This is a genomic window from Methylobacterium frigidaeris (genome assembly GCF_022179185.1).
Classification (GTDB): Bacteria; Pseudomonadota; Alphaproteobacteria; order Rhizobiales; family Beijerinckiaceae; genus Methylobacterium; species Methylobacterium frigidaeris.
On record NZ_BPQJ01000001.1, the window covers coordinates 1 to 326859 of the forward strand.

The 326859-nt window shown below is 71.0% G+C and carries 317 protein-coding genes, 4 tRNA genes, 2 rRNA genes, 1 other RNA gene and 4 pseudogenes; 171 read left to right on the forward strand and 157 right to left on the reverse strand.

Annotated features, from left to right (window positions below):
• Together MFF64_RS00005 and rrf are read left to right on the forward strand one after the other, a co-directional pair.
• Positions 1–109, forward strand: a 23S ribosomal RNA gene (locus MFF64_RS00005); the annotation flags it as partial.
• Between the two features lie 102 nt (positions 110–211).
• Positions 212–328 (forward strand): 5S ribosomal RNA (gene rrf / locus MFF64_RS00010).
• Positions 329–467: 139 nt separating this feature from the next.
• Here the strand turns inward: rrf and MFF64_RS00015 are convergent.
• On the reverse strand, positions 468–929 hold the full coding sequence (locus MFF64_RS00015; protein ID WP_099902742.1) for a RidA family protein: 462 nt from the start codon (positions 927–929) through the stop codon (positions 468–470).
• 231 nt (positions 930–1160) lie between these two features.
• Here MFF64_RS00015 and MFF64_RS00020 point away from each other — a divergent pair, with 231 nt between their 5' ends.
• The 5 genes from MFF64_RS00020 to MFF64_RS00040 all read left to right on the forward strand — a co-directional run bounded on the left by MFF64_RS00020 (position 1161) and on the right by MFF64_RS00040 (position 6626).
• A complete protein-coding gene (locus tag MFF64_RS00020; protein ID WP_099902744.1) occupies positions 1161–2108 on the forward strand; it encodes a LysR substrate-binding domain-containing protein in 948 nt (315 codons plus the stop codon).
• A gap of 147 nt (positions 2109–2255) precedes the next feature.
• Positions 2256–3428 (forward strand): CaiB/BaiF CoA transferase family protein, encoded by a 1173-nt coding sequence (locus MFF64_RS00025; protein ID WP_238189015.1) that lies wholly within the window; start codon positions 2256–2258, stop codon positions 3426–3428.
• Entirely contained in the window at positions 3425–4309 is an 885-nt protein-coding gene (locus MFF64_RS00030) for an HpcH/HpaI aldolase/citrate lyase family protein (protein ID WP_238189018.1), read from the forward strand. The genes MFF64_RS00025 and MFF64_RS00030 overlap by 4 nt, the downstream gene beginning before the upstream one ends.
• Positions 4306–5415, forward strand: coding sequence for a zinc-binding dehydrogenase (locus MFF64_RS00035; protein ID WP_099906772.1), 1110 nt, complete (start codon positions 4306–4308; stop codon positions 5413–5415). Before MFF64_RS00030 ends, MFF64_RS00035 begins: the two co-directional genes overlap by 4 nt.
• Positions 5416–5600: 185 nt before the next feature.
• Positions 5601–6626: a TRAP transporter substrate-binding protein gene (locus MFF64_RS00040; protein WP_099906774.1), complete on the forward strand. Its 1026-nt coding sequence runs from the start codon at positions 5601–5603 to the stop codon at positions 6624–6626.
• A 280-nt stretch (positions 6627–6906) separates the two neighbouring features.
• On the opposite strand, the gene MFF64_RS00045 is transcribed toward MFF64_RS00040, so the two are convergent.
• Positions 6907–7116 carry an SDR family oxidoreductase gene (locus MFF64_RS00045; RefSeq protein WP_099906776.1) on the reverse strand — a complete coding sequence of 70 codons (210 nt, stop codon included), beginning with the start codon at positions 7114–7116 and terminating at the stop codon, positions 6907–6909.
• A 152-nt stretch (positions 7117–7268) separates the two neighbouring features.
• Between MFF64_RS00045 and MFF64_RS00050 the strand changes: the two genes are divergently transcribed.
• The 7 genes from MFF64_RS00050 (at position 7269) to MFF64_RS00080 (ending at position 16113) form a co-directional block, all read left to right on the forward strand.
• Positions 7269–8864, forward strand: coding sequence for an acyl-CoA synthetase (locus MFF64_RS00050; protein WP_099906778.1), 1596 nt, complete (start codon positions 7269–7271; stop codon positions 8862–8864).
• Positions 8865–9455: 591 nt separating this feature from the next.
• A complete protein-coding gene (locus MFF64_RS00055; protein ID WP_099906780.1) occupies positions 9456–10694 on the forward strand; it encodes a DUF2252 family protein in 1239 nt (412 codons plus the stop codon).
• Between the two features lie 253 nt (positions 10695–10947).
• Positions 10948–12357 (forward strand): NAD(P)/FAD-dependent oxidoreductase, encoded by a 1410-nt coding sequence (locus MFF64_RS00060; protein ID WP_238189021.1) that lies wholly within the window; start codon positions 10948–10950, stop codon positions 12355–12357.
• Between the two features lie 267 nt (positions 12358–12624).
• Positions 12625–13590 carry a N5-glutamine methyltransferase family protein gene (locus tag MFF64_RS00065; RefSeq protein ID WP_238189023.1) on the forward strand — a complete coding sequence of 322 codons (966 nt, stop codon included), beginning with the start codon at positions 12625–12627 and terminating at the stop codon, positions 13588–13590.
• 14 nt (positions 13591–13604) lie between these two features.
• Entirely contained in the window at positions 13605–14570 is a 966-nt protein-coding gene (egtD, locus tag MFF64_RS00070; RefSeq protein WP_238189025.1) for an L-histidine N(alpha)-methyltransferase, read from the forward strand.
• 225 nt (positions 14571–14795) lie between these two features.
• Complete coding sequence (gene gntA, locus MFF64_RS00075; protein ID WP_238189028.1) at positions 14796–15521, forward strand: guanitoxin biosynthesis heme-dependent pre-guanitoxin N-hydroxylase GntA; 726 nt, start codon at positions 14796–14798, stop codon at positions 15519–15521.
• Complete coding sequence (locus MFF64_RS00080) at positions 15511–16113, forward strand: DUF1989 domain-containing protein (protein ID WP_238189029.1); 603 nt, start codon at positions 15511–15513, stop codon at positions 16111–16113. Before gntA ends, MFF64_RS00080 begins: the two co-directional genes overlap by 11 nt.
• Before the next feature lie 5 nt (positions 16114–16118).
• On the opposite strand, the gene MFF64_RS00085 is transcribed toward MFF64_RS00080, so the two are convergent.
• Positions 16119–17393, reverse strand: a complete 1275-nt coding sequence (locus tag MFF64_RS00085) for a serine hydrolase domain-containing protein (protein WP_238189032.1) — start codon at positions 17391–17393, stop codon at positions 16119–16121.
• 242 nt (positions 17394–17635) lie between these two features.
• On the opposite strand from MFF64_RS00085, the gene MFF64_RS00090 reads away from it, so the two are divergent.
• Positions 17636–19240 (forward strand): radical SAM/SPASM domain-containing protein, encoded by a 1605-nt coding sequence (locus MFF64_RS00090; RefSeq protein WP_238189034.1) that lies wholly within the window; start codon positions 17636–17638, stop codon positions 19238–19240.
• Positions 19241–19343: 103 nt separating this feature from the next.
• Entirely contained in the window at positions 19344–19838 is a 495-nt protein-coding gene (locus tag MFF64_RS00095) for a DUF3429 domain-containing protein (RefSeq protein WP_099904240.1), read from the forward strand.
• 3 nt (positions 19839–19841) lie between these two features.
• Here the strand turns inward: MFF64_RS00095 and MFF64_RS00100 are convergent, their stop codons facing one another.
• Positions 19842–20834, reverse strand: a complete 993-nt coding sequence (locus tag MFF64_RS00100) for a right-handed parallel beta-helix repeat-containing protein (protein ID WP_133123557.1) — start codon at positions 20832–20834, stop codon at positions 19842–19844.
• An 85-nt stretch (positions 20835–20919) separates the two neighbouring features.
• Positions 20920–21123 (reverse strand): hypothetical protein, encoded by a 204-nt coding sequence (locus tag MFF64_RS00105; RefSeq protein WP_099904247.1) that lies wholly within the window; start codon positions 21121–21123, stop codon positions 20920–20922.
• 145 nt (positions 21124–21268) lie between these two features.
• Here MFF64_RS00105 and MFF64_RS00110 point away from each other — a divergent pair, with 145 nt between their 5' ends.
• The 5 genes from MFF64_RS00110 (at position 21269) to MFF64_RS00130 (ending at position 26122) form a co-directional block, all read left to right on the forward strand.
• Positions 21269–22045 carry a response regulator gene (locus tag MFF64_RS00110; RefSeq protein WP_099904243.1) on the forward strand — a complete coding sequence of 259 codons (777 nt, stop codon included), beginning with the start codon at positions 21269–21271 and terminating at the stop codon, positions 22043–22045.
• Positions 22042–23334 carry a HAMP domain-containing sensor histidine kinase gene (locus MFF64_RS00115; RefSeq protein ID WP_238189036.1) on the forward strand — a complete coding sequence of 431 codons (1293 nt, stop codon included), beginning with the start codon at positions 22042–22044 and terminating at the stop codon, positions 23332–23334. The genes MFF64_RS00110 and MFF64_RS00115 overlap by 4 nt, the downstream gene beginning before the upstream one ends.
• 164 nt (positions 23335–23498) lie before the next feature.
• A complete protein-coding gene (locus MFF64_RS00120; RefSeq protein ID WP_238189289.1) occupies positions 23499–24503 on the forward strand; it encodes an alpha/beta fold hydrolase in 1005 nt (334 codons plus the stop codon).
• The gene (locus MFF64_RS00125) at positions 24493–25008 is read left to right on the forward strand and encodes a cytochrome P460 family protein (RefSeq protein ID WP_238189038.1); all 516 of its coding nucleotides are present in this window, start codon (positions 24493–24495) and stop codon (positions 25006–25008) included. Before MFF64_RS00120 ends, MFF64_RS00125 begins: the two co-directional genes overlap by 11 nt.
• Before the next feature lie 52 nt (positions 25009–25060).
• Positions 25061–26122, forward strand: a complete 1062-nt coding sequence (locus tag MFF64_RS00130) for an adenylate/guanylate cyclase domain-containing protein (protein ID WP_238189040.1) — start codon at positions 25061–25063, stop codon at positions 26120–26122.
• Between the two features lie 170 nt (positions 26123–26292).
• On the opposite strand, the gene MFF64_RS00135 is transcribed toward MFF64_RS00130, so the two are convergent.
• A complete protein-coding gene (locus MFF64_RS00135; RefSeq protein WP_238189042.1) occupies positions 26293–26757 on the reverse strand; it encodes a hypothetical protein in 465 nt (154 codons plus the stop codon).
• A gap of 323 nt (positions 26758–27080) precedes the next feature.
• On the opposite strand from MFF64_RS00135, the gene MFF64_RS00140 reads away from it, so the two are divergent.
• The 14 genes from MFF64_RS00140 (at position 27081) to lra1 (ending at position 43301) form a co-directional block, all read left to right on the forward strand.
• Positions 27081–27590 carry an RNA polymerase sigma factor gene (locus MFF64_RS00140; RefSeq protein ID WP_238189044.1) on the forward strand — a complete coding sequence of 170 codons (510 nt, stop codon included), beginning with the start codon at positions 27081–27083 and terminating at the stop codon, positions 27588–27590.
• Between the two features lie 100 nt (positions 27591–27690).
• The gene (locus MFF64_RS00145) at positions 27691–28650 is read left to right on the forward strand and encodes a FecR family protein (protein ID WP_238189047.1); all 960 of its coding nucleotides are present in this window, start codon (positions 27691–27693) and stop codon (positions 28648–28650) included.
• Between the two features lie 164 nt (positions 28651–28814).
• Positions 28815–31340, forward strand: coding sequence for a TonB-dependent receptor (locus tag MFF64_RS00150; RefSeq protein ID WP_238189049.1), 2526 nt, complete (start codon positions 28815–28817; stop codon positions 31338–31340).
• 487 nt (positions 31341–31827) lie between these two features.
• The gene (locus MFF64_RS00155; RefSeq protein ID WP_238189051.1) at positions 31828–33609 is read left to right on the forward strand and encodes an IucA/IucC family protein; all 1782 of its coding nucleotides are present in this window, start codon (positions 31828–31830) and stop codon (positions 33607–33609) included.
• Positions 33593–35308: an IucA/IucC family protein gene (locus MFF64_RS00160; RefSeq protein ID WP_238189053.1), complete on the forward strand. Its 1716-nt coding sequence runs from the start codon at positions 33593–33595 to the stop codon at positions 35306–35308. The genes MFF64_RS00155 and MFF64_RS00160 overlap by 17 nt, the downstream gene beginning before the upstream one ends.
• The gene (locus MFF64_RS00165) at positions 35305–36570 is read left to right on the forward strand and encodes an AMP-binding protein (protein WP_099900840.1); all 1266 of its coding nucleotides are present in this window, start codon (positions 35305–35307) and stop codon (positions 36568–36570) included. Before MFF64_RS00160 ends, MFF64_RS00165 begins: the two co-directional genes overlap by 4 nt.
• Entirely contained in the window at positions 36567–37895 is a 1329-nt protein-coding gene (locus tag MFF64_RS00170; protein WP_438823052.1) for a DUF6005 family protein, read from the forward strand. The genes MFF64_RS00165 and MFF64_RS00170 overlap by 4 nt, the downstream gene beginning before the upstream one ends.
• Complete coding sequence (locus MFF64_RS00175; protein ID WP_238189055.1) at positions 37892–38170, forward strand: DUF2218 domain-containing protein; 279 nt, start codon at positions 37892–37894, stop codon at positions 38168–38170. Before MFF64_RS00170 ends, MFF64_RS00175 begins: the two co-directional genes overlap by 4 nt.
• Before the next feature lie 5 nt (positions 38171–38175).
• Positions 38176–38682, forward strand: a complete 507-nt coding sequence (locus MFF64_RS00180) for a GNAT family N-acetyltransferase (RefSeq protein ID WP_238189057.1) — start codon at positions 38176–38178, stop codon at positions 38680–38682.
• Between the two features lie 205 nt (positions 38683–38887).
• Complete coding sequence (locus MFF64_RS00185; RefSeq protein WP_238189059.1) at positions 38888–39808, forward strand: siderophore ABC transporter substrate-binding protein; 921 nt, start codon at positions 38888–38890, stop codon at positions 39806–39808.
• 2 nt (positions 39809–39810) lie between these two features.
• Positions 39811–40764, forward strand: a complete 954-nt coding sequence (locus MFF64_RS00190; RefSeq protein WP_238189062.1) for an ABC transporter permease — start codon at positions 39811–39813, stop codon at positions 40762–40764.
• On the forward strand, positions 40757–41722 hold the full coding sequence (locus tag MFF64_RS00195; protein ID WP_099901195.1) for an iron chelate uptake ABC transporter family permease subunit: 966 nt from the start codon (positions 40757–40759) through the stop codon (positions 41720–41722). The genes MFF64_RS00190 and MFF64_RS00195 overlap by 8 nt, the downstream gene beginning before the upstream one ends.
• Positions 41719–42477, forward strand: coding sequence for an iron ABC transporter ATP-binding protein (locus tag MFF64_RS00200; protein ID WP_238189070.1), 759 nt, complete (start codon positions 41719–41721; stop codon positions 42475–42477). The genes MFF64_RS00195 and MFF64_RS00200 overlap by 4 nt, the downstream gene beginning before the upstream one ends.
• 53 nt (positions 42478–42530) lie before the next feature.
• A complete protein-coding gene (gene lra1 / locus MFF64_RS00205) occupies positions 42531–43301 on the forward strand; it encodes an L-rhamnose 1-dehydrogenase Lra1 (protein ID WP_273557132.1) in 771 nt (256 codons plus the stop codon).
• Between the two features lie 18 nt (positions 43302–43319).
• Here the strand turns inward: lra1 and MFF64_RS00210 are convergent, their stop codons facing one another.
• Positions 43320–43529, reverse strand: coding sequence for a hypothetical protein (locus tag MFF64_RS00210; RefSeq protein ID WP_099900465.1), 210 nt, complete (start codon positions 43527–43529; stop codon positions 43320–43322).
• Positions 43530–43824: 295 nt separating this feature from the next.
• Between MFF64_RS00210 and MFF64_RS00215 the strand changes: the two genes are divergently transcribed.
• On the forward strand, positions 43825–44334 hold the full coding sequence (locus MFF64_RS00215; protein ID WP_099900463.1) for a Ros/MucR family transcriptional regulator: 510 nt from the start codon (positions 43825–43827) through the stop codon (positions 44332–44334).
• Positions 44335–44348: 14 nt separating this feature from the next.
• Here the strand turns inward: MFF64_RS00215 and MFF64_RS00220 are convergent, their stop codons facing one another.
• Positions 44349–44534, reverse strand: coding sequence for a hypothetical protein (locus MFF64_RS00220; RefSeq protein ID WP_238189072.1), 186 nt, complete (start codon positions 44532–44534; stop codon positions 44349–44351).
• 313 nt (positions 44535–44847) lie between these two features.
• On the opposite strand from MFF64_RS00220, the gene MFF64_RS00225 reads away from it, so the two are divergent.
• On the forward strand, positions 44848–46443 hold the full coding sequence (locus MFF64_RS00225) for a gamma-glutamyltransferase (RefSeq protein ID WP_238189081.1): 1596 nt from the start codon (positions 44848–44850) through the stop codon (positions 46441–46443).
• A 24-nt stretch (positions 46444–46467) separates the two neighbouring features.
• Here the strand turns inward: MFF64_RS00225 and MFF64_RS00230 are convergent, their stop codons facing one another.
• From MFF64_RS00230 to MFF64_RS00240, 3 genes are read right to left on the reverse strand one after another with little or no spacing between them, the layout of a single operon-like run.
• A complete protein-coding gene (locus MFF64_RS00230) occupies positions 46468–47238 on the reverse strand; it encodes an SDR family NAD(P)-dependent oxidoreductase (RefSeq protein WP_099904766.1) in 771 nt (256 codons plus the stop codon).
• Between the two features lie 24 nt (positions 47239–47262).
• A complete protein-coding gene (locus MFF64_RS00235; RefSeq protein WP_238189083.1) occupies positions 47263–48639 on the reverse strand; it encodes a four-carbon acid sugar kinase family protein in 1377 nt (458 codons plus the stop codon).
• Positions 48636–49910, reverse strand: a complete 1275-nt coding sequence (locus tag MFF64_RS00240; RefSeq protein ID WP_099904772.1) for a ribulose-bisphosphate carboxylase large subunit family protein — start codon at positions 49908–49910, stop codon at positions 48636–48638. The genes MFF64_RS00235 and MFF64_RS00240 overlap by 4 nt, the downstream gene beginning before the upstream one ends.
• A gap of 125 nt (positions 49911–50035) precedes the next feature.
• On the opposite strand from MFF64_RS00240, the gene MFF64_RS00245 reads away from it, so the two are divergent.
• The 4 genes and pseudogenes from MFF64_RS00245 to MFF64_RS00260 form a co-directional block, all read left to right on the forward strand.
• On the forward strand, positions 50036–50935 hold the full coding sequence (locus tag MFF64_RS00245; protein WP_099904775.1) for a LysR substrate-binding domain-containing protein: 900 nt from the start codon (positions 50036–50038) through the stop codon (positions 50933–50935).
• A gap of 63 nt (positions 50936–50998) precedes the next feature.
• Positions 50999–52060 carry a hypothetical protein gene (locus MFF64_RS00250; protein ID WP_238189085.1) on the forward strand — a complete coding sequence of 354 codons (1062 nt, stop codon included), beginning with the start codon at positions 50999–51001 and terminating at the stop codon, positions 52058–52060.
• Between the two features lie 187 nt (positions 52061–52247).
• A pseudogene (locus MFF64_RS00255) lies at positions 52248–53045 on the forward strand (hypothetical protein); the annotation flags it as partial.
• Positions 53046–53058: 13 nt separating this feature from the next.
• Positions 53059–53343 (forward strand): annotated as a pseudogene (locus tag MFF64_RS00260) (YbaK/EbsC family protein); the annotation flags it as partial.
• A 286-nt stretch (positions 53344–53629) separates the two neighbouring features.
• Here the strand turns inward: MFF64_RS00260 and MFF64_RS00265 are convergent.
• Positions 53630–53929, reverse strand: a complete 300-nt coding sequence (locus tag MFF64_RS00265; RefSeq protein WP_099903703.1) for a hypothetical protein — start codon at positions 53927–53929, stop codon at positions 53630–53632.
• Between the two features lie 310 nt (positions 53930–54239).
• Between MFF64_RS00265 and MFF64_RS00270 the strand changes: the two genes are divergently transcribed.
• Both MFF64_RS00270 and MFF64_RS00275 read left to right on the forward strand, forming a co-directional pair.
• Positions 54240–54821: a YqaA family protein gene (locus MFF64_RS00270; protein ID WP_099903701.1), complete on the forward strand. Its 582-nt coding sequence runs from the start codon at positions 54240–54242 to the stop codon at positions 54819–54821.
• An 11-nt stretch (positions 54822–54832) separates the two neighbouring features.
• Positions 54833–55345 carry a disulfide bond formation protein B gene (locus MFF64_RS00275; protein WP_238189087.1) on the forward strand — a complete coding sequence of 171 codons (513 nt, stop codon included), beginning with the start codon at positions 54833–54835 and terminating at the stop codon, positions 55343–55345.
• Positions 55346–55398: 53 nt separating this feature from the next.
• On the opposite strand, the gene MFF64_RS00280 is transcribed toward MFF64_RS00275, so the two are convergent.
• Positions 55399–55725, reverse strand: coding sequence for a hypothetical protein (locus MFF64_RS00280; protein ID WP_238189089.1), 327 nt, complete (start codon positions 55723–55725; stop codon positions 55399–55401).
• 167 nt (positions 55726–55892) lie between these two features.
• Between MFF64_RS00280 and MFF64_RS00285 the strand changes: the two genes are divergently transcribed.
• Together MFF64_RS00285 and MFF64_RS00290 are read left to right on the forward strand one after the other, a co-directional pair.
• Entirely contained in the window at positions 55893–56198 is a 306-nt protein-coding gene (locus tag MFF64_RS00285) for a hypothetical protein (RefSeq protein WP_099905070.1), read from the forward strand.
• A gap of 112 nt (positions 56199–56310) precedes the next feature.
• Positions 56311–58488 carry a cation:proton antiporter domain-containing protein gene (locus MFF64_RS00290; protein WP_099905067.1) on the forward strand — a complete coding sequence of 726 codons (2178 nt, stop codon included), beginning with the start codon at positions 56311–56313 and terminating at the stop codon, positions 58486–58488.
• Positions 58489–58675: 187 nt separating this feature from the next.
• Here MFF64_RS00290 and MFF64_RS00295 read toward each other — a convergent pair whose 3' ends face one another.
• The 4 genes from MFF64_RS00295 to cpdR form a co-directional block, all read right to left on the reverse strand.
• Complete coding sequence (locus tag MFF64_RS00295) at positions 58676–59149, reverse strand: DUF1178 family protein (protein WP_099905065.1); 474 nt, start codon at positions 59147–59149, stop codon at positions 58676–58678.
• A 114-nt stretch (positions 59150–59263) separates the two neighbouring features.
• Positions 59264–60103, reverse strand: a complete 840-nt coding sequence (locus tag MFF64_RS00300) for a carbon-nitrogen hydrolase family protein (RefSeq protein ID WP_099905063.1) — start codon at positions 60101–60103, stop codon at positions 59264–59266.
• 81 nt (positions 60104–60184) lie between these two features.
• Positions 60185–60442 carry a glutaredoxin 3 gene (gene grxC / locus MFF64_RS00305; protein ID WP_099905061.1) on the reverse strand — a complete coding sequence of 86 codons (258 nt, stop codon included), beginning with the start codon at positions 60440–60442 and terminating at the stop codon, positions 60185–60187.
• 70 nt (positions 60443–60512) lie between these two features.
• Positions 60513–60869, reverse strand: coding sequence for a cell cycle two-component system response regulator CpdR (gene cpdR / locus MFF64_RS00310; RefSeq protein WP_048427828.1), 357 nt, complete (start codon positions 60867–60869; stop codon positions 60513–60515).
• 220 nt (positions 60870–61089) lie between these two features.
• Here cpdR and MFF64_RS00315 point away from each other — a divergent pair, with 220 nt between their 5' ends.
• The 3 genes from MFF64_RS00315 (at position 61090) to MFF64_RS00325 (ending at position 63593) form a co-directional block, all read left to right on the forward strand.
• Positions 61090–61980, forward strand: a complete 891-nt coding sequence (locus MFF64_RS00315) for an N-formylglutamate amidohydrolase (protein WP_099900750.1) — start codon at positions 61090–61092, stop codon at positions 61978–61980.
• Between the two features lie 172 nt (positions 61981–62152).
• Positions 62153–63037: an HpcH/HpaI aldolase/citrate lyase family protein gene (locus MFF64_RS00320; protein WP_238189092.1), complete on the forward strand. Its 885-nt coding sequence runs from the start codon at positions 62153–62155 to the stop codon at positions 63035–63037.
• A gap of 199 nt (positions 63038–63236) precedes the next feature.
• The gene (locus MFF64_RS00325) at positions 63237–63593 is read left to right on the forward strand and encodes a hypothetical protein (protein ID WP_099908748.1); all 357 of its coding nucleotides are present in this window, start codon (positions 63237–63239) and stop codon (positions 63591–63593) included.
• A gap of 133 nt (positions 63594–63726) precedes the next feature.
• On the opposite strand, the gene MFF64_RS00330 is transcribed toward MFF64_RS00325, so the two are convergent.
• Positions 63727–64137 carry a hypothetical protein gene (locus tag MFF64_RS00330; RefSeq protein ID WP_099908747.1) on the reverse strand — a complete coding sequence of 137 codons (411 nt, stop codon included), beginning with the start codon at positions 64135–64137 and terminating at the stop codon, positions 63727–63729.
• Positions 64138–64391: 254 nt separating this feature from the next.
• On the opposite strand from MFF64_RS00330, the gene MFF64_RS00335 reads away from it, so the two are divergent.
• From MFF64_RS00335 to MFF64_RS00350, 4 genes are all read left to right on the forward strand, one after another.
• Positions 64392–65660, forward strand: a complete 1269-nt coding sequence (locus MFF64_RS00335) for a vWA domain-containing protein (RefSeq protein WP_099908746.1) — start codon at positions 64392–64394, stop codon at positions 65658–65660.
• Between the two features lie 133 nt (positions 65661–65793).
• Entirely contained in the window at positions 65794–66180 is a 387-nt protein-coding gene (locus MFF64_RS00340; protein ID WP_099908745.1) for a phasin, read from the forward strand.
• Positions 66181–66529: 349 nt separating this feature from the next.
• Positions 66530–67333: a phasin family protein gene (locus tag MFF64_RS00345; RefSeq protein ID WP_099908744.1), complete on the forward strand. Its 804-nt coding sequence runs from the start codon at positions 66530–66532 to the stop codon at positions 67331–67333.
• A gap of 77 nt (positions 67334–67410) precedes the next feature.
• Positions 67411–67677, forward strand: coding sequence for a hypothetical protein (locus MFF64_RS00350; protein WP_099908743.1), 267 nt, complete (start codon positions 67411–67413; stop codon positions 67675–67677).
• 111 nt (positions 67678–67788) lie between these two features.
• Here the strand turns inward: MFF64_RS00350 and MFF64_RS00355 are convergent, their stop codons facing one another.
• The 4 genes from MFF64_RS00355 to MFF64_RS00370 form a co-directional block, all read right to left on the reverse strand.
• Positions 67789–68130, reverse strand: coding sequence for a hypothetical protein (locus tag MFF64_RS00355; RefSeq protein ID WP_099908742.1), 342 nt, complete (start codon positions 68128–68130; stop codon positions 67789–67791).
• 117 nt (positions 68131–68247) lie between these two features.
• Positions 68248–69093: a class I SAM-dependent methyltransferase gene (locus MFF64_RS00360; protein WP_099908741.1), complete on the reverse strand. Its 846-nt coding sequence runs from the start codon at positions 69091–69093 to the stop codon at positions 68248–68250.
• The gene (locus MFF64_RS00365) at positions 69090–70139 is read right to left on the reverse strand and encodes a lysylphosphatidylglycerol synthase domain-containing protein (RefSeq protein WP_099908740.1); all 1050 of its coding nucleotides are present in this window, start codon (positions 70137–70139) and stop codon (positions 69090–69092) included. The genes MFF64_RS00360 and MFF64_RS00365 overlap by 4 nt, the downstream gene beginning before the upstream one ends.
• 161 nt (positions 70140–70300) lie before the next feature.
• Positions 70301–71188 carry an alpha/beta hydrolase gene (locus MFF64_RS00370; RefSeq protein ID WP_099908739.1) on the reverse strand — a complete coding sequence of 296 codons (888 nt, stop codon included), beginning with the start codon at positions 71186–71188 and terminating at the stop codon, positions 70301–70303.
• Between the two features lie 183 nt (positions 71189–71371).
• On the opposite strand from MFF64_RS00370, the gene MFF64_RS00375 reads away from it, so the two are divergent.
• The gene (locus tag MFF64_RS00375) at positions 71372–71986 is read left to right on the forward strand and encodes a GNAT family N-acetyltransferase (RefSeq protein ID WP_238189095.1); all 615 of its coding nucleotides are present in this window, start codon (positions 71372–71374) and stop codon (positions 71984–71986) included.
• A 109-nt stretch (positions 71987–72095) separates the two neighbouring features.
• Here the strand turns inward: MFF64_RS00375 and fliJ are convergent, their stop codons facing one another.
• Both fliJ and fliI read right to left on the reverse strand, forming a co-directional pair.
• Positions 72096–72503 (reverse strand): flagellar export protein FliJ, encoded by a 408-nt coding sequence (gene fliJ, locus MFF64_RS00380; RefSeq protein WP_048431487.1) that lies wholly within the window; start codon positions 72501–72503, stop codon positions 72096–72098.
• A 90-nt stretch (positions 72504–72593) separates the two neighbouring features.
• Positions 72594–73970: a flagellar protein export ATPase FliI gene (gene fliI / locus MFF64_RS00385; protein WP_099908738.1), complete on the reverse strand. Its 1377-nt coding sequence runs from the start codon at positions 73968–73970 to the stop codon at positions 72594–72596.
• A 433-nt stretch (positions 73971–74403) separates the two neighbouring features.
• Between fliI and ctrA the strand changes: the two genes are divergently transcribed.
• Positions 74404–75105 carry a response regulator transcription factor CtrA gene (gene ctrA / locus MFF64_RS00390; protein WP_099908737.1) on the forward strand — a complete coding sequence of 234 codons (702 nt, stop codon included), beginning with the start codon at positions 74404–74406 and terminating at the stop codon, positions 75103–75105.
• A 614-nt stretch (positions 75106–75719) separates the two neighbouring features.
• Here ctrA and MFF64_RS00395 read toward each other — a convergent pair.
• The 6 genes from MFF64_RS00395 to chpT all read right to left on the reverse strand — a co-directional run bounded on the left by MFF64_RS00395 (position 75720) and on the right by chpT (position 82562).
• Positions 75720–76613, reverse strand: a complete 894-nt coding sequence (locus MFF64_RS00395) for a CheR family methyltransferase (protein WP_099908736.1) — start codon at positions 76611–76613, stop codon at positions 75720–75722.
• A 40-nt stretch (positions 76614–76653) separates the two neighbouring features.
• Positions 76654–77841, reverse strand: a complete 1188-nt coding sequence (locus MFF64_RS00400; protein ID WP_099908735.1) for a protein-glutamate methylesterase/protein-glutamine glutaminase — start codon at positions 77839–77841, stop codon at positions 76654–76656.
• A 131-nt stretch (positions 77842–77972) separates the two neighbouring features.
• The gene (locus tag MFF64_RS00405) at positions 77973–78338 is read right to left on the reverse strand and encodes a response regulator (protein ID WP_099908734.1); all 366 of its coding nucleotides are present in this window, start codon (positions 78336–78338) and stop codon (positions 77973–77975) included.
• Positions 78339–78354: 16 nt separating this feature from the next.
• Positions 78355–78855, reverse strand: a complete 501-nt coding sequence (locus tag MFF64_RS00410) for a chemotaxis protein CheW (protein ID WP_099908733.1) — start codon at positions 78853–78855, stop codon at positions 78355–78357.
• A gap of 82 nt (positions 78856–78937) precedes the next feature.
• Positions 78938–81697, reverse strand: coding sequence for a hybrid sensor histidine kinase/response regulator (locus tag MFF64_RS00415; RefSeq protein WP_099908732.1), 2760 nt, complete (start codon positions 81695–81697; stop codon positions 78938–78940).
• A 181-nt stretch (positions 81698–81878) separates the two neighbouring features.
• Positions 81879–82562 carry a histidine phosphotransferase ChpT gene (gene chpT / locus MFF64_RS00420; protein WP_099908731.1) on the reverse strand — a complete coding sequence of 228 codons (684 nt, stop codon included), beginning with the start codon at positions 82560–82562 and terminating at the stop codon, positions 81879–81881.
• Positions 82563–82726: 164 nt separating this feature from the next.
• On the opposite strand from chpT, the gene MFF64_RS00425 reads away from it, so the two are divergent.
• A complete protein-coding gene (locus MFF64_RS00425) occupies positions 82727–83590 on the forward strand; it encodes a 3'(2'),5'-bisphosphate nucleotidase CysQ family protein (RefSeq protein ID WP_425324430.1) in 864 nt (287 codons plus the stop codon).
• Between the two features lie 22 nt (positions 83591–83612).
• Here MFF64_RS00425 and MFF64_RS00430 read toward each other — a convergent pair whose 3' ends face one another.
• On the reverse strand, positions 83613–84095 hold the full coding sequence (locus tag MFF64_RS00430) for a YHS domain-containing (seleno)protein (RefSeq protein WP_099908730.1): 483 nt from the start codon (positions 84093–84095) through the stop codon (positions 83613–83615).
• 102 nt (positions 84096–84197) lie between these two features.
• On the opposite strand from MFF64_RS00430, the gene MFF64_RS00435 reads away from it, so the two are divergent.
• The 3 genes from MFF64_RS00435 to MFF64_RS00445 all read left to right on the forward strand — a co-directional run bounded on the left by MFF64_RS00435 (position 84198) and on the right by MFF64_RS00445 (position 86413).
• Positions 84198–84860, forward strand: coding sequence for a DUF1134 domain-containing protein (locus tag MFF64_RS00435; RefSeq protein ID WP_425324429.1), 663 nt, complete (start codon positions 84198–84200; stop codon positions 84858–84860).
• 151 nt (positions 84861–85011) lie between these two features.
• Positions 85012–85899, forward strand: coding sequence for a coiled-coil domain-containing protein (locus MFF64_RS00440; protein WP_238189097.1), 888 nt, complete (start codon positions 85012–85014; stop codon positions 85897–85899).
• A gap of 268 nt (positions 85900–86167) precedes the next feature.
• Entirely contained in the window at positions 86168–86413 is a 246-nt protein-coding gene (locus MFF64_RS00445) for a 3',5'-cyclic-nucleotide phosphodiesterase (RefSeq protein WP_099908642.1), read from the forward strand.
• Positions 86414–86435: 22 nt separating this feature from the next.
• Here the strand turns inward: MFF64_RS00445 and MFF64_RS00450 are convergent, their stop codons facing one another.
• A complete protein-coding gene (locus MFF64_RS00450; protein WP_099908644.1) occupies positions 86436–88544 on the reverse strand; it encodes a hybrid sensor histidine kinase/response regulator family protein in 2109 nt (702 codons plus the stop codon).
• A 321-nt stretch (positions 88545–88865) separates the two neighbouring features.
• On the opposite strand from MFF64_RS00450, the gene lptM reads away from it, so the two are divergent.
• The 4 genes from lptM (at position 88866) to MFF64_RS00470 (ending at position 93629) form a co-directional block, all read left to right on the forward strand.
• On the forward strand, positions 88866–89216 hold the full coding sequence (lptM, locus tag MFF64_RS00455) for an LPS translocon maturation chaperone LptM (protein ID WP_238189099.1): 351 nt from the start codon (positions 88866–88868) through the stop codon (positions 89214–89216).
• A gap of 120 nt (positions 89217–89336) precedes the next feature.
• Positions 89337–90608 (forward strand): diaminopimelate decarboxylase, encoded by a 1272-nt coding sequence (gene lysA / locus MFF64_RS00460; protein WP_099908647.1) that lies wholly within the window; start codon positions 89337–89339, stop codon positions 90606–90608.
• A 100-nt stretch (positions 90609–90708) separates the two neighbouring features.
• On the forward strand, positions 90709–90921 hold the full coding sequence (locus MFF64_RS00465) for a hypothetical protein (protein ID WP_133123738.1): 213 nt from the start codon (positions 90709–90711) through the stop codon (positions 90919–90921).
• An 86-nt stretch (positions 90922–91007) separates the two neighbouring features.
• A complete protein-coding gene (locus MFF64_RS00470; protein ID WP_099908651.1) occupies positions 91008–93629 on the forward strand; it encodes a TIGR02302 family protein in 2622 nt (873 codons plus the stop codon).
• Between the two features lie 110 nt (positions 93630–93739).
• On the opposite strand, the gene MFF64_RS00475 is transcribed toward MFF64_RS00470, so the two are convergent.
• Positions 93740–94495, reverse strand: a complete 756-nt coding sequence (locus MFF64_RS00475) for an outer membrane protein (protein WP_099908653.1) — start codon at positions 94493–94495, stop codon at positions 93740–93742.
• A 406-nt stretch (positions 94496–94901) separates the two neighbouring features.
• Here MFF64_RS00475 and MFF64_RS00480 point away from each other — a divergent pair, with 406 nt between their 5' ends.
• The 6 genes from MFF64_RS00480 (at position 94902) to MFF64_RS00505 (ending at position 99436) form a co-directional block, all read left to right on the forward strand.
• Positions 94902–95087, forward strand: a complete 186-nt coding sequence (locus MFF64_RS00480) for a twin transmembrane helix small protein (RefSeq protein ID WP_099908654.1) — start codon at positions 94902–94904, stop codon at positions 95085–95087.
• A gap of 137 nt (positions 95088–95224) precedes the next feature.
• Positions 95225–95827, forward strand: a complete 603-nt coding sequence (locus MFF64_RS00485; RefSeq protein WP_099908657.1) for an acyloxyacyl hydrolase — start codon at positions 95225–95227, stop codon at positions 95825–95827.
• A gap of 93 nt (positions 95828–95920) precedes the next feature.
• Positions 95921–96496 (forward strand): cob(I)yrinic acid a,c-diamide adenosyltransferase, encoded by a 576-nt coding sequence (locus MFF64_RS00490; protein WP_099908659.1) that lies wholly within the window; start codon positions 95921–95923, stop codon positions 96494–96496.
• Positions 96497–96659: 163 nt separating this feature from the next.
• Complete coding sequence (locus tag MFF64_RS00495; RefSeq protein ID WP_099908671.1) at positions 96660–97409, forward strand: electron transfer flavoprotein subunit beta/FixA family protein; 750 nt, start codon at positions 96660–96662, stop codon at positions 97407–97409.
• Between the two features lie 43 nt (positions 97410–97452).
• Positions 97453–98403 (forward strand): electron transfer flavoprotein subunit alpha/FixB family protein, encoded by a 951-nt coding sequence (locus MFF64_RS00500; RefSeq protein WP_099908661.1) that lies wholly within the window; start codon positions 97453–97455, stop codon positions 98401–98403.
• A 151-nt stretch (positions 98404–98554) separates the two neighbouring features.
• Positions 98555–99436 carry a 3-hydroxybutyryl-CoA dehydrogenase gene (locus MFF64_RS00505; protein ID WP_099908662.1) on the forward strand — a complete coding sequence of 294 codons (882 nt, stop codon included), beginning with the start codon at positions 98555–98557 and terminating at the stop codon, positions 99434–99436.
• Positions 99437–99528: 92 nt separating this feature from the next.
• Here the strand turns inward: MFF64_RS00505 and MFF64_RS00510 are convergent, their stop codons facing one another.
• From MFF64_RS00510 to MFF64_RS00570, 13 genes are all read right to left on the reverse strand, one after another.
• The gene (locus MFF64_RS00510) at positions 99529–100008 is read right to left on the reverse strand and encodes a hypothetical protein (RefSeq protein WP_099908664.1); all 480 of its coding nucleotides are present in this window, start codon (positions 100006–100008) and stop codon (positions 99529–99531) included.
• Positions 100009–100219: 211 nt separating this feature from the next.
• On the reverse strand, positions 100220–100534 hold the full coding sequence (locus MFF64_RS00515; RefSeq protein ID WP_099908666.1) for a hypothetical protein: 315 nt from the start codon (positions 100532–100534) through the stop codon (positions 100220–100222).
• Positions 100535–100678: 144 nt separating this feature from the next.
• Complete coding sequence (locus MFF64_RS00520; RefSeq protein WP_099908668.1) at positions 100679–101686, reverse strand: NAD(P)H-quinone oxidoreductase; 1008 nt, start codon at positions 101684–101686, stop codon at positions 100679–100681.
• 83 nt (positions 101687–101769) lie between these two features.
• Positions 101770–102432: a uracil phosphoribosyltransferase gene (gene upp / locus MFF64_RS00525; protein ID WP_099908673.1), complete on the reverse strand. Its 663-nt coding sequence runs from the start codon at positions 102430–102432 to the stop codon at positions 101770–101772.
• 38 nt (positions 102433–102470) lie between these two features.
• Positions 102471–103700: a URC4/urg3 family protein gene (locus tag MFF64_RS00530; RefSeq protein WP_238189101.1), complete on the reverse strand. Its 1230-nt coding sequence runs from the start codon at positions 103698–103700 to the stop codon at positions 102471–102473.
• Between the two features lie 32 nt (positions 103701–103732).
• On the reverse strand, positions 103733–104983 hold the full coding sequence (locus MFF64_RS00535; RefSeq protein WP_238189103.1) for a GTP cyclohydrolase II: 1251 nt from the start codon (positions 104981–104983) through the stop codon (positions 103733–103735).
• Positions 104984–105158: 175 nt separating this feature from the next.
• Positions 105159–105584, reverse strand: a complete 426-nt coding sequence (locus MFF64_RS00540) for a DUF2852 domain-containing protein (protein WP_099902722.1) — start codon at positions 105582–105584, stop codon at positions 105159–105161.
• A 131-nt stretch (positions 105585–105715) separates the two neighbouring features.
• Positions 105716–106504, reverse strand: a complete 789-nt coding sequence (locus tag MFF64_RS00545; protein WP_099902720.1) for a molybdate ABC transporter substrate-binding protein — start codon at positions 106502–106504, stop codon at positions 105716–105718.
• Positions 106505–106569: 65 nt separating this feature from the next.
• Positions 106570–107430 carry a hopanoid biosynthesis-associated protein HpnK gene (gene hpnK / locus MFF64_RS00550; protein WP_099902724.1) on the reverse strand — a complete coding sequence of 287 codons (861 nt, stop codon included), beginning with the start codon at positions 107428–107430 and terminating at the stop codon, positions 106570–106572.
• A gap of 122 nt (positions 107431–107552) precedes the next feature.
• The gene (gene hpnJ, locus MFF64_RS00555) at positions 107553–108989 is read right to left on the reverse strand and encodes a hopanoid biosynthesis associated radical SAM protein HpnJ (RefSeq protein ID WP_099901621.1); all 1437 of its coding nucleotides are present in this window, start codon (positions 108987–108989) and stop codon (positions 107553–107555) included.
• A gap of 79 nt (positions 108990–109068) precedes the next feature.
• Positions 109069–110253 (reverse strand): bacteriohopanetetrol glucosamine biosynthesis glycosyltransferase HpnI, encoded by a 1185-nt coding sequence (gene hpnI / locus MFF64_RS00560; protein WP_238189105.1) that lies wholly within the window; start codon positions 110251–110253, stop codon positions 109069–109071.
• A gap of 119 nt (positions 110254–110372) precedes the next feature.
• A complete protein-coding gene (locus MFF64_RS00565) occupies positions 110373–111080 on the reverse strand; it encodes an MlaC/ttg2D family ABC transporter substrate-binding protein (RefSeq protein ID WP_238189107.1) in 708 nt (235 codons plus the stop codon).
• Positions 111081–111084: 4 nt separating this feature from the next.
• Entirely contained in the window at positions 111085–112158 is a 1074-nt protein-coding gene (locus MFF64_RS00570) for a lysylphosphatidylglycerol synthase domain-containing protein (RefSeq protein WP_099904046.1), read from the reverse strand.
• A gap of 293 nt (positions 112159–112451) precedes the next feature.
• Between MFF64_RS00570 and MFF64_RS00575 the strand changes: the two genes are divergently transcribed.
• The 3 genes from MFF64_RS00575 (at position 112452) to MFF64_RS00585 (ending at position 115574) form a co-directional block, all read left to right on the forward strand.
• Positions 112452–113636 (forward strand): amidinotransferase, encoded by a 1185-nt coding sequence (locus MFF64_RS00575; RefSeq protein ID WP_099904050.1) that lies wholly within the window; start codon positions 112452–112454, stop codon positions 113634–113636.
• Between the two features lie 165 nt (positions 113637–113801).
• Positions 113802–115097, forward strand: coding sequence for an SDR family oxidoreductase (locus tag MFF64_RS00580; protein WP_238189110.1), 1296 nt, complete (start codon positions 113802–113804; stop codon positions 115095–115097).
• A gap of 3 nt (positions 115098–115100) precedes the next feature.
• A complete protein-coding gene (locus MFF64_RS00585; protein ID WP_099901997.1) occupies positions 115101–115574 on the forward strand; it encodes a DUF2269 family protein in 474 nt (157 codons plus the stop codon).
• Positions 115575–115618: 44 nt separating this feature from the next.
• Here the strand turns inward: MFF64_RS00585 and MFF64_RS00590 are convergent, their stop codons facing one another.
• The 9 genes from MFF64_RS00590 to acnA all read right to left on the reverse strand — a co-directional run bounded on the left by MFF64_RS00590 (position 115619) and on the right by acnA (position 124686).
• On the reverse strand, positions 115619–116506 hold the full coding sequence (locus MFF64_RS00590) for a DUF3313 domain-containing protein (protein WP_099901994.1): 888 nt from the start codon (positions 116504–116506) through the stop codon (positions 115619–115621).
• 254 nt (positions 116507–116760) lie between these two features.
• Positions 116761–117549, reverse strand: a complete 789-nt coding sequence (locus tag MFF64_RS00595; RefSeq protein ID WP_099902442.1) for an SDR family NAD(P)-dependent oxidoreductase — start codon at positions 117547–117549, stop codon at positions 116761–116763.
• 118 nt (positions 117550–117667) lie between these two features.
• Entirely contained in the window at positions 117668–117874 is a 207-nt protein-coding gene (locus MFF64_RS00600) for a hypothetical protein (protein WP_099902446.1), read from the reverse strand.
• Between the two features lie 151 nt (positions 117875–118025).
• Entirely contained in the window at positions 118026–118631 is a 606-nt protein-coding gene (locus tag MFF64_RS00605) for a glutathione S-transferase family protein (protein ID WP_099902444.1), read from the reverse strand.
• Positions 118632–118839: 208 nt separating this feature from the next.
• On the reverse strand, positions 118840–120042 hold the full coding sequence (locus MFF64_RS00610) for an alpha/beta hydrolase (protein ID WP_238189112.1): 1203 nt from the start codon (positions 120040–120042) through the stop codon (positions 118840–118842).
• A gap of 173 nt (positions 120043–120215) precedes the next feature.
• The gene (locus tag MFF64_RS00615) at positions 120216–120428 is read right to left on the reverse strand and encodes a NepR family anti-sigma factor (protein ID WP_099903885.1); all 213 of its coding nucleotides are present in this window, start codon (positions 120426–120428) and stop codon (positions 120216–120218) included.
• Between the two features lie 291 nt (positions 120429–120719).
• Entirely contained in the window at positions 120720–121409 is a 690-nt protein-coding gene (locus MFF64_RS00620) for a metal ABC transporter permease (protein WP_238189114.1), read from the reverse strand.
• 126 nt (positions 121410–121535) lie between these two features.
• Complete coding sequence (locus MFF64_RS00625) at positions 121536–121841, reverse strand: hypothetical protein (RefSeq protein ID WP_099903887.1); 306 nt, start codon at positions 121839–121841, stop codon at positions 121536–121538.
• A 145-nt stretch (positions 121842–121986) separates the two neighbouring features.
• Positions 121987–124686, reverse strand: coding sequence for an aconitate hydratase AcnA (gene acnA, locus MFF64_RS00630; RefSeq protein ID WP_238189115.1), 2700 nt, complete (start codon positions 124684–124686; stop codon positions 121987–121989).
• 378 nt (positions 124687–125064) lie between these two features.
• Here acnA and ccmA point away from each other — a divergent pair, with 378 nt between their 5' ends.
• Together ccmA and ccmB are read left to right on the forward strand one after the other, a co-directional pair.
• A complete protein-coding gene (gene ccmA / locus MFF64_RS00635; RefSeq protein WP_099903208.1) occupies positions 125065–125727 on the forward strand; it encodes a heme ABC exporter ATP-binding protein CcmA in 663 nt (220 codons plus the stop codon).
• Entirely contained in the window at positions 125727–126395 is a 669-nt protein-coding gene (gene ccmB, locus MFF64_RS00640; protein ID WP_238189117.1) for a heme exporter protein CcmB, read from the forward strand. The genes ccmA and ccmB overlap by 1 nt, the downstream gene beginning before the upstream one ends.
• Before the next feature lie 33 nt (positions 126396–126428).
• On the opposite strand, the gene MFF64_RS00645 is transcribed toward ccmB, so the two are convergent.
• A complete protein-coding gene (locus MFF64_RS00645; RefSeq protein ID WP_099902527.1) occupies positions 126429–126809 on the reverse strand; it encodes a response regulator in 381 nt (126 codons plus the stop codon).
• Between the two features lie 221 nt (positions 126810–127030).
• Between MFF64_RS00645 and MFF64_RS00650 the strand changes: the two genes are divergently transcribed.
• Together MFF64_RS00650 and MFF64_RS00655 are read left to right on the forward strand one after the other, a co-directional pair.
• On the forward strand, positions 127031–127384 hold the full coding sequence (locus tag MFF64_RS00650) for a hypothetical protein (protein ID WP_099902525.1): 354 nt from the start codon (positions 127031–127033) through the stop codon (positions 127382–127384).
• A 56-nt stretch (positions 127385–127440) separates the two neighbouring features.
• Positions 127441–128421 (forward strand): ferredoxin reductase domain-containing protein, encoded by a 981-nt coding sequence (locus tag MFF64_RS00655; RefSeq protein ID WP_099902523.1) that lies wholly within the window; start codon positions 127441–127443, stop codon positions 128419–128421.
• A gap of 9 nt (positions 128422–128430) precedes the next feature.
• Here MFF64_RS00655 and MFF64_RS00660 read toward each other — a convergent pair whose 3' ends face one another.
• The 5 genes from MFF64_RS00660 to MFF64_RS00680 all read right to left on the reverse strand — a co-directional run bounded on the left by MFF64_RS00660 (position 128431) and on the right by MFF64_RS00680 (position 135465).
• Positions 128431–129294, reverse strand: coding sequence for an MBL fold metallo-hydrolase (locus MFF64_RS00660; protein WP_238189119.1), 864 nt, complete (start codon positions 129292–129294; stop codon positions 128431–128433).
• A 79-nt stretch (positions 129295–129373) separates the two neighbouring features.
• Positions 129374–130405 carry an SDR family oxidoreductase gene (locus MFF64_RS00665; RefSeq protein WP_099901152.1) on the reverse strand — a complete coding sequence of 344 codons (1032 nt, stop codon included), beginning with the start codon at positions 130403–130405 and terminating at the stop codon, positions 129374–129376.
• A gap of 148 nt (positions 130406–130553) precedes the next feature.
• Positions 130554–133742 carry an efflux RND transporter permease subunit gene (locus tag MFF64_RS00670; RefSeq protein WP_238189121.1) on the reverse strand — a complete coding sequence of 1063 codons (3189 nt, stop codon included), beginning with the start codon at positions 133740–133742 and terminating at the stop codon, positions 130554–130556.
• Positions 133743–133840: 98 nt separating this feature from the next.
• Entirely contained in the window at positions 133841–134974 is a 1134-nt protein-coding gene (locus MFF64_RS00675; RefSeq protein WP_099905108.1) for an efflux RND transporter periplasmic adaptor subunit, read from the reverse strand.
• Positions 134975–135144: 170 nt separating this feature from the next.
• Positions 135145–135465, reverse strand: a complete 321-nt coding sequence (locus MFF64_RS00680; protein ID WP_099905110.1) for a rhodanese-like domain-containing protein — start codon at positions 135463–135465, stop codon at positions 135145–135147.
• A 253-nt stretch (positions 135466–135718) separates the two neighbouring features.
• Here MFF64_RS00680 and MFF64_RS00685 point away from each other — a divergent pair, with 253 nt between their 5' ends.
• Both MFF64_RS00685 and puuE read left to right on the forward strand, forming a co-directional pair.
• Positions 135719–137011 (forward strand): glycosyltransferase family 4 protein, encoded by a 1293-nt coding sequence (locus tag MFF64_RS00685; RefSeq protein WP_238189123.1) that lies wholly within the window; start codon positions 135719–135721, stop codon positions 137009–137011.
• Positions 137012–137319: 308 nt separating this feature from the next.
• The gene (gene puuE, locus MFF64_RS00690; RefSeq protein ID WP_238189125.1) at positions 137320–138762 is read left to right on the forward strand and encodes an allantoinase PuuE; all 1443 of its coding nucleotides are present in this window, start codon (positions 137320–137322) and stop codon (positions 138760–138762) included.
• Between the two features lie 257 nt (positions 138763–139019).
• On the opposite strand, the gene MFF64_RS00695 is transcribed toward puuE, so the two are convergent.
• The 3 genes from MFF64_RS00695 to MFF64_RS00705 form a co-directional block, all read right to left on the reverse strand.
• Positions 139020–139997: a glutathione S-transferase family protein gene (locus MFF64_RS00695; protein WP_099907246.1), complete on the reverse strand. Its 978-nt coding sequence runs from the start codon at positions 139995–139997 to the stop codon at positions 139020–139022.
• 19 nt (positions 139998–140016) lie between these two features.
• Positions 140017–140436 (reverse strand): DUF2147 domain-containing protein, encoded by a 420-nt coding sequence (locus tag MFF64_RS00700; protein WP_244914113.1) that lies wholly within the window; start codon positions 140434–140436, stop codon positions 140017–140019.
• An 83-nt stretch (positions 140437–140519) separates the two neighbouring features.
• Complete coding sequence (locus MFF64_RS00705) at positions 140520–141677, reverse strand: zinc-binding dehydrogenase (RefSeq protein WP_099907249.1); 1158 nt, start codon at positions 141675–141677, stop codon at positions 140520–140522.
• A gap of 132 nt (positions 141678–141809) precedes the next feature.
• Between MFF64_RS00705 and MFF64_RS00710 the strand changes: the two genes are divergently transcribed.
• The 4 genes and pseudogenes from MFF64_RS00710 (at position 141810) to MFF64_RS00725 (ending at position 145325) form a co-directional block, all read left to right on the forward strand.
• Positions 141810–143798, forward strand: a complete 1989-nt coding sequence (locus MFF64_RS00710) for an FUSC family protein (RefSeq protein ID WP_238189127.1) — start codon at positions 141810–141812, stop codon at positions 143796–143798.
• A 3-nt stretch (positions 143799–143801) separates the two neighbouring features.
• Entirely contained in the window at positions 143802–143996 is a 195-nt protein-coding gene (locus MFF64_RS00715) for a DUF1656 domain-containing protein (RefSeq protein WP_099907251.1), read from the forward strand.
• 10 nt (positions 143997–144006) lie between these two features.
• Positions 144007–144879 (forward strand): annotated as a pseudogene (locus MFF64_RS00720) (efflux RND transporter periplasmic adaptor subunit); the annotation flags it as partial.
• Positions 144880–145238: 359 nt separating this feature from the next.
• Positions 145239–145325: transfer RNA gene (locus MFF64_RS00725), tRNA-Leu, on the forward strand.
• A gap of 59 nt (positions 145326–145384) precedes the next feature.
• On the opposite strand, the gene MFF64_RS00730 is transcribed toward MFF64_RS00725, so the two are convergent.
• Positions 145385–146254, reverse strand: coding sequence for a LysR family transcriptional regulator (locus MFF64_RS00730; protein WP_099907255.1), 870 nt, complete (start codon positions 146252–146254; stop codon positions 145385–145387).
• Positions 146255–146434: 180 nt separating this feature from the next.
• On the opposite strand from MFF64_RS00730, the gene MFF64_RS00735 reads away from it, so the two are divergent.
• Positions 146435–147961, forward strand: a complete 1527-nt coding sequence (locus tag MFF64_RS00735; RefSeq protein ID WP_238189129.1) for an MFS transporter — start codon at positions 146435–146437, stop codon at positions 147959–147961.
• Positions 147962–148001: 40 nt separating this feature from the next.
• On the opposite strand, the gene MFF64_RS00740 is transcribed toward MFF64_RS00735, so the two are convergent.
• Positions 148002–149390: an aminotransferase-like domain-containing protein gene (locus MFF64_RS00740; RefSeq protein WP_238189131.1), complete on the reverse strand. Its 1389-nt coding sequence runs from the start codon at positions 149388–149390 to the stop codon at positions 148002–148004.
• Positions 149391–149516: 126 nt separating this feature from the next.
• Between MFF64_RS00740 and MFF64_RS00745 the strand changes: the two genes are divergently transcribed.
• Both MFF64_RS00745 and MFF64_RS00750 read left to right on the forward strand, forming a co-directional pair.
• Entirely contained in the window at positions 149517–150377 is an 861-nt protein-coding gene (locus tag MFF64_RS00745) for a DMT family transporter (RefSeq protein ID WP_238189140.1), read from the forward strand.
• An 80-nt stretch (positions 150378–150457) separates the two neighbouring features.
• Positions 150458–151435: an extensin-like domain-containing protein gene (locus MFF64_RS00750; protein ID WP_099905910.1), complete on the forward strand. Its 978-nt coding sequence runs from the start codon at positions 150458–150460 to the stop codon at positions 151433–151435.
• A gap of 7 nt (positions 151436–151442) precedes the next feature.
• On the opposite strand, the gene MFF64_RS00755 is transcribed toward MFF64_RS00750, so the two are convergent.
• From MFF64_RS00755 to MFF64_RS00765, 3 genes are all read right to left on the reverse strand, one after another.
• Positions 151443–151871 (reverse strand): hypothetical protein, encoded by a 429-nt coding sequence (locus MFF64_RS00755; RefSeq protein ID WP_093568843.1) that lies wholly within the window; start codon positions 151869–151871, stop codon positions 151443–151445.
• Between the two features lie 153 nt (positions 151872–152024).
• Positions 152025–152381: a GCG_CRPN prefix-to-repeats domain-containing protein gene (locus tag MFF64_RS00760; protein ID WP_099905915.1), complete on the reverse strand. Its 357-nt coding sequence runs from the start codon at positions 152379–152381 to the stop codon at positions 152025–152027.
• A 259-nt stretch (positions 152382–152640) separates the two neighbouring features.
• A complete protein-coding gene (locus MFF64_RS00765) occupies positions 152641–153393 on the reverse strand; it encodes a lysophospholipid acyltransferase family protein (protein ID WP_099905920.1) in 753 nt (250 codons plus the stop codon).
• Between the two features lie 259 nt (positions 153394–153652).
• On the opposite strand from MFF64_RS00765, the gene MFF64_RS00770 reads away from it, so the two are divergent.
• Positions 153653–154672, forward strand: coding sequence for a TRAP transporter substrate-binding protein (locus MFF64_RS00770; protein WP_099905922.1), 1020 nt, complete (start codon positions 153653–153655; stop codon positions 154670–154672).
• A 22-nt stretch (positions 154673–154694) separates the two neighbouring features.
• Here MFF64_RS00770 and MFF64_RS00775 read toward each other — a convergent pair whose 3' ends face one another.
• The gene (locus tag MFF64_RS00775) at positions 154695–156749 is read right to left on the reverse strand and encodes a putative bifunctional diguanylate cyclase/phosphodiesterase (protein ID WP_238189142.1); all 2055 of its coding nucleotides are present in this window, start codon (positions 156747–156749) and stop codon (positions 154695–154697) included.
• A gap of 186 nt (positions 156750–156935) precedes the next feature.
• On the reverse strand, positions 156936–158492 hold the full coding sequence (gene guaA / locus MFF64_RS00780; protein ID WP_099902393.1) for a glutamine-hydrolyzing GMP synthase: 1557 nt from the start codon (positions 158490–158492) through the stop codon (positions 156936–156938).
• A 140-nt stretch (positions 158493–158632) separates the two neighbouring features.
• On the opposite strand from guaA, the gene MFF64_RS00785 reads away from it, so the two are divergent.
• Positions 158633–158869, forward strand: a complete 237-nt coding sequence (locus MFF64_RS00785) for a hypothetical protein (protein ID WP_238189146.1) — start codon at positions 158633–158635, stop codon at positions 158867–158869.
• Positions 158870–158928: 59 nt separating this feature from the next.
• Here MFF64_RS00785 and MFF64_RS00790 read toward each other — a convergent pair whose 3' ends face one another.
• From MFF64_RS00790 to MFF64_RS00800, 3 genes are all read right to left on the reverse strand, one after another.
• Positions 158929–159861 carry an alpha/beta fold hydrolase gene (locus MFF64_RS00790; protein ID WP_238189148.1) on the reverse strand — a complete coding sequence of 311 codons (933 nt, stop codon included), beginning with the start codon at positions 159859–159861 and terminating at the stop codon, positions 158929–158931.
• Between the two features lie 106 nt (positions 159862–159967).
• The gene (locus MFF64_RS00795; protein WP_099901828.1) at positions 159968–161041 is read right to left on the reverse strand and encodes an alpha/beta hydrolase; all 1074 of its coding nucleotides are present in this window, start codon (positions 161039–161041) and stop codon (positions 159968–159970) included.
• Positions 161042–161206: 165 nt separating this feature from the next.
• Positions 161207–162499: an RsmB/NOP family class I SAM-dependent RNA methyltransferase gene (locus tag MFF64_RS00800; RefSeq protein WP_238189150.1), complete on the reverse strand. Its 1293-nt coding sequence runs from the start codon at positions 162497–162499 to the stop codon at positions 161207–161209.
• A gap of 111 nt (positions 162500–162610) precedes the next feature.
• Here MFF64_RS00800 and MFF64_RS00805 point away from each other — a divergent pair, with 111 nt between their 5' ends.
• Positions 162611–162799: a hypothetical protein gene (locus MFF64_RS00805; protein WP_093568853.1), complete on the forward strand. Its 189-nt coding sequence runs from the start codon at positions 162611–162613 to the stop codon at positions 162797–162799.
• A gap of 45 nt (positions 162800–162844) precedes the next feature.
• Here the strand turns inward: MFF64_RS00805 and MFF64_RS00810 are convergent, their stop codons facing one another.
• Positions 162845–163264, reverse strand: a complete 420-nt coding sequence (locus MFF64_RS00810) for an MAPEG family protein (RefSeq protein WP_099901476.1) — start codon at positions 163262–163264, stop codon at positions 162845–162847.
• Between the two features lie 123 nt (positions 163265–163387).
• Between MFF64_RS00810 and ssrS the strand changes: the two genes are divergently transcribed.
• The 5 genes from ssrS to MFF64_RS00835 all read left to right on the forward strand — a co-directional run bounded on the left by ssrS (position 163388) and on the right by MFF64_RS00835 (position 167205).
• A non-coding RNA gene (gene ssrS, locus MFF64_RS00815) (6S RNA) lies at positions 163388–163546 on the forward strand.
• A 10-nt stretch (positions 163547–163556) separates the two neighbouring features.
• Positions 163557–164147, forward strand: coding sequence for a 5-formyltetrahydrofolate cyclo-ligase (locus tag MFF64_RS00820; protein ID WP_238189152.1), 591 nt, complete (start codon positions 163557–163559; stop codon positions 164145–164147).
• Between the two features lie 8 nt (positions 164148–164155).
• Positions 164156–164977, forward strand: a complete 822-nt coding sequence (locus tag MFF64_RS00825; RefSeq protein WP_099903583.1) for a TIGR00282 family metallophosphoesterase — start codon at positions 164156–164158, stop codon at positions 164975–164977.
• A 145-nt stretch (positions 164978–165122) separates the two neighbouring features.
• Complete coding sequence (locus MFF64_RS00830; RefSeq protein ID WP_099903581.1) at positions 165123–166172, forward strand: MotA/TolQ/ExbB proton channel family protein; 1050 nt, start codon at positions 165123–165125, stop codon at positions 166170–166172.
• Between the two features lie 19 nt (positions 166173–166191).
• Complete coding sequence (locus tag MFF64_RS00835) at positions 166192–167205, forward strand: peptidoglycan -binding protein (RefSeq protein WP_099903579.1); 1014 nt, start codon at positions 166192–166194, stop codon at positions 167203–167205.
• Between the two features lie 19 nt (positions 167206–167224).
• Here the strand turns inward: MFF64_RS00835 and radC are convergent, their stop codons facing one another.
• The 3 genes from radC to MFF64_RS00850 all read right to left on the reverse strand — a co-directional run bounded on the left by radC (position 167225) and on the right by MFF64_RS00850 (position 169295).
• Positions 167225–167992, reverse strand: coding sequence for a RadC family protein (gene radC / locus MFF64_RS00840; RefSeq protein WP_238189154.1), 768 nt, complete (start codon positions 167990–167992; stop codon positions 167225–167227).
• A gap of 10 nt (positions 167993–168002) precedes the next feature.
• A complete protein-coding gene (gene map, locus MFF64_RS00845; RefSeq protein ID WP_238189156.1) occupies positions 168003–168833 on the reverse strand; it encodes a type I methionyl aminopeptidase in 831 nt (276 codons plus the stop codon).
• A gap of 102 nt (positions 168834–168935) precedes the next feature.
• Positions 168936–169295, reverse strand: a complete 360-nt coding sequence (locus MFF64_RS00850) for a DUF456 family protein (protein WP_238189159.1) — start codon at positions 169293–169295, stop codon at positions 168936–168938.
• 177 nt (positions 169296–169472) lie between these two features.
• Between MFF64_RS00850 and MFF64_RS00855 the strand changes: the two genes are divergently transcribed.
• The 3 genes from MFF64_RS00855 (at position 169473) to MFF64_RS00865 (ending at position 171167) form a co-directional block, all read left to right on the forward strand.
• Positions 169473–169730 (forward strand): zinc-finger domain-containing protein, encoded by a 258-nt coding sequence (locus tag MFF64_RS00855; protein WP_238189160.1) that lies wholly within the window; start codon positions 169473–169475, stop codon positions 169728–169730.
• Positions 169731–169820: 90 nt separating this feature from the next.
• Positions 169821–171002 (forward strand): FAD-dependent oxidoreductase, encoded by a 1182-nt coding sequence (locus MFF64_RS00860; protein WP_099905134.1) that lies wholly within the window; start codon positions 169821–169823, stop codon positions 171000–171002.
• A gap of 79 nt (positions 171003–171081) precedes the next feature.
• Positions 171082–171167, forward strand: a tRNA-Leu gene (locus MFF64_RS00865).
• A 127-nt stretch (positions 171168–171294) separates the two neighbouring features.
• Here the strand turns inward: MFF64_RS00865 and MFF64_RS00870 are convergent.
• The 3 genes from MFF64_RS00870 to irrA all read right to left on the reverse strand — a co-directional run bounded on the left by MFF64_RS00870 (position 171295) and on the right by irrA (position 173432).
• Positions 171295–171891 (reverse strand): thiamine phosphate synthase, encoded by a 597-nt coding sequence (locus MFF64_RS00870; RefSeq protein ID WP_099905129.1) that lies wholly within the window; start codon positions 171889–171891, stop codon positions 171295–171297.
• Positions 171888–172679: a thiazole synthase gene (locus tag MFF64_RS00875; RefSeq protein ID WP_099905127.1), complete on the reverse strand. Its 792-nt coding sequence runs from the start codon at positions 172677–172679 to the stop codon at positions 171888–171890. The genes MFF64_RS00870 and MFF64_RS00875 overlap by 4 nt, the downstream gene beginning before the upstream one ends.
• Positions 172680–172931: 252 nt before the next feature.
• Positions 172932–173432 (reverse strand): iron response transcriptional regulator IrrA, encoded by a 501-nt coding sequence (irrA, locus tag MFF64_RS00880; protein ID WP_099905126.1) that lies wholly within the window; start codon positions 173430–173432, stop codon positions 172932–172934.
• A 234-nt stretch (positions 173433–173666) separates the two neighbouring features.
• Here irrA and fabA point away from each other — a divergent pair, with 234 nt between their 5' ends.
• From fabA to MFF64_RS00905, 5 genes are all read left to right on the forward strand, one after another.
• Complete coding sequence (gene fabA / locus MFF64_RS00885) at positions 173667–174224, forward strand: 3-hydroxyacyl-[acyl-carrier-protein] dehydratase FabA (protein WP_099905132.1); 558 nt, start codon at positions 173667–173669, stop codon at positions 174222–174224.
• A 182-nt stretch (positions 174225–174406) separates the two neighbouring features.
• Positions 174407–175633 (forward strand): beta-ketoacyl-ACP synthase I, encoded by a 1227-nt coding sequence (gene fabB / locus MFF64_RS00890; protein WP_238189163.1) that lies wholly within the window; start codon positions 174407–174409, stop codon positions 175631–175633.
• A gap of 74 nt (positions 175634–175707) precedes the next feature.
• Positions 175708–176535, forward strand: a complete 828-nt coding sequence (fabI, locus tag MFF64_RS00895; protein ID WP_099901641.1) for an enoyl-ACP reductase FabI — start codon at positions 175708–175710, stop codon at positions 176533–176535.
• 548 nt (positions 176536–177083) lie between these two features.
• Positions 177084–177512 (forward strand): hypothetical protein, encoded by a 429-nt coding sequence (locus tag MFF64_RS00900; RefSeq protein ID WP_238189165.1) that lies wholly within the window; start codon positions 177084–177086, stop codon positions 177510–177512.
• Positions 177513–177938: 426 nt separating this feature from the next.
• A complete protein-coding gene (locus tag MFF64_RS00905) occupies positions 177939–178442 on the forward strand; it encodes a DUF427 domain-containing protein (RefSeq protein WP_099907110.1) in 504 nt (167 codons plus the stop codon).
• A gap of 11 nt (positions 178443–178453) precedes the next feature.
• Here the strand turns inward: MFF64_RS00905 and MFF64_RS00910 are convergent, their stop codons facing one another.
• The 5 genes from MFF64_RS00910 to MFF64_RS00930 all read right to left on the reverse strand — a co-directional run bounded on the left by MFF64_RS00910 (position 178454) and on the right by MFF64_RS00930 (position 182235).
• Positions 178454–179503 (reverse strand): HD-GYP domain-containing protein, encoded by a 1050-nt coding sequence (locus MFF64_RS00910; protein WP_099907113.1) that lies wholly within the window; start codon positions 179501–179503, stop codon positions 178454–178456.
• A gap of 171 nt (positions 179504–179674) precedes the next feature.
• On the reverse strand, positions 179675–180106 hold the full coding sequence (locus tag MFF64_RS00915; protein WP_099907132.1) for an RrF2 family transcriptional regulator: 432 nt from the start codon (positions 180104–180106) through the stop codon (positions 179675–179677).
• Positions 180107–180195: 89 nt separating this feature from the next.
• Positions 180196–180699: a dUTP diphosphatase gene (dut, locus tag MFF64_RS00920; RefSeq protein ID WP_099907116.1), complete on the reverse strand. Its 504-nt coding sequence runs from the start codon at positions 180697–180699 to the stop codon at positions 180196–180198.
• The gene (locus MFF64_RS00925; RefSeq protein WP_099907118.1) at positions 180696–181565 is read right to left on the reverse strand and encodes an aldolase/citrate lyase family protein; all 870 of its coding nucleotides are present in this window, start codon (positions 181563–181565) and stop codon (positions 180696–180698) included. The genes dut and MFF64_RS00925 overlap by 4 nt, the downstream gene beginning before the upstream one ends.
• Positions 181566–181620: 55 nt before the next feature.
• The gene (locus MFF64_RS00930; RefSeq protein ID WP_238189167.1) at positions 181621–182235 is read right to left on the reverse strand and encodes a GntR family transcriptional regulator; all 615 of its coding nucleotides are present in this window, start codon (positions 182233–182235) and stop codon (positions 181621–181623) included.
• A 169-nt stretch (positions 182236–182404) separates the two neighbouring features.
• On the opposite strand from MFF64_RS00930, the gene MFF64_RS00935 reads away from it, so the two are divergent.
• The 4 genes from MFF64_RS00935 to MFF64_RS00950 are packed head-to-tail and all read left to right on the forward strand — an operon-like array spanning position 182405 to position 186569.
• Entirely contained in the window at positions 182405–183724 is a 1320-nt protein-coding gene (locus MFF64_RS00935; RefSeq protein ID WP_099907121.1) for an MFS transporter, read from the forward strand.
• A gap of 17 nt (positions 183725–183741) precedes the next feature.
• Entirely contained in the window at positions 183742–184422 is a 681-nt protein-coding gene (locus MFF64_RS00940) for a DUF2848 domain-containing protein (RefSeq protein WP_099907124.1), read from the forward strand.
• 7 nt (positions 184423–184429) lie between these two features.
• On the forward strand, positions 184430–185278 hold the full coding sequence (locus tag MFF64_RS00945; protein WP_099907126.1) for a hypothetical protein: 849 nt from the start codon (positions 184430–184432) through the stop codon (positions 185276–185278).
• Between the two features lies 1 nt (position 185279).
• Positions 185280–186569, forward strand: a complete 1290-nt coding sequence (locus tag MFF64_RS00950; RefSeq protein ID WP_238189169.1) for an amidase — start codon at positions 185280–185282, stop codon at positions 186567–186569.
• A 332-nt stretch (positions 186570–186901) separates the two neighbouring features.
• Here the strand turns inward: MFF64_RS00950 and MFF64_RS00955 are convergent, their stop codons facing one another.
• A complete protein-coding gene (locus MFF64_RS00955; RefSeq protein WP_099901212.1) occupies positions 186902–187087 on the reverse strand; it encodes a DUF3606 domain-containing protein in 186 nt (61 codons plus the stop codon).
• A 204-nt stretch (positions 187088–187291) separates the two neighbouring features.
• Here MFF64_RS00955 and MFF64_RS00960 point away from each other — a divergent pair, with 204 nt between their 5' ends.
• From MFF64_RS00960 to MFF64_RS00975, 4 genes are all read left to right on the forward strand, one after another.
• Positions 187292–188407, forward strand: a complete 1116-nt coding sequence (locus MFF64_RS00960) for an asparaginase (RefSeq protein WP_238189171.1) — start codon at positions 187292–187294, stop codon at positions 188405–188407.
• A 302-nt stretch (positions 188408–188709) separates the two neighbouring features.
• Positions 188710–189468, forward strand: coding sequence for an SDR family NAD(P)-dependent oxidoreductase (locus MFF64_RS00965; protein ID WP_099901611.1), 759 nt, complete (start codon positions 188710–188712; stop codon positions 189466–189468).
• Between the two features lie 14 nt (positions 189469–189482).
• Positions 189483–190361: a beta-keto acid cleavage family enzyme gene (locus tag MFF64_RS00970; RefSeq protein WP_238189173.1), complete on the forward strand. Its 879-nt coding sequence runs from the start codon at positions 189483–189485 to the stop codon at positions 190359–190361.
• Positions 190362–190624: 263 nt separating this feature from the next.
• Positions 190625–191413 carry a lytic murein transglycosylase gene (locus tag MFF64_RS00975; RefSeq protein WP_099902694.1) on the forward strand — a complete coding sequence of 263 codons (789 nt, stop codon included), beginning with the start codon at positions 190625–190627 and terminating at the stop codon, positions 191411–191413.
• A 272-nt stretch (positions 191414–191685) separates the two neighbouring features.
• Here the strand turns inward: MFF64_RS00975 and MFF64_RS00980 are convergent, their stop codons facing one another.
• Entirely contained in the window at positions 191686–192579 is an 894-nt protein-coding gene (locus tag MFF64_RS00980) for a collagen-like domain-containing protein (RefSeq protein ID WP_238189174.1), read from the reverse strand.
• Positions 192580–192694: 115 nt separating this feature from the next.
• Positions 192695–193240: a formaldehyde-activating enzyme gene (locus MFF64_RS00985; RefSeq protein ID WP_099900635.1), complete on the reverse strand. Its 546-nt coding sequence runs from the start codon at positions 193238–193240 to the stop codon at positions 192695–192697.
• 156 nt (positions 193241–193396) lie between these two features.
• Between MFF64_RS00985 and MFF64_RS00990 the strand changes: the two genes are divergently transcribed.
• A complete protein-coding gene (locus MFF64_RS00990) occupies positions 193397–193609 on the forward strand; it encodes a hypothetical protein (protein WP_238189176.1) in 213 nt (70 codons plus the stop codon).
• A 115-nt stretch (positions 193610–193724) separates the two neighbouring features.
• Here MFF64_RS00990 and MFF64_RS00995 read toward each other — a convergent pair whose 3' ends face one another.
• The 7 genes from MFF64_RS00995 to MFF64_RS01025 form a co-directional block, all read right to left on the reverse strand.
• Positions 193725–194219, reverse strand: coding sequence for a DUF3016 domain-containing protein (locus tag MFF64_RS00995; RefSeq protein ID WP_099905837.1), 495 nt, complete (start codon positions 194217–194219; stop codon positions 193725–193727).
• A gap of 85 nt (positions 194220–194304) precedes the next feature.
• On the reverse strand, positions 194305–194733 hold the full coding sequence (locus tag MFF64_RS01000) for a hypothetical protein (protein ID WP_099905839.1): 429 nt from the start codon (positions 194731–194733) through the stop codon (positions 194305–194307).
• 267 nt (positions 194734–195000) lie between these two features.
• The gene (metH, locus tag MFF64_RS01005; protein ID WP_099905841.1) at positions 195001–198750 is read right to left on the reverse strand and encodes a methionine synthase; all 3750 of its coding nucleotides are present in this window, start codon (positions 198748–198750) and stop codon (positions 195001–195003) included.
• Between the two features lie 106 nt (positions 198751–198856).
• Positions 198857–199108 (reverse strand): hypothetical protein, encoded by a 252-nt coding sequence (locus MFF64_RS01010; RefSeq protein ID WP_099905843.1) that lies wholly within the window; start codon positions 199106–199108, stop codon positions 198857–198859.
• 26 nt (positions 199109–199134) lie between these two features.
• On the reverse strand, positions 199135–200049 hold the full coding sequence (gene metF / locus MFF64_RS01015; RefSeq protein ID WP_238189178.1) for a methylenetetrahydrofolate reductase [NAD(P)H]: 915 nt from the start codon (positions 200047–200049) through the stop codon (positions 199135–199137).
• A 32-nt stretch (positions 200050–200081) separates the two neighbouring features.
• A complete protein-coding gene (locus MFF64_RS01020; RefSeq protein WP_099900701.1) occupies positions 200082–201071 on the reverse strand; it encodes an ArsR/SmtB family transcription factor in 990 nt (329 codons plus the stop codon).
• 179 nt (positions 201072–201250) lie between these two features.
• Positions 201251–201646 (reverse strand): phospholipase A2 family protein, encoded by a 396-nt coding sequence (locus MFF64_RS01025; protein ID WP_099901757.1) that lies wholly within the window; start codon positions 201644–201646, stop codon positions 201251–201253.
• Between the two features lie 207 nt (positions 201647–201853).
• Between MFF64_RS01025 and MFF64_RS01030 the strand changes: the two genes are divergently transcribed.
• From MFF64_RS01030 to MFF64_RS01040, 3 genes are all read left to right on the forward strand, one after another.
• Positions 201854–204244, forward strand: a complete 2391-nt coding sequence (locus MFF64_RS01030; RefSeq protein WP_238189180.1) for a type IA DNA topoisomerase — start codon at positions 201854–201856, stop codon at positions 204242–204244.
• 108 nt (positions 204245–204352) lie between these two features.
• Positions 204353–204428: transfer RNA gene (locus MFF64_RS01035), tRNA-Phe, on the forward strand.
• Between the two features lie 84 nt (positions 204429–204512).
• Positions 204513–204588 (forward strand) — tRNA-Phe (locus tag MFF64_RS01040).
• Positions 204589–204863: 275 nt separating this feature from the next.
• Here the strand turns inward: MFF64_RS01040 and cyoD are convergent.
• The 4 genes from cyoD to cyoA are packed head-to-tail and all read right to left on the reverse strand — an operon-like array spanning position 204864 to position 208862.
• On the reverse strand, positions 204864–205328 hold the full coding sequence (gene cyoD, locus MFF64_RS01045; RefSeq protein WP_099904269.1) for a cytochrome o ubiquinol oxidase subunit IV: 465 nt from the start codon (positions 205326–205328) through the stop codon (positions 204864–204866).
• The gene (gene cyoC / locus MFF64_RS01050; protein ID WP_099904271.1) at positions 205325–206020 is read right to left on the reverse strand and encodes a cytochrome o ubiquinol oxidase subunit III; all 696 of its coding nucleotides are present in this window, start codon (positions 206018–206020) and stop codon (positions 205325–205327) included. The genes cyoD and cyoC overlap by 4 nt, the downstream gene beginning before the upstream one ends.
• Positions 206017–208026, reverse strand: coding sequence for a cbb3-type cytochrome c oxidase subunit I (locus MFF64_RS01055; protein ID WP_099904273.1), 2010 nt, complete (start codon positions 208024–208026; stop codon positions 206017–206019). Before MFF64_RS01055 ends, cyoC begins: the two co-directional genes overlap by 4 nt.
• A gap of 2 nt (positions 208027–208028) precedes the next feature.
• Complete coding sequence (gene cyoA / locus MFF64_RS01060) at positions 208029–208862, reverse strand: ubiquinol oxidase subunit II (RefSeq protein ID WP_238189181.1); 834 nt, start codon at positions 208860–208862, stop codon at positions 208029–208031.
• A gap of 455 nt (positions 208863–209317) precedes the next feature.
• Between cyoA and MFF64_RS01065 the strand changes: the two genes are divergently transcribed.
• Together MFF64_RS01065 and MFF64_RS01070 are read left to right on the forward strand one after the other, a co-directional pair.
• Positions 209318–209842 carry a hypothetical protein gene (locus MFF64_RS01065; protein WP_238189183.1) on the forward strand — a complete coding sequence of 175 codons (525 nt, stop codon included), beginning with the start codon at positions 209318–209320 and terminating at the stop codon, positions 209840–209842.
• A 12-nt stretch (positions 209843–209854) separates the two neighbouring features.
• Entirely contained in the window at positions 209855–209992 is a 138-nt protein-coding gene (locus MFF64_RS01070; protein ID WP_165795835.1) for a hypothetical protein, read from the forward strand.
• Between the two features lie 4 nt (positions 209993–209996).
• On the opposite strand, the gene msrQ is transcribed toward MFF64_RS01070, so the two are convergent.
• A complete protein-coding gene (gene msrQ, locus MFF64_RS01075; protein WP_099906578.1) occupies positions 209997–210887 on the reverse strand; it encodes a protein-methionine-sulfoxide reductase heme-binding subunit MsrQ in 891 nt (296 codons plus the stop codon).
• 112 nt (positions 210888–210999) lie between these two features.
• Between msrQ and MFF64_RS01080 the strand changes: the two genes are divergently transcribed.
• The 10 genes from MFF64_RS01080 to ugpA all read left to right on the forward strand — a co-directional run bounded on the left by MFF64_RS01080 (position 211000) and on the right by ugpA (position 221324).
• Entirely contained in the window at positions 211000–211314 is a 315-nt protein-coding gene (locus MFF64_RS01080; RefSeq protein WP_099906575.1) for a hypothetical protein, read from the forward strand.
• A 48-nt stretch (positions 211315–211362) separates the two neighbouring features.
• Positions 211363–211890, forward strand: a complete 528-nt coding sequence (locus MFF64_RS01085; protein ID WP_099906573.1) for a Uma2 family endonuclease — start codon at positions 211363–211365, stop codon at positions 211888–211890.
• A gap of 52 nt (positions 211891–211942) precedes the next feature.
• Positions 211943–212494 (forward strand): Uma2 family endonuclease, encoded by a 552-nt coding sequence (locus tag MFF64_RS01090; protein WP_238189185.1) that lies wholly within the window; start codon positions 211943–211945, stop codon positions 212492–212494.
• A gap of 69 nt (positions 212495–212563) precedes the next feature.
• Positions 212564–213559, forward strand: a complete 996-nt coding sequence (locus MFF64_RS01095) for an adenosine kinase (RefSeq protein WP_099906571.1) — start codon at positions 212564–212566, stop codon at positions 213557–213559.
• A 238-nt stretch (positions 213560–213797) separates the two neighbouring features.
• Complete coding sequence (gene ugpE, locus MFF64_RS01100) at positions 213798–214640, forward strand: sn-glycerol-3-phosphate ABC transporter permease UgpE (RefSeq protein ID WP_099906569.1); 843 nt, start codon at positions 213798–213800, stop codon at positions 214638–214640.
• Positions 214641–214668: 28 nt separating this feature from the next.
• Positions 214669–215721, forward strand: coding sequence for an ABC transporter ATP-binding protein (locus MFF64_RS01105; protein WP_099906567.1), 1053 nt, complete (start codon positions 214669–214671; stop codon positions 215719–215721).
• Between the two features lie 126 nt (positions 215722–215847).
• Positions 215848–217020 carry a CaiB/BaiF CoA transferase family protein gene (locus MFF64_RS01110; RefSeq protein WP_238189187.1) on the forward strand — a complete coding sequence of 391 codons (1173 nt, stop codon included), beginning with the start codon at positions 215848–215850 and terminating at the stop codon, positions 217018–217020.
• Between the two features lie 42 nt (positions 217021–217062).
• Positions 217063–218739, forward strand: a complete 1677-nt coding sequence (locus tag MFF64_RS01115) for a thiamine pyrophosphate-binding protein (protein WP_099902145.1) — start codon at positions 217063–217065, stop codon at positions 218737–218739.
• A gap of 367 nt (positions 218740–219106) precedes the next feature.
• Complete coding sequence (gene ugpB, locus MFF64_RS01120; protein WP_238189189.1) at positions 219107–220435, forward strand: sn-glycerol-3-phosphate ABC transporter substrate-binding protein UgpB; 1329 nt, start codon at positions 219107–219109, stop codon at positions 220433–220435.
• Between the two features lie 4 nt (positions 220436–220439).
• Entirely contained in the window at positions 220440–221324 is an 885-nt protein-coding gene (gene ugpA / locus MFF64_RS01125) for a sn-glycerol-3-phosphate ABC transporter permease UgpA (RefSeq protein WP_099903626.1), read from the forward strand.
• A 51-nt stretch (positions 221325–221375) separates the two neighbouring features.
• On the opposite strand, the gene MFF64_RS01130 is transcribed toward ugpA, so the two are convergent.
• From MFF64_RS01130 to MFF64_RS01145, 4 genes are all read right to left on the reverse strand, one after another.
• The gene (locus MFF64_RS01130) at positions 221376–221735 is read right to left on the reverse strand and encodes a hypothetical protein (protein WP_099903624.1); all 360 of its coding nucleotides are present in this window, start codon (positions 221733–221735) and stop codon (positions 221376–221378) included.
• A complete protein-coding gene (locus tag MFF64_RS01135; RefSeq protein ID WP_099903622.1) occupies positions 221732–221965 on the reverse strand; it encodes a hypothetical protein in 234 nt (77 codons plus the stop codon). The genes MFF64_RS01130 and MFF64_RS01135 overlap by 4 nt, the downstream gene beginning before the upstream one ends.
• Before the next feature lie 89 nt (positions 221966–222054).
• Entirely contained in the window at positions 222055–222723 is a 669-nt protein-coding gene (locus tag MFF64_RS01140; protein WP_099903620.1) for an acyl-homoserine-lactone synthase, read from the reverse strand.
• Positions 222724–223476: 753 nt separating this feature from the next.
• Positions 223477–224286 (reverse strand): helix-turn-helix transcriptional regulator, encoded by an 810-nt coding sequence (locus MFF64_RS01145; protein ID WP_133123614.1) that lies wholly within the window; start codon positions 224284–224286, stop codon positions 223477–223479.
• 123 nt (positions 224287–224409) lie between these two features.
• Between MFF64_RS01145 and purS the strand changes: the two genes are divergently transcribed.
• Together purS and purQ are read left to right on the forward strand one after the other, a co-directional pair.
• A complete protein-coding gene (gene purS / locus MFF64_RS01150) occupies positions 224410–224652 on the forward strand; it encodes a phosphoribosylformylglycinamidine synthase subunit PurS (RefSeq protein ID WP_099905211.1) in 243 nt (80 codons plus the stop codon).
• Entirely contained in the window at positions 224649–225335 is a 687-nt protein-coding gene (gene purQ / locus MFF64_RS01155) for a phosphoribosylformylglycinamidine synthase subunit PurQ (RefSeq protein WP_099905213.1), read from the forward strand. The genes purS and purQ overlap by 4 nt, the downstream gene beginning before the upstream one ends.
• Positions 225336–225394: 59 nt before the next feature.
• Here the strand turns inward: purQ and MFF64_RS01160 are convergent, their stop codons facing one another.
• The 8 genes from MFF64_RS01160 to gap all read right to left on the reverse strand — a co-directional run bounded on the left by MFF64_RS01160 (position 225395) and on the right by gap (position 233039).
• The gene (locus tag MFF64_RS01160) at positions 225395–225940 is read right to left on the reverse strand and encodes an adenine phosphoribosyltransferase (protein WP_048431909.1); all 546 of its coding nucleotides are present in this window, start codon (positions 225938–225940) and stop codon (positions 225395–225397) included.
• 85 nt (positions 225941–226025) lie between these two features.
• Positions 226026–226820 (reverse strand): inositol monophosphatase family protein, encoded by a 795-nt coding sequence (locus tag MFF64_RS01165; protein ID WP_099905215.1) that lies wholly within the window; start codon positions 226818–226820, stop codon positions 226026–226028.
• Between the two features lie 244 nt (positions 226821–227064).
• Entirely contained in the window at positions 227065–228129 is a 1065-nt protein-coding gene (locus MFF64_RS01170; RefSeq protein WP_099905217.1) for a tetratricopeptide repeat protein, read from the reverse strand.
• A gap of 2 nt (positions 228130–228131) precedes the next feature.
• Positions 228132–228827: a thiamine phosphate synthase gene (locus MFF64_RS01175; RefSeq protein WP_238189191.1), complete on the reverse strand. Its 696-nt coding sequence runs from the start codon at positions 228825–228827 to the stop codon at positions 228132–228134.
• Positions 228828–228983: 156 nt separating this feature from the next.
• Positions 228984–230069 carry a class II fructose-bisphosphate aldolase gene (gene fba, locus MFF64_RS01180; RefSeq protein ID WP_099903379.1) on the reverse strand — a complete coding sequence of 362 codons (1086 nt, stop codon included), beginning with the start codon at positions 230067–230069 and terminating at the stop codon, positions 228984–228986.
• An 87-nt stretch (positions 230070–230156) separates the two neighbouring features.
• Positions 230157–231359 carry a phosphoglycerate kinase gene (locus MFF64_RS01185; RefSeq protein ID WP_099903377.1) on the reverse strand — a complete coding sequence of 401 codons (1203 nt, stop codon included), beginning with the start codon at positions 231357–231359 and terminating at the stop codon, positions 230157–230159.
• A 43-nt stretch (positions 231360–231402) separates the two neighbouring features.
• The gene (locus tag MFF64_RS01190; protein ID WP_099903375.1) at positions 231403–231924 is read right to left on the reverse strand and encodes a hypothetical protein; all 522 of its coding nucleotides are present in this window, start codon (positions 231922–231924) and stop codon (positions 231403–231405) included.
• A 107-nt stretch (positions 231925–232031) separates the two neighbouring features.
• Positions 232032–233039, reverse strand: coding sequence for a type I glyceraldehyde-3-phosphate dehydrogenase (gap, locus tag MFF64_RS01195; RefSeq protein WP_238189193.1), 1008 nt, complete (start codon positions 233037–233039; stop codon positions 232032–232034).
• A gap of 521 nt (positions 233040–233560) precedes the next feature.
• Between gap and MFF64_RS01200 the strand changes: the two genes are divergently transcribed.
• The 3 genes from MFF64_RS01200 to MFF64_RS01210 all read left to right on the forward strand — a co-directional run bounded on the left by MFF64_RS01200 (position 233561) and on the right by MFF64_RS01210 (position 235567).
• Positions 233561–234700: a GGDEF domain-containing protein gene (locus tag MFF64_RS01200; protein WP_099904029.1), complete on the forward strand. Its 1140-nt coding sequence runs from the start codon at positions 233561–233563 to the stop codon at positions 234698–234700.
• A gap of 158 nt (positions 234701–234858) precedes the next feature.
• A complete protein-coding gene (locus tag MFF64_RS01205) occupies positions 234859–235146 on the forward strand; it encodes a DUF4164 domain-containing protein (RefSeq protein WP_099904031.1) in 288 nt (95 codons plus the stop codon).
• 40 nt (positions 235147–235186) lie between these two features.
• Positions 235187–235567, forward strand: coding sequence for a cell division protein ZapA (locus tag MFF64_RS01210; RefSeq protein ID WP_099904033.1), 381 nt, complete (start codon positions 235187–235189; stop codon positions 235565–235567).
• A 280-nt stretch (positions 235568–235847) separates the two neighbouring features.
• Here the strand turns inward: MFF64_RS01210 and guaB are convergent, their stop codons facing one another.
• The 8 genes from guaB to MFF64_RS01250 all read right to left on the reverse strand — a co-directional run bounded on the left by guaB (position 235848) and on the right by MFF64_RS01250 (position 243553).
• Entirely contained in the window at positions 235848–237341 is a 1494-nt protein-coding gene (gene guaB / locus MFF64_RS01215) for an IMP dehydrogenase (RefSeq protein ID WP_238189195.1), read from the reverse strand.
• Positions 237342–237516: 175 nt separating this feature from the next.
• Positions 237517–239016 carry a flavin-containing monooxygenase gene (locus MFF64_RS01220; protein ID WP_238189197.1) on the reverse strand — a complete coding sequence of 500 codons (1500 nt, stop codon included), beginning with the start codon at positions 239014–239016 and terminating at the stop codon, positions 237517–237519.
• Complete coding sequence (locus tag MFF64_RS01225) at positions 239013–239915, reverse strand: alpha/beta hydrolase (RefSeq protein WP_099904500.1); 903 nt, start codon at positions 239913–239915, stop codon at positions 239013–239015. Before MFF64_RS01225 ends, MFF64_RS01220 begins: the two co-directional genes overlap by 4 nt.
• Before the next feature lie 3 nt (positions 239916–239918).
• Positions 239919–240737 (reverse strand): SDR family NAD(P)-dependent oxidoreductase, encoded by an 819-nt coding sequence (locus MFF64_RS01230; protein WP_099904502.1) that lies wholly within the window; start codon positions 240735–240737, stop codon positions 239919–239921.
• Positions 240738–240809: 72 nt separating this feature from the next.
• Complete coding sequence (gene minE / locus MFF64_RS01235) at positions 240810–241070, reverse strand: cell division topological specificity factor MinE (protein ID WP_238189199.1); 261 nt, start codon at positions 241068–241070, stop codon at positions 240810–240812.
• Positions 241067–241882: a septum site-determining protein MinD gene (gene minD / locus MFF64_RS01240; RefSeq protein WP_238189201.1), complete on the reverse strand. Its 816-nt coding sequence runs from the start codon at positions 241880–241882 to the stop codon at positions 241067–241069. The genes minE and minD overlap by 4 nt, the downstream gene beginning before the upstream one ends.
• Before the next feature lie 152 nt (positions 241883–242034).
• The gene (gene minC / locus MFF64_RS01245) at positions 242035–242829 is read right to left on the reverse strand and encodes a septum site-determining protein MinC (protein ID WP_425324306.1); all 795 of its coding nucleotides are present in this window, start codon (positions 242827–242829) and stop codon (positions 242035–242037) included.
• A gap of 208 nt (positions 242830–243037) precedes the next feature.
• Entirely contained in the window at positions 243038–243553 is a 516-nt protein-coding gene (locus MFF64_RS01250) for a CreA family protein (RefSeq protein WP_099900124.1), read from the reverse strand.
• Between the two features lie 243 nt (positions 243554–243796).
• Between MFF64_RS01250 and MFF64_RS01255 the strand changes: the two genes are divergently transcribed.
• Positions 243797–244762 carry a DUF2865 domain-containing protein gene (locus tag MFF64_RS01255; protein ID WP_425324307.1) on the forward strand — a complete coding sequence of 322 codons (966 nt, stop codon included), beginning with the start codon at positions 243797–243799 and terminating at the stop codon, positions 244760–244762.
• 177 nt (positions 244763–244939) lie between these two features.
• On the opposite strand, the gene MFF64_RS37985 is transcribed toward MFF64_RS01255, so the two are convergent.
• Both MFF64_RS37985 and MFF64_RS37990 read right to left on the reverse strand, forming a co-directional pair.
• Positions 244940–245680, reverse strand: a complete 741-nt coding sequence (locus tag MFF64_RS37985) for a hypothetical protein (protein ID WP_309296435.1) — start codon at positions 245678–245680, stop codon at positions 244940–244942.
• Between the two features lie 102 nt (positions 245681–245782).
• Positions 245783–246262 carry a hypothetical protein gene (locus MFF64_RS37990; protein ID WP_309296436.1) on the reverse strand — a complete coding sequence of 160 codons (480 nt, stop codon included), beginning with the start codon at positions 246260–246262 and terminating at the stop codon, positions 245783–245785.
• Here MFF64_RS37990 and MFF64_RS37995 point away from each other — a divergent pair.
• On the forward strand, positions 246224–247042 hold the full coding sequence (locus MFF64_RS37995) for an OmpA family protein (RefSeq protein ID WP_309296437.1): 819 nt from the start codon (positions 246224–246226) through the stop codon (positions 247040–247042). The genes MFF64_RS37990 and MFF64_RS37995 overlap by 39 nt on opposite strands.
• Before the next feature lie 174 nt (positions 247043–247216).
• Here the strand turns inward: MFF64_RS37995 and cysG are convergent, their stop codons facing one another.
• From cysG to MFF64_RS01310, 10 genes are all read right to left on the reverse strand, one after another.
• Positions 247217–248695, reverse strand: a complete 1479-nt coding sequence (gene cysG / locus MFF64_RS01265) for a siroheme synthase CysG (RefSeq protein ID WP_238189203.1) — start codon at positions 248693–248695, stop codon at positions 247217–247219.
• 54 nt (positions 248696–248749) lie between these two features.
• Positions 248750–251431 carry a nitrate reductase gene (locus MFF64_RS01270; protein ID WP_238189205.1) on the reverse strand — a complete coding sequence of 894 codons (2682 nt, stop codon included), beginning with the start codon at positions 251429–251431 and terminating at the stop codon, positions 248750–248752.
• 359 nt (positions 251432–251790) lie between these two features.
• Positions 251791–253401, reverse strand: a complete 1611-nt coding sequence (locus tag MFF64_RS01275; protein WP_238189208.1) for a sulfite reductase subunit alpha — start codon at positions 253399–253401, stop codon at positions 251791–251793.
• A 247-nt stretch (positions 253402–253648) separates the two neighbouring features.
• On the reverse strand, positions 253649–255436 hold the full coding sequence (locus MFF64_RS01280) for a NirA family protein (protein ID WP_099904926.1): 1788 nt from the start codon (positions 255434–255436) through the stop codon (positions 253649–253651).
• 11 nt (positions 255437–255447) lie between these two features.
• On the reverse strand, positions 255448–256683 hold the full coding sequence (locus MFF64_RS01285) for an NAD(P)/FAD-dependent oxidoreductase (protein ID WP_099904928.1): 1236 nt from the start codon (positions 256681–256683) through the stop codon (positions 255448–255450).
• 4 nt (positions 256684–256687) lie between these two features.
• The gene (locus MFF64_RS01290) at positions 256688–257482 is read right to left on the reverse strand and encodes an ABC transporter ATP-binding protein (protein ID WP_099904930.1); all 795 of its coding nucleotides are present in this window, start codon (positions 257480–257482) and stop codon (positions 256688–256690) included.
• 11 nt (positions 257483–257493) lie between these two features.
• Complete coding sequence (gene ntrB, locus MFF64_RS01295) at positions 257494–258354, reverse strand: nitrate ABC transporter permease (protein ID WP_238189210.1); 861 nt, start codon at positions 258352–258354, stop codon at positions 257494–257496.
• A complete protein-coding gene (locus MFF64_RS01300; RefSeq protein WP_099907293.1) occupies positions 258354–259640 on the reverse strand; it encodes a CmpA/NrtA family ABC transporter substrate-binding protein in 1287 nt (428 codons plus the stop codon). The genes ntrB and MFF64_RS01300 overlap by 1 nt, the downstream gene beginning before the upstream one ends.
• Before the next feature lie 755 nt (positions 259641–260395).
• Positions 260396–261394: a CmpA/NrtA family ABC transporter substrate-binding protein gene (locus tag MFF64_RS01305; RefSeq protein WP_099907291.1), complete on the reverse strand. Its 999-nt coding sequence runs from the start codon at positions 261392–261394 to the stop codon at positions 260396–260398.
• Positions 261391–262035: an ANTAR domain-containing response regulator gene (locus tag MFF64_RS01310; RefSeq protein WP_238189212.1), complete on the reverse strand. Its 645-nt coding sequence runs from the start codon at positions 262033–262035 to the stop codon at positions 261391–261393. Before MFF64_RS01310 ends, MFF64_RS01305 begins: the two co-directional genes overlap by 4 nt.
• Positions 262036–262256: 221 nt before the next feature.
• Here MFF64_RS01310 and MFF64_RS01315 point away from each other — a divergent pair, with 221 nt between their 5' ends.
• The 4 genes from MFF64_RS01315 to MFF64_RS01330 all read left to right on the forward strand — a co-directional run bounded on the left by MFF64_RS01315 (position 262257) and on the right by MFF64_RS01330 (position 267726).
• Positions 262257–262907 carry a hypothetical protein gene (locus tag MFF64_RS01315; protein ID WP_099907289.1) on the forward strand — a complete coding sequence of 217 codons (651 nt, stop codon included), beginning with the start codon at positions 262257–262259 and terminating at the stop codon, positions 262905–262907.
• Positions 262908–263056: 149 nt separating this feature from the next.
• Positions 263057–264943 carry a glycoside hydrolase family 15 protein gene (locus tag MFF64_RS01320; RefSeq protein ID WP_099907288.1) on the forward strand — a complete coding sequence of 629 codons (1887 nt, stop codon included), beginning with the start codon at positions 263057–263059 and terminating at the stop codon, positions 264941–264943.
• A gap of 43 nt (positions 264944–264986) precedes the next feature.
• On the forward strand, positions 264987–267065 hold the full coding sequence (gene tkt, locus MFF64_RS01325) for a transketolase (protein WP_099907286.1): 2079 nt from the start codon (positions 264987–264989) through the stop codon (positions 267063–267065).
• Positions 267066–267249: 184 nt separating this feature from the next.
• Positions 267250–267726 carry a RidA family protein gene (locus MFF64_RS01330; RefSeq protein WP_238189214.1) on the forward strand — a complete coding sequence of 159 codons (477 nt, stop codon included), beginning with the start codon at positions 267250–267252 and terminating at the stop codon, positions 267724–267726.
• A gap of 3 nt (positions 267727–267729) precedes the next feature.
• Here the strand turns inward: MFF64_RS01330 and MFF64_RS01335 are convergent, their stop codons facing one another.
• The 3 genes from MFF64_RS01335 to MFF64_RS01345 form a co-directional block, all read right to left on the reverse strand.
• Complete coding sequence (locus MFF64_RS01335; protein WP_238189216.1) at positions 267730–268140, reverse strand: response regulator; 411 nt, start codon at positions 268138–268140, stop codon at positions 267730–267732.
• A gap of 110 nt (positions 268141–268250) precedes the next feature.
• Positions 268251–269150, reverse strand: a complete 900-nt coding sequence (locus tag MFF64_RS01340) for a dienelactone hydrolase family protein (RefSeq protein ID WP_165795657.1) — start codon at positions 269148–269150, stop codon at positions 268251–268253.
• 208 nt (positions 269151–269358) lie between these two features.
• Positions 269359–270123: a trna delta -isopentenylpyrophosphate transferase gene (locus MFF64_RS01345; protein WP_238189218.1), complete on the reverse strand. Its 765-nt coding sequence runs from the start codon at positions 270121–270123 to the stop codon at positions 269359–269361.
• Positions 270124–270461: 338 nt separating this feature from the next.
• Between MFF64_RS01345 and MFF64_RS01350 the strand changes: the two genes are divergently transcribed.
• A complete protein-coding gene (locus MFF64_RS01350) occupies positions 270462–271142 on the forward strand; it encodes a hypothetical protein (RefSeq protein ID WP_238189220.1) in 681 nt (226 codons plus the stop codon).
• A 193-nt stretch (positions 271143–271335) separates the two neighbouring features.
• Positions 271336–271485 (forward strand): annotated as a pseudogene (locus MFF64_RS01355) (glyoxalase superfamily protein); the annotation flags it as partial.
• Positions 271486–272186: 701 nt separating this feature from the next.
• Here MFF64_RS01355 and MFF64_RS01360 read toward each other — a convergent pair.
• From MFF64_RS01360 to MFF64_RS01370, 3 genes are read right to left on the reverse strand one after another with little or no spacing between them, the layout of a single operon-like run.
• Positions 272187–273188, reverse strand: a complete 1002-nt coding sequence (locus tag MFF64_RS01360) for a hypothetical protein (protein WP_099902245.1) — start codon at positions 273186–273188, stop codon at positions 272187–272189.
• On the reverse strand, positions 273185–275125 hold the full coding sequence (locus MFF64_RS01365) for an AAA family ATPase (protein ID WP_238189222.1): 1941 nt from the start codon (positions 275123–275125) through the stop codon (positions 273185–273187). The genes MFF64_RS01360 and MFF64_RS01365 overlap by 4 nt, the downstream gene beginning before the upstream one ends.
• 12 nt (positions 275126–275137) lie before the next feature.
• Entirely contained in the window at positions 275138–275464 is a 327-nt protein-coding gene (locus MFF64_RS01370; protein WP_099905302.1) for a hypothetical protein, read from the reverse strand.
• Between the two features lie 191 nt (positions 275465–275655).
• Here MFF64_RS01370 and MFF64_RS01375 point away from each other — a divergent pair, with 191 nt between their 5' ends.
• The 4 genes from MFF64_RS01375 to MFF64_RS01390 all read left to right on the forward strand — a co-directional run bounded on the left by MFF64_RS01375 (position 275656) and on the right by MFF64_RS01390 (position 277441).
• Positions 275656–276066 carry a hypothetical protein gene (locus MFF64_RS01375; protein WP_099905304.1) on the forward strand — a complete coding sequence of 137 codons (411 nt, stop codon included), beginning with the start codon at positions 275656–275658 and terminating at the stop codon, positions 276064–276066.
• An 85-nt stretch (positions 276067–276151) separates the two neighbouring features.
• Complete coding sequence (locus MFF64_RS01380; RefSeq protein ID WP_099905306.1) at positions 276152–276469, forward strand: acylphosphatase; 318 nt, start codon at positions 276152–276154, stop codon at positions 276467–276469.
• A gap of 11 nt (positions 276470–276480) precedes the next feature.
• Entirely contained in the window at positions 276481–277188 is a 708-nt protein-coding gene (locus MFF64_RS01385) for a DUF599 domain-containing protein (protein ID WP_099905309.1), read from the forward strand.
• Positions 277178–277441 carry a DUF3253 domain-containing protein gene (locus tag MFF64_RS01390; protein WP_165795800.1) on the forward strand — a complete coding sequence of 88 codons (264 nt, stop codon included), beginning with the start codon at positions 277178–277180 and terminating at the stop codon, positions 277439–277441. The genes MFF64_RS01385 and MFF64_RS01390 overlap by 11 nt, the downstream gene beginning before the upstream one ends.
• Before the next feature lie 5 nt (positions 277442–277446).
• Here MFF64_RS01390 and MFF64_RS01395 read toward each other — a convergent pair whose 3' ends face one another.
• The 5 genes from MFF64_RS01395 to epmA all read right to left on the reverse strand — a co-directional run bounded on the left by MFF64_RS01395 (position 277447) and on the right by epmA (position 281772).
• Positions 277447–278235: a YdcF family protein gene (locus tag MFF64_RS01395; RefSeq protein ID WP_099905313.1), complete on the reverse strand. Its 789-nt coding sequence runs from the start codon at positions 278233–278235 to the stop codon at positions 277447–277449.
• 26 nt (positions 278236–278261) lie between these two features.
• The gene (locus MFF64_RS01400; protein ID WP_232385833.1) at positions 278262–278966 is read right to left on the reverse strand and encodes a ribonuclease activity regulator RraA; all 705 of its coding nucleotides are present in this window, start codon (positions 278964–278966) and stop codon (positions 278262–278264) included.
• 93 nt (positions 278967–279059) lie between these two features.
• Positions 279060–279677 carry a glutathione S-transferase family protein gene (locus tag MFF64_RS01405; RefSeq protein ID WP_099902179.1) on the reverse strand — a complete coding sequence of 206 codons (618 nt, stop codon included), beginning with the start codon at positions 279675–279677 and terminating at the stop codon, positions 279060–279062.
• Complete coding sequence (locus MFF64_RS01410) at positions 279653–280723, reverse strand: lysine-2,3-aminomutase-like protein (RefSeq protein ID WP_099902177.1); 1071 nt, start codon at positions 280721–280723, stop codon at positions 279653–279655. Before MFF64_RS01410 ends, MFF64_RS01405 begins: the two co-directional genes overlap by 25 nt.
• Complete coding sequence (epmA, locus tag MFF64_RS01415) at positions 280720–281772, reverse strand: EF-P lysine aminoacylase EpmA (protein ID WP_238189224.1); 1053 nt, start codon at positions 281770–281772, stop codon at positions 280720–280722. Before epmA ends, MFF64_RS01410 begins: the two co-directional genes overlap by 4 nt.
• A gap of 166 nt (positions 281773–281938) precedes the next feature.
• Between epmA and efp the strand changes: the two genes are divergently transcribed.
• On the forward strand, positions 281939–282508 hold the full coding sequence (efp, locus tag MFF64_RS01420; protein WP_099901974.1) for an elongation factor P: 570 nt from the start codon (positions 281939–281941) through the stop codon (positions 282506–282508).
• Between the two features lie 16 nt (positions 282509–282524).
• Here the strand turns inward: efp and MFF64_RS01425 are convergent, their stop codons facing one another.
• The gene (locus tag MFF64_RS01425) at positions 282525–283517 is read right to left on the reverse strand and encodes an acetyltransferase domain-containing protein (protein ID WP_273557135.1); all 993 of its coding nucleotides are present in this window, start codon (positions 283515–283517) and stop codon (positions 282525–282527) included.
• Positions 283518–283804: 287 nt separating this feature from the next.
• Between MFF64_RS01425 and MFF64_RS01430 the strand changes: the two genes are divergently transcribed.
• Both MFF64_RS01430 and MFF64_RS01435 read left to right on the forward strand, forming a co-directional pair.
• Positions 283805–284443: a cold-shock protein gene (locus MFF64_RS01430; RefSeq protein WP_165795787.1), complete on the forward strand. Its 639-nt coding sequence runs from the start codon at positions 283805–283807 to the stop codon at positions 284441–284443.
• Between the two features lie 91 nt (positions 284444–284534).
• The gene (locus tag MFF64_RS01435; RefSeq protein ID WP_099904922.1) at positions 284535–285026 is read left to right on the forward strand and encodes a DUF192 domain-containing protein; all 492 of its coding nucleotides are present in this window, start codon (positions 284535–284537) and stop codon (positions 285024–285026) included.
• Positions 285027–285060: 34 nt separating this feature from the next.
• Here MFF64_RS01435 and MFF64_RS01440 read toward each other — a convergent pair whose 3' ends face one another.
• The gene (locus MFF64_RS01440; RefSeq protein ID WP_099904920.1) at positions 285061–285276 is read right to left on the reverse strand and encodes a hypothetical protein; all 216 of its coding nucleotides are present in this window, start codon (positions 285274–285276) and stop codon (positions 285061–285063) included.
• Positions 285277–285507: 231 nt separating this feature from the next.
• Between MFF64_RS01440 and MFF64_RS01445 the strand changes: the two genes are divergently transcribed.
• The gene (locus MFF64_RS01445; RefSeq protein ID WP_099904918.1) at positions 285508–285756 is read left to right on the forward strand and encodes a hypothetical protein; all 249 of its coding nucleotides are present in this window, start codon (positions 285508–285510) and stop codon (positions 285754–285756) included.
• A gap of 14 nt (positions 285757–285770) precedes the next feature.
• A complete protein-coding gene (locus tag MFF64_RS01450) occupies positions 285771–286223 on the forward strand; it encodes a GNAT family N-acetyltransferase (RefSeq protein ID WP_099904916.1) in 453 nt (150 codons plus the stop codon).
• Between the two features lie 4 nt (positions 286224–286227).
• Here MFF64_RS01450 and trhA read toward each other — a convergent pair whose 3' ends face one another.
• Both trhA and MFF64_RS01460 read right to left on the reverse strand, forming a co-directional pair.
• The gene (trhA, locus tag MFF64_RS01455) at positions 286228–286926 is read right to left on the reverse strand and encodes a PAQR family membrane homeostasis protein TrhA (RefSeq protein ID WP_238189228.1); all 699 of its coding nucleotides are present in this window, start codon (positions 286924–286926) and stop codon (positions 286228–286230) included.
• A gap of 118 nt (positions 286927–287044) precedes the next feature.
• Positions 287045–288163: a COX15/CtaA family protein gene (locus MFF64_RS01460; protein WP_099904912.1), complete on the reverse strand. Its 1119-nt coding sequence runs from the start codon at positions 288161–288163 to the stop codon at positions 287045–287047.
• A gap of 272 nt (positions 288164–288435) precedes the next feature.
• Between MFF64_RS01460 and MFF64_RS01465 the strand changes: the two genes are divergently transcribed.
• The 19 genes from MFF64_RS01465 to MFF64_RS01555 all read left to right on the forward strand — a co-directional run bounded on the left by MFF64_RS01465 (position 288436) and on the right by MFF64_RS01555 (position 310025).
• The gene (locus MFF64_RS01465) at positions 288436–289254 is read left to right on the forward strand and encodes a GntR family transcriptional regulator (protein WP_238189230.1); all 819 of its coding nucleotides are present in this window, start codon (positions 288436–288438) and stop codon (positions 289252–289254) included.
• Entirely contained in the window at positions 289251–290468 is a 1218-nt protein-coding gene (locus MFF64_RS01470) for an ABC transporter substrate-binding protein (protein ID WP_238189231.1), read from the forward strand. The genes MFF64_RS01465 and MFF64_RS01470 overlap by 4 nt, the downstream gene beginning before the upstream one ends.
• Before the next feature lie 2 nt (positions 290469–290470).
• Positions 290471–291343, forward strand: a complete 873-nt coding sequence (locus MFF64_RS01475; RefSeq protein WP_099903978.1) for a branched-chain amino acid ABC transporter permease — start codon at positions 290471–290473, stop codon at positions 291341–291343.
• On the forward strand, positions 291340–292299 hold the full coding sequence (locus MFF64_RS01480; protein WP_099903980.1) for a branched-chain amino acid ABC transporter permease: 960 nt from the start codon (positions 291340–291342) through the stop codon (positions 292297–292299). The genes MFF64_RS01475 and MFF64_RS01480 overlap by 4 nt, the downstream gene beginning before the upstream one ends.
• A 4-nt stretch (positions 292300–292303) precedes the next feature.
• Complete coding sequence (locus tag MFF64_RS01485; RefSeq protein WP_099903982.1) at positions 292304–293050, forward strand: ABC transporter ATP-binding protein; 747 nt, start codon at positions 292304–292306, stop codon at positions 293048–293050.
• Positions 293043–293744 (forward strand): ABC transporter ATP-binding protein, encoded by a 702-nt coding sequence (locus MFF64_RS01490; protein ID WP_238189233.1) that lies wholly within the window; start codon positions 293043–293045, stop codon positions 293742–293744. The genes MFF64_RS01485 and MFF64_RS01490 overlap by 8 nt, the downstream gene beginning before the upstream one ends.
• Before the next feature lie 2 nt (positions 293745–293746).
• Complete coding sequence (locus tag MFF64_RS01495) at positions 293747–295141, forward strand: MmgE/PrpD family protein (RefSeq protein WP_099906812.1); 1395 nt, start codon at positions 293747–293749, stop codon at positions 295139–295141.
• Positions 295142–295449: 308 nt separating this feature from the next.
• The gene (locus MFF64_RS01500; RefSeq protein WP_099906810.1) at positions 295450–296316 is read left to right on the forward strand and encodes an isocitrate lyase/PEP mutase family protein; all 867 of its coding nucleotides are present in this window, start codon (positions 295450–295452) and stop codon (positions 296314–296316) included.
• Positions 296313–297998 carry a hydantoinase B/oxoprolinase family protein gene (locus MFF64_RS01505; protein ID WP_099906808.1) on the forward strand — a complete coding sequence of 562 codons (1686 nt, stop codon included), beginning with the start codon at positions 296313–296315 and terminating at the stop codon, positions 297996–297998. The genes MFF64_RS01500 and MFF64_RS01505 overlap by 4 nt, the downstream gene beginning before the upstream one ends.
• A complete protein-coding gene (locus MFF64_RS01510; protein WP_099906806.1) occupies positions 297995–300061 on the forward strand; it encodes a hydantoinase/oxoprolinase family protein in 2067 nt (688 codons plus the stop codon). Before MFF64_RS01505 ends, MFF64_RS01510 begins: the two co-directional genes overlap by 4 nt.
• Positions 300058–300669 (forward strand): cysteine hydrolase family protein, encoded by a 612-nt coding sequence (locus MFF64_RS01515; RefSeq protein WP_099906804.1) that lies wholly within the window; start codon positions 300058–300060, stop codon positions 300667–300669. The genes MFF64_RS01510 and MFF64_RS01515 overlap by 4 nt, the downstream gene beginning before the upstream one ends.
• Complete coding sequence (locus MFF64_RS01520; RefSeq protein ID WP_238189235.1) at positions 300666–302060, forward strand: FAD-dependent oxidoreductase; 1395 nt, start codon at positions 300666–300668, stop codon at positions 302058–302060. Before MFF64_RS01515 ends, MFF64_RS01520 begins: the two co-directional genes overlap by 4 nt.
• A gap of 266 nt (positions 302061–302326) precedes the next feature.
• Positions 302327–303733, forward strand: a complete 1407-nt coding sequence (leuC, locus tag MFF64_RS01525; protein WP_238189237.1) for a 3-isopropylmalate dehydratase large subunit — start codon at positions 302327–302329, stop codon at positions 303731–303733.
• Between the two features lie 2 nt (positions 303734–303735).
• The gene (gene leuD, locus MFF64_RS01530) at positions 303736–304341 is read left to right on the forward strand and encodes a 3-isopropylmalate dehydratase small subunit (protein WP_099901688.1); all 606 of its coding nucleotides are present in this window, start codon (positions 303736–303738) and stop codon (positions 304339–304341) included.
• 491 nt (positions 304342–304832) lie between these two features.
• Complete coding sequence (locus MFF64_RS01535) at positions 304833–306098, forward strand: ABC transporter substrate-binding protein (RefSeq protein ID WP_238189239.1); 1266 nt, start codon at positions 304833–304835, stop codon at positions 306096–306098.
• A 120-nt stretch (positions 306099–306218) separates the two neighbouring features.
• Complete coding sequence (locus MFF64_RS01540) at positions 306219–307094, forward strand: branched-chain amino acid ABC transporter permease (RefSeq protein ID WP_238189302.1); 876 nt, start codon at positions 306219–306221, stop codon at positions 307092–307094.
• 34 nt (positions 307095–307128) lie between these two features.
• Entirely contained in the window at positions 307129–308067 is a 939-nt protein-coding gene (locus tag MFF64_RS01545) for a branched-chain amino acid ABC transporter permease (protein ID WP_099907531.1), read from the forward strand.
• Positions 308068–308155: 88 nt separating this feature from the next.
• A complete protein-coding gene (locus MFF64_RS01550; protein ID WP_238189304.1) occupies positions 308156–309637 on the forward strand; it encodes an ATP-binding cassette domain-containing protein in 1482 nt (493 codons plus the stop codon).
• Positions 309638–309773: 136 nt separating this feature from the next.
• Positions 309774–310025 (forward strand): DUF6894 family protein, encoded by a 252-nt coding sequence (locus tag MFF64_RS01555; RefSeq protein ID WP_099907528.1) that lies wholly within the window; start codon positions 309774–309776, stop codon positions 310023–310025.
• Between the two features lie 228 nt (positions 310026–310253).
• Here MFF64_RS01555 and MFF64_RS01560 read toward each other — a convergent pair whose 3' ends face one another.
• From MFF64_RS01560 to MFF64_RS01600, 9 genes are all read right to left on the reverse strand, one after another.
• Positions 310254–312245, reverse strand: a complete 1992-nt coding sequence (locus MFF64_RS01560; RefSeq protein WP_099907526.1) for a methyl-accepting chemotaxis protein — start codon at positions 312243–312245, stop codon at positions 310254–310256.
• Between the two features lie 281 nt (positions 312246–312526).
• Positions 312527–313888: a sigma-54-dependent transcriptional regulator FlbD gene (flbD, locus tag MFF64_RS01565; protein WP_099907525.1), complete on the reverse strand. Its 1362-nt coding sequence runs from the start codon at positions 313886–313888 to the stop codon at positions 312527–312529.
• A gap of 44 nt (positions 313889–313932) precedes the next feature.
• A complete protein-coding gene (fliN, locus tag MFF64_RS01570) occupies positions 313933–314283 on the reverse strand; it encodes a flagellar motor switch protein FliN (RefSeq protein ID WP_099907523.1) in 351 nt (116 codons plus the stop codon).
• Positions 314284–314325: 42 nt separating this feature from the next.
• Positions 314326–314961, reverse strand: coding sequence for a FliH/SctL family protein (locus tag MFF64_RS01575; RefSeq protein WP_099907522.1), 636 nt, complete (start codon positions 314959–314961; stop codon positions 314326–314328).
• A 46-nt stretch (positions 314962–315007) separates the two neighbouring features.
• Positions 315008–316057, reverse strand: a complete 1050-nt coding sequence (fliG, locus tag MFF64_RS01580) for a flagellar motor switch protein FliG (protein ID WP_099907520.1) — start codon at positions 316055–316057, stop codon at positions 315008–315010.
• A gap of 57 nt (positions 316058–316114) precedes the next feature.
• Entirely contained in the window at positions 316115–317755 is a 1641-nt protein-coding gene (gene fliF / locus MFF64_RS01585; protein ID WP_238189241.1) for a flagellar basal-body MS-ring/collar protein FliF, read from the reverse strand.
• 434 nt (positions 317756–318189) lie between these two features.
• Positions 318190–318465 (reverse strand): CtrA inhibitor SciP, encoded by a 276-nt coding sequence (sciP, locus tag MFF64_RS01590; protein ID WP_048443591.1) that lies wholly within the window; start codon positions 318463–318465, stop codon positions 318190–318192.
• 112 nt (positions 318466–318577) lie between these two features.
• Entirely contained in the window at positions 318578–319258 is a 681-nt protein-coding gene (locus tag MFF64_RS01595; RefSeq protein ID WP_099902511.1) for a flagellar hook assembly protein FlgD, read from the reverse strand.
• Positions 319259–319296: 38 nt separating this feature from the next.
• Complete coding sequence (locus MFF64_RS01600; protein WP_238189243.1) at positions 319297–320592, reverse strand: flagellar hook-length control protein FliK; 1296 nt, start codon at positions 320590–320592, stop codon at positions 319297–319299.
• 264 nt (positions 320593–320856) lie between these two features.
• Here MFF64_RS01600 and mnmA point away from each other — a divergent pair, with 264 nt between their 5' ends.
• From mnmA to MFF64_RS01630, 6 genes are all read left to right on the forward strand, one after another.
• The gene (mnmA, locus tag MFF64_RS01605) at positions 320857–322005 is read left to right on the forward strand and encodes a tRNA 2-thiouridine(34) synthase MnmA (protein WP_099902156.1); all 1149 of its coding nucleotides are present in this window, start codon (positions 320857–320859) and stop codon (positions 322003–322005) included.
• 90 nt (positions 322006–322095) lie between these two features.
• Positions 322096–322749, forward strand: coding sequence for a class I SAM-dependent methyltransferase (locus tag MFF64_RS01610; RefSeq protein ID WP_099902154.1), 654 nt, complete (start codon positions 322096–322098; stop codon positions 322747–322749).
• Entirely contained in the window at positions 322746–323582 is an 837-nt protein-coding gene (locus MFF64_RS01615) for a TVP38/TMEM64 family protein (RefSeq protein WP_238189246.1), read from the forward strand. Before MFF64_RS01610 ends, MFF64_RS01615 begins: the two co-directional genes overlap by 4 nt.
• A 181-nt stretch (positions 323583–323763) precedes the next feature.
• The gene (locus tag MFF64_RS01620; protein WP_238189247.1) at positions 323764–325200 is read left to right on the forward strand and encodes a sensor histidine kinase; all 1437 of its coding nucleotides are present in this window, start codon (positions 323764–323766) and stop codon (positions 325198–325200) included.
• A 45-nt stretch (positions 325201–325245) separates the two neighbouring features.
• Complete coding sequence (locus MFF64_RS01625; protein WP_099902850.1) at positions 325246–326142, forward strand: LysR substrate-binding domain-containing protein; 897 nt, start codon at positions 325246–325248, stop codon at positions 326140–326142.
• On the forward strand, positions 326139–326636 hold the full coding sequence (locus MFF64_RS01630; protein ID WP_342352952.1) for a GNAT family N-acetyltransferase: 498 nt from the start codon (positions 326139–326141) through the stop codon (positions 326634–326636). The genes MFF64_RS01625 and MFF64_RS01630 overlap by 4 nt, the downstream gene beginning before the upstream one ends.
• The last annotated feature ends 223 nt before the right edge of the window (positions 326637–326859 follow it).

A 326859-nucleotide genomic window follows, 5' to 3' on the forward strand; every position in this document is an offset into this window, starting at 1 on the left:
CGAGAACTCCCTCGAGAGCCGTGGAAGACGACCACGTGGATAGGCTGGATGTGCAAGTGCGGCAACGCGCTGAGCTGACCAGTACTAATCGCTCGATCGGCTTGATCGCTCTCATGATCCGTGTCCGGATCACGCCAACACCACACACACGATGAAGACGGGCTGACGAAGCCCACCACAGAATGCTTGCCGAACGGACGTGCTTGGCCGGTCTGGTGGTCAGAGCGGGGTGATCGAAAACCCGATCCCATCTCGAACTCGGCCGTTAACCGCCCCAGCGCCCATGGTACTGTGTCTCAAGACACGGGAGAGTCGGTCACCGCCAGACCTGCCAAGCACGTCAACGTTCCCTCATCACGACACTCACGACAAAGCCCGCCAGGCTTCACGCCTGGCGGGCTTTGTCGCGTTGAATGCCCTTTAACCTGTGGCAGTGGTGTTCATCACGGCATGACGAGCCATTCCTGTCAGGGCTCGATCTGCAGGATCGCCTCGACCTCGACCGTCATACGGTTGGGTAGCGAGCCCATGCCGACCGCCGAGCGGGCGTGGCGACCAGCATCACCCAGCACGTTCACCAGGAGGTCCGAGCAGCCGTTGATGACCTTCGGATGGTCGGCGAAGTCGGGCTCGGCATTGACCATACCGAGGAGTTTCACCACCGCCTTGACGCGCGACAGGTCGCCGAGGGCCGCCTTGGCCACGGCGAGGAGCTGGAGCCCCGCGAGCTGCGCGTCGGCGTAGCCCTCCTCGATCGTCGTGTCGCGGCCGAGCCGGCCGGGGCGGTAGGTGCCGTCCGGTCGCTTCGGTCCCTGGCCGGAGAGGTAGAGCAAGTCGCCGACGACACGGAACGGCACGTAATTGGCGACCGGCACCGGCACCTCGGGAAGGGTCAGGCCGAGCTCGGCGAGCTTCTGTTCGGGGGTCATGAGGCGTTCCTTCGCGGTCGGCGCGGCCGATCATCGTCGCGGCGGCGCCCTCGCCGAGTCGGAGGAGTCGAATCGCCCGGCGTCAAGGGATGGGACGAAAAGCGTTTCCCGCCGCGACCGTGAGAGGTCGGACGATCGCCATGGCCCTGGAAATTCCATTGATTTCCCGCTCGGGATCACAACACAATCTGCAGACTGGCATCGGTCAAGAAGAACGAGCGGATCACCGCCATGTCCCCCCCTACCTTGAAGCAGATCCGCTTCTTCGTCGCCGCGGTGGACTGGGGCAGCCTGTCGCGGGCGGCAGCGCATCTCAACGTGGCGCAGCCCGCCCTGAGCCAGCAGATCGCCCAGCTCGAAGCCACTCTCCGGAACGAACTTCTCACCCGGACCGCTCGGGGCGTGCGACCGACCGAGGCGGGCCAGCGCTTCTACCGTCACGCCCGGACGATCCTGCGACAGGTGGACGGCGCGGTAGCGGATCTCACCGGGCCGGGGCCCGTCATCGGGCGGGTGGCGATCGGCCTGCCGACCAGCGTCGCCACCATCCTGGCGCATCCGCTGCTGAGCACGATCCTGCGGGATTATCCGGGCATTCGGCCGGAACTGTTCGAGAGCCTGTCGGGCTACCTGCACGAGCTGATCGCCCAGCGCAGGCTCGAACTCGCCATCCTCTACCGCGACCGATCCGGCCCGGGGCTTACCGTGCAGCCGATCCTGCGTGAGGAACTCTTCCTCGTGACCAAGGCGGGCACGGCCGATCCCGCCACCATCACCATGCGGGAGGTCGCGAGCCTGCCGCTGGTGATGCCGAGCCCGACTCACACCCTGCGCACGATGGTGGAGGCGGCCTTCGCCCGCGAGGGCTTGTCCCTCACCGTGATCGCCGATGTCGACAGCCTGCCGACCATGCGCCGGATCGCGGCCTCGGGTCTCGCCGCCGCCATCCTGCCGATCTCGGGGCTTTCGGGGCTCGACGAGGCGGCGCGCCCGGCGATGATCCGCATCGTCGAGCCGACCATCACCCGCCCCCTCGGCCTGTGCTACGCCGCCGACCAGCCGCTGGCCGGCCCCGCCGCCCTGGTGGCCGACCTGATGGTGGCCGAGATGCGCCGCCTGGTCGAGAGCGGCGCCTGGGGCAACGCGGTCCTGGCCGATCCGTCGGATCTCCCGCCATAGGATTTTCCGATAGCCACCCCGGAAAATCCGTCTCGATCCTCACCGCTCCATCGAACAGGATACTCCTCAAGCAAGAGTCGTGAGGGAGGCACGGATGGCCCGCAGCATGCGCCATGGGCGCGACGCCGTTACCGGACGGAGACGCCGGTGAGTCCGTCTCCCGCCTCCGAGGGTCCGCTCGCCGGGATCCGGGTGCTCGACCTCTCGCGCCTCGTCGCCGGCAACATGCTGAGCCTGCAGCTCGCCGATTTCGGCGCCGACGTGATCAAGCTCGAGCCCGAGCGGGGCGATCCGCTCCGGCACTGGCAGGAGAACGGCATTCCGGCCTGGTGGAAGGTCTATGGCCGCAACAAGCGCTCGATCCGGCTCGACCTGCGCGAGCGCGAGGGCAAGGCCGCCTTGCGTCGGCTGGTGCCGACCGCCCAGGTGCTGATCGAGGGGTTCCGGCCCGGCGTGATGGAGGCGGCGGGCTTCTCGCCCGAGGTGTTGCTCGGGCTCAATCCGAAGCTGGTGATCGTCCGGGTCAGCGGATTCGGGCAGACCGGGCCCTACGCCCAGCGCCCGGGCTTCGGCTCGCTCATCGAGGCGATGAGCGGGTTCGCCGCCAAGAACGGTTTCGCCGACAAGCCCCCGGCCCTGCCGAACCTCGCGCTCGCCGACATGGTGGCGGGCCTGTCGGGGGCCTTCGCTACGCTGGCGGCCCTGCGGGTGGCGGAAGGGCCGGAGGGCGCCGGGCAGGTGGTCGACCTGTCGCTGCTGGAACCGCTGCACGCCACCCTCGGGCCCGACGCCGCGATCCACCGGCTGACCGGGCGCGTACCCTCGCGCATCGGTAACCGCGTCAGCATCACCGCCCCGCGCAACGTCTACCGCACCCGGGACGGCGAGTGGCTGGCGCTCTCGGCCTCGACGCAGGCCATGGCCGCCCGGCTGTTCTCCGCCATCGGCCGGGCCGAGATGATCGCCGATCCACGCTTCTCCACCAACTCCGCCCGGCTCGACAACGTCGACGAGGTCGACGCCATCGTCGGCGGCTTCATCGCCGAGCGCGACCTCGCCGACAACCTCGCCTATTTCGAGCACGCGGAGGTCACGGTCGGCCCGGTCTACGACCCGGCAGGCTTCGCGGAGGATCCGCACGTGAAGGGCCGCGGCGTCCTCGTCGAGGTCGAGGATCCGGAGCATGGCGCGGTGCCGATGCATGCGCCCTTCCCTCGCCTGTCGCGAACGCCCGGCCGGATTCGGCGCCTCGCCCCGTCGCTGGGTCAGGACGAGACCGCCATCGCTGCCGAGCTCGACCAGGCGGAGATCGTGAGATGAGGCTGCGCTCCCTGCTCTTCGCCCCGGCCGACGCGCCCCGCAAGGTCGAGAAGGCGATCGGATCGGGCGCCGACGGCGTCATCCTCGATCTCGAGGACAGCGTCGCGCCCGCCGCCAAGGCGGCCGCGCGGGACGAGGCCGCGGCGGCTGTCCGCGCCCGGCCAGGCGACCTCATTGTGCGGATCAACCCCCGCGGCACCGCCTGGTACCTCGACGACCTCGCCGCCCTCGTCGCAGCGCGGCCCGCCGCGATCCTGCTGCCGAAATGCACGTCGCCCGCCGATTTGCTGATGCTGTCCGGGCAGATCGACGTGCTGGAGGCCGCCGGCGGCGTGCCGGCCGGCTCCGTCGGGGTGCTGCTGCTCGCCACCGAGACGGCGGAATCCCTCAGGGACATGAACTATGCCGGCGTGTCGCCGCGCCTGCGCGCCCTCTGCTTCGGAGCCGAGGACCTGTCGGCCGATCTCGGCATCAGCCCGCGCCGGCCCGACGGCCGCCTCGCGGCGCCGGTCGCCGCCGCCCGCGACCGGCTGCTGATCGCGGCGGCCGCGGCCGGCGTCGCGGCGGTCGACACGCCGTTCCCCGATCCCCGCGACCCCGCCGGCCTTCAGGCCGAGACCGAGGCCGCCGCGGCGGACGGCTTCTCCGGCAAGCTCTGCATCCATCCGGGCCAGCTGGAGGCGGTGACGGCCGCATTCACGCCGCCGCCCGAGCGCGTCGCCTGGGCACGGGAGGTGGTGCGGCTGCTCGAGGGGAGCGGCGCGGGCGTCGCCGTTCTCGACGGGCGGATGATCGACATCGCCCATCTGAAGCTCGCGCGCCGCGTGCTCGCGATGGCACCCGAGGGGCAGCCAGGAGACCGGCCAGGAGATCGTCAATGATGCGCTTTCCGACAGTGAGCCGCGCCGCCGTGGTGCGGGAGTTCAAGGCTCCGGTCTGCATCGAGGAGGTGCCGGTCCCGCAGGAGCTGGAGCCCGGCACGATCCTCACGAAGATCGAGACCTGCTCGATCTGCGGCACCGACGTCCATCTCTGGCAGGGCTCGCTCGCCCTCAAGGTCGACCTGCCGGTGATCATCGGCCACGAGATGGTCGGCCGGATCGTCGCCATGGGGGCCGGGACGGAACGGGATTCGGTCGGCCAGCCGCTCCGGGTCGGCGACCGCATCACCTGGACCCATACGGCCTGCGGGCGCTGCTACTTCTGCACCGTCGCCCGCGAGCCGACCCTGTGCCAGTACAGCCGCAAGTACATGTACGAGCGGATGGACGTGGCGCCCTACCTGCTCGGCGGCTTCTCGGAATACGGCTACGTGCTGCCCGATTCCGGGCGGGTGAAGGTGCCCGATTCCGTGCCGAACGAGCTTGCCAGCATGGCGAGCTGCGCCTTCCGCTCGGTGATGAACGCGTTCGACGTCCTCGGGCGCGTCGACCCGACCGACACGGTGGTGGTCCAGGGCGCGGGTCCCCTCGGGCTGCTCGCCACGGCGGTCGCCAAGATCTCGGGCGCGAGCCGGGTCGTCACGCTCGGCGCGCCGGAAGCGCGGCTGGCGCTCGCCCGGGAGTTCGGCGCCGACGAGGTGATCTCGATCGAGACGACGAGCCACGCGGAACGCCTCGACCGGGTCCGGGCCCTCACCGACGGGCGCGGCGCCGACGTCGTGATGGAGTTCACCGGTCACCCGTCTGCCTTCGGCGAGGGCCTCGACCTCGCCCGCCGCGGCGCGGCCTACGTCGTCGTCGGCCAGCTCGGCCAGGGCACCACGACGATCGCGCCTTCGACCATCGTCGCGAAGAACCTGCGGGTGCTCGGCTCGTTCTCCGGCCAGGCCAAGGCCTACTGGAAGGCGCTGCAATTCGTGGCGAAGCACCAACACGAGGTGCCGTTCCACAAGATGGTGACCAACCGCTACAGCCTCGACGAGGTCGACACGGCGCTGACCCGGATGAAGAACTTCGAGGAGATCAAGCCGATCATCGCGTTGTAAACCCCGATCGGACTGCTCAACGGTCGATGCCATCCGCCATGTCGTTCCAGGCTCCGCTGCGCGGTCCCGGAATGACGATGAAGGCCGAAATCCGGGCGGTGACTGACCTCCGAAGACAGCAGAACCAAGAAAACGCCTGCCCTGCGGCCCCGGCCGCCAACCACAAAAGATCCTCAGGAGGAACGATGTCGAGCGCCCCCCTCTCGCGCCGCGCCCTGGTCGCCGGCTCGCTCAGCGCCGGCCTGATCGGTTCGGCCTTTCCGCTGCGCCGCGCCCGCGCGGCCGAATTCGTGTTCAAGCTCGGCACCGACGTGCCCGACACTCACCCGATCAACGTCCATGCCCGAAAGGCCGCGGACGCCATCCGTGCGCAGACCGACGGGCGTGTGGAGCTCCAGATCTTCTCCAACAACCAGCTCGGCGGCCAGAGCGACATGCTCTCGCAGTTGCGCTCCGGCGCGCTTGAATGCTTCGCCCTCTCGGGCGTCAACGTGCTCTCGACGATCATCCCGACCTCGTCGATCTACGGCCTCGGCTTCGCCTTCCCGGATTACGACGCGGTCTGGCGCGGCATGGACGGGCCGCTCGGCCAGCACCTGCGCGGTCAGATCGAGAAGGCCGGCTTCGTCGTGATGGAGAAGATCTGGGATAACGGTTTCCGCCAGATCACCAACAGCGTCCGGCCGATCCGGGAACCGAAGGATCTCCAGGGACTCAAGATCCGGGTGCCGGTGAGCGCGCTATGGACCTCGCTGTTCAGGTCGCTCGGCGCCGCGCCGACCAGCCTCAACTTCGCGGAGGTGTATTCCTCGCTGCAGACCAAGGTGGTCGACGGGCAGGAGAACCCGCCGGTCATCATCAACACCGCCAAGATTTACGAGGTGCAGAAATATTGCTCGGTGACGAACCACATGTGGGACGGCTGGTGGTTCCTGATCAACCGCCGCGCCTGGAACCAGTTGCCGCCCGACCTCAAGGACGTGTTTGCCCGCAACGTCAACGCCGCCTGCCTGGAGGAGCGCAAGGACGTGGCGCGGCTCAACGCCTCCTTGCGCGAGGAGCTGGTGGGCAAGGGCCTCGCCTTCAACGACGTCGATACCGCGCCCTTCAAGGAAGAATTGCGCAAGAGCGGCTTCTACGCCGAATGGCGCAAGAAGTTCGGCGACGAGGCAATGGGCCTTCTCGAGACCGCGGCCGGCAAGCTCGGCTGACATGCGGTCGCGGACTTGAGCCGAGCTGAACGGCGCGCCGGACGCCGCCGATGCCCGGCGGGCCGGCGTGGCCCGAAGACCTCGCGCCGCCGGCTCCGGAACGCCCGATCGTCCCAACCGGGTCTCCAGGCCGCAAGATGGACGTCCTGGGCCTCCGCCGCGACGTCGAGGCGGCGCTGGTCGTCCGCGAGAGTGTCGGGCCTTCCAGGCAGGCTGCGCCGAACCACCTCCGTCCGTGTCGCGTGGCCGGGCGCGATGCAGCGCGAACCGCATTGCGGGATCACACGGCCACGGCCACCTTCGCTCCGTCCATGGTGAGCGTCACGCCCGTGACGTAGCTCGCCTTCGCGGAAGCGGGGAAGACGACCGCCGCGGCGATCTCCTCCGGCTCGGCCATGCACCCGAGCGGGATACCGGCCTCCGCCCGGGCCTGGGCCTCGTCGACCGCGATGCCCTGCACCGCCGCCTCGGCCTGCATGCCTTCCGCCATCCGGTCGGTCCGGGCCCTCGCCGGCCATGCCGGCGAGGGCCCGACGCCACGCGGGTCCCCGGCTGCCGCCCGGCGACGAGATCCTCGTGACTTGTTCCCGCCGCCCTGAGACAAAGGGGGACAAACAACCAAGACACGCGGGAGAGACGACCATGGAACGCGACGGCACCTTCGCCGGACCCGAGGCCGCGCGCGCCCGGCGCGACACGGTCTCCGATGCCCTGCGCCGCACGGCGCGGCGCTATCGCGACCGCAACGCCTTGTCGTTCGCCGATCGCCGCTGGAGCTTTGCCGCCCTCGACCGCGCCGTCGACCGGGTCGCCCGGGGCCTGCTGGAGGCGGGCCTGACCCGCGGCGACCGGCTCGGCGCGCTCGGGCGCAACTCGGACGCCTACCTGATCCTGTGGCTCGCCTGCGCCCGCGCCGGGATCATCCACGTCCCGGTCAACTACGCGCTCACCGGGCGCGAGTTGCGCTACATCGTCGAGCAATCGGGCGCCCGGGCGCTGATCGTCGATCCGGCGCTGGCGGGGAATGCCCGGGAGGCGCTGGACGAGGGAACGGGACTTTGGTTCGGCACGCTCTTCGGCGGAGCCGGCCTCGACGTGCTGCGGCTCGCCCTGGCGGAGGGCGACCTGGATCCGGTCGATGTGCCGGTCGCCGACGAGGACGTGGTGCAACTCCTCTACACCTCCGGCACCACGGCGGCGCCGAAGGGCGCCATGATGACGAGCCGCGGGCTGATCGCCGAATATCTGAGCTGCGTCACCGCCCTCGATTTCGGCCCCGGCGACCGGGCGCTCGCCGCCCTCCCGCTCTACCACACCGCGCAGATGCATGCCTTCACCATGCCCCAGCTGCTCGCCGGGGCCGAGACGGTGCTGATCGAGGCGCCCGTGCCGGAGACCTGCCTGCGCCTGATCGAGGAACACCGCCTCACGTCGTTCTTCGCGCCCCCGACGGTGTGGATCAGCCTCCTGCGCTCACCCGACTTCGCGCGGCGGGACCTGACGAGCCTGCGCCACGTCTATTACGGCGCCTCGATCATGCCGGTGCCGGTGCTCGAGGAGCTGCGCGCCCGCCTGCCCGGCGCGCAGCCCTACAATTGCTACGGCCAGAGCGAGATCGCGCCGCTCGCCACCGTGCTGCGCCCCGAGGAGCACGATGCCCGCCCGGCCTCCTGCGGCCGCCCGGTCTTCAACGTCGAGACCCGGATCGTCGACGACGACATGCGCGACGTGGCTCCGGGCGAGCGGGGCGAGATCGTCCACCGCTCGCCCCAGCTGATGGCCGGCTACTGGGACAAGCCGGAGGAAACGGCCGAGGCCTTCCGCGGCGGCTGGTTCCACTCGGGCGATGTCGGGATCATGGACGAGGCCGGCTACATCACGGTGGTCGACCGGGTGAAGGACGTGATCAAGACCGGGGGCACCATCGTGGCCAGCCGCGAGGTCGAGGAAGTGCTGTTCACCCACGCGAGCGTCTCGGAGGTGGCGGTGATCGCCCTGCCGCACCCGAAATGGATCGAGGCCGTGACCGCGGTCGTGGTCTTGCGCCCCGGCGCGAGTGCCGGGGCCGAGGAGCTGATTGCCCATTGCCGCACCGGGCTGGCACCGTTCAAGGTGCCTAAACGCATCCTGTTTCAGGAGGACCTGCCCCGCAACACCGCCGGCAAGCTCCTCAAGCGCGAGTTGCGGACGCAGTATGCCGCGCTGGCCTGGCCGGGTGACGAGGTGCAGGGCGCGTGAGCGTGGCCTGCGGCTCCGCCCGACGGACGAACGGCTGCTTCCCGAGCGCCTGACGGAACCACCCGGCCTGTGGCCCTGCTTGCTGCTGGGCGGGCGATCCGCGACGCGATCACGCGCGCGCCCGGCACTCTCGACGCTGCACCCTGGCGAAGACAGGACCCAGTCCCCGGCCGGTCGCCGACGCGGATCGCGACGATCCGTGAACCCGTCGATGTTCATCGACACGTCCGCCTTCGTGGCGATCTTCGAGCGGGCGCAGCGCCGGTGAACGTCGCCGGTGGTCAGCCTGGAACCCTGCACCATCCTGGCGAGCGGCCTGGATCGCGATCCTCGCGATATTCAGGCCGCCCTCGACGCGTTCCTGCGGTGATCCCATCCTGTTCAAGGGACGGGGCATCGGCCGCAAGGACCGGCAGGCCGCGCCCCGGCCTGGTCCACGAAGACCCTTCGCACGGCGATCCCCATCCGTCACGTTTGAACGCTCCCCATCATCCACACCGGAGACGAAACGACGCGCGTTGCCAACCCGTTCTCGTGCGTTGACGGGGGCGGCCAAGGTAGCGTGTCGGCCGTGCTCGCGTAGGTGGTGGAATGCCCGAGACCCGAAGCTTCGGCCCGACGGACCGTGCGGCGATCCTGGAACGTCAGCGCACCCTGAAGATGGCGCGATCGGCGCACGCCTACGTGCGCGGCAACACCCTGAAATTCTACGAGTGGCTCGAGGGTCTTGCCCGTGGCACCCTGCCGGAGGGCCCCCCGGTCTGGATCTGCGGCGATTGCCATCTCGGCAATCTCGGGCCACTCGCCGATGCCGAGGGGCGGGTCGAGATCCAGATCCGCGACCTCGACCAGACGGTGATCGGCAACCCGACCCACGATCTCGTGCGCCTCGGCCTGTCGCTGGCGAGCGCGGCGCGCGGCTCGGACCTGCCCGGCGTGGTCACGGCCCGGATGCTGGAGGAAATGATCCGCGGCTACGCGCAAGGTCTGGGAGGACAAGGGCAGGGAGGACAGGGTACCGACGAGACCCCGCCCGAGCCGGAGGTGGTGCGCACCGTGCGGCGCCGCGCCCTCGGCCGGCACTGGAAGCATCTCGCCCGCGAGCGCCTGAAGGACGTCGAGCCCCGGATCCCGCTCGGCCGCAAGTTCTGGGCGCTCGACGCGGCGGAGCGCGACGCCCTGCACGACCTGTTCGGGGAGGAGGCGGTGCGCCGTCTCGTGCTCGCCCTCCACGGGCGCGCCGCGGAGGCGGACCTTCGCCTGGTGGATGCGGCCTACTGGATGAAGGGCTGCAGCTCGCTCGGCTTCCTGCGCTACGCCGCCCTGGTGCGGATCGAGGACAGGGAGGGCAAGGGGCCGGGCAAGGGCCTGGGCAAGAGCCGACTGGCCCTGATCGACCTCAAGGAGGCGGTCGCGCCCGCCGCCCCCCCTGCCCCTGACGCCCGGATGCCGGAGGATGCCGCCGAGCGCGTCGTCGCCGGGGCGCGAGCGCTCTCGCCGAATCTCGGCGAGCGCATGCGGCCGGTGCATCTCCTCGGCAAGCCGGTGGTGATGCGGGAACTCGCCCCGCAAGACCTCAAGCTCGACATCGACCAGTTCACCCGCGAGGAAGCGGTGCGGGCCGCCCATTACCTGGCCTACGTGGTCGGCCGGGCCCATGGCCGGCAGATGGACGAGGCGGTCCGCGCCGAGTGGCGGGCGGAGGTCACCCGGGGCTGCGACGCGCAAGCGCCGTCCTGGCTGTGGTCGAGCGTGGTCGAGCTCGCCGGCCGCCACGAGGTCGGCTACCTGCAGCATTGCCGCCTCTACGCCGACCGGCGTGCCGCCTGACGGCGCGGGGGAGCCTCGTCGGCATCGCAGGCCGATCGGCCCATCCAGACTCGTGCAGGGGCCGGGCGAGGCTGTCGATCCAACCGACGGCGTCGACCGGTTGTCGTCCGATCGATCGTGATCGCGAACCGACACTTGCCGTATGTTGATCGCCACGACGAAAGCTTGCGCCATGCGCGCGATCGGACCGGAACCCGGCTAGACAGCGCTCGTTGCCGGCCGTCGGATCGGAACGATCCATTGGACCTGCTCCATGGCGGATACCTTCTTGAAGGCGGAGACTTGCTCCAAGGCGGATACTCGCTCCAAGACGGAGACTTGGCGCGTCGTCATCATCGGAGGAGGTTTCGCCGGCCTGGAGGCCGCGAAGGCCCTCGCGCAGGCGCCGGTCGCGGTCACGCTCCTCGATCGCCAGAACCACCACTGCTTTCAGCCCCTGCTCTACCAGGTCGCGACGGCCGCCCTGACGCCGGCCGACATCGCCTGGCCGATCCGCGGGGTTCTGTCGGGCCAGCGCAACGTCCGCGTGCTGATGGCCAATGTCGAGGGAATCGATACCGGGCGGCGCGTGGTGCTCACCGGCAGCGGCGCGTTTCCCTACGACCAGCTCATCGTCGCCACCGGGGCCACCCACGCCTATTTCGGCCATGACGACTGGGCGCCGCACGCCCCGGGCCTGAAGCGGATCGAGGACGCGACCGAGATCCGCCGCCGGATCCTGCTCGCCTTCGAGCACGCCGAATTGGAGGAGGATGCCGCCCGCCGCGCGGCGCTCACCACCTTCGTGGTCGTCGGCGGCGGTCCGACCGGGGTCGAGATGGCCGGCGCCATCGCCGACATGGCGCGCGACGCGCTGCCGCGCGATTTCCGCACCGTCGATCCGGCACAGACGCGCGTGCTCCTCGTCGAGGCCGGGCCGCGCCTGCTCGCGGCCTTCCCGGAATCCGTGAGCACCTATGCCAGGCGCGCCCTCGAGCGACGCGGCGTCGAGGTCGTCACCGGCACGGCGGTGACCGCCATCGGACCGGGCGCCGTGACGATTGGGGAGCAGTCGATCGGGGCGGGGGCCGTCGTGTGGGCGGCCGGCGTCGCGGCCTCCGCCGCCGCCGACTGGCTCGGGGCGGAGCGCGACCGGGCAGGACGGGTCAAGGTGGGGCCCGATCTCACCGTGCCGGGCCTGCCCGAGATCGTCGTGGTCGGCGACACCGCCGCCGTCGCGGATGCGAGCGGCAAGCCGGTGCCCGGGATCGCGCCGGCCGCCAAGCAGATGGGCCGCTATGCCGGCACGCTCGTCGCGGCCCGCGCCGCCGGGCGGCCCGCGCCGGGGCCGTTCCGCTACCGCCATCACGGGGATCTCGCGACGATCGGCCGGAAGGAGGCGGTGGTCCGGCTGCGCCGCCTCACCCTCACGGGCTTCTCCGGATGGGCATTCTGGGGCGTGGCCCACGTCTATTTCCTGATCGGGCTGCGCAACCGCATCGCGGTCGCCTTCAGCTGGATCTGGGACTACGCGACGTTCGGGCGCCGCTCCCGCCTGATCACCCAGCCCGCCGATGCGCGGCCGGCCGAGGCCGAGCCGGCCGGATCGTCCGGGCAGCCCTCGGCCGCGGCACCCGCCAGGGAGGCCGGGATCTCGCCGCAAGGGGAGCGAGTCTGGGGCTGACGGCGGGCGGCCCCTATCCCGCGCGACCGCGCATTCCGCATCGCCGTCCGTGAACCGATGTCGTCATCGAACGTTGCTGGTCCAACCGCCCAATATACTGCGCATGAGTATATTGGGCGGTTCGAGCAGGGAGGTCGTCCGGGTGAGGTGTCGATGCAGGCCACAGGCCGGAGGGAGCGCCCTCGCGCGCGACCATCGTGGCCATCCCGATCGGCTCGGAGTGGCGCCGCCTCCACCGGCCACCATCATCGAGGCATCGCCGCACCCATGACGCCGCGGAACCCGTTCCTGGCCCCGACCCCCGAGAGGGATGCGGCGCTCCTGGCCCTGGTCGATGCGGTCCGCGCGACGGGCTACGCCTTCACCACCGTGACGCCGGCCACGCACGAGCGGGTGAACCGGCGGCCCGGCAGCGCCGAGGCGCGCGACCTGCGCGACATCCTCGGCTGGAGCCGGCCCTTCCGGCCCGACGTGGTGCCGCGTGAGCTGTTCGACCTCATGCAGGCCGCCGGCGCGGCCGTGCCCGATGGCGCGCTGTGGCGCCCGACCCTGCGCCTGTCGAGCCTCGACGGCGAGCTCTTCCTGCACTCGGCCTTTCCGCCGCTGGCGGCCGATTCGGTGTTCTTCGGCCCTGATACGATGCGCTTCGTCCGTGCGGTCGCCGCTCACCTGAGGACCCGCGCCGCGCCCTTGCGCCACGTGGTCGATATCGGCTGCGGCTCCGGCGCTGCCGGGATCGTGATCGCCAAGCAGGCGCCCGAGGCCGCGATCGCCCTCGTCGACATCAACGAGGCGGCGCTTCATGCGGCCGGCCTCAACGCGCGGGCGGCGGGCGTCGCCACGGCTGTGCCGCAGCGCAGCGACCTCCTCGGGCAGGTCGAGGGCGCGTTCGACCTGATCGTCTCGAACCCGCCCTTCATGGTCGATGCCGCTGGGCGCGCCTACCGGGACGGGGGCGGCGTGCACGGGTCGGGGTTGTCCCTCGCGGTGGTCGAGGCGGCGACGCGCCGGCTCGCCCCGGGCGGTTCCCTGGTCCTGTTCACCGGGACGGCCATCGTCGGGGGCCGGGACGGGTTTCGGACCGCCGCGTGCGAGCTGTGCGCCGATGCCGGCCTGGATTGGGACTACGACGAGGTCGATCCGGACGTCTACGGCGAGGAGCTCGACGGTCCAGCCTATGCCGAGGCGGACCGCATCGCCCTCGCGGTCCTGACGGCGACGCGGCCGATCTGATGCGGGAGTCGAGCATGCCGACGACGGCGAACACCGAGACGCAAGGTCCAGCGACGCAAGAGGCGGCCGCCTTTCTGCGCGACGCCCGCGCCGGCCTCTCGGCCCGGCCCCGGGCGCTGCCGGGCAAGTACCTGTGGGACGTCGAGGGCTCGACGCTCTTCGACCGGATCTGCAGCACGCGTGACTATTACCCGACCGGCCGCGAGATGACGCTCCTGCCCGGCGTGGCGGCGGAGGTCGCGGCCCGGATCGGCCCCGGCGCCACGGTGGTCGAGTATGGCAGCGGCGCGAGCCGCAAGATCCGCACCCTCCTCGACGCGCTGGTGCGGCCCGCCCGCTACGTGGCACTCGACATCTCGTGGGACTTCCTCAAGGAGGCCGTCGACCGGCTCGCCCCTGACTATCCCGAGGTCGAGATGATCCCGGTCCACGCCGATTACTCGCAGCCGATCGCGCTGCCGATCGATCTCTCGGGCGGGCCGGTGCTCGGCTTCTTTCCCGGCACCAGCATCAGCAACTTCTCCACCACGCAGGCGGTCGCCTTCATGGAGCGGGTCCGCGCCACCCTCGGGACGAGCTGGTTCCTGATCGGCGTCGACCCGACCCGCGACGAGGACCGGTTGCTGCGGGCCTATGGCGGCGCCGACGGGCTGATGGCGGCGCTTCACCTGAACCTGCTGGCGCGAGCGAACCGGGAACTCGGCGCCACCTTCGACCTCGACGCCTTCCGGCACGAGGCGCGGGTGCTGCCCGAGCCGTTCCGGGTCGAGGCCCACCTCGTGGCTGTGCGGGACACCGCCTGCCGGCTGGACGGCGAGACCTTCCGCTTCGCGGCCGGCGAGAGCATCCACACCGACAATTCCTACAAGTACGCGCCCGAGGCCTTCCAGGACATCGCCCGACGCAGCGGCTGGATTCCGGAAGCCCTGTGGCTGGATGAACTCGGCGTGTTCAGCCTGCACCTCCTGCGCAGCGCCTGACGCGTGCGGCGGGATGGGCAGGACCGAGAGATCCGTTCTACCGATCCCGTTCCTCTTATCCGCTCCGATCGATCTGCCCCCCAACCGCATCGATGACGATGGAGACCATGTCTTCTGTGGAGTCCAATGGCTGTGAGTGAGCAAGGCACATTATCATCTGTGCGGACCTTCGGCAGGCCGGCATCGCTGCCCCGCATCGTCCCTTTGCTGGCGTGCCCGGGTCCCATGCCCCTCCCCCGCGACGACCGGGACCACCCGCGGGCCGCGGCCTTCCGGGCTTTCATCCGCGAGACCGGCTTCCCGTGCGTCGGCGCCAAGGCGGCCCTGTCCCGGGGCCGGATGCGCGTCCTCGTCGCCCGGTCGGTGACCTCGGCCTGGGACGACATGCGGATCTACCCGGCCCTGCTCGCCTTCGCGGCGCGTTACCGGGCGCGGCCCGACACCTTCCAGAGCCTCGCGGTCGTGTTCGAGGATCCGTGCACCTTGAGCGAGGCGGCGTTCGAGCGGCACCTGTGGGAGCGGCTCCAATCCCTCGCCGACAAGGATGCCTGGCTCGGCCACGCTTGGGACGAGCGGGTGGCACCCGACCCGGACAACCCGCACTTCTCGCTGAGCTTCGGGGGCGAGGCCTTCTTCGTCGTCGGGCTGCATCCCGGAGCCAGCCGGCCGGCGCGGCGCTTCTCCTCGCCCGCCCTGGTCTTCAACCCCCACCGGCAGTTCGAGAGCTTACGCGAGGCGGGCCGCTACGAGCGGCTGCGCGCCTCGATCGTGCAGCGGGACGTGGCGCTCTCCGGCTCGGCCAACCCAATGCTGGCGCGGCACGGCGAGGTCTCGGAGGCGCGCCAGTACAGCGGCCGGGCCGTCGACGAGGGCTGGCGCTGCCCGTTCCGGCCGCGGACCGACCAGCAGGCCGCAGGGACCCGGACGGCTGGAGGGACCGATGGGCGCTGACGGCCGTCACGAGATCGCCCCGCGCTCCGGCGTCGCCTTCACCCTTGGCCGGGGCGAGCGCCTGACCGTCATCGACCCGTGCGGCGAGCAGGTGGCGGACCTCCTCGCCTTCAACCGCCACGACACGGACGAGGTCCTCTCCTCCGGGCGCACCCTCGACTATGCGAGCCGGATCTACCTGACCACGGGCGACCCGCTCTACTCGAACCGGTCGAACGTGCTGCTGCGGATCGTCGAGGATACTGTGGGGCGGCACGATTTCCTGCTGACGCCCTGCTCGGCGGACACGTTCCGCATCATCTACGGCGACGCGCACCCGCATCGCGGCTGCTTCGGCAATCTCGCAGCGGCGCTCGCGCCCTACGGCATCGCGCCCGACCGCATCCCGGTCGCGTTCAACTGCTTCATGAACGTGCCGGTGGACGGGGCCACCGGCGCGTTCCACGTCGCCCCGCCCCTCAGCCGGGCCGGCGACCACATCACCTTCGAGGCCGAGATCGATCTCGTCATCGGCCTGACCGCGTGCTCGGCCCTGCAATCGAACAACGGCAGCTTCAAGCCGATCCACTACCGCATCGCCCCCGCCGCATGAGGGCGCTACTGGACCAGCGCGCCGTAGAGCAGGTTCTTGAACAGGAAGCGGGTGTGCTGGCGCGTGCTGGGACCGGCCGACAGGAAGATGCCGACGATCCCCTCCTTGCGGTCGACCGTGAAGCTGGTGCCGCCGGCGCCGGCCCACATCGCGTCGCCCTTCGAGCCGGGGATCCAGGCCCCGCCCTCGTCGAGACGCACGCCCCAGCCGAGGCCGAAGCCGTAACCCGGCCCCGTGGTCGGGGTCGGTGCGCCCTCGAGCCCCTGGATGTGGTTCGACAGCATGAACTCGACCGATTCGCGCGACAGGACGCGCACGCCGTCCAGCTCGCCGCCATTCGCCACCATCTGGGCGAAGCGGAAGTAATCCTCCGCCGTGATGACCGCGCCGGCCCCGCCATGGACGTAGCGCTTGCCCGGATCCTGCTCGCTGCGCGCGAGCTTCCAGAGATCGGCCTTGAGCGGATCGGCATCGTAGGCGTCGGCGAATCGGGCGGCCTGGTCGGGCCGGAGCTGGAAGCTCGTCTGCGTCATGCGCAGGGGCTTGAAGAGGATCTCGTCGAGGACGATGTCGAGGCGCTTGCCCGCCACCTTCTCGACGACGAGGCCCAGGACGTCGGTGGCGACCGAGTATTCCCAGCGCGTGCCCGGCTCGTAGGCGAGCGGGATCGCGGCGAGCCGCTTGACGAACTCGTCGTTCGAGAGGTCGCCGTTCAGGCTCTCGATGTCGGCCTTCTCGTAGGCCTCCTTCATCTCCGGGAAGGGCGCGGAGCCCCCGTAGGTGAAGCCCGCGGTGTGGCGAAACAGGTCCCAGACCAGGATCGGGCGCCTGGCCGGAACAGTGACGCGGCTCGTGCGCCCACGCTCGTCGCGCAGCTCCGCATAGACCTTCATGTCCTTGAATTCGGGGAAGTACTGCGCGAGCGGATCGCGCAGGCCGAGCCGGCCCTGCTCCATCAGCGCGATCGCCGCGACGGCCGTGAACGGCTTCGTCATCGAGAAGCCGCGGAACACCGCGTCGCGGGTCATCGGCTTCGTCTTCGCGGAATCGAGGAAGCCGTGCGCCTCGAAATGGACGATCCGGCCGTTGCGGGCGATCAGCGTCACCGCACCGGGCACCGTACCCTTCTCGATCTCCCGGCTCATCGCCGGCGCGATGCGCGCCAGGCGCTCGGTCGAGAAGCCCTCCTGCACCGGCGGCCCGTCCGCGGCGAGCGACGCGCCCGCCCAGAGCACGGCCGCCATCGACCAAGACAGAGCGCGTTTCGCGTTCCGAACCATCTCGTCCTCCCGATTTTTCGGACAGCATAGAGCGGGAGAGGTGGCCGGAACAGGCGGATCGCGAACGACCCCACAGGTGTCGCGCTCTCGTCCCGGTGGCGACGCCCGTCGCCGCCGAGTTGTGTCTCCTGGGCCACCGGGACGCATGATGCGCCCTGACACGCCGGTGTCCGGCTTGTGACGCTCGCAAGCGCGGGCTCATACTACCCGACAGACTTCAGCGACCCAGCGAGGAGGGCGCGATGATGGGGCATGCCGGTCGATCGTTCGTCGCCCTTGCCTCGGAGAGGATGCGCAGGATCGTCGTCCCGGCGGCGCTCCGGAAGCCGGTGCGCGCGGAACCGATCGTCCTGCGTCCGCCGATCGACGAGAGCCACGACCATCGGATCTGCGGCCCCATCGATCGCGTCGGCGGCATCGTTCAGCTGATCCGGTGCCCCCAGGATCATCTCAGCGGCATCTCGATCCAGTTCGGGATCCATTGCCGGCCGCAGGAAATTCCACTCGTCGTCGAACTCTTCGCCATCGACGAGGCGCAATTCGGCTCGCCCGCCTGGCCGGACCTCGGAACCGACGCCCTCGCGAGCAGCACGATCCTGCCCGGCGACCTGATCGATGCCGAATATCATCATGTCTACTTCCAAAATTTTCCGGATTCAAAAGATCGCCTGTTCGCCCTGAGAGTCACCTCGCCGGAGATCGGGGACCATGAATCGCCGACGATCTTCGTCTCACGCGGCGCGGACCGGATCGCGGGCCATGGCGGATTGCACACGCGCGACGGCTTGTTCGTGTCTCACGGATTGAAGGCCAACCTGATCTTCGGCTCGCCCGAACCCCGTGCGAGCGCGCCGCCGGGGCTGCTGTACAGCCCCCTCACCTCCTGCAACATGAATTGCACCCACTGCATCTCGCGGCATTCACGCAAGCGCGCCGTCCGCATGTCGTCGGCGATCAAGGACGAGATCAAGAGCCTGGTCTCAGCCGGCAAGATCAGCTGGATGTTCACGGATTACAGCGGCGACCTGCTGTTCGCGGACCACAAGAAGCCCGGCGAACTCGACTACGTGACCGGACTCGGCATCGCCGTCCACATCGATACGAACGGCGCCTACCTGACGGATGAGCGCATCGACAAGATCATGGCATCCAAGGTCGATGCGGTCAGCATCTCGATCGATGCGGCGACCGACGAGACCTACCAGACCATCCGGATCGGCGCGCCGCACCTGGACACGATCTTCGATGCCGCGGCGCGGCTCGTCGACGCCCGCGCGCGGCATGGCCGGGAGCGCACCCTGGCCATCAGCGTCGGCTTCACGCTGATGATGTCGAACATCCACGAATTGCCGCTCTTCGTCGAGCGGGCGGCGCGCGCCGGCGTGGATTCGATCGGCTGCCGCCACCTCGAAGTGTATCACGCCCCGATGCAGGCGGAGTCGCTCATCCACGCGCCGGAGCGCTTCAACGCCATGCGCCGCGAGGCGCTGGCCCTGGCCGCAACCCTGGGCGTGCGGCTCAATATCGGCGAGGAGTTTCGCGACCGTCCCGGGCGCGGCAGCCCGCAGCCTTGCCTCCTGCCGTGGGACACGGCGACCGTGCTTGCCAACGGCGACGTGATGGCGTGCTGCGTGCCCGGGGCGAAGATCGGCAGCCTGACCGAGGACACGCTGGAAGGGATCTGGACCGGGGAACGCTATCGCCGCCTGCGGACGCGCATCAACTCGAACGATCCGCCCGCGCTCTGCCGGTCCTGCCAGTTCCGGAACGCGGTGAACCGCTACGGAACCCACAACAGCCTCAATCGCGACGGCATCCCGACCGCGACCTTCGACGACGACCTGTAGCCGCTTCGCCGAGGCGGCAGGTCGGGCAGCACTTCACGGCACGGCCTCGAGATGGGTCTCGAGGCGGCCGCGATCGGGGGCGGCGGAGCAGGAGAGTGCGACGATGCAGGACGACGCGACCGGGCGAACCCTCACCGTCCACGAACCCCGGGCCGTGCCGTGGCTCAGCGTCGCCCTGGGCTTCGGGCCGATGCTGCCCTTCGTGGCCGGCGCGGCAGCGGCCTGGACCCTGGGGGGCGAGCCCGGCCAGGCGGCCGTGACAGTGACGCTCCTGTGGGCTTGCGCGATCCTGCTGTTCTTCTCCGGCGTGCGGCGCGGGGTCAGCTTCCGCACAGAGGGCGGCGCGACGGTCGCGCAGGTCGCCACGATGCTGGCGCTGTTCGTCCTCGGCTTCGGCGCCCTGCTGGCGGTGGCCTTGGGCCGCGCGGGGCTGTCCGCCGCGTTCCTGATCGCCGGCTACGGCCTCGTCGCGGTGCTGGACCCGATCGCCGCCCGGCGCGGCGAGGCGCCCCTGTTCTTCGCGCGCCTGCGTCCGGTCCAGATGCCGGTCGCGATCGTGAGCCTCGCGGCGCTTCTCGTTCTGGTCGCGCGGGCCTGAGCGTCACTCGACGGTGTTGGGCGCCACGACGTTGCCGGTGCCGTGATCGGCATTGTCGATGCTGCTGCCGAACGGGTAGCCGGCATCCTCGCCGCAGGTCAGCCGCCAGCCGTTGCGGGAATTCACCACGATCGGCGCGGCCTGGAAGAAGCCGCTGGTGCGGAAGGTGTTGCCGGTAATCACGTTGTCGGAGGGGGTCTGATGGCGGACCGTGCCGCCCTCGCCGCAATTGCGGTAGAGGCGCACGCCGCCCTGGCCGCGCAAGGTGAAGCGGTTGCCGATGATGCGGTTGCGCGCCGACCCGTCGACGGCGACGGTCTCGCGCGCCGTCTCGGTCTCGAAGTCGTTGTCCTCGATGCGGTTCTCGGCGCTCTCGGCGTCGAGGTAGAGCGCCGTCGAGACCGAACGGCCGGCCAGTCGCGAGCCCCGCACGGCAACCTTCGTGACGCCGGGGCCGAGATAGAGTGGGATCGGCCCGGCGGCGACGATGGTCGTGCCGGTGATCGTCACATCGGTCGGCGCGGCGGCTTGCGCCCGCGCGGTGTGGCCGAGGCTGCGGGACGAGTCGCGCAGGATCGGGCCCTGACCGTTCTCGCCCATGCCCCAGATCCGGACATGGCCGAAGACCATGCAGTCGCGGATGCGGATGCCGGATGGGCGATCCCACTCGCCGCCCGGACGGGCGGGGGGCCGTGAGCGGACCGCGATCGTATAGGCGCCGAGATGCGCCGGCTCGCCCTGACGGCCGAGGGTGGCGCCGGCGCAATCGAGCGTGAGGCCGGAGGCCGCCGCGCCCTCGATCACGATGTGCTTGAGCACCCGGTCGCCCTTCGACAGGCGCAAGGAGCAGGTGAGCGGGACTTCGTCGTCGCCGGCCGTTGGGGGCGCGAGCAGGCGCGCGCGGAGGCTCGCGTCGCAGGGTGCGGCCGCGACCTGCGTGGCGGCGACTTGGTGCACCAGGGCGGGCGGATCGGGCGGCGGCAGCGCCAACGGCATCGTGTCGCTCATGCGAAAACGGGCGGGGCACCCACGGCCCCGCCCGTTTCGATCATCACGGGAGATTGTGCGGCAGCGATGGCGCCTACCAGCGACCGCTGCCCGCGGAGTGCATGCTGCGCTCCACGGCGGCGAGCGCGCTGGCCTCGGCCTTGGCTTCCGTCGGATGCGGGCGATCGGAGCGCTCGACCAGCTTGCCGTTCCGGCGGATGGCCCACTGGAACTGCCCGGCGGGCTTCGTGATGGGGGAGATTTCGATGGTGTAGGGAGTGGAAGTGTTGTCTGCCATGACGCCCATATAGGGGCAGGACGGGCACCTTTCCACCCCATCCTGGCGGTGCGCGCGGGCGACAGCGACACCGCGATACGATCTTCGCCTCGCCGAGCGGCCGGCGGGGCGATATTCGGGGAGCGCCCAGCCTGAGGAGACGCCCGTGGATCACAGCGATCACGTGCTGATCGTCGACGACGACCGCGAGATCCGCGACCTCCTGTCGAGCTATCTCGGCAGGAACGGCCTGCGGGTGAGCGTCGCCGCGGACGGGCGCCAGATGCGCGCCTTCCTGGAGACCGACCGGGTCGACCTCGTGGTCCTCGACGTCATGATGCCGGGGGACGACGGCCTCGTCCTGTGCCGGGACCTGCGGGCCGGCAAGCACAAGACGGTTCCGGTGCTGATGCTGACGGCGCGCAGCGACGAGACCGACCGGATCGTCGGGCTGGAGATGGGCGCCGACGACTACCTGGTGAAGCCGTTCGCGGCGCGCGAGCTGCTGGCCCGGATCAAGGCCGTGCTCCGCCGCACCCGGATGCTGCCGCCCAACCTGCAGGTGACGGAAGCCGCCCGCCTCCTCGCCTTCGGCACCTGGCAGCTCGACACCACGACCCGCCAGCTGATCGACGGGAGCGGGACGGTCGTGCCCCTCAGCGGCGCGGAGTACCGGCTGCTGCGCGTCCTGCTCGACCATCCCCGGCGGGTCCTCTCGCGCGACCAGCTCCTGAACCTGACGCAAGGCCGCGAGGCCGAGCTGTTCGACCGCTCCATCGACCTCCTGGTCAGCCGCCTGCGCCAGCGCCTGAGGGACGATGCCCGCGAGCCCGCCTACATCAAGACGGTGCGCAGCGAGGGCTACGTCTTCGCCATGCCGATCACCATCGCGCAGGCGCGCGACGAATGGCCGATCACCGCCGCGCAGGCGCGCGGGGAATGAGGGCGTTGCGGCCAGGGGGGCTGGGGGGCCGGATCTTCCTGATCCTGGCCGTGGGGCTCCTCGGGACGCAGACGCTCGCCGCCCTCGTCATGGTGCTGGAACGGGACCAGTCGGCGCGGGCGGTCATGCTGACGACGCTCCAGCGCGACGTCGCGGTCGCGGTCGCCCTGCTCGACCGGCTGCCGGCGCAGGAGCGGGCCGCCTGGCTGCCGCTCCTCGACCGGCCGACCTACCGCTTCGCCCTCGGCGCCGGCGCTCCGGGGGCGCCGGCGCTCTCGCCCCGGGCCGAGATGATCGCCGGCGAGATCCGCACGGCCCTCGCACCGCGCTTCCCCGTGCGATTCGACGCCATCCCGGGGCCGACCGAGCGGTTGCAGGCTCACGTCGTCCTGGACGACGGGGCAGGCCTGACCATCGACGTGCGGCCGACGGCGCGTCCGGTCGCCGCCTGGCTGCCGCTGGCGCTGGCGGTGCAGCTCCTGGTGCTGATGACCTGCATCGGGCTTGCCGTGCGCTTGGCCCTGCGGCCGCTGACCCGGTTCGCCGAGGCCGCGGACCGGCTGGAGCCCGGTCGGCCGGCGGACCGCTTCGCGGAGAGCGGGCCGGACGAGGTCGTGCGCGCGGCCAAAGCCTTCAACGCGATGCAGGCGCGCATCGCCCGGCACCTCGACGAGCGCGTGCGCATCCTCGCGGCGATCTCGCACGACCTCCAGACGCCGATCACCCGGATGCGGCTGCGGGTCGAGACCGGGATCGAGGGACCGGAGCAGGAAAGGCTGCTCATGGATCTCGACGCGATCGAGGCGCTGGTGCGCGAGGGCATCGCCTATGCCCGCAGCGTGCACGGCGCCATCGAGCCGGCGATCCGCCTCGACCTGCGCGCCTTCATCGAGAGCCTCGTCTTCGACTACCAGGATACCGGGCGGGACGTGACCATCACCGCCCTGCCGGACGCGACGCTCACGACCCGTCCGCGCGCCCTGCGGCGCATCCTCACGAACCTGATCGACAACGCGTTGCGCTATGCTGGCCGGGCCGAGATCGAGGTCCGGGCCGCCGGGGCCGGGATCACCGTCGCGGTCCTGGATCGCGGCCCCGGCATCCCGGCGGACCAGCTCGACGCCGTGCTGCTGCCATTCGTGCGCCTTGAGGCATCCCGCAGCCGCGACACCGGCGGCACCGGCCTCGGCCTCGCCATCGCCGACCAGCTCGCCGCCGCGATCGGCGGCCGGCTCGCCCTGCGCAATCGCGAAGGCGGCGGGCTCGAGGCCGCCGTCACGCTCGCCTGATGCCGCCCCTTCGTCTCCGTCCGTAACATCCGCAACATCGGCCTACAGACGCTTACAATCTCGGCTTCGCCCGGCACATGGGTGATACTCGGCAACGGTACTCGCCGCATCGGCCCCCATGAAGGACGACGCCCATGCCTGAACCGATGAAGCCTGAACCGATTCTGCCTGACGAGATCGATGCGACGCGCCGGGACTGGATCAAGGGCGCCGGCGCCCTGCTGGCCGCCGCGCCTTTCGCGGGAATCGTGCCGGCCCGGGCCCAGCCGGCGGGCTTCGGCCCGCTGAAGCGGGTCGAGGCGGGGGACCTCAGCGTCGCCTTCGTGGAGGCCGGCCCGCGCGACGGCAAGCCGGTCCTGCTGCTCCACGGCTGGCCTTACGACATCCACAGCTACGCCGAGGTCGCGCCGATCCTCGCGGCGTCCGGCTACCGCGTCCTGATCCCCTTCCTGCGCGGCTACGGCGAGACCCGGTTCCGCTCGGAGACGACGCCGCGCAACGGCCAGCAGGCGGCTTTGGCGGCCGATGCCCTCGCCTTCCTCGACGCGCTCGGAATCGAGCGGGCGCTGGTCGCCGGCTACGATTGGGGCGCGCGCACGGCCTGCATCCTCGCGGCGCTCTCCCCGGAGCGCTGCAAGGGACTGGTCTCGGTGAGCGGCTACCTGATCGGCAGCCGGGAGGCGAACGCGACGCCGCTGCCGCCGAAGGCCGAATTGCAGTGGTGGTACCAGTTCTACTTCGCCACCGAGCGCGGCCGCGAGGGCTATGCCCGCTACACGCGCGACTTTGCCCGGCTGATCTGGGAGCTGGCCTCGCCGCGATGGCGGTTCGACGACGCCACCTTCGCCCGCTCGGCCAAGGCCTTCGAGAATCCGGACCACGTCGCGGTCTCGATCCACAATTACCGCTGGCGGCTCGGCCTCGCCGAGGGCGAGGCGCGCTTCGACGCGACCGAGCGCAAGCTCGCCACCTTCCCGACCATCGCCGTGCCGACGATCACGCTGGAGGGCGACGCGAACGGGGCGCCGCACCCCGAGCCCTCCGCCTATGCCAGGAAGTTCACGGGCCCTTACGCGCACCGCACGCTCACCGGCGGCATCGGCCACAACCTTCCCCAGGAGGCCCCGCAGGCCTTCGCGCAGGCCGTGGTGGACGTCGATGCCGTCTGATCCCCGCCCGCGCCGGAGCATCGCCCTGCCGCTCGCCGGCGCCGCCCTGTCCGCCCTGCTCGTCGCGGCGGCCCCCGTGGCGACGACGCCCGCCTCGCCGATCTACGGTGTCACCCTGCCGGACGGATACCGCGACTGGCGCCTGATCGCCCCGGCGCTCGAGGACGCGCCGCTCGACGAGCTGCGCGCCGTCCTCGGCAACGACCTCGCGGTGAAGGCCTACCGCGACGGCACGCTGCCGTTTCCGGACGGCGCGGTCCTGGTGAAGCTCGCCTGGAAGCGGACCCGCTCCCCCGCGTTCGAGCCGGCAACCGTGCCGGGCCGGGCCACCACCGTGCAGGTCATGGTCAAGGATTCGCGGCGCTACCCCGAGAGCGGCGGCTGGGGCTTCGGCCGCTTCATCGACGGCGCGCCGGTGGACGAGGCGCAGCACCAGACCTGCTTTGCCTGCCACGAGGCGCGGGTGAGGAACCATGATTTCGTCTTCACGCGCTACGCTCGTTGAAGCACCGGCGGCCGGACATGCGCCGGCCGTCCGGCTGGGCTATGGAAGGGCCATGCTTCCGTTCCGAGCCCGCTTCTGGATCGTGGCGCCGACCGTCGGCGCGCTGGCGGGCCTGCTCTACGGCTCCATCTTCGGCGGCGAGCCGCTCGTGACTGCGATCCGGGGCATCTTCATCGGCGCGCCCCTGATGCTCTACGAGCGCGGGCTCCTCGCCCGGCGCTGGCGCGAACTGACACGCCGGGCCGCGACCCCGGTCTTCGCGGTCGCGACGCTGGCGACCTACATCGCGATGATCGTCCTCGGCAACGCCGTCGCCGGCACGATCCTCCACCGTGGCTTCGGCGTGATGGCCGATGCCCGGAGCGCGATGATGATGACGGAGACGGGCTTCGCCTACGCGCTCGGGATCTCGGCGCTCGCGACCTTCGTCTTCCGCGTCCGCGAGCTGATGGGGCCGCGGGTGTTCGCGAGCCTCCTGGTCGGCCGCTACCATCGCCCGATCACCGAGGAGCGCATCTTCCTGTTCCTCGACGTGGCGGGCTCGACGCGCTTCGCCGAGGAGCACGGCGACCTCGCGGCCCAGAGCTGGCTCGGGGCGATCTTCGCGGCGCTCGCTCTGCCGGTGCACCGCGCCCGCGGCTCCATCGACGATTACGTCGGCGACATGGCCCTGGTGAGCTGGTCGATGGAGCGGGGCACGCGGGATGCGGCCTGCCTGCGCTGCGTGTTCGATTTCGTCCGCAGCATCGAGGCCGGGTCGGAAAGCTGGACCGCCCGGTTCGGCGCGGTGCCGGCCTTCCGCGCCGCGCTCCATTGCGGCCCCGTGGTGACGGCCGAGATCGGCCTGGAGCGGCGCAAGATCGCGTATTTCGGGGATGCGCTGAATACCACGAGCCGGCTCGAGGGGCTTGCCAAGGAACTCGACGTTCCGGTCATCGTCTCGGGCGACCTCCTCGACCGCCTGGGGCCCCTGCCCGCCGACCTCCGGGCGGTGGATCTCGGTCTGCGTCCGGTGCGCGGCCGCAAGGAGCCGTTGCGGATCGCGGCGGTCAGGGAGGTCGGGGTGGATCGCATCCCTGGCCTCGCTGGGGCGGGCGCACGGCAGAAGAGCTGAAAGCTCACCGTCCTTGCTCCGGCTGCCTTCCGACCTCCCGCGTCGTTCCGGCCGAATCGATCGATCGAGCTTTGCCCCAAGCCGGCGCCTCAGAGCACCTATCTAAACCGTCTTCATCCCTGCGATCTCAAGCACTTAGCGGGAACGATAGCGGGTTATGTTAGGGGCTCTCAGTCTCGTCTCCGGCGCTCGGCCGACGCGACCACGGCCACCGCGAGCGTGACGGCAGCCGCGTCCTCGGCGAAGCCCGTGGCACGACCGGGCAGGGTGCGGGAATCCGGCCCGCGCGCCGCGCGGCCGAGGAGGGTGCCCGCGACGGCGCCGGCGACGCCCGCCAGGGCGCCGGCCTCCGGTGAGGCGCGCGGCCCGGCGAGGACCCAGCCGCCGACGGCGCCGATGACGAGCCGCGCGGCGAAGGACGGGGGGGTGCGCCGGTCGGGCGCGAACGGCATCTTGTCGCCGGCCATCTCGGCCAGGGCGGCAGCGGTCGCGAGGCCCCGGGCGCCCGGGCCGGACGGGATGACCGTCCCACGCGTCCGTTGCTCCGCCGCCGCGAAGGTCAGTGCGGCGCAGGCCGTCATGCTGCGCAGACCCGCGACGAAGCCGATGCCGAAGGCGGCGCCGTAATCCCGCATGAGATCGTCCCTCCCCGAGGGACAAGGCACCGGCGGCGCAGCGTGTTCCCGACCATGGCCCGGGCGAGGCTGGTCCGCCGATCGTTGTAATCCTGCATCATCACGAGATTTTTACGCCCCTTCGGGCGTCGGTCCACCCGACGGAGCGACCTTGGTCACCGATTATTTCTAGCAGAAACACAACGGCTTGCGCCACGGCACCCTGTCCAGTTTAGAACTGGACGTAATAAGATGAAAAACTCACGCTACGACAGGCGCTTGTGCGATCGTATTCAAAATGATTGATTGATCAAGGGATAGTTTAGACAAGTTCGGAGTTGGGCATGCAGGCAGTCTCGATCGATGCACTGCATCGGGGCGACGGTGCGAGGCTGCGGCGCTTCCTGACGCGCCGGCTCGGCAACCCGACGGACGCGGCGGACGCGCATCAGGAGACCTATCTCCTGATGCTCGCGGCGCTCGCGCGGACGAAGATCGAGCAGCCCTCCGCGTTTCTGTTCCAGATCGCCAGCAACGTGGCCCGCCGGATGCGCAACCGGCAGCGGCTGGAAGGCAGAATCTTCCAGCCCGTCAGCGACGAGGATTGGGCCGGCCTCGCCGACGGCTACGCCCTGCCGGAGCAGCAAGCGATGGCCCGCCAGGACCTCCGGCGGCTCGCCGCCGCCGTCGACGAGTTGCCGCCGCGGTGCCGGGAGGTTTTCCTGCTCGCGCGTATCGAAGGTCTGCCGAACGGCGAGGTGGCGGCGCGGCTCGGCATCAGCCGGAACATGGTCGAGAAGCACCTGATCAAGGCTCTCCTGCAATGCCGCCGCCGCTGCGGCGATCTTTTCTGACGCACGGACGTCAGGAATCCGACACCTCGTCGATCATAGAGCGTAGGGCTTGCATCCCGGGATCGTCCGGGCTTGGTGGGACCCGTGAGGGAGCCGGGCCTTGGCCATCGACGACGGGACCGACGCGCAGGACCGGGGCGACGGGAGTCCGGACGAGGATCCGATCGACGAGGCGGCGGCCGGCTGGGTCGTGCGCCTCTCCTCCTCCGACGCGACCGAGGCCGACCGCGCCGCGTTCGATGCCTGGCTCGCGGCCGATCCGGCCCACGAGGACGCCTACCTGGAGATGGACGCCCTGTGGCGCCAGCTCGGGCATCTGCCGGACCGCGCGCCCGACGCCCGCAAGCGGCGAAGCCCGAAGGGGCCGGCCTGCCTCGCCGCGGTCGTCGTGCTGGGTGCGGCCCTGGCCTACCAGGCTGGCCTCGCCGACTGGCTGCGCTCCGACCTGTGGAGCGGGGTCGGCGACATCGCCCACGCGACCCTCCCCGACGGCAGCCGCGTCGACTTGAATACTGATACCGCGCTCGCTCTGCACTTCTCCGGCACGGAGCGTCGGGTGGCGCTCCTGCGCGGCGAGGCGGTGTTCGACGTCGCCCGCGATTCCGGCCGGCCGTTCATCGTCGAGGGCGGCGGGCTCAGCGTCCGGGCGGTGGGCACGGTGTTCTACGTCCGCACCGACGGCGCCGGAGCGCCGGTCGGCGTCGTCGAGGGCCGCGTCGACGTCACGACCGCGGGCCGGCACCTCGAGGTATCGGCCGGCGAGGTGGTCAGCGACGGGGCCGCCCCCGCTGTCGTCAAGGCGGATGTCGCCCGTGCGATGTCCTGGCGCGACGGCCGCCTGATCGTCTCGGGCGAGCGCCTGTCCGACGTACTGGCCGAGCTCGCGCGGTATCGCCGCGGGCGCATCATCCTGCTCGACCGGCGGGCCGGCGAGCGGCGCGTCACCGGCGCCTTCGACCCGCGCAACACCGACGACGCCCTCGACGCGATCGCCGCCAGCCTGTCCCTGCGCGTGACCCGGCTCACCCCCCTCATGGTCCTGGTCAACTCCCCCGCCTGAAAAAATTTCTGAGAAAACCCGCGATCCGACGTCAGGAGATCGCGGCCTCGTTGATCTCAAGCGGGTGAGGGGACGAGAGCGCGCGAACGCGCCGCCCCCCAACGAGCAGACGGACGGGGTGGTCGGACATGACGGCGCGGGAGCGTAGGGTTGCGTGTGGACGGTTGGCCGGGATGGCGCTGGCCGGGGTGTCGCTGCTGGCGCTGGCGCTGGTGCCCGGTCCGGCCCAGGCCCAGACCGCGTCGCGCGCGCTCCCGAAAGGACAGGAGGAAGCGCCCGTCGCCGCCGCGCAGGCCGGCGACACCGTCGCGCTGTCGATCCCGAACGGGCCGCTCGAACCGGCGCTCGTCCGCTTCACCGAGCAGGCCAGGGTCAAGCTGGTCTACGGAACCGACATGACGGAGTCCCTGACGACGACCGGCATCGAGGGCGCGTTCCAGCCCCTGGAGGCCCTGGGGCGGCTCCTCGACGGCACAGGCCTGACCTACCGCAGCGTGAGCCCGTCCACCATCACCCTGGTGAACCCGCGCTACGTCCAGCTCGGGGGCCGCTCCGAGGAGACCGTGCGCCTCGACGAGATCGTCGTCGAGGGCCGGCCCGCCGCCGGGCCTGCCAGCGCGGGCCTGCCGCCGCCGACCGGGACGGTGGGACAGCCCCCGCCGCCCTTCGCCGGCGGCCAGGTCGCGACGGGAGCCCGCATCGGGCTCCTCGGCAACCGCTCGGTCCTGACGACGCCGTTCAACGTGACCGGCTACACCGAGAAGCTGATCCAGGACCAGCAGGCGCGCTCGCTCGCCGACGTCGTGCTGAACGACTCGTCGGTGCGCAACGACGCGCCGCCCTTCAGCGAGCGCGACTCGTTCTTCATCCGCGGCTTCTCGGTCGTGAATCTCGATGTCGGCTTCGACGGCCTGTTCTACCTCGCCAACCCGCGGCGGGTGTTCACGGAGGGTGTCGAGCGGGTCGAGATCCTCAAGGGCCCGTCCGCCTTCCTCAACGGCGGCACCGGCCGCGTCGGCGGCACGATCAACCTGATCCCCAAGCGCGCCTATGACGAGCCGCTGACGCGGCTCACCACCACGTATCTCAGCGACTCGCAGGTCTGGACCCACGCCGATCTCGGCCGCCGCTTCGGCCCGTCGAAGGAATGGGGCGTGCGGACCAACCTCTCCTACCGCAACGGCAACACGCCGCTCGACAAGAACGCCATCGAGGTCGGCGTCGCGACACTCGGCCTCGATTACCGCGGCGAGCGCCTGCGCGCCTCGCTCGACCTCGTCCACAACACCCAGAACATCACGGCGCCGACCTCGCTGTTCAACTCGGTCGCCCCGAACATCCCGGTGCCGCGGGCGCCGAACAACCGCCTCAACACCGCGAGCTCGCTCGAGTACATCGACACCCGCTACAACATGGCGGCGGGCCGGGTCGAGTACGACATCCTGCCCGACACGACGATCTACGCCGCCGGCGGCGTCAGCCGCTACAACGAGGACTTCCTCACCTCGTTCTACCGGGTGACGAGCCTGACCGGCCAGGCGACCAACACCCTCTCGATCCAGCCCCAGGAGATCCAGGGGCTCACCGGCGAGGTCGGCCTGCGCACGAAGTTCCAGACCGGCATGCTCGGCCATTACCTCACCGTCTCGGCAGTCGAGGCGAATAACCGGAACTACCGCGGCGGCTTCCTCACGCCGACCCTGCCGGTGTTCCAGACCAACATCTACGATCCGATCCATCTGGCGCGCGGCTCGGTCAACACCGCGCTGCTGCCGCGCTCCAACAACCGGCCCCTGTTCACGGAACTCAGCGCTCGCAGCGTCGGCATCGCCGACACTCTGTCGCTCGGCGAGGACCGCTTCCTCCTGACCCTCGGTGGTCGATTCCAGGAGATCGACCAGCAGAGCTACGTCACCGCCCCCGGCGCGACCCTGGGCAACCTGGCCTCGAACTACCAGCGCGGCCGGTTCAGCCCGGCCATCGCGGCGGTGTTCCGCCCGACCGACAATCTCTCGTTCTACGGCAACTACATCGAGGCGCTCGAACCCACGGGGATCGCGCCGATCGCCGCGATCAACGCCAACGAGGTGTTCCCGCCCGCGGTCAGCCGGCAGCAGGAGATCGGCGCCAAGTACGATTTCGGCACTGTGGCGGTCACGGCCTCTCTGTTCGAGATCGAGCAGCCGAACGCCTTCACCGACCCGGCCACGCGGCGGTTCTCGGTCAGCGGCCTGCAGCGCAACCGCGGCGTCGAGCTGTCGGTGTTCGGCGAACCGGTCCCCGGGGTGCGGCTGCTCGGCGGCGTCACCTTCCTCGACGGGCGGCTGGTCAACACCGCCGGCCGCCAGTTCGACGGCAACGTCGCCCCCGGCGTGCCGGACGTGGCGTTCAACCTCTACGGCGAGGTCGACCTGCCGCCGTGGCTCGCCCCCGGCCTGACCCTGACCGGCCGGGCCATCTACACCAGCAGCCAGTTCTACAACCAGGCCAACACCCAGAGCGTCCCGGACTGGACGCGCTTCGATGCCGGCCTGCGCTACACCTTCGAGGGCGTGTCCGGAAAGCCCGTGACGGTGCGGGCCATCGTCGAGAACGTGTTCGACAACTCGTATTGGGCCTCCGCCGCCCGGGGCTTCCTGGCGGTCGGCGCGCCCCGCACGGTCATCGTCTCGGCGACGGTGGATTTCTGACGGTCGAGAAGGCTGGAGCAAAACAGGGCTCTGGCCTTCCCCTCTCCCCGACGGAGTTCCGGCTTGCCCAGGATCCGTTGGGGAGACGGAAGAGCCTGCACTCGACTCGGGTGGCATCACCGTTGCTGCCGTCCGGAATGATCGATGCCGGTCCCTTCGCTCGTGAATTCGCCGCAGTCATGATGACGCCGGTGTATCTTCCAGCAGCCATGGCATAATGCCGCTGCAATGATCCAAAATACCAAAATATCTGTTTTTATAATAGTTAAAAAATACGTCTCTATGCCCGATAGATCGGCATATTGTCTTGACTCTTGCCTGAATAGCGGGCGATAGACCTTGCCGCAACGCAGGCCCCGATGCGATCCGCGTGCGGATGTCGATCCGCGCCCGCCTGTCGCCGCGCGATCGCGGACCCGGCAGGGGCGCCCTCGCCGAAGCCCGCATCCGATGCCCCCACTGGAGGCCAGAACGAGGTTTGGTCGTCATGCCCCCATCGTCCCCGCACCGATCGTCCCAGCGAGTCGCCGAGGCGGCGGCGTTCCGCAGCTTCGCCAACGGCTACCTGCGCGAGATCGACCCCGGCATCCCGGTGCGCCACGCCCTGGCAGACGGGCCGCCGGCGCCCTGCGTGGAGTGGAACCTGCGCGGCCAGCGGCTCGCGATCCGGGCCGAGATCGTCGCGCCCTCGCTCTGCGGCGCGCAAGGCTTCGGCCGGCTCTGGACCCGCCACCTGCACGAGCCGCGCTGGCGTCCCGTCGCGCCGATGCGGGCGTTGCAGGACCTGCTCGGCGAGGCCTATGCGCGCTGCGACGAGGGCGGCGGCGAAGCCCGCGAGCGGGAGCTGGAGCTGCTGGGCCGGGTGCTCGACAGCTACCGCGAGACGGCCCGCCAGCTCCACCTCCCGTCGCCGCCGGACGAGGGGGCGCGCTTCATCGATGCCGAGCGGGCGCTCGTCTTCGGCCACTGGCTGCACCCGACGCCGAAGAGCCGCCAGGGACTGACGCCGTGGCAGGCGCGCACCTACGCGCCCGAGGAGGGTGGAGAATTCCGGCTCGCGGTCTTCGCCGCCGACGCGTCCCGGGTGCGGCACGACTCGGCGGCCGCCCGCTCCGCCCCGGAGATCGCCCGGGATCTCCTCGGCGCGGATGCCGCGCGCCTGCCGCTGCGGCCCGGCGAGATCGCCCTGCCGATGCATCCACTCCAGGCCGAGGCGCTGCTGCTGACGCCGCACGTCGCCGCGATGGTGGAGGCGGGAGCCTTGAGGCCGCTCGGCGCCTTCGGCCCGCTCTTCACCGCGACCTCGTCGCTGCGCACCGTCTACGCGCCGGACAGCGCCTGGATGGCGAAGTTCTCGCTGCCCGTCACCCTGACCAACTCGCTGCGGGTGAACCGGAGGCCTGAGTTGGAGGCCGGGGTCGCGGTCGCGCGGCTGCTCGCCCGCAGCGGCGGCGCGGAGCATCCCGCCTTCCGGATCCTCGCCGACCCGGCCTGGCTCACGATCGACTGCCCCGGCCACCGGGAGAGCGGCTTCGAGACGGTCTTTCGCGAGAACCCGTTCCGGGGCGGGGCGGAGCGCGGCATCGCGACCGTCGCGGCGCTCACCGCCGAGCCCGCGCCCGGCCGTCCTTCCCGGCTCGAAACCCTGCTGCGCCGCCTCGGCGGCACCGACCTCGCCCATGACGGCCGGACCTGGTTCAGCCTCTACCTCGACTGCATGCTGGAGCCGGTGGTCGCCCTCTACGAGCGGCACGGCATCGCGCTCGAGGCGCATCAGCAGAACGCGCTCCTCGACGTCGCCGAGGGCTGGCCGCGCCGGGGCTTCTACCGGGACAATCAGGGCTTCTACCTGTCGGAGGCCGCCCGCCCCCGGATCCAGCGCCTGGTGCCCGAGACCGGCACCATCGCCTCGCTCTACTACGACGACGGCGAGATCCGCCGGCGCCTCGCCTATTATCTCGTGGTGAACCAGGTCTTCTCCGTGGTGGCCCGAATGGGCCATGACGGGATCGCCCGGGAAGAGGTGCTCCTCGACGACCTCGCGCGCCGGCTGGAGACGATCGCGCGGCGCATGACCGGCTTGGGGAGGGCCTTCGCCCGCTCGGTCCTCGACGGGCCGACGCTCTGCACCAAGGCCAACCTGCGCGTGCGCCTGGCGGACCGCGACGAGCTGGCCTCGGCCGACGGCGCCGGCACCTATATCGACATGCCGAACCCGCTCCAGCGGCGGGCCCATCGGAGCGCGTCCGGCCGTGTCCTGGCGTCCTGACGTGGCCGAGCGGCCGGACGATCGCGTCATCGAGGATCGCGTCCTGCGGCAGCTCGCGGAGGCGATCCTGTTCGAGGGCTTAGGCAGCATCGAGGCCGCGCCAGGCGATCGCCGGCTGCACTGGCGGCTCGGTGCGCGGCGCTTCCGCGCTACGGGCACGCTCGGGCCCTTCGGCCGCCCCCGCCTCGCCGTCCCGATCGAGATGGCAGCCGATGGCGGCTGGCGCGACGCCCCGCTCGCCGAGCTGGTCGACGCCCTGCCGGCGGCGCCGGAGCACCGGGCGCGCCTGCTGGCGGAACTCCGGCAGACGGTGGCGCTCTGCCGCTGGAACGCCGAGACGCTGCCCGCCCCCGAGCGCCGCGCGCTGCCCTTCGCGGTGCTCGACGGCGCCCTGTGGGAGGGGCACCCCTACCACCCCTGCTTCAAGGCCCGCACCGGCTTCACCCTCGACGACCATGCCCGCTACGGGCCGGAAGCCGCGCAGGCCTTCCGCCTCGACTGGCTCGCCCTGCCGCGAAGCGTGGTGGCCGCCGCGCTGCCGGGCGACGAGGACGCGTTCTGGCGCGGGATGCTCGGGGCCGATTGGGACGTGCTGGTGGGGCGCCTGCGCGAGGCCGGCCATTCCCCCGCCTCGCACGCCGTGCTGCCCGTGCACCCCTGGCAGATGCGCCACCTCGCCGAAACCGAGCCGCTGCGCTCCCGCCTGGCGCAGGGCAATGCCGTCGCGCTCGGCCCGGCCGGTCCGCGCTACCGGGCGAGCCAGTCCCTGCGCACGCTCCATCCTTGCGACGACCCCCTCGCCCCGAGCGTGAAGCTCTCCTTGAGCGTCGTCAGCACGTCGAGCCTGCGGCTCCTCGATCCCCACTTCGTCCTGACCGCGCCGGCGCTGTCGGACTGGCTCGCCCGGATTGTCGCCGGCGACCCGCTGCTCGCCCGGATGCAGACCCTGCGCGAAGACGCCGCCGTGATCGCCGACCACGACGGCCGGCTCGCGGCGATCTGGCGCGAGAGCCCGGTCCTGGCGCCCGGCGAGGCCGCCGTACCGTTCAACGCGCTCTGCGCCACCGAGCCGGACGGCACAACCTTCGTCGCGCCCTGGCTGGCGCGCCACGGCCTCGCGGCCTGGCTCGACCGCCTGGTGGAGGTCGCGGTGCTGCCGGTCTGGCACCTCCTGGTGGCGCACGGCGTCGGGCTGGAGGCGCACGGCCAGAACATGATCCTGGTGCACCGCGACGGCTGGCCCGAGCGGGTGATCCTGCGCGACTTCCACGAGAGCGCCGAATACGCGCCGGACTTCCTGCGCGATGTTCCGCCCGTGCCGGATCTCGGCGCCATCGATCCGGCCCATGCCGGTCCGCCGGACGACCGCTTCCACGCCATGCGCTCGGCCGCCACCCTCGCCGAACTGGTGACCGACAGCCTGTTCGTCTTCAACCTGAACGAGATCACCCACCTGCTGGGCCGCCGGCACGGGCTCGACGAGGCCGGATTCTGGGCCGGTCTCGGCCGGCGCCTGCGCCGGCACGCGGCGGAACACGGTCTGACGGACAGGCTCGCCCGGTTGGGCGTGGGGACGCCCCGCCTGCGGGTGGAGGCGCTGCTGGCCCGCAAGCTCGGCCTGGAGGAGGCGCGCTGCAGCCGGCAGGTCCCCAACGCCCTCTTCCCCTCCCCCCTCACCCTCCTGCGGACAGGCTCATGATCGAGATCGACGGACGCACCCTCGCGGCGGACGAGATGGAGGCGGTGCAGACGCATTTCGCCGAGCGGGCCCACCTGCGGGGCGGCAGCGGCGAGCGGATCGCGGCGCGCTTTCGCGACAATGCCTCGAACCTCGCCTTCATCCTGGCCGCCCGCCGGGCCGGCGCGACGCTGCTGCCGATCCATCCGGCCCTGCCCAATGACGGCGCGCGGCGCCTCGCCGCCCGCGCCGGCTGCCATCGGGTCTTCCTCGACGACCTCGTGGCCGAGAGCCTGGACGACGCAGCCCCGTCGGTGCCGGGCGAGGGGCACCTGCTCCAGATGAGCTCCGGCACGACCGGCGAGCCGAAATGCATCGCCCGCCCCTGGAGCGCGGTCGAGCGCGAGGTCGAGAGCTACGTCGCGGCCTTCACCGAGCCGGAGGGCATGACACCCGTCATCGCCTGTCCGATCACCCATTCCTACGGGCTGATCTGCGGCCTCCTGGTCGGCCTGCGCCGCGGCCGGGCGCCGGTGGTGCTCGACACCGGCAACCCGAAGTACCTGCTGCGCCGCCTGCGCGAGATCGAGCGCCCGCTGCTCTACACCTCGCCCGCCATGCTGCACACGCTCGCCCGGCTGATGCCGGAGGGCGAGCGCATCCACGCGGCGATGACCTCGGGCACGCTGCTGCCGGCGCCGTGGTTCGCCGCCATCCGGGCCCGGGTGGAGCACTTCTTCCAGCAATACGGCTGCTCGGAGACCGGATGCATCGCGGTGAACCCCGACCTGCAGCGGGCCGACGCGATCGGGCGCCCGCTGCCGCATCACCGCGTCCAGGCTGGCGCGAGCGCCGAGGCGCCGGCGGAGATCGTGGTCGAGGGAGAGGGCGGCGCGGTGCGCACCGGCGATCTCGGCTACCGGGCGCCCGACGGCATGCTGGTCTTCGTGGCGCGGCAGAGCGACACGATCAACGTCTCGGGCCTCAACGTCTATCCGGGCGAGGTCGAGGACGTGGTGATGGCGATGCCCGGCATCACCGACGCCGTCGCCTTCGCGCGTGCCGACGCCTTCGCGGGCGAGCGGGTGACGCTCCTGTTCAGCGCCGAGGCGCCGGTGCCGCCGCGCGCGCTCCAGGATTGGTGCCGCCGCTTTCTCGCCGGCCACCAGGTGCCGGTCGAGACGGTGCAGGTCTCCGCCATCCCGCGCCAGGCCAACGGCAAGATTTCCCGCCGCGAGGCGGCCGAGCACTACCGCAGCGGCGCGCTGGAGGCCACCGCATGACTCTCGCCATGACCCGGGACGACGCCGTCGCGGCCATCGGCACCGTGCTGCGCGAGGAGATGCGCCATCCGCATCTCGACCTGTTCGGGCCGCAGGCGCGGCTCAACGAGGATCTCTACCTCGACTCGGTGCAGGTGCTGCAGCTCATCCTCTCGCTCGAGATGAGCCTCGGTCTCTCGATTCCCGAGGAGGCGATCGCGACAAGCGATCTCTCGACCGTGGCCGACCTCGCCGGGCTGCTCGCGCGCGAGCCGGCCGCGGCACCGGTCCCTGCCGCACCGGCGCCGCCGTCCGAGGGCGTCCACGGCGAGATGCCCTACGACCTGAAGATCCACTGCTTCGTCAGCTGCGTCTGCGACGGGCTGAAGGCGCGCGGGATCGACCACCGCCCGTTCTACTGCCTGATCTGGGACGCCGAATTCGCGATCACCGACGACTTCCGCCTCGCCTACCACTCGGACGCCCAGGACCACGAAGCGTTCCGCTACTGGTTCGAGCGGCTCTACGGCGTGCCGCTCCACGCCTGGTACGACCCCTCGCGGACCAAGGACGAGAACGTCGCGACCCTGCTCGACCTCCTGGCGCGGCGCCGCCCGGAGGAATGCGTGATGGTGATGCTGGACATGTTCCATCTGCCGGAGCGGGAGAACAAGTTCAATCAGAACCCCTTCCCGCATTACCTGCTGGTGAGCCTCACCGACGACCCCGAGACCTGGCAGGTGCGCGATCCCGATTTCCGCTGGGAGGGACGGATCGCGCGGGACCGGATGCTGAACGCCATCCGCCAGCCGAGCGTCGCGGGCGGCTACCGGTTCGATCCCGCCCGTGCCCGGCCGCCGGCCGACTCGGATCTCGCGGCCTTCTTCGAGGCCTGCTTCATCCCCGACGCCAACCCGCTGATCGACGCGGTCCGGGCCATCGTGGCGGCCCATGCCGAGGGGCGCGGCGGGCTTAGCCCTGCCTCCGTCGGCGAGGCGTTGCGCGAATTGCCGGTCATCACCATCCGCAAATGGGCCTATGAGCACGGCTTCGCCGTCTTCTGGCGCGCCCTGCGCTGGCCGGATGCCGAGTTCCAGCGGATCTGCGACGAGATCGAGAGCCTGGTGAACGGCCTCTCCGCCCTGCACTACGCCGTGCTGAAGCTCGCCCGGTCGGCGGACCCGACGCAGGTCGCGGCGATCATGGCGAGGCTCGACGAACTCGACGCGGTCGAGTTCTCGCTCAAGCGCCAGCTCGGCGCGGCCTACCGGGCCTGGCGCGCGACGCGCCCGGAGCCGGCGCCGCTCGAACACCCCCACCCCGCCGAGGAAGGATGCCTCCTATGACCCAGTCCCGCGCCGTCGTCGGCACCGCCCATGCGAGCCGCTACCTGCAGCAGCTCGCCAAGCACTGGTCGCACAAGTTCGACACCGAGTTCGACGCGACGAAGGCCCGGATCGCCCTGCCCCTCGGGGAGGCACGGCTCGCTGCCAGCGACGAGGCCCTGACGATCGACCTCACCGTGGCGGATCCCGCCACGCTGCCCGACTTCCACGCCGTGATCGTGCGCCACCTCGAGCGGTTCGCCTTCCGCGAGACGCTGCATTTCGAATGGGCGTGACCGGCATGGATGCGACCTTGGACGTGACCGTGCGGGCGATGCGCGAGGCGGACGCGCCGGACCTCTTCGAGATGTACAACCAGCCCGCCTTCCGCTTCGGGACGCTGGCGCTGCCCTACGAGTCGTTCGAGGCGGTCAAGGCCTGGGCGACGCCACGCTCGCCGCGGGACCTGCATCTCGTGGCGGATATCGACGGCCGGGCGGTCGGCGCCGCTGCGTTGCGGCCGTTCTACGGCCGGCGCGCCCACGCGGCCGAGTTCTGGATCGGCGTGCACGAGGATCATGCGGGGCGCGGCATCGGCTCGAAGTTGCTCGCGGCGATCATCGACACCGCGGACAACTGGCTGAACATCCACCGGATCGAGATGACCGTGTTCGTCGACAATGCCGGCGCGATCGCCCTGTACCGGAAGTTCGGCTTCGAGGTCGAAGGGACCCATCGCGACGCGAGCTTCCGGGACGGCGCCTTCGTCGACGTCCACTGCATGGCCCGCCTGCGGCCCGCGCGTTGAGCGGCTCGCCCGGCAGAACTTCCAACGTTCTCGGGCGAGCGTCGCCTCGGCGCAAATGGACAAATACGAATAATTCCAATGTGAAACCGGCTGGCGTTGTCAATCCGGAGCGTTACGCTTAGATGTCGCGACCAATTTGACTTAAGGGTCGTGCATGCCGTTCCTCGCGTGGTTGTCCCGCCGCATCGCTGTTGGTGCCCGTGCCGTGAGCGGCCCCGTCCTGAACGGCGCCGCCGCGGCGATTCTCGCGGCTGGGCTCTCGGCGGGCCCCGTCTCGGCGGCCGGGATCGCGGTGCAGCACGCCAGGGGCGAGACGGTGCTGCCGGTATCCCCTCAGAAGGTCGTCGTCTTCGACCTCGCCGCCCTCGACACGCTCGACGTCCTTGGCGTCCCGGTCTACGGCGTGCCGGGCGGGGCGAAGCCCCCCTCGCTCGCCCAGTACAACGATTCCCGCTACCGCCGGATGGGCACGCTGTGGGAGCCCGACTACGAGGCGATCAATGCGGCCGAGCCCGACCTGATCGTCGTCGGCGGCCGCTCCGGGCCGCGCTACGAGGCGCTGTCCAAGATGGCGCCGACCATCGACCTGTCGAGCGACGCCGCCGACCCGCTCGGCAGCGAGCTGCGCAACATCCGGTCGCTCGCCCGCCTCTTCGGCAAGGAGGCGGAGGCCGAAGCGCGGATCGCCCGGATCCAGGCCGGCATCGCGGCGGTCCACGCCAAGGCCGGGCAGGCCGGCACGGCGCTGTTCATCCTCGCCACCGGGGGGCGCCTGAGCGCCTTCGGACCGGGCTCCCGCTTCGGTCTCCTCCACAGCGCCCTCGGCTTCCGGCCGGCCGCGACCGATCTCGGGGCCGGCATCCACGGCCAGCCGATCTCGTTCGAGTTCATCGCCAAGACCAATCCCGACTGGCTGTTCGTCCTCGACCGGGACGCGGCGATCGCCACGAAGGGTCAGCCGGCGCGCCAGCTCCTGGACAACGAGCTCGTGCGGCAGACGACCGCCTGGCGCAAGGGGCAGGTCGTCACCGTCGATGCCGGCAGCTGGTACCTCGCCGCCGGAGGGTTGCGCGCCCTTCAGACGACCGTCGACCAGATCGCGGCCGCCCTCGACGGCACGCGCTGAGGATGTCCCGCGTTCCCGGCCGCCTCGCCGGCGTCGCCGCCGCGGGCCTGGCGCTCGCGGTCCTCGCCGCGGCCAGCCTCTTCGTCGGGGTCGGCGACCTGACCGGGTCCGGCAGCGAGATCCTGCTGACGAGCCGGGTGCCCCGCACCCTCGCGCTGGTCCTCGCCGGCGCCGGCATGGCGGTGGCTGGCGTCATCATGCAGCTCGTGGCGCAGAACCGCTTCGTCGAGCCCTCCACCGCCGGCACGGCCGAATCGGCGACGCTCGGCATGCTGCTCGTCACGCTCCTCGCCCCCGACGCGCCGGTTGTGGTGAAAATGCTGGCTGCGACCGCGACGGCACTCGCCGGCACCGCCCTGTTCCTGCGGGTGCTGCGCGCCATGCCGCTGCGCGCCCGGCTGACGGTGCCGCTCGTCGGGATCATGCTCGGGGGCGTGGTCGGGGCCGCCTCGACCTTCATCGCCTATCGCACCGACATGCTGCAATTCCTCGGGACCTGGCAGGCGGGCGACTTCTCGACCGTCCTGCGCGGGCGCTACGAGCTGCTCTGGCTCGCGGGCATCCTGACCCTAGCCGCCTACGGGATCGCCGACCGCATCACCATCGCGGGCCTCGGCCGCGACGCCGCGATCAATCTCGGGCTCGACCACCGCCGCGTCGTGGCCGTGGCGATCGCCATCGTGGCGATGATCACCGCCGTGACGATCGCCACGGTCGGCACGATCCCGTTCCTCGGCCTCGTGGTGCCGAACCTCGTCGCGATGGTGGCGGGCGACAACCTGCGCCGGTCCCTGCCCCTGGTGGCGGCCTCCGGTGCCGGGCTGCTGCTGCTCTGCGACGTGCTCGGGCGGGTGATCCGCTACCCTTTCGAGATCCCGGTCGGCACCATGATGGGGGTCGTCGGCAGCGCCCTCTTCCTCGCCCTCCTGCTGCGCCGAGAATCCCGCCATGCATAGCGCCCTCGCGCGGGCGAGGCTGAGCCCGGGCCAGGTGCTGATGCTCCTCGCCCTCGCCGCCTTGGGCGTGGCCATCGCCTTCATGACGGTGGGGGCCAACGGCCGCTGGGGCTTCGTACTGCCGTTCCGCGGCACCAAGCTCGCCTCGATGCTCCTCGTTGCTTGCGCCGTCGCCACCGCGACCGTGCTGTTCCAGACCGTGTCGGGCAACCGCATCCTGACGCCGGCGATCATGGGCTTCGACGAGCTCTACCGCCTGATCCAGACCGGGCTCGTCGTCGGGATCGGGACGGGCGGGTTCGGGGATCCGCGGCTGCGCTTCCTCGCCGAGACCGGCGCGATGGTGCTGTTCGCGCTCCTGCTCTACCGCTGGCTCCTGGCGCGGGGCGAGCGCAGCCTGCATCTCCTGCTGCTCGTCGGCGTGATCTGCGGGGTGCTCTTCCGCAGCCTGTCGCAGTTCCTGCAGCGGATGCTCGATCCGAGCCAGTTCGTCGTGCTGCAGACGAGCTTCTTCGCCAACTTCAACACCGTCCATCCGGAATTGCTGGCGCTCGCCGCCCTCGGCCTGGTCGGAGCCGGTATCGGGGCGTGGCGGCTCTCGAGTCAGCTCGACGTGCTGCTGCTCGGCCGGGACGAGGCCATCGCGCTCGGCATCGATCACCGGCGGACACTGACCCGGGTGCTGGTCCTCGTTGCGCTGCTGGTCTCGATCTCGACGGCGCTCGTCGGGCCGGTGACCTTCCTCGGCCTCCTCGTCGCCAACCTGGCCTACCGGGCGATGCCGACCTACCGCCACACCTTCGTGCTGCCGGCCGCGGCGCTCATCGCGGCGATCACGCTGGTCGGCGGCCAGCTCGTCCTGGAGCGGGTCTTCGCGCTCAACGCCGCCCTGTCGATCGTGATCGAGTTCCTCGGCGGCCTCACCCTCCTGATCCTCCTCGCGAGACGCGCCCGATGATCGAGACCGAGGACCTCACGCGCCGCTACGGCGACACCGTGGTGGTGGACGGGGTCAGCTTGAGCCTGCCGGAGCGCGCCTTCGTCTCGGTGATCGGGGCGAACGGCGCCGGCAAGTCGAGCTTTCTCTCGATGGTCAGCCGGCTCCTGCCGATGAGCGCCGGCCGGGCCTTCGTCGACGGGCTCGACGTGAGCGCGACCCCCGGCGACGTCCTGGCGCGGCGCCTCGGCATCCTGCGCCAGGAGCACGGCGTCACGGCGCGCGTGACGATCCGCGACCTCGTCGCCTTCGGGCGCTACCCGCATTCGAAGGGCCGGCTGACCGCCGCCGACCGCGCCCACATCGCCGACGCCCTCGCCTTCCTCGACCTCGAGCCCCTGGCCGACCGGTTCCTCGACGAGGTCTCGGGCGGGCAGCGCCAGCGCGCCTACATCGCCATGGTGCTCGCCCAGGACACCGACTGCATCCTCCTCGACGAGCCCCTGAACAACCTCGACATGCGCCACGCGGCGTCCATGATGGGCCTGCTGCGCCGGGCCGTGGACGAGCGCGGCCGCACGATCGTGGCGGTGCTCCACGACATCAACTTCGCGTCCTGCTACTCGGACCGGATCGTGGCGATGCGCGACGGCAAGGTCGTGGCGATGGGCCCGCCGGAGGAGATCGTGACGCCTCAGGTGATGCGCGCGGTCTACGGGATCGACGTCGAGGTGGTGACGGTGAAAGGGTACCGGACCGTGTTCTTCTACCGCTGAGCCCCGGAACACCGGCCGCCGTCGCGGGTCATCCCCGACGCGAAGGCGAGAGGATGACCGACATGCTGCTCGAAGGCCGATCGGTGCTGGTGACCGGCGCCTCCCGGGGAATCGGGCGGGCCGTGGCCCTGGCCTGCGCGCGGGCCGGTGCCGACGTCGCGCTCAACCACTGGCGGGATGCCGAGGCGGTCGCTGCGGTCGCCGATGAGATCGCGGCGCTCGGCCGGCGGGCGATCGTGGCGGAGGGCGACGTCGCCGACGAGGCGAGCGCGCCCGCCTTCGTCGCCGCCGCGGTCGAGGCCTTCGGCAAGGTCGACGTGCTGGTCAGCAATGCCGGCATCTGCCCGTTCCACGGCTTCCTCGACATGCCGGCCGATCTGATGCGGCGCACCACCGAGGTGAACTATTTCGGCACCTTCTACATGGCGCAGGCGGCGGCCAACCGCATGAAGGCGCAAGGTGCCGGCGGTGCCATCGTGGCGATGAGCTCGATCTCGGCCCTCGTCGGGGGCGGATCGCAGACCCACTACACACCCACCAAGGCGGCGATCCACTCGCTGATGCAGTCCTGCGCCATCGCACTCGGGCCCAGCGGCATCCGCTGCAACTCGATCCTGGTCGGCACGGTCGAGACCGACATCAACAAGGACGACCTCTCCGATCCCGGCAAGCGGGCGGCGATGACCGCCCGCGTCCCCCTCGGCCGTCTCGGCCGGCCCGACGACATCGCGGAGGTGGCGGTCTTCCTCGCCTCCGACATGGCGCGCTACATGACGGGCTCCGCCGTGCTCGTCGATGGCGGGGCCTACGTCAACCTGCAGTGACGAAGGCCCGCGCGGGGCTCAGGCCGACGCCTGCCCGCGTCCGGCCCCACGCCCGCGCTCGGCGGCGTCGCACACGGCCGCCGCCGCCAGGGCGACCCGGTCCGGCACGTCCTCCTCCGAGCCCCACCAGATCGTCTCCCCGCTCGCCATCCGGGCGTAGCGGGCCTGCCCGCGGATCCCGACTTCGACCACCCGTCCGAGACGACCCGACTTCCGTCCGACATCCATCGCTGCTGCTCCCGCACCGCGTCCATCAGCGAACGCCGCGGCCGGCACCGAGTTCAAGCGGAGCCGTACGCGACGATGCACATCGCCCTTCGACGGGCGCGCCGGGCCGCCGTCTCGGTGCCGTCGTTCCGTACATCTCGCCTCCGAGAGAGCCCGCGTTGCGCGCATGTTCGCAATTTTCCCACCTCGAAGTCCGCCTGCCGGGCAATTTTTGCTGCTGATCGTCTCATCTTACCGGTTGACCCTGGAACGGCCCGCGCCCATCACAAGAGCGGTTGATTATCTGGAAGAAAAAATGGACGACGCGGCCTCCATCACCTCTCCGCTGATCGAGCTGACGAGTGACATCGTCGGCGCCTACGTGTCGAACAACAACGTCCGGGCTGCCGATTTGCCCGGTCTGATTGCATCGATACACGCAACGCTGGTCGGCCTCGGCCAGCCGGCAGCCGAGCCGGAGGAGGACCACAAGGTCACCGCCGCCCAGATCCGGAAATCCGTGACACCGGACCACATCACGAGCTTCCTCGACGGCAAGCCATACAAGAGCCTGAAGCGGCACCTGACGACACGCGGCTACACGCCGGACGAGTATCGCCAGAAGTTCGGCCTACCCTTCGACTACCCGATGGTCGCGGCCACCTACGCGGCCCAGCGCTCCGAGCTCGCCAAGAGCCTCGGCCTCGGCCAGATCCGGCGCGAGCGCGCCGCGGCGCAGAAGGCGCAGGGCGACGCGAAGGCGGAGCCCGCCGCACCCGCGCGCCGTGGCCGCCCGCGCAAGTCCGAAACCCCCACCGAGGCGTGAGGCGCGCCTCACCCTCACGGCGGACCGTCACCGCAGATCACCGGTTGCCGGCCCGTCACCGCCGCCACGACCTCCTCGCGCCGGATGAACCGGCCGAGGGGCGGCAGCTTCGGCGCCACGCTGCCGCGTGAGGGATCGATCAGCATCGGGGTCTTGGTCGCCGCCGTGGCCACGAGGGTGACGGTGAGGCCGCGGAGCATCGCCTCCGCGGCCCAGGACCGGGCGAGGGCGAGGAGCGCCGGCTTCGAGGCCGCCGAGGCGCCCCGCCAGACGGCTCGCGATGCGAGCGGTCGCGGGACTTGTTGGGCATGCCGTCGCCGACCTCGGCCTTGCAGCGACGCGGCCGGGCGCGGCCGTCTGTCGACAAGCATGCCGCGTTCGCCGCGGCCCGCGCGAGCTTCGATGATGTCAGGGCTCCTGTCCGGTCATGCGACGTGGAATGAGTCCTTGGCGGGCCGCCCGGGGCCGGTCATCCTCGGCCGCAACGACGACGGATCTCGACGGGAGATGAGGATGCCGGCCCACGACAGCACGCCCTACCGGACGCAGAACTGGACGGTGACGAAGCCGGTAGCGTCGGGCCGGGACGGCATCGTGGTGGCGCAGAACCGCGAGGCCGCCGAAGCCGGAGCGTCGATCCTGGCGGCCGGCGGCAATGCCGCCGATGCGGCCGTCGCCACCGCCTTCGCGCTGGCGGCGGTGGAGCCCTGGAACAGCGGGCTCGGCGGCATCGGCTTCGCGCTGGTGCTGCCGGCCGGCGCCGCGCGGGCGACGGTCGTGGATTTCGGGCCCGTCTCGAGCCGCAACACCCGGGCCGGCGATTATCCCGTCACCGGCCGGGAGAAGCGCGACCTGTTCACCTGGCCGGAGGTACTGGAGGATCGCAACATCCACGGACCGCTCTCGTTCTGCATTCCCTCGGCGGTGGCGGGCTACACCACGCTGCACGAGGCGTTCGGGACCGGCCGCCCCGTCGCGGACCTTCTGGCGCCAGCGATCGCACTGGCGCGCCGGGGCCTCGCGCAGGACTGGTTCACCACCCTGAAGGTCGCCTCCTCGGCCTCGGTGCTGCGGCTCTACGAGGAGAGCGCCCGGATCTACCTGCCGGACGGGCTGCCGCCGGTCCCGCCCTACCAGGGCACGCCCGGCTTCCAGTCGCTCGGCCGCCTGCCCGAGACGCTGGAGCGGCTGGCGAAAACGGGCCTGCGCGACTTCTACGAGGGCGGGATCGCCCGGGACCTCGCCGCCGACATCGCGGCCCTCGGCGGCGTCATCGACGGGCAAGACCTGGCCGGCTGCCGCGCGGTGCTCCGCGACGCGCCGACGATCGCGTGGCGCGACGACCATCTCGTCCATACGGCGGGCGGGCTCACCGCCGCGCCGACCCTCGCCCAGGTCGTCGCCGGCATGGCGGACGCAGCCCTCCCGCCCTCCGGCCCCGATGCCGCCTGGTTCGCCACGCTCTCGCGCGTGATGCGAGAGGCCTATGCCCGGCGCCTCGCCGGCCTGGGCGCCGCCCGGGAACCGGCTGAGACCTGCACGACGCACCTTACCGTCGTCGACCGGGACGGGATGATGGTGTCGATGACGACGACGCTGCTCTCCTCGATGGGCAGCCGGGTCGTGCTGCCGACGACCGGCGTGCTGATGAACAACGGCGTGATGTGGTTCGATCCGCGCCCCGGCAGCGCCAACCCGATCGCCCCCGGCGCGCGCCCGCTCTGCAACATGTGCCCGGTAATCGTCACGCCGCGGACGGGCGACGGCCCGCGCATCGCCGCCGGCTCCTCCGGCGGGCGGCGCATCCTGGCGAGCGTCTACCAGACCCTCGCCTTCCTGCTCGATTTCGGGATGGATTCGCACGCGGCGGCCCACGCGCCGCGCATCGACGTCTCGGGCCCGGACGGGACGAGCGCGGATGCCCGGCTCCCGCAGGAGGTGCGCGACGCCCTCGCGGCGGCAGGGCCGCTCGCGGTGGTGGAGCACGGTGTCCTGCCGATCAACTTCGCCTGTCCGAACTTCGTCCGGGTCGAGGGCGGGAAGGCCACGGGATGCAGCGACGTCGCCTCGCCGTGGTCGGCGGCCGTAGCGGCCACTCGGATCGCGTAGCGCGCGATCGCACCCTGCCGTCGATCACCCCGCGTCACGCTCGAACATCAGCCCCGCCTCGCGAAAGCCCCCATCGACGTTGAGGGTGTGGCCGTGGATATAGCGGGCCTCGTCGGAGCACAGGAACACGGCGGCATCGGCGATCTCCTCCGGCGTGCCGTAGCGGGTCATCGGGATCCGGGCGGCGTAGGCGGCCCGCGTCGCCCGGTCGTGCATCGCCTTGGCGATCTCGGTCTCGATCGCGCCCGGCGCGATGTTGTTGACGTTGATGTTGGCCTGAGCGAGCTCCACCGCCATCACTTTGGTCAGGAGTTCGAGCCCCGCCTTGGCCGAGCCGTAGGCCGCCCGGCCGTTGCCGCCGCGCTGGCCCGACAGCGAGGCGATATTGATGATCTTGCCGCCACCGGTGCGCACCATCTCGCGGGCGCAGGCCTGCGCCACCATGAAGGCGCCGGTGAGGTTCACGCCGATGATGCGGTTCCAGTCGGCGAGGCTCGTCTCCAGGAACGGGGTGTTGGCACCGATCCCCGCATTGTTGACCAGGATGTCGACGCGGCCGTGCGCGGACAGGATCGCCGCCATCATCGCGGCGACGGAATCCGGATCGGCGACATCGACGGCGACCGGCATCGCCGCCTCGCCCAAGGTGGCGGCGGCCTCCGCCGCGCCCGTCCGGTTCAGGTCGGCGACGACGACCGTCGCGCCCTCCCGCACGAAGGCGGTCGCGACGGCGAAGCCGATCCCCCGCGCAGCCCCGGTCACGAGGGCGACCTTGCCTGCGAGCCGCTGCGTCATCGTCGTCTCCTCCAATCCATCGCCTTACACGGGGGTGCGGCCGCCCTGCTTGACGGCCGAGAGGAAGTCGGGCCGGCCGACCTGGCCGCCCTTGAGCGCCAGTTCGAGCCCGTCGAGGGGTGTGTCGGCGCCATGAGCGCGGCAGAGCGGCGAGCCCGGATCGAGGGGAGCGAGTGCCGTGAGCGCGTCGATTCCGAGCTGCATTGCGGCGTGGCCCGAGGTGTCGCCGCCGGCGATCACCGCCCGAGTCAGGCCGGCATTCAGCACGATCTCCCTCAGGGCGCGCCCGAGCCCGGCCCCGAGCCGCTCGCTGGCCAGAACCGGATCGAGGCCCGCCATGGCCACGGCGTCCCGCAAGCCGGCGACCGCCGGATCGTCCGGGCCGGTGGCGCTGTAGACCAGGGGATCGCGGCCGGCACCGAGGGCTGTCCGCGCCTCCGCGACGACGCGGCCGATCTCCTGCGCGAAGGCCGCTTCGTCGGTCACACGCCTGGCGTCGAGCCGGATGCCGGCGAATCCCCGGTCGAGGGCGTGGGCGATCTGGCCGGCCGTCGCCGGGGAGACCGAACCGGACACGACCGCGATCCGCTCCACGGGCGCGCACCGCGACGCCGGCGGCTCGGCCGGCAGCAGGCCCGCCCGGCGCCAATAAGCGACGAGGGCGGCCCCGACCCCCTGCGAGCCGACGGCGAAGACCGGGTGTCCGCCGCGCTCCCAGATCAGCCGGCCGGCCTCGGCCAGGGTCTCGGCATCGAGCACGTCGAGGGAGACGATCGCCGCCCCCGCGGCCCTGGCCCGGTCGAGCGCCGCGTCCCCCTCGCCCCGCTTCATCGCCACGAAATCGACGAGGCCGACCGGCAGGGCCGTCTGGCGGCCGAGGTGGCGCCCGAGATCGGCCTCGTCCATCGGCGTGACCGGGTGGCGAGCCATGGTCGGGTGGCGGTCGAGGCGGTAGCCCGCGCCATGGGCCATCGCGAACAGGTGGCCGAAGCTCTGGTAGCGGCCCATCCCCGGATCGGCGACGACCATCGGGGTCCAGTCGCCGGAAAAAATCCCGCGGCCGATCTCGACGGCGCGGCCGATCGAGCCGACATGCGGCGCCGAATCGAAGGTCGAGCAGACCTTGTAGTGCGCGACCGGCGCGTCGAGGGAGGCGAGGAGCCGGAAGGCCGGAGGCAGCTCCCGGTCCATCCAGGCCGGCGGCTGCGAGCGCGCCACCCCGGCGATGCCGATGGCGCGGGCGCCCGCGAAGGCCTTCAGGCGCTCCGGGCTGGGAGCCGAGAGGAAGAGCACGGTCTCGAGCCCGGCGAAGGCCAGCACCTCCATCGCCGCGGAGGAACCGGTGAAGTCGTCGCCGTAGAAGGCGACGAGAGGGCCGTCGGGGAGCGGGCGCGCGCTCACGCCGCGCCCTCCAGCGCCTGGGCCAGCGCCGGATGGGTGCGGGCGTGGTGGGCGAGCGGAATGCCCGCCACCGCCGCCTCCCACGCCTGGCGCAGGGCCGCCACTCCCTCGCCGGGCCCGCCCGGATGGGCGACGATGCCGCCGCCCGCGGTGACGATGAGATCGGTGGAGCCGAGCGCCGCGTAGGTGCCGGGGGCCTGCCGCACGGTCTGGCCGGAGGAGAAGACCGGCATGGCGAGGCACGGCTTGTCGGGAAAGAGCGGCGTCAGGCAGGTGCGGGCCGAGGCGACGACGCTGTCGTCGTCCTCCGAGAACTTGTTGTCGAGGCCGTTGACGTGCATGTGGTCGGCGCCGGCCAGGCGCCAGATCTTCTGCCAGGCGACGTAGGACCAGCCGAGCAGCGGGTGGCGGGCGAGATACCCCCAACCGTTGCGGTGGGCGTGGATCGGCAATTCGCTCGTCCGCGCCAGCGCGATCATGCCGACGAGGCCGACCGAGTTCAGGCTCGCCATCACGCAGGTGCCGCCGAGATCGCGCACGAGGTCGTGGCGCCGGCGCATCTGGTCGATCTCGCCGGTGAGGTTGAAGGCGACCATCACCTTCTTGCCGGTGCGCTCGGCGTGGTCGTTGACGACGCGCATCACGGCGCGCGCCCTCTCGTCGAACGGACAATGCGGCCCGTCCGCCTGCAATTCGTCGTCCTTGATGAAGTCGATGCCGCCCTCGCACAGGGTCCGGACCAGGGCGGCGGTCTCCTCCGGCCCGAAGCCGACGCTCGGCTTGACGATGGTGCCGATGATCGGACGGTCCTCGACCCCCGCGAGGCGGCGCGTACCGCCGATCCCGAAGCGCGGGCCCGGATAGGCATCGGCGAAGGGCTGCGGCAGACGGATGTCGAGAAGGCGCAGGCCCGTGATCGGGCGCAGCTCGAACAGGTTTCCGGCGACGGTGGCGAGCAGGTTCGGCAGCGAGGGGCCGAGATTCTCGATCGGCCAGGACAGGGTGACGCGCGCGCGGCGCAACCTGGCGGGATCGACCGCGGCGGTGGTCGGCAGCGACGGCGCCGCGACGGAATCGTCCAGCACCTCCAGGCGCTCGACCCGGGCCGCGGAGCGGGCCTTGAGTTCCGGCGTCTCCCCCGGCACCGGCACGAAGGTGCCGCTCGATTGCTCGCCGGCCATCGTCTCCGCCACCTTGCGGGGATCGCTCGCGGTCTCGAGGAGGTAATCGGCCTCGATCCGGATCGGGGGCGCGGCGGGGCGCTGGCTCATACACTCACTCCGGGGATCGCGACGCTCGTGCGAGGGCCGGAGCCTAGCGAAGGGCCGGGTGCGCGAGAACTTGAGTTCGGCGCAGCGACCTGTGAGAAAAACTCTTACCTCAACGGGGAGCCCTCATGCCGAAGCCGCGCCTGCCTCTCAATGCGCTGCGCGCCTTCGAGGCTGCGTCCCGTCTCGGCAGCATGAGCGCCGCCGCCGCCGAGCTCGGGGTCACCCACGGGGCGGTGAGCCGTCAGGTCCGCGCCCTTGAGGCACAGTTCGGGCTACCGCTCCTCGAGCGAGGCGCGCGCGCCGTCTCGCCGACGCCGGAGGGGGCACGGCTCGCCGCCGAGCTGGCCGAGAGCTTCGAGCGGATGCAGGCTGCGGTGGCGCGGGTGCAGCCAGGCCCGCTGACCTTGTCCAGCTCGGCGACCGTGATGATGCGCTGGCTGCTCCCGCGGCTGGAGCGGTTCAAGCGGGCCCATCCGTCGATCGAGCTGCGGCTGACCGTCAGCTACGGCGAGGTTGACTTCATCCGTGACGAGATCGGCCTCGCCTTGCGCAACAGCATGGTCCGCGCGCCCGCGAGCGCGCTCGCCGAGACCCTGATCCGCGAGGAGATCGGGCCGGTCTGCCACCCCGATTATGCCCTGCGGATGAGGGTCGACGGGCCGGACGAGCTCGTCGCGCGGGCCCGCCTCCTCGGCACCGCGACGCGGCCGGAGGGCTGGGCCGAATGGGCCCGGGCGATCGGGCGGCCGGATGTCGCGATCACCCCCGACGAGGTGTTCGGGCATTTCTACCTGGTCATCCAGGCGGCGGCCTGCGGCCTCGGCTTCGCGCTGGCGCCGCGCCTCCTCGTCGAGGACGAGATCGCCGCCGGCCACCTCGTCGCGCCGCTGGGCTTCGTGCCCGGCCCGCACGAGATGCAGCTCTGGACCGCCGAGCACCTGCGCCACCGGCCCGACCTGCGCATCGTGGCGGAGTGGCTGCGGCGGGAGATGACCGGGGCGGGCCGACGCGCCGCGGAGCGCTGAGCGAAGCGGGATTGGTGCACCACGATGGACGCGGCCTCCGAGCGGGACGAGCCGCTTCCCTCCATGTCACGCACGCGCGCCCATTGCGGCGCCCTCGGCTACCCGCCCTACCGCCGGGCACGCTTCGACGACGTGCCCTTCGCCCCACTGGGAAACCCCCTCGCCGAGGCCTGCCTCGCCCTCGTTACGACGGCCGCGCCTTACCAGCCGGACAAGGGCGACCCGGGACCCGGCGCGCTCTATAACGGCGCGGGCAAGTTCTTCGCCGTCGGCTCGGCCGCAATCGACCGATTCCCGGACCTGCGCATCGCCCATATCGCCTGTGACCGCGACCCGCCGCGCGGCATTCGAAGCCGAGAAGCGCAAGGCACGGCCCGGCAGCGGGGCGTGACGGCGGCGCACCTGAGGAGCCGGGCGCCTCGGCGGTCATGCTCCTGCCCGGAACGCCTGCCAGGGATCCGCCTCCCGTTCACAGCCAGCCGATCGCCGATGCTCGCCCGTACAGCCGTGCTCCTCATCCTCCTCGCCGGTCCCGCCCTCGCGCAGGACTACAACCGTGCCGACCTGGTCCGCGGGCTCTGCCACAAGGACGGCTGCGACGAGTTCCAGGTCCTGCGGGTCGAGCCGATGCTGACCGGCACCACCGGCAGCCTGAAGCGCACGCAGGTGAAGACCTTCCACGCGAGCCATGCCGGCCGCAGCGAGCGCGAGGCGGAAGGTGGCTACGTCTACTGCTCGCCGACGAAGCCCGCCGTGATGGCGCAGGGCAAGAGCCGTACCGCGGCCTTCATGCTGGCGCCCTTCGCCACCGAGGACAGCAGCGAGACGATCCGCAAGAACGCCAATTTCGTCGCCATGTACTTCGCCATCTGCCACGGCCCGGACGTCGCCCGGCAGGCGGTGCGGGACCTGCGCGGCACGGCGTCCTCCCTCGGCTACCGCGTGGCCGCGACGGCCTCCCGGATGGTCGACCTGGCGAAGCCTGAGGACATCGTCGACCGGGCCCCGGCGCCGCCCGTGGCCCAGGCGCCCCGCCCCGCGCCGGTCACCCCGGCCGCCCCGCCGCGGCGGGAGGCAGCGCCGGGGGCGGCCCTGCTGCCGCCGGGCGAGATCCCGGAGGATTGAGGGCGGCGTTCATTCGGCTGGGCGGGGCTGCGCGGCGAAGGAAATGGTGCGGTTCTTCCCTCGAACAGCCCCACGCCCGCGCGACCCAGGCGCGTCGCAGCCAGCCAACGGAATGTCGCTCGGATGGCAGCGCGGGCGCCCCCCGCGCGGATAGTCGGCCTCGCTCGATATAGCTTCGCGAGGCCCCATGCTCGACGTGACGCCGACCGCGCTGCAGCGCCTCCTGCGCGAGGAGAAGTCGACCGTCGGCAACCTCGTCTGCCTCTACCATTCCTGGACCTACGATCTCGCCAGCAGCCTGATCCATGCCGAGCACATGGGCCCGGACTTCAAGCGGGGCTGCCACGGGCTCAAGCCCGTGCATCTGCGCTCGCTCGCCGGCCTGCTCTTCCTCTGCCTCGCCGAGCGGCACCGGCCCGGACCGGAGGCGTCGCCGAAGGTCGTGATCGTCGAGGCGCCCGCCTTCCTGGTCGCGGTCGTACCCGACGCCGGCGGCGGACGCCTCTCGGCCCATGACCGCCAGGTGCTGGGCGCCGCCCGGGCGCTCGCCGTGCGCGAGGGCGGCGTGGCGCTCGTCTCGGTCGGCCCCTGCGAGGGCGGCGGGCAAGCTGGCGCCGACCGTCACGTCGCGCTCGACAGCCCGGCCGAGGACGACCCGATCGTTCGGGCCGCGGGGATCGCCGCGGCGCTCCAGTCCCTGAACCCGCGCCACGTCCTCTTCCCCGAGTCGCTCGTCGGCGGCGACCTCGCGCACCCGGTCGCGCTGGGGATGGGAGCGCCGCTGTTCGACAATGCCGAGGTGGTCGCAGCCAACGGCCTGATTCGTACGGCGCGCGGGCGCCGCGTCGAGCAGCGGGCGGCGCCCGGTCTCCTCGCCACCGTGGCGCCGGACGCGGTCGCCGAGCATGCCGGACCGCCCGGGGAGGCGCGTCGGCTGGACCTTGAAGCCGTGCCATACGAGCTTCCGGCCTCGCCGGTCGTCTCGGGTCGAGGCGATGATGGCGGCCTGCGGCGACATCGCCGGCACTCACACCAAGAACCTGTTTCTGCGCGACGGCAAGAGGACCACCTTCCTCGTCACGCTCCGGCACGATGCGGCCGTCGACCTCAAGGCGTTCCGGCCGGTGCTCGGCGCGCGGGGCGGGCTGTCCTTCGCCAGCGCCGAGGCCCTGCGCGAGCAGCTCGGCGTCGAGAGCGGCGCCGTCTCACCCCTGGCCGCTCTCAACGCCGCGCCGGGTAGCGTCCGAATCTTCCTTGAGGACCGCCTGCTCGACGACGCGCGGATCAACGTCCATCCGCTGGTGAACACCCGGACTCTCACTCTGGCTCCGGCGGACCTCGTCGCTGTCTTGCGGGACGACGGGCACGAGGTGACGTCGTTCGCCCTGCCGGAGGGGCCGGCGGAGGAGGTGTGAGACGGACAGCCGCCGACGTCGTTGGGCGCCCTCAGCCCGCCCGTGAGAGAAGCCCCGCCGCGGCGGGGGCCGGGCGGGGCGTCAAGTCGAGGTCCAGAGATCAGGACCTTAGCGCCGGCCCTGCGGCCGGCGCATCCTCCATTTGCGGGAAGGATCAGGCGTTCGGACGGGCCCGGCGCCGCGGCATCGCCCGCGCCGTCGCGGCCGGCGCACAACGCTGCCAGCCCCAATGGTCGTAGGCGGTCGTGGCGCGCGATTCGCACCAGCCCTGACGGCGCAGGGTCGCGGCGTAGCGGTCTCGGTCCTCGCAGGCCTGGTTGGCGATCGCCGAGGCCGGCAGGGCGCAGGCCGCATCGGCCCGCTGCCAGCGCGCGATCGCGTCCTCCGCGGCGAGGGCGGGGACGGCACCCGCGACCAGCAGGGTGAGGGAGAGGAGCGAACGCAGGAGCGACATCACGCGGGCCTTCGGTGGAATGCAGGGTGATCGATGACCGACGATCGTGGCGGGGATCGGACGGATTCGCGCAGTCTCGTCAAGCAGAAATGCATTCTCCCCATCAGGCTTAATCCGTTCGGACGAGGTAATCCGCGTGTCCGGACTGCCCTCCACACCGGGACGACGGGGCCGGTCCCGCCCTCCTCTGTGCCGCATCGTCCGGTCCGGCCCCGCCATGCCCCCGGTGCTGTGCCGCCGATGCCCTCGCCAGCGCCGCAATCCTGTGCTCAAAGGGCGCGACCTCACCCAGACGGGCATTTCCAGACCCATGCTGCGCCGCCTCTACGAGTGGATCCTCGCGCTCGCCGCGCGCCCCTCGGCTCCCTACGCGCTCGGCGCGGTCTCCTTCGCCGAGAGTTCGTTCTTCCCGATCCCGCCGGACGTGATGCTGGTGCCGATGGCGGTGACCCGGCCCGAGAAGGCCTGGACCTACGCGCTGATCGCGACGCTCACCTCGGTGGCTGGCGGGATCGCCGGCTACGCCATCGGGGCTCTGCTCTACGATTCCGTCGGCGCCTGGCTCTTCCATCTCTACGGGCTCGACAAGGGGGCCGACGCCTTCCGGGAGGCCTACGCGCATTACGGCCACTGGGTGATCCTGCTCAAAGGCCTCACCCCGATCCCCTACAAGCTCGTCACCATCACGTCGGGCTTCGCCGGCTACGACCTGTTCTGGTTCATCGTGCTGTCGCTGATCACCCGGGGCGCCCGGTTCTTCATCCTGGCCGGGCTCGTCGGACGCTACGGCGTCGGCATCCGCACCATCCTCGACCGCCACCTGAACGCGGTGGCGGCGGTGTTCGTGGCAGTCGGCGTGCTCGGCTTCGTCGGCTTCCGCTACCTGTTCTGAGGCCTTTCGCCATGGCTCACGCCTTCGCCACGCGGCTCACCGCTCCCCGGCCGGCGGCCCTGCTAGTGCTCGTCGGCGCCGCCGCCGCCGTCGGCGGCGCGCTGATCTTCCAGCACGGCCTCGGCTACGTGCCGTGCAAGCTCTGCCTGACCGAGCGCCAGCCCTACTACCTCGCCCTGCCGCTGCTCGCCGCCGCCCTGCTGCTGCCGCGCCGCCTCTCGGCCTGGCTGCTGGCGCTGGTGGCGCTGATCTTCCTCGTCGGGGCCGGGCTTGGCGCCTACCATGCCGGGGCCGAATGGGGCTTCTGGCCCGGCCCGAGCGATTGCGGCGGCGGGGCCGGTCCGGCCCCGGCCGGCGTGAACGATTTCCTCAAGTCCCTCGAGAGCACCCGCCCGGTCGATTGCACCGCGGCGGCCTGGCGGTTCCTCGGGATCTCGCTCGCCGGCTACAACGCCCTCATTGCCCTTGCCCTGGCGGCGCTCGCCGGCACCGCCGCTCTGCGGGGCCTGCGGCGCGGCGCCTGAGCGAAGCCGATTTCCGCATTGCGTAGCGATCGATCGGCGAATCGTATGAAGCGTCAGCGCTTCGGCTTCATCACCGTCGGCTCGGCGAGGAGTGCGGCCAGCCGCTCGGAATCGAGGGCCGGCTCGGCCTTCGGCTTCGCCTCCTTCTTCGGCTCCGTCTTGGGCTCGACCTTCGCCAGCCGGGCTACCTTGGCGGCCGGCGGCGTCGGCACGATCGAGCCGGTGGTGACCGGCTCGTCCAGGGGCATGGGCTTTACCGCCGCGACGAGCTGGACCGGGCGCGGCGGCTCGCGGTCGAGCTGCGCCGAGCAGACGGCACAGACCGTGGCGAAGCCGAGGCCGGCGATCGTCGCGAGAGTGAGGTTGGAACGCAGGGACACGGTCGGATACTCAGGAACGGTTGACCATCGGCGAGCCTAGGCGCCGACCCCTTAAGGATCTCCTCGGTTCCTGGGCGACCCCGTTCAGGATTCGCACACCACACCGGCAGAGCCGGGCGAACCCGGCAAAGCTTGACGACTTGCCTCCGGTACCCGGAGGACGGTGGATGTTCTTTACCATGACGGCGGCGATCGGCGGGGCGATGACCGCGGGGATCTGGCTCAGCCAGGACGGCGCCGCGGCAGCAGGGCTCGCTGCGCTGACGGTCGGCCTGATGAGCGCTGCGGCGGCGGCGTCCCTCATGATCCGCCTCGATCGCCGGACGCGGGCGACCGACCCGGCGATCGAGGCGGAGCCGGTCGCCGACGAGCGTCCGCGCCTGCCGCGCCGCCGCGTCGCCGGATCCTGTCCGCCCCATCGCCGCCGCCGGCCCGGCCAGCCGAGGACGGCGCGGCTCGCCTCCGCCCTGTGATCCCTCCGGAACCCGGCGAGCGCGCCCCGGTTGTCGCTCGCACGAAACCAGAGGACCCGACGACCCGCGTGATGGCGCTCTCCCCCCAGGACCGGTCCGGCTGGCCCACCGCGTGAGAACGGCGCTCCTCGCTCTCGCGATCCTCACGGCCGGCGCTGCGCAGGCCGCGGGGATCGGCGCGAGCGGCGGCCCGTCCGAGGTCCTGCTGGTCGTCCAGATCGTGCTGCTCCTCACCGTCGGGCGACTGCTCGGCGAAGCGATGCTGCGCATCGGGCAGCCGGCGGTGATGGGCCAGCTGCTCGCCGGCATCCTGCTCGGCCCCTCCTTCCTCGGGGCGATCTGGCCGGAGGCGCAACACTGGCTGTTCCCGCCCGGCCGCGATCAGAAGGCGCTGCTCGACGGCATCGCTCAGCTCGGCATCCTGCTCCTGCTGCTGATGACCGGCATGGAGACCGACCTCGCCCTGGTGCGCAAGGTCCGGCGCGCGGCGTTCAGCGTCTCCGTCACCGGCGTCGCGGTGCCGTTCGGCTGTGGCTTCCTTCTCGGCTGGTTCCTGCCCGAGGCGATGCTGCCGCGGCCGGAGCTGCGCCTCGTCACCGCGCTCTTCCTCGGCACGGCGCTCGCGATCTCCTCGGTCAAGATCGTCGCCATGGTGGTGCGCGAGATGGATTTCCTGCGCCGCAATGTCGGTCAGGTCATCGTCGCCTCGGCGATCATCGACGACACGATCGGCTGGGTCATCATCGCGGTCATCTTCAGCCTGGCCCAGGCCGGCAGCATCGATCTCTGGGAGGTCGGTCGCAGCCTCGCCGGCACCCTGGTCTTCCTCGGCATCAGCCTCACGGTCGGGCGCCGCCTCGTCTTCTGGCTGATCCGCTGGGCCAACGACCGCTTGCGCAGCGAGGCCGCGGTGATCACCGCGATTCTGGTGCTGATGGGCGTGCTGGCGCTGGTCACGCAAGCGATCGGCGTGCACACGGTGCTCGGCGCCTTCGTGGCCGGCCTCCTCGTCGGGCAGTCACCGATCCTGACCCGGCGCATCGACGAGCAGTTGCGCGGCGTCGTCACCGCCCTGTTCGCGCCGATCTTCTTCGGGCTCGCAGGCCTGAGCGCCGACCTCACCATCCTGCGCGACCCGCGCCTCCTGCTCCTCACCCTCGGGCTCATCGCCATCGCGAGCCTCGGCAAGTTCGCCGGCGCCTTCGCGGGCGGGCTGATCGGGGGCTTGCGGCGGGCGGAATCCCTGGCGCTGGCCTGCGGCATGAATGCCAGGGGCTCGACCGAGGTCATCGTCGCCTCGATCGGGCTCGGCATGGGGGCGCTGAGCCGGGACCTGTTCACCATGATCGTCGCGATGGCGCTGATCACTACCCTGGCGATGCCCCCGACCTTGCGCTGGGCGCTCCATCGCCTGCCGCTGAAGGGCGAGGAGAAGGAGCGGCTGGAGCGCGAGGCGGCGGAGGAGCGCGGCTTCGTCGCCCGGCTCGAGCGCCTGCTGGTTGCCGCCGACGATGGCCCGAAGGGGCGCTTCGCCGCCCGGATCGCCGGCCTCGTCGCCAGTTCGCGCGGCATGCCGGTGACGGTGGTGCGGCTCGGGCCGGCGACGGAGGAGGCCGCCCTGTCCGGCGCGGTGGCGGCGGCGGCGCAGGGCGCGCGCGACGAGGAGGCCAGAGCGGTCGAGGTGACGGAGCTCGCACGGCGGGAGCCCGCCGCGGAGGCCGTGGGCGAGGAGGCCGCCAAGGGCTACGACCTCCTGATCGTCGGCATCGACCCCACGGTGGCGCCGGAGGGCGGCCTCGCCGACGCGGTGGCCGGCGCGGCCGAGCGGTTCGACGGGCCGCTCGCCATCGCGGCGGCGCGAGGCGCGCACCGCACGGATCCCGAACGCGCCGCCCTCTCGATCCTGGCGGTGATCGACGGCACCCAGGCCGCCCGCCGCGGCGCCGAGATCGCCGTCACCCTGGCCCGCGGCGCCGGCGCACCGCTGACGGTGCTGTTCCTCTCGGAGGCCACCGGCCCGCGGCGGCGCCTCACCGGCCTGCGCCCGGGCGACGCGGCGGCCCTGCGCGACGTGCTCGATCTCGCCGAGCAGGCCGGGCTGCGGGTCCGGACCGAGATGCGCGCCACGCGGGCGCCGGAGCGGGAGATCCTGCGCCAAGCCCGGGCCGGCGATCACGACCTCATCGTGATGGGGGTCACCCGCCGCGCCGGCGACGGGGCAGCGTTCGGGCCTGTGGCGGAGGCGGTGCTGGAGGCCTCGGACCGTTCGGTGCTGTTCCTGGCGAGCTGACCGTCATAGGACAGAACAGGATCTACCGTTCCAGCTCCGCTTCGTCCTTGTGCCTGAAACGATACAGACACCGAGCAGCCAAGCGGCACTTCCTCTGCTGGATCCCGGATCGCCTTCCACTTCATTGAAGTCGTCCGGCGAAGTGGCAGAGTAACCCGAGTCGATCGAGGCGCAGCAGCGGACGCCCTCAGTTCCGATCGTCCGGCAAGGACGGCAGCGGCTGCACCGCGATCCCCTCCTCCAGGAGCGAGCGCGCCTCGGTCAGGCTCGCCTCGCCGTAGATCGCCCGCTGCTCGGTCTCGCCATAATGCATCCGCCGCGCCTCCGCCGCGAAGTTCTCGCCGACATGGTCGGCGGTGCGGGCGACGTGCTCGTGGAGGGCGCGGATCATCGCGCGCAGCTGCCGCTCGGGCTCGGAGACCAGGCTGACCGGCGCCTCGGCGGAGGCCGGGGCCGCGGGTGCGCTGGGCGCCTCGACCGGGGCCGGGAGGTTCGCCGTGCGACCGAGCGACGGTGCCATGATCTGCTTGGCGACCTTCGGGCTGTTGCAGAACGGGCAGGTCACGAAGCCGGCCCGCGCCTGCTCGTCGTAGGAGTCGCTCGACGGGAACCAGCTCTCGAAGCTGTGGCCGGAATCGCAGGACAGGGCGTAGCGGATCATGACGGGGGATATCGGTGGGCGCGCGCGCGGTTGCGAGGGGCTGCGACGCTGGATGCGGCCCTTGTGGCGGAAATCCGGCCCCGAAGAAACCTTGGTTTACGGGAATATCGCTCGTCAGGCGCGGGCAGCCTCGACCACCACCGGGCGGGCGTGCCGAAGGGCCGGGATGCGGGCGCGCGCATCGGCGACCAGCGCCATGTCGATCTCGGCCAGGATCACCCCCGGCTCGTTGCCGTCGGCCTCGGCCAGCACCCGGCCCCAGGGATCGACGATGAGCGAGTGGCCGTAGGTCTCGCGCCCGTCCTCGTGCCGGCCGCCCTGCGCGGCCGAGATCATGAACGAGCCGGTCTCGATCGCCCGGGCGCGCTGCAGTACGTGCCAATGCGCCTCGCCGGTCTGGCGGGTGAAGGCGGCGGGCGCCGACAGGATCTCGGCCCCGGCCTCGGCGAGCGCCCGGTAGAGGGCGGGGAAACGCACGTCGTAGCAGATCGCGACGCCGAGCCGACCCCAGGGCAGGTCGGTGACGACGGCCCGGGCGCCGCCGGTATAGGTGGCCGATTCGCGGTAGCTCTCGCCGTTCGGCAGGTCGACGTCGTAGAGGTGGAGCTTGTCGTAGGCGGCAAGGATCGCGCCCTCGCGGTCGATCACGAAGGCGCGGTTGGCGATCTTGTCGCCGTTCTTCACCGCGAGCGAGCCGACATGAACCACGATGCCGCGCTCGCGGGCGACGTCGCGCAGGGCGCCGAGGGTCGAATCGTCCTCCGGCGCACGGATCTTCTGGAACAGGCTCGCCCGGTCCCGCTCGAGGAGCGAGGTCATCTCGGGAGTCTGGACGTAATGCGCGCCGCGTTCCGCCGCCTCGCGGATCCCCGCCACCGCGGCGTCGCGGTTCTGCGCGGGGTCGCGGCCGGAGCGCATCTGCACGCAGGCGGCGACGAAGCGGGGAGCGGTCATGGGCTGCAACTCCGGAAATCCCGGAAAGCTTACGCCGGAACGGCGCCCCCCCGCCAGAGGCGTCGCATGACGGGCGTCAGGTCAGCCGGCCAGCAGCGGGTCGAGGCGGCCGGCGCGGTCGAGGGCGTAGAGGTCGTCGCAGCCGCCGACATGGGTCTCGCCGACGAAGATCTGCGGCACGCTGGTGCGGCCGCCGGCCTTGTCGATCATCTCGCGCCGGGCGCCCGCCTTGGCCTCGACGTCGATCTCGGTGAAGGCGGCGCCCTTCTCCTGCAGCAGCGACTTCGCCGCCGAGCAATAGGGGCACCAGCTGGTGGTGTAGATCGTGACCGGCTGCATCCGTCGGCTCGCGCGCTGCTGGGACGGGCCCGATATAGGCACCGGCGAGCGATCGCGCCAGCGGCGGCCCTCAGGCCGCCATGAGCTTCTCGACTTCCGTGACCAGCTCGCGCAGGTGGAACGGCTTCGACAGGACCTTGGCGTCCTTCGGAGCCTTCGAATCGGGGTTGAGCGCCACCGCGGCGAAGCCGGTGATGAACATCACCTTGATGTCGGGGTCGAGCTCGGTGGCGCGGCGCGCCAGCTCGATGCCGTCCATCTCGGGCATCACGATGTCGGTGAGCAGGAGCTCGAACGGCTCCTCGCGCAGGCGGTTATAGGCCGACAGCCCGTTGTCGAACGAGGCCACGTCGTAGCCAGCGTTCTGGAGCGCCTTGGCGAGGAAGCGACGCATGTCGTTGTCGTCTTCCGCGAGGAGGATCTTCATGAACGAAAGTCCCGGATACCGATTCGGTGCGTTCATTCCATAAAGCGGCGGCGTGGTAAACAGAGTGTTGACGCTGGGCTCGCCGGAGCGGTTTCCCCCGGCGGATTCTCGAGGGCTTCCGGTTCCTCGCGGCAGTGGACAGGTCCGGGCCGTGGCGCCAGATTAGCCGGATGAAGGTGCGATCGCGTCCCGTCCCCACCCCCCTCGCCCGGACGACCGGATGAGCCGGGTTCCCCCCGCCAGCCTGTTCACGCCGCCCTTCCGGGTGGACGAGCCGGAGCGGCAGACCCTGCCGTTCGTCTACAACACCGGCCATTCCGGGGCGGTCTACCCGGCCTCCTTCGTGGCGGCCTCGCGGCTCGACGCGGTGGCCCTGCGCCGCTCGGAGGACGCCTTCGTCGACCGGCTCTACGCCCCGGTCGTCGGCCTCGGCGCTCCCCTGATGCAGGCTGCCTTCCCGCGGGCCTATCTCGACGTGAACCGGGAGCCCTACGAGCTCGACCCGCGGATGTTCGACGGGCGCCTGCCGCCCTTCGTCAACGTGCGCTCGATGCGGGTGGCGGGCGGCCTCGGCACGGTGCCGCGGGTGGTAGCGGACGGCCAGGAGATCTACCGCACCCGCCTGCCCGTCGAGGAGGCGCTGTCGCGCATCGAGGAGTTGTACAAGCCCTATCACCGCACGCTGAAGGATCTGGTGGCCCGCACCGCCCGGACCTTCGGCCATGCCGTCCTGATCGACTGCCACTCGATGCCCTCGACCAGCCTCGCCCGCGACGAGGGACCGACCGTCGACGTTGTCCTCGGCGACCGCTTCGGCACGTCCTGCGCGCCCGACCTGATCGACTGCGCCGAAGCCGCGTTTCGCAGCCACGGCCTCCGGGTGGTGCGCAACAAGCCCTATGCGGGCGGCTTCATCACCGAGCATTACGGCGAGCCGGCGCTCGGCCGCCACGCCCTCCAGATCGAGGTCAACCGCGCCCTCTACATGGACGAGCGCAAGCTCCTGCCCCGCCCCGGCTTCGAGGCCCTGTCGCGGATCCTGACGGCGGTGGCCGAAACGCTGGGCCACGCGTCCCTCGACCTCGGGCCCCGGCGCATCGCCGCCGAGTAGACCGGCGCAGGCGTTCCCGCCCGTCCCGGGTTCGGAGCGGCGGGAGCGGAGCCGGGACCCCGCGGCCGAAGCCCTCGGCCGCTCGGCCGCCGCCTAGCGTGCTGCCGTCGGCATGTTGCAACGCAATCGGGCGCTGCCGTAAGCAGGAGGCGACCGCAAGGAAACCCCCGCGATGATCGACCTCCGCCTCCGCCGCAGCGTGCTCTACATGCCGGGCTCCAACCAGCGCGCCCTAGAGAAGGCGCGCAGCCTCGCGGCCGACGCCCTGATCCTCGACCTCGAGGACGCGGTGGCGCCCGACGCCAAGGAGGTGGCGCGCGAGCAGGTCTGCGCCGCGGTCCGCCAGGGCGGCTACGGCGAGCGCGAGCTGATCATCCGCGTCAACGCCCCGCAGACGCCCTGGGGCGAGGCCGACCTGCGCGCCGCGATCGAGGCGAAGCCCGACGCGATCCTGATGCCGAAGGTCTCGTCCCCGGCCGTGCTCGAGAACATCGCCGACCGGCTGGAAGCCCTCGACGCGCCGGCGGGCATCAAGATCTGGGCGATGATCGAGACCCCGGCCTCGATCCTCAACATCCAGGCGATCGCCGCGGCGCGGCGCAATCCGGGCACCCGGCTCACCTGCTTCGTGCTCGGCACCAACGACCTCGCCAAGGACACCTGGACGCAGATCGTGCCCGGCCGGGCCCCGATGATGCCGTGGCTGATGACGGCGCTCGCCGGCGCCCGGGCCGAGGGCCTGACCATCCTCGACGGCGTCTACAACAACTTCTCCGACCTCGACGGCTGCCGCCAGGAATGCGAGCAGGCCCGCATCCTCGGTTTCGACGGCAAGACGCTGATCCATCCGGGCCAGGTCCCGCTCGCCAATGCCGCCTTCGCGCCGACCGAAGACGAGGTCGCGGTCGCCCGCAGCGTGATCGAGGCCTTCGAGCGTCCGGAGAACGCCAGGCGCGGTGCGATCCAGATCAACGGCCGCATGTTCGAGCGGCAGCACATCCCGATGGCCCGACGCTCCGTCGCCTGGGCCGAGGCGATCGCCGCGAAGGGTCAGTAATCCGCGCGCCCGTCGGGCGAATCACCCGGGCTTGACGCACGGATAGTTGCAGCGCACAAACTGTTTAGAGATAATTAACGCGTGATCTCCGGGGCGCTCCCGGAGCAGCGTGGCCCTTCGGCCCCTTCCGGGCCGGGCCCACTTGGCGTCCACACGCTTCCCGGCGCCACTCCCTCGAATGCCCGCGACGGAGATCGACATGCGCTGCGCGCCTCCCGCCTTCGAGACCATTTTCCGCATCCCGGGCGAGCACCGGCTGGAGAGCGCCGGCATGCTCGGCCGCGGCGGCCGGGTCTTCGGGATCTGCTGGTTCCACCGGGAATACGACCGGCACGACCGCCTGGTGGCCCGGCACGAGACCTACGACGAGGTCGGGGCGGACGGCGCCCCGCGCTGCGGCTGGCGCCGCTACGACGAGGCCGGCCGTGTCACGCTGGCGCACGAGGTCGGCATGCGCTGGGCCGCCCTGGTCGAGAGCCTGTCGCGCCGCGAGGCCGAGACGGTGCTCCAGCATCCGCGGGTGCAAGAGGCGGAACTCGGCTGCGTACCGGCCTGAGAACGTCGCGGGCTCGGCCGGCCCCCTCCGATCGAGCATCCTCCGCCGTCACCCCGGGTGGCGCTGCGCGGTCCCGGGACGACGTCGAGAGCTTTTCGTTGCGCGATGGGCTTCTCTGAACGCGCCGGCTTTCTTACCGGGCCGCCGGCTTCTTGGCCGCCTCGGCCGCCGCCGGCGTGATGCTGCCGGTCTGGGTCACCTTGTCCTTCGCCTGGTCGAGACGCTTGGTCAGCGAGGCGAGGTCGCGCTGGGTGGCGGCGAGCTGCGCCTTGGCCTTGTCGCGGGTCGCGCCGAGCTGGGCGATCTCGTCCCGCGCCGCCGCGATCTTGGCCTGACGGTCGCGCAGCTCGGCCTCGACGTCCTGGAACTGCTTGAAGCGGGCGGCGAGCGCGTCGCGCTGGCCCTCGGTTTCCGCCAGCTGGGCCCGGAGCGCGCTCTTGCCCGAGGAAGAGACGCCGTAGGCGCCCCAGCCCGACAGGGTGCCGAGGCCGAGGATGCCGGCCGCGAGGGCGGCGGGATGGGGGTGGAACCGCAGGGTACGCATCGGCAGTCCTCGTCAGGTACTCGTAGGGCCGCGTCGAGCGGCTGAGGATGTCCCGGACCCGGGAACACGATTGTGCCTGAGTATGACGCGGCTTCGTTAACGCCAGCTTGCCGCGATTCGTGGTCGGAAACCTTAACGAAACGTGACCGACATGGCCGCTGGAGACGGGATCCCGGCGGCAAACCGTTAATGCCCGACTTGTTAGCTCTTGATCGTTGCAACAGAGCAAGCGGCATCGGGAGGGCATTCCATCGATGAGGCGGCTGTTCGACCGTTTCCAACGTGAGCATCGTGGCAGCGTCGCAGTGATCCTGGCGCTGGCGATGATTCCCCTCACCTTCCTGGTGGGCGCCGGGGTGGATTATGCCCGTGGCGCCGGGATTCGGGCGAAGCTCCAGACGGCGACGGACGCGGCGGTGCTGGCGGTGATCCGCGAGGTGCCGATCCTGAAGACCGACACCGATTTCCAGACCCGCGCCCGGGCCTTGTTCGACGCGAGCTTCCCGGCCCAGAAGGGCGTGACCGTGACCCGCTTCGCTCCGGTCCGGGCCGGCACGCAGGTGACGGTCAGCGCCACCGCACAGGTCGACATGACGCTCGGGCGATTGATGCATTCCGGGCCGCTCGAGGTCAGCGGTACGTCGCAGGCGATGTCCGGCGGCAAGGCGGTCGAGATCGCGCTCGTGCTCGACAATACCGGCTCGATGAACGATGCCGGCAAGCTCCCGGCGCTCAAGCAGGCAGCGAAGGACTTCCTGAGCTACCTCGACAAGGTCGTGGTCAGCCGTGCCGACGCCAAGGTCGCCCTCGTCCCGTTCTCGAACCAGGTGAATCTCGGCACCGGCGTCACGAGCGCTTCCTGGCTCAGCTATGCCACGCTGGGCAGCGTCAACGCCACGAGCTGGAAGGGCTGCATCGACGACCGCAACCAGCCCTATGACGTCCAGATTCCGAATGCCGAGCCGACCGGCACCAGCGCCTACCCGGCCGATCGCTGCGACAGCACCACCCAGACCGGCAAGCCGACCCTGGCGGTGATCCGCCCCCTCGACACCGACTACACGGCGCTCGGCAACGCCATCGACAGCATGAGTGCGGGCGGCAACACCAACGTCACCATCGGGGTGGCATGGGGCATGGAGGCGCTCACGCCCTACGGCCCGCTCGCCACGGCGACCAGCCTCTCGAACGACCGGGTCAGCAAGATCATGGTCGTGCTGACCGACGGCGTGAACACCGCGAACCGCTGGAACTTCGCCTGTACGGGCACCTGGTGGTACGATTTCGGCTCCGGCTGCGTCAACGACAGCGTGATCGATGCTCGCACGCTCGCGGCCTGCACGGCGGCGAAGGATGCCGGCATCACCATCTACACGGTGCGAGTGATCGACGGAAACACCGATATGCTGAAATCCTGCGCGTCGAAGGACAGCTTCTTCTACAATGTCATCACGGCGAACGATCTCAAGCCGGCATTCCAGAGTATCGGTAGCTCGATCGCGCAGTTCCGGCTCACGCAGTAGCGCCGCCCCGCGCCTCCGCAAGGCCGTCTCTGGCGCGGCCGGTTGACTCTCGCGCTGCGTTGCAGCATCGTGCATGCTGCGTCGCACAAATCCTCACGGGCGGCGCGCGTAGCGAGAGCCAGAGGCCACGCCCATGAGCAGCACCCAGAAGCCCTTCGAGATTCCGACCGAGATGCGCGACTTCGCCGAGAAGGGCGTCCAGAACGCCCGTACGGCGTTCGGCACCTTCCTGGGCTCCGCCCGCAAGCTCGCCGAGACCGTGCAATCCTCGACCCAGACCTCGCAGACCGGCATGGGCGCCGCCGTGACTCGCGGCTTCGACTACACCGAGCAGCACGCCACCGCGACCTTCGATCTCGCCGAGAAGCTCGTGCGCAGCCGCGACGTCAAGGAGGCGCTTGAGCTGCAGGGCGAGTACATGCGCAACCAGATGAGCGCGCTGCAGAGCCAGGCGAAGGAGTTCGCCACGCTGTCCGAGTCGATCAAGGCCGACCTGAACAAGACCCAGGCCAAGGCTTAAAACAGGCCCAGGTTGAGGAAGGCCGAGGCCTGGACCGTCGGGAGCGAGGCGCCGTCTCGCCCCACGACAATGGAAAACGGATCAGGCTGAACGCCGTCCCCCGATCCGGCCGAGCGATACCGGCACGGCCGGTTGCCCGGCCGTCGAGACGCCCGCGGGCGAGGTCCCGCCGACGGCCCGCGGCCGGGGGTGAGACCGGTGGCGCGTCGCCTCGCGCCGCCGACTGGCCGGCGCCCCGGACGAGCCTGCCGGCGCTCCGGCTCAGCGCGTCCGCCCCCGCATCGGGTGAGGACGCCCGCCGGGCGACGCGCCAGGGACGCGGCGCCCGCTACTCCGAGGAGGCCGAGCCATGACCACGACGCGCCGCATCGACAGAACCCGCAAGCCGCCCCGCCGCACCCCCGTCCGGGCAGCAGCGCGGACGAACGATTCCGCCAAGTCCGGTGAGACGGGCGCCAGCGAGACGACGTCCGACGAGGCGATGATAGCCGCCGGGACCCACGAGGCCGCGACCGGGGCGGAACAGCCCGAGACCGAGCAGCCCGGCAGCGCGCCGACCTCCGAGGTCGAGGACGCGCCGGAGGACGCTTCTGCCGCCGAGGCCGGGGCCGAGGACTCCGCCGCCCCCGTCGCCGCGGCCGGGACCGAAATCAGGGCCGAAGGCTCATCGGAAGGAGCATCGGTCGAGGAACCGGTCGCCGAAGCGCCGGTGGCCCAAGCGGCTGCTGTCGAAGCCGCCGGTGACGCACAAGCCTCAGTGCAGGAGTCCGACGTCCCGGACGCGGCCGCTCCGGCCGAGACGCCCGTCGCCGAGCCTGCCACGGGCGAGGCTCCCGCCGTCGCGACGTCCGACGAACCGGCCGCGGCGCCGGAGCAGCCCGGCCCGAGGGGTCGAGAGGAGGTCCCGCTCGCCGCCATGCAGGGCTTCATCGAGATCAATGGCCGGCTCGTGGCATTCCTGCAGGGCGAGAGCCAGGCGGCTCTCGCCTTCTGGAAGGCTGCCCTTGCGGTCCGCAGCCCGGGCGACCTCGCGCAGCTCCAGGCCGCCGAGATGAGCCGGGCCGTCGATGCGGCGCTCGCCTGCTGGACGGATCTCGCCCGCCGGATGGGGCGTTTCCCTGCCTTCGTGGCGCCCCGCGCCCGCGCCGCCTGATCCTCTCCCGCGTCGGCACCGTCATGGGTGCCGGCCCGGGCCCGCCTGCGATTTGCAAAACGCGAAGGAAAATCAGGATGTTGGACGCTTGGTACGCGACGGCGATGCTCGCCATGGAATCCCAGAAGGTCATCGAACTGCGCATGGTCAAGCTCGCCTGGGGCGGCCTGGCCGGCCAGGTCGAGGCACAGCGGATGGTCAGCGAGAAGATCGGCGCGGCCCTCGAGGCAACCGGCACCCTGCTCGGCGGCGGCACGCCGGAAGCGGTGATCGACCGTTACCGCGAGCACGTCCGCAACAATGTCGAGCGCCTCTCCGCGCCGGCCACCACCACCGGTCACTGAGACGACCGCTCTTGCCGCCCCGCGCGATCGCTCGCGCGAGGCGGCAGTTCGAGATCGGGCCGCGGCACCGTCAGTGCCTCGGGACTCCCATGAGGAGTGCTCCGTGAAGCGCTAGTTGATCGCGCAGAAGCCCGCACCGGAACCGAACACCCGGCCGGTGATGCACCAGGGCCGGGCCGGCACTGGCGTGGGGTTGGGCGGCGGGTTCATTTCACGACGCACGACCGGCACGGCGGTGCCGGTGGTCATCGGCTCCGGCGCGCCGGCATCGGCGGCCGCCGTGCGCATCCACGGCTCTTGTCCTGGAATCCGAGCCGCCGACGTCTCCGCCGGGGCAGCATGGTTCCGGCCCGCGACGAACACGATGCCACCGCGCCGGCCCCGCGCCTCCGCGGGCTCCGCGGCCGCTAGGATGCTCAAGGCGACCAGCCCGACCGTCAGACCCGCACGCATCGTCGCCTCCCCGTCGCAGCCGCACGGTGCGGCCGGATGCACGGTCCACGATCGCCCATCGGCGTTAATCCGGCATCGCAACCGATCGACGGCATTCGATGGATCAGGCGGAAAATCTCACGCCTTGCGCAGCCACAGGCTGGTCTCGAAGGCGCCGGACGGCAGGGGTAGGCGCGAGAGGATGCCCTGGAGTGGCCAGCCGGTCCGGACCGCGACGTAGCGGCTGGCAAAGAGCGGGGCGTAGGCGCCGCCCTGCAGCAGCGTGCCGACCATCAATTGCTCGTTGTATCCGCGCCAGGCCCATTCGTCGGGATAGGCGTCCGGCAGGAAGATGTCGTGCAGGTGCACGATCACGCCGGATTTCAGGCGCGGCAGCACGTCGAGGAGGAGCCGGTCGACGTCGGTGCCCGGCATCGCGACGTGGCTCGAATCGATGAACAGCACGTCGCCGGGTTCGAGCGCCGCCGCCTCCTCCGCATCTGCGGGGCCGAACAGGCGCGCCTCGTGATACAGGCCGAGGCCGGCGAGAGGCGCGCGGGGCGCCGGGTCGATGCAGGTGATGCGAGTGGTGAGGCCGCCATCGCGGACGGCTTGCGCGAGGAAGCGGGTCGAATGGCCCGACCCGATCTCGACGATGCGGCGGGGTTGTTCGCGGCGCACCAGGGCGTAGGCGGCGGCCGCGTCGAGGCGCGGAAACCAGTCCTGGGCAAATCGCGCCGGCCGCTCGCCGACGAGGCCCGGGCCGCCAGCGGCGATGCGGGCCAGATCCGCGGCCTGCGCCTCGATCTCCGCCAGGACCGCCCGAAAGGCGGGCTCGGCCTTGAAAAAGATCGGGCGGAGGGCTGGGTAGCCCTCCGCCCGTGCCGCACCGGCATGCCGGTACGGGATCAGGAAGCCGCCCGGCCGGATGCCGAGCAGGGTGCTGAGACCGAGCCCGGCGCGGCGCAGGCGGGTGCGGCTCATACCGCTTTGCGCACCTTCACGTCGTGCAGGTCCGGGGTGATGCCGGGGCCGTCGACCGGGGGCGGCGGCACATTCGCGGGGGATTTTGTCTTGTTGCGCAGGGCGTCGGCGAGACGGCCGCGCTCGAACAGCAGCACCACGCCGATCGCCAGGGCGAAGGGCACGAGCAGGTAGAACAGGCGGAAGATCAGGACGGCGGCGAGCACGTCGGTCTTGGGCAGGTCCGGCATCGCCGTGATGAAGACGAGCTCGAACACTCCGATGCCGCCCGGCGCGTTAGAGACCAGCGCCACCGAGAACGAGGCGAGGAACACGGCGAGCACCACGAGGAAGCCCGGATTGCCGACCTCCGGCAGGGCGAAGTAGATGATGCCGGCGGCACCGAGCAGCTCGAGCGGCGCGGCGATCAGCTGGCGGCCCATGATGTTGGGACGCGGATACTCGATCTTGAACGAGCGGATGTGCAGCGGCCGGAAGTGCAGGATTGAGCCGATGACGTAGAGGGCGACGAAGCCGAGGAGGCCGAAGCCGACGAGGCGGGCGGTGGTCGGGCTCGCGAGCACGGGCGGCAGCAGGCTCGCCACGCGTTGCAAGAGTTCGGGCTCGAGCACCAGCACCAGGCCGCCGAGGAACGCCGTGCCGAGGCCGAAGGTGAAGGAGCAGAGCGCCACCAGCACCGCCACCTGCGCGGGCGAGAGGCCCTTCGACGTGTAGGCGCGGTAGCGCACCACGGCGCCGGAGAACACCGAGGCGCCGATATTGTGCGACAGTGCGTAGGTGGTGAAGGAGCAGACCGAGACGAACAGCCAGGAGATGCCCTTCACGCCGAGATGCAGCAGCGCGATCCGGTCGTACCACGCGAGCGCGCCATAGGCGACCAGGGTCGAGAGGACCGCCAGGGCGTAGCGGTGCGGCGGGATCGCCGCCAGGCTCGCCTTCACGTCCGCGAAGGACAGGCCCTTCAGCAGGTGCCACAGCAGGTAGACCGACACCACGACGGCCCCGAGGCCGATGACCGGCCAGATGAAATCTTTGATCTTCTTCATCGCGGTCCCGTCGCGTCCCTATTCTCGCGCGCGCTTCTGCCCGACCCTGCGGCCAACCGCAAGGACGGCCGCGCACCGGCGGGCCCCTCCTTTCATGGGATCGTGACGGTTTCGTGCCGGTCGAGAGGCGCAAGCCGCACCTCCTTTCGCGGCGCGACGGGTCAGGCGCCCCGGATCTCGAGCCAGTCGAGGAGCAGGCGGGCGACGCCCTCCGAGCCGAGATCGAGCTGCAGGAAGTGGGCGATGCCCGGCACGGTGCGGTGCTCGGCACCGTGATAGAGCGCGGTGCGCCACGTCGTCGCCGGCCAGATCATGCGGTCGTCGGCGCCGCCGAGCACCAGGGCTGGCACGCCCGCGAAGGCCGCGGAGAGCGGCAGGCTCGGCCAATGCGCCTCGGCGAGGGCCATCGGGCTCTCGGCCGACATCCGGGCGGCGTAGTTCTGCGCCCGCTCCAGCGGCAGGCCTTCCGAAAAGAGCCAGTGCCGGGCGAGCGCCACCGCCGGCTCGCGGCCGGGGAGCAGCGAGCCCGCCAGAGCCTCGACCCAGAAGCCCGCATCGGTCATCGCGATGCGCGGGCCGACGAGACCGAGCCCCTCCGGCGGCAGGGAAGCCATCAGGACTAGGCCGCGCAGAGGCACATGGCCGAGGACGCGCTGCGCCAGCAGCCCGCCGAGGGAGTGCCCGACCAGCACCGGCGGCTCGCGCCACTGCGCTAGGGCGAGCTTCAGGTCGGCGAGGTAATCGCTCAGCGACGCGTTGCGCAGATCCCCTCCGCCCTGGCTGCGGCCGTGGCCGCGCAGGCTCACTGCCGCGGCACGGCGGCCGCGGCGGGCGAGATGGGGCAGGAAGATCTCCTCGAACATCCAGGCGCCTCCGAAGGCGCCGTGCACGAACAGGAGCGGCGCGCCGCGAGGCTCGCCGGCGGGCTCCGCCTCGACCCATTCGAGGGCCGGGCCGTCGCGGCGCTCGATCATGCGGCGCGACACCCGAGCGCGAGGCTCGGTGACGACGGTGAAGCGGCGCCGGTCCCGCGCGTGTGCATCCTGCATGCTCGTGCCTCTCAACGGTCCGGCGGGCGGCCCCGCTCATATCTAAAGGCCAAGCCCCTTCCGCCCAGTCATGCGAGCGAGGGAAGCGACCGCATCGCGACAGCGTGGCACGCGAAAGCTTGACATTGGGGAAACGGGCCGGCCCCCTCGCGGCGCGCCATCCCGAAAGGAGACATCGCCACCGTGAGCGATCACCCGACCGACGAACCGCGCCTGTGCCTCGACGGTTACACCGTGGTTCCGCCGACTCACGTCGCCGCCGTGGTGACCTATCTGGAGATGCGCGAGCCCCCTCCCCCGCGGTCGCGCGAGGGTCTGCCGCTGGCGGCCATCGGCGCGGATCTCGCCCGCTACCGGGCCCTCTACGCCGCCATCGGGGTGCCCTGGCTGTGGTTCGGCCGCGCCCGCATGGCCGACGACGCGCTCCTGACGATCTTGAGCGATCCGGACGTCGAGGCCCTGGCCCTCGTCGAGGACGGGCGCGACATCGGCCTCCTCGAACTCGACTGGCGGCAGCCGGGCGAGGCGCAGCTCGCCTATTTCGGCCTCGTGCCGGAAGCGGTCGGGCAAGGCCGCGGGCGGCGGCTGATGGACGAGGCGCTGCGCCGCGCCTTCGCGCGCCCGATCGGGCGGTTCTGGGTGCATACCTGCACCCTCGACCATCCGGGTGCGGTCGATTTCTACCGGCGCTCGGGCTTCCGCGCTTACGCCCGGGCGATCGAGGTGACGCCGGATCCGCGCCTCACCGGCGACCTGCCCCGCGACGCGGCCGGGCAGATCCCATTCTTGGCGGAGTGAGACGAGGTCTGGACGATTCCTTCCGGACCTCGTCTCGGCAGCCCGCGCGGCGCCTACGTGAAGCCGGTCTCCGCATTGCGGAGCGATCAATCGGACATCGTATGACGCGTCAGGCCCGGGCGCGGCCCAGCCCGATCGCGTCCATGCTGGCCTGGTCGCGGGCGTTCTCGGCGGCGCGCTCGCCCGAGCGCTCGCGGTCGTCGAGGATTTCGACCTTCTTCAGCTCCTCGAACGCCTCGGCGAGGGCCGCCTTGGCCGCCGCGAGCTGCACGTCGAGGTCCTCGGCCGAGCGGCGGATGTTGTCGCGGCGCTGCGCCGCGGCGCGGGCATAGGTCGGGTAGGCGAAGTGGGCCGGATCGGAGATCCCGGCCCGCTGCTCCTCCTGGCCGATCTCGCGGTCGAGATCGGCGGCCATACGGGCGAAATCGGCGATCATCGCCTCGATTTGCGCGACTTTGCGGCGCTTCTCGTCGGCCTGGAAGCGGCGCAGCCGGATGAGCGTGTCCCGCGACTTCATTGTACTCCACTCCCGCCACGGCAAGCGGCCGAGCTTCGAGCCCGCCACGCGCCGTCATGCGGCCGCGTCAGCGGACCGCGCGACCGGCCCTCACGGCTCGCCGACGATCGCGGCGAGGCGTTCGTAACCCTCGCGGATGGAGGTTGCTTCTTCCTTACCCTGCCCCAGAAAAGCCTCCAGATCCGGCATCAGGCCGATCGCCTCGTCGACCTCCGGCGAGCTGCCTGGGCGGTAGGCGCCGAGGCGGATCAGCTCCTCCATGTCGGCATAGGTCGAGAGCACCCGGCGGGCGCGGCGCACCACCGGCAGGAATTCCGGCTCGCAGGCGCGCGGCATGGTGCGGGAGACCGAGCGCAGCACGTTGATCGCCGGGTAGCGCCCGCGCTCGGCGATCGCCCGCTCCATCACGATGTGCCCGTCGAGGATGCCCCGGACTGCGTCGGCGACCGGCTCGTTGTGGTCGTCGCCCTCGACCAGCACGGTGAACAGGCCGGTGATCGCCCCGTCCCCGGTCCCGGGCCCGGCCCGCTCGAGGAGGCGCGGCAATTCGGAGAAGACGGTGGGCGTGTAGCCCTTGGCGGTCGGCGGCTCGCCGGCGGCGAGCCCGATGTCGCGCTGGGCCATGGCGAAGCGGGTGATCGAATCGACCATGCACAGCACCTGCGCGCCCTCGTCGCGAAAGTGCTCGGCCAGCGCGAAGGTGACGTAGGCGGCGTTGCGGCGCATCAGCGCCGGCTCGTCGGAGGTGGCGACCACCACGACCGAGCGGGCGAGGCCCTCCTCCCCGAGGTCGTCCTGGAGGAATTCCTGCACCTCGCGGCCGCGCTCGCCGACGAGGCCGATCACCGCGACGTCGGCTGCGGTGTAGCGCGCCAGCATCGAGAGCAGCACCGACTTGCCGACGCCGGAGCCGGCGAAGATGCCCATGCGCTGGCCGGCGCACATCGTCAGGAAGGTGTTGATGCAGCGCACCCCGAGATCGAGCGGCGGGCCGACCCGGCGCCGGGCATGGGCGGGCGGGGGATCGGCCTGAAGGCCGTAGGCGACCGGTCCGGCCGGCAGCGGCCCCTTGCCGTCGATCGGGCGGCCGAGCGCGTCGACGACCCGGCCGAGCCAGGCGCGGCTCGGGCGGATCGCGCCGGCTCCTTCCGCCCGCACCCGGGCCGGGCAGCCCCGGCGCACGCCCTGGAGCGAGCCGAACGGCATCGCCAGCGCGTGGGGCCCGGAGAAGCCGATGATCTCGCAGGGAACGGCGGTGCCGGCGGCCTCGTTCACCACGACGTCGAGCCGGCCGCCGAGGCGCATCGCCGCCACGGGGCCGGCGATCTCGATCAGGAGGCCGCGCACCGCCACCACCCGGCCGAAGGTCTCGACCTCCTCGATCCCCGCGAGGGCGGCGCGGGCGACCCCGAAGCGTCCTGCCCCGGGTCCGGGCCCGCCCCTCGACCCGCTCCCGGACCCGCTCATGGCACCATCCTGTTGATACGAGGCCGTTTCCCGAACCGTGACGCTGCCATTGCCGGATTCCATCAACGATCCATTTACCCCTCTCCTTAACACTGAGGCAGATGGGATCCGCGGCGGGTGCCCGGAGGTTCTCCGGGGGCGTGGCGCGGGCGCAACATCAGGGGCAGGCCTCAATGATGCGAGTCATTTAGGCAGCCCTGCAGGGGCGAGATGCAGGTAAGCTATCGCGATTCGGCCGGAACGGAACGCCAACCCGTAAGGGGCCGGCCCGTCGGGCGGTTTCCTAACCGCTTGCGGGACCGGAGCAGGGTTTGTTAACCGTTCGGGCATAGCGTCGCGGTTCGGAAGATAACGGGCGTCACCCACGGGCCGGTGGGAGACGGGCGGCGGGGGCTTGCCTTAACCCTTGAGGGCCAGGGCTTGGGGACCTGAGATGCGGGTACTTCTGATCGAGGACGACAGCGCCACGGCGCAGAGCATCGAGCTGATGCTCAAGTCCGAGAACTTCAACACCTATACGACCGACCTCGGCGAGGAGGGTGTCGATCTCGGCAAGCTGTACGATTACGACATCATCTTGCTCGACTTGAACCTGCCCGACATGTCGGGCTACGAGGTTCTGCGCTCGCTGCGGGTGGCGAAGGTCAAGACCCCGATCCTGATCCTCTCCGGCATGGCCGGCATCGAGGACAAGGTGAAGGGCCTCGGCTTCGGAGCCGATGATTACCTCACCAAACCTTTCCACAAAGATGAACTGGTCGCGAGAATCCACGCGATCGTGCGCCGGTCGAAGGGCCACGCGCAGTCGGTGATCACCACCGGCGACCTGATCGTGAACCTCGACCAGAAGACCGTCGAGGTGTCGGGCGCCCGGGTGCACCTCACCGGCAAGGAGTACCAGATGCTGGAGCTCCTCAGCCTGCGCAAGGGCACCACGCTGACCAAGGAGATGTTCCTGAACCATCTCTACGGCGGCATGGACGAGCCCGAGCTGAAGATCATCGACGTGTTCATCTGCAAGCTTCGCAAGAAGCTGGCGAATGCCAGCCAGGGCAAGAACTACATCGAGACGGTCTGGGGCCGCGGCTACGTGCTGCGCGAGCCGACCGAGGACGAGGGTCGCATCGCGGTCTGACGGCCGGGCCGCTCGGGTCCGGACGGACGAAAGAACCCCGCTCCGGCGGGGTTTTTTCGTTGGGGACGTGGGTATTGTCGGGGGCTGGATCGCCGGCGCGGGGCTCAGCGCGCGAGGCGCCGGAGTACCGGACGTTGCCCCGGTCCCATGTGGCGAGTTGGCGAGCGAAGCGGCGAATGATGGCTCGGGCGGCGACCCGGGCGTGACCCGGAAGATCCTGCGGGATCGGGCATCGCCGATCTCAGGGGCCTGCGGACAGGGTTCGAACGCTCCTCGTCATCCCGCGGCCGCGCAACGGAACCTGGCATGACGTGGCGTGTGTCAACTCGGCTGAGGCGAATCCAATGGGCTCTGAACCTCGGGGGGATGTCGGGCTCCGGGCTTCGGGGCGCCGCCCGGGACCGCCAGCATCCTCCCCCGCCCGCCTTGCGCAGGGCTGTGGCGGTGGAGAGGTCGGAGCGCGGCTCTGCTCGGCCGCCCGAACGGGACAGGCAGCGGGCCGCATGCCCGCGGCGGCCCCATCGGCCCCTGGAGAGAGGCCGACGAAAACCCGCGCACGGGGTCGGGCGATAGCGCCCCGCACCCCAGCTTGCCCCCGTACCGGGACCAGCGCCTCAGCGCACCGCCCAGCGCAGGCTGGCCACTGCCGCGGCGGCCGTCGGGGTCGCCGGCATCCCGGCGCTCGGGCTCGCTCCCGCCTTGGCGTGGCGGTACAGACCGCGATGCTCGGGGTCGGGCATCAACGATTCAGTGATGCCGATCACCGTCTCGGCGGCGCCGAGCAGCACAGCGCCATCCGGAGCGAGCTGGTCGGAGATGCGGCGCAGCACGTCGGCCTTGGTCGCCGTGTCGAAGTAGATCAGCACGTTGCGGCAATAGACGATGTCGAAGGTACCGAGCTGCTCGAACGGTTGCAGCAGGTTGAGCGGTCGGAAATCGATCATCTGGCGCAGCGGTTCCGCGATGCGCCACTGCTCACCCACCTGGGTGAAATGCTTGAGCATCAGCTGCACGGGCAGGCCGCGCTGGACCTCGAACTGGTTGTAGAGGCCGAGCTTGGCCTTCTCCAGCACCTCGGTCGAGAGATCGGTGGCGACGATCTCGACCCGCCAACCGGCGAGCCGCGGCGCCGCCTCGGCCAGCAGCATCGCCAGCGAGTACGGCTCCTGCCCCGTCGAGGCGGCGGCGCACCAGATCCGGAGGCGGCGCTGGCCAGCCCGGGCCGCGAGCGCGCCCGGCAGCAGCACGTCGCGGAAGAGGTCGAACGGCGTGCGGTCGCGGAAGAAGAAGGTCTCGTTGGTGGTCATCGCCTCCACCACTGCGCGCTCGATGGCGCCGTCGCGGGCGAGCCGCAGGCAGCCGATCAGCTCGGTCAGCCCGGCGAGGTTGAAGCGCCGGCAGACCGGCGACAGGCGGCTCTCGACCAGGTAGCGCTTCTCCGCCGTGAGGGCGAGGCCGGAGCGCTGCTTGAGGTAGCCGCGGAGGAAATCGAACTCGGTCTCGGTCATCGACGCGGCATCCTCCCCCGGATCCGTGGCAGGAAGCTCATCAGTGGCCGGGGCCGGCGATGGCGGTGCGCAGGGCCGGGCCGATGGCCGGCAGCGGCAGGATCTCGTGGGCGTAGCCGGCCCGCACCAGGCTGCCAGGCATACCCCAGACGGTCGAGGTCGCCTCGTCCTGGGCGAGCATGACCCCGCCGGCCTCGACCAGGGCCTTGGCGCCCTTGGTGCCGTCCGAGCCCATGCCGGTGAGCACCACCGACAGGGTGGCGGCGCCGTAGACCTCGGCCGCGTCGCGGAACATCACGTCCACCGCCGGCCGGCAGAAATTGACCGGCGGGCCGTCGTTGAGCTGGATCACCGCCTCGGTCGCGGTGCCGGACAGGCCCATGTGGCGCCCGCCGGGGGCGACGTAGACGACGCCCGGGCGCACCGGCTCGCCGTGCTTGGCCTCCGCCGCCGGAAGGCCGATCCGGGCGCCGAGATGCTCGGCGAAGACGGCGGTGAAGACCGGCGGCATGTGCTGGACGATCAGGATCGGCAGGCGCCGCAAGGTCGCGGCGCCGATGCCCTCGAGCATCTCCCCCACCGCCCGCGGTCCGCCGGTCGACGCGCCGACGAGCAGGCAGCGCGGCGGGCTGGTGCGCAAGGGGCGCGGGCGCACGCTCACCGGCGCGGCGGCCGGGCGTGGGGCCGGGGCCGGCGCGGCGACCGCCGCCGGGCGCTCGGGCAGCCCGGCCGAGCCGGGCCGCTCGGAGAGCGCCGGCGGGCGCGCCCGCGGCCGGTTGCGCAGGTCGGCCCCGAGCATCCGGATCTTCTGGACCAGGTCCTCGCGAAAGCTCGCCTGGGTGGTGACGCCGCGGTTGCCCTCGGGCTTGGGCAGGTAGTCGATGGCGCCGAGCGCCAGGCAGCGCAGGGAGATCTCCGCGTTGCGCTGGGTCAGGGTCGACATCATCACGACCTGGAGCCCGGGGCGCTTGGCGAGCATCCTGGGCAGCGCCTGCGTACCGTCGAGCTCCGGCATCTCGATGTCGAGGAGCACGATGTCGGGCTGGACCCGGTCGAGGGCGTCGAGCGCGATGCGGCCGTTCGAGGCGGTGCCGACGATCTCGCATCCGGCCTCCTCGAGCCAGCGCGAGACCAGGCCGCGGACCACGACGGAATCGTCGGCGACGAGGACGCGGATGCGCGGTCCGGCGCTCGGGGACGGGGTGGAGGGCGCGGCGGATGCGGCCATGGCGTGTCTCGGTGGGCGCGCCGCGGGGCGGGCCGGGGGATCGGGCTCCGGTGCAAAGCCGGGGCGTCTCGGGGCATCTTGGATGTTGGCGCGAGCCGGCCTGTCGGGCGCGGCTCACGGTGCGGCGGGTCTCAGGCGAGGCCCACCGCCTGGAGCTTGGCGGTCATGATGTCCTTGTCGAAGGGCTTCATGATGTACTCGTCGGCGCCGGCATGCAGCGCCCGGGCGATCGACGCGACGTCGTTCTCGATGGTGCAGAACAGCACCTTCGGGTGATCGCCCTCGGGCAGCCGACGCACTGCGCGCAGGACGTCGTATCCGTCCATGTGGGGCATGTTCCAGTCGAGCAGGACGGCGTCCGGCATGGCCGACCGGCACTGCTCGACCGCCTGGCGGCCGTCCTCGGCTTCCGCCACCTGGAAGCCGAGGCCTTCGATGATCCGGCGCGCCACCTTGCGGATCACCGCCGAGTCGTCGACGATCAGGAAGGTTCTCATCCGGCCGTCCCCGGACTCACGCCGCGCTCGCCGTCTGGCGCTCGTCGCCGAAGGCGAGGACCGCCTCGACGTCGAGGATGATCAGCAGGCGGCCGTCGAGGCGGTGCACCCCGCGCGAGACCGCGCGCCAGCGGTTGTCGAGATGGACCGGGTTCGGCTCGTAGGTGTCGGCGGCGAGCTTCATCACCTCACCGACCTGGTCGACGAGCAGGCCGTAGGCCTCGCCGCCATGCTCCAGGCCCACCGCCATGTTGCGGCCGTCGCCGGTGCGGTCGGGCAGGCCGAGGCGCCGGCGCAGGCAGAGCGCCGTGACGACGCGGCCGCGCAGGTTGAGCAGGCCCTTGATCTCCGGCGGCGCCAGCGGGACGTCGGTCAGGTTGGTGGCGATGAAGACGTCGTGCACCCGGTCGATCGGCAGGCCGAACAGCTCGTCGCCGAGGAGGACCGTGACGTAGTCGGTGGTCTCGCCGGCGGAGGGCGCGGGAGTGCCGGCGGTGTTGGTGTTGGCGGCCATCATGGGCGGGACTCGCGGCGATGTGAGGGCGTGGCGGGCGGGCTCTGGCGCCCGGACGCCGAAGCGTCCGGGCATCGGCGGGCTGTCAGGCCGCGGCGTCGAGGGGGGCGCTGGTGATCTCGTTGACGGCCGCCACCAGGCCGGAGCGGTCGAACTTCGCCACGCAATCGGCGACCCCGAGTGCCCGGGCGCGGGCGAGCGAGTCCGGCGCCATCGTGCCGGCGAGCGCCACCACCGGCATCGCCGCGAGCCGGCCGCCGCCCTTGCGCATCGCCTCGATCAGGTCGAACCCTGAGCGGCCCGGCATCTCGAGGTCGCAGACCACGAGGTCGAAGCGGGCTTCGCCGCCGAGGTGGCGCAGGGCATCCTCGGCATCGCCTGCCTGCGTCACGCGGAAGCCTGCCGCCTTCAGCACCGGGGTCAGCATCTCGCGGAAGAAGGCCGAGTCGTCGACGAGGAGCAGGCTCGGCGCCTTCGGGACCGCGCGGTGCGTCGCCTGGCCCCAATCGTCGTGGGCGAGCGGGAGGTAATGGGCGATGTTGACGATCTCGGTCGCCCGGTTCCGCACCACGGCCGAGCCAATCAGGTCGGAACGCTCGGTGACGAGTTCGACGTCCAGCACCTCGTCGACGATGTCGACGATCTCGTCGACCACGAGGCCCATCGAGCGCTCGCCGTCGGAGAACACCACCAGGGCCTGGGCGCCCTCGCGCTTCAGCGCCTGCGCCGGATCGGCCGGGACGAGCGGCATCAGGCGGCCGCGGTACTGGATCAGCGGACGCCCGCCGACCCACTCGATCTTGCCTGCGTCGATCTCCTCGAGGCGCGTGACCAGGGACAGCGGGACCGCCTTGAGCGAGTCGCCGCCGCCCTTGAACACCAGGAGCGTCACCGCCTGATCGGCGCCGGTCTCCTCGGCCTCGGCCTCGTTCTCGCCGGGCTGGCCGCTCGCCGTGCCGGAGCCGACCATCTTGGCGACCCCGTTGGGGTCGATGATCAGCACCACCGCCCCGTCGCCGAGGATCGTGTTGCCCGAGAACAGCGGGATGTGCCGCAGCTTGGAGGACATCGGCTTCACGACGATCTCCTCCGTGTGGAAGACGCCGTCGACCAGGATGCCGAAGCGCTGGCGCCCGACCTGGCTCACCACCACGAAGCCCTCGTCGCCGGACGCCGGGGCGTCGGGCGCGTCGAGGCCGAGCATGCCGGCGACCGGCACGATCGGCAGCAGGCGGTCGCGCAGGCGCAGGACCGGCGAGCCGTTGATGCGCTCGACAGCGTGGTCGGTGCCGGGCTGTACCCGGACCAGTTCCAGCACCGAGACCTGCGGGATCGCGAAGCGCTGCTCGCGGGCCGAGACGATCAACGCCGCCACGATCGCCAGCGTCAGCGGGATCTTGATCGTGAAGGTGGTGCCGCGGCCGAGCTGGGTCTGGATGTCGATCGTGCCGCCGATCAGCTCGATGTTGGTCTTCACCACGTCCATGCCGACGCCGCGGCCGGAGACCGAGGTGACCGCCTTGGCGGTGGAGAAGCCGGCATGGAAGATGAACTTCGCCACCTGGGCGTCGGTCATCCGCTCGACTTCGGCCTCGGTCGCGACGCCACGCTCCACCGCCTTGCGGCGGATCGCCTGCAGGTCGAGGCCCTTGCCGTCGTCGGCGATCTCGATCGTGATCGTCCCGCCCTCGTGGAAGGCGTTGAGGCGGATCGTCCCCTTCTCGGGCTTGCCGGCCGACTTGCGCTCCGCCCCCGACTCGATGCCGTGATCGGCCGAGTTGCGCACCATGTGGGTGAGCGGGTCCTTGATGACTTCGAGGACCTGGCGGTCCAGCTCGGTCTCGGCGCCCTGCATCACCAGGTCGATCTTCTTGCCGAGTTCCGACGAGAGGTCGCGCACCACCCGCGGCAGCTTCTGCCAGGCCGAGCCGATCGGCTGCATGCGGGTCTTCATCACCCCTTCCTGCAGCTCGGCGGTGACGTGGGAGAGGCGCTGCAGCGGCACCTTGTAATTGCCGTCCTCGTGCCGGCGGGCGATCTCGAGGAGCTGGTTGCGGGTCAGCACCAGCTCGGACACCATCGTCATCAGGTGCTCGAGGGTGTCGACGTTCACGCGGATCGTCTGCACCTTGCTGACCGGGCCGCTCTCGGTCTCGGCGGTGGGCTGCTCGGCCCGCACGGGCTCGGGGCGTGCCGGCTCAGGCCGGCGGGCCTCGACCGGCGCCGGCGCGGGGGAGGCAGCCTCCTGACGGACGGGCTCTTGCCGGACCGCTTCCAGGCGCACGGGCTCGGGGGCCGGCACGGGCGCAGGCGCCTCGAACTCGGCCTCGGGACCAGGGGTGTCGCGGAAGGCGCGCTCGAGGTCGTCGAGGGAAACCTCGCCGGGCTTCAGGGCTCGCTCGAGCACCTGGAGCACCAGGCTGCCGGAGGTCGCCGGCGCGGCGACGGGCACCGGCTCGGGCGCCGGGACCGGCTCCTCGGACATGCGCTCGAGGGCGCCGATCAGGTCCTCGTCGATGCCGGCGGGCTCCGCGGCGGTGCGCTCCAGCTCGGCCACGATCAACTTGATCCGGTCGAGAGTCTGCAGGATCAGGCTCACGGCCGGGCTCGTCACCGGCATTCCGTCGCGGAACTTGCCCATCAGGGTCTCGGCCGCGTGCGCCAGCGCCTCGAGGCGGGGCAGGCCGAGGAAGCCGCAAGTGCCCTTGATGGTGTGAACCAGCCGGAAGATATTCCGCAGGATCGTCTGGTTGTTCGGATCCTGCTCGAACCGGACGAGCTCGAGGTCGACAGTGTCCAGGTGCTCGCCTGTCTCTGTCAGGAACTCACGCAACAAATCGTCCATCGCGGCCACTCGTCGATCCACGCAGGATCTCTGCGCCGAGTCACGCTGCCACGGGAGCCTTTATGATCCGTTGCCGGAAATCCTCACACCGTCCCGGGGCCGGTCGTCAGGCCCGCTGGAACCGGGGAAAACCCTCGGGGGCGGAAGAAAAAACGGCCCGCCCCGAGGATCGGCCGCAGGGTTAGATGCCGTTAGAGTCGGACTCGACGTCGCCCTGAGCCGGCGCGGCGGGCTCGGCCCGGATCGTGACCGTGTCGCCCTCGATCGAGAATCGCACGCCCATCTCGGCGGCCCGGGCGACCAGGCCGGCATAGAACGGCTGGATCGCGTGGGCGTCGACGGTGCCGCTCGCCGGCGCGCCGGCGATCAGCGCCTCGACATGGGGCGGAATGCGGGCATAGGCGCCCTTGGCGGTCAGCACGAAGACCGGCGCCTCGGCCTCGCCGGTGACCGCGACGTCGATGACGCCGCCGCGGGGGATCGCCGTCACGGCGATGACCACGAGGTTCAGCAGCAGCTTGACCTTGTTCTTCGGGAACAGCGCCCGCGGCGCGCTCCAGGACAGCTGGGTCTTGTCGTCGCCGAACATGCCGCGGGCGACGTTCTCGGCATCGGCAAGGTCGATGCTGGCCCCCGCCGAGCCCGCCGCCCCGAAGGCGATGCGGGCGAATTGCAGCCGGGCCGAAGCCTGCCTGGCGCTCTTGCGGATCAGGTCGAGGGCGAAGTCGCGCATCTCGGCGCTGTCCTCGTCCTCGAGCACCTCGAGGCCGTTCACGATGGCGCCGACCGGGCTGATGACGTCGTGGCAGACCCGCGAGCAGAGCAGCGCCGAGAGGTCGAGGGCGTCGAGGGTGACGGTGGTCATGGGCGCGCTCCGCGGGGCCGGCAGATGGTGTCGAATCGCGGCGGCTCCCGCCACGGTTTGCCGGCACGGATAGCCGCCGCCGGCCGGTTTGAAAAGGCGATCGCGCGCACCGCCCCTCAACCGGATCGATCGACAAACGCGCCGGCGCCGGGCATGACGGCGGCATGATGCCTACCTCTGCGCCCGTCCTGTCCCTCGACCGCCCGCCCGGACCCGCCGAGCGCGAGGCCGTCGCATTCCGCCTCGCCGAGATCGCCTGTGCGGCTGGAGTGATCCTGCGGCAGCACGAGCTCGGCGGCTGCCGCCATCACCTCAAGGCGGATGGCTCGCCGACGAGCCAGGCCGACCTCGCCGCCGAGGCGCAGATCGTCGCCGCCCTGTCCGAGACCTGGCCCGGCATCCCGGTGATCGCCGAGGAGACCGCCGCCGAGGCCGCACCGGCCGCCCTGTTCTTCCTCGTCGATCCCCTGGACGGCACCAAGGATTTCCTCAAGGGCACCGGCGAGTACACGGTCAACATCGCGCTCATCGCCGGCGAGCGGCCGGTCGCGGCGGCGCTCGCCGCACCCGCCCTCGGCCGGGTCTGGGCCGCCGGGGACCGCGCCGTCGAGGCGTCGGTCACCGAGGGGCGGCCGGGCGCCTTCGGACCGGTCTCGGCGCGGCGCGTCCCGGCGGAGGGGATGACGGCCCTCGTCAGCCGCAGCCACGGCGAGGCGGCGGACGAGGCCTGCCTCGCCGCATTGCCGGTCGGCCGTCGGCACGGGGTCTCCTCCGCCCTCAAGTTCGGGCTCCTCGCCTGCGGCGAGGGCGACGTCTATGTCCGGTGCGGCCCGACGATGGAGTGGGACACGGCCGCGGGCGACCACATCCTGACCCAGGCCGGCGGCTGCCTCGTCGGCCCGGACGGTCGGCCCTTCGGCTACGGCCGCCGGCCCGGCCAATATCGCAACGGCCCGTTCGCGGCCTTCGGCGATCCGACCTTCGCCGGTCGCGTGTCTCTGCCGGCGACGTGCCCGGAGCGGGCCTGAGAATCGCCGCAAGCGGACCGCCTCAGCCGCCGATCGCGGCGTCGGGCCGCAGGATCGGCCAGCGCGCCTCCGCGGCGTCGATGAGCGTCGTGTCGGCCCGCGCGCGCCGCTCGGCGTCGCGGAACAGGTAGAGCCGGTCGTCGCGCAGAGCCGCCACGAGGGGATCGGCCTCGACGAGCCGGCCGGCGGCCACGCCCTCCGGATCGAGGCCGCCGAGGCGCGGGGCATAGGCCTCGGGCGCCCGCGCGAAGGCGCCGCGATTGGCCGCGGAGGCGAAGCGCCAGACCAGGCCCGACCAGGCGAATTCATGCGCCTCCACGCCGGCCTGCGGCGTGGATCCGAGCCGGTAGGAGACCGGATCGAAGCCGCGCAGGGCCAGCGCGGTCAGGGGATCGGCGGCGTAGAGGCCCGGCACGCCGAGCGGCGTCTCGCCGCGGGCCGGGCCGACGGCCGCGAGGGGCAGGAGCGACAGCACGCCGCGCCGCGTTAACCGGATCTTACCCATATTCGCAGCATCTGTGGCATCCCGCCGCCCGTCCGCGCCGGATCCTGCGGTCTCAACGCCCCGGGATCGGCCAAGACCTCTTAAAGCCGGGATGCCTAACGAATGCCCTCAGCCTCCTCCGTCTCTTCGGATCGGCAGAAATCCGGCTCCGCCTTTCGGGCTCGGCAGACTTCCGGGGTGTCGCGCCGGCGCGCCGTCGCGGCTCTCCTCCTCGCCGCTTCCGCGCTGCTTGCCGGCCCGCCCGGCCCCGCCGCGGCGCAGGCGCGCGGCTCCGGCGACCCCGGCACCTTCCAGCCGCGGGAGATCATCGATTCGGGACACCAGTTCTTCGGCTCGGTGTCGCGCGGCCTCGCCCTGACGGTGCAGGAGGCGACCCGCCGCTGGGGCGAGCCCAACGGCTACATCCTCGGCCAGGAGGCCTCCGGCGCCATCATCGGCGGCGTGCGATTCGGCGAGGGCACGCTGTTCACCCGCAATGCCGGCCAGCGCAAGGTGTTCTGGCAGGGCCCATCCCTTGGCTTCGACGTCGGCGGCGACGGTGCCCGCAGCATGATGCTGGTCTACAACCTGCCGCGGGTGAACGCGCTCTATCGCCGCTTCGTCGGCATGGACGGCTCGGCCTACGTCGTCGGCGGCTTCGGCATGTCGGCGGTCACCGCCGACGACATCGTGGTGGTGCCGATCCGCGCCGGGGTCGGCGCGCGCTTCGGGATCAATGTCGGCTACCTCAAATTCACCGATTCGCCGACCTGGAACCCGTTCTGAGGGAACCGGTCGCGCACGGCCGCGCTGGTCCTGGCGGCCGTCCCGTGGCAGGGTCCGGCCGCGCCGCCCGCGCCAGAGGCACGGGACGCGCCGATCGTGTCCACCGTCCGCGCGGGGCTGTCCGCCCGGACGCCGAGAGAGTGTCGACCGGGTGATCGAGTCCCTGATGTTCGCGGCGCTGGGGTTCCTCGCCGCCAGCCTGTGCGCCCTGCTGATCCTGCCGGCGCTCAACGCCCGGGCCGAGCGCCTGACGCGGCGCCGGCTCGAGGCGCTCTACCCAATGTCGATCGTCGAGCTGACCGCCGAGAAGGACCATCTGCGGGCCGAGTTCGCCGTGCGCGAGCGCCAGCTCGAGCGCCGGGTCGAGGAGGCACAGGCCGCCCGCCGGGCCGAGATGGAGGAGATGGGCCGGCGCACCGTGCGCATCGGCATGCTCACCCAGGAGATCGAGCGCCGGGACGCGCATCTCGCCGCGATCGAGCAGGACCTCGCCGCAGCGCGCGGCAACCTCGCCCAGGTCCAGGGCGAGCTGGCCGAGGCCCGTACCGCCCGCGCCGCCGCCGAGGAGGCGATGCGGGCGCTGGAAGGCCCCTACCAGCGGGCGCTCGCCGAGCTCGCGTCCCTGCGCGGCGAGGTCGAGGCGAGCCGCAGCGGCCAAGCCGAGGCCGAAGCGGCCCGCGGCGTCGCCGAGGAGCGGGTGCGGGCGGCCCGCGGACAGGTCGCTGCGGCGGGCGAGAGCGTCGCCAGCGCTGCCCGCGAGCAGATCCAGGCCCTCGAGGACGCGCTCGCCGACCTCACCACCCGCCACGCCGCCGAGGTCGAGGCGGACCGGGCCGAGATCGCGCGGCTGCAGCAGGCTCTGCGAGAGATGTCGCGAGCGACGGCGTCCCCGCCCCTCTCCGCCGAGATCACCGCGCAGAACGCCGCCCTGGAGCGCCGGATCGCCGAGGTGGCCGACGCCCTGATGCAGGCCCAGGGCCGGTCCGAACCGCGCCTGCCGCAGGCGACGCCGCTGCCGACGCCCGCCGCGGCCGGATGATCCACAGGGGGTGATGCGAAGGCGGTGTGCTCGACGGCACATCCCTGCCCGCCCGGCACCCGCGCGACTGCGCCGCGCCGCCTCGGACACAGTACGGAAACGCAGCGCAAGTAGCTGACCAGGTTGAGCTTTTCCGCACCGGGCAGCGCTCCCCGCAGCCCGCGGCCGGTGCCCTGCTGGCACCTGCCCTGCCCCACGGCCCTTGTCAGGCTGAGGGTTTCGGGCCATGTCGCTGCCACCTCCCACGCTCTGCAAGGCTTCGACAGACATGATGCTCAGGCCGATGTCGCTCGCTCTCCTGACTGCCGGCAGCCTGATGGTCCTCGCCGGACCGGCCCTGGCTCAGCGGGACGACCCCAACCTGAAGAAGTACTGCACCGGCGACTACATGACCTATTGCGGCAACCTGCCGCCGGACAGCCCCGAGGTCGACCGCTGCTTCGAGAAGAACATGAAGAAGATTTCGGTCAACTGCAAGAAGGCGATCGACTACTACGAGCAGACCCACAAGTAAGCGGCCTGCCAGCAGGCCTGTCTCACGCCGAGGCCTCGGCCCGGCTCGCGGCATCAAGGGCTTCGGCCAGCGCCTCGATGGTGAAGGGCTTGCGCAACACCGTCTCGCCGGGCGCCGGGCGGGGACCTTCCTGCTCGTCGTCCCGAGGATGGCCGGTGGCGAAGATCACCCGCAGGTCGGGCCGCCGCCGCCGCGCCTCGGCCGCGAGCGTCGGCCCGTCGATGCCCGGCATCACCACGTCGGTGAACAGCACCGCCACGTCCCGCTCGCTCTCGAGGGCGGCGAGCGCCGCCGCCCCGTCCGGCGCCGTCACGGTGCGGTAGCCGAGTTCGCCGATCGTCTCGGCGCTGGCGAGCCGCACCGCGGCGTCGTCCTCCACCACCAGCACCGTCTGCCGGACCCGGCCGGGCGACGCGGCCGCAAGGCGCGACCGGCCCGAGGTTTCGGCCGGGACCCCGTCCGCGCTCACCGGTAGCGTCAGCTCGATGGCGGTGCCCTGGCCCGGCACGCTGTCGATGCGCACGCGCCCGCCCGACTGGGTGACGAAGCCGTAGACCTGGCTCAAGCCGAGCCCCGTGCCCCGCCCCTGCGGCTTGGTGGTGAAGAACGGTTCGAAGGCGCGGGCCACCACGTCGGGCGGCATGCCGGTGCCGGTATCCCGCACCGTGACGGACACGGCCTTCGTGCCGTCGTCGAGGGTGCCGTGGGCGGTCTCGAGGGAGAGCCGGCCGCCGCCCGGCATCGCGTCGCGGGCATTCACCGCGAGGTTCAGGATCGCGTTCTCGAGCTGGTTCTGGTCGACGAAGATCGCCGGCGGATCGGGCATCAGCCGGGTCTCGACCCGGACGGTCTCGCCCAGCGTGCGCCGCAGGAGGTCGATCATGCCGCCGACGAGGCGGTTCGGGTCGGTCGGCCGCGGCTCGAGGGGCTGCTGGCGGGCGAAGGCGAGGAGCCGGTGGGTGAGCTTGGCCGCCCGGTCGGTCCCGTCGAGGGCGCCGGCGATGAAGCGGCCGACATCGGTGTCGCCCCGGGCAATGCGGCGCTGCACCAGCTCGAGGGAGCCGGTGATGACCGCGAGCAGGTTGTTGAAGTCGTGGGCGATGCCCCCCGTCAGCTGGCCCACCGCCTCCATCTTCTGCGACTGGCGCAGCTGGCTCTCGGCGGCCAGCCGCTGGGCGTGTTCCCGCTTGAGATCGGCGAGCGCCTGCTGCTCGGCCCGGGCCCGGGCCAGCGCCAGCCAGGCCATCAGCACCAGGGTCAGGGCCGAGACGGTGGCGACGAGGCCGTAGACCCGCAGGTTGTCGTACCAGCGGTCGAGGGCGATCACGGTCTCGACCGAGAAGGCGACCTCGACCGGATAGTCGCCGATGCGGCGCCAGGCATAGAGCCGCTCGGCCTCGCCCGGCGGGGTGCCGGTGGCCGCGCCCCCCTGTGGCCGGGCGCGGATCGCCCGCAGCAACGGATCGCCCGGGGCCAGCCGCTCGTCGACCTCCGGGCCCGGCGGCTCGCGCACCAGGATGGCGCCGTCGGCGCGCAGCAGCATCGCCCGGTGGTCGGTCGGGGCGGCGATCTCGGCGTAGAAGCGGGCGAAGTACTCGGTGCCGAGCGCGATCACGATCACGCCGTCGAAGCGCCCGTCATCGGTCGAGCGCCGGCGGCTGACCATGAAGGCGGTGGTGCCGTCGGCCTCGCGCATCGCGGGGCTGACATAGATGCCGATGTCGCGCGGGACATGGACCGAGAACACGTCCCGGGCCGCGAGGTCGCGGCCGAGATCGGCCTCGCGGCTCGAGGCCTGGATCCGCCCCTGCGGGTCGACCACCCAGACCGCCCGCGCCTGGGCGAGGGGCGCCTTCAGGCTCGCCAGGAAGCCGCCGGTGGCGGGCGCGGCGATCTGGCTCCAGCTGCGGTCGAAGACGTAATCGTCGACCCGGTCCATCGCCAGCTCGGCGGTGTCGAACACCTTCGAGGCGTGCTCGTGCATCACCGCCGCGGTGCGCACCACGGCGCTGTCCTCTTCCCGCAGGACCTCGGCCCGGTTCCACCACGCCGCGCCCACCAGGACGACGCACGGCACCAGGAAAGCCGCGGCGACGAGGAGCTGGTGCAGCCGCACCGTCGAAAGGCTCACGGGACACTCACAAACGCGACGGAAGCCGACGCGACGATCGGCGGAAAGCTTAACCGTTCGTTAACGGATTGGCGAGCGAAACGATCGCCGCTCCGCTGCCCCATCGCTGCCTCCCGGCGTGGCGGTGTGTCGCCCGGGCATCGACGGCCGCCCGGACCGGGCGGTCGCCGCACTCTTCCGACCGCCCTTCCAACGCCGCCTTAACGGCCACGCTCGAATGCCGCGCAACCGCCCCGCAAAGGCTGTGAGCGCTGGGCTCGCCTCGCGGGATGCGGACCGCTATGGTGCCGCCGCCACGCTTGAGTTTCTCGGATCCCGCCCGTGTTCCGTCCCCGTACCCTCGTCCTCCTCGGCCTGATCGCCCTTTCGGCCGCTGCCTGCGGCCGGCGCGGCCCGCTCGAGCCGCCGCCCGCGGCGGCCCCGGCCGTCCAGCCGCAAGCGGGTGGCAATGCAGCGACGGCCCGGCCGAGGACCGGAGCTGCCGAGGTCAACACCCTGCCGGCCGGCGTCGGGCTCTCGGCGGGCGCTTCCGCGCCCGACCCCGATGACGAGCTGCCCTCGGCCGCCGTCGCCGCGCCGACCGGGATCCCGGCCCCGACCGAATCCTCCTCGCGCCGACGCAAGGGCTACGTGATCCCCAAGGAGCCCTTCCCCCTCGATCCGCTGCTGTGACGGCGGGCGGAAGCGGGAGGGTGCAAAGGCCGGCCGGTTTCGTGTAGAGGGCGGCGTCTCGCGCGCGCATCAGGCGCGCGGCAGCGCCCGCACGTCGGTCATCTCCCAGGCACCCTCGCCATGCACCATTTCACCTACCGCGACGGCGTGCTCCACGCCGAGGACGTCGACCTGGCACGGCTCGCGGGCGCGGTCGGCACCCCGTTCTACTGCTACGCCTCCGCCACCCTGGAGCGGCACTACCGGGTCTTCGCCGAGGCCTTCTCGGGCGACGACGCCCTCGTCTGCTACGCCATGAAGGCGAACTCGAACCAGGCGGTGCTCGCCACCCTGGCGCGCCTCGGCGCCGGCATGGACATCGTGTCCGAGGGCGAGCTGCGCCGGGCGCTCGCCGCCGGGGTGCCGGGCGAGCGGATCGTGTTCTCCGGCGTCGGCAAGACCGAGGGCGAGATGGCGGCGGCACTGGATGCCCGCATCCTGTGCTTCAACGTCGAGAGCGAGCCGGAGCTGGAGCAGCTGTCGCGCGTCGCCGCCGCCAGGGGCGCGACGGCGCCGGTCTCGATCCGGGTCAACCCGGACGTCGATGCCCGCACCCACGCCAAGATCTCGACGGGCAAGTCCGAGAACAAGTTCGGCATCCCGATCTCGCGCGCCCGCGAGGTCTACGACCGGGCGGCCCGCCTGCCGGGGCTGTCGCTCGTCGGCGTCGACATGCATATCGGCAGCCAGATCACCGATCTCGCGCCCTACGACAACGCCGCCGCCCTGCTCTGCGGCCTCGCCCGCGACCTGATGGCGGCGGGCCACAAGCTCCACCACGTCGATTTCGGCGGCGGCCTCGGCATTCCCTACCGGGACGACAACGCGCCTCCCCCGGACCCAGCCGCCTTCGCGGCGGTGCTGCGACCGCATTTCCGGCCGCTCGGCCTCAAGCCCGTGTTCGAGATCGGCCGGATGATCGCCGGCAATGCCGGAGTGCTGGTGACGCGGGTCCTCTACGTGAAGCACGGCGAGGGCCGCACCTTCGTGATCGTCGACGCGGCGATGAACGACCTGATCCGCCCGACGCTCTACGAGGCCTACCACGCCCTGCGTCCGGTGGCCGAGCCGAAGCCCGATGCCGCCCGCCTCACCGCCGACGTGGTCGGCCCGGTCTGCGAGAGCGGCGATTACCTGGCGCTCGCCCGCGAGATGCCGGAGGTGAAGCCCGGCGACCTGATCGCCGTGATGTCCGCCGGCGCCTACGGCGCGGTGCAGTCCTGTACCTACAACACCCGGCCCCTGGTGCCCGAGGTGCTGGTGCGCGGACCCGACCACGCGGTGATCCGGCCGCGGCCGTCCTACGAGGAGCTGATCGGGCTCGACCGGGTGCCGGAGTGGCTCGCGGCCTGAACGCGCCCCGCGCCGATCGCTAAAATGCGAGAGAATTTCCGAACGAGGCGGCCAGTCCTGGCGGGCTAACGTCCCGGCATGTGATCCGGGAGGAGCTGACGTGATGGCGCCCCAAGGCAATCTTCAAGGCAATCTTCTCGCCCGCGCAGAGGCCGTGGTCGAGCGTGCGTTCCGCATCGCCGCGGAGCACCGGGCGACCCTGGCCCAGGCCCGCAGCGCCGTTCAGCCCCTGCGCGAGGCGGCGGCGCGGCAGAGCGGGGGCGTGCCGCACCTCCTCGACGCGGACCGACCGCGGAAGGACCGGTCGGCCTGAGCCGATTTGACCCGCTGGCCCGGCCGGGCCGGCATGCTAGCCTGCCGTCTTCGCCCGTCCCCGGACGGGGCCAGCGGGAGCAGGGCATGAGCAAGGCCGAGCCGGACACCGCGCAGCGCACCCCCGCCCCGGAGGGCCGGGCCGATCCGGTGCGCGCCGGGCTCGACCGGCTGGTGATCCGCGCCGGGCGGGTGACGCTGTGGGAGCAGGCCTGGCCGATCCTGTGGCGCGGCCTCGCGGTGGTGCTGGTTTTCCTCGCCGCGTCGTGGTTCGGGCTGTGGCTCGATGCCGGGCCGGCCCTGCGCATGGCCGGGGTGGCGCTCTTCGGCCTCGCCGTCGTGGCCGTGCTGCTGCCGCTCGTCCGCCTGCGTCGAATCGCCCGGACCCAGGCGCTCGCGCGGATCGACCGCGATGCCGGCCTGACCCACCGCCCGGCCCGGACCCTCGAGGACTCGCTCGCCCTCGGCCAGGACGATCCCGGCACCCGGGCCCTCTGGGCCCTGCACCGCAGCCGCGCCGCTGCGACGCTGGCGCGCCTGAAAGTCTCCGGCCCGCGGCCCGGGATGGCCCGGCGCGACCCCTACGCGTTGCGCGCCGGCGCGATCGTCGCGGCCGTGGCCGGCGCCTTCGTGGCGGGACCGGAAGCCGGCGAGCGCCTGCGCGCCGCCTTCGACTGGCGCGGGCCCGTGGCGGCCGCGCCCTCGTTCCGGGTCGACGGCTGGATCGACCCGCCGCTCTACACCCGCATGCCGCCGCTCATCGTCACCCTGTCGGACGCGGGCCAGCGCCTGCGCGCACCGGTGAACTCGACCCTCGTCGTGCGCATCGCCGGTGCCTCCGACGCGACGGTGACGCCGGGCGCGGGGCTGAAGCGCCTGCCTGCCACCGCACCGGCCCGGCCCGACCTGCGCGAGGAGCGCTTCACGCTCACCGGCGGCACTGCCGAAGTTTCGGTGCAGACGGGCTTTGCCAGCACGCACCGCCTCACGGTCGAGACCATCCCCGACCGGCCGCCGGAGATCGCCTTCGCGGGCACGCCGGAGACCAACGGGCGCGGCACCTTCACCCTGGCCTACCGGGCCAAGGACGATTACGGCCTGGCTTCCGCGGAGGGCCTCGTCGAGCCGCAGGCGAAGGGGCGCAGCCTGGTGCCGCCGCCGCGCCTGGCCCTGAGCCTGCCGTCCGACGCGCAGGGGACCAGCGACACCCGCACCCTGATCGACCTCACCGACAATCCATGGGCCGGCGCCAAGGTGCTGCTGACCCTGGTGGCCAAGGACGAGGCGGGCCAGGAGGGGCGCTCCGCCCCCCTCGCCTTCACCCTGCCGGGCCGGTTCTTCACCAAGCCCCTGGCCCGCTCGCTGGCCGAGGAGCGCCGCCGCCTCGTCCTCGATCCGGACGGGAGCCGAGCCCGGGTCGAGACCTCCCTCGATGCGCTGCTGATCGCGCCGGAGCGGTTCACGCCGCAATGGGGCGTCTTCCTCGGCCTCAAGGAGGCGTCCCGCCGCCTGCGCGCGGCGAAGACCGACGAGGCCCTGACCGAGGTCGCCGACCTTCTCTGGACCATGGCGCTGCAGATCGAGGAGGGCGACCTCTCCGACGCCGAGAAGGCTCTGCGCGCCGCCCAGGACCGGCTCAAGGACGCCCTCGACCGCGGCGCCTCCGACCAGGAGATCGCCAAGCTCGCCGAGGAGCTGCGCCAGGCGATGGACCGCTTCCTGAAGGAATTCGCCCAGCGCCAGCAGCAGAATCCGCAGAATCCCGGGCAGCAGAACCAGCAGGCCGACCGCACGGTGACGCCGGACGACCTCTCGAAGATGCTAGACCAGATGCAGGAGGCGATGAAGCGCGGCGACGTGGCGGAGGCCCAGCGCCTGCTCGACCAGCTCCGCGGCATCCTCGAGAACCTGCAGACCGCCCAGCCCAACTCGCGCATGAGCGATCCGACCGCCCGCGAGATGAACCGCCAGATGCAGGACCTCGAGGCGATGGCGCGCGAGCAGCAGGGCCTGCGCGACGAGACCTTCCGCCAGGGCCAGGAGCGCCGCTTCGGCAATCGCGGTCAGCCGCAGCAGCCGGGCCAGCAAGGGCAGCAGCGCCAGCAGGGGCAACGCGGCCAGCAGGGCCAGCGCGGCGGCGAGCCCCAGGGTCAGGACGGCCAGCAGCAGGGTCAGCGTGGACAGCAGGGCGAGAAGCAAGGAGGTCTCGGCGACCGCCAGCAGGCCCTGCGCCAGCGCCTGGAGGACCTGCAGCGGCGGATGAAGGAACTCGGCATGCAGGGCGAGCAGGGGCTGTCCGACGCCGAGCAGGCGATGCGCGAGGCCGAGAACGCGATCGGCCAGGGCCAGGACGGCTCCGCCGTCGATGCCCAGGGCCGCGCCCTCGAAGGCCTGCAGCGCGGCGCGCAAGGAATGGCCCAGCAGATGCAGCAGATGGGCCAGGAGGGCGAGGGCCAGCAGGCCGACGGACAGCAGGGCCAGGGCAACCCCAACCAGCCCGGCCGTCAGGGCGCCCGCGACAACGACCCCCTCGGCCGCCCGACCCGCAGCCGCGACTTCTCCGACGGCCGCGTGCGCGTGCCCACCGCCGAGGAATCCGGCGTGGAGCGGGCCCGCCGCATCCTGGAGGAGCTGCGCCGCAAGCTCGGCGACCCGAGCCGGCCGGCGGAAGAGCTCGACTATTTCGAGCGGCTGCTGCGGCGGAACTGACGCACGAGTCCAGACACGAATACGGCGCGATCCCGGTCGGGATCGCGCCGTATTCGTGTCGCGGGTCGATGAGAGGTCCGATCGGCGAGGCGACCGGGCGCTCCGCCTGCTCAGTTGAACAGGTTGAAGTGGTAGTTGATGCCGACCTTGAGTTGGTGGGTGTCGAGACCGGTGCGCACGCCGAACTGGGTGCCGAGCGCGCGGAAGCGGATGTCGCGCTCGAAGTCGGAATACAGGTACTCGCCCTTCACCGAGAGGTTCGGCATGATCATGTATTCGAGGCCCGCGCCGACGGTGTAGCCGTCGACCGGGATCGAGGCGTTGAACGAGGCGGGGGCGATGAGACCCGGCGCCGCGACGCTGCCGCGAGCGCCGATCTCGGTGAAGGCCCAACCGCCGGTCACGTAGGCGAGGAGCGGCCCCCAGGCATAGCCGACGCGGCCACGGACCGTGACGAAGTAGGTGTCGGTCTTCAGGCCGCCACTGGCATTGCCGGTAGCGCCTGCCGCCACGCGGAACTCGTTGTGGATGTCCGAGTAGCCCGCATCGGCCTCGACGCCGACGACGAAGCCATTATTGGGCGTGAACTGATAGTTGTAGCCGACGGTGCCGCCCGCCACGAAGCCGGCGGCCGAGACCTCCGCCCGGGAGGCCGGCAGCGCCGCCGGGCGCGGGGCGGTCGTCGCGGCGCGGAAATCTCCGCCGACGGCGCCGCCCGCGTTCACGCCGGCGTAGAAGCCGGTCCAGGTGAAGGCCGGAGGCGCGGCGATGACCGGCGGCGGGGCGACGCGACGCGGCAGGTCCGCAGCATGCGCGCCGCCCGCCAGCGCGAGGAGGCTCGCGGTTGCGATCAGGTAGGACTTCACGAGAGGTTCCCCAAACAATCTTCTGCATGGGCCCGATCGCGCGGCGACCGGACCTGAAATCAAGGATTCGTTCTGGGCGTACGCCAGCCCGCCAAGTGCGCACCGGCTCCGGCGACGGGTCGTCCAGGCGCAGCAGACAACCACGTTAGATCGTGCATGTCTATCGCATTTTTGCAACACTGAAACAGCAAAATAATTATGAATGATATCCTAGCATTACTGTTCGGCGCCCGGGATCGACTTGGTACTCTTGCTAAAGAGGGATGACGGTGACGTCGCCGCCCAGCGGCACAGCCGGCGGGGCTCCCGGGCCGCGCCTGCCGGGCCGGTCCTGCGTCGCGGGGCCGCCTCGCGGCCAGGTCCCGATCCGCCCTATCAGGCCCTTCCACATCGCGAGCCTGTCCGGATGTCCAGCAACACCCTCGTTCTCATCGCCTGCCTCGCGGTCGCCGTGGTGCTGCTGTTCGGCCTCGCCAACATGCTGCGCGGCGGCAGCGCCAACGTCTCGCAGCGCCTGATGCGCCTGCGGGTCGTGCTGCAGTTCGTCGCCATCCTGGTCATCATGGGCGTGCTGTGGTGGCGCGGCGGCTGACCCGGCGGGAGTGTGGCGGGGCGGTCGCATGAGGTGGAAAACCGCGTTGAGACGGATTGTGCGGGGAGACGAGACGCGAACCGTATGGCTAGGGTGAACCTCGCCCCAGCAACGGGGCGGTGGACCCCGTTCGACAGATGCGCGTAACCCTTCCGAGCCTCGCCGCGGCGATCACCACCGCGGTCGTTCTGGCTGCGCCAGCCGCCCAGGCCGCCGACCCTTCGGCCATGGTGCCCGCCTACCGGCCGCCGGTTCAGCCCCTCAGCATCGTGTCAGAGTTCCGCATCGGCGGCTCCGCTCAGGATCCGGGCAGCAACGAGAAGAACACCAGCAACATTAACGGCGAGTTGCTGTTCGCCAAGCCGGTCACCGGCCTCGACCGGTTCTGGGCCGCCTTCGTGCCGCGCCCGACCGTCGGCGGCAGCTACAATGTCGATGGCCGCACCAGCTATGCCTATCTCGGCGCGACCTGGACCTTCGACATCACCGACCGGATCTTCGTCGAGGGCTTCTTCGGCGCCGGCTTCCATGACGGCCGGACCGGGCCGAAGCTCTTCGTGCCCAAGACCTTCAACTCGCTGGGATGCTCGCCGCTGTTCCGCGAGGCGGCCGGCATCGGCTACCGGATCAACGAGCACTGGAGCATCATGGCGACGATCGAGCACATGTCGAATGCCGGCCTGTGCGTCGAGAATCGCGGCCTGACCAATTACGGCGGCAAGATCGCGTATACGTTCTGACGGCGGCCCGACGGCGGCGGGTCTGGCGATTCGGCTTTCGCTCGCTAGAACATCGCCGTCGAGGCGGATCCACCCGCCTCAAGGGAGCTGGCCGTGGTCGTCCTCAACCGCATCTACACCCGCACCGGCGATTCCGGCACCACGGCGCTCGCCAGTGGTGAGCGCCGCTCGAAAGCGGATCTCCGCGTCGAGACCTACGGCACCGTCGACGAGACCAATGCCTGCCTGGGCCTCGCCCGCCTGCACACGACGGGCGAGCTCGACGCGATGCTGGGGCGGATGCAGAACGACCTGTTCGACCTCGGCGCCGATCTCGCGACGCCGGAGACCGGTGAGCCCCTGGCCTACGAGCCGCTGCGGATCGTCGCCGCTCAGGTCGAGCGGGTGGAGCGCGAGATCGACGTGCTGAATGCCGGTCTCACCCCCTTGCGCTCCTTCGTCCTGCCCGGCGGCTCCCCGGCCGCGGCGTCGCTCCACCTCGCCCGCACGGTCTGCCGCCGGGCCGAGCGCCTGGCAGTGGCCCTGGCGGCGACGCCGGGCGAGACCGTGTCGCCGGTGGCGATCCAGTACCTGAACCGCTTGTCGGATTTCCTGTTCGTTGCCGCCCGGGTCGCCAATGATGGCGGGGCTGCCGACGTGCTGTGGGTGCCGGGAAAAACCCGCACCTGAGACCCGCACCCGACGGTTGGGCGGCGGGCCTCCGGCGCGCGTTGACAATTCGGAAAATCGGCCGCTACGGTCCGCGCCACCTTGCTCCATCGGGGATGATCGCGGGCCGGCCGTGGGAGGGCCCGACCACGATCGTCCCTTCGTCCTGAAGGATGTGACGATCATGAAGGTCCTGGTGCCCGTCAAGCGGGTGGTCGACTACAACGTGAAGATCCGGGTCAAGCCGGACGGCTCGGGCGTCGAGCTCGCCAACGTCAAGATGTCGATGAACCCCTTCGACGAGATCGCCGTCGAGGAGGCGATCCGCCTGAAGGAGAAGGGCAAGGTCACCGAGATCGTCGCCGTCTCGATCGGTCCGCAGCAGGCTCAGGAGACGATCCGCACCGCGCTGGCTATGGGCGCGGACCGCGGCATCCTGGTCAAGACCGACGCCGCCGTCGAGCCGCTCGCCGTCGCCAAGCTCCTCAAGGCGCTGGTCGAGAAGGAGAGCCCGGACCTGGTCATCCTCGGCAAGCAGGCGATCGACGACGATTCCAACCAGACCGGCCAGATGCTCGCCGCCCTCCTCGGCTGGCCGCAAGGCACCTTCGCGTTCAAGCTCGAGATCGGTGACGGCGCCCTCGACGTGGTGCGCGAGATCGACGGCGGCCTGCAGACCCTGAACCTGAAGCTGCCGGCGATCGTCACGACGGACCTGCGCCTCAACGAGCCGCGCTACGCGTCGCTCCCCAACATCATGAAGGCGAAGAAGAAGCCCCTCGACACCGTCGAACCGGAGGCGCTCGGCGTCGACGTCGCGCCGCGGCTGAAGGTGCTCAAGACCGTGGAGCCGGGCGGCCGCAAGGCCGGCGTCAAGGTCGCCAGCGCCGCCGAGCTCGTCAACAAGCTGAAGGTCGAGGCCGGGGTTCTCTGACGAGAGCCTTCAGGCATCCCTCAAGGTTAAGGAACGAAACGCCATGACGACTCTCCTGCTGGTCGAGCATGCCGGCGGCGTCGTGAAGGACGCCAGCACCAAGGCTCTCACGGCGGCCAAGCAGCTCGGCGCCCCGGTCCACGCCCTCGTGGTCGGTGCCGACGCACAAGGCGCGGCCGAGGCGACCGCCAAGCTCGACGGGGTCGAGAAGGTGCTGGTGGCGTCCGATGCCGCCTTCGACCACCTGCTCGCCGAGCCGACCGCGGCGCTGGTGGCGGAACTCGCCGCCTCGTACGACACCGTCATCGCCGCCGCCTCGACCGAGGGCAAGAACGTGCTGCCGCGCGTCGCCGCCCTCCTCGACGTCGCCCAGGTCTCGGACATCATCAAGGTGGTCGGTCCCGACACCTTCGAGCGGCCGATCTATGCCGGCAACGCGATCCAGACCGTGCAGGCCACCGACGCCAAGCGGGTGATCACGGTCCGCACCGCCGCCTTCCAGGCGACCCCCGAGGGTGGCTCGGCCGCTCCGGTCGAGGCCGCCTCGGCCGCCGCGGCGCCGGAGGCGAAGTCGTCGTTCAAGGGCGAGGAGATCGCCAAGTCGGATCGTCCGGAGCTGGCCGGCGCCCGCATCATCGTGTCGGGCGGGCGCTCGCTCGGCTCGGCCGAGAAGTTCAAGGAGCTGATCGAGCCGCTCGCCGACTCGCTCGGCGCGGCCGTCGGTGCCTCGCGCGCGGCGGTCGATGCGGGCTACGCCCCGAACGACTGGCAGGTCGGCCAGACCGGCAAGGTCGTGGCGCCGGACCTCTACGTGGCGGTGGGCATCTCGGGGGCGATCCAGCACCTCGCCGGCATGAAGGACTCGAAGGTCATCGTCGCCATCAACAAGGACGAGGAGGCGCCGATCTTCCAGGTGGCCGATTACGGCTTGGTCGGCGACCTGTTCCAGGTCGTGCCTGACCTGCAGCAGGAAATCGCCAAGAACAAGGGCTGAGGCCCCGGGGCTGAAGACGATCAGCTCCTCGCGCGGGGACCGCGCGAGGAGCGGCAGGGAGACCCGTCCGGGCCCCGCCGGAACCCTTCGCATCTGCGAAGGCGCGGTGGTATGAACGTTCGGGACGGCGAGGCGGGAAGGCAGGGGTGTGATGGGCATCGAGATCAAGACGGTCGGGATCATCGGGGCCGGTCAGATGGGCAGCGGCATCGCCCATGTCTGCTCCCTGGCCGGGCTCGATGTGCGGATGAACGACCGCGACCCTGAGCGCCTGAAGAACGGGCTGGCGACCGTCAACGGCAACCTGCTGCGCCAGGTCTCGAAGGGCGCGATCACCGACGACCAGCGCCGGACTGCGATCGAGCGGGTCGTGCCGGTCGACTCCTTCGACGATTTCGGACCCTGCGACCTGGTGATCGAGGCCGCGACAGAGGATGAGGCGATCAAGCGCAGCATCTTCAGCGCGCTATGCCCGTCGCTGCGGCCCGAGACGATGGTGGCGACCAACACCTCGTCGATCTCGATCACGCGGCTCGCCGCCTCGACCGACCGGCCGGAACGCTTCATCGGCATCCACTTCATGAACCCGGTTCCGGTGATGCAGCTCGTCGAGCTGATCCGCGGCATCGCCACCGAGGACCCGACCTACGAATCGGCCAAGGCCTTCGTGAAGCGCCTCGGCAAGATCGTGACGGTGTCGGAGGATTTTCCGGCCTTCATCGTCAACCGCATCCTGCTGCCGATGATCAACGAGGCGATCTACACCCTCTACGAGGGCGTCGGCTCGGTCGATTCGATCGATACGGCGATGCGGCTCGGCGCCAACCACCCGATGGGCCCGCTCCAGCTCGCCGATTTCATCGGTCTCGATACCTGCCTCTCGATCATGCAGGTGCTCTACGAGGGTCTGGCGGATTCGAAGTACCGCCCCTGCCCGCTCCTGGTGAAATACGTCGAGGCCGGCTGGCTCGGCCGCAAGACCAAGCGCGGCTTCTACGATTACCGCGGCGCGGAGCCGGTGCCGACCCGCTGAGGACGCACCGCGCGCGCCTCAGGCCTGCGGCAGCCGGGCTCGCGTGGCGCGTGTCCCTCGGCGCAGCCGCCGCACGAGTCGAGGCGACCGGGTCAGCGGACCCGGATCATGATGCGCGGGCGCCAGATTCCCAGCACCACGTTCGCCGTCGCGATCGCGAGCAGCACCCACAGCGTACCCCGCTCCGCATTCAGCGACTCGGCCAGTGTCGCCGGGTCGACGCGTCCGACCAGCGCCTGCGCGCTGCGCTCGGCCTCCCGCTGCATCGGGCCCTGAACGCCCACGAAACCGTACTCGAACATCAGGATGCCGGTCGCGAGCTTCACCCAGGCCCAGCCGGCCTGATGGAAGGCCTGGTTGAGCGCGATGGCCAGCAACCCGGCCACGAGCATCAGCGCCAGCGAGGGCAGGAAGACCCACGTGGCCACAGCAGCCATGGCGCCGCGCATGAGGGCGTAGCCGGACAGGGCGGAGGGCGGAGGAGCGAGACCCAGCAGCACGATGAGCGACGCCATCGCGCCCATCAGGCCGATCGCCCCCATCGTGTGAAGGAACTTCATCAAGCGCCGCATCGCGACGACACCATTCCCCGGGCAGCATCCGCAAACCTACGAACGATGCCGGACGGAACGGTAATCACGTTCCCGTGCAGATCGTCTACCGGGACCGAGGCGGATCGATTTGTCTCGAACCCCGGCCGGATCGGGTCGTTCCCATCCCGCTGAACGGCCGAAGGGCCGCCCCTCGGCCGAGGGGCGGCCCTTCGCGCGTCGGGCGTGACGCTTACTTCGTGGTGGTCGAGCCGGTCGACTTCGGCTCGGCCGGAGCCGGATAGGCCGGGTTGCCGGCCGGCACGCCAGAGCTGTTCGCCGACGAGGTGCCGCCGCTGCCGTTCGGCGAGCCTGTGATCTGCTGGCGCGAGGCGTCCTGGCTCTGGCTGGCGTAATCCTTCGGGGCGTTCGAGCCGTTCCAGCCGAGCAGCGCCACCATCGCGACCGCCAGGAGGGCGAGGCTGCCGAGCAGCACGTAGAGGACGGGACGGCCCTTCGCGCCCTGGCGGGCCTCGGTCGGGGTCTCGACGGTGCGGTTGTTGTCCATGACGGAACCTCGGGCTTGAGGCTCGGCGGGCGTCGCGCCGAGCGATGATCGGTGTGAGCAGCCAACGTCACCGATCGGCCGAGGTTCCTAGCGTTTCTGGGGGTCCTGGCGCTCCTGCCGCAGGGCGCCTTTCTCGGGAGCGCTCTACTTGCCCGTCAGCAGCATGATCTTGCCGAGATGGGCGCTCGATTCCATCAGCTCGTGCGCCGCCCGGGCCTCCTCCAGCGGGAAGGTGGCGTGGATCACCGGCTTGACGGTGCCGGCTTCGAGCAGCGGCCACACCTCCCGGCGCAGGCCCTCGGCGATGGCGGCCTTCTGGGCGACGGTGCGGGGGCGCAAGGTCGAGCCGGTGACCGTCAGACGTCGGATCATCACCGGGGTCAGGTTGATATTCTCCGCCAGGAAGCCCTGCAGGAAGGCGATGATGACGAGCCGGCCCTCGAGGGCGAGGGACTTCAGGTTGCGCTCAAGATAGGCGGCGCCGACCATGTCGAGGATCACGTCGACCCCCTGGCCGTCGGTCAGGCGCTTCACCTCGGCGGCGAAATCGGCCTCGCGGTAGTTGATGGCGTGGTCGGCCCCGAGGGACTCGCAGAAGGCGCATTTTTCGCCCGAGCCGGCGGTGGCGTAGACCGTGGCGCCGAACCGCTTGGCGAGCTGGATCGCCGTCGAGCCGATGCCGCTCGACCCGCCATGGACCAGGAAGCGCTCACCCTTCTGCAAGCGGCCGCGCTCGAACACGTTGGTCCAGACCGTCCAGTAATTCTCCGGCAGACCCGCCGCCTCGATCAGCGAGAGCGGGCCGGGCTTCGGGAGGCACAGGGCCGCATCCGCGACGCAATACTCGGCGTAGCCGCCGCTGATCGTCAGGGCGCAGACCTCCTGGCCCTCGGCGAGGCCCGTGACGCCCTCCCCGAGGGCGACGATGCGGCCGGCGATCTCCAGCCCCGGCACCTCGGTGGCACCGGGCGGCGGCGGGTACTTGCCGGCGCGCTGCTGGCAATCGGGCCGGTTCACGCCGGCCGCCACGACCTCGACCAGCACCTGGTTCGGCCCCGGACGCGGCACCGGCACGGTCTCGATCCCGATCACCTCCGGCCCGCCGGCCCCATTGAAGCGGACCTGGCGCATGGTGCTGGGGATCGACGGCATGGGGCGGCTCCGATGTTGCGGCTTGTCGCGCCCTTTCCTGCCGCGCGGGTGTGCTTCCGGCAAGGCCCCAACTGGCAAGCGGCCTACCGCGTGCCGTACATCCGGTCACCGGCATCGCCGAGACCCGGCAGGATGTAGCCGTGCTCGTTCAGGTGACTGTCGATCGAGGCCGTCCAGACCGGCACGTCCGGGTGGGAACCCTGGAACTTGGCCAGGCCCTCCGGCGCGGCGAGCAGGCAGACGAAGCGCAGGTCGCGGGCGCCGCGCTCCTTCAGCCGGTCGACCGCGGCGACCGCCGAGTTCGCCGTCGCCAGCATCGGGTCGAGAACCAGCACGGTGCGGTCGGCGAGGTCGGACGGAGCCTTGAAGTAGTATTCCACCGCCTCCAGCGAATCCGGGTCGCGGTAGAGCCCGACATGGGCGACGCGGGCGGAGGGCAGCAGCGACAGCATGCCGTCGAGGAAGCCGACGCCGGCGCGCAGGATCGGCGCCAGGACGAGCTTCTTGCCGGCGATCTGCGCACCCTGCATCGTGACCAGCGGCGTCTCGATCTCCACCGGCTCCAGCGGCAGGTCGCGGGTGACCTCGTAGGCGAGCAGCGTCCCGATCTCGTTCAGGAGCTGGCGGAAGCCCTTGGTCGAGCGCGCCTTGTCCCGCATCAGGGTCAGCTTGTGCTGCACCAGCGGGTGATCGACCACCGTGACCGGCGCCACCCCCGTCTCCCCGCGCGCACCCGCACCCTGCATCGCCGTCTCCCCGCTCACGATCACGCTCAATGACAGTCTCAGAATACGGTGCCGTCGCTCGCGATGGAAAGCGGCGGCGCGCCCTCCGGCCGCAAGGACTTCGCCAGGCGCCGGCCGGTGGCCCAGGTGCCGCCCTCCAGCACCTTGGCGAGCGGCAGCTCGGCCGGATCCTTGATGCCCAGCCGCTCGCGCACCAGGGGCGCCAGCCGGTCGAGGAGTGCCACGGTGAGCGCCCGCCACTCGACGACGAGGCGCGAATCGACGGCGTGCGGCAGCTTCGCTTCCTCAGGGCGGCGCAGCGCCAGCACCCCGGTATCGAGGAACAGGCCGCCGTTGCGGTACTCGGGCAGGCCGGTCAGGGCGTCGAGCCCGGTGACGGTCAGGCCTGCCTCCTCCAGCGGTTCCAGGAGCGAGTAGGCCAGCCACTGCGAGAGCTTGTGGAACGGCACCAGGCCTTCCGTCGGCCCGGCGCCGCCCGCGAGGGGGTGACGCCAGGTATCGCCGAGATCGATCCCGTCGAGGACGATGCGGCCGGGCCAGATCGGTCCGAGATGGGTCAGCAGCACCTCCAGCACGGCCTCGGCCGGGACCTCGCCGTCGCGGGCCCTCGCCTTGATGCGGTCGAACAGGAAGCCGGGCCGGGCCTGCGGCCCGAAGCCCTCGGGATCGGCGGCCGCGACCTGGCCGAGGCGGTTGAGAAGCGCGGTGCGGCCGGACAGGCCGACGAGGGGATTGGTCGGCGACGCCTGGAAGCCATCGGCGAGCTCCGCCTCGGTCAGGCTCGCCAGTGCCCGCGCATCGGCGCGGAACGGATCCTCGGGCTCGGAGGAGAAGAGCCCTGAGACGAACATGTCGAAGCTCGCCACCGCTAGCCCTTCCGAGCGGGCATAGGTCTCGCCGGTGCGGCCCTCCTCGTAGCGCCAGGTCGGGCCGGCGCCGGCGTCGAGCAGCACGCTCACCACCACGAGGTCGAAGGCGGCGCGGGCCTGCTCGGCCGGGTCCTCGAACGGCGCGGCGTGGACGAGGGAGCCCCAGCGCTCGAAGCCGCCGACCGAGAAGTGGCGCCAGCGTGCATGATAGGGAATCGCGAGGTCGGGATAGGCCTCGCGGATGGTCTCGACCACCGCGTCGGCGCAAGGTCCGAGGCGGTCGAGATCGACCACGAAATGGTCGAGCTGCCCGTCGAGCCCGGCCTTGAGCAGGGTCTCGGCGCGGGCGCGCACCGCCCGGGCCGAGAGCAGGCTGCGGGCGGTCGAAAACTCAGGCACGGGCATCTCCAGGGGATTCGTCGCGGGCTGGCTCAGAACCGCTCGAGGTCGCGGCCCTTCACGGCGTCGAGGGAGTCGGTGACGCCGTCCGGCGCGTAGTAGCCCGCCGCCTTCTTGGCTTCCATCTCCACCGAGGCATCGGGCGGGATCAGCTCCGGCGGGATCGGCACCCGCTCGCCGACCTCGATGCCCGACCCCGTGATCGCGTCGTACTTCATGTTCGACATTGACATCAGCCGGTCGATGCGGCGGATGCCGAGCCAGTGCAGCACGTCGGGCATCAGCTGCTGGAAGCGGGCATCCTGCACGCCGGCGACGCACTCGGTGCGCTCGAAGTAGGTGGCGGCGGAATCGCCCCCCTCCTGGCGCTTGCGGGCGTTGTAGACCAGGAACTTGGTCACCTCGCCGAGCGCCCGCCCCTCCTTGCGGTTGTAGACGATGACGCCGGTGCCGCCCGCTTGCGCCTCGCGCACGCATTCCTCGATGCCGTGGGTGAGGTAGGGCCGGCAGGTACAGATGTCGGAGCCGAACACGTCCGAGCCGTTGCACTCGTCGTGGACCCGGCAGGCGATGCGCCGGCGCGGGTCGGACAGGCCCGCGACATCGCCCATGACGTAAACGGTGCAGCCGCCGATCGGCGGCAGGAAGACCTGCAGGTCGGGACGCGTGACCAGTTCCGGGAACATGCCGCCGGTCTGCTCGAACAGCGTGCGACGGAGCGCCGTCTCGCTGGTGCCGAAGCGGGCGGCGACGCCCGGCAGGTACCAGACCGGATCGACCGCTATCTTGGTGACCGAGATGTCGCCGGTCGTGTGCAGCACGGTGCCGTCGGCGGCCAGACGATGGGCGCCCATCGCCGCCAGGATCTCCGGCAGGCTCAAGCGCGCCTTGGTGACCGCGATGGTCGGGCGGATGTCGGTGCCCGAGGTGATCGCGTCCCGGAAGACCTCGCCCGGCCTATGCCCCCATGGATCGAGCGAGACGATCCTCTCAGGGTCGGCCCATTGCGGGTGCGGGCCGATCTCGACCACCGGGTGGGTGTTGGTGAGGTCCGGTCGCGCCAGGGGGTTCATCGCCCGGCCCGCGATGGCGAGCGCCCGGTAGAGCGAGTAGGCGCCGCCATTGGCCCCGATGACGTTGCGGTCGGCCGGGCTGGTCACGGTGCCGATGATCGGCCCTCGCTCGCGCGGGTCGGCGGCGCCCCAGCGAATCGGCCAGCGGGCGGCGCCCGGCTCCGGATGCGAGGTGAGCCGGATATGCGTCGAGCGGTTGGAACTGGTCATGCGGCCGCGCCGTCCTTCAACGGAGAAGGCTCCCCGCGGGGGCCGCGGAGAGCCTGTCGAGTGCTTGACCTTGTGGAGGGTAGCCCCGGGCGAATCGGTGCGTCAAGCTTAAGGCCGAGGCGCACCGCTCAACATCGCGGCAGGCTGCCCACCTGCTAGACCTCCTGCGAGGCGATCAGTAGTTCGAGCCGGCGCGGCGACGGGCCATGAAGGCGTCGAACTGCTCGCGGTCGCGGGCGCGCTTCAGCTCGTCCACGAACTCGGTGAAGGCGCGGCTCTCGTCCTCGAGGCGGCGGCGCTCCTCTTCGAGGCGCTCGATCTCCTTGCGGCGATACTCCTCGAAGGCCCAGTTGCCACTGTCGTGCCGGGCGGCACTGAAGCCGGAGAAGCCCGAGAAACCATTCCGGAAGGACCGCTCGGCGAAGGACTTCATCTCGTTCAGAGCCGGGTATCCCATGAGCTTCCACACCACGTAGGCCGCGGCCAAGGGCCACGCATAGATGAAACCGATGACGATCGCGCCGATCTCGAGGGAGCGGCGCGGGAACGGGCTATTGCGGCAGGCGCGGCCGCTCGACCAGGGGGCAGAGGAAAACGACACGTCACGATCTCCCGCAGGATGTGAATGTGAACGACATTTACATGCGGGGTCGACCGGGCGGTTTCAAGGAGGGGGCGGCGCTTAAAATTCGGGACGGGTCCGCGAGCAGCCGAGGCGCGCTACGGGGTCGGTCACGGCCCCGGCGGCACCATGCCCTTCCCGGCCAGAACCGGGCCGGCCGCCGGGCCGCCCAGGTCCCGCAGGAGCGCCGATGCCGCTTCGGTCTCCGCCGCGCCTGCCGGGACCATCCCGGCATAGACGGTGTCGTTCTGCACCTCCACCGGGATCGGCCCGACGAGGCGCGCGCCCGCCACACTCAGCAACTCGCTCGTCTGCTGGAGTGCGAGGTCGGCCTCGCCGGAGACGAGGCGCGAAGCGGCGAGCCCGCCGCGCACCAGGACGAGCTTGTCCTTGAGCTGGTCCGCGATGCCGAGGCGCTCGAAGAGCTGCGCGAGGTAGATCCCGCTCGACCCGCCGGACGCCGGATCGACCATCGCGACCGCGCGAGCCCGCAGCAGCGCTTCGCGGAACCCCGCCACCGTCGCAATGTCGGGCATCGGCGCCCCGTCGCGGACGGCGACACCGATCCCGACCTTCGCAAGCGGGATCGGCGGCGCGCCGGCGAGACGGCGGTCGCGGATCAGCGCTTCCAGGCCAGCCGGGGTCAGCACCACGAGGTCGGGGCGCGCACCGTCACGGATCGCCTGCGCCACCGCGCCGGCGGTGTCGTTGCGGATCGTCACCGTGTGGCCGGTGCGCCGCTCGAATTCCGGCACCAGGGCGGCCGCAACGGGCTTGTAGGCGCCCGTGGTCAGGAGGGTGATCTCGGCTGCCCGTGCCGTCGCCACGAGGGCGAGGACGAGGCAGGCCGCAGCGCTCGTGCGGCGAAAGATCCGGATCGGTACCGCGACGCGGCGCATGCAGGGGCTCCCGGGGCAGGCCGTGGGGCTGGCCCTGCCCCATGGGTAGCCGAGCCGAGGGCGTGTCAGCGAGCGAAATCCGAGAACCCGCCGGACACCGCACCCGACGCTGCCAGCGCCGCCCGGCTCCCGGGGGCGACCAGGGCGGCCAGTTCCTGCGCGTAGGCGTACCCCGGTGCCTCGCCGGGGAAGCCGCTGTCGGTCGCCGGGTGCAGGTAGAGCTCGGTCAGCCCGTTCGGCAGCTGGCCCAGCAAAGCTTGGACCCGCGCCGGGTTCATCGCCCCCGACCAGGCGAGGCCGAGCACGCGGTCGGGGACGAGGAGGCCGGCCCGCCGGGCCCGGGCGCGGAGCAGCGCCGCCCATGGCGCGGTGTCGAGGGCGAGGCCGGGCTTTGCCCCGGCCTCGGCGCGGCGCAGGAGGTCCCGCGGCTCGCGCGGCACCCGGATCGCCCGCATCCCGTACTCGCGCCCGATGCGCAGCACCATCCCGGCGATGATCGGGTGGATGTGGAAGTGCTTGTGCGCGTTGACGTGGTCGAGAGACAGCCCGGTCGCCCGGAAGGCCTCGAACTGTGCCCGGATCTCGGCCTCGAGCTGACGGCGGGCGCGGGGCTTCAGCGCCAGATCGAGACCGAGCCGGGCCTGATCGGCCCGCATCAGCCCGGCGCCGTCGGTGAGATCGGGCAGGTCCGCCGCCGGCAGGGTCGGCCAGGCCTCGACCATCACGAGGTGCAGGCCCACCCGCAGGGACGGCATCGCCTGGGCCCGCACCAGCGCGTCGGCAGCGGCGGGCGCGGAGACCATCAGGCTCGCCGCCGTGAGGATGCCGTGGCGGTGGGCCTGCTCCACCGCCGCGTTGACCTGGGGCGAGAGGCCGAAATCGTCCGAGGTGACGACGAGGCGCTTGCGGGGCAGAGGCAGGGTCATGGTCGGCATGTCTCGTGACGTGAAAGAGCCTCCCCGTCCGGCCGGACGGGGAGGCTCGCGCCCGCTTCAAGGCGGGATCTCAGGCGTGAACGTTCACGCCGCCTTGCCTTACGCCGCCTGCCTCACGCCGCCTTCTTGGCGACGCCCTGGCGCTCGCGCAGGAAGTGCCAGAACTCGACGCCCTCGCGGAGGCGCCGCTTCATCATGTCGGGCGAGCGCACCATCTCGCTGACGATCGAGGCGATCTTCGGGGCGCGGAAGTAGAACTTCTTGTAGAACTCCTCCACCGAGTTGAAGATCTCGGTGTGGGACAGGTGCGGGTAGTGCAGCGGCGCGATCTGAACGCCGTTCTCGTCGACCAGCTCGGCATTGTCCTTGTCGAGCCAGCCATTCTCCACCGCCTGCTTGTACAGGAAGGTGCCCGGATAGGGCGCGGCGAGCGAGACCTGGATGGTGTGCGGGTTGATCCGCTTGGCGAAGGCGATCGTCTCCTGGATCGTCTCCTTGGTCTCGCCCGGCAGACCGAGGATGAAGGTGCCGTGGATCGCGATGCCGAGCTCGTGGCAATCCTTGGTGAACCGCTCGGCCACCTCGACCCGCATGCCCTTCTTGATGTTGTTCAGGATCTGCTGGTTGCCGGACTCGTAGCCGACCAGCAGCAGGCGCAGGCCGTTGGCCTTGAGCACCTCCAGGGTCTTGCGCGGAACGTTCGCCTTGGCGTTGCACGACCAGGTCACGCCGAGCTTGCCGAGCTCGCGGGCGATCTCCTCGGCGCGCGGAAGATTGTCCGTGAAGGTGTCGTCGTCGAAGAAGAATTCCTTGGTCTGCGGGAATTCCTTCAGGCAGTACTTGATCTCCTCGATCACGTGCGCGACCGACCGGGTGCGGTAGGTGTGGCCGCCCACCGTCTGCGGCCACAGGCAGAAGGTGCAGCGCGACTTGCAGCCCCGGCCGGAATAGAACGAGATGTAGGGGTGCTTCAGGTACCCGATGAAGTACTTCTCCATCTCGAGGTCGCGCTTGTAGACCGAGGTCACGAACGGCAGCTGGTCCATGTCGGTCATGATCTCGCGGTCCTCGTTGTGGACCACGACACCGTCGGCGTTCCGGTACGAGAGACCCTTGATCTCCGCCATCGGCACGCCCTCGGCGACCTCCTTGACGGTGAAGTCGAACTCGTTGCGGGCGCAGAAATCGACCGCCGGGGCCTGGGCCATCGAGCCGGCGGCGTCCACCGCCACCTTGGCGCCGATCAGGCCGGCGATCAGCTTCGGGTTGGCGGCCTTCAGTGCCTCGATGGTCTTCACGTCCGACTTGAAGGACGGAACCGAGGTGTGCAGCACCACGAGGTCGAAGTCGTTGGCCTGGGCCACGATCTCCGGCAGCTTGATGTCGTGCGGCGGCGCGTCGATCAGCTTGGAGTTCGGCACCAGGGCGGCCGGCTGGGCGAGCCAGGTCGGGTACCAGAACGACTTGATCTCGCGCTTGGCCTGGTAGCGCGAGCCGGCGCCGCCGTCGAAGCCGTCGAAGGTGGGGGCCTGGAGGAAGAGGGTCCGCATCATCGGGAGGATCGTCTTCTTGAGGAGAGGAAGCCGCGGATGCGGCCAAGGAGGCCGCCGGGCGGCCCGATGAGATGTCTTAAGTCGAGGGAGCGCCGGACTCGCGGGCGAGGCCGGATTCCGGGATCAGCGTACCGTCCGCAACGACCCGATAATCATGACCTTTCCAAGTCACGGCGCCGGACATGAAGCACCAAGCGAAACCGGCGAAGGACAGGAGGTCGCGGATCGGCAACAGCCAGTAGGGATGCGGCTCGAGGCCGAAGGCCCGCTCGACCCGCACGCACAGCACGATCCGGCAGGCGAGCGCCAGGGCGGCGGTGGCGAGGGTGTAGGGGCCCGAATCGGGCAGGAGCGCGGCGATCAACGCCAGCGGGAAGGCATGGGTGACGAGCGTGCCGGCATAGCCCACCGGATCCACGTTGCGGATGGTCCGGTTCCACCGGGTCTCGTGGCGCCACAGGCCGGCGAGCGAGGTGTCGACGCAGGTATGCCCGATGGTGAAGTTCGGGATCGCCACGATGCCGCCATGGGCGCGCAAAGCGGCCCCGAGGGTGTAGTCGTCGGCGAGATCGTTGCGGATCGCCTCGAAGCCGCCGATGCGCGCCAGCATCTCGGTGCGGAACGCGATGGTCGAGCCGAAGCATGGATCGGCGAGGCCCAAGCCGGTGCCCATCAGGACGTTCGGCAGGAACTGGGTGTCGATGGCGAGCGCCGAGAGATGCGCCCAGACGCCGCCGTTCGCCGGCACGCCGTGATAGAGGCAGGTCACGCCGGACACGCCCGGCTGGCCTAACTCGGCGACGATGCGCTCGAGATAGTCGGGCGCCACCACCATGTCGCTGTCGGCCAGCACCACCACGTCGTGGGCGATCAGCCCCGCCATGTTGATGAGGTTCGAGACCTTGCGGTTCGAGCCGTGCTGGCGGGCATCAACCACCAGATCGATGCGCAAGTCAGGGTGCTCGGCCTGGAGCCGGTGCACCACGGCGATCGCCGGATCGGCCGCGTTCTGCACCCCGAAGATCACCTGCACGGCACCGGCATAGGCCTGGGCGCAGAAGGTGGTCAGGTTATGGTAGAGGTTCGGCTCGTCGCCGCAGAGCGGCTTGAGCAGGGTCACGGAGGGGCGGGCCGCGTCGGGCGCGAGGCGCGGCACCGGGCGACGGGCGAGGCGCCCGGCGAGCCAGGCGGTCGTCAGGCCGTAGACGCACCCGGCGAGTGCCAGGACGAGCAGCAGGGCGGAGATCCAGGTCCATTCCATGGCGTGGCGGCGATCCCTGGGAGGAGTTGGCCGCGCGGGGGCGCGGCGGGTTATGTTGTGGGTTGAGGCTGCGGGCGGAGGGTGACCGCCGGCCATCGCAGCCGGCGGCAGCGCCGCGTCTACTTCGCGGCCGGCGCCGTGGGAGCAGGGGCCGTGGAAGCAGGGGTCTTGGGCGCCGGTGCCGCCAGCATCGTCTCGGTGGACTTGCGCAGATGGGCGAGCAGGCCGTCGGCGCCGCCCTCCTGCAGCGGCTCGGAGAAGCCGGTGCGCAGGGTGCCGGCCTCGCTCACCGTGCCCTGGAGGTAGACGTCGGTGATCCGGTTGTCGGCGTTCAGCACGTAATCGACCGGGGAGGTGTCGCCGCTGCCGTCTGTCACCGTGACGTGCACGATGTGGCCGTTGCCGCGGGGTTCGCTCTTCGGGTCAATCGCGAACGTGCTGCCCGTCGCGGCGCTCAGCCGCGTGGCGTAGGTCGCCGCGAGGTAGGGCTCGAAGGCGGCGATCAGGGCCTGCTGCTTGTCGGCCGGGATCTCCTTCCAGCGGGTGCCGACGCCGAGGCGCAGCATCGCCGGCAGGTCGAAATTCTCCTTCATCGGGCCGGACAGGATCTCGGCCCGGGCGCGCACGTCGCCGGCCTTGAGCGCGGCCTCGAGGGCGTCGGTCATGCGACGCACGGTGGCGACCGCCGGGTCGCTCTCCCCGGCCGCGGGTGCGGCGGGTGCAGGAGCGGCGGTCTGAGCCAGGGCCGGCAGTGCGGCCAGAGGCAGCGCGGCCATGAGAAGGCCGGCGATCGTCAGGCTGCGCAGGGTCTCGCGTCGGGTCTGCACCAGATCACTCTCCTTTGGCGTCGACGGGCGCCGCGGCGTAGCCGTAGGCGGGCCCGAGAGCCCGGCGCGGGCGGAAACGCGCCCGCAGGGCCGCGCCGATCCCGGCCGCCGGAGAGCGGCCCTGATCGGCGTCGTTTTCCATGACGTGCCAGAGCATCAGGCTCGGCAGCCCGACCGCGAGGTCGGCGAGGCGCTTGATCAGCGACAGGGCGAGCGCCGCCTCGGCCGGGATACCGAACACGGCGCAGAGCGCGATCAGGCCGCCCTCCTGCGCGCCGAGCGCCCCCGGCACCGCGAAGGCAGCGCCGCGCACCGCCTGGGCCAGGCTCTCGATCACGATCGCCTCGAGGAAGCCGACCTCGTAGCCCATGAAGCGCAGGGCGATCCAGACCTCGAGGGTGCCGATCACCCAGCCGAACAGGTGCGTGGCGATGGCGGTGAGAATGCGGCCGCGGGCGGCGTAGAGGCCGCGCAGGTGCTCGAACAGCACGTCGACCGCGCCGAAGATGCGCCACTCGCGCTGGCCGGCGAAGCGGTTGATCGCCGCCTGGAGCAGGCTCTGCCCGAAGCGGCGCTGCACGAGGTAGAACGCCACCAGGGCCGGAGCCGCCACCACGAGGCCGAGCCCGACGTAATGCACGATCGGCCCGTCGCCCCCGAGCGCCACCAGGATGCCGAGGCCGGCGAGCGTGAACAGGAACTGGGTGAGCGCCTGGACCATCAGGTCGACGAGGGTGGTGGCGCCCGACAGCGCCCCCGACACCCGATGCAGCGTCAGGAGCCGCGCGCCGATCAGGTCGCCGCCGACCTGCGCCACGGGAAGCAAGGTGTTCACCCCCTCGCGCACGAATCGCACGCTGATGCAGGCGCGCAGCAGCGGCCTGTCGCTGCGGGGAAACACCACCCACCAGCCGAGGCCCGCCCAGGCGACGGCCACGAAGCGCGCCACCACGACCAGCACGGCGCCCCAGCCGGACGCCCACAGGGCTGCCGCGACCGCCTCCGGCCCCGAGGAGACGAACAGGCCGATCACGGTGCAGAGGCCGGCGATCAGGCCCAGTGTCGTCAGTCGCTTCATGACCCTCTTTCTGTCGCAGCGGCGGCGACCCCGGGGGCGCGCCATTCCGGCAACGGAGTCGAAACAAAGCAGCGCCGTTGCATCCCGGCACGTTGCAGCTTTGATGGGCGCTGTCTATCACCGCCCGGACACAGTGCCGGCGAAACCGGCATGCTCCACCGGCGCGGCGCGCCCACCCAAGCAATGCCGCAAGCCTATGTTATGGCGCAGCTTCATCCCCGCCCCGATTCGGCCGGCGGGGGCCGGATCTGCGAAGGAAGGCCGCTCACGACGGCCGTCAGGGGATGAACAGCATGGATCGGGAGACGACCTTCGAGGCCGAGCGCGGCGCGCTCGACGACACGGCCGCGCACGACCTGGCGGCCTTCGGGGGCGATGCGCCTGGCCGGGCCCCGGCGCCGCAATCGCCGGTGATGGCCTGGAACGAGTGGGACCCCTTGGAGGAGGTGATCGTCGGTTCGCTCGACGGCGCCACGATCCCGACCCACCACCTGACCGTGATCTTCAACCTGCCGCGCGCCGCGCAGCCGTTCTACCGGCTCGCCTCCGGCTGGAAGTATCCCAAGTTCATGAAGAAGCTGGCCCAGCAGGAGCTGGACGGCTTCATCAAGATCCTGGCCGGCGAGGGCGTGAAGATCCGCCGCCCGGATTCAATCGACTTCTCGAAGAAGTTCCGGGCGCCGCGCTGGTCGTCGCGCGGCTTCTGCGTCGCCTGCCCGCGCGATCCGTACCTGGTGATCGGCGACGAGATCATCGAGAGCCCGATGTGCTGGCGCTCGCGCTACTTCGAGGGCGACGCCTACCGCTCCCTGTTCAAGGAGTATTTCCGGGCCGGTGCGCGCTGGACCTCGGCGCCGCGGCCCCAGCTTACCGACGAGCTCTACAACTACGACTACCGGGTGCCGAACCTGAAGGCCGGCGAGCCGATGCAGTTCACGGTCAACGAGTTCGAGCCGGTCTTCGACGCGGCCGACTTCGTGCGCTGCGGCCGCGACCTGTTCGTCACTCGCTCCAACGTGACGAACCTGATGGGCATCGAGTGGCTGCGCCGCCACCTCGGGCCGGGCTTCCGCATCCACGAGATCGAGAGCCGCTGCCCGCAGCCGATGCACATCGATTCGTCGTTCATGCCGCTCGCCCCCGGCAAGGTGCTGGTCAATCCCGACTACATCGACGTCGAGAAGCTGCCGGCGGTGCTCAAGACGTGGGACGTGCTGATCGCACCGCGCCCCGACCCCGTCGAGGGCTTCATGAGCAAGATCTCGATGTGCTCGCCCTGGACCTCGATCAACGTGCTCGCCATCGACGAGAAGAAGATCGTCGTCGATTCGAGCCAGCCGACGCTGATCAAGGCGCTCAAGGACTGGGGCTTCGACCCGATCCCGACGCCGTTCCTGTCCTACGGCCCGTTCGGCGGCTCGTTCCACTGCGCCACGCTCGACGTGCGCCGGCGCGGCGTGCTGAAGTCGTATTTCTAAGACGAGCGTCGGCTTCCCTGAAAGGAAGATGAAAACTCCCGCGTCATCCCGGGTCCGCTGTGCGGACCCGGGATGACGACCCCGTGTCATTCGCAGTTTCGTTACCAACGACCGGTCATTGAGGACATCGGCACGAAGCCGTCCGTTACGTAAGGCCGTCGCCCGATGAGGATCCTGGTACTCGGCGGCTATGGCCTGATCGGCTCCGCCGTGCTCGCGTGCCTGCTCGACGCTGGCCACTCCGTCACCGCCCTCGGGCGTGACACCAGGGCGGCGCGGCGCCGCTGTCCAGAGGCGACCTGGATTGACCGTGACATCGCGGCCCTGAGCGATCCCACCGCGTGGCATCCGGTCGTCGCCGGCTGCGAGGCGGTGGTGAACTGCGCCGGCGTGCTGCAGGACGGCCCCCGCGACGACGTGCGCGCCGTCCAGGACATCGCCATGCGGGCGCTGTTCCGCGCCTGTGCCGAGGTCAGGATCGGCCGGATCGTGCAGGTCTCTGCCGTTGGCGCCTGTCCCGACGCGCGGACCGCCTTCATGCGCACGAAGGATGCGGCCGATGCCGCCCTAGCGCAACTCGACCTCGACTGGACGATCCTGCGCCCCGGCCTCGTGCTGGCCCCGACCGCCTACGGAGGAACCGCCCTGCTGCGGGCGCTCGCCTCCGTGCCGCTCGTCCTGCCGGTGGTCGGAGGGGCGGGGCCGATCCAGACCGTGCACGTGGAGGATGTGGCCGAGGCCGTACGCCTCGCCGTGGAGGGGCAGGTACCGGCCCGGGCCGTTTACGACCTCGTCGAGGACGAGGCGCATGCGCTGGGCGAGGTGGCCGCGGCGTTCCGGGCCTGGCTCGGCCACCCGCCGGCCCCGGTCGTCGCGGTACCGCGGCTCCTCGTGCGCCCGGTGGTCGCCCTCTGCGACGGTCTCGGCCGGCTCGGTTGGCGCTCGCCCCTGCGCAGCACCGCGCTCGTCCAGGTCACCGAGGGCGTCATCGGTGATCCAGGGCCCTGGCAGCGGGCCGGCGGCCCGGAACTGAGCGGGCTTCGCGCCAGCCTGCGCCGCCTGCCCTCGACCGTGCAGGAGCGCTGGTTCGGCCGGCTCTGGCTCGTGAAGCCGGCCGTCATCGGCGGGCTGGCTCTGTTCTGGCTCGTCTCGGGCCTCGTCGGGCTGGTGCGGTTCGATGCGGCAGCCGCGGTGCTGACGGAGCGCGGCGTCGGGCCGGGAGCGGCCGATGCCGCGGTGGCAGCCGGCATCGTGCTCGACCTGGTCCTCGGGGCCGCGATGCTGGTACGGCGCCTGATGCCGCTCGCCGCGCTCGCGATGATCGGCGGCACGCTGGCCTACCTGGTGGCCGGAACGTGGCTCGCCCCCGACCTCTGGGCCGATCCCCTCGGAACTTACGTGAAGATGCTGCCCGCCGCACTCCTGGCGCTGGTCGCCCTCGCGCTCGCCGCCGAGCGCTGAAGGATGCCGTGGATCGACCTCCTGCGTTGGCTGCACGTGATCGGCGCGACGGTGCTGTTCGGCACCGGATCCGGCATCGCCTTCTTCATGCTGGTGGCGCACCGCACCCGCGACCCGGTTCTCGTTGCCCATGTCGCCGGGACGGTGGTGATCGCCGACGTTGTGTTCACGGCGACCGCCGCCGTGGCTCAGCCGCTGACCGGCCTCGCCCTCGCCCATCTCGTCGGCTGGCCGCTGAGCGAGGGCTGGCTTCTCGTGTCGATGGGACTCTACGTCGTCGTCGGCCTGTTCTGGCTGCCGGTGGTGGCGATCCAGCTGCGGATGCGCGACCTGGCGCGGGCCGCCGCCGCGGAGGGGCGGCCGCTCTCGCCGGCCTACGACCGACTGTTCCGGATCTGGTTCGCCTGCGGTTGGCCGGCCTTCGCGGTGATGCTGGCGATCCTCTGGCTCATGACCGCGAAGCCGTCACTAAGCTGAGCATCTCTGGGCTGAGCATCCCTGAGCTGAGGCGCCCTACCCCGTCACCGTCCGGCCGTCGGCCCCTTGTCGGTCCAGTCCGGCGGCAGGCCGAAGGAATCGCCGATGATGCCGTCGACGCCCGGGGCGCGGCCGAAGGCCTGGCAGTCGGGATCGCGGGGCATCTCGCCGAGCACCGTCACGCGGACGCGGTCGTAGGTCGGGATGGTGAGCTCGGACTCGAACGGGTCCTGGCCGGTGGCGAGATACGAGCCGAAATCCTGGCCGAAATCGCCGGCGAGGTCGTAGATGTCGGCGACGGGCGAGAACCGGGCCTGGTTGGTGAAGGAGTTGGCGCCCCCGGCCCACACCATTGCGGCGCGCTGCTGGCGGCGCGCATCCAGGGCCTCGGCCTCGACCGTGAGGTCGCCGAGCCCGATCGGCAAGCGCGGCACCGGCACCTTGCCGACGGTGTCGGCGAAACCGACACCGACCTGCGCGGCGATCGTGATCGCCGCCGAGGCGCCGACGGCGACGCCGGAGGCCGGCACGTTGGTGAGGCCGGCGCGGGTGATGTTCGCACGCACGGTCAGGTCGGCCGGGCCGGACGAGACCACGTCGTAGCGCAGCGACAGCTCGTAGCAGAGCGCCCGGTCCGCCGCGTTGGCGACGACCTGGCGCTCCTGCTCGGTCACGGCGGGACCGGAGACGAGCGCGGAGAAGGTGGTGGGGATGATGCGGACGGTCCGCACCCGCGCCATCGCAGCCTTGTCGATGAAGATCCGCGACTTCGTGGCGGTGGCCTCGCTCGGCGTCAGGTGATCGTAGCGCGTCAGCAGGCCCGTCTGGGTCAGCACCGGCGTGGCGCAGCCCGCCAGCAGCGCCAAGGTCGCCACGGCCGCGACGCGGCGGGCGGCCCGCGCGTTCAAGGCAGCCTTGATTGTCGTCCGCATTCGGTCGCTTTCCCGGATCGCGCGAAGCCGCACCCACGGAGACCCTGCAAGGCTCAACCCTGCGAGGATTCCCGGAGGCCGGCTCCCGGCGGCGCAAGGGCGGGTCCGTCCGGACTCGCCGCGCCGTTATGCCGTTGAGCCTAACCGTCGCCGCGACAGGGGGAAAGCCGAGCTTGGCAGCAGCACTCGCTTCGGCCCAGGCTGTAACGCTTCGGCCACATTGTTTCCGAGGGTCAGGGTCCTAGACGGACCGTTCAGGCCAGAGCCGCCATGCTGCAGCTCTGGCCGCCATCCACAGGCAGGCACACGCCGGTGATGAAGCGGGCCTCGTCGGAGGCGAGGAAGACCGCCGCGTGGGCGATATCCCAGGCCTCGCCGAGGCGGCCGAGCGGCACCCGGCGGTCGCGGCCGGATTCCGGAGTGCCGGTGCCCCGGCACTCGTCGGCGAGCGTCGTGTCGAGGAGGCCCGGCAGGATCGCGTTGGCCCGGATACCGTCGCGGGCATATTGCATCGCCACCGACACGGTCGCCTGGTTCACCGCCGCCTTGGCGGCCGCGTAGGCGAAGGCCGGCGTGCCGGTCCAGCGCCGGGAGGCGACCGACGAGATGTTGACCACGGCGCCCGACCGCCGCGCCCGCATCCCCGGCAGCACCGCCTTGCAGGTGCGCCACACGCCGCCGACATTGACCTCGATCGCCCGCCGCCAGGTCTCCTCGTCGAGATCCTCCGGGCCGCCGGCCTCCGGCATCCCGACATTGTTGTGCAGGATGTCGATGCGGCCGAACCGCGTCTCGCCGACGGCCACCGCCTTCTTCACCGCATCGTAATCGGTGACGTCCGCGCAGAGCGCCTCGGCCTCGTTGCCCTCCTCGGCGATGATCTGCGCCGTCTCCTCGGCGGCGGCGAGCAGCCGGTCGACACAGATCACCTTGGCTCCCTCGCGGGCGAAGGCGACGGCGACGGCCTTGCCGTTGCCCCAGCCGGTGCCCGCGGAGCCCGCTCCGAACACGATCGCGATCTTCTTCAGCAGGCGTGTCGACATGGCCCGAGCCTCCGTCCTCGACGGAGACTCGCGACAAAGGCCCGCCCCGCGCAACGGGCGGGGAAGCAGGGCGGCCAGGATTCGCCCGCATGGATCGGGCGGTGACAGGCGCCTCCCGTCAGGCCCGGGCGGACCCCGCCCCTCTGGCGAAGCGCCAAGCCGCGACCGCGCCCGCCACGGCGAGGCAGAGCTGGGCGAGGCTTCCCTCGCCCAGATGGGCGTGCCCGAGATCGAGACGCACGGCGAGACGCACGGCAAGGCCGGTGGCCCAGTACCCGAGGCAGAAGGTCAGGGCGGCGAACAGGAGCGCGACGAAGTCGTTCATGAGCGAGACCCCCGCAGGCGAGGACGCGACCGCATCGTCCTGCCGGCCGGCGAGACGATGCGGGACCATGTAGCCCGAGCAGGCTTGCCCGAGGCCGGTCTGCCCGGCAGGAGCAAGAGCCGCGCCAGACCACCCGCCCCAAATCAGCCCCTCACTCCGGTCGCGTCGCCTGCATCGACGGGCGCGCACCGAAGCGCGCGTACCACTCCGCCGCGGCCGGGGCGCGCTCGCGCCAGCCGAGATCGGGCAAGCGAAGGTCGAGATAGCCCAAGCCGCAGCCATAGGTGATGGTGGCGATGTCGACCCGCTCGCCGAAGGCGGGCGCTGCGGCCTCGATCTGCGCCAGCGCATCGACGATCTTTTCCCGCTGACCGGCGACCCAGGCCGGCGAGCGCTCAGTCTCCTGGCGTACCCGGGTCTCGTAGACGCAGAGCAGCGCCGCGTCGAGCAGGCCGTCGCCGGTCGACTGCGCGGTGAGCGCCGTCCAGCGCGCCGGGCCAGGAGCCGGGAAGAAACCGCCCTGCCCGAGATGATCGAGATACTCGCAGATCACCCGGCTGTCGGCGAGCATCGTGCCGTCGTCGAGGATCAGGGTCGGCACCTGCGCGAGGGGGTTCTGCGCTCGGATGTTCGCATCGCGGTTGATCGGGTGGGCCGCCGCGGACAGCAGTTCGATCCGCTCGAATAGCCCGAGTTCGTGGGCGACGACCAGCACCTTGCGGACGAAGGGAGAAGCCTTGGCATAGAAGAGTTTCATTGGGTTCCTCCGGACTTCTTGATTCTAGAAAATTTGCTCGCGACCTCGTCCTGAGATTTGCGAAGAGCCTCGACGGAAGCCCGCAATCGTCTCCGCGATCTCTGGATATCTTCTTCAAGGCTCACCCCATTCGCACCTCAGGATGAGGTCCTGTGCGGGGTGAACTCGTGGCCTGCACGATCCATGACCGTGAATCCGTGCTTCAGGCTCACTGCCCCCTCGCCGGTGCCGCCGGCTTGGCGGCGGGCTTGGGCGGAGCCGCCGGCGTTGCGCCAGCCGCAGCGGGCTTGGGCGGGGTCGGCGGGCGTGGTGTCTCGAGGCTGAGGCGGCGCACCGGCCAGCCGTCGCTCCAGCGCTCCATGTCGATGAAGCGCGGGTTGCTCTTCAGGCTCGCGGCGTTCTGGCCCGAGAAGGCGGCAGCAGCCGCCATGTCGAAGGTCTTCCAGAAGGCGAGGTAGTCGAGGCTGTCGGTGCCGGCGGCGTTGATCTGGCCGACCAGGACCGTCTGCTCGCCGGTGAGGGTCATGTCGGCCGACCACTTGAACGGGGCCGGCTTCTGCTTCGGGTCGGGGGTCGGCAGCTTCAGCTGCGCCACATCGTAGGCCGGGCTGCCGCCGGCGGGCGAGGCCAGGGTGGCGGAGAGGGCCGGGAAGCCGTGATCGTCGGAGAGCGCGCGGACCATCAGCTTGTGGTCGATCGGCACGGCGCTCGCCTCCCGCATCACGCGCCGGGCGGCGATGTCGGCGGCGCGGGCATCCCGGTCGCCGATGACCGTGACGATCATCGTGGCAGGGTCGATGGCGTTGAGGTCGTGCAGGGCGATGCCCCGGGCCTTGTCGTCCCGGGCGATGCCGCCCGGCATGACGCCGAAGATCAGTCTCGGCACCGGCAGGCCGGTCTCCTTGGCATGGGCGGCGAGGTTTGCCGCCAGCGGCACGCCGGCGAGGTGGCCGATCAGCGCCACCCGGCTCGTGTCGGGTTTGGCCTCCTGGTCGCCGGCGAGTTCGGCCAGGGCGTCCTTGATCAGGGTCGCGGCGACGCCGCTCGCATCCACCGGCCTGGTGCGCCCCACTTCCTGGAAGCGCGGAAAGAGCACGAGGGTGCCCGAGCGTGCGAGATGCTCGATCCAGGCGCCGTAGGCCTGCGGGTTCACCGCGCCCCAGGCGTGCAGCATCACCACCACCGGCCGCCCCTGCGCCGGGGCGGCGCCGTTGCCGTAATAGGCCAGGGTGACCGCGCCGGCCCGGCCCAGCACCCGCTTCACCACGCTCGCGGCGGAGTAGGCCTGCCCGCCCGGCCCCTCCTTCGGCTGGGCGGGCGGCGTGGCGGCCCCCGCGCCAGGCACGCCGCCGAGAACCGCGAGGGCGAAGGCGAACGGAAGGGCGAGGCGGATACGGGAGAGCGAAGGCATGAGGCTGGGGGGCTGGCGGCTCGGGAGGCGCACCCCACACTGTTTCGCGCCCGCACTCAAGGCGTGATCGCGCAGAAGCATAACCGTTCGTTGAGCTTGTCGCTTCCGCGGTACAGTCACACCCCGAGCCCCCATGAGCAGGGGCGGAGTCCCGGCGGGTCCCGCGGCAGATTCTAACTGCGCCCCTCCGGCTCATCCCCCAGCACGGCATGCAGCCGGCCGATCAGAGCATCGAGTTCCTGAGGAACCGGTTCGTCGGTCACGTCGGTGTACATCGCCCGCAAATCGCACCCGAGCTTGGCGAGAAGCAGCGCATCGGCGAAGGACGACGCAGTCGTGTGCGTCTGTCCGTAGCTCGCGGCGTGGTTGCTCGGGATCAACTTCATGGCACGACTACGGGAACGGTGGTCCCGGCTCCGTTAGGGAAAAGGGTGAGGTCTGCGGCGCGGATCGGCGCCCGAAGGTTCGATGACTGTCGGACGATGACTTGCGCCGGATCGACGGCTCGCCATGAACAACGCGCTTCCGGGAGGGCAGTTGCGCCCGATTCTCGGGCGAACGCCCGGACCAGAGCTGGTCCCGTGCTCCCGCGCACGGGACCGCGGCCGATTCCATCACGCGTCCCGACAGTTAACTCATATTAACCACGGTCGGGGAGCGGTGGTCAGGGTCCTGCCCTACATCGGCGGCGTCAGGCCGTCCTTGCCGACCGAGATGCTGCGCGCCTCGAGCCGGTCCCCGTCCCGGACGGCCGAGGCGAAGACCTTGGCGCCCGGCACCAGCACCGCCCGGTCGGCCGGCTCCAGCATCACGATCGGCGTGCCGGGCGGCACCGCGACCGCGAGGCTCTGGCCCTTGTACGAGACCGTGAGGGTGCGGCCACCGCCGACGCTGGAACCGCTGCCTCCGACGGTGCCGTTGGTCATGCTGGTCTCGACCTCCGGGGCTTTAACCGTCCCGTTGGTCATGCTGGTCTCGACCGGGCCGCTGCCGGGGCCGTCGGGCAGCCGGTCCCAGGGGAAGTGCCCCTCGCCGGTTCCGCGCAAAGCCTCGGGGAAGATCAGCACTTCGAGGGCGATCGGCGGGTCGCCGGGTTGAGCCCCGGCCTTCGCGGCGGTGCCGATGAAGCTGCCGTCCTTGACCTGTTCGAGGCTCGCCGGCGCCAGCTGCGCCACCCGCGTGCCGGCGCCGAGCCGGATCGTCTCCGCCGTACCGGCGCGGGTGCGGATGGTGACCGCGTCCGCCTCGACGCGCTCGATCGTGCCGCGCAGGCGCTCGACCTGCGGCGCGGCCAGTACGCTGCTCGTGTTGACCGCGCTCGCCGCGACGGTCAGGCCGGCGGCCGCGATCGTCCTGAGGAGGGTCATGGGAACTCCGGGGCCAGAAATTCGGGGAATTCGAGCTCCGGAACGAGGAGCCCCGGCTGTTATGGTCCGCCCCAGAGGCGCCGGCCATCGCCTCGCGCACACTTGATCGTGCGGGGAGCCGCGGCCTCAGGCCTCCTCGTCCTCCTCCGGCTCCAAGGTCGCCTTGACGGTGTCGAGCACCCGCCGGGCGAGGTCGGAATCGGGATCCTCGCGGGTGAGCGCGTCCTCCAGCATGGCGAGGAAGCCGCCGAGCTGGTGGCGGTAATGGTCGGAATCGACCCCGCGCAGGATGCCGGCGACGAAGCGCACCGCCATCTGCAGCGCCACCTGCTTGGCGGCGACATCCGATTGCGCCTCGGAGAGCCGGGCGATCATCTCGCCGTGGCGGGCCGAGAGCGTGGTCAGGCCGTTGATCTTGTCGTCCGGGCTCATCGCGCGTCTCCCGAGAATAGGAAGGGGGCCCTTCCTGCCGGAAAGGCCCCCGTCGTGTAGCGGTTCCCGAGAGCCTGTCACGGGCTTCCGGGTGTCTGGAAGCTCTCCCTTTCGGGGATCGCCCGAGGGGAGAGGCCGGCGCCCGTTACGCCGCGAGCTGGCGCAGCACGTAGGGCAGGATGCCGCCGTTGCGGAAGTACTCCAGCTCGTCGAGCGTATCGATGCGGCAGGTCAGCGGGACCTCCTTCACCGAGCCGTCGGCCGAGGTGATCTTGGCGGTCAGGGTCTGGCGCGGCTTCAGCTCGCCGGCGAGGCCCTCGATCGTCACGGTCTCGTCGCCCTTCAGGCCGAGCGAGGCCCAGGAATCCTCGCCCTGGAACACCAGCGGCACCACACCCATGCCGACCAGGTTCGAGCGGTGGATGCGCTCGAAGCTCTCGGCGATCACGGCGCGGACGCCGAGGAGCTTGGTTCCCTTCGCCGCCCAGTCGCGCGACGAGCCGGTGCCGTACTCCTTGCCGGCGAACACCACCAGCGGGGTGCCCTCCTGCTCGTAGCGCATCGCCGCGTCGTAGATGAACATCCGCTCGCCCGACGGCTGGTACAGGGTGTAGCCGCCCTCGACCACGTTGCCGGCCTCGTCGCGCACCATCTGGTTCTTGATGCGGATGTTGGCGAAGGTGCCCCGCATCATGACTTCGTGGTTGCCGCGGCGGGTGCCGTACTGGTTGAAGTCCTGCACGCGGACCTGGTGGTCCTGCAGGTACTTGCCGGCCGGCGAGGCCGCCCGGATGTTGCCGGCCGGCGAGATGTGGTCGGTGGTGATGGAGTCGAGGAACAGGCCGAGGATGCGGGCATTGACCACGTCCTCCACCGGCTTCGGGGTCTTCTCCATGCCGACGAAGTAGGGCGGGTTCTGGACGTAGGTCGAGCCGCCGTTCCACGCAAAGGTCTCGGCTTCGGTGACCTCGACGTTCTTCCAGTTCTGGTCGCCGCCGAACACGTCGGCGTAGCGCGACTTGAACAGGGCCGACGTGATGTTGGCCTCGATGAACTCCTGGACCTCGGCGGTCGAGGGCCAGATGTCCTTCAGGTAGACGGGCTGGCCGTCCGAGCCGGTGCCGAGGGGCTCGGAGGTGATGTCGACCTGGAGCGAGCCGGCGAGTGCATAGGCGACCACGAGCGGCGGCGAGGCGAGGTAGTTCGCCCGCACGTCGGGGTTCACCCGGCCCTCGAAGTTGCGGTTGCCCGAGAGCACCGCGGCGGCGACCACGTCGTTGTCGTTGATCGCCTTCGAGATCGGCGCCGGCAGCGGGCCGGAATTGCCGATGCAGGTGGTGCAGCCGAAGCCGACGAGGTTGAAGCCGAGCGCGTCGAGGCTCGATTGCAGGCCGGCCTTCTCAAGGTACTCGGCGACGACCTGCGAGCCGGGAGCGAGCGAGGTCTTCACCCACGGCTTCGAGCGCAGGCCCTTGGCGACCGCGTTGCGGGCGAGGAGGCCCGCGCCGATCATCACGCTCGGGTTCGAGGTGTTGGTGCAGGAGGTGATCGCCGCGATCACCACGTCGCCGTGGCCGATGTCGAAGTTGGCGCCCTCGACCGGGTAGCGCTTGGCGATATCGGCGGCCTTCTTGAATTCGGTCTCCATCGACTGCGCGAAGCCGGGCTTGGCACCGTCGAGGAGCACCCGGTCCTGCGGACGCTTCGGGCCGGCGAGCGAGGGCTTCACGTCGCCCATGTCGAGCGCGAGCGTGTCGGTGAAGACCGGGTCCGGGGTCTGGGCGTCGCGCCACATGCCCTGCGCCTTGGCGTAGGCCTCGACGAGGGCGATGCGGTCGTCGGCCCGGCCGGTGACCTTCAGGAAGTCGATGGTCTTCTGGTCGACCGGGAAGAAGCCGCAGGTCGCGCCGTACTCGGGCGCCATGTTGGAGATCGTCGCGCGGTCGGCGACCGACATGTCGTCGAGGCCGGGGCCGTAGAACTCCACGAACTTGCCGACCACGCCCTTCTTGCGCAGCATTTGCGTGACGGTGAGCACGAGATCGGTGGCGGTGGTGCCCTCGGGCAGCTTGCCCGACAGCTTGAAGCCGACGACCTCGGGAATCAGCATCGAGAGGGGCTGGCCGAGCATGGCCGCCTCGGCCTCGATGCCGCCGACGCCCCAGCCGAGCACGGCGAGGCCGTTGACCATCGTGGTGTGCGAGTCGGTGCCGACGAGCGAATCCGGGTAGGCGACCTCGGAGCCCTCGAAGGGCTTCGTCCAGACGGTCTGCGACAGGTACTCGAGGTTGACCTGGTGGCAGATGCCGGTGCCCGGGGGCACGACCGAGAAGTTGTCGAAGGCCGACTGGCCCCACTTCAGGAAGGTGTAGCGCTCGCCGTTGCGCTCGTATTCCAGCGCCACGTTGTCGGCCAGGGCCTTCGGGGTGCCGAACTCGTCGACGATGACCGAGTGGTCGATGACGAGGTCGACCGGCACCAGCGGGTTGATCTTCTGCGGGTCGCCGCCGAGGGCCACCATGGCGTCGCGCATCGCCGCGAGATCGACCACCGCCGGCACGCCGGTGAAGTCCTGCATCAGCACGCGGGCCGGGCGGAAGGCGATCTCGACCTCGGTCTTGCCGCGGTTCTCCAGCCAGCCGACCACGGCCTCGATGTCGGCCTTGCGGACCGAGCGATCGTCCTCGTAACGGAGCAGGTTCTCGAGCAGCACCTTCATCGAGAAGGGCAGGCGGCTCGCATCCGGCAGGCCGTTCTTCTCGGCCTCGGGAATCGAATAGATGGTGTAGGTCTTAGCCCCGGCCTGGAGCGTCTGGCGGGCCTTGAAGCTGTCGATCGATGCCACGGCGTGGTCCTCACGAGGGGTTGTCGAACACGGCACAGGCAGGACCTGCGCCACTACCAAGTGTTCGGCCGGATGCGCTGCGGATTCGGCCCTGCCTGACGCAGGGAAGACCCGTGTGCCGCCCGCCCTCGCCTGACGGCGGGAATCGGACGGTGCGCGCGCCGCCCCGGGGGTGCCCGGACTGGGATGCGCGAAGGACGGTTTGGACGCCTCTGAAGGTCGCGCGGCGCAGCCGGGGATGCGTATAGAACACTTCGAAACTGGCCGCTACGGGTCTGGTAGCCGCGCAATCGGTCATTCTCGCCGGGGCAGGCATAGCGTAAACGCGGGCTATCCCCCCTCCCGTCTGCGGAGCCCCCTGCCCTTGGATCGCTCCCCTTGCGCCTGATCGCCGAGGACCTCGCCTGCCGGCGCTCCGGCCGACGCATCTTCGCCGGGCTCTCCTTCACCCTGGAGGCCGGCGAGGCACTGACCGTCACCGGCCGCAACGGGGTCGGCAAATCGTCGCTGCTCGCGATTCTCGCCGGGCGGCTGCGGCCGGAGGCCGGGCGCCTGATCGCGGAGAATGTCGGCGAGCGCACGATCCCCGAATGCCTCCACGTCGTCGGCCACCGCGACGGGCTGAAAGGCGCGCTCACGGCGCAAGAGAACCTGAGCTTCGCCCGCGACCTCCTGGGCGACGCCGACCTCGAACCCCGCGCGGCGCTGGCCCGCCTCGGCCTCGCCCACGCGGCGGGATTGCCGGTGGCCTACCTGTCCGCGGGCCAGCGCCGGCGGGTGGCGCTCGCCCGGCTGCTCGTCTGCCGTCGGCCGCTCTGGCTCCTCGACGAGCCGACCGCCGCCCTCGACGTCGCCTCGCAGGACGCGCTCGCCGGCCTGATGCGGGCGCATCTGAGTGACGGCGGCCTCGTCATCGCGGCGACCCACCAGGCACTGGGCCTGGAGAGCGCGCGCGAACTCTCCGTCGAGGCGTTCCGCACCAGCCGGGCCGATCTCGCGGCCGATCCTTTCCAGGTTGATTCTTCGGCGGAGGCCGTCTGATGGGCCGCGCCTTCCTGGCGGTGGTCGCCCGCGACCTGCGGCTGGCCGGCCGCATCGGCGGCTCCGGCGCGCTGTCCCTGGTGTTCTTCCTGATGATCGTCGCCCTATTGCCGTTTGGCCTCGGGCCCGACCTCAACCTGCTCGCCCGGATCGGGCCCGGCCTCCTGTGGATCGCCGCGGTGCTGGCGACCCTGATCGGCCTCGACCGCCTGTTCCAGGCCGACGAGGAGGACGGCTCCCTCGATCTCCTCTCCGGCGCCCCCGCGCCGCTCGAACTCCTGGTGCTGGCCAAGGTCACGGCGCACTGGCTCACCACCGGCCTGCCCCTGGCGATGGCGACGCCGCTGTTCGGGCTCCTCGTGGCGCTCAGCCCCACCGGCATGGCGGCGACGAGCCTGACGCTCCTCGTCGGCACCCCGGCGCTCACCTTCATCGGCGCCGTCGGCGCGGCGCTGACCGCCTCGATCCGCCGCGGCGGCCTGATCCTGGCGGTGGTGGTGCTGCCCCTGATGGTGCCGACCCTGATCTTCGGGGTCTCGGCGGCGGACGCGGCCTTGGGCGGCACGGTGCCGTTCACGACGCCGCTGGCCATCCTGGGAGCCCTGAGCCTCGCCGCGGGCGTCGTCGGCACGGTGGCGGCGGCGGCGGCGTTGCGGTCGGGGGAGTAGGGCTTTTTCCGTCTCCCCCGACGGACGCGCCCGCTACATCCGGCCCCCGCCTACCGGCTCGGCGCAGAGCGCGCCCAGGGCCTCCACCAGGCGGTCGGGGTTGAGGGGCTTTCTCAGGATCGGCAGGTCCGGCCACATCAGCCGCATCGCGCGGGGCAGCACGCCGCCGGTGCAGATCAGGACCGGCACGCCCTTGCCGATCAGGCACTCGGCCGTGGGCGTCGCCTCGCCGTCGGCGAGGTTGAGGTCGAGGATCGCGACGTCGATCTCCTCGAGGTCGATCAGCGCCAGGGCCTCGCGGTTGGTGCGGGCCGGGCCGACGGCGTGGGCGTTCGAGCCGGTGACGATCTCGGTCAGCTCCAGGGCGACCAGCGCCTCGTCCTCGACGATCAGCACCCGTCGTCCGTCCAGCATCGCGATCTCCGTGGGTTCCGGGGCGGGCGAATCAGCATCCGCTCCAGGTCGCGGGGCGAGAGTGTGTCGGCAGCTCCGTTCGGTCAATCGCGCGAATGCGAGCGTGACGCTTAAACGCTCCTTAACCATGACGACAGCATCGTCAGCCTGGCCGTGAGCGGATGCGGCGCCCCCACGAGGGTGCGGTCCGGACGGGCGGTACGAGGCGCGGAGAGGCGGCGATGGGCGAGGCGGCGTTTGACATCTCGGGCCGGGAACGGAGCGGCCCGGATTTCGACCTGGTGCGGCGCCTGCTCCTCCCGCCGGGCTGGCTCGGTCCCCGGCCCTACCGGCTGCCTCCGCCCGACGAGGCGGAGTTCGAGGAGGTCGACGACCTCGTCGCCCAGCTCGAGGCCGAGAACAAGGTGATGAAGGCCGTGCTGCGCTCCGAGCGGGAGGCCGCGGCGGAGCTGCGCGCCCAGGTCGCGGCGCTCACGATCCAGCAGGCTGAAGGCGAGGACATGCAGGAGGACCTGCGCACCGACCGCGACCGCTGGGCCTCGCTGGTCGAACGCCTGCTGTTCGCGCCGCGCTGACGGCGCGCGCTCCCCTCGCCCCGTCACACCGCCAGATCAGTCGCACGGAGACGGCCATGAGCCCCCGCTGCTCGCTCGTCGTCAACGGCAAGCCCGTCCGTGTGGCGACCGGCGACACGCCCCTCGACGCCGCTTTGCCCCGGACGGTCGCCGCTGGCCGCGACGGCGTGATCCAGGATTCCGTGTTGCAGGAGGCCCTGCCGCGCCTGCGCAACACCAGCCGCGCCCGGCCCCGCCTCGGCGATGGCGCCGCCACCCGGCCGGGACCGGCCCCCTCGCCCCTCGCGGTCCTGCGCACGGCCAAGCGGGCCGGCACGCTGCTCTCCGCCACCCCGCTCTCGGGGGCGGTGATGGAGGTGGTGGTCACGGTCTCTCGCAGCCTCGACGTCGCTCCCGGCCAGGCCGTGGAGGTCGCCTTCGCGGGGCTGCCCGCCCGGCCCTACTGCCCGACCCAGCGCATCGACGGCAATACCGAGCTCAACGAGCTCGTCTTCCACCTGCGCCGCGACCGCGGGGCGCTGGGCCCCGCCCTCGGCGTGGCGGTGCATCCCGGCCACGCCGTGCGGATCAAGGGTCCCGCCGGCGGCACGCCGTACCGCCCCGGGCCCGGGCGCCTGATCCTGGTCTCGGCCGAGACCGGCTTCGCGCCGATCTGGGCGATCGCCCGCGCGGCGCGCCACCTCGAGACCGGCCGCGAGATGGTCGTGGTAGCCGGCGCCGCCGACGCCGACGACCTCTACATGCGCCCGGGCCTCGCCTGGCTGCGCGGCACCGGCGTGCAGCAGATCACGCTGGCGGCGAGCCGCGACCGCCGCGGCCAGTCGGATGTGCGCCACGGCCCCGTCACCGCCCACCTCCCGACCCTGCGCGGCAGCGACACCGTCCACGTCGCCGGCCCTCCGGACATCGTGCGGGCGGTCGAGCGGCTCTGCGACAGCGTCGGCGCCACCTGTGCCGCCCTGCCGTTCCTGCCGGCGCGCAGCCGCGCCCGGAGCCTCGTCACCCCGGGGGACACGGGCGCGCAGTTCGGGCTGTGACGCGAGGACTTAACGCAGGTCGGCGACCGGCACCGGGTAGGCGTGCGGCCGCCCGGCCAGCATCGCGTCGATAAGCCCTAGCACCTCTGTCTTCCCGACATTCGCCGCCTGCTCGAACGGCGTCCAGGTCTGGTGGAAAGCCAGGGCGGCGAAGACCGCGCGGTAGCGGGTGAGTTCGGCGTGGGTCAGCGGCACGCCGCGCACGAAGGCCTTGTGGGCCGAGATCGTCAACGCCTCGCGCGGATCTTTCGGGTTCAGCTCGAACTTCAGCGCGTCGCCGCAGAACACGATGCCGCGGGTCGAATCGTGCAGCACGGCGTGGCCGTCGAAATGGCCGGCGGTGCGATGGAGGGTCAGGCCTGGCAGGGGCTCCAGACCATCGTCGTAGGGCCAGGAGACCTGGAGCGCGGCGCTCCAGGTGAAATCCGCCGCCGGCAGGCACAGTTCGGGATCGAACCGGTCCTGAAGCTGGGGCAGCGCGCCGTAGCTGTGGGGATGCGAGGCCGACAGGACCTTCATGCCGCCCAGGGCCTCGATGTGGTCGAGCGCCGCCTCGCTGAAGACCGGGCAGCCTTCGAACCCCATGTTGCCGTCGGGCGTGACGATCAGGTAGGCGCTCGGCCCGATACCGGTGACCGGCTCGTTCCAGAACTTCCACACCCCCGGCTCGACCTCGGCCCAGTGGCACGGGAACGACCTCTGCGCCTCCGCCACGTCGCGGAAGCGCCAGCCGTCCTGCGGCACGACGTGGCGGGCGTCGAGGCACATCGGGCAGCTCGGCGGAGCCGCGAAGTGGCGCTGCCAGAAGCCGCAATTGTCGCAGACGAAGCTGGGAAGCTTGAGGGCGCCCGCGAAGGGCAGGTAACCAGGCACGCGAGACCTATCGGGGCAGCCTTGAAGGGAAGTCCCGAGATAGGGCGCGCGCCTGGGGCGGCGACGGTGCCTCCGCGCGTCAGAACACCCGCGGCAGGAGCCGGCGACGCCGCCGGCCGAGATGGCGCGCCGCGCCCGCGCCGATGGCGAGCGCCGCCGCACCGCCGACGCAGAGCGCCGCGAGGCCGGCGACGAGAACGTCGCGTTGGCGGTCGGTGAAGAACTCGCTGCGGGTCGGCGTCGTCTTGTCGGCGAAGCGCCCGTCGATGGCCGCCGGCCCCGGCGCGGGCTCGAACAGGTTGCCGGGCTTGTCGGGGGCCGCCGCGCCGATCTGCGCGTCCCAGCCGCGGGCCATGAACCGGTCGGCGAGGGCCGGCGACGCCACCTGCATCAGCCCCATCTGCACCGTCGAGCGGCCGACCCAGATGTCCCGGCGCCGATTGTGGGCCGCGAACAGGATCGCGTCGGCGCAGAGCCGGGGATCGAAGACCGGGGCCGGGATGTCCTGCTCGGCGCCGGTGCGGGTCCGGGCCCAGCCGAATTGCGGCGTGTTGACTGCCGGCAGGTAGACCACCGTCAGGTTGATATCGACGCCCTCGTGCAGCAATTCCGAGCGCAGGCCGTCGGTGAAGCCGGTCACCGCGTGCTTGGCGGCGCAGTAGGGCACCTGCAACGGCATCGACCGCAGCCCCAGGCCGGAACTCACCTGCACGATCGTGCCGCGGTTGCGCGGCCGCATGTGGCGGAGCGCAGCGAGCGTACCCCAGACCTGGCTCAGATAGGTGGTCTCCGTGACCCGCCGCCATTCCTCGGGCGTGATCTCCGGGATAGGCGCCACGATCGACGACATTGCGTTGTTGACCCAGGTATCGATCGGCCCGAGCTCGGCCTCGAACCGGTCGGCGGCGGCGTTCACCGCCGCGACGTCGGCCATGTCGGCCGAGATCGCCAGAACCGCGCCGCCGTGCCGGCGCAAAGCGGCCTCCGCATCGCGCAGGCGCCCCTCGTCGCGGGCGACGATGCCGACCGACCAGCCGTCCCTGGCGAAGGCGTGGGCGGTCGCCAGACCGATCCCCGCCGTGCCGCCCGTCACCACCGCCACCCGCGCCACGCGCGCCTCCCATCCCCGTGGAAACAGCCGGGCAATGCGGAGAGTGGCCGGCCGGTTCGGGTGCGGCGGTGACGCACCGTGACGGAAAACGCCCCCGGACGGTGCCGTCCGGGGGCGCTGGAGGAGATCGGGGGGGGGCAGGCTGTCGTTACCGTGCCGGCTCGGGCTCGCCGTGATGGTCGTCCACCCCGCGCCAGCGGTTGATCCGGATCAGGATGTTGCGGATCACCACGTAGAAGACCGGGGTCAGGAACAGGCCGAAGATCGTGGCCCCGAGCATCCCGAACAGCACCGCCGTGCCGAGCGCCTGGCGCATCTCGGCGCCCGGACCGGTCGCGAAGGCGAGCGGCACCACGCCGAGGATGAACGCGAAGGCGGTCATCAGAATCGGCCGCAGGCGCAGGCGGCAGGCCTCGACGGCCGCCGCGACCGGCCCGCGGCGCTCGCTCTCCTCGATCTGGTGGGCGAACTCGACGATCAGGATCGCGTTCTTGGCGGCGAGACCGATGAGAACGATGAGGCCGATCTGGGTCAGGATGTTGTTGTCCTGAGCCCGGAACTGCACGCCGGCCAGCGCGGCGAGCACGCCGGTCGGCACCACCAGCAGGATCGAGAGCGGCAGCGCCCAGGATTCGTACTGGGCCGCGAGCACCAGGAAGACCAGCAGCACGCCGAGTGCGAAGACGTAGATCGCCGTGTTGCCGACCGCCTTCTCCTGGAACGCGATCTCCGTCCACTCGAAGCTCATGCCGTCGGGCAGGGTCTGGCGGGCGAGCTTCTCCATCGCGTCGAGGGACTGGCCCGAGGAGATGCCCGGCCGCGAATCGCCCTGCACCGGGATCGAGTAGTACAGGTTGTAGCGCTGGACGATCTGCGGCCCGGAAATGTCGCGGATGTTGGCCAGCGTTCCCATCGGCACCAGGGCGCCGGTGGAGGAGCGCACCTTGAGCCGCTCGATGTCCTCCTTCTCCATCCGGTACTTGGCGTCGGCCTGGGCCCGGACCTGGTAGATGCGCCCGAAGGTGTTGAAGTCGTTGACGTAGGCGCCGCCGAGATTGACCTGGAGGGTCGAGAAGACGTTGGCGAGCGGCACGTTCAGCATCCGCGCGACGGTGCGGTCGATGTCGAGGTAGATCTGCGGCGTGTCGTTGCCGAAGGTGGTGAACACGCGGGTGAGCGCCGGGTCGCGGTTGGCCGCGCCGATCAGGTCGCCGGAGACCTGGAGCAGGCGGGCGATATCCGCGCCCTCGCGGCTCTGCACCTGCATCTTGAAGCCGCCGGCATTGCCGAGGCCCCGCACCGGCGGCGGCGGGATCGCGATGATCCTGGCTTCCTGCATCGGCGCGGTCTTGGCGAGCACGTCCTGCAGGATCTTGCCCGCGGTGCGTCCCTTGGCGAGGCGCTCGGCGAAGGGCTTGAGCGGCAGGAACATCACCGCGCCGTTGGTGGTGTTGGTGAAGGTCGCGCCGTCGAAGCCGGCGATGACCACGGTGTTGCCGACGCCGTCGATGTCGAGGGAGCGGCGCGACACCTCCTGCACCACTGCGGTCGTGCGCTCCAGCGCAGAGCCCGGCGGCAGCTGCACCACCACCAGCAGATAGCCCTGGTCCTGGAGCGGGATGAAGCCCGTCGGCGTGGTGCGCACAAGGTGCAGCACGCCGTAGATCACCCCGGCATAGAGCAGCAGCATCGCCAGCAGCGGCACCAGCCGCCCGGTGAGGAAGCGGATCGTCGCGGCGTAACCGTTCGCCGTCGCGTCGAAGGCGCGGTTGAAGGTGTTGGCCGCCCAGGCACCGAACCGGGCCAGGAAGAAGCGCGGCTGGTGATGCTCGGAATGGGGCTTCAGCAGCAGCTTGCAGAGCGCCGGCGACAGCGTCAGCGAGTTGAACATCGAGATGATGGTCGAGGCCGCGATGGTGAGCGCGAACTGCCGGTAGAACTGGCCCGAGATGCCCGGGATGAAGGCGGTCGGGATGAACACCGCCGACAGCACCAGCGCGATCGCCACCACCGCGCCGCCGACCTCGTCCATGGTCTTGTGGGCCGCCTCGCCGGGCGAGAGCCCCTCGGCCATGTTGCGCTCGACGTTCTCCACCACCACGATCGCGTCGTCGACGACGATGCCGATGGCGAGCACGAGGCCGAACAGCGTCAGGTTGTTGAGCGAGAAGCCGAGCAGCGCCATCACCGCGAAGGTGCCGACGAGCGAGACCGGAATCGCGATGATCGGGATCATCGCGGTGCGCCAGCTCTGCAGGAAGACCAGGATCACCACCACGACGAGAACCACCGCCTCGCCGAGAGTCTTGTAGACCTCGTGTACCGACTCGGCGATGAACTCGGTCGGGTTGTACGCGATCTTGTACTCGAGGCCGGGCGGGAAGTCCTTGGCGAGCGTCTTCATCAGCGCCTGGACCTGCTCCGCCGCCTCGAGGGCGTTGGTGCCGGGGCGCTGGAAGATGCCGACGCCGATCGCCGGCTGGCCGTTGAGGAACGACTTCGTCGTGTAGTCCTTCTGCCCGAGCTCGACCCGGGCGATGTCGGAGATCCGCACCAGGCGCCCCTCGGACGCCTTGACGATCACCTTGCGGAACTCGCTCGGGTCCTGGAACCGCCCTTGCGTCTGCACGGTCAGCTGGAAGGCCTGGTCAGCGGGCGCCGGCGGCGCGCCGAGCGCGCCCGACGCCACCTGGACGTTCTGCTCTTGCAGCGCGTTGATCACGTCGGTGGTCGAGAGCTGGTAGGAGGCGAGCTTGTTCGGGTCGATCCACAGCCGCAGCGCGTATTCCGATCCGCCGAACACCGTGATGTCGCCGACGCCGTTGAGCCGCAACAGCGGATCGCGCAGGCGGAGGTAGATGTAGTTGGCGAGGTAGTTCTGGTCGAAGGTGCCGTCGGGCGACAGCACGTGCACGACCATCATCAGGTCGGGCGAGGACTTGCGGACCGTGACGCCGAGGTTTCGCACGTCGCCGGGCAGGCGCGGCTGGGCGACCGAGAGCCGGTTCTGGACCAGCACGTTGGCGATGTCGAGGTTGGTGCCGAGCGCGAAGGTGACGGTCAGCTGCATGTTGCCGTCGTTGGTCGACAGCGACGACATGTACAGCATGTTGTCGACGCCATTGATCTCCTGCTCGATCGGCGTCGCGATGGTGGCCGCCACGGTCTCGGCGTTGGCGCCCGGATAGGAGGCGCGCACCACCACGGTCGGAGGCACGATCTCGGGATACTGCGAGACCGGCAGCGAGATGTACGAGACGTAGCCGATGATCAGGATGACGATCGAGGTCACCGAGGCGAAGATCGGCCGGTCGACGAAGAAGTGGGCAAAACGCATCGGTGGGCCTCTCGCGCCCTTGCACGGGCGTGGCGCTCCCTCGCGGGGCGCTGGCGTCCTGATGGGAAGCGCCGCCCGTCACGGGGCGGCGCGTCTCGTTACTCGCGGACCGGCGGCAGGTCCTTGCGCTCGGGCGTGATCTTGGCGCCCGGACGCACCCGGGTGAGCCCGACGATCACGATGGTCTCGTCGCCCTTCAGCCCGTCGCGCACGACGCGGTAGCCGTCGATCTTCGGGCCAGGGCGGATGTTGCGGGGCTGGACCACGTTGTCGTCGCCGACGACGTAGACGAGGCGCTTGTCCTGGTTGGCGGCGATCGCCTCGTCGGGGATCAGCACCCCGCGATAGGGCTTCGAGGCCGGCATGCTGACGATGCCGAACAGGCCCGGCTTGATGAAGCGGTCCGGGTTCTCGACGGTGGCGCGCAGGAGCACCGTGCCGGTCGCCTCGTCGACCCGGTTGTCGACGAAGTTGAGCACGCCCTTGCGGGTGGGCTTGGCCTCGCCGGTGAGCGCCACCAGGATCGGCACGGTGTGCTCGTTCTGGGTCGCCCCCATGCCGATCTTGAGCGTGCCCTGGTAGGAGAGGAACGAGCGCTCGTCGACCGTGAAGGAGAAGTAGATCGGGTCGAGGGAGACGATCGTGGTCAGCATCGTCTGGTCGGTGATGACGATGTTGCCCTCGGTGACCAGGCGCTGCGAGATCCGCCCGTCGATCGGCGAGCGCACCTCGGTGAAGTCGTAGTTGAGCTGGGCCTGGCGCTGCGCGGCGGTGGCGCTGTCGACGTCGGCCTGGGCGGTGAGCGAGTTCTGCCGGCGCTGGTCGGTGACCTGCTCGGAGATGTTGCCCGACCGGCTGAGCGTCTGGGCGCGCTCGAGATCGGTCTGGGTGAAGTTCAACCGGGCCTGGGCCGAGGCCAGCGCCGCCGTGGCCTGGTCGAGGGCCGCCTTGTAGGGCCGCCGGTCGATGGTGAAGAGCAGGTCGCCCTTCTTGACCACGGCGCCGTCCTGGAAGTGGATCTTCTGCAGGTAGCCGGTGACCCGGGCCCGCACCTCGACGTACTCGATGGCGTTGAAGCGGCCGGTGAAGTCGTCGTGCTCCACCACCTCCTTGACCACGGGCTTGGCGACCGTGACCGCCGGGGGCGGCCCGCCGGGGGCCTGGGCCCGCGCCGGGATACCGGCCATCAGCAGGAGCGCCGGGATCACCGCCGCCAGCCTCAGCCTGCGCATACTCACTCTCCCGTTCATCTCGTGCATGCGGCCCGTCGGACGCGCGGAGGGATGCGCCAGGGGAGCATCTGCGTCGAGGGCTGGCCTTGGACGGGAACCGCGCCGCCCTCGGCGCGGCCCTCCCGGGGGCCTGAGGATATCGAACCGCCAGGAGGCGGAAGGTCGTTCAGCTATTCCACGGTCTCGCCGGCATTGGCCCAGTCCTTGAAGCCGCCGGCATAGTGTTCGGTCAGGGGAATGCCCTGGCCCTGGAGGTATTGCAGCGCCCGCGCCGAGCGTACGCCGGCGGCGCAGGACAGGACCGGCCGGCGGCCATCCGCGGCGATCAGCGCCTGCAGCCGCTCGACGTCGAAGTCCGAGAGTGGGAAGGACACGGAACCCGGAATGTGGCCCGCGGCGAACTCGTTGGGTTCGCGCACGTCGATCAGCAGGACGGATCCGTCCGCCAGACCGTTCTTCACTGCATCCCGATCCCAATCGACGATCGCCATTGTCTCACCCGAACGTCGACCCAGTGCCGACTCACGATCATAGTCGGCGCGTCCGACACTTGTCACCGCGACGCGACGGAGCGGTGACGAATGCGATAAATCATCATCGCTCACTGTTGCAAGGGCGACCATCCACGGGCCGAGGCCGGTTTTGTGCGCTGCCGCACAAGGCGGATTCGGCTTCGGCTCCGCCTCTGTGTAGGAACGCGGGCGACCATGTCCCCTTGGACGGGACCTCATCATTCAAGGTTTCATGCGCCCTCATCCCGTCGCCCTCGACCTCACCCGCCTCGTCACCCGCCTGCGCCACGCGAGCCCGACCGGGATCGACCGGGTCGACCTCGCCTATGCCCGCCATCTGCTGGGTCAGGCCGGTCCGCGCTTCGGGATCGTCTCGACGCCGCTCGGCCCGAAGGTGCTCGACCGGGCGCAGATGACAGGTCTCGTCGAAGCGGCTTCGGCCGCCTGGACCGAAGAGGTCACGGCGGGCGACGACCCGGTCTATCGCGACCTTGCGGGCCGGCTCGGCCTGCCGGTGCCCGCTCCGAGTTCGTCGTCGGCGAAGCCGGACGGCGCGCGCGCCCGCCGGGCCCGGCAGCTCCAGGCTTGGCTCACGGCATTCCGGGCGCCGGGCCCGGAGCGCGTGCCCATGAACGCGCTCTACCTCCACACCTCGCACCTGCGCCTCGACAAGCCGGCGCGGTTCGACTGGCTGTACGACCGGCCCGACATCCGGCCGGTCTTCTTCATCCACGACCTGATCCCGATCGAGTACCCCGAATACGGCCGCGCCGGCGAGGCCGAGCGGCACCGGGTGCGGATGGAGACGGTCGCCCGCCATGCCCAGGCGGTCGTGGTGAACTCGGCCGATGTGGGGAGCCGCTTCTCCGCCCACCTCGCCGGCCTCGGGCGCCGGGTGCCGCCGGTCACCGTCGGGCCGCTCGGGATCGAGGCGGCCTTCCACGGCGCGCCCCATGACGGGCCTTCGCCCGCTCCGGCCCGGCCGTTCTTCCTCGTCTGCGGCACGATCGAGCCGCGCAAGAACCTCATCAGCCTCCTCACCGCCTGGCGCGAGCTTGGCGCCCGGCACGGCGAGGCGACGCCGCGCCTCGTCGTCGTCGGGCGGCGGGGCTGGGAGAGCGAGAACGTGATCGACCTCCTGGAGCGCTGCCCGGCGGTGTGCGCCCACGTCGTCGAGGTCTCGGGGCTCTCGACCGCCGGCCTGGTGCGGCTGATGGGGCACGCCACCGCGCTCCTGATGCCCTCCTTCGCCGAGGGCTACGGCCTGCCGGTGCTGGAGGCCGCCGCCACGGGCCTGCCGGTCGTCGCCTCCGACATCCCGGTCCATCGCGAGATCGCAGGCAGCTTCGCGGAGTTCCTGCATCCGCTCGACGGGCTGGGCTGGATGCGGGCGGTGGAGGAACTGGCGGCGCCGGGCTCGGGGCTCCGAGCCACGATGGCGGAACGCCTCGCAGGTTACCGGGCGCCGACCTGGGTGGACCATTTCGCGCGGGTCGATCCGGCGCTAGCGGCCTTGGCAGGGTGAGCCCCGCGGCGGTTTTGCGCCCGGGCTGCCGTACGGCTAAGGTTGCGGGACGATTTCCCTACGGCCGTCCCGCTCCGTCCAGGTGCCGGGTCGGGCGCGGCTCCCCTCTCCCACGTGGGAGAGGGGCCGGGGGTGAGGGTGACACGCTTCAGTGTCAAAGCGCTGAGCGTCGTGCCGGCAGCGGAACAGTCTGAGTTCGACTCAGAACCGTGGTACCCTCACCCCTACCCCTCTCCCGCTTGGGAGAGGGGATCCCGCGCTTCACTCGGCGCCGGACGGCGCGGCCTCGGCCCCGATCGGATCCGCCCATGACCGACTCCCCCTACCCCCGCGACCTCGTCGGCTACGGCCGTACCCCGCCGCACGCGCAATGGCCGGACGGGGCCCGCATCGCGGTGCAGTTCGTCATCAACTACGAGGAGGGCGGCGAGAACTGCCTGCTGCACGGCGACCGGGCCTCGGAAGCCTTCCTGTCGGAGATCGTCGGCGCCCAAGCGTGGCCGGGCCAGCGCCACATGAGCATGGAATCGATCTACGAGTACGGCTCGCGGGTCGGCTTCTGGCGCCTGCACAAGCTGTTCACTGGGCGCAACATGCCGGTGACCGTCTACGGCGTCGCGACGGCCCTTCAGCGCAACCCGCAAGCCGTCGCCGCGATGCGCGAGGCGGGCTGGGAGATCGCCAGCCACGGCCTCAAGTGGATCGACTACCGCGACTTCTCCTACGAGGAGGAGAAGGCCCACATGAGCGAGGCGATTCGGATCCACACCGAGGTGACGGGCGAGCGTCCGCTCGGCTGGTATACCGGGCGCACCTCGGAGAACACCTTGCGGCTGGTGATGGAGGAGGGCGGCTTCCTCTACTCGGCCGATTCTTACGCCGACGACCTGCCCTACTGGGTCGAGGGACCGCGGGCGCCGCAACTCGTCGTGCCCTACACCCTCGACGCCAACGACATGCGGTTCGCCACGCCGCAAGGCTTCAACGCCGGCGACCAGTTCTTCGCCTACCTGCGCGATTCCTTCGACGTGCTCTACGCGGAGGGCGCCGAGACGCCCCGGATGCTGTCGGTCGGCCTGCATTGCCGCCTCGTCGGGCGGCCGGGCCGGATCGCGGCGCTCGCCCGCTTCCTCGACCACGTCGCCGCGCACCCGGACGTGTGGGTGACGCGGCGCATCGACATCGCCCGGCACTGGGCGAAGACGCACGCGCCCGCCGGCCTGACCCCGAGCCGGATGGGCCGCGCCCTGTTCGTCGAGAGCTTCGGCGACGTGTTCGAGCACTCGCCGTGGGTCGCCGACGGTGCCCACGCCGCCGGGCTCTCGGGCATGCAGGACTCGGCCGACGGGCTCCACGCCGCGATGGTCGAGGTGATGCGGGCGGCCGAGCCGGAGCGGCAACTCGCGCTGATCCGCGCCCATCCCGACCTCGCCGGGCGCGTCGCGGCGGCCGATCTCGCGCCGGAGTCGCGCGCCGAGCAGGCCTCGGCCGGCCTCGACGCCCTCGACCAGGAGGGCCGCGCCCGCTTCCTCGACCTCAACGAGCGCTACCGCAGCCGCCACGGCTTCCCGTTCGTGATGGCGGTGCGGGGCAAGAGCCCGGATGAGATCCTGAGCCAGCTCGCCGAGCGCCTCGACAACCCGCCCGAGGACGAGCGGGCCCATGCGCTCGCCGAGATCGAGACCATCGCGCTGCTGCGGCTGCGGCAGAGGCTGCCGTCGCTGCCGGATGTCTTCTCGGCATCGGCGTGACGCTCAGGCGGCTGCGGAAAGACCTCGCGCAGCGCTGAAAAGCACTCCATCGTCACTCCGGGGCCGCAAAGCGGAGTCCGGAATCCAGAATCGCAGGACATTCAGAGCAGAGCGAGCCGCGCCCCGCTTCGTTCTGCGCCACCTGTGATTCTGGATCCCAGGCTCTCGCCTGCGGCGAGCCCTGGGATGACCCTGAGAGGTGTAAAACATCGTGGGAGCGGAAACCTCATGGCCCGAGGGCCGGGTTCGCTCGCTGATCAGGCTTCGAACCGCTCCGCCCGCCCATGCGGCGCCTCATAATCCAGCACCGGCCCGAGCGGGACGATCCCGGTCGGGTTGATGGTCGGGTGGCTCTCGTAATAGTGCCGCTTGATATGGGTGAGGTTCACCGTCGGGGTGATGCCGGGGGTCTGGTAGAGGTCGCGCAGGTAGGGCGCGAGGTTCGGGTAGTCGGCGATCCGGCGCAGGTTGCACTTGAAGTGGCCGACATAGACCGGATCGAACCGCACCAGCGTGGTGAACAGCCGGATGTCGGCCTCGGTCAGGCGGTCGCCCATCAGGTAGCGGCCGCGGTCGAGGCGGGCGTCGAGGGCGTCGAGCTCCTCGAAGAGCGCCGTTACCGCCTCCTCGTAGGCCTCTTGGGCCGTCGCGAAGCCGGCCTTGTAGACGCCGTTATTGACCCGGTCGTAGACCCGGGCATTCAGGGCGTCGATCTCCGTACGCAGGTCCTCCGGGTAGAGGTCCGGGCCGCTGCCGCCGAACGCGCCGTTGAGCATCCGGATGATCTCGGCCGATTCGTTCGACACGATCGTGCCGCGCTCCTTGTCCCACAGGACCGGCACGGTGACCCGGCCGGTGTAATGCGGGTCGGCCTTCAGATAGACCTCGTAGAGCCGGGTCGCGCCGTTGAGCGTGTCGGGCCCGGCACCCGGGCTGTCGCCGAACACCCAGCCCTCGCGGCCCATATGCGGATCGACCACCGAGACCGAGACCGCGTCCTGCAGCCCCTTGAGGGCCCGCACGATCAGGGTGCGGTGCGCCCACGGACAGGCGAGGGAGACGTAGAGGTGATAGCGTCCCGATTCGGCCGGGAAGCCGCCCTCCCCGCTCGGGCCGGCCGCGCCGTCCGGCGTGATCCAGTTGCGGAAGGCCGCGTCCTTGCGCACGAAGCGCCCGCCGGTCTCCTTGGTGTCGTACCATTGGTCGTGCCAGACGCCGTCGACCAGAAGCCCCATCACGCCCTCCCAACTCGTCCTACTCCACCCGCGTCCACATCTGCTTCTTGCAGATCAGCCCGCCGAGCACGCAGCCCGACAGTTCCAGCACGTTCGGCCCCTTCATGGCGAGCTTGCCCGAATAGGTCCGGCCGTCTCGAAAGTTGTAGAGCGAGCCTTCCCAGCCCTCGCCGGCCGGGCGCATGTCGCGGGTGAGCGCCACGCCGACGAGGCTGCGGCCGCGCAAGCCGGCGTCGGGGTTGTGGACGTCCCTGGTCTCGCCGGCCAGCACCTTGGCGATCGTGCCGCAATAGGCGGCGCCGCAGCGGCTGATGCGGATCTGCGAATCGCCCGCGGGCGTGAGCCAGGTACCGGTGGGCTGGGGACCCGCCTGCGCGGAGGCCGCGGCCGGCACGCAGGCGAGGAACAGGGCGGCGAGACGAGCGGGACGCAACGGCACGGGCTCCGAGACAGCTGAATCGAAGCCTCGACCTAGCGCCTTCGCGCCCGTCCCGCCATCGGGTCAGGCGCTCATTGATGGCGTCACGCGACGAGCTCCGGGAACGGCACGATGGTGGATTTCACCGTCTTCATCGCCATCGCGTCCTTCACCGCCCGCGACACGCCCTCCTGGGTGAACGGATAGACCGTCTGCATCTCGAGCCACGGATACTTGTCCCGGGCGCGGTAGAGCATGTCGACGCCGAGCGGCAGGTCGTTGCCGGTAAAGGCCCAGGAGCCGAGCACGTTCAGATCCTTGGAGCAGATCCGGTGCCACGAGGTCTCGATCTTCCCCGCATCGGTGAACTGGCCCATCTCGACGTAGGTGCCGCCGTCGCGCAGGAACTCGATGCCCTCGGGGCCCGCCGTCGGGTGGCCGGAGCAATCCATCACCAGGTCGGCGCCGAAGCCGCCGACAATCTCGCGCACTGCGGCGATGCGGGCCTCCGGCGTCGTGACCTTGGTGATGTCGACGGTGGCCTCGGCGCCGAACTTGCGGGCGAGCGCGAGGCGCGGCTCCTCCGGCGCGCCGACGCAGATCACCCGGCCGGCGCCCATCTCCTGGGCGGCGGCCACCGCCAGGATGCCGATGGGACCCGAGCCCTGGATCACGACGGTGTCGCCCCACTTGAAGCCGCCGGCCCGGGTCGCCCGGTTGAAGGCGCGGATGCAGGAAGTCAGCGGCTCGGACAGCGCACCGAGGCGCAGCGACATGTCATCGGGCAATTTATAGACCTTGGTGCCCGGCAGCATCTCGAGGTCGACATAGACGTACTCGGCCCAGCCGCCCCACAGGTGCGGCGCCTTGTCGAAGCCGAGATAGCGCCCGTAATAGACCGGGGTCAGGCACTTGTTGGCCTGTTCGGGGTAGTGGACGCAGTAATAGCAATGCCCACAGGGCATGAGCGGCGGGATCATCACCTTCGATCCGACCTGGAGCGGCTTCTCCATGAAGTCGGCGGTGAACTCCTCACCCTTCTCGACGATGACGCCGCCGATCTCGTGGCCGAGGGTGAAGGGCCACGGCAGGGGCTTCGGCCAGTGGCCCTTAAGGATGTGCTGGTCGGTACCGCAGACACCGCAGGCACCCACCTTGATCAGCGCGGCCTTGCGCGGAACCTTCGGCCAGGGCACCGATTGGATGACGGGTTCAGCCCCAGGGCCCGCGAACGTGGCGACGCGGATTTCAGGCTTGCTCATCGGCGCTTCCTCGACTGATCGTTCTGGCGCGGCGCAGGGCCACGGGCCGGGTCGCTGTCCGGCTACTCCCACCCTAGCATCGAATTCGGATTGTGCATCCCAATCGAGCGCGATCGATCTTGGAGACGGGCGTTGACCGAGGTAACGGGGAGCCGCGGCTGGATCGACGCAATCCTCGACCGGATCGAGCCGCCGCCGCTCTCCTCCTGGGCCTACGCCGTGCGGATCTGGCTCGCCATGATGCTGGCGCTCTATGCCGGGTTCTGGCTCCAGCTCGAGAGCGCTTCCTCGGCCGCCGTCACGGTGGCGATCCTGGCCCAGCCCCGGCGCGGCCAGGCCCTGTCGAAGGCGGTCTACCGCTTCCTCGGCACGCTGATCGGCTTCGTGGTCGCGATCGTGTTCACCGCCCTGTTCGGGCAGGACCGGGTCGAGATGCTGGTCGCCTTCGCGACCTGGATGGGCCTCTGCGTCTTCGTCGCCAACTACCTCCAGGGCACCAAGGCCTACGGCGCCATGCTGTCGGGCTACACGGTGGCGATCATCGCGATCAACAACATCGACGCGCCGCAATCCGTCTTCGAATCCGGCATCGCCCGCGTCGCCGCGATCACCCTCGGCATTCTCTCCATCACCTTCATCAACGACGCGCTCGGCGCGCCCTACGTCTTCCCCGACCTCAGCGCGGGCATGGCCAAAGCCCGCGACGCGGTGCGCGACTTCGTCCAGAGGGCGATCCGGGACGGCGATCCCGGCCCGGAGGCCGCCGCCGACGCGATGCGCCTCGTGGCCGCGCCCCGCGACGCGATCGGGGTCGTCGGGACCGAGTTCCACGACGGCGAGAACCGGGCGGCGGGGGCCCGCAGCGCGGTGGCGGCCCTGTTCGCCTCGGTGGCGGCGGCCCGCTCCTTCGCCCTCGCCGTCTCGCGCTCCGGCGATCCGGACGACCTGCGGACACGCGTTCTCGCCGGCCTCGACGGCGACCACGACGCCCTGCCCGACCTGATGGCCCGCCTCGACGCACTCGCGGCGAGCGGCGAGGCGCATCCCGATTCCGTGCTGCTGCACCGGCGCGCCATCGACCTCTTGCGCCAGGACCGCCTCGCCGACGACGGGATCGAGGCGCTGGAGACCGGCCGCGAGCCGATGCGCGACATGCGCCTGCCGGTGCATCGGGACTTTCCGGATGCGCTGCGCAATGCCGCCCGGGTCGTCATCACGATCGCGATCAGCGCAGGCCTGTTCGTCCTGAGCGGCTGGCCGGCGACCTCCTCGGCCCTGCTGCAGGTCTCGGCCTTCGCGGCGCTCGCCTCGATCAATCCGAATCCGATCGGCTTTGCCACCGGAGCCCTGTGGGGCATGCCGCTCGCCGCGGCCTGCGCCGGCGTGGTCGAGTTCATCCTCCTCGACGGCGGCCAGGGCTTCCCGCTGCTCGCCATCGCGATGGCGCCGGTGATCGTCGTCGCCTGCCTGCTCAGCCTGCGCCCGGCGACCGCGAGCCTCGGCTTCATCCTGCTGGTGTTCTTCCCCGTGGTCCTCGCCCCGGCGAACCCGCAGCCCTACAACCCGGAATCCTATCTCGATTCGAGCGTGCTGTTCTGCGTCTCCGGGTTGATCCTGTTCCTGGTGATCCGGATCGTCCTGCCGACCACCAATGCCCAGCGCCGGCGCTGGTCGCTCCAGGCCGCCCGGGCGGACGTGATCGAGGCCCTGTCGGGCGAGCCGCAGGAGGCCGACGAGCGGGTCAACCTCGATGCCGACCGCCTGGTGCAGTTCGCCGGCTGGGCCTGCGCCGCGGGCGCCGTCCGCCGCGCCACCCTGCGGCACGCCTTCGCGCTCGCCGCCCTCGACACCGCCGCCGCCGGCGCGCAAGCCGGCCTCAACCGGCTCGCCGAGGTGGCAGCCTATGACGATGCGGTGCATCAGGCCCGAGCCGCCCTGCGCCTGGCCGAAGCGGGACCCTTGCGCCAGGCGGGTGCCGCCCTGCTCGCCGCCGCCCGCACCGCGCCGGCCGAATCGCGCCGCACCGCAACGCGGGTTGTGGCCGACCTCACCACCGCGTCCTATGTCGTCGAGGGGCAGGGCCGGGTGCTGCGGCGCCTCGACCTGTGGGGGTCCCGGTAGGCCATGTTTCACGAACTGACGATCGGCGGGGTCCTGGTCTCCCCCTTCGTCATCTACGCGGCGGCCGCCCTGGCGATCCTGCTCGCCCTGCGGCCGCTCCTGCGCCTGTTGCGGTTCGAGCGCGTCTTCGCAAATCCGCCGCTTGCCGAGGCGGGGATCTACGTGTGCATCCTGGCGCTGCTGATCGTGCTGGTGTGAGGAGGAAGTCGTGGCGGTCAAGCGGACGACCCGGGGGCGGCGCGCCTTGCGGATCCTGGCCACGCTCGTGGTGCTGGCCCTCGCCGCCGCCGCAGCCCTGATCGTCTGGCAGTACTACGTCACCGCGCCCTGGACGCGGGATGGCCGGGTGCGGGTGCAGGTGGCGAGCGTCGCGCCCCAGGTCTCGGGCCAGATCACCGAACTCCGGGTGGTCGACAACCAGCTCGTGCGCAAAGGCGACGTGCTCTACGTGATCGACCCGTTCGACTTCAAGGTCGCGCTCGATTCCGCCAAGGCCGACGTCGAGAACCGGGCCGCCGACCTGCAGGTCAAGCGCGCGCAGGCGGCGCGGCGCGAGGCGCTGACCACGGTCTCGACCTCGATCGAGGAGAAGCAGCAATATGCCGGGGTCGCCAAGCAGGCGGAGGCCGCCTTCGCCTCCGCCCAGGCGCAGGCCGCCCAGGCCGAGATCAACCTGAAGCGTACGGAAGTGCGAAGCCCGGTCAACGGCTACGTCACCAACCTGCTCCTGCGGGTCGGCGACTACGCCACCGCCGGCACCCGCAACATCTCGGTCATCGACGCCGATTCGTACTGGATCGACGGCTATTTCGAGGAGACCAAGATGGAGCACATCCGGGTCGGCGACCCGGCGACGGCGGCGTTGATGGGCTATGCCGAGCCGATCCGCGGCCGGGTCGACAGCATCACCCGCGGCATCAGCACCCCGAACGCGGCGGCGAGCACGCAAGGTTTGCCCAGCGTCGACCCGGTCTATACCTGGGTCCGCCTCGCCCAGCGGGTGCCGGTGCGCATCCGCATCGAGCAGGTGCCACAGGACATCGCCCTCGTCGCCGGCATGACGGCGACGGTCTCGGTCGGCGCCTATGCCGAGCCGGGGGACAGCTTGCGCGGCGTGTTCAGCGCCTTCGTCGACCGCCTCGGCCCCAAGCGGCCGCAAGGTGCCGACGTGTCACCGGCCGGCATCACCACCACCGTCAAGGGCTCGCACGACGTCTCGACCTTGCCCGCCCCCGACCCGAAGGCGGGCCTGAGCGCCGACCAGATCGCGCCCGGCATCGCGCCCGGCATCAACGAGGCGCCGGACACGGCCAAGGAGACTCCGCCCCAGGAAGCACCGCCCAAGGAGCAGCGCGGCTCGCATCGCCAGGGCACCAGCCGCACCGCACGGGATTGACACGCTCCCGCTTCGCACGGCACAGGAGAGGGGCTTCACCGCGCGCGGGCGTGGCGGAATTGGTAGACGCAGCGGACTCAAAATCCGCCGTCCTCACGGATATGTCGGTTCGAGTCCGACCGCCCGCACCACCTCCTGAAGCCCCCACTCCTCATCGGCACAATCTGTAACGCCGCCGGCATAAGGTCGGTCATGGCAGGCACGACCCGCCCACCGGCTTGCGGTGCTCGCGGAATGCCGCCGTGATGGTGCGCAAAGTCGCCTTCGTCCTCGAATCCGAGAGCGACGAGTGCAGGACGATGTCATGGGAGGGCAGCGGTGGCAGGCCGAGCCGATCGCCCATCTCCACGGAATCCCCGGGTGCGAGCCGGCACGGAAACGCCGCGACGGCGAGCCCCGCCGAGATGGCCGCCGCGTTGGCGGTCGTGCCGCCGACGAAGACCTCCGTCCACGGGATGCCGGCGCGATCGAGCAGGCGCGTCGCCTCGTCGCGCACCGCGCAGAAGGGTGATAGCGTGGCGAGCGGCAGCGGCTCGCCCGCGCGATGCGCGAAGTCCGGCGCGGCGAACCAACCGAAATGCTCCGGCCCGAGGATCTCGCCGTCGCGCCGGTCGTCGTCGCTGCGGATGATCACGGCGTCGAGGGTTCCGCCGTCGAAGGCCTCCATCAGCGTCCAGGAATTGTCGAGCAGGACCTCGATCGTGAGGGCCGGGTCGAGGGACTTCAGGCGCGCGAGCAGCGTCGGCACCTCCGGTCCCATCACGTGGCTGCCGATCCCGAGCCGGAAGCGGCGGCGCGCGACCGTCAGCCCGGCGACGGCGCGCTCATGCGCGGCCAGGAAGTCCCGCGCCGGCCCGATGAAGGTCTCGCCCTGCGCCGACAGCCGCACCTGCCGGGGCGTCCGCTCGATGAGCCGATGGCCGAGCCGGTCCTCCAGCCGCTTCAGCTTCACGCTGACGGCGCCCTGCGTCGTGCCCAGCGCCTCCGCCGCGCGGGTGAAGCTCCTGTGCTCCGCGACCAGCACGAAGGCGCGGACGGCATCGACATCCAACGTCAGCACGGCGATTCATCATGATACGTTGTCACTGAAATAGTCTGCCATCACGTTGAGTCGTGGTCCAGCCGGAGACACCTTGCGCGGCACCGTCACCCCCGCCGCCGTGACCAGGCGCGTCCGCGATGATCGTGCATCGCGCACGCTCGCCCTGCCCGCGGCCGCCGGAAGCACAAGGGGCCGTCCATGTCCGTCCATCGAACGCCGCGCAACGTCGTTGCCCTCGCGGCCGTGTGCCTGTCCGCCCTGATGCTCGGGCTGGAGATCTCCAGCATCCCGGCGATCCTGCCAACCCTGGAGCAGGTCCTTCCGGCCGACTTCCGGGAGCTGCAATGGATCATGAACGCCTACACCATCGCCATGACGACCTGGCTGATGGCGATGGGCGCCCTGGCCGACCGGTTCGGCCGCAAGCGCGTCTTCCTCGCCGGCATCGGAGTGTTCGGTGCAGCCTCCCTGATTTGCGGCCTTGCCGCGAGCGCGGCTCTGCTCATCGCCGCCCGCTTCCTCCAGGGTACCAGCGCCGCGGCGATGCTGGCCTGCCAGATCGCCGTGCTCTCACACCAGTTCCGCGACGGCCCGGATCGCGGCGTGGCCTTCGGCTGGTGGGGCATCATCTTCGGCATCGGGCTCGGCTTCGGACCGCTCGTCGGCGGTGCCATCGTCGCCCTGTCGACCTGGCACTGGGTCTTCCTCATCCACGCCGTCCTGGCCGTCGGCGCGATGCTCCTCGCCCGGGCCGGCGTGGAGGAATCCTCGGACCCCCATGCGGTGCGGATCGACCTCGCCGGCATGGTCACGCTGTCGCTGGCGGTGTTCTGCCTCGTCTTCCTCATCACCCGGGGGCAGGCCCTCTCGCCCGACGATCCAGCCGGCCTCGTCACGGCCGCCATCGGAGCGCTGAGCGTCGCCGCGTTCGTCGCCGTCGAGATCCGGACGGTCAGGCCGATGTTCGACTTCCGGGCCTTCCGCATTCGCCGCTTCTCGGGCGCCCTCATCGGTGCGAGCGGCATGAACTTCAGCTTCTGGCCGTTCGTGATCTACGTGCCGATCCACTTCCAGGCGGTGCTCGGGCTCGACAGCGTCGGAGCCGGCCTCGCGCTGCTCGCTTACACACTGCCGACCCTGTTCGTCCCTCCCGTCGCCGAGGCGCTGCTGCGGCGCCACGGTCCGCACCGCGTCATCCCGCTCGGCCTCTTCACCATCGGCCTCGGCTTCGTGCTGATGCGCGCTGCCACGGCCGCCGATCCGGCGAGCTGGGCCGCACTGCTGCCCGGCTGCCTCCTCGCCGGAGCCGGCCTCGGGCTGACCAACACGCCGGTCACCAACACCGCGACCGCCGCGGTTCCCGCCGAGCGGGCCGGCATGGCCTCGGGAATGGACATGAGCGCCCGGATGATCTCGCTCGCGATCAACATCGCTCTGATGGGCGTCATCCTGGTGCAGGGCATTCGCGCCAGCCTCGCTCGCCTGCTGCCGCAGGCGGAGGCCGGCCTGCTCGACCGGCTGGCCGAGACGATCGCCGCCGGCAACCTGACGGCCGGGGTGCCGGGCGGGATCGAGCTGGGCGCCGTGGCGGGGCGCGAGGCGCTGCTGCACGGCTTCGGCTGGGTGATGCTCTACGCGGCCTTCTGCGCCTGGGCCATGGCGGCGCTCAGCCTCGCCGTGTTCGGACACAGGCCGGTCCTGGTCGAGGCCGACGGCCGCGTCTGAGGGAAGCCGGAGGCGTGAGGCGCGATCCCGGCAACGCGCCTCACGCCTCCGGCGCGGCCAGCGCCCGTTCCAGCGCCGGCAGCACCCGCGCATCTCCCATCTGCGCCACGTTGAAGCGCATGCGGTACCCGGCCGTGCGTGAGACGCTGAACACGTCGCCTGGGGCCAGTACTATGCCACCGCGCAGGGCGGCCCGGGCCACGTCCGCGGCGTTGCAGCCATCCGGCAGGGTGCACCAGAGATAGAACCCGCCCCGCGGCATCAGCCAGGGCCGGATGCCGAGTCCGGCCAGTTGCGCGGTGGCATCGCGCCGGGCCCGGTCGAGGCGCCGGCGTAGGGATTCGAGGTGCTTGCGGTACTGCCCGTCCCCCAGCACGCCCGCGACCAGCTCCGCCGCGACCGGGCTCACCCCGCCGAAGCTCGTCGCCACCTGGAGATCGATCAGCGCCTCGATCCACTCCGCCCTGGCCACGACGTAGCCGCAGCGAATCGAGGCCGAGAGGGTCTTGGAGAAGCTGCCGATCCGGATCACCCGCTCCAGCCCGTCGAGGGAGGCAAGCCGCGGCGAGGGCTCCGGCTCGAAGGGCGCGAAGATGTCGTCCTCGACGATGGTGACGTCGTGGGCGGCCGCGGCGCTGAGCAGCCGGTGGGCGATGGCCGGCGAGAGCGTGGCCCCGGTCGGGTTGTGGAGGGCCGAGTTGGTCACGTAGAGACGCGGGCAGTGCGCCGCTGCTTCCTCCGCAAAGCGCTCCGGGTCCGGCCCGGCCTCGGTGTAGGGTACGCCGATCACGTTGGCCCGGTGGGCGTGCAGAAGCGCCTGGAAGTTGAAGTAGCACGGATCGTCGACCAGCACCGTGTCGCCCGGCCGCACGAGCAGGCGGCAGATCAGGTCGATCGCCTGCGTGCCCGAGCCGGTGAGCAGGATCTGGTCGGGGCCGACCGCCAGCCCCTCGCCGGCGCATTGCCGCGCCAGAAGCCGGCGCAAGGGGAGCGGCCCCCGCGTGGCACCGTAATCGGTGAGCACCGCATCCTCGGCCCGGGCGAGGCCGCGGGCGGCGCGGCGGAGCGCCGCCACCGGCATCCAGGCCGGCGGCAGCCAGCCGCAGCCGGGCTTCGGGAGGTCAGGCTCACCGTCGAGGGATTGCCGCGAGACCCAGAGCGGGTCCACCGCCCGGTCGAGCCGCGGGCCGGTCTCGGCGAGCGTCGGCGGGGCCGGCGCCGCGGCATAGAAGCCGGAACCGGGCCGGGAGCGCACCGCCCCCTCCGCCGCCAGGCGCTCATAGGCCTCGACCACGGTCGAGGGCGAGACGCCCATGGCGATGGCGAGCCGGCGGATCGACGGCAGCCTCTCGCCCGGCGCCAGCCCCCGTGCCGCGATCCGCCCCCGGATCGCCGCCATCACCGCCGCCGTGCGGCCACCTTCCGCCATCGCCTCGTCCCCGACAGTGTGGGCAGGGCCACCCATACAGATCGATGAAACCGTATGGGACTGTGCCTTCGTGCGCCACTCCGGCGGCCCTATTCCCCGAGGCGGAAGCGGGACGGGGCGCCAGCGATGCGGCAGTCGGCGGACGGATGGGGCAGCGGGCTCCTCGGCGTGGTGATCTTCAGCGGCTCGCTGCCGGCGACGCGGGTGGCGGTGGGCGGCTTCTCGCCGCTGTTCCTCACCTCGGCCCGGGCGGTGATCGCGGCATTTCTCGGGGCGGCGCTGCTGTGGGGATTGCGGCAGGCGCGGCCGGCCCGGTCCGATCTCGCCTCGCTCGCCATCGTGGCGTTCGGCGTGGTGCTGGGCTTCCCGCTCCTGACCGCGCTGGCGCTCCAGCACGTCACCTCGGCCCACTCGATCGTGTTCATCGGCCTCCTGCCGCTCGCCACCGCGCTGTTCGGGGTCCTGCGCGGAGGTGAGCGGCCGCGGGCGGCGTTCTGGCTGTTCTCCCTCCTCGGCAGCGGCGCGGTGGCGGGCTTCGCCCTCGTTCAAGGCGGACAGGGCTCGCTCACCGGCGACCTGCTGATGCTCGCCGCCATCCTGCTCTGCGGGCTCGGCTATGCCGAGGGCGCGGCCCTGTCGCGCCGGCTCGGGGGATGGCAGGTGATCTCCTGGGCGCTGGTCCTCGCCCTGCCGGCGATGCTGGTCCTGGCGCTTGCGACCCGGCCGGCGGGCGTGGCGGAGGTCGGCGCTCCCGCGTGGCTCGGCCTCGCCTACGTGTCGGTGTTCAGCATGCTGATCGGCTTCGTGTTCTGGTATCGCGGCCTGGCGCGAGGCGGCATCGCAGGCGTCGGCCAGTTGCAATTGCTCCAGCCCTTTCTCGGACTGGCGCTGGCGGGGCTGCTGCTCGGCGAGCCGGTCGCCCCGTCGATGATCGCCGTGACGGGGCTGGTGGTCCTGTGCGTCGCGGGGGCCAAACGGTTCGCGTGAGGCGGTCGCCCCATCCTGGGCCAAAGGCTGACGGCTTAGGTTGACGCGGTGTTTACGGCATCGTGCGCATTGTCCGGACCATGCGTCGTGGCATCGTAGCGTTCTCAGCCTTCACGCTTTTCGGCCTGGGGCTTACCGGATGCGCGCTCAACCGGTTTGAGCAGCGCGAACCCTGGCGGAATCAGGCCGAAGAGGTCTGCCTCGCCCAGAAACTCGTTCGCCCGAGCGAGGACATCCAGCCGATCAAGGAGATCGACGGGCCGGGCGTGTGCGGGATGGTGCATCCGTTCCGCGTCACGCGGCTCGCCGGCGGCACGGTGGCGCTCAAGCAGCGCATGACCCTCGCCTGCCCGATCATCCCGGAGGTCGAGGCCTGGCTCGCCGGCACGGTGCAGCCGGCGGCTGAGGTGTATTTCGGCCAGCCGGTGGTCGAGATCAATTCCGGCTCCTATGCCTGCCGCGGCCGCAACAACCAGGTCGGCGCCAAGCTCTCGGAGCACTCGTTCGGCAACGCCGTCGACGTGATGTCCTTCCGCTTCGCCGACGGCTACGTGGTGACGGTCAAGGGCGGCTGGCGCGGCACCGAAGCCGAGCAGGGCTTTCTGCGCGAGGTCTTCCTCGGCGCCTGCAACCACTTCACCACGGTGCTGGCGCCGGGGTCGAACGTCTACCACTACGACCACCTGCATCTCGACCTGGCGCGGCACGATCCAAGGGGTCTGCGCCGGATCTGCAAGCCGCTGATCAAGTACGAATCGCGACTGCCGCCGCCCGGCACGCCGCTCTCGCCGATCCGCAAGAAGCCGGCCTGGCAGCCCGCCCCCGACCCGGCGCCGATCGACGTCGAGGAGGACGATCCCTACGGCCTGTCGCCGACGAGCGCCCGGGAGACCGGCTCGAAGGTCGCGCGTGCGCCAGCGCCGCGCCCGGCGCCGGTCCACGCCTACGCGCCGCCGCCCTCCCCGGCGCCGCGGCCGGCGCTCGCCGCCGAGCCTCGCGCCCTGCCGGAGCCGTTGCCGCTCGCGAGCCCGACCTGGTCGTCCGGGCCGATCTACTAGGGATCCCTCAGGCCGGCGCGCCGCCGAGATCCGCCACCACGGCGCGGCGGGCCGCCGCGTCCTCGGCGAGGCGATGGACGTGCATCTCGGTCGCGCCGCGGGCGCGGGCGCGGGTGAGCCACCCGCGGGCAAGCCGCTCGCGCGGGCTCTCGCCGGCAGCGGCCACCGCGACCAGCTCGGCGGTCCCGTCGCCGCCGCGGCGCACCGCGATCACCACCGCCTCCCCGACCTCCGCCGGATCGTCGTCGAGGGCGTGGATGCCCACCACGTAGCGGCGGCCGGATCGGCCGCGCCAGGCACTCAGCGGCAGGGCCGGGGTGCCGCGCAGGCCTGTGGCCGTCCTCAGGCGCTCCTCACGCACGTCCATTCTCCTCGCGCGGTCGTTCTGGATGTCCCGCATCGCCACCGACCAGGACAGGGCTCGTTTGTTCGCCATTTGTTCCAGCCTAGTTCCGATTCCGGAGGTCCGTCAAGCGCGAACGATCGGAGTTCACGAGATCTGGCGAGGGGGTGCGCGGGGTTCAAGGCCAGGGTTCGGCGAAGCGTCGAAAAGGTGTGCGGCAGCCGGAAATCCGGCTGCCGCGCGCGCTCACCAGCGGTGATGCCAGCCGTGATGGCCCCATCCCCCGCCCCAGCCGGCGCGGTGCCAGCCACCGCCATAGCCCCATGGCCGATGCCAGCCGACCCGCCGCCATCCGCCGTAGCCCCAGGGCCGGTGCCAGCCGACGCGACGCCAGCCGTAACCCCAGCGCGGCCCCCACACGACGGGCCGGTAGCGGACCGGGGCGTAATAGACCGGGGGGCCGTAGAAGTTCGGGCGGCACCAGCCGCTCCAATTCCGGTGGAACCCGGGGCCGCAGCCGTCGCGCGCCTCCGCGGTCGTTCCAGTCCCGACGAGGGCGCCGACAGACAGGATTGCGGCGCCCGCAGCCATTGTCCAACGCATCGTGGCCTCCTGTTGTGAGCCCATGAAATGCACGAGACGGCGACATCGTTTCGAAATTACGAAGAGTTCATGTTCGGCGGTTCGCAACCGCGTCACGGCTGTGCTTGGCCGGCGTTCGAAACCGCACGGACGCTCGAATCACCGGGTCCACCCAGCCGGCGTCTTCAGATCGTCCCACCCGCGACCTCGTCCTGAGATCGCGAACGGAACGAAGAATACTGCCTGGTGCATGCCTCCACGCGCGGCACGACCCGAAACGCTACGTCTCCTGAGCCCGCACCGCCGTGCGCGGCGAACCGGGCTGTCCCGCCTCCCGCACCAGGGCGTCGGAGGCCGCCTCGATCCGCTCCTGCAACTGCGCGTAGAACGTGTCCCGCGACAGGCCCGGCGGGATCGCGGGCAGGAACTCGATGACCGCGGTGCCCGGGCGGTAGGTCAGGCGGCGCCGGCCCCAGAACACCCCGGTATTGAGCGCGACAGGCAGGCACGGCACGCCGAGCCGGTCGTACATGTGGACGACGCCGTACTTGTAGGCCGGGGGCGCGCCCGGCGCGCGCCGCGTGCCTTCGGGGAAGATGATCAGGCGGCGGCCGTCGGCCATCGCGGCGGCGGCCTCCTCGTTCATCAGCGCGAGCGCGCGGGACCCCTTCGAGCGGTCGATCGCCACCATCTCGCTGCGGGCGAGGTACCAGCCGAACAGGGGCAGCCACATCAGCTCGCGCTTGAGGATGTAGCTGAAGTCGTCGAGCACCGTGACGAGGGCCAGGGTCTCGAGGGCCGATTGGTGCTTGGCGGCGACCAGGCAGGCCCCGGCCGGGCGGTGCTCCAGCCCGCGGAACTCGACCCGCAGGCCGACGATGGCATCGAGCAGCCGGAGGATGATCCGGGCCCAGGTCTGGGCCAGCCACACCACGCGGCGCCGGCTGACCAGGGTGGGCAGGCCGCCGATCAGCAGCGCGGCGGTGACGAGGTAGAAGGCGACGGTGAACAGGATCGAGCGGACGAGCGGCATGGCGGAAGGGACAGCGAACCTCCGGGCCGGCGCGGGCGCGCCGCCCGCACGAGACGGATGGCCCCCTCCTTAGAGCATTTCGGCGCGCGCGTAACGGCGATTGCCGAAGGCGCGCGATCCCCGCCGGGGAAACGCCTCGGTCGGGGCTGCGCGGCGGATGCCGGAGCGGAGAAAACGTGCTTTAAGCCTCGAGTGACCCGCGCGGCAGACGCGGGGAAGGCCGTTGGTCCGGATCGCCGGACCGCTTGAGGAGGAAGCCATGACCACGCTCACGCGCCGCCGCGCGCTCCATCTCGCCGTCGCCGGCGCCGTCGCGGGCCCGGCGGTGCTGCGCATCACCCGGGCGCACGCGGCCGAGTTCACCCTGAAGGCCGCCAACAACGCGCCGGTCAGCCACCCGCTCACGATCTACATGACCAAGGCCGCGGACGCGATCCGCGAGGAGACCGGCGGCAAGGTCGAGGTCAAGCTGTTTCCCAACAACCAGCTCGGCGGCGACACCGACATGCTGAGCCAGCTGCGCTCCGGCGCGCTGGAGCTGTTCACCCTCTCTCCGCTGATCCTCGCCACCCTGGTGCCGGCGGCCTCGATCAGCGGCGTCGGCTTCGCCTGGTCGTCCTACGACAAGCTGTGGCCGGCGATGGACGGCGACCTCGGCGCCCATGTGCGCGCGCAGATCGACAAGTCCGGCCTCTACGCCTTCGACCGCATCTGGGAGAACGGCTTCCGCCAGACCACCTCGTCGAGCCGGCCGATCCTGAAGCCGGAGGACTTCAAGGGCTTCAAGATCCGGGTCCCGCCGAGCCCGATGTGGACCTCGATGTTCAAGGCCTTCGACGCCGCCCCGATGACGATCAACTTCGCGGAGGTGTACTCGGCGCTGCAGACGAAGATCGCCGAGGGCCAGGAGAACCCGCTGACGCTGATCGACACCGCCAAGCTCTACGAGGTGCAGAAGCACCTCTCGAAGACCAACCACATGTGGGACGGCTTCTGGCTGCTCTCCAACGGCAAGATCTGGCGCGGCCTGCCCCAGGACGTGAAGACCGTGGTGGCCAAGCACTTCAACGCCCAGGCGGTCGAGCAGCGCGCCGAGACGCTCAAGCGCAACATCTCGACCGAGCAGGACCTGCGCGGGCGCGGCCTCGCCTTCCACGACGTCGACACCAAGGCGTTCCAGGCCAAGCTGCAATCGGCCGGCTTCTACAAGGAGTGGAAGGGCAAGTTCGGCGACGATGCCTGGGCGCTGCTCGAGAAGCACACCGGCTCGATCGCCTGATCCGGTCTCACGTCCCGGCGGCTCACGCCGCCGGGGCCGCGGCGGGAGCGGACAGGATGGCGCGGCCGAAGAGGTAGCCCTGCGCCTCGGTGAAGCCCTCCTCGTGGATCACCGCGAGCTGGGCCGGCGTCTCGACGCCCTCCGCCACCGTCTCGATGCCGAGGCGCCGGCCGAGCTCGGCCACGACGCCGACGATCGCCCGGCAATCCGGCCGCTCGACGGCGTCGCGCACGAAGGAGGCATCGAGCTTGATGCGGTCGAACGGGTAGGCGCGTAAGCGGCCGAGGGACGAGAAGCCAACGCCGAAATCGTCGAGGGAGATGCGCACGCCCATGGCGTGGAGGAGCTGCAGGTCGTCGACGATGCCCTCGGTGGTGTTGCTCAGCACCGTCTCGGTGATCTCGAGTTCGAGGCGCCGCGGCGCCAGGCCGGTCTGGCCGAGGATCTCCTGGACCGCCCGCGGCAGGCTGCCGTCGCCGAGCTGGCGCACCGAGACGTTGACGCAGATCCGGGCCGTGTCGGACCAGGCGGCGGCGTCACGGCACGCCCGGTCGAGCACCCATAGGCCGAGCGTGCGGATCAGGTCCGATTTCTCGGCGACCGGGATGAACTTCCTCGGCGAGACCGCGCCCCGCGCGGGATGGGTCCAGCGCAGCAGCGCCTCCCGGGCGTTGACCCCGCCATGGGCGAGACCGATGATCGGCTGGTAGGCGACGCCGAGCTGGCCGGCCGCGATGGCGTGCCGGAGGTCCTGCTCGAGGCGCTCCTCGTCGCTGCGCTCGGTCTCCAGCTCCGGGGTGAAGGGGCGCCAGGCGGCCTTGCCGGCACCCTTGGCGGCGTAGAGCGCGCAATCGGCCTGGTGCAGCATGGCGTCGGGCGTGGTGGCGTCCTCCGCGAAGGCGATGCCGATGCTGGCCGTGACGTGGCGCGGCCGCTGGCCCTCGATCGCGTAGGGCCGGGCGAGCTCGATCAGCAGACCCTCGGCGAGCGGCACCGCGAGATCCCCGACAGCTCCCGGCAGCAGCAGGGCGAACTCGTCGCCGCCGAACCGGGCGGCGAGCCCCGCTTCCGGCACGGCCTGCCTCAGACGCGCGGCCACCTGCTGGAGCAACGCATCGCCCGCCTGGTGCCCGAGGTCGTCGTTGACGGCCTTGAAGCCGTCGAGGTCGAGGAACAGGAGCGCGGTGCCGGCCGGAAGCGATCCATCGGCGGCACTCTCGCGCAGGCGCCGCCACAGCATCGCCCGGTTGGCGAGGCCGGTGAGCACGTCGTGATGGGCGAGCCGGCTGATCTCGAGTTCCGCCTCGCGCTGGCGCGTCACATCCTCGAAGGTGACGACGAACGCCCCGCCCGGAACGCCCCGCCGCACCAGGGCGATCGCACGGCCGTCCTGCGTCGGGATTACCACGGTCTCGCCGCGGCCGAGCGGCGCCTCGTGCCCGGCGAGCAGGGCGGCGCCCTCACGCGGCTCCGCCTCCGGCCCCGCGAAGGCGAGGGCCCAGATCGCCTCGATCGGCGTCCCGACCAGGTCGCGCCCGCCGGCAGCGGCGAACATCGCGAAGAAGCGCTGGTTGAGGAGCCGCACCTGGCCGTCGGCGTCGAACAGGCACAGCCCCTGCGACATGGTCGAGAGGGCGAGGTCGAGGATCAGCGCCGCCGCCTGGAACTGGCCGCCCTCGTCGCCGCGGGGGGTCGCGTCGCGGATGATCTGGGCGAAGCCGGCGAGCGTGTCGCCGTCGCGGATCGCCGCGATGACGGTATGGGCACGGAACCGGCTGCCGTCGCGCCGCGGCCACCATCCTTCCGTCTCGTAGCGCCCGGCCTCTCGCGCCACCGCGAGCGCCGCGGCGCTCTCTTCGGGCGCCTCGCCATACGCGAAGGAGCGACCGATCACCTCCGCGGCCGGGTAGCCGGTCAGGTGCTCGGCGCCCGTGTTCCAGGCCGCGACCCGCCCGGCCGGATCGAGGAGGCACAGGGCGTGGTCGGGTGCGTTCCAGACGAGGCGGGACCAGGCATCGTGCAGCGCGGAGCCCGCATCAGAGTCGTCCGCGCGGACCGCGATTGCTTCACTCCGCATAGCCACAAAGTCCCATCGCGCCGCGGGCTGAGGACCCGCCGCGCGCATCGCCGAGGCGCTACGCTATGCCATTTGGCGATGGAGGTTGAGTCGCATTCTCGGCTTATACCCGGCCGCCGCATCGGCGCGGGCTTCCGGATCGGCGGGTCGGGGGCTCGGGCGGCCGCCCCTCGCTCCCACGCGCCCTCACTCCCACTCGATCGTGCCGGGGGGCTTGGAGGTGATGTCGTAGGTCACCCGGTTGATGCCCTTGACCTCATTGATGATCCGGGTCGCGACCCGGCCCAGGAACGCCATGTCGAAGGGATAGAAATCCGCCGTCATGCCGTCGACCGAGGTGACGGCGCGCAGGGCACAGACGTGGTCGTAGGTGCGCCCGTCGCCCATCACGCCGACGGTCTTGACCGGGAGGATCACCGCGAAGGCCTGCCAGATCGTGTCGTAGAGCCCGGCCTTGCGGATCTCCTCGAGGTAGATCGCGTCGGCCTTGCGGAGCGCATCGAGCTTCTCGCCCGTGATCTCGCCGGGGCAGCGGATCGCGAGGCCCGGGCCCGGGAAGGGATGGCGGCCGACGAAGGCCTCGGGCAGGCCGAGCTCGCGGCCGAGCACCCGGACCTCGTCCTTGAACAGCTCGCGCAGGGGCTCGACGAGCTTCATGTTCATGCGGGCGGGCAGGCCGCCGACATTGTGGTGGCTCTTGATCGTCACCGACGGCCCGCCGGTGAACGACACGCTCTCGATCACGTCGGGATAGAGCGTGCCTTGGGCCAGGAAGTCGGCTCCGCCGATCTTCTTGGCTTCCGCCTCGAACACGTCGATGAACAGGCGCCCGATCGTCTTGCGCTTGACCTCCGGATCCGTGACCCCGGCGAGCTCGCCGAGGAAGAGGTCGGAGGCCTGCACGTGGACGAGGGGGATGTTGTAGTGGTCGCGGAACAGGCGCACCACCTCCTCGGCCTCGCCCTGGCGCAGCAGGCCGTGATCGACGAAGACGCAGGTGAGCTGCTCGCCGATCGCCTCGTGGATCAGCACCGCCGCCACCGCCGAATCGACGCCGCCCGAGAGGCCGCACAGCACCTTGGCGCCGCCGACCTGGGCGCGGATGCGCTCGATCGCCTCGTCGCGGAAGGCGGCCATCGACCAGTCGCCGGTGCAGCCGGCGATGTCGCGCACGAAGTTGCGGATCAGCAGCGCGCCGTGTGGGGTGTGGGCCACCTCGGGATGGAACTGCACCGCGTAGAACTGGCGCGCCTCGTCCGCCACCGCCGCGAAGGGGGCATTGGGCGAGATCGCCACGGTGGTGAACCCGTCCGGCAGCTTCGTCACCCGGTCGCCATGGCTCATCCAGACCGGGTACTTCTCGCCGACGTGCCAGACGCCGCGGAACAGCGCGCTGTCGGCGATGATCTCGACCTCGGCCCGGCCGAACTCGGCGTGGTGCCCGCCCTCGACCTCGCCGCCGAGCTGCGCCGCCATCGTCTGCTCGCCGTAGCAGATGCCGAGCACCGGCACGCCGGCCTCGAACACGCCCTGCGGCGCCCGGGGCGAGGATTCGACCGTGACCGATTCCGGCCCGCCCGACAGGATCACCGCCCGCGGCTTCATCGCCGCGAAGGCCGCCTCGGCCGCCTGGAACGGCACGATCTCGGAATAGACGCCCTCCTCACGCACCCGTCGGGCGATGAGCTGCGTCACCTGGCTGCCGAAATCGATGATGAGGATCTTGTCGTGCTCGGTCGTCATGCGACGATGAGTTAGACGAGGGCCGGCCCGCGTGCAACGCACGGGGACGCCGGTCCAGGGTGCATTCACGGCATTAACCGGATGTTCATGCGCTAACGGCGATCGAGGCGCCCCCAACCCACCAGACAGGGAGCCTCGCCATGCGAGCCATCGTCCTCGGGATCGCCGCCACCCTCGCCACGGGCCTCAGCCTCGCGCCGGCCTCGGCCCTGCCGGTCGCCCCCGGCCACACGGTCGCGCCCGTCGCCTCGATCGAGCAGGCGCAGTACGTCACCCGCCGGGTGGTACGCCGCGGCCCGCGCTGCACGGTCCAGGTGACCCGCACCCGTGGGCCCTTCGGCCGGGTGGTGGTGCGCAAGGTGCGCCGCTGCTTCTGACGCCCATCGAGATCTGCGGATCGGAAGTCGATGGGGCGGCCCCGCGGGGCCGCCCTTTCTCAATGGGGCCAGACCGCCAGCAGCGCCCGCAAGGCCGCCACGAAGGCGAGCGGTTGGTCGACCATCACGTGGTGATAGGCCTCCGGCAGGTCGATCCGGGGTGAGCCCGGCGGCAGCAGGCTCTGGACGTAGGCCGCGTCGGCCGGCCGCATCAGGTCCGAGCGGGCGCCGGTCACGAGGGCCAGGGGGCAGCGGGCTCCCCTCACCATCGCGGCCCGGTCCGGCAGCGCGAGGCGGGCCCAGAGCGAGGGGTCGAAGCGCCAGCTCCAGCCGCCCTCGACTTCCCTCAGCGATTCGCGGGCGATGAGGTCGGCGATGTAGAGCGTGTCGCAGGGTTGCATCGGCGCGAACCGGAACCGCGCCAGCGCCTCCTCCAGGGTCGGGTAGACACGGTGCGGCGCGACGCGCCCGTCCTCTCGCCGGCGCCCGGTGCGGCGCTCCGGCGAGAAGATCGGTGGATCGACGATCACGGCGCCGCGCCAGCGACCCGATTCCCGGCCGGCTTCGGTCAGCATCGGGAAGCAGCCGAAGGAATGCCCGACCATCACGGGCGCACCCGCTTCGAACAGCCCCGCCTCTCCCGCCACTGCCCCGATCTCGTCGGCGAAGGTGTCGAGGTCGTAAGCCTCGCGCCAGTCCGAGCCGCCCATGCCGGACCAGGACAGGGCGGCGACCCGGTAATCCGCGGCGAGATACGGCGCGATGAAGCGCCACCAGCCGGCATGCGCCCCGTTGCCGTGCAGCAGCATCAGCCCCGGCCGGCCGCGCTCGCCCCAGGCGAAGGTCTCGAGGCGAGCGCCCTTCACCGCGATGCGTCCGATCTCGGGCGCGGCCGCGACCGCGTCCCGGAACCAGGACGGCGCCGGCGGGGGCTCGCCCTGGAGGTGGCGGAGGGGAGCGGACAGGTTCGGGTCGGGGGGCAGCTCGGTCACGGACGTGATGATGCGGTGGGGCCGGAGGCCGTGTCAATCGAGATTGGAAGAATGAGTATGGCGTCCGAGTCATGCCGTGGAAACCAGCATTCGAAAATCCGGTCTCTCACGCCCGAATGAACCCGCGCCTCCGTGCCCAGGTCGCGAACAGACCCGGCCAGGCCGAGGCCGGCGAACCCGGAACGCCGAGGTTGAAGCCGTGGCCGCCGCGCTCGAACAGGTGCATCTCCACCGGCACCTCGGCGGCCCGCAGCGCCGCGTACATCAGCAGGGAATTGTCGACGACGGCGATCGGGTCGTCGGCGGCCTGCGCCAGGAAAGTCGGGGGTGATTCCGGGGGAACGTGGGTCTCGACCGAATAGGCGTCGGTGGCGACGCGGGTCGGGCTCTCGCCGACGAGGACGCGGCGGCTCGAGGTGCGATCGAACGGGGGTTTCAGGGTGATGACCGGGTAGATCAGGGCCGCGACGTCGGGCCGGGCCGAGACCGCGTCGTCCTCGTCGACGGGCCGGTAGAGCGGCGAGGCGAAGCGGGTGCTGGCCGCGCCCATCAGGTGTCCGCCGGCGGAGAACCCCATCACCCCGACCCGGTTCGTCTCGTAGCCGTAGCGCCGGGCCCGGGCCCGCACCAGACGCGTTGCTCGCAAGGCATCCTGGATCGGTGCGTCGGCCCCCGCCGCCCAGCCCTCGCCGGGCAGCCGGTAGACCAGCGCGAAGGCGGTGACGCCGAGGGTGTTGAGCCAGCGCCCCACCGGCACCGCCTCGTGGCCGAGATCGATGCGGCGGTAGCCGCCGCCGGCGGCGATCACCATCGCGCTCCCGGTCGGGCGCGCCGGGCGCATCACCAGCAGGCAGGGCTCGGCCACGCCGGTGACCACGCCCTCGCGGCTCTCGTCGAAGCGCGGCCCGTCCGGGCCGGGCCCCCCGCCCCCCGGCGGCTTGCCGGGCCAGAGCCGCAGCACCTCGAGGGTGGCGCCGGGAGCGGTCTGCGGCGGCCCGTCATGCCCCGAGGGCTTCGCCCGAGGGGTCTCCTGCTGGGGCCTTCCTTCCTCGGGCTTGTCGTCCCGGCGCTTATCGTCCTGGAGTTTGTCCTGGCCCACCGGTCTCTCCTGCGCGAGAGCAGCCGGCGCGAGGGCGAGGGCGGCCGTTCCCGTGAGCAACGTCCTGCGATGCAGCGCCATGCCGACCGTCCGATACTCTCGAAGACCTCGACCATGCCCCAAGGCTCGGCGGCTCGAGGCACGCCGGCCGCGGGACTGACCCTTGCCTGCATTGCATAAGCCAAGCTGCCGCCAATGCACGGCAGAAAAGTACCGGGCGGACAGGACGATGCGCCGCGCGTCAGGTCAGGGATGGGCCGGCCCGCGCTCCAGGAGCGCGACGTAGAAGCCGTCGGTGCCGGTCCGCTCCGGGCTCATCTGCACGCCGTGGGCGGTGCGGCGCACCCTGGCGGCGACCTCGTCCGGCAGGTCGAGAGGCCGGAGTTTCAGGTCGTCTCGCCGGCCGGCGAGCCCCGCGACGGCCGCGTCGTTCTCCTCCGGCAGGAGCGAGCAGGTGACGTAGACGACGCGCCCGCCCGGCCGCACCAGCCGCGCGGCGCGATCGAGCACCGCTTCCTGCTCCGCCACCCGGGTGGCGAGGCTGCCGGGGCGCAGGCGCCACTTGGCGTCCGGGTTGCGACGCCAGGTGCCCGAGCCGGTGCAGGGCGCGTCGACCAGGACGAGGTCGGCGGCACCGTCGAGATCGGTCAGCACATCGGGCCGGCCTTTCCCGCCGCGGGGCGTGCGCACCTCGGCCACCGCGCCCGCCCGGCGCAGGCGCTCGTGGATCGGCGCGAGGCGCCGCGGGTCGCCGTCGGTGGCGATGAGCCGGCCCTGGTTGTTCATCAGGGCGGCGAGCGCCAGGGTCTTGCCGCCGCCGCCGGCGCAGAGGTCGATCACGGTCATGCCGGCCTGCACCCCGGAGAGGCGCGCGGCGAGCTGCGATCCCTCGTCCTGGATCTCGAACCAGCCCTCCAGGAATTCCGGCTCGACGTGGAGCGCCGGCCCGCGCCCGTCCTCGCCGAGCGGCACCCGCAACCCGTCCGGCGCCAGCGGTGTCGGCTCGGGCGAGAGATGGGCGAGCGCCTCGCCCGTGCCCTCGCGGGTCGCCTTCAGGGTGTTGACCCGGATGTCGAGGGGCGCGCGGCGCGCGAGCGCCCGCAGCTCGGGCAGGAGGTCGTCGCCCAGCGCCTTTTCGAGGGAGGGCACCACCCATTCGGGCACGTCGCCGGCGACGTGGACCGGGGCATCGCTGAGCGTCCCGGTCTCGAGCCTGGCCCGCTCGGCCTCACCGAGGGGCGCGGGCGCGAAGCGCTCGCCGGTGAAGAGCCCCGCAATGGTCTGGGCGGCGAGGCCGCGCTGGAGGCGAAGGGAGCCGATCAGCACGGCGCGCGGCGTGTCCTCGTCCATGATCCAGGCGGCGGAGGCGCGCCGACGCAGGGCGTCGTAGACCAGGGTGGCGATGGTGGCGCGGTCGCCCGAACCGGCGAAGCGATGGGCGAGGCCCCAATCCTTCAGGGCGTCGGCCACCGGGCGGCGGCGCTCGGCGATGTCGGCCAGGACCTCGATGGCGGCGGAGAGGCGGGCGCCGGGGGTCATCGCGAAAACGCCAAGTTCGTGCCGCGGGACCGGCCCATCACGGCCAAGCTTTCGGCTCCGACCGCCTCGACACCTTGGCCGTTCCACCCGCAGAGCCGGAGTTCCGCTCGCATGATCCGTCGTTCCATCCCGTCCGCCCTCGCCGTGAGTCTCGCCGGCCTGATCGCGCTGGCGGCCGGCGCCTGCGCCACCGCCCCGGCTGCCCCGGCCGTCGACCTCACCCCGCCGCCGCCCCGGCCCTACGACGCCAAGACGCAGCTCGAATACGGCAACCCGCCGCCACGGGCGCCGCGCTACTGACGAGGCCCCCTTACCCTCCCCGCGCCGTGATGGCGAGAAGCCGCCTCAGGCGAGGAGGATCCGCATCGCGAAGATCAGCCACATCGCCATCAGGATGATGGCCCCGGCGAGGAAGGCCTGAAAGCGCCGGATCACCACGTTGCCGGTGGCGTAGATCCCCGCATGGACGATCCGGGTCAGCACGAACAGCCAGGCGAGGCCGACGAACAGGTCGTCGGCCTGTCGGGTCGCCAGCGCGAGCCCGGTCAGAATGTAGAACAGGACCGGCAGCTCGAACTGGTTGGCGAAGGCGTTCGAGACCTGCTGCACCGGGGCGGGCCAGTTGCGCTCGCCGAGGGAGATGTCCTTGAGCGTCACGGCGCCAGCCCGCGCCGCGGCGAAGCGCGCCCGCCCGGTCCAGAGCAGCAGGCAGAAGGTCAGCAGGACCTGGACGAAGACGGGGGCGAGGACGGCTTTGGGGCTCATGGTGCCTTGATGCGCTGATGAGAAAGACCGATGCGAGACGGACCCTGCCGGCCTTCCGCCGGCCGGCTCGAATCCCCCGCCCGCCCCCTTTCGCAACCGCCTCCGCGGCGCTACATGAGGTCGGCGGGGCTGCGGTTCTCGTCAGGAGACACATATCCCCGGGGCCTTATCGACTCCCTCGGGAGCTGTCACTGCCCTGGTCCGTGGACCGGGGCATTACGGCGCCCACCTACTTCGTAGGTTTCCCGGGATCGATTCTCCAACGGCTCTCGTGGCTCCGCGCTGGACTTCTATGATTACGGACGTTTCCCTCGCCTCCCCGGACAAGGCCTCCTTACGCAGGGCGGCCCTGGCACGGCGGGACGGGCTGGCGGCCGAGGCCCGCGAGGAGGCCTCCCGCCGCATCGCCGAGATCGTCCTCTCCCACCCCGGGATCGCGCAGGCCGAGCTGGTCTCGGCGTACTGGCCGATCCGCAGCGAGGTCGACGTGCGCCCGCTGATCGCCGGCTTGCGCGCCCGCGGCCAGGCGGTGGCGCTGCCGCAGGTCACGCCCGACGGGCTGGTCTTCCGCCTCGCCTCCGACGGCGACACTCTGGCCGCCGGGGGCTTCGGCCTCAGCGAGCCCGGCCCCGACGCGCCGGTGGTGGATCCCCGCGTGCTGCTGGTGCCGCTCGCCGCCTTCGACCGGCGCGGCCACCGCATCGGCTACGGCAAGGGCTATTACGACCGGGCCCTCGCCCGTCTCGACGCGCAGGGGCCTGTCCTCGCCATCGGCATCGCGTTTTCCGCGCAGGAGACCCCCCGCGTGCCGGACAGCCCGCACGACCGGCCCCTCGACGGGATCGTCACCGAGGCGGGCCTCATCGACCCCACCGGAGACTGATCCCCGCCATGCGCCTTCTCTTTCTCGGCGACGTCGTCGGCCGGCCGGGCCGCCTGGCGGTGAGCGAGCGCCTGCCGTCCTTGCGCGAGCGCTGGCGCCTCGATTGCGTGGTGATCAACGGCGAGAACGCCGCCGGCGGCTTCGGCATCACCGAGAGCATCTGCGACGAGCTGATCAATGCCGGCGCCGATGCGGTGACCCTCGGCAACCACTCCTTCGACCAGCGCGAGGCCCTGGTGTTCATCGCCCGCCAGCCGCGGCTGGTGCGCCCGGCCAACTACCCGCCCGGTACGCCGGGCCGCGGCGCCACCGTGGTCGAGACGCAGAGCGGCGCCCGGGTCCTCGTCGTCAACGTGATGGGGCGGATCTTCCTCGATCCCCTCGACGATCCCTTCGCGGCGGCGGAGCGCGAAGTCTCGGCCTGTCCGCTGCGCGACGCCGCCGACGCCGTGATCGTTGATGTGCACGCCGAGGCGACGAGCGAGAAGGAAGCCTTCGGCTGGTTCCTCGACGGACGGGCGAGCCTCGTCGTCGGCACCCACACCCACGTGCCGACCGCCGACCACCGCATCCTGCCCGGCGGCACCGCCTACATGTCCGATGTCGGCATGTGCGGCGACTACGATTCGGTGCTCGGCATGCAGAAGGACGAGCCGGTGCGCCGCTTCCTGCAGAAGACGCCGGGCAGCCGGCTCGAGGCGGCGACCGGCGAGGGGACCCTGTGCGGCCTCGCGGTCGAGACCGACGACGCGACCGGCCTCGCCCGACGGGTGAGCCCGGTGCGCCTCGGGCCCCATCTCGAGGAGACCTGGCCGCAACACTGGGACTGAATCCCTTAGGCCCCCGTACTGCTCCGGCTTGATCGACCCGACGGCAGCCGGCACAGTGCCGGCGGTTCCCGTGGGCGTCGTCCTGCGGGGGCGACCGGTCATCCTGCGGACGAGCCCTCGCCCGCGACAGTGAGTACGGCCCGCGATGGCGGCGAGCGCTGCGTCCCCTCCCCTGACGTCGCCGCGGATCTACCTCATCCGCATGGCGGTGTTCCTGACGCTGGCCGGCTTCCTGGCCTTCGTGCTCTATCGCCAGATCGTCCCCGCCTTCATGGCCAATCCGGGGCTCAACGGGCTGATCCTCGGCGCGACGCTGATCGCCGTCATCATGGCCTTCGGGCAGGTGCAGCGCCTCTTCCGCGAGGTGCGCTTCGCCAACCGCACCGCCACCGGCGCCGCCGACCCGGGCAGCCCCCGCGTGCTCGCGGCCTTGGCGCCGGCACTCCGGGAGGCGAAGGCGGGCCGGCCGCACCCTCAAAACCAATTCCAGCCGCTTCTCGACACCGTGGCCTCGCGCCTCGACGAGGGGCGCGAGATCCTGCGCTACATCGGCGGCCTGCTGATCCTGCTCGGCCTGCTCGGCACCTTCTGGGGCCTGATCGACACGCTCTCGGCGGTGGGCGGCGTGATCCGCTCGATGCGGGCCGGCGGCGGCGACGCGGCGGTGATGTTCGACGAATTGAAGAGCGGCCTCGCGGTGCCGCTGTCGGGCATCGGCCTCGCCTTCTCGGCCTCGCTGTTCGGTCTCGCCGGCTCGCTGGTGATCGGCTTCCTCGACCTCCAGGCGGGCCAGGCCCATACCCGCTTCTACAACGAGCTGGAGGACTGGCTCGTCACCGCCGCCGGGCCGGCGCCCGCGCCGGTGCCGGTCCCCGTCACGGTGCCGGCCGCCGCGGCGCTCGGCGCGACGTCCGCCGCCGCCCCGCGCCCGCCCGAACCCTCCCCGAGGGGCGACGCGGTGCTGAAGGACATCGCCGACGCGATGACGCGGCTCGGGACGCTCGTCGGCGACAGCACCAGCCACGGCCGGGCGAGCGCCCAGGCGATGGCGAACCTCGCCGAGGGCATCCAGGGCCTCGTCCAGCACATGCGCGCCGAGCAGCAGATGATCCGCGACTGGGTCGAGGCGCAGGCGAGCCGCGAGCGCGAGCTGAAGCAGGTGCTCGACCGCCTCGCCCGGGAGAAGGTGGAGTGAGCGCGGAGACTGGCGAGTAATGGCCGGCCGCCTCGCCCGGCGCGACCGCACCTTCAACGTCTGGCCCGGCTACGTCGACGCGCTGACGACGCTGCTGCTGTCGGTCGTCTTCCTGCTCACCATCTTCGTCACCGGCCAGTTCTTCCTGTCGCAGGAATTGTCGGGCCGCGACACGGTGCTGGAGCGGTTGAACCGTCAGATCTCCGAGCTCACGGACCTCTTGTCGCTCGAGCGCTCCGGCAAGCGAGCGCTGGAGGAGAGTGCCGCCTCCCTGCGGGCGAATCTCTCGGGCTCCGAGGCCGAGCGCAGGCGGCTGCAGGCGCTGCTGGCCACCGACCAGGGCGCGCAGGGCAAGGCCGCCGAGCTCGGCCGCCAGCTCGACGCCGAGAAAGGCGCCACCGCCCGGGCGCTGAGCCAGGTCGATCTCCTGAGCCAGCAGATCTCGGCGATGCGCCAGCAGCTCGCGGCCCTGGAAGACGCGCTCGCCGCCTCCGAGACCCGCGACCGCGAGAGCCAGGCCCGCATCGCCGATCTCGGCAGCCGCCTCAACGTGGCGCTCGCCCAACGGGTGCAGGAACTGGCGCGCTACCGCTCGGACTTCTTCGGCCGCCTGCGCCAGATCCTGGGCAACCGGCCCGACATCCGCATCGTCGGCGACCGCTTCGTGCTGCAATCCGAGGTGCTGTTCTCCGCCGGCCAGGCGGTGCTGAAGCCCGAGGCCGGCCCGGAAATCGACCGGATCGCCTCGGCGATCCTGGAGCTCAACCGCCAGATCCCGGCCGACATCCCCTGGGTCCTGCGGGTCGACGGCCACACCGACGCGCGGCCGATCTCATCCTCGCAGTTCCCGTCGAACTGGGCCCTCTCGGCGGCGCGTGCCATCGCGGTGGTGCAGTACCTCGTCGGCAAGGGCATCCCGCCCCAGCGCCTGCTGGCCGGCGCCTTCGGCGAGTTCCAGCCCCTCGATGCCGGGACGACCGAGGAAGCCTACTCGCGCAACCGGCGGATCGAGATGAAGCTGACGGAGCGGTGACGGCGCCGAGGCCGCCGCCTCAGATCAGCTTCAGTCCACGAAAGCTCGCATGGCCGTCGCGTCCGACGATGATGTGGTCGTGCACCACGATGCCGAGCGGGCCGGCCACCGCGACGATGTCGCGGGTCATCTTGATGTCGGCCTGGGACGGGGTCGGGTCGCCCGACGGGTGGTTGTGGACCAGGATCAGGGCGGTGGCGGAGAGTTCGAGCGCCCGGCGCACCACCTCGCGGGGATAGACCGGGGTGTGATCGACGGTGCCGCGCCCCTGCACCTCGTCGGCGATCAGGCGGTTGCGCTTGTCGAGGAAGAGCAGGCGGAACTCTTCGCGCGGCGCGAAGGCCATCGCGGCCCGGCAATAATCGATCACCGCGGCCCAGGACGACAGCAGCGTGCGCTCCGCCACCGCGCCGCGGGCCAGCCGCCGCCCGGCCGCCTCCATGATCTTGAGGTCGGTGACCACCGACGGCCCGATGCCGTCGATCTCCAGCAGCCGCTCGGCCGGGGCGCTGATCACCTCGGCGAAGCTGCCGAAGCGGGCGATCAGCGCCTTCGCGATCGGCTTCACATCCCGGCGCGGGATGGCGCGGAACAGCACCAGCTCCAGGAACTCGTAATCCGGCAGCGTGTCCCCTTGCGCGAAGCGCGCGCGCAGGCGGTCGCGATGGCCGTGATAATGCGGCTCGTCCGCCCTGCTCTCTTGCGCCTTGCCCTCGGGTCCCTTGATCCCGGGCGCAGGCCCGCCGGACTCCGCGAAACCGCGAGTGGTACGGGGCGGGCGGGCCATGGCAGGGCCGTCAGGCGGCGGCGGTGTCGCGCGGCTTGTCCAGCCCCTTGGGAGAGAGGGTGAAGATCTCGACGCCGGTCTCGGTCACCGCCACCGTATGCTCGAACTGGGCCGAGAGCGAGCGATCGCGGGTGACCGCGGTCCAGCCGTCGGCCAGCACCTTCACGGCTGGGCGGCCGAGATTGATCATCGGCTCGACGGTGAAGAACTGCCCGGGCCTCAAGGTCACGCTGTAGCTCGGCTCGACGTAGTGCAGGATGGTCGGCGCGTCGTGGTAGGTGCGGCCGAGGCCGTGGCCGCAGAAATCGCGCACCACCGAGCAGCGCTCGGCTTCGGCGAAGGCCTGGATCGCCGCGCCGATGTCGTTGGTGGTGCCGCCGGGCTTGATCGCCGCGATGCCGCGCATCATCGCCTCGTGGGTGATCTCGCACAGGCGCGCCGCCTTGCGGGGCACCTCGCCGACATAGGCCATGCGGCTCGAATCGCCGTGCCAGCCGTCGACGATCAGGCAGATGTCGAGGTTGACGATGTCGCCCTCGCGGAGCGGCTTGTCGTTCGGGATGCCGTGGCAGACCACGTGGTTGATCGAGGTACAGATCGATTTTGGGTAGCCGCGGTAATGCAGCGAGGCCGGATAGGCGCCGTGATCCATCGCGAAGGTGTAGGCGAGGCGGTCGAGCGCCTCGGTGGTGACGCCGGGCGCCACCGCCTCCATCAGCAGGTCGAGGGCCTCGGCGGTCAGCCGGCCGGCCTTGCGCATCGCCTCGAAGGCCTCGGGGCCGTGGATCGGCGGCTCCTGCCGGCGGCCGTCCTTGACCGCACTCTGCTCGTCACGACTCATCGGGGGCCCGGAACATGCTGCTGGCGCTGAATCTGTATACCTCTCGATGTAGGCGCTTCCGGCCCCGAAGCCAAGGACGAAGCCGAGGAGGTGGGGGCGCGCTCAGCGCGGATCGACCCAGGCGCGCGGCCGGGCCGGCGCGGCGACCGGGGCGCGCTGAGCCACGCGCGTGACCGGCCGCGGAGCGGCCTGCCGCATGGCCTGGTGGCGGCGCACCCGGCGGGCGGCGCGACGCGGGCGCCGCCCCGATTCGCCCCAGGCCGCGCCGACGACCCCGCCCACCACCGCGCCGATCGGCCCGGCGACGAGGGCGCCCGCCACGGCGCCGGCGCCGGCGCCGACCACTGTGCGGCTCTGGGCCTGGGCCGCGGAGGCGCCCAGCACGGTCGCGGCGGTGAGGGCGGCCAAGCACACGGCCAAGCACACGGCGATCCGGGCGAGCCTCGGCAGGAAGCGGGTCACGGGCGATCCTCTCGTGTCGGTGACGTCGTTCGAGGCGCCCCGATGTCCCAAGACCGTGACCAAACGGCGGCGGATGAGCGCCCCTGGCCCGAACCCCTAGGCGCGGCGCCCCCGAGCGGCTAGGAGAACCCGATGTTTCGGGGGCACGATGCCCCGCAAGCCAGGAACCCTGACGCGATGGCAGACAAGGCGGTCCCGCACTTCCACAACCAGGACGGCGTTCCGGTCATCCAGGTCGGGTCGAAGGAGTTCATGTGCATCGGCGCGCTGCCGCCGTTCGACCACCCCCATGTCTTCCTCGACATGGGCGCCGACCACGAGATCATCTGCCAATACTGCTCGACCCTGTACCGCTACAACTCAGGCCTGAAGGCCGGCACGGCGGAGCCGGCCTCGAGCGTCTGGGACGACCGCGCCCGCCTCGCCGCCGAGTAAGCCTTGCCCCTGGGTCACTTGCCCGGCCACTTGCCCGGCCACTTGCCCGGCCACTTGCCGGGCACCCGCCCGATCCCGGACCGGCCGGGCCTGCGCATCGCGATCGTCGGGGCCGGCATCGGCGGCCTCACGGCGGCCTTGTGCTTGAGCGCCCGCGGGCACGACGTGACGCTCGTCGAGCGGCGCACCGCCTTCAGCGAGGTCGGCGCCGGGCTCCAGCTCTCGCCCAACGCCAGCCGGATCCTGACCGATCTCGGCCTAGGGCTCCCCCTGCGGCGCGTCGCCGGCGAGCCGGCCCGGGTGCGCATCCGCGCGCTGACCACCGCCCGCGGGATCGGCGAGATCGCCCTCGGCGAGGCGATGCGCGAGCGCTTCGGCGCGCCCTACTGGGTGGTGCACCGGGCCGATCTCCAGACCATCCTGCTCGACGCCGCCCGCGGCCGGCCCGGCATCCGCCTGCTGGTCGGGCGCTCCGTCACCGGCGTGCAGGAGAGCGCGTCCCGTGCCACCCTGACGCTTAATAGCGACGGCGGCCGCAGCGAGACCCTGGAGGCCGATCTCGTGGTGGCGGCCGACGGCGTGCGCTCCGCCTTGCGGGCCGGTCTCGACCGCCGCCCCTTGCGCCCCCGCGGCGAGGCCGCCTGGCGCGCCACCCTGCCCCGCGAGGCGGTGCCGGCCGAGTTCCTGGCCGACGAAACCGGCCTGTGGCTCGGCCCCGGTCGGCACGTGGTGCATTACCCGATCAATGGCGGGCGCCGGCTCAACCTCGTCGCCGTGGTGCCGGACAAGAGCGGCAGCGAGGATTGGGGCGCCCGCGGCGAGTCCGCCCGCCTGCGCGCCGCCTTCGCCGACGCCGCCCCTCCCCTGGCAGGTCTGCTCGCCCGGCCCGAATCCTGGCTGGTCTGGTCCCTGGTCGACCGGCCGGCGGCGCGCCCGATGGCCCGCGGCCGGATCGCGCTGCTCGGCGACGCCGCCCATCCGGTGCTGCCGTTCCTGGCGCAGGGCGCGGCCCTGGCGATCGAGGACGCCGCCGTGCTCGCCGCCTGCCTCGTCCCCGGCCAGCCGGTTCCGGCGGCGCTCGCCCGCTACGCCAAGGCCCGGGCCGAGAGGGTGGCGACCATCCAGGCTCATGCCCGCCGCAACGGCCGCGTCTACCACGCCGGCCCCTTGATCGCCGCCGCCCGCGACGCGGTGATGGGCCGCCTCGGCCCGGTCCAGATGACCGAACGCTACGCCTGGCTCTACGGCTGGCGCCCGCTTGGGCCGGCCTGACCTTTCCTCGCGAGACGGTCGCGAGGCCTTGATCTGCGCCCCGCCGCCGGCTAACCCGGACCGGCAGGGCAGCGCCCTCGCGGACGTGGCGGAATCGGTAGACGCACGAGACTTAAAATCTTGCGACCTCTGGTCGTGCGGGTTCGAGTCCCGCCGTCCGCACCAAAGACCGGCGCTCACTGATGCTCTGCAATTTAATTTATTTAATATATAATATTATATTTTGAAATATAAGATCGAAATGTGTGTGCGGCACGAAGTACCAGGCCAATATTTTACAACAATGAAAATCCTACATAAGAATTGTCATCTGCTTCCCGACATCCGGCGCCCGCATCACCGCCCCCATCACCGCCACAGCCGCGGCCCCCGCCTCGCGGCAATCCGCCATCGTGCCGGCATCGACTCCCCCGAGGGCCACCACCGGCATCACCCCCGTCGCCGTCCGCAACACCCCCAAGCCCAGAGCCGGCCCATAGCCCGGCTTGCTGGCGGTTAGAAAAATCGGGCTCAAGGTCACGTAATCCGCCCCCGCCTCCCGCGCCGCCCGCACCTCAGCCAGCGAATGCGCCGAGACGCCGAGCAACGCCCCCCGCCCCAGCCGCGCCCGGGCCGGCGCCACGGCGGCCACCTCGCCGAGCTGGACGCCCGTCGCCCCCACGCGCGCCGCCAGTTCCACGTCGCGCCCGATGGTGAGCGCCCCGCCCACCCGTGACACCTGTCCGGCCAGGGTCTCGGCAAGTGCCGCCCGCTCCGGACGCGGCAGGTCACGGTCGCGCAGCCAGATCCAGCGGGCGCCGGCCGCGAGGCAAGCGGCGACGCGGTCGGGCAAGGGCTCCGGGCAGCCGTGCCGGTCGGTGACGATCAGCAGGCGGGCGGGCAGGCTCACGAGCCGACGAGACCGAGCTGCGGGCTCGACGGCTCGGCGCGGGCGCGGCGCGGGATGCGGCCGGCGCGCGACGCGAGGCGGCCGGCCTCGACGGCGTGGCGCATGGCACGGGCCATCCGCACGGGATCGTCGGCCTTGGCGACGGCGGTGTTGAGAAGGACGGCGGCGGCGCCGAGCTCCATCGCGATCACCGCGTCGGAGGCGGTGCCGATGCCGGCATCGACGATCACCGGCACCGGCGAACGCCGGCAGATCAGCTCGAGGTTGGCCGGGTTGGCGACCCCCATGCCGGAGCCGATCAGCGAGCCCATCGGCATCACGGCTGCGGCGCCGAGATCGGCGAGACGGCTGCAAACGACCGGATCGTCGTTGCAATAGGGCAGCACGGTGAAGCCGGCATCGACCAGCTGGCGGGTCGCCTCGATCGTCTCCGCGACGTCGGGATAGAGCGTCTCGCGATCGCCGATCACCTCGACCTTGATCCAGGTGGTGCCCAACGCCTCGCGGGCCAGCTCCGCCGTCATCACGGCGTCGCGGGCGGTCTCGCAGCCGGCGGTGTTGGGCAGGAAGCGGGCGCCCTTCAGGCGCGCCACCGTATCCGAGCCGTGGCCGTGGAGCGAGATGCGGCGGATCGAGACCGTCACCACCTCGGCGCCGCTCTCCCGCACCGCCTCGCTCATGATCGCCTGCGTCGGGTAGCCGGCGGTGCCGATGAAGAGGCGCGAGGACAGGGTCGTGCCGGCGATGACGAGCGGGTCGTCGTGCAGATCACCTTGGGTGGCGGTCATGGGTTCCTCCGGGTGTCGTCGAGCGCGTGGTCGGCCGGATCTGACAACTGGGTCCGCCCGCAGCGTCAGGTCCGAGTCCGGACCCAGGTCCGGGCGTTGCAGGGATCCGGGGCGGTCAGGTCCCCGTTGCCGCTTGCGCGTCCCGCTCAAGATGGGGATGCGCTGGGGGACCGGCATCGGCTTTTCATGACGAAAGGGCCGCGTCCCCTTCCGGAGACGCAGCCCTCGCAGACGTCGCGACGACGGATGGGATCAGGCGCGGCCGCCCCGGCGGCGCAGGCGGACGATCACCTCGACGCCGGCGATCTCCATGCCTTCGGGGGCCTGGGGCAGCGAATCGACGGTGATGCCGCAATCGGGCATGTCGAGCACCTGGCCCTCCTCCTCCAGGAAGAAGTGGTGATGCTCGCTCGGGTTGGTGTCGAAATAGGCCTTGGAGCCGTCGAGCGCGAGCTGGCGCAGCAGGCCGGCCTCGGTGAACTGGTGCAGGGTGTTGTAGACCGTGGCGAGCGAAACCGGGACCTTGGCCCGCATCGCCTCGTCGTACAACATCTCCGCGGTGAGGTGCCGGTCGCCCTTGCCGAACAGCAGCCAGCCGAGGGAGAGGCGCTGCCGCGTCGGGCGCAGGCCGGCGCGGCGCAGGCGGTCGCGAAGCTCCGAGAGCGGGCAGCCGCGCCGCTGGCCGGCGGCGCCGGTCTCGAGGGCCGGGACGCGGGCGCCGAGGACGGCGCGCAGGGGCGACAGGTCGTTCATCAGCGGAACTATCGACTCGTTAGACGGCGACAATGATAGCGCTCGTTATAGGCCGCCCGCCCCCCTGCCGCAACCCGACCACGGCCGTTGCGATGCAGATCAGAAGCGTTACAGACTAGGGCCCTGGACCGGCTTTGAACAGTCCCGGGCGCTGTGTTAACGAGGCGCCACCCGCCGCGCCCCCGGCCTGTGCCGAAGGGTCAGCGGTTCCCGCACGAGGATTTCGCCCCGCACATGTCCGCCGACCAGACCTCCGCCCCCGACGCCCCGAGCCGGCCCTCGCACTTCTCCTACGAGGACCTGCTGGCCTGCGGCCGCGGCGAGATGTTCGGCGCCGGCAACGCCCAGCTGCCGCTGCCGCCGATGCTGATGTTCGACCGCATCACCTCGATCGGCCGTGACGGCGGCGCCCATGGCAAGGGCCACGTCGTGGCCGAGCTCGACGTACGGCCCGATCTCTGGTTCTTCCCCTGCCACTTCCAGGGCGACCCCGTGATGCCGGGCTGCCTCGGCCTCGATGCCCTGTGGCAGATGGTGGGCTTCCATCTCGGCTGGCTCGGCGCGCCGGGCCGCGGCCGGGCGCTCGGTGTCGGCGAGGTGAAGCTCTCCGGCCAAGTGCTGCCGACCATGAAGAAGGTCGTCTACGGCGTCGACATCAAGCGGGTGCGCCAGGGTCGCCTGGTGCTCGGCATCGCCGATGGCTGGCTCGAGGCCGACGGCGAGCGCGTCTACGAGGTGCAGGACCTGCGCGTCGGCCTGTTCCAGGCCGCGACCCCGGCTGCCGGCGGCTGAGCCGTCACTGCCCGTCACCGCGCGGGCGATCGGGCCCGCCGAAAAGCGGGCCGACACAGGCCCACCGGGACCCTTTCCCCCGATGGGCGGTTGAGATTACGGCATCGGGCGCCTAGGTGACACCCGCGTGGCGAGACCGCCCGCGGGCGCGTGTGGCGCCGCTCCAGAGGGTTCCGACGATCATGAGGCGCGTGGCAATCACCGGGATGGGCATCGTCTCGTCCATCGGCAATTCCACCCAGGAGGTGCTGGCGTCCTTACGCGAGGCGCGCTCGGGCATCTCCCGCGCCGAGGATTTCGCGGCCCACGGCTTCCGCAGCCAGGTCCAGGGCGCGCCCACCCTCGACGCCGAGGAGGTGGTCGACCGCCGCGCGATGCGCTTCCACGGCGGCGGCACCGCCTGGAACCACGTTGCGATGGAGCAGGCGATCCGCGATGCCGGCCTGGAGCAGTCCGAGGTCTCGCACGAGCGCACCGGCATCATCATGGGTTCCGGCGGTCCCTCGACCCGCGCCCTGGTCGAGGCCGCTGACATCGCCCGCGCCAAGGGGCCGAAGCGCGTCGGGCCCTTCGCGGTGCCCAAGGCCATGTCCTCGACGGCGTCCGCGACGCTCGCGACCTGGTTCAAGATCCGGGGCGTGAACTACTCGATCTCGTCCGCCTGCGCGACCTCGAACCACTGCATCGGCAACGCCGCCGAGATCATCCAGGCTGGGCGCCAGGACATCATCTTCGCCGGCGGCTGCGAGGAGTTGGACTGGACGCTCTCGGTCCTGTTCGACGCGATGGGGGCGATGTCCTCGAAGTACAACGAGACGCCGGCGCGGGCCTCGCGCGCCTACGACAAGGCGCGGGACGGCTTCGTCATCGCGGGCGGGGCCGGCGTGCTGGTGCTCGAGGAGCTGGAGCATGCCCGCGCCCGCGGCGCGCGCATCTACGGCGAGGTCGCCGGCTACGGCGCCACCTCGGACGGCCACGACATGGTGGCGCCGTCGGGCGAGGGCGCGGTGCGCTGCATGCGCCAGGCGATCGAGGGTCTGAAGGGCGCCCGGATCGACTACATCAACCCCCACGCCACCTCGACCCCCGTCGGCGACGACAAGGAGATCGAGGCGATCCGCGAAGTGTTCGGCACCGGCGATTCCTGCCCGCCGATCGCCGCGACGAAGTCGCTGACCGGCCACTCGCTCGGCGCCACCGGCGTGCAGGAGGCGATCTACTCGCTCCTGATGATGAACAATGGCTTCATCTGCGAGAGCGCCCATATCGACGAGCTGGATCCCGCCTTCGCCGACATGCCGATCCTTCGCGACCGTAAGGACGATGCGCAGCTCGGCCACGTGCTGAGCAACTCCTTCGGCTTCGGCGGCACCAACGCCACTTTGGTGCTCAAGCACGTCGACGCCTGACGCGCCTCCCGGCGTGGACAGGAGCCGGCCCGCCGCGTAAACGCCCGGTCACCGACAACAGCGGAGGATCGGGCGTGACGGGTTTGATGGCAGGCAAGCGCGGGCTCGTGATGGGCGTCGCGAACGACCACTCCATCGCCTGGGGCATCGCCCGGGCCCTGGCAGGCCAGGGCGCCGAACTGGCCTTCACCTATCAGGGCGAGGCCCTCGGCCGCCGGGTCGGGCCGCTTGCCCAGACCCTTGGCTCCTCCCTGGTCTTCCCCTGCGACGTCGAGGATCTGGCCAGCGTCGATGCGACCTTCGCCGCCCTCGACGAGGCCTGGCCCGAAGGCTTCGATTTCGTCGTCCACGCCATCGGCTTCTCCGACAAGGCGCAGCTCAAGGGTCGCTACGTCGACGTCACCAGCCGGGAGAACTTCTCCCGCACGATGGTGATCTCGTGCTTCTCCTTCACGGAGATCGCCCAGCGGGCGGCGAAGCGCATGCGCCCCGGCGGCTCGCTCCTCACGCTCACCTATGGCGGCTCGACGCGGGTGATGCCGAACTACAACGTGATGGGGCTGGCCAAGGCGGCGCTGGAAGCGTCCGTGCGCTACCTCGCGGCCGATCTCGGCCCGCAGGGCATCCGGGTCAACGCCCTCTCGGCCGGCCCGGTCCGCACCCTCGCCGGCGCCGGCATCGCCGACGCCCGCCTGATGTTCAACCACCAGGCCGCCCACGCGCCCCTGCGGCGCACCGCGACGCTGGAGGATATCGGCGGCTCGGGGCTCTACCTGCTCTCGCCGCTGTCGGGCAGCGTCACCGGCGAGGTCCATTACGTCGATTCGGGCTACAACATCATCTCGATGCCGCGACCGGAGGTGCTGAAGGCGCAGGATGCGGCGGGGGTGACGGACGCGTGAGAGGTATATGACGGGCTGGGGCCCAGACGGAGCCCCAGCCTTGCGCGTCAAGCCCTGGGAATGCATTGCCGAACACGACTGACGGATCACGCGTATAGGGCGCGGAACTGCTGGATTGAGCAACGTCTGGCTGTTGCAGAACTATCTGATGCGACTTGCGCAAAGCAGCGCAGTATCCAGCACCGCTGCTGATCACAGCCAAACGTGCTTGTCGTGATCGACGGACTTCTACGGATCGGTCAGTACGTGGAGTGCGGCTCGCCTGGCGTAACTGGATCGGCTCCCAAGCCCCTCCCCGATGCAGATGACATATTTGCAGGTGGCGAGTCGGCCGTGATCTGCCGGTCGGCTGCGTCGCGCGGGCCGCATCAATTACGACTGGTCACGACACCGCGACAATATGGACGCGAACCTCGCTGTCTCCTGACACCTGTGCCATTACATTGCACGAGTGACCTGCCCTGGCCACGCCGCCTCAGATCATTCCATGAGTTAGGCATCTAAGCGGCCTATGCAAGCGGCAGAAATGCAGGACGTGAGCAACCCGGATGGCAAGTGCTGCAGAAATTATCAAATCAATAGCCGCATTGATTTGGCCGTTGATTGTGGCCATGCTTGCGTGGAAGGCATTTCCGGTTTTGAAATCTATAGCGTCGTCACGTTCCTTTTCAGTGAAAATTGCCGGAATGGAATTGAGCGTACAAGACGCAACAGAGCAAATCCAAAAACAGATAGCGGATCTCCAGCAGCAAGTTATTCAGCTTCGTTCAATAGAAGCTGCAGCCGGATCGCTACTGCCACCAAGAGAGCTGTGCCCCGACGAGTCCTTGGGATACCGGCCGCGGCGGGTCCTCTGGGTTGATGATAAGCCCACAAATATTGCCATGGAAATATCCCAACTCAATTCAATAGGTATCGAAGTCGTTCAAGTGCAATCTACAAGATCCGCGTTGGAGGTGCTGGATAAAGACAAGTAATTTATTGCCATAATATCAGATATGGTTCGACAAGAAGACAATCGCGATAACCCTAGGGCGGGCCTTGCGTTGTTGCGAGCAATCAGACGTACTGAATTGCGAATGCCGTTCCTCGTTTTTACAAGCGCTCGATCCGAAGCTGAAACCGATCAAATCATAAAGAAGGAAGGCGGGGTAGGAGCAACTTCATCATCACTTCGACTAATCGAGTGGGTCGAGCGTGCCGTCGCCGAGACGCCAGAAAAATTAAACCGACCATCCCCTTAGCACTATAACTCACGGCGTCCGTTTTCCTGACGGTTGCCACGGGGCTGGACTGACCTCGCTAATCGCCCGTTCCGGGCATACCTTGCGGTCTCGCGACCGCGCGCCACTTCGCGCGTCAGTGTGTTGTCATGACAACGCAACATGCGAGGAGAGCGCAAGATGCGGCGCGGCCATCCCAATCCCAGTCCGGTGGGTCCCGGCCAGGAGAGCGTGTGGGACTATCCCCGCCCGCCTCGGCTGGAACCGGTACCGGAGCGCCTGCGCGTCGTCCTCGATGGCGTCACCATCGTCGACACGGTGCGGGGCTGGCGCGTGCTGGAGACCTCCCACCCGCCGAGCTATTACCTGCCGCCTGGCGACATCGTGCCGGGCGCGCTCGTCCCGGCCGGGGGCGGTTCCTTGTGCGAGTGGAAGGGACGAGCCCTCTATTTCGACGTCGTCGGGCCGCGTCAGCGGGCGGAACGGGCCGCCTGGGCCTACCCGAACCCGAATGCGGCCTTTGCGGCACTCGCCGGTCACGTCGCGTTCTATGCCGGGGCGATGGAGGCGTGCTTCGTCGGCGACGAGCGCGTCACCCCGCAGCCGGGCGGATTCTACGGCGGCTGGATCACCAAAAAAGTCGTTGGCCCCTTCAAGGGCGAGCCCGGCACGATGGGGTGGTGAGCCCCCTGCCCTCACGCCGCCCGATCCGCCGGCCGTTCCTCCACCAGCGCCACCACATCCTCCCACCGCGACAGGAAGGCCGCGACGCAATCCGGGTCGAAATGCGCCCCCGATTGCTCCTCCAGGAAGCGCCGCGCCCGCTCCAGCGGCCAGCCGGGCTTGTAGACCCGGGCGGAGATCAGGGCGTCGAACACGTCGGCGACGGCGGTGATGCGGCCCGGCAGCGGGATCTCGGTGCCCTTGAGGCCCTGCGGATAGCCGGCGCCGTCCCAGCGCTCGTGATGGGTCAGCGCGATCTCGGCTGCGAGTCGCAGGAGGCGGGACGGGCTGTCGTGCAGCATGCGGTATCCGCGCAGCGCGTGCTGCATCATCTCGAACCGCTCGGGCTCGGTGAGGGGCCCGGGCTTGCGCAGGATGCTGTCGGCGACGCCGATCTTGCCGATGTCGTGCATGGTGGAGGCGAGGGCGATGTCGTTGCCCTCCTCCTCCGAGAGACCGAGCCCGTCGGCGATGGCGAGCACGCAGCCGGCCACCCGGGTCAGGTGGTCGCCGGCCTGGTCGTCACGGAACTCGGCGGCGAGCATCAGGCGGCGGATGATCTCGCGCTCGCGCTCCTGGCTCTCGGCCGCCGCCCGCTCGACCTCGCGGGAGAGGGCGAGGGCCTGGCTCTCGACCGCCCCCTGGGCGCGGGCGAGCGCGATCAGGTTGCGGCCGCGGAGCGCCAGGTCCGAGGCATCGAGGGGCGGCAGCACCACGTCGGTGGCGCCGGCCTCCAGCCCCCGGCGGCGGGTCTCGGCCGGGTCGCCCTCGGCGATGAGCAGGATCGAGGCGTGGGCGAGGTGCGGCTTGAGGCGGAGGGTGCGGATCAGACCCAAGGCGTCGAGGCCGGACCAGGCCTCGATCAGCACCAGGTCGACGGGTTTCGTTCCGACAGCAGCGAGGGCAGCGCCGGGCTCGGCCACCACGAGGGTCGGGACGCTCGACGCGAACAACCGTGTCAGCCCGCCGGGATCGGGCCGGGCCGTGACGACCACGACGGCGGGATCGGCTGCGTTGGTCATGGTCCCCGGGATTCCCTTCCGCGCCCGATGATGGCTCAAACTACCGCGACTTGATAAAACATCCTTTAAGCTTCCGCACCGCGCGGCGACCGGACGGCTCAGGGTCGAACTGACGCAAAACCTTGACCCCGCACCATTTCCTTGCCGGACCTGCCCCTCGCGAAAAACTGCTTAGATGGTGAAATCCCCGCCGGCCCGCGGGCCGGCGACCTTCGCGGCCTCGGCCCGGCCGCAGAGATCCTCCACGGTCACCGAATCGAGCACCGCAAGGTAAGCCCCGGCCGCCTCCGCCACCAGGGGGGCGACGACCAGACCGGCCACGTCGTTGCCGGCGGGGACGGGCTCGGCGGCGTCCGACCTTAAAACTGCCGACCCCAAGACTGACGCACCCAAGACCGCCCGGGCGATGTCGCCTGCGCTGATGCGGCGGCGCTCGCGAGCGAGTTCGTAGCCGCCATGCGGCCCGCGCAGGCCCTTGAGCAGGCCGTGATGGACCAGGGCCTGCAGCACCGCCTCCAGGTGCCGGGGCGGCAGGGCGTGGCGCGCCGCCAGCGCCTTGGCGCTCACCGGCTGGGGCCGGGCATGGAGCGCGATGTCGACCATCGCGGCGAGCGCGAGGCCCAGGCGCGGCGGGGCCAGAGCCGCGCCCGGCGCGAGCCGAGGGGGATGGACGAGCGCGTCCAAGCGCGTCGTCAGCCGCGGCCGGTGGAGCCGAAGCCACCGGCGCCGCGGGCGCCCGCCTCGGCCTCCGGGAACGCCTCGACCACCCTCAAGGCAGGCCGCACCACCCGGGTGAAGACGAGTTGGGCGATGCGCTCGCCCGGCCGCACCGTGAGCGCACCGGCGGGGTTGCGGTTCCAGGCCGAGATCATCAGCGGGCCCTCGTAATCCGCGTCGATCACCCCGACGCCGTTGCCGAGCACCAGCCCCTCGCGGTGGCCCAGCCCCGAGCGCGGATACACCAGGGCGCACCAGTCGGGATCGCGGATCGCCAGGGCGAAGCCGGCCGGGATCAGGGCCGGCGGGCCCTGCGGCTCGAGCGTGACGGGGTCGTCGAGGCAGGCATGGAGATCGAGCCCGGCGGCGAGCGCCGAGCCCCAGTGCGGAAAGCCCCACTCGGTCAAACGCGGGTCGAGGATCCGGATCGCGACGTCGAGGCCACCCACCCCGTGCGTCTCGCGGTCGAGGCCGCTCATGCGCCGCGGCCCGTGCGGGACGCCACCGCCTCGGCGAGGGCGACGAGCCGGCGCGCCTCGTCCGCCTCGCGCCGCAGCACCGTGCGGCCGAGATGGGCGATCCCCGCCTGCCCCCGCCCCTCCGGCGCGTCGAAGGCGGCGACCAGCGCCTTGGCGACGGCGAGCGCTTCCGGGTCCGGCGCGAAGGCCGCTTCGGCCCGGCGGGCACCCGTGGGCGCCGTCACCACCGCCCCGTCGAAGCCGAGCCCGCGGGCGCGGCCGATATCGAGGCGGTCGGCGGGATCGAGCAGCACGTCGAGGTCGTGGGCACGGGCGGCGGCGAGCGCCGTGGCGAGCCACGTGAGGAGCGGCCCGGCCTCGGGAGCGCCCGGGGGCAGCCGGCCTTCGCGGGCGAGCGCGCCCGCATCGACCACCAGGCAGGCCAGGCGCGCATCGACGTCGCGCACCGCGCTCGCCACCGCTTCCGCCGCGAGGATGCCGAGCGGCGTGTCGAGGCTGGCCCAGAGCCGGGTGCGCTCGGGAGCGTGGAGCCGGCGCAGGCGGCTGCCGATGCCGGCGAGATCCTCCGGCTCCTCGACCCGCGGCACCAGCACCGCGTCGGGCCCGGCTTCCGCCACCGCGGCGAGGTCGGCCTCGCCCCAGGGCGTGTCGAGGCCGTTGAGCCGCACCACCAGCTCGCCGGCGGCGAATCCGCCTTCCCTCAGGCAGGCGGCGAGGCGGGTCCGCCCCGCCTCCTTGTCGGCGGGCGGCAGCGAATCGGCGAGGTCGAGGATCAGCGCGTCGGCGGGCTCGGATCGCGCTGCCGCGAGGGCGGTCGCGGTGGCCGGCACCAGCAGGGCGCTGCGGCGGGGGCGGATGTCGGTCATCGGTCGCGTGACTCCCCGAATGGCGGCGCATCTATGCCCCGGCTCACGCCGTCCGTCACCCCAGCCGCGACGCCAGGGTGCGGGCGAAGGAATCGATGTGGGCGGTCATCGCCGCCGCCGCCGCCTCCGGGTCGCGCCGCCGCAAGGACTCGAGGATCAGGGCGTGCTCCTCCGCCACCTCGGCGAGGTGGTGGCCGGTGGCGAGCGACAGGGCCCAGAACCGCACCGAGCGCCCGTGCAGCCCGGCCAGCACCTCGGCGAGCACCCGGTTGCCCGAGGCCTCGGCGATCACGGCGTGGAAGCGCCGGTCCGATTCGAGGACCGCGTCGAGGTCGGTCGGTGCCGCCGCCAGGATGGCGTCTGCTTGCGCCAGCGCCGCCTCGCCGATCCGCCCGGCGGCCAGCGCCGCGCAGGGGGGTTCGGTGAGGCGGCGCACCTCGATCAGGTGGGCGAACTCGTCCATCGAGAGCGGCTGCACCAGCACGCCCTTGCGGGGCAGGATGCGCACGAGCCCCTCGTGCATCAGCCGATGCAGGGCCTGGTTCACCGGCGTGCGGCCGAGACCCAGCTCGGCGCACAGCCCCGCCTCGTTCAGTGCGTCGCCGGGTTTCAGCCGCAGCGAGACGATGTCGTCCTTCAGCCGCCGGTAGGCGCGCTCGTTCTGCGACACGGTTGGGCACGAACCTGCACGCGTTTTCGCCACCACCAAAGCTCCGCTCACGGGCCGCCCCCTTACCACGGGGGATGCCCCGCTTGGACCATCTTGTGAAATATCACAGGCATGGTACTTGCAGAACCACACGCCGGGCGGCCGGTTCGCGGACCGCGGGAGAAGAGCGATGACGAGGGTGGACGACGTGAGCGCGCATGAATTGGACGAGGGCTATCGCCGGGCGACGCTCAGGCTGATCCCGTTCCTGGTCTTCCTGTTCATCCTGGCCTGGATCGACCGGGTGAACGTCGGCTTCGCCAAGCTGCAGATGCTGTCGGACCTGAAGTTCAGCGAAGCGGTCTACGGCTTCGGCGCCGGCATCTTCTTCATCGGCTATTTCCTGTTCGAGGTGCCGAGCAACCTGCTGCTGGAGCGGATCGGCGCCCGCAAGACGCTGGCGCGGATCACCATCCTGTGGGGGCTCGCCTCGATGAGCCTCGCCTTCGTGCAGTCGGAGTGGGCCTTCTACGCCATCCGCTTCCTGCTCGGGGTGTTCGAGGCAGGGTTCTTCCCGGGCGTGGTGCTCTATCTGACCTACTGGTTCCCGAGCGCGAAGCGCTCGCGCATCAACGGCCTGTTCATGACCTCGTTCGCCATCGCGGGCGTGGTCGGCGGCCCCCTCGCCGGGCTGATCATGGGCACGATGGGCGGCGTCGCCGGGATGGCGAACTGGCAGTGGCTGTTCATCCTCGAGGGCATCCCGTCGCTGATCGCGGGCGCCGCGGTGCTGGCCTTCCTGCCCGACCGGCCGAAGGATGCGCGCTGGCTCGAGCCCAAGGTCGCCGCCGCGATGAGCGCCGTCGTCGAGGCCGAGGGCCGCGCCGCCGGCAAGGAGGCGAGCTTCAAGGTCGCGCTCCGCGACGGACGGGTCTGGCTCTGCGCCCTGATCTACTTCTGCATCGTCAGCGGCAACGCCACGATCGCGTTCTGGACGCCGTCGATCATCAAGGAGATCGGCGTGCAGGGCGCGATCGCGATCGGCTTCCTCGCCGCGGTGCCGTTCATCGCCGGCACCATCGCCATGGTGTGGACCGGCGCGCATTCCGACCGCACGGGCGAGCGCCGGCTGCACTGCGCCGTCGCGAGCCTGATCGCCGCGGCGGGGCTCGCCGCCACAGGCGCCCTGATCGGGCACGCGGTCCTGGCGCTCGTCGCCCTCACGGTCGCGGCGATCGGCATCCTCGCCGCCTTCCCGGTCTTCTGGTCGCTGCCGCAGACCTTTCTCGCCGGCACCGCGGCGGCCGGGGCGATCGCGGCGATCAACTCGATCGGCAACCTCGCGGGCTTCGTCGCGCCCTACGTGGTCGGCCTATCGAACACGCTGACCGGCACGTCGAGCAACGGGCTCTACTTCGTCGCCGGACTGGAATTGCTGGCGGGCCTGCTGGTGCTGGGCTTTGCCCGCTGGCGCGAGGGCGCCTCGACGGATCTGGCGCCGGCCGAGTGAATCGGGGAGAAAGACACATGCTGACCTTCCATCGCGAGGCCGCCGGCCGCCGGGACGTGATCGCGCTCGCGCCCGACTCCCTGGTGATCGCCGGCTGGGCCGGGCGGGACGAGGCGGCGATCCGCCACCACATCGACGAACTGGCGGCGATCGGCGTGCCGCCGCCCTCCTCGGTTCCGGTCTATTACCGGGCCGCCGCCGCGACGCTGACGCAAGGCGCCCGCCTCGAGGTGCTCGGCCCCGACTCCTCCGGCGAGGCGGAGCCGGTGATCGTCTCGCTCGCCGACGGACTCTGGCTCGGGCTCGGCTCCGACCACACCGACCGCAAGGCCGAGACGGTCGGCATCGCGCTGTCCAAGCAGCTCTGCGGCAAGCCGGTCGGCACCGGCCTGTGGCGTCTCGACGAGGTCGAGCCGCACTGGGACGAGCTGATCTTGCGGTCCCACGCGACGATCGACGGTGAGCGGGTGCTGTACCAGGAGGGCCGGCTGACGGCGCTCCGCACGCCTGGCGACCTCTTAGGCCGCCGCCCGGGCGGGCCGGACCTGGCCCCCGGCACGGTGATGTTCGGCGGCACCCTCGGGGCGATCGGCGGCATCCGCCCGGCCTCCCGCTTCGAGATGGAGCTGGAGGATCCGGTGCTGAAGCGCACCTTGACCCACGCCTACGACATCGCCGTGCTGCCCGTGGTGGCCTGAACCCGCGATGGGGTTTCTGAGCGCCCTGGCGGAGATCGGGGGCGCCGCCTTCTGGGCGGCGCTCCTCGCCAAGATGCTGGCGAGCGCCGCGATCGTGGTGCTCGCCTCCATGGCGGTCGAGCGGACCGGGCCCCTCGTCGGCGCGATGATCGCGACCCTGCCGGTCTCGGCCGGGCCGGCCTACGTCTTCCTCGCCATCGACCACGATGCGGGATTCCTTCGCGACAGCGCGGTGGCGAGCCTGCCGGCCATCGCGGCCACCGCCCTGTTCATCGCCGCCTATGCGGGCATGGCGCGCCGGCACGGCGTCGCGCTCTCGCTGGCGGTAGCGCTCGCCATCTGGCTCGCCGCGGCCCTGTTCCTCGGCCATCTCGTCGGCGGTCTGGCAGGGACCGGCCTCGCCACCATCCTGGTCGTCCTCGGCTGCGTCGGCGCCTGCCGCCGCTTGCGCAAGAGCGGCCCCCTGCCGACGCGCCCGAAACGGGCGAGCGATGTCTGGGTGCGGGCCGGCATCGTGATGGCCCTCGTGGTCGCTGTGGTGCTGGCCGGGCGGCTCGCCGGCCCCGGTGCGGCGGGCATCCTCGCCTTCGCGCCGGTGGTGATGGTGAGCCTGGCGGTGATCCTGCATCCGCGCATCGGCGGGGCCGCGATCGCGACGGTGCTGGTGCTGAGCCTGCCGGGGCTCCTCGGCTTCGTGGCGGCCCTGTTCGCCCTCGCCCTCACGGTCGAGCGGCTGGGGCCGGCCCCCGCCCTGTCGCTCGCCCTTCTGATCAACCTGGGCTGGAATGGCGGCATCCTGCTGGCCAGCCGCCGACGCTCCGCACGCTCCCTTGCCCCCTCCCTGGAGACCGACTGAGATGAAAACCGTCCGCGACGATCTCGAACGCCGCCTCGCCTTGATCGAGGCGCCGGCGAGCCGGCACGTCTTCACGAAGCTCTACCCGGAGGCGGCGCGCGCCGCCGCCGATGCCGCCGACGCGCGGCGCCGGGCCGGGCTGTCGCTCGGGGCGCTCGACGGCACGATCGTATCGATCAAGGACCTGTTCGACGTGCAGGGCGAGGCGACCACCGCCGGCTCGTCGATCCGGCGCAAGGCGCAAGCCGCGCTCCAGGACGCCCCCGTCGTCGCCCGACTGCGCCGGGCCGGCGCGGTGATCGTGGGCAAGACCAACATGTCCGAGTTCGCCTTCTCGGGTCTCGGCCTCAACCCGCACTGGGGTACGCCCGGCAACGCCGCCGATCGGAGCCTGGTGCCGGGCGGCTCGTCCTCCGGTGCCGGGGTCTCGGCGGCGCTCGGCACCTCCGACATCGCCATCGGCACCGATACCGGCGGCTCGGTGCGCATCCCGGCGGCGCTCAACGGCGTCGTCGGCTTCAAGCCGACGGCCCGCCGGGTGCCGCTCGCCGGCGCCTTCCCGCTGTCGCCCTCGCTCGATTCGATCGGCCCGCTCGCCCGCTCGGTCGAGGCCTGCGCGGCGGCCGACGCCGTGATGGCCGGAGAGGAGTACCGTCCGCTCCGGGCGGCCCCCTTGCGCGACCTGCGGATCGGCGTGCCCCGCGGTCTCCTGTTCACCGAGACCGACCCGCTGGTGGCGCAGGCCTTCGAGACCGCCCTGTCCGCCTTGAGCGAAGCCGGTGCTCGCATCCACGACACCGAATTCGACGACCTCCTCGCCCGCATGGCCGAGGCGACGGCCGCGGGCCCGATCGCCGCGGTGGAGGCGTCGGAGATCCACGCCGACTGGCTCGACGCCGAGGCGGCCGCCTTCGATCCGCGGGTCCATGCCCGCATCACCCGCGGCCGGACGGTGACGGCGTCGGCCTATATCCGGATGATGCGCGAGCGCGCCGTGCTGATCGAGGCCGGCGACGAGCGGCTGACGCCCCTCGACGTGCTGGTCCTGCCGGCGACGGCCATCCCGGCGCCGAGCATCGCGGCGGTGGCGCAGGACGATGCGGAGTTCTCGCGGCTCAACCTCCTGATGCTGCGCAACACGATGGTGGGGAACCTGTTCGACCTCACCGGCATCTCGCTGCCGTTGCCGGGATGCACGAAGCCGGTAGGCCTGATGCTGCTTGCTCGCCATGGCCAGGACCGGCGGCTCCTGGAGATCGCGGCAGGGGTCGAGTCCGCGTTGCGGAACTGACGCTTAACGCTAGCTGCCTTAAGATTTTCCATCCCTCTGGTCATTCCAGGGCCGAGCAACGGAACCTGAAATGACCAGAGGCGCTGAAAATTCATAGAGAGGCGTCGAGAGCGCCGTCTTGTCCTCCGCTACCTGAGTTCCTTGGATTTCGGGCTCCGCTGCGCGGCCCAGGAACGACGCGTTGCGGCCTATGATTATGGCGCAAATACGCTTAGCGCTTCGTGGCGTGACGGAGGCGGTGATAAACCGCCCTGTTATGCGTAGGCCACAATGAAAATGCCGCGGGTCGATGACGAACCGCGGCACTCGATACTCGCTCCATCTTGGAAAGATTACGCCGCCTGACGGCCGAGATGGGCCGCCACGGTCGAGACCCGCGAGCCGACCAGCTTGACGGCGCTGCGCAGCTCATCGCCGCTCACGCCGAAATGCCCGGCCCAATAGGCGCGATCGTCCGGGCAATGAATGTCGATATGCTGAGCGAAGCGCGGCTTGAGAACGTCCTGAGAAGCGGACATGATCGTTTCCTGAGCTGTCGAGTGTACCAGTTACCGCTGGCGCGGGACGCGTGGCGTCATGTATCTGGAGAACGCTCGATTCTGCGAAAAGTTGCCGGGCCAGCATCGGCGTCGTTGCGGCATCGTGCGCCGCAACGCTGGCGGGATGTGAGAGAGACTGGTACCGGCTCGAGTGCCTCGATTCCTCATCGCAAGGACCCGACCATGCGCCGTCCCGGCCCCGCCCTCCTGCCCGCCCTGGCGGCCCTGATGCTCGCGACCGTGCCGCTCGCCGGCGCTGCCGTCGCCCGCGAGATGCCGAGTACGGCGACGACCGCTCCGGCTGCCGCCCGCAAGGCCAACGTGGTGATCCTTGCCACCGGCGGCACCATCGCGGGAGCCGGGGCGGATGCCAGCAACAGCGCCACCTACCAGGCCGCCAAGGTTCCGGTGGACAAGCTGATCGCCGCCGTGCCGTCGCTCGGTGAGCTGGCCAACGTCCGCGGCGAACAGGTGTTCCAGATCGCCTCCGAGAGCTTCACCAACGCGCAGCTGGTGCAGCTCGGAAAGCGCGTCTCGGCCCTGCTGAAGCAGGACGATGTCGACGGCGTGGTCATCACCCACGGCACCGACACCCTGGAGGAAACCTCGCTGTTCCTCGACCTGGTGGTGCGGAGCGACAAGCCGATCGTGGTCGTCGGCTCGATGCGGCCCTCCACGGCGATCTCGGCCGACGGCGCCCTCAACCTCGCCGACGCCGTCGCCACCGCGGCGAGCCCCGCCTCCAAGGGCAAGGGCGTGCTGGTGACGATGAACGACGAGATCCAGTCCGGCCGCGACGTGACGAAGCGCGTCAACATCAAGCCGAGCGCATTCTCGAGCCAATGGGGTCCGCTCGGCATGGTGGTCGAGGGCAAGACCTACTGGTTCCGCGCGCCCGTGAAGCGGCACGGCACCTCGTCGGAATTCGACATCGACACGATCGACACGTTGCCCGAGGTCGCGATCGTGTACGGCTCGGGCAACATGAACCCGGCACCCTACACCGCCGCCGTGCAGGCCGGCGCCAAGGCGATCGTGCATGCCGGCACCGGCAACGGCTCGGTGGCGGGCTACCTCGTCGACACCCTCAAGGACCTGCGCGCCAAGGGTACGCTCATCATCCGCTCCTCCCGCGTCGGCGACGGCTTCGTGCTGCGCAACGCCGAGCAGCCCGACGACAAGTACGACTGGGTCGTGGCCCACGACCTCAATCCGCAAAAGGCTAAGATCCTGACTGCCGTCGCCTTGACCAAGACCGGCGACACCAATGAGCTGCAGCGCATCTTCTGGGAATATTGAGTGACTTCCGGACTGCAATTGTCATTAGATTTACTGATAACTTTCCATTGAACAAGATCATCCTGGGGCCGCCGACGGCGAGCCCCAGGATGCCCCGGTGGGCTTCCAAGCGGTCGAGCGGACCGAACCACCGAAGAGACGATTCCGACGCCACCGCATTCCCCGACCCCCGATCATGGCACGCCCTCCAGCGCCGTCGAGGCACGCAGCAGCGCACCTCCGATGCGCGACGCAAGCTGGACAAGCCCTGCCCGATCCTGCCACTCTCCCGCGAAACAACATTTCGCAAGGTGGAAACTCCAATGATCAGTGCGGATCTGCACGGGCGCTGCGTGCTCGTCACCGGCGGTGCGTCGGGCATCGGGCTCGCGGCCGTCACGCTCTTCGCCCGTTGCGGCGCCAGCGTGGTGCTCAACCACCTGGCCGAGGATGAGCGCGGGCCGCAGGCCGCCGCTCGTCTCTCCGCCGAGGGACTGAAGGTCCGGGCGCTCCCCGGCAACGTCTCGGTGCCGGGCGAGGCGGAAGCCATGGTGGCGCGCGGGATCGACGCGCTCGGCGGCCTCGACGTGCTCATCAACAATGCCGGCACCCCGGCCACGACCACGCCAATCGCCTTCGCCGACCTCGACGCGATGACCGAGGAGTTCTGGCAGACGATCCTGTCGACCAACCTGATCGGCCCCTATCGCTGCGCCCGCGCGGCGGCGGCGACCCTGCGCCAGCGCAAGGGCGCCATCGTCAACACCGCCTCGGTGGCGGGGCTCGGGCAGCGTGGCTCCAGCATCGCCTATTCGGCGAGCAAGGCGGGGCTGGTGAACCTCACCCGCAGCCTCGCCCGGGCGCTCGCCCCGGATGTTCGCGTCAACGCCGTGGCACCGGGTCTGGTCGAGACGCCGTGGACGGAGAATTGGCCCGCGGAGCGCAAGGCCGAATCCGTGTCGCGCACCCTGCTGGCGCGCATGGCGAAGGCCGACGACATCGCCGAAGCCATGCTGTTCCTCGCCGCCGGCGCGGCCTACGTCACCGGCCAGACCCTGGTGGTCGACGGCGGCATGCTCTGAGGCGGGAGGCACCCATGTCGCGCAAGACCGTCATCACCTGCGCCCTCACCGGCTCGTTCGATACCGCCTCGAAGAACCCGGCCGTGCCGGTGAGCCCGCAGGCCATCGCGCAATCGGCCCTGGAGGCCGCGAGCGCCGGGGCGGCGATCGTCCACATCCACGTCCGCGACCCGGAGACGGGCAAGCCCAGCATGGACCTCGCCCTCTACCGCGAGGTGGTGGAGCGGATCCGCGAGAGGAACGCCGACGTCGTCCTCAACCTGACCACGGGCGCCGGCGGGCGCTACGTGGCCGGCGACCCCGACCCGGCGGTGGCCGGCCCCGGCACCACCCTCGCCTCCCCGGAGGCGCGGACCCGCCACGTCACGGCTCTGCGGCCCGAGATCTGCACCCTCGACGTCGCGACGATGAATTTCGGCGAGCACGCCTTCATGAACACGCCCGCCCACCTGCGGGCGATGGCGGCGCTGATCCGCGAGGCGGGGGCGAAGCCCGAGATCGAGGTGTTCGATCTCGGCCAGATCGAGCTCGCCCGCCACCTCCTGGCGGAAGGGCATCTCGATTCGCCACCGATGTTCCAGATCTGCCTCGGTATCCCGTGGGGGGCGCCGGCAACCCCGGAAACCCTGCTGCAGATGCGCGACCGTCTGCCCCGGGACGCGGTGTGGTCGGCCTTCGGCATCTCCCGGGCCGAGTTCCCGATGGTGGCGCTCGCCGCCACCGCCGGGGGCCACGTCCGGGTCGGGCTCGAGGACAACCTCTACCTGTCCCGCGGCCAGCTCGCACCGAGCAACGCGGCCCTGGTCGAGAAGGCGGTGAGCCTGCTCGCTCATCTCGACTGCGCCCCCGCCAGCCCGGACGAGGCGCGGGCGATCTTCGGGCTCTCCGCCTGATGCAGAAAGGCGTGGCCGAAAGGCCACGCTGGCGGTCCGTTTTCCTGCTCAGACCGCATCCGCCCTACATGCTGACCGACGAGTCCGGCCCAGCTTGCGAGTGGAAGGCCGGATTGCAGGCACGTTGCAGTTCCGCCGTAAAGATTCCGCACACGGCAGGGATGTAGCGTCGCCCATCGGGCAGGCATGGATTGCCGGAAATGGGAGCCGCGGCGGCCCGACGTCCCGAGGCCTGCGGCGCGGCTCCGAGGGAGTGTTGTTCGATGATCGGAAGCGGTTACGGGAGAGCCCTGATCGCCGCGAGCCTCGCGGTGCTGGCCGGCGGTGCGCACGCCGCGCAATGCGGCAGCAGCTCGGCCGGGTTCGAGAGCTGGAAGCGGGAATTCGCCGACGAAGCCCGCGGGCGCGCCAGCCCCGCCGCCATCTCGGCCCTGATGGGCACCTCGTATTCCTCCGCCACCATCGCGGCGGACCGGGGCCAGAAGAGTTTCAAGCTCTCCCTCGAGCAGTTCATGGCCAAGCGCGGCGCCCCGGCGATCATTTCCCGCGGCCGGGCGATGAAGCGCTCGCAAGCCGCCCTGTTCGATTCGATCGAGCAGCGCTACGGCGTGCCGGCTGGCCCGCTCCTGGCGATCTGGGGCATGGAGACGGCGTTCGGCGCCGTGAAGGGCAACGTCAATACGCTCTCGGCGGTGGCGACCCTGGCCTATGATTGCCGCCGCTCGGCCTTCTTCACCGACCAGCTCTACGCCGCCCTGGCCCTGGTCGACCGCGGCGTCCTCACCGCCAATACCCGCGGCGCTGCCCACGGCGAGATCGGCCACACCCAGTTCCTGCCGAAGAACGTCCTGAACTACGGCACCGGCGGCAGCCTCGACAACGCCTCCGTGGCGCTGAACTCGACCGCGAACTTCCTCAAGGCCCATGGCTGGCGCGCCGGCGCCGGCTACCAGCCTGGCGAGCCGAACTTCGCGGCGATCCAGGGCTGGAACGCCGCCTCGGTCTACCAGCGCGCCATCGCGATCATCGGCGCCAAGATCGACGGAGAGTGATCGACTGAGAGCGAGTGGCCCCCGGACATTCGACCCCGGGGCCGCTTTTCTGGCCTCGAGGTCGGTTCAACTTGCCCGGCCGTGATGAATGCCCGTGGCGACATTCCGCGGCCGGGCAAGGGAGCTGGAATCCGGGAACGCGGGGAAAAGAGGATCAGGCGGCACGCTGTCCGCCCCATCCCGACCCATCGGCGCCTGCCGATTCCGGGCTCCGCCGCGCGACCCGGAACGACGCGAAACGTTAGAAGTGCATCGACGAGATCGATGATGAACTACAGCTTGGCGCAGAACCCGACCATGCCGGAGCTGTCGGATGGGCATAGCGCCACGGCCTCGCCGCTCTCCCGACGGGTGAAGTTCGGGTTGCCGCCGCGCAGGCAATAGGCCGACACGAAGGTCTCGCCCTCGTCGCAGACGAGCTCGCAATGCGGCTTGGCGCAGCCGTCGGTGCGCAGCATCCGGAACGGCAGCGACGCGGTGGCCGTGGCCGCCGCCCCCGCCGATCCGGTCGGCCCTCGCGGTCCGGCCGGGCCTGCCTCGCCCTTCGCACCGGCCTCACCGCGGGGACCCGGGGCGCCTGGCTCACCCTTCGGACCCGCCTCGCCCCTCGGCCCTGCCTCTCCCTTGGGGCCTGCTTCGCCCTTGGGGCCTGCATCTCCCTTGGGGCCCGGCTCCCCCTTGGGACCCGGCTCCCCCTTGGGACCGGCGTCGCCCTTCGGGCCGGGCGGCCCGGCGAGGCCGGCCATGCCCTGCGGCCCGGTCGGGCCCGGCTCGCCCTTCGGACCTGGTGCGCCGGTGGCGCCGCAATTCGCCACCGCGATCTCGCGGGACGCCTCGCCGGCCTTGAGCGTCGCGACACAGTTCTGCGGCACGTAGGGAACCCGCAGGGTGAAGCGCCCGCGCTTGTCCGAGGTGACCGGGATGTCGTCGTCAAGGGTGACGACCACGCCCGCCTTGCCGACGCTGCCGGAGACGCGCAGGTCGCCGGCCTCGATCCGGGCGTCCCAGACCGTGATGGCCGACTGCATGGCCGACTGCGCCGGGGCGGCGGCCGCCGGGCGCCCGCCCGCGGGCGTCTGTGGCTGCTGCGCGAGACCCGGGCCGGACAGGGCGGCACAAGCGGACAGGACCGCGGACAGGATCAACGCGGCGCGGAATGGACGCATCGTTTAGCCCCAAGGCGTGATGGACGGCCCGCGCGGAGTCGAGGTGGCGGGCGGCGCACCTTGCGGCGCTGTCAAGCTGCGGTCAACTGCGCAGGCACCCGCCGAAACAGGCCTGTTAGGCCTCGTCGTCGAGCACGCCTTCGAGGGCGTAGTGGCGCACGGTGCGGCGGTTGGCGATCAGCTCGTCGATCGTCGGCTCGCCCTTCAGTGCCCGGGCGATGGCGAGCTTCGTCGCCTCGTAATTGGTGCGGTAGAGGTCCTTGCGGTCGAGATTCGGATCCTCGGCGCAGCGCGGGTCGAGCCAGATCATGATGATCATGCACAGCTCGTCGAGACCGTCGCGGGGCAGGATGCCCTCGATGATGCAATCGACGATGGCGTCGCCGGTCGCGGCCTGGACCACGCCGCCGAGCAATTCGACGTAGTCCGCGGTGTGGATCGTCGCCTTGGTGGTCATCATCGTGGCCGGGCGGACCAGCTGGTTGATGTCACGCACCACGAACATCCGGGTGTGGCCCTGGACCTGCCCCATCATCGAGGCGAAGGCCTGGCCGACCGGCCCGCGCACCGAGCCGATCAGCACCTCCGGCATCGCGTCGGTGTACTGGCCCTCGGCCGCCAGCACCGTGGCCTCGCCGGTCCGGAAGACGATCTCACTCATGTGCGATTCCTCGGTTCGATCCATGGTCGTTCCCTGGCGCGGGTCGACCACGGCGGCGCCGTCGCCGTCAACGGCGGCGAACCCATCGACCTGTCCGGAAATTGGTCTATAGGGCCGATGTTGGGGCTTCCGCCCTCGAAGAGCTGATGCGGACGGATGAGCGATCGCGACTGGACCCTGCGGGTGACGCCGACCGAGGCGGGCGTGCGGCTCGAACTGGATCTCGCCGACCTCGACGGCGCGCCGGTCACGGCGGCGATCGCCCTCGACCGGGCCGAGGCGCGCCGCTTCGCCCGGGCGATGCTGGCCGCGGCCGGCGACGCGGCGGAGCGTACCTTCCCGCACCCGCCGGCCAGCCGCGAGGAGTGAGACGAGGTCCGGACGATTCCTTCCGGACCTCGTCTCAGTAGCCCGCGCGGCGCCTGAGCGAAGCCGATTTCCGCATTGCGAAGCAATCACTCGGAAATCCTATGATCGGGCTGCGTCAGCCCCGCGGCGGCTCGCGCCGCGCGATCCGCGCCCCGAACCAGGCGGCCAGGATGTCGCGCTCGTAAGCGAGGCTGGATGATCCACCCGGCCGCGCGCGGAGCAGGAAGTTGATGTCCGTCACCGTCTCCTCCGCCGCCAGGACCACCCGTCCGCGCTCCCTCAAGGCGTAGCGCAAGCGGAGGCGCGGCGGTGTGACGTCGGTGACCAGACGCGGGGCGGTGGGGCCGGCGCCCGGCAAGTCGGTGCCGGCGAGATCGACGTCGAGCACGTCCACGGTCAGGCTCTGCCCGGGGTGGAGCGTCCGCCCGGCGAGATCGCGAAAGATCCGCTCCAATCCGCCGATCGTCGTCCGCAGGGTCGGGCCCGAGCCGGTGCGGCTCTGCGCATCGGTGTAGCGCTCCGGCGCGACGAAGCGGAGGGTGAGCGGCGCCTCGGCGCGCGCCGTATGGGCCAGGCCGAGAAGCAGGCAGGCTGCCAGGACGCTTCGCACGGCTCAACCCCTCCCTCGGTGCGGCACCGGACCGCCGCGGGGCCAACGCGGCGAGGAGACCCGGGTTCTGCAGTGCGGGCAGGGTTCAGTAGCGGCCCGGCAGGCGCGGCACCTTGGTACCGGGTTTCTCGATCGGCTCGGCGCAGGAATAGACGAACTCGGTCTGGAGGTCGGTGAACACGGTCTCGCCGACGATGGTGCAGGTCTCGCGCGCCGTCTCGCGCAGATAGGTCGCGGCGGCCTCCGAGAAGCGGCGCCGGCGCGTCAGCGCCGGATCCTTGCCGTCGAGGCCGCAGCCGGCGATCTCGCGCAGGCCGTTCGAGACGATCAGCACCTTGCGCTGCTGGCGCTGGTCGTAGACCTCGTAGGGATCGTTGCAGCCGATCGTGACGACCTGGGGCGGCAGACCGACATAGGTCTTCGAGATGTAGGAGAATTCGGTACAGCCGGCCGCAGCCGCCGCGACGGCGCCCGCCACGGCGACGAGGGCGAGCCTCCCTGGTCCTGTCCGCATCCCCGATCCTTCCCGCCCGATCCGTCCGGCGCCCTCAAGCCCAAGCTTTGAGCCGGGCCGGGCGCGGCGGTCAAGCCCGGGTCAGGGGGCGGGGTCCACGTCCTCCACGAGGTTCGCGCACGGCCCCAACATGCCTCCCCCTTTCCCGGGCGACTGAAGCGTCCGGGAAAGCGGGGCGAGGCTCACGAGTCATCCAAGACATCGAGGAGCGAGCCCCCGGGAGGCAGTCCACCGCGCAGATGGACCGACCCGACGGGCAAGCGTCCCCTATTCCGCCGCCGCCCGGTACCGCGCCGTGTCGTAGTTCAGGATCGGCCCGAGCCAGCGCTCCACCTCGGCCACGTCCATCCCCTTGCGGGCGGCGTAATCCTCGACCTGGTCGCGCTCGACCTTGGCAACGCCGAAATAGTGCGCGTCCGGATGGGCGAGGTAGAGGCCCGAGACCGAGGAGCCCGGCCACATCGCGTAGGACTCGGTGAGCTTGACGCCGATGCGCGGCTCCGCCTGGAGCAGGTCGAACAGCGTCGTCTTCTCGGTGTGGTCGGGCTGGGCCGGGTAGCCTGGGGCCGGGCGGATGCCGGCATAGGGCTCGGTGACGAGGTCCGCCGGGGTGTAGGTCTCGTCCGCCGCGTAGGCCCAGAACTCCCGGCGCACCCGCTCGTGCATCCGCTCGGCGAAGGCCTCGGCGATGCGGTCGGCGAGCGCCTTGACCAGGATCGAGCGGTAATCGTCGTTCTGGCGCTCGAAGCGCTCGGCGATGCGCACCTCCTCCAGGCCCGCCGTGACCACGAATCCGCCGACGTAGTCGGGCAGCCCGCTCTCGGCCGGTGCCACGAAGTCCGACAGGCAGGTGTTCGGCCGCCCATCGCGCTTCGAGAGCTGCTGGCGCAGGCCGTGGAAGGTGGCGAGCGTCTGGTTGCGGCTCTCGCCGGTGAACAGCCGGATGTCGTCGCCGACCGCGTTGGCCGGCCAGAAGCCGATCACCGCCTTCGGGTTGAACCAGCGCTCCTCGACGATCTGGCGCAGCATCGCTTGCGCGTCCTCGAACAGGGCGCGGGCGGCCGGACCCTGCTCGGGGTCGTCGAGGATCGCCGGGTAGCGGCCCTTGAACTCGTAGGTCTGCAGGAACGGCGTCCAGTCGATGTAGGGGACGAGCTCGGCGACGTCGTAGCTACGGAACACCCGCGTGCCAGTGAAGGTCGGCTTGACCGGCCGGTACGCCGACCAGTCGGCCTTGAAGGCGTTGGCGCGGGCCTTCGCGAGCGGCAGGCGCTGCTTGTCGGCCTCGGAGCGGGCATGGGCCTCGGCGACGCGCTTGTACTCGGCCCGGACCGCCTCGATCGTCTGCACCTTCGAGTCCGGCGAGAGCAGGTTCGAGACCACGCCGACGGCGCGGCTCGCATCGGTCACGTAGACTGCCTGACCCTTGGCATAGGCCGGGTGGATCTTCACCGCGGTGTGGACCCGGCTCGTCGTCGCGCCGCCGATGAGGAGGGGCACGTCGAAGCCCTCGCGCTCCATCTCGGCCGCGACGTGGACCATCTCGTCGAGGGAGGGCGTGATGAGGCCCGACAGGCCGACGATGTCGACGTTCTCCTTGCAGGCGGTATCGAGGATCTTGGCCGCCGGGACCATCACGCCGAGGTCGATGATCTCGTAGTTGTTGCAGGCGAGCACGACGCCGACGATGTTCTTGCCGATGTCGTGGACGTCGCCCTTCACGGTCGCCATCAGCACCTTGCCGGCCGACTGGCGCCCGCCGACGCCGCCGTTGGCGGCCTTCTCGGCCTCCATGAACGGCATCAGGTAGGCGACCGCCTGCTTCATCACGCGGGCCGACTTCACCACCTGCGGCAGGAACATCTTGCCGGCCCCGAACAGGTCGCCGACCACGTTCATGCCGGCCATCAGCGGGCCCTCGATGACGTGGAGCGGACGCTCGGCCTTGGCGCGGGCCTCCTCGGTATCGGCCTCGATGTACTCGGTGATGCCGTTGACGAGGGCGTGCTCCAGGCGCTTCTCGACCGGCGCTTCGCGCCAGGCGAGGTCGGTGCCCTTCTCCTTCGCCTGGCCGCCCTCCTTGAAGCGGGCGGCGGCGTCGAGCAGGCGCTCGGTGGCGTCCGGGCGGCGGTTGAGGACGACGTCCTCGCACAACTCGCGGAGTTCCGCCGGCAGCTCATCGTAGACCGCGAGCTGGCCCGCATTCACGATGCCCATGTCCATGCCGACCTTGATCGCATGGTACAGGAACACCGCGTGCATCGCCTCGCGCACCGGCTCGTTGCCGCGGAAGGCGAAGGACAGGTTCGAGATGCCGCCCGAGATGTGGGCGTGGGGCAGGGTCTCGCGGATGATCCGGGCCGCCTCGATGAAGGCGACGCCGTAGCCGTTATGCTCCTCGATGCCCGTCGCCACCGCGAAGACGTTGGGATCGAAGATGATGTCCTCGGGCGGGAAGCCGACCTTCTCCGTCAGCACCTGGTAGGCGCGGGTGCAGATCGCGACCTTGCGCTCGAGCGAATCGGCCTGGCCCTGCTCGTCGAAGGCCATCACCACCACGGCGGCGCCGTAGGCGCGGCAGATCTTGGCCTCGGCGATGAACTTCTCCTCCCCCTCCTTGAGGGAGATCGAGTTCACGATCGCCTTGCCCTGCACGCATTTCAGGCCGGCCTCGATGACCGGGAACTTCGATGAGTCGATCATCACCGGCACCCGGGCGATGTCGGGCTCGGCGGCGACGAGGTTCAGGAACTCGACCATCGCCTTCTGCGAGTCGAGCAGGCCCTCGTCCATGTTGACGTCGATGACCTGGGCACCGGCCGCGACCTGGTCGCGGGCGACGTCGAGGGCGGCGGCGTAGTCGCCGTTGGTGATGAGCTTGCGGAAGCGCGCCGAGCCGGTGACGTTGGTTCGCTCGCCGACATTCACGAACGGGATCTCGGGCGTCAGCGTGAAGGGCTCGAGGCCCGAGAGCCGCATCAGCGGCTTCACGGTGGGAACCCGGCGCGGCGCCTTGCCGGCCACGGCACCCGCGATCGCCCGGATATGATCCGGCGTGGTGCCGCAGCAGCCGCCGACCATGTTGACGAGGCCGCTCTCGGCGAACTCGCCGACGAGCTTGGCCATCGCCTCCGGGCTCTCGTCGTAGAGGCCGAACTCGTTCGGCAGGCCGGCATTCGGATAGGCGCAGACCAGCGTGTCGCAGGTGCGCGAGAGCTCGTCGATATGGGCACGCATCTCGCGGGCGCCGAGGGCGCAGTTGAGCCCGAAGGTCAGCGGATCGGCGTGGCGCAGCGAGTGCCAGAACGCGGCCGGGGTCTGGCCGGACAGGGTGCGGCCGGAGAGGTCGGTGATGGTGCCCGAGATCATGATCGGCAGGCGGGTGCCGGTCTCCTCGAAGACTTGCCAGGCCGCCGCCACCGCCGCCTTGGCATTGAGGGTGTCGAAGATCGTCTCGATCAGGATCAGCTCGGCACCGCCGGCGATCAGGCCGCGCACCTGCTCGGCGTAGGCCGCGCGGACCTGGTCGAAGGTCACGGCGCGATAGCCGGGATTGTTGACGTCCGGCGAGATCGACAGGGTGCGGTTCGTCGGGCCGATGGCGCCGGCGACGAAGCGGCGGCGCCCGTCCTGCTTCTCGGCGAGGATCGCCGCCTCGCGGGCGAGCCGCGCGCCTTGCGCGTTCAGCTCGTGGATCACGGCTTCCATGCCGTAATCTCCTTGAGCGATCGTGGTGCCCGAGAAGGTGTTGGTTTCGACGACGTCGGCGCCGGCGAGGAAGTAGTCGAGGTGGATCTGCCGGATCGCGTCGGGTTGCGTCAGGATCAGGAGATCGTTGTTGCCCTTCTGGTCGTGCGCGTGCTCGCGAAAACGGTCGCCGCGGAAATCGGTCTCGGTCAGGCCGAGGCGCTGGATCACCGTGCCCATCGCCCCGTCGAGGACGAGGATCTTCTCCGCCGCGCGCCGGCGTAGCGCGGTCAGGATGTCGGCACCGTCAACGGGGCGGAGGTCGGTCATCGGGGTAGGGTTCCAGCGTGTCGGTCGGTTCAGTGTGTAGAATCGAGCCGGGCCGCAGGAATGCGGCCCGGGAGATGTCTTCTTGATGCGTGCGAGGTTTCGGCTCTCAGCCGCGGGCCTCAAGTTTGGCCATGCGCCGCTCAGGAGCGTCCAGACGCTCCTCGACGTCGGCCGCGGCGTAGCGGCCGAGCACCGATTCGCCGTTGACCGCCTCGCGGAGGTTGTCGAAACGCCTCTCAAGCCTGTCGAGACGGTCATTGATCGTCGCGAAGCCAGCGCGGGTGTCGTCCCGGGAGGCTGCGACGTCGGCCCGCATCTCTCGAAGGAGCGGAACGATCATGTCCTGCGGGTCCGCCATGAAAGGCTCTCCTCCGGCGAGAATAGTCAGGCCGCCACCTTCTCCGCCGCCGCCGGCGCCGCGCGCAGGCCCAGCAGGTGGCAGATCGCGTAGACGAGGTCGGCGCGGTTCATGGTGTAGAAGTGGAAGTCGGTGATGCCGCGGTCAACGAGGTCCAGCACCTGCTCGGCGGCGACCGCCGCGGCCACCAGCTTGCGGGTGGCGACGTCGTCCTCCAGGCCCTCGAAGCGGGCGGCGAGCCAGTCCGGCACCGAGGCGCCGGTGCGACGGGCGAAGTTCGCGGCCTGCTTGAAGTTCTGCACCGGCAGGATACCGGGGATGATCGGAATATCGATCCCCCGCGACTGCACCCGGTCGAGGTAGCGGAAGAACAGGTCGTTGTCGAAGAAGAACTGGGTGATGGCGCGGTCGGCGCCGCATTCGACCTTGGCCTTCAAGGCGTCGAGGTCCTGGTCGAGGGAGCCGGCCTCGGGATGACGCTCCGGATAGGCCGAGACCGAGACCTCGAAATCGCCGATGCGCTTGATGCCGGCGACGAGGTCGCAGGAGCGCTCGTAGCCGCCCGGATGCGCGGTGTAGGCGGTGCCGACGCCCTCCGCCGGGTCGCCGCGCAGGGCCACGATGTGGCGCACGCCGGCCTCGTGGTAGGCGCGCACCACGTCGTCGACCTCACCCTTGGTCGCCGCGACGCAGGTGAGGTGGGCGGCGGGCTTCAGGTCGGTCTCGCGCACCAGGCGCGACACGGTGTTGTGGGTGCGCTCCCGGGTCGAGCCGCCGGCGCCGTAGGTCACCGAGACGAAGCTGGGGCCGAGGGGCGCCAGGCGCTCGATCGACGACCACAGGGTCGTATCCATCTCCGGGGTCTTGGGCGGGAAGAACTCGAACGAGACCCGGATCGGGCGGCGGCTCTCGCGGCTCGGGCGGAAGGCGGTGGGGTACATCGGCGGCCTCGGGCGAAAAGACGGTGATGACGTCAGGCGACGGCGCGGTCGGGCATGCCGGACGCCGCTTCGGGGTGATGGGCGAGCCAGAGCGTGACGGTGAGCTGGTGCTCCGCGCCCCCGGCCGGGGCGAGGTGGCGCAGCCGCACGTCGGTCAGCCCGGCCTCGGAGAGCCAGCCCGCGACCTGCTCAGGGGCGAAGCCGAGGCGGCGATGCGCCTCGTCGGCCCTCAGGAATTCCAGGCCATGCGGGGCGAAATCGACCACGAGGAGGCGGCCGCCCGGAGCGACGAGGCGGGCGGCCTCCCGCAGGGCCCGGGCCGGGTCGTCGAGATAGTGCAGCACCTGGTGGATCAGCACGAGGTCGAAGCTCGCCCGGCCGAAGGGGGGCGCGTGGATGTCCCCCTGGCGCAGGTCGATCCGGGTCAGGCCCTGGCGCTCCAGGTTGGCGCGGGCGACCGACAGCATGGCGTGGTTGGCATCGAGCCCGGTCGCCCGGGAGGCCCGCGGCGCGAGAAGCCCGAGCATCCGCCCGGTCCCGGTGCCGAGATCGACGAGGCTGCCGATCGGGCCTGACCCGAGCGCGTCGAGCACCGCCGCCTCGACGGTGGCCTCCGGCACGTGGAGCGAGCGCACCCGGTCCCATTGCGGGGCGAGCCGGGCGAAGAAGCTCTGGGCGGCCTCGGCGCGCTGCGCCCGCACCGCCTGCAGCCGGGCCCGGTCCTCGGACAGGGGGGGCGCCGCGGCGTCGAGCGCGGCGATGAGCGGCGCCACCAGCCCGGCCACCCCGTCGCGCAGGCGGAAGAACGCCCAGGCGCCTTCCCGGTGGCGCACCACCAGCCCGGCCTCGACCAGGAGCTTGAGGTGGCGGGAGATGCGCGGCTGCGACTGGCCCAGGATGTCGGTGAGGTCGGAGACCGACAACTCGCCCTCGCCGAGCAGCACCAGGATGCGCAGGCGCGTCTCCTCCGCCGCGGCGCGCAGCACGCCCAGAGCGTCGGCGAAGGGAACGGTGGCGGTCATTCCGGTGGGCTCCTCGCCTCCGATGCGAAACATAAAGATATCTTTATGTGAGTAACGGCAAGGGCGCAAGCGCCGTTTTGACGGCGGTGCCGCGCTTCGGCGAGGCCTGCCCGAAAACGGCGTCGCCCCGGCGCGCGGGGCGCGCGCCGGGGCGATCGGTCGTGGGGTGAAGCGACGGGTCAGCGGCAGGGAAGCTGCGTGGCACCGGCGGAGACGAGGCCCGCGAGGCTGCGCAGGTCGTCCGGGTAGCGCGGGCTGCGGGCCACCGCCTCCGCCTCGCGCTGGAGCCGGGCATGGCAGGAGCAGGTCGGCAGGCCCTGGCCGCGCGGCGGCGTGCAGGCGTCGTGGCGCATGCACGCCGCGTCGAGGGCGTCGATCGGCGGCCGGCCGGCGCCGCGGCTGCCGGGTCCGCAGTAATTGCCGTGGAAGACCAGGGAATCGCGCGGCATCACGGCGTCCGGCACGACCCCGAGGCCGAACGGCAGGTCCTGCGCGGCCGCCGGCCCGGCGGCACCCGCCAGACAAGACAGCAGTCCCGCGACCAACACCAGTCTTGAACAAACGAATGGGCGCATGAGATGTAGTCTCTTCCTAGTTCTCCCAAGTCACAGCATGCCAGTTTCCACGAGCGGCGCAATCGTGCAGCTGCGCGGATCGTGCGCCTCCACACGGCGGCGGATCCCGGGGGCGGGAGCGCGCCGACGATTGACCCGACCGCCGGCATCGCTTACGTTCACGCTTCGTTCGGGCGCCCGCGCCCGCTCCAGGAGCGTCCCGCGGCCATGGCGCACGCCCCCTCCCCCGGCAAGGCACCGTCCGGCAAGACGCTGTTCTTCTTCGAGAAACCCTCGGCGATGCGCCAGGTGCAGCGGTTCTTCCGCTCGCCGAGCACGGTCTGCGTCGCCGCCGAGGGCCACCTCCTGGAGGTGGCCGAGCCCGGCGAGATCCGGCCGGACTGGAAGCCCTGGCGCTTCGACGCGCTGCCGATCGCCATGGAAAGACTGCCGGTCGCGCCCGGGCACGGCCGCTCGGGCCAGTCGCACGCGCCGAAGCTCGCGGCGATCCGCCAGGCGCTCGCCGGGGTCGAGCGGGTGATCATCGCCACCGATCCGGGCCGCGAGGGCTCGATGATCGCCTGGGAGGTGCTGGAGCATCTCGGCTGGCGCGGCCGGGTCGATCGGCTCCGCCTCGGCGCCCTCGACGAGATCTCGATCCGCCGCGCCTTCGGGCTGCTGGCGAAGGAGGACGATTCCGGCGAGCGCGACTACGCCGCCTATCTCGAGGCCTTGTGCCGGCAATACGAGGACTGGCATCTCGGCCTCAACGGCACGCGGGCGGTGTCCCTGCGCCTGCGCCCGCCCGCCTTCCGCGAGCCGTGGCGCTTCGGCGGCGTGCAGACGCCGACGCTGGCGATCCTCGCCGATCTCGAGGAGCGCATCCGCACCTTCGTGCCGCGCGACTTCTACAAGATCGCCCTGCCGGTGACGACCGAGAGCGGCGCGAGCCTGACGCTCTGGCACGCGCCGAAGGAGAAGATCTTCGACATCAAGGACGCCGAGACGATCCGCGACGCGGCGGAGGGCTGGGCCGGCCCGCTCGCGGTGGCGCAGAAGGACGTGCGTCGGGCGCCGCCCAAGCTCTTCTCAAAGGACACCCTCGCCCGGGCCTGCGCCAAGCGCTTCGGCTGGGACCCGCAGGCGACGGCGCGCCACGCGCAGGCGCTCTACGACAAGGGGTATCTCAGCTATCCCCGCACCGAATCGGTGCACCTGCCGGAATCGCAAGCCAAGGACGCCGCGGCGGTGCTCGCGGCGATCGCCACCGCGGACAAGGACCTCGCCGCCCACGCCCCCGAGACGCCGCAGATCCGCCGCGGGCCGAAGGGCCATTACGTGAAGGATCCGGGCGAGCACCACGCCATCGTCCCCTTGCGCAAGGTGCCGGGGCCGGGCGACGCCGCGCCCGAGGCTTTGCGGCTCTGGCTCCTGATCGCCAGGACCTTCCTCGCCGCCCACATGGCGGACGGGATCGACGCCCGCACCACCGTCACGGCCGACATCGCGACGCCGCTCGGTCGCAAGCGCTTCGCCATCACCGGCAGCGTGGTGAAGGTGCCGGGCTGGCGCGCGCTCTACGGCACCGAGGCCGACGAGGACGAGGTCGTCCCCGGCAAGGCCAAGGCCGACGACGAGCCAACCACCGGGCGCCTGCCGGCGGTCCGCGACGGCGAGGCGGGCACGGGCGGCGAGCCGACGATCGAGACCGCCCGGACCGAGCCGCCCCGGCGCATCACCCGGGGCGAATTGCCGGTGGTGATGGGCCGGCTGATCGACCAGGTCGAGGACCCGGCCCTGAAGCGGGCGCTGGAGAACCCCGCCAACCCGACCGAGCCGAAGGGCCTCGGCACCGCCGCCACCCGCGACGCGGTGCTGCCGAAGCTGATCAAGAGCCACTACGTCACGCTGCTCAAGGGCAAGGACCCGGCGATCACCGTGACGGAGGTCGGCCTCGCCTTCGTCGCCGCGGTGCGCCGGGTGTTCCCGGCCTATGGCGATCCGGTCGGGCGGGCGGTGTTCGAATCGGAGCTGGCCGAGATCGGCCGGGCCGCGACCAAGGCCGAAGCGTTACGCCGGGCGGACGCCTTCCGCCAGCGCACCCGCGAGCGCGTCGAGGCGCTGATCGGCGCGGTGTCGGGCGCCGATCGCCTGGAGGTGGATGCCGAGGCGCCCGCCCGCGGCGGCGGCCGTGCGCCGACCGCCGCGATGGTGTCGTTCGCGAAGTCCCTCGCCGCGCGCAAGGGCATCCCCCTCCCCCCGGAGGCGACGCGCGAGGTCGGCGCCTGCCGGGTCTTCCTCAACACTCATGCGGGACCGAAACTCGCCCCGGCGGGCGAGGGCGGAACCCGGCCGCCGACCCCGGCGATGCTGCGCTTCGCCGCCTCCCTCGCCCGCGAGAAGCGGATCGAGGCGCTGCCGCCCGAAGTCGAGACCGACTTCGCCGCCTGCCGCGCCTTCCTCGACGCCCATGCGGGCGGCGACGGCAAGGCGGGCGACAGCAAGGCGGGCAAGGCCGCGCCCGCCCGCGAGGCCCCAGCGAAGAAGACCCGCCGCCCGCGCACGGCCGCGAGCCCGTCCCGCGCCCCACGGCGGCGCCGGGCCGCCGGCGGGGCGTGAGGCGGGCGCCGGCAAACAATCGCCCGCGCGCCCGCACGAGACGGCTGGACAGGCGATCCGAGCGTCTCTATACCGCCGCTCAACGCCGCTGCCCCAGGCAGCCGGCGGGCCCGGGTAGCTCAGTTGGTAGAGCATGCGACTGAAAATCGCAGTGTCGGCGGTTCGACTCCGTCCCCGGGCACCACTTCCTCGTCCCTGACGTGAGTGGTGCCGTCCCTGAGCGGGGACGATCTCTGGTGCTTGGACCGCTGCCTCGCGCGGCTGGTGCGCCCGGGTAGCTCAGTTGGTAGAGCATGCGACTGAAAATCGCAGTGTCGGCGGTTCGACTCCGTCCCCGGGCACCATTTCTTTCACGAGAATAAACGGATTGCTTGTCTCGGCAAATCCGACATCGATTGCGCTACCGCGCCGATCGACTGCGGATGGGCATCCTCGACGACGGTCACACTCTCCGCGCCATTCCGAAGTCTAGCCCGGAATGGCGCGGAGAATGGCAGAACTCGCTCTGCCGCCCGACGGATTTGCAAGAGATGCTCTGTCCCCTCGCGACTTCATCCTGAGGTCGTGGATGGGATGCGGCCGATCGTGGGGGGTGTCACCCGGAGGCGGAGATTAGTCCTCAATGATGCCCACCACCCCCATGCTGCATCGATCCCCCCCGCTGCGGCTCCGGCTGCAGCGGCACGCCCTTCTGCAGCGGCATCTTCACCCCGCCCTCGACCGGCGCCATCATGTTGTAGTTCATGTGGTGCATGATCCACACTGTGCCACCGAACAGCAGGAAGACGATCAGGACTCCGAACGCCAGCGCCATGATGTTGTTGGTGTTGTCCGGCCCGCTGGTGAGGTGGAGGAAGAAGACGAGGTGCACGCCCATCTGGGCGATGGCGAAGGTGAGGAGCGCGACGGGGATCGCCGGCGCCCACATGATCTTGGTCTGCGCGACCCAGAACGAGGCGGCGGTGAGCAGGAGCGCCAGCCCCAGCCCGATCAGGTAGCTGCGCAGGCCCGTCCCGAATTCCTCGTGGGCGTATTCGTCGCCGGGGGCGACGTCGGCGTGCGCCCGGTCCTCGGTGTAGCTCATGCGGCGGACCCCATCAGGTAGACGACCGTGAAGACGGCGACCCAGACGATGTCGAGGGCGTGCCAGAACAGCGAGAAGCACATCACGCGGCGCAGGATGTCCTCGCGAAACCCCTTGGCGAAGACCTGCGCCATCATGGTGAGCAGCCAGAGCAGCCCGACCGTGACGTGTAGGCCGTGGCAGCCGACCACGGTGAAGAAGGCCGACAGGAAGGCGCTGCGGGTCGGGCCGGCATCGCGGGCGATGAGATCCGCGAATTCGCGCAGTTCCAGGGCCAGGAAGCCGGCTCCGAGGAGGAAGGTCACCGCCATCGCGGCCTGGAAGACCAGGGCCCGGCGGGCGTCGAGCGCCAGGGAGGCGATGCCGCAGGCAAAGCTCGAGAACAGCAGCAGGACCGTCTCGATCGCCACGTTGGTATAGTCGAACAGCTCCGCCGGGCCGGGCCCGCCGGCAGTGCCGCCGCGCAAAACCGCGTAGGCCGCGAAGAACGCGGCGAACATCACGATGTCGCTGAGGAGGAAGATCCAGAAGCCGTAGCCGACGACGATGCGCTTCGGCGACGGCCCCCCGATGCCGCGCCCGGTGGCCCGGGTCTCGCCCTCCCCGCGGGCATGGTGGCCAAGATGGTTGGGGTCGCGCCGGATCGGCACCACGCCCGGGAGAGCGCCCGGAATCGCCGCCGAGTCGCTCATGCGGCCTCCTTGCGCCGGGCCTGCTGCAAGGCCTCGAGGCGGCTCGCCCGGTTGAGGCGGTTGATGCGCGCGACGGCGTCCGCCGGGATCTCGTACTCGACCCGGTCGCGCCAGGCGAAGACCACGAAGGTGGCGAAGGCACCGGCCAATCCGAGGGCGGCGAGCCACCAGATGTACCAGATCATCGCGAAGCCCACGAGGGTCGCGAAGAAGGCGCAGACGACGCCGGTCGGGCTGTTGAGCGGCATCTCGACCGGCTCGTAATCCGGCTCCTCGCGCAGGCGCGCCTGCTCGCGGGCGCGCTGCTTGATCGCCCAGTAGGCCTCCTCACCCTCGACATGCGGCATCACCGCGAAGTTGAACGAGGGGGGCGGCGAGGCGGTGGCCCATTCGAGGGAACGCCCGTCCCACGGATCGCCGGTGACGTCGCGCAACTGCTCGCGGCGGCGGATGCTGACGACGAGCTGCACCACCTGGCAGACCACGCCGACCACCATCACGATCACGCCGAGGCTCGCCGCAACGATCCACGGATACCATTCGGCGACGGAGAAGTGCTGCAGCCGCCGGGTCATGCCCATCAGGCCGACGACGTAGAGCGGCGTGAACACCCAGACGTAGCCGATCAGAGAGAACCAGAACGCCGCCTTGCCCCACCACTCGTCAAGGGTGAAGCCGAAGGCCTTCGGGAACCAGTAGGTGTAGCCGGCGAAGGCCGCGAACACGACCGCGCTGACGATGACGTTGTGGAAGTGGGCGACCAGGAACAGCGAGTTGTGCAGCACGAAGTCGGCCGGCGGGATCGCCAGGAGCACGCCGGTGGCGCCGCCGACCACGAAGGTGACGAGGAACGCCACCGACCACAGCATCGGCGTGGTGAACCGCACGCGGCCGCCATACATCGTGAACATCCAGTCGAAGATCTTCACCCCGGTCGGCACCGCGATGATCATCGAGGTGATGCCGAACACGCCGTTGACGTCGCCGCCCGGCCCCATGGTGAAGAAATGGTGCAGCCAGACCGTGAAAGAGAGCAGGCAGATCGCCAGCGTCGCCCAGACCATCGAGCGGTAGGCGAAGAGCGGCTTGCCCGAGAAGGTCGAGATCACCTCGGAGAAGATGCCGTAGGCCGGCAGCGCCAGGATGTAGACCTCCGGGTGCCCCCAGGCCCAGAACAGGTTCATGAACAGCATCGAGTTGCCGCCGGCCTCGTCGGTGAAGAAGTGGAAGCCGAGGTATCGGTCGAGGGTCAGCATCGCGAGCGTCGCGGTCAGGATCGGGAAGGCCGCGATGATGAGGAGGTTCGAGGCGAGCGCGGTCCAGCAGAACATCGGCATGCGCAGGTAGCTCATGCCCGGCGCCCGCATCTTGAGGATGGTGGTGACGAGATTGACGCCGGACATCAGCGTGCCGATGCCGGAGATCTGGATCGCCCAGAGGTAGTAATCGACGCCGACCCCGGGCGAGTAGGTGGTTTCCGAGAGCGGCGGCGACGGCCACCAGCCGGTGCGGGCGAACTCGCCCACAACCAGCGAGACGTTGACGAGGAGCGCGCCCGTCGCGGTGAGCCAGAAGCTGACCGAATTGAGGGTCGGGAAGGCGACGTCGCGCACGCCGAGCTGCAGCGGCACGACGAAATTCATCAGCCCGATCATGAACGGCATCGCGCCGAAGAAGATCATGATCGTGCCGTGGGCGGAGAAGATCTGGTCGTAGTGCTCCGGCGGCAGGTAGCCCGGCGCGTTGTAGGCGAGCGCCTGGTGCGAGCGCATCAGGATCGCGTCGGAGAAGCCGCGGATCAGCATCACGAGCCCGAGGAGGACGTACATCACGCCGATGCGCTTGTGGTCGACGCTGGTGATCCACTCGCGCCACAGGTACGGCAGCCAGCCGGCGATCGCGACCCAGGCGATGACGCCGAGAAGGACGAGGCCGACCAAGGCCGCGGCGACGAGCGGGATCGGCTGGTCGAACGGGATCGCCGACCAGGTCAGCTTGCCGAGCATGCTCACGAGCCCCCTTTGGGTTTGACGTTCGGCGGGGCGCCGTTGTCGCCCTCCCGACCCGGGCCGGGGCCCTTCGGGATGGTCTGGTCGACGATGCGGCGAAACAGGTCGGGCTCGACGCTGCCGTAGGTGACGGGCATGTCGACGACGCTCTGCTTGGCAAGCTCGCCATAGGCCGCCGTGTCGAGTGGTGGGCCGCCCTTGGCGCGCTGGATCCAGTCGGTGAAGGCGCCATCCGGCACGACGCGGGCCGGGAACTGCATGTGGGGGAAGCCGTCGCCGCTGAAATGCGTCGAGAGGCCGTGCAGCGTGGCCTCCTGATCGCCCATCAGGTTGAGCTGCGAGGTCATGCCTCGCATCGTGTAGATCATGCTTCCGAGCCGCGGCACGAAGAACGAGTTCCAGACGCTGCTCGAGGTCAGGATGAACTGCACCGGCGTGCCGACCGGTACGACGAGTTCATTGACTGAGGCGACCTGCTGCTCGGGGTAGATGAAGAGCCACTTCCAATCGAGCGACACGACCTGCACCCGCAGGGGTGGCTTGTCGGACTCGAGCGGCACCGCCGGATCGAGTCGGTGCGCCCCGATCCAGGCGATGCCGCCGAGGAACACGATGGTGAGGAACGGCACCGACCAGACGACGAGCTCGATCTTGCCGGAGAAGGCCCAGTCCGGCCGGTAATGCGCCCGTGGGTTGGAGGCGCGGAACCACCAGGCGAAGACCAGCGTGACGATCATCGTCGGCACGATGATGGCGAGCATGATGATCGAGGCGACGACCAGGATGTTGGCCTCGTCCGCACCGACCGGGCCCTTGGCGTTGAGCAGGCTCATCTGGCAGCCGGACAGGACGAGTCCGGGGATGACGACGGCCGCGATTCGGAGAGACGCGGCGGGGACTCTCGTCCGCCGGCGCGGTGGCAGGGTCGCAGCAGCCGTCATCGCAACGCCGCAAGGGAAGATGCGGATAGAGACTTCGCGGCATCTCCGTGAGGTTGGCTGCGGCGCATACGGCCCTCCGGCGCACCCGATCGATCCAGCGCATGGTCGGTCGGACTTTCCGCACCCTTCGTGCCGCCGATCGACCGTCCCTGCACTGCTTCATGTTAAGTTGACAGGGATTGTCGTATCTTTAGCCGGGCTCTCCGCCAGAGAACATCTATGGCTCCGCAGTCGTGACTTTGACACGGGCGTTTGACTCATCGAGCCGGAGCGCCGGGCCGGCCTGACGCGGACCGCCCCGGAGGCGACGGCCGGCCTCACCGCATCTGCTCAGCGAGATCCGGCTCGTGGCGGAGCCGGACAAGCGCGTGCTGGAGCCGAACCCGAAGATCTCGTGGGACGCATGGTGCGACGATTGCCGTTTGATCCGCGGGTCGATCGGCAAGACCTATCCCGAGACCTTCCACGATGACGGCCGGCGGATGTGGGGGCCCGGCGGCTTCCAGCGGCCGATGCCGGCCTGCAAGCGCCAGTGGCACGCCCGGACCGGCAAGGCCAACGTCGTCACGCTGACGGGGCTCGACGAGGACCACGACATGCCGGGGGACGGCCTGGACGCGTTCCGGATGATGACCCTGCGCAGCAACGACCAGTTCGACACCACGGTGTTCGGCTACGACGACCGCTTCCGCGGCATCAAGGGCACCCGCGACGCGCTGCTGATGGACTGCCTCGGTATCGACCGGCTCGGCCTCACCGGCGGGGCGATGGTGCGGGTGGAGACGGTCGCGGACGACGGAGTTCGGCGCGAGCTGCCGGGGCTCACCATCGTCGATTACGACATCCCCATCGGCTGCGTCGGCGTTCATTAGCCGGAGGCGAACGTGCTCCTGCCGCTCTGGCATGACGCCATCGGCAGCATGACCCCGGCGGCGAAGTCGATTCCGGTGCGGGTGCACCGGATGGACGGCGACGCCGCCCGCACCCGGCACGGCCGGCCGCAAGGAACATTGCAGCCGTGACGCGTCAGCGCGCGGGCGCGGGCCGCGCCACGGGACCCCGTCCGCCGGAGGCCGTCCGGTTCTGCCACAGGTTGAGCGGCACAATCAGGATCACCGTGCCGAGCACCCACCAGGCCGGGCGCACATCGTAGGAGAAGTCGAGATTGGCGGCGAGCACGGCGTCGGCCGGCACGCCTGTGGCGAGCGCGTACCACAGGGCCTCCAGCCCCGCCGTCGCGAGGCCGGCCGCGAGGCTCAAGCCCAGGAGCGGCAGCGGAGCGGTCGGTACCTTGAGATGATGCATCAGCCGCCAGCCCATCAGGGCCAGGAACAGACCGCTCCAGTAGACCGGCTTCGAGACGTCGATCTTCGATTGCAGGAAGAAGTGCAGCAGTGCCAAAGCGGTGAGCAGGTAGACCAGCCGGTGCAGCCGCGGCCAGGCCTTGCCGAGCCGGCGGATCATCCCGTCCGTCGAGGTGATGCCGAGCACCACGAGGCCGAGCAGGCCCGCGAACCCGATGGTGAGGTAGATGCGAAACACGATCTCGCTCGCCACCCGGGCGAGGTCGAACTTCTGGTCGACGATGTAGAGCGTGAAGTGGATCAACGCGTAGGCGAGCGCGGTGAGCCCCAGCATCCGCCGCACCAGGATCAGCTTGGGCGCGTTGGCGATGCGCCGCATCGGCGTGACCGCGAGCGAGAGGATCAGGAACCGCACCGACCAGTCGCCCATGGCGTGCAGGTAGGCTGTGAGAGGCTTGGCGCCGAGACGGTCGAGAGCATAGGCCGCGGTGAACCACAGGCCGGGCGCGAGGGCGAGGAGGAAGACCGCGAGCTTGAACCGGGACAGGCGGCCGGCGCGGTCGAGCCAAGGATAGGCCAAGCGGGGATAGGACATCCGGGGGTGGGCGGGCATTCGGGAACCGGGTGCAGTGCGGAATGCGCCACAGATAAGCCGCGAGCGGAGGTTTGACCCGATCCGCCGACCACACGATGGCGTGAGAGACGGCACCCTGAGGAGATCCGCCGTGCCGCGCAAAGCCCTCGCCGCCCTCCTGCTGCTGCTGACACCCACGGCGCAGGCCGCCTGTCCCACCCCGCCGGCCCCGCCGCCGGTGAGCGAGAAGCCGGTCAAGCCCGCCCTGCCGCAGAAGCCCGCCTGCCTCGACGCCAAGGGCGGCTGCCCGGGCTGGGAGGCCTACACCTACAACGACGGGATCAAGGCCTACAACGCGCAGCTCGGCCCCTACCGCACGGGCGCCGAGGCCTATGCCCGCAAGCTCAAGGCCTACGCCGACGGCAGCGTGGCGTATGCCAATTGCGAGATGCAGTCGATGCAGTGACGGCAGCGTGGTAGGCTCGCGCCCATGGCCGGCCTGCCCCGATCCCGCATGAACGTCGACGCGTTCCTCGCCTGGACCGCCACGGTGCCGGGCCGCCACGAACTCGTCGACGGCGAGGTTTTCGCGATGGCGCCGGAACGGGCTCGGCACGCGCGGGTGAAATTCGCCGTCCAGGCCGCCCTCGACCGCGGCGTGAGGGCGCTGAGCTCTCCTTGCGAGATGTTGCCCGACGGCATGACCGTGCGGATCGACGCCCACACCGCCTACGAACCGGATGCCCTGGTCTATTGCGGCCCCCGGATGGATCCCGACGCAGTCGAGCCGCCGCCGCCGGTGATCGTCGTCGAGGTGCTGTCGCCCGGGACCCGGTCGGTCGATGCCGGGGCGAAGCTCGCCGGCTATTTCCTGCTGCCGAGCGTGGTGCACTACCTCCTGATCGATCCCCGGCGTCCTTGCGTGATCCATCATCGCCGGACCGGCACGGCGATCGAGACCCGGATCGTCACCGAGGGGAGCATGGCGCTCGATCCGCCGGGAATGGCGCTCGCGGTGGCGGACCTCTTCGGCGAACGATGACCACCGTGCTACGATTCCTGCCGCAGGAATGACTCCCGACAGGTTCAGCGCGATGAAGCCGCTCCCGCAGACCCGCATGAGCGTCGACGAGTACCTGGCCTGGAGCGAAGACAATCCGGGACGCTACGAACTCGTGCAGGGCGAGGTGTACGCGGTGGCGGCCGAGCGGGCGCGTCACGCCAGGACACGGGTCGCAGTCTTCGATGCTCTGCGGAGCGCGGTGCGCTCCGCAGGTGTTGCATGCGAAGCGATGCCGGACGGGATGACCGTCCGCGTCGACACCCGCACGACCTACGAGCCGGACGCCCTGGTCTATTGCGGCCCCCGAATCCACCCCGACGCAGTCGAGGTGAAGAACCCGGTCATCGTCGTCGAAGTCTCGTTGCCGAGCACCCGCCGGACCGATGCGAGCGAGAAGCTCACCGGCTACTTCCAGGTACCGAGCATCCATCATTACCTCATGGTCGATCCGGACCGACGCACCGTCGTCCATCACCGCCGCGCCGGCGACGGGACCGAGACCGCCTTCGTTCAGGACGGTACCCTCGTCCTCGACCCGCCAGGCCTCGAACTCCCCGTCGCGTCGCTGTTCGAGGAGCCGTGAGGCCCCGCGCTTGACCCCCCGTGCGGCGGATGCGACAGGCGGCCCAACCTCTCGCGCGCGAGCCCCTGCATGACCGACTCCCTCGACCTCCTCGTCCTCGGCAACGCCATCGTCGACGTGATGGCCCGCACCGACGAGGCCTTCCTGGTGCGCGAGGGCGTGCACAAGGGCGCGATGCAGCTCATCGACGAGGCGCGGGCCGAGCATCTGTTCGGGGTGATGGGCCCGGCCACGGTCATCTCGGGCGGCTCGGGCGCCAACACGGCGGTGGGTGCGGCGGTGCTGGGCGCCCGGGCAGGCTTCATCGGCAAGGTGCGGGACGACGAGCTCGGCCGGCTCTTCGCCCACGACCTCAACGCCACCGGCGTGCAGTTCGGTGTCGCCCCTGCGGCTGAGGGCCCGGCGACGGCGCGCTGCTTCGTGCTCGTGACGCCGGACGGCGAGCGCACCATGAACACCTATCTGGGCGCGTGCCAGGGCCTCTCCGCGGCGGACGTGGACGAGGACGTCGTGAGGGGCGCCCGCCACGTCTATCTCGAGGGCTATCTGTGGGACCCGCCGGCCGCGAAGGAGGCGTTCCGCAAGGCGGCCAAGATCGCCCATGGTGCCGGCAACAAGGTGGCGCTGACCCTGTCCGATGCGTTCTGCGTCGATCGCTACCGCGACGAGTTCCTAGGCCTGATCCGCGACGGCAGCCTCGACATCCTGTTCGCCAACATCCACGAGCTGAAGAGCCTGTACCAGACCTCTGACGCCGACACGGCGGTCGCGGCCCTGCGCCAGGAAAAGGGGCTCCTCGGCGTCGTCACCCGCTCCGAGGAGGGCGCCCTGGTGGTGTCCGGGACCGAGACGAAGTCGGTGCCGGCCTCGCCCGTGCGCGAGGTGGTCGACACGACCGGCGCCGGCGACCTGTTCGCTGCGGGCTTCCTCGCCGGCCTCGCCCGCGGCCTCGACCACGCCGACTGTGCCCGCCTCGGCGCGGTGGCGGCAGCGGAAGTGATCTCCCATATCGGCGCCCGGCCGCAGGCGGACCTCAAGGCGCTCGCCGGCCAGGCCGGCCTGTAATACCGCCGCACCTTCGAGCGGACGCGTTCGACGGTGCCAGGCAAGCCCGAACGGGCGCCGGCGCTGATGCGCCGGTCGCCTTCGCGTCGACACGTGGATGCGAAGGCGCGAGGGAATAAGGACCGACCGGGCGGGCGGCGCTTCCGTCAGAGCTTGACGGGTGCTAGGAGCTGTCGCACGCCCGTCACGCCGGTGCGGCACCGAGACAAGAAACCATCCGCCAGGGAGCGGCCCCCCATTGGTCGAGAACCGCCGCTTCGGCAACCTGATCCCGCATCTCGTGCTCTGCCTCGGGGTCGGCATCGTCGTCTTCCCGGTCTACCTGGCGCTGATCGGCTCGACCCATGACGCTGCCACCATCGCCAACGGCCAGATGCCGCTCTGGCCGGGCGGCCACGGCCTCGAGACCTACCGGCGCGCACTGACCGAGTCCGGCATGGCCGGCGCTCCCGTCGGACTGATGCTGCTCAACAGCACGATCATGGCGCTTGCCATCGCGCTGGGGAAGATCTTCATCTCGCTGCTCTCGGCCTACGCGCTGATCTACTTCCGGTTTCCGTTCCGGCAGACCGCGTTCTGGGCGATCTTCGTCACCCTGATGCTGCCGGTCGAGGTGCGGATCTACCCGACCTACAAGGTCGCGGCCGACCTCCAGCTCCTCGACACCTATGCGGGCCTCGCCCTGCCGCTGATCGCCTCGGCGACCGCGACGCTGCTGTTCCGTCAGTTCTTCCTCACGGTGCCGAACGAGCTCGTCGAGGCCTCCCGCATCGACGGGGCCGGACCGGTGCGGTTCTTCCTCGACACCCTGCTGCCGCTCTCGCGCACCACGATGGCGGCCCTGTTCGTGATCCAGTTCCTGTACGGCTGGAATCAGTATCTCTGGCCGCTCCTCGTCACCACCCGCGACGACATGCAGACGGTGGTGATCGGCCTGCGCAAGATGACCTCGATCACCGACCAGCTCACCGAGTGGCAGATCGTCATGGCGACCGCCGTGCTGGCGATGCTGCCGCCGGTCGTGGTGGTGTTCGCGATGCAGAAGCTGTTCGTGCGCGGCCTGGTGGAGACCGAGAAGTGACCTCTTTCCGTACGATCGGACGCGTCTGATGGCCGGCCTCGCCCTCGATCAACTGCGCAAGACCTATTCCGGCGGCGTCGACGCGGTGCGCGGCGTCTCGCTGGACGTGCCGGACGGCGCCTTCTGCGTCCTCGTCGGTCCCTCGGGCTGCGGCAAGTCCACCGTGCTGCGGATGATCGCCGGCCTCGAGACCGTGACTTCGGGAGCGATCACCATCGGCGACCGCACGGTCAACGACGTCGAGCCGGCCGACCGCGACATCGCGATGGTGTTCCAGAATTACGCGCTCTATCCCCACATGCGCGTCTACGACAATCTCGCCTACGGGTTGCGCAACCGCGGTACGCCGAAGCCCGAGATCGAGACCCGGGTGAAGGAGGCGGCGCGGCTCCTCGGCCTCGAGGCGATGCTGACCCGCTACCCGCGCCAGCTGTCGGGCGGCCAGCGCCAGCGCGTCGCCATGGGGCGGGCGATCGTCCGCAAGCCGCAAGTGTTCCTGTTCGACGAGCCCCTGTCGAACCTCGACGCCAAGCTCCGGGTGCAGATGCGGGTCGAGATCCGCCGCCTGCAGCGCCAGCTCGGCGTCACCACGGTCTACGTCACCCACGACCAGGTCGAGGCGATGACCATGGCCGACCGGCTGGTGGTGATGAATGGCGGCCAGATCGAGCAGGTCGGCACCCCGATCGAGATCTACCGCCGCCCCGCCACCCGCTACGTCGCGACCTTCATGGGCTCGCCGCCGATGAACATCCTGCCCGCCGAAGCGGTGGCGGGGGGCGTTCGGATCGACGGGACGGTGATCCCGGCGGCCGGCCTGATTGCCGGCACCGCGGTCGAGGCCGGCATCCGGCCCGAGGACCTGCGGATCGCCGAGGCCGGCCTCCCCTTCCGGATCGCCTTCGTGGAGGAACTCGGCGCGACGCGACTGCTGCACGGGCCGCTCGCCGGCACCGACGTGGCGGTGCAGGTTCCGGCGGGATCCGCGCCGCAGGAGGGCGACACGGTGCGCCTCGCGATCGAGCCCTCCGCCCTGCACCTGTTCGACCCCACCACCGGACGGCGGCTGGCGCAGGGCTGACCGGAAGCGGGCGGGCTTTCCCGCTGCCTGAGCCGCGTCGTATGCAAGCGGACCACGATCCCGGGAAGCGGGGTCTGACGCGCCATCCCGCGAACGGGAGGCGCGACGACGGGAGGCTCGTTTCTCGTGCACAAACCGCTTGCCGGCATCAAGGTGCTCGAACTCGCCCGCATCCTGGCCGGTCCGTGGATCGGCCAGCTCCTGGCGGATCTCGGCGCCGACGTGGTCAAGGTCGAGCGGCCGGGTGTCGGGGACGATACGAGGTCCTGGGGTCCGCCCTTCGTCGCGGGTGCGGACGGCGGGACGCTGTCGGCCTCGTATTTCCACTCGACGAACCGCGGCAAGCGCTCGGTCGCGGCGGATTTCGAGACCGCGGAAGGCCAGGCGGTGGTGCGCAAGCTCGCCACCCACGCCGACGTGGTGATCGAGAACTTCAAGGTCGGCGGCCTGAAGAAGTACGGCCTCGACCATGAGAGCTTGAGCGCGCTCAATCCGCGGCTGATCACCTGCTCGGTCACCGGCTTCGGCCAGGACGGCCCCTACGCGCCGCGCGCCGGCTACGATTTCATGATCCAGGGCCTCGGCGGGATCATGTCGCTCACCGGCGAGCCCCAGGGCGAGCCGGTCAAGACTGCGGTCGCCTTCGCGGACGTGTTCACCGGGGTCTACGGCACCGTCGCGATCCTCGCCGCCCTCCAGGGCCGGCACGCGACGGACAAGGGCTGCCACATCGACATGGCGCTCCTCGACACCCAGGTCTCGGTGCTCGGCAACCAGGCCCTGGTCTATCTCGTCTCCGGGCTGCTGCCGCCGCGGATGGGCAACGAGCATACCAGCATCGTTCCCTACCAGGTCTTCCCGACCGCCGACGGCCACATCATCGTCGCCTGCGGCAATGACGGGCAGTTCCAGAAGCTCTGCGGCGTGCTCGGCACCGCCTGGCACCTCGACCCGGACTACGCCACCAATCCGGGCCGGGTCACCCGCCGCGACGTGCTGATCCCGCTCATCAGTGCCGAGACCAGCCGCCACAGCAAGGCGGACCTGCTGGCGCGGCTCGGCGCCGTCAACGTGCCGGTCGGCCCGATCAACGACCTCGCCGAGGTTTTTTCCGACCCGCAGGTGGTCCATCGCGGCCTGCGCCTCGACCTCCCCGAGCCGCGGGCGAAGGGCGGCACGATCCCGAGCGTGCGCTCGCCGATCGTCATCGACGGCGTGCCGATGGCGGCGGACACCGCCTCGCCGCAGGTGGGGGACCATACCGAGAGCGTGCTGGCGGATCCGGCCTGGGGCGGGTGACGCAGACCGGTTACGCCTGAGAGATTGCTGGAGGACATACCCATGACCGACGCCCCCCGCCCCCGCACCGGCGGGCAGATCCTGGTGGATCAGCTCGCCCGCCACGGCGTCGGCGACATCTTCTGCGTTCCTGGGGAAAGCTACCTCGCGGTGCTCGACGCGCTGCACGACGCCGAGATCCGCCTCACCGTCTGCCGGCAGGAGGGTGGCGCGGCGATGATGGCGGAGGCGCACGGCAAGCTCACGGGCAAGCCGGGCATCTGCTTCGTCACCCGCGGCCCCGGCGCCACCAACGCGGCGCCCGGCCTGCACATCGCCCGGCAGGACTCGACCCCGATGATTCTGTTCGTCGGCCAGATCGAGCGGGCGGCGCGCGAGCGCGAGGCGTTCCAGGAGCTCGATTACCGGGCGGTGTTCGGCACCATCGCCAAGTGGGTGACGGAGATCGACAGCGCCGACCGCATCCCCGAGCTGATCGCCCGCGCCTTCCACGTCGCCACCGCCGGCCGGCCAGGTCCGGTGGTGATCGCTCTCCCTGAGGACATGCTGACCGAGACCGCGACGGTCGCGGACGCGCCCGCCTACCGGCCGGTCGAGACCCATCCGGCCCTCGCCCAGATGGTCGCGCTGCAGACCATGCTGGCGCAGGCCCAGAAACCCTTCGCGATCCTCGGCGGCAGCCGCTGGTCGGCGGAGGCGGTACGGCGCTTCTCCCGCTTCGCCGATCTGTTCTCGCTCCCCGTCGCCTGCTCGTTCCGGCGCCAGGGCCATTTCCCGGCCGATCATCGCTGCTACGCCGGCGATCTCGGCCTCGGCGTCAACCCGAAGCTGCTCGCCCGGATCAAGGACTCCGACCTGCTGCTCGTCGTCGGCGGGCGGCTGTCGGAGATCCCCTCGCAGGGCTACACGCTGCTCGACATTCCGGGGCCGCGCCAGAAACTCGTCCACGTCCATCCGGACCCGGAGGAGCTGGGACGGGTCTACAGCCCGGCCCTCGCGATCAACGCCAGCCCGACCGCCTTCGCGGCGGCGATCGAGACGGTGCAGCCGCCCCGCGACCTGCCCTGGGCCGCCGGCACCGAGGCGCTGCACGCCGATTACCTGACCTGGAGCGATCCCACCCGGATCACCACGCCCGGCACGCTCCAGCTCGGCGGCGTGATGGCCCACTTGCGCGAGGCGCTGCCGGCGGACGCGATCCTGTGCAACGGCGCCGGCAACTTCGCCACCTGGGTCCATCGCTTCTGGCCGTTCCGCGCCCATGACGGCCAACTCGCCCCGACCTCGGGCTCGATGGGCTACGGCGTACCCGCCGCCATCGGCGCCAAGCGCCTGCTGCCGGAGCGCACCGTGGTGTGCGTGTCGGGCGACGGCGACTTCCTGATGAACGGCCAGGACTTCGCCACCGCCGTGCAATACGGCCTGCCGATCATCGTGATCCTGGTCGATAACGGCATGTACGGCACGATCCGGATGCACCAGGAGCGGGAATATCCCGGCCGCGTCTCCGGCACCGCCCTGAAGAACCCCGATTTCGCCGCCTACGCCGCGGCCTTCGGCGGCTACGGCGAGCGGGTCGAACGCACTGAGGACTTCCCGGCGGCCCTGGCACGGGCGATCGCCTCAGGCCTGCCGGCGATCCTGCACTGTCCGATCGACCCCGAGGCGATCACCCCGACGACGACGATCCAGGCCCTGCGCGACCGGAAGCGGCCGTAATCCGCGGACGGACTCGAAAGCCGTCCGCGTCGTCCCGGGGCCGCGCAAGCGAAGAGCTGGATCCAGAACCGCAGGTGCTGGGAACGAGGCGGAGCGCATTCGACCTTGTCCTGAACGACCTGAGTGTCTGGATCGCGGGCTCTGCTTCACGGCCCCGGAATGACGGTCGAGGAACTGAACGCCGTCGCTCAGGTCGAACAGAGTCTCACAACCTCCCTTGTCCGCCGGGCACGGCTGTGCTTAGCCAGCTACTAACAAGTGCCCCGCCGCCCGAGACGGTGCGGGCCGCGTGCCGGCCGGCGCCGTTGTCGTCGGACTGTCATGCCGGCCCCGCATGAGGGGCCGCACACGAGGAGACGACAACCCGATGGCCCCCACCCAGACGATCCGCATCGTGCTCGCCGGCCTCGGCCTGGCGACGACGGCCCTCGCGGCGACCCCGGCGCTCGCCGTGACCGAGCTGCAATGGTGGCACGCGATGACGGGCGCCAACAACGACGCCGTCAACCGCCTCGCCGACGAGTTCAACGCCGCGCAGAGCGACTACAAGGTGGTACCCACCTACAAGGGCAATTACGGCGAGACGCTGAATGCCGGCATCGCGGCCTTCCGCGCCGGCACCGCGCCGCACATCATGCAGGTGTTCGAGGTCGGCACCGCCACGATGATGTCGGCCAAGGGCGCGATCAAGCCAGTCTACCAGCTGATGAAGGACGCGGGCGAGCCCTTCGACCCGAACGCCTACCTGCCGGCGATCACCGGCTACTACTCGACGACCAAGGGCGAGATGCTCTCGTTTCCGTTCAACTCGTCGTCAATGGTGATGTGGGCCAACCTCGACGCCCTGAAGTCCATCGGGCTCTCCGAGCCGCCGAAGACGTGGCCGGACCTGTTCGCGGCGGCCAAGAAGCTGACGCAGAACGGCTTCCCGAATTGCGGCTTCTCGACCACCTGGGTCACCTGGCTCAACATCGAGCAGCTCTCGGCCTGGCACAACCTGCCCGTCGCCACCAAGGCCAACGGCATGGACGGCCTCGACACCACGCTCGAGATCAACGGTCCGCTGCAGGTCAAGCACATCGGCAACCTGGCCGAGGCGCAGAAGGACAAGACCTTCGACTACTCGGGACGCTACGACAGCGGCTTCGGCCGCTTCACCGCCGGCGAGTGCCCGATCATGTTCGGCTCGTCCGGCTCCTACGGCAACGTCAGGTCGGCGGCGAAGTTCGCCTGGGCCTCGGCGCCGATGCCCTACTATCCCGACGTGCCGGGCGCGCCGCAGAACAGCATCATCGGTGGCGCCTCCCTGTGGGTGATGGGCGGCAAGAAGCCCGACGAGTACAAGGGCGTGGCGAAGTTCTTCAGCTTCCTGTCCGACACCGACCGGCAGGCGAAGCTGCACCAGACCACTGGCTACATGCCGATCACCAAGGCGGCCTACGAGAAGTCCAAGGCCGACGGATTCTACGCCAAGAACCCGGCGCTCGAGGTGCCGATCAAGGAGCTGACCAACAAGCCGCCGACCGAGAACTCCCGGGGCTTGCGCCTCGGCAACCTGCCGCAGATGCGCGACCTGTGGGCCGAGGAGATCGAGGCGACGCTGGCCGGCAAGAAGACCGCCAAGCAGGCTCTCGACGAGGCGGCGACCCGCGGCAACGCGATGCTGCGCCAGTTCGAGAAGCAGGCCGGACGGTAACCTCATGGCTCCTGAGCGCGTCACCTTCGGAGGCCGGCTGCTGCCGGCGGCGCTGATCGCGCCGCAGCTCCTGATCGTCGGCCTGTTCTTCTACTGGCCGGCGGTGCAGGCGGTCTGGCAGTCGTTCCAGATGCAGGACGCGTTCGGGCTCTCGACGGAGTTCGTCTGGTTCGAGAATTACCGGGCCCTGTTCACGGACCCGGGCTATTACCAGGCCCTCGTCACCACGCTGGTCTTTGCCATTGCGGTGGCGGGGCTCTCGCTCGGCTTCGCGCTGCTGCTCGCCGCGATGGCAGACCGGGAGATCCGCGGTGCCGGGATCTACCGCACCCTTCTGATCTGGCCCTACGCGGTGGCCCCCGCCGTGGCGGGCGTGCTGTTCGGATTCCTGTTCCAGCCCGGCCTCGGGCTGATCGCCCGCGGCCTCAACCAGATCGGCATCCCGTGGAACCCGCTGCTGGACGGGAACCACGCCATGATCCTGGTGGTGATGGCGGCGGCCTGGAAGCAGGTCTCCTACAATTTCCTGTTCTTCCTCGCCGGCCTCCAGGCGATCCCCGCCAGCGTGATCGAGGCGGCGGCGATCGACGGCGCCGGCCCGGCGCGGCGATTCTGGACCATCGTCTTCCCGCTGCTCTCGCCGACCACGTTCTTCCTGATGGTCGTGAATGTCGTCTACGCCTTCTGCGAGACGTTCGGCGTCATCGACGTGCTCACCCATGGCGGCCCCGGGCGGGCGACCCAGACCCTGGTCTACAAGGTCTACCAGGACGGCCGCATCGGCGCCGATCTCGGCGGCTCGGCCGCCCAGTCGGTGGTGCTGATGGCGATCGTGATCGGGCTCACCGCGATCCAGTTCCGCTACGTCGAGAAGCGGGTGGCGTACTGATAGTCCTGGCCCCTTCCCTCCGCCCCGCGCGGGGGAAGGGGTCGAGGCGCCTCAACCGGGCAAGAGCAGACGCGACGCCGCGCCGGTCAGGACGACATCCGTCCGATCGGCCTCGCAATCCTCACCGAAGCCGAGTTCGTCGAAGACCGCCGTCGCTGCGCGGATCATCGCCTGCACGGAGGGCAGGTCGCGGATCTCCGGGCTCGCGGTGCGTTGCAGGTCGAGGATACCGGCAGCGAGGCGCAGGGCCTGGATCTCGGCCCGGGCGGCCTGTGAAAGGCCGGAAGACGACAGGGGGGAGTGGAGAGCGGGCGCCATCGTGCGTGCCTGGTCGGGTGCGAAGCGAGTCTTGGAATGGGCCGTCCCGCGGTGGGCGCGGGGCCGGGTGGAATGGGATGCGCCGAGGGTCATGACCAATGCTCCTCCGCGGCCTGCGCCGCCGAGGGCGAGTAGGTTCGGCCGACATGCCAGAGCGCGAGCCGGATCAGGTCGAGGGCGACCGGGTCCTCGCATTCGGCGGCGTGCCGGTAGGCCTCGATCAGGTGCTCGGCCAGGCGGTCGGCCGGAGCTTGCGGCCGGGCCGGCGGTCGCACGCCGCGGAGGGTCGGGGCGGAGAGGTGGGTGTCGTCGTGACGCGGCATCGCTTGCGACCTTACGCTGTCAGGCCGCGCCAGGGCCGGGCCCGGGCCGGCAGGGTCGATGGTCGGGGAGGAGCCAGGAGGGAGGCGACTCAAGCCGACAGAGCATGGTCGGGTGCAGGAAGGTCGTAGGTGGGAAAGAGGCTTTTCGGCCGGACCAGGGACGGCGCGTCGATCCCGTAGACGGCGCGGGTCGCCTGCAGGGCGTCCTCGGTCATCTCGATCGTGAAGGCACAGATCGACAGCCCCTCATGGGCGAGGGGCAGACCCAGAGGCCGCGGGCGCCAGCCGAGGGCGGAGACCTTCGGGATCCAGTAGGCCTCGGCGACCACGTTCATGCGTGGAATCCGCTGGTCGAGACAATACTCGATCATGCCCGTCGCGACGATCCCGGCCACCCGCGACAGCCGCTTGTCCTCACGAAAGCGGGGCGCGACGAAGAAGCGGGTCCACTCCCAGATCTCCGGCGCCCGCTCGAAGCCGCGCTCCCTGGCCAGTTGCGGAAACACCTCGCTCAGCAGCGTCGGCCCGACGGACGGCAGCAGGCGCGTGCCTCCCGCAACCTCGCCGTCCACCCCGATCGCGAGGAGATACACGGTGCTGTCAGCGTCGAACTGATCGATCTCGCGGCCGTCGATCGCGCGGAGCGCACGCCATTTTTGTTCGTCCATGTAAATTTTCTTGCGCAGAACATGGTGCTGATCGATGGCATCGGCGTAAGCACTGCGGTTCGTACGATCGATGACGTGAAGCCGGATCATGCGGGTATCTCTCTCGCTCTGGCAGCATTCGCGCAGATGAGAGGGCTTCCCGGTATCCCGAAAAATAGTGAGGGAAGGGCCGACTTTTACATCGTGCCGATCGTTAGGCCGTTCGAGCTATACAATCACCCCAAGATCGTAGGTGGCAGCGCTGCCGCAAAGACTTGATGGGCAAGACTTGATGGGCGGAGACTTGACCTGCGTCGTGCGTACGGACCGGCCGTCGGGGGAGGCAGACCATTGGCTCCGAACTGCTGGGACACGATGCCCGACGACCATCAGGCGTGGCCCGGCGGCTCACGGTACGGTTGCCAGAGCACGCGCACCGCGAGTGGCCGCCGACACGCGCCCGGTCCGACCCTCCGGTGTCGCGCACTTCACCCCGCCGGCCGATCCCGGCTGGTGGGGACCAGGAGTGTTCGCGTGCGCGAGCGGGCAGGCATCCGTTCACGCCCGCATGTCGACGCGTCGCTCTCGCCACGCTCAGCGGCGCGGGGCGACGAAGGCGACGTCGCGCCCTCCGAAGCAGCCCGGCAAGCTCGGTGGCACTTCTACAGCGATCAATGACCGCGATTGGGGGTCTTGCGAGCGACACCGAGCCGGGTTGCACGGCACGATACTGCGCGTGTTCCTGCTTCTTGCACCATCTCCGCCGATGACTCGGCGCCCACTCCGGCGAAGGGTGCCGAGAGCACCTGCCGACGGGGTGGGTCCCGGTTCATCGCGGAGAATGCGGCACACCCAAAATCTGAACTAGAGAGTGATCTCGCGCCGCCGCAAGGCCTCGACCACGGTATGGGTGGTGTTGCGGGTGCCGATCTTCAGGCGGGCGTTCTTGAGGTGCGTGTTGACGGTCTGACTGGAAATGCCGAGGATATCGGCGACTTCTTCGGAGGTACGGCCGAGCGCCGCCCACGACAGCACGTCGCGCTCACGGACGCTGAGCAGCCGGCCCGTCGGCTTTCGCCGCTGGGACGTGGTGCGTTCCGCCGCTCCCCAGGCGTAGAGTCCGAGCATGTGGACGCCGCGGCGGACACGCGGCGGCATCTCGACCTGCTCCCCTGCCAGGGACACCACCGCCTGGAAACCCATCGCATCGTGGATCGGCACGCAGAAACCGACCGCCATGCCGTGGTCGGTCGCCTCATCCATCACCCGGCGGGCGCGCTGCACGATCTCCGGCTCGTATTGCACCTCGGACCAGGCGAACGGCTCGATCGTCCGATAGCAATGTCGCACCACCGGGTCGTAGCGGTAATGGCCGACCCGGTCGTAATGCGACAGCCAGCCCTTGGGCCAGATGCTGAGCAAGACGTTGGGTCCTAGTCGCTCGCTGGGCTGGGGCAGCCGCGTGATCGTGAAATACGTGAAGCCGCAATCCTTGACGAGATCGAGCACGCGCCGCTGTACGTCGAGCGGGTCCGACATCTCGTCGAAACCGTCGATCAGGTCGAATGCTTGATGGATGAACGCATCATCGGCGTCCGACATGACCCACCCCTGAACCTCACGCCCTCGCGCGACGCGAACCCGCCCGGTCGCGATACCTGCCAGCAGGATCACTATTAGAATCCTACCAGCAAAGATCAATGCGGCCCGCGCGACCGCCGGAGCGGCGTTGCCTCGGGGGCCGTTCCGCACTATCGGAAGCGTCGAAAAGCCCACCGTTGCCGGAAGGTCTGGCCGATGAAAGCGCGCGTCACCGTCACCCTGAAGACCGGCGTCCTCGACCCTCAGGGCAAGGCGATCGAGGGGGCGCTGCGCTCGCTCGGGATCACCGGCATCGCCGGCGTGCGTCAGGGCAAGTTCTTCGAGGTCGAGGTCGACGCCGCCGACGAGGCGAGCGCCGAGGCCACCGTGAAGGCGGCCTGCGACCGGCTGCTCGCCAACACCGTGGTCGAGAACTATCGCGTCGAGATCGCCCGATGAAGGCCGCCATCGTCGTCTTCCCGGGCTCGAACCGCGACGCCGACGTCGCCCGGGCCCTGCGCCTCGCCGGCGCCGAGGTGAGCACGGTCTGGCACACGGAGACCGAACTGCCCGCCGGCACCGACCTCGCGGTCCTGCCCGGCGGTTTCTCCTACGGCGACTACCTGCGCTGCGGCGCCATTGCGGGCCGGGCGCATGCCATGGACGCGGTGCGGGCCCACGCGGCCCGGGGCGGCCTCGTTCTCGGCATCTGCAACGGCTTCCAGATCCTGTGCGAGTCCGGCCTGCTGCCGGGCGTGCTGATGCGCAACGTCAACCGCCGCTTCATCTGCCACCGGCAGACCCTGCGGGTCGAGCGCACCGACACCGCCTTCACCCGCGCCTACGCCCAACACCAGGTGATCGACGTCTGCGTCGCCCATGGCGAGGGCAACTACTTCGCCGATCCCGAGACGCTCGCGCGGATCGAGGGCGAGGGCCGGGTGGCGTTCCGCTACTGCGACGAGGCCGGCCAGCTCACGGTGAAGGCCAACCGCAACGGCTCGCTGAACTCCATCGCCGGCATCTATTCCGAGGCCCGCAACGTGCTCGGGCTGATGCCGCACCCGGAGAACTTCGTCGAAGGCCTGGTGGGCGGCACCGACGGGCGCGGGCTGTTCGAGAGCCTGGCCAAGGCGGCCTGAAAACGCCGCCCGAGCATCGCGACATCCAAGGAGGCGGGCCGAAAGGCCCGCCTTTCTCGTCAGTGCCCCTCGAACTCGATCAGGGTGCGCACCGGCAGGTCGAGGGCGCGCAGGCGGTCGGCGCCGCCGAGTTCCGGCAGGTCGATGACGAAGCAGGCCGCCACCACCTCGGCGCCGATCCGGCGCAGCAGCTCGACCGCCGCCGTGGCGGTGCCGCCGGTGGCGATCAGGTCGTCGACCAGGATCACCCGGTCGCCGGGCTTCACCGCGTCGGAATGGATCTCCATCTCGTCGGTGCCGTATTCGAGGGCGTAGGCGATCGAGACCGTGGTGTGGGGCAGCTTGCCCTTCTTGCGGATCGGCACGAAGCCCGAGGAGAGCTGGTGGGCGATCGCGCCGCCGAGGATGAAGCCCCGCGCCTCGATGCCGGCGACCTGGTCGATCCGGCCGCCCGCGAAGGGATGCACCAGCTCGTCCACCGCGCGCCGGAAGGCGCGGGCGTCGCCGAGCAGGGTGGTGATGTCGCGAAAGACGATGCCGGGCTTCGGATAGTCCGGAATCGAGCGGATCGCGTCCTTGAGGGCGGACAGGGTGCGCGGGTCCATGGGGAAGACCTTCGGGTTTGAGGTTTCGCGGGGCGTTGGACCGGAACACCCGGGCTGACCAGGGGGCCGCCCGGGCGGGCGGGTCTCAGCCGCCGACCTTGCGCAGGATGGCGACGAGTTCGCGCTGCAGCACCTCGTTGCCGCAGGCGACCGAGCCGGCGCTCATCGGGTCGGCGCCGCCATCGGCGCTGGTGGCGAAGCCTCCGGCTTCGCGCACCAGGAGCAGGCCGGCGGCCATGTCCCAGGTCTTGATGTCGCGCTCCCAGTACAGGTCGGCCCGGCCGCAGGCGACGGCGGCGAGGTCGAGGGCGGCCGAGCCGGTCTGGCGCACGCCGCCGGTGACCGCCATCACGGCGGCGAGTTCCTTGAGCAGGCGCGGATGGCTGCCGCGGCCGAGATAGGGCGAGCCGTAGAGCGCCAGGCTGTCGGCGAGGTCCTGCCGGCCGGCGACCCGCAGGCGCTTGTTGTTGAGGAAAGCGCCCTTGCCGCGCTCGGCGATGTAAAGCTCGTCCTTGATCGGCTCGTAGATCACCGCGGCGACGATCGTGCCCTCGCGCTCCAGGCCGACCGAGATGCAGAAATGCGGCACGCCGTGCAGGAAGTTGGTGGTGCCGTCGAGGGGATCGACGTGCCAGGTATGGGTCTTGTCCTGGCCCTCGATGATCCCGCTCTCCTCCATCACGAGGCCGTAGCCCGGCCGCGCCTTCATCAGGGCCTCGCGCAGGGTCGCCTCGGCCTTGCGGTCGGCGGCGGAGACGAAGTCGCCCGGCCCTTTGCGCGAGACCTGCAGGTTCTCGATCTCGCCGAAATCGCGCTTGAGCCCGCGCGCCGCCTTGCGCACGGCATCGACCATCACGGTCATCAGGGGGGAGACGATCATCGGGCGGCGGCTCCCGGAATGCGGGTCGGGGTCATGGAGAAGTCCTTCGAGGGCGGGCGGTTGCGCCCGCGGGAGATGAACGCGATGAGAGGCGCACACCCGCAACGGAACGGGGCGCCTCGCTGACGATTGGCTCTAGAGCATCAACCCGAGACGAGGAAACCACTTTTCGGGTGACGCAGCCTTGCGCGGACCTGCGGCGGCCCGACGGTGCCGGAGGGACAGGGCGTTCACCAAGCCTCGCTCACGGCCCCGCCCGGTCCGCCGCGAGCCGCTCCGCCCGCGCCTTCTCCTCCGGGGTGAGGCCGGAGACCGCCTGGGTCAGCCAGGCATCCGAGAGACCCTGCGCCCGGGCGGCCATGTCCCAGGCGGCGGCCTCGACGAGGTTCTTCGGGACGCCGCGGCCGCTGGCATAGAGGCGGGCGACACGGTTCTGCGCCACGGCGTTGCCCCGGAAGGCGGCGTGGCGGAAGTAGCGGGCGGCGCGGGCCTCATCCTTCGGGACGCCCTCGCCGTTGAACAGCAGGATCGAGAACTCGACCTCGCCGGCGAGGTCGCCGTTGTCGGCGGCGCGGCGGAACCAGCCGGCGGCCTTGGTGGTGTCCTTCGCCACCCCGCGGCCCTGGAGGTAGAGCACGCCCAGCGCATGCTGGGCCGGTGCCAGTTCCTGGTGGGCGGCCTGGCGCAGCAGTTCGATGGCCCGGGTCAAGTCGGCCGGGGTGCCGGTGCCGAGCAGGATCAGGGCCAGGTTGTAGCTCGCGGTGGCGTCGGCCCGGGCGGCGGCTTTCTCCAGAAGGGTGCGACCGGCGGCTTGGTCCTTCGGGACGCCGCGGCCCTCGATCTGCATCATGCCGAGGGTTGCAGCGGCGTGGGGATCGCCGAGATTGGCCGCCAGCCGGTACCACTCGGCGGCCCGCGTCGGGTCCTGGCGCACGCCGAGACCCTGGCTGTAGAGTTCCGCCAGCAGGGTCATGGCGGGAAAGTCGGTCTTGTTCTTCTCCAGCCGCTTCGTCGCCTCGCGGAACGCCGTGACGTAGAAACCGCGCTGATAGGCGCCGTAGGCGAGGTCGGCGTTCGGGTCGTTCGACGGAGCGGGCGGCAGCGTGGCCGCGCCCGGGAGGGTCTGGTTGGACCTGGACGAGCCGAAGGTGTTGGTCGCGCCGAAGGTGTTGATTTTGCCGAAACCGGGCGTGGCTGCGCTCGGCGGGGCGGGTTCGGCAGTGGCCGGGACGGACCGGGCCCAGGCCGGCCCGGCCGCGAGGCTCACGAGCCCCAGAAGCGTCAGCGTCGCGAGGCGAGAGCGGCGCATCCTCACCCCTCCCCGGCCGCGGAGCGGTTCCGGATCTGCGCCTGCGCCTCGGCAACGGCAGCCTCGCCCCCCTCCCCGGCCCAGAGCGCGGGATCGAGGCCGATGAACTCGGCCCCGGTCGCGACGAGGTCCGGCACGGCCTTGAGGTCGCGGGCGAGCGCGATGCAGGGCGTCTCGAAGATCTCGACCCACCAGGTCAGCCGCGCCACGAGGTCGTCGAGGGGAAGATCGGGATCGTCGCCGAACAGCAGGTAGTCGGCGCCGGACTCGCCGGCCTGCATCGCGGCATGCTTGCTGCGGATGCCGCCGACACCCAGGATGCGGCCGTCGCGCAGGCGCTCGCGCAGAGCATGCAGCGGCCCCTTGCCGTCATCATCCTCCTCGTCGTCCTCGTCGGACGCCGCGTCCGCCTCGGCGTCACTCGCCTGGACATGGACGCCGTCGGCACCGCTGCGGGATGCCACCGTGGCGAGGTCGATGCCTCCGCCTCCGGCGAGCACCAGGGCAGCCCCGGCCTCCTGCACCGCCGGGGCGACCGCCTTGACGGCGTTGACCAGCGCGCGCTCATCGCCAGGCGGCAGGCGCAGGATCACCGCGGCGACGTCGCCGGCCGCGACCGCGCGTGCCAGGCGCTGGCCGAGCTCCGGGCCGGCCTCGGGGGCGGTGAGGAGGATCAGGCGGGTCTGGGGATCGGCCATCGGGGGTCTTCGAGCCTTCGGGGCGAACAGGCCAGGGATGACAAGGCCAAGGGCGAGAAACGCACGGGGCGGACGGCCCGTCGGCCGCCCGCCCTGGTGCATCGCGAGTGGGGCGGCGATGCGGCGCGCGAGCGGCCGCATCGCCCGGCGGGACGGTTACTCCGCGGCGGCCTTCGAGGGGGCGAAGGACGGGTCGAGCTTGCCGGCGGCGTAGCGCTTGGCCATCTCGGAGAGCGCGATCGGCCGGATCTTGCCGGCATGGCCCGCCGTGCCGAACTCCTCGAAGCGCTGCTTGCACAGCTTCGTCATCGCGTCCATCGCCGGCTTCAGGTACTTGCGCGGGTCGAACTCGGCCTTGTTCTCCTGCAGGATCTTGCGGATCTGGCCGGTCATCGCCATCCGGTTGTCGGTGTCGATGTTGATCTTGCGCACGCCGTGCTTGATGCCGCGCTGGATCTCCTCCACCGGCACGCCCCAGGTCGGCTTCATCTCGCCGCCATACTGGTTGATGATGTCCTGCAGGTCCTGCGGGACCGACGAGGAGCCGTGCATCACCAAGTGGGTGTTGGGCAGGCGGCGGTGGATCTCCTCGATCACGTTCATCGCCAGCACCGCGCCGTCGGGCTTGCGGGTGAACTTGTAGGCGCCGTGCGAGGTGCCCATGGCGACCGCGAGGGCATCGACCTTGGTGGCGGCGACGAACTTCTCCGCCTCGGCCGGGTCGGTCAGGAGCTGGTCGTGCGACAGGGTGCCTTCCGCGCCGTGACCGTCCTCGGCCTCGCCCTGGCCGCTCTCCAGCGAGCCGAGCACGCCGAGCTCGCCCTCGACCGAGCAGCCGGCCCAGTGCGCCATCTCGGTCACCTTGCGGGTGATCTCGACGTTGTAGTTGTAGTCCGCCGGGGTCTTGCCGTCGGCCTTGAGCGAGCCGTCCATCATCACCGAGGTGAAGCCGTACTGGATCGCGGTGGCGCAGGTCGCCTCGTTGTTCCCGTGGTCGAGATGCATGCAGACCGGGATATGCGGATAGATCTCGACGAGACCGTCGATCAGCTTGGCCAGCACCACGTCGTTGGCATAGGCGCGGGCGCCGCGGCTGGCCTGCAGAATCACCGGCGAGTCGGTGGCATCGGCCGCCGCCATGATGGCGAGGCCCTGCTCCATGTTGTTGATGTTGAAGGCCGGCACCCCGTAGCCGTGCTCGGCGGCGTGGTCGAGGAGCTGCCTGAGCGTGATGCGCGCCATGTCTGTATCCTCCGAGACTGTCAGTGTTGCCGCATTATAGCGGACGGGCCGGCCGGCGTCCTACGCCAGCCGACCTGAACGAAACCCTCAAGCTTGTCGACGCAGCGCGTCGACGCCCGGGAGCGGCTTGCCCTCGAGCCATTCGAGGAAGGCGCCGCCGGCGGTCGAGATGTAGGTGAAGTCCTCCGACACGCCGGCGTGGTTGAGCGCCGCCACCGTGTCGCCGCCGCCCGCCACCGAGACGAGTTGGCCGGCCTTGGTGCGGGCCGCGGCATGGCGGGCCGCCGCCACCGTGCCCTGGTCGAAGGGCGCGATCTCGAAGGCCCCGACCGGGCCGTTCCACACCAGGGTCTTGGCGTCGTCGATCGCCGCCGAGATCCGGTCGACCGACAGGCTCCCGATGTCGAGGATCATGCCGTTGTCCGGGATCGCGTCGACCCCGTAGGTGTGGTGGGGGGCGCCGGCCTTGAACTCCTCGGCCACCACGCCGTCGACCGGCAGGATGATGGCGCAGTTGTTCTCCCGCGCCGCCTCGATGATCGCCTGCGCGGTGCCGGCGAGGTCGCGCTCGCAGAGCGACTTGCCGACGCCGAGGCCGGCGGCGTGCAGGAAGGTGTTGGCCATGCCGCCGCCGATCACCAGGGCGTCGACCTTGGCGACGAGGTTCTTGAGGAGGTCGATCTTGGTCGAGACCTTGGAGCCGCCGACGATCGCCACCACCGGCCGGGCCGGAGCCTCGAGGCCCTTGGTGAGCGCGTCGAGCTCGGCCTGCATCAGGCGCCCGGCATAGGCCGGCAGCACGTGGGCGAGGCCTTCCGTCGAGGCATGCGCCCGGTGGGCGGCCGAGAAGGCCTCGTTGACGTAGACGTCACCGTTCTCTGCCAGCGCCTTGACGAAGGCCGGGTCGTTCTTCTCCTCGCCGGCGTGGAAGCGGGTGTTCTCCAGCATCAGGACGTCGCCGTCCTTCAGCGCGGCGACGGCGGCGGCGGCCGTCTCGCCGACGCAATCCTCCGCGAAGGCGACCGGGCGGCCGAGCTCGGCGGCGGTGGCCTCGGCGATCGGGCGCAGGGACTCGGCCGCGACCGGCTTGCCCTTCGGGCGGCCGAAATGCGCGAGCAGGATCAGCTTGGCGCCGGCCTCGGAGAGTTCGCGGAGGGTCGGCAGCACGCGCAGGATGCGGGTGGCGTCGGTGACGCGGCCCTGGTCCATCGGCACGTTGAAGTCGACGCGCACGAGGACGCGCTTGCCCTTCAGGTCGCCGGCATCGTCGAGGGTACGGAAACGGGTCATCGGCGGGGGCACCTTGTCGGGAATGTGAGAATGGGGATGCGGATCAGCGCAGCGGGATCAGGCCCTGCAGGTTGAGGCGCTGGGCCACCAGGGTCAGCGCCACCGTCAGCACGGCCGTGACGATCGCAGTGAGGATCAGGGCGCCGGTGCCCGGCAGGCGGCGGGTGCGCTCGGTGAGCGCGCGGACCTCGTTGCGCAGGGCCGCGAGATCGGCTTGGCGGGCGGCCTCGTTCATGCGGGCGCCGGCCGCATCGACCCGGTCCTCGACGCGGGCCAGCAGCGCCTCGGAGCGAGCGTACTTGTCCTCGATCCGCGAGGCCTTGTCCTCGATGCGGGCGAGCTGGTCGGCCACCTGGGTCGGCAGCGCGACGGCGATCCGGGCGGGCGCGCCGGCCTGCGGAGCCGAGGGATTCGGGGGAGCCTGGTTCGGAGGGACTTGCGCCGGGGGCGCTTGTGCCGGAACGGCGGGAGTCGCGACCTGCGGGGCCGGAGTCGGCACCTGTCCCTGGAGCAGGGCCGTGTCGGCGGCGTTCGCGGGGCGGGCGGAGGGCGCGGCGTCGGTCATCGGCAGATCCTCGGGCGGTCCTCAAGTCACAGGAGGCGGCCCCGTCGCGAGGCCGCCCGGGACGAGGGCCGGCTCCTAAGGCGAGCCGGCCCGTCGCATCGGCCGGGTCAGATCAGCTTCGCCATCGCGATGGCGGTGTCGGCCATACGGTTCGAGAAGCCCCACTCGTTGTCGTACCAGGTCAGCACGCGCACGAAGGTGCCGTCCATGACCTTGGTCTGATCGATGTGGAAGGTCGAGGAGTGGGGGTCGTGGTTGAAGTCGATCGAGACGTTCGGGGCCTCGGTGAAGCCGAGCACGCCCTTGAGCGGGCCGTTCGCCGCGGCCTTGATCGCCTCGTTGATCTCGGCGACCGAGGTGGCGCGCTTGGCGTTGAACTTGAAGTCGACGACCGAGACGTTCGGGGTCGGCACGCGGATCGCGGTGCCGTCGAGCTTGCCGTTCAGCTCCGGCAGCACCAGGCCGACGGCCTTGGCGGCGCCGGTCGAGGTCGGGATCATCGACAGGGCCGCGGCGCGGGCCCGGTAGAGGTCCTTGTGCATCTGATCCAGCGACGGCTGGTCGTTGGTGTAGGAGTGGATCGTGGTCATGAAGCCGCGCTCGATGCCGACGGTGTCGTTGAGCACCTTGGCGACCGGGGCGAGGCAGTTGGTGGTGCACGAGGCGTTGGAGACCACGAGGTGGTCACCGGTCAGCTTGTCGTGGTTCACGCCATAGACGACCGTGAGGTCGGCGCCGTCGGCGGGGGCCGAGACGAGGACGCGCTTGGCGCCGGCGTCGAGGTGCAGCTTCGCCTTGTCCTTCGAGGTGAAGATGCCGGTGCACTCCATCGCGACGTCGACGCCGAGCTCGCGGTGGGGCAGCTCGGCCGGGTTCTTGATCGCGGTGACGCGGATGCGCTGGCCGTCGACCACGATGTGGTCGCCCTCGACCGAGACGGTGCCGGGGAACTTGCCGTGGACCGAATCAAAGCGCAGCAGGTGGGCGTTGGTCTCGACCGGGCCGAGATCGTTGATGGCCACGACCTCGATGTCGGTGCGGCCGGCCTCCTTGATAGCGCGCAGGACGTTGCGGCCGATGCGTCCGAAGCCGTTGATGGCGACCTTGACCGTCATGTGTTCTCTCCCGTGGGGTTTGCGTGGCGGAGGGGTTGAGGGCTGCGAGGCCCCGCAGCGGGCCGGGCCGCGCGGCTTGGACCGGCGCAGTTTGGGCCGGCGCGGCGCGTGTCGACTCTGAGGAAGGACCGGTACTCGCCGGCAAGGCCCGCTGCGCCGCTCATGGTCCCGGACACGCCGGCCATCCCGGCGGGGACGGCACTGGCGGGGAGCACGGGAGGCGTCACGGCAGCTCGTATTCTGTCAATCCGCCGGCGACAGCCGTCCGGCGGGGGCGCCGGCTTCCTATCATGGTGCCGGGAGGTGTCAAACCCGGGCGACGCCTTGGGGAAAACCGGGTGGACCATGGCTCGATCCGGGCTTGCGCCCTGCGGCCGGAGGCCCACGGCCGGCTCGTCACTTCGTCGATCATCGCTCGGCCGCACCTTAACCACGCCGCCAGACGCGTGAGAGACGACGGGATCTGTAACGAAAATTGCGCTTGTCGTCGTGTAGGTCGGCGGGCACAGGTGATGACAACGATGCAGATCGATCTACCCACCCTCTACTATCTGATTATCGGGACGCTGCTCGTCGCCGTCGCAATGACCCTGTGGGAGCGTCAGGCCCATCCGCAGCGGGCGCGCGAGCTCGGCGTCTGGGCGGGCGCTTACCTGGCGTTCGCGGCCGGATGCGTGGTCTCGCTGAATCGCTGGAGCTTCCCCGGCGCCTTCGGGTGGGGGCTGACCAACCTCCTGATGGTGCTGGGCTACCTGATGATCCTGCACGGTGTCGCCAGGCTCGATGGTCCGGCGCGCCTGCGCGGCCCGGCCGCTTTGCTCGCGGGCCTGGCGCTGCTCTGGGTGATTGCCGGAGGCCGCTTCACCGGCGCGTTCTGGAACTACGTCGCCTCGCTGCCGATCACGCTCGCCAGCGGCCTCACCGCCTGGACGCTGATGACGGGCCGTACCGCCCGGGGCCTGCGCTCGCGCCCGGTCGTCGTCGCGGTGGCGGCCGGGCACGGCCTGTTCAATTTGGGCCGGGCGGTCCTGACGCCCGTCCTCGTCGCGCGCTACGGCGCGGACCTGCTGCCGGTCTTCGGCAAGATGACGATGTACGAGGGCGTGCTCTACTCCGTCGCCATGCCGATGGGGCTGATCGCGCTGGTGCGCGAGGAGGCGCAGGCGCAGGCGGTCGCGGCAGCCCGCACCGATTACCTCACCGGACTCCAGAACCGCCACGGCTTCTTCGAGCAGGGCGCGCGGCTTCTCGCGCACGGCCCCGCCGCGCTCCTCGCCTTCGACCTCGACCACTTCAAGGCGATCAACGACCGCCACGGCCACGCCGCCGGCGACGCGGTGCTGCGGCTCTTCGCCGACACGGCCCGCCGGGCGGCCGGGCCGGACGCGCTCGTCGCCCGGCTCGGCGGCGAGGAATTCGCCGCCCTGCTGCCGGGGCTCGACCTCACCGCGGCGCGGCGCGTCGGAGAGGGCGTGGCCCGCGGCTTCGCCGAGGCGGCGCGGCACCGCGATGGACCCGGCATCCCGGCGACCGTCAGCGTCGGCCTCGCCGCGGCGCAACCGGGAGGCGACAACCTGCCGGCCCTGCTCTCGGCCGCCGACCGTGCCCTCTACCGGGCCAAGGCGGGCGGGCGGAACCGGCTGGAGGTGGCGGCGGCCTGATTGTCCCCGCCGTCCCCAGGGTGGCACTGCCCCTGCACCGGGCAGACCGGCACGGCGATTGCGACGCGGGCCCCGGACCTTTAGGGTTTCGGCGGAGTATCCCGTCCGAGCATCCAGGGTCTCGGTCGGCATGTGTCGCGCGTTTTTCGGAGGTGAGCATGACCGCAGCGGTGGAGGAAGCGCTGCGCCGCCTCGAAGCCTCGGTGGCCCTGCTCGAATCCGCGGTGGCGCGCCGGCTCGACGCGGAGCGCAGCCACAGCGACCTCGAGACCGAGCTGGAGATCATGCGCGACGACCGGGCCCGGCTGGCGGCGGAGCTGGACGGGGCGACGGCGCGCCTCGCCGAGATGCAGTCGGTCACCGAGGAGGTCGACCACCGCCTCGGCCGCGCTATCGGCACCGTCGAGGGCGTCCTCGGGCGCAACGGCGAGCGGGGCGAGGGCTGAGGTCGCCGGACTGGCGTTTCACGCGTTCGAGGAGGGGGCGATGCCTCAAGTGACGGTCACCATCGCCGGCAAGACCTACCGCATGGCCTGCGGCGAGGGCGAGGAGCGCCACCTCGAGGGGCTGGCGGCGAGCTTCGACGCCCGCATCGGCGACATGCGCAAGGCCTTCGGCGAGATCGGCGACATGCGCCTGCACGTGATGGCGGCGCTGACCCTGGCGGACGAACTCGCCGAGACCAAGCGCCGGATGGAGGCGATGGAGCGCGAGACCGCGGCCTTGCGCGACTCCACGAATGCCGGCAGCGCCGAGCGCGAGGCTTCCGAGGCGCGCCTTGCCGAGACCGTGCAGCGCACGGCGGAGCGGATCGAGAAACTGGCGCGGCGGCTAGGGCCGGCGCCCGGAGGGGCGCAGGGGGGTTGAGGCGGACGCCTCGGTATCTCTCTCGGTAGACGGGGAGCTTCGCCCAGGACGGCCGAGCACGACCCGTCATCTCGCTCGCGACCTCATCCTGAGGCGTGAGCGAAGCGAGCCTCGAAGGAGGGCTCCAGCTGGCGCGGAGACTTCTAGAGGCCTCCTGCGAGGCTGCTGCAACAGCAGCACCTCAGGATGAGGTCGCGGGTGGGATCGATTGAACCCACCGGCCAGGCCGGACCGTCCGACGGAGTTGTCGGCCGCCTCCCGCCAGGGGGCGGCCGGATCCTCACACCCGCCCCGGATAGTTCGGGCTCTCCCGCGTGATCGTCACGTCGTGGACGTGGCTCTCGCGCAGGCCCGCATTGGTGATGCGGATGAATTGCGCCTTCTCCTGCATCTCCGGGATCGAGGGGGCGCCGACATAGCCCATGGCGGCACGCAGGCCCCCGGCGAGCTGGTGCAGCACCGCCGCGACCGGGCCCTTGTAGGGCACCTGGCCCTCGATGCCCTCCGGCACGAGCTTGTGGGTGTCGCTGACCTCGGCCTGGAAGTAGCGGTCGGCCGAGCCGCGCGCCATGGCGCCGACCGAGCCCATGCCACGGTAGCTCTTGTACGAGCGCCCCTGGTACAGGAACACCTCGCCCGGGGCCTCGTCGGTGCCGGCGAGGAGCGAGCCCAGCATCGCCACAGAGGCGCCGGCGGCGATCGCCTTGGCGAGGTCGCCCGAATACTTGATGCCGCCATCGGCGATCACCGGCACGTCGGCCTCGTTGCCGGCCTCGACCGCCTCCATGATGGCGGTGAGCTGGGGCACGCCGACGCCGGCGACGATGCGGGTGGTGCAGATCGAGCCCGGGCCGATGCCGACCTTGATCGCGTCGGCGCCGGCATCGATCAGCGCCTGGGCGCCCTCGCGCGTCGCGACGTTGCCGGCGATCACCTGCACGGCGTTCGACAGGGTCTTCACCCGGCGCACGCTCTCCAGCACCTTGGCCGAATGGCCGTGGGCCGTGTCGACCACGATCACGTCGCAGCCGGCATCGATCAGGCGCTCGGCCCGCTCGAACCCGCCATCGCCAGTCGTGGTGGCGGCGGCGACCCGCAGGCGACCCTGCTCGTCCTTGATCGCGTTCGGATAGGCGACCTGCTTCTCGATGTCCTTGACGGTGATCAGGCCGATGCAGCGGTAGTGGTCGTCGACGACGAGCAGCTTCTCGATGCGGAACTGGTGCAGCAGGCGCTTGGCCTCGTCCTGGGTCACGCCCTCGCGCACGGTGATCAGCCGGTCGCGGGTCATCAGCTCGGAGACCGGCTGGCTCTGGTTGGTGGCAAAGCGCGTGTCGCGGTTGGTCAGGATGCCGACGAGCTTGCCGCGGGAGCCGTTCGGACCGCGCTCGACCACCGGGATGCCCGAGATGCCGTGCTGGCGCATCACCCCGTAGGCGTCGGCCAGGGTCTCGTCCGGGTGGATGGTGATCGGGTTGAGCACCATGCCGGACTCGTACTTCTTGACGAGCCGCACCTGCTCGGCCTGCTCCGGCGGCTCGAGATTGCGATGAATCACCCCGAGGCCGCCGTTCTGCGCCATCGCGATGGCCATCCGGGCCTCGGTCACCGTATCCATCGCCGAGGCGATGATCGGCATGTTGAGCTTGATCGTGCGGGTGAGCCGGGTGCCGAGATTCACCTCCGCCGGCATCACCGCGGATGCGGCGGGACGGAGCAGGACATCGTCGAAGGTCAGGCCCTCGATGATCGTATCGGTGCTGATGCGGGCCATGAACCAACTCCTCGTGCGTGCGGCACCTTGGGGAAGCCGCCAGATCGGCGTCGCGCCGGGCAATCTGCCTTGATTGAGTTGGCACCGGCCGATAGCACGCGTGTGTGACGGGCGCAAAGCGCTATCGCCGCAGCGCAGCGATGCATCCAGAGACTCTTGCGATCGCGGCTTCTCCTCACGCGGGGGTGAGGACGAATTCGGACCAGTCCGGCTCGCGCAGGGAGCGCCGGTAGGCCACGACCGTGCCGGGCCACAGCGCGATGTTGCGCCCGGCCGCGTCCTGGTACCAGCTGGCGCAGCCGCCCTGCTGCCAGATGCTGCCGGACAGCCGTGCTTCGAGTTCGGCGAGGTAGCGCGCCTGCGCCTCGGGCGTCGGCTCGATCGCCGCGAGCTTGCGGGCCCGCATCTCGGCGAGGCAGGCGAGCACGTACTCGACCTGCGCCTCGATCATCAGCACCACGGAGTTGTGGCCGAGGCCCGTATTGGGGCCGAGCAGCATGAAGAAGTTGGGGAAGCCCGCCAGCGCCACGCCGCGATGCGCCGCCACCCGCTCGCCCCAGGCCCGGGCCAGGATCAGCCCGTCGCGGCCGACCACCGGCACCCGGGCGAGCGAGGCGGTGACGTCGAAACCGGTGGCCAGCACCAGCACGTCGAGGGGGTGGTGGCTGCCGTCCATCATCGTCACGCCGTCCGGGGTGAGATTACGGATCGCGCCGGCCTCGAGGGTCACGTTCGGCCGGGTCAGGGCCGGGTAATAATCGTCGGAGATCAGCACCCGCTTGCAACCGAGGCGGTAGGGCGGGGCCAGCTTCGCGCGCAAGGCGGGATCGGCGACCTGCTGGCGCAGGTGGCGCCGGCTCGCGGCTTCGGCGAGGCGGGTGAGGCCCGAGACCCGGGTGAAGCCGAGAGCGGCCTGCGCCTCCCGCAACCAGAACTGGACGCCGCGCAAGGCGCGGCGCGCGACCGGCAGGCGGCGGAACAGCGCCCGCATCCGCGGGCCGGTCGGCCTGTCGTTGCGCGGGACCACCCAGGGCGGGGTGCGCTGGAAGAGCACCAGCCGCCCCACCTCCGGGGCGATGGCCGGCACGACCTGGATCGCGCTCGCCCCCGTCCCGATCACCCCGACGCGCTTTCCCTGAAGCGCCACGCCATGGTCCCAGGCGGAGGTGTGGAAGAGCGGGCCGAGGAAGGTGTGAAGGCCCGGAATCGCCGGGACCGCCGGGTGGTGCAGCGCCCCCATGCCGGAGACCAGCACCCGGGCCTCCAGCGGGCCGCGATCGGTCTCGACTCGCCACAGGGCCCGCGCCCCGTCCCAGACCGCGCCGGTGACGGCGGTGGAGAGGGCAACGTGCTTCGTCAGGTCGAACCGCTCGACCAATTCGCGCAGATAGGCGGCGATCTCGGGCTGGCCCGCATAGGTGCGGGTCCAGTCGGATTTCGGGGCGAAGGACAGGGCGTAGAGATGGGCCGGGATGTCGCAGGCCGCGCCCGGATAGGTGTTCTCGTGCCAGGTGCCGCCGACCGCGCCGGCTTTCTCGACGACGAGCAGGTCGTCGATGCCGGATTGCCGGCAGCGGATCGCCATCGCGAGGCCGGAGAAGCCGGCTCCGATCACGAGCACGGCGAGGGGCTTGTCCGGCCAGGGGGCCACCTGCGGCGCGGGCGTCTCCGTCACCGGACCGCCTCCGGCGGCTCGGCATGGGTCATCAGGAACGCCGCGGCCTCGGCGAGGGAGCGGCGGGCCTCGGGCAGGAAGGATTGGGCGAGCTGCCAGACATGCGGCACCACCGGCCAGATCGTCACGGTGGCGGAGACGCCCGCTTCGCGCGCCTTCTCGGCAAAGCGCACCGAATCGTCGCGCAGCACCTCCCGCGCTCCGACATGGAACAGCAGCGGCGGCAGCCCGGCGAGGTCGCCGCGCAGCGGCGAGGCGAGCGGGTCGGCGGGGTCGTGCCCGGCGAGATAGGCCTCGACCAGGTTCTGGAGCTTGGTCGGATCGAACATCGCGTCGCGGCGGGCATTCGTGCGCATCGAGGCCCCCTCGCCCAGCATGTCGGTCGAGGGCGAGAACAGCACCGCGGCGCTCGGCAGCGGCAGGCCGTCCCGGCGCGCCCGGAGCATCAGCGCGAGCGAGAGGTTGCCGCCGGCCGAATCGCCGGCGATGCCGGAAGGCCCTGCCGCCGCGAAGGCCGACCACGCGGCCGCCGCGTCGTCGAGCGCCGCCGGGAACGGATGCTCGGGGGCCAGGCGGTAATCGGGGCAGAACACCCGCAGGCCCTTGGCCGCGAAGGCGCCGGTGAGCGACCGATGGGTGCGGGGCGAGCAGCCGATGAAGCCGCCGCCATGCAGGTAGAACAGGCGCGGCGCGTCCGGCGCGAGTCCTGGCCGCTCGACCCACTCGCCCGGGATGCCCCCGACGCGTCCTTCGCGGAAGACGATGCCGGGCGGCACGGGGAACGTCGCCTGATCGAAGAGGCGGCGGACTGCCGCGATGTCGCCGGCGGCGCGGGCGAGCTTCGGCTTCACCTGCCAGCGGATGATCCAGTCGAAGACGTGGGCGCGCAGGCTCGACATCGATTACTCCATGGCGCGGGCGATCAGCGACCAGTACCGCACCGGCATCAGGCGCTGGATCAGCGTCACCTGGGCGGCGTCGCGGCCGACGACGATGCGGGGCTCCCGCCGGGCGATGCCGCGCAGGATGCGCTCGGCCGCCGCCTCGGGCGCCAAGCGCAGGTGGCGCTCCACGGCGGCCTTGCCGCGTGCGACCTCGGCGGGGTCGAGGCGCGGGCCGACGCGGGCGTTGCGGGCGATGGCGGTGGCGACCCCGCCCGGATGCACCACGCTGACCCCGAGGTTGGTGCCGGCATATTCGTGCCGCAGGGCCTCGGAGAAGCCGCGCACCGCGAACTTGCTCGCCGCGTAGGCCGCCTGGCCCGGCGGGGCGACGATGCCGTAGAGGCTCGACAGGTTGACGATCTGCGCCGCCGGCCGGCTCTCCAGGACGGGGAGGAAGGCATGGGTCATCCGCACCACGGCGCGGAAATTGACGTCCATCAGCCAGTCGAAATCGCCGAGCTCGACATCGGCGAACCGGCCGGCGAGCGCCACGCCCGCATTGTTGATGAGGAGGTCGAGCGGCCCGTGCCGGGCGGCGACCGCCTCTGGCAGGGCCGCGATCGCGTCGAAATCCGTGAGGTCGAGCTGGTGGGCGCTGACATCCCGCCCGAGGGCCCGCACGGCGTCCTCGCTGCGGGCGAGCCCGTCGGGATCGCGGTCGACGAGGACGAGGCGGGCGCCCTTCCGGGCGAGGCCCCGGGCGAGGGCCGCGCCGATGCCGCTGCCGGCCCCGGTGACCAGGGCCAGCTTGTCGTGCAGTGGAAAGGCGTCCGCCAACAGCTCGCTCCGTCCGGCCCCCGTGGCGACTGAATCGCCCGGGCGGGCCGTGAGCGCAAGGGCTTGGGGAAATCAGGCCGCCCGGTGGACGGCTTTCGGCAGCTCGACGTCGATCTCCAAGGTCGAGACGGCGTCGCCGCGCTCCATGGTAATCTTCACCTTCTCCTGGTCGATGGCGACGTGCTTGGCGATCACCGCCAGGATCTCCTCGCGGAGCACCGCCACCAGGTCCGAGCGGCCGAACGCGGTGCGCTCATGCGCCAGCAGGATCTGGAGCCGCTCGCGCGCGACCGGCGCCGTCCCGCGCCGCGACAGGAAGTTCAGCAGGTTCATGCCGCCCTCCGGGGGAACAGCTTGCCCAGGATCGACCGCTTCTCGGACGGCACGATCATCTCGACCGTCTCGCCCTTCAGGCGCCGCACCGCATCGGTATAGGCGCGGGCGGGTGCGCTCTGGGGCGCGTTCAGCGTGACGGGGCTGCCGAGGTTCGAGGCCTTCAGCACCTCCTCGCTCTCCGGGATCACGGCGAGGAGCGGGATCGACAGGATCTCCAGCACGTCGTCGATCTTCAGCATCTCGCCGCGCTCGGCCCGGCCGGGGTCGTAGCGGGTCAGGATCAGGTGCTTCTCCAGCCGCTCGCCGTTCTTCGCGCGCTCGGTCTTGGAATCGAGGAGCCCGATGATGCGGTCCGAATCGCGGACCGAGGAGACTTCGGGATTGGTCACCACCACGGCGATGTCGGCGTGGCGCATGGCCAGCGTCGCGCCGCGCTCGATCCCGGCCGGGCTGTCGCAGATCACCCAGTCGAATTTCTCGCGCAGTTCGCCGATGACGCGGGCGACGCCCTCGTCGGTGAGCGCGTCCTTGTCGCGGGTCTGCGAGGCGGGGAGCAGCGAGAGGGTGTCGAGGCGCTTGTCGCGGATCAGCGCCTGGGGGAGCTTGGCGTCGCCCTGGACGACGTTGATGAGGTCGTACACGACCCGGCGCTCGGCGCCCATGATGAGGTCGAGGTTGCGCAGGCCCACGTCGAAGTCGACCACGCAGACATTCTGGCCGGCCTGGGCGAGGGCGGCACCGAGCGCCGCCGTCGTGGTGGTCTTGCCCACCCCGCCCTTGCCGGACGTCACCACTATGATCTTGGCCATGGAAGAGTGCTCCCCCGAGCAATCGGGATGATGCGGCGTCCGGATCGGGGTCCGGGTCGCGCGCTCACGGGGTTGGTTCGAGTGTCTCGCCGGGCGGGCTGGGGCGATCGATCGCCCGCTCGAGCCCGTCCGGCCGTCGTGTCGCGGCAGTGTTAGTCGAGGGCGGCCATGCGGAGGGTTTCCCCCTCCAGCCAGACCTGGACCGCCTTCTTGCGCAGCTTCGGGTCGGTGGTATCGGCGGTGCGGAAGAGACCGTCGATGCCGATCAGTTCGGGCTCGAACTTGCGGCAGCAGATGCGGGCCCGGGGGTTGCCGCCCGCACCCGCGATGGCACGGCCGCGCAGGGCCCCGTAGACGTGGATCGAGCCGCCGGCCAGGATCTCGGCACCCGAGGCGACCGAGCCCATCACCGTCACGTCGCCCTCCGGGTGGTAGACCGACTGGCCGGAGCGGAGCGGGGTCTCGAGGACGAGGGAGTTCGGCTTGCGCGGCTCCGGCGGCTTGACGGGCTCGGGCGGCTGGGTCTCCGGCGGCGTCTTGGCTTCCGGCTCCGCCATCTCGGCCGGGCGGCCGCCGCTGAGGAGCGGGGGCAGCGCCGGGCCGAGCCAGGCCGGCTCGGCCTTCTCGACGCCCATGATGCGGATGCCGCGCTGCTTGAGCTCGTCGACGAGGCCGGCGATGTCGGGCGTCGCCGCCGCGGCATTGGTGTCGTCCTCGGCGGGCTCGGCCGCCTCAGGTCCGGCCGCATCCCCCCGGAGGGAGTCCTTAGCCAGGCCCGAGACGTCCAGGATCACGGCGCGCTCGGAGAAGAGCGTCGGCGAGCGCTGCACCAGGGCATCCAGGTGCGAGAACCAGTCGCCGAGCGGAGTCTCCGGCGCGAGCACGAGCGCCCGGAAGGAGCGGCCGCGCAGCGGGAGGGAGGGGCGTGTGAGGCTGATGCTGGTCACGGCGGTTGACGAGTTGTTACCGGACGCCATGAAGCGCGCAGCGTGGTTACCGGATCGTTAATGAAGGCCGGAATTCGCCGGGAAGCGTGCCGGCGTGGCACAGCGGCCCGGGTGAACCTCGCTGCGGACCGGACACGGCATAGACGAAAAAGGGCCCGCGCAGCCGCGGGCCCAGACACGGATCAGCAGATGTCGAAAGCGCGAGGCGTCAGCCCAGGAAGTCGCCGCATTTCGGCGGCGGCTCGGTGCCCCAGGGCATCAGCGGCACCGTCGAGGTCGAATTCTTCGGCGAGCCCTGCACTACCTTGTCCGAGTAGACCATGTAGATCAGGGTGTTGCGCTTGGCATCGCAGCCGCGCACGATCTGCATGCTCTTGAAGATCAGCGAGCGGCGTTCGCTGAACACCACCTCGCCCTGCTTCATCTTGCCCTTGAACTTGACCGGACCGACCTGGCGGCAGGAGAGCGAGATGTCGGAGACCTCCTCGGCGAGACCGAGAGTGCCCTTGATGCCGCCCTTCTCCGGCTGCGTGTAGTGGCAGGCGACGCCGGCCACGTCCGGATCGTCGATGCCGTAGACCACCAGCTTGTCGTTGGGCGTCAGCGGCCGCCAGACCGTGGACTTGTCGAAGATCCGGTCCGGCTCCTGCGCGAGCGCCGCGCCCGCGGCCAGCCCGAGACAGGCCACCCCGCACAGCGCCGTGAGACCCCGCCGCCACACCATCGCATCAACCTTTCCCAAAGAAGCTTAACGTATGTAGGGAGGCTGTCGCGCGGCGGCGAGGGCGGCTAGAACGATGCGGTCCCGTCCCGCCACGCTTGGCGTCCCCGCCCGCGGGGCGGCTCGTTCTCGTCCGCCGCCCTCCCCTGGGGCGGATCGTCCTCGCATCACGGCCGGTCCCCGAACGCCATGCCGCTGCTTCGCCTCATGCTCCGGCTCACCGCCGGTGTCCTTGCGACCCTTTCCTTGTGCCAGGCTGCCCTGGCCGAGCCCAACGCGGCCGCCTGCCAGCGCTTCCGCGCCGAGCTCGCGGGCCTGCAGCGGGACTCGAACCGCGGCCAGATCGAGGAGATCCAGCAGCTCGTCGCGTACCGTCAGTCGATCGGCTGCGAGGGCGGACGCTTCCTGTTCTTCGACATGCGGCCGCCGCAATGCGCCCAGGTCGAGCAGCGCATCCGCGCCCTCAATGCCGGCTACGGCGCCGGGGCCCGCGAGGTCTCGAACGCCCGCCGCGAGCAGTTGATCGCCGCCGTGAAGGATGCCTGCACCGGCCTGCCGAGCGCCGCTTCGCTCCAGTCGAAACCCGCCGACGGCTTCGGGCGGGGCGGCTCGCAGGTGATCTGCGTGCGGATGTGCGACGGGGCGTATTTCCCGATGCCGAACCTGCCCGACGGGCGGGAGGGGGCCGACGAGATGTGCCAGGCGCTCTGCCCCGGGGCGGAGGCCGCCGCCTACTCGATGCCGCCGACTGACAGCGGTCTGACACAGGCCGCCGCTATCCAGACGCGGCGCGCCTACTCGGCCCTGCCAAACGCCTTCAAGTTCCAGAAGACCTTCGTGCCGAACTGCTCGTGCAAGGGCTCGCAGACCTGGGCGCAGGCCCTGGTCAAGGCCGAGAGCATGCTGGTGCGCCACAAGGGCGACATCTTCGTCACCCCGGCTCAGGCCGAGGCGATGTCGCGGCCGAAGGTGCGCCTGACCCTGGTCGGCCGCGCCGACCGGGCCGCCGCGACGCTGGCCGCCACCGCCGCCACGCGGGTCGAGGATGGCATCACGGAGGCCGCGGAGGCGCCCCGGCCGGTCACCCCGGAGGAGCGCCCCACGGTGCGGATCATCGCCCCCAACCTGATTCCGGTGCCGGTCACCGCGAAGGCGGACGGCCCGCAGGCCGCCGCGACCGTCCCCGGCGCCGCCCCGGTCGCCACGCCCTGACGGCTCGGGCAAGGAATCGGGGGCGGCTGACCAACGGGAACCAACTCGCCGTCACGGTGTTCGAAGGGACCGACGACGGACGAGAGGTTTCCCTTGATGCGCCCTGCCCGCGCGCTGCTGCTGACCGGCACGATCCTGCCGGCGCTGCTGCTCCAGCCCGTTCTTGCGAGCCAAACTTTAGCGAGCCAGGTGGCGGCGCGAGGTGACGAGGTGATCCGGCTGGCCCAGGGCGGGCCGGGCGGACCGGGTGAGCGGGGCGGCCCCGGCGAGCGCGGCGGTTCCCCGGAGCGTGGCCCGGGTGGCGCTGGACCCGGCGGCGAGCGGAGCGGACCGCGACCCGAGCGGGCTCCGGTGGAGCGGCCGGAACCTCGCGAGCGGCCGGAGCCGCGAGAGCGGCCAGAACCTCGTCCGGAACCTCGGCAGGAGCGCCCCGCTTCCCGACCCGAGCCCAGGCAGGAGCGACCGGAGCGGCCGGAGCCGCAGCGCGAACGGCCCGAGCGGCAAGAGCGACAGGAACCGCGCGAGCGCCCAGCGCCAACGCGCGAGCGTCCCGACCCTCAGCAGCGTGAGCGGCCCGAGCCGCAGGAGCGCGGGCCCCAGGGACGTCCGGACCGCCAGGAGCGACCCGACCGGCAGGAGCGGCCCGACCGGCAGGAGCGGCCCGACCGGCAGGAGCGGCCCGACCGGCAGGAGCGGCCCGACCGGCAGGAGCGCCAGGCCCCGCGCGGCGAGGAGCCCGGCCGTCCGCCGGTCCCGCCGCAGGATCGCGGCCCGGCTGCGCGTCCCGAGCCGCGGGAGCGGCCAACCCCCGACGCACGGCCGGATCGCCGCGACGAACGTCCCGAGGCGCGCGAGGAGCGCCGCGGATCCGACACGCCGGCCCAGCGCGGCCCGGGCCAGCCGCCTGCTCCCGGCCAAGCCCCCGTTCCGCAAGCCCCCGTTCCGCAAGCTCCCGCTCCCGGCCAGTCGCCGGCCCCGGGCCGCGCGACGCCGCCGGCGGCCGGTGAGCCGCAGCCCGGCTCACCGGGTCGCAGTCCCGGTCGTCCGGACGCCCAAGGCGTCGGCCCGAACGGCGCGCCGCTCCCCCCGAATCAGCAACCCGGGGTGCCGGGCCGTCCCTTTGTGCCGGGCGGAGCCGGGGCACCGCCCGATGACCGCGACGACCGCGGTTTCGACCGGCGCGACCCGCGCAATCAGGACAGGCGTGATCTGGATCGCCGCGACGGAGACCGGCGGGACGGCCGCGACGTCGATCGGCGGGACTTCGATCGTCGCGATCCGGACCGCCGCAGCTTCGACGACCGCGGCGACCTGCCTGGCGGCTATCGTCGCGATGCGCCGGATTATGTCCCGGGTGGATTCCGTCGCGGTGACATCGACGTGCGCAGCTACGACGACGTCCGCCGCGCCCGGCGCGAGTTCAACGAGAACGGCCGCGTGGTCATTCGCGAGCCCGGCCGCGTGATCGTGCGCGACGACGACCGCTACTTCCTGCGCCACGACGAGACCGAGCGCTTCCGCCTGCTCGACCGCGACGCCCGCATCGAGCGCCGCGGCCGCGACACGGTGACGATCATCGACCGCCCCGGCGGCACCCAGGTCTTCACGGTGGTGGATGACGACGGCCGGCTGCTGCGGCGCTATCGCCGCGGCCCGGACGGACGCGAGGTGGTGCTGATCGACAATTCCTACGCCGGCCCGCCGCGGTCGATCGAGCAGGACGTGGTCGTGCTGCCGCCGCCCGACATCCGCATCCCCCGCGACCGCTACGTGGTCGAGGCGGACACGGCCGACGAGGGAGCGATCTACGAGGCGCTGACGGCTCCGCCGGTCGCGCCCGTCGAGCGGCGCTACACCCTCGACCAGGTGCGCTACAGCCCGACCCTGCGCGCCCGGATGCGCAGCGTCGACATCGACACCATCACCTTCGACACCGGCTCGTGGCAGGTCACGCCCGATCAGGCCCGCCGCCTCGCCACCATCGCGGCGGCGATCAACCAGGCGATCCAGCGCAACCCGCAGGAGGTCTTCCTGATCGAAGGCTACACCGACGCGGTCGGCGCTGACGTCGACAACCTCTCGCTCTCCGACCGGCGCGCCCAGTCGGTGGCCGAGGTGCTGACCCGCGACTTCCGGGTGCCGCCCGAGAACCTGACCACGCAGGGCTACGGCGAGCAGTACCTGAAGGTGAACACGCAAGGTCCCGCGCGTGAGAACCGAAGGGTCACCGTGCGCCGCATCACCCCGCTGATCCAGCAGCAGGCCCAGCAGCAGCGCTGAGCCACGCGGGACTATTCACGGTCGATGCGAACGCTTTCCCCGCCCCTGCATGCAGGGGCGGGGCGGCACCGTGCACAGCCCGGCCGGACCCGCATCTCCTCTTCCCCGACCCGCGGCGCTCCCGGCGTGTTGGGGGGGAACCGGCACGGTTACATCATCTCAGAAACGGATGCTTCAGAGGCTCGCCCGTTCCGCCGCCTCCAGAACCGCGGTCGGGATGGCCAGAACCTGGTCAGCCTTCGCGCCCCGCCCCAGCGCGTCCCCCACCATCACGATCGCCGGTCCCTCGAGCCCCGCCGCCTCGACCCGGTCGGCGATGTCGCGAGCCTCACCGCTCACCACCGCCTGGTCGGGCCGCGTGGCGTTGAACACTACGAGAGCCGGGGTCGCGGGCGGCAGGCCCTCGGACACGGCGCGGGCCAGGAGGGTGCGCAGGGTGCGCTTGGGCATGTAGACCACCGTCGTGACGGTGGGATCCGCGAGCGCGGCCCAGTTCAGGTCGTCCGGCAGGGCGCCGCGGCGGTCGTGACCGGTGACGTATTGCAGGCGCCGCGCCGCGTCGCGATGGGTGAGCGAGACGCCGAGCGAGGCCGCCGCCCCTTGCGCCGCCGTGACGCCGGGCACCACCGTGACCGGGATGCCGGCCTCCCGGCAGGCATCGATCTCCTCACCGGCTCGGCCGAAGACCAGGGGATCACCGGACTTGAGCCGCACCACCCGCTTGCCGCTCTTCGCCAGGGATACCATCAGGGCGTTGATGTCGTCCTGGCGGCAGGACGGGCCGTGGCCGGTCTTGCCGACCAGCATCGTGCGGGCCTCGCGCCGGGCGTAGTCGAGGATCTCCGGGGCGACGAGGTCGTCGTAGAGGATCACGTCGGCGCTGCGCAGGGCCCGCAGGGCCTTCAGGGTCAGGAGCTCGGCGTCGCCCGGGCCGGCGCCGACCAGGACCACGCTGCCGCCGGTCGGCGCGGCGTCGTTCTCGGCGATGAGCGCGTCGAGATCGGCCTTGGCCGGCGCCCGCTCCGGGTTGGCGAAGGCGAGGTCGGTGAAGCGCTCCCAGAACGCCCGGCGCTCGCCGAAGACGTGGTAGCGGGTGCTGACCTCGGCGCGCCAGTCGCGAGCCGCCGCCACCCAGGCCTTGAAGCCGGCGGGCAGCATCGCCTCGATGCGCGCTCGCACGGTCTGGCCGAAGACCGGGGCCGCGCCCTCCGTCGAGATGCCGACGACGAGGGGCGAGCGGTTGACGATGGCGCCGAACGAGACGTCGCAGAGATGCGGCCGGTCGATGGCGTTGACGATGGCGCCCGCCGCGCGCGCCGCCCCGACGAAGCACTCGCACTCGCCCTCGTCCTCGAAGGCCGCGATGGCGAAGGCCGCGCCCACGAGGTCGGCCGGAGACCAGTCGCGCTCGTGCAGCACCACCGTGCCGGCCACGGCCTCGGCGGGCGCGCCGCGCATCTCCTCGGTGGGCTCCGGCGCGAACACATCGACATGGGCGCCGGCGGCGGCGAGCAGCTTCACCTTCCAGGCCGCCCCGCCATTGGCCCCGGCCAGAACCGCGCGCTTGCCCGTGAGCGTCACGAAGACCGGGAGCACGGCCAGGGGCTCGAGGCCCGGGGAGCGGGTCTCGCGGGGAGCACGGGGGCTACGCATGGGACGGTGAGTTTCTGACACGAGTCTCGGGAAGTCCTGCGCCATCAGATGCGCCTATGCGGAAGCCGGCGCAAGTTCGGCGGCGAGCAGCTTGCGGATCTCAGGGATGCACGAGCCGCAATTGGTGCCGGCCCGGCACACCGCGCCCACCGCCTCGACCCCGTGCGCCCCGCCCTTGATCGCGGCGCGGATCGTGTCGAGCCCGACCGTGTGGCAGGCGCAGACCAGGGGGCCGGAGCCGGCGCTCTCGGCCCGGCCCGAGATCAGGGCCCGGCGGGCCGAGGGTTCGAGCAGTTCCTGGTTGCGGAAGAACGCCTTGGCGGCGTCCCAGGTCAGGCGCTCGGCGGCGGGAGCCAGCGCCAGCACGCCGAGGAGCTGCCCGTCCCGGAAGGCGGCGGCGCGGTAGCGGCCGCGGGCCGGGTCGGCGTACTCGCTGAAAGTCGCGCCGGGGAAGAGGTCGCGCATCAGGGTGGCGGCCTCCGGTGCGCCGTCCTGCGCGGCGAAGATCAGGCCGGTCGCGCCCTCCAGGCTCGCCCGGGCCCACCACCAGCCGAAGGGCGCCGCCACCGTCTCGCGGGTGATGAGGTAGCCGCGGGAGCGGTAGGGCTCGGGGGCGATCGAGGCCGGGGTCGCCTTCAGTTCGGGCTGGCCCGAGACCGGGTCCACCGCTCCCTGCGCGAGCGCGCCGACGCGCCCGTCCGAGGTGTTGGACTCGCTCCAGTGCATCGGGGCGAAGAGCACGCCGGGTTGCGCGCCCGGCGTCACCATGACTTCGAGCACCGCCGCGCCGTGGGCGGTACGCACGCGGGCGAGATCGCCGTCGGTGAGCCCGGCCGCCGCCGCGTCGTCGGGATGGATCTCGACGAACGGCACCGCCCGGTGCGCCGAGAGGCGCGGGCTCTTTCCCGTCCGGGTCAGCGTGTGCCAGTGGTCGCGCACCCGGCCGGTGTTGAGGCGCAAGGGCAGCGCATCGCTGGTGGCTTGCGCCAGGGCCGGCTTCTGCACCGCGACGAAGCGGGCCTTGCGGTCGCGGGTGTAGAAACCGCCATCGGCGAAGAAGCGGGTCTGGGGCGCCTTGGCCTTCCGGGTCAGCGGCCATTGAACCGGCGCGGCGGCGTCGTAGGCGGCATCCGTGATGTCGGCGAGGCCGCCGAGGTCGAAGTCGCGGCTGCCGCGGTTCTCGAATTCCGACAGGGCGGCGTGCTCGCGGAACACCGCCGCGGCGTTGCCCCACGCGAAGGCCTTGGCATGGCCGAGGCGCTTGCCGATCTGGGCCATGATCCACCAGTCGGCCCGCGCCTCGCCCGGCGCCTTCAGGAAGGCGCGCTGGCGCGAGATCCGGCGCTCGGAATTGGTCACCGTGCCGTCCTTCTCTCCCCAGGCGAGGGCCGGGAGCAGAACTGCATTGCGTGCCCGCACCGTATCGGTGTTCACCACCACCTCGGAGACCACGTAGGTGTCGAGCTTCGCCAAAGCCGCCCGCACCCGGTCGGCCCTGGGCATCGAGACCGCCGGGTTGGTGCCCATCACCCACAGGGCCTTGATCTTGCCGCGCTCGATCGCCTCGAACAGCGCCACCGCCTTCATGCCCTCGCCGGTGATGATGTTCGGCGCGTTCCAGAACCGGCGCACCAGGTCCACCTCCTCCGGGGTGAAGTGCATGTGGGCCGCCAGCATGTTGGCGAGCCCGCCGACCTCGCGCCCACCCATGGCGTTGGGCTGGCCGGTGAGCGAGAACGGCCCCATGCCCGCTTTGCCGATGCGTCCGGTGGCGAGGTGGCAGTTGATGATCGCGTTGGCCTTGTCGGTGCCCTGCGCCGACTGGTTCACGCCCTGCGAGGTGGCGGTGACGACCCGCGGCGTGGCGCGGAACAGCGTGAAGAAGGTCTCCACCTCGGCCTCGGTCAGGCCGGTCGCGGCGGCGGTCGCGGCAATCGTCGGGGCGATCTGGCGGGCGCGCTCGAGGGCCGGCTCGAAGCCGGCGGTGTGCGCGGCGATGTAGCGCGGGTCGAGCGCGCCGGTATCGGCGAGGTGGACGAGCAGCCCGGAGAACAGCGTGGTGTCGGTGCCGGGCTTGAGGCCGAGGAAGAGGTCGGCCTCCTCGCCGGTCTGGGTGCGGCGGGGATCGATCGCCACGATCTTGGTGCCGCGCTTGGCGCGGGCATCGAGCATCCGGCGGAACAGGATGGGATGGCACCAGGCGGTGTTGGAGCCGACCAGCACCAGCAGGTCGGCCTCGTCCAGGTCCTCGTAGCAGCCGGGCACCGTATCGGAGCCGAAGGCGCGGCGGTGCGCCGCCACCGACGACGACATGCACAGGCGCGAATTGGTGTCGACGTGCGGCGTGCCGATGAAGCCCTTCGCGAGCTTGTTGGCGACGTAGTAATCCTCGGTCAGGAGCTGGCCCGAGAGGTAGAACGCCACCGAGTCAGGGCCGTGCGCCGCGATGGTGCGCCGGAAGCCGTCAGTGACGGCATCCAGGGCCTCGTCCCAGGTCGCTCGCCGCCCGGCGATCTCCGGGTGCAGCACCCGGTCGTCGAGGGAGAGGGTCTCGCCCAGTGCCGAGCCCTTCGAGCACAGCCGGCCGAAATTCGCCGGATGCTGCGGATCACCCGCGACGCTCGCGCCCCCCTGCCCGTCCGGGCGGGCGAGCACGCCGCAGCCGACGCCGCAATACGGGCAGGTGGTCCGGACGGGGGCGGCCTCTTGGGTGAGGGCCGGCACGTGCAGGTTCATCGAAGGAGCCTTTCGCCGGGCTTGGGGGATAGGGGCCGGGGAGATGGGCATGCAATTGCCGAGCCGCCGGTCGTCTCCGGCGGATCGCAAGTCACCTGAAACGATCGATCAGGGTGACGCTGCGTAGCGCCAGCCCGCAATTGACCGGCTCGACGGAATTGACATCCTGCGCGTCATTCCGGGGCCGCGAAGCGGAGCCCGGAATCCAGAACCGCTGATCCATCAGGAAAGGGCGGAGACCGTTCCGCTTCATTCTCTCCCACCTGAGTGTCTGGATCCCGGGCTCCGCTTTCGCGGCCCCGGGATGACGTGGAGGATGTCATCCACGTGGAGAGTGACGGACGGGGTCCCGAGTGATCTCAGTACACGTCCGCCTGGTAGCGGTTGGCCTTCTTCAGCGCCGCGAGATAGGCCACCGCCTCCTCCGGGCTCTTGCCGCCATGGGATGCGGCCACGTCGATGATCGCGCGCTCGACGTCCTTGGCCATGCGCTTGGCGTCGCCGCAGACGTAGAAATGGGCGCCCTCCTCGAGCCAGCGCCACAGCTCGCGGCCATTCTCGCGCATCCGGTCCTGGACGTAGGTCTTCTCGCCGCCGTCCCGCGACCAGGCGAGCGACAGGCGGGTCAGCACGCCCTCGTCCTTCATGGCGTTCAGCTCGTCGCGGTAGAAGAAGTCGGAGGCCTGGCGCTGGTGGCCGAAGAACAGCCAGTTCTTGCCCGGCGCCTTCACGGCGGCGCGCTCGCGCAGGAAGGCGCGGAACGGCGCGATGCCGGTGCCCGGGCCGACCATGATGACCGGGGTCTCGGGTGCCTCCGGCAGGCCGAAGCCGTGGGCCTTCTGCAGGTAGACCTTCACCTTGGCGGTCTCGGCCAGGCGCTCGCCGAGATGGGTCGAGGCGACGCCGAGGCGCAGGCGCGAGCGGTGGCTGTAGCGCACTGCGTCGACGGTGAGCGAGACCCGGCCCGGATCGGCCTTGGGCGAGGACGAGATCGAGTAGAGCCGCGGCTGCAATTCGTCGAGGGCTTCGAGGAACACCTCGGCGTCGGGGCGGGCGCCCGGGAACTTGTGCAGCGCGCCGAGCACGTCGAGATAGGCCGCGTCGCCGTCCGGGTCCTCGCCGGCGCTGAGCGCCTGGGCCTTCTTGCGCTGCGCGCCGGAGGTGAGGAGCGAGAGGAGCTGGAACAGCCCGTCCGGTGCGCCGCCGAGCGAGTAGTTGGTGAGGAGATGATCGCGAAGGGTCTTCTCGCCGAGCTTCGTGGCGATCACCCGCTCGGGCCGGGCGCCGAGCTCGGCGATCACCGCATCGGCGAGCGCCGGGGCGTTGGCGGGGAAGAGGCCGAGGGAGTCGCCCACCACGTAGTCGATGCCGGTCCCCGTCAGGTCGATCTCGATGTGCCAGGTCTCCTTCTCGCCGCCCGGCGCGTTGAGGCGGCGGCGCGAGAGGAACACCGCCTCGGCCGGGTTCTCGCGGCACTGGCCGTAGGGGCCGAGCAGGGCCTCCGCCTTCGGGGCGTCGTCGGAGGCCGGGGCGGCGCCCGCCGGCGCCGCCGTGCCGAACTCCGCCTCCAGCTTCTTCAGCATCCGGAGCGTCTCCTTGCCGCCGGGCTGGCAGAGGTTCAGGCGCTCCTCCTTCTTGAGGAAGATGGCGTTGGCGTAATCGGCGCAGTTGTAGCCGCACTGGCCGCAATCCTGCTGGGCCATCGCGGCCATCAGCTTCTGCGGCTCGGAGCGGTCCTTGGCCATCGCCATGCGGTCGTCGAGGCCCATCGACGGGTCGTGCCAGGGGGCGTCGCCGTTATCGGCGAGAGCCGGACCGCCGGACGCCTCGCCGGCGCCGAGGGCGGTGGCGCCCTCGACCGCCGGCCCGAGCAGGGCCGCGAAGTAGCCCGACAGCCAGGCGCGCTGGTCGGGGTTGAAGGGGGCGGATTCGGGGATCAGGACGAGCGGGGGAGCGACGTGCTGGGTCATCGGGCGGTTACCGGAGAAGAGTGGCGTTCAGCCGATGATGCACCGGCTTTCTCCTCTCCCCGCGGGCGGGGAGAGGGCCGCGACGACCGTGTCGTCGGCGCGGCGAGGCGTCAGCCGAGGGTGAGGGGGCGGTGCCGGAGGAGTCTCACGCGTAGACACCCCCTCACCCTCGCCCTTCGGGCTTGCCGAACCCTCTGAACGAGGGTTCGGCCCTTTCCCCGCCCGCGGGGAGAGGAGGAAGCGCGCCTTACTCGGCCGCCTCCAGCATCCGCTCGCCGGCCAGCCCCTTCAGCGCCTCGGGGCCGCGGCGGGCGGTGTAGGCCTGGAAGGTCTCCTCCGGGCCGGTGCGGTGCTGGAGGTAATCGGTGAGCAGGGTCTCGACCCGGCCGGGGCAATCCTCGGCCTTCACGGCCTTCCAGATCTCGGTGCCGATCTTCGCCGCCTCGCCGAAGCCGCCGCCGACCACGATGTCGTAGCCCTCGACGGTGTCGCCCTCCTCGCTCACCACCACCTTGGCGCCGATCAGGCCGATATCGCCGATGTAGTGCTGAGCGCAGGAATGGTGGCACCCGGTGAGGTGGACGTTCACCGGCACGTCGAGCCCCGGCACCGCCGCCTCGACGTGGTCGGCGATGAGCAGCGCGTGGCCCTTGGTGTCCGAGGCCGCGAACTTGCAGCCGCGGTTGCCGGTGCAGGCGACGAGGCCGGCGCGGATGCTCGAGGCCTTGGTGGAGAGACCTAAGCCGGCGACGCGGGATTCGACCTCCGCCACCTTGTCGTCGGGCACGCCCGAGAACAGGAAGTTCTGCCACACAGTGAGGCGGATCTGGCCGTCGCCGCATTCGCGGGCCATCTCGGCGAGCGCCCGCATCTGGTCGGTGGTCATCTTGCCGACCGGCAGCACCACGCCGATCCAGTTCAGGCCGGGCTGAACCTGCTTGTGGACGCCCACATGGGCGTAGCGGTCGAAGCCGCCGCGAGGCTTCACGTGGGCCGGGTCGACCCGGTCGAGCTTGCGGCCGAGCTTCTCCTCGACGGCGGCGAGGTACTTGTCGTAGCCCCAGGCGTCGAGGACGTACTTCATCCGCGCCTTGTTGCGGTTGGTGCGGTCGCCGTTCTCGATGAAGACCCGCAGGATCGCGTCGGCGACGGCGTTGCACTCCCGCGGCCGCAGGACCACGCCGGTGTCGCGGGCGATGTCGCGGTGGCCGGTGATGCCGCCGAGCACGAGCCGCATCCAGATCCCGGGCTCGACGGCGGCGCCCTCGGTCACCTCGACCGCCTGGAAGCCGATGTCGTTGGTCTCCTCCAGCACCGGCAGCACGCCGCCGCCGTCGAAGGCGACGTTGAACTTGCGTGGCAGGCCGTAGAGCGAGCGGTCGTTGAGGATGTGGTTGTGCCAGGACTTGGCGAGCGGCCGGGTGTCGAGCAGTTCCTGGGCGTCGATTCCGGCGGTCGGCGAGCCGGTGACGTTGCGGATGTTGTCGGCGCCGGTGCCGCGGGCGGTAAGGCCGAGATCGATCAGCCCGTCGAGGAAGGGCTGGCCGTGCTCGGGGGAGATCTCCCGCACCTGGAGGTTCGCCCGGGTGGTGACGTGGCTGTAGCCGCCGCCATGGGCGTCCGCGAGGTCGGCGATGCCGGCGAACTGCCAGTGGTGCAGGATGCCGTTCGGGATCCGCAGGCGGCACATGTAGGAGTTCTGGGCCGGTGCGACCCAGAACAGGCCGTGGTAGCGCCAGCGGAAATTGTCCTCGGGCTTCGGCGCCTTGCCGGTCTCGGCCTCGGCGATCAGCCGGTTGTGGCCGTCGAACGGGTTCTCGGCCCGCTTCCATTTCTCCTGCTCGGCGAGCTTGCCGCCGTTCTTCACTGTGCGGTCCTGCGCCTTGATGTGGATCGCGTCCGGCCCGGTCGGCTCCGCGGGCGGGGCCGAGGCGGCCCCGCCGCCGGCAAGGCCGCCGGTCATGCGGATTGCGGCGATGCCGTGGGAGAAGCCTTCGAGGTAGCGCTTCTGCTCGGCGTCGAAGTCGTCGGCCATCGCGGGCTCCTTCACGCTGCGAGGGGTTGGGGGGCAGGAATTTCGGGTGAGACGGGCCGCCCGAACATCAGGTCGTCCCGGTCGTCGGGGCCGAGAGTGTCGCCGGTGCGGATCAGGGTCTTGCACCAGCCCTGCTCGGCGACGTCGCCGACGAAGACCGCACCGATCAGGCGGTCGCCGTCGATCACCAGCTTGCGGTAGAGGCCCGAGGCCGGGTCGCTCCAGGTCACGGCCTCGGCGCCCTCAGGCACGTCGACGGCGCCGGCGGAGAAGACCGGCAGGCCGGAGACCTTGAGGCTCGTCGCCAGCGAGGTGCCGGCGTAAGCCGCCTCGACGCCGCAGAGATGGCGGGCCAGCACCTCGGCCTGCTCGTAGGCCGGCTCGACGAGGCCGTAGGTCTGGCCGCGGTGCTCGGCGCATTCACCGAGGGCGTAGATCCCCGGCACCGAGGTCGCCATCGTGTCGTCGACCCGGATGCCGCGGCCGACAGCGAGCCCGGCGCTGGCGGCCAGCGCCGTCGAGGGCCTCACGCCGACCGACATCACCACGAGGTCGGCCGGCAGGATCGTGCCGTTGGCGAGAATCAGGCGCTCGACCTTGCCGTCGCCCTCGACCGCGGCGGTGTCGGCCTGCAGCATCACCCGGACGCCGCGGGCCTCCATCGCCTCGCGCACCAGGGCGGCGGCGGCGTGATCGAGCTGGCGCTCCATCAGCCGGTCCATGACGTGGAGGAGCGTGGTCTCGACGCCGAGGCGCGCGAGCCCCACCGCCGCCTCGAGCCCGAGCAGCCCGCCTCCGATCACGATCGCCTTGGCGCCCGTCACCGCCGCCCGGCGGATCGCCGCCACGTCGGCGAGATCGCGGAAGGTGATGACGCCGGGCAGGTCCATGCCGGGCTTCGGCAGCCGGATCGGCACCGAGCCGACCGCGAGCACGAGCTTGTCGTAGGGCAGCACCAGCCCCTCGCCGACCCGGACGATGCGCTCCGCGGTGTCGATCGCGGTGGCGGGCGCGCCGGTGACGAGGGTGATGCCGTGCTCGGCGTACCAGTCGAGCCCGCGGAAGGTGCAGGCTGCCTCGTCGACCTCGCCGCCGAGCAGCGAGGACAGCAGCACCCGGTTGTACGCCGCCACCGGCTCGGCGCCGACGCAGGTCACGTCGAAGCGGCCGGGAGCCGCCTCGGTCAGCCGCTCCAGGAAGCGGAGCGAAGCCATGCCGTTGCCGATGACGACGAGGCGTTCGGTCATGGGATCAGGCCGCGATCGCGGGTTTGGCGTGGCGGGCGTAGAGGAATTCCAGCACCTCGGCCCGGGCATGGGTGTAGGTCGGGTCCTCGACCAGCTCGAGGCGCTTGCGCGGCCGCTGAAGCGGCACCGTCAAGACTTCCCCGATCGTGGCAGACGGGCCGTTCGTCATCATCACGATCCTGTCGGAGAGCAGCACCGCCTCGTCGACGTCGTGGGTGATCATGATGACGGTGTTCTTGAGCCGCAGGTGGATCTCCATCAGCTGATCCTGGAGATGCGCCCGGGTCAGCGCGTCGAGGGCGCCGAAGGGCTCGTCCATCAGCAGCACCTTCGGCTCCATCGCGAGCGCCCGGGCGATGCCGACGCGCTGCTTCATGCCGCCGGAGATCTCGTGCGGACGCTTCTCGGCGGCATGGGTCATGTTGACGAGCGCGAGGTTGTGCTCGATCCAGTCGCGGCGCTCGGCCTTGCTCTTCTTCGCCTTGAGCACCTTGTCGACCGCGAGCGCCACGTTCTCGCGGACCGTGAGCCAGGGCAGCAGCGAGTGGTTCTGGAACACCACGGCGCGCTCGGGGCCGGGGCTGTTCACCTCCCGGTCGTCGAGAAGGACGCAGCCGGTGGAGGCCTTGAGCAGGCCCGCCACGATGTTGAGCACCGTCGACTTGCCGCAGCCGGAATGGCCGATCAGCGAGACGAACTCGCCCTTCTCGATCTTCAGGTTGACGTCGCGCAGCACCTCGGTGGTCCGTCCGCCGCGGGTGAAGCTGATGCCGATCTGCTCGAGGCTGAGATGGGTCATTGGGGCCTCCCTCAGGCCGTGGCGGTGCCGCGGGTGACGAGGTGGCCGAGGCCGGCGACGAGGCGGTCGAGCACGAAGCCGATCACCCCGACATAGACCAGGGCCACGATGATCTCGCTGATGTGCGAGGAGTTCCAGGCGTCCCAGATGAAGAAGCCGATGCCGACGCCGCCGATCAGCATCTCCGCCGCCACGATGGCGAGCCAGGACAGGCCGACGCCGATGCGCAGACCGGTGAAGATGTACGGCGCCGCCGAGGGCAGCATCACCTTGGCGAAGAACTCGACGGCGTTGAGGCGCAGGACCGCCGCGACGTTACGATAATCCTGCGGGATGTTGCGGATGCCGACCGCGGTGTTGATGATGATCGGCCAGATCGAGGTGATGAAGATCACGAAGATCGCCGAGGGCTGACCGTCCCGGAAGGCGGCGAGCGAGAGCGGCAGCCAGGCGAGCGGCGGGATGGTGCGCAGCACCTGGAAGATCGGGTCGAGCCCGCGCATCGCCCATTCGGACTGGCCGACGAGCGTGCCGAGCAGCACCCCGACGATGACCGCCAGCGTGAAGCCGAGCGCCACGCGCTGGAGGCTGGCCGAGATGTGCCAGAACAGCCCCTTGTCGGTGCCACCATTGTCGTAGAACGGGTGGGCGATGATCTCCCACGCCTCGCTCACGACCCGGGAGGGCGGCGGCAGGCCGGCACCAGGGCGCTGGCACAGCACTTCCCAGAGCAGCAGGAAGACCGCCAGCACGACGAGGGGCGGTACGATCCGCAGCGCCAGCCCCTTGAGGGTGGCGGCGGTGACGAGGGGGCGGCGAGCCCCCTCCGGTTTGGCGGCGCCGAGGCGCCCGAGGCTGAGTCCCAGAGCCATCACGCTACCTTCTTGATGCCGAGGCTGTTGAGGTAGGCGGACGGGTCCGCCGGATCGAAGACCTTGCCGTCGAAGAAGGTCTCCTTGCCGCGGGAGGTCGAGGTCGGGGCGGTCACGCCCATGCCCTTCGCTACCTCGCGCCAGATGTCCTCGCGGTTGACCTTCTCGATGAGGGCCTTGGTGTCGGTCTGGGGATCGAACTTGCCCCAACGGATGTCCTCGGTGAGGAACCAGAGGTCGTGCGACTTGTACGGGTAGGAGGCGTTGTCGGCCCAGTATTTCATAATGTGCGGGCTGTTCATGACCTTGCGGCCGTCGCCGTAATCGAACTCACCCTTCATCCGCTTGATCACATCGGTCGCCGGGACGTTGATCCACTGGCGCTTGGCGACGATGCCGGCGAGCTCGTCGCGGTTCTCGGGCTTGTCGCACCAGGCTTGCGCCTCCATGATCGCGGCGAGCAGGGCCTTGGCGGCGTTCGGGTACTTGTCGACCCAGGCGGCGCGCATTCCGAGCGCCTTCTCCGGGTGGTCCTTCCACAATTCGCCGGTGGTCAGCGCGGTGTAGCCGATGCCCTGCGTGATCAGCTGCTCGTTCCACGGCTCGCAGACGCAGAAGCAATCCATCGTGCCGACCTTCATGTTCGCCACCATCTGGGGCGGCGGCACGACGATGGTCTCGATGTCCTTGTCGGGGTCGATGCCGCCGGCGGCGAGCCAGTAGCGGATCCAGAGGTCGTGGGTGCCGCCCGGGAAGGTCATGGCGGCCTTCACCGACTTGCCGGAGGCCTTCTTGCGTTCGAGCGCCGCCTTGAAGGGCTTGGCGTCGAGGGCGACCTTGTCGCCCATATGCTCCTTGGCGACCGAGATGCACTGACCGGCGAGGTTGAGCCGGGCCAGGATGTACATCGGGACGGGGACGTTGTTCTGCGTCACCCGGCCGGCGCTGATCAGGTAGGGCATCGGGGTCAGGATGTGAGCCCCGTCGATGCCGTTGCCCTCCGAGCCCAGCACGAGGTTGTCGCGGGTGGTGCCCCACGAGGCCTGCTTCAGCACCTCGACGTCGGGCATGCCGTGCTTCGCGAAGATGCCCTTCTCCTTGGCGACGAAGAGCGGCGCGGCGTCGGTGAGCGCGATGAAGCCGAGCTTGGCGCCCTTCACCTCCGGCCCGGCTCCCTGCGCGAAGGCGCCGCCCGGCAAGGCGACGCGGCTGGCCGCCGCCAGCGACAGGGCGCCGGCCGCCCCCTTGAGGATGCCGCGACGCGTGGTGTGCTCAACGCTGCTCATCAGATCCTTCACCCTCAAGCCGCTGCGCCGTCGTGGCGCGGATTCCGGTTCGACACGCAAAAAACCGCTGCCCAAGGTCTTCCGCCGGCCGCGCGAATGCGGGCCCACAGGGGAACTCGGGTCAGCGGCTCTGCTGACGGTCGATGCCCGTCGGCGCTGACGGACCTGAGAAGACGAGCAGGTTCCGTGCCAACTGCCTCGCGAACGATTCAAGTGATTGAAATTGACATGATTCGCAGCTTGGCCGGAGGAGGCGCAACGCGGCCTCGGCCGCATGGTGCGATGCACAAATGATAGGCTGCCGGGCGGGCAATTGGGCAGCGGCATGGTGTTCACGAAATGGGCGACATCGACGCTGCGCGGCAACGAGGCAGCGCACCGAACCGATGGCGGGCCCACTTCACTGCCGCCTCAAAGGCGCCGGTCATGTCCCGGGCAAGCCGTGCGCATATCTCCACTCCCCGCGGGCGGGCAGAGGGCCGCGTCTCCGTTCAGGAGATGCCGCAAGCCCGCAGGGCGGGGGTGAGGTGTTTCCGGAAGAGTCTCGTTCGTCGAGCCCCCTCACGCTCGCTCCGGCTGCGCCTGCGCTCGCTTCATCGGCGACAACGTCGACGAAGTCCTCTCCCGGGAGCGACGTCGCGCAGGCCCGGCCTCGCACCTCGCTTGCAGATCCCGGGCTTGCCCGGGATCTATCGGGGAGAGGAGGGACCGGCGCCTCGATCTTCCACGGTTGGCCCTGGGAGACATCGTTCGGCTCACGCCGCCGCCAGCAGATCCGGCCGGTACAGCCCCGCCGCCTCCGGCATCGCTCCCGCCTCGATCTGCCCCGCCGCCGCCATCTCGTCGACGAGCCAGCCGAGGGCCGCCGGGTCGGGGGTGAGTTCGCGTTCGCCGAGAACCAGGTAGTCCCCGGCCTCGACCACCGGCCCACCCGGCGCCAGGCGCAACGCCCCGGCGAGGCCCCGCAGGATCAGCGCCGGGTCGAGGCCGAGATGGCGCGGGCTTCCGAGCAGGGCGACCAGGTCCTCGCGATGCGCCGGGTCGCCACACCAGCGGGCGGCACGCTTGAGAGCGCGCAGGAGCGGCGTCGTCCGGTCCTCCATCTCGGCAGGCAGCGCCAGCACCTTCTCCGGGCAACCCGGCGTGATCGCGACGCCGAATGCCGCGATGCGCCCGACCCCGGCCTCGACCGCGACGCTGCTCCACGGCGCGCCGACGCAGAACCCGTCGATCAGGCCGCGCTCCAGGGCCTCGACGGTGCGGGGCGGCGGCACGACGACGAGGCGCACCGCCGCGAGCGAGCTGCCGCCGAGAGCGAGCAGGCGCCGCCACTGGTAGGTGTGGCTGGAGAACGGGTGGACGGTGGCGAGCGTGAGCGGCCGCCCTTCCGCGGCGCGGGCCTCGGCCACCCGGGCGAGCGCGCGGCCGACATCGGGCACGGCGTCGGAAGCGGCATCGAGTGCCTGCCAGAGCGGCAGCGACAGGGTCACGGCGTTGCCGTTGCGGGCGAGCGCCGCCGGCGCGATCAGGCGGGCCTGCGGTCCGCTGAGGCCCAGGTGGCAGGCGAGCGCCAGCGGCGCCAGCATGTGGGCGCCGTCGAGGAGGCCGAGCGCCAGGCGATCGCGCAACGTCGCCCAGGAAGGCTCGGCGACGAGGTCGACCTCCAGCCCCTCCGCCGCCGTGAAGCCGCGCTCCACCGCCGCGATCAGCACCGCGGCGTCGGTGAGCGGGACGTAGCCGAGCTGCAGCCTCATCCGAGTAGGTCCGCGGCGGTGACGATGGCGCGGGCGATGTCGACGATCTTGCGCTTCTCGTTCATGGCCTTGCGCCGGAGCTGCTTGTAGGCCTCGTCCTCGGTCAGCCCCTTGGCGCTCATCAGGATGCCCTTGGCGCGCTCGATCAGCTTGCGGTCGGCGAGCTCGCTCCTGGCCTCCGAGAGCTCGCGCTGCAACCGCGCGAAGGCGTTGAAGCGCAGGATCGCGATCTCGATGATCGGCTTGATCCGCTCGGCGCGCAAACCGTCGACGATGTAGGCCGAGATGCCGGCATCCACCGCCGCCTGCATCATCGGCGTGTCCGATCGGTCGACGAACATCGCCACCGGGCGCTCGACCAGCCGCGAGACGCCGAACATCTGCTCCAGGAGGTCGCGGCTCGGGCTCTCGAGGTGGATCACCACCACGTCGGGCGAGAGGGCGGAGAGCCGGTCGAGGAGGTCGGCGGTGTCGGGAATCACCACCACCCGGGCGCCCTCGACGGCACGCAGGCCCTCCTCCAGGATCGCGGCCCGGGCGCGGCTCGGGTCGACGACGGCGATGGTGAGCGCATCGCCCGGGGACGGGGCGACAGGACTCGAGGTGGGAGGAGCCGAGGAAGGGGCTGCGCGGTCGGGCATGTCGGCGTCGGATCACGCAAGTGTTGGGCCTGAGAGCGGCATCGCCGCCCATGCTGTGGGACGAGGAGCGGCGGCCGTCGCCCCCGGATCTTACCCTGCGAGAACGAGCGTGGCAGCGTCCACGTCCCGGATTCGCATCTCGACACGAAAGCGCAAAGAAACGGCCCCGCTTCGGCCCGAAACCGGCGCTTCATTCCGGCATCGATCGGCGGGAGGTTCGGATGCGGCAGAACGGGCGGATGCGCAAGCCGGCGGAGGTGAGCGCGATTGGGAGCCTGCCCGGCGCCTCGCGGGGCTACCTGCCGCTGCTGCCCACCGCCTGCGTGGCGGTCTGCCTCGCGGCGGGCTCGCTGTACTGGCGCGAGGCGCCGCCGCGGGCCCCGGAGGGCCATGTCGCGGTGATGCAGCCGCTGCCGCCGGGGAGCGACCTCTTCCGCATCGTCCCGGAGGCCGACGGGCGGGTGCGGGCATCCTACCCGCTCGAATTCGAACAGCAATTTCCGCTGATCGCCGGCCTGCCGGCCGAGGCCGCCGTGCCGGTGCTGCCGCCCCGGGAGAGCAAGCCGGAGGGCAAGGCCCCGCGCCGCGCGGCCACGCACCGCCCCAGGGCGGTGCCGGGGCTGGCAGTGCCGGCCTTGGCGGACCTGCGCCCGCCGGCCCGGCCCGACGACCTGAAAGTCCGGAAGCCGATCGCGGAGACGCCTGAGCCGACGACCCGCACGGCGAGCACCGGGGCGGAGCCGGAGCGCTCAGCCCCGTGGCTGCCCTTCGCGCCGACCGGCCGTATGGTGACGCAGACCGTGGCGGCGCTCGGCGACGGCGTGACCCATGCGGGCGCGGCCATGATCGACCTCATCGACCGCCGGCGCTGAGCACGGGTCGGCGAAGGTCCGATCGGCAAGGGTTCAAGGCCCAGATCGGCAAGGGTCCGATGAGCGAATCTCGGGTTGGCGGACCTCGGGTTGGCCTCGGGGAAGGCCGCTCTAGCTAACGGCGTCACGGCTCTGATTCGGGACGCATCATGGCGTTGCTCATCGAGGATTACGCGCTCGTCGGCGACGGGCGCAGCGCGGCATTGATCGGGCGCGACGGCAGCGTGGACTGGCTGTGCTGGCCGCGCTTCGATGCCTCCGCCTGCTTCGCGGCCCTGCTCGGCACCCGCGAGGATCACGGCCACTGGCGCATCGCCCCGGCCGGGGAGGCGACGAGCACGCGGCGCTACCGCGAGAACACGCTGGTGCTGGAGACCACCCACGAGACCGCCGAGGGCGCGGTACGGGTGATCGACTACATGCCGGTCGAGGACGGCACCCACCTGGTGCGCCTGGTCGAGGGCGTGCGCGGCCGGGTGGCGATGCGCATGGACCTGGTGGTGCGCTTCGATTACGGCTCCGCCATCCCCTGGGTGTCGCGCAGCGAGAACGACGACCTCCGGGCCATCGCCGGACCGAACAAGCTTGTCCTGCGCACCCGCGCAGCCCTCAAGGGCGTCGGCCAGACCACGGTGTCGGATTTCATCGTCGAGGCGGGGAAGAGCGTCACCTTCGTGCTGAGCTACGGGCTCTCGCACGAGGAGGATCCGCCGCCGATCGAGCCGCGCCGGATGCTGGCCAGCACCACGTCCTGGTGGCGCGCCTGGTGCCGGCGCTGCCACGGCGGCACGCCCTGGGACGACGTGCTGACCCGGTCGCTCCTGACCCTGAAGGCGCTGATCTACCGGCCGACCGGCGGCATCGTGGCGGCGCCCACCACCTCGCTGCCGGAGCAGATCGGCGGCGTGCGCAACTGGGACTACCGGTTCTGCTGGCTGCGCGATTCCACCTTCACGCTGCTGGCGCTGATGGATGCAGGCTACCTCGAGGAGGCCCGGGCCTGGCGCGACTGGCTCACCCGGGCGGTGGCGGGCAGCCCCGAGCAGGCCCACATCCTCTACGGCATCGCCGGCGAGCGCCTGCTGCCCGAGATCGAGCTCGACTGGCTGCCCGGCTACGAGGGCTCGCGCCCGGTGCGGGTCGGCAACGCCGCAGCCCAGCAATTCCAGCTCGACGTCTACGGCGAGCTGTTCGATGCCCTCTTCCAGGCCCACCAGCGCGGCATGCTGGCCGACGAATCCGGCGTGCGGGTCGGCCGCGCCCTGCTCGATCACCTGGAGCGGGTCTGGCGCGAGCCCGACGAGGGAATCTGGGAGGTACGCGGCGGGCGCAAGCACTTCGTCCACTCGAAGGTGATGGCCTGGGTCGCCTTCGACCGGGCGATCCGGTTCTACGAGGCCCACGTCTCCGACGACGAGCCGACGGCCGGCGATGCCGAGGCGGTCCAGCGCTGGCGCGGCGTCCGGGACGACATCCACCGCGAGGTCTGCGAGAAGGGCTTCGACGAGGAGCTCAACAGCTTCGTGCAGTATTACGGCTCGAAGGACCTCGACGCGAGCCTGCTGCTCATCGCCCATATGGGATTCCTGCCCCAGGACGATCCGCGCGTCGTCGGCACCGTCGAGGCGATCGGCCGCGACCTGATGCATGAAGGCTTCATCCTGCGCTACGACACGCACGGCCAGACCACCGACGGCCTGCCCGCCGGCGAGGGTGCGTTCCTGCCGTGCAGCTTCTGGTATGCCGACAACCTGATCGGGCTCGGCCGGCGCGAGGAGGCCCGCGCCCTGATCGAGCGCCTGCTCTCCCTGTGCAACGACGTCGGGCTGCTCGCCGAGGAGTACGACCCGGTCCGCAAGCGCCAGGTCGGCAATTTTCCGCAGGCGTTCAGCCATGTCGCGCTCGTCAACACGCTTCTGAACTTCAGTCGGGCGATCGGACCCGCTAAGGAGCGCAGCGGAGACCCGGACGCCTCGGGCCATCCGGGCGAGCGGCCCGTGATGCACCCGCAGGCGGCTCAAGGGCCCGCGTCGTGAGGCGCGGCGCCCCGACACCCCATACTTTCGCGAGGCCCTTCAGATGAGCGCAGCCGACACCAAGCCGAAGGCCGGCACCAGCGAGATCGACCAGCGCAGCATCGACACGATCCGCACGCTGACGATCGATGCGGTGCAGAAGGCGAATTCGGGCCATGCCGGCGCCCCCCTCGGGCTCGCCCCGGTCGCCTTCACCCTGTGGAACCACTACCTCCGCTACGACCCGGCGAACCCGCACTGGCCGAACCGCGACCGCTTCGTGCTCTCGGTCGGCCACGCCTCGATGCTGCTCTACAGCCTGCTCCACCTCGCAGAGGTGGCGGAGAAGGACGGGGGCAACGCCCCGGCGGTGGCACTGGAGGACCTCAAGAAGTTCCGCCAGCTCGACAGCCGCACCCCGGGCCACCCGGAATACCACTTCACCACCGGCGTCGAGGTGACCACCGGGCCCCTCGGCCAGGGCGTCGCCAATTCCGTCGGCATGGCGATGGGCGGCCGCTTCCTCGGCGAGCGCCTGGCCTACGGCGACCGGCCGCTCTTCGACTACAACGTCTACGCGATGTGCAGCGACGGCGACCTGATGGAGGGCGTCTCGGCCGAGGCCGCCTCGATCGCCGGGCATCTGCGCCTGTCGAACCTGTGCTGGATCTACGACAACAACACGATCACCATCGAGGGCCACACCGACCTCGCCTTCAGCGAGGAGGTCGCCGCCCGATTCCTGGCCTATGGCTGGCAGGTCCTGCGCGTCGCCGACGCCAACGACACGGTCGCGGTCTCCCACGCCGTCGAGACCTTCCTGCAATCGGGCGATCGCCCGACCCTCATCATCGTCAACTCGGTGATCGGCTACGGCGCGCCGACGAAGCAAGGCACCCCGAAGGCCCATTCGGACGCGCTCGGCCCCGACGAGGTCAAGGGCGCCAAGCGCGCCTATGGCTGGCCGGAGGATGCCGAGTTCCTGGTGCCGGACGGCGTCTACGACAATTTCCGCCAGGGCATCGGTGCCCGCGGCAAGGCCCTGCGCGAGGAGTGGCTGGCGCTGGTCGAGGAGGTGAAGGCCGGCGACGCAGGCCTGGCCAAGGATCTCGCCGCCTATCTCGCCGGCGAGCTGCCGGAGGGGTGGGACGCCGACATCCCGGTCTTCCCCACCGACGCCAAGGGCCTCGCCACCCGCGAATCCTCCGGCAAGGTGCTCAACGCGATCGCCAACCGGGTGCCGTGGGTCCTCGGCGGCTCGGCCGACCTCGCACCGTCGAACAAGACCAAGCTCGAGAACCCGGAGGCTGGCACCCTCGGGCCGTTCACCCCGGGCGGGCGCAACATCCATTTCGGCGTGCGCGAGCACGCGATGGGCTCGATCGTCAACGGCCTCGGCCTGGTCGGCCTGCGCGCCTACGGCGCCACCTTCCTGGTCTTCTCCGACTACATGCGTCCGCCGATCCGGCTCGCCGCCCTGATGGAGCTGCCGGTTTTCCACGTCTTCACGCACGACTCGATCGGCGTGGGCGAGGATGGGCCGACGCACCAGCCGGTGGAGCACATGCTGGCCCTGCGGGCGATCCCGGGCCTCGTCACCTTCCGGCCCGCCGATGCCAACGAGGTGGCGGAAGCCTACCGGGTCATCATGCAGCTCAAGCATCAGCCGGCGGTGCTGGCGCTGAGCCGTCAGCCGCTGCCGACGGTCGACCGGGAGACGTACGCCCCGGCCTCCGGCGTGGCGAAGGGCGCCTACGTGCTGGCCGGCGCCGACGAGGCGAAACCGGACGTGATCCTGATCGGCACCGGCAGCGAGGTGCAGCTCTGCCTCGGGGCCTACGAGACCCTGAAGGCCGAGGGCGTGAAGGCCCGGGTGGTGTCGATGCCGTCCTGGGACCTGTTCGAGCAGCAGGACGAGTCCTACCGCAACAGCGTGCTGCCGCCCGAGGTGACGGCGCGGGTCGCGGTCGAGCAGGGCTCGGTGATCGGCTGGGACCGATACGCCGGCAGCTCCGGCACGATCCTGGGCATGCACACCTTCGGCTCCTCGGCGCCGATCAAGGACTTGCAGACCAAGTTCGGCTTCACGCCGGAAAAGGTGCTGGAGGCCGCGCGCGCCCAGCTGGCGAAGAAGAAGGGCTGAGGACGACGACCAGGGACGCCCGGCGGGACATCGCCGACGGGCGTCACCCCGCCCGCATCGGCCCACCGGGTCGATTGGGACAAAACGAGGCGCCGGTCTTCTATTCGGCTGGAGCGTCGCGGTCCGCCCGAGGGAAGCGACAGGGCGAAAGACCGAAAATCCCCGCATCTCCCAAGAGGCCACGATGAGCCAGGCCCCCATCCCCCACGGCGAGCCCGCCCACCGCCTCGCCGCCCTCGGTCTCGCGCTGCCGCGCGTGCCCGAGCCCCGCGGGGCCTTCCTGCCGTTCTCGCGCATCGGCTCGACCCTGTGGCTCGCCGGGCAGATCTGCGAGTGGGAGGGCGAGGTGCGCTTCACCGGGCCGGTGACCGACATCGCGACGGGGCGGGAGGCGGCGCGGATCTGCGCGCTGAACCTGCTGGCCTCGTTGAGCCTCGCCCTCGACGGCGACCTCGACCGGGTGGTGCGCTGCCACCGCCTCGGCGGCTTCGTGCAGGTGAACCAGGGTTGGCCGGACGTGCCGAAGGCGGTCAACGGCGCCTCTGACCTGATGGCGGAACTGTTCGGCGAGACCGGGCGCCACGCCCGCACGGCAATCGGCGTCGCCAGCCTGCCAGCCAATGCCAGCGTGGAGGTCGACGGGATCTTCGAGGTGAGATGAGGGTTAGCGGGCGTCGCGGCCGGTATGGTAGCCGGCCGCCTGCTCGACCAGGGTGAGGATGTCGAGGGCGCGCCAGGGCTTGGGAATGAAGGTGGCCGACATGCGCAGGTCGCTCGGCTGATCGCCGGCATCGCCGGAGGTGAGCAGCACGTGGACCCGCGGCCAGGTGACGCCGATGATCCGCGCGAGCTCGAATCCGCCGATCTGGCCCGGTGTCCGCACGTCCGAGAAGACGACGTTCACCTCGTCGCCCCGCTCGCGCAGGATGGCGAGGGCCTTCTCGGCCGTCTCGGCCTCGATGACGCGGAAGCCGGTTTCCTCCAGCAGCGTGGCCGCGAGGAAACGCTCCTCCGGTTCGTCCTCGACGACCAGGATCACGGGCTGGGTCTTCGCGGCGGCGCTGGACTCGGTCATGAGCAGGGAACGAGCTTGCGGCCCACAGGTTGCATAGCTCCCGGGACCCTCTGTTCATCCTTTCCGAGGTGTTGCGGCAATGCAAGGCTTGCCGCAACACCGGTGGAAATTCAGGCGACGCCGTGGTCGCGGAACCACGCCAGCATCCGTCCCCAGCCCTCCTCCGCCGGCCCCTTGCGGTAGCTCGGGCGGTAATCGGCGTGGAAGCCGTGCGGCGCGTCCGGGAAGATGACGATGTCGACGGTCTTGCCCGCGGCCTTGGCGGCCTCACGGGCCTTCTCGACGTCGGCGACCGGGATGCCGGTGTCGGCGGCGCCGTAGAGGCCCAGGATCGGCGCGCGGATCTCCGGGATGACGTCGGCGGCGGTCTTCGGCTGGATGCCGGTGCGGTTGCCGCCGAAATTGCCGTACCAGGCGACGCCGGCCTTCAGGTTGGCGCTGTGGGCGGCGTAGAGCCACACGGTGCGGCCGCCGCGGCACCAGCCGGTGATGCCGAGCTTGCCCGCATCCCCCTTGGCCTCGGCGGCGGCCCAGGCGGCGGTGGCGTCGAGGTCGCCCATCACCTGCGCGTCCGGCGTCTTCGACACCACCTCGCGGACGATCTCCTGCACGTCGGTCATCTTCGAGACGTCGCCCTGGCGGGCGAAGAGCTCCGGCGCCACCGCAGTGTAGCCGGCCTTGGCGAGCCGCCGGCAGATGTCCTTGATGTAGTCGTGGACTCCGAAGATCTCCTCGACCACGAGGACGATCGGGAACGGACCGGGTCCCTGCGGCATCGCCCGGTAGGCCGGCATCGGCCCGTCGCCGACCGGGATCCGCACCTCGCCGGCGACGATGCCGGTCTCGTCCGTGCGGATCGCCTGCGCCTCGACCCGGGTGGTGGCGAGCGTCAGGCCGGTCATCAGGCTCGTCATCACGAAGCCGCGCCGCGAGAAAGGCGGGATCACCAAGCCGTCGAGCTGTTCGAGATCCTTGGATCCGCCCGCCCGCGCGTCGTCGCTCGTCGCCATCCCGTCTCCTCCCGTCCCAGGCGCTCTGTCGCGCCGGCGCGCGATCATGCGTGCGGAGGGCGCGGGGGCAAGCGCGAACACGTGCCGTCCATGGTCACGATCCGGTCAGGCGCGAGTCGTGAGGCCAAGAACACGCGAGGCATGAGGCCAAGAGAAAGGGCCGCCCGCGCGAGCGGACGGCCCTTCTGGAGCGACGCGAATCCGGCGCTCACGCCACCGCGGCCTTGCGGGACTTGGCGTTGCTGCGGGCCGGCCAGCCGAGGGCGACGAGCCGGGCCTTGGCGTGCTCACGCACCTCGTCGCGCAGGCCCGGCGGCATCGCGGCAAGTGCCGCCTGCGTTTCGGGTGCGAGCATCAGGTCGGTCACCGCGTTGATCGACTGGGCCTGGTCGATGCGGGCGGTCAGATCCGCTTCCGACGAGGCGGCATCGGCGCGCGGAGCATCCTCACCCTCGCCGGCCCGCGGGGCATCGGCGTCGTTCGCGGCCTCGGCCTCCTCCTGCCGCACCGGCTCGGGCTTGCGCGACGGGTTCGCCGCCGAGTTCGCCGCGACCAGGTCGGGCCGGCTCGCCTTGAACTCGTCGGCCTCGTCCTCGGAATAGAGCAGGCCGTGCAGGCCGGCGAGCTTGAGGATCACCCGGTCCTTGGCCCGCTTCTCCGCCATGGCGAAGACGTAGGCCGCCTGCTTGCCCGAGACGCGGTAGTTCACGCCGATCAGCGCCTCGCCGATCGACCACTCGGTACGGTCGCCGTTCGGGCCCGGCATGTGGCCGGTCACCAGGATCACCGCCTCGTCCCGCTCGGCCCGCACGATCACCGGGGCGTCGAAGCGGATGCGGGCCTGCACGGCGATCCGCTCCAGGGCCTTGTGGTAGATCACGGCGGTGCCCTGCACGCGCCAGACATTGCCGGCCAGGGGCTCGCCGTAGGTGGCGAGGATGTCCGCGATCTGCTTGTCCGTGGTTGCGCTCATCTCGATCGATCTCACCTGCTGACAGCGGGCTCCGGACGGGCGGGGGAATCGGCCGGTTCCACGTTTGTTCTCTACCATGCCATATGGGGATGCGCGAGCGTTTTCGCGACATCGGCACCAGAAGAAACGCCGCCGATCGATGATGTTTTGTCGCGCCCTCGCGCCATCCGGCCGCCCTGCGGAGACGATCGCGCCTCCGTAATGGCCGTGCCGTCACGGCGACGATTGGGACGGCGTTGCTCGGGGCGGACATGTTCGCTAAATGTTCCTAAAGAGTCACGCCCATACAACTTTGCCCTGTCGGCGGATCGGCGCCGGCCCTGGCCCCGGAGCCCCACATGAGCACCCCCGCCCTCCTCGATCCATCGACCCTGCTCGAACGGCCCGGCCAGCGCCGCAGCGCCGTGCGAAGCGCCACGCCCCGGCGCGGCGCCGTCCTCGCGCCGGCGGTGCCGCGCCCGGCCCTGGTGGCGGATTTCCTCGCCATCGCGGCCCTCGACCCGGCGGTGGAGCGCCTGCGCGCTGCTCCCGCGGCGATCCGCCTGACGCTCGGCGATACGGTGGTGGAGCACGCCGCCGATTTCGAGCAGGTGCGCGCCGACGAGCCGGGCCTGCTCGTCGACGTGGTGGCCGAAGGCGATCTCGGGCACCATCCCTTCCGCACCGCCTACGTGGCGGGCGAGCCGGTCGTGGCCGAGGATGGCCGCCGCTTCGTCATCGAGAGCGCCGCGACCCTGCGGGCCGAGCCGCGGATCTCAACCGTGCGCCTGATCATGGCCTGCCGCCGCACCTACGTCTCGGCCGGCGACCGGGTGCGGATCCTGCACCACCTCGACGAGTGCGGCACCGGCCGCCTGGTCGAGTGCGCCGCCATGGCGATCAACGCCCAGGACGGCGTCGCAGCGGTGCTGGCCCTCGCCGTCGAGGGGCTGGTGGCGGTGGATATCAGCCGCCCGATCCTGCCGGAGACGCCGGTGCGGCGGCGGGCCTTGCCGTATCCGGATCCGTTCGGGTTCTAAGCGGCTTGACCTCGCGGCCCGATTCGCGGTTTCATCGTGGCTGGGCCGATGCAGCCCGCCGCCTGCGCCCAATCCGGGGTTCGGTGAATGCATCGTTGCGAGGCGCATCCGTCCTTCTCCCGTCCGTCGGGCGAACCGGTCAGCAAGGCAGGCACTGATCCCACTGGTTCGCCCGCGAGCAGGGGATGGGATCATGCGCACCTATCGCGACGCCAAGGCGATGGCGAAGACCCTTCGCGAGGAACTGGGCCGGCGGGGCACGGCCCTGTCCCACGGCGAGTGCCTGGAGATCGTCGCGCGCCAGTTCGGCCTCGACAATTGGAACATCCTGTCCGCCCGCCTCCCCCCTCCGCCGGAGCCGGTGCGGAGCGTGGCGCTGGTGCGGCCCGCCGGATGGATCGTCTCCGGATCGAAGCCGCACCTCTACGACATGGGCATCGATCCCGACACGGCCTATGGGGGTGGCCGGGCGGCGCTGATCCGCTGCCGCTACGCCGAGGACGATCCCGCCTATGCGGCGATGGAGAAGGGGTTCGCCACGCTGATGCAGAGCATCGCGGCCGCCCCTTTCTGCGGGCGCCGGGTCTGCCTCAGCGCCGATCTGCGGGTGCAGGACGTGGTCGGCGCCGCAACCCTGTGGCTGCGGGCCGATGCCGCGATCGGCCGGAGCGTCGCCTTCGACAACATGGAGGAGCGGGCGGTCGACGGGCCGCTCACCGGCACGCAGGGCTGGACCGGCCGGCGCATCGTGCTCGACGTGCCGGCCGAGGCCGAGACCCTGCATTTCGGCTTCTATCTCAGGGGTAGCGGCCGGGCCTGGGCGGGCGGCTTCGCGCTGCGTGAAGCGTCCCCCGAGGACGCGGCCACGGTGCTCGCCCGCATCCGGCCTGTGCCGATCAACCTCGATTTCGCGCAGACGGCGGAGGGGATGGCGACTTCGGGCTGAACGCGTTCCCCCGCCGCGGCGTCGCCGGTTTCCTGGGGGAAAATGGCCGAGGCATAGCCCGGTCGCGTCGAAGCGATCGGGCGTCGCCCCTGGCGTCGTCAGGCGCCTCTCTTCGCCACCGCCGCATCGGCCAGAGACCGGATCGCCGCCCGCACCGGTTCCGGCGTCTCGTCGCGGACGAACTTCGCCTCGATCTCCTCGCGGATCAGGGCACCGTCGTCGGTCCGCGCGAGGTCGGTCGTGGTCTCGGCCTGCAGGAGGGAGACGAAGGCGCTCTCGACCCGGCCGATCGCCTCCGGCGACGCGTCGGCGGCGACCTGACGGCCGGTGAGGTCGAACACGTCCGTGGCGTGGGGCAGGCGCTCCTCGCTGAGCGAGAGGTCGCCCGACAGCACGAAGGCAGCCGGAACGTGGGCGATCAGGTCGATCGAGCCGCGGGTGATGTTGCCCGGATTGAACCACAGCGTGTCGCCGATCCGCACCGGCGCGTGGCGCTTGTGGACGTGGCCGTTGAGGGCGAGCGCACAGCCCTGGATCGCCGCCGGCGGCACGGCGCCGGGGTAGCCGGCTCCGAATGCGAGGTCGTGATGGGTGAGCCAGATCGTGTGGTCGGCGCCCGGGAAGAACCCGCGGGCATCCGACGGGATCGCCTGCCCGAAGGGCGTGGCGCCGAGGCCGATCAGGCGCCCATCCACCCGGTACAGCGCCGCCGGGCCGGATTCCGGCACCGCGTCGAGGACGTCGCTCACCGCCAGCATCGCCAGGCTGTCGCCGTCCGACAGGCGGGTGTGGCGGATGTCGTGGTTGCCGACATTGGCGAGCGGGCGGTGGCGAAAGCCCTTGAGGACCCGGATCAGGCGCGACTTCAGGCTCTCGTCCGGCTCCACCGGCCGCTCGAAAAGGTCGCCAAGGAGCAGCGGCGCGAGGTCCCGCGCGTTGGCGAGCGCCACGCAATGCTCGAGCTTGGCCAGAACCGGCGCCGGCCAGTCCGGGTCCTTGCGCCGGCCGGGCCGGCGCGACGAGACGTGCGGATCGCCGATGACGAGGAGACCGGTGCACGGAACCGGCGCGGCGTCGAGCCGCTCGCGTCCGAGAATCATGCCGCCTCCCCCGACTGGGCGTGGCGGTGGCCGGTGAGGAGGGAGGTGGGGGCGGCCGGCGTGCCGCAGGCCGGGCAGCGCCCTCCGGTCGAGGCCAGCACCTGCGCCATCTCGGCCTCCGCCGCCGCGAGGCCGTCCCGGGCGGCGGTTTCCCGGGCCCGCGCCTCGGCGAGGTGGCGGCCGATCTCGGCGAGGCGGCGCGCCGTCGCCGCGGCGTCGGGCCGGAGCACCGGCTGGAGCGGCGCCGGCAGGTCGCGCAGGGCCACGGCCCGCCCTTCCGCATCGGCGAGGCCGCGCGCCAGGCGTCGCAGCCGGGCGGCGTGGGCGGCGGCCTGCGCGGTGTCGCGCGGCAGCGGCGCGTCCGACGGCAGGTCGGCCAGGGCCGCCCCCCTCCCCCGCGCGGCGGCGAGGTCGGCGGCGGCGGCGAGCACGCGGCGGCCCACGCCTTCGCGGTTGCGCGCCTCGGCGAGGGCGCGTCCCAGCTCGGCCCCGACCTCCGGCCCCGGCAGATCCGTGAGCGCCCGTGCCCGGGCGGCGGCGCCGGCCGCGAGGCGGGCGGCACGGGCCAGCCGATCGGCCAGGGCCGCGCGATCGCGCAGCCGCGCCGCCGCTTCGGCGAGGCCGGCGGCCTGATCGTGCAGCCCGTGCAGGGTCTCCGCCAGGGCGTCGAGCCCGTCGAGGACGGCGAGCGCCTCGCGCAGGCGGGTGATCTCGCGCTCGCCTTCGCGGATCGTGCGCTGGTCCTCCGTGACGCGCTCGCGCTGGAGTGCCTGCATGTCGCGGATCAGCCCGGCCTCGCGGCCGATCGACAGCACGGCCGAGCGCCGGGCCGGCTTCTCGCCCAGCAAGAAGACCGGGAACTTCTGGTGCGCGACGTGCACGTCGAGCTCCTCGACCCGGGTGATGCCGTAGAGCCGCTCCACCCAGGAAGGCACGTCGCGGCCGCCGGTCTCGAACGTCGTGCCGTTCTCCTGCACCAGCGATCCGTCCGCCTCGTGCAGCGACCACAGGTTGACCGGCGTGCGCTTCGGCTGGCGCACGTAGCGCAAGGTCCGCCCGCCGGCGACGCCGATCTCGACCCGCGCCGCGCTCGCGCCGGCCCGCACCAGGCTGTCGCGGACCTCGCCGTAGAATACCGCCCGCAGGGCCCGGATCACCGTCGACTTACCGTAGTTGTTGGGCCCGACGAGGGCGTTGACGCCGGGCGAGAGCGGCAGGGTCGCATCGCAGAAGCCCTGGACGTCGATCAGGCGCACGAAGCGGAAGCCCGGCATCGCGGGCGTCCACTGCGCCGCGCATGCCGCCGCCGGCCCCTCGATCGCGACCCCCGTCTCGGGCCGCCCGGCGATGCGGCTGACGGTCAGGCCGGCGTCGAACCCCGCGACGTCGTGGTGCGAGATGGCCAGGCACTGCACCCCGAGCCGGGCGGCGCCGTCGTCGAGCACCCGGTAGAAGGCCGGCACCCGCTCGGGCGCGATCCAGCAGTCGGCCTCGTCGAGGGCGAGGAAGCGGCCGACGCCCGCCTTGACCACCGCGATCAGGCGGAGCGCCATGCCGACCACGTTGGTCATCGCGCCGCCATTGTCCTCCAGCACGTCCTCGCGCCCACCATCCGGGCGCTCGACCCCGATATCGAGGGCCGGCAGGCCGCGCTCGGTGGTCAGGTCGAGACGCACCGGCTTCTCGCCGGGCAGCACCTCCTGGACGAGGGCGGTGAGAAGGGTCTCGAAGGTCGCGACGCTGCGCCGGTTGGCGTCCTGCTGCAATTCGCGCAGGTAGGTGTCGACGGCGTCGCGCTGCGCGAGTCGGCCCTTGGCGGTGGCCACCGCCTTCGTCCGCTCCGCGAGGGCCTTCCGGTCCCCGTCGCGGGTCGCCTCCAGGCGGGCGAGCAGGCGGCCGGCACGGGTCAGCGCGTCCTGGATGTCGGCAGGGGTCACGGCGGAGGCGTCTCAGCGGCCCGCATCAAGGGCATCGAGGCGGTCCTGGACGGATCGCAGGGACTGCGCGAAAGCCTCGACCCGGCGGGCATTCTCGGCCCTCGCCTCCTCGATCATCCGGCGGATCTCGGCCTCGTCGTCGGTGCCCAGCTCCTCGCGGGCCTGGGCCCGGGCGGCGGCCAGCTCGGCGGTCAGTCGCTCGACGTCGCTCTCGGCCCGGATCCGGTCGGCGCGAAGGCGCTCATAGGCCGGCTGCAGCGCCTCGAGGCGGCGCAGGGCCTCGACGTCCGGGCTCGGGTCCCGCGACCCCGGCTCCTGTCCCTTGCGGCTGCGCTCCATCTGGCTCCTCGTCGTCATGGGCGTGAGGTGGCATTCCGCCCGCGCTTTGGCAACGCTGCGCAGGCTCGAGAAATGTTCGTCGATCCCTGTTGACGACCTGTGCAAATCAGCCCAGTGTTCCGGAAATGTTCCACACGACGAGCCGGTCCGCGAGGCGGCGCGGCGTCGCGGCGGTACCTTGGGAGACCCGCATGGAGACCACCCGCCCGGACGACGCCGCGGCCGAGGCTGCCCCGCTGTTCGAGAACCGGGACTGGCGCCTCCACGCGGACGGCCTGGAGCACCGGGAGACCGGTTACTTCATCGACCGCGACACGCTCAACGCCCGGCGGCCGGACGGCCATTGGGAATGGCCGCTCCATCTCTCGGAGAAGAGCTGGTGCGGCGTGCGCAGCTTTCGCGAGGCGTTCTCCGCCGCCCTCGACGCCTTCGGCATCGCGCCCGACCGCAAGCTCACCCTCTCCTTCGCGCTGGGCTTCGGCACCCGGGTCGGCGGCGCCGCGCCGGACGCCTTCGTGCCGCTCGCCGACCTCGTGCGGCCCCGCGCGCCTGCCCCGCGTGCGAGTGCCGCGTTCCACCCGCTGGTGGCGGCGAGCGCCTGAGCGCTCTCCGCTCGAACACTCTCCCCCAGCGTGGGGAAATGCTCTAGAGCCCGCCCCGACGGCATCGTGCGGGGAGTGGGCGGTCGTGAGCGAGCACCGCAGTGTGGAGATCATCGTCCGGGGCCGGGTCCAGGGGGTCGGCTACCGAGCCTGGACCAAAGGCGTGGCGGAGGCGCGCGGCCTCTCCGGCACCGTACGCAACCGGCACGACGGCAGCGTCGAGGTCCGCCTCGCCGGGCCGGCGGAGGCCATCGCCCAGATGATCGAGGCCTGCCGCCAGGGCCCGCCCGGGGCAAGGGTCCAGGACCTCTCGATTCAGGATCTCTCGGTTCAGGATCTCTCGGCTGATGCGCCGTCGCGGGCCGCCGCCCCGCGCGGCGTGCAAATCCTGCCGACCGCCTGACGGGGCCCGGCATGCACCCGGATCTGGGCTTGAGCAGCTTCTCGTTCGTCGACCTCGCCGCCCTGATCTGGTTCCTGGCGGCGTGGTTCGGCTATTCCTACGCGGTCGAGCACCTGTCGGGCGGCAAGCGCAGCCTCAACGGCATGATGAACCGCTACCGCCACGCCTGGGCCGACCAGCAGATCGTGCGCGAGAACCGGGTGGTCGACACCACCATCAACGCCTCGCTGCAGAACGGCACCGCCTTCTTCGCCTCGACGGCGCTGATCGCCTTGGGGAGCGCGCTCACCCTGTCGCGCTCCGCCGACGACGCCCTGACCCTGTTCTCCACCCTCCCCTTCGGCGCGCCCATGACCCGGGCGGTATGGGAGATCAAGGTGGCGGGCCTCGCCCTGATCTTCGTCTACGCCTTCTTCAAGTTCGCCTGGGCCTACCGGCTGTTCAATTACGGCGCGATCCTGATCGGCGCGGTGCCGCCGCGCGGCGGCGACCCGGCCAGGATCGAGCGCGCGGCGCGGCGGGCCGCCGCCATGAACGTGGTGGCGGGCGGCCACTTCAACCGCGGGCAGCGTGCGTTCTTCTTTGCGCTGGCCTATCTCGGGTGGTTCGTCAGCGCCTACGTGCTGTTCGTCACCACCGCGATGGTGCTCACCGTGATGTGGCAGCGCCAGTTCGCCTCCGACGCCCGCCGGGCCCTGCAGGATTACGATGATCCCTGACGATTACGAGATCGAACTCACCCTGGTGCGCCTCGTCACCGATCGCGGCGCCGACAAGACCGTCTGCCCCTCCGAGGTCGCTCGCGCCCTCGGCGGACCCCACCCGGACGGCTGGGGCCCCCTGATGCAGCCGGTCCGCCGTCAGGCGGTGCGGCTGATGAAGCAGGGCCGCATCGCCATCCTGCGCAAGGGCAAGGTCGTGGCGGATCCGGACGACTTTCGCGGGGTCTATCGGCTGTCGTTGCCACGGTAGCGGGGTCACGGCCCCGGAAACACCACCTCGGTGTAGCCCGAGGCGCGGTACGCCACGAGGCCGAGCCATTCGCGGACCGCGATGTCGAGCTCGAACAGCCCGTCCCCCGCGGTCGAATGGATCGCGACGGCGCCGGGGCCGGTACGGTAATCGACCGGGTAGGCCGTCACCGCGAAGCCGGCGCGCCGGAAGCAGCCCATCGCCCGCGGCATGTGCCAGGCCGAGGTGACGAGGAGCCAGCGCTCGCCCGGCTTGGGCTTCACCAGCTCGGCGCTGAAGGCGGCGTTCTCGTGCGTGTTGCGGGAGCGGTCGTCGTAGGTGATCCGCTCCGGCGAGATGCCGAGCGACGCCGCGTGACGGCGGACGATCGCGGATTCCGACACCGCACCGTCCCCGGTGAGCCGGCCGGACCCGCCGGCGAAGACCACCGTCGCCGCGGGGTGGCGCCGGGCGAGATCGCCGAGCGCGATCATGCGCTCGCCGGCATCGTTGAGCACCATCTGGTCGCGGGAGGCCGACAGCCCGGTCTCGACCGCGCCGCCGAGCACCACGATCCCGGCGACGGGCGCGCCATCGTCGCGGAACTCCGGGAACCGGTTCTCGAGCGGCCCAAAGACGAGGGAGGCCAGCGGCGAGACACCGCCGACGAGGAGGATGAGGCCGGCGGCGGCCGAGAGGGCGAGGCCGAGGCGCCGCCAGCGCACGCCGAGCCCTGCCCCGGCGAGCACCAGGAGCAGGAGCAGGTTCGAAGGCGCCGTGAGGAACCACAGCACCTTCGAGAGCACGAAGAACACCGGGAAGGTCCCGGTTCAGGGGCAGGTCAGGCCTTGCCGGTCTCCGCCTCGTAGCGGGCGCGGGTCTCGGCGTTCGGCGGGTAGAGGCCCGGCAGGGGCAGCCCCTTGTCGACCTCGCGCATGATCCAGAGCTCGAGGCGTTCCTGCTCGACGGCGGCGAGCGCCACCTCCTCGGCGAGGGCCGCCGGGATCAGCACCGCGCCGTCGCCATCCGCCACCACGATGTCGTCGGGATAGACCGCGACGCCGCCGCAGCCGACCGGCTCGCCCCAGCCGACGAAGGTCAGCCCCGCCACCGAGGCCGGGGCGGCGACGCCCGAGCACCAGACCGGCAGGCCGGTGCCGTCGACGCCCTCGCCGTCGCGCACGACGCCGTCGGTGACGAGCGCCGCAACGCCGCGCTTCTTCATCCGGGCGCACAGGATGTCGCCGAAGATGCCGGCATCCTGCACCCCCATCGCGTCGACCACCGCGATGCAGCCCTCGGGCATCGCCTCGATCGCCGCGCGGGTCGAGGTCGGGCTCGACCAGGATTCGGGCGTCGCCAGATCCTCGCGGGCCGGCACGAAGCGCAGGGTGAAGGCCGGGCCGACCACCCGCTGCCCGGCGGCGAAGCGCGGCATCGGCCCGCGCATCCAGCAGCGGCGGATGCCCTTCTTCAGCAGCACGGTGGTGAGGGTGGCGGTGGTGACGGCCTGCAGGGCGTCGAGGAGCGTCTTGTCGAGCGGCATCGGGCCTTCGGGGGCGTGGGGTATCGGACGAATCGAGACCTAGCCGATCCGGGGCGAGGCGGCCACGCCGTCAGCGCATGGCCCCACAACAGCTCAGCTCAGGGGCGGCAGTGCCGCCGCGGCGGCGGGCCGCGTGCGGATGCGCTCGTACCAGGCCCGCAGGGCCGGCCGCTCGATGCGCGGCACGTCGAGATGGAGCCAGCGATGGGTGGCGGCGCCGAGCGCGATGTCGGCTGCGGTGAAGCGGTCGCCGACGGCGTAGGGCCGCCCCGTCAGGTGCGCGTCGAGGATCGCCGCGCAGTCCTCCGAGGCCGCGACCGACCGGTCGATCACGGCCTGGTCGCGCTGCTCGGGTGGGGTGCGCACGGTCTGCCAGAAGGCGTCCCGAGTCGAGGGCGTGAAGCGGGTCGCCTGCCAGTCGAGCCACTGGTCGACGAGCGCCGCCGCCTGCGGCTGCTCCGGCCACAGGCCGCCGCGATCGTGGCCGCGGGCGAGGTAGCGCAGGATCGCGTTCGATTCCCACAGGACGAAGCCGTCCTCCTCCAGCACCGGCACGAGGCCGTTGGGGTTGAGCGCGACGTAATCCGGATCCCGCACCCGCCCGAAGGCGCCGCCGGCCTCGACGCGCTCGTAAGGCAGCCCCAGCTCTTCCAGTCCCCACACCGCCTTCTGCACGTTGACGGAGCTCAGCCGCCCCCAGAGCCTGCGCATGGCGTCTCCTCCTCCTTCGGTGGGTAGGCGTGTGATCCGCCCTTCGGGTCGGTGACGGTCCAGCCCGCGGGACCTCCCGTCAGGTAGCCCGGCCCGACGGGCACCTTGCCGTATCCGCCGGGGATGTCGAGGACGTAGGTCGGCTGTGCCAGCCCCGACACCCGGCCGCGCAACGAGCGCATCAGGTCCTGGCCGTGATCAAGGGTGGTGCGCAGGTGGCCTGTGCCCGGGGCGAGGTCGCCGTGATGCAGGTAATAGGGCTTGATCCGGTTCTCGACGAAGGCCCGCATCAGGGCCGCCAGCGTGTCGGGATCGTCGTTGACTCCGGCCAGCAGCACCGACTGGCTCACCATCGGGATCCCGGCATCGATCAGCCGCGCGATGGCCGCCCGGGCGGCATCGGAGAATTCCCGCGGGTGGTTGGCGTGGAGCGCCACGAACACCGCGCCCTCGAAGCCCTTCAGTGCCCCGATCAGCGCAGCGTCGACCCGGGCGGGATCGACCACCGGCACGCGGCTGTGCAGGCGCAGCACCCGCACGTGCGGGATGTCCTTCAGGGCGGATGCGATGCGGCCGAGGCGCCGGGGCGAGAGCACCAGGGGATCGCCCCCTGTGACCACCACCTCCCAGATCTCCGGATGGGCGGCGATGTAGGCGAGGGCCGCGTCAAGCTCCGCCTCGGTGAGGCTGCCCTGCCCCTCCGGCCCCACCACCTCGCGGCGAAAGCAGAAGCGGCAATAGACCGGGCAGACGTGAAGGGGCTTCAGGAGCACCCGGTCGGGATAGCGATGGACGATGCCGGGCAGCGGCGCATGGGCCTCGTCGCCGATCGGGTCGGCCCGCTCCTCGGGGGCGGTGACCAGTTCCTCGGCTCGCGGCACGAATTGCCGGCCGAGGCCGTCATCCGCGTCGGCGATCAGCTCGGCCACCTCCGGGGTGATCGAGACGGCGTAGCGCGCCGCCACCCGTTCGAGCGCCGGCAGCCGCTCCGCCGGCACCAGGCCGCGGCCAGCGAGGTCGCCCGCGCTGCGGATCGATCCGCTCACCGGGGAGCCTCTGCCACGGGGGTCCAGATCACGTCCTCGATCCGGCGGGCGCCGGTCGCCAGCATGACGAGCCGGTCGAAACCGAGCGCGATGCCGCTCGCCTCCGGCATCTGCCCGAGGGCGGCCAAGAAGTCCTCGTCGAGGGGATAGCGCTCGCCGTAGACCCGCTCCTTCTCGTCCATCTCGGCGGAAAAGCGCCGGCGCTGCTCGTCGGCGTCGGTCAGCTCGCCGAAGGCGTTGGCGAGCTCGACGCCGCAGCAATACAGTTCGAAGCGCTCCGCCACCCGCGGATCGGCCGGGCTCGGCCGGGCGAGGGCGGCTTCGGGGATCGGGTACTCGCACAGGATCGTCGCCCGGCCGCGACCCAGCGCCGGCTCGACCCGCTCGACCATCACCCGGCTGAACAGGTCGGCCCAGGTGTCGTCGGGCGCGGTGCGGATCCCGGCGGCCTGGAGCGCGGCGGCGAGCCCGGCCCGGTCGGTGCTGCCGTCGGGCGCCACCGTTGCCAGGAGGTCGATGCCGGCGTAGCGCCGGAAGCCCTCCGCCACCGTCAGGCGCTCCGGCTCGGCGAACGGATCGGCCTCGGTCCCGCGCCAGTTGACGCGTCTTGCGCCCGTGGTCTCGGCGGCGAGGGCCAGCAGGGCGGCGCAGTCCCGCATCAGGCTGTCGTAGGTCTCCCCCGCCCGGTACCATTCGAGCATGGTGAATTCCGGATGGTGCAAAGCCCCGCGCTCGCGGTTGCGGTAGACGGGCCCGAGGCTGAACAGTCGGGTCTCGCCCGCCGCCAGCAGCTTCTTGCAGGCGAATTCCGGCGACGTGTGGAGATAGAGCGGCAGCAAAGCCCCGTCCGGCCCGATCGCCGTGGTGGCGAAGGCCGAGAGATGCGCCTCGTTGCCGGGCGAGACCTGGAGGATGGCGGCCTCGACCTCGACGAAGTCGCGGGCTGAAAACCACGCCCGCAGGGAGGCGGCGATGCGGTTGCGAGCGATCAGCCGCGGCCGGCGGTCGGCATGGACGTGGGGGGCCCACCAGGGCGAGGCGGAGGTCATGCGGCGGGTATCATCGGCGAGGTCATGGGACAGCGGGCGACTGGCGGTCGCGCCTGAGATGCGATAGGGCGGGCCGAAGGCATCCTCTGCCGGCGCGGCGCGCGAAGCCCGCGGCTTGGCGGACGCCGCCGCTTTCTGTCAACGCTTCCAGTCCAGGATTCGCCCCGTGCCGAAGGTCATCGCCAGCTCTCTCCGCAAAGGCAACGTCGTCGACAAGGACGGCCGGCTCTATGTGATCCTCTCCGCCGAGAACATCCATCCCGGCAAGGGCACCCCGGTCACCCAGCTCGACATGCGCCGGATCACCGACGGGGTGAAGGTCTCGGAGCGCTACCGCACCACCGAGCAGGTCGAGCGCGCCTATGTCGAGGACCGGGAGCACACCTTCCTGTACAGCGACGGCGAGGGGTTCCACTTCATGAACCCGGAATCCTACGAGCAGCTCGCCGTGCCGGAGGACGTGATCGGCGACCAGGCCGCCTACCTGCAGGAGGGCATGGCGGTGATGCTCTCGACCCATAACGGCGTGCCGCTGGCGATCGAGCTGCCCCAGCGGGTGACCCTCGAGGTGACGGACACCGAGCCGGTCACCAAGGGCCAGACCGCCTCCTCGTCCTACAAGCCCGCCACGCTCTCGAACGGCGTGCGCACCCTGGTGCCGCCGCATATCGGCACCGGCACCCGCATCGTCGTCATGACGGCCGACGGCTCCTACGTCGAGCGCGCCAAGGATTGATGATGACGGGCAGGGGCTAGCCCCCGCCCGCATCCCTGAAGCAGGTCCGCGACACCGCGATCGCCCGGGCCTGCTCCTCGACCTTGTAATCGCCGCCGGCCCGCCACAGGCCCTCGCCGCGCAGGCGCACCAGCACGCAGCGCGCCGCCACCCGGCAGGCCCCCTCGCCGCCCCCGGCCTCGGCGCAGTTCGCCCGGTACTCGCGCAGGAACTGCGCCTCCCCCGCCCGCGGATGCGGCCCGGTCAGCGCCGCGACCCCGTAGAGCAGCCCGAGCAGCAGGGGCTGGTGCACGAGATAGACCGCGAGGCTGTGCCGCCCGGCGAGCGTGGCGAGCCGCCCGACCCGGTCGCGCGGCACCCAGGCCCCGAGGCTCGAGGCCGCCAGACGCGGCAGACCGAGCCGGCCGAGCCCGACGCCCGCCAGCACGAAGCCGAACCATGGAAACAGCGGCACGTAGTCGTTCGTCGTCGGCACGGTGGCGCCGAGCCCGAGGACGAGCAGCCCCGGCGCGTCGAGGAGGGCCGGCGCGCCCGCGAGGGCGGCGAGCGTCGGCCCGGCGAAGACGAGCGCGGCGACGAGCGCGACCACGGGCAGCGGCGCCGCGAGCGCCGGCAGCGCCAGCACGCTCGACAGGGCGATGCAGTGCAGGATGCCGAAGAAGATCCACGAATCGGGAAACAGCCAGCGGGTGGCGAGGGAGATCAGCCCCGCCGCCAGGGCGATGCGCCCGAGGCGCGCCAGGTAGGGGCGCCACCACCCGGAGCGCCGGCCCCGCGCCAGGACGAGGCTCACCCCGACCAGTACCAGGAAGCTGCCGGCGATGCCGTGCGCCGCCGCCCGCCCGGCCGGCGACAGGGCGGCGTTCCCGGGCGTCAGCCGCAGGAAGCCGAGGTCCCAGATCAGGTGGTAGAGCGCCATCGCCAGGAGCGCGACGCCGCGGGCGAGATCGATGACGGCGAGGCGCCGGGCCGGCGCAGCGGAAGGGGGCGGAGTCTGAATCGGGATGATCTCCGGGACGGCGGACGGGTGCCGTCATAGCCGAGCCAGGCGCTCCTGCCCGCCCCTGCGGCCAAAACGCGCAGCGTTGGATGCGGAAGCGCCTCTCGTGCTGCAATCCCCACGCGCTTCCGCGAATGTCTGCCTCCCGGGATTGCAGAATGGACACGGCCGAGGCGAATCCGGCGAGGACATCGCCCATCCGGCGTCTCAACTCGGCCGATTTGGGCTTCCCCGAAGTCATGACTTTGTTAATCTGCCGGTGAAGCGCGCGACGCGATTCGAGTGGGTTGCTTACGATGTCGGACGAGTTCGGTTCAGGCCCTGCCTGGGAACGGCCGGTGGGCGCGTTCGGAGAAGGCGCGCGCGACACCCGGCCCGGGCTCGACGCGGCGGTGGAACGCCCGACCGAACTCGTCGAGGTCAGCGGCCGCATCAAGTGGTTCGACGTGGCGAAGGGGTTCGGCTTCATCGTGCCGGATAGCGGCGCGCCCGACGTGCTGCTCCACGTCACCTGCCTGCGCCGCGACGGTCATCAGAGCGCCAGCGAGGGCGCCCGGATCGTGGTCGAGGCGGTGCAGCGCCCGCGCGGCTGGCAGGCCTTCCGGGTGGTCTCCCTCGACCAGTCGACGGCGACCCACCCGGCGGAATTGCCGATGCCGCGCACCCACGTCACCGTGGTGCCGACGAGCGGGCTCGAGACCGCGGTGGTGAAGTGGTTCAACCGCCTGCGCGGCTTCGGCTTCCTGAGCCGCGGCGACGGCACGCCGGACATCTTCGTCCACATGGAGACCCTGCGGCGCTACGGCATCGCCGAGCTGAAGCCCGGCGAGCACGTCATGGTGCGCTACGGCGACGGCTCTAAGGGCCTGATGGCCGCCGAGGTGCGCCTGCTGACCGAAGCGGGAGCGGGAGGGGGACCGCCCTCGTCCCACTGAGCCGCGGGCGCCACGAGGCATTTTCGATTCGCCTGTGTTTCCGGCGGCGAAGCCCCATCCCCTTCGCACCAGAATGCGCTAGCTCACGCCTATGTCGCTCCGCTTCGCACGGCCTCTCGCCGCCTCGCCGCGTCGGCTCCTCGCCGCGCTCGTCCTCCTGCTCCTGCCGGCACTGGCGCCCTCCGGTGCCCTCGCCGACGGCCCGTTCGAGCCGTTGACCATCGCGTCCCGCTCCGGACGCCACACCTTCCAGGTCGAGGTGATGCGCGACGATGCCGGGCGGGCTCAAGGGCTGATGTTCCGCCGCACCATGGCGCCGGACCGCGGCATGCTGTTCGACTTCGAGCGCACCGCCCCGGTGGCGATGTGGATGAAGAACACCTACCTGCCGCTCGACATGCTGTTCATCCGCGCCGACGGCACGGTGGCGCGCATCGCCACGGATACCGAGCCGCTCTCGACCCGCACCATCCCGTCCGGCGAGCCGGTGCTCGGCGTGCTCGAGCTCAATGCCGGCACCGCCGCGCGCCTCGGCCTGCACCCGGGCGACAGGGTCGAGCACCCGCTCTTCCGCGGGCGCTGAAGACATCCGGCGGCGCGCCGCCGGGATGCCCGCGTCAGAAGCCGCGGTTCGAGATGCTCGGGATCGACGGCTGCGTGAAGACGCGGTTCACGTCGGGCCGACGCTGCGTCCCGTTGGTGTCGTTCGAGCGCACGTAGTTCTTGGTGTCGAAGGTCTCGGCGAGGCCGGTGCCGCGCGAGTCGTTGGTGCTGGTGCAGGCGGCGGCGAGACTCGCGAGGGTGAGCGCCGCAGCGATACGAAGGAGACGCATGGAAGATCCTGACTTTCCGGTTTCTCGAACCGCGGGCTTCGAATCGAAGGCGTCTTGGCTCTGACAATCCGGCCGGGGTGCCCGGCTGCCGCTCCCCCGTCAAGGCATCGGCGGCCCTGCCGGCGGTAAACCTCTCTCCCTGTGCCCCCCGCGCCGCGGTGCGCGGAATGTGTGGAGGGCTGCGATTCTCCGGCTGGCGGAGTCCCGAGCTTTGCGCGAGAGTCCGGGCCGATGAGCAACGTCGTTCCCCTGCTGCGCCCGCGCCCGGCGCCCGATGCCGCCGCCCGCGCCACCGCAGCGGTCGTCTCCGACCTGGTGACGATCGCCGAGCAGCTGCACGACATCGGCGCCCGCGCCGCCGCCCTCGGCCGACCGCGCACGGAGGCCGAGCGCACGGTGCAGATGGTGCTGGACGCCGTGACGTCGATCGAGCGCGCCCTCGATACGATCACGGATGGCGGGGATTTCACGCCGTTCTGAGCGGCCAGCCGCGCATGTCCGTCTCGGTCCGCCGCCTCTCCCCCACCGACATTCCTCTGCTGCGTGACCTCAACCGGCTGTTCGGCCAAGCCTTCGAGGATTCTATCGGCTACGGCTCTGCGCCACCCAGCGACGCGTATCTGGCGGACCTGCTGGCGAAGGAGCACGTCTTCGTGCTGGTCGCCCTCATGGAGGGGGACGTGGCGGGCGGCCTAGTGGCCTACGCCCTCGACAAGATCGAGCAGGCCCGGCGCGAGGTCTACGTCTACGACCTGGCGGTCGACGCGCCGCATCGGCGCCGGGGCGTTGCCACGGCCCTCATCGAGCACCTGCGGGCTACCTGCGGCGCCACGGTGATCTTCGTCCAGGCCGATCCGGGCGACGAGGCCGCCATCGCGCTCTACACCAAGCTCGGCGAGCGCGAGGACGTGCATCACTTCGACATCCCGGTCGCGCCGAGGGCGTGACGGCTCAAGCCCCAGCGTCGAGCACGCTGCGGAACACCGCGCCGTAATGGCAGGCCGCCGCCGCCAGCACGAAGCCGTGCCAGATCGCGTTCTGGAACGGCAATTGCCGCCAGACGTGGAAGATCACCCCGAGGGAGTAGAGCAGGCCGCCGGCGGCCAGCAGCCACAGGGCGCCGGGCGACAAGGCGGCGATGACCGATTCGTAGGCCATCAACCCGCTCCAGCCCAGGGCCAGATAGAGCGCGATCGCCAAGCGGTCGAAGCGGCCGGGCAGGGTCAGCTTGACGGCGGCGCCCGCCACCGCCACGAGCCAGATCCCGGCGAGCAGCCCGAAGGCGAAGCCGTCGGTGCCGACGAGAGCCACGAGCGGCGTGTAGGTGCCGGCGATCATCAGGAAGATGGTGGCATGGTCGGCCCGGCGCAGGCGCCATTTGAGCCGGCCGACCGGACACATGTTGTAGGCCGCCGAGGTGCCGAGCATCGCCACGAGGCCGGCGGCATAGATCGCGACTGCGATCTTCTCCGACGGCGCGAGGGTCGAGAGGGCGGCGCTGATCGTCAGCGCCAGGGCGCCGATCACGCCCAGGCTCACCCCGACCACGTGCACGACGCCGTCCGCCAGCAATTCACGGGGCGTGTAGGTCCAGGCGAGGCTCAAGGGACGGCCGTCCGGGGCGAAGCGCGGGACGGGAGCTGAGGACACGTCTGGGTAAGACTCCTGCACAGACATCGGGCCTCCGCGGCTCGGGTCCGGGAGACGGCCTCCCGGTTGATCGAAGTTAAAGCGGAAGCATGAACGTGGGACGAACGTTCCCGCGTCCTCACGCCGCCCGCGCGGTGGCCGCCGGCGACCGGGACAGCCGGGCCTCGCCGGGCACACGGCAGAGCCGGGCATGGGCGCTCACCATGCCGAGCACCAGCATGGCGGCGACCTGGTGGGCGAGGGCCGCCCAGAGCGGCACCACCAGGAGCAGCGTCACGATGCCGAGCGCCGCCTGCGCGGCGACGAGGCCGGCGAGCGCCGTCGCCCGCCGCTTCGCGCCGGTGCCCGGCAGGGTGCGCCGCGCATCGACGGCGTGGAGCACGGCGAGGATCAGCAGCGCGTAGGCGGTCAGCCGGTGGTTGAATTGCACCAAGGCGACGTTGTCCACGAAGTTCTCGATCCAGGGCGTGCCAGCGAAGAGACCGCCGGGAACGAGGCCGCCATCCATCAGCGGCCAGGTGTTGTACGTCAGTCCCGCCTTCGAGCCGGCCACGAGACCACCGAGCGCGATCTGCACCAGCACCAGAACCATCAGGGCGAGGGCGGTCCGCGAGAGCCGCGCCGGCACCACCTCGTCGCGACGCCGGTCGAGACCGGAGGCGATCCAGACGAGGCCTGCGTAGATCGCGCTCGCGAGGGTCAGGTGCAGGGCGAGCTTGACCGGCGCCACCGCAATCATGCCGGGCTGGAGGCCGGAGGCGACCATGATCCAGCCCACCGCCCCCTGCAGGCCGCCGAGCACGCCGAGGCCGAGCAGGCCGAACCCTAAGCGCCGGTCGATCTGCCCGCGCCACCAGAAGACCAGGAGCGGCAGGAAGAAGGCGAGGCCGATCAGGCGGCCGAGCAGCCGGTGGCCCCATTCCCAGCCGTAGATGAACTGGAACTCGGACAGGCTCATGCCCTGGTTGAGCAGCTTGTACTGGGGCGTCGCCTGGTACTTGGCGAATTCCTGCGCCCAGGCCTCGGCCGAGAGCGGCGGGATCGCGCCGGTCACCGGCTTCCACTCGGTGATCGACAGGCCGGAGCCGGTCAGCCGGGTCGCGCCCCCAACCGCCACCATCGCCACCACCAGGGCGGCCATGACGAAGAGCCAGGTCCGTACGGCGCGGCGGGACCGGGGCGCTGCGGCGGCGGGCGCCGCTTGCGGGGCGAGGCTGATCGAGGAGGTGCTGCTCATGGGGGTCCGCTTAGCGGCGGGGAGCGCTCCCGCGCAACGTCCTGCGGTGCCGCACCAGGCTATGGCCTCACTCGGCCATGGTCGCCCGCGAGACCCGGCATGACCCGGAGCCCGCTCTCGCCCGGCATCCGAAAATTCCTGTGCCGACTCCCCACCTGTCCTAATTGACAGACAGCAACCTGTCTTCATAATCGGACAGGTAGGCGCGGTCAGATCCCGTGGGGATCGCGCCGCGCCGCCCACGAAGCAAGCCGCGAGCCAGGGATGGCCCCGTGACCTCCGTGATCGAACCGCACAAGGCGCGCCGGCTCTACCTGCTGCTGCGCGACCAGATCACCAGCGGCCGGCTGCCTCCCGGGGCGCGGCTGCCCGGCGAGCCGGCGCTCGCCGCCGAGCATGGCTTGGCGCGGGTGACCGTGCGGCGCGCCCTCGATCTCCTGGCCGGCGAGGGGCTGGTGCGGCGGCGGGCCGGGTCCGGCACCTTCGTGCAGGGGTCGGCCGGTCCCCGGCCGGTGGTCGGCGACCTGCCGAACCTGCTCTTAGGGTTGATCGCCATGGGCCGGGCGACCGGCGTGCGGCTCCTGTCCTTCGAGTACGTCGCGGCCCCGGCGGCGATCGCCGAGGCGCTGCTGCTGGAGCCCGGCGAGCGGGTGCAGCGCTCGGTGCGCGTCCGCCTGATCGACGGCCAGCCCTTCTCCTACCTCACCACCCACGTGCCCGAGCGGGTCGGCCTCTCCTACTCGGAGGCGGATCTCGCGGCGACGCCGCTCCTCGAATTGATGGAGCGCTCCGGCGTCACCGCCGACCGGGCGACGCAGGCGATCGGCGCGACGCTCGCCGGCCCCGAGGTGGCGCAGGCCCTCGACCTCGAGGTCGGATCGGCGCTCATCGACCTGACCCGGGTGGTGTTCGACCCGTCCGGCCGCGGCGTCGAGCACCTGCACGCGCTCTACCGGCCGGACCGCTACGCCTTCCAGATGGACCTCCTGCGCACGGGTGACGCCGGCGAGCGACGCTGGACGCCCGCCATCCCCCGCCCGGTCAAGCCCGAGACCCGTTCCCGCTCCGCCCACAGGAGGCCCGCCCCGTGACCTCGATCCTCGCTCCGTCCCGCCGCGCCGTCCTGCGCACCGGCCTCGCCGCCTCCTCCCTGGTGGCGATGCCGGCGATCCTGCGGGCCCAAGGCGCGGCCGTGAAGCTCGGCATCATCCAGCCGGTGACCGGGGCGCTCGCCAATGACGGCGACCTCGGCAAGCTCGGCGCCGAGCTGGCAGTGCAGGACATCAACGCCGCCGGCGGCCTGAAAAGCCTCGGCGGCGCCAAGCTCGAGATCGTTTTCGCCGACAGCCGCTCGAATCCCGAGACGGCGGCGCAGGAGACCGAGCGCCTGAACGGCGAGGGCGTGGCGGCGGTCGTCGGCGGCTTCGGCAGCGGGCTCTGCGCCACGGCGAGCCAGGCGGCCTCGCGCTACGACCTGCCCTACCTGATCGATGTCGGCGTCGCCGACCAGCTGACCCAGCGCGGGCTCAAGAACACCTTCCGGTTCTCGCCGAGCTTCGGCATGGTGACGAAGAGCGCCCTGGAGCGCCTCGTCGCGCTCAACGACGCCGCCGGCAAGCCGGCCCGCACGGTGGTGATCGTGCACGAGGACGGGCTGTTCGGCTCCGGTCTCGCCAAGCTGCTCCAGGCGGAGTTGCCGAAGCTCGGCTTCGAGATCCTCGAGACCGTGTCGCATCCGAGCCCGGCCCGCGACATGGCGAACGTCGTGCTGCGCATCCGCTCGCTCCAGCCCGACCTCGTCATTCCGTCGAACTATTATGGCGAGTTCGTGCTGCTCGCCCGCACGATGCAGCAGCAGCGCGTCCGCCCGAAGGGCATCTACGCGATCCTCGGCGGCGGCGCCTCCTCCTTGCGTTTCGTGAAGGAGTTCCCGCAGGCGGCGGAGGGCGTGATGGATTGCAACCACTGGCCCGACCCGAAGAACCCGCTGACGGCAGAGCTGCGCAAGCGGACCGAGGCCGCGGGCCGCGCCTTCGCCTACAACGTGCCGATGAACTACTCCGCCGTGCGGCTGATGGCCGAGGCGATCGAGAAGGCCGGCGCACCCGACCGGCTCAAGATCATCGAGGCCCTGTCGACCCAGAGCTTCGCCAGCGGCGTGATGCCCTACGGCCAGTCGAAGTTCGCGGGCGGCCAGAACACCAGCGCGCTCCCGCTCAACACCCAGGTCCAGGGCGGCGACGTCAAGGTGATCGCGCCGGAGGCCTTCGCCGAGGCCAAGGCGAACTTCCCGCTCAAGGCGTGACGATGTACGCGCCCCAGATCCTGATCGAGGCGGCCCTCAACGGCCTGATGACGGGGGCAGTCTATGCCCTCATCGCCCTCGGGCTGACCCTGGTCTACGGGGTGCTGCACATCATCAACTTCGCGCACGGAGCGCTGCTCACCGTCGCGATGTTCGCGGTCTGGGGCGCCTTCGCGCTGTTCCACGTCGATCCGTATCTCGCGATGCTCGGGATCGTGCCGCTGATGTTCGGCCTCGGCTACGGGCTCCAGCGCTTCGTCATCGGCCCGGCGAGCCACGGCAGCGACAACAACGTGCTGCTCGTGACGCTCGGCCTGTCGATCGTGCTGGAGAACGCGCTGCTCGCGCTGTTCCGCTCCGACACGAGGGCGCTCGACTCCGACGCCGCGCTCCAGGTGGTCGAGCTCGGTCCCCTTCTCCTCTCGACGCCGCGGCTGATCGGCTTCGTGGCGGCGCTCGCCGTCACCGGCCTGCTCTGGCTCCTCCTCGAGCGCACCGATACCGGCCGGGCGATCCGTGCGGTGGCGCGGGAGAAGCTGGGGGCCCGCCTCGTCGGCATCGAGGTCGATCACGTCTACGCCGTCACCTTCGGGCTCGGCTGCGCGTGCCTCGCCGTCGCCGCCTGCCTGCTGATGCCGACCTACTACGTCAACCCGCGCTCCGGGGCCGCCTTCGTGCTCGTCGCCTTCACCATCGTGGTGCTGGGCGGCATGGGGTCGATCGCCGGGGCGCTGGTCGGCGGGCTCGTCATCGGCGTGGTCGAGAGCTTCTCCGGCCTGCTGCTCGGCGACAGCCTCGGGCAGATCGGCATCTTCCTGATCTTCATCCTGGTGCTGCTGGTGCGGCCGACCGGCCTGTTCGGAGCCCGCGCATGAGCGCCCGCGACCTCCTGCCCCTCATCCTCGTTCTGGCGGTCCTCGCCGCCCTGCCCTTCCTCGGGCTGTCGGGCAGCGCCCTCAACTTCCTCGTCACCACGCTGATCATCGCGCTCGCCGGCCTCGGCTGGAACGTGCTCGGCGGCTTCGGCGGCCAGTACTCCTTCGGCCACGCCGCCTTCTTCGGCACCGGCGCCTACGCCACCGCGGTGCTCCAGATGAAATTCGGCTGGAACGCCTGGGGCGCGCTCGGCGCCGGAATCGGACTCGGGGCGCTCGTCGGCCTCGCCATCGGCTATTTGAGCTTCCGGGCGGGCCTGCGCGGCTCCTACTTCGCCCTCGTGACGCTCGCCTTCGCGGAAGTCTTCCGCATCCTGGCGAACACCGCCGACATCACCGGCGGCGCGGCCGGCCTGCTCCTGCCCCTGCGCCCGGGCGTCGCCTCGCTGCAATTCGCCGACCGGCGGCTCTTCTATCTCCTCGTCCTCGCCTTCGTCGGCGTGGCGCTCCTCGCCTCGCGCTGGCTCGAACGTTCGCGCTTCGGCGCCCACCTGATCGCCGTGCGCGAGAACGAGGAGGCGGCCCGGGCGCTCGGGGTCGATGCCCTCTCGGTGAAGCTGCGCGCCATCGCGCTCTCGGCCGCGATCACCGCGGCGGCCGGCGGGCTCTACGTGCAGTACTTCCTCTACCTCGACGCGGGGGTGGCCTACGGCACCTGGATCTCCGTCGAGGCGCTGCTGGCGCCGATCGTCGGCGGCATCGGCACCGCCTTCGGGCCGCTCGTCGGGGCGCTGGCCCTCCAGGGCCTCGGCGAGGTCACCAAGCACCTCGCCGGCGGCATCCCGGGGGTCGATCTCGTGGTGTTCGGCGCCTGCCTGATCGCCGTCATCGCCTTCGCGCCGCAGGGGCTCCTGGGCCTACGCCGCCGCAGGCGCACCGTTCCGGTGGGGGCCTGACCCGATGCTCGCCGTCGATTCCCTCACCAAGCGCTTCCAGGGCCTCGTCGCGGTCGACCGCGCCTCCCTCGGCGTGCCGGCGGGCTCGATCACCGGGCTCATCGGCCCGAACGGCGCCGGCAAGACCACCCTGTTCGGGATGATCTCGGGCTTCCTTCCCCCGAGCGAGGGCCGGGTGCTGTTCGAGGGCGAGGACGTCACCGCGGAGGCGCCGCACCTGCGGGCGCGCCGCGGCATCGCCCGCACCTTCCAGATCGTGCAGCCCTTCGCCGGGCTGACGGTGGCCGAGAACATCGCGGTCGGCGCGTATCTCCGCCATCCGCGCCGCGCGGACGCGGTGGCGAAGGCCCGGGAGGTCGGGCTTCGGGTGGGCTTGGGCGACCAGCTCGACAAGCCCGCCTCCGACCTCACCGTCGCCGGGCGCAAGCGTCTGGAGGTGGCTCGGGCGCTCGCCACCGAGCCGCGCCTGCTCCTCCTCGACGAGGTGCTGGCGGGCCTGAACCCGTCCGAGATCCGCGACATCCTGCCGGTGGTGCGCGCGATCCGCGACGGCGGCGTCACCATCCTGATGATCGAGCACATCATGCAGGCGGTGATGACCCTGTGCGAGGAAGTCTTCGTCCTCGCGCAAGGCAAGATGATCGCGTCGGGTCCGCCGCGGCAGGTCTGCGCCGATCCGCACGTCATCGAGGCCTATCTCGGCAAGGGCGCGGCCGCCCGCATGAAAGCCGAGGAGATCGCACATGCTTGAGGTCTCCGGCCTTCGCGCCGGCTACGGCGCCACCGAGGTCCTGCGCGGCCTCGATCTGAGCGTGCGTGCCGGTGAGATCGTCGCGGTGCTCGGCGCCAACGGCGTCGGCAAGACGACGCTCAACAAGGTTCTGTCCGGCATCGTCTCGGCGCGCGCCGGCGAGATCCGCTTCGACGGCACGCCGATCACCACGGCCTCGGCGTCCGCGATCGTCGAGGCCGGGCTGATCCACGTGCCGGAGGGACGCAAGATCTTCCCGAACCTCAGCGTGCGCGAGAACCTGGTGCTCGGCAGCTACCGCCGCGGCCGGGCGCGGAGGCCTGAGAACATCGAGCGGGTCTTCTCCACCTTCCCGCGCCTGCGCGAGCGGGCGACGCAGGCCGCCGGCACCCTCTCGGGCGGCGAGCAGCAGATGCTCGCCATCGGCCGCGGCCTGATGGCCGAGCCGCGCCTGCTCATCCTCGACGAGCCCTCGCTCGGGCTCTCGCCGCTCCTCGTCGAGGAGATGTTCACGCTCGTCCGTACCCTCAACAGGCAAGGACTGCCGATCATGCTGGTGGAGCAGAACGTGGTGCAGTCGCTCGATCTCGCGACCCGCGCCTACATCCTGGAGAATGGCACCGTCGCGCTGGAAGGCGACGCCGCGACCCTCGCCGCCGACCCGGCCCTGCGCCGGGCCTATCTGGGGCTGTAGCGATGGGCATCGTCACCCCCGGCATCGTCCCGGCCACCACGCTCCTCGCCGAGCTGAGCCCCACCTGGCTCGGCCGCTGGACCGCCTTCGCGGCGGATCTCTCACCCGCCGACCTGCCCGAGGCGGCGGTCGAGCGCGCCCGCCTCGTCCTGCTCGACTCCCTCGGCGTCATCGCCGCCGGGATGCGCGAGCCGGAATGCCGGGCGCTCGCTGAGCGCCTCGCCGCCCGCCGCAAGGGCGAGGCCCCGGCGATCGGCAGCGGCCTGTCCCTCGACCCCCGCGACGCCGCCCTCGTCAACGGCGCCGCCGGCACGACCCTGGAGCTCGACGAGGGCAACCAATATGCCCGCGGCCACCCGGCGATCCACGTCGTCCCGGCCGCGCTCGCCGCCGCGCAGGAGGTTGGCGCCTCGGGTGCCGACCTGATCGCCGCCCTCGTCCTCGGCTACGAGATCGGCGCGCGCATCGGCATCGCCTCGAAGTTGCGGGTGACGATGCACCCGCACGGCACCTGGGGCACGGTCGGTGCCGCGCTCGCGGTGGCGAAGCTCCACGGCGCCGACGCCGCGATGATCGGCCGGACGATCGGCCTCGCCTCGTCCCTGGGCTTGAGCACCAGCCGGCGCACGATGCTGGAGGGGGCGACGGTGCGCAACACCTATGCCGGCTTCTCCAACCAGCTCGGCCTCACCGCCTGGGACCTCGCCGAGAGCGGCTTCCTGCCGGAGCGCGACGGGATCGGTACGGTCTATGGCGGCATCCTCGCCGAGGATTTCTCGCCCGAGGCGATGGTGGAGGATCTCGGCACCCGCTGGGAGATCGCCCGCAACTACTTCAAGCGCCACGCCGCCTGCCGCTACACCCACGGTGCCCTCGACGCCCTGGCGCAGATCCGCCTCGATGCCGGCCCGCTCGACCCGGACTCGGTGCGCTCGGTCGAGGTCGCCACCTATGTCTGGGCGGCGCAGCTCGACCATCCGGCGCCCGAGACGATGCTGGCGGCGAAATTCTCCCTGCCCTTCGCCCTTGCGACGGCCCTGGTGCGGGGCGCCGCCGATACCGACGCCTTCCGCGACGAGGCGAGGTCCGACCGCCGAATCCTGTCCCTCGCCCGCCGGGTGATGGTGCAGGAGGACCCGACCATGACGGCGCAGCTCCCGTCCTTGCGTCCGGCCAAGGTCACCCTGACGCTGGCCGACGGCCGCAAGCTCACGGCCAAGGCCCTGACCAACCGCGGCGACACCGAGGACCCGTACTCGGCCGACGACGTGCGGGAGAAGTTCCGGGCGCTCGCCGGGCCGGTCTGGGGGGCGGAGCGGAGCGACAATGTCATCCGTGCGGTGGCGGGGCTCGACCGGGCCGTGGGGATCGAGGAGTTGCTGGCGCTGGTGGCGTGAGCGCTGCTTTGCGGACACGGCTCAATGGTCGCCAATCGTATGAGATGAGACACCTCGAACAGCGTTGAGCGACACGAAGATCAAGCTCAGGCGAACAACAGAAAAGCACAGGATTTCCCCTCTCCCCGCGGGCGGAGAGAGGGTGAGGGGGAGGTGCCGGAAGAGCCTCGTCCGGAAACACCCCCTTACCCTCGGCTGCCGCCTCGTTTCGCCCCCGACGAGGGGGGCGAAACCCTCTCCCCGCCCGCGGGGAGAGGAGGATGCGCACGACCGAATGCGATGAAACCGAACGAGGAACACCCCGCGTCATGTCCCTGAAGTCCCGTCTCGCCGAGGACCGCGTCCTCGTCGCTCCGGGCGTCTACGACGCCCTCACGGCCTCGCTCGCCACGGATGCGGGCTTCGAGGCCCTCTACCTCTCGGGCGCCGCCATCGCCTATACCCGGCTCGGCCGGCCCGATATCGGCCTCGTCTCGATGAGCGAGGTCGCCGAGACGGTGACCCTGGTGCGCGACCGGGTGGCGACGCCGCTCGTGGTCGATGCCGATAACGGCTACGGCAACGCGCTCAACGTCGAGCGCACCGTGCGGCTGTTCGAGCGGGCCGGCGCCAGCGCGATCCAGCTCGAGGACCAGAGCTACCCGAAGCGCTGCGGTCACCTCCAGGACAAGACGCTGATCGGCCAGGCGGAGATGGTCGGCAAGATCCGGGCGGCGCTCGATGCCCGTCGCAGCGCCGAGACCCTGATCGTCGCCCGCACCGACGCCGTGGCGGTGGAGGGCTTCGAGCGCGCCATCGAGCGGGCCCAGGCCTATGCCGAGGCTGGCGCCGACGTGCTGTTCGTCGAGGCGCCGCGCTCGGCCAACCAGCTCGCCGCGGTCACGAAGGCGCTCGGCACCACCCGCCCGCTGCTCGCCAACATGGTCGAGGGCGGCGACACGCCACTCGCCTCGGCCGACGATCTCGGGGCGCTCGGCTTCCGCCTGGTGATCTTCCCCGGCGGCATCGTCCGCGCGCTCGCCCGCACCGCCCAGGCCTATTACGGCTCGCTCGCCAAGGCCGGCACCAACACGCCGTTCGCCGACCGGATGTTCGATTTCGGCGAACTGAACGCGCTGATCGGCACGCCCGAGATGCTGGCCCGCGGCCGCGCTTACGAAGGAAGCGCCCAATGACGCCCATCGATCCCGTCACCCTGGCGGTGCTGAAGGGCCGCCTGGAGCAGATCGCCGACGAGATGGACGCGACGCTCTACCGCTCGGCCTTCAACCCGATCATCGCCGAAGCCCGCGACGCCTGCCACGGCCTCTACCACGCCGCCACCGGCGACACCCTGGTCCAGGGCACCAAGGGCCTGCCGATCTTCGTCGGCGCCATGGCCTTCGCGGTGAAGGCGGTGATCGCCAAGGTCGAGCGCGAGGGCGGCCTGGAACCCGGCGACACCTTCCTGTTCAACGATCCCTATAGCGGCGGCACCCACCTCAACGACTTCCGGCTGGTGCGACCGGTCTTCCGCGACGGAAAACTCTTCTGCTGGCTCGCCTCGGTCGGCCACTGGCTCGACATCGGCGGCAACGTGCCGGGGGGCTACAACCCGAAGGCGACGGAGAGCTTCCAGGAGGGCGTGCGCTTCCCGCCGGTGAAGCTGTTCTCGGCCGGGCGCCTGAACCAGGACATCGTCGACATCCTGGCCGCCAATACCCGGGTGCCGACCTCGAACTGGGGCGACCTCAACGGCCAGCTCAACGCCCTCGACCTCGGCGAGCGCCGGTTCAAAGCTCTCCTCGACGAGTACGGCGACGCCACGGTGGACGCTGCCTTCGCGGCCTTCTCCGACCGGGCCGAGGCCTTGATGCGCGCCGCGATCCGCGCCCTGCCGGACGGCCGCTACAGCTTCGCGGACGTGCTCGACAACGACGGCATCACCGACGAGCCGCTGACCATCGCCCTCGACCTGACGATCGCGGGCGACGGCATGGCGCTCGACTTCTCGCGCTCGTCGGCGCCGCCCCAGGGGCCGATCAACATCTCGCACGCCACCACCGTCGCGGCCTGCTACGTGGCCTTGAAGCACGTCTTCACCGAGGTGCCGGCCAATGCCGGCTGCCTGCGGCCGATCACCTTCACGGTGCCGGAGACGACCCTGCTCGGCGCTGGCGCCCCGAAGCCCATGGCGGGCTACACCGAGACGATCCTGCGGCTGATCGGCGTGGTGCTGGGCGCCCTCGCCGAGGCCGATCCGGAGCGGGCGACCGCCGCGCCCTTCGGCACCATCAACGCGCTCTCCCTCGCCGGCCATCGGCCGGACGGCTCGCGCTGGGTGATGTTCTCGTTCTTCGGCGGCGGCCTCGGCGGCAACCCGGAGACCGACGGCCTGAGCCACGCCAACAACCCGATCTCGACCGCGACGATTCCGCCCGTGGAGATCCTGGAGGCTGCCTATCCGGTGGTCTTCACCCAATGGGCCCTGCGTCCCGACAGTGCCGGGGCCGGCGCCCATCGCGGGGGCTTGGGAGCCGTCTACGAGATCGAGACCCTGACCGACGCCGACGTGTTCCTGCTCGGCGAGCGCGGCAAGGTGGCACCGTTCGGCGTCAAGGGCGGGCACGCTGCCGCCCTCAACCGCTTCGCCTGGCAAACGCCGGAGGGCTGGGCGAGCCCGCCGATGGTGTCGAAGGTCACCGACGTGCGGATCAAGGCCGGCGAGCGGGTGCGGCTCGAAACCCCCGGCGGCGGCGGCTTCGGCCACCCGGCCGAACGGAACCGTGACGCCCTGCGGCGCGACCTGCGCCTCGGCTACGTGACCTCGGCCGCCGCTGCCCGCGACTACGCCCTGACGCCCGGAGACGAGCAATGACCCCCCGCGCCATCGTCGGCGTCGATGTCGGCGGCACCTTCACCGACCTGTTCTACTACGACGAGGCCGCCGGCCGCTTCCAGACCGGCAAGGTCCCGTCGAACCGCGGCGACGAGGCGGTGGGCTTCCTCGCCGGCCTCAAAGGGTTCGGCCCGGTCGTGGGGCTCGCCTCGATCGTCCACGGCACGACGGTCGGCACCAACGCGCTGCTGGAGCGGAAAGGCGCCCGCATCGGCCTCATCACCACGCGGGGCTTTCGCGACGTGCTGGAGATGCGTCGGCGCGACCGGCGGCATACCTGGGGCCTGTGGGGCGACTTCGTCCCCGTCGTCGACCGCGACCTCCGGCTTGAGGTCGACGAGCGCACGCTCGCCGACGGCACGATTCGCCAAGGCGTCGATCCGGACCAGGTGGCGGAGGCCGCCCGCGCGCTGCTCGCCAACGGCGCCGAGGCCCTGGCGATCTGCTTCGTCAACGCCTACGCCAACCCGGAGAACGAGCGGATCGCCCTCGAAGCGGCCAGTGCCGTGTGGCCGAACGCCAACGTGGAGCGCTCGTCGGGCATCCTGCCGGAGATCCGCGAGTTCGAGCGCACCTCGACCACGGTGCTCAACGCGTATCTCCAGCCGGTGGTCGGCAACTACCTCGGCAAGCTCGACCGGGCGCTGGAATCGGAGAGCTTCACCGGCCGCTTCCACATCGTGCAGTCCAATGGCGGCGTGATGTCGACCGCCACTGCCCGGCGCCTGCCGGTGCGCACCGCGCTCTCGGGACCGGCCGCCGGCGTCATCGCGGCCGCCGCCATCGCCAAGGAGGCCGGTTTCCCGAACGTGATCACGGGTGACCTCGGCGGCACCTCCTTCGACGTGTCGCTGGTGGTCGAGGGCGAGACGGCGCTCGCCGCCCAGACGACGATCGATTTCGGCCTCGTCATCCGCACGCCGATGATCGAGATCAGCACGATCGGGGCCGGCGGCGGCTCGATCGCCCATGTCGATGCCGGCGGCCTGCTCCAGGTCGGGCCGGAGAGCGCCGGGTCGCGGCCGGGCCCGGTCTGCTACGGCCAGGGCAACACCCGCCCGACGCTGACCGACGCCAACGTGGTCTTGGGCCGCATCAACGCCGAGCGGCCGATCGGCGGCGCCTTGAAGCGCCTCGACGTCGAGGCGGCGAAGGCCGCGATCGCCGAGCACGTCGCTGAACCGCTCGGCCTCGACGTGATGGCGGCGGCGGAAGCGATCGTGCGGGTCGCCGACGGCAAGATGGCCGGCGCGATCCGCCTCGTCTCGATCGAGCGCGGCCACGACCCCCAGAAATTCGCCGCGGTGCCGTTCGGCGGCGGTGGGGCGCTGCATGTCGGCGCGCTGATCAAGGATGTGGGGCTTCGCGGCGCCCTGGTGCCGCGCTATCCGGGCGTCACCTCGGCGCTCGGCTGCGTCATCGCCGATATCCGCCACGACCAGGTCCAGACCCTCAACCTGTCGCTGGCCAATCTCGACGCTGCCGCCCTCGACCGGCGGATGGTGGCGGAAGCCAAGGCTGCCCGCGAGGTCGTCGAGGCCGCCGGCCTCACCGTCTCACGCATCGACACGGTGTTCGAGCTCGACATGCACTATGTCGGGCAGACCCATACCGTCGCGGTGGCGCTGCCGGTGACGGTCGCGAACGGCACCACCGGCATCACCCCAGGCGTGATCCAGGAAGCGTTCGAGACCGCCTACCGCACCTCGTTCAGCCGCCTGCTCCCGGGCCTCGGCACCCGGATCGTCAACCTGCGCACCGCCGCGATCGGCCGTCGGCCCCACTTCGACCTCGCCGCCCTGGCGCCGGGACCGGACGCCTCGCTGGAGGCCGCCCGCCTCGGCAGCCGGCCCGTCTGGTTCGCGGGTGCCTGGCACGAGGCCGCGGTCTTTGCCCGCCTCGCCCTGCCGGTCGGGGCCGAGATCTCGGGGCCGGCGATCCTGGAGCAGCCGGACGCCACGACCGTGGTCGATCCTGACCTGACGGCGCGGGTCGACCGGCTCGGCAACGTCGTGGTCACCCGCACGGGAGCGCCCGCATGAGCCATTCCGCGATCCCGATTGAGCGCACGGCGCTCCTGATCTGCGACCTGCAGAACGACTTCCTGCACCCGGACGGCGCCTACGGCCGGGCGGGCCAGGCCGCGCCCGAGATCGCCGCCGTGCCGGCCCGGGTCCGTCCGCTGGCCGAGCTGATCCGGGCACGAGGCGGGTTCATCGTCTCGACCCACTTCACGCTGGTGCCGGGCAAGGGCGGCGAGCCCCTGATCTCGCCCCATCTGCGCGAGCTGCGGCCGTTCCTCAGGAAGGGCGACTTCCTGCCCGGCGCCTGGGGCCACGCGCTGGTGGACGAGCTGCAGCCCGCCGACCTCTCGGTCGAGAAGGTCGCCTACTCGGCCTTCTACATGACCCGGCTCGAATGGGTGTTGCGCAAGGCGGGGATCGAGCGGCTGATCGTGTCGGGCATCGTCACCAATGGCGGCGTCGCCTCGACGGTCCGCGACGCGCATGTGCGCGACTTCTCGGTCACCGTCCTGTCCGACGCCTGCGCGGCCTTCTCGCCGGCGGTTCACCAGACCGCGATCGAGGCCCTGAAGCCGGTCTGCCGGGTGGCGGGAGTGGCGGACATCATCGCGGAGCTGTCGGCATGACCATCGCGCCCGCCGATTCCGTCAACTTCGACATCGAGGTTCCGGTCGCGGTGATCGGCGCCGGGGCGGCCGGGCTGGTCGCGGCACTCGCCGCCCACGAGGCCGGGGCCGAGGTGCTGGTGATTGAGCGCGATCCCGTGCCCCGCGGCTCCACCGCCCTCTCGGCCGGGCTGGTGCCGGCCCCCGGCACCCGCTGGCAGCGCGAGGCCGGGCTCGCCGACAGCCCGGAGCTGTTTTCCGCCGACATCATGGCGAAGGCGAAGAACGAGCCCGACCCGGTCCTCGTCGCGCGCCTCGCGGGGTCCGTCGGCCCGGCCCTCGAATGGCTCGCCGACCGGCACGGCCTGCCCTTCTCGGTCATCACCGACTTCCGTTATCCGGGCCACTCCGCCAACCGGATGCACGGTCTGCCGAGCCGGTCCGGCGAGGAGTTGGTCGATCGGCTGGCGCGGGCGGTCGAGGCGGCCGGCATCCCGATCCTGTGCGAGGCCAGGGTCGACACGCTCTACACCGAGGCCGCCGCGATCCGGGGCTTCGGCCTCGTGCGGCCCGACGGCTCGCGCGAGCGCGTCGCCTGCCGGGCCCTGGTGCTCGCCTGCAACGGCTATGGCGGCAACAAGGCCCTGGTGGCGCAGCACGTGCCGGAGCTGTCCGGCGCGCTCTATTTCGGCCACGAGGGCAACCAGGGCGACGCGCTGCTCTGGGGCGAGGCGCTCGGTGCCGCTACCCGCCACCTCTCGGGCCACCAGGGCCACGGCTCGGTGGCGCATCCGCACGGCATCCTGATCACCTGGGCGACCGTCACCGAGGGCGGGTTCCAGGTGAACGCCGAAGGCCGCCGCTTCTCCGACGAGAGCCGCGGCTATTCCGAGCAGGCGGCGGAGGTCCTGCGCCAGCCCGGCGGAACCGCCGTCACGGTGTTCGACGAGCGCATCGCCGGCATTGCCCGCCAGTTCGAGGATTTTCGCAGGGCCGAGAGCGCCGGGGCGATCGTGGCGGCGGACACGATCGCCGAGCTCGCGGCGCGGCTGCATCTGCCGGGAGCGGCTCTCGCCGCCGCCCTGGAGGAGGTCGAGGCGCTGAAACGCGCCGGCGGCCGGGACGGGTTCGGGCGCTCCTTCGCGGGCGTGCCGGCGCTGACCGCGCCCTACCGGGCGGTGCGGGTGACGGGCGCTCTGTTCCACACGCAGGGCGGCCTCGTGGTCGACGACGAGGCGCGGGTGCTGACGGCGGGCGACGCGCCGATCCCGAATCTGTTCGCGGCGGGGGGCGCCGCCTGCGGCGTGTCGGGGACCGGGCCGGGCGGGTACCTGTCGGGCAACGGGCTGCTGGCGGCGGTGGCGCTCGGGCGCATCGCCGGCCAGGCGGCGGGAGTGATGGGGGTTTGTTAGTTCCCAGCGCCTCACCATCTCTCAATCACCATTCATGATACCCTCCCCGTTCCCGCACGACTGAAGCGAAGCGGAAGGAGATCCGGGATCCAGCACAAGAATTCGCGAAGCGTCCGCCTGGCTGCAACGGCGCAGCATACAGAGCCGCTTCGCGGCGAGTCTTACGGCTGGATCCCGGATCTCCTTCCGCTGACGCTCCAGTCGTCCGGGAAAGGGGTGAGGGTTTCGAAAGTTTCGGCATCAACGAACACGGCGGAGGACGCCTGATGACCCCGCAACCCCGCACCCTCTTCGACAAGGTCTGGGACGCCCACGTCATGGCGACCCGGCCCGACGGGCAGGCTTTGCTCGCCATCGACCGCCACCTCCTGCACGAGGGCTCGTTCCACGCCTTCGGCATGCTTGACCATGCCGGGCGGCAAATCCGCCGGCCGGAGCTGACCTTCGCGGTGGCCGACCACTACGTCCCGTCCCGCGACCGCGGCGGGCCGATCCCGGATCCCGAGATCGCCAACATGGTCTCGACGCTCGCCGACAATGCCGGCCGGCACGGCATCCGGCATTTCGGCCTCGATGATCGCGCGCAGGGCATCGTCCACGTCCTGGCGCCGGAGCAGGGTCTGACGCTGCCGGGCCTCACCATCGTCTGCGGCGATTCCCACACCTCGACCCACGGCGCCTTCGGGGCACTCGGCTTCGGCATCGGCGCGACCGAGGTCGCGCACGTGCTCGCGACCCAAGCCCTGTGGCAGCGCCGGCCCAAGACTCTCCGGGTCGGCATCGACGGCGTGCTCGGCGCCCACGTCACCGCCAAGGACGTGATCCTGGCGATCATCGCAGGTGTAGGGGCCGGCGGCGCGGTCGGGCACGTGCTCGAATATGCCGGCAGCGCCATCCGCGGCCTGTCGATGGAGGGCCGGCTCACCATCTGCAACATGTCGATCGAGGCCGGGGCCCGGGCCGGGATGATCGCGCCGGACGACACCACCTTCGGGTTCCTGGAAGGACGGCCCTATGCCCCGAAGGGTGCGCTGTTCGAGCGGGCGGTCGCGGCCTGGCGGCTCCTGCCGAGCGACGAGGGCGCCCGGTTCGACCGCGAGGTGACGCTGGATGCCGCCGCCATCGCCCCGACCGTGACCTGGGGCACCAGTCCCGAGACGGCGCTCCCCGTCACCGCCGCGGTGCCGGATCCTGGCGCGGAGGCCGACGCTACCAAGGCCGGGCAGATGCGGGCGATGCTCGACTATATGGGCCTCACCCCCGGCATGCCGCTCGAATCGGTCGCGATCGACCGGGTGTTCATCGGCTCCTGCACCAATTCGCGCATCGAGGACCTGCGCGCCGCGGCCGGCGTGCTGCGCGGGCAGAAGGCCGCTGTGCCGGGCCTCGTCGTGCCGGGCTCAGGCCCGGTGCGGCGCCAGGCCGAGGCGGAAGGACTGGATCAGGTGTTCCGCGCAGCCGGCCTCGAATGGGGCGAGCCGGGCTGCTCGATGTGCGTCGGCATCAACGGCGACCTCGTGCCGGCGGGCGAGCGCTGCGCCTCGACCACCAACCGCAACTTCCCCGGCCGCCAGGGACCCAACGCCCGCACCCACCTGATGAGCCCGGCCATGGCCGCGGCGGCGGCCGTCACCGGCCGCCTCACCGACATCCGCCGGCTCGGGAGCCGCTGACCATGCAGCCTTTCACCACGCTCCAGGCCGTCGCGGTGCCGCTCGCTGTCGCTAACATCGACACCGACCAGATCCTGCCGGCCCGCTTCCTCAAGAAGCCGCGCAGCGCCGGCTACGGCAACTTCCTGTTCCACGACGAGCGCCGCCGCAGCGAGGCTTATCCCCTCGACGTGCCGGCTTACGCGGGGGCTGGCATCCTGGTGACCGATCGCAATTTCGGCTGCGGCTCGTCGCGCGAGGGCGCGGTCTACGCCCTCGTCGATGGCGGGATCCGCTGCGTGATCGCCCCGAGCTTCGGCGACATCTTCGCGTCGAACGCGGCGAAGAACGGGCTCCTGACGGTGACCCTGCCGGAGGACGTGGTGGCATTCCTTCGTGCCCGCCTCGCCGCCGCGCCCGGCGCGACGGTGACGGTCGATCTGCCGGCACAGACCGTGACCGACCCGGACGGCGCGGCGATCCCTTTCGAGATCGACCCGTTCAAGAAGCGCTGCCTCGTCGAGGGGCTCGACGACGTGGCGCTGACGCTCGAGCACGCCGCGGCGATCGCGGCCTTCGAAGCCCGGGTGGCGGCGGAGGAGCCGTGGCGGGTGCCGGGGGGCGCTTGAGCGCGCGGCCTCCCAGGCAACGTGCGACATCCGCGCACGACGTCCGCCGCGCAGGATCATCCCGGAGCCGAGAAGCGGAGCCCGGGATCGGGAACCCCCGGCGCTTCGGGAAGAAGCGGTCCGCCTCATTCGCCTGCATCCGCGCATCCGGATTTCGGGCTCCGCTACGCGGCCCGGGAATGACCGGGAGGGTGTCAGGGTTCCTCGCCCGATCGGAAGAAGTCCCGGATATGTCGGGATAATCCAGGCGCGCCGAGGCATCCCGCGGCCCTGCCGCTGCTGCCCAGGCGATGCGTCCTTGAGGAACCTGCCCGCGGGTCGGCAAAGCTCCCTCTCCCGCAGCCATGCACTCACGCGATGGCTCGCCGTTTAATCCCCGACATCGCCATCCCTCGGCCGATACGCACCTTGTGGTCTAACAAGCTCTCGCTACACTCTCCGCCCGAGCCGCGACGCCACCAATCAAACAAGCGGCCGGAAGAGGGAACGTCATGCTGGAGTGCGCATCCGTCGCCAGGCGGCGGCTCGTCCGCGCGTTGCTTGGTTCGACCATCCTGTTGGCCGCCAACGCCTCGCTCTCGACCGTTCAGGCCGCGGACCCGATCCGCATCGCGGTGATCGCGGAGGCGCAGGCGATCGCCGGGGCCGCGATCCCGCAGGCGGCGCAGCTCGCCGCCGACGAGATCAACGCCAAGGGCGGGATGGACGGCCGCAAGATCGAGATCATCACCTACGACAACAAGAGCTCGGCCGCCGACTCGGTCCGCGCCTTCCAGCGCGCCGCGAGCGAGGACAAGGCTCACGCGGTCATCGCCAGCTACATCAGCGAGGTGGTGCTGGCGCTCCAGCCCTGGTCGGCCCGGCTGAAGCTGCCCTTCATCACCCCGGGCGCAGCCTCCAACGAGATCCCGCTCAACGTCCACAAGGACTATGCCCGCAACAAGTACTCCTTCCACGGCTACCTGACCTCGAAGGCGCAGTCGCAAGCCGTCTGCGACGCCGCCAAGGCGATCCTCGTCGAGGGGCGGCAGATGAAGACCGCCGTCATCATGAGCGAGGACGCGGCGTGGACCAAGCCCCTCGACGAGGGCTACAAGGAATGCCTGCCGAAGGTCGGGCTGAAGGTGCTCGACCACATCCGCTTCTCGCCGAGCACCACCGACTTCAACCCGATCTTCAGCCGCATCGAGGGCGCCAAGCCCGACGTGATCGTCACCGGCATCTCGCATGTCGGGGTGCAGCCGACGGTGCAGTGGCGCAGCCAGCAGGTGCCGATCCCGATGATCGGCATCGCCTCGCAGGCGACCAACGCCACCTTCTGGAAGGAGACGAACGGTGCCACGGAGGGCGTGCTGTTCGAGATGTTCGCCGCGCCCGGCACCAACGTGACGCCGAAGACCGCGCCCTTCGCCGAGGCCTTCAAGGCGAAGTACGGCAGCTATCCGGGCTATGCCGGCTACACCGCCTATGACGAGGTCTATTACATCGCCGATGCGGTGAAGCGGGCGGGCTCGACCGATCCCGACAAGCTGGTCGAGGCGCTGGAGAAGACCGACTGGGAGGGCACCCTCGGGCGCATCCAGTTCTACGGCAAGGACGACGAGTTCACCCACTCCATCAAGTACGGCCCGGGCCTCGTCTCCGGCATGATGATGCAGTGGCAGGACGGCAAGCAGCTGGCGATCTGGCCGCCAAACGTCGCCAACGGGAAGATCACCTTCCCGAGTTTCGTCAAGGCCGGGACGGCGGCGAACTGACGGCGAACGTCGAACCGACCCCGATCGGGCCAGCGCGGGATCCCTTCTCCCATGTGGGAGAGGGGAGTTCTCGCGCGCGCCTCGCCCCTCCTCTTCCCCGAGAGCCCCAAGACCCGCGACATGACCGCGATCCAGATCCTCATCGACGGCTTCGCCATCTCGGCGCTCTACGCGCTCGGCGCCACCGGCTTCACCCTCATCTTCGGCGTCTCGGGCGTGCTCAACCTCTCGCACGGGGCCCTCATGGTCACCGCCGCGGTGGTGGCCTGGGCCGCGTCGAGCGAACTCGGCCTCGGCTCCTATGCCGGTGCCGCCGCGGGCGTCGCGGTCTGCACCGGGCTGACGCTCGCCACCTACGGCGTGGTGGTGCGTCCGATCGACCGCTCCCGGGCGATCCCGCCGGAGGAGAAGGAGATCTTCATCCTCACCGGCACGCTCCTGTGGGGCATCATGATCCAGGAATTCATCGCCTACCTGTTCACCAGCAACGCCAAGACCGTGATGCCGATCGTCGAGGGCGTCGTCACCATCGCGGGCGTGCGCACCCCGTGGAACCAGGTCTTCACCGCCGTGGTCTGCTGGGCCACGATCGGGCTGCTCTGGCTCCTCGTGAACCGCACCCGCACCGGCAAGGTGCTGCTCGCCGCCTCGATGAACCCACGCGGCGTGACGTTGCTCGGCTTCGAACTGTCGAAGATCTACGTCGCGATCTGGCTCATCTACGGCGTGCTCGCGGGCATCGCCGGGGTGCTGCTCGGCCAGTTCCTCGGCGTGTCGAGCTACAGCGTCGGCCCGCTCACCGCGAGCGCCTTCTCGATCGTGGTGCTGGGGGGCTTGGGGAGCGTCTCGGGCTCGCTGATCGCCGCCTACGTCGTCGGCTACCTCGAGACGCTGACCGCCTACCTCGTCTCCCCGGCCTACCGGACGATTCCCGCGCTGCTGCTGCTCGTGGCGGTGATGTATGTCCGCCCGCAGGGCCTGCTCGGGCGCCGCTGACGCCCGGCTTCACCTCGATCTGCCAAGAGGCCCCATGCTCGCAAAAACCTTTCGCAATCCGCTGTTCTGGCTCTGCCTGATCGGCCTCGCGCTCGCCAGCGTGCTGCCGCTCTGGGTCTCGGGCTACATCCTCGGGCTCCTCACTGTCGCGTACTTCTTCGGCGTGTTCTCGATGGCGTGGGACCTGCTGTTCGGCTTCGCCGGCGAGGTCAATTTCGGCCCGACCTTCCTGATCGGCTTGGGCGCCTACACCGCCGGCATCCTCAACGGCCACGGAATCGGCATCCCGCTCTGCCTCCTTGCCGGCACGGTCGCGGCGGTGATCGGCGGCCTCGTCCTGGCGCTGCCGGCGCTCCGGGTGCGGGGCCCGTATTTCGGCCTCACCACCGTCGTGGCGGTGCTGATCCTCCAGAACCTGATCGTCGTCTTCGCCGACACCACCGGCGGCGAGATCGGACTCACCGTGCCCGACGTCATCAGCATCGACGCCGCCACCAATTACTGGATCGCGCTCGGCTTCATGGGGGTGAGCGGGCTCATCCTCTACGCCATTGCGGTCTCGCCGGTCGGGCTGATCCTGCAGGCGAGCGGGCAGGACCCGGTCGAGGCCGGCGCGCTCGGGTTCAACGTCGCCAAGCACAAGCTCGCGGCGTTCTGCGTCAGCGCGGTCTTCTCCGGTCTCGGCGGAGGCTTGTTCGTCTTCTACATGGGCACCGCCTCGGTCGGCACTCTGATCGACGTCTCGGTCGGCGTCCAGGTGATCATCGGGGCGGTGCTCGGCGGGCGTCGCACCATCGTGGGGGGCGTGCTCGGCGCGGTGTTCCTCATCGCCGCCGGCGAGTTGCTGCGGCCGCTCGGGGCTCTGTCGACCTTCGTGGTCTCGGCCGCAGCCCTCGCCGTCATCCTGTTCGTCCCGTCGGGCCTCCTCGGGATCCTCACCCGCCAAGGTCACCGCGAGGGACAGCGCGCCTGATGCCCCGCCCCTCCCCTGCTGTCCGACAAGGTGTGCGTTCATGAGTGCGGCCGGCCTCGCCCCCTCCACCGTCCCCCTGCCCTCCGCCATGCGCTCCGCGACCGACGCCGCGCCACCACTGCTGGCGGTCGAGGGGCTGACCAAGCGCTATGGCGGCCTGGTCGCCGCGAAGTCGATCAGCTTCTCGGTGCGGGCCGGCGAGATCGTCGGGCTGATCGGGCCGAACGGCTCGGGCAAGTCCACGGTGATGAAGCTCATCATGGGCCTCGAGCGCCCGAATGCCGGCAGCGTCCGGCTCGACGGCACCGAGATCGCCGGCTGGCCGTCGCACCGGGTGGCGCGGGCCGGCATCGGCCTCGTCTTCCAGCACTCGCGGCCGCTGCACCGGCAGACGGTGCTGGAGAACATCAAGCTCGCGCTCCTGCCCGACAGCCTGATCCGGCTCTTCGCCGATCCCGGCGTGGAGAAGCGGGCCCGGGCCATCGCCGAGCGGGTGGGCCTCGGCGCCGTGATGGACCGCCGCCCCGGCACACTGCCCTTCGCCGACCTGCGCCGGATGGAGCTCGCCAAGGCCATCGCCCGCGACCCCAAGGTGGTGCTGGTGGACGAGCCCTTCGCGGGCCTCACCTCCGGCGAGGTCGCGGATTTCTCCGCCCTGATCCGGGGGTTTCGCGACGAGGGCAAGGCGGTGCTCCTCGTCGACCACAACGTGAAGAGCGTCGCCGCCCTCGTCGACCGGGTCTTCGCGATGTATCTCGGCGAGCGCGTCGCCGAGGGCTCGGCCGCCGAGGTGATGCGCAACGAGACCGTGCGCCGGGTCTATCTCGGGGGCAGCATCGAGACCGCGTCGCGGCCCGAGGCGAGCTTCTCCGGCGCGCCGCTGCTGCAGGTGGACGGGCTCGACGTGCTCTACGGCAAGGCGCAGGCCCTGCGCCGGGTCAGCCTCCACGTGCACGAGGGCGAGTTCGTCTCGGTGGTCGGCCTCAACGGCGCCGGCAAGACGACGTTGTTCAACGCGATCTCCGGGCTCGTGCCCCATTCCGGCACGATCAGCTTCGCCGGGGAGCCCCTGGCGAAGCGCAGCCCGGCGAGCATCGCCAAGGGCGGCATCGTCCAGGTGCCGGAGACCCGCGAGTTGTTCGGCGAGATGAGCGTGCGCGAGAACCTCGATCTCGGCGGGCAGCACCTGCCCAAGGCCGAGAGCGCGCGCCAGCTCGAGTGGCTGTTCGAGCTCTTCCCGATCCTGAAGAGCCGCGGCGGCCAGATGGCCCGCACCCTGTCGGGCGGCGAGCAGCAGATGCTCACCATCGCCCGCGCCCTGATGATGAAGCCGCGGCTCCTGATCCTCGACGAGCCGACCCTCGGCCTCGCCCCGGTGATCCTCGAGCAGCTCTCGAAGGCGCTGGAGCGCCTGCGCCAGACGACGCCGATCACGGTGCTGCTGGGCGAGCAGAACGTCACCTTCGCGCTGCCCCATGCCGACCGGGTCTACGTGCTGGAGCATGCCCGCATCGTCTGGGAGGGCCCGCCCGACCGCTTCGCGGCAGAGGCCGGCACCGGATACCTCTAGGGCCGATATTCCATGGCGAGGCGAAGCGCGGCCGGAGACGAGAAGCCCGAGAAACCCGAAACCCTTGACTCGGGTTAAGGCGGACGGAGACGACCGGCCGTAATCGTGCAGGACAGCCATCCCAGGAGAGAGCGGAATGTCCTGCTACTACTTCCACTTCCAGGTCGGCAGCCGTCTCATCCGGGATACGCGCGGCGTCGAGCTCAAGGAGCCGCACGAGATCATCACCTGCTCGGCCCATATCGCGGTGCTGCTGAAGCGGCGCGCCTGCCGCGAGCCCGAGTGGAAGGAGGCGATCATCCACGTCGAGGACAAGGAGCGCCGCTTCAGCCTCTTCCTGCCGATCGCGCGGTTCGCCGATGCGATTCCACGGCTGCAGGCGAACTGAGCAGACGGACGCTGGAAGGCCAACGCTTCGTCAGCGTGGATTCTCGTTCTGTCGCAGATTTTCGATGCAGAACCGGCAGCCGTTCTTGCGAAGTCTGTTTCTCTCGCAGAGAGCACGGCCGTGAGATCAACCACGCTCCACCGGCATCCCGCCCTCTGCATCATCCCGGGTTCTCGACGGCTCGTCCCGGGATAACGTTCAGGATCGTGACGATGGCGGCGGATTGTCCTACGCCGCCTTGATCTGCGTCACGAACCCGCCGATCTCGCGCTCCAGCGTCGCGGCCTGGTGCGCCAGATCCTGGGCGGCGCGCAGCACCTGATCGGCGGTGCCGCCGGTGTGGCCGGCGCCCTGCTGCACCGCATCGATGTGGCTGGAGACGACCTGCGTGCTGTGGGCGGCGTGCTGGACGTTGCGGGCGATCTCGCCCGTGGCGGCGCTCTGCCGCTCCATCGCGGTCGCGACGCTGGTGGCAATGGCGTTCATGTCGCGGATCGTGCCGCCGATCGCCTCGATGGCCTGCACCGCCCGGGCAGTCTGAGCCTGAATACTGCCGATCTGGCCGGCGATCTCGTCGGTCGCCCGCGCCGTGCGGGTGGCGAGATCCTTGACCTCGGCGGCGACCACTGCGAAGCCCCGGCCCGCCTCCCCGGCGCGGGCCGCCTCGATCGTGGCGTTGAGCGCCAGCAGGTTGGTCTGCCCGGCGATGCTGGTGATGAGCTGGACCACGTCGCCGATCTGCTGCGCGCCGGCGGCCAAAGCCCGGATCGTCGTCTCGGTGCAGGCGGCCTCCGCGTCGGCACGGCCGGCGATGACCGAGGAATGGGCGACCTGCCGCACGATCTCCTCGATGCTGGCGGAGAGTTCGTCCGTCGCGTTCGCCACGCCGCCGACATTGGCGGAGGTCTGGCTCGCCGCGTCCGCGACGCTCGCCGACAGGCGCGAGGACTCGGCGGCCGAGGTCGACAGGTTGCGTGCCGCCCCCTCCATCTGGCCGGCCGCTGCGGTCAGGGTGGCGATCAGCGCCGAGACCTTGCCCTCGAAGCCCTGGGTCAGGGCCTCAAGGTGGCGCGCCCGCTCCACTTTCGCGTCGGTATCCTGCCGCTGGATCGCGTCGCGCTGCTCGGATTCGATCAGCCCGTCGCGGAACAGGGCCACGGTGCGGGCCATCGCGCCGATCTCGTCGGCGCGCCCGGTATCCGGAACCTCGATCGCCCGGGCGCCGCTGCCGAGCGCCGCCATGGCGCCCGACAGACGCTGCAGCGGCCTGGTGATCGACCCGGCGAGCCGCAGCGAGATCATGATCCCGAGCAGCACGATGCCGGCGGCCTTGGCGAGGAACGCCGTGGTGCCCTGCTCGACGCTGCGGGCGAACTCTTCCTCGTGGGCGAGCGCGTCGCGGGTCACGGCCGCCAGCAGCGTCTCGGACGCCTTCATCGACTGGTCCCGGGCGGCGCGGGAGATCGTGAGGTGCTTGCCCCACTCGGCCGCGAGGACGGTGGCGCGCTCCAGCGCCCCGCGCCAGGCGGTGATCTTCGCCGCCAGGTCGGCATTCGCCTGGAGCTTGGCCAGGGCGGCCGCCGCGGATTGATCCGCCGCCGCGGCGGCCTTGGCCTCGCCCGTCGCCTTGAACGACGCGGCCTGCTCGCGGGCGGCCAGGAACGCCTCGGAGGCGCCGTTCAGCATCCGGGCCTGGTCGAGGTCGCCGTCCTCGAAGGCGCGGGTGCGCCGCTGCGACAGGGCCTGCGCGATCTGGCCGCCGGCCTGGCCGATCTCCCGGGTCTGGAGGGCCTGATCCTCGTCCTTGATCCGCGCGAGGGCGACGTATTCGGCGCCGTAGCTCTTCAGGGCGGCGGCGATGGTATCGCTGAGCGCCTTCTCGTCGGGCTCGAACCCGACGGCGTTTCCGCGCTCCTCGATCAGGCGCAGGGACTTGTCGAGATAGTCGCGCGCCACCTTGAGGGCCGCCGGGTCGAAGCGCTGGAGCCAGCGGCTCAGCTCGAAGCGCGTCTGCATCATCGCCATGTCGACGGCGCGGACATGCTCGGTCTTGGCCCTGTTGTTCCGGTACTCGGCGAAGCTCCCGTTGATCTGCGTCACCAGCATGGCGCCCGAGAGCGCCACGCCCACGGTCGTCGCCAGCACCACGCCGAAGCCCGCGAAGATCCGCGCCTTGATCGAGAGACGCGACAGGCGCCCATTCTTGAACCACGTCCGCATCGTCCCGCTGCCTCGTTCCGGCATATCGTCCCATCGACGTTGGACGGCGTCCGCTAAGGCATGCTTAAAACGAGCGCCCTTTCCCCGACGATGTCGATAGAAGAGACCATGGCCGTCCGGCCGTGGGACGGGGCGGCGACGGAAGGGAAGGCCGTTCCTAATTCGGGATCGGACTGGCGTCGGCGGGCCGATTCCCCGTCGGTTCGCGACGGGTTCGGCGATCGATCCGGCGGTTGATCTTGCCGGGCGTATCCTCATCGCGGACCGGCCGCCGCCGTTCCTCACCCATAGGCCGCCAGCCCCCTCGTGTGGCCGGGCTCGGCCACCGGGATGCCGGCACCCGTATATTCGTTGAGCTTGTTGCGCAGGGTGCGGATGGAGATCCCCAGGATCTTGGCGGCGTGGGTGCGGTTGCCGAGGCAGTGGTCGAGGGTGTCGAGGATCAGGTCGCGCTCGACATCGGCGAGGGATCGACCGACGAAGCTCCGGGTCACGGCCTCGGCGGCCTGCACCGCGCGGGCGGCGGGGCTGCCGGACGCGAGCGCCTCGCCCTCCGGCGAGCGGATCGCGTCGGCGTCGATCTCGGGGCCGCTCGCCAGCAGCACCGCCCGGTGCAGGGTGTTCTCCAGCTCGCGCACGTTGCCGGGCCAGGGGTTCTGGGCGACGAGACGCCGGGCCTCGGCCGAGAGCGGCCGGGGCGCGATCCCGTTCGCCTCGGCGTATTTGCGCGCGAAATGGCCGGCGAGTTCGAGGATGTCCGAGGGGCGGTCGCGCAAGGGCGGCAGGCGCAGGTTCACCACGTTGAGGCGGTAGAGCAGGTCCTCGCGGAACGTGCCCTTGCGCGCCTCCTCGGCGAGGTTGCGGTTCGAGGTGGCGAGCACACGGATGTCGACCTTCACCGGCTGGGTGCCGCCGACCCGGTCGATCACCCGCTCCTGCAGGGCCCGCAGCAGCTTGGCCTGCAGCCGCACGTCCATCTCGGAGATCTCGTCGAGGAGCAGCGTGCCGCCATTGGCCTCCTCGAACCGGCCGATGCGCCGGGCCACCGCGCCGGTGAAGGCCCCCTTCTCGTGGCCGAACAGCTCGGATTCGAGCAGCGCGTCGGGGATCGCCGCGCAGTTCACGCTGACGAAGGGTTTTTGCGCCCGGTTCGACCGGGTGTGGACGTAGCGGGCCAGCACCTCCTTGCCGGTGCCGCTCTCGCCGGTGATCAGCACCGAGGCGTCAGAGCGCGCCACCTGCTCGGCGAGCTTGACCACCCGCTCCATCGAGGCGTCGCGCCACACGAAGGAGCGGGCATCCGCCGTCACTGCCTCCAGCACCGCCGCGATCAGCTCGGGGTCGGGCGGTAGCGGGATGTACTCCTTGGCCCCCGCCTGAATCGCCGCTACCGCGGCCTTCGCGTCGGTGCCGGTGCCGCAGGCCACCACGGGCGTGCGGATGCGCTCGTCGGCGAGCGCCGTGACCAGCGTGCGGATCGACAGCGACACCTCGACCATCACGAGGTCGGCGCCCTTGGCCCGCAGCGCGTTGAGGCCCTGCTCGATCCCGTCGGCCTGGGTCACGGCGGCGCCGCGGCTCATCGCGATGCGGGAGGCGGTGACGAGTTCGCCGTTGAGGCGTCCGATGATCAAGAGCCGCATGGCGGGCACTCCGTTGGGCGGTTTTCGGGCGGCGGGAACGGAGATCAGCCGTCGACCTTGACGATCTCGGTCATCGTCACGCCAAGGCGCTCCTCCACCAGCACCACCTCGCCGCGGGCGACGAGGCGGTTGTTGACGAAGATGTCGATCGCCTCGCCGACCTTGCGGTCGAGCTCCAGCACCGTGCCGGGGCCGAGGCGCAGGAGGTCGCCGATCGGCATCCGCGACGAGCCGAGCACCGCCGAGACCATCACCGGCACGTCGAAGACCTGCTCGAGATCGGAGGCCGACTTCGCCGCCACCGGCGCGTCGCGCATCGCGGCGGTCGCCGTCGTGTCGAAGGCGAGATCCGCCTCGCTGAGCTGCGGCAGGCCGAGATCGTTGTCGGAGGACATCGGGGTACCTCGTGAGGGAAGAACGTTGTTCGGAACGGAGCGTCAGGCGGCGGGCAGGGCGGCGAGCAGGGCGGCCTCGATCGCCGCGCGGTCGCGCACCACGCCGCCATCGGCCCACTCGATGCGGGCGTCGCCCGGCGCCATGCCGGGATCGCCCAGCACGATCAGGCGGCCCTCGTAGCCGCGCTCCCGGGCGAGCCGCGCGACCTGTCGCTCGGTCTCCTCGACCAGCGCGTCGTGCACCCGGATCGCCAGGTGCGGCACGCCGCGCAGGTGCTGGAGCGCCCGCCCTGCCGCCTCCGCGATCGCCGCCACCGGCTGGCTGTCGAGGGCGGCGCCCGCGATCTTGCGCCCGAGCGCCACGGCGAAGTCGAAGGCCTGGGCCTCGCGCTCGGCGTCGCGGGCATCCGCGCCAGCGATCATGCCGGCGGCCGCGGCGGCGACCCGGTTGAAGGCGTCGGCGAGGCGCGCCTGCACCTGCGCCTCGGCCTGGGCGCGGCCCTCCTGCAGGCCGCGGGCATAGGCCGCCGCCTCGGCCTCGGCCCGGGCGGCGGCCTCCGCGGCGGCCTCGGCCTGGCGGAGCGCCTCCGCCTCGGGGGCGGGAGCCTCCTCCTCCGGCGGCTTGCCGACGGGATGGCGGAAGTCGGTGTCGAACAGGAAGCGCCGGATCTGCGCCATCAGGCTTTTTCCTTCGCGTCGGGCTCGAACGTGTCGCAGTCGCGCATCAGTAGACCAGCTCTTCCTCGGCGCTGTTCTTGGCGATCATGATCTCGCCCTTCTCGGCCAGTTCCTTGGCGAGGTCGGTCATCTTCGACTGGGCCTCGTCGACCTCCTTGAGGCGGATCGGCCCGAGCGAGTCCATGTCGTTCTGCATGTTCTTGGCCGAGCGGCTCGACATGTTGGCGAAGAAGAACGCCCGGACCGGATCCGACGCGCCCTTGAGCGCTCGGGCCAGCACGTCGCGGTCGACGCTGCGCATCAGGGTCTGGACGCTGCCGGCGTCGAGCTTCATCAGGTCGTCGAAGGTGAACATCAGCTGGCGGATCTTCTTCGCGGAGCCCCGGTTCGCCTGGTCGAGAGCGGTCAGGAACCGGATCTCGGTCTGCCGGTCGAAGGCGTTGAACACGTCGGCGAGCAGCTCGTGGGCGTCGCGCCGGGTGGTCTGGGCGATGGTCGAGACGAACTCGACCCGCAGGATCTCCTCGATGTGGCGCAGGGCCTCCTTCTGCACCGTCTCCATCCGCAACATCCGGTTGAGGACGTCGATGGCGAAGTCCTCCGGCAGGATGGTCAGGACCTTGGCGGCGTAGTCCGAGCGCACCCGCGACAGGATCACCGCGACGGTCTGCGGGTACTCGTTGCGCAGGAACGAGGCCAGGATCTCGGGGTCGATCTGGGTCAGGCTGGCCCAGACCCGGCGGGTCGAGGCGCCCTTCACCTCCGCCATGATCACCGAGACCTGCTCGGGCGGGAAGATCTTCAGGAGCAGCGCCTCGGTGCGCTCGAAGCTCGAGGTGATGCCGCCGCTGGCCGAGAGCCGCGACACGAAGTCGACGATCAGGTGCTCGACCGCCTCCGCCTCGAGCGAGCCGAGCTGGACCATGGCGTGCGAGACCTTCTTGACCTCGTCCTCCTCCAGCATCCGCCAGATCGGGGCGCCGTCCTCCTCGCCGAGGAGCAGCAGGAGGGCGGCGGCACGCTGGGTCCCGGGCATCTCGGCGAAGCTCAGGCCCGCTACCGCGGAGCGGGAGACCGGCATCGGGGTCACGGCCATGGCGTCAGCTTTCTCGGGCGAAACGAAAGTCTTGGTGTTCTCGGCAGACTGCCCACTTCAGCGGTCGTTGATCCAGGTGCGCAGCACCTCGACCGTCTCGGTCGGGTTCGCCTTCACGATGTCGACGACGCGCTCGATCGTCTCGGCCTGGAGCTTGCCGTTGATCTTGGCGAACTCGACGAGGCGGCGGGCCTGGTTGTCCGGCAGCGCGAGCTCGGCTGGGGCCGCCCCTGCCGTTCCACCCTCCACCGCCATCACCAGGCCGGGCTCGGCATCGAGGATCGAGACCGCGGCGAGCGCCGGGACCTCCGCGGCGACGACCTTCTGCACCAGCGGGCGCACCACCGTCATCAGCACCACGAGGCCGAGGAGGAAGAGCACCGACATCTCGGCCACCCGCAGCACGTCCTCCTTGGTCGGCTGCAGCAGCGAGGCGAGGAGGCCCTGCTCCTGCAGTTCCGGCACCGCCGGGGCGTCGGCGAAGCGCAGGTTCACCACCTCGACCTGGTCGCCCCGGGCCCGGTCGTAGCCGATCGCGGTGCGCACCAGGGCGGTGATGCGCTCCAGTTCCGGCGCCGGCCGCGGCGCGTAGACCGGCTTGCCGTCCGGGCCCGCCGCGTAGGTGCCGTCGATCAGCACCGCCACCGAGAGGCGCTTGACCCGGCCGCCCTCGTTGACCTCGGTGCGGGTGACCCGGGAGATCTCGTAGTTCGTGGTCTCCTCGTTCTTGTTCGAGGCCTCGCGCGGACCCTGGTTCTGCTGGCCCTGGTTGGCGCCGGGCAGCTCGTTGCCGACAGTGACGCCGTTCTCGTTGCTCTGAGACTGCTGGTTCTCGCTGCGGGTCTGGGTCGAGCGCACCACCCGGCTCTCGGGATCGAAGGTCTCCGAGCGGCTCTCGATCCGGTTGGAATCGAGCTCGGCCGCGACCTGGACCCGGGCCCGCCCCGCGCCGACGATGCCGGCGACGATCTCCTCGACCTGCGCCCGCAGGCGTCGCTCGAGGCCGGTCTGGCGCTCGTCGAGGCCGATGCCGGCCTGGTCTTCCGCCCCGCGGGCGCCGTCGGCGAGGAGCCGCCCGCGCTCGTCGACGATCGAGATGCGCTCGGGCTTCAGGCCCTCGACCGCCGAGGCAACGAGGTGGCGCACCGCCCGGACCTGGCCCGGATCGAGGTCCCCGGACAGCCGCACCACGATCGCGGCGCTCGGCGCCTCACGGTCGCGGGAGAACAGCCGGCGCTCGGGCAGGACGAGATGGACGCGCGCCGCCTGTACCCGGCCGATGGCCCGGATCGAGCGGGCGAGCTCGCCCTCGAGCGCCCGCAGGTGGTTGACGTTCTGGACGAAGCTGGTCGACGAGAAGGCGTCGCCCTTGTCGAAGATCTCGTAGCCGACGCCGCCGGCGCTCGGCACGCCCTTGGCGGCGAGGTCCATGCGCAGGCGGGCGAGCTCGGCCCGGGGCGCCAGCACGGTCTGGCCGGCATCGCCCTTGGTCTCGTAGCGGATGCCCTTGGCCTCAAGGTCGCGCACGACCGCGCCGGCATCCTGCACCGAGAGGTCGGTGTAGAGCACGCCCATCTCGGGCCGCGAGACCCGCAGGATGACGAAGGCGAAGAAACCGATGAGCGCGAGGGTCACCGCACCCATCGCGGCGAGCCGCGCGGGCCCGAGCTTCGCCACCAGATCGAGGACCGGCTTCACGACGTCATGCACCCGCCAACCGGGGCCACGGCGGCCCCAGGGCAAAATTTGCCGAGTCGTGGTTATGACTTGGTTAACAAGGCGAGACAGGACGCGCGCAGGCCCGGGACACCCGCGGCCTCGGGGCGAAGCGGGGTGGTCCGTGAGGTGGCGACGAAACGCTGTCCGTAAATAGACCCGGCGACAAGACTGGCGCGGGCATCCCCTCCCCCCGCGGGCGAGAACTCCCCCTCACCCTCGCCCTTCCGGCTCGCCGCGCTCCCTGAACGGGAGCACAGCCCCCTCCCCGCGAGAAGTCGGGCTTGCCCGACTTCGTCCGTCGCTTGCAGATCCCGGGAAAGCCCGGGATCTGTCGGGGAAAGGAGAATGTCCGCGCCTTTCCTTTCGACCCGGACAGTTCTTCACACACCCGGATCAGGTCGCAGGCAGCATCCTTACTGCCGGTAGTGCTGGATCCGGGTCGTGCGCAGACCGGCGAGGCCGTGCTGCTCGATCGAGTACTGCCAGCTCAGGAATTCCTCGGTGGTCAGCGTGTAGCGCTGACACGCTTCCTCTAGGCTCAGGAGCCCGCCGCGCACCGCGGCCACCACCTCGGCCTTGCGCCGGATCACCCATCGGCGTGTATCGGTCGGCGGGAGGTCCGCGATGGTCAGCGGACTTCCGTCTGGCCCGATGACGTACTTCACCCTCGGGCGATGCGGTTCGGTCATGATACGCTCTACACTCGACTGACCTGTCGAGACCGACGCTAGGCACCCGCGCTTAAGATTGGTTGAATCATTTCCCTCGCATGTGATTCGTAATCCACAGCAATCCACCGAATCAGTTGCCGCCGGTGCCACCGATCGCCTCGACGCTGCTGAGGGCCACGGTGCGGTCGCCGATGGTCAGGACCGGTTCGGCGCCGGTGACGTCGACGCTGGTGATCGCTCCGGAGATCTTGGTGTCGACGGTCACGCTCGATCCGGTGGCGTCGAGGGCCTGGACCTTCAGGGTGTACTTCCCGTCGGCGGCGAGCTGCCCGGTCGAGCTGCGCCCGTCCCAGGTGAAGCTCTGGCTGCCGGCGGGCAGCGCCTTGGTCTGGGTGGCGACCACGTTGCCCTTGGCGTCCGTGATGGTCATCACCGCCTTGGCGGCGGCCCGGGCCGGGTTGAGCGTCCAGGTCGCGGTGCCGTCGGCGAGCGAGGTCGTGGCACCGTCCGCCGTCACGGTCTTGCCGATCAGCCCGGAGGCCGTCGCCGCGGCGGAGGCCTTGCTGGCGGTGATCAGGCTGCCGAGCTGGTCGTTGGTCTTGAGCTGCTGCTCGACCGAGGCGAACTGCACCAGCTGCTGGGTGAACTGGTTGGTGTCGAGGGGGTCGAGCGGGTTCTGGTTCTGCAGCTGCGTCGTCAGCAGGGTGAGGAACTGGTTGAAGTTCCCGGCGATCGTGCTGGCGTCGCTCCCGGTCTTAGCCCCGGTGCTCGCGCTGGAGAGGTTGGTCAGGCTGCTGATGCCGGCGGTCATCGGGGCCTCGCGGGTTCGGGGGTCATCGGGGATCGTCGCTAGATTCGAAGGTCGAGGCCGAGGCGCTGCCCGAGGGTGCGCAGGGGCGGCAGGGGGCCTTGCGCCTCGGCCTCGGCCGGGGCGGCCGCACGGTCGGCCCCGTGCGGCGGGCCGGCCTGGTCGCGCTGCGGGTTCTGGCCGCCGCCGTCGCGCAAGGAGAAGCTGAGGCCGGCGTCGCCGGGATCGAGCCCCGCCTGAACTAGCGCCTGCTGCAGGCTGCCGGCGTCGCGCTGGAGCAGCGCCAGGGTCTCGGGCCTCTCCACCACGAGGTGCGCCTTCACGGCGCCGTGCTGGCGGTCGATGTCGAGGCTGACGTCGATGCGGCCGAGCTCGTAGGGGTCGAGCCGGATCTCGAAGCGGTTCGAGCCGGCGAGCGCCCGCATCCCGATCGTGATCGGCACCGCGCTCAAGGGGGCCTGCACCGAGAGAGCCGGGCGGGTCTCGGCCGGCGCCGCGGTCGCGGCGTCGGCGCTCTTCACCTGCGGCGCGGGCGCCGAGGGGTCGGGCGCCGCCAGGGTATCGGGCGCCGTCGTCGCGCCGCCCTCCGGCGTCTGGTCCTTGCGGCCGCCTGCCTGCTGCGAGGCCTCGGCCGGCAGCGCGGCGATCCGCGGATCGGCGGGTGTCGCCGCAGGCTGGATCGCGGCCCCGTCGGCAGCGCCCGGATCGGCGGGCGCCGCGCCGGGCGCGAAGGCTGGGCCGGTCGCAGGAGCCGGCGCGGTCGGGACTGGGGCGGCCAGCGCAGCCGGGATCAGCGCCGGGGTACCGACAGGGGCGTCGGCCGCGCCGCCTTCCGCCTCCGGTTCATCTCCGGCATCGGCTTCCGCGGTGTCGCCGGCCGCGGCCTGGACCGCTGCAGCCTGCGCCGCATCGGGGTCCGCCGCTTTGGTCGTCGCGCCGGTCGCGGCGACCGACTTCGCGGCGACGTCCTTCCTCACCCCATCATCCGCCGCCGCATCCCTCGTGGCCTTGTCCCTGGCGGCTCTGTCCTTGGCAATCACGTCCTTGCGGCGCGCGGCGGTCTCGGCCGCGTCGTCGGCCCGGTCCTGGCGCAATCGGGTCTCCGAGGCATCGTCGGCCCGCCTCGCCTCGGCGTGCGTCGCCTCGTTCCTCGTGTCGGCCAGCTTCGTCTCGGAGCCGGTCCGCACCGATACGCCGGCCTCCCGGTAGGGCGTGCGGATGGTCCGCGCGGCCTCCCGGTAATCCGGGCGGAACGGCTCGTGCGCGACGGCCTTCGCCGGCCGGGCCGGCTCGCGCCCCGCCATCCGTCCCCCCTCACCCGCTCCGCTGATCTGCATCGGCGACCTCCTGGGTCCCCGCAGAGCAAGCCGCCTGCCAGTCCAACTGGCCATGCAAGTCAATGATTCAACGAGATGATTTCCAAGGGACCGCCGGTCCGCGGCTGCCGCCCGGTCGGAATCTGCCGGGGCCCCGGCAAGAACTTCCCTGCGGGCCGCGCGTCCCCCCGCCCTGGCAGAATGCCGGCTGGATCGCTATAGACTCGGCGAGCGGCGCCGGGGGTCGGCCTCCGGGAGCCGCCCCGAGACACCCCTCGCACGGTCATGAACTCGCTCGATCTGCACAAGGCCCCGGAGGACACCCGCGTCGTGGTGGCGATGTCCGGGGGCGTCGATTCCTCCGTCGTCGCCGCGCTCCTGAAGCGCGAGGGCTACGACGTGGTCGGGATCACGCTGCAGCTCTACGACCACGGCGCGGCCACCCACCGCCGCGGCGCCTGCTGCGCCGGCCAGGACATCCACGACGCCCGGCGGGCCGCGGAGACGATCGGCATCCCGCATTACGTGCTCGACTACGAGGACCGGTTCCGCGAGGCGGTGATCGACCGCTTCGCCGACAGCTACCTCCAGGGCGAGACGCCGATTCCGTGCGTCGAGTGCAACCGCTCGATCAAGTTCCGCGACCTGCTCACGACCGCCCAGGATCTCGGCGCCGACGTGCTGGCGACCGGCCACTACGTCGCGAGCCGGGCGCTGCCCGGCGGCGGCCGGGCGCTCCACCGCGCCCTCGATCCCGCCCGGGACCAGAGCTACTTCCTCTACGCCACGACGAGCGAACAGCTCGACCTCCTGCGCTTCCCGCTCGGCGAGCGGCCGAAGGACGAGACGCGGGCGCTCGCCAAGGCCTTCGGCCTGTCGGTCGCCGACAAGCCCGACAGCCAGGACATCTGCTTCGTGCCGCAAGGGCGCTACCAGGACGTGATCGCGCGCCTGCGGCCCGACGCGGTGCGCCCGGGCGAGATCGTCCACCTCGACGGGCGTCGGCTCGGCCGGCACGACGGCATCATCGGCTTCACGGTCGGCCAGCGGCGCGGCCTCAACGTGGCGGCGGGCGAGCCGCTCTACGTCGTGCGCCTCGAGCCCGGCGAGGCAAGGGTGGTGGTCGGCCCGCGCGAGGCGCTCGCGACCTCCGTCATCCGCCTCGCCGACCCGAACTGGCTCGGCGACGCGCCCCTCGCGGCGGCCCGCGACCTGCCCGTCGCCGTGCGGGTGCGCTCGACCCGCGAGCCCCGCCCCGCCCTTCTGTCCTGGAACCCGGACATGGCGTCGGCCGAGATCACGCTCGCGACGCCGGAGGACGGGGTGTCGCCGGGCCAGGCCTGCGTCATCTATGCCGATGACGGGCCCCGCGCGCGGGTTCTGGGCGGCGGCACCATCCGGCGGGTCGAGGCCGAGCGCCGGGTGGCGGCCTGATACGATTTCCGAAAGATTTCTCCCGGAAATCGTATCACAAGCCCGCGCGTTGCTGCCCGCGAGACGACTTACCTCGGAGACGATACGGACATGCTGAGCGAGCCGCGAGAGGCGGGGCCCACCACCGCCTTGATGCGCAAGGCCTACGCGCGCTGGGCGCCGGTCTACGACGTCGTGTACGACAAGCTCACCGAGCCGGCGGCGCGGGACGCGGTCGAGGCGGCGCTCGTTAGCGGGCGGCGGATCCTGGAGGCCGGCGTCGGCACCGGCCTGTCCCTGGGCTACTACCCGAAGGATGCCGAGGTCTACGGCGTCGACCTGTCCGAGGACATGCTGCGGCGGGCCAACCGCAAGGTCGCGCGGCGCGGGCTCACCCACGTCAAGGGCCTCCAGGTCATGGATGTCTGCCGCCTCGGCTATGCTGACGCGAGCTTCGACGCGGTGGTGGCGCAGTTCCTCATCACCCTGGTGCCCGACCCGGAAGGCGCCCTCGACGAGTTCCTGCGGGTGGTGAGGCCCGGCGGCATGATCGTGCTCGCCAATCACTTCGGCCAGGATGCCGGCACCGTGGCGCGGGTCGAGGAGATCGTGGCGCCGCTCTGCGAGAAGATCGGCTGGAGTTCGGCCTTCAAGGCCGCCCGGATCGAGGCCTGGGCGAAGAGCCGTGGCGTGACCTTCATCGGCGTGCGCCCGACCTTCCCGGGCGGGTTCTTCAAGATCCTGCGCATGCAGAAGCCCGGGTGAGCGCGCTGACCCGGCCTGGAGAGCCTGCGCCGGACGAGAACGGCTCCCCGCCGGAGGCGGGCCCGGAGGCCGTGGCGGCCCCGGCCTGGCGCGGCTGGCTGCGGGTGCTGCCGCTCGTCGCCCTGGTGGCCCTGTCCATCGGGCTGCTCGTCGGCGGCATCACCCGCTGGTTCAGCCTCGATCAGCTCCTCGCCTCGCGGGCCTATGCCAAGGCCTGGGTGGCGGAGGGATTCTGGCGCGCCTATGCCTGCGCCTACCTGGCCTATGTCGGCACGGTGATCGTGTCGCTGCCGGTCTCGGTCGTGATGACGACCCTGTGCGGCTTCCTGTTCGGACCGGTCGCCGGCGCGCTGGTGTCGATCTCCGCCGCCACGACCGGCGCCGTCGTGGTGTTCTCGATCGGGCGCACGGCAGCGGGCGAGGTGCTGCTGCGGCGCGCCGGCTCGCGGCTCGGCCGCCTCGCCGAAGGGTTCCGTCGCGACGCCTTCTCCTACGTGATGGTGCTGCGGCTCCTGCCGGTCTTCCCGTTCTGGATGACCAACCTGGCACCAGCGATCTTCGGCGTGCGCCTGCGCACCTTCGCGCTGGCCACGTTGATCGGCATCAGCCCCGGCGCCTTCATCTACGCCTCGGCGGGCGCCGGGGTGGAGAACGTGGTGGCGGCCCATCAGGCGGCGAAGGAAGCCTGCCTCGTCGCCGGCGGCATCGCCTGCGACGCCGCCCTGTCGCTGCGGACCATCGTCACGCCGCAGCTCATCGCCACGCTGCTCGGCCTCGGCGTCCTGGCGCTGCTGCCGGTCGCCTGGCGGCGCTGGCGCGGCAATCCCGGCTGAATCCCTGGGGGATCCGACGAAACCACGCACAATTCCTTGGCTGGCGACTGGATTTTCGGCAATCTGGGAGTAGCCTGCCAACGCTCCCGGCACGCAGGGGAGTCAGGGGCGGGCGGGCGTGTTAGTGTCCGGCCGGCCCGGCCATGGGTGCGGGCATCGGGCGAGCGAGGACGTCGAGACCGTGCATTGGGCCGATGACGCGGCGAGCCAGGGTGGCATCCGGCGTCTCGCCGGCCGGATCGGCCTGTCCGGTCGCCTGCTGCTGCTCACGGTGGTGTTCGTCCTCATCGCCGAGGTGCTGATCTACGTGCCGAGCGTTGCGAGCTACCGGCGCTCGTGGCTCTCCGACCGGGTCGCCGCCGCGCAGGTCGCCGCCCTGGTGCTCGACGCCGCGCCCCAGCAGCGGGTCTCGGACGACCTCGCCCGGCGCCTGCTGATGGGGGTGGGCGCCCGTGCCATCGCCCTCAAGGCCGGGGGCGCGCGACGCCTCCTCAACCTCACGCCGATGCCGCCCGAGGTCGGGGAGACGATCGACCTGCGCGAGGCTGGCTGGATCGACAGCATCGGCGGCGCCTGGCGCACGCTCACGCAGGCGAATCCCCTGCCGCTGCGGGTGGTCGGCCACGGCATGGACGGGGTCGACTTCGTCGAGCTCGTCCTCGATCCCGCCCCGTTGCGGCGGGCGATGATCGCCTTCTCCGGGAGGATCCTGCTCGCCTCGCTGGCGATCTCCGGCATCACCGCCGGTCTCGTCTTCCTGGTGCTGCAGCTCTCGATCGTGCGGCCGGTGCGGCGGCTGGCGCGCAACATCGCGACCTTCGCGGAGGATCCGGAGGACCTGTCGCGGCGGATCAGCCCGTCCTGGCGCAGCGACGAGATCGGCGCAGCCGAGACGGCGCTCGCCCGCATGGAGACCATTCTCTCGGATGAGCTGCGCCAGAAACGGCGCCTGGCCGATCTCGGCCTCTCGGTGAGCAAGATCAACCACGAGTTGAGAAACCTTCTCACTACCGCCCAGCTTCTCGTCGACCGGCTCGAACACGTCGCCGATCCGGGGGTGCAGCGGGTCGCACCCCGCCTCGTCGCGACGCTCGGCCGGGCGATCCGCTACTGCGAGGGCACGCTCGCCTATGGCCGCGCCGCCGAGCGGGCGCCCGAGCGTCGGGTGACCCCGCTGCGGCCGATCCTGCGCGACGCCCTCGACCTCGCCGGTCTGGTGCCGGGCGCCGCCGTCACCATCGAGGACCGGACGCCCGAGGGCCTGAGCGTCGACGCCGATCCCGACCAGCTGTCACGGGTGCTGGTCAACCTGGTGCGCAACGCCGTGCAGGCGATCGGGCTTGCCGGCGCCGGCGAGGGCGCGCCGCTGGTGGCGATCGAGGCGGAGCGCACCGGCGCCACCGTCACGATCCTCGTCACCGACAACGGCCCCGGCCTGCCGGAGCGGGCCCGGGCCCACCTGTTCGAGGCGTTCCAGGGAGCGGGCCGCTCCGGTGGCACGGGTCTCGGCCTCGCCATCGCGGCCGAGCTGGTGCGGCTCAACGGGGGATCCCTGAGCCTCGACGAGACCCGCAGCGGCGCGCGCTTCCGCATCACCCTGCCGGACCGCACCGGCTGAACCGGGCGGTTGCCAACGTCACGCCCGCCGCCGCATCGTAGGGTCATGTCCCTGCGCGTCCCCCTCTCCGCCGTGCGCTCCTTCGAGGCGGCGGCGCGCCGCCGCTCCTTCAAGGACGCGGCGGCGGAGCTGAACCTCACCGCGAGCGCCGTCAGCCACGCCATCCGCAAGATGGAGGCCTCGCTCGGCGTCACCCTGTTCGAGCGCCAGGGCCAGGGCGTGGTGCCGACCGCCGCCGGCGAGGCGCTGCTGGAGCATGTGGGCCGCGCCTTCGACGAATTGCATCGCGGCCTCGATCTCGTGGCGGCCCGCGGACCGCAGCTGCTGCGCCTGCATTGCGCGCCGAGCCTCGCGGCGCAGTGGCTCACGCCGCGCCTCGCCCGGTTCCTCGCCGCCCATCCGGGCTTCGAGGTGCGGCTCGCCGCCGGCATGGACTATGCCCGCTTCGTCAGCGACGAGTTCGACGCCGACCTCGTCTACGGCCCGCCGCGGGGCGAGGGCCTGGTGGCGGTGCCGCTCTGCACCGAAACGGTGATGCCGCTCTGCGACCCCGAGCGCGCCGCCCGCATCCGCTCACCTCAAGACCTTCTCGACCAGGTGCTGATCCAGAGCGACAACAAGCAGGTGCGCTGGCCGCTCTGGTTCGCCCGCAACGGCCTGCCGGCCCCCCGCCCCCTCGGGGTGCGGTTCGACCGCAGCTTCCTGGCCATCGCGGCGGCCGCCGACGGGCTCGGGGTCGCGCTCGAATCGACCCTGCTGGCCGAGCGCGAGATCGCCAGCGGCCGCCTCGTCGCGCCTTTGCGCGGCCTGGCGCAGGACGTCACCTACGTCGGCCACCACCTCGTCTATCCGGCGACCACGCGGCGGCGGGCCCCGCTGCGGGTCTTCGCCCACTGGCTGGCGCAGGAGATGAACCTCGTGCTGCCGGAGGATCTGGCGTGAGACGATGTCCGGCGATTCGTCCAGCGGACGAGCGGGACCTCGTATCGGTCGCCAGTGTCTACCACCGCGTCTGGCATGAGACCCACGGTCCGCACATGCCGCAGGCCGAGCGAGACGCGCGAGACGAGATCTTCTTCCTCGATCCCATGACGAACCTGATGCCGAACGTCATCCTCTGCGAGGATGAGCATGCGGTCGTCGGGTTTGCCGCGTGGACAGGCACCCGACTCGGTCAAATCTTCCTCGATGCCTCCGTCCGTGGTTCCGGTTTCGCGCAACGCCTGATGGAGGCAGCCGAACGAGGGCTACGGAACCAGGATGTGCTGGAGGCCGAGCTGCGCTGCCTCGTCGGCAACATGCGCGCGCGGCGGTTCTACGAACGCGTCGGCTGGCACGTGAGCGAGACCGTGGCGGAAGCCGTCCGGGGTGACGTGGACGGAGAGCGGCGCGACTTCTGGGTGATGCGCAAGCGCCTCATCCCTCGGGTGCCCTGACCAACCCCCAACAGCCCGTCACCCGATCGAGCCGGGCGCGTTGACGCAGGGTTCGGGGGCACAGCCAGGATGTCGCCGTTCGCCCGCTTGGGTGCTCAGCCGGCGACGGCGTCAGGGTCGGCGTGACGCTCTCACGCTGACTGTAGATTGGCTCGGCTTGATCATGATGGAAAAACTGGAGCGGGCGAAGGGATTCGAACCCTCGACCCCAACCTTGGCAAGG

What these genes read in the sequence shown, in the direction of transcription:
- MFF64_RS00015 (WP_099902742.1), bottom strand. Translation starts at nt 929, where the DNA reads ATGACCCCCGAACAGAAGCTCGCCGAGCTCGGCCTGACCCTTCCCGAG.
- MFF64_RS00020 (WP_099902744.1), top strand. Translation starts at nt 1,161, where the DNA reads ATGTCCCCCCCTACCTTGAAGCAGATCCGCTTCTTCGTCGCCGCGGTG.
- MFF64_RS00030 (WP_238189018.1), top strand. Translation starts at nt 3,425, where the DNA reads ATGAGGCTGCGCTCCCTGCTCTTCGCCCCGGCCGACGCGCCCCGCAAG.
- MFF64_RS00035 (WP_099906772.1), top strand. Translation starts at nt 4,306, where the DNA reads ATGATGCGCTTTCCGACAGTGAGCCGCGCCGCCGTGGTGCGGGAGTTC.
- MFF64_RS00040 (WP_099906774.1), top strand. Translation starts at nt 5,601, where the DNA reads ATGTCGAGCGCCCCCCTCTCGCGCCGCGCCCTGGTCGCCGGCTCGCTC.
- MFF64_RS00045 (WP_099906776.1), bottom strand. Translation starts at nt 7,116, where the DNA reads ATGGCGGAAGGCATGCAGGCCGAGGCGGCGGTGCAGGGCATCGCGGTC.
- MFF64_RS00050 (WP_099906778.1), top strand. Translation starts at nt 7,269, where the DNA reads ATGGAACGCGACGGCACCTTCGCCGGACCCGAGGCCGCGCGCGCCCGG.
- MFF64_RS00055 (WP_099906780.1), top strand. Translation starts at nt 9,456, where the DNA reads ATGCCCGAGACCCGAAGCTTCGGCCCGACGGACCGTGCGGCGATCCTG.
- MFF64_RS00060 (WP_238189021.1), top strand. Translation starts at nt 10,948, where the DNA reads ATGGCGGATACCTTCTTGAAGGCGGAGACTTGCTCCAAGGCGGATACT.
- MFF64_RS00065 (WP_238189023.1), top strand. Translation starts at nt 12,625, where the DNA reads ATGACGCCGCGGAACCCGTTCCTGGCCCCGACCCCCGAGAGGGATGCG.
- egtD (WP_238189025.1), top strand. Translation starts at nt 13,605, where the DNA reads ATGCCGACGACGGCGAACACCGAGACGCAAGGTCCAGCGACGCAAGAG.
- gntA (WP_238189028.1), top strand. Translation starts at nt 14,796, where the DNA reads ATGCCCCTCCCCCGCGACGACCGGGACCACCCGCGGGCCGCGGCCTTC.
- MFF64_RS00080 (WP_238189029.1), top strand. Translation starts at nt 15,511, where the DNA reads ATGGGCGCTGACGGCCGTCACGAGATCGCCCCGCGCTCCGGCGTCGCC.
- MFF64_RS00085 (WP_238189032.1), bottom strand. Translation starts at nt 17,393, where the DNA reads ATGGTTCGGAACGCGAAACGCGCTCTGTCTTGGTCGATGGCGGCCGTG.
- MFF64_RS00090 (WP_238189034.1), top strand. Translation starts at nt 17,636, where the DNA reads ATGATGGGGCATGCCGGTCGATCGTTCGTCGCCCTTGCCTCGGAGAGG.
- MFF64_RS00095 (WP_099904240.1), top strand. Translation starts at nt 19,344, where the DNA reads ATGCAGGACGACGCGACCGGGCGAACCCTCACCGTCCACGAACCCCGG.
- MFF64_RS00100 (WP_133123557.1), bottom strand. Translation starts at nt 20,834, where the DNA reads ATGCCGTTGGCGCTGCCGCCGCCCGATCCGCCCGCCCTGGTGCACCAA.
- MFF64_RS00105 (WP_099904247.1), bottom strand. Translation starts at nt 21,123, where the DNA reads ATGGCAGACAACACTTCCACTCCCTACACCATCGAAATCTCCCCCATC.
- MFF64_RS00115 (WP_238189036.1), top strand. Translation starts at nt 22,042, where the DNA reads ATGAGGGCGTTGCGGCCAGGGGGGCTGGGGGGCCGGATCTTCCTGATC.
- MFF64_RS00125 (WP_238189038.1), top strand. Translation starts at nt 24,493, where the DNA reads ATGCCGTCTGATCCCCGCCCGCGCCGGAGCATCGCCCTGCCGCTCGCC.
- MFF64_RS00130 (WP_238189040.1), top strand. Translation starts at nt 25,061, where the DNA reads ATGCTTCCGTTCCGAGCCCGCTTCTGGATCGTGGCGCCGACCGTCGGC.
- MFF64_RS00135 (WP_238189042.1), bottom strand. Translation starts at nt 26,757, where the DNA reads ATGCGGGATTACGGCGCCGCCTTCGGCATCGGCTTCGTCGCGGGTCTG.
- MFF64_RS00140 (WP_238189044.1), top strand. Translation starts at nt 27,081, where the DNA reads ATGCAGGCAGTCTCGATCGATGCACTGCATCGGGGCGACGGTGCGAGG.
- MFF64_RS00155 (WP_238189051.1), top strand. Translation starts at nt 31,828, where the DNA reads ATGCCCCCATCGTCCCCGCACCGATCGTCCCAGCGAGTCGCCGAGGCG.
- MFF64_RS00165 (WP_099900840.1), top strand. Translation starts at nt 35,305, where the DNA reads ATGATCGAGATCGACGGACGCACCCTCGCGGCGGACGAGATGGAGGCG.
- MFF64_RS00170 (WP_438823052.1), top strand. Translation starts at nt 36,567, where the DNA reads ATGACTCTCGCCATGACCCGGGACGACGCCGTCGCGGCCATCGGCACC.
- MFF64_RS00175 (WP_238189055.1), top strand. Translation starts at nt 37,892, where the DNA reads ATGACCCAGTCCCGCGCCGTCGTCGGCACCGCCCATGCGAGCCGCTAC.
- MFF64_RS00180 (WP_238189057.1), top strand. Translation starts at nt 38,176, where the DNA reads ATGGATGCGACCTTGGACGTGACCGTGCGGGCGATGCGCGAGGCGGAC.
- MFF64_RS00190 (WP_238189062.1), top strand. Translation starts at nt 39,811, where the DNA reads ATGTCCCGCGTTCCCGGCCGCCTCGCCGGCGTCGCCGCCGCGGGCCTG.
- MFF64_RS00195 (WP_099901195.1), top strand. Translation starts at nt 40,757, where the DNA reads ATGCATAGCGCCCTCGCGCGGGCGAGGCTGAGCCCGGGCCAGGTGCTG.
- MFF64_RS00200 (WP_238189070.1), top strand. Translation starts at nt 41,719, where the DNA reads ATGATCGAGACCGAGGACCTCACGCGCCGCTACGGCGACACCGTGGTG.
- lra1 (WP_273557132.1), top strand. Translation starts at nt 42,531, where the DNA reads ATGACCGACATGCTGCTCGAAGGCCGATCGGTGCTGGTGACCGGCGCC.
- MFF64_RS00210 (WP_099900465.1), bottom strand. Translation starts at nt 43,529, where the DNA reads ATGGATGTCGGACGGAAGTCGGGTCGTCTCGGACGGGTGGTCGAAGTC.
- MFF64_RS00215 (WP_099900463.1), top strand. Translation starts at nt 43,825, where the DNA reads ATGGACGACGCGGCCTCCATCACCTCTCCGCTGATCGAGCTGACGAGT.
- MFF64_RS00220 (WP_238189072.1), bottom strand. Translation starts at nt 44,534, where the DNA reads ATGCTCCGCGGCCTCACCGTCACCCTCGTGGCCACGGCGGCGACCAAG.
- MFF64_RS00225 (WP_238189081.1), top strand. Translation starts at nt 44,848, where the DNA reads ATGCCGGCCCACGACAGCACGCCCTACCGGACGCAGAACTGGACGGTG.
- MFF64_RS00230 (WP_099904766.1), bottom strand. Translation starts at nt 47,238, where the DNA reads ATGACGCAGCGGCTCGCAGGCAAGGTCGCCCTCGTGACCGGGGCTGCG.
- MFF64_RS00240 (WP_099904772.1), bottom strand. Translation starts at nt 49,910, where the DNA reads ATGAGCCAGCGCCCCGCCGCGCCCCCGATCCGGATCGAGGCCGATTAC.
- MFF64_RS00245 (WP_099904775.1), top strand. Translation starts at nt 50,036, where the DNA reads ATGCCGAAGCCGCGCCTGCCTCTCAATGCGCTGCGCGCCTTCGAGGCT.
- MFF64_RS00250 (WP_238189085.1), top strand. Translation starts at nt 50,999, where the DNA reads ATGTCACGCACGCGCGCCCATTGCGGCGCCCTCGGCTACCCGCCCTAC.
- MFF64_RS00265 (WP_099903703.1), bottom strand. Translation starts at nt 53,929, where the DNA reads ATGTCGCTCCTGCGTTCGCTCCTCTCCCTCACCCTGCTGGTCGCGGGT.
- MFF64_RS00270 (WP_099903701.1), top strand. Translation starts at nt 54,240, where the DNA reads ATGCTGCGCCGCCTCTACGAGTGGATCCTCGCGCTCGCCGCGCGCCCC.
- MFF64_RS00275 (WP_238189087.1), top strand. Translation starts at nt 54,833, where the DNA reads ATGGCTCACGCCTTCGCCACGCGGCTCACCGCTCCCCGGCCGGCGGCC.
- MFF64_RS00285 (WP_099905070.1), top strand. Translation starts at nt 55,893, where the DNA reads ATGTTCTTTACCATGACGGCGGCGATCGGCGGGGCGATGACCGCGGGG.
- MFF64_RS00295 (WP_099905065.1), bottom strand. Translation starts at nt 59,149, where the DNA reads ATGATCCGCTACGCCCTGTCCTGCGATTCCGGCCACAGCTTCGAGAGC.
- MFF64_RS00300 (WP_099905063.1), bottom strand. Translation starts at nt 60,103, where the DNA reads ATGACCGCTCCCCGCTTCGTCGCCGCCTGCGTGCAGATGCGCTCCGGC.
- grxC (WP_099905061.1), bottom strand. Translation starts at nt 60,442, where the DNA reads ATGCAGCCGGTCACGATCTACACCACCAGCTGGTGCCCCTATTGCTCG.
- cpdR (WP_048427828.1), bottom strand. Translation starts at nt 60,869, where the DNA reads ATGAAGATCCTCCTCGCGGAAGACGACAACGACATGCGTCGCTTCCTC.
- MFF64_RS00315 (WP_099900750.1), top strand. Translation starts at nt 61,090, where the DNA reads ATGAGCCGGGTTCCCCCCGCCAGCCTGTTCACGCCGCCCTTCCGGGTG.
- MFF64_RS00320 (WP_238189092.1), top strand. Translation starts at nt 62,153, where the DNA reads ATGATCGACCTCCGCCTCCGCCGCAGCGTGCTCTACATGCCGGGCTCC.
- MFF64_RS00325 (WP_099908748.1), top strand. Translation starts at nt 63,237, where the DNA reads ATGCGCTGCGCGCCTCCCGCCTTCGAGACCATTTTCCGCATCCCGGGC.
- MFF64_RS00330 (WP_099908747.1), bottom strand. Translation starts at nt 64,137, where the DNA reads ATGCGTACCCTGCGGTTCCACCCCCATCCCGCCGCCCTCGCGGCCGGC.
- MFF64_RS00335 (WP_099908746.1), top strand. Translation starts at nt 64,392, where the DNA reads ATGAGGCGGCTGTTCGACCGTTTCCAACGTGAGCATCGTGGCAGCGTC.
- MFF64_RS00340 (WP_099908745.1), top strand. Translation starts at nt 65,794, where the DNA reads ATGAGCAGCACCCAGAAGCCCTTCGAGATTCCGACCGAGATGCGCGAC.
- MFF64_RS00345 (WP_099908744.1), top strand. Translation starts at nt 66,530, where the DNA reads ATGACCACGACGCGCCGCATCGACAGAACCCGCAAGCCGCCCCGCCGC.
- MFF64_RS00350 (WP_099908743.1), top strand. Translation starts at nt 67,411, where the DNA reads ATGTTGGACGCTTGGTACGCGACGGCGATGCTCGCCATGGAATCCCAG.
- MFF64_RS00355 (WP_099908742.1), bottom strand. Translation starts at nt 68,130, where the DNA reads ATGCGTGCGGGTCTGACGGTCGGGCTGGTCGCCTTGAGCATCCTAGCG.
- MFF64_RS00360 (WP_099908741.1), bottom strand. Translation starts at nt 69,093, where the DNA reads ATGAGCCGCACCCGCCTGCGCCGCGCCGGGCTCGGTCTCAGCACCCTG.
- MFF64_RS00365 (WP_099908740.1), bottom strand. Translation starts at nt 70,139, where the DNA reads ATGAAGAAGATCAAAGATTTCATCTGGCCGGTCATCGGCCTCGGGGCC.
- MFF64_RS00370 (WP_099908739.1), bottom strand. Translation starts at nt 71,188, where the DNA reads ATGCAGGATGCACACGCGCGGGACCGGCGCCGCTTCACCGTCGTCACC.
- fliJ (WP_048431487.1), bottom strand. Translation starts at nt 72,503, where the DNA reads ATGAAGTCGCGGGACACGCTCATCCGGCTGCGCCGCTTCCAGGCCGAC.
- fliI (WP_099908738.1), bottom strand. Translation starts at nt 73,970, where the DNA reads ATGAGCGGGTCCGGGAGCGGGTCGAGGGGCGGGCCCGGACCCGGGGCA.
- ctrA (WP_099908737.1), top strand. Translation starts at nt 74,404, where the DNA reads ATGCGGGTACTTCTGATCGAGGACGACAGCGCCACGGCGCAGAGCATC.
- MFF64_RS00395 (WP_099908736.1), bottom strand. Translation starts at nt 76,613, where the DNA reads ATGACCGAGACCGAGTTCGATTTCCTCCGCGGCTACCTCAAGCAGCGC.
- MFF64_RS00400 (WP_099908735.1), bottom strand. Translation starts at nt 77,841, where the DNA reads ATGGCCGCATCCGCCGCGCCCTCCACCCCGTCCCCGAGCGCCGGACCG.
- MFF64_RS00405 (WP_099908734.1), bottom strand. Translation starts at nt 78,338, where the DNA reads ATGAGAACCTTCCTGATCGTCGACGACTCGGCGGTGATCCGCAAGGTG.
- MFF64_RS00410 (WP_099908733.1), bottom strand. Translation starts at nt 78,855, where the DNA reads ATGATGGCCGCCAACACCAACACCGCCGGCACTCCCGCGCCCTCCGCC.
- MFF64_RS00415 (WP_099908732.1), bottom strand. Translation starts at nt 81,697, where the DNA reads ATGGACGATTTGTTGCGTGAGTTCCTGACAGAGACAGGCGAGCACCTG.
- chpT (WP_099908731.1), bottom strand. Translation starts at nt 82,562, where the DNA reads ATGACCACCGTCACCCTCGACGCCCTCGACCTCTCGGCGCTGCTCTGC.
- MFF64_RS00425 (WP_425324430.1), top strand. Translation starts at nt 82,727, where the DNA reads ATGATGCCTACCTCTGCGCCCGTCCTGTCCCTCGACCGCCCGCCCGGA.
- MFF64_RS00430 (WP_099908730.1), bottom strand. Translation starts at nt 84,095, where the DNA reads ATGGGTAAGATCCGGTTAACGCGGCGCGGCGTGCTGTCGCTCCTGCCC.
- MFF64_RS00435 (WP_425324429.1), top strand. Translation starts at nt 84,198, where the DNA reads ATGCCCTCAGCCTCCTCCGTCTCTTCGGATCGGCAGAAATCCGGCTCC.
- MFF64_RS00445 (WP_099908642.1), top strand. Translation starts at nt 86,168, where the DNA reads ATGATGCTCAGGCCGATGTCGCTCGCTCTCCTGACTGCCGGCAGCCTG.
- lysA (WP_099908647.1), top strand. Translation starts at nt 89,337, where the DNA reads ATGCACCATTTCACCTACCGCGACGGCGTGCTCCACGCCGAGGACGTC.
- MFF64_RS00470 (WP_099908651.1), top strand. Translation starts at nt 91,008, where the DNA reads ATGAGCAAGGCCGAGCCGGACACCGCGCAGCGCACCCCCGCCCCGGAG.
- MFF64_RS00480 (WP_099908654.1), top strand. Translation starts at nt 94,902, where the DNA reads ATGTCCAGCAACACCCTCGTTCTCATCGCCTGCCTCGCGGTCGCCGTG.
- MFF64_RS00485 (WP_099908657.1), top strand. Translation starts at nt 95,225, where the DNA reads ATGCGCGTAACCCTTCCGAGCCTCGCCGCGGCGATCACCACCGCGGTC.
- MFF64_RS00495 (WP_099908671.1), top strand. Translation starts at nt 96,660, where the DNA reads ATGAAGGTCCTGGTGCCCGTCAAGCGGGTGGTCGACTACAACGTGAAG.
- MFF64_RS00500 (WP_099908661.1), top strand. Translation starts at nt 97,453, where the DNA reads ATGACGACTCTCCTGCTGGTCGAGCATGCCGGCGGCGTCGTGAAGGAC.
- MFF64_RS00505 (WP_099908662.1), top strand. Translation starts at nt 98,555, where the DNA reads ATGGGCATCGAGATCAAGACGGTCGGGATCATCGGGGCCGGTCAGATG.
- MFF64_RS00510 (WP_099908664.1), bottom strand. Translation starts at nt 100,008, where the DNA reads ATGCGGCGCTTGATGAAGTTCCTTCACACGATGGGGGCGATCGGCCTG.
- MFF64_RS00515 (WP_099908666.1), bottom strand. Translation starts at nt 100,534, where the DNA reads ATGGACAACAACCGCACCGTCGAGACCCCGACCGAGGCCCGCCAGGGC.
- MFF64_RS00520 (WP_099908668.1), bottom strand. Translation starts at nt 101,686, where the DNA reads ATGCCGTCGATCCCCAGCACCATGCGCCAGGTCCGCTTCAATGGGGCC.
- upp (WP_099908673.1), bottom strand. Translation starts at nt 102,432, where the DNA reads ATGCAGGGTGCGGGTGCGCGCGGGGAGACGGGGGTGGCGCCGGTCACG.
- MFF64_RS00535 (WP_238189103.1), bottom strand. Translation starts at nt 104,983, where the DNA reads ATGACCAGTTCCAACCGCTCGACGCATATCCGGCTCACCTCGCATCCG.
- MFF64_RS00545 (WP_099902720.1), bottom strand. Translation starts at nt 106,504, where the DNA reads ATGCGCCGCGTCGCGGTACCGATCCGGATCTTTCGCCGCACGAGCGCT.
- hpnK (WP_099902724.1), bottom strand. Translation starts at nt 107,430, where the DNA reads ATGACCCTGCCTCTGCCCCGCAAGCGCCTCGTCGTCACCTCGGACGAT.
- hpnJ (WP_099901621.1), bottom strand. Translation starts at nt 108,989, where the DNA reads ATGCGGACCCTCTTCCTCCAGGCCCCCACCTTCGACGGCTTCGACGGC.
- hpnI (WP_238189105.1), bottom strand. Translation starts at nt 110,253, where the DNA reads ATGGAATGGACCTGGATCTCCGCCCTGCTGCTCGTCCTGGCACTCGCC.
- MFF64_RS00570 (WP_099904046.1), bottom strand. Translation starts at nt 112,158, where the DNA reads ATGAAGCGACTGACGACACTGGGCCTGATCGCCGGCCTCTGCACCGTG.
- MFF64_RS00575 (WP_099904050.1), top strand. Translation starts at nt 112,452, where the DNA reads ATGGATCGGGAGACGACCTTCGAGGCCGAGCGCGGCGCGCTCGACGAC.
- MFF64_RS00580 (WP_238189110.1), top strand. Translation starts at nt 113,802, where the DNA reads ATGAGGATCCTGGTACTCGGCGGCTATGGCCTGATCGGCTCCGCCGTG.
- MFF64_RS00585 (WP_099901997.1), top strand. Translation starts at nt 115,101, where the DNA reads ATGCCGTGGATCGACCTCCTGCGTTGGCTGCACGTGATCGGCGCGACG.
- MFF64_RS00590 (WP_099901994.1), bottom strand. Translation starts at nt 116,506, where the DNA reads ATGCGGACGACAATCAAGGCTGCCTTGAACGCGCGGGCCGCCCGCCGC.
- MFF64_RS00595 (WP_099902442.1), bottom strand. Translation starts at nt 117,549, where the DNA reads ATGTCGACACGCCTGCTGAAGAAGATCGCGATCGTGTTCGGAGCGGGC.
- MFF64_RS00600 (WP_099902446.1), bottom strand. Translation starts at nt 117,874, where the DNA reads ATGAACGACTTCGTCGCGCTCCTGTTCGCCGCCCTGACCTTCTGCCTC.
- MFF64_RS00605 (WP_099902444.1), bottom strand. Translation starts at nt 118,631, where the DNA reads ATGAAACTCTTCTATGCCAAGGCTTCTCCCTTCGTCCGCAAGGTGCTG.
- MFF64_RS00610 (WP_238189112.1), bottom strand. Translation starts at nt 120,042, where the DNA reads ATGCCTTCGCTCTCCCGTATCCGCCTCGCCCTTCCGTTCGCCTTCGCC.
- MFF64_RS00615 (WP_099903885.1), bottom strand. Translation starts at nt 120,428, where the DNA reads ATGAAGTTGATCCCGAGCAACCACGCCGCGAGCTACGGACAGACGCAC.
- MFF64_RS00620 (WP_238189114.1), bottom strand. Translation starts at nt 121,409, where the DNA reads ATGACCCTCCTCAGGACGATCGCGGCCGCCGGCCTGACCGTCGCGGCG.
- MFF64_RS00625 (WP_099903887.1), bottom strand. Translation starts at nt 121,841, where the DNA reads ATGAGCCCGGACGACAAGATCAACGGCCTGACCACGCTCTCGGCCCGC.
- ccmB (WP_238189117.1), top strand. Translation starts at nt 125,727, where the DNA reads ATGGGCCGCGCCTTCCTGGCGGTGGTCGCCCGCGACCTGCGGCTGGCC.
- MFF64_RS00645 (WP_099902527.1), bottom strand. Translation starts at nt 126,809, where the DNA reads ATGCTGGACGGACGACGGGTGCTGATCGTCGAGGACGAGGCGCTGGTC.
- MFF64_RS00650 (WP_099902525.1), top strand. Translation starts at nt 127,031, where the DNA reads ATGGGCGAGGCGGCGTTTGACATCTCGGGCCGGGAACGGAGCGGCCCG.
- MFF64_RS00655 (WP_099902523.1), top strand. Translation starts at nt 127,441, where the DNA reads ATGAGCCCCCGCTGCTCGCTCGTCGTCAACGGCAAGCCCGTCCGTGTG.
- MFF64_RS00670 (WP_238189121.1), bottom strand. Translation starts at nt 133,742, where the DNA reads ATGCGTTTTGCCCACTTCTTCGTCGACCGGCCGATCTTCGCCTCGGTG.
- MFF64_RS00675 (WP_099905108.1), bottom strand. Translation starts at nt 134,974, where the DNA reads ATGCGCAGGCTGAGGCTGGCGGCGGTGATCCCGGCGCTCCTGCTGATG.
- MFF64_RS00680 (WP_099905110.1), bottom strand. Translation starts at nt 135,465, where the DNA reads ATGGCGATCGTCGATTGGGATCGGGATGCAGTGAAGAACGGTCTGGCG.
- MFF64_RS00685 (WP_238189123.1), top strand. Translation starts at nt 135,719, where the DNA reads ATGCGCCCTCATCCCGTCGCCCTCGACCTCACCCGCCTCGTCACCCGC.
- puuE (WP_238189125.1), top strand. Translation starts at nt 137,320, where the DNA reads ATGACCGACTCCCCCTACCCCCGCGACCTCGTCGGCTACGGCCGTACC.
- MFF64_RS00695 (WP_099907246.1), bottom strand. Translation starts at nt 139,997, where the DNA reads ATGGGGCTTCTGGTCGACGGCGTCTGGCACGACCAATGGTACGACACC.
- MFF64_RS00705 (WP_099907249.1), bottom strand. Translation starts at nt 141,677, where the DNA reads ATGAGCAAGCCTGAAATCCGCGTCGCCACGTTCGCGGGCCCTGGGGCT.
- MFF64_RS00715 (WP_099907251.1), top strand. Translation starts at nt 143,802, where the DNA reads ATGTTTCACGAACTGACGATCGGCGGGGTCCTGGTCTCCCCCTTCGTC.
- MFF64_RS00735 (WP_238189129.1), top strand. Translation starts at nt 146,435, where the DNA reads ATGTCCGTCCATCGAACGCCGCGCAACGTCGTTGCCCTCGCGGCCGTG.
- MFF64_RS00740 (WP_238189131.1), bottom strand. Translation starts at nt 149,390, where the DNA reads ATGGCGGAAGGTGGCCGCACGGCGGCGGTGATGGCGGCGATCCGGGGG.
- MFF64_RS00745 (WP_238189140.1), top strand. Translation starts at nt 149,517, where the DNA reads ATGCGGCAGTCGGCGGACGGATGGGGCAGCGGGCTCCTCGGCGTGGTG.
- MFF64_RS00750 (WP_099905910.1), top strand. Translation starts at nt 150,458, where the DNA reads ATGCGTCGTGGCATCGTAGCGTTCTCAGCCTTCACGCTTTTCGGCCTG.
- MFF64_RS00755 (WP_093568843.1), bottom strand. Translation starts at nt 151,871, where the DNA reads ATGGCGAACAAACGAGCCCTGTCCTGGTCGGTGGCGATGCGGGACATC.
- MFF64_RS00760 (WP_099905915.1), bottom strand. Translation starts at nt 152,381, where the DNA reads ATGCGTTGGACAATGGCTGCGGGCGCCGCAATCCTGTCTGTCGGCGCC.
- MFF64_RS00765 (WP_099905920.1), bottom strand. Translation starts at nt 153,393, where the DNA reads ATGCCGCTCGTCCGCTCGATCCTGTTCACCGTCGCCTTCTACCTCGTC.
- MFF64_RS00770 (WP_099905922.1), top strand. Translation starts at nt 153,653, where the DNA reads ATGACCACGCTCACGCGCCGCCGCGCGCTCCATCTCGCCGTCGCCGGC.
- MFF64_RS00775 (WP_238189142.1), bottom strand. Translation starts at nt 156,749, where the DNA reads ATGCGGAGTGAAGCAATCGCGGTCCGCGCGGACGACTCTGATGCGGGC.
- guaA (WP_099902393.1), bottom strand. Translation starts at nt 158,492, where the DNA reads ATGACGACCGAGCACGACAAGATCCTCATCATCGATTTCGGCAGCCAG.
- MFF64_RS00785 (WP_238189146.1), top strand. Translation starts at nt 158,633, where the DNA reads ATGCGAGCCATCGTCCTCGGGATCGCCGCCACCCTCGCCACGGGCCTC.
- MFF64_RS00795 (WP_099901828.1), bottom strand. Translation starts at nt 161,041, where the DNA reads ATGGCGCTGCATCGCAGGACGTTGCTCACGGGAACGGCCGCCCTCGCC.
- MFF64_RS00800 (WP_238189150.1), bottom strand. Translation starts at nt 162,499, where the DNA reads ATGACCCCCGGCGCCCGCCTCTCCGCCGCCATCGAGGTCCTGGCCGAC.
- MFF64_RS00805 (WP_093568853.1), top strand. Translation starts at nt 162,611, where the DNA reads ATGATCCGTCGTTCCATCCCGTCCGCCCTCGCCGTGAGTCTCGCCGGC.
- MFF64_RS00810 (WP_099901476.1), bottom strand. Translation starts at nt 163,264, where the DNA reads ATGAGCCCCAAAGCCGTCCTCGCCCCCGTCTTCGTCCAGGTCCTGCTG.
- MFF64_RS00820 (WP_238189152.1), top strand. Translation starts at nt 163,557, where the DNA reads ATGATTACGGACGTTTCCCTCGCCTCCCCGGACAAGGCCTCCTTACGC.
- MFF64_RS00825 (WP_099903583.1), top strand. Translation starts at nt 164,156, where the DNA reads ATGCGCCTTCTCTTTCTCGGCGACGTCGTCGGCCGGCCGGGCCGCCTG.
- MFF64_RS00830 (WP_099903581.1), top strand. Translation starts at nt 165,123, where the DNA reads ATGGCGGCGAGCGCTGCGTCCCCTCCCCTGACGTCGCCGCGGATCTAC.
- MFF64_RS00835 (WP_099903579.1), top strand. Translation starts at nt 166,192, where the DNA reads ATGGCCGGCCGCCTCGCCCGGCGCGACCGCACCTTCAACGTCTGGCCC.
- radC (WP_238189154.1), bottom strand. Translation starts at nt 167,992, where the DNA reads ATGGCCCGCCCGCCCCGTACCACTCGCGGTTTCGCGGAGTCCGGCGGG.
- map (WP_238189156.1), bottom strand. Translation starts at nt 168,833, where the DNA reads ATGAGTCGTGACGAGCAGAGTGCGGTCAAGGACGGCCGCCGGCAGGAG.
- MFF64_RS00855 (WP_238189160.1), top strand. Translation starts at nt 169,473, where the DNA reads ATGGCAGACAAGGCGGTCCCGCACTTCCACAACCAGGACGGCGTTCCG.
- MFF64_RS00875 (WP_099905127.1), bottom strand. Translation starts at nt 172,679, where the DNA reads ATGACCGCCACCCAAGGTGATCTGCACGACGACCCGCTCGTCATCGCC.
- irrA (WP_099905126.1), bottom strand. Translation starts at nt 173,432, where the DNA reads ATGAACGACCTGTCGCCCCTGCGCGCCGTCCTCGGCGCCCGCGTCCCG.
- fabA (WP_099905132.1), top strand. Translation starts at nt 173,667, where the DNA reads ATGTCCGCCGACCAGACCTCCGCCCCCGACGCCCCGAGCCGGCCCTCG.
- fabB (WP_238189163.1), top strand. Translation starts at nt 174,407, where the DNA reads ATGAGGCGCGTGGCAATCACCGGGATGGGCATCGTCTCGTCCATCGGC.
- MFF64_RS00900 (WP_238189165.1), top strand. Translation starts at nt 177,084, where the DNA reads ATGGCAAGTGCTGCAGAAATTATCAAATCAATAGCCGCATTGATTTGG.
- MFF64_RS00905 (WP_099907110.1), top strand. Translation starts at nt 177,939, where the DNA reads ATGCGGCGCGGCCATCCCAATCCCAGTCCGGTGGGTCCCGGCCAGGAG.
- MFF64_RS00910 (WP_099907113.1), bottom strand. Translation starts at nt 179,503, where the DNA reads ATGACCAACGCAGCCGATCCCGCCGTCGTGGTCGTCACGGCCCGGCCC.
- MFF64_RS00915 (WP_099907132.1), bottom strand. Translation starts at nt 180,106, where the DNA reads ATGGTCGACATCGCGCTCCATGCCCGGCCCCAGCCGGTGAGCGCCAAG.
- dut (WP_099907116.1), bottom strand. Translation starts at nt 180,699, where the DNA reads ATGAGCGGCCTCGACCGCGAGACGCACGGGGTGGGTGGCCTCGACGTC.
- MFF64_RS00925 (WP_099907118.1), bottom strand. Translation starts at nt 181,565, where the DNA reads ATGACCGACATCCGCCCCCGCCGCAGCGCCCTGCTGGTGCCGGCCACC.
- MFF64_RS00935 (WP_099907121.1), top strand. Translation starts at nt 182,405, where the DNA reads ATGACGAGGGTGGACGACGTGAGCGCGCATGAATTGGACGAGGGCTAT.
- MFF64_RS00940 (WP_099907124.1), top strand. Translation starts at nt 183,742, where the DNA reads ATGCTGACCTTCCATCGCGAGGCCGCCGGCCGCCGGGACGTGATCGCG.
- MFF64_RS00945 (WP_099907126.1), top strand. Translation starts at nt 184,430, where the DNA reads ATGGGGTTTCTGAGCGCCCTGGCGGAGATCGGGGGCGCCGCCTTCTGG.
- MFF64_RS00950 (WP_238189169.1), top strand. Translation starts at nt 185,280, where the DNA reads ATGAAAACCGTCCGCGACGATCTCGAACGCCGCCTCGCCTTGATCGAG.
- MFF64_RS00955 (WP_099901212.1), bottom strand. Translation starts at nt 187,087, where the DNA reads ATGTCCGCTTCTCAGGACGTTCTCAAGCCGCGCTTCGCTCAGCATATC.
- MFF64_RS00960 (WP_238189171.1), top strand. Translation starts at nt 187,292, where the DNA reads ATGCGCCGTCCCGGCCCCGCCCTCCTGCCCGCCCTGGCGGCCCTGATG.
- MFF64_RS00965 (WP_099901611.1), top strand. Translation starts at nt 188,710, where the DNA reads ATGATCAGTGCGGATCTGCACGGGCGCTGCGTGCTCGTCACCGGCGGT.
- MFF64_RS00970 (WP_238189173.1), top strand. Translation starts at nt 189,483, where the DNA reads ATGTCGCGCAAGACCGTCATCACCTGCGCCCTCACCGGCTCGTTCGAT.
- MFF64_RS00975 (WP_099902694.1), top strand. Translation starts at nt 190,625, where the DNA reads ATGATCGGAAGCGGTTACGGGAGAGCCCTGATCGCCGCGAGCCTCGCG.
- MFF64_RS00980 (WP_238189174.1), bottom strand. Translation starts at nt 192,579, where the DNA reads ATGCGTCCATTCCGCGCCGCGTTGATCCTGTCCGCGGTCCTGTCCGCT.
- MFF64_RS00985 (WP_099900635.1), bottom strand. Translation starts at nt 193,240, where the DNA reads ATGAGTGAGATCGTCTTCCGGACCGGCGAGGCCACGGTGCTGGCGGCC.
- MFF64_RS00990 (WP_238189176.1), top strand. Translation starts at nt 193,397, where the DNA reads ATGAGCGATCGCGACTGGACCCTGCGGGTGACGCCGACCGAGGCGGGC.
- MFF64_RS01000 (WP_099905839.1), bottom strand. Translation starts at nt 194,733, where the DNA reads ATGCGGACAGGACCAGGGAGGCTCGCCCTCGTCGCCGTGGCGGGCGCC.
- metH (WP_099905841.1), bottom strand. Translation starts at nt 198,750, where the DNA reads ATGACCGACCTCCGCCCCGTTGACGGTGCCGACATCCTGACCGCGCTA.
- MFF64_RS01010 (WP_099905843.1), bottom strand. Translation starts at nt 199,108, where the DNA reads ATGGCGGACCCGCAGGACATGATCGTTCCGCTCCTTCGAGAGATGCGG.
- metF (WP_238189178.1), bottom strand. Translation starts at nt 200,049, where the DNA reads ATGTACCCCACCGCCTTCCGCCCGAGCCGCGAGAGCCGCCGCCCGATC.
- MFF64_RS01020 (WP_099900701.1), bottom strand. Translation starts at nt 201,071, where the DNA reads ATGACCGCCACCGTTCCCTTCGCCGACGCTCTGGGCGTGCTGCGCGCC.
- MFF64_RS01025 (WP_099901757.1), bottom strand. Translation starts at nt 201,646, where the DNA reads ATGCGCCCATTCGTTTGTTCAAGACTGGTGTTGGTCGCGGGACTGCTG.
- MFF64_RS01030 (WP_238189180.1), top strand. Translation starts at nt 201,854, where the DNA reads ATGGCGCACGCCCCCTCCCCCGGCAAGGCACCGTCCGGCAAGACGCTG.
- cyoD (WP_099904269.1), bottom strand. Translation starts at nt 205,328, where the DNA reads ATGAGCTACACCGAGGACCGGGCGCACGCCGACGTCGCCCCCGGCGAC.
- cyoC (WP_099904271.1), bottom strand. Translation starts at nt 206,020, where the DNA reads ATGAGCGACTCGGCGGCGATTCCGGGCGCTCTCCCGGGCGTGGTGCCG.
- MFF64_RS01055 (WP_099904273.1), bottom strand. Translation starts at nt 208,026, where the DNA reads ATGCTCGGCAAGCTGACCTGGTCGGCGATCCCGTTCGACCAGCCGATC.
- cyoA (WP_238189181.1), bottom strand. Translation starts at nt 208,862, where the DNA reads ATGAGCCTGCTCAACGCCAAGGGCCCGGTCGGTGCGGACGAGGCCAAC.
- msrQ (WP_099906578.1), bottom strand. Translation starts at nt 210,887, where the DNA reads ATGCCCGCCCACCCCCGGATGTCCTATCCCCGCTTGGCCTATCCTTGG.
- MFF64_RS01085 (WP_099906573.1), top strand. Translation starts at nt 211,363, where the DNA reads ATGAACGTCGACGCGTTCCTCGCCTGGACCGCCACGGTGCCGGGCCGC.
- MFF64_RS01090 (WP_238189185.1), top strand. Translation starts at nt 211,943, where the DNA reads ATGAAGCCGCTCCCGCAGACCCGCATGAGCGTCGACGAGTACCTGGCC.
- MFF64_RS01095 (WP_099906571.1), top strand. Translation starts at nt 212,564, where the DNA reads ATGACCGACTCCCTCGACCTCCTCGTCCTCGGCAACGCCATCGTCGAC.
- MFF64_RS01105 (WP_099906567.1), top strand. Translation starts at nt 214,669, where the DNA reads ATGGCCGGCCTCGCCCTCGATCAACTGCGCAAGACCTATTCCGGCGGC.
- MFF64_RS01115 (WP_099902145.1), top strand. Translation starts at nt 217,063, where the DNA reads ATGACCGACGCCCCCCGCCCCCGCACCGGCGGGCAGATCCTGGTGGAT.
- ugpB (WP_238189189.1), top strand. Translation starts at nt 219,107, where the DNA reads ATGGCCCCCACCCAGACGATCCGCATCGTGCTCGCCGGCCTCGGCCTG.
- ugpA (WP_099903626.1), top strand. Translation starts at nt 220,440, where the DNA reads ATGGCTCCTGAGCGCGTCACCTTCGGAGGCCGGCTGCTGCCGGCGGCG.
- MFF64_RS01130 (WP_099903624.1), bottom strand. Translation starts at nt 221,735, where the DNA reads ATGACCCTCGGCGCATCCCATTCCACCCGGCCCCGCGCCCACCGCGGG.
- MFF64_RS01135 (WP_099903622.1), bottom strand. Translation starts at nt 221,965, where the DNA reads ATGCCGCGTCACGACGACACCCACCTCTCCGCCCCGACCCTCCGCGGC.
- MFF64_RS01140 (WP_099903620.1), bottom strand. Translation starts at nt 222,723, where the DNA reads ATGATCCGGCTTCACGTCATCGATCGTACGAACCGCAGTGCTTACGCC.
- purS (WP_099905211.1), top strand. Translation starts at nt 224,410, where the DNA reads ATGAAAGCGCGCGTCACCGTCACCCTGAAGACCGGCGTCCTCGACCCT.
- purQ (WP_099905213.1), top strand. Translation starts at nt 224,649, where the DNA reads ATGAAGGCCGCCATCGTCGTCTTCCCGGGCTCGAACCGCGACGCCGAC.
- MFF64_RS01160 (WP_048431909.1), bottom strand. Translation starts at nt 225,940, where the DNA reads ATGGACCCGCGCACCCTGTCCGCCCTCAAGGACGCGATCCGCTCGATT.
- MFF64_RS01165 (WP_099905215.1), bottom strand. Translation starts at nt 226,820, where the DNA reads ATGATCGTCTCCCCCCTGATGACCGTGATGGTCGATGCCGTGCGCAAG.
- MFF64_RS01170 (WP_099905217.1), bottom strand. Translation starts at nt 228,129, where the DNA reads ATGCGCCGCTCTCGCCTCGCGACGCTGACGCTTCTGGGGCTCGTGAGC.
- MFF64_RS01175 (WP_238189191.1), bottom strand. Translation starts at nt 228,827, where the DNA reads ATGGCCGATCCCCAGACCCGCCTGATCCTCCTCACCGCCCCCGAGGCC.
- fba (WP_099903379.1), bottom strand. Translation starts at nt 230,069, where the DNA reads ATGGCGCGCATCACGCTCAGGCAGCTCCTCGACCACGCCGCCGAGCAC.
- MFF64_RS01185 (WP_099903377.1), bottom strand. Translation starts at nt 231,359, where the DNA reads ATGACCCGTTTCCGTACCCTCGACGATGCCGGCGACCTGAAGGGCAAG.
- MFF64_RS01190 (WP_099903375.1), bottom strand. Translation starts at nt 231,924, where the DNA reads ATGACCGACGCCGCGCCCTCCGCCCGCCCCGCGAACGCCGCCGACACG.
- gap (WP_238189193.1), bottom strand. Translation starts at nt 233,039, where the DNA reads ATGACGGTCAAGGTCGCCATCAACGGCTTCGGACGCATCGGCCGCAAC.
- MFF64_RS01200 (WP_099904029.1), top strand. Translation starts at nt 233,561, where the DNA reads ATGCAGATCGATCTACCCACCCTCTACTATCTGATTATCGGGACGCTG.
- MFF64_RS01205 (WP_099904031.1), top strand. Translation starts at nt 234,859, where the DNA reads ATGACCGCAGCGGTGGAGGAAGCGCTGCGCCGCCTCGAAGCCTCGGTG.
- MFF64_RS01210 (WP_099904033.1), top strand. Translation starts at nt 235,187, where the DNA reads ATGCCTCAAGTGACGGTCACCATCGCCGGCAAGACCTACCGCATGGCC.
- guaB (WP_238189195.1), bottom strand. Translation starts at nt 237,341, where the DNA reads ATGGCCCGCATCAGCACCGATACGATCATCGAGGGCCTGACCTTCGAC.
- MFF64_RS01225 (WP_099904500.1), bottom strand. Translation starts at nt 239,915, where the DNA reads ATGTCGAGCCTGCGCGCCCACGTCTTCGACTGGATCATCCGCTGGCAG.
- minE (WP_238189199.1), bottom strand. Translation starts at nt 241,070, where the DNA reads ATGAACCTGCTGAACTTCCTGTCGCGGCGCGGGACGGCGCCGGTCGCG.
- minD (WP_238189201.1), bottom strand. Translation starts at nt 241,882, where the DNA reads ATGGCCAAGATCATAGTGGTGACGTCCGGCAAGGGCGGGGTGGGCAAG.
- MFF64_RS01250 (WP_099900124.1), bottom strand. Translation starts at nt 243,553, where the DNA reads ATGGTGTGGCGGCGGGGTCTCACGGCGCTGTGCGGGGTGGCCTGTCTC.
- cysG (WP_238189203.1), bottom strand. Translation starts at nt 248,695, where the DNA reads ATGCGTAGCCCCCGTGCTCCCCGCGAGACCCGCTCCCCGGGCCTCGAG.
- MFF64_RS01270 (WP_238189205.1), bottom strand. Translation starts at nt 251,431, where the DNA reads ATGAACCTGCACGTGCCGGCCCTCACCCAAGAGGCCGCCCCCGTCCGG.
- MFF64_RS01275 (WP_238189208.1), bottom strand. Translation starts at nt 253,401, where the DNA reads ATGACCCAGCACGTCGCTCCCCCGCTCGTCCTGATCCCCGAATCCGCC.
- MFF64_RS01280 (WP_099904926.1), bottom strand. Translation starts at nt 255,436, where the DNA reads ATGGCCGACGACTTCGACGCCGAGCAGAAGCGCTACCTCGAAGGCTTC.
- MFF64_RS01285 (WP_099904928.1), bottom strand. Translation starts at nt 256,683, where the DNA reads ATGACCGAACGCCTCGTCGTCATCGGCAACGGCATGGCTTCGCTCCGC.
- MFF64_RS01290 (WP_099904930.1), bottom strand. Translation starts at nt 257,482, where the DNA reads ATGACCCATCTCAGCCTCGAGCAGATCGGCATCAGCTTCACCCGCGGC.
- ntrB (WP_238189210.1), bottom strand. Translation starts at nt 258,354, where the DNA reads ATGGCTCTGGGACTCAGCCTCGGGCGCCTCGGCGCCGCCAAACCGGAG.
- MFF64_RS01300 (WP_099907293.1), bottom strand. Translation starts at nt 259,640, where the DNA reads ATGAGCAGCGTTGAGCACACCACGCGTCGCGGCATCCTCAAGGGGGCG.
- MFF64_RS01305 (WP_099907291.1), bottom strand. Translation starts at nt 261,394, where the DNA reads ATGAGGCTGCAGCTCGGCTACGTCCCGCTCACCGACGCCGCGGTGCTG.
- MFF64_RS01310 (WP_238189212.1), bottom strand. Translation starts at nt 262,035, where the DNA reads ATGCCCGACCGCGCAGCCCCTTCCTCGGCTCCTCCCACCTCGAGTCCT.
- MFF64_RS01315 (WP_099907289.1), top strand. Translation starts at nt 262,257, where the DNA reads ATGCGGCAGAACGGGCGGATGCGCAAGCCGGCGGAGGTGAGCGCGATT.
- MFF64_RS01320 (WP_099907288.1), top strand. Translation starts at nt 263,057, where the DNA reads ATGGCGTTGCTCATCGAGGATTACGCGCTCGTCGGCGACGGGCGCAGC.
- tkt (WP_099907286.1), top strand. Translation starts at nt 264,987, where the DNA reads ATGAGCGCAGCCGACACCAAGCCGAAGGCCGGCACCAGCGAGATCGAC.
- MFF64_RS01330 (WP_238189214.1), top strand. Translation starts at nt 267,250, where the DNA reads ATGAGCCAGGCCCCCATCCCCCACGGCGAGCCCGCCCACCGCCTCGCC.
- MFF64_RS01335 (WP_238189216.1), bottom strand. Translation starts at nt 268,140, where the DNA reads ATGACCGAGTCCAGCGCCGCCGCGAAGACCCAGCCCGTGATCCTGGTC.
- MFF64_RS01340 (WP_165795657.1), bottom strand. Translation starts at nt 269,150, where the DNA reads ATGGCGACGAGCGACGACGCGCGGGCGGGCGGATCCAAGGATCTCGAA.
- MFF64_RS01345 (WP_238189218.1), bottom strand. Translation starts at nt 270,123, where the DNA reads ATGAGCGCAACCACGGACAAGCAGATCGCGGACATCCTCGCCACCTAC.
- MFF64_RS01350 (WP_238189220.1), top strand. Translation starts at nt 270,462, where the DNA reads ATGAGCACCCCCGCCCTCCTCGATCCATCGACCCTGCTCGAACGGCCC.
- MFF64_RS01360 (WP_099902245.1), bottom strand. Translation starts at nt 273,188, where the DNA reads ATGATTCTCGGACGCGAGCGGCTCGACGCCGCGCCGGTTCCGTGCACC.
- MFF64_RS01370 (WP_099905302.1), bottom strand. Translation starts at nt 275,464, where the DNA reads ATGGAGCGCAGCCGCAAGGGACAGGAGCCGGGGTCGCGGGACCCGAGC.
- MFF64_RS01375 (WP_099905304.1), top strand. Translation starts at nt 275,656, where the DNA reads ATGGAGACCACCCGCCCGGACGACGCCGCGGCCGAGGCTGCCCCGCTG.
- MFF64_RS01385 (WP_099905309.1), top strand. Translation starts at nt 276,481, where the DNA reads ATGCACCCGGATCTGGGCTTGAGCAGCTTCTCGTTCGTCGACCTCGCC.
- MFF64_RS01390 (WP_165795800.1), top strand. Translation starts at nt 277,178, where the DNA reads ATGATCCCTGACGATTACGAGATCGAACTCACCCTGGTGCGCCTCGTC.
- MFF64_RS01400 (WP_232385833.1), bottom strand. Translation starts at nt 278,966, where the DNA reads ATGCCGCTCGACAAGACGCTCCTCGACGCCCTGCAGGCCGTCACCACC.
- MFF64_RS01405 (WP_099902179.1), bottom strand. Translation starts at nt 279,677, where the DNA reads ATGCGCAGGCTCTGGGGGCGGCTGAGCTCCGTCAACGTGCAGAAGGCG.
- epmA (WP_238189224.1), bottom strand. Translation starts at nt 281,772, where the DNA reads ATGACCTCCGCCTCGCCCTGGTGGGCCCCCCACGTCCATGCCGACCGC.
- MFF64_RS01430 (WP_165795787.1), top strand. Translation starts at nt 283,805, where the DNA reads ATGTCGGACGAGTTCGGTTCAGGCCCTGCCTGGGAACGGCCGGTGGGC.
- MFF64_RS01435 (WP_099904922.1), top strand. Translation starts at nt 284,535, where the DNA reads ATGTCGCTCCGCTTCGCACGGCCTCTCGCCGCCTCGCCGCGTCGGCTC.
- MFF64_RS01440 (WP_099904920.1), bottom strand. Translation starts at nt 285,276, where the DNA reads ATGCGTCTCCTTCGTATCGCTGCGGCGCTCACCCTCGCGAGTCTCGCC.
- MFF64_RS01445 (WP_099904918.1), top strand. Translation starts at nt 285,508, where the DNA reads ATGAGCAACGTCGTTCCCCTGCTGCGCCCGCGCCCGGCGCCCGATGCC.
- MFF64_RS01450 (WP_099904916.1), top strand. Translation starts at nt 285,771, where the DNA reads ATGTCCGTCTCGGTCCGCCGCCTCTCCCCCACCGACATTCCTCTGCTG.
- MFF64_RS01460 (WP_099904912.1), bottom strand. Translation starts at nt 288,163, where the DNA reads ATGAGCAGCACCTCCTCGATCAGCCTCGCCCCGCAAGCGGCGCCCGCC.
- MFF64_RS01475 (WP_099903978.1), top strand. Translation starts at nt 290,471, where the DNA reads ATGTACGCGCCCCAGATCCTGATCGAGGCGGCCCTCAACGGCCTGATG.
- MFF64_RS01480 (WP_099903980.1), top strand. Translation starts at nt 291,340, where the DNA reads ATGAGCGCCCGCGACCTCCTGCCCCTCATCCTCGTTCTGGCGGTCCTC.
- MFF64_RS01485 (WP_099903982.1), top strand. Translation starts at nt 292,304, where the DNA reads ATGCTCGCCGTCGATTCCCTCACCAAGCGCTTCCAGGGCCTCGTCGCG.
- MFF64_RS01490 (WP_238189233.1), top strand. Translation starts at nt 293,043, where the DNA reads ATGCTTGAGGTCTCCGGCCTTCGCGCCGGCTACGGCGCCACCGAGGTC.
- MFF64_RS01495 (WP_099906812.1), top strand. Translation starts at nt 293,747, where the DNA reads ATGGGCATCGTCACCCCCGGCATCGTCCCGGCCACCACGCTCCTCGCC.
- MFF64_RS01500 (WP_099906810.1), top strand. Translation starts at nt 295,450, where the DNA reads ATGTCCCTGAAGTCCCGTCTCGCCGAGGACCGCGTCCTCGTCGCTCCG.
- MFF64_RS01505 (WP_099906808.1), top strand. Translation starts at nt 296,313, where the DNA reads ATGACGCCCATCGATCCCGTCACCCTGGCGGTGCTGAAGGGCCGCCTG.
- MFF64_RS01510 (WP_099906806.1), top strand. Translation starts at nt 297,995, where the DNA reads ATGACCCCCCGCGCCATCGTCGGCGTCGATGTCGGCGGCACCTTCACC.
- MFF64_RS01515 (WP_099906804.1), top strand. Translation starts at nt 300,058, where the DNA reads ATGAGCCATTCCGCGATCCCGATTGAGCGCACGGCGCTCCTGATCTGC.
- MFF64_RS01520 (WP_238189235.1), top strand. Translation starts at nt 300,666, where the DNA reads ATGACCATCGCGCCCGCCGATTCCGTCAACTTCGACATCGAGGTTCCG.
- leuC (WP_238189237.1), top strand. Translation starts at nt 302,327, where the DNA reads ATGACCCCGCAACCCCGCACCCTCTTCGACAAGGTCTGGGACGCCCAC.
- leuD (WP_099901688.1), top strand. Translation starts at nt 303,736, where the DNA reads ATGCAGCCTTTCACCACGCTCCAGGCCGTCGCGGTGCCGCTCGCTGTC.
- MFF64_RS01535 (WP_238189239.1), top strand. Translation starts at nt 304,833, where the DNA reads ATGCTGGAGTGCGCATCCGTCGCCAGGCGGCGGCTCGTCCGCGCGTTG.
- MFF64_RS01540 (WP_238189302.1), top strand. Translation starts at nt 306,219, where the DNA reads ATGACCGCGATCCAGATCCTCATCGACGGCTTCGCCATCTCGGCGCTC.
- MFF64_RS01545 (WP_099907531.1), top strand. Translation starts at nt 307,129, where the DNA reads ATGCTCGCAAAAACCTTTCGCAATCCGCTGTTCTGGCTCTGCCTGATC.
- MFF64_RS01550 (WP_238189304.1), top strand. Translation starts at nt 308,156, where the DNA reads ATGCGCTCCGCGACCGACGCCGCGCCACCACTGCTGGCGGTCGAGGGG.
- MFF64_RS01555 (WP_099907528.1), top strand. Translation starts at nt 309,774, where the DNA reads ATGTCCTGCTACTACTTCCACTTCCAGGTCGGCAGCCGTCTCATCCGG.
- MFF64_RS01560 (WP_099907526.1), bottom strand. Translation starts at nt 312,245, where the DNA reads ATGCGGACGTGGTTCAAGAATGGGCGCCTGTCGCGTCTCTCGATCAAG.
- flbD (WP_099907525.1), bottom strand. Translation starts at nt 313,888, where the DNA reads ATGCGGCTCTTGATCATCGGACGCCTCAACGGCGAACTCGTCACCGCC.
- fliN (WP_099907523.1), bottom strand. Translation starts at nt 314,283, where the DNA reads ATGTCCTCCGACAACGATCTCGGCCTGCCGCAGCTCAGCGAGGCGGAT.
- MFF64_RS01575 (WP_099907522.1), bottom strand. Translation starts at nt 314,961, where the DNA reads ATGGCGCAGATCCGGCGCTTCCTGTTCGACACCGACTTCCGCCATCCC.
- fliG (WP_099907520.1), bottom strand. Translation starts at nt 316,057, where the DNA reads ATGGCCGTGACCCCGATGCCGGTCTCCCGCTCCGCGGTAGCGGGCCTG.
- sciP (WP_048443591.1), bottom strand. Translation starts at nt 318,465, where the DNA reads ATGACCGAACCGCATCGCCCGAGGGTGAAGTACGTCATCGGGCCAGAC.
- MFF64_RS01595 (WP_099902511.1), bottom strand. Translation starts at nt 319,258, where the DNA reads ATGACCGCCGGCATCAGCAGCCTGACCAACCTCTCCAGCGCGAGCACC.
- MFF64_RS01600 (WP_238189243.1), bottom strand. Translation starts at nt 320,592, where the DNA reads ATGCAGATCAGCGGAGCGGGTGAGGGGGGACGGATGGCGGGGCGCGAG.
- mnmA (WP_099902156.1), top strand. Translation starts at nt 320,857, where the DNA reads ATGAACTCGCTCGATCTGCACAAGGCCCCGGAGGACACCCGCGTCGTG.
- MFF64_RS01610 (WP_099902154.1), top strand. Translation starts at nt 322,096, where the DNA reads ATGCTGAGCGAGCCGCGAGAGGCGGGGCCCACCACCGCCTTGATGCGC.
- MFF64_RS01625 (WP_099902850.1), top strand. Translation starts at nt 325,246, where the DNA reads ATGTCCCTGCGCGTCCCCCTCTCCGCCGTGCGCTCCTTCGAGGCGGCG.